Raw genomic sequence first — 422,235 nt, 5'->3', positions numbered from 1 at the left:
GATATTTTGGAGAGCGTTTGTTCGATAGAATAGTAATAGCAGGCATTACAGGATTATGATAAATTACGGACAATCAAAACTTCTTTACTTTTGTTTTAGATTTAATTTGAATTTGCTTTTTATTGTTTAATAAGTTTCTTGTTATAGGTCAATCCAGTACCATTATCTAGCACTTTCAAAACATACATCCCCGTTTGAAGATATGCCACATTGAGTGTTGTATTACCATGTAAAGATTGGTGTAACATCTTTTTCCCTTTGAGATCAAAAATTGATGCCGTATAATCACCATTTTCAATTTCTATATTAAGATCACTAATGATTGGATTGGGGAATATTATAATCTCTTTATTAAATAGCATGTCTTGAGAAGCCAATGTTCCACCTATAATTTCGATGTTACCTTCATTGTCAAAGGGGTTTGACCATTTCTCATTAGTGTATACATCACTTCCTGTAAGGGTTCTTAGAAATGCGATCAAAGCATCCTTTTCTGCATCAGTAAGATTTAAGTTTTGAGGTTGTCCTCCAGGCATTAACCTGGGATCTAGATTTGTATTATTAGGTTGATTAGGAATTTGATCATAGTGATTTATTACCTCAAGTAGTGTAATTAGACTTCCATCATGCATAAAAGGTCCATTTGGAGTTCCATCTGGATGCAAGACATCTCGTAAAGTAGGAGCACGAGTATTTGTAAGGTCGATCTGGGTTGAACTTCCAGCAACTCCTATTACACCATTATTAAGTGAATTTGGTCCTATATCAAATTCTGGTGCTGCATGACAAGCAATGCAACCTGCTCCATTATTTTGAGGTGGTGTTATAAACAATTGTTTTCCTAAATTTTCTTGGGGGGTATAGTTTGGGAAATTTTGGTTTATTGTATTTACTTGAATAAGGCCTTCATCAAATTTAGAATCAAATGATTGAATACTTCTTATAAACTGTGCTAATGCATCTTGCAAGCGTTCTTCTGTAATTACGGTGTCTCCATAAGCAAATTCAAACAGTTCTTGGTAATAGTCTAAAGACTCTAAAATATCAATAAGATCATCAATATCTGGATCGCCATTTTCGCCACTAAAACCCATTTCAATATGGTCTTGAATTGGTTGTGTAGTTTGTTCTTCTAGAGTTGCGGCTCGCTCATCCCAAAAGAATTTTTGTTCATTTGCAAATCTTGCATTAATTAAACGCATAGAATGTCTTCCAGTTAATTCACCGTTTAAACCAACACTTTGTACCGCTATATCACCAAAGGCTCTTTCTTGAATATGACAGCTAGCACAGGCAATGGTATTATTTGCTGATAAATTTTTATCATAAAACAATACACGACCAATGGTGGCGACTTCGTCTGAAATATTATTTGATCCCGTATTATCTTTTGTTATGTATTCTGGAATTAGTTGGCTCTCATAATTAAACAGATTTTCTAAATCAATGGCACCACTCATTAACACAAAGGCACTAACTAGACTAATTGTAGTAATTAATATTCTGTTTTTCATAGGAGTAGTTTGTATAATTAGGTTAGCAGTATTTTGGCTTAAAAAGCCTGATAAAGTGTTTGGACTCTCAAACAGTTAAAAGGTTTAACCAAAAGGAAAAAATAATTAAAATTGTGAGGTTTTAAAAGATTTCTTGGTCATTTAAAAATAGGTTGCTACTAACATTTCCGAAGAAAAATTCCTACAGATAGACAACAAACTTTTTAATAATATTTGTAAAATATAATCACTAAAAAAAAGCACCCCATTATGAAGTGCTTTTACAATTTTTACTCTCTTACAATAAAGAGCTCTGTATGTATGAAGTTTAATCTGCTAATACAATTACTTTATTGTTGTTCATTTCAACAGTACCACCGTTGATTTCTAGTACCCATTTCCCGTCTACTTGTGTAAACTTGTTCTCAAAGCCTTCGGCAATGGTTGGGTTTCCAGCAAATTTCACTTTCCCTTCACTTAATAGAGATACAATAGCAGCGTGGTTGTTCATCATCTGAAACTCACCGTCCATTCCTGGCACTGTTACACTTTCTACTTCTCCGCTTACCAATGAAGCTTCTGGGGTTACTATTTCTAAGTACATGTTTAGTAATTTTATTAAAATGAAGTGACTATTAGTCCCCTCTGCCCTGCGGGCATCTCCCCAAGGGGGAGAATCGTTAATCTATTTAATAAAAAATATTGTTTATGCTTCAGTTAACATTTTCTCTCCTGCCTCGATTGCTTCTTCGATAGAACCTTTCAAGTTAAAAGCTGCTTCTGGAAGGTGGTCTAATTCACCATCCATAATCATGTTAAATCCTTTGATTGTTTCTTTAATATCTACCAATACTCCAGGAATACCAGTAAACTGCTCTGCTACGTGGAACGGTTGCGACAAGAAACGTTGTACACGACGTGCACGGTTTACAGCCATTTTATCTTCTTCAGATAATTCTTCCATACCTAGAATGGCAATAATATCTTGCAACTCTTTGTAACGTTGTAGTAACTCTTTTACTCGTTGTGCACAGTCGTAGTGCTCATCACCTAAAATAGCAGCTGTTAAGATTCTTGACGTAGAATCTAGTGGATCTACCGCTGGGTAAATACCTAGCTCGGCAATTTTACGAGACAATACCGTTGTTGCATCTAAGTGAGCAAAGGTTGTCGCTGGTGCTGGATCTGTTAAATCATCTGCAGGTACGTAAACCGCCTGTACAGATGTAATAGAACCTTTTTTAGTAGATGTAATACGCTCTTGCATTGCACCCATCTCTGTTGCTAATGTTGGTTGGTATCCTACCGCAGATGGCATACGACCTAAAAGTGCCGATACCTCAGAACCTGCTTGTGTAAAACGGAAGATATTATCAACAAAGAAAAGTACATCTTTTCCTTGTCCGTCTCCAGCTCCATCTCTAAAGTACTCAGCAATGGTTAAACCAGATAAGGCAACACGTGCACGTGCTCCAGGTGGCTCATTCATTTGTCCGAATACGAAAGTTGCTTTAGAGTCTCTCATGGCCATTTTATCTACTTTAGATAAGTCCCATCCACCTTCTTCCATAGAATGCATAAAATCGTCTCCGTACTTGATAATACCAGACTCTAACATCTCTCTCAAAAGATCATTTCCTTCACGTGTACGCTCTCCTACTCCTGCGAATACAGAAAGACCACCGTGACCTTTTGCAATATTGTTAATCAATTCCTGGATCAATACTGTTTTACCTACACCGGCACCACCAAAAAGACCAATTTTACCACCTTTTGCATATGGCTCAATTAAGTCAATTACTTTAATACCTGTAAAAAGTACTTCACTAGAAGTTGAAAGATCTTCAAACTTAGGAGCATCTCTGTGAATTGGCAAACCATCTTTTCCTTCTTTAGGAAGTTCTGCCATACCATCAATAGGATCTCCAATTACGTTAAATAAACGACCATATATATCATCACCGATTGGCATTTGTATAGGCGCTCCTGTTGCAACAGCGTCTTCTCCACGGCTCAAACCATCTGTACTATCCATAGAAATGGTACGTACGGTGTTTTCTCCCATGTGAGATTGTACTTCAAGAATTAACTTGTTTCCGTTATTGTTTACTTCAAGACTATCATAAATCTGTGGAAGTTCGGCACCGCTTGCAAACTCTACGTCTACAACAGGTCCAATAATCTGTGCAACTTTTCCTGTAACTTGTGACATTATTAACTGTTTCTGTTTTAGTTATCTACGAGTGCCTAACGCACCCTCTTTTTTAACGGTGCAAAGATAGTTTTTTCTTCGGAAATATGACAAGCTTCAAATGCTCTTTTTTGAAGATATTTTTTCTTCGGAAATTTTAAGGAATAGAAACATGTCTAAAACAACTAGAAATCGTCTTAGCATCGAGTTTTAAAAGCCACTCATTTGAAACCAACAGAAGCAATCTGAAGCTCTAAAATTTCCGAAGTATACAACAACTTAAAGGGATAATAAGGTATTATCTAAAGATTCACACAAGCCACGAATGTTGTCTTTAAATAATTGTATGATCCTATGCATAAGTTCGCTTTCTCTAGAGATACTTCTACCGTCAATTTCTACAATTGGGGTTAGCTCTCCCATGGTACCAGTGGCAAAAACACCTTCGGCATTGATAAATTCGCTAAGAGACAGATCTGCTTCTTTAATAGCGATATTATTTTGTTTACACAATTCGATGACCGTGTTTCTGGTAATCCCAGGTAGGCAAGCATGGGCAAAGGGCGTGTAGATGGTATTGTTTTTTACCATAAAAACATTGCTCCCATTTAACTCGGCTACAAAGCCACGCTCATCTAGCATCAAACCTGCATCTTTACCCGCTACATTAGCTTGTATTTTGGCTATAATATTATTGAGCAAGTTGTTATGATGGATTTTACTATCAAGAAATTGTGGGGCATTTCTGCGCTGACTTGAACTCAAGACGGTAATACCGCTTTTATTGTCATATACCAAGGGCTTCCACTCTGCCAAAACAATTAGACAAGAACCACTTTGGTTGAGCCTTGGATCCATACCACTAGTTATTTTTTCTCCTCGAGTAAGTGTCAATCTAATATGAGTATCATCGTTCATGCTATTGGCGTCAAGGGTTTGCCTGATAGCATTCTTAATTTCGGCTTTGCTAGGGATGTCTGTAAAAGCTAATGTCTTTGCACTTGCATGTAAACGCGATAAATGTTTGTCTAGACATACCACGCCCTCAGGATATACTCTTAACCCCTCCCAAACGGCATCACCTCCTTGTACTGCACTATCAAATACCGATATTTTTGCTTCATCTCGATGGTACAATCTGTCTTTAATAAACACTTGAATGTTGTCGTTTTTTGGGTTGGATTTTTGTAACATATTAATTTTTTAAGATATGATTTTGTAAAATAGTGTAATAGGTTAACGCTTCTTGCAACACTTGCTCTAAATGATCTGGCATGGGCTGACTGCTTGTTTTTTGGACCGAAAAACCAGTAGAATTATGCACATTTGCATACCAATAAGGTGCCCAAACTCCATCTTCTGGAATACCTCCTTTTTGCCAAGAAAGCATGTCTTTTAAAAAGGGGATATCTAGCAATCCACATAGTTTTTTTAAATATTCCTCTGGATTTTTTAGAAGTTCATCGCTATCGATTACTAGAGGTGTTTTGTTATTCTCTTTAAGATACGTAAACAACTCTGAAGCCTTTTTAATCCCAATATCATCAATGGTCGGATTCTCAATAACTTTAGAAAAAGAAGCTAATAACTTTTTTGGGTGCCTAATAAGAATCACATTATTCCAGGGTAAAATATGTGCTGGGTTTTTTGAAATGTAATGGTGTGCCATTCCTTTTATAAACAAATGCTGTTGGCTTGTATCCATACATTCTTGGATCTTCGAAAGCACCATTTCTTTTGTGTGGGGCAATGCCGCTAAAATTTCCGAAGCACCAGGATGCATTACCTTAACATCCCCATTTTTTAAATAATAGGCATAAAAAGGCTCATCTAATACGCTTATTTCTGTATGTTGAGCAAAGGCATACATAAGTGCAGTGGATAGGTTTCTAGGGCCCGAAATAAGATTGATAATTTTCACGTTTTAAAAATAGTGAAAATTAAAAAAGGGAAGCAAAAAAAGCTTCCCTTCTTACAAAGATATTATAGATTGCTTTGGGTTACTCTACAGTAACACTCTTAGCTAGGTTACGTGGCTGATCCACATTTTTATCTAACATAACAGCAATGTGATATGACAATAACTGTAATGGAATTGTAGTAACTAATGGCGTTAATGTTTCTGGAGTTTTTGGCACTTCCATTACATAATCGGCAAGTGCTTTTACTGCAGTATCACCTTCGGTAACTACCGCAATAATTTTACCCTTACGCGCTTTAATCTCTTCAATATTACTTACCACTTTACCATAGTGATTACTATTAATTGCAATCACAACAACGGGCATTTGCTCATCAATTAAAGCAATAGGACCGTGTTTCATCTCTGCAGCAGGATACCCTTCTGCATGGATGTATGAAATCTCTTTAAGTTTCAAGGCACCTTCTAGTGCTACTGGGAAATTATATCCTCTTCCTAAGTACAAGAAGTTACTAGCATCTTTAAAAACTTTGGCAATTTCTTCAATCTTATCATTACTTTTTAAGGCAGCAGCAACGTGTGTTGGAATCATATCCAATTCACGCAGATGCATCATGTAATCTGACTTAGAAATAGTGCCTTTTACATGTGCCAATTTTAAAGCAATCATAGTAAGTACTGTAATTTGTGTTGTAAATGCTTTGGTAGAGGCTACTCCAATTTCTGGACCTGCATGCGTATAGGTACCGCTATGTGTTTCTCTTGAAATAGTAGAACCTACTACGTTACATATACCGTATACAAACGCGCCTTTTTCTTTCGCTAATTTTATAGCTGCCAATGTATCTGCAGTTTCTCCACTTTGAGAAATAGCAATGACTACGTCTTTTTCAGTAATAATTGGGTTACGATACCTAAACTCACTAGCATATTCAACTTCTACTGGAATTCTTGCCCAGTCTTCAAAAATATATTCTGCTACCAAGCCGGCATGCCATGAAGTTCCGCAAGCTACGATGATAATTCTATTTGCATTTACAAATTTAGGGATGTACTCTTCAAGTCCTCCTAATTTTATAATTCCTTGGTCTGCAAGTAACCTTCCTCTATAAGTATCTTTAATTACAGAAGGTTGCTCATAAATCTCCTTTAACATAAAATGGTCATACCCTCCTTTTTCAATCTGCTCAATGTTTAATTGTAGCTCCTGAATAAAAGGTTTTACCTCTTTATCGTTTTTAATTTTACGAACCTTTACATCTCTACCACGGCGTATAATTGCCATTTCTTCGTCTTCTAGGTAGATTGCATTGTTTGTAAACTCGATAAATGGAGATGCATCACTGGCAACAAAAAACTCTTCCTCTCCTACTCCAATAGCAAGTGGACTTCCTAGTTTAGCCACTACAATCTCGTCTGGCTTGTTTTTGTCAAACAAAGCAATTGCGTAGGCACCAACAACTTGGTTTAGTGCTATTTGCACTGCTTTTCCAAGTTTTACACCTTGTTCTTTTTTAATTTCTTCAATAAGGTTTACTAGTACTTCGGTATCTGTATCAGACTGGAATGTATAACCTCTATTGATTAATTCGGTTTTAATAGAAGCATAGTTTTCTATAATTCCATTATGAATAATCACTAAATCACCACTATTTGAGTAATGTGGGTGTGAATTTACGTCGTTTGGCACACCATGTGTCGCCCAACGGGTATGTCCTATTCCTAAACTTCCAGTTTTTGAAATTTCTTTATGAGCTCGTTCTTCTAGATCAAGAACTTTTCCTTTTGTTTTAGCTAATTGAATTGCTGTACCGTCGTACAAAGCAATTCCAGCACTATCGTACCCTCTATATTCTAAACGTTTTAAACCATTTACAATAATTGGGTATGCTTCTCTATGGCCTATATAGCCTACAATTCCGCACATATATATTAATTAGATTCTGTATAATAAATTTGTAGCTTGAGTCTTTTTGATTCGTCTGCTGCTGTATTTCCATACAAAACAGTTCCTTCATGCCCCATAACGCTACTTGAAGGGACTTGCATTTTTTCTCCATTTAAAGAAGAAAAGCTTTGTACATCTTGAAATGAAGGTACTACTACATTTTGAGATACCATAACACCGAGTCTTACATTTGTAGAATCTTGGTGTACCAAATTACTAATATGATTGGTAATTCTAAGTTTGTAAAAATCTCCGTTGCCGTCACTATCTCGCTGTAATCTACCTAAATGGATGTTATAAGCATCTACTTGTTCTTCTTCGCTAGAGGTGGTATCTAGGGTGTAATCTGAAAGTAATCTGCCATTTTCAGCATCAAATATTATGAGTCTTTCTGGCTCTTGAGATCCACCAGTAACAACATTTTTATCGACATGAAAAATAAGATTTGCTTCATTGATAAGCCATTCATTTTGTCGTATCTCTTCTAGCTCATCTGGCACTCCATTACCATCTATGTCTCCACCAAATAGGTCAACATATGTAATGATACCTTCTCCACCTCTTACATAGAGTCTATCTTCTCCATTTACGTCATCAGAGCTAGCAATGTTACTTTGTATTTGACCATCTAGTTGGTTTTCAAACACATTCACGCTAATAGCATCAAACAATAATGTAACGGTTTGTCTGCTTCTTTGAGGCAATGGTCTGTCTGGCTTTGATTCTTCAAACTGAGTGGTAAAATGAATATCTAATTTTGCCGATGTCATGTCCATCTTAATCAAATTAGTATCTGTTCCATTTACTTCAAAGAACAAGCCTCTAAAATATTCTCTAAAATTATTATTGTTCAAGAGCTCTGGCATGCCTTCCATGCTTTGTATTTTCTCTTCAAAAAACTGTATGGGTAATTGAACTCTAATTCCAGGGCTTAAATTTGTATTTACATCCATTAAGACGCCACCTTCACCAACTTCCGAAGTTGTTTCTGTATATCCTTCATTACTAGCTACAAAATCTGAAATAGTATGTATTAAAGGCCCTTTAAAGCTTTGAAACAAATCATTTTGGTTGCTGTAGTAATTCTGGATATCTTCAAATCCACTCGTAGGATCAAAATCTCTCAAAAAGTAATTTGATTCAAAAATTGAAATATCCATGGGGGTATTTCCATAAATAGAATCAAGTTCATAAGTAGTCATATTCTCTGCGTCGGTAGTAGCTACACTAAAAAAAGGAATGTAAAGCACTACACTATCTAACACAGGAGCAACATTTAAGTTGGGATTTACACTTGTACCTTCAAGTACTACTTGAGAAAGTAAATTTACTTTAGACATACCATACACGGGATCGTTATATATCCCAAGTTGGTTGGTCTCTAAACTGTTTGTTTGAACAGCACCAAGCTTACGGCTGTAAGATTGTATGGTTGTAGATGCGTCAAGTATTGCATTTACATCCTGATCTCCAATAATTTCAGAGCCTATTGTACCTAAATCTTCTTCACAAGCTGCCATCGTAATAATTACAGCTAGTATCGCCAACAATTTTGGCAATGCATTTTTAATCTTCATACGTTATTTCTAAAAGTATATTATTCTTGTAATACTTTTGATTGGTAAAATTCTAAGTATTCTCGTTCTACATCTTCCATATGCTGGAATGGCAAAACAGGCTTTTCAATACCTTCTATGTACGTTTCTAGTTCTTCTGAAATATCCTGCGAACCAATAATTACAGCATCCGAATTATCGATAGCAATCTTCATTACATTCTCAAAAGTTGGCGTCTCTAGTGGAGCAACCACAGTATCATCGATGGCATCAAACTTAATTTTGTTAGCAACTTCAGTATTTAACATTCCATTAAATCCTTGGTTGTATACAGAAGTAACTATTTTACTATTTTCAAATAAAGGCTCATTTCCGTAGTAGTTTCTTAGATACAGTGGTAAGAAAGAAGCTAACCAACCATGAACATGTATAATATCTGGCGACCAGTTTAATTTTTTCACTGTTTCAATGACTCCTTTTGCGAAGAAAATGGCACGCTCATCATTATCCTCAAAAAAGTTTCCTTCTTCATCTGCATACGTTGCCTTTCGCTTAAAATAATCTTCATTATCAATAAAGTATACCTGCATACGCTCTTTTGGTATCGAGGCTACTTTGATAATCAAAGGCATGTCTAAATCATTAATAACAAGGTTCATCCCAGAAAGACGAATTACTTCGTGTAATTGATGCCTACGCTCATTAATATTTCCATAACGTGGCATAAAAATACGTATCTGGCCACCGTTATTATTTACCATTCTAGGTGCTTCAAACGACATGGACGAAATCTCTGTTTCTGGCAGGTATGGTATTACTTCCGAAGAAACATACAAGACTCTCTTATCTTTCATACAATCTTTAATTTATGTGCTAGGTGTTAAACGCGCAAAATTACGAAAATTTATGCAGATTGCTTTCAATATCTTAATTTTGCTTCCACTTTAAAAATCTACTATGAACGTCATTACAAAAAACGAAAATTTATCCACTGCATTACGCCCATACAAAAACCTAAAAAAAATAGGTTTCGTTCCCACTATGGGCGCTCTGCATCAAGGTCATTTATCTTTAGTAAGCCAAGCTTTAGAAGATAATGATTGTGTTGTGGTAAGTATTTTTGTAAATCCTACTCAGTTTGACAATGAAGGTGATCTTGTTAAGTATCCCCGCACACTTGATAAAGACGTAGCACTTTTAAAAACGTTACAAGGAACTGTATTTGTGTATGCTCCCGAAGCCAAGGAATTATATAACAACAGCATACAATCAAAATCATACAAGTTTGGTGCTATTGCAAATGAAATGGAAGGCAAACATAGAAAAGGTCATTTTGACGGTGTAGGAACTGTTGTCTCCTTGCTATTAAAAGCAGTGCAACCCACACATGCCTATTTTGGTGAAAAAGACTTCCAACAATTACAAATTGTAAAAAAGCTCGTTGCACTAGAAAAACTTCCTGTAACTATTGTAGGGTGCTCAATTGTAAGAGAAGCCAACGGATTAGCCATGAGTTCTAGAAATAAAAGGCTGAGTTCAGAACAACTAGAAGCAGCAACAGTCATCTATAAAAGTTTACAAATGGTCGCTGCTCAATTTAACAAAAAGTCAATTCCAGCTTTAAATGCTATGGTAGCACAGTGTTTTAAAGAAAGTGATCTCACCCTAGAATATTTCGAAATTGCCAACGAAAAAACACTAAAAACAGCCCAACGAAAACACAAACAAAATACCTACAGAGGTTTTATAGCAGCTTTTGCAGGAGAAGTAAGACTCATAGACAATTATAGACTTAATTAATTTTTTGAAAATCTGAATTTTGAGTTCTCAAATTCATATATCTTTGCCGTATGTTAATACACGTAGTAAAATCTAAAATCCACAGAGTAAAAGTAACCGGCGCCGATCTTAATTACATTGGCAGCATCACTATAGACGAAGATTTATTGGATGCCGCTAATATTGTTGAGGGAGAAAAAGTTCAAATTGTTAACAATAACAATGGAGAACGCCTAGAAACCTATGCCATTCCTGGTCCTAGAGGTAGTGGTGAAATTACACTCAATGGTGCTGCTGCAAGAAAAGTAGCGCCTGGCGATATTTTAATTCTTATCACCTATGGTCTTATGACTAGAGAAGAAGCAAAAGCATTTAAACCCTCTCTGGTATTCCCTAACGAACATAATTTGCTTACATAGTTTGAATAAAACACTATCAAAATTTTTACAAATATCCATCCCATTAGGGTTGGGTATTTTTTTGATATGGTATGTGTACAATCAGTTTACTCCAGTACAACTGGAAGAACTCACTAGTTACATTAAAAATGCGAACTACTGGATTGTACTTGCTGCTGTTGCATTAAGTGTTTTAAGTCATCTCTCTAGAGCCCACCGCTGGTCTTTTATGCTGGCTCCTTTGGGGTATGCACCCACATTAGCCAACAACTTCATGGCTGTATCTGTTGCCTATTTAATGAATATCTTTATCCCAAAAAGCGGTGAGGTTTCAAGGGCTATCGTACTCGATAAATACGAAAATATTCCTTTTTCAAAAGGGTTTGGAACGATTATTACAGAACGCGTTGTAGACTTAATATTCTTACTTGCCTTTGCCATTCTTGCCCTTATTTTAAAATTTGATATCCTGTATCAATACGTTTTAGAAAGCATCCCTCCTTCTCTTTTATACATTGCCATAGGCGGTACTATTCTATTAGGCATTGCAGTATTCGTTTTTCTGAAATTTTCTAAATCTAAAACAAATTCAAAAATCAAAAGTTTTGTTTTGGGTCTAAAAGAAGGCATTTTTAGCATTCTAACTATGAAACAAAAAGGCCCTTTTATAGGACATACATTTGTTATCTGGGGGCTCTATATTCTTTCGTTTTACACTGCCACTCAGGCCTTACCTGAAACAGCAAACATCCCTTTTGGGACCATCATTATTGCATTTGTAGTAGGAAGCTTCACCTTTGCTTTTACCAACAGTGGTTTTGGAACCTATCCAGCTGCTATTGCGGGTGTATTAATTTTATTTGATGTCCCTTTTACTGTCGGTACTGCTTTTGGATGGATTGTATGGACTTCAAACATTGCCTCCATAGTCATTTTTGGAGTGGCATCTTTAGCAGCATTGCCCATATACAACTCCACAAAAAAGCGACCTGTTTCATAAGTTGAAACAAGTCGCAAATACTATTATTTGTGTTGTGTTTTACGAAACTCTTTGCAAAGCAAATGAGTGAATTATATCTTGATGCTTGACGGCCCAATAATTAAGCGAAAATGTCTCTTTTTTGAGTTGTAATTTCTTAATGATATTACTCCTGTGTTTCTCAACAGTTCGCACCGATGTCATTAATTTTTCTGAAATCTTAGATGATGTTTTGTAAATTCCTATTAAAGCTAAAATAGTAATTTCTGTTTGGGTAAGTTCTTCTAGCTTTTCTAATGAAGCATCTAGTACTTTTATATCTTTTAACTCATTGCTAACAAACAATGTTCCTCTGTGTATCGCTTTTATTGCAGGTACTAGATCAGCAAGTGAGTCTTTAGCATACACACAAGCATCTACATGAAGAGAGCTAGCAATCAATAAATTGTTATGATGTTCTTCATTAAAAAGAAGCACACACTTGGTTCCAATTTTTTTATTTTTGATTTCTTTTACAATTTCAAACACAGAAATATCCTCAAAGTTCGTATCAAGAACCGCTATTTCTGGCTGTTCTCTTAGAATAAAGCGAAGTGCTTTAATACCAGTTTTAATTTCTTTTTGGATGTCGCACTGAAGTAGTGCGGTTTCTTTTTTAATTTTTTGTAATAATTGCGGGTCATTATGTGCTATTAACACAGTTAAATGTTCCATAGTAGCATTGAATAATTAGGTTAGAGACACTTCTTTTTCTTACAAAGGATAAAAACACACCTATTGTTTAAAGTTTACTGGTTAGTGTAAAACAAAAAACGTGGGATCCCCAGTTTTTAAAGCCTATGCAAAAGAACGTCTTGAATTAGTTGAAGTTCAAATATAGCAGATATGTAGCTGAAAACCTATGAAATAACTCCCTTTAACACTCTTTCATCCTACAAAAAACGAAAAACACGTGTTTTTACGGGGTCTTTTTTTTATTTATCGATATAATTGTCGTTTAATCGATAATAACAAATTGTGAATCAGGGAATTATAAGTGGTTTTTTTTCTTTTATCAAGTATCAAATGTCTTGTGTACTGAAATTGTAAAAACACATTTTCAAAATTTGACTATCTTTCGGCTTCCTAAAATTTCTGATATGAAAAAAACAAGCCTACTATTGTTATGTATGGTATTTGGATTTCTTGCAAATGCTCAAATTATCTATGAAGAATTTTCAAGTGACAAACTTGAAGAAACTAGAAAGCTAAAAATTCAATTACCAAGAAATTATGACACAAACACAGAAAAAGTATACCCTGTAGTTATTGTGCTAGATGCAGATTATTTATTTGAGCCCGTGGCAGGAAACGTAGATTATTTTAGCTATTGGGAAGACATGCCAGAATCTATTGTTGTAGGTGTAATGCAAGGAGATTCTCGTTATGACGATTGCAACTATGATGAAGACAATTACCTACCCGCAGACAAAGGAGCCGATTTTTTTGAATTTATTGGCTTGGAGTTAATGCCTTACATAGATAACAATTACCGTACTGCAAAATTCGTGATTGGTATTGGTCATGACTTCACAGCAAACTTTTTAAATTACTACCTGTATAAAGATCCACCATTATTTAATGGCTACATTGTATTAAGCCCAGATTTGTCTCCAGATACTGCCACCCGTATGGCTGGAAGAATCCCTTCTATTTCTTCACAAATCTTTTATTACCTAGCAACAGGCACAGATGATATTAAAGGTTTACTAGAAGGCACAGAGGCACTAAATACATCTTTAAAAACAATAGACAGCAAATCGTTTAATTATTACTACGACAATTTTGAGGGCGCTACGCATTACTCTTTGGTAGGACGTGGCATTCCTAATGCATTAGAAAAGATATTTTCTGTATACCGCCCTATTAGTAAGCAAGAATACAAAAGTGTATTAATGAAACTTGATAGCCCTATTAGTGACTATCTTATTGAAAAATACAACACCATAGAAGATCTATTTGGTCTTACCAACCCCATACGTATAAATGATTTTATTGCTACAGCTACCGCTTCTGAAAAGCGCAAACAATGGGAGTCCCTTAAAACGATTGCCGAAATGGCAAAGAAACAATACCCAGAAACTGTTTTAGGACCTTACTATCTTGGTCGTTATTTTGAAGAAGTTGGAGAGCCTAAAAAAGCCATGCGAACTTTTCAAGCTGCCTTTGACAAAGAAGAAGTAGATTTTATCACCATCGATATGATGTTGGACAAAGCAGACAAAATAAAAGAAGATTTCGGTTACTAAAATTGTGGTTCTTTTTAAAAAACAAACCCTCCAAAGCCTTGGCGAAGGAGGGTTTTTACTTGGCTAACGTTAGTTGAAAAAATAAGCCGAAAGTAATGTTGGGTATTTCTGTAATGCTGCTTTTACTTTTACTTCTGAAATTTTAGGGTGTTCAATTGCTTCAAAGGCACCCAAAAACAAAGCATCGTAAACCTTTTGATGTCTCTATAGAATTGTTTCTTTTGTTGTTGACATTACCATCTATTCTTTTATTATTTTCTTGGTAACCATTCTCTTATCTGTATATATTTCTAGCAGATATACTCCATTCATTTCTTTGCTAAGGTCTATAAATGACGCATCCCTTTTTTCTTGTACCAATCTACCTACCATATCATATAGCTTGATATTTTGTATGTTATTGTTCGGTGTCGAAATATTGATTTTTCCTGAAGTTGGATTTGGATGTACAACAACAGGTCCTATTACATTTTCTGAAATATTTAAAACCGTTTCATCTTCAAACAGTAGTGTAAATCTATTGTTAAACGTTCCATACCCACTTGTAAATTGATAGGGTGCTTCGGAAATATTAGTAATGACGCCAACTGCGTTATCTTGAAGATACACTGTTGCTTGGGCTATCTGCATTCCTTCTAATTGTGCTATCGAGATGGTGTATACAGTATCGTCCTGATCTATTTGAGATGAAAAACCAACTCCTACAGTCGCTTCTGTTGTAAAGGCTTCACGTCCTTGAATAGCCAATGCTTTACTTCCATCCAGGAGATGAGAATAAATAGATACTGGTGTCCCTAATCTAGGACTATCATATGTTGCATCAAAAAACGAACTCGCTCCTGCTGTGAAGCCAATTAAGGTAGTACTTCCAAGGTCGTACTCGGGGCTGTGTACTTTGAGCCAAATCCTATCCTTTTCATCAGCTTCTGGAGAACGCAAAGTGCTATTATTGGTCTTTCTACGCATAGCATTGGTAAATTGTACCGTTGCAGAAGTACCGTTGTTTTTAATCCCAAAGCCCTGAGCACTTGCTATAAAATCGGTTGGCGTTGTACCACCTGTTGCAGCTGGAACGCCTCCCATCACATTAAACACAGAAATATCTGCCATGTTAAAGTTGGCACTATTCGCTCCCGGGAATGTCGCATTTGGGGGCGAATTATGCTCCCAGAAATATACCTCATCTACGGCAGCATTAGCGTTCATAAAATCGGTTGCCGAAATAGCAGAAGGATATGGATTTGAGAGTATATTCGGACTTGCATTTTTATTTTCTACCGCAGTAGGTCCGGGTGTATTGAATCCTAGTGTATAAGAAACTACCCCATTATTTAATGTTCCTTGCGTACTCGTCTGAGAAAACACCAATGGATATTGAATATTCCCATCATTGATCGATGCCTGAGGCCATACAAGATATCCTTCACCAGCATTAAAACTGCCTGTATTTTGAGAATAATCATTATTGTCTATATCTACAAAATTAGTTCCATCAGGGAATAATGCTTGCACATCTGGATGCGGTAAAAAATCTTCTGTATTGTGTTGTAATTGTCTAAAAATTGGATGTAATACCCCTTCTGGCATATTGTTGGTCACTGGACTTCCTAACACCATAAAATCACGTGGCTTTAATAGTGGTGTGGTTATTTGAACTTCAACATCTCCGTTATTAATAGTACTCGCCGCGTCATCTGCTTGTACGACACTTCCAGTATGTTCAACAACAAGTTCAGCATTGACTCCTACCGTAATATTTCCGAGGGTATTGATATACGTAAGTGGGGCAACTGTAACTATAGCTGGGTCATTTATTACTAGTGTACAAGCATCTATACTTCCCATGGCTGTATTATAACTTTCATTTATAATTGCCGTTGTATTAATTGTTGGTACTCCATTATCCCAGATACCTCCTGTGAATGTTGTTGTGCTGCTACAAGCAAGAGGGAGACATCCCGCTTCTAAACCGCCATCACCAATGCTCCAACCAAAATCATTGATAATTGCTGTTCTATCTGCTGCACTTGCACAGTATTGGCTATTTCCGCCACTAAATTGTAGACCAGATTGTAAGGTAAGCATACTCCAAGCTGTTAATAAGGCATCATAATTTGCAGTAGATAATGTAACGCCATCAAACATGCCAAACACATCCTGTACATTGCTAATATCCCAACCACTCAAATCTTGATCAAAGGCGGTAGCATTTTCAAAAGCAAAAGCCATAAAATCTGCACCCGTTACATCCCAATTTCCAATAGGTTGATTGAAAGAACTTGCTCCAGAAAACATTTCATCAAAATATTGACTAGCTGCTGTGCTCCAAGAGCTAATGTCTTGGTTAAAGGAAGAAGCACCCTTAAACATAAGTCCAAAATCAAATACATTAGCAGTTTTAGTTCCCCACATACCAATAGGTTGATTAAAGGAACTTGCGCCTGCAAACATGGCGAACATTTCTTGCACATTGCTTACGTCCCAAGCGCTAATATCACCATTAAAAGCAGTGGCATCTTCAAACATAGAAATCATCACAGTTACATTGCTCACATTCCAACTTCCTATTTCTTGATTAAAAACAGTGGCATTGCTAAACATATTTACCATGTCTGTTACACTATCTGTGTTCCAAGAAGAAATATTATCATTAAAACTGGTAGCATCTTTAAATAGAAACGCCATATTTTCTACATTGCTCGTTTTTGGGCCCCAAAGGCCAACATTTCCATTAAAATTAGAACACCTTTCAAACATCCCAACCATATTGGTCACAGAAGAAACATCCCAACCGCCTAGATCTTGATTAAATGCTGTTGCACCTCTAAACATAGAAGCCATGTTTACAGGAACATCGGTACGTATGATCCAACCACTTATATCTTGATTAAAGGCAGCAGCATCGTCAAACATAAAAAGGAATGCACTTACACTGCTCACATCCCAGCCAGATATGTCTTGATTAAAAGGGGTATTTCTAAACATTCCATCCATATTTTGGATGGTACTTACGTTCCAATTTCCAATAGGTGAATTCATAGAAGTTGCTCCATCAAACATTCCTGCTAGGCTTGTTACATTGCTTAAGTCTGGAGCATCTGTAGCATTAATTACTAGGTTGGTACAACCTTTAAAAGCTCTGCTTAGTGTTTGCCAAGCAATGCCTCCCCAATTTTCTACAGAAAGAATTTTGTCTTTATCCCCAGCGTCATTAAAATAAATTCTTGGAAACAAACCAGAAATAGTAACGGTATGCGTTCCCGCCATAGCGTATACATGCGTAGCATCTCCAGAAACATTTGTATCTATAGTACCATCACCCCAATCTACTGTATAGTCTATTCCACTTCCATTTGTAGGGATCGTAATACTTTCATTATCTGTTGTGGTTTGCCAAGTAGTGATGAATTTAAAAGAATCGCAGTCAAAACCTCCGTCTATGATTATCCAGTTATTTGGAGCAGCTGTTAATATATTTCTTGCAGCTGCTGCAGTTGAAGCACAATAGGTGCTAAATCCTGCATCAAAAGGTATATTTTGTGGTATTTGAGTTTCTCCAGATGCCGTGTCCAAAGTGCTCCATCCTATTAATAGACTTTCGTAATTTAAAGTAGACAGAGTTGCATTATTAAACATAAAAAAAGCATTTGTCAAACTGCTTATGTCCCAACTACCTATATCTTGATCAAAAGAAGTAGCATTATCAAACATTGCTGTGGTATGAGTAACACTACTTACATCCCAATTACCTATATCTTGATTGAAAGAGGTAGCAAATCTAAACATATTATCTAAACGCAAAGCATTTGTTAATTGCCAGCCAGATAGATCATCGTTAAAAGAAGTCGCGTTTTCAAACATAGCCCTAAAGTCTTGAATATTTGACACATCCCAGTGACCAAAACCATCAACTATAGAGGTGGCAGCAAAACTTAAAAAGGCATCAGTAACATTGCTTAAATCTGGCGCATCTAGTGCATTTACAACTAAATTCGTACAACCAAAAAATGCAGAACGTAAAGAGCTCCATTTATTATCGCCCCATTGTTCTACGGTCATTATTTTGTCTTTATCACCAGTAAAGTTAAAATAAATTCTTGGAAAAAAGCCAAGTATTGATACCGTATGGACTCCAGGAGTTGTATAAGAATGTGTGGCATCTCCAGTATAAGACATCACTGGACTGCCATCTCCCCAATCTATCGTATAATTATAGCCACCACCTGTCGTAGGTATTGTTATTGTTTCGTTAACAACACTAGTTTGCCAGGTAGTGATAAAAGGAATGGTAGATGGACAGACAAAACCACCATCTGTAATAGTCCAATTGTTTGGCGCAGCAGTTAATATATTTCTTGCAGATTCACCGTTACAATAGATGCTATTTCCAGCGTCAAAACTAATACTTTGAGGTATTAGAGTTTCCCCTGCCCCAGTATCTAGGGTACTCCAACCTATTAATAAATCATCATAATTATCACTTGACATTCCAGAACCCAAAAACATACTTTGAGCAGAAGTGAGACTACTAATATCCCAAGTGCTTAAATCATCATCGAAGCTAGGTGTGTTACGAAACATGAACCCAATTTGTTCTACATTGCTAATGTCCCAATGACTAAAACCATCTACCACAGCTGTATTATCAAAAGAAGTTCTAATGTCTGTCGCCATGCTTAAATCTGGCGCATCTGTTGCATTTACAACAAGATTTGTAGAATTGGCAAATGCTTGTATCATCGTGCTCCAGGTTTGAGTGCCCCATTGTTCTACACTTAAAAGTCTGGATTGATTACTAAACCTTATTCTTGGAAACGTCCCTGTTATAGAAATAGTCTGGACACCAGGGTTTACAAAAGTATGCGTTGATTCTCCTGTTTGATTGGTGCTTGTAGTTCCATCTCCCCAATCTACATTATAATTATACGTCTCCCCCGAAAAAATAGGGATCGTAATAGCTTCATTGGCTATTGTAGTTTGCCAGGTTGTAATAAATGAATCAAGATTTACTATCTCTGATAGATCAATATCATCTACATAGGCAAGCGGTATTGCCGCCGAGTTTGGCTCTGTGCCATGATTGTCTGTTCTTGGAAAAAAATTAATAGCTCCAAGACTATTGAGGCCCATACTTGCGTTAGCCGAATCTGAATTAGGGTGCGACACTACAAAAACGTCATTAATACTCAAGTCTAATACATCTGCATCGATATCTACAACATATTTAATTTCAAACCAGGTGTCTTGCGGATAGTTAAAAGAAGTTATTACACCTCCTGCTTGATAATATCCTAACTCATTTGAGGCAAACTGTAACAATCCTCCAAATTCGGTTCCAGGAATTTCATCCTTCTGTATATCTACAAACATGGTATGCCCACTAGGAATATACATTTTAAAGGTGAGCTGCCAAGCTCCAGTCGTTTTATTGCCTAAAAGGTATAATTGATCTACAGGCCCCCCAAATGGAACACCTTCTGCTTTGACACTTTTAGAACCACTAAAAGCTTGCTCATTAGTAACTTCTACACTTTCATTCGCTGCACCAGTCCAAGTAGGCCAGTCTGCAGATTGCCCAAGAATTGGACCTAAACTATACGATTCTATATCGTCTGTTTGTTGAGCGAACGCTATTGTAGTAAAAAAAAGAAATGTACTTACTCTTAAAAAAGTATTCATTTTTGAGAATTTTGTTTGAGAGAGCAAGATACCTTGAGAAAGCGCGTCTGTCAATGTCAAAATGTGTCTATTTTTACGTAGGGCTACGTAGTCTCAAAAGAGCTGTTTCCTTTTATCTCTTCGGAAATATAAGATTTCCGAAGTAAGAAAGAACAACTATCTTTTATATAGAAAGAATAAGTTCTTTGTTTTCTTTGGTCCAAGAATTAAGGGCATCTACGCCTTTTTCTATATTTAATTTATTGATGATATTCGCCCTATGTTTTTCTACGGTACGTTGAGAGATAGAAAGACTTTCTGAAATTTCTTTAGAAGATTTTCCTAGGGTTACCAATCGAATAATGGTGCGTTCTGAAGGGGAAAGTAATTTCAATTTTTCAAGCTCAGGAACTACAGAATCATTAAAAACAGCATCAAAGGTTTTGCTAAAATAAGTATCTCCATTAAAAACAGCTTGAATGCAATTTTCAATTTCAGTAAAAGGTTCATCCTTTAATAAATAACCTGAAATATTTAATTCTTTGGCTTTTATAATGATGCCTTTCTCTTTATGCGAGGTGAGTACAATAAACTTCGTTTTAGCTTCGAGTTCTGTTGCTTTTTTTATAACCTCAAATCCAGTTAACAAAGGCATTTCAATATCAAGAATAGCCAAGACTGGTTTTTCATTTACAATAATATCAAGTGCCTCAGCGCCATTTACAGCAGCATGTAAATGCGTATAGCCGTGGGCTTCTAATTCTTGTAACAAGCCTTTAAGCAACATTGGGTGATCATCTGCAACTAAAATAGTATGGGTTCTCATGGTTTTATAGGGAGTTCTGCCATTAGTTTTGTTCCTTGGTCGTAATTACTTGTTATAGTTAACGTACCTTTTACTAATTTAATACGTTCGGCTAAAGTTTTTAGTCCTAAACTGTTTTTAAATTGTTGTTCGTCAAATGTAAAGCCTTTTCCATTATCTTCTATTGTTAAGTGTATAGAATTATTAACTTTAATAAGATCAATAAAAACTTCTTTTGCCTGTGCGTGTTTTAGAATATTGCTCAGTGCTTCTTGAACAAATCTATACAAATGAAGTGTTTCGTCTTCTTCAAAATACGTATCAACATTGGTTAATTCTAATGAGAAGAATAGCTCGGTCCGCTCATCCATCTCATTGGCTAATTGCTGAATGCTTTCGGTTAGGCCTAGTAACTTTAGATTTGCAGGATACAAACCTCTTGAAATACTGCGTACTTCCTCTAGTACTGTGTTTGTTAACGAAGCTAATTCTTCTTGTTCTTCTTGCTGCGATTTTTTCTTAATGAGTGTAAGTTGTTGCCCAACACTATCATGTAGCTCTTTGGCAATTCTATTTCGCTCTTTTTCTTGAGAACCCATTAAATCTCTAGAAAATTTTACTTGCATATGTTGTCTTTTTCGAGCTTCAAATAATAAGTACAATAAAATTGAAACAACAGCAATTGATAGTAGTAAAAAGAACCACCAGGTTTTATAGAAAAAATCTTTAGAGTTAATTTGAAGTTTTAAGGGTTCTCCAATGGTATTTCCAGTAAAATCTTGTGCCGCAATTTCTAGGTCATAAACCCCAGAAGCCATATTTACAAACCGAATAGATTGTTCTTTTCCAAGATCTACCCATTCGTTTTTATTTAATCTGTATTTATATGAATTTTCATTGTATGTTACATTGTTTGTCAACGCAAATGAAAGCTCAAGCTCTTTGTGCTCTGCAGGTAATTCAATAACAGTGTTTTGACCCAACAGCTCCATATTAAATTGTGATGTTATTTTATTTAAACCTATATCATATTTTTTGCATTCAAGCAACCTGAGTTGACTGTCAATAACAGCGGGCTGTAGGTCTTTTGGGCGAAAATAATTAAGCCCTTTTATAGTCCCGATCAACACTCCATCCTTTGTTTTAAGTCCGCTATACCTATTTCCTTCGTTATCACTTAATCCATCTTTTTTAGAGAAACGTCGTATGCTTTTGGTCTCTATATTATAGTGTACCAAACCATTAAAAGTACTAATCCACCAATTTGGGCCATCATATACAATTTTGGCAATTCCTGCGCCTAAACCATCTTTGTATACAGTTTTGTACTCATTTGTTGTCTCGTTATATGAGGTTATAGTTCCATCTCTAGATCCTAAAACAAAACCGTGTGGTTCTTGATAATCTGCCATTAATAGAAATGCATCCCCTAACACATTTTTATCTGTATACATAGCAACTTTTTTATGTTGCAAATCATACCTTAGTACTCCTTTACTAGTGGCTGCAACAACAAGATTGTTATGTATGGCAAGATCATAAATAGTTAGCGTATCGGTCTTTACAAGCATATCGTGCTCAAAAGTGCGTTTGTTAAACGACATTAAGTTGTATCCTTTTGTACCATAGATAAAAATATCAGTATTCAATGGCTCAAAACACAACACAGGATAGTGTCTAGAAAATATTGCATTTTTACTTTTGCGATCCATTTTAAAAAAACCGAACCCATTAAACCATACTGTATCTTTCTCAATAAATACATTTCTTGATGAGCTTGGAAGAAATTTTTTGCCCTCTAAAAAAACATCATAAGGTGTTATGTTTTTTGTTGTTTCATTGAAGGTATACCATCCATTCTTTTCTGTGCAGATTAGATAGTTATCATCTTCTAATGCTTCAATAGAACGCATTTCATAATCAGGTAATAATACTTCTACCTTTTTTGAAGGAAACTTAAAATAATGTAATTCACCTCCATTCGTCCCAACCCATAACTCTTTTGATATATCTGCAGAAGCACATTTAATACTAAATGGGCTATCAAAAACTCCACGCGCTGTTGTGGTGTTAAAACCTTCATTGCTAAATCGATTAAACATTAAATCTTGACCAGAAGTATGCAACACTAATTCATCATCACCCAGCTCATAACTATATATAGTTGATTGATTTAAAAATGTATTTGGTAGTTGAGAGGGACGAATCTCGAGTGCATCAAAATCTATCTCACTTAACTGCTGCTGATCTAATATAAAAGTGAAAATTTTTCCATCTTTATAGAACACCTCATCTATCATATAATTTGTAGATTTTCCAGTTCTTAGGTTATTATATTTTCTGTTTTTAAACCTCTTCAATAATGTGCCATTCCAATCAAAAAACATAATTGGAAAGTTATCATCACTAATAAGTACCCCTTTTTCATGAAAAACAATCTTTGAAACAGCATCAACTGTAAATTTATTTCCTGAATACGTAAATGAAAACATGGGCTGTAATGACAAATCATCATGTAATATATTTAAGCTAACCTGTTCATCAACTTGAGTAAGTATGTAGTTCTCTTCCTTATACCTATAAATATTTGAAATAAACTTAGGTATGTTGGGCACAAGCATAAACTCTTGTGTTCGAGGATTAAATACTGAAAATAAATTATCTCCTAAAACATAAAAAGTCCCATCGCCTCTGTTTACCATTTGGTGTATTTGCGGCACTACATTTGTCGAACCTGTATTAGGAACATCAAAACTATGAAAAGCTTTTCCATCAAAACGTTGTATTGTTCTAGTTCTGTCCTTTGAAAGTATACTACGTGTATCATAATTTGCACCACCTATCCACAAAAAACCATCATTATCAAATACCATAGCACCTAAAACATCAAGGTCGAGTCCGTCTTGCTTTGTGAGTACTTTATGATATAGTTTTGTTTCCTGTGCAGTGACACATAGAAAACTCAAAACAAGCAGTAAGAAGAAAGAAAACCTCATTTAGGGAAACAAAAATTGTGTTACATATCGTTGCAAAAGATAGTTAAAAACAGGGCATAAAAAAAGCCACAACATTACTTTAAAAAGTATGTTATGGCTTTACAAACTTAACTTAAAACCTACTCTTTGATAAACCTTTTAGCGCTTACCGTATTTTTTGTTGTCATTCTTAGATGATAGGTTCCACTAGCTAGTGAACTAACATCAATTTTTGTTGTACTAACATTTCCGAAGGTATTAGTATACACCACTCTACCTAACTGATCTACAATATCGATACGATCTATTATTGTATTTTGGATAGATGCCACCGTTAGAAATTCATTAACTGGATTCGGGAATACAACAAAGGCATTAGCCGTTTCTTCATCTGTCCCTAGAACAGTTTCTTCTTCAAACAACACCACAAATCTATTTGAGTGTGTCCCGGGGTTTGCTAAAAATGTATACTCAGTCTCTGAAAGATTTGTAAGTACTTCTGTTTCTTGGTCTAATAAATACACCGAAACATTTGATAACTGCTCTCCCTCAAAAGCGCTCAAAGTAATGGTATAAGTAGCGTTATTTACTGCTAATTGGGTGGAGAACCCAACTGGCACTTTCATACCAATATCGAAATTCTCCCTTGATTGTATAGCGAGTTCTTCGCTTCCATCCTCTAAATGAGAAAACAGACTCATAAAACTCGCCAATCTTCTACTATCATACCCAGCATCTAGTTGTGCCGATGTAGCGTCACTAAATCCAATAAGTGCGGCAGACTCTAACCTATATGTTTCGTTGGTTACTTCTAACCAAAGTTTATTTATATTACTATTTGGAGTACGAAGGGTGTTATTGCCAGACAAACGTCTCATGTCGTTTGAGAACAAAGCAGTTCCTGCTGCGCTGGCTTTAATACCAAATCCTTGTCCGGTTGCTATAAATCCATTTGGTTCTGTATCGTTAGATCCTATCTCGCTTGGCGCTTTTACCCCACCCATTAGGTTGTACATAGAAATGTCTTCCATAGAAAAATTAGCGCTGTTATAGCCTGGTAAGGTTGGACTTGGCGGCGTAAGGTGTTCCCAGAAATATACCTCATCTACCATTGCGTTTGTGTTGATAAAATCGTCTGCTAAGATTGCAGAAGCATATGGGTTTGCTACCATATTTGGACTGCCATTTTTATCGGTATTAAACAAAATTGGTACCATAACATCGCCATTGGTGAGTGTTCCTTCAGAGTGCGTGATAGTATAACTTCCTCCAGTAAGTAAATCTGGTTGTGGCCATACTAAATACCCCTCTCCTTGTGTGATAGCTCCTGTGTGAACTCCCCAGTTATTTCCATTATCGTCTGCAAAATTTTCTGCCATTGGGAATGCAGCCGCCACTGTAGGGTCTGGAATAAAGTTAGCTGTATTATGTTTCAACACTCTAAACGAAGCTCCAAAAGCATCTTCTCTTGTTTCTGCTGTCATAGGGCTTCCCATAATCATAAAATCTCTAGCCTCTAGGTTTGGTGTGGTAACGTCTACATTAATTGTCCCGTTATTAGTCACTACAGATGTTGCATCTTGTTGCAATACCGTTCCTTGATGCTCCACATTAATTGTCCCATTATTTACGATACCGTAGGTAACTTCAAGATAGTCTCCACCTCCAATAGTGAGCGATGTAGACGCGTCGATAGAAACACTACAGGCTTCAATATTCCCGTAGGGCATGCTCGTGGCAGGATCTATAGCACTGGTATCGTAGTCGCTTCGTATGATGGCATTCATCGTATTATCTGGAGCCCCATTATTCCATGCTCCGCTAATAAATTCTGTGGTCCCAGAACAAGCTGGTAAGGGAGCTGGTACCGCAATTACATCAAAGGTATATACCTCTGCATTGATATCTCTTACCGAGGCTCTCATTTTAAGATTTGTTCCTGCTGCTACATTAAATAAAGATCCATCATTAAAGAAACACGAAACTTCAGTTCCTCCACAAGCATCAAAAAATGTTATGGACATAGAAGCACTCACATTATTTACTTGAATTTCTCCATCTACAGGCATGGTAACATCATACCATACATCGAGGTAGGTTCTTGTTGTATTGTTTTCGCAAGAAATTTCACTATCGTTTGAAGCGCCTCGTATATCTGTTTCAACAAATAAAGGGTTTAAGGTACTTAGATTTAATACCGTTGCATCTGCACAGGCATCATTAGGAGCTGTTTCAAAGGCCTGAATTCTAAAATCTGAATTGTCATTAAGATTAATATCTCTATCCGAATAACGTAAAATATACACTTGATCTTGGTTAAGGTTATAAATAATTCCGCCACCAAATTCGCACCCCACATCTATCATATCTCCGCAAGCATCATATAATGTAATCGCTTCACTAGCACCATCTGTATTGGTAATCTGTATATTACCTGCTACTGGCATGGTAAACTCATACCAAGCATCTACGTAAGTTCTAGATTCGGCAGCACCACAAGGGTTAGGAATACTAGGACTTGTAGAAGGGGTTGCTGATCTTAAATCTGTTTCTACAAAAAGCTGCTCTGTGGTAGTAACAACAATGGTTTCTCTATCGACACACTCATCATTCGCTAAGGTTTCAAAGGCTCTAATTCTGAAATCAGAATTACTATTTACACTTATATCCCTATCCGAATAACGTAGCACATAGGTTTCTCCCATGGTTAAATCATAAAATATCTCACCACCAAACCCGCAAGCAAGTTCAACGGTGCTTCCACACATATCATATAATGTATGTGCCTCACTAGCTCCATCTGTATTTAATATTACAATATTACCATTTACTGGCATTTCAAATTCATACCAAGCGTCTACGTAGGTTCTCGTTTCACTTACACCACAGGGGTTTAATAATGTTGGATCTGTAGAAGGAGTGGCTCCTCTAAATTCTGAAACTACTGTTAACTCAGTATCTGTGGGAACTACTAATATTTCTCTATCTGCGCATTCATCATTAGGGATGGTTGCAAATGCTTGTAATCTAAAATCGGAATTGTTATTTACGCTCACGTCTCTATCTGAATAACGTAAAATATAATTGGTGCCCCCCAAGAGGTCGTAAATAATGCCACTACCAAATTCACAACCAATGTCTACAGTATCACCACACATACTGTATAACGTAATAGCTTCAGTACCTCCATCAGTATTTAAAATAGAAAGGTTACCATCTACGGGCATGGTAAACTCATACCACACATCTAGATATACATGACTGGCATCTGCATCACACGGGTTGAGTAATGTCGGATCTGATGAAGCAGTTGCTGCTCTTAAATCTGTAATTACTGTTAGCTCTTCAGTAGTTGTTACCACTAATGTTTCTCTGTCTACACATTCATCATTTGCAATAGACTGCAACGCTGTTAGTGTCATTGTTGTACTACTTGTTGCCTGACTTTCAGCTATAGAATGTCTTAAAAAGTAGGTCTCTCCTATAGTAAGACCTTCAAAAATACCATCATCTACAAAACAACCAATCTCATTAACCGTATCACAAGCGTCATACAATGTTAATCTATCAAAAACAAACAATCCTGAAACACTTATATTTCCTTGTACAGGCATGGTAAATTCAAACCATTCGTCTGGGTTAATAGTGTTTTCGTCACAGGTACCTGTTATTGAACTTGGACTCGCATTTCTTAGGGTAGAAGTAATGGTTGCTGTAGGATCATCCATTCCTGTTTGTGTAAATGTAATGTTCTCTGCGGTACTACAGGTATCATTTGTAATTTCCTCATACACTTCCATAACTAGTGTACTTGCAGTTGCTTGACCTTCTGCCATAGAGTGTCTTAGTAGATATGTTGTTCCACTCGTTAAATTATACAACAATCCGCTATTGGTTCTACAACTTATCTCGGTAGCGGTATCGCAAGCACTGTACAGTGTCAATTTATCAAAAACAAACAATCCTGTGACACGTATGTTACCATTTACTGGCATCGTAAACTCATAAAATACATCTAGGTTTACTGAGTTAGCATCACAAGTCCCATCAATGCCACTATCAGAGGCATTTGGTATATTACTTGTCTTTGTTACCTCAAAATTTCCAGCTCCATTTACAGCAAACACCATGGGGTCTGCCATATCGCAATCATTGTTTGAGGCTCCTTGTAAAAGCTCAATAGAGAATGTTACTGGATTTGTCGAGTTTGTATTGGCATGTCTCATTTTGTAGGTAGTGCCTCCTGTTAATGCTAACAGCAAACCATTTCCTCTTTCACATTCTACTTCAGTAGCAGTATCACAAGCTGTGTAGAGTGTTACATAATCAAAAACAAAAAGACCTCCAGACAACCTTACATTACCATCAAATGGCATGGTAAATTCATAAAAAACATCATTAAAGCTTCCATTAGAACTACAAGAATCTGTAATAGCACTTGGAGTTGATGTAGCAAACAAGGACGTTACTGTGGCCTCATCATTGCCATTAGCATTTGTAGTAAAAACTAAAGGTTCGGGGGTGGCACAATCATCACTTCCACTAATCGGGAATGCTTGTATGGTAAAATCATACATTCCATTACCATTGTTGAATCTTGCATATTTTAAGGTGTACTCTTGACCAGCGATTAACCCATTTACAATATCATCATTAAAGAAACATGCTATTTCGGTCCCACCACAACTATCATATACATTAATGTAATCATTACTTGAGATATTAGAAATCACAACATTACCCGATACAGGCATGATAAAATTGTACCAAACATCTGGATCTGTAAAACCAACGCTTTCACAACTTCCTTCCTGAGTATCTGAAGCTCCTTGCGTATTTGCTGTATACGTATTTGCTGTAGTAGTACTAACCGCAATCGTTTGACTAGTAGCGCAGGTATCATTTGCAGGTGGCTCAAAAGCTTGCATGGTAAAACTATAGGTTCCGCTACCATTATTATATCTAGCAAATCGTAGAATATAATCTGTGCCACCTGTTAAATTATAGACAGAACTATTTCCAAAAAAACATGCAATTTCGGTCCCACCACAACTATCGTAAATGGTAATATAATTATTAGATGCGTTATTTGAAACCAATATGGAGCCATCAACTGGCATGGTAAAGTTGTACCAAATATCGGGATCTGTAAAACCCGGGCTTTCACAACTTGCTTCTATTGTTTCGCTGGCGCCAGAGGTACTAACCGTATAATCTGTGGGCATCATTTCGCTTACAATAAGTGTATCACTGTTGGCGCATTCATTATTAGTAGGTTCTTCAAAAGCCTGAACTGTAAAATCAAAGCTGCCGCTACCATTATTAAATCGAGCAAATTTTAGAATATAATCTTGACCTGCAGCTAATCCATAGACGATACCATCATCAAAGAAACAAGCAATTTCGGCACCACCACAACTAGTATAAATATTTATGTAATCGTTGTTAGTAATTCCTGTAACACTAATGTTCCCATTTACTGGCATCGTAAAATCGAACCAGACATCTGGATCAGTAAAACCAGGGCTTTCGCAACTTCCCTCCACTGTTTCTGTAGCATCTACAGTATTTGCAGTGTAGGTGTTGGCCATTACGGTGCTTATTGTAATGTTTTCGCTAGTTGCACAGGTATCATTTGCGGGCTGTGCCATGGAGATGGATGTTGCTAAAAACAACAAAAGGAGTACTACTTTTCTCATAATTGTAAGGTTTTTGGGAGGAGAGTTTATGTTACTAAATTAAATGATACATGGCGAATACGTGTATTTTTTTAGTCAATGAGCGTTTTTTTTAGCCAATGCACATATTTTAAGGATAAAGCACCCCATTTTGTTAACTTCTTTCTTATTCTGAAATATGAGATCTCGAGATTATCGCTATTTTTACTCCCCTATGGCCAAAACAAAAACCACCTTTTTCTGTCAAAACTGCGGCGCTCAATTTGCTAAGTGGCAAGGACAATGTACCTCCTGTAAAGAATGGAATACCATTGCCGAAGAGGTGATTCAAAAAGCAGAAAAGGTAACCTGGGATATTTCAGAAAAAAACACAGCAACTGCAAAAAGAGCTGCAAAGCCTTTAAAAGTTGCCGACATATCTACCCATGCCGAAGCAAGAATAGATACCAAAAATCAAGAATTGAATCGTGTACTCGGAGGTGGTTTGATTCCCGGAAGTTTGACACTTTTAGGAGGAGAACCAGGAATTGGTAAAAGTACCTTGATGTTGCAAATTGCCTTACAACTTCCTTATAAAACACTATATGTTTCGGGAGAAGAGAGTGCTCAACAAATAAAAATGCGTGCCGAGCGTATCCATCCTAATAGTGAACACTGCTACATTTTAACGGAAACCAAAACACAGCATATTTTCAAGAATATTTCAGAAATGCAACCCGATATTGTGGTGATAGATTCTATACAAACCCTGCACACAGATTATATAGAAAGCAGTGCTGGAAGTATTTCGCAAATAAGAGAAACAACAACAGAGCTTATAAAGTTTGCCAAAGAAACCGCTACTCCGGTTATTTTAATTGGGCATATCACCAAAGATGGAAACATTGCTGGACCCAAAATTTTGGAGCATATGGTAGATACTGTGCTTCAGTTTGAAGGAGACAGAAACCATATTTATAGAATTTTACGCGCCAATAAAAATCGTTTTGGAAGTACTAGCGAACTAGGTATTTACGAAATGCAAGGCAGTGGTTTACGAGAAGTTTCAAATCCTTCGGAAATATTATTGTCTAAAAATGAGGAAGAATTAAGTGGTACTGCAATAGCCTCTACACTTGAAGGCATGCGCCCTCTTATGATTGAAATACAAGCCTTGGTCTCAACAGCTGTCTACGGAACTCCACAAAGAAGCGCAACTGGGTATAATGCCAAAAGGCTTAACATGATTTTGGCAGTGCTCGAAAAACGGGCTGGTTTTAAGTTAGGTGCTAAAGATGTGTTTTTAAACATTACGGGAGGAATCTCTGTAGACGATCCTGCCATAGATTTAGCAGTAGTTGCCGCAGTGCTGTCTAGCAATGTAGATATCACTATTGACAAACGCATGTGTTTTGCTGCCGAAATTGGATTGGCAGGAGAAGTACGTCCTGTAACCCGAGTAGACCAACGCATTTTGGAAGCCGAAAAATTAGGGTTTGAAAGTATTATCATTTCAAAATACTGCAAACTACCCAAAGAAACCTATGGCATACAGATTATTAAATTAGGGAAGGTGCATGATGTGGTGAAGCATTTGTTTGGGTAATTAGAAAAAAATGAGTTTTCTTTAGAAGGTTTATAGCCCAAGTTTTAAATTCAATTTTAGCCTTTAAACATATGAAAAATGATTCTGATTTATAATTCCGAACACCTAAATTATAATCGAAAACCTTTAATTGAAAGTATCTATTGAACTTGCGCTAAAATCAATAATTATGTGCAAAAATAATTTACTAAAAGTTGTATTACTATTTTCAATGTTTGTGTTTTCACAAGAAAAACAAAACGCAGAAACAAATCTATTTGGGCTAGATGAAGAAATTGAAACACTTATAAAAGAATACCACGCAGCAGGTCTTGCCATCACTATTCTTAAAGATGGAAAAACCATATACAACAAAGGTTATGGGTATCGCGATCTAGAGAAAAAACTTCCCGTAAATGAACATACTGTTTTTGGCATTGGGTCCTGCACAAAGGCATTTACAGCGAGCTTATTAGGAATACTTGAAGGAGAAGGCAACCTAAAATTAACAGACAAACCAAGTCAGTATATTCCAGAATTAAGATTTTATAGTAATAGTATGAATGAAGAAATTAAAATTCATCATTTGTTATCACATAGCGTGGGTATTTCTGGAAGAGGTTTTGATACCTCAACAGTTCTTTTCTTACCAGAAAGCAATGAACTTATTGAAAAATTGAAATATTTTGAACAAATAAACCCTTTGGGTGAAAAGTTTAATTACAATAATAGCCTTTATGGAATTTCCGGTATTATAAGTGAAAAAGTGACAGGTAGTAGCTGGAATGAGAATATTTCTCAAATGATTTTTAATCCGTTGAATATGAAAAATAGCTACTCGAAATATAGTGAGGCAAATTTGAATTCAAATTTTTCTTTTGGGTATGCTGTCAATTCTAATGATATGCCTGAAAGGGTATTGCCAGAATTAATACAAGGAAAACTTGCCGCTGGTGGAATCTACAGTACCTCTAAAGATATGGCAAAATGGGTTCAGCTATGGATTGATGAAGGTGTATACAATGGAAAACAAATGATTCCAACACATTATATTTTCGAAGCGACACAATCAAAACAAAAAATATCAAATAGCCTTACCTATGGATATGGCTGGATAATGCAAAATCTCCAAGGATATCAAACGATAGAGCACTCGGGAGCAATTTCTGGATATACATCAAATGTAGTGATGATTCCTTCAAAAAAAATAGGGATCGTTATACTAACAAATCAAACTGTTTCAAATATTAGCAATAAAATTACGAATGTAATTTTAGAAAGATTATTAGAAATTAAGATTGATGAAACTGGACATCAAATAAGATTTGAGAGAAAACCAATCATAACCTCAGCAAATACAAACACCCTGCTTACTAATGAAAATCCACCACCTTTCTCTTTAAGTGAAGTAGAAGGAGCCTATTTTAATCCTTCTTATGGAACAATTAAAATTTCATTACAAAACAATACACTATATGCAGATTTTCCTTTAACAAAAATGCGCCTTCAACACCAAGAAGGAAGTATGTTTATTGATTATTTTACTGAGGAAATTCCATTGTTTATGGGCAATTATATGGTGTTTGATTTTTCTAAAGACACCCATAATTCTATAACAAGCTTGTCGATAAATCTAGATGAAAGGCCTGTTGTATTTAATAAACAAAACTAATAATTAGTGAAATTGAAAACAAATTATTGAAAATTTTGAACGATCAAAAAAGAGCTTACAGAAAATAAAGAGTGAATTAATATACTTACTTAAAATACAAAGCAATAAATCCCTGAAAAAAGATGAAAACAGCAGGATACTCTAGCACACCACTCGCAAAAAAATTAGGAATAAAAGAAAAGGATACTATACAGGTTTTTAATTTCCCTAAAAACTACTTAGATTTCTTTTTTGACTTTCCCCAGGGTGTGAAAATAATACCAGAAACCCGTGTTATACTTGAGATCGATTTCATTCATATATTTTGCAAGAATGAAGATGAGTTAATTGAGTCTTTTCCAATAGCCAAATCAAATCTCAAAAAAAGCGGAATTTTATGGATTAGTTGGCCAAAAAAGAGCTCGAATATTGCAACAGATTTAGATAAATTTACAATAATAAACTTTGGACTAAAAAATGGCCTTGTAGACACCAAAGTTGCGGCTATTGATAGTACCTGGAGCGGGCACAAATTTATGTATAGGCTAAAAGATAGATGAATAAAACACAAGGGGTAAAAACAACTAAAATCTACAAGTTAAAATTATAGCCCTACGAAAAAAAAGTAGACTTCTTTTGGAGAATTTAAAGTACTTTAGCACTCAAACTCAAGTGTCCAATCTATTAACAAAATCGTTCTCTTCAAAATAAAAAAATACAGATGCCCATAGAAAACATCCCGGAAATTTACTTTAGTGACAAAAAAGAGCATCCAGATTTATTTGTCTACGATTTTAAAATGTCAAGTGATGTTGTTAAAAGTAAAGTTAATTTAGGAATGAACATGTTTAGCTTCTTACAAGTTGGAAAGAAGCAGGTACATTTTGCTGGAAACTCAGTTGCAGTTAATAAAGACCAATCGTTAGTGCTTAAAAAAGGAAATTGGTTATGGACAGAGTTACTAGATTCAGAAGCAGTTTATTATTGTAAGTTATTCTTCTTTTCTGAAGAAAAACTTGTTGCGTTTTTAAAAAAGCACACAGAAAACAATCAAAACATTACAGGTAAAATACCCTATTTTATTATTAAAAATGACTCCTATATAAATTCATATTTAAATTCTCTTAGTTCAATCAGTGAAGTTCCCTTAGCGTTTTTAAATAATTTACTTTCTTTGAAATTTGAAGAATTGATGCTTTATCTTTTACAGAAATATGGAAAAACATTTGAACAATACCTGCATTCTTTAATTAATAGAGAAGCTTCATCTTTTAATAAAATTATAGAAAACCAAATACATTCTAATTTAAAACTGGAAGAAATTGCATTTTTATGCAATATGAGTTTATCAACTTTTAAACGTCACTTTATAAAAGAATATAGTATCTCTCCTGGAAAATGGTTTAACGATAAGCGTCTTTTAAAAGCAAAAGAAACCTTAGAAAAAGACCAATTAAAACCCTCAGATATTTATTTAGATTTTGGATACAATAACCTTTCAAATTTTAGTGTCGCCTTTAAAAATAAATTTGGATATAATCCCAGTGAAATAACTCCTTAATTTTCTTATTTCACTTTTAGCTTAAAAAATAGTTGACCTTTTTTCATAAGTCATTGAACTGTTTTAGTAACAAGATTCTTTACCTCTACAAGTAAATTTGCTTCAAAATAATAACTTCACTAAAACATATAATTATGAACATTACTTTAGAACAGGCAGAAAAAGCAATTGTTGCTGCAAAAGAAAAATCTATTGCAATTGACACAAAAATGAACATTGCTGTTGTTGATGCAGGAGCAAATCTAGTAGCATTTGGAAGAATGGATGGTGCTTGGTTAGGTTCTCTTGACATTTCAATTAAAAAAGCAAAAACAGCACGTTTTTTTGACATGAATACGGGTACAATTGGTGGCTTATCTCAACCTGGACAACCCTTATTTAATATAGAACACTCCAATAATGGATTGATCACTTTTCCAGGTGGTGTCCCAATTAAAAACGCATCTGGCGAAATCATTGGAGCTATTGGAGTAAGCGGTAGCTCTGTTGAAAACGACCATACTGTAGCAGAAGCTGGTGCAACAGCAATCTAATACTATACGTATCATTAAAAGAGGATAATTAGTTGTAATTATCCTCTTTTCTTTTTAAAAAAACTATGAAAAAATATATTGCCGAATGTATTGGAACGTTTGCTTTAGTGTTTTGTGGCACAGGAGCAATTATAGTAAACGAACAATCTAATGGAAGTTTAGGTTTATTAGGAATTGCTTTAACTTTTGGAATCTTGGTGAGTGCTATGATTTATATTTTTGGGAATATTTCTGGAGCACATATTAATCCGTCAGTTACAATAGCGCTAGTCATTGGCGAGTTGACAACAAAAAGAGATGCTATATTTTATATTATTGCTCAAAGTATTGGAGCAATATTGGCAAGTCTAGTACTGAAATTTACATTCTCTAAAACAGTAACTTTTGGTGAAACCATTCCTTCTGGCACCATACTAGAATCATTTATATTAGAATGTATTCTTACATTTTTTTTAATGCTTACCATTTTAGCAGTAACCTCTAAAAAAGAGTTTTCAAATATAGCTGGGGTTGTAATTGGTGTTGCTGTAACGGGAATTATCTTATTTGCTGGTCCCATCTCAGGAGGCTCATTTAATCCTGCTAGAAGTATAGCACCTGGTCTTGTGTCTGGAAATAGTAAAGCACTTTGGATCTACTTAACTGCACCAACAGTTGGTGCTATCGTTGCAATGTTAGTTTGGAAATATTTTACGAAACAAACTGCTCCTTTAAAAAACAAATAAAAGCCAAAAAAAGTAGCCCAAAGTAAATTTTTTCTAGGGTGCCGGATTAGGTATTGCAGTATGAACAGCTTCTATTTCCCTTAAAATTTCAGCAGAAAGAGAAATAGCAATACTATCTATATTTTCTGAAAGTTGCGCTATAGAAGTAGCTCCAATAATATTACTAGTTACAAAAGGTCTTTCGTTAACAAAGGCAAGTGCTAATTGCGTAAGTGTAAGGCCATGTTTTTGGGCGATATCATGATATGCCTGTGTAGCTTTAAAAGAACCTTCGCTATGGTAGCGCGAATAATTTGGAAATAAGGTAACTCTTGCTCCTTCTGGTTTTTTACCATCGAGGTATTTCCCTGTGAGCATTCCAAATGCCAGTGGTGAATACGGTAAGTAGCCAATATTTTCTTGTTGTAATACTTCTGTTAAGGCAATTTCATCTCTACGTTGCAACAAACTATAGGCGTTCTGGATAGACACCATTTTTTGTTTTCCTTTTCGGGCTTCTTCCATGTACCTCATGGCGCCAAAAGGGGTTTCATTACTCAAACCTATATGACGTACTTTACCTTCTTTTACATAGGTCTCTAAACGATTTAATATTTCGCCTATATTATCTTCCCAACGTTTATTAGCGTCATAATTATACTCTCTAACGCCAAAAATATTTACGGTTCTCTCTGGCCAATGTAATTGATACAAGTCTAAATAATCTGTCTGTAAACGGTTTAAACTTTTGTGTAATGCATCGTCTAAAGAGGCTTTACTAAAGTCTAGGTTTTCGCGCATGCAGTTAAAAATACCGCGCCCACTTCCTGTAATTTTGGAAGCCAACACCACTTTATCTCTTGTGCCATTCTTAGCAAACCAACTCCCAATATATTGTTCTGTAAGCCCTTGTGTTTCTGGGGTAAATGGCACTGCATACATCTCTGCAGTATCAAAAAAGTTGACTCCCTTTTCTAGTGCAAAGTCCATTTGTTCATGGGCTTCAGCTTCTGTGTTTTGGCGACCAAACGTCATGGTCCCTAAACAGATTTTACTTACTTCAATATTGGTATTTGGGAGGAGGGTGTATTTCATAGGGCAAAGATATCGATAATTAGGTTTTGACTAGAATTCACCTACTACTTTTGATTGTTAAATTTTAGTTGAGATTTACATCTCATTTAACAACTTATTAATTTCATCTAGTTTTGGTGTTAATACCACTTCAATACGTCTGTTTTTTGCGCGTCCTTCTTTGGAAGCATTGCTAGCAATAGGAGCATACTCTCCTCTACCCGCTGCAGTGAGGTTTTCTTTAGGGATGCTATTATTTTCGGTTAAGATGTTTACAATTGCGGTGGCTCTTTTGGTAGATAGATCCCAGTTGTTTTTAATATTTCCATTACCTCCAAAGGGTACATTGTCTGTATGACCTTCAATAAGTACTGCAATTTCTTTATTGTCTGCCAATACGGTTCCTAAAGCTTCAACTGCTTCTCTACCTCTACTATTTACGGCCCAACTTCCACTTTCAAACAATAATTTATTTTCCATAGAGACATATACTTTACCATCTCTTTGCTCTATGGTGAGGCCATTGCCTTCAAAGTTGGTAAGCGCCTTTGAAATGGCATCTTTTAAGGCGCGCATTTTAGCATCTTTAGCAGCAATAATAGCCTCTAATTCTGCCACTCGTTGTGCACTAGCATCTAAATCTCGTTGTGCTCGCTGAATGTTTTTCTCTTTATCTAGTAGCGCTTGTTCTTTGGCATTTAACTCGCGTTCTTTTGCTTCTAATTCTGCTAATAAAGCGCGGTTACGTTCTAGAATTTCTTGAAGGTTTTCATCACTATTGGCAACCAAAGCATCATAACTTTCTTTCAATCTATCATAGGCACTTTGGGTGGCAGCTAGGTTCATTTCTGCTCGGGTTTTTTCTCCAGTAAGTTGCTCTATTTGATTGTTTAGTCTTTCTAGGCCTACAACACCGTTTGCAGTACCAAGACCATCTAATTGAGATAATAATTCGGCATTTTCTGAAGCTAAGGCTTCATTTTTGGCTTGCTCATCTTCAAAAATAGCTTTGGAAACGCAGCTGCTCAATAAGCTTGTCAATGCTAAAACTAAAAGTAGGGTTTTTGTATTCATGGGGTTGTTTTAATGTGGGTTGTTATTTAAAATTTCCGAGGTGAATAGTAGCCTTTAAAAAGCCAATTCTACTAGGTGCGGACAATGATCACTATGCACCGCTGCCGGTAATATAACGGCACGTTTAATGTTTTCTTGTAAGGGTGTGGATACCATATTGTAATCGATACGCCAGCCTTTGTTATTGGCTCTGGCATTGGCGCGATAACTCCACCAAGTGTAGTTGTGCGGTTCTTTATTGAGGTGTCTAAAACTATCGATAAAGCCACTTTCCATAAAATCTGCAATCCACTTACGTTCTACAGGTAAAAAACCACTTGTGTTTTTATTTGCCTCCGGATTATGGATGTCTATTGCTTCATGACAAATATTATAATCGCCACAAATCACCAAATTTGGATAGTCTTTTTTTAGCGTATTGATATAGTCTTGAAACAATGCCATGTATTCTAGTTTATGTTCCAACCTAGCAATATTAGTTCCGCTTGGCAGGTATAAACTCATCACACTTACTGCATCAAAATCGACTCTAATATTTCGACCTTCAAAATCCATAGACTCAATACCTGTACCGTATTCAATGTGTTTGGGTTCTTGTTTGCAAAAAATTGCTACACCACTATACCCTTTTTTCTGTGCGCTAAACCAATAATGGTAAGGATATCCTGCCGCTTCAATCGCTTCAACCTCCACTTGTTCTTTTACTGCTTTTGTTTCTTGAATACATACCACATCTGCATCTGTAGTTTGCAACCAACCTAACATATCTTTACGCATGGCTGCGCGAATTCCGTTTACATTGTAACTTAGTATTTTCATGCTACTAAAGTAAATAAGATTGTATTTTTACGAAGCGCTATTTTTGAAAGGTTTTCACAAAACAATCAACAAATTAAAAAAACCTACGTTTATAAGATATCGTATCTAAGTTTGACCTTCGAGATGGTCCTTCACTTATGAAGCAATTGCTCTTTTTCTTGCTCTTTTTCATGGCCTTTGTAGGCTATGCACAAGAGGGTGCTTCAAACTATAAAAGTAAAAAAATAGCTGTTTCCGATAGTATTGTGGTGGATAGTGTGGCGCTAAATCCAAGTACGTTTGTGATTAAAGACAACCAAGGGTTTGTGATAGATTCGCTATTGTATGAAGTAGATTATGCTAAAGGGCTCTTGTTTCCTTCGGAAATTTTAGTTGCCAAAACCGATTCCTTAACGATTGATTATTTGGTCTTTCCCGAATTTTTAACCAAAGAATATTTTCAGTTTGATGAAAACATCATTGTAGAACGCACCGGTGCCATAGACAAATTATACGCGTTGGACCAAAGCACCAGAGACAACACCTTTACACCTTTTGATGGATTAAATACCGCAGGAAGTATCTCTAGAGGGATTACTATTGGGAACAATCAAAACGCTGTGGTAGACTCGCAACTCGATTTACAAATCACGGGAAAGCTAAGTGATAAAATTTCCATTCGTGCTTCGATACAAGATGCCAATATCCCCAACCAACAAGGAGGGTATTCTCAAAACCTAGACGAATTTGATCAAATTTTTATAGAGCTGTACAGTGATGATTGGAACATCCGTGCTGGAGATGTAGACTTGCAAAATCAAGACAGTTATTTTGGACGCTTTACCAAAAAAGTGCAAGGGATTTCTTTAGGTGGAACCCTAACTCATGAAAGCGGAGCCAAAACAAATGCATTTGCTGCGGGCGCATTGGTACGTGGTGTTTTTAGCAGCAGTAATTTTGTTGGGGAAGAAGGAAACCAAGGTCCGTATAAATTAGTAGGCCCCAATGGTGAATTGTTTGTGCTTATCGTCTCTGGAAGTGAAAAAGTGTATGTGAACGGTATTTTATTAGAACGAGGTGAAAACGAAGATTATATAATCGACTATAATGCTGGTGAAGTTAAATTTAACCCTACGTATCCTATCACGGCCAACATGCGTATCAGGATAGAATATCAATTTACAGAGCGTAACTATACCCGTTTTATTGGCTACGGTGGTGGTGGTTACACATCAGATACGTTTGATATTAGCGCATATGTGTATAGCGAAAATGATGCTAAGAATCAACCCTTACAGCAATCTCTTTCTGAAGAACAAGTCGCTATTCTTCAAGCAGCAGGAGATGATATGGATGCCATGACAGCTCCATCGGCAGTGCCCGATACTTTTGAAGAGGGTAAATTTTTATATAAGAAAGAAATTGCGATTAATGGAGATGAAATTTTTGTATTTTCCAACAATCCAGAAGACGAACTCTTTAATGTTCGCTTTACTTTGGTGGGTGCTAATCAAGGAGATTATGTGTTATCTCAAACCTCAGCTATCAATCGCATTTTTGAATATGTTGCTCCCATTAATGGGGTTCCCCAAGGAGATTTCGCTCCCTTTGTAAGGCTTGTTGCGCCTACAAAATTACAAATTGGTGGTGTAAAAGGCAGCTACCGCCCGAGTGATAAAACAAATATCGCTTTTGAACTTGCTGGTAGTCAAAATGACTTAAACTTATTTTCTGATATTGATAATGAAGATGATGAGGGCTATGCAGCGCATCTGGACATACAACAAAACATTCTTACAAGACCCGATAGCCTTGTCATTGCAGCGGTAGGTTCTTTTGATTTTATAAACCGAAATTTTAGAAGCATTGAACGCCTTTACAATGTCGAATTTAATCGCGACTGGAATTTAGTAAACCCCTTGGGTGATAGAAGATATATTACTGCGGGTGCTACTTTTAATTCGAATCGTTTTGGAGCTGCTCAATATAGTTTTCAGCAACTCAATTTCTCTGAAAATTATGATGGAATTCGACATGAAATTGTTGCGAATACGAAAGTAGATAAGTTGGTGGTAACTGCACAAGGTAGTTTTCTCAACAGTGAAAGTGAAACCCTAGACACCCAATTCTTAAGAGGAAATGCTACAGCAATCTATGCTTTTAAAGGAGCATGGGCAGGTGCAAAAACAGGTTTTGAAGACAATACAGTTCGTGATATTGCTCAAGACACACTTACCCCTTTAAGTATAAAATATAGTGCTTATGAGGTTTTTGCTGGCCTTGGTGACAGTACAAAGGTATTTGTACAGGCTGGATATCAATATCGCACCAACGATAGTCTTCGAAATAGCTCGGTACAACGTGTCAATAAAAGCAATACGTTTTATGCAGATTCTAAGCTTCTAAATTCTCAAAATGCTCAGTTGTCACTCTTTGCAAATTATAGAGTTTTAGAAACTGTAGATGAAGAAGCCACAGAGAAATCACTTAATGCGCGATTACTTTACAATCAAACATTGTTTAAAGGTTTTATTAGACTCAATACTACACTATCTTCCAATAATGGTGTCATACCTCAACAGGACTTTACCTATGTTGAAGTAGACCAAGGAGAAGGGATTTACACCTGGAATGATTACAATGAAAATGGGATTCAAGAATTAGAAGAATTTGAAATTGCTCAGTTTCAAGATGAAGCAAATTTTATACGCATCTTGTTACCCAACCAACGCTTTGTGAAAATAAGAGAAAACAAATTTGGGCAATCACTCACTCTCAATCCCCAACAATGGTCTGGTAAAACTGGATTTTTAAAAATCCTCTCAAAGTTTTATAATACTACTTCTTATGTGATAGATCGAAAAGTACGAAGAGCCAATGAAGATTTTAACATCAACCCATTTGAAGACGGGGGTGAAAATCAATTAGGACTGATCTTAAACTTTAGAAATGCACTATTTTTTAATAGAGGAAAGCAGCACTACACGACAAATTACACCTATTTATCAACCGAAACAGACAACTTACAATCATTAGGTTTACAGTCTAGCAAACTAGAAAGTCATCAATTAACCTTTACTCATAAGTTATGGCAAACATGGTTGGTTTCGGCAAAAGGAATAACGGGGAGCAATGAAAGCATCTCAGAAAACTTTGAAGGAAGAAATTTTAACCTAGAGACCTATGAGATTAACCCTAAAGTTTCCTATTTATTAAATAGCCAAACCCGTTTTGATGTATTTTACAATCTTATAAACAAGGACAATACTATAAATGGGCTAGAAATGTTAGACCAGCAAAAATTAGGGGTTTCTTTTGCCTATGCAAATGCTGAGAAAATCTCGGTAAATGGTGAGTTTACATTTATAGAAAATGCTTTTGAGGGAAATGCTTTTTCTCCCGTGGCCTATCAAATGTTAGAAGGATTGCAGCCTGGAAATAATTACACATGGCGTTTATTGTTTCAGAAGCGTATCACAAAATATTTAGATGCAAACCTAACATATAATGGCCGAAAAAGTGAGACAAGCAATACGGTACATACTGGAAGTATTCAGCTAAGAGCTTTCTTTTAATGTACGAAACAATTATTTGTCATCTCATATTTCCGCAAAAAAAAAGAGGCCCCATTTCTGGAAACCTCTTCTTCAAGTTTAAGTAATAAATCTTAGTATTATTCAACGATAATACGTTGTACTTTGTTTAGGGTATTATCTCCAATTCTTACAAAGTAAACACCTGTAGCTACATAAGACATGTTGATGGTCTTGTTATATCCAGCTCCGTTGTGTTCTAATGTGTAGAATGCAAGATTTTGACCTAATGTATTGTATACATTCACATTTAAATCTTCTGTGTATGTTGTTGTGTTAAACTGTAAGTCGAACATCTTATTATCTGTAGATGAAATTACAAATTCAGCAGCAGAGAACGTTTCATCATCAACACCTAACTCACCAGTAATGTTTGCAGTATAGTCGTTGGTACGCCCAAATTCTAAATCTTCGCAAGGGTCGGAAACATCTCCAGTTCCATTATTTTCATCTCCACCTCTTACTCTCATTCTGTGCATACCTGTTGTTACTCCAGAAATTGATCCAAAATCAACTACAAAATTCACATCTGTATTTGCTGCTCCACCTACTCCTTCAGCTATTAACTCAGAAGTTTCAAACTCATTGTTGTCATTAAAATCGATCCAAATAGCATAGTTAGAATTTTGCCAACCTAACTGAACAACACCATCAAAAGGATTGTCATTTAATACGAAATTAAAAACAATATCTGAATCGTCACTATATCCAGCTGGATCTGTACCACAGTTTGTAGAAAAATCTTGGTCAGCTAATTCAATTAAGGTAACACCATCACCAAACTCAGCACAATTAGATGTAGGTTGGCACACAGTATTTGAAACTACAACTTCGATTGTATCGTTTGAAGTATCTGCATCAGTAGCTAATGCTGTTCCAGCTACAATAGTGTAATCCCCAATCGCAGATAAATCTTCAGTGTTTGTAAAAGTGAAGCTATCTGACTCACCCTGAGCAAGATCTCCTATATAGGTTGCGGTTACATCTGCACCACCATTGATGTTATAAAATACTGGAATTGATGTTTGATTTGCAGTTCCAAAGTTTGTTACAGTAATAGCTACTTGTTCTGCTCCTCCTAGTTGACCTGAAGTTGGTGCTGTAATTGCTGTGACACCAGTATCATTAGCAAAAAGGTTTGTAACGTCTTTACAAAATTCATCGTTATCTGGAAGTTCGTCGCCAGGTAGATTTGTTCTAGCACAAATGGTGTATGTTGTTCCTTCAACACCTAAATTAGCTGTAGCAATGAAAGTATACTCTAGATTTTCTGCTGGTGCTATGATCCCCGGAATTACTTCTTGTACAGGGGTTCCTCCATTGATTGTAAAACTTACAGGCACATTTGATATAGGATCTATCCCTAAATTACGAACCGTTACCGTTACACTTTCTGTCATTCCTAGTGCACCATCTTCTGGTTGCGAAATGTCAATCACAGCAGCATCTAAAGCAGCATCTGGAGCAATTTTAAATACAGCGACATGATTTGTAAATCTATATTCTGTGATAAACCAAAATTCGTTGTCGTTACTTGGATCTACATCTAATTTAGCATAGTCACCAAAACGTCCACCAGTACCAGTTATGTTCGCCGTACTTGCACCAAAGATAACTTCTTCTGCAGTCATCACTCCAGGATCATCTGTTGCAAAACGACCTGTATATGCTGCAGAAACTCTAAAATCTGTTGGGTTTGGAGTATCAGGACCTGCCATAGTAGTGTATCCCATACCTATGTTTCCTTGATTATCCATTGCCATACTAGCCATCCAAGCGTGTCTTCCATCTGGCGCAGTATACGTTCCTTCTTGTGCTATAGACCAAGGACCTCCGTCTACATCTTGACGAAACTCGTACCAACGAACACCAGCTCTTTCTACACTATTACTAGCTTCAACATCAACAACAAAATTAAATATTGCAGAGTTATAGGTTGGAAACTTTCTAAATTGTGCTTGGTTCATAATAGTAGATTGCAATGCATCTATTGCAGGTCCGTTTCCTGGCTGTGTTAGGTTTGCAAAACTACCTCCATCAAACACGTTAATAAATGGCTCTATATTAGTAAACACTTCTGGAGCAGAAACATTTGAGTTTCCTGGAGTATCAAAATCTACATTTACAGTCCAGATATTAATGGCATCTTGCGTTACACCGCCAAATCCGTCGTCTCTCATATAAACCAATGGTGCTCCACCTGTTGTTGGGTGAACATCATTGGTGATGTTAAATACTTGTGCACTTGTAAAGCCTTGTCCTTGCACACCAGGAATTGTAAATCCTTGAATGTTTGCCGTAGGATCTCCAGCCAATACAGCATCTCTATCTAGAGCCCATACATCTCTAGCGCCGTTATCTGTAATATAATATCCATCTCTCCAAACAGAAAGTTTGTTGTAATCATTTACTTGAGGTAGCGTATATACATCCCATGAAGAAGTTACAGGGTTCGAGCCACTAGAAACAGCAACCAATACTCCATTACCAAGGTAAGAAATCACCCATCTTTCAGCTAAGTTATCGTATGAAGCTGTTAAATCACAACATCCAGCAGAATTAAAGATAGCTGAAGGATTTGTAGGTCCTTGTACAATATTACCATCTTTGTCATAAATCATAAATCCCGTATTGTATACAACAAATGCATGATCTGGACCGATAGCGATTGCAGGATCTGAAGGTGAACCAACATTATTACCTACAACAAAATCGAATAATGCATCTCTTGTAGGGTATTTGCCCTTAAGAGGATGAGGATTTTCTACTAGATAATCATTTGTTCTTTGCGGATCTTTTTCAGGAATTACTTCCACCTTAGCAGATCTTCCGTCCTGTGGAGGCGTTGTATGAAATACGGGAGCTTCTAAATTTGATCTAGAGGCCAATGAAGGCATCGTAAATTTTTCGGCAGATGCACCAACATAGGTAAGACCGCTCTCTTGGTTTTCTTGTGCTTGCACTACAAACAAAGTTGCAAACAAAAACAAGAAAAGTGTCATTTTAATTTTCATGAGAATTTAGTTTAAGTTCAGTTTAAATTTGAAAAGGCAAGATACCACTATACATCTCTAATGAGAAAATTTAGTAGCAAATAGTGAGTTTTTAGTGAGAAATCTCATTTAGATATGAGTTTTAAGGAATCTTAAGATAAAGGTTTGGACTGCTTTACATCCAAAAAAATCCCTAGTAAGAAAAACTTACTAGGGACTAATACATGGAACCTGTATGTTTATTTAACTAATATCTTAGCATTTAATTTTGATTTAGAATTACCCATATTTACAATATAAGTCCCTGCAGAAAATCTAGACATATCAACACGAGCATTATACAAGTTGTTCGCTCCTTTTTCTACTTGCTGGTATACCACTCTTTTACCAGTAATGTCGAAAATTGCTAAGCGTAAAATATCACTAGTAACCTCTGTGCGTAATGAAATATCAAATAGTTTATTGTCTTGAGATAGTACAGACAATTCTGAAGTATCTTCATTTAAATCATTTACTCCTAACTCAATATCTGAAACCTTAAAAGAAGCAATTCTCGTTCTTCTACCTCCTGAACTCCCAGAGTATTCTGAAGTATACCAGAATGTTAAATCATCTACAGGATCTATTACTAGCTGTCCATAATCTCCGTAACGTGATCCGATAGCTCTATTTGTACCTTCAATAATTAGGGTTTCACCTAATGTCATTTGACCCAAAGGATCGCCATCTTTACGCCCTGTAAAATATAAACTTGGGTAGCTTTCACTTCCAGTTTTAATATACGCCATGGCTATGTTTCCTTCTTGATCCATTCCCATAGCTCCCATAAATACACTTTCATCTCCAACTGGGTCTGTATAGGTACCTTCTTGAAATAAGCTCCATGGGTTTCCAGCTGTTCTTCTTAACTCCATCCAGCGCAGTCCAGAAACTTTGGAGTTATTTACTGGCTCAACAACCCAGTTTACTACCATAGACTCATGTGATCCAAAATCATATCGGTGGGTTTGAAAATTTACAACATTTACAAGCGCATCAATTCTTTGGTTTGTGTTGGGTTGTTGCAGATTTGCAAAAGGATCACCATTCGTTCCTGCTATAAATGAGTCATAAGAAGATAAAGGTATTTCTAATGGCGCACTTACCGATGCAGAACTTGGGTTGCTCCAATCTACATCAAAATCCCACACTTTAATATGATCTGTACTTACACCGCCAAATGCATTATCTTGCATCCATACAATAGGTACTGGACCAGAAGCTATGCCTGCTCCCTCTGAGTGTGCAGGTTGTGGTGCATTAAATACAAGACCACTTCGGTAACTTGGCATCTGTAAAGTAACCATTTCGGCACTTGCATCTCCATTAAGCAATTTTTCTCTATTTAACGCATACATGCGACCATTTGGAGAAAAATTACCAGTTATCACAATACTGTTACCATAAATACCAAAGTGAGGATAATCTATAGTACCATTTGGATTAAATGTGAAAACATTATAACTACCAGTTGGATCTGGTGTTTGGGAAATAGCAACAATAAAACGACTCGCAGAAGGAACAAATGGACTTCTAAACTGGCTTATCATCCATCTATCAGCTTCTCTATCGTACAATACAATAGGATCTCCATTACCTGACCCTAGAGGGTTACTCAAAGATTTTGGAAAGCCAGGAGCTTGATTTCCGTTTTTATCCCATACCGACCAACCAATGTTTGTCATTTGCACATAATGATTTGGACCTACAGCACCTGTTGGATCTGTTGGAGAAACCACAGCATTTGTTAAGCCTGGAATATTAATGATTGGTGGACCCGCAACTCTTGTTTGTGGAGCCGTTTGAATAATTGGATCCACTTGCGTTGGGCTCTCCCCAATGGTTTTTAAGAATTCTGCTTTTGCTTTTCTTTTTTGACTCATATACCCTCTTGGATGCTCTTTTTTTGGAGCGTCAAGTAGATTAAACTCTGGGTAATCTCTCATGGGCTGGGTAACATAAAAGTCTTCTACACCTTGCACAGTTGTAGTTTCTAAAGTATTACTAGCGTCTTGGGCTTGTAGTGACATAGAAAATATCCCTAAAGAAACCAATGCGAAGTATTTAATTTTTTTCATCTGGTGGTATTTAAGTTTGTATTAAGTACGTAAAAATAGCAGGTTTACACCTATAATCTGCTAAAATAATAAAATATTTTTCTCACTAATTTCTACTACTAATAAACATAAGCCCCTCAAAACATACAATTTACACAAACAATACACCCTCATATTTTATTTGTATATTGAGGCATTATATTTGATTACATTTAAATTATAACACGAAAACCATATACTAATGATTGTGAAAAACATACTTTTTACTGTATCCCTTTTTGTAGCAGTTAGTTGCAATTCAAAAAAAACTGCTACTGATGCCACAAACAGCAATACAAAAACAACAATGACTCAAGAAGAAATGATGGCTAATGGTTTTGTAACTGGAACTATTGAGGAAAGTACCAAAGAAGGTGATTGTCCTTTTACCATAAAAATGACAGGAGAAGATGGAACTATCTTTTACTATGACCCAACAAACTTAGAGGATGAATTCAAAAAAGATGGAATGGATGTTATCTTTACTTTTAGAGGGCTTCGTATGATGAATAGATGTCCTAGGGCGAATCCTGTTGAAATAAAAGAAATACAAGCAAAATAACACAGTCTGAAACTCGACCATTTCAGAAAACAAAAAAATCCCAATGCTTATACTATTGGGATTTTTTATATACCTATTTTAAAGTATTTATTTTTGTAGCCAATACTTCATAGACAAGGTTTTTGAAACCAATCCAGCGATATCAGCAATTGCAATACGTTCTTGTTCCATAGAGTCACGATGACGAATTGTTACTGTTTTATCTTCTAGTGTTTGGTGATCAACCGTAATACAAAAAGGAGTGCCATTGGCATCTTGACGTCTGTATCTTTTCCCAACAGCATCTTTCTCATCGTAAAACACATTATAATCCCACTGTAAATCTTCAATAATTTCTTTTGCAATTTCAGGAAGACCATCTTTTTTAACCAATGGGAAAACAGCAATCTTAACTGGTGCCAGAACAGCTGGTAATTTTAAAACAGTTCTAGAAGAACCATCCTCTAATGTTTCTTCTTGCAACGAATTACTCATAACCGCTAAAAACATTCTATCCAAACCAATAGAGGTTTCAACCACATAAGGCGTGTAATTTTCTTTCAATTCTGGGTCAAAGAATTGCAACTTTTTACCACTATGCTCTTCATGGGCTTTTAAATCGAAATCGGTTCTAGAGTGAATTCCTTCTAATTCTTTAAAACCGAATGGAAATTTAAACTCTATATCTGCTGCTGCATTGGCATAATGTGCTAATTTTTCATGATCATGAAAACGATAATTTTCTGGACCTAATCCTAAAGAATGGTGCCATTTTAATCTGGTTTCTTTCCAGTACTCATACCATTTCATTTCTTCTCCTGGGCGCACAAAAAATTGCATTTCCATTTGTTCAAACTCACGCATTCTAAAAATAAACTGTCTTGCAACGATTTCATTTCTAAACGCTTTTCCTGTTTGAGCAATTCCAAAAGGAATCTTCATTCTTCCCGTTTTCTGGACGTTTAAGAAGTTTACAAAAATACCTTGTGCTGTTTCTGGACGTAGGTACAAATCTGTTGCACTCTCGGCAGAGGCCCCTAACTTAGTACCAAACATTAAGTTAAATTGCTTTACATCGGTCCAATTTTTTGAACCACTTACTGGACAAACAATTCCAAGATCTTCAATCAAAGCTTTTACCGCATCAAGATCTTCGGCTTCCAGCAAACGTGCTAAAGTGCTTAACATTTCAGCTTTTTTCTCACGATATCCAATCACTCTCGCATTGGTGGTCACAAACTCCTCTTCATTAAAAGCATCTCCAAATCTCTTTTGAGCCTTTTTGATTTCTTTTTGTGCTTTATTTTCAAGCTTCTCTGCGTGGTCTTCTACCAAAACATCTGCACGATAGCGTTTTTTAGAATCCTTGTTATCTATCAAAGGATCGCTAAAAGCATCTACATGTCCAGAGGCTTTCCAGGTCTTTGGGTGCATTAATATTGCAGCATCAAGACCTACAATATTTTGATGCATATACACCATGCTTTTCCACCAGTATTCGCGAATGTTTTTCTTTAATTCTACTCCGTTTTGAGCATAATCGTATACGGCACTTAAGCCATCATAAATCTCACTCGAACCAAAGATATATCCATACTCTTTTGCGTGCGAGATTACTTTTTTAAATTGATCTTCATTATTTGCCATAGCGCAAAAATAGAAAAATCCGCTGCGATATGAAGGGCAGAGGATTTTATTTTTAAAGTATTTTCTGAAATTTTATTTCAACTCTAATCTTGTGTTTCCTATTTGCCTTCCTGCATCAAAAATATTGATGATATAGGTCCCTTTCACCAATTCTTCTTCGGTAGCTTCTACAAGCGTACACACATCCAGCGCTTCATTTTCATAAAACACATTGGTTGTTGCACTATAGGCTAATAAACCGTTGTCAAAATTAATCTTGGCGTTTTCTCCAATCACAGTATTATTTGGATTAATGACTTGCACATAAATCATTCTATCACCCAACTCGGCCACTGCATTTGGTGCTATGGTATAACAAGCTCTAATGTTCTCTGCTCTTCGTGCACGTTGTGTCTCTACAATTTTACCACTACTACGAACTCTAACTCCGTCTGCTTTTAAACTAGTAATACCAATTAAAGCAGCTTTTTCTAGAGACTTAGACATCTCTGCATTTGAAGTATTTACAGAATCTACCAACTTAATGGTTTCATTTAAAACAGTGGTCGTACTATCTCGCTCTATAGACAAACGTTCATTAACTCGTATTAAACTATCTGCACGACGAAACAGTTTCTTGCGTTCGTTCTTTAAACGTCCTATTTCTGCTTTGTATCTTTTAATTAAAGAAACATTAGCTTTGGCATCTTTTACAGAATCTAACAACACTGTAATACGCTCTCTAGCAGCCAAAAGGTCTTGATCTTTTAACTCATTGTCTTGAATAATCTCATTGTAATTACTAATAAGATCTTCTAACTCATTTTGAATTTCAATCTTATCTTCTTCTAAAGTAGTCTGTGTTTCTTTACTCTCCTTAAACAAGGTAAACGTATAGACTGCCAACCCAATTAATAAGGCCGATAAAATCCCGATCAATATTTTAAAACGATTGTTGTTATTTGTTTCTGATGTCATGGGGAATATATTTATGTTAATTTAGTACATTAGAGGAGCGCAAGATACTAAAAATCAAAACTACGAAGAACATGTTTGGCTCTATTTTAAACATCTTATTTCCAGCCATTTGTAATGGTTGTGAGCGTGTACTTTCTTCACAAGAAAAAATTTTATGTACTACCTGTAGGCATCAAATTCCATTAGCTAGTTATCATACCAATAACGCAGAAACCCTAAAGAATATTTTCTACGGTAGAATTGCAGTAGAAAACGCTACCGCCTTACTAACATTTCAGAAAAAAGGAATCACACAAAAATTACTACACAATTTAAAGTACAAAAAACAAGAAGAAATAAGTGCCTTCCTAGGTGCTTGGCTCGGTGCAGAGCTAAGAGAAATCCCTGCCTATAAAAAAATTGATCTCGTTATTCCGGTGCCTTTACATCAAAAAAAAATGCGCCTTAGAGGCTACAATCAAGTTGAAGGTTTTGGAAAAGCACTCGCAACAGCATTACAAAAGCCTTATGTAGACGATGTATTGCTGAAGGTTTCAAGAACAGAATCTCAGGTATTTAAAGGAAGGGGGAAAAGAATTCAAGACACTCAAATATTTACGGTAAAGAATTCCACAAAAATAAAGAACAAACATATTTTATTGGTAGATGACATTGTTACTACAGGTGCAACACTAGAAAATTGCGCTTTACAATTATGCGAAAACACAGCTGTAAAAATTAGCATTGCTACCATGGCGATTTCTTTATGATTAGTAAGAACCTTCATCCTATTATTGAAGGTTTTGATCGATTTTTTACCATAACCCTAAAGGGAAAACCGATCAAAAAGTTAGTACTCAGCTAAACTAAATACAGGTAAATAGTGCACTTCATACTTTTTAAATACTGCGTACAGTTACGGAATACTGAATACTAATTTTTACCTATTTTTGTTTCTTCATATGCAGCAACAAAACGCCTCCACATTATATCGCCTTTTATATATTCCAATTGTATTCTTGTTTACACTTGCTTTTACAGATTGTGCCAAAAAAGGAAATCCGAGTGGCGGACTTAGAGATACCATTGCACCTGTAATTGTTAGAAGCATTCCTGAAAATTTTACAACTAATTTCGACAAGAACGAGATACGCATCACCTTTGATGAGTTTATAAAGCTTAAAGACATCTCGAAAGAGCTTATTATATCCCCTCCTTTAAAATACACTCCAGTGATTACCCCTTTGAGTGTTTCAAAACAACTAAAAGTAAAGCTCCTAGATACCCTTAGAGAAAATACAACCTACTCGTTTAACTTCGGAAATAGTATTGTAGACAATAACGAAGGAAATATTTTTCCGAACTTTAAATATGTCATGTCTACAGGAAGTTTTATTGATAGTCTTACTCTAAAAGGAACTGTTATCGATGCCTTGCTGCCCGAAACTAAGTTTCCAACGACAGTTGCCCTTTATGAAATAGATGAGACGTACACAGATTCGATTGTGTTTCTAGAAAAACCCATGTATATAGCAACTACGGTTGATGAGAGCAACACCTTTGAGTTTACCAACCTTAAAGAAGGAACTTACCAACTCATCGCACTTCAAGAAGAAAATAGAAATTATACATTTCAGCCTAAAACAGATAAAATAGGATTTTACAAAGACCTCATCACCTTGCCAACCGACAGTGTTTTTGAAGTCAAACTCTTTAAAGAAATACCCGATTTTAGGGCAACAAGACCCAAACTAGAAAGCAAGAACAAAATTTCTTTTGGCTATGAAGGTGTTGGAGAAGGCTATACCATAAACCTTCAAACACAAATGGATGCCGATTTTGAGTATCAATATTTAAAAGAACCCGGAAAAGACACGATTAACTTCTGGTTTAAACCTCCGGTTATCAAAGATTCTTTGGTGTTTATCACCTCTTATAAAGAAGAAATTTTAGATACTGCTACCGTTCGTTTTAGAGAATTGTTTGCAGACTCATTGCGTGTAAGCACTATAAATGCTGGAAGTGTTTCCGTTAAAGACACGCTTCAATTAAAGGCAAATACCCCGTTGGCTAATATTTCCGAAGCACAAATTAATATTGTAGATAAAGACACACTTGCGGTTCCTTTTACTACTAGAATAAACAGTAAAGAAAATGCTGCTGAACTTATTTTTAACAAGCAAGAAGATCAAAATTACAGCATTACTTTGTTAGAAGGTGCCCTTACAGATTACTTCGGAAATGTTAGTGACTCAACTGTGGTTAGGCAAACCATAAAAGCGGCTTCAGAATATGCCACACTCCAACTTACCCTTGCAAATGCAAGCGATTTTCCACTTATGGTGGAGCTAATTAGTGAAAAATTTGAAGTGGCAAAACAACAATACATTACACAAAACGAACCTGTCCTTTTCGATTATATCAAACCTGGTAATTACTTTATACGCCTCGTATTTGATGAAAATAAAAACAAAGTATGGGACCCAGGGCATTTTTTAAGCAAAACAGCGCCCGAAAAAATTGTGTATTATCCTTCAAAAATTGAACTTCGTGCTAACTGGAGTTGGAGCGAAACATTTACCCTAAAGTAAAGGGATCTGCATCATTTAAAAATTGTAGTTGATCTCTTGTGATATCAATGTGACTTTTTTCTAGAACAATAGTTTCTACAAAAGCAGCTTCAAAATTTTGTCTCGAAATTTGCGCTCCTAAGGCATTATAAATTGCAGAGTGACCCACATATTGATGTCCGTTTCCATCCAATCCAATTCTATTCACCCCAATGCAATAGCTCATATTTTCTATGGCTCTGGCTTTGAGTAATGCGTCCCAAGCAGCAATGCGCTTTTCTGGCCAGTTGGCAGTGTACAACAAAATATCATAACCACTGGTATTTCTAGCCCAAACTGGAAACCGTAAATCGTAACAAATCAACAAACAAATTTTAAACCCTTTAAAATCTACCATAAGATGTTTTGTTCCAGCTGTAAAAACCTCATGCTCTCCCGCTAAAGTAAAGGTGTGCTTTTTATCATAAGTACTATAGCTCCCATCTGGTTTCACAAAAAACAGTCGATTATAAAATGCGTTATTTTCTTTTATAATCACACTTCCCGTAATCGCAGCGTTTGTTGTTTTAGCCATTTTCAAAAGCCATTGAACAGTGGGTCCTGTTTCGGGTTCGGCAAGCTCTGCGGCGTTCATTGAAAAGCCAGTTGTAAACATTTCTGGCAACACAATTAGGTCTGTAGTATTTGCCAAAGGAGTTAGTATTTCAGTAAAATGAACTCTATTGGCTACTGGATTCTCCCAATGTAAATGCGATTGCACTATGGTAACTCTAAGTTGTGCTATATCCATACTCTATTTTTCTAACAAGGCTATGACGCTGGTACTATTTTGCATGGTTGCATGATCTAAGGCCGTGTTTCCTTTATCATCTTTTGCAGAGATATCTGCCCCGTGTTCTAGTAACAAGGAAACGATAGCTTCTTTGTTAAACGTAGCCGCAAAAATGAGCGCCGTAGCGCCATTAAAGTTTGCAACATTTACGTCTGCCCCTTTTTCTAGCAGTAGTTTGGCAATGTCTGTATATCCTTTAAAACAAACCCCCATGAGTGCTGTATTTCCAGAATCATCTTGGGTATTTATATCTTGTGGGTGTTCTAAAATGGCATGTACAATATCCATATGGCCATAATAGGTAGACAAAAGTAAAGGAGTAGAGCCGCGTTGGTCTTTTTCCTGAACCAATAGGGGTTTTTCTTTTAGTATAGAAATGACTTTAGCAGTTGCTCCATTTCTAATGGCGTCAAACAAAGATGCTGGCATAATATTTTAAAGTAAAGGCGAATAGTAAAGATACAATACCCGCATTAATAGAACAATAGCATTTATACTTGATTTAACAAGTATGCTGCTTTTTTTAGCGTAGCTTCCGTTTTAGCAAAGCAAACTCTAATTTGTTGAAAATCTTGCTGATGTTCATTAAAAACAGAAATAGGTATGGTTGCAATTCCAACTTCTTGGGTGAGACGTTCTGCAAAGGCAATGTCTGTTTCTTCGGAAATAGTAGAGAAATCAAGCATTTGGAAATAGGTTCCTTGCGAAGGAAGTATGGTAAACCTAGACGATTTCAGTAATGCTAAAAAGTAATCTCTTTTTTGTTGGTAAAAATTTGGCAGTGAGAGATAGGTGTTTGCATCTTCCATATAGCTAGCCAAGGCTTTTTGAAAGGGATGGTTTACACAAAACACATTGTACTGGTGTATGTCTTGAAAAGGTTTCATGAGTCTCTCTGGGGCCATACAATAGCCCATCTTCCAGCCTGTGTTATGAAATGTCTTACCAAAAGAAGCTGTAATAAAAGTACGCTGAGAAAGTGCTTCAAAACGAGCGGCACTTTGATGTTCATGCCCGTCAAAAATAATATGCTCGTACACCTCATCACTAATAAGGGTAAGATTGTGTGCTTCTGAAATTTCCTGTAACTGCAACATATCTTCTTTAGAAAAAAGCCTTCCGCTTGGGTTGTGAGGACTATTGACAATGATCATTTTAGTTTTGGGTGTAATAGTATCACGAACTTGATCCCAATCTGGAGTGTAGAAAGGCGCTAGCAATTGTATAGGCTTTACAATACCACCAAAAAGTGTTATAGTAGGTTCATAACAATCATAGGCTGGTGTGAAAATAACTACCTCGTTTCCTCTTTTAACCGTAGCAGCAATTGCTGTAAAGATAGCTTGTGTTGCACCTGCAGTTATAGTGATTTCGGTCGCCGGGTTATACAGTTTGTTATATAGGTTATTTATTTTCTCCGAAATTCTTTCTCGCAATCCCAAATCACCTGCCATAGGTGCGTATTGGTTGTATCCATCATTTATTGCCTTTGAGACCAAATGAAGCAATGTTGGATCACTCTCAAAGTTTGGAAAGCCTTGAGAAAGATTGATGGCATTGTATTGTTGCGCCATGGCACTCATTTTTGAAAAAATAGAAACTCCCATGTAGTATGTATTAGTTGCTACAATATACTAAATGGAAGCCATTTAGTTTGTTTTACCCAGTGTATATTTAAACCTCGTACGCACAAAATATTCGTTTATACGCAAAAAATATCGACAAAATAAACAAAAACGTGTGTTTGACACTAAAAATTAGTACCTTGCGCCCTGTTTTAAAAATTAGTTTCTCCTCAGAAAATGAATTGGTTATACATTATATTTCTCCAAATATTTGGATTATGTATGGGCTATGCCCAAAAAACACCTGTAGTCTTTCAAGATGATACCAGTAAAGAAGAAAAGGCAATTCAAGTTTTAATAGATTCTTCATCAATTAACTATCATAAGGGAAATTATGTTGCCTCCCTTAGATACAACTTAGAGATTATAGATAAAGCTTCTGCTATTAACAATGCGCAACTAATTAGTAAAGGCTATCGATTTTTAGCCTATGATTATTTGGCAATTGAAGACACACTTTTAGCAAGAAAGAATTTCGAAAATTCAAAGCGCTATGCTAAACTAACCAACAATAATACTAGAGTTGGAGAATCTATTATGGATTTAGGCAACTTGTACTCTTCTGCGTATCAAGACTACAAAACGGCCTACACATTTTATGATGAAGCGATTACAGTATTTAAAAAAGAAGGCGATACACTTTCGTTAACAAAAGCGTACTTTAATGTCATTGTAAATGCAATGAGTGAAAAAAATTATAGTAGCACATATAAATACTTAAGACTATTAGACAACCCAGGTTATCATAAATTTCTTGATGATTCCTTTAAAAATTCATTAGATGTCTATTGGTGCGATTACTATTTATTTGGAGAAGAAGACTATGAAAAGGTAATAGAATATGCACTGAAAGCTGTCCCTTTTGCCAAAGAAAATAAGTACTATAATAATTTAGCAAATCTATATTCTGCACTGAGTGATAGCTATTATGAACTAAAACAATACAAAGATGCGGCAGAATATGGAGTACTATATGATGAAGCAAATCAAATAAATCTTAATCGAACTAGAGATGCCATCTCTGAAGGAGTAGCAGCAAAATACCAAATAAAAGAGTATCAAAAAAATGCTGCCGATGCTGAAGAAAAAGCACAACTGCAAAAAGAAATTGCATCCAATAAAAATACACTTAACAATGTTCTAATTATTGTTTGTCTTATTGGTTTTTTACTCCTAATCTTCTTGTATGTAGCCTATATTAAAAGAAAAGATCTAAATATTGCACTGTTAGAAAAAAACAAAGAATATCTAGAAGCAAAGAAAAAGTCAGATCACTTAGCCAAAGCAAAAAGCAAGTTTTTTTCTACGGTTAGTCATGAATTAAGAACACCTTTGTATGGTGTTATAGGTTTGAGCACCATATTACTTGAAAACGAAAAATTAAAAGAACATCAAAAAGATCTAAAATCTCTCAAATTTTCTGCAGATTATTTATTGGCACTAATTAATGATGTACTTCAAATAAATAAAATAGATTCTAATACTATAGAAAACCAAAATGTTTCTTTTAACCTAAGAGAACTTATTAGGAGTATTGAAATGTCTTTTGAGTACATACGATTACAAAACAACAATACTATTGTTCTTGATATTGCTTCAGACATACCAAAAATCATTATTGGGAATAGTGTTCGTTTGTCACAAATACTAATGAATTTAGTTGGAAATGCATGTAAGTTTACTGAAGATGGTACTATTACAATTCAAGTAAAACCAATTAAAATTGAAGAAAATAAAACAACATTAGATTTTTCAATAAAGGATACAGGTATTGGTATTGCTGAAGACAATCAGGCTCATATGTTTGATGAGTTTACACAAATTGAGAATTTAGATTCAACCTACCAAGGCACTGGTCTTGGGTTGCCCATTGTTAAAAAGCTTTTAGCACTTTCTAATTCTGAAATATTCCTGAAAAGTGAACTAGGAAAAGGTTCAGAATTTAGTTTTTCTCTAGACTATGAAATTGCATCTCACCTTGAAACAGAAAAAGAATCGGCAGTTATTGATATTTCTGCCTTAAACGGAAAGAAAGTTTTGGTAGCAGAAGACAATAGAATCAATCAAATTGTCACTAAAAAGATACTAGAAAGTAAAGATATAATTTGTAGTATCGCCAATAATGGAGAAGAAGCAATTGCGCTTTCAAAAGATAACGACTACGATCTCATACTAATGGATCTTAACATGCCAGTTAAAAATGGATTTGACGCTTCTATAGCTATCAGGAAAAACAATAATGAAACTCCTATTGTTGCATTAACCGCTGTAGAGGTAGAAGAAGTGCGAAACGAAATATACTTTGCTGGAATGGATGATATTATTATCAAACCCTACGATACTGAAAAATTCGTCGCCACGATCATCGAAAATATGACAGGTGACAGGAAACAAAAAAATAAGTCCACTAAAAAAGCTGTCTAATAAAAAACCCAAGCCTAATGCTTGGGTTTTTTATTGATTTTTAATGCTTTGTTATCCTTTTAGACTTGCCGTCAAATACTCACGATTCATACGTGCTATATTTTCTAGAGATATCCCTTTAGGGCATTCTACTTCGCAAGCTCCAGTATTGGTACAATTACCAAATCCTTCTTTGTCCATTTGCTCTACCATGTTTAAAACACGTTCTGTAGCCTCAACTTGACCTTGAGGCAACAATGCATATTGAGAAACTTTTGCAGAGGTAAAAAGCATGGCGCTGGCATTTTTACAAGCAGCAACACAAGCACCACAACCGATACAAGTTGCAGCGGCAAAAGAATCGTCTGCATCTTCTTTATTTACAGGAATAGCATTCGCATCAATGGTATTTCCAGAAGTATTCACTGAAATATACCCTCCAGCATGTTGAATTCTATCAAAGGCACTTCGATCTATCATTAAATCTTTTACCACAGGGAATGCTTTCGCTCTAAAAGGCTCAATAACAATGGTATCACCATCATTAAACTTACGCATGTGTAACTGACAAGTAGTGACCAAACGATCTGGACCATGAGGCTCTCCATTAATCTGTAATGAACAGGAACCACAAATTCCTTCTCTACAATCGTGATCAAACACTACAGGATCGTCTCCTTGATTGATTAATTGCTCGTTTAACACGTCTAACATTTCTAAGAAAGACATATCTCCTTCTACACCATCAATAGGGTATGTTTGCATACTCCCTTTTGCATTGGCATTTTCTTGTCTCCAAATTTTTAAAGTCAATTTCATAGCTCTCTTATTTATATGAACGTGTTTTTAATTCTATGTTATCAAAAGTCAGCGCTTCTTTATGAAGTACAGCATCTTTTGGTGCTCCTTTATACTCCCAAGCAGAAACAAACTTAAAGTTCTCATCATCTCTTAATGCTTCTCCTTTTTGTTCTCCGTCTTGTTCTACGCTTTCTTCTCTAAAGTGACCTCCACAAGATTCATTTCTGGTAAGTGCATCTTTTGCAAACAACTCTCCTAATTCTAAGAAATCTGCCACACGACCTGCCTTTTCTAATTCTTGATTTAGGCTTCCTGTAGTTCCCGGCACTTTTACGTTTTTCCAGAAATCTTCTCTCAAAGCTGCAATTTCATCAATAGCAGACTCAAGATCTTTAGCATTACGCGACATTCCACATTTGTTCCACATGATTTTACCTAATTTTTTATGGTAATAATCTACAGTATGTGCTCCCGTACCACTCATTAATTTATCGATACGTTCTGTAACTTCTTTTTCTGCTTCATCAAACTCCTTCGTATCTGTTGGTATTGCTCCTGTTCTAATATCCTTAGACAAGTAATCACCAATGGTATATGGCAATACAAAATAACCGTCAGCCAGCCCTTGCATAAGTGCAGAGGCTCCTAATCTATTAGCACCATGATCAGAAAAGTTTGCTTCTCCAGTTGCATACAGCCCTTCTACTGTGGTTTGTAAGTTATAATCTACCCAAAGACCACCCATGGTATAATGTACTGCAGGGTAAATCATCATTGGTGTTTTGTATGGGTTCTCATCCACAATCTTTTCATACATCTGGAATAAGTTACCGTATTTGTTTTCTATAACGGCAGCTCCCAAATCGTAGATGGTTTGCTCAGATGGGTTTGCAATTTTCTCCGTAAGAGCTTTCTCTTTTCCATAGCGCTCAATCGCGCTTGCAAAATCAAGGTAAACAGCCTCTCCAGTTTTATTAACTCCAAAGCCAGCATCACATCGCTCCTTAGCAGCTCTAGAGGCTACATCACGAGGCACCAAGTTACCAAAGGCTGGGTAGCGGCGCTCTAAGTAATAATCTCTATCTTCTTCAGCTAATTGTGTTGGCTTTAGTTTTCCAGCTCGTATCGCTTCTGCATCTTCTTTCTTTTTAGGTACCCAAATACGACCATCGTTACGCAATGACTCTGACATCAATGTTAACTTAGATTGGTGTTCTCCAGATACTGGAATACAAGTAGGGTGAATTTGTGTGTAACATGGATTTGCAAAGAATGCTCCTCTACGGTGCGCTCTCCAAGCAGCAGTTACATTACTTCCCATAGCATTTGTACTCAAAAAGAATACATTTCCATATCCTCCAGAAGCCAATACTACAGCATGTGCCGAATGACGTTCAATAGCACCTGTAACTAGGTTACGCGCAATAATACCTCTTGCCTTTCCATCTACCTTTACCACGTCTAACATTTCATGACGGTTAAAGGCCTGTATTTTCCCTCTATTAATTTGGCGATTCATGGCAGAATACGCTCCTAATAATAATTGTTGTCCCGTTTGTCCTTTGGCATAAAAGGTTCTTGAAACCAATACCCCACCAAAAGAACGGTTGTCTAACAAACCACCATACTCACGCGCAAAAGGAACTCCTTGTGCTACACACTGATCAATGATGTTGGTAGACACCTCAGCCAAACGGTATACATTAGCTTCACGAGAACGGTAGTCTCCTCCTTTTACAGTATCATAAAATAATCTATAGGCAGAATCTCCGTCTCCTTGGTAATTTTTTGCTGCATTGATTCCTCCTTGTGCTGCAATAGAGTGCGCACGCCTTGGTGAATCTTGATAGCAAAACGTTTTTACATTGTACCCAAGTTCTGCTAAGGTTGCTGCAGCACTTCCTCCTGCAAGTCCAGTACCAACTACAATAACATCTATGTTACGTTTGTTGGCTGGATTTACTAGGTTAATTTCGTTTTTATGTTTTGTCCACTTTTCTGCTAGTGGTCCTGAAGGTATTTTCGAATCTAATATCGACATAGCAATAGTTTTTAGTGTGGAATTTGATTTAAGTGTAAGTACAATGCAATAAAAATGAATCCTAACGGGATGGCAATTGCATATACTTTTGCAAATTTTGTTAAGCCTACAGAGTATTTGTTGTTAAAACCAACACTCTGGAAAGAAGACGCAAAGCCATGCCATAAGTGTATCGCTAGCAATACAAATGAAAGCACATACAGTCCTACACGAACTGGGCTTTCAAACTTATGCACCGTTTCTGCATAATATCTTGTAGGATCTTCTGGGTGCGATTCTACATATTTGTGAATCATCTCAGGAATCCAAAAATCGTAAAAGTGCAATCCTAAAAAAGCTAAGATTACTAGCCCCGAAATAATCATATTTCTAGACGCCCAACTTGCATTGGCACTACCTTTATATGATGCATATTTAACTGTTCTAGCATTTCTGTTTTTTAGCTCTAAAATAAAACCCATTACAAAATGAAATACAACTCCAAAAATTAATATGGGTTGTAATAATCCTTGTACCACTCCATTAGTTCCCATAAAATGAGACCAACTGTTAAAGGTATCTGGAGCAATGACAGAGGTTAGATTAATAACAAAGTGTTGTCCTAAAAAGAATACTAAAAATAAGCCAGAAAGCGCCATGGCGACTTTACGAGCTATGGAAGAAGTGATCATTCCCATTATGGTTGTGTTTTCAAAATTTCTACCTACAAAAATACGGCTCAAATTGCTTTTCAACAAGCAATAGCATTTGTTTATTAAATTTTTAGTAATTATATAACAAAAAAAAGCCGCTTTTTAAAAAACGGCTTTAGCATCTTATTGTACACAAATCTTAATTAACAAGTAATCTTTTAGTGACTTTAATATCATTTTGAGACATTGTCACCAAGTACATTCCATCAGACAAAGAACTAATGTCTACATCTCTTGTCGTGGTAGTTGTAAGCAATATTTTACCTGTGATATCAGAAATTACAACATCTTTTTTTCCCTGAAATGGAGAAGTGATACTAACAACATTTCCAGATACAGGATTAGGTACCAACTGCAATGCATCGGCTTGATTATCGGCAAATCCAAGATCCTCATCTAAGGTCACAGAAAACAAAATATTAGATGGGTCACATTGACAAAGCCCAACTAATGAGGTATTTCCAGTTGTAACCTCATCAGAGATAAAAAGCCCTCCCGCCAAGAAATTAGTACTTCCAAAATCACCAGATAATGTAGAAACATCAAATACAAGTCCTGTCTGCTCACCAGTACTCAAATCTATCTGCGTAAGAAAATCACGCTCTGGTTCCACGCCACTTTGGTCATGAATCCACAAATAAGGTCCGCCATCCGTAACAGTATCTACAGCACCTCCATAAATAACAGTACCATGATCATCTAGTGGGATAATACTCAGTTCATTTCCTCCAAGATCTATTGAAACTATATCAGACGAAAAATCACCAATCCAAAAACCTCCGTCTCCACCATCTAAAGTAGGATCATAAGCAATCATTCTAGATTCTACAAAAGCAGAATTATCAGAAGGTATTGTGTCTATAACTAGTTTAGATACGGGGTCTACTACAAAAATTTCTTCTGTATCATTCCCTATAAAAACATTGGTCCCATCTGAAGAAAAAGATCTCGTTCCTGAAATTCCATCTATAACGGTAGTTTCTACAAATCCTCCATTAGCGTCTAAAATATGAATCAATTCAGATTCCCATTCAGACAACCAATATTGGTTATTAATAAATACGACTCCTGCCAAACCATCAGCGCCAACAGCTCCACTAGATCCAACATCATAAAAGAATTCAAGATCAAATATTGGTAATTGCTCAATTTCTGGAGCCTCATTGATAGGTCCTTTATCTGCTTGCTGAGCTATTCCTAGGCTTAAACTAGCCATAAAAACAGCTGTAATTCGTAATAGTTTTTTCATGTGAATTTGTTTGGTAGTTAAAATTTGAATTATCATAAACGCCTCTAAGTTAACGCAATATTATTTTATTTCCAACTTTTTTGATACTTGCTTGCCATCCTTAGAGATTTTAATAGAGTATATTCCTGCTGGCAAATAGTGGGTTCCATTAGCACCGGTATGCACAATAGCGCCCCTTTTCTCTAATTGTTTTTTTCCTTTTTCTGAAATACTAAGATTATAGTCCATTGTGTTAAACCCTTTCTCTAAAGTAACGTCCCAAGATTTGAGTGTTTTCCCAGGTTCTGATGCTACTAAAATTTCGGCTTTGCCAGCTGAAGGAGCAAATACTTGGAGCGCTATAGTAGGCTCAAAGAAATCTCCGTATTGATTAAAACCAGTAGTTCCCCAACGACGACTTGCGCGCATGCTTGGAAGATCTGCGAGCATAAGGTTGTTCATGCTTTGTGCTGAAATATTCTGCAACAAAGAGATGTCTGCCTTATAAATACTACGTCCGTGAGTTCCTACTAAAAGGTGTTTGTCTCTTGCTTGAACAGCCAAATCGTGTACTGCTACATTAGGCAGTCCTTCATTAAAGGCCTGCCACGAAGTTCCTTTATCAAAAGAAACATAGGCACCATTATCTGTTCCCAAATAAAGTATGTTTTCGTTTGCAGGATCTTCTCTAATTACATTTACAGGAGACAATGGCAAGTTGCTTGAAATTTTATTCCAAGTAGCACCGTAATTGTCACTCATATATACATAAGGTGTAAAATCGTCCCAACGATAGCCATTTAAGGTAACATATACTCGTTCTTTTTTATGGCTCGACGCAATAATACGGCTCACCCATAAATCTTTGGGGAATGTGGCAGAAACATCTTGCCAGTCACCACCACTATTTCTAGAAACATAGACCTTCCCATCATCACTTCCTGTGTACAACAAACCAAACTGAAATGTAGATTCATCGATACTGGTTAGCGTTCCATAGGCAACATTTCCTTGTTTTCCACCATTGGTAAGATCTTTTGAAATGGCTGTCCAATCGGCACCTTGGTTCATAGAACGCATTAATTTATTGCCTCCCAAATACAAAATATCTTGGTTGTGCGGACTCAATAAAATAGGTGTTTGCCAATTAAATCTATAGGGACTCTCTCCTAGTTCATGCTTTGGCTGAATGTACGTTTGTTCATTTGTTGTTCTGTTCAGTCTAAAGTAATTTCCAAACTGAAATCCTGTGTAGACCACATTAAAATCGCGGCTGTCTGTTTGAATTTGCATCCCGTCACCTCCCATAATAAACTCGTATGGGTATTGTCCGTTTTGTTTCCAACCTGGGCTTTCTTGATGCGTATTTGGTCCTACCCATACGCCATTGTCTTGTAGCCCTCCATACACATTATAAGGTGTTTCGTTATCTACATGGATGGCATAAAACTGCCCTACTGAGGGTTGGTTATTTTTGATCCAGTTTTCTCCATCATCATAACTTATATTTACTCCTCCATCATTACCGTTAATAAGATGTCCTGGCATGTCTGGGTTGATCCATAAGGCATGGTGATCTGCATGCACATTAGGTGCAGAAATAGATGAAAATGTCTTTCCACCATCTTTAGATTTTAAAATAGGTACTCCATAAATATAGATACCATCTTTATTATTTGGATCTACATGGATTTTTCCGAAGTAATACCCATAGCTGTAATAAATACCATCCAGAAAACCGTCATGTGTCTTTGCCCACGTGGCTCCACCATCGGTACTCTTGTAGACCTCTGTGCCAATCACTGGAGTATCAAACAACATGGCATTGGCATCTTCTAAATACGACGCCAAGTCTGCTGGCTTCACAGTTCCGCCACGCACCATACTTTTTACATTATCTGCTCTGTACTTTTCTTGAAAGCCATTGTTTTTTAAATAGTTGTTTAGTTTTTTATTGTCTAAGGCTAAAAATTGCGCTTTGGACATGGTTTTAAATTGGTCTTTTGACAAGCCGTTTCTTGTACTTCTTGGAGCTCCGCCTTCTCTTCTTGCTTGATTATCATGAACCGCATACACGGTGTTAGCGTCAAAAACAGCAAGACCAATACGACCTACTCCTTCACCTGTTGGAAAACCACTTGCAGGAGTAGAAACTTTTGTCCAAGAATTTCCCGCATCGGTACTTTTATAGATAGCACTTCCACTACCACTTCCTCTAAAATTCCAAGCTTTACGATCTTTATCCCAAGATGAGGCATATAGTAAATTAAAATTATTAGGGTCTGCATCCATTTCAATAATCCCACTTTGATTGTCTACAAACAAGGTTTGCTTCCAGGTAGCGCCTCCATCTGTTGTTTTATAGACTCCACGCTCGTCATTAGTAGAATACAAATGCCCTACTGCGCTTACTACAATCTCTTTGGAATTGTTTGGATTGATGATAATTTTACTAATGTGATGACTATCGGTTAACCCTAGGTTCTTCCATGTAGCACCGTTATCGATTGATTGCAACACACCTATTCCAGCATAGCTAGAACGCGAAGAATTTACCTCTCCAGTTCCAACCAAGATGTTTCTTGGATTTGCGGTCCAATCTACAGCAAGACTTCCTACATTTTGTGTAGGACTGCTGTCTAAAATAGGTGTAAACGTAGTTCCGTTATTTACTGTATGCCAAACTCCACCACTTGCATAGCCCACGTAAAATTCTGTTGGATTTTTTGGGTTTACCGCTAGATCTACCACACGACCACTCATAATAGTAGGACCAATGTTTGTAAAAGGGAGATTTTTAACAAGTGAGTTTTGAGAAAGTGTTGCTTTATCTTGAAGTGCAGAAGTTACAGCATCTGCAGATGTTGCAGGTTGTTGCGCAAAGCTTATGTTTGCTACAAGAGCGCATGCTAGGAGTACATATTTTTTCATTTGGTTGTTTTAAGTACCGAAAAATACAGAAAGACCCAACCACCTCAAAATTATTTTAGGAAGTTTAACACTACTTCCACACTTGAATTAATAGATTTTATGAATACTTTTAAAGTGCCTAAGAAAGTAACACCCCATGGAAATAGACAAAACTCTATTAAAAGATTATATTATTTCTATTTGTAATAATGCTTCATCAACGCATCAAATACAAGAAATACTAGATGCTTTTAAGAAATTGCAGTTGTCAAAGAACGAATATTTTGTCCGTGAAGGAGCTGTTTGTAGATATTTCTGTTTTATTCAAAGTGGGATTTTACAACATTCACTTGACATTGATGGGGAGGAAAAAACAACCTACCTAGCCTTAAAAAATTCTTGTACTGCTGCTCTAGCTAGTTTTAAACATAAAATTTCATCAAGAAAAAATATCAAAGCTATTAGTGATTGCGAATTATGGGTGATTGATATTGAAACGTTCGAACAACTTTTAAAAAACAATACTGCTTTTCATACTTTTTATTTTAACCTCATTGAAAATCAGATTTTTAAAATAGACAATTACCGCATCGATTTATTAACACTAAGCCCAGAAGAACGCTATCAAAAACTACTACAAAACGAACGGGCACTGCTTCAAAAAGTACCGTTACAATACCTTTCCTCCTTTTTAGGAATTTCGGCTAGGCATATGAGTAGGATTCGAAAAAATACAAAATAACGCCATTTGGCTTATTTAATACCCTTTGCAATTCTTATTTTTGAGAAACAAATAGTCATTCACTCATATTTCCACTGGAAATTTAAACCCTACGCTTTGGCGTTTACTTGTTATGAAATACCATCAAATTGATCGCAACCTTTACATAAAAAATCGCGCAAACTTTATGGCACAAATGAAGCCTAATAGTTTGGCTGTCTTTAACAGTAATGACATTTACCCCATTAGTGCAGACAGCACCATGCCTTTTGAACAAGCAAGAGATATTTTATACCTAAGTGGAGTAGATCAAGAAGAAAGTATTTTAGTGGTATTTCCAGACTGCCCGAACCCGGCGCATAAAGAAATCTTATTCTTAAAAGAAACCAATGAGCACATTGCCATTTGGGAGGGCGAAAAACTAACCAAAGAAAGAGCGCTTGAAGTTAGTGGTATTAAAACGGTGTATTGGCTGCAAGATTTTGATCGTATCATGCGAGAATTGATGGCGCAGTCTGAGACTATCTATTTTAACACCAACGAACACTACAGAGCAAATGTAGAAACAGAAACCCGTGAAGATCGTTTTATCAAAGACACCAAAGCAAAATTTCCAGCACATAACTGGGCAAAAAGTAATCCTATATTACAACGTCTTCGTTCTGTAAAAGATCCTATTGAAATTGCATTAATTCAACAGGCTTGCGATATTACTGAAAAAGGATTTAGAAGGATTCTTGAATTTGTGAAGCCTGGCGTTTGGGAATTTGATATTGAAGCAGAATTCATGCACGAGTTTTTGCGTAACCGCTCTAAGAAGTTTGCTTATACCCCAATTGTAGCAAGTGGAAACAATGCCAATGTATTACACTACATAGAAAACAATCAAGAATGCAAAGCGGGTGATTTAATCTTACTGGATGTAGGTGCAGAATATGCTAATTACAGTAGTGACATGTCTAGAACAATCCCTGTAAGCGGTCGTTACACAGAAAGACAAAAAGCAGTGTACAATGCGGTAAATCGAGTTAAAAATGAGGCCACAAAACTTTTAGTTCCCGGTACCATGTGGAAGGAGTATCATATTGAGGTAGGAAAGATGATGACAAGTGAGTTGTTGGACTTAGGTTTATTGGACAAAGCCGATGTACAAAATGAAAATCCAGATTGGCCAGCTTACAAAAAATACTTCATGCATGGAACTTCACACCACATGGGATTAGACACCCATGACTACGGATTACTATGGGAACCCATGCAAGCCAACATGGTGTTTACCGTAGAACCTGGTATATACATTCCAGATGAAGGCTTTGGAATACGACTAGAAGACGATGTTGTAATTCAAGAAACAGGAGCACCTTTTAATTTAATGCGCAACATTCCTATTGAAGCCGATGAGATTGAAGATTTGATGAATTCTTAAACCGTTCTATTTTTATTTAAAAACTGCACTGCTACAAACGTAAGCAAGGCTGGCAATACCCATCCCATACTCTGCTTGGCTAGTGGTATCCAATTTTTAATTCCATCAAGAGATCCCTCTGCCATAAAAAATTGTAAGAAATCGGGTATGCTAAATAGCAGGGTTACAATGGTTACTGCTCGAAATACATTGGGCGAGGAATACCTTGTGGGCACGACATTTAATAAAATGAGAACGATAGTGATAGGATAAATAAACATCAAGGCCGGCAAGGCAACATTAATTATGTAATGCACATCAAATTGTCCAACGGCAACTCCTATAATACACCCTAACACTGCTGTGATGGTATACGCTGCCTGAGAATCTTTGGCGATCCCTTTTACAAAATCTGCTGTACCCGTTACAATACCCACTGCCGTAGTAAAACAAGCGAGTGCTACCAACACACCAAGAAAAGCCGTTCCTAGATCTCCTAAAGTATTTTTACTCAAGGTAGTTAAAAGTTCTGTTCTATTATCTACTTCCAGCGTCCCACTATAAAATGCGCCCAAAGCTATCAATCCAGTATAAATAATAAATAAGCCTATTCCTGCTAGCAATCCAGAACGCGCAATCATACGCTTTTTCTCTTCATAATTAAAGGTTCCTTGTAAAGCAAGCGAAATAACAATAACTCCTCCTACAACAACTCCCCCTATGGCGTCAAAAGTTTGATAGCCTTCTAAAATACCATCGGTAAAGGTGCTTTCAAAAATGCTTGCACGCATTGGAGATAGATCTGCAAACAACCCTATTCCTATAATACATAGTAAAATGAGTATGATAAGTGGTGTTAAAAATTTTCCTATGAGACTTAAAATTTTTGTCCGATTTAATGCAAATACTAGCACTAATGCAAAGTAAATAGTACTTACCCACAAGGATGATATTTTAAAATAAGGTTGTATGGCCATTTCGTAGGTAACAGAAGCCGTTCTTGGTGATGGCAAACTCACAGAAATTGCGTACACAATAACTGCATATAGCATTGCAAACCCGGGTGACACCTTGGTAGCAAAATCTAGCAAGGTTCCTTGCAATCGCGCATGCCCATAAATAGCCAAGATAGGAATTAGTACCGCAGAAACTGCAAACCCAAGAGCAACCCAGATCCAACTGGTACCTGCATTATACCCTAAAAAAGGAGGTAAAATTAAATTTCCAGCTCCAAAAAAGAGTGAAAATAAGGCAAAGGCAATCAGGTAGGTTTGTTTGGTAAAATTCATAGATTAAAATATTGGTAATGGCTATTTTTGCAAATCGCCTCAATATAACCAAATGATCTTTCACTACCATAACACCCATATACATTATCATAAACAAGGAAGCGGTCCCGCATTGGTATTCTTGCATGGTTTTCTAGAAAGCAGCACTATGTGGGATGCTATAACACCCACCTTTTTAAATACACATACGGTAATCACGATAGATTTCCCTGGATTTGGTAAAAGTGGATGTGTTGCAGAAATTCACAGTATGGAGTTAATGGCGAGCCTTACTTCGGAAATTTTAGAAAACCAAAAAATTGAAAAGGCAACACTCATTGGTCATTCTATGGGTGGTTACGTAGCCTTGGCATTTGCCGAAATATTCCCAGATCGTATTGAAAAATTAATTTTATTGAATTCTTCACCCCTACCAGATAGTCCTGAACGAAAAGAAAACAGAACAAGAGCGCTGACCATCATTGATAAAAACAAAGATGCTTTTGTTAGTATGGCAATTGCTAATTTGTTTACCGAAAAAGAAAGAACAAACCACGCAAAGGCTATAAATAACCTTAAAAAAGAGGCGAAAGATTTATCTATTGAAGGAATTAAAGCAGCAATACTAGGCATGAGAGATCGAAATGACAGAACTTCTATTCTGGCCTCTTTTCCTAAAGAAAAACACATCATATCTGGAGCAAAAGACCCTATAATTCCTTATAATGAGGCAGTTAACATTTCAGAAAAAACAAAAACCACATTACATATGCTAGAAAATGGGCATATGAGTTGGCTTACAAATTTGGATGAAAATGTTAAAATTTTACACTTAATCGTATAAATCTGTTTTTAAACGAAAATATTTTCTATATTTATGGTCCCAAATCTAATGACCATGAAAAAACCCACTCCAAAACAAACGAGCTCCGTTATGGCTGTTGCCTGTTCTATAATAGGTCACAACTACACCATAACAAACAAAATCACCAATCACATAAACGAGTACCAATGTAAAAACTGCGGGAAAGAAGTTACTGATAACACGCAAGGTTATTTGGAGGAATTAACCCAGAAACAACGAGAAGTTAACAAAACAGTTTCTAGATTTTTCAACAGAAGAAGAAATGTATCACAATTAACAGCATAACCTATGGGATTTTTAAGATGTAAAGTTAAGCGCCACGAATTGGCAGTATTAGCAACCGAAAATATTCAAATACAAAAATATGAGTGCCTTCACTGTAAACAACAGTTTACAAGAAATGGGTATGGAAAAATTGTAAAACTAGACTCTTACTGGGAACGCAATCACCAATTATTTGCTTCATATTTTAATAAGTTAAAAACAGCATAAACTATTCGTCTTCTTCAATAGCATTCCAACCCCTTGCAATTAAAGGTATTTTGGTATTAGCTCTTGTAACAAGGTGGGTTCCTTCAGCAGCATTAGTAATATGGCCAATCACAGTAACATGTGGATTTGCTTTTATTTTTGGGTAATCTTCTTGTGAAATTGTAAATAACAATTCGTAGTCTTCTCCTCCATTTAATGCTATGGTGGTGCTATCCATATTAAATTCTTCAGAAGTTGTTATTACTTGTGGATCTAAAGGAATTTTATCTTCGTAGATCGTGCATCCAACATGAGACTGTTTGCAGATATGTAAAATTTCCGAAGAAAGTCCATCACTCACATCAATCATTGCAGTAGGTTTTACACCCATCTCTTTCAATAAGCCTGGAACATCTTTTCGTGCCTCTGGCTTTAATTGTCGCTCTACCAAATACGAATAAGGTTCTAAATCTGGTTGCGAATTTGGATTTACTTTAAATACCTGCTTCTCACGTTCTAAAATCTGTAAGCCTAAATATGCCGCTCCTAAATCTCCTGTGAGCACAACCAAATCGTTTTCTTTTGCGCCACTTCTATACACCACATCTTCTTTGTGCACTTCACCAAGTGCGGTAATACTAATCATAAGCCCATGCGTTGATGAAGTGGTATCACCTCCTATAACATCTACATTATAAAGTTTAGCTGCTGTGGCTATTCCAGCATACAACTCCTCTAATGCTTCCACAGGAAATCTATTGGAAACCGCAATAGACACTGTAATTTGAGTAGCAATAGCATTCATCGCAAAAACATCACTCAGATTAACCACGACACTTTTGTAACCCAAATGTTTTAATGGCATGTAGCTCAAATCGAAATGCACTCCTTCCACTAACATATCTGTAGTCACCACAGTTTGTTTTTTATGGTCAATAACCGCAGCATCATCACCAATACTTTTTACAGTAGAGCTGTGTTTTATGGTAAAATGCTTTGTAAGATGATCTATAAGTCCAAACTCTCCAAGAGAAGAAATAGGTGTTTTTAAAGGATCTTTATTTTCTAACATGTGTGGAAATTTATCTTCGGCAAAAATAGGATTTCAGAAGCATAAGAGACTCCTATTTTTAAAGTTTATGTAGCTAACAAAAAATCAAGGGAACCTCAATCGTTCTCTAAATGGATTTTTTTGTCCTATAAATATGTTAAAAGAACTGTTTTTTTAGATGAAATACTAATTATTGGGGATTTTTTGCAATATTTTTGTAACCTTGGCGTCTAATAATAAACTCATTTTAGGAGTTTTACAAGAATTGTATCATTAAATTTACATTAAAAAAATAATCCACTTTAGATGAAACATCTTTTGTTCTTCTTAACAGCCTTTTTTACACTTCCATTCGTTGCACAAATACCGTGTACAGATGGAATGGCTGGGCCCTACCCGTGCAATGGTTTTAACCTACAGTCTTCTATTGATTTAGCAGCGATGAATGCAGAGAGAGGTAACGATTCATGGGGATGGACAGATCCAGAAACAAGTAAAGAATATGTTCTAATGGGGCTTGATAACGGTACTGGTTTTATTGACATATCAGATCCAATTAATCCTTTATATTTAGGAAAACTTCCAACAAACACTGTTAACAGTACTTGGAGAGACATTAAAGTTTACCAAAACCATGCTTTTGTAGTAAGTGAAGCAAAAGACCATGGAATGCAAGTTTTTGATTTGACACGTTTGCGAAATGTAACAAACCCACCGCAAACTTTTACACATGATGCTCTTTATGGTGAATTTGGAAATTGCCATAACATTGTTATCAACGAAGCGACAGGATTTGCTTATGCGGTTGGAACACAAACATTTAATGGAGGACCACATATCATTAATATACAAAACCCAACCAACCCAACATTTGCAGGTGGTTTTTCTTTTAACAACTATTCTCATGATGCACAAGTGATTGTTTATGATGGTCCAGATCAAGATTACATTGGAAGAGAAATTTATTTTGGAAGTCATGGAGTTGGTGGCGATGGAAATGATGGAGACCTTGTATCTATTGTTGATGTTACTGACAAGAATAATATTCAATCGATTTCTACCATCAGTTACGATAATTTAGGCTACACACACCAAGGATGGCTCACTGAAGATAAAAAATATTTTATTGTTGGTGATGAGACCGATGAAATTGGTGTTGGCTTTAATACAAAAACAATTGTCTTAGATGTTTCAAACCTAGATAATCCTTCAGTACATTTTGAGTATTTTGGAACAACCCCAGCAATTGACCACAACGGTTATGTTAAAGGAAATGATTATTATTTGTCAAATTACACCGCAGGACTTCGTGTCCTAGATATCACAAACATAGAAAATGAAACCATGACAGAATTCGCTTTCTTTGATACTTTTCCAGATTCAAATACAGCAAGTGGTGGTGGAGCATGGAATGTATATCCTTTTTTTCCTAGCGGAAATATTGTGATTAGCGATATTAATAGAGGGTTTTTCTTGGTTAGAGATCCAAACTTACAAAAGCAAGATTTTGCTGGAAATGATTTTAAAATCTCTCCTAACCCTGCAAAAAACAACATCACCATTAAAGCCACCAATGCTCCTTTAAGATCTTTGGAAATATTCAATATTTTGGGGCAGCGTATCATGCACAAAACCTTTTCAGCAACAACAGCCGAAAACATAAATATTGAGTCACTACGCAGTGGTATGTATCTAATAAAAATTAATGGAGACACTACAAAGCGTCTTATTGTAAAATAGTCTTATGAGAAAATTTGCCCCTTTATTTTTAAACATTATATGTTTCGCAGTTATTACAATAACATGTATTGCTTGCGGAAATGACGAAGAACCCTCAACCCCACCAGAACAAACTCCAGAAGGCTTTTTAGGAGAACTAGATTTTGTAAAAACGATGGGCGGTAGCCTTAACGATAATATTGTATCTGTTGTTGAAGCAAACGATGGAAATTACGTGTTCATGGGTACTACAGAAAGTAGTAATGGTGATGTCACAGGAAACACTGGAGACGATGATGACTTCTGGTTAATAAAAACAACCCCAAGCGGAGAGATTATTTTTAATAAAGTATACGGTGGTTCAGATACAGATAAAGCAACCAACCTTATAAAAACAAGCGATGGTGGATATATTGTTTGTGGCTACAGCTCAAGCAGTGATGGAGACGTTTCTGGAAATGAAGGTTTTCAAGATTATTGGATTACAAAACTCGACGCTCAAGGAAATATGACTTGGGAAAAAAATTACGGTTTTTCTGGAACAGACCAAGCACTAAAAATAATTGAAACTTCAAACGGAGGCTATTTCACTACTGGCTTTTTTGATGTAACAGCAAGCGGAAATCAAGGAAATGATGATGGAGCTGCACCTTCAGGAAACGATACCACACGAGAAGGAAATCGTCATGGTGTTGGTGAGTTTTGGGGTATTCTTATGGATAGTAATGGAGACAAAGTTTGGAGACGCTACTTTGGTGGTTCAAACAACGATAGAAGTTATGACGTTATCGAAACAGCCACAGGAGGATTCTTAATGGTTGGTCAATCAGAAAGCAATGATTTTGACATAGAAGATGACAAAGGATCTTACGATTTCTGGGTAGTTCATGTTTCTGCCACTGGAGATAAAGTGTGGACCAAATCTTTTGGAGGAAGCGAAATTGATCAAGGGTTTGGAATTACCAGTGATGGAAATGGTAATTACATCATGGTTGGAGATACAAGAAGTACCGATGGAGATGTTTCATCAAGTAACGGAAATGCTGACGCATGGGTCATTAAATTTGATGCTCAAGGAACGCTTATTTGGGAAAAAAGCTTTGGAGGAACTGCCTTTGACTCTGCTAAAACAATCACACCACTACAAAATGGAGACTATGCCATTGCGGGTAATACCCGAAGTTCTATTGATGGATTTACAAACAAAGGTCAAAACGATGCTTGGGTATTTATTATCGACACCAATGGAAACTTAAAATTTAATTATGTGGTAGGTGGTTCTAACTTAGATTTTGCAAACGATGTTATTGAAACACAAGATGGAAAACTACTTGTGGTAGGGAGTACCGAAAGTAATGATGCAGATATTTCAGAAAATAAAGGACTAGAAGATGCGTTACTAATTAAAATAAAATAAGTAAAGACCCCTAATCAATTCACACTATGAAAAAAATTGCCCTATTTCTGTTACTAACTACCATTTTCTTGAGCTGCAACAAAAATGATGATGGACCTACTACTCAAAACACCAATGTAAACTTTAATTTCCTACATAATTTTGATGGTGAAGCAGTCAACAATACCAACTTTAATAGTATCCAATACACCAATGCTTTTGGTACAGAACTAAGTTTTACTAAACTACGTTACTTAATCTCTGGAGTTACCTTAACAAATCAAGCCAATGTTGCTACCGTAGCGAAGGACTATCAATTGGTAGATGTTACAGAAAACACTGGTATCTCAATTAATGGAACCTCCTTACCTGAAGGAATTTATGATGTAAAAATGCGTTTTGGATTCGAACAAGCAGAAAACACTTCGAATATTTATCCAGATCTAAATGCTGCTTCATGGAATGTACCTGAAATGTTAGGTGGTGGCTATCATTATATGCAGCTAGAAGGAAGATACATGGACACAAATAATGAGGAGTCTATTTATGCATACCATACCATTAGTGCTGTTCAAAACCCAGGGCCAGAAAATTCTAGAGAAGATACCTCTATTGAAATAGATCTTGGTACTATTAACATAGAAGGTACTACTACCACCATAAACGTAAATATGGACATTGCCGAATGGTTTAAAAATCCAAATACTTGGAATTTAAATGAGCTAAATGGAATGTTAATGGGGAACTACAATGCTCAAAAATTAATGGAGCAAAACGGTCAGAATGTTTTCTCATTAGGTATTGTAGAAAGTTTTGAATAATTAACATGATACAAAAAACAGCCCTTCTTGTTTGCTTACTATTTGTTGCTCTCTCATGTAAAGATGATGACAACGAGCAAGAAGGGTATGTTCCTACTCCAGCAAACATTACAGTTCCAGCTATTTTTTCTCAATTATTACCCGCACCAGAAATTCCTGCAAGCAATCCGCTTACCGAAGAAGGCATTGCTCTTGGAAGACAACTCTTTTTTGAAAGAAACCTCTCTGCAGACAACACTCTTGCTTGCGCTGGCTGCCACAAACCCAATGAAGGATTTAGCGATCAACGAAGGTTTAGTGTGGGGATTGATGGTATAGAAGGCTTCAGAAACTCTATGCCGCTCATCAATTTTGCCTGGAACACCAAAAACAAATTTAATTGGGACGGCAGTGCCAACTCCCTTGAAGAACAAGTGTTAGAACCTGTCATTAATGAAATTGAAATGCATAATACTTGGCCTAATGCTGTAGCAACATTACAAGCAGATGCCACCTACCCAAGAGCTTTTGAAGAAGCCTTTGGCACCAGTACTATCTCAAAAGAATTAGTAGCCAGGGCCCTTTCGCAATTTATAAGAACCATCGTTTCGGGCAACTCTAAATTTGACAAGCACTTACTAGGGGAAGCTACTTTAACGCCCTTAGAAGCAGAAGGTTTGGCCGTCTTCTTAGATGAAGAACGCGGCGATTGCTTTCATTGTCACGGGAGTCCTAGTAACCCATTGTGGACCGATAACGATTTCCACAACAATGGCTTAGATGAAAATTTTACAGATCTAGGCTTTGGAGACGTTACTGGAGATCCTGCCCAGTTTGGTCTTTTCAAATCGCCCTCTCTAAGAAATTTGGCGTACACAGCACCCTACATGCACGACGGTCGTTTTGCAACCCTCGACGAGGTGATTGACCATTATAGTGAAGGTTTGGTATTTAGTAATACCATCGATCCACTCATGAAAACTGTAGCACAAGGTGGTGTGATGCTTAGCGATGAGGATAAAGCTGCGCTCAAAGCATTTTTATTAAGCCTTTCAGACCCTTCGTTAGCTACAAATCCAGCCTATCAGAATCCAAATTAGACGCAGTAGTCTCTCTTCGGAAATTTTAAACCATTAGGTTTATTTTAGAAATACTACTAGAAGCTGACATTTCCGAAGCATTCATGAAAGTATTTCCGCTTCATTACGTCTATTGAATCTACCTATATAGCAATGCATTTTTAATATTTTATTAGGAGTAAAAAAAGCGGTTTATGTCGTATATTTGCACCCTAATTTAGAAGAATTCTAATTTATGATCAAAGTAAGTGATACCGCGCGAATTAAAATTTCGCAATTAATGACAGAAGACGGCTTTAGCATTGACAAAGATTTTGTGCGTGTTGGTGTAAAAAGCGGAGGCTGTTCTGGGCTTTCTTATGAGTTAAATTTTGATGGCGCTATAGGTGATAACGACAAGGTTTTTGAAGAAAACAATGTGAAAATCGCCGTAGACAAAAAAAGTTTTTTATATCTCGTAGGAACCACCCTTGAATATAGTGGTGGATTAAACGGAAAAGGATTTGTTTTTAACAATCCGAATGCAAACAGAACCTGTGGATGTGGAGAATCATTCTCTTTATAACATTTTAAACTAAGAATTCTATTCGTGAATTCGTAAGTGCATATGAGCAAGTATACAGAAGACGATTTAAAAAAAGAGCTCGAAACCAAAGAGTACGAGTACGGTTTTTATACTGATATAGAAAGCGAGACATTCCCTATTGGCTTAAACGAAGACATTGTTCGTGCTATTTCAAAAAAGAAAGAAGAGCCAGAATGGATGACCAACTGGAGGCTTGAAGCATTTAAAGTTTGGCAATCTATGGAAGAGCCAGAATGGGCAAATGTTCAGTACGAAAAGCCAGATTTTCAAGCAATTGCCTACTACTCTGCTCCAACTGCTGTAGATCCTAACAAGACATTAGACGATGTAGATCCAGAGTTGTTAGCCATGTACAAGAAACTTGGCATTTCATTAGATGAGCAGAAAAAGATGAACAACATCGCCATGGACATTGTGGTAGACTCTGTTTCTGTAGCAACAACATTTAAAGACACACTTGCTAAGAAAGGAATTATTTTTATGAGTATTTCTGAAGCTATTAAAGAGCACCCAGAACTTGTGAAAAAACACCTAGGTACTGTGGTACCGACAAAAGATAATTTCTACGCAGCCTTAAACAGTGCTGTTTTTAGTGATGGATCTTTCTGTTACATCCCAAAAGGAGTGCGATGCCCAATGGAGTTATCTACTTATTTTAGAATCAACCAAGCAGGAACAGGACAGTTCGAAAGAACACTGGTAATTGCAGACGAAGGAAGCTATGTGTCTTACCTAGAAGGATGTACTGCTCCAAGTCGTGACGAAAATCAATTACACGCTGCAGTGGTAGAGCTTATTGCTTTAGATGATGCAGAGATTAAATACAGTACCGTACAAAACTGGTTCCCTGGTACTGCCGAAGGAAAAGGGGGCGTTTACAATTTTGTAACCAAAAGAGGCTTGTGCGAAAAGAACGCAAAGATTTCTTGGACACAAGTAGAAACAGGATCTGCTGTTACCTGGAAATACCCAAGTTGTGTATTAAAGGGTGATAATAGCATTGGAGAGTTTTATTCAATCGCTGTTACAAACAACTATCAACAGGCAGACACAGGTACTAAGATGATTCACCTAGGTAAAAATACGCGTAGCACTATAATTAGTAAGGGTATTTCTGCTGGAAAATCACAGAACAGTTACCGTGGTTTGGTAAAAATAAACGCGGGAGCTGACAATGCACGTAATTTCTCTCAATGTGACTCTTTATTAATGGGTAATGCCTGTGGAGCACACACATTTCCATACATAGAGGCAAAGAACAAAACGGCTAAAATAGAACATGAAGCCACGACTAGTAAAATTGGAGAAGATCAAATATTTTACTGCAACCAACGAGGAATTGACACCGAAAAAGCCATTGCACTTATTGTAAATGGTTTTAGTAAAGAAGTATTAAACAAACTCCCTATGGAATTTGCTGTAGAAGCGCAAAAACTGCTAGAGATTAGCTTAGAAGGTTCTGTAGGATAATAAACAATCACTAACTAATAAACAACATTGACCCATGAAAAAACTTATTGTACTTATAGCGCTAGTTATTACTGCTGCTGCTTGTAAAGACAACACTACTTCTGGAGATAAGGAATTAATTACAACAGAAAACTCAAACCTTGCTGTATACAAAGGAGAGTTTATTTACACTACAGATGCCGCTGTATTGAAAGGGAAAGATTTTATCTACGGTGTAACCATAGATGAAAAGATGCAGGAATTAGCAGAAAAAGTAGCTCCTGCAAAAAAAGATGCCTATGATATGGTACCTGTAGTAGTTACAGGAACACTTGCCAACAAACCAGAAGGTACAGAAGGTTGGGATGAGATATTAACCATCGTAGATATTGTACAAGTAAGCAAAATACCTGCAAAGGCAGATGTTAAGATAAAAGAAGGTGCTACAGCAAAACAAGCTGAAAAAGCTATTAAAAAAGTAGAGAAATAATACTATGTTACAAATCAAAGACGTACACGCAAGTGTAGATGAAAAAGATATCCTAAAAGGGGTTTCTCTTACCGTAAATGCTGGAGAAGTTCACGCTATAATGGGGCCTAATGGAGCTGGAAAAAGTACCTTAGCTGCTATTGTTGCAGGAAAAGAAGAATTTGAACTTACCAAAGGAGAAATCACTATTGATAGCGAAGATATTACAGAATTAGATGCAGAAGAACGCGCTCACAAAGGAGTGTTTCTTTCATTTCAATACCCTGTAGAGATTCCTGGTGTTTCGGTAACTAACTTTATTAAAACAGCTATTAACGGAAATAGAAAAGCGAAAGGTCTTGAAGACATGCCTGCCAGCGAAATGCTTAAAATGATTAAGGAGAAAGCAGATTTACTAGAGATAGATCGTAAATTTTTATCGCGCTCTTTAAACGAAGGCTTTTCTGGAGGAGAGAAAAAACGTAATGAAATTTTCCAAATGGCAATGCTAGAACCAAAACTAGCAATCCTTGATGAAACAGACTCTGGACTAGATATCGATGCTTTAAAAGTTGTTGCCAATGGAGTAAACAAATTAAAAAGCAAAGACAATGCTGTTATTGTAATTACACACTACCAACGTCTTCTAGACTATATTGTACCTGACTTTGTACATGTATTGATGGATGGTAAAATTGTAAAATCGGGAACCAAAGAGCTTGCTTATGAGCTTGAAGAAAGAGGTTACGATTGGATTAAAGAAGAATTAGTATAATACGTTTTGAGGTTCTGTTGTGGGGCCGTTTTATAAAATGAATGACAACAACTCCTAACGCATACCTAAAAGAATGAGTTTAAAAGAAAAAATACAATCCTCATACCTTGCATTTGAAGACCATTTGCAAGCAGACTCACCATTACACGATGTGCGTCATGAAGCTATGAAATCTTTTGAAACAAAAGGATTTCCTAGTAAAAAAGAGGAGGCTTGGAAATATACATCCTTAAATGCCTTATTAAAAAAAGACTATAGCATCTTTCCTAAAAATGAAGCTGTTATAGAATTTAAGGACGTAAAAAAATACTTCTTACACGACATAGATACCTACAAAATTGTTTTTGTAGATGGTGTGTATAGCTCTTATTTGTCGCAAACCACACATGATATTATAGATGTATGTTTAATGTCCTCTGCGCTTACTAAATCGAAATACAGCTCTATTATTGATTCGTATTTTAACAAAGCAGCAAATTCAGATAGTTTAACATCACTAAACACTGCCTTCGTAAAAGAAGGGGCTTACATTCGTATTCCAAAACATAAAGAAGCACAAAAGCCTATAGAAATCATCAATTTTGCAACAGGTACCGAAGCTGCTACTTTATTACAGCCTCGCAACCTTATTGTTGTGGAAGAAAATGCACATGTTCAAATCATTGAGCGTCACCAAAGCTTAAATGAAAATGCCGTGCTTACCAATAGTGTGACCGAAATTTTTGCAGACAAAAGAGCAAATGTAGATTACTATAAAATCCAAAACGATAAAGAAAATGCTTCACTAGTAGACAGCACCTTTATCATGCAACAACGTGATAGTATTTGTAGTGTACATACCTTTTCTTTTGGAGGAAAAGTAACCCGCAACAACTTGAATTTTAAACAACTTGGAGAAGGCTGTGATTCTATCTTAAATGGGGTCACTATTATAGAAGACAAGCAACATGTAGATCACAATACACTAGTACACCACATTGCAGAAAACTGTGAAAGTCACCAAGACTACAAGGGTATTTTTGACGATAGTGCTACTGGTGTTTTTAATGGAAAAGTGTATGTTGAAAAAGAAGCACAGAAACTAGATGCCTTTCAGCAAAATAATAATATCCTTATTAGCGATAAAGCAACCATCAATGCAAAACCACAATTAGAGATTTTTGCAGATGATGTAAAATGTTCTCACGGTTGTACCATTGGTCAGTTAGACGAAGACGCATTGTTTTATTTGCGTTCTCGTGGTATTGCTAAAAAAGAAGCAAGAGCATTATTGATGTATGCTTTTGCGAATACCGTTTTGGAAAGTGTAAAAATTCCAGAATTAAAGGGACGTATCAATAAATTAATCGCCAACAAAATTGGTGTGAATCTAGGATTCGACGTCTAAACTTTTTTGTCCGTTAGAGAGCTCCCGAAGTTTCGGGACGAGAACTATTAGTTACCTATCTATTTGATTGAGGTTTCGACTACGCTCAACCATACAACTTCTAAACAACTATATATATGTTTGATGTAACTACAATCAGAAAAGATTTCCCGATACTTTCAAGACAAGTAAATGGGAAACCTCTCGTGTATTTAGACAATGCAGCGACTTCTCAAAAACCTCAGCAGGTCATCGATTGTATAGTAGATTATTACTCAAACTACAATGCCAACATTCATAGAGGTGTACATACATTATCGCAAGAAGCTACAGATTCCTACGAAGCAGCTCGCAACACCATCAAATCCCATTTTGGAATTGCAAAAGCACACGAAGTTATCTTTACTACAGGAACCACCCATGGTATTAACATGGTCGCTAATGGCTTTTCAAGCTTGCTTAGTAAAGGAGACGAAATTATTGTGTCTCAACTAGAGCACCACTCTAATATTGTGCCTTGGCAAATGCTATGTGAGCGCACAGGAGCTACGTTAAAAGTAATTCCTATGAACGAAGAAGGGGCTTTACAAATGAATGTATATCAAACCCTTTTATCAAAAAACACGAAACTGGTCTTTGTCAATCATATTTCAAACGCATTGGGAACCATCAACCCAATTAAGTTTATGATCGACAAAGCCCATGAAGCAGGCGCTGCGGTGCTTATTGATGGCGCTCAATCTTGTTCACATATCAAACCAGACTTGGTAGCACTAGATTGCGATTTCTATGTGACTTCTGCACATAAAATGTGTGGCCCAACTGGAATTGGTATGCTCTACGGAAAAGAAGCTTGGTTAGAAAAACTTCCTCCCTATCAAGGTGGTGGTGAAATGATAGATCAAGTAACCTTCGAGAAAACCACCTATGCAGGACTTCCTCATAAATTTGAAGCAGGTACTCCAAACATTTGCGGAGGGATTGCTTTTGGAGCCGCCATAGACTATTTAAATGCTATTGGCTTCGAAGCAATTGCGGCACACGAAAAAACATTGCTTGAATATGCCACAAAAAAATTACTTGCTATTGACGGACTTAAAATTTATGGTACTATTCCAGAAAAAACATCAGTGATTTCTTTTAATATAGAAGGCATACACCCTTATGATATTGGCACCATTGTTGACAAATTAGGAATAGCAGTAAGAACAGGACAGCATTGTACACAACCCATTATGGACTATTTTAATATTTCTGGAACGGTACGCGCCTCCTTTGCATTCTATAATACCATCGAAGAAATTGATATCTTAGTAGCTGCTGTAGAAAAAGCAAAAATGATGTTAACTTAAATCATAGACATGAAAAAATTAATCGTATTTATTACGCTAATCAGCCTTATGGCAAGTTGTAATCAAACAAAAAAAACAGTAGAAACAACAAGTAATGCTGTACTTACGGGTAATTATAGCATTACTTCTGTAAATGAAAAAACGATAAGCCCAGCCGCATCTTTGCAGTTTACAGATACCGATAAAGCAATTAGTGGAAGCACTGGATGTAACGAATTTTCTGGGAACTACTCACAAGACACCATGGCAATCAATATTGGACTACTTATAGCAACAGAGGCTTATTGTGATGAAGCTATCATGATAAATGAACGTGCTATTTTAAAAGCCTTAAGAAATACGGGGACATTTACCATTACAGATAACATACTTACACTCTATTCTAAAACAGATAGAAGCCCTTTACTAACTGCTACAAAAGAAAAGTAAACATGACCATTAAAGCCATACAAGAAGAATTAATAGATGAGTTTGCCATGTTTGACGACTGGATGCAACGCTATGAGTACATGATTGATCTTGGAAAATCACTCCCACTTATCGATAAGGACAAAAAAACCGACGATAGAGTGATTAAAGGCTGTCAAAGTAAAGTATGGTTAGATGCAGATTTAGAAGATGATAAAATAGTATTTACAGCAGATAGTGATGCAATTATTACCAAAGGAATTATTGCTATATTAATCCGCGTTTTTAGCAATCAGTCACCTTCTGAAATTTTAAATGCCGACACCCATTTTATTGATGAAATCGGACTTAAAGAACACTTATCTGCCACACGTGCCAATGGTTTAGCATCTATGATTAAGCAATTAAAACTATATGCTACAGCCTACCAAGCAAAACTAAACAGCTAGTCTTTTGGCTACGCCGAAATTTTAAAAACACAAAAGCCATTAGGCTACCAATAGTATGGAAAACGAGACAATAGACACACAAGCCCTTGGAGAAAAGATTGTAAAAGTATTAAAGACTATTTACGATCCAGAAATTCCTGTAGACATTTACGAACTAGGTCTTATCTATGATGTTTTTGTAAATGAAGATCATAATGTAAAGATCTTGATGACACTTACAACACCTAATTGTCCAGTAGCCGAAACACTACCTGTAGAAGTAGAAGACAAAGTGAAGACCATTAAAATGGTCAACGACGCCGAGGTAGAAATCACCTTCGATCCACCTTGGTCTCAAGATTTAATGAGCGAAGAAGCCAAATTAGAACTAGGTATGTTATAAAAACCATGGAAAACCAAATTGTAAATAGAGTAGCCAATAGCGTGCTTAAAACTATCGACCTGGAAGATTTCTATCCAGAAGGTACGCGCGTGGCTTTTGATATTGCTCCTTGGTTATTCGAAGGTATTATTTTAAAGGAAAAAGCCTTTAGAGAAAGCGTTGCAAAACACAACTGGGAACAATACAAAGGCCAGTTTGTCTCGATTCATTGCAGTACCGATGCCATTATTCCAGCTTGGGCTTTTATGTTGGTATGCACAAAACTAAACCTGCACACAAAAAGAACCATCATTGGCTCATTACAAGATGTGGAAACTATTTTATTTTCTGAAATTTTAAATACCCTAGATCTTAGCGAGTTTGTCGACAAACCCGTTATCATAAAAGGATGTGCGACCAAACCGATTCCTTCTACGGCCTATGGAATGCTCATTTCAAAATTACAACCCATAGCAAAAAGCATCTTATTTGGAGAAGCCTGCTCATCGGTTCCTCTTTACAAGAAATAGCACCTAACATACTACTATCCCGCTCATATTTCCGAAGTTAACCGACTCAAATACAAGAAAATCACTCCGTAGGAATAATCTCTATTTTTACGCAAAACACCTTTGTTTTTCGTCTTAAGCACTCAAATACTGGTTAAAAAACATTGTGACAGGACACCTCATTTTCTCTAACTTCAAAAGAAATCCTACCTTTGTAAAAACATTAAAAACCAAATTCATGAAAAAAATATTACTTTCAATAGCAGTATGTGCTTTTACATTTAGCGCATTTGCTCAAGAAGAAGCCGAAGCTCCAAAAAACGGATGGACCAAAGCTGGTAATGCTTCTGTACTTTTCAATCAAGCTGCATTTAATGCAGAATGGCAAGGTGGTGGAACCACTAATTACGGCGTTAACTTAGGACTTACCTATGATGCAAATTACAGAAAAGACAAGATTACATGGGACAATCGTTTAATGGCAGATTACGGGTTAACCAACCAAAGAGGTCAAGAGTTTACAAGAAAAACAAACGATCGTTTAGAATTTAATTCATTGGTAGGAAAGCAAATCAAAGAAAGTCTTTGGTACTACTCTTTTTTCTTCAATGCAAGAACTCAATTTACGAGCGGTTATACTTTTGGTGAAGATGCTAATGGAAATGAAACGAGAACAGAAAACACTAAGTTTTTATCTCCTGGATATTTTCAAGCGGGTCCAGGTGCATTATGGAAAAAAAGCGATAACCTAAAGGTAAACATTGCTCCAGCAACGGCACGTTTGATTGTTGTTGATGGTTCTTTTACTGAAGTAATAGGAGATCAAGCTGCTATTGATGCATTTAATGAAGTAACCTACTTTGGTGTAGAGGCTAACGAATCTACACGTTTTGAGTTTGGTGCTGCTTTAGGTGCTTATGGTAAATTTGAGTTATTTAAAAACGTTTCTATGGAAAACGTGTTAAACTTATATAGTAACTATCTTGAAGATCCTCAAAACGTTGATATCGATTACACGATGAATCTATTAATGACAGTAAACAAATGGATTACAGCCAACGTAGTCTTCCAGTCTATTTATGATGACAATGCTGTAAAAGGATTTCAAATTAGAGAAGCATTAGGAGTTGGATTAACCTACGGTTTCTAAAACCAAAATCAATTTCATTAAAAAAACCCCAAACGCTAATGTGTTTGGGGTTTTTTGATTCTTGCTTCTAGCTACTCCACATACTCCTCTGGATACAAGAAATTGTTATACGGAAAACGAGTTACATGAATTTCACGCACTTTATTATAGACTACTTTTCGAAAAGTCTCAAAATTTTCTTTTTCTAATGCCGAAATAAAAATAGCGTCACCATTCATTTGATTCATCCATGTGCTTTTCCATTCTTCTAAGGTGTAATGCACTTTTGTTTTTTCTGTCACTAAATCATCCTCGTCTATCTTTTCTGGGATATACGCATCTATCTTATTAAACACCATAATCATAGGTTTATCGGCACTTTCAATTTCATCTAAAATAGTGCCGACACTAGCAATATGATCTTCAAAACTCGGATGCGATATATCTACTATATGTAGCAATAAATCTGCTTCTCTCACCTCGTCTAACGTACTCTTAAAAGACTCTACCAATTGGGTAGGTAATTTTCGTATAAATCCTACCGTATCACTTAATAGAAATGGCATATTACCAATGACCACTTTGCGAACGGTTGTATCCAGCGTTGCAAAAAGTTTGTTTTCTGCAAATACTTCACTTTTACTAATCGCGTTCATGAGGGTAGACTTCCCAACGTTGGTATAGCCCACAAGCGCCACACGAACTAATTTACCTCTATTGCCTCGTTGCACCTCCATTTGGCGGTCTATCTTGCTTATTTTCTTTTTGAGTAAGGAAATTCGATCACGAACAATACGTCTATCGGTTTCAATTTCTGTTTCTCCAGGACCTCGCATTCCAATACCACCACGTTGTCTTTCTAGGTGTGTCCACATTCCTGTTAATCTTGGCAGTAGGTACTCATATTGCGCTAATTCTACTTGGGTGCGCGCATAACTAGTTTGAGCACGTTGCGCAAAAATGTCAAGTATTAAGTTGGTGCGATCAATGATTTTACGCTCTAAAATCTTTTCAATATTCTTTTGCTGAGCCGCAGAAAGTTCGTCATCAAAAATAACGGTACCCACATCATGTTGTTCTACATAAGTGCGTACTTCTTCCAACTTACCTGTACCAATAAAGGTTTTGGGATTTGGCTTTTCCATTTTTTGCACAAACCTTTTTAGTACTTCTCCACCTGCTGTGTATGCCAAAAATTCAAGCTCATCTAGATACTCGGTTGCTTTCTCTTCATCCTGCTTTTGCGTAATAAGACCGATAAGTACGGCTTTTTCGTAGGCTATCTTTTTTTCTTCTATCATATGGTGTGTAAAAAAGCAAAGGTACAAAAGAGTATCCTAGTATTTTTTGTACTTCGGAAATGTTCGTGAATTAAATAGTTACAATTAGCACTAGAATTTTCAACACAAAGTGTTATCTAAAAATTTCTCTGTATTTTAGTAGCACTAACACAGTTTCCCCCCACTAATATTTCAGCTTAAAAAAAACATGGCACATACCGATACTTCTTGGAGCAAATACTCTTTTGCATTTTACAATCTTGAAAATTTATTTGATACTGTAAATGATCCTGAGAAAGCAGATGACGATTTTACGCCCGATGGTTTTAAACGCTGGAACCAAGCTAGACTTAGCAAAAAAGTACGCAATCTGGGGCATATCATACAACAAATTGGTTTTAAAGAAACAGGGTTCCCTCCTGTGCTCGTGGGCGTTGCCGAAGTAGAAAACAAAGTAGTATTACAAGAACTAATAGACTCTGAGCATTTAAAAGATAAAGGCTATCAATTTGTGCATTACGATTCTAAAGACGAACGCGGCATAGACACAGCTCTCTTGTACAGGTCTACTTATTTTAAGGTACTCCACTCCATAGCACATGAAGTTTTTTTTATAGATGATGATGGAGAAAAAGATTTTACTAGAGATATCCTTGAGGTTAAAGGGAGCCTAGAAGGACAAGAAGTATATCTCTTGGTAAATCATTTTCCTTCTAGACGTGCTGGCGAAAAAGAAACAGCTCCAAAACGCATGTTAGTAGCGCAAAAAAACAAAGCGATTATTACACGTATTCGTCAAGAAGATCCGACTGCAAAAATTATTATCATGGGTGATTTCAATGATGATCCACATAGCGCAAGCATACAACACCTCATGGCGCAAGGTTTTTACAACCCTATGGAGCTCCTACTTACCCAAGAAGATGGAAGTTTAACCTTTAAAGGAGACTGGAATTTGTTTGATCAAATCTTAGTGTCAGAAAACTTCTTACAAATGCATGGGAATCCGTTTCGTTTTCAAAAGGCAACCATCTTTGGAGAAAGTGCCGTAAGAGTCTTTGAAGGACCTTACGAAGGGCACCCTTTTAGAACCTACGCAGGACCAAAATACATTGGTGGGATGAGTGATCATTTTCCTGTTTACAGTATTTTTAAAATCCTTAAACAATCCTTGTAATTCAAATAATAGCCTACTACTACCGTAGGATTTTAATCTTTAAATTTTAAGAGTTTAACACGTTTTTAATCGGAAAATTCTGTCCCTACATCTAAAAATCTGATGATACTAACATACGTTCGTATTTTTAACTAAATTTAGTCACAAAATAACACCAAAAAAATTCTGAATGAATACTCAATTACTCTCTCAAAACGGTATACATACGTATAGATTTATAAAGAATGTACGCACTACTATAGTTTCTATGGTAGTTTTTTTATGTGTTGGCCTAGCCTATGGTCAAACCACAATTCCCTGTGCCAATGGGGCTTTTAATGACACGTATTGCTACACACCCAACGATGTTACACAATTAGTCTACACCAGTGATACAGGTTTTCCTTTGCGATTAACATTTAATGCTGGTACCGTAGAAGTAAATTTTGATGAAGTTGTTGTTCTAGATACAGATGGCGTAACAAACCTTAATGCTGGTAACCCATATGGTAATGGTGGAGACATGAGTGGATTTGTATTTGAATCTACAGGAGACACTATTACATTGCAAGTTACTTCTGACGGTATTGCAAGTTGTTCAGATGGATTATTTGTTCCCTTAGATTATGATATTAACTGTTTAACCTGTACAGATCCTACCATTGTGTTTACAAATGATGGTATGTGTGAAACAGGACAGCAATTTACCATTGGTGTTGATATTACAGATTTAGGAAGTTCAACCAATATCACTGTTACAGATGACCAAGGAAATCCACCGCAAAGCACTGGAGCCCCAACTGTATTAACATTTGGTCCATACCCTTCTATGACAGGTGTTACGTTTACCATAGAAACGGGAGATGTAAATTGTGATTTTACGAGTGAATTGATTGAATGTCAAGCTATGGGAAGTTGTGATATTTTAGAAGCAGGCGCAGATGTATTTGTAGATTGTGATACACAATGTGTTGATCTTATTGCAGATTACATTACCCTACCAAACTTAGACACAACATCCTATCAAATACAAGGACCTATATGTGATCTTCCTCCCGTTACTGGAGGTACACCAACCAACCTAACAATTGATGATCAATGGAGTAACCTTATCCCATTACCATTCGAATTTAATTTTTACGGTAACGCTTACACCAATGTTGTTGCCGGAGCTAATGGCCAGTTATCTTTTAATGCAGCTTTAGCTGGTAACTTTAATGGATGGAATATGGATCCTGCAGATATGATTCCTACCAACGATGCCAATTATCCATTAAACACTGTCTTTGGAGCTTATCACGATATTGATCCTAGTGTAAACCCAAATCCTAACAGAATTAACTTTTTTATAGTAGGAGATGCACCATTTAGAATTTTTGTGCTAAACTTTAATGAAGTGCCTCAATTTGGATGTAATGAGTTATTAACTACACAACAAATATTATTATACGAATCTTTAAATGTTATTGATGTTAATATTATCAGCAAACCAATTTGTACTACATGGAATGATGGATTGGCTGTAATAGGTTTACAAGGAAATAACCTTACCGAGTTTAGTGTTCCAGATGATAGAAATGTTGGAGCTTGGGAGGCAACCAATGAAAGCTGGCGTTTTGTTCCTAACGGAGACCCAATTAACGCAAGTGTATTTGAGTGGAGAGATGCAGCGGGTACTGTTCTTGGAAATGACCCAATCTTAAATGTTTGCCCAGATCAAACAACCGTTTATACTGCTGCCTTAGTAGTAGAATTGCCAGATGGAACTTTTGACGAACTTACAGATACGGTAACTGTTACTAAAGAAAATGGATGTTCTCCATTTGACTGTACAGACGATGCCTTCCTAGAAGATTTCGGTACTGGTGTAGGTAGAGTAACACACCCGTTTACTGCACTAGAATTTAATGGCACCACGCAACTAGATGCAAACCAATACGCGGTAACTAACATTTCTAGTGGTCTTAACTTTGGATGGCACCAAGCTATGGAAGATAACACTTCTGGAGACACCAATGGTAGAATGATTTTTTACAATCCATCTGAAGATACAAACGAGTCAGAACTTTATAGAAGAACGATACCTGTTGAAGCGAATATAGAACACATTTTCGATTTTGCTATGACCACTGTGTACGATACAGATACCAACATTTGTCCAGGCGGAGGTACCCCATCTAGACTTATTTACCAAATTGAAGATGCGGCTGGAACTGTTATAGAAACAAGTAACACTGGTGATGTGCCAAACGGACCAAATCCAAACTGGAATAGATATTCATTAGAGTTTAACCCTGGTGCTAATACTGAAATTCAAATTGTAATCATCAATGATATTTTTGGTGCCTGCGGAAATGACCTAGCGATAGATGACATTAGATTACGCTCTGAAGGAACTCCTCCAGAAATTGTGGAGCCAATGGACATGTTTGCTTGTGAAGAAACTCCAGGAAGTGAAATTGGAACTTTTGATTTAACAACTCAAATTGCTGAAATTTTAAACGGGCAAGATCCTGCAAACTTCGGAATCACTTTCCATAACAACCAAGCAGATGCAGACGCTGGGGATAATGCTATTGCTACTCCTACAGCCTATATGAATACGACGAATCCTGAGACAATCTTTGTAAGAGTTGAGCGAGGTTCTCCTCCAGGAAACGACTGTTTCTCTACAACATCTTTCGATCTTATTGTTGAGATACCTATTGTTATCACTACTGATCTACCTACTTCAATAGATGTTTGTGCAAACGACGAAGCTGCTGCATTAAATGCAACACCAACAAATGCAGGAATTGATTTGAGTACTGTAACGTACGAATGGCAAGATGCTGGCGGGACTATAGTTTCTACAGATCCTATATTTACACCACCAACTTCAGGAACATACACCGTTAAAATTACCGTACCTCCCTGTAGTGAAACTACGGTTAGTATCGACGTCATTGTAAAACCTGTTCCAGAAATAGATCTTGGACCAGATGTAACCTTATGTGATGGCGAAGATTTTGAAATACTCCCAACAATAACAGGTGACACTACGAATGCAACATTTTTATGGAGCACAGGAGAAACCTCTGAAACTTCAATTGTTGTAAACGAAAGCGGAACATATACACTTACTATAACTACTGTAGATGGTTGTGTGGTAACAGATAGTATCGTAGTAGTTATTTCAGATCCAGTTGTAGTAACACTTAATGATGACTTTGAAGTATGTCCAGATTTTGAAACGATTATTACAGCTACTTCAAATGATTCAGATGTGACATACCAATGGTTTGAAAATGGCTCTCTAATAGATGGCCAAAGTCAAAATACCTTGCCAATTACATTATCCCAAATGGGAGCAACATCACAAGAATATAGTGTTGTGGTAACCAATAGTGATGGTTGTATGGGAACAGCAGTGGTTAATGTATCTCTTTACTCAGATAATGCCAACTGTGTTATCTCTCAAGGAATCTCTCCAAATGGAGATGGTTTAAATGATGTATTGGATCTTACTTTCTTGAATAATAGAACTGGGATTAGCAGCTTCCAAATCTTTAACAGACATGGAAGAATGGTATATGATTTTGCAAACTATACAAACCAATGGGGTGGTCAAACTAGTGATGGTGAAGAATTACCAACTGGAACTTACTACTATGTAATTCGACTTAATGGAGAAGATACAGTATTTGGTTCAAACTATAATGGATGGGTTTATATCAATAGAGAAAAATAAAACTCAAATCAATCCTAACCAATGAAAATGAAATCAGCCATTTTTGCTATTGTGTTCCTTTTTGGATATGCTGCATTCGCACAATCTATTGTTGTGAATGATCCTGCAGATCCTCAAAGTGCGCTCACTGCCGAAGAACTCATTACAGATGTTCTAGTAAGCGGAAGCACTTGTGTTGATATTACATTAACCAATTTGGGTGAAAATCCAGATGGTACCACGAATCCTGCACAAAAAAGTTGGGGATACTTTAAAAGTAATAATACTGCATTTCCTTTTGAAGAAGGTATTGTATTGTCCTCTGGTTTTGCTGAAAGTGCCCAAGGTCCAAACAATGATCCTGGAATTTCAGACTTTGGTATTGGCTGGTTAGGAGATGAAGATATCAAAGCACTTTTAGACAATGAATATGGCGGAAATGAAATTACCGAAAACGCTACTGTTTTTGAATTCACATTTTCATCAAGTCTAAATGAGGTTGCTTTTGAATTTATTTTTGCTTCTGAAGAATATGAGAATGAATGGGAATGCGATGCACCTTTTAGAGATGGATTTGGATTTTTAGTAAAAGGTCCTGGAATTCCTAACGACTCTGGCGCTCCATTTGGAGGTACTAATATTGCCTCTGTTCCTGGTTCAACTAACGTTCCTGTAAGTACCGCATCCATACATTCAGATACTTTTTTATGTGGAGATGAAAACCTTGGTGTCAACTTTTTTCCAGATCTTTATGTAAGTAATTCGGGAGCTAATAACACCAACGAAATTCAATTTGATGGTCTTACTGCTGCACTAACAACAGCTACCTTGTCTATTGTACCGAACGAAGAGTATACCATAAAAATGGTCATCGCAGATCGTGGAGACAATTCATTCGACTCTGCCGTTTTCTTAAAAGCTGGTAGTTTTAATATTGGAAGTGCAGATCTTGGAGATGATATTACACTAAATGACCCAGAAGCGGTCTGTGAAGGTGATATTATTACCCTCGATGCAGGAAGTACTTCTGACGCTATGTACCAATGGTTCAAAGATGGAGTTCTAATCCCAGATGAAACGAACCCAACACTAGATATTTCTGAAACTGGACTATATAGAGTAGAAATTAGCTTTGCTGCTTCACCAGATTGTTTGATTGTAGATGAAATTTTAGTAGAGTTTTTTCCATTACCAGTATTTGACCTTGGCCCAGATCAATTAGTTTGCGACAATAGCGCAATTACATTGGATGCAACAGTTACAAATCCAAACGAATTAAGTAACATTAGCTATAAATGGTTTAAAGACGCAATAGAGCTTGCTGGAGAAACAAACCCAACACTTGCTGTTTCTGAAAATGGCGACTACACCTCAGAAGTAACAGGAAATGATTGCCTTGCTACAGATACTATCTCAGTAGAAATTGTAGCCTTTGAAGTTGCTATCGGTGACTTTGTAGCACTTTGCGGTGAAGAATCTTTTACCATTGTGCCCGACATTAGTGGAACTGCTAATATTGAAAGTGCCACATTTTTATGGAGCACAGGAGAAACTACTCCTACAATCACAGTTACACAAGATGGTGTATATGCTGTTGATGTAACTATTGACAACTGTACCATAAGCGATACAGTAGATATTATTTTTAGAAACTTAGCTGCTGTAACATTAGGAGAACCTATTTTAAAATGTGCTGGAGATACCATCACAATAACAGCAAATGTTAGTGCTGAAGACACATTCGATTATGAATACACCTGGTTTAAGGATGGTGGCGAACTTGTTGGTGAAACTTCAAATAGTATAGACATCGTTGACGAAGGAATTTATAGTGTTGAGCTTAATGATAGAGATTGCATTGCCTCTGATGCCGTAACTGTTGGTTTTTATGAAAATGAAAATTGCATTATATCACAAGGTATTTCACCGAACGGCGATGGATTTAATGACAATCTAGATCTTCAATTCTTAAACGATAAAAATGGAATCTCTAAACTTTCAGTATTTAATAGACATGGAAGATTAGTATATGAAAAGACAGCCTATGTAGACGAATGGAGAGGCCAGACAGCTGAAGGTGATGTATTGCCCGTAGGAAACTACTATTATGTTATTGAATTACAAACAGAATCCCCTATCACTGGATGGGTATATTTAAATAAATAAACTAAAATAAAACCAATATAATGAAAAAACGACTATCGCTAATTTTAGTACTCTTGTGTATCGTGCTGTGTTCTAAAGATGCCAATGCGCAACAAGACCCGCAGTACACACAATACATGTATAACATGAATGTTGTAAACCCTGCCTATGCGGGTTCTAAAGAAAGCATTTCTTTTACTGCATTATACAGAACACAATGGGCTGCTTTAGATGGAGCTCCTACCACCTTTACATTTTCTGGGCACGGCTCGTTAAGTGATAAAGTAGGTTTAGGATTATCTGCTGTAAGAGATGAGTTAGGTCCAGTGAAAGAAACCAACTTATTTGCAGACTTTTCATACACATTACAATTGGGTGGAAGCACTAAATTAGCATTAGGTTTAAAAGCAGGAGCAACGTTTCATGATGTAGGTCTTGTGGATCTTGAACTACAAGATGAAAATGACCCATTTTTCAATCAGGACATTAGCAGTGTATATCCAAATATTGGAGCTGGAGCTTTTTTATATGGAGACAATTACTATCTAGGTTTTTCTGTTCCTAACATGTTAAACTCTGTACATTTAGATGCAAATGGTAGACAAATTGGTTCTGAAGTAAATCACTTTTTTGGAACAGCAGGATATGTTTTCCAAGTTGCTGAAGACGTAAAATTAAAACCATCTGTTTTAGTGAAATCTGCTTTTGGAGCACCACTATCATTTGATGGAAATTTAAATGCCTTATTTTTCGAGAAATTTGAATTAGGTGTTTCGTATAGATTAGATGATTCATTTAGTGGTCTTGTTGGTTTTCAAGTCCTTCCTGAATTACGTATTGGATATGCATATGATGCTGTTACCTCTGACATAAATGTGGTAGCACCTTCATCGCACGAGATCATCCTTACATTTGATCTATTCCCAACAAAACGTACGTTACGTTCACCTAGATATTTCTAATTAACAACAACATTTAATTTCATTAAAAATGAAAAACATATACACCATACTTCTATGCATTGCTTTTAGTACTACAATGCTAACAGCTCAAAATAGTAAAACAAAAAAAGCAGATAAACTATACGATAGATTGGCATATACAGATGCTGCTGCTGCCTACCAAAAAGTAATTAAAAAAGGTAAGGGAGATTTGTATGTATTTGAAAGATTAGCGAATTGCTACTATTTCATTAACGATACAAAAAAGGCTGAAACGTATTACAAAAGAGTAGCTAAGTCTAAAAAAGCAAATCCTGAAGCTATCTACAATTATGCGCAATCTTTAAAAGCAAATGGAAAATTTAGCGACCATAATACATGGATGAAAAAATTTGCTGAAATGAAACCAAACGATACACGTGCAAAGGATTTTATGAAGAATCCAAACTATGTTCCTAAAATTATGGACGACATGGCACGCTATACGGCTACAAACATGGAAGAAATTAACAGTGAATATGCTGATTTTGGTGGTACAGCATATGGTAAAGACTTTTATTTTGCTTCTGGTAGAAATACATCACGTAAAACATACCAATGGAATGAAGAACCTTATTTAGATATCTATAAAGCTTCAAATGTTGGTGGTACTATGAAAAACGCCGAACTACTTGACGGAGATGTAAATACCAAATACCACGAATCTAATGCAGTAATCAGTGCAGACGGAAAACGCATGTATTTTGATCGTAACGATTACTTTGAAGGTGATTACGACAAAAGTAGTGACGGTGTAAACCAAATTAACTTATACTATGCAGAAAAAATAGCTGGAAAAGGATGGTCTGGAATTGTATCTGCACCCTTCAATAATGATGAGTATTCAACGGGTCACCCTGCGCTTAGCCCAGATGGTAAAACACTTTACTTTGTTAGCGATATGCCTGGTGGAAAAGGTGGGTCAGACATCTACATGGCTGAAGTTAAAGCAGACGGAAGCTTAGGAACTCCAAAACGATTAGGAGATAACATCAATACAGAAGGAAAAGAATTATTCCCTTATGTAGACAGTAATGGTACCCTTTATTTTTCTAGTGATGGTCACCTAGGTATTGGTGGTCTTGACGTATTTTATGCAGAAGCACAAGGAAGTAGCTTTGGTGCCGTAAACAATTTAGGAAATGGTGTAAACAGTCCTGCAGATGACTTTGCTTACAAATACAACCCAACAACACAAGAAGGGTATGTTTCTTCTAACAGAAGTGGTGGAAAAGGAAGTGACGATATCTATATGGTAAAAGCAATCGAAATCCCTTGTGAAGTTACAATTGCAATTCAAGTGATAAATGAATACACTAAAGCTGCCATCCCAGGAGCTCGTGTTGATTTATACGATGCAATGGGTAACAAATTAAGCACAAAAACTTCAGATGCAAACGGAGAAGTATCTTACAAAGCTGAATGTGATACAGAACATGAAGTTCAAGCTGTTGTAGCAGATTTTGAAAGTAACGCTACTAAAATAGCTGCAGCTAATGACGAGAAAGTTTCAGGAACTATTTCATTAAAACCTATCGAAGAAATTATTGTTGAAGATAAAATTATCTTAAACCCTATATTATTCGACCTCGATAAATCAAACATCAAGCCTCAAGCTGCGTTTGAATTAGATAAGGTAGTTGCTATCATGAATAAATACCCAGAAATGATTATTGCTGTTGGATCTCATACAGATAGTAGAGCAACAGATTCTTATAACTTGAATCTTTCTGAACGTCGTGCTCAATCTACTGTTCAATACATAATTTCTAAAGGAATCAACAGCTCTAGAATTAGTGGTAAAGGGTATGGTGAGACACAACCAAGAGTAGCATGTGGTGATAACTGTAGTGAAGAGGAACATCAATTAAACAGAAGATCTGAGTTTACGATTGTAAAAAAGTAAACGAACATACGTTATATTAGCTTAACCAACCAAAAGTTAAGCAAACCCTCAATACCACATATCATGTGTTTTGAGGGTTTTTTAATTTTAATTTGGATCATTTCTGAAATAGTATATCATGGAACACTATCATATTCTCAATGGAGATGCCTTAAAAGAACGATTTAGCCTTGCACAACCTTCACATATAATGGTGGCAAGAGAATGCCTTATTGAAGGCCCGGTAAACGGAAGCACTCTCAATCAATTCTTTGACACACGAGCTCAATTTATCCAAGATGTGTATGGTAGTAGCATTGAAGATTACAAAAACATAGTAGTAGGAGAATTTAATAAGATACAAGAAATTTCAAAAAACGCTGAGGTGCATCTTTGGTTTGAAGATGATGTTTTTTGTCAAATAAATATGTACTTCACCCTATATCTCATAAAAGACCATTTTAAGCTCCCAAATGAGCTCTATTTAGTAAGACCTAAGAAACATACTAAATATGGTTTTGGAGGTCTTACAGATGTAGAATTAGCTGAAATATTAAAGGCAAAAACTTTGCTAACAAACACAAACGAGTTCATAGCACTTTGGAAAGCATACCAAACCAAAGACATTGCTTCATTATCTAAAATTTCCGAAGGACTAAAAACAACATTTCCATTTGTGAACGATGCCATGAAAGCCTATATAGATAGTCTTCCAACAAAAGAAAGTGAGGGCGTGGTGGTTGCTTGTTTAAAAAACATACAACAGGAACTAAACACGCAAGAGTTTGCTGTCATCTTTAAAGAATTTTGCGAACGAATGCCCATTTATGGCTATGGCGATACACAATTAAAAAGAATACTAGCTACTATGGAAACCTAACTATAAACAAAAAACTCCTCTGAATGTTCAGAGGAGTTTTTGTTTTAATAGAAACAAATACTAGTTTCCAGTAATCTCAATATTATCTACATGATATCTTGTTGTAGCAGTAGGATCTGCTCCCTGGTATCTAAACGCTATGCTCATCATACCATCGATACAAGATACATTGATAGGTCCAGCTGGCATGAAGTCTCCAAAACCACTCTCTGGTCCTTGAGGTATCATTGCGTCTACAAGATTCCAGCTTGCTGTTGTTACATCTCCAGTAAAATCATTTGAAACAAGTACACTTAAAATAGTACCATTGTCAAAAGCTGCTTGGATGTTAAAATTCAATTCTTCTTCGGTAGTAGCATCCATATCGATTGGAGGTGATACTAACCAAATATCCATTATATCTTCTCCTGAACTAAATCCAGAAACTTGCGCATAATTATTATTACTGAAATTTCCAATTTCCCAAACTTCGCTTCCGCCACTAGCACTTACATTGGTCCATCCAGCGGCTACATATTCTTCAATAGAGTTAAAGCCTTCGAAGTCTTCACTATAAAATACTGCTCCACCACCACTAGGTCCTGTACAGTTAAATGTATCTGGATCACAACGATCTTCATTGGTAAAAGAAATATCTGAAGGGTCATTTACCACCATATTAAAAGCATCTCCAAAAAAGTTCTTGGTTAAGATTCCTTTCATAGAACCTCTTCCAGAAGGAAGTAAGACTGACTTAAAATCTGCAAACGTACTCGTAGCAAAAATAACACTACTACCCTCTTCACAGCTCTCCAACAAACGTTCTCCGTCAAATTGATCTTCTGGTTCACCAGCATAGGTTTTAGGATCATCTCCTAACACATCGTTACGATTAAATTGTGCGTCTGCTAATTCAACAAATAAATTTGTGTTTGCATCTGAAAATTCAGAAAACAATATTGGTTTTGCAACAATAGTTTCTACCACAGCATCTCTAATGATATATTCTGGCATTTGAGGTTCCCCAATTTTTTCAAGGTCATTTAAATCTAAAATCCCTAAAGTAAATACACCACTATCATATCCTGCAGTTAATCCGTCAAGACGTACAAAAACTTTTCTTCCTATTTCATAGGTAATAAATAATGGATTTACATCAATTAAGACTTTTACACCACTAATAGGATTCACCGGTGCATTTTGTAAAATCATTTCTTCAAAGAAATTTCCTGACTGGTCGCTAGAGATTACATAACCCTCTACATAACTAATTTGTTCTGTGTCAAAGGTTAATTTTTCTGTTTGTCTAAGCTCTGCAAGAACGTCTTCATAATTAAAATCTCCAGGCTCTACTCCTAAATCATCAGCAGCTTCAGCTACTAATTGTTCAAAAGCACTGTTAATACCCGTGATAGTTAACACTTGTCCTTCAAGGTTTGGTGCTACTACAGTAGTATTTGGTATGTCAAAATCATCATCTTGCACACAAGATACGATGACAGCTGTTGCAACGAACAGCATGATTAATTTGTATAAATTGAAATTTTTCATTTTGTATTGTATTTAAATAGTGTTGTATTAAAATCTAACGTAAAGGTTTAAGTAATATGTAGTTCCATTTCCGAAGAAATAACGATTCCCGAATACAGGTGTATCTCTATTAGATTCTTCTAATAAGCCACGGTAATCTCCTACTCTAGAATCTTCAAAACCACCAGTTCTGTATCGTTGGTCAAAAACATTATTAATGGTAGCGAAGAACCCAACAAAATAATCGTCTATTCTCCATGATTTACCACCGACAACATTTACAAGGCTATAGCTATCAAACTGCTCTTGTTGTAATAAGTTTTTTGCTATATTTTCATCATAGTCGTTAAATGCTAATCCATCTACATCAGTAGCAAAATTATCATTCCTTCGTAATGTACTCACATCAATATAGGCATTCGAAAAATAGTTAGCTGTTACACCAAACCACCAAAAGTTAGGATCTCTATATTCGAAACCTAATTGAAAGGCATTTTCTGGTCCTCCAGCAATATGTAGGTTTTCTAATTTAGTCGTTCCATCTCCTAATCTTCTGGATCCTTCAAAATCATCGCTTGTGAAATATTGATTTGGATTATTTGTAAAAACGTACTGTGCCATAGAGGCAGCACCTTTCAATTTAATAGTTGGTGTTACCTGTGCTTCAATACCCAATTCTGCACCTGCTCTTCTAGAATTAATACCTGTAAGTACTTCTTGTACAAAAGTTCCACTACCATCGGCATTTCTTACAGACTCCGTAAAGAAGAAGTTAATATCTGTTTGGTCTTGCATTGCATTGTAAAAACCGGTAAGTCTTGCTTTTACAATAGGAGAACGATAGATATAACTCAAATCTAAGTTTTGAATTTTTTCTTCTTCTAATCCTTCAACTACGTCATTGTTTTGACGAGAATTGCTAAATGAGTTTCTAATGCTTGGTGCTTTGGTTAAATAACCTGCATTAAAATCTAATAAATGACGTCCTGTTATTTTGTACACAGCACCACCTTTAATTCCAACAGTACTAAAGTTTAAAGCTTCACTTTCTCCAAAAGATCTATTTCCTCCTTGGAAGTTTCCATTTTCATACAACCCATTTCGTTGGTATTTTGTTGTACCAATATTAGCAGCTACATAAAAATCTACTAAACTGTATTTAAATTGCGCCTGCGCAAATCCTGAAAACACACTCGCGTCCATTTCAAAATTGTACTTATAGCGATCTCCTTCTTGTACTACTCTGTTCGGATTATTAACATCACTTTGTTCAGTGTTTGTTTGTTGAATTCCAGAACCATCTCCAGATTCAGATATTGAGAAATTATCAATATCTAAAAAACCATTACTTCCTAACAAATCTCTTACCTGTGCATAGTTTTCACTCTTAAGGCTTCTGTAATTTAAAGCGGCATTTAAAGTGATATTACTTGTTAACTCAGAGAACAAAATAGAATTAAACTGTAACTGATTGTCTCTCGTTACATCATCTTGAAGAATATACGAAGCCCTTAGTGCATTTCCATCTGCATCAATATTAGCATCATATAAAGAATTCCAAGGAATTTGACCATCGTTTACAAACTGCTCTCTTGCTAAATATGCTTGTTGAAACTGATAAGGAGTAGGATTAGGATCTCTTAGAATATAAGAAGGGAGTCTCTGGTAGTAATTCCCTGCAGGATTACGATTTCCATTATTATCGATACGACTGTTTCTAATAGTTCCAAATTGGTATCCAATATTCGTGTTTAATGTTGTTTTTTCACTAATATTCCAATAGTGATTTAACATGAAAATAGGTTCTTCGATATTTCTTATACGGCTGTTTCTAATTTCTCCGTCTTGGTTACCCCAGTTAGGGTTGTAACGAATCCCTTTCAAATCTCTTTGCTCTTGGGTAATTGCTGTAGAACGTCCTCTTCTGTTAGGGGTATAAAAAGCAGTAAAGTTAAGGCTATGTGCCTCGTTAATTTTCTTCTCTATAGAAGCAAAAAATGAATTTGCATCATACAAAGTACCATCTTGATATCCTTCTTCACCAAACCTACGCGCTACAGACACAGCATATGCCCATCCATTTTGCTGTAGCCCACTGTTGTAAGTTCCCATAATTCTACCACGGTAGCTTCTATTTGAAGATGCAAAAGAAACACGACCTCCTTGACGGTATTGTGAAGCTCTCATGATAATGTTAGTGGTTCCAGCAACATCACCAAATGTGTAATCACTAGCCTTTAAACCCATAGAAAACTCACGGTTTCGTTGTACATCATTTAAGCCACCCCAGTTTCCCCATTGTGGACGCCCTGTAATTTGCTTGTTCATTTCTAAACCATTGATAAGTACTTTACCGTTGGCATTGTCAAGTCCTCTTGGTCTAAAGAACGTAGCACTAAAATCAAATGCTGCTGCATTTAAAAATGCATCTCTTGACGCTTGCAATAACCCAGAGGTGTTAAAAGAAGAACCATCGTCTTCATCAAGTTCATTATCTGTAAGACTAATGATCCCAATTTGAGCCTCTATTTGGCTAAGATCTATTTCCAACAAAATAGGATCTAGGTTTAATATTTCACCATTTTGAATGGTAATTTGAATTCTTTGCGATGTGTAACCATCCTTCGAAACTAAAAGTACTTGCTCCCCCTGCGGTAAGTCATTACTCTCAATCAAGAAAAGTCCTCCAGCATCAGTAAATGTATTAAATGTGCTAGCTTGAATGCTAATAGCTACATCTTTAATAACATCACTAGAGTTGCTATCCACTACGCGTCCTTTTACAATTGCATTTTGCGCGGTACTAAACCCTGCCAAAAACAACACCGTAAAAAAAGTTAAGATGAATTTTTTCATTCTGAAATTTTAAGTGTTTTGAGATGTTTTATATCTCGTTATTAAATTGTTATAAATTTTGCGCAAAAGTACATTTTTAAAGGGAATTAATTACTTTTGGCGCGGCATTTGTAAAATACTTTACAAAAACTTAATACATCCTTTTAATGCACTACTCAAAATACCTAGTAATCACGCTACTTTTAGCAACTATTAGTAGCTTCGGACAAGAAAAAAAACAGTACAAAGTAAACACCATTGCATTCTATAATGTTGAAAATCTGTTTGATACTGAAAATGACCCTATCACTTTCGATGATGACAGAACTCCAGACGGGAAAGATCATTGGACAGAAGAGATTTACCAAGCCAAACTAAAAAATATGGCTAAAGTAATAAGTGAAATTGGGGCAGATGTTACAGGAAATGCACCAGCAGTTATTGGTTTGTGTGAAACAGAAAACAGAAAAGTTCTAGAAGATCTTGTAAACCAAGAAGCGCTATTACAAAAAGATTATGGTATCATTCAATTCGATTCACCAGACAGAAGAGGTATTGATGTAGCATTACTATACCAAAAAAGATTGTTTACACCAACAAACTATAAAGCTCATGAACTTGTAATATATAGAAGTGAAGATCCCACAAAACGTATTTTTACACGTGACCAATTAGTGGTAAGCGGAATGTTAGATGGTGAGAAAATGCACTTTATTGTAAACCACTGGCCATCAAGAAGTGGTGGAGAGGCAAGAAGTCGTCAAAAAAGAATTAGCGCTGCAAAACTAAACAAGCATATTATAGACTCTCTTTTTGTAGAAGATCCTTATGCTAAAATTATTACCATGGGGGATCTCAATGACGATCCTACCAGCCCTAGCGTTAAAGACGTTTTACAACCCAAAAAGAAAAAAGACAATCTAGGCACCAAACAACTATACAATCCTATGTATAAAATGTTTAAAGATGGCCAAGGAACACTGGCATGGAGAGATGGGTGGAACTTATTTGACCAAATGATTATCTCTTCAGAATTTACGAAAAAAGACTACAGTAGTTATCGTTTTTACAAAGCTGGTATCTTTAATAAATCGTATTTAGCAAATCCTAAAGGACGTTATAAAGGATACCCTTACAGAAGCTTTGGAAATGGTGCTTTTACAGGAGGGTATAGTGACCACTTTCCGGTATTTGTGTACCTCATTAAAGAGCAAGGATAGAAGTGCTTCGGAAATATTAGAAGACCACTAACATTTCCGAAGTAAGAAACATAGGTCATCTTCCACCTTTCGACTCCCGAAGCTTCGGGACTGGGTGACAATACTTCTATATTTTGTCATGCTGAGCTTGTCGAAGCAGAATTACTAAGTCATTAAAGAACTACCAACAAAAAAAGCCACTACATAAAATTGTAGTGGCTTTTTAGTGTATTGGATTTTCTACAACCAGCTAGCCCAAGGAATTCTGCTAAGCAAGAAAAGCCATGCTATGGTATAAAAGATAGCAAGCATTTTAAATTTTGGATGCGAAGTGAGTTTCTTTTTGTGTTTAGAATAACCAATCGTTATAAAAACAGCCGCAAGCAACATCATTGAAGGATGTTCGATAGCGTATAATCGTAAGGTACTATCTTTCATTACCGCTCCCATTCCATTATTAGAAATAGATTGCAATCCTAATGGAGAGACAAAAAATAGTATGAGCCCTATTAAAAATTGAAGGTGGGTTACTATTAAAGCAAATAAAGAAAGCCTAAAGTCTTTGTAGCTATATTCTTTTTTTCTAAAGAAGCTTATGAGCCCATTTAAAGTAGCTAAGGTGACAGCAAGTACTACAAGATATGCCCAATAAGAATGTAAGTGTTGAATGGCTTGATACATAAATAAAAATTTAGTTGTTTAATGGTATAAAGGTACTAAAAACAAAAGAGCCACCGCGATTGCGATGGCTCTTTAAACTATATTCTAAGTAAGATTAGAAGTTGTAACGTACACTTGCGTTGTATGTTCTTCCATTTCCAACATTTACTCCAAAGTTATTTTGTCTAGAGATATATCTATTATCAAGAGCATTGTAAACGTTTCCTCTAAAAGTAAGCTTGTTACCTCCAAATTTGAATCTGTAAGTTAATCCAGCGTCAAATAAATCGAAAGCACGTAATCTTTCAGATTCAGCTCTTTCACCAACTTGAGCAGCTTCAACAACATCATCTGCATCGATAGCAGCATAGATATCTGTGTAAACATTATAATCTACATCAAAGCTTAAGCCTTGACAGATATTCCATACAGCACCAGCACCAAATGATGTTTGTGCAGATCTACCAACTTTTACACCAGATAAGTCTAATGTGTTATCTTCTAATTCAATAAACTCAAGTGTTTCATTATCTTGACGTGTGAAAGGTGTTTCACCATCAAACTTCCAGTTTCCAAGAGAAGTATATCCACGTAATCTAAGTGCATCAGAGTCTAAACGATATTCGAAGTCTAATTCAACTCCTTGGTGGATTTGAGTTACATCTGTAAAACGGTCTGTAAAGAATACATCTTCACCAGCATCGTTTGTAGTTTGTCCTCCTGTTGAAACGAAACGGTTACCCCACTCTGTTCTATAAACGTCTAAACTTACACGTAAGTTACCAGACTTGTAACGGTATCCTGCTTCAAAACTTAAGATCTCTTCATTATCGATTTCTGGATCAACAATAGCGTTAGAGTTTCTAATGTCTACAAAGATATTATCTAAGAAAGGTTGCTTAGAGTAAAATCCTGCGTTTGCAAAGAAAGTACTTGCACCTGTTGGAGAGTATCCTAATCCACCTTTTACATTGTATCCTAATTTACTAATCTTTTCAGATTCTCCTAAACCGTCAACACCATTTCTTTCAACACCAGAGAAACGTCCTGTTCTTTGGAATGATTGAGAAGAAACAGCTCCTTGGAAAAATGCAGAGAAGTGATCTGTAGCAAATTCAGCTTGTCCAAAACCACCAATGTAGTTAATGTTTTCACTGTAGTCAAATTGAGTTCTATCTCCTTCGTCTGCAAAGTTAAATAATGCTGCCCATGGATCTGCTTCGTATGTATTAGAAATTACATAATCGTCTGGTCTATCATTTCTAAAGTTATCAGTATATCCATTTAGACCTAATAAGTTATTTATTTGTCTAAAGTGATCTCCTTTGTATAATCTACCATCTACACCAATACTTAGGTTCCAGTTTTCAGAAGCTTCGTAGTTTAAGTTAGAAAGTAATCCATACCAGTTATGATTGTTTACAGATGATCTTCTTACATAAGAATCGTCAAAATTACCATTACCATTTGCATCTGCAGTAGCGATGTTATTATCACGGATTGTTTCAAAATCAATTTCTTCTCTAACATTTTCTAGAGGTCCATCGTAGTTATTAAAACGAACTCTACCTCTACCAAGTGCTCCTGTACCACCACCGCGGCCCCAAGAAGCATATAATACTGTAGATAAATCTGTTTTGTCACTTATTTCATAATCCCAGTTTAAGTTAGCAACTGGCTTGTGGTAGTAGTTACGTCTTTCTGTAAAACGCTCACCATCTAAGAAACCAGAATTTGGGTTGTATTTGTCTCCAAAAGCTGAATAAACATCTCTATTCTGACCAAAGTTTTGGTCATGAAATTGAGGTGCACCTGTAATTAAGAAGTTAAATACACTTCTATCACTTGCTTTATAACCAACAGAGAACATGTACGTTTGTCCAGCACCTTGAGTACCTTCAGCCCATTTTCTGTATCCTTGCCAGTGGTCTAATAAAACAGAGAATCCCCAACCACTTTCACTCATACCAGTGTTGTAGTTAATGGTTCCTTTAAAGTAACTATCGTTACCACCTAAGAAACGTACAAAACCACCTTCTTTTTTCTCAGTAGTTTTTGATACGATGTTTACAGTACCACCTACAGAAGAGATTGCAAGTTTAGATGCTCCTAACCCTCTTTGTATTTGTACTGCGTTTGCAACATCACTCATACCAGACCAGTTAGACCAGAACATACGTCCATCTTCCTGACTGTTAATTGGCTGTCCGTTTAATAAGAAAGCAGTATTTGTATCGTCAAAACCACGTAAGAATACTTCACTATCTCCAAAACCACCTGATTGGTTTGCAACGTATACAGAAGGTGTGTTTTTCATTACCTCTGTAAATTCAACATTACCAGCAGATTTAGTAGTGATTTCTTCAGCTCTAATAGTAGATACTGCAATAGGAGTTTTTCTTCCCTCAGCAACTTGAATTACACCAGAACCTACAATAATTACCTCATCTAATGAAGCTGCAGATTGGCTTACTGAAACATTTCCTAAATCCTGAGTTCCACCAGAAAGGTTGTAAGAAACTGTTTTTGTTTCGTATCCTACATAACTAATCTCAAGAGTTCCTCTGTTATCAGCTACAGTGATACTAAATTTACCATCAAAGTCAGTAATGACTCCGTTAGTTGTACCAGTTTCAATAACGTTAGCACCTGGAAGTGGGCCGCCAAGCTCCGTATCCATCACAGTACCTGAAACCGTACCTTGTCCAAAGGCAGAAAATCCACCTAGTAATACTAATAAAAGTAAAAGTTTTTTCATGTGTTTGTTTTTAATGAATGAAAATTTTTGCAAAAGTACACCTTATTGTCTCACCCTCCTACAACTAATGTTAAGAAAATGATAAGATTTATTTTATTTAAAAATACACGAATTATCCTATTGAGAATGTAGGATTAAAAGGAATTAATAACAAGGTTATCAACAGGTTATCTTAGTATGAAATGCAGTCTATTTGTTCTTTTAAGGAACCAATATGCTTAAAATAATCCTCATGAAATTGTGTTGGAAGTGGTTTGGAAGCAGGCAAATCTTCCTGAAAAGGGTCTACTTGCCTTCCATTTTTCCAAAAGCGATAACAAACGTGTGGACCCCCAGTATTTCCAGTCATCCCCACCCATCCAATTACATCCCCTTGACGCACAAAATCTCCCACACGAACATTGTATTTTTTCATATGTAAGTATTGTGTTTCATAGGTACTATTGTGTTTTATTTTTACGTAAATACCATTTCCGCCTCTTCGTTCTGCTTTGGTTACGGTACCATCTGCAGTAGCCAAAATAGGAGAACCAATACTTGCAGCAAAATCGGTACCCTTGTGAGGTCTTATTTTATAGCCATAATATTTTATTCTTCTCTTCAAATTGTATTTCGAAGAAATACGACTAAATTTTACCGGGGCTTTTAAAAAGGCACGACGTAAATTTTTTGCCTTTTCATCATAAAAGTCTAGCGCAGGTAGGCTATCATTTTCATATCCAAAAGCATAGAGTGGCACCCCTTTGTGTTCAAAATAAGAGGCTTTAATTTTATGAATTCCTGCAGAAATAGTATCCTCAATAAATTTCTCTGTATAGACTACCTTAAATCGATCTCCTTTTTGAATTTTAAAAAAATTAACCGTCCAAGCGTAAATATTAGCTAATCTATCTGTCATGGCCGGACTCAAATTATTCTCCTCCATGGTAAGGTATAAAGAGCTTTGTATAATACCCGATGCTTCTTTGTCTACATAAGTAACTGGTTTGCTTTGGCTGTATACCGCTAACGAGTCTCTAAAATCTACTACAGCGTAGTCTACTTTATTTTTCTCATAAATAAATACTTGTGTATTGGGAATACTGTCTTTAGAATTCAACAATACAAACGGTTTTCCAACGACCATTCGGCGCACATCAAAACTATCTTTAAACTTAGTGGCCACAGCAAATATTTTTTCATTGCTCACACCATATTCATTTAAAATACCACCAAAGGTATCTCCGCTTCGAATGGTGTCGCGAACCACATTAAAATCGTTTAAATTATAGCCATAGGCTTTTTGTTCTTGAACCTCTTCAACTTCTAGAGGTAAAACTTCTTCTGCAACATCTTCATTACAGGCAATACAAACTAATAGGAGTATTAGATAATAGGTTACTTTTTTCAATGGTAGGTTTGTTGCTTTCTCTTTGTTAAATATTCTTTCCCCAATCTGCTAATTCTTGCTTGGTCCACAGTTCTGGAAAAAACACACGGCGTTGGTACTTGGGATGCATATATTTTGTCCAATCACTTCCACCAGTTGCCTCCACTCCTTCGTGTTCACTGGATCCACCAATATAATATTTTGCAGCATTGTAATGCGCCATCACCCAGGTAATGTTTACTGTGTAGTCGTAGTGACGCATTGCCTTTTGTAACGCAGGATCTTCTTTTATATTTTGCGGAAGCTCCTTAAATTTTGCATATAAGTTTGTCGTGTTGTATTCTTGTGTAAAATCTACAAATTCTGCGCGGTATCGTTCTTCAAAAGCTGATAATAAATAGGACTTCTTTCCGGTTTTAAAATCTTTCCCAGCAGCTTGCCAATACAAATGATCTAAAGCGTGCTCATAAGGTGTATTTCTATCGATAGTGTCTCTAAAACGAGCATCAATTAAATTAATTAAATCTGTTGAGGCAAACTCGATTTTTCTATACTGCGCACTTTGAAAACCACTTGCAGGTGTCAAGGTGGTTCTAAACTTCATATATTGCTCGCGTTCCATTCCTTCTCTCATGATATTGAAAGACGAAGTAAGCATGTCAAAATAACGGCTTACACGCATTAATTTTTCAGAAAAGAAAGCAGCAGTAAGTATTTCATTTTTTGAAACCTGTTCAATTTCCCAAAGAATCATTTTAAACAGGAGTTCATTTACTTGATGGTACATAATAAACACCATCTCATCGGGTACATTGGTACGCTGTATTTGAAGCCCTAGTAAGGCATCGGTCTGGATGTAATCCCAGTAGGTTATGGGTTCGCTATGCAACAACCCTTCTAAATGGGTGTCTAGATCTTGGTCGATTGCGCCAAATTTTGTTTCTAGTTTTTGTAGTAATGCTTTGGTGGTTGCCTTTATCTCCATACTTAGTCTGGAATAATCTTAAATTGATGTTTAAGCCCTTTATACTCAGTTAATGTTGCTTTTAGAGAACCTACCATTAAATCTGCTTTGATAAGAATGGGCATCTTATTGCCATCATCTGTAACCCAGACGGTTAAACTTTCTTCTTCCTCAAAAACACGACCCGATTCTACATAAGGTCTAAATATCATAGTTGGTACTTTGCCAAAGGTAGTTTTTAAGGTTTCTCTACCCAAAAATTTAAGCCTGAATTTATAATTTCCACGATCAAAAAACATATTCATATCTACAACATCTCCTTCTTTTATGTTTTCTGTGTCTAATTTATTACGCAAATAATAAAAAGAAGACACCATATCTTGTACATTTTCTTCTAGAGAGACTTCGTCTACTGTATTGTGCTTATTATTAGTAACTGTAGCTGTTCTTGTATCGTGATTAAAGTCAATTTCGATGTCTTTAGTGTAGCCACCTTCATCTATTTTTCGAATAAAACGATATGGGATATCTAGCTCTCTATCGATATACGATTGGTAATAATCTTCTACATTAAAAAGCACTTTGGTAATTCCTGTGGTGTGTCCTTCGCCCTGCACATGGTACACCTCTTTTCCTTGTACTAAGGCATTGTCTACTTTTAAGGTAGCATAGCCTGCTGTGATAAGGCCATAGTGTATTCTAAACTTAAACCACTCGCCATCACCATAGGCTTTTTCTTGGGCGGTTGCAAGTGTTGTAACACATAACAGTACTAAAATAACACTCTTTTTCATAGGTAGTATATTAGGGGTTTAGTTCCCTAATTACAATAGTTGTTCCATTTTTTACTTCGGAAATATTAAATATAATTCAATGGCTTTAACACTTACTTGTTTTCTAATATTTCCGAAGTACTACAGCCAACTTTTGAAATAATCTTCATCGGCAATTTTCATGGCTTCTTCTGTGACCATTAAAGGCTTAAAGGTATCTACCATAACAGCCAACTCATCACTGCCTTTTTGACCAATACTTCGCTCTACAGCACCCGGATGTGGACCATGAGGAATACCTGCAGGATGTAATGAAATATGCCCTGCATCAATGTCATTACGGCTCATAAAATCTCCGTCTACATAATATAACACCTCATCACTATCAATATTGCTATGGTTGTAAGGCGCTGGAATGCTTTCTGGATGGTAATCGTACAAACGTGGGCAAAAAGAACAGACCACAAAAGCATCGGTCTCAAAGGTTTGATGTACTGGTGGCGGCTGGTGAATACGACCGGTTATAGGTTCAAAATCATGAATAGAAAAGGCATATGGATAGTTGTAACCATCATACCCAACCACATCAAAAGGATGCGAAGCGTAAACCATTTCTATAATTTCATCTTTGCGTTTTATTTTCATTAAAAATTCCCCTTCTTCGTCGTTGGTTTCAAGTTCGTAGGGTACTCTAATATCACGTTCACAAAATGGTGAATGCTCTAAATGTTGTCCAAACCAATTGCGATATCTCTTTGGTGTGTATATCGGTCTGCGAGACTCTACAATAAACAATCTATTGTCTTCGGTATCGAAATCAATTTGATAAATAATACCTCTTGGGATAAGTAAGTAATCTCCATATTTAAAATCTAAATTCCCTAAATGCGTACGCAATTTACCAGATCCTTTGTGTACAAAAAGAAGCTCGTCGGCATCGGTATTTTTATAGAAATAGTCTTTTATAGAATGTTTGGGAGCTGCTAAAATAATAGTACAATCACTATTGGTAAGTACCGCTTTACGACTCTCTAGATAATCATTTTGAGGTGCTACTTGAAAACCTCTAAAACGATAGGATTGTAAGTTATTATCTTTTGCAATCTTAGGAGCAACACTATATTGCTTTTTTATCGCTTTCACCATCGTGGGCCTATGCTCATGATAGCTATTGCAATACATCCCATCAAAACCTATGGTGCCAAATAGCTGCTCGTGGTATAAAGAACCATCTGGTTTGCGAAATTGTGTGTGTCTTTTATGAGGTATTTTACCTAGAGTGTGATAACGTGGCATAACTACAAATTTGTTGCAACAAATATCGTAAAAATAATAGAGGTTACGTATTAAGAATATGGTAAATCCTTATTCCTAGTAGTAGAAACAAAAAGCCCTCATTCGAGGGCTTTTTTAATGATTTTTGAAAAAACTTATTGTTTTACAAACTGTTTTGTTATCACGCCAGTTTTAGTGATAATAGTTATAAAATACATCGCAGTTTTTAAATTAGAAATGGAAATGTTATGAGAATTCCCCTTGTTTACTTCTGAAATAATAATTCTTCCGTTACTATCTGTAATCCTAACTTCTTCTATAGGTTCAATTGGAGATAGTATTGTTAGGGTATCTATTGCCGGGTTTGGATATACTGAAATTTCAGAAAAAACAACAGTCTCATTCCCTAGCACTTCTGAATCCTCAAAATAGAGTACAAATCGATTGTTATAGGTGCCCTCGATACTTGTAAAATTATATTTTTCGGCAGATAGATTCGTGCTAATACCTGTTAGCCTGTCTATTATATAAATAGGTGAAGCCGAAAGTGATTCACCTTCTATATTCGCTATTGAAATGGTGTAGGTCGTGTTTTCTTGAACTAAGGATGAAAATCCTAATCCAATTTCCATATCTTGAGAAAAAACTTCTCGTCCCTGAATTCCTAGAGCCTCAGTACCATTATTTATATGCGAATATATAGAAACAGGAGCCCCTACGCGTCTACTATCATACCCATGATCTAAGCTTGGTGTGGCACCTTCTGTAAATCCAATAAGTGTGGTTGAACCTAGCGTATAAGAATCACTTTCTATTTGAAGTAATAGTTTATTTGTTTGATTTGAAGCTCGAAGGGTTGTATTGTTGTCTGCTAGCCTCATCGTGTTTTCAAAAATAGCTTTACTCGAGGTTCCATTACTTTTTATTCCAAAACCTTGTGCTGTTGAAATAGCTCCATTAAACGTTGCGCCACTTCCTGTACTAGCTGGATTGAAACCCGTATTATTAAAAACAGAAATGTCTGCCATAGAATAATTACTTGAATTCGCTCCTGGGAATGAAACGTCTGGTGTTGTATTATGTTCCCAAAAATACAATTCATCTATTGCAGCATTTGCATCCATAAAAACTTGTGCAGAAATTGCAGAAGGATATGGGTTTGCAATAATATTTGGACTTGCATTTTTGTTTTCTACAGGTGTAGGACCAGGAGTATTATACGTTAAATCATACACAATGGTACCATTAAACAAAGTTCCGTTAGAAAATTGCAGATTATATTGCTCATTTCCATCTTGCAATGAAGGTTGTGGCATTACATAATATCCTTTTCCTGCAGCAAAAATACCACTTTGTTGAGACCAATCATTGTTGTCCACATCAACAAAATTAGTGCCTCCCGGATAGAGTGTTTGTACATCTGGGTGTGGCAAGAAATCTGAAGTTGTGTGCTCTAATTTTCTAAAAATTGGGTTGTCAAGCCCAATAGGGCTATCGGTTGTCATAGGAGACCCTAACAATATAAAATCTCTTGGTTTTAAAGTAGGTGTTGTAACAAGCACTTCAATAGCGCCGTTGTTTACTGTTTCAGCAAAAGGATCTTCTTGAACAACACTTGCCTGGTGTTCAACTATTAAAGCACCAGTTACTGTAATATTTCCTATTGTTTTTAAATAGCCACCTCCGTTAATGGTTAGCGTTTGGTTTTCTGCAACAGTACAAGAACAAGCTTCAACACCAGTGCTATTTGTAATAGCATAACTGCTATTTAAAACCACATTTTTTGAACTATCTGGAGCTCCATTGCTCCAGCTTCCATTCCATACGGTGGTAGGTTTGTCAAAACAAGGTTCTCTTAGTATTACTGCATAATCTTCTACTTCTCCATCTGTTGTGCCACATGGATCTGTACTATTATAACTATTTCTTAGTCTTAAAACCAATACCTCATCTCGTACTGCATCATAAGGTACCGATAAAGTTCCAGTGCTTAAAAACGTAGGTGAATAGGCTGACATATTTATTTCTTCTTCAGCTTCAAAAGATCCATTTCTGTTCAAATCAATATAAGCTACAGGTTGGTCACCACTAAAATAAAAACCTAATTGAATTTCAATAGGGTAGTCACTGCCAACGGCAAGTTCTATTGGATTTTCATCATAATAAATATAATTGTCTTGGCCAGAATTTGTAACTGTAGTTCCTATTGTTGTTGAACTAATGTACTCTGGCGTATCTTGGTAAGTGTTTCCATAAGCCTCACAAACTCCATATTCTTTATAGCTATATTCAAATTTGTAGGTTTCAGAAACATTACCACTAGTAGTAGTCGCTTTTACTTTAAAATATACTTTAGTCCCTATGGCCTGAGCAGGTATGGGCGTATCTGAGACCCATGTAGTACCCGATGTATTTGTCATGCTAATACTGTTTGAAAATGCTGCAGTATTAATAGACCATAAAACCTCAACATTTTGTAACGCCTCGCTGCTTTCTATAGTTGAAGTAACGTATTGAAGTGAACCTTCTAATGGGACTGTTGTTGTTGGTTTATCAGAAATTTCAGTGAGTGTAATAGCTGCAAAATCTTCTTTGTCTTTTAAGGGAATTTCCCACATACCTCGACCCCATGTAGCGGCATATAATCTATTGGCTCCTCTATTAATTTCTAGTTCCTCAACGGTAACATTTGGAAGATTATTACTATACAACTGCCAGGTGTTTTCTGAACGAAGTTTTGTATACACCCCTATTTCCGTGCCCAAATAAATTCTATTATCTATATCATAATCGAACACGGCGCTATGCACTGGCATATTCCCTAGATTACTCGTAATATTAGACCAACTTGCACCACCGTTCTCGGTCATAAAAACTTTTTCATTGTCGTCTTGGTATCTTGCATAAACTACAATGATTCTATCATCATTGTTCGGATCAAAAGCAACGTCTTCAATTTTTCCTGAAGGTAATCCGTTTTTGATATTAGAAAAAGTAGCGCCACCATTTGTAGATTTTTCAATAGCATCATAATTTGTTACCACTAATATTTCAGAATTATTATATGCCGTCTCTGCTATGGAGATAGTTCCAGAGAAAGATGGGTCTCCCTTTAATGTCCAAGAGTTTCCAAAGTTTTCACTTACCCAAACTTCTTGACTAAAGTGATACAAACGCATTTGATTGTTGGGATCAATTAGCATAGGAGCCTCCCATGCTGCATTTCCACTTCCTGATTCTCCAGATGGTGAAATTCCAAACACATTTTGCCCTCCGTTTTTTGTTGCTTGCCTATTCCCATATTGCACACTTCCAACCATCCAGTCATCATTTAGAGGGTGTATCACGGCTTCCATACCATCTGCTCCATAAAACTCAACCCATCCATTTTCGGTGTTAATTGTAGTTCCGTTATCTTGAGAACCTAATATCACTCTATCTGAATTAGACTGACTAAGACCTAATTTATAATTTTCACGAGTTCCTATTCCTTGACTTAAAATTTCCCAGGTAACCCCAAAATCATCACTTTTACATAAAAACCCATCGGTTGCCGCATAGAAAGTCCCTCCAATAGATTTAGAATTTCTATTATCTGCATGAATATACACTTCTGTATTTTCGAAAGCAGTTTGGTTTGTAGCACCATTATGTTGTGAACTTCCTAGGCTCCACCAGGTACATTGTGAAAAGTCAGCACCATTATTACTAGATCTATATGTATCTAAGCTTCCAAAAATCATTTGATCATCATCTGCATCATTTACTGCAAATCCGCCATAAAGACCATAAGTTGTTGGGCTGTCTGCTATTTTAGTAAAATCTACTCCTTGATTTGTAGATTTAAAGACTCCAGAGCTTGAACCTAGATACACACAATTTTCACAAGCTGCAGAAATGGATAATACTGCACTTGAACTGTTTTGTCCTGTAATAGTATTTGAAGCAGAAAAACTAACCCCAGAATTACTTGAAACATACACATTATCACTATTTCCTCCACCTCTAATAAACATGTATACCTTACTAGCATTGGCAGGATGAAACTCTATTTGTCTTGTATCTTGACCATTATAACTTTGCGTCCAAGTAGACAGTCCATTTGCAGAGCGATATAAACCTTCATTCGTAGCAATAAGAATAATACTAGCGTTTGTTGGATGAAATGCTACGTCATTAATTTTAAAGTCGGTTCCTAAACCACCATTACCAATAGTAGTTGGGTTAAAATTTGTTTGAAGCCAGGTAGCGCCTCCATCTGCAGAACGATAGAGTCCATGAGAGGTTTGATTATCTGCATTTTGAATATTGATAATAATATCTTGACTATTTGTAGGATTTACTGTGATCGTATTACTTCCTGTAGCAATCAAAAAATCTGTCGCACCTCCTATCCAAGTTGCTCCACCATTTGTAGATTTCCAAAAACCTCCACTTCTAGACACTAAATAAATTAGATTACTATTTGTTGGGTCTACCCAAAAATCTTCAATTCTACCTAGTCCTGCAGAGTAATGTCCCGTAATATTTTCAACAACACTTGGACCTACTTCTTCCCATACTTCACCAGCCATTCTATTTTGCTGTGGATTGTTTTCAATAAAAGTTTTATATGCGTTCTCAGGAAAATATGGGTCGACATTTATTCTATTCCCAGATGGGTAATATTTATACTCGTTTGCGTTTTTCCAACGCATAAATTGTTTGAATCCAGAACCTTTTTTTGAGATGTCTATTGTTTGAAAGTAGATTTCTGCTTCATTTACTACTTCATAAAAATTTACTGTTCTATCTTGCTGTAAAGTCTTAAATTCTTGCGCAGAAGTAAGCTGAAATAAAAAAAGTAACCAGCAGACAATTAGGGATTTAAAATTCATGATAATGGGGTTTATTATGAATCCACGAAAATAATGAAATTTTTAAATCTAGAACATTTAATCGCTAAAAGGAGGTGTTTCAGCTAGAAAACGTCTCAAATATTTAAAATCTAAATCCGACACGGGCATACCATTCACTAGCTTCACGCTCGGGCGAATAGGCGTATTTTACCTCTAAGGGTCCAAGAAAAGTTTCTAAACCATACCCTACGCCAACGCCACTATAATCTATACTATCTATCCAACCTCCAGTTTCAAAAAGATCATCTCCTACATTAGCAATGTTGGCGAAGATATTAATATGATTGTTTCTAAATAGCTCATAATCAAAGGTAATACCCGATTTTAAATAGGTGTTCCCTCTTAGGCTTAACGCCTCATATCCATAAAATGGGAGGATGTTATTAATTTCTTTAAAACCATAACCACCCAATAAAAAATCTAGCGAATTTGTGGTGTCGCTACCAATTTTAAATCCGCCCTCTGTGGTAAACACCCCTGTAATATTTCCGAAGAACGTTTTTGCATACCCTACAGTGCTCTTCAAAATAGTAAAAGGTTCAAAATCTCTATTTCTACCATCAGCAAAAAGATATATCTGAGCATTTCCTTCAAACTGTAGCCCTTCTTTTGGAAAAAAAACATTATCAAAAGTGTCGTATTTCAAATTTCCAAAACCACTGTAGTAGTTCGTACTTTCAAAAATGGTTCTCGGAAAATTATTTTCATCTGTTCCAATGGTTTCCGAGAGGTAGCGAAGGTATTTGTGTTCGATGCCAGCACCTAATAAAAAAGTACGTTTAAAAATAGTTTCTGCATACAATTGATTGGTAAAATCGCTGTATTGCAAATCAATTTTATTTACTAAAATACCCGGGGAAATGTCTAGATCATTGACTACAAAATCTGCTGCTACGTTTTTATCAAAAAAATGATAGGTAGAGTTAAAACCGAAGCTCCAATAATAGCCTTTATCTATGTAATAGTTAAAGTCGTACCTCACATTATCTCCCACAACAAAATCTAGAGAAGCAATATCATTGTTTGTAAACAAACGTTTTCTAGTAACGTTTAGTAAAGCCCCTGTTTTGTATAGCGCATCATAATGTACCCCGAGACGAAGTAACATATTGGATGTACTCTCACGCACCTTAAACAGGACGGTAAATTGGTTCCATTCGTCCTTAACAAAACGATAATCGATATCATCAAAATTTCCAGTAGCCGAAAGATTGTTTACTCCGTCATTAAAGGCAGAAAAGGTAATTCTAGCCGGTGTTTTAATCTTTAGTTTCCCTAAAATGTATGCGTCTGTGTATTGTTTATTTCCTTCAACCCTTACTTCTTTGATAAAAAATTCTTCTCTGTTCTGAAATAGTACAGGCTTTTTTATGCTTTTAGTTTGTAGCCTTGCAATGCTATCTAATTGCGAAGTAACGGTCTTTGCGGCATCCACTCCTGTTTGAATAATGGTGCTTCCTTCATCAAAAGAAACCACTGAAAAGTCTTCTATATTTGGTTTGATATAGACATCTGTTTGTGCTCTCTTCACCTCCATTTGCTTCACCGTATTGTAATTATTGATTTGCAGAATCACATCTAAGGCAGACGTAAGATCTTTCCTTTTCTTGTTTTCGTCTTGCACGTCGACACCAATAATTACATCGACACCCTTGGCACGTAACTCATCTATTGGATAGTTATTTACAACACCGCCGTCTATCAAAATCGTATCGTCAATCACTACTGGACTAAATAAGGTTGGCAATGCCCCACTTGCAGAAACTGCTCTGGGTAAATAGCCTTTTTCTAACAAGACCATCTCACCATTTTCTGCATTGGTTGCCACACAAAAGAAGGGGATTGGTAGCGTACTAAAATCTTCTATATCATTTACATGCGACGTTAGTTTTGAAAAAAGATTGTACACATTTTGTCCTTTTGATAGTCCAGATGGAAAGGCAATTTCGAACCTATCGAAGGGTAAAGTGAGCGCATATTTTACGCTTTCATCTTTTTCATAAAAGGTTTTGGCTCTTCTTGGAACGTCATCTTGAATCAACGAATTGTAATCTACCGTTCTAAAAATAGAATCGAGTTGTTTTGCTGTATATCCAGAGGCATATAAACCTCCTACTATAGCACCCATACTAGTACCACCTATATAATCAATACGAATTCCAGCTTCTTCAATTGCTTTTAAAACTCCAATATGCGCTAAACCTTTAGCACCTCCCCCACTCAATACCAAACCAACTTTGAGGTCTTTGGGGGGAATTCCTAGCGTATCCTTACTTTGAGCATATCCAAAGTAAGTAGAAAATATCCATAAGATAACTAAAAGGTATTTCATGAAAGTATACTACGTGTTTTTGTTAGGGTTTGTTGTATTGAAATGTACTTTAATTTTTTTTGCTCTACTAGCGCCTACCACCTTAGCTAAGTCTTCAAAACTTGCTTCGGCAATTCGTTTGGTGCTTTTAAACTCACGAAGTAATTCAACCACCGTCTTTTCACCAATTCCGGGGATGGTTTCTAAGGCTGTATTTAATGCTTCTTTACTTCTTTTTTGTCTGTGAAACGTAATTCCAAAACGATGGGCTTCATTTCGTAACTGTTGTATGATTTTTAAGGTTTCAGACTTTTTATCAAGGTACAAAGGAATAGGGTCATCTGGATAGAATAACTCTTCTAATCTTTTGGCTATTCCAACAATGGCAATTTTACCTCTTAGTTCTAATGCATCGAGGGCTTTTAATGAAGAAGACAATTGTCCTTTTCCTCCATCAATAATAATAAGTTGCGGTAATGGTTGTTTTTCTTCTACCAAGCGTTTGTATCTTCTATAGACCACCTCTTCCATAGAGGCAAAATCGTCTGGTCCTACTACAGTCTTGATATTAAATTTTCGATAGTCTTTTTTACTTGGCTTTCCATTCTTGAAGACTACACAAGCCGCTACCGGATTGGTTCCTTGAATATTACTATTATCGAAACACTCTATGTGTCGTGGCTCAACAGTTAAACGCAAATCCTTTTTCATTTGCGCCATGATTCTGTTGGCATGTCGATCTGGATCTACAATTTTGGCTTGTTTAAAACGCTCCATCCTGTAATACTTTGCATTTCGGGTAGAAAGGTCAAGTATTTTCTTTTTATCCCCTACTTTGGGGACATGTAACTTTACTCCAGCTTCTACATCAATCTCAAAAGGGACGTAAATTTCTTTAGATTGTGAATGAAATCGCTGCCGCAGTTCTACTACAGAAAGTTCTAACAATTGTGCATCGGTCTCGTCTAATTTTTTCTTTATTTCTAGGGTGTGACTCCTTACAATAGCCCCATATGAAAGTTGTAAAAAGTTTACATAGCCATAACTCTCATCACTTATCACACTAAACACATCTACATTGCTTATCGATGGGTTTACAATGGTAGACTTACTCTGGTAATTTTCTAAAGTTTCAATTTTTTCTTTTACGCGCTGTGCATCTTCAAAGTGTAAATCTGCTGCGTATTGTTTCATCTGTGCTTTAAATCCGCCCAGTGATGCCTTAAAATTTCCTTTTAAAATGTTACGTATTTCGGCAATAGACTCGTTGTAGGATATTTCAGATTGCAAACCCTCACAAGGACCCAAACAATTTCCTAAATGGTATTCTAAACATACTTTGTACTTGCCATTAGTCACCTTTTCATGCGCAAGATCGTAATTACAGGTGCGCAAAGGATACAAACCTTTTATAAGATCTAGTAAGGTATGTACTGTTTTAAAGTTGGTGTAGGGCCCAAAGTATTCGCTACCATCTTTAATAAGCCTACGAGTTGGAAACACACGCGGAAAACGTTCATTTTTTATACAAATCCAAGGATAGGTTTTATCATCTTTAAGCAGCACATTGTATTTAGGCTGGTACTTTTTAATCAAGTTATTTTCAAGCAACAAGGCATCTGTCTCTGAGGCTACCACTATGTGTTTGATGTCAAAAATACGCTTCACCAACATGCGGGTACGCGCATTATCGTGCGTCTTATTGAAGTAGGAAGCCACTCGCTTTTTTAAGTTTTTAGCTTTTCCGATATACAATAATTGCCCCTCTTTATCATAGTACTGATACACCCCAGGAGTATCTGGTAATGTAGAAACTTGAAGCGATACAGGTGCTGCTGCCATACCGTAAAGATAGAAGCATTTGAGTTATTTTAGGTATGGTTTTGTGAAATTATTGGTAGGTTTTTCACCTTAATTAAAACGTATAAACTAATCGACTCATAAACAGCTAAACTATTTTTTTTCTACCTTGCAGTAACCAAGTTAGTAAACATGAACATCGCAATTCTTTCTAGAGGAGAACACCTTTACTCCACCCAAAGTCTGCTCAAAGCTGGAGAAGCTCAAAATCACGATATAGAAGTGATCGATCCTGCCTTTTGTAATGTTATGATCGAAAACAACAAAGCGATTTTGCAATACCACGATCAAATTATTGACGATTTAGACGCTATCATTCCCAGAATTGGCGCATCAAACACCTACAGAGGCACCTCTATTGTACGTCATTTTGAAGCCATGGGCGTATTTAGCATTGCATCGTCTCAAGGAATTATAAACTCCAGAGACAAATGGACTTGTTTTCAAATACTTGCGAAGGCAGGGATCCCTATGCCAAAAACAACCTTAGGATCGTATCAATATCTGGAAGCGTTTCTAAAAGACTTTGGCGAAGGACCTGTGATTATTAAAATCCTAGAGGGCACCCACGGACAAGGAGTTATTCTCTGCGAAAATTTTAAAAACGCCTTGTCTACTGTAGAAACATTGCAAACTGCTCGTGTAAAGTTTGTTATGCAAGAATTTATTGCCGAATCTCAAGGAACAGACCTGAGAGCCATTGTTGTTGATGGTCAAGTTATAGCGGCCATGAAAAGACAATCGAAGGATGGCGATTTTAGATCGAACCTACATCGTGGTGGAAGTGCCACCACCTTACAATTATCGCAGGCTGAAAAAGAGGTAGCCATTGCAGCTGCAAAAACCTTAGGATTGCATGTCTGTGGTGTCGATATATTAGCATCAAACAAAGGACCCTTGGTATTGGAAGTGAATTCTACTCCAGGTTTAGAAGGCATAGAAACAACTACAGGAATTGATATTTCAAAAAGAATTATTCAATTCATAGAACAAATGAAATAAGCAGTAGCAGTGCTCAGTAGCAATTTGCCAGTATATCAAATAAAAACAGTTCCATTTAAATGGCCATAAAAAACACAGATCTTATCATTCTAGGCGAAAAAATAGCCTTAGGACAAAGCAAAACCATCAATTTTAGCTTTGCAAAACTTTACACCTCAACTAAAGTAGAGATTCCGGTTATTATTGAACGCGCCAAAACTCCAGGACCAACTGTGCTTATTACAGGTGGAATACATGGAGATGAAATTAATGGCGTTGAAATTGTACGTCAGATTATTGCCAAAAAAATCAATAAACCCAAAACTGGAACCACCATTTGTATTCCTATTCTTAACATTTTTGGTTTTTTAAATGCAGATAGAACCTTCCCAGATGGGCGTGACCTAAACCGTGTGTTTCCTGGTACTAAAACAGGATCTTTGGCAAGTAGAGTTGCCTATTATTTCACCAAAGAAATTTTACCCTTTGCAGATTATTGCTTAGATTTTCATACGGGAGGTGCGCAGCGATTTAATGCAGCACAAATTAGAATTGAACCTAATAATCCTGAGTTGCTAAAATTATCCAACATATTCAATGCACCTTTTACCGTATACTCTGGAAATATTAGCAAATCTTACAGAACTACCTGTAATAAAATGGGCATTCCTGTATTGCTTTTTGAAGGTGGTAAATCTTTAAACAGCAACAAACATATTGTAAAAGAAGGGGTTGAAGGGGTGCAACGTATTTTGGCACATTTAGATATGCATTCGCCATTAATAGAAGTGCCTCAAAAAAACACAACACCTGTTATCATTAATAGTAGTAGATGGATTAGAGCTCAAAAAAGTGGTCTCCTACACGTGAAAATTCCATGCAATAAACATGTCGAAAAAGGCGAATTCTTAGCGACCATTACAGATCCATATGGCACCATGCGCTTTAAAGTACTGGCGCCTAATGAAGGCTATATTATCAATGTAAACCAAGCCCCTATTGTAAACCAAGGAGATGCTATCTTTCATATCTCCACACAGAGTAACACCTCTAAGGTAGCCACCGAAGAAGATCAAGAGTAATGGACAAGCAAGCACTTCGGAAATATTATAAAGAACAACGCGCTTCCCTAGATGAAACGACCGTTGAAGACCTAAGTCTTGCTATTGCCAATGAAGCCTTAAAGCTCCCCATTTGGGAACACACCAATTATCATATTTTTTTATCCATTGAAAACAAAAAAGAAGTAGACACCTCCTACTTACTTCATATTTTACAAGGAAGAGACAAAACTATTGTTGTCTCAAAATCTAATTTTGAAACCTATTCATTACAGCACATTTTACTGCAAGAAAACACACGCATTCAAATTTCAGCATATGGTATCCCCGAACCAGAAGGTGGAATCGAAGTGCCTGTAACAAGTATCGATGTTGTATTTGTTCCCCTACTTGCTTTTGACAAAAAAGGGAACCGAATTGGCTATGGTAAGGGCTTTTATGATCGGTTTTTACAGCAATGTAAACCCGAAACAATCTTTATCGGACTTTCATTTTTTGAGGTAGAAGAAGAGATACCAAGTAACGCACTTGACATCGCACTTCACTATTGTATTACTCCTAAAAAATCCTATAAATTCTGACTTTAATCGATAAAAAACGACACTTAATCTGTGTTTATTTAATGATATTCTAATTTCATTTCTTGAAAATTAGTATATTACAGACATAAAACCTAGTTTTTTAATCTTTATAATAAGACAAAACAAACCCAATGGAACAATCCCCGCCATTTATAAATCAGGATAAATACGACTTTTATTACAAGCAAATTGCTGCCCTTACAGCTTCTGGCGGTTGGAGTATCGATTTTGTAAATAAAAAAAGTTACTTAGATGAAGAGGCTAGAAGAATTCTTCAATTACCAGAAGATTATAGAGCAACCTTGTATGAACTCATTAACTTGTACGCTCCAGGAAAGCACCGACAAGAAGCTATGGAAACTTTTATGGCCTGTAGTAATGGCACTCCCTTTTCAAAATCCATTAAAATGCTTAGAAATGGAGAAGAATTTTGGGTAAAATCTACCGGAAAACCAATCTATAATGATACCAATGAAATCATTGGTGTTCAGGGAGTATTTAGAGATATTGACGAAGAAAAGCGCAAAGAAATTAAGCTCAAAAAATCGTATGATTTAATTGAATCTCAAAATAAAAGATTGTTAAACTTCGCCCATATTGTCTCACATAATTTACGTTCACATTCTAGTAATTTACAACTTACGCTTACGCTATTAGAGGCAGTTTCTTGTAAAGAAGAAGAGCTTGAATTAATGAATGGAATTAAAGATATTTCAGAAAGTTTAAGTGATACCATCATACATCTTAGTGAAATTGTAACCATCAATACCAAGGACATTGTCCCAACAAAAGATTTGAGTATTCAAAAATCTTTAGATGGTGTTTTGCATTCGATTCAAAGTCTAATCAATGAAAGCAACACAACAGTAATACAAGACTTTAGCGCTTTAGATACTATAGACTACTTTCCTGCTTATCTAGATAGTATTCTGCTAAACCTTTTAACCAATGGGATTAAATACAAACACCCAGATAGAAACGCTATTATTAAGATATCAACCCGTGTTGACAACCATGTTAAGAAGTTGATTGTACAAGATAATGGAGTAGGCATAGATTTAGATACATTTGGTGAGAAGATATTTAATATGTATCAAACCTTTCATAGAAATGAAAATGCTGTGGGTATTGGTTTGTTTATTACAAAAAATCAAGTAGAAGCTATGGGGGGTACTATTGATGTATCCAGTATAGTAAATGAAGGAACCACTTTTACCATTACCATTCGATAAAACAACCTCGCCATGAAGCTAACTAGCCCCATAAAACTGTCTTGCATTATTGATGACGATGATGTGTATATCAACTTGGTAAAAAAGATTATCAACATTAAAAATCTATCTGAAAATTTGTTGGTTTTTAAAAATGGTAAAGAGGCTATTGATTATTTTAAAGCCATCATTTCAGGTATTAATGAAAACGCTTTTCCAGAAATCATCCTTTTAGATTTAAATATGCCCGTTATGGATGGGTGGAACTTCTTAAAAGAGTTTACACAAATTAAATCACCCATTAAAAATAAAACAACTTTGTATATCGTGAGCTCCTCTATTAACCCAGAAGATATCGAGAAGTCAAAACAATTTAGTGATGTGTCAGACTATCTTGTGAAGCCCATAAACATGGACGATTTTGAAGCGATTTTTTACTCAAACAAAGGCGTTGCTTAAGTAGTCCTTATTTTTTATTTCTTCGGAAATGTTCTTTTGTGAAATACAATGAGCATCCCAACACCTGTGCTAATAGCGACATCTGCAACATTAAATACAGGATCAAAGAAGGTAAATCGCTCACCACCCCAACCCGGAATCCAATTTGGCAATACACCATCATATAAAGGAAAAGATAGCATATCTACTACCTTACCATGAAATATAGTACCATAGGGTTCTTCTGCAAAAGCTGTAGCAACGTTTCCGTAACTACCGTCAAATACAATTCCGTAGAATACAGAATCAATTATATTACCCATGGCTCCAGCAAAGATCAATGCTATGGCAGCTAGCAAAATACCAGATCCTTTTTTTCTCGCACTATCCCATAACCAATACCCAATACCAACAATAGCAACCAATCGAAACAAGGTTAGAATAAGCTTGCCATAGGTTCCTGGTATTTTTGCCCCCCACGCCATTCCCTCATTCTCTACAAATAAGATTCTAAACCAAGAAAACACCTCCACTTCTTCATGAAGTTGGAAGGTCGTTTTAATATATATTTTTGAAATTTGATCTATTAATAAGATCAACACAATAAGAAGTACCGATTTTTTTAAAGTCATAGCTGCTTAATAACGCTGGCAAAAATAACATTATTATTCGGTTTGAGTTATGGAGACTGCTGCTCCTTTTGCAGTAATTCTCAGAAGCAAAGGATCTTTTTGAGTAACAATGGTTTGCAAGTTTTGTTTTTCAAGTATATTTACCATCAAAACCTCTGCAGCTACAGTACCTGAAACTGTTCCTTTATTACATACAATATCCCCAGCTCCATGAAACTTATCTAAAACACAATTCCCAGCGGCTAGCTGAGCGTTTACAGCACCAAAAAATCCTTGAAATGATAGATTTGAAAGTCCTGCTACCACATCGATATCTAGATGTTCTGGAACACGAATGTCAAGTACGAAAGACAACACTTTATGCGCCGCTAGTTTATCATCATGAGCTTTAAAAAAAGGCGTATACCCAGCAGCAATACTAAAATCACCATCTTCCAGATTTGTTTTCAATAATACGTTTTCAAAAGTTTCGCCCTGCACGGTAGCAACCATAATAATATCCTGAATGTTTTCAGATCGAAAATTAATTTCAGAAAAATGAGTCCCATCTATGATCAGCTTTTCTATACTATTTGCAGCTAAAATTTTCTGCATTTTTTTCTGGCCCAAAACACTAGTTGTTATGAGAAAAAAGGATAGTATGTAGTAGTATTTTGGCATGAGATAAAACAAAAAAGACCTCACACAAGGTAAGGTCTTTTTAAATACTTCAATATAAAATTTATTTCTGCATGTTCTTAGCTTCGATGCTTAAGGTTGCATGAGGCACTAATTTTAAACGCTCTGGATTTATTAACTTTCCAGTAACACGGCAAATACCGTAGGTTTTGTTTTCAATACGAATCAATGCATTCTTCAAATCTCTAATAAATTTCTCTTGGCGAATGGCCAATTGAGAAGACGTTTCTTTACTCATTACTTCGCTTCCCTCATCAAAGGCTTTAAACGTAGGTGAGGTATCATCTGTACCGTTATTACTATCGTTTCTATACGCACTTTCAATAAGTTCTAATTGCTCTTGTGCAGCTACTATTTTTTCTTTAATAAGAACTCTAAATTCTTCTAGCTCTGCATCACTATATCTGCTTTTTACATCTGTTGCCATAGGGATTAGGTTGTTTATTTGTTAATACTCAATTTGGTTTCTATACCATCAAAAGCAATTTTCGTACCATTGCTTATTTCGGTTTCAAACTGAAGACTCTCGGTTAGAGTTTCTTCTTTAATATATTTCAAATTTTGCTGCACTGCGGTTTCTAATATTTCCGAAGCCAACAAACGTACATGTATTCTATCTGTCACTTCAAAACCTGAATCTTTACGAAGGTTTTGAATACGGTTGACGAGCTCTCTCGCGATCCCTTCGTTTTTTAAGGTTTCAGAAATGGTGACATCCAACGCAACGGTAATTCCATCACTATTAGCTACCAACCAGCCTTCTATATCTTGAGAGCTAATGAGCACATCATCTAGTGTCAATGTAGTGTTTTTTTCTGAAATTTTAATGCTCAAAGACCCTTCTTTTTCTAACAAATTGATCTCTTCCTGCCCAAACTGCTGAATTACAGCCGCTACCGCCTTCATGTCTTTACCAAAGCGGGGTCCAAGCTTTTTGAAGTCGGGCTTAATCTGTTTAACCAATATGCCAGAACCTTCGTCAATTAGCTCAATTTCCTTCACATTTACCTCGCTCTTAATCAGGTTACTAACGGCTTCAATTTCTTGTCTTGCTGTTTCATCCAAAACAGGCACCATTATTTTTTGTAAAGGCTGACGTACTTTAATTTTCTCTCTCTGTCGTAACGATAAAACTAAAGAAGATATTGTTTGGGCGGTTTGCATTCTACCTTCCAAGGCACTATCAATCAAAGAAGTATCTGCAGTTGGAAAATCGCTTAAATGCACCGATTTTTTGGCATCTTTAGCAACTACAGCCACTAAATCTTTATATAATCTATCCATAAAGAAAGGTGCAATAGGTGCTCCTAATTTTGCTACCGTTTCTAAACAGGTATACAAGGTTTGATAGGCAGAAATCTTATCTTCTCCATAACTTCCTTTCCAGTAGCGTCTTCTACTTAAACGCACAAACCAGTTACTTAAATTTTCACCTACAAAGTTTTGAATGGCTCTAGCAGCTCTGGTAGGCTCATAATTGGTAAAGGCTTCATCTACGGTTGTAATAAGTGTATTAAGCTCACTTAAAATCCAACGGTCAATCTCTGGACGTTTTTCTATGGCAATGTCTGCTTCACTGTAGTTAAATCCATCTAAGTTGGCGTATAGGGCAAAGAAATTATAGGTATTGTACAGCGTTCCAAAAAACTTGTTTCGTACTTCCCCAATACCATCAATATCAAACTTCAAGTTATCCCAAGGGTTGGCATTGCTTATCATGTACCAGCGAGTTGCATCTGGCCCATATTTTTTTAAGGTCTCAAATGGATCGGTTGCATTTCCTAAACGCTTCGACATTTTCTGACCGTTTTTATCTAATACCAATCCGTTACTCACTACATTTTTATAGGCAACATCATCAAAAATCATGGTGGCAATAGCGTGTAGGGTATAGAACCAACCACGTGTTTGGTCTACTCCTTCGGCAATAAAATCGGCTTTACGCCAGGTGTTTTCTACCTTTTCTTTGTTTTCAAATGGGTAATGCCATTGTGCATAGGGCATCGATCCAGAGTCGAACCATACGTCAATTAAATCTGCTTCACGCACCATTGGTTTTCCTGAGGGAGAAACCAAAGTAATGGTATCTACTATATTTTTATGCAGATCTACTTGATTGTAGTTTTCTTCAGAAAAATCACCCACTACAAAGTCTTCATAAATATCTTTTTCTAAAACCCCAGCAGCTACGGCTTTTGCCATTTCAGCTTTTAACTCTTCTATGCTACCAATAATGATTTCTTCGGTACCATCTTCGGTGCGCCATAGTGGTAATGGGATTCCCCAATAACGAGAACGCGACAAGTTCCAATCGTTGGCATTGGCAAGCCAGTTTCCAAAACGCCCTTCTCCGGTTGCTTTTGGCTTCCAGTTAATGGTATTATTAAGTTCGTGCATGCGATCTTTAAAATCGGTCACTTTAATAAACCAAGAATCTAATGGATAGTATAAAATTGGTTTATCGGTACGCCAGCAGTTTGGATAACTGTGCACATACTTCTCTACCTTAAAGGCTTTGTTTTCTGTTTTTAACTGAATAGCAAGCTCCACATCTATCGATTTCTCTGGAGCTTCGCCATCGTTATAATATTCGTTTTTTACATACTTCCCAGCATAGTCGCCCATTTCGGGTCTAAACTTTCCTTGTAAATCTACAAGAGGCACAAGATTTCCGTTTTCATCTTTCACCAACATGGGTGGCACTTCTGGACTCGCTTGTTTGGCTACAAGAGCATCATCTGCTCCAAAGGTAGGCGCGGTATGCACAATACCCGTTCCGTCTTCGGTGGTTACAAAGTCTCCACCAATCACTCTAAAAGCATTTGCTGCTCCCGCATCTGGAGTTGCGAAGTCAAGTAATTGCTCGTATCGAATTTCTAAGAGGTCACTTCCTTTACATTCGGTTGCGATAAAGAAAGGAATCTTTTTAGCTTCTTTGGTATAGCTCGTTAGTACCTCAAGGTCTTCGGTCTGCTCATATTTCCCAGTAAATTGTTTGCCAACCAAATTTTTAGCAAGAATCACATGTACAGGCTCAAAGGTATATTGGTTGTAGGTTGCCACGACTACATAGTCAATTTTTGGTCCAACGGTTAGTGCCGTGTTCGATGGCAAGGTCCAAGGCGTTGTGGTCCAAGCAAGGAAGTGCAAATGATCAAATTTCTGTAAGAAATCTGGCAGCGAACTTTCTACGGCTTTAAATTGTGCCACTACGGTAGTATCTGTCACATCTTGGTAAGTACCTGGTTGGTTAAGCTCGTGACTACTTAATCCAGTTCCCGCTTTTGGCGAGTAAGGTTGTATGGTGTAGCCTTTGTAAAGTAAATTTTTGTTGTAAATCTGTTTTAGCAACCACCAAACAGATTCCATGTATTTTGGTTTGTAGGTTACATAGGGATCTTCCATGTCTACCCAATAGCCATAGCCTTCGGTGACTTTATTCCAAACGTCTGTATAGCGCATGACAGCTTTACGGCAGGCTTGATTGTACTCTTCTACGGAAATTTTCTTACCGATATCTTCTTTCGTGATCCCCAACTCCTTCTCTACTCCAAGTTCGATAGGCAAGCCGTGGGTATCCCAACCTGCTTTACGATCTACTTTAAAGCCTTTTTGGGTTTTGTAGCGACAAAAAATATCTTTGATAGCACGTGCCATGACGTGGTGAATACCAGGCAAACCATTGGCAGAAGGTGGTCCTTCAAAAAACACAAAAGGAGTAGCATCTTCACGAATGGCAATACTCTCTTCAAAGATATTTTCTTCTTTCCAGAAATCGAGTATGTCTTCTCCTAGTTTTGGGAGATCTAAGCCTTTGTATTCTTTAAATGTTGTACTCATTGTGAAAATCGCCTTAGCGAGTAATTTGGAGGTTTTCTAAAATTATTAATGTAGGTTTCGACTGCGCTCAACCAGACAAAATAAATAGCAAATTTTAGTTAGCATCCTTGTTAGTAAAAATCATAAGTATTTAAGGCTGCGAAATTACGGAATTTTGATGTGAATTTTAAACCAAATATTACGCAGCTATTTTCATCTTTTAGAATGTTCGTAAAAAGCAATACACAAAGCCCTTTCACTACGTAGGGGTACGTAGGAAAAACTCAATTTAATCCCTTATTTTTGTTACTATCAGCATATTGAAGCCAAATACTCTACTATGAAAAATCTACTACTCACACTACTAGTTATATCGAGCATTAGCCTAAAAGCGCAAACCACCTACACCTATACGGGTATTGGAGATTGGACTACGGAAGCCAATTGGTCTCCATCGTATCCTGGAATTGATATACTGGAAGGAGACACTGTAATTATAACTGCGGGATCTGTGATAACAACCTCAATTTTCATTGACATAAGTGGGACGTTAAACAATTTTGGGACGCTTGAAATGGGAGCTTCTTCTTTTCTTACAAACAATAAAGCTTTACTTAATTCAGGAACGCTAAAAGTTCATAATGTAATTAATCTTGCCGGAATCCAAAATAACGGAACTATAGAAATGAACGATGTTTTTGATAATAATGATTCGTTCTCGGAATTAATTAATAATGGAACGATTATAATTACGCCCACTGGCGAGTTTTTTAACTCTGAATTATTTCTTATTGCAACAGATGGGATTATAATTAATAACGGTCGGTATGAGAATTCTGGCCCATTAGGAAATAGCGAAAACGGTTTTTTAGGAGGAAGTAATATAGATCATAGCTCGCATCGAATTAATTATGGAGTGATATCACCTGGTGATGATAGCAATGCTATAGGAATATATCGTTTTAATAGTGGTTTAACAAATCAAAACACGGGTGTTGTACAATTTGAAATTAGTGGAAACGGTACTCCAGGTGTCGATTATGATCAGGTTATTGTAACAGGAGATGCTACTTTAGAAGGCACACTTGAAGTTAGTTTAACAAATGGTTTTGTACCTCAAATAGAACAAAGTTATACGTTAATAAATGCAACTGCTATTAATGGTACCTTTGATAATGTTGTATTGCCAGTATCACCAAACGGAATTTGGGAAATTAACTACACCGCTACCGATGTAATACTAACATTTATTTTACTCCCTGAAGTTTCATCTTCTATTCCTACTAGCAATGCACTCAATGTAAACAACACCTCCAATATTGATGTTACTTTTAATCAAAACATGGATGCCTCTACATTTACAGATACGACTATTAAAGTTCTCGGGGATCAAGGAGAAACATTCACATTTTCTAATCAAGTTACTGGACCTACGGTAAGCATAAATCCAAACAGAGATTTTTTTCCTGGCGAAGAAATTACTACAACATTTACTACTGGAGTGAAAAGTGTTGCAGGAAATTTCCTAGACACCTCGTATAACTATAGGTTTACAGCGGCCGTAAGCCCTGAAAGTCCAGGTACATTTCCGTTGGACAAAAACATTATCCCAACAACACATACTAACCTTAGTAGTCTCACTACTGCAGATTTGGATGGTGATGGAGATTTAGACATTATTGCAAGTGCTGCTTTTGGAGTTGAAGGTATATCATGGTATGCAAATAACGGAGTTGGCGATCTTGAACTACAACAAGTAGTTTCAACCACTAAATCTGAAAAAGTAATCACTGCGGACCTAGATGGAGATGGAGACTTAGATTTGATAAGAAATGCTTCTGGATCAACTGATCTTAGCTGGTTTAGAAATAATGGATCCGGGGTATTTGGTACTGAATTGGAAATTGACAACCCGATAGAAACATTTAACAGTCTCACTTCTTTTGATGTAGACGGTGATGGTGATTCCGATATAGTAACAAGTGGTGAAAATGAGGATAAGATTTTTTTATACATCAATGATGGGTTAGGTAATTTTGGTCAACAGCAAACAATAAGTAATTTAGCTGATTCTGTAATATATATTGAAAATGCAGATCTTGATAGTGATGGAGATATAGACATAATTGTAGGGTCAGAATTTGATGGTATTTATTGGTATGAAAATGATGGGTTAGGTAATTTTAATCTGCAAAATATTAACTCATCATCAAATGATATTAAATACATTACGGCAAAAGACATTAATGGAGATGGCACTTTAGATTTGCTATATTTATCTCAATCTAATCTAGGAATGTTGCTAAATGATGGCACAGGTACATTTACTGCCCAAGCAAATATTATGGCTTCGATAAGTGGAGATATTGGGGTTGAAGTTGCAGATATTGATGGAGATGGAGATCTAGACATCCTCGTTACTTTAAATGCGTTTTCTTCTAGTATTGGGGTTATAAAAAACAATGGAACAGGAACTTTTAGCAACATGCAACCCGCTGGAACACCACTAGATAATGCATCAATTATTACTGCTGCAGATTTAGATTTAGATGGAGATTTAGATGTTGTTATAGGCTCAGAAAATGAAAGCCCTATTTCTTGGTATGAAAATTCATCCACATTAAAAGTTGATTCTACAAATCCACAGCCAAATACACTTACTGCAGATAGTACATCTAATATAGATATTACTTTCAATGAAAATATTAATCCACTAAGTGTAAGTTCAAGCACCGTTAAAGTTTCTGGGAATAATGGAAGCCCATTTAATATTCCTATACCCATTGTAACTAATGAAGTGATGAGTATTAATCCTAATAGAAATTTTTTTCCTGGTGAAGTTATTACAACTACAATTGCAAGTGATATAGAGAACAACAATGCAGCAACTTTAAACGCATCTTATACATATCAATTCACCGCAGCTGTCACTCCAAATAGTCCTGGAGAATTTCCACTTGGCCAAAATATTATTTCATCAACATTTAATGAGGTTAATAACATTGGCACTTCAGACTTGGATGGAGATGGAGACCTTGATGTAATTTCAAGTTCTTCATCTGGAGGACTATCCTGGTATGCAAATGACGGCAATGGAAATTTTACCTTACAACAAGTTCTTTCAACTACAACATCAGAAAAAGTAATCCCTGTAGACATAGATGGTGATGGAGATTTAGATCTATTAAAATATGATAGTTCTGGGTCCGAAATTTACTGGTTTAAAAATAATGGACTTGGTGTATATAGCAACCAACAAACACTTTTTTTCACTAACTCTTTAAAATCATTAACTGTGTTTGATGTAGATGGCGATGGCGATATGGATATAGTTAGTTATCAAAGTGGAGGAATTATTTGGTATGCTAATAATGGTATAGGTGTTTTTGGTTCTGAAAATATAATAAGTACAATATCTAGCTTCGATCCTATACTGGCCAACGCTGATTTAGATGGAGATGGATATCTGGATATTGTTTCAAAAACTTCATCTGCAACAGGAAATCTATATTGGCATAAAAATAACGGAATTGGTATTTTTAGTTCTGAAAAAATTATTGACCCTATTGTATCTTCAATTAAAGCAATTGCAGTAGCAAATCTAAATGGTGATAATGCACTAGATATACTATTCATCAAAAATGGAGGAATAAGTTTGGGCTGGGCTCTAAATGATGGAACTGGGAACTTTACTCCACAAGCGACCATTGATACTTCCTCAAATACATATACTAGTATTTCAACTGCCGATATAGATGGGGATGGTGATTTAGATATCCTTGCAACTACAGAATCTGATGACCGAATATTCTGGTATGAAAATAATGGGTCAGGAACTTTTAGCAACCAACATACCATTAGTACAGAAGCAGATAATCCTCAATCTATAGCTTCTGCCGATATAGATGGCGATGGTGACCTCGATGTGCTTTCGGCTTCTTTTAATGATAACCGCATTGCCTGGTATGAGAATGCTCCAATTCCTCTGTGTCCTGGTGGCATTACTACCTACACCATTGCCGGTGGATGGGATAACGGTATGCCAGACGCAACCAAAGAAGCAGTTATAAGCGAAGATTACACTACAGCTACCATGGGGCTTGGAGATATCACTGCTTGCTCATTAACAATTTCTAACAATGCAACACTAACCATAAGTGCAGATAATTTTGTACTCATTGAACATGATATTACTGTTGAAACTGGCGCAAGTTTAGTCGTGGAGCATACTGGTAGTGTGGTGCAGGTAGATGATGGTGCTGTAGTAACAAATAATGGAACTATAAACGTGAACGTTACCACACCTTCTGTGATGGAACGTCAATTCATGCTACTAGGTAGTCCGATGTCTACTGCCAACCGTACAGATTTTGTAGGATTTAGAATGTTAGCACATGACACGAATGCCTTTGACATGTATATAGACCCAACATTATCTGATGCTACCAATTTTTTAGATGCAAATAACAATGACTGGAATACTCATACAGGAGTCTTAGTTCCTGGAGAAGGATATGCATATTGGCCTGGCCCTACTATTCTCGATGCAGGAAGTTATGACCTAGAGTACGACAATGGTACCTTAAATAATGGTATTGTATCGTACCCTACCGTATTTGGCACAGATAAAAATGATAGCCCAAACATACTCTCAAACCCATATGCAAGCGCCATAGATACAGATGCACTAATTGCAGCAAATGCTGCCATAGATGAAGTGTATTTTTGGGAACATAATTCTATGCCTAGTCCAACATTTCCTGGAGCAAACTCAGCCAATTTTAATATGGAAGACATTTCTATGCGTAATGCTGGAGCGGGTGTTGCTTCATCAACAGGAGGCACTGCACCGGGGCAGTTTATGTCTTCTGCACAAGGCTTTGGGATTAAAGCTGCTACAGGAGATCCTGTGGTGTTTAACAATGCGCTTCGAACCACTGGAAATAATAACAATTTACGAAATCCATTGCAAGCAGATCGCCTATGGCTCAATGTAGAAAGCAATGCATATGGAATGGCTAGCAACATGGCTATTGTATTTTCAGAGCAGGCAACAGCTGGTTTTGAGGCTAATTATGACAGTCAGCGTTTAGGTACAATTGTATCATTATACTCTCAAATTGAAGGTTCAGACAATGGATATACCATTCAGGGGAGAGAGGCATTTACAAATGAGGCATTGGTTACTGTAGGTTTCTCTTCATTGGTAGATGCAGTTACAGATTACACTATTAAACTAACCAATCGAGACGGTGTACAGATGGAAGCTGCTTCCATTTATTTAATCGATACCGAATTAAACATCATAACAGATCTAACACAAACTTCCTACTCTTTTGAAAGTGCAAAAGGAAATTTTCCGAATAGATTTATCCTTCAATTTCAAAACGAAGCACTCCTTGAAAATAATGAAGTTTCGATCGCTAATATTTCAGTAGTACCCAACCCTACTAATGGAATTATTACGATTAGTTCGCCAAATGCAATGTTGAATACAATTTCAGTTTTAGACATCCAAGGAAGAGTGATTAAAGAATTAAAATCAATTGGAGCACTCACATCTACCCTAGACATTTCCTTATTGAATAGTGCTGTCTACTTCTTGAATATCGAAACGGAACATGGAACCTTCGTTAAAAGAGTATTGAAAGAATAACTCAAAATTTTATACTCATTTTTTAATCTGAAACCTACTGCGATGTCGTAGTAGGTTTTTTTTATCTTTAAGATGTTAAAAGCTTATGTTAACCTTTTCGCTAAAAAAAGCATAAACTAAAAAACAAACACCATGAAAACAAGCATCTACACAGTATGTATTACTCTTATCATTTCTTTTTTTGCAACTACCGAAGCTTCTGCCCAAAGAAGACCCAGCAAACCAAACAAAGCTTTTGTGAAAGAAAAAGTAGGGATTCAAACATCACCTACAGATGAACAAATAAACGATTTTTTGTACACGGCTACAGGACAAGGAAATGCCAAAACAAAAGAGCAATACACCTTTGAAGTTGCCATTACAACACAAATGCAAGATGTATCAAAACGTAGACCCAAAAAACAAATCATCACCCAACATTATGGAGCTGGAGCTACTATGATGCAGCTAGAAAAAGAACAAGCTATCATTACAGACCTTAACAGTGAAACCGTAATTATGATGGATACCAAAAGAAAAACAGCTCAAATCATGAATGCTGCTTTTATGGGAAGATTTATGGGGAAAGCTGTGAAGTATCTAGCAGAAAAAAATGGAAATGCTGGTACGAGTCCTAACATTAAAAAACTAAATGAGACACAAGTTATTGCTGGATATACTGCAGAAGGATACTTAGTCACCACAGAAGATGGTGCTGTTGAAATTTGGTATTCGAAAGCAATCCCCATGTCGTTTTTTGAAACCACCTCTGGTTTTATGGCAAAGTATATTGATATGCCTACAGATATGGAGCCTCTTGGATATCCACTTCTTATGACGCAAATTAATAAAAAAGGAAAAAGAACCGATGAAATGCGCGTTATTGAAGTAAATAAAACACCATTAACAATAGATATGGGCGAATATAACGTGATGAATATTTTTGGAAATTAAATATGCAAGGAGGTAGTAGATAAAGAGGTTCTCAACTATTTTCATATCTTTATCCAAAACCTCTAGGATTGAAAAAATTCATCTTCATTGCTTTTGTTTGCTGTAACATAGCATATGCCCAAGACTACATCGATTTATTTAAGGTTAGTTATATTCAAAATTTTGAGCATGAGTTTCAAAATACGGGTCAGAGTACCAACATTCAGTCTTTAGAAGCAGATCTTACTTTACCAATTCAAATAGATGAAAATAATGCTATTATAACGGGGTTTTTGTACAGTCAGAATGCACTGTCTTTATTTCCCGAAAACAATGAGTTTCCAGCTAACATTTCAGAAAGAAGTACGCTCTATGCCACTACATTAAAACTTGGAATCAACAGAGTTTTGAGTGATAAATGGTCGGGCGCTTTTGTGTTTTTACCCAAACTTTCTTCAGATTATATAAACATCTCAAAAGACGACTTTTTTTTAGGAGGCTTTTCGATTTTTAATTATAAGAAAAGCGAGCATCTTAGTTATAAACTAGGAGGAGTGGTGATACAACAAACCTTTGGTGTAGTTGCCATTCCATTGTTTGGACTTTATTATAAAAGCCCTAGCAAAAAACTGGAAGTAGATCTCACCTTACCTGTTGCTGGTGATGCCAATTATAGCATCACACCAACGACTGCTTTTGGTGTAAACTATTATGGTATAGGGCGTAGTTTTGATATTCATCAAGACAATATTTCAGACTATTATGTTGATTATGCCTCCTTAGAATTTAGTGGTTATTTTCAATATGGATTGCTAGACAATAGTGTCTTACTTCGTGCCAAATTGGGCTATGCTACCTTCACTGGAGAAGCCTATGCAGTTGGAGACGATATTGATGTACGTATTGCTGGCTTGTTTGATGTTGGTGATAACAGAACCCAACTCAACCCCAGCATCAATAGTGGATTCTTTGGGAAGTTTGAGATGGTGTACCGTTTTGATTTGTCTGGCAGGTAGAGATTGGACCGTTCGTTACACTTACTTTTAGAAGCTAGACCGCTTCGCTTTTAGACCGTTCACTTTGCTCACTGTTAGACCACTCGCTTCGCTCGTTGTTAGATGATAGACTGCTTCTGTCTTCTGGCAAAAATAAAAACCAAGAGATACTTAAACTCTTAAACACCTAAACTTATAAAGTGAACCACCTCCTACTTTGAGGAAAAAATTCAAAAAACCTCCCTTTAGGGCTGGGGAAAAGTTTTTTTGAATTTAATTCATTCTGAAATATTAGAGTAAATGCATGATTTCTCATCGATAGATTGTTTTTAATCTTTTGTGTTGTCAAGCCCTAAAAAAGAGGCTATTTTTGCGAGGCATAAAACCCATATTTCATGAATATTTTAGTCTTAGGTTCTGGAGGTCGCGAACATACATTTGCGTATCAATTAGCAAAAAGTGACCGTTGTAAAAATTTATTTGTAGCGCCTGGTAATGCAGGTACTGCTCCCATTGCAACCAATGTTGCCCTTTCGGTTACAGATTTTGCTGCCATAGAACGATGTGTGTTAGACAACAGCATTACCATGGTAGTTGTAGGTCCAGAAGATCCACTAGTGCAAGGTATTGTTGATTATTTTGCGGCAACGCCTAGTTTAAAAAATGTTCAAATTATTGGACCTTCTAAACAAGGTGCTCTGCTCGAAGGGAGTAAAGAGCGTGCTAAAGAGTTTATGATGGCGCACAATATTCCTACGGCGGGCTATGCTAGTTTTACTTCGGAAACTTTAACGGCTGGACATGAGTTCCTTGAAACTCTAAACGCCCCTTATGTATTAAAAGCAGATGGTTTGGCAGCAGGAAAAGGAGTACTTATCATACAAGACCTTGACGAAGCCAAAGCTGCCTTGACAGACATGTTAGGTGGTAAATTTGGTGACGCTAGTAATACAGTAGTTATTGAAGAATTTTTAGATGGAATCGAGTTAAGTGTTTTTCTACTTACTGATGGTAAAAACTACAAAGTACTCCCTACAGCCAAAGATTATAAACGTATTGGTGAAGGAGACAAAGGCTTAAACACAGGAGGGATGGGCGCTATTTCTCCAGTCCCTTTTGCAGATGAAGCCTTCATGCAAAAAATTGAAAAACGTATCGTAAAACCGACCGTAAACGGACTTCAAAAAGAAGCGATCGATTACAAAGGGTTTGTATTTATAGGCTTGATTAAAGTAGGAGACGATCCTTTTGTCATAGAGTACAATGTGCGTATGGGGGATCCTGAAACTGAAGTGGTACTTCCAAGAATTAAAACAGATTTAGTTGATGTATTGGAAGCAACGTATAAACAACATTTAGACACATTACATTTCGAATTAGACACAAGAGCCGCCGCTACAGTAATGGTAGTTTCTGGTGGCTACCCAGAAGCTTATGAGAAGGGAAAAGCAATCTCTGGGATTGAGGATATTTCCGAAGCTATTGTATTTCATGCAGGTACAGCATTAAAAGAAGGTGCCGTAGTTACCAATGGCGGACGTGTTATTGCCGTTACTTCAATGGATGAAGATTACAAAAAGGCCATAAAAAAATCCTATCAAAATATAGAAAAACTATCTTTTGACAGGATGTATTATAGAACCGATATCGGTTTTGATTTATAAACGGTGTTGTTTACTGGAATTTGTCGCCACCAAGAAAAGAATGAGATGTAGACGTACGATCTTCTTCTTCATTCTCATTAAATTTCTTTAATTGAAGCATCCAGTATACAAATGCTACAGAACAAATTAATGTAAATATCCAGTTCATGATGTTTGCAGCACCCCAGCTTTCAAGCTCTAAAGCTCGTAATGCATCGAAAGGAGCAAATAAAACATCTTCTGTAAATCCTTGAATTGCTGAATATATATCTGTTAAAGCCATATCTTTATATTTAAAACGCAAAAGTATAAAATACCCCATATGCTCACAAGCTTTTTCGGTAAATCTAGTCCTATAAATTACATCCTTCTTAGTATAGCCATCGTAATGGGTTATTTTATGAGGGTTCTTATGGCTAAAGAAGCTACGTTAACCCTTGATTCTCTGCCAGATCACTTAGGAACGATCTTCTTAATGGTGTTTGCCGTTTTGTTGTTAGATTTTATCATTAGAAAGAACAATGTCACCAAAAACAACACCTACAGCATCTTATTATTTGTGCTTTTTGTGTTAATGATTCCTCAAGTATATCTAGATATGGAGTTGGTTTTAGCCAATGTTTTTATACTATTAGCTACCCGACGCATCTTAAGCCTCAACACAGAAAAAAACATAGAAAAGAAAATTTTTGATGCTACCATGTACATCACCCTCGCTTCTTTTTGTTATGGCTGGGCCATTTTATTTTTCTTAGTGCTCTACCCATCTATAATACGAAAAACAAGTGTTGCGATACGGTTTCTTATTATCCCAATAATAGGCTTTCTAGGTGTAAGCACCTTGGCAATAAGCTATCAGTTAGTTGTTAAAGATTCATTTGCGTGGATGTACGACTGGTTTCCTAACGTTAGCTTAGACTTTAGCGCATATAATGTAATGACATTACTAATTCCTACTACCCTGTTGTGCACTTTATTAATTTGGATGGGAAGCACACGATTGGTGGGAGTATCATCCCTATCAAAAAAAGAAAAACCGGCAGCAATTACAATGTTGCTTATTGCAGTTGTTTCAATTTTAATGGTACTCGCAAGTCCGCTTAAAACGGGAGGTGAACTTTTTTTCTTACTAGCACCAATAGCGATTATTGTAGCGAACTATATTGAATCTAACAGCACTAGGGAACGCACTATTTTTAATGAAGTATTGTTATGGTGTCTTATCGCCTTAGTGTTTTTAACACCCATGCTTTAAAATATCCTCAGTTTCCATAGCTATCATTAAACCTACTAAAATCCGTCCCTATCTATTCAAAAAATAGATTACCTTTGTAGCATAGATCAATATTTGACACCCTTACCACTATGAATTTCAGCGAAATTGCCAACAAAATTTTTAAAGAAGTAATAGACACATACCATGTTGTAAACACTGTAGATCAGTCTTTTACAAATGCATACAACAAAGAGTCTCATTTACTAGAGCATTTATTATACAGAAAATGTTGGATTGATACCGTACAATGGCACTACGAGGATATTATTCGTGACCCGCAAATAGATCCTGTGGCCGCTCTTACCTTAAAGCGCCAAATCGATGCTAGTAATCAAGATCGTACCGATATGGTAGAGTATATCGACAGCTATTTCCTAGAAACACATAAAGACGTAACTCCAAAAGCAAATGCTACTATTAATACTGAGAGCCCAGCTTGGGGCGTAGACAGATTGTCTATTTTGGCCTTAAAAGTGTACCACATGCACGAAGAAGCAACGCGTGAAAATGCAAGCCAAGAGCACCGTGATGCGTGTCAAACAAAACTAAATGTATTACTAGAACAACGTGTCGATCTAAGCACAGCAATTGACCAATTATTAAGCGATATTAAAGCAGGAGACAAATACATGAAAGTGTACAAGCAAATGAAGATGTATAATGACGATGAGCTAAATCCTGTATTAAGAGGAAACAAATAGTATTCAGTAGCAGTGGCAGTTGGCAGACTTCCAAAAACAACATCATTCTTTTGAAAAAACCAGCACACATTCTTGTTATTCGGCTTTCGGCGATGGGAGATGTGGCAATGTTGGTACCGGTACTGCGTGTGGTAACCGCTAGCTATCCTAGTCTAAAAATAACTGTTCTTACCAAAGGGTTTTTTGCACCCTTGTTTGAGGGCATTCCTAATGTTGAAATCCTTACGGCTGATGTGAAAGGAGTTCACAAAGGCTTTTTTGGACTGCTCCGTTTGGCAACTGAGGCTAAGAAATTAGGCATTTCAAAAGTTGCAGACACCCACAACGTATTGCGTTCTAAAATAATACGCACCTTCTTATGGATGCAAGGCAAAAAAACAGCAGCCATAGACAAAGGAAGAGCAGAAAAAAAACAACTTACTAATGCAAATGGAGGTAAGATTACCCAGCTCAAAAAAACACCGCAGCGTTATGCAGATTTGTTTGGTACATTAGGATTTCCAATAGATCTAAAAACCCATACCTTCCCCGAAAGAAAACAACTATCTCATACGCCACAACAACTTGTTGGCACGAGCACTAAAAAGTTCATTGGTATAGCTCCTTTTGCAGCTCATGAAGGAAAAATGTACCCTTTGTTTCTTATGAAAGAGGTGTTGGAACATTTAACTATTTCTGGTAACTACCAACTCTTCCTATTTGGAGGTGGCACAGCCGAAATTCAACAACTCGACACCCTTGCTGCTTCCCTACAAAATGTTACAAACGTCGCTGGAAAACTCTCTTTTACTGAAGAACTAGCGCTCATCTCTAACCTAGATGTAATGGTGGCAATGGATAGCGGTAATGGACACCTAGCTGCCTTATATGATACTCCAGTAATAACCTTATGGGGTGTCACACATCCCTATGCAGGTTTTGTGCCTTTTAACCAGCCCAATGCGCATCAGCTCATTGCCGATAGAACGCAATTCCCGCTCATTCCAACGTCGGTGTATGGAAATACCTATCCTGCAGGCTACGAAAAAGCCATAGAGACCATTCCTCCTAGCTTGGTGGTGGAGAAAATACTGTCGGTACTACAATAGACTAGACATCATCATAATCTACCGTTACGGTAGCAGTGGTAGGATGTGCCTGGCACGTTAAGATAAGCCCTTCGGCTACTTCGGCATCGGTTAAGATTTGGTTTTGACGCATTTCTACCTTTCCTTCGGTAACTCTTGCAATACAAGAACTACAAATCCCGCCCTGACATGAATACGGAGCATCTAATTCTTTCTCTAAAGCAGCATCCAAAACAGATTTGTTTTGCGGCATGCTAAAAGATTCTGTTTCATCATCTATAACAATAGAAATCATGGTGTTTCCATCGCCAGCAGCTTCAGGTACGGAAGCTTCTGAGGCAGTAAACAACTCAAAATGTATGTTGGCTTTGGCAACTCCATTAGCTACCAAGGTGTTTGACACTTCTTGAATCATGGCTTCTGGACCACAGAGGTAAAAGTTCTCAAAAGCTGTTTCCTTGTATTTATTTTTCAAGTAGTAGTTTACCACACTTTTATCGATGCGTCCACGCGCTGCATTGGTTTCTTGACTTCTACTATAGATATATTCTACAAAAAAGCGTTCTTGAAATTCACTTTTTAAGGTTTCAATGCTAGCATGAAACATCGCTTCTTCTTTTGTCTGGTTCCCGTAGACCAACAAAAAGCGACTCTGTGTTTCTTCTTGCAATACCGTTTTGGCAATCGATAAAATAGGTGTGATGCCACTTCCTGCAGCAAAGGCAGCAAAGTTTTTTGTGTTTGAAGCATTAGGAAGAAGTGTAAACTTCCCTTCTGGAGCCATCACTTCTAGCGTGTCTCCAACGGCTAAGTTTTCATTGGCGTAGACAGAGAAGGTTCCATCTGCTACTTTTTTAATTCCTACCGTGAGCACACCACTTTTTGGAGCGCTGCAAATAGAATAGGCACGTCTTACTTCATTGCCATTAATGGTATGCTTTATTGTAATATATTGTCCCGCTGTAAAGCTAAATGTATCTTTAAGAGAAGCAGGAACGTCAAAGGTTACTGCAACAGAGGTAGGGGTTTCTTGGTGTATTTCTGAAATTTTCAGGGTATGAAAATCGCTCATATGTATCAATTTTTTACAAAAGTAATCAAGTCTCTTTTCTAAAACGACTTAATGTTATGTTAATTAAATGCTGGACAAATTATTGCGAAGCCAATGGCAGGTATTTCCTGTAGTATTTTATAATCAAGGCTATGCCTCTCCAGGCCACCCATACAATCAATGCTGCCCAAATACCTGTAAGTCCCCAATCCATTTGTTTGGAGAGCAACAGCACCGGTAAGAATCCTAAAAAAGTAGACGCCAAGAGCACATTGCGTAGGTAGCCCATTTCTCCTAAGCCTTTAAAAACAGCATCTAAAGTAAAGGCCATGGCATTAAAAGGTAAACTTATTAAAACCATAAAAAACATCCCTCCAAAGAGCGAAAGCACTAAAGGATCTTTGTTAAAAATGAGCCCCAAATAATCATATAACACGAGTCCTACCAATATCAATAAGGAGGATACCACGATGTTGTAGCTGATTACTCTTTTGGTGAGTTTCCATAGTTTACTATAGTTTTTCTCTCCTAACAATTTTCCACCTAGGATATTTCCGGCGGCGCCGTAGCCATCCAAAAAGAAGGCTGTAAACAACCAAATATTCATAGCAATGGTATGGGCTGCAACATACTCTTTCCCGAGACCTGCTGCTTCACGTGTCGCCAAAATAAGGGCAATGTTTAAGGCTACAGAACGTAAAAACAAGTTCGCACTCATTTGCACCAAACGTTTCATTTCGGGATGCCATTTAAATGTTAAGCGTAGCGAAATAGTTGTCTTTTTTAGTACGAACACTAAGGACAAAATAGCCATTAATGCTTGTGCTAACAAACTTGCCCATGCAGCACCCACGACTCCCATGGCTTCTATATATCCCTCTAGTCCGTAGACCAGCAAAAAGTCGAGCCCAATATTTACTCCTGCCCCAATTGCGGCAATAATCATGGGCCAAAAAGTATTTTGTAAACCTCTAAACAAACCAAAAACTGCAAAGGTGAACAGGCTTAATGGAAAGCCCCAAACCCTAATGTTATAATAGTCGATGCTTAGATCTAAGATCATTCCTTTGGCATTGAGTAGGGTGAAAATTTCTGTAACAAAGAAGTAGGTAGAACCTAATACAATAACACTTAGTAAAATATTAAAAAATATAGCTTGTGCAGGAAAGCTTTTTAAATCGGCTAGTTTACCTGCGCCTAGATTTTGAGATACAATGGCGCTAATAGCACTTCGGGTCTGACCTAAAATCCAAATAAGTGCCGATAAAAAGGTACCTACAATACCAACTGCAGCTAGAGATTCTGTGCCAAATTCTGGGATATTACCAACTACTGCGGCATCTGTACTGGACAATACAGGCTCTGCAATACCCGCTATAATTGCAGGAATGGCTAATTGTTGGATGCGCTTAAATGAAATGTTCGTCATTGCGGTGCAAAACTACATTTATAAAATGAGTTCGTAACAATAAAAAGGATGCTCACTTTGCTTTGGGAAATAAATATTACCTAACCTTTTATAGCCTCTATTTTCGTAGAAACGTTGATTTCTCTTGTTTTGACTAAAGGTGTCGAGGCGTACAGATACTGCATTGTTTTTTCGGGCAACATCTTCGGCAAAATCCATGAGTTGTTTTGCATATCCTTGTTTCTGAACATTGGGGTGTATGGCCAACCTATGGATATAATACTGTAGGCTATCTTCGGTTAGCCATGAAACAGCCTCGTATTCTAGATCTTTGAAGGTAGAGACCGTAATACAACCCACTAATATTTCCGAAGCATATAATACATACAATTCTTCTCTATGGAGATCATTTTCAAAAGCCTTGCTATTAGGATACTCGGCATTCCACTGATAGATATTTTGAGCAATCATATGCGCTGCGCAAGCCTTTGTAATTTCAATAAGCGGAAGGATTTCTGCTGCTTTAGCTTTTCGAATCATTTTTATACTGTAATTTTGTACCCAGTTTAAAGATAGGCATTCTATGAAAAATATATTAGTACCCATTGGATCGAACAAAAACGCGGTTGGCAATTTGCAATATGCCATTGACTTAGCGCATGAAATGGATGCTTATGTGTATGTTATTTCAGTGTTTCAAGAACTCTCTAAAGTAGGTGGACTTGCAAAGGTAAACACCATTCTAAAAGAAGATACTGAAAACAGGCTTCAAGAAGTGTTAGCGCAAGTTGACAAAAAAGATGTTACCATTATTGATCATCCTATAAAAGGAGGTATGCTTGAAACTGTAGAGCGATTTAACAAGCATGTGCCAATCGACTTAATGGTACTTTCTCCAAGAAGTAATAGTATTCGAGAAGAAGTGTACTTAGGAAAAACAACCGGAAAATTGGTGAAAAGCACCAACATTCCTATATTAATTGTTCCAGAAAATGCAGTGTTTAAAGGACCTAAAAGTATTTTAATGGCCTTTAAAAATGGTGTTTTTAAAGACAAAAATGTACTAGAACCCCTAAAAGAATTGTTACTTCATTTTGGAGCAGATGTGCAACTATTGCACGTTACTACTCCAGAAAGCACCAAAGAAATGAAGCGTGTGAGTAAGAAACTTCAAAAATTACAAACGTCCTATACCCAAAGTGAAAATGCAACGACTTTTCAAGGTGTACTAGAACATTTTCAAAGTCATAATCCAGATATGGTTTGTGTGGTGCGACGTGAACGAGGTTTTTTTAAAAAGTTATGGGAAAAGAATGTGGTCCTTAAAAAAGAGTTTCATACCTCTAAGCCTTTATTAGTGCTTTCTGCTCAATAATATCTGCTGAAATTTTAGCCCATTAAAAGTCCTTAGATTAATTGTACTTTTGCACACTAAAAACCTCGCTATGAAAAATATACTTGTACCCGTTGGATCTATAGAAAACGGTATCAACAACTTACGCTATGCAACAAGCTTTGCAGCAATGACCAATGCGCGCATCTATGTAACCTGCATAAAAACATTAGCTACAGAGTTAATTTTAAAAGAGGTGCTTGAAAATGTGAATACCAAAGATGTTCAGGTGGTTTCTAAAGCCATTAGCGGCGATGTTTTTGAAGGTGTTTCTCAACTTTCAAAAAGTTTAAAAATTGATCTCATTATATTATCTCCTCAAAGTATAGAAATTAAAGATGAGGTATACTTAGGAATAGCCACTACAAAAATTATTAGACAAACAAACATTCCACTTTTAGTGGTACCGCCAAATTATCTTTTTAGAAAGTTTAACCGTATTTTGTTTGCCTTTAAAAATGCCAAAATAGAAACCACACATGCTTCACAAACCTTAAAAGCGCTGCTGGATATGTTTCATGCTAAATTAGATTTATTGCAAGTAGTGACACCAGATACTTCAGAAAATAGTCGTGAGATAAAGCCAGAGTTAAAAGCACTTATGAGTCGTAACATCACTTCTGAAAACGCCACTGTTTTTCAAGGGATTGTAGAACACTTTAATGATTTAAATCCTGAAATGTTGTGTGTTCTTAGAAGAAAAAACACGGGTGGATTCTTTAAAAATTTATTACGCCAAAACGAAGTAATTTTTAAGAAACAGTTTTTTACTACCAAACCTTTATTGATCTTAAAGGAAAGTGAATAAACCAATGGGGAATTAGCTCAGTTGGCTAGAGCATTTGGCTGGCAGTCAAAGGGTCATCGGTTCGAATCCGATATTCTCCACTTAAAACAACACCTATATTGGTGTTGTTTTTTTATGGTTATTACGTACTAGCCAGTTGTGCCAACATTTCTGTGCAAAAGAGGTATTTCATAAAAAGAACTACTAAAGTAAGAGTAAGAGCTGTTATATAAAAAGTTCTTCTTCTTTTAATTCCATGTGTTTTAATTCTTTTAGGAATTGTTCTAGATCTTTTTTTGAAGGAGTTCCTTTAACAATTTTGCGCCATTTTGTTTTAGAGCCAATGCTAAATTTTCTTGTTTTCATATTAGGGTATGTTAGTTTGCTGTAAAATTCTAGAAATACAACACACTGAACAAGGGGGATTTACCCCAAAATACACCCGTAAAAGTACCTATGAGTCTTTAAGAAATGCTATCGTTTTAGAAACTATTTGTTCTAAATGATTGGGCATCTTTGCAGAGTCATATGGATGACTTGCCCCAAATACATGATCTGCTCCTTCTATAATAAAAAGGGTACTGTTTGGATTCCAAAGATGTAGTTTTTTTGCTTCCTCTAGCGTTACAGTAGGGTCTTTATCTCCATGTATAATAAGATGTCGTTTTTGAAGTTTCTCTGTAGCTCTTTGTATGGTTAAGCGATCTTCATTTTCTATAAAGTTGGTGTAGAATTGCCAATCATGTGGCATTTTTTGTTTGGTTCTTCCATTTTCTACCACATATCTACCTGTTTTTTTAAACAATTCAAATTGAGGTGTACCTTCTTGAAAACGAACTTTATAATCGCATACACCAGCCCAGGTACTAACATGGGTAACTCTTGGATCTTCTTCTGCTTTGATAAGTACAATACCTCCTCCTCTACTATGGCCAATTAAACTAATTTTTGATGTATCTATTCCTTTGGTTTCATTGTTTGTTATGTGATCTAAAACCCTTTTAACATCATCCAATTCTTTGGTATAGTTATTTTGTGCAAAGGCCTCTAAATCTGGGAAATCGATAGGCTGTTGTACCGTACCACCATTGTGTGAAAAATTAAATTTCAGAAAATAAAATCCCGCATTTGCAAACGCTTGAGCCACCAAATGCCAGGCACCCCAATCTTTAAAACCTTTGTAGCCATGGCAAAAAACAACAACGGGTTTTGGAGTGTTATTGTCCAAGTAATAGGTGTCGTATACAATGGGTTTTTGTGCTGCTGTTTCTGGTGCTAGTATTTGATTTTTTATTTGTATCATACTTCTTTTTCTTGAAACGGGATGTTAGTATCGCATATCTCTACTATAAGTTGCACAAGTTGCTCTTTAAAAAGCGAGAGTGTTTCTTGTGTAATTACATGATTCTTTTTGTTTCCATTAGGCGCTTCTTTTAATCCAAATTTTAAAAATCCTCTTCCTAAGTTTTTAAAAGATATAATTCCCGCTTCGGCTTCAGTGATAGTAGTAGAAGCGTTATACATTAGCGCATAAGTCAAAACTTGAAATGCTTTGCTATATTGATAGTCTTCACGCAATTTTTGCCAATCAAAAACAGTAAGATCTTTTTGTTCTACTTTGCCCGTTTTATAATCTATAATACGTAATTGGCCATTGTAATGGTCTATTCTATCTACTTTTCCTCCAATACGTACTGGAAAAGGAATTTCTTCAATCGCCAGAAGGACGCTTAAGTCTGCCTCTAAGTGTTGAATTACTATTTCGTTTCCAGCCTGGACGTCTTTAATTTCTAGATCAATAAAATTGGCTACAAACTTTTTTGCAACTTCAAATATGAGCAAGTTTTTTCCTTTACTGAAATCTCCTCCCTTGAAGGTTTTTTTAAATTGCTTTGTTACTTCGGATGCTATTTTGGGGCGGATGCTTTTTAATATGTCGACCGTTAAAATTTCAGAAATGAAAGGAGTATACAATACTTCTAAGGTATCATGAACAATGGTACCTAATGTATTTGCAGCTACTGTTTCTTCTACTTCTTGGTGTTCTCTAATTTTTAATATTTTCTGAAAATAAAATGCCACCGGATTCCGTACATAGCTAGTGAGTGATGATGGAGAAAATCCTTTGGCTGCAATTTCTTGCAAGCGTTCTATTATAGCAGGTGATTTTTGAATGGTTGTTACCGTCTTCTTTTCTATAGAAACCATAGGAGCAACTGTAGTATGGGTAATACTGTGATTAGGCTCCTTAGCAATTTCTAATTGTAATAAAAATCTGCTTTTTTCGCCGGTATTTACACCTTCAGAATGTGTATTATAGATTAGTGTTGCTGTTTTAGCTCTATGCAACAAATGCGTAAAGTGGTAGGTATAAATGGCGTCTTTTTCTGTAAACTTTGGTAGATTATATTGCTGTTTTAAATCATAGGTGATAAAAGAATTATTTGACTTTCCTGAGGGGAGTGTCCCTTCATTTACAGAAGTCATAATCACATTTTCAAAGTCTAGTACTCTAGATTCTAATACTCCCATGATTTGCAATCCTTCGTAGGCATCTCCTTTAAAATCTAAGGTTGTATTCGCAATAAGTTCTAAGTATAAATGCTGTATTGTTTTGAGGGTTGTGGAGTGTTTGAATGTGTTTTGAAGCGCTTCAATTTTTAAAAATACCTCCCGCAAATGAGATATAATTAAAAGTTCAATTGTACTCAAATTTGTTTCTTTTACTTCTTTCAGCATTTCTAGACAAGAAGCAAGGGCTATAGCTGAATCATCCTCCCAATTTTTGAATAACAAGGTTACCAACCATTGGTCTTCTGCCATCGAAATCGTTTGCAACTCTTCAAAAGTACTATGGGTTTTGTTTTCATTTTTAATATGTGCAACAATTTGCTTGGCACTAGTTATCCTTTGAGTTATAAATGGATGATTTAAAATAGCCGCTATATCTTTAAAGTAATATTGTGTGGATCCTTTTAGTTTTATAGAAAATAAAATTTCAAAAAAAGTAGCAAAGGGCATGGTCTTTAAAGGCACACCCATAGTAATATTCACCTGATCAACATTTTTAGGCAAGGAGTGCAACAGTGGCAGCAATAAATGTTCATCTGCCAAAACAATAGCCGTTGCATCTAGTTGTTCTTTAGAGTACCCAGCTAATAGGTTTCCAACATATTTTACCTGACCTATATTTTTTTGAACAGCGACTAGGTTGAATTCTTTTTGTTTTCTGAAATTATCGGCAATTGTCTCAAAGGGTTGTTTTTGATAGTATTTCCAGTTCTTTTTATAAGATCTTAAAAACAAAGAGGCACTATGAGACGAGTCTTCGAAGAAATATGTGTCTGTATCCCAAATAACCTCATTGTGGTCTAGTTCTAACAATTCTTGCATAATTTGCTGCTCTGCAGTATTAAGCGCATTAAAACCAACAAAAACATGCTTTACAGTATTGTTTGCTTGTAAGTAATGAGAAATATCTTCTGCAGCTTTTCTATACACTAGGCCTTGATACCCTAGGTTGTCTTTTAGAAGGGTCTCTTTCAAGGTTTCATAAAATTCTTGAAGACTATTCCAAAAAGTCAGATACTTTTGAATGAGAGGAGTTTTATCCTCTCTAAGATACCAGTGATTTAAATCTTGTATATCGCTTAAATAATTAAAAAAGCTATGGGTATCAAGTAGGTATCTATCAATTTCATTAAAATCTCCCAATAATGTTGTTGCCCATGTGCTGTAGGTATCAAAACTTTCTTTTTCTACAATGGCATCAATTTTTAGGTATACTTCATAACTTTTAAAAAGAAGGGTTGTAGTATCAAGAATACTTAGATCTGATACTTTTTCAATAAAAGTTTCTATACTGCTTATGGTTGGAGCAAATGATGTGGTGCTTGGATTTCTTTTTAGGTAATTTAATAGAAACCCACCCGCTCTTTTACTAGGAAGAATGAGGGTTAGATCTGAGAGAGATCCATGTTTTTTTGTAAGGTGTTCAATGGTTTCTTCAAGAAAAGTATGCATACCTTAAAAATAAGAAACGCCCCCTTAAAAAGGAGGCGTTTTCTATTTTTTATTTTGGTGTTATAATTACTTTCTTAAGTTAATTTCAACACGTCTGTTTTCTTGTCTACCAGCTTTTGTTTTGTTAGAAGCAATTGGACGAGCTTCTCCATATCCAATTGATGATAATCTACTTCCATCAATACCTAAAGTAGTTAAGTATGTTCTTACAGAAGCAGCTCTGTTTTCAGATAACTTCTGGTTTGTAGACTCACGTCCTTGGCTATCTGTATGCCCTTCAATAATGAAAGCTGCACTTGGATATTCTTGCATGATGCTCTTGATGCTAGCTAATACAGCATAAGACTCTTGACGAATTGTTGATTTTCCAGTATCAAATAAGATAGTTTTAGAGTAATCATTCAATTGCTTGATGATTTCTACAGTTACTTCTGGCTCTTCTGGACAACCTTTGTTTGCAACAGTACCAACTACTGTTGGGCACTCATCATCTTTGTCTAGTACACCATCGCCATCACCGTCTGTCCAAGGACATCCTTTGTTAGCTTTAGGACCAGCCTCGTTTGGACAAGAGTCATCAGCATCGGTAATACCATCACCATCTGCATCTGGACAACCATTCATTGAAGCAAGACCAGCTACTGTAGGACATGCATCTTTAGGATCTGCAATACCATCACCGTCTGTATCAGGACAACCGTTAAACTCAGCAAGACCTGGAGTATTTGGACACTCATCTTGTCTGTCTTCAACACCATCAAGATCTGTATCAGGGCAACCATTAAATTGCTCAAGACCTGGAGTTTCTGGACATTCGTCATCTACATCGTAGATTCCGTCACCATCAGTATCTTTTCCACCAAACTTAAATAAAACACCTAATGAATGTTGGAAATGTGTTGGTCTGTTATCTTCGAAAGCGTGCTTGTATGTAGATTGTACGTTTACAGCTAAGTTTTCAGCTAACCAAATTTTAACACCAGCTAATGCATTAGCAGTACCAAATCCTAAATCGTCAACCCATGTGTAACCACCACCAATACCAATTGATGGATCTACCCAACCGTTTCCTAACATCTCTCTGAAGCTATGCTTAATCTCTCCATCAAGACCGTAATAAGTTAAATCGTTTGCAGGAACACTTCCTGTCTTTTCAATTCTGTTTACAGAACCTGCAACAGCTAATGTAAAGCCACTACCAATGTATCTACCAACAGATAATCTTGATACCGCTGGAAGAACGTTCCAGTGATCTTCTACGTTAAAGTATTCTGAAAAAAGATTTCCATTTTGAGCGTCCTCACTATTTTGGCCGTCTCTAAGCCCTGTAGGGAATGTGTCAACTGCGTTTACACCAACCTCGATAGCCCAAGGGTTGTTTTCGTCTTGAGCATTTGTTACACCCACTACTAATAATACTAGGGCAGCAACTAAGATACTGTTAAGATGTTTCATATTCGATTGTTTAATTTTTAAGTGTTAATTGAAGCAAAAGTAAGTTGTTAAAGTTTATTAACAAAAGCAAATCTATTAAAATTTTAATAATTACAAAGAGTTTATTCGATATTCTGTGTCATTAGACACTATATTACGTCTAGTTTTTTCCCTACTTTAACGAAAGCATTGATGGCTTTATCTAGATGTTCCTTCGTATGAGCCGCAGATAATTGCACTCTAATTCTCGCCTTATCCTTTGGTACTACTGGATAGAAAAAGCCTATTACATAGATTCCTTCTTCCAACAACATGTTAGCCATAGTCTGCGATAGTTTAGCATTATATAGCATTACAGGAACAATAGCAGAATCTCCATCAACAATATCAAACCCTGCATCCTTCATTCCTTTTTTAAAGTAATCCGTGTTTTTTTCTAAGGTGTCTCTTAAGGAAGTATCGGTATCTAACATTTCAAAAACCTTTATGGAAGCTCCTACAATGGCAGGTGCTAAAGAATTTGAAAATAAATAAGGTCTAGAGCGTTGTCTTAATAATTCAATAATTTCTTTTTTTCCGGTGGTATAACCACCCATAGCACCTCCAAGGGCTTTTCCTAGGGTTCCTGTAATAATATCAATACGCCCCATCACTCCTTTATCTTCGAGCGTTCCTCTTCCAGTCTCGCCAATAAATCCTGCTGCGTGACACTCATCAATCATAACCAACGCATCATAGGCATCAGCTAAATCACAAATTTTATCTAAGGAGGCAACAATACCATCCATAGAAAATACACCATCTGTTACAATAATTTTAAAACGAGCTCCATTTGCATTGGCTTCTTTTAATCGTTCTTCAAGCTCTTCCATGTTATTATTTGCATATCGATAGCGAGCTGCTTTACACAAACGAACTCCGTCAATAATAGAAGCATGGTTTAAAGAATCACTAATAATAGCATCTTCTTTTCCTAGTAAAGGTTCAAAAACACCTCCATTAGCATCAAAGGCGGCTGCATATAGAATAGTGTCTTCGGTACCATAATAGTTGGCAATCTTAGCCTCTAAATCTTTATGAATATCTTGAGTACCGCAAATAAATCGAACCGAAGACATCCCAAAACCGTGCGTATCCATAGCATCTTTTGCTGCTTGTATCACCTCTGGATGTGACGAAAGCCCTAAATAATTGTTGGCACAAAAATTAATCACAGTTTCACCTGTGCTAATATTTATTTCTGCTCCCTGAGGTGAGGTAATAATTCGCTCACTTTTAAAAAGACCATTGTCTTTAATCTCTTGTATTTCCTGCTGTAAATGCGCTTTAATTTTTCCGTACATACACGTAATTTTGGATGGTTTTTAAAAAATGTAAAGTTAAATTTTATTTATGACTATTGTTTCATTTGTGTAGACCAAAATTTTGTCTTTAATAACATATCCCATATCCTTTAGCGCAGCCGCATAGCCATTAATTTGATCTTCATGATCGTAGTTGGGTGTCCCTGTTTTGTAGTCTACAATGGTAACCGAATTTGTTTCTGGATGAAAATTCAATCTATCTGGACGCAACAAATAGCCTTCTTTGGTAATAATATCGCGTTCGTTATCAACGTGAGCATCTGTTTCAAACAAATGTTTTAAGGCAGGATCTTGTAGTACAGTCGTTACTTTTTCTTGTATTGCTTCAATTTTTTCTTCGGAAATGTTAGCAACCCGACGCATAGCATCAAAAACAAAATTTTCATCGCCATGATGTTTGATCTGCTCCATCGTATCATGAAATAAATTTCCTGCAGCAATAGCATCCTTTACAGCAGTATCATGTAATCGTTCTTGATTTGCAATAATGTGAAGGTTATGCGCAGCTGGCATGCTTGCAATGTACTTCGGAGAAATGGTAGCTATAGTTTGATGTGTAGCAGCATGTAGTTGTGCACTAAAATTTCCGAAAGTATATACAGTCTCCTCATCATTCCATCGATTTTGTTCTTCCAAAAATGCTTTAAACAATTGCTGAAATGTTTGTACAGCATCCTTTACAGGCTTAGGCTGTTCTGTTATAATATATAACTGCTCCACGGCGCGCGTGAGTGTAACATACAAAATATTAAAATTGTCAAGTGCGAGGGTTTGCCTTCTTTTTTCTGAAATAGCTGCACCTTCTTCATTGAATTCTGAAATTCCCGAATTGTAATTAATAAGCGTTTCCTGAAACTCTTGGCTCCAAGTATCTGGCACCGTAATCCATGTTTTAGGTTCGATTTCTCTGTAAAGATCTGTGGTTGCGTAGGGAAAAATTACTACTGGAAATTCCAATCCTTTTGCTTTGTGAATGGTCATAAATTGCACGCCATTAGTGCCCTTCCCTGAAGCAATAGATGCTGATTCTTTCTTGGTTTCCCAAAAGTCTAAAAACCCTGGCATGTCTGCTTGCGGACGCTGTTGATACTCAAAAATCATATCCATACAACCGTAGACATAGGCATCTGCAATGCTGTCTAGTTTAAATTTTTTGATGCAATATTCAGCAGCTTCATACACAGACGATTGTTGCACCTTACTGAGTTCAAAGGCAATGCCATGGGTTTCTAAAATTTCAGAAAAAATAGCCCCGTCAACTAAAAAAGAAGTGAAAAAAGCATGCTTGTCTATGGCAATTTCTAAATGGCTGAACAAAAAGTCTAGCAGTCTTATTTTGGTCTCTACATCATCTGGCTGCGTACTTAGCAACAATGTATTAATAAGACATTGAACAGCGCTAGAATTTTGTAACAACAAGGTCTCGGCAGAAATTACATCAATGCCTTGCTCCATTAAATAGCTACTCAAAAATATGCCATCCGCTTTTCTTCGTGTAAGCACACATATATCGCTATACAAAAATCCTTGTTGGGTTAAATTATTTACTATTTCTAGTGTTTTAGCTGCATATATTTCGTCTTTTTGGTCTTTGTTTTCACCGTTAATAAATTCTAGCTGTACATAGCCTTTGGTTTTTGCATTAACGAGTTGCTTGTTACCGTCTACATATAATTTTTCATGCAACGGATCTTCAAAGTATTGCGAAGTAAATGTGAAAAAATCGTTGTTAAAGTTTACAATCTCCTTTAAACTCCTATAGTTTGTGGGCAGGTTTTCTACTAAGGGTTTTGTGGTATTAAAATCTGAGTTGTTGTGAATAAGCGACAAAAATTGTTCTGGATTTCCACCTCTCCAACGATAAATGGACTGTTTTACATCTCCTACTAGTAATAAGGAGCCATCTTGTTTTGTGGCGGCTTGAGATAGTGTGTTGTCTAGCAAAGGAATCATATTTTCCCATTGCATGACAGAGGTATCTTGAAACTCATCTATAAAAAAATGACGATAGCGTTCTCCCAAACGTTCATAAATAAAGGGAGCTGGCTGGTCTTTTATTTCTTCATGAATAAGTGCATTAAATTGCGAAATTGGCACTACACTTTGTTCTTCCTGGAGCGTTGCAAGTTCTTTACTCACCAAATTTATCACAGATAATGGGGTGAGGTTTTTGAGAATGCTTTTAATAAATATTATTTGCCTGATTTTAAAAAGAGATTCGTGAATTTTCTTTTTAAACATTGATGAAATGCTGTCAATTTCAGCTACTAAGTGAGCATTTTTCTTTGCCTTTGCAAAAGTTCCTGTGTACAAGTTTTTTTCATCCAATGATTTAAGCCAAACTGCCTTAAAGTTTATTTTTTCAAATGTTTCTAATGTTATATAATTAAAAAATGTGCTAAGAGCAGAAATAAAATGATCTTGTTCTAATCCTCTTGAGCTTATTAACTCTTTCAATTCTTTAACTGTTAGATTAAGATTGTCAACTAAGTCTTTTTTCTTGTTTTTTAGTTCTCTTTTAAAAATTTCAAAATCTTTGAGCGATTTGTCCTTTAAATACCTCAAATGTGCTGCATCGTCTTCATTATTTAACAGCGTTGCAGCTTTAAAGATGTCTTTTGAAATGTCCCAAGATTTATCATCGTCTGTTTTTTCTAAAGTATATGCCACCAACACATCTGTAATAGCATCGTCTATCCCTATTTTTTCAATAAGTCGATCTACTGCTTCTGTGAGCAAGGCGTTGGTATCGATAACAACTTCAAAATTACTGGGCAGTGATAAATCTCTTGAAAAGGTACGTATCAATCGATGATTAAATCGATCTATGGTTTCTACACTAAAGGCAGCATAATTGTGCAATAAGTGTTTTAAAACAGCCCAGGCTCTTGTATGAAGTTTGGGTATTTCTATTTCCAATTCGGCAGCAATATCTTGCATCATTTGAGGCGGCACTTCGAGGGAGGAACTTTCAGAAAAAACCACCAAAGTATCTAAGATTCGTTCTTTCATCTCAGCAACTGCTTTATTGGTAAAGGTAAGCGCCAATAGGTGTTGGTAATAATTGTTATAGGGCTGCGAAAGTACCAGAGAAAGATATTCTTTTACTAAAGTGTACGTTTTACCGCTGCCCGCTGCGGCATCATAAATTAAAAAAGGACTGCTATGTTTCAAAAACCAATATTTTGCACTAAAATACACAAAACAGAGGGGCTATAAAAGCTTTCTATAGCGCTATTAGAACCTTATAAATTCTATAACAGTTTATATGCGTTGTAATGTGTAACTTTGTAACACAAGAAAAATAATAACTTTTAAAAACTACATAATATGGCTTTTGAATTACCTCAATTATCATATGCGCACAACGCATTAGAACCACATATAGACGAAAGAACGATGCAAATTCATCATGGAAAGCATCATCAAGGATATACCAATAAATTAAATGCTGCCATTGAAGGCACCAATCTAGAAGGAAAAAGTATTGAAGCTATTTTAGCCAACCTAGATATGGACAATAAAGCAGTGCGTAACAATGGAGGTGGTTATTACAACCATACTTTGTTCTGGGAAGTAATGTCTCCAAACGGTGGCGGTGCTCCAACAGGTGCTGTTGCAGATGCTATCACTGCTTCTTTTGGAAGTTTTGATGCATTTAAAGAAAAATTTGCTACGGCTGCAAAAACACAATTTGGTTCTGGATGGGCTTTTTTATGTGTACATAAAGATGGATCTCTAGATGTATGTGGTTGTCCAAATCAAGACAATCCATTAATGCCAGGTGTTGGTTGTGGTGGAACTCCTATTTTAGGGATTGATGTTTGGGAACACGCATACTACTTGCACTATCAAAATAGACGTCCAGATTATGTAGGTGCATTTTTTAATGTCATTAACTGGGATGCAGTAAATGCTCGTTTGGCAAATGCCTAGCATCATCTTATGATTTTATAAAAAGGGCAGTGATTGAATCACTGCCCTTTTTGTTTTTTAGCACACTTTAACGTGTATTTTTAATTATTTTAGCAAATAATTACTGCTTTTTTAGATTATTTTCTAATAATAACCTAATATGTACACATTTGAATACTTTTCTATTCATAGATTGAAAGTAATTAGCTCTAACATTACATTTGAGCTTTCACTAAAGCGTATAAATTAACACCAACATAGAATGAAAAAGTTTTATATTCTAGCATGTATATTGCTTCTAAATATTTCCTGGAGTCTAGCCCAAACACCTATGTTTGATGACACCTTTCTTCATGAAATTAGAATTACATCTCCAGACTCTAATTTATGGAACAACTTACAAAATGACTATGATTTGTTCTATCCAGATGTACCTTACACAAGTGTAACTGTAACCATGGATGGCACAGAACTTACCGAAGTTGGGGTACGACAAAAAGGGTTTTCTTCAAACTTTTTTCCAGACACCAATAAAAAACCATTAAAATTAAACTTTGGAAAATTTGTTGAAGATCAAGAATATGATGGTATACAAAGATTAAACCTTATGAATGGTTTTGGAGATCCAGCCATGATTAAAGATAAAATGGCCTATGACATGTTTAGAATGCATGGTATCCCTTCTCCTAGAATAGCACATGCAAAATTGTACATTAATGATGTGTATTGGGGTATTTACACTATGATTGAACAAATTGACAAGAAGTACCTTAAAAGAAACTTTGCTGATAATGATGGGAATCTTTGGAAAAACAAAGGGAATTCTGACTTAATTTGGATGGGCTCCAACCCAAATAGTTATACGTTCGAATTACAGACCAATGAAGAGGAAAATGATTGGTCAAAATTTATTGAATTTATTGATGTAATAAATAATTCAGGGAATGCGACATTTAAACAAGACATCGAAGCTGTTTTTGATGTAGATGAATATCTACGTATCCTCGCTATAGATATCTTAATTAACAATTGGGATTCTTACATACAACATGGGAGAAATTGGTATTTATACCATGAACCCAACACAAATAAAATGCATTGGCTTCCATGGGATTATAATTTTGCTTATGATAGATCTCCAGGAGGTGGAGGCGACATTCAATTGTTTAATAGTCCAGGAAAAGTATTAATTGATCGTATTTTAAATGTTCCAGAATTTAGAGAACAATACCAAACCTATATGTGTGAAATCTTAGCGGTTAATTTTGATGAGCTCCGCATGGATCCTTTACTAGACACCCAATTAAGCCTAATAGAAACAGATTGGAACATGGCAACCAACAATATTTACACTTTAAATACGGTTGAAAATTTCATTGACGGAAATATATGGAGTGGCCCTTTTACAGGCACAAACCAAGGCTTTAAGAAATTTATAGAGGATCGGAAAGTAGTGGTTCAAAATATGTTAGCAAATGCTGGTTTTACATGTGAAGCACTTGCAGCGCCCATAAGTCCTAAAGATGTTGTTATCAATGAATTCATGGCTACCAATGGCGAAGGAAGTCCCTGGCAGGACCAAGACAATGAGCATGATGATTGGGTAGAACTATATAACAACACAGATGCTCCTATTGATTTACACAACTATTTTTTAAGTGATTCAAGAAGCTTTCTCCACAAATGGGAACTCCCCGATGTAATTATTCCTGCAGATGGCTATCTCATTATTTGGGCAGACAAAGATCCACAACAGGATGGAATTCATGCAAAATTTGATTTGGATAAGGATGGAGATGAGTTATTTTTATCTTACATTGATCGAACCATTATTGACAGTGTTGAATGGGATGATGAACTTCCAGAAAATAGCAGTTTATCAAGAATACCTAACGGTACAGGAGATTTTGGATTTGCAGATGTAACTTTTAATGCTGAAAATGGAGGTGAACTAGGAATTGATGATAGCACTCAAAACTTTGGAATTGTAGTATATCCAAATCCAGCAAACGAGTTTATTCACATTGATTTCAATAAAGAAATCGCTTCTAACGTTAGTGTATATGATATGTTAGGCAGAACTGTTTTTACAAGCAAAAACCAAGAAAATGCATTGCAAATTGATGTTTCAAGATGGAATACAGGGATGTACACAATACATCTTACTGGAGCTCAATTTCAAAGCACTCAAAAAATTATAATTAACTAAACAACCCCTTATGTTTGATTTTTCAAACCTAAACAACAACCTAGAGGGAGCCTCTATTACCAATGTTATTATTATTGCCCTGGTGTCGTTTGTGCTCTCTTCTTTAATTGCACTCACCTACCAAAGAACATCTAGAGAGATAGAAAGTCCGAAGTACTTTATTCAAGCTCTTATTCTAATTTCTATTCCTGTAGCAACCGTAATGCAAGCTATTGGAGATAGTTTGGCACGTGGACTAGGTATGTTGGGTGCGCTTGCTATTATTCGTTTTAGAACGACCCTACGAAACCCAAGAAATATGGTGTTTATGTTTACCTCAATTGCAGTAGGTATTGCTGCTGGGGTATATGGTATTCCTATTGCACTTATTGGAACTTTGGCTTTTTGTGCCATTGTTTTTTTAATACATTTTTCACCCATTAGCAAAACCAATCATGTGGTGGGAAATCTACAATTTGAAATTCCAAACATCATTCTCGACACTGCAGATACGCGTCAAAAAATTGAAGAATTACTAACAGACAATTGTGTTAGATTCTCCTTGACAAAATATAGCGTGAATGGAAAAGGGAAAAATGAACGTGGCTCCAAAAACATTGTATTTGCATTTAAAATTAAAGTTGTTCATGAAGAAGGAGCTCAAGAAATTGTAAATCAATTATCAGAATTAGAAGGCGTGTACAACGTGAGAATTAACTTTAGAGACGACTATGAAAAAATTTAGTCTTATACATATGGCTGCCCTTCTAGTAGGGATCATTTTAGTGGTTTCTTTTTCACTTAAAATAAACAGCTCGGTGACCTTCTATGGTTTTGCCGAAAATAAGGAGACTCAAATTAATATGGAAAATCCTATTGAGGTTTCAAAAATCCATGTTACTACGGGGCAAAAAGTAAAAAAAGGAGACATTTTATTGGATGTGTTTTCTTCTATTTTACCTGTAAAAATCAACGATGCAACCTATAGCATTGAAGAGTTAAAAACAAGATATTCCCTCTGGAAATCTGACCTCGACGGTCGCATTACGGAAAGTTCTATTTTATTAAATGAAAAAACGAGCGAAATTCAAGCGCAAATTGACCAACAATATGCCTTGCTAGAAAAAAACAAAACACTCGCTAGTAATTTAAAAAGTATTGATCTTAACACCACTGAAAAAAGCGATATCAAAAACCCTATTGTTTTAAAAATAGACGCTCTTAAAGAAGAGCTACGCTATGCTAGAACAATGATTACTACACAAATAAACAATTTAAAAAGTGAGCGGTATGCAGAAAACAACCCAATGCTCTCTAGAATTAAAATACTAGAAAAGGAATTAGACTATTTCAATGTTAAGAAAGAAAAAGAAACCATAGTAGCTCCTACCGACGGGCTTATTGGAAACATCCATTGCAAAGAAGATGAAAAGATCGCTTCTTTCACTCCCTTAATCACTTTTTATGAAGAGAGTCCGACCCTAGTCATAGGGTACATTCATGAAGATTTACTCTTAAAAGTAAATCTTAAAGATAGTGTTACCGTATTTTCTACCTCAAGACCCGACATTCAGAACAAAGGAATTATAAAGACACTAGGATCTCGTATTGTTGAAATACCCCCACGTATTCGTAAAATTAAAGAGCTTAAAACCTATGGTAGAGAGGTGATTATTGAAATACCACCAGACAATCCTTTTCTTCAAAAAGAAAAAGTAACCCTTACCTTAAACCAATAATACAACCACCTATAGATGTATTTTTTACAACTGAAATATAAACTCCTGTTGGTTGCGTCCCTTGTATGGTATAGTGTGAGTCTTGCTCAAAATGAAATTACCACAACCCAAGTGCTTTTAGGTGCACAAGATATAGAACAAGTGCAGTTTGATTCTATTCAATTAGCCTTTTTAAAAAACTACAATCATAGCCTACCACTCATAAACAATGTTGAATTTAGATCTGAAACACGAGATCTACTATTAAGTAGACAAGAGTATGCTATTAGAATTAAACCGAATAGTTTACGATCGGTACTTGCAAAGAAAAAAGTATATGAATCTAAAATAAATGAAGTTGAAATTCAAGGTCGTATCCATTATAATGAGGAGCTAGAAGATCGGTATAATCTTTTGGTAGATTATCTTTTTAATGAACGATTAATTAGTGCCTATGAAGCTCGAAAAATTCAATTACAAGACAAGCTATCTATTTTAGAGCAAACCGTATATGAGGCTACTTTTGATGTAAAAGATGTGGTAGACACCGAAGAAGACCTCTTTACTACCAAAGTCCTTCTACAAAACCTTAAAGAAACACAAGAGTATCAAAATGCAGTATTGCAATTTATGGTGGGAGCCTCTTCAAATAGCATTGCTGTTACTACAAGTGACCTTATTAGCCCAGAACAAATTATCGCTGCTTCATTAGAGGGACAAAAGGGGTTCACTAATTTAGACATACAATTACGACAATCAAAACTTGAAACCATAGACAGTGAAATGAATTTGGATGTAGCAAAATCCAAAAAACTCATTGATTTTGTACAAGCAAAATATGGAGGTAAAAACAGTGTTTTTTTTGATGAAAACTTTTCTATTGGTTTTGGTATTAATCTTCCTTTCTTCGGAAATACTAGAGAAAAAAGAAGTGAGCATTACTTTAACAAGTTGCTTACCGAAAGTGAAATTTTAGCCTTACAAAAGGAACAAGAAAAAGACGAAAAATCGGCCTACGAAAATTTCCGAAGTGCTGCTTCAAAATACCAATTGTATAAAGAGCAATTAGCTAATAGCAGTGTTTCTTCTCTTTTAAATACTTACAAAAAGATGGAAGGTGTATCGCCGCTTATTTTATTGAAACTTAAAATTAGTGAGCATACTAAAGAAATAGACCTGTTAAAACTTGAACATGATTTATATGAAAAATACATACGATTATTAGTCGCTAAAAACATGTTGTTTCAAACTCCATTTACAAATTACCTAGTTACAAACTCTTTGTTGCCAGAGAAATAAAACATTGATTTCTCATATTATACTCATATCTATAGTGTTACCTATTCTATTGTAGTATCTTTAAGATGCTATTAATTGAACCATTAACTAAAAAATATTATGAAAAAACTACTATTACTATTAGGGTTGACCTTACTGTTTAACCCATTACTAGGGCAAGTTGTTATTAATGAATATTCTGCCTCTAACCTAGAAGGTTATTTAGACAATTATCAAAAGTATGAAGATTGGATAGAGCTACACAATACTGGAAATTCGGCTGTAGATCTAAGCGGCTACTTTTTAAGTGATGATGAAAACGATGCCAACAAATGGGAGATTCCTTCTGGAACAGTTATTTCTGCAAATGGGTATCTTAGATTTTGGTGCTCGGGAAGAGACGAGGCATCTGGATCAAGTTTTCATACCAATTTTAAACTCAAACAAACCAAAGAAAATAGTGAAACCATTGTGTTTTCAGATAGTGATGAGAACATTTTAGATAGTGTTCTCATGCAAAAAACACAATTAGAACATTCTAGAGGTAGGAGCCCTAATGGATCTGGAGATTGGAAAATATTTACCAATCCAACACTAGGAAGTGCAAATAACACTACTTCTTATGATAGGTATGCTGCGATTCCAGAAATGGATATTGTTGCTGGATTTTATGGGGGTCCTTTAAATGTCTCTATGACCACTACTGAACCTAATAGCACCATACACTATACCATCAATGGTAATTTACCCAATGCTGGTACAACGGCCTATACAGGACCTATTTCGGTGACTACAACAAAAATTGTAAGGGCTATTGTGGAATCAAACACGCCAGGAGTACTTCCTAGTTTTATGACCTTTAATACCTACTTTATAAATGAGAGTCACACCTTACCAGTACTTTCTGTTTCTGCAAATGATATGACAGACTTGTTAAATGGGAGTATCGCGCTTAGACCCGAAGGAACCATAGAATATTTTGATGCAGATGGCATTAGACGAGATGTTGGCTATGGAGAATACAACAAACACGGTCAAGATTCTTGGGCATGGGACCAACGAAGTTTCGATTATATTGCAAGAGATGAAATGGGCTATCATGATGCGCTTAACCAACGGTTGTTATCTTGGTCTGAAAGAGATAGCTATCAAAAAATAATTGTGAGAGCTTCAGGAGATGACAACTATCCTGGGATAGATTCTAGTGCGCACATGAGAGATATGTTTATTCATAGACTCGCCAATAAAAACGATTTAAATGTAGACATGCGTAAAGGAGAACGTTGTGTGGTGTACGCCAATGGTCAATATTGGGGGGTGTATTCTATTCGAGAAAAGGTTAGTGATGCAGATTATACCAATTTCTATTATGGGCAAGATAAATACAATGTACAGTATTTAATGAATTGGGGCTATACTTGGGCTCAATATGGAGGCCAACAAGCCTTTGATGACTGGAATGAGATACACAATTTTGCCGTAACTAATGATATGTCTAATCAAGCAAATTATGAACAAGTAGCCGCCGAAATAGATGTAACAAGTTTGGTAGATTATGTGTTAATTAACTCTTTTGCAGTTTGTACCGACTGGATTAACTGGAATACTTCATGGTGGCGTGGTTTAAACCCTAATGGAGAGCATACAAAATGGGGATATATCTTATGGGATGAAGATGCCACTTTTAACCATTATATAAATTACACCAACGTTCCTAATGAAGACGCAGATGCAGATCCTTGCTATCCAGAAGGCATAGATCTTGACCCAGAACAACATATTGTTTTGTTAAATAAGCTTCTCGATAACGAAGAATTTAGACAGTACTATATCACGCGCTACATGGATCTTAATAATACCGTATTTACAGCAGACGAAACCATTGGGACCCTCGAAGGGATCGAGAGCTCTATCGCTGGAGAAATGCCAAGACATATTGCCAGATGGGGAGGTAGTGTAAACGAATGGGAAGACAACGTTCAAAAAGTGAAAGATTTTATTTTAGATAGAATCGACTATTTACCTCAGGGCTTAAATGAATGTTATAACCTTACTGGACCTTATAACGTTACATTGGATGTACAACCAGAAGGTGCGGGTCAAATTAAATTTAATTCATTGGTTATTGACTATGGTGATTACGAGTGGAATGGAACCTATCACGGTGGCATTGACATGAACATTGAAGCCATTCAAACCAACCCAGACTATGTGTTTGATCATTGGGAACTACAAACGCATACCTTAGACGATCCAACAAGTGTGACCTCATCATTTGAACTTACTCAAACTGAAAGTTTAGTTGCCGTATTTGTTGAAAATACCGGAAACTTTGATATCGTGATTAATGAGATCAACTACAAAGACGCAGCAGACTTTGACGTAAAAGACTGGGTAGAAATTTATAATAATGAGGCTACTCCTGTAAATATTTCAGGATGGGTCTTTAAAGATAATGATGATCTTCACGAGTTTATCATCCCACCAGGAGTAGTAATGCAACCCGACTCTTATGTGGTGATTGTAGAAAATCAGGCAGCGTTTTCTGCACTTTTCCCAGATGTACCTATTGTATTTGGAGACATGGACTTTAGTTTAAGTGGTGGTGGAGAACTGATACGTCTCTTTGATGCGGGTGGAAACTTAGTAGACAGTCTTACTTATGATGATCAAGATCCATGGCCAGAAGCAGCAGACGGACTAGGGCCAACACTAGAGCTCATAGACCCAGATTTAGACAACGCCTTGCCAGAAAATTGGCAAGCATGTAACAATCCAGGTTTTGAACACGGTACCCCAGGTGCTATAAACAATCAAAATTGTACCTTAGGAACTGAAGACAATATACTTCTTGATGTAAGCATCTTCCCGAATCCAATGGACACGCAAACAACCATTGTAGTAAACAATGCAACAACTGGATTAGAAGTTGTGATGTATGATGTTTTAGGAAGAGTGGTACAAAGCAAAAAATCTGAATCCAACACGCTCACCTTAGAAAGAAGCGGCTTAAATGCAGGAGTGTATTTATTAAAAATTATGACTGAAGGTGGAGCTACAGATGGTACAAAAAAATTAATTGTAGAATAAATCAATTTCTATGTATACTAAAAATGCCCAACAGAAATGCTGGGCATTTTTTTATGCTTATTTCAACTTTTATAACAGAGTTTATTTCCATTTTCTATTGGAAAACACCCAATGGCATAGAATGGGTTTTGTTAAGCTGCCTCGGAATCTTTGGGTACTTTGGTCAAGTATACATGACCAAAGGGTTTCGAACTGGATAAGTGAATGTTGTAGCACCTTTAAAATATTTAGAAGTTATTTTCACCATGATTCTTGGAATAATTTGGTTGAATGAAACCTACACCCTATGGAGTATCTTAGGCATTTTTTTCATTCTGTTGGGGTTAACGTTAAATTCGGTTTTAAAAAATAAGGGTAAGAAAATGTAATTGTTATAACTGTAAGTATAGATCATTATTAATTAAATACTTACATTATGAAAAAAACAGTATCTCTTTTAATCTTAGCGCTAATAACACAATTAGGCTTAGCACAACTTCAAACGCCTCACCCATGGACAGGCAATAATACGGCTTCCCCTACTTCAAGATCTGGTAGAGTAATGATTAGCTCATCTTTAGCAAATGGATCTACTTTTTCAAATACTACAGACAGAAACATACAATGTAACGTATTGCGTTTAGGAAAAACATTATCAATGTCAGGAAGCCTTTTTAATTTTCTAGATTTCCCCCAATCTAATTTAAATCCACAAGCGCAATCTTTTTTTGGTATTGAAGATAGAAATTACAAAAGTAGATTTCGCTACTATGCAAATACAGGAGGAGCTAGTGAACAAATATATTATGATAGAAACCAAACAGCGGTTTACAGACTTCAGGAGGACGCCGTACAAGGAGTGCACATGTCACTACCCAAGGAAAACTCAACGGTAACCATAGGGACTTCTTCATTTGAAGATGGGTTAGACTTATACAGCCTATCTGTGAATGGAAAAGTAAGGGCAGAAAGTGTAAAGGTATATACAGATTGGGCAGATTTTGTTTTTGAAGACAACTATAAACTACCCACACTTAAAGAAGTACAAGAACATATTTCAACTTATGGTCATTTAAAAGATATCCCGAGTGCCAAAGAAGTAGAAAAAAATGGCATCGATGTTGGAGAAATGAACAAACTATTACTTCAAAAGGTAGAAGAGTTAACATTATACCTTATCGAAAAGGATGAACAAATAAATGAGCTAACTTCAAAAGTGAATAAAATTATAGACGCAAAAAAATAACAAGATGAAAAAGAAATTATATTTAATATGCTCCTTTTTCATAAGTTTCACCGCGTTGCTGCAAGCACAAACTCATATGTACTATGCAAAAGCAATAAATAGTGAACTTTCTATAAAAGTAGAGAAGCAAAAAGACGGTTCGATTGCCTATAGTGGTGATGACCTAATGTTACAAGACCTTTTTAACCTTCATCAAATAACCGTATTTGAGAAACCATTTGAATACAAAAGAGACGGACATTTTGATGCAGTATATTATATAGAGTCTCGTAGCCCAGATATCGTTAAGAATATTTCAGATAGATCAAAGAACATGTTTGAATATATTGAATACATTGGAAATAATGATGATATGCTGGCCTATACACCTAATGATTATGGTATTACAGGGGGAAGTAACAGTGGTTATCCTGCAGATCTTACCTATCTTGACTTCATTGGTTTACCAGATGCATTTAATTACACAACAGGAAGCCCTGGCGTAAAAATTGGAATCTCTGATGCAAATTTACAAGTAACCGACCAAGAGTTTGTAAATAAAACATTGGTATTACCTTCTGAAACAACTAATGTTGCAAATGGCCACGGAAATTCTGTAGCCGCAATAGCGGCAGCTCAAGGAGACAATGCTTATGGAACTACAGGGGTATGTTATAATTGTGACATCATAAAATCAAGATATAATTACAATGCAATTATGTATCTTCATGATGCTGGAGCAAAAATTATAAACTGTAGTTGGGGTAGCACGTATGAAAGTCAAATGGGCAATGATATTATACAACATGTTACAAACAATGGTAGTATTGTAGTAGCTGCTTCACATAATGATGCTTGGTCATCGTATCCCGGCACTAGATTTAGATATCCTGCCTCATTTGACAATGTTATTTCTGTTGGTGCTGTGGGGAGTAGATATGAACTACTAGACGGAGTTTTTACCCACCCCGTAGATGGAAGCACTAGAGCACAAAATGTAAAGAATAGACTTAGTGCTCAAATTAGAATTTTTGGAGACCCTAATGACCCAAACACGCCAAGATCTTCTATTCCTCAACATACAGCAACTCTAAACAGTGCCGTTGATATTGTGGCGCCAGGAGGAAGAATTTTTGGATATGGACGGTACTTATTAAATCCAAATGCGCCTGAAGGAAGTTATTATACAGGATATAATTATACCGATGAGTATCAAGTAAGTTTTCATACTTCACCAGCTACACCTCAGGTATCTGGAGTATTAGGATTAATGTTAACCGTAAATGATGGCTTAGATTTGATTGAAGCAGAATCTATTTTAAAAGCGACATCAACCAATATTGACGACATTCCAGAAAATCAAGTATTTGAAGGAAATTATGGTTCAGGAAGTTTACATGCAGGAAGGGCTGTAAAACTAGCATCCGATCTTAAAAACCCAAATGCAGATGCAGCCATTGGAAATCAGCGTTTTTCTCGATGGGATTTTGTTTTTAATGCCCTTTCAAAAAATGTACTCGTTAGAAATCAAGAATTCTCTGAAGATGCAACATTAGAAATAACTGCTAAAAATGCAATTCTTTTATTTGGAGAGACACTTCTAGAACCAAATAGCAATGGGTATGCAATTTTACAAATAGATCCAGATTTGGTATTAGCACCAGCAATGCCGTTGAGTACAATAAATGTAGCAGCAACCATGAAAGAAGATAGTGCAGAAGAAGCCTATGAAGTTTACCCAACATGGACAGACAATGTAGTACATATTGAAGGCAGAGAAGCGTCTATAAGCGCTGTTCAAAAAATTGAAGTCTATGATTTTTATTATAATCAAATAAATGCTCCTATTACTATTTCTGATGACAAAATAACTATTGACGTTACCCGTTTAAAGCCCGGTTTGTATATTATTCGCGCCACAAATGGAGAAGAAGTCATTTTGACTGAAAAGTTTGTGAAAAAATAAGTTTCCTCATTATAGAAAGTTTAAAACCCACTCAAATTGAGTGGGTTTTCAATTTCACACCCATCTCAGTAACCAACTTGAAAAAATCCCTCTTAAGGGAATATTAAAAGTCAAACAAATACATAAAATAATCAATACCTTAGCCGACAAAACGAACTATAAAGAAGTAAGCGCCAAACAATGAAATCAATAGTTAAAAACTCCGTCTACTTAGTACTACTCATTTTATCGTGCAGCGCTGCAATCGCACAAGAAGATATCCTGATACAAGGGAAATTAATTGAGCAAGAAACGTCTCAAGCCGTTCCTTATGCAACCATTGTTATTAAGGAAAAAAGCACGAACGAAAACATAACAGGTGTTATAACCGATGAAGATGGGAATTTTACCATTACTACAACAAATCTAAATTTTTATGTAGAAATAAGCTTTATGGGTTTCGAAACGAAAACGATAACCGAATTTAAAGAAACCGACGGAAACGTAAATTTAGGAACCATAAAAATCAAGCCAGACAGTCAAGCACTTGAAGAAGTTGTAATAACTGGCGAAGTTTCTAAAACCGTTTTTAAACTCGATAAGCGTGTTTTTAATGTTGGGAAAGATATAAGCAGTACAGGTGCGAGTGCTTTAGAAGTGCTCAATAATGTGCCCTCTGTAAACGTTAGTATTGAAGGTGATATAAGTCTTCGTGGAAGTTCTGGAGTACAAATTCTAATCAACGGAAAACCTTCTGTGCTTGCAGACCAATCCAGTAACGCTTTAGGGACAATTACGGCAGATATGATTGAAAGTATTGAGATTATTACAAATCCTTCGGCTAAATATGAGGCTTCGGGAACTGCTGGAATATTGAATATTATTCTGAAAAAAGAAGAAAAAAGAGGCTGGAATGGTTCTGTTTCCGTAAACACTGGAATTCCTGATAATCATAGTTTAGGTTTGAGTTTAAACCGAAGAACAGAAAATTTTAATCTATTTGCGCAATTAGGTGCTGGGTATCGTTCGCTTCCGCGAGAATCGGAAGCCATAAATCGAAATTTAACCAATAATGAAGTAGTCTTTAGCAATGGGGAAGCGTTTAGAAATGAAGCATTTTTTAATCTAACATTGGGAACAGATTATCACATTAACGACTTGAACGTGCTTACCCTATCAGGAAATTTTGCTTATGAAATTGAAGACCAACCTTCTATGTTTAATTTTCAGTTTTTCGATGAAGACAACAACTTGATCTCAAGCTGGCTACGAGAAGAAACTACAGAAGCAACCAACCCAAAATATCAATACGAACTAAATTATAAAAAACAGTTTAAAAATAACGAAGAGCACACCTTACAATTGAGTGCATTGGGAAGTTTCTTTGGTAAAGAACAAGAATCGCAGTTTACCAATACCACCATTTCGGGTACAGACATTAATAGCGATCAACAAACAGAAACCAATTTTCAACAGGCAGATTACACTTTCAAAGCAGATTATGTAAATCCTTTAAGCGAGGTTTACACCATCGAAACGGGCGCACAATATGTTATTAACGATGTTGGTAACGATTTTGAGGTACGTGATTTAATCGATGGAACCTATGTTGTAAATGAAGATCTGACCAATAATTTTGAATGGAATCAAAAGGTATTAGGGGTCTACGCTACTGCGGCTTACGAAAAAGAAAAATGGGGTGTAAAAGCTGGGTTTCGATTAGAACAAACGAATGTGAATACCTTATTGACCAATACTAACGAAAGCAATGAGCTTGATTATACAAACTTTTTCCCAACGTTTCACACTTCTTATAAAATTTCGGAGGATGTTTCGCTTCAAGCAGGATATTCAAAACGAATTTTTAGACCCCGTTTATGGGATTTAAACCCATTTTTTAACATTAGAAACAACTTTAATATTCGGGTAGGAAATCCAGATTTGCAAGCAGAATTTACAGATTCCTATGAATTGACTAGCATTTATAAGATAGGGAAAGCCTCCTTAAGTTCAAGTTTGTATCATAGATATACAACAGATGTGGTAGAGCGAGTATCCACTTTTGAAGACAATGTAACCTTTTCTATACCAGAAAATATTGGTACAAATGCATCCATAGGTTTTGAAACCAACGCAAAATACAGTCCTATGAAATGGCTTACATTCACGGGTGATTTTAACTTCAATTATTTTGACAGAAAAGGAACATTTGAAGCTCAAGTGTTTGATTTTACAGGCAATCAATGGTCTTCAAGAGTAGGCTCAAAAATAGGATTACCCGCAGACATTGATGTAGAACTTACGGGAAATTATCGTTCAGGATTTAAAACCGTGCAAGGTGAACAAACAGGATTTGCCTTTATGGACTTAGGTCTTCGAAAAAAAATTTTTAAGGGAAAAGCGATTGTAAATTTAGGTGTGCGAGATCTGTTTGCATCAAGAATTCAAGAGCGTTTTGTAAACCAACCCACTTTTGAAACCTACAGTTTTGGGCAGCGAGGTCGATTTTTCACTTTTGGAATTAGCTATGGATTTGGTAAAGGCGAAGCGATGACCTATTCTGGTGGAAGAAGACGATAGGTTTTAAAAGATAAAAAAAGCTCTTACATTGTTGTGAAGGCTTCTTTCGCTCCTCTTTCCCCACGAAAAAGTCGGCACAGGCTTTGGGCTATAAAGCCAATATTATACAAACAAAAAACCCGATCTATAAATAGATCGGGCTTCTTTCGCTCCTCTTCTTGGGCTCGAACCAAGGACCCTCTGATTAACAGTCAGATGCTCTAACCAACTGAGCTAAAGAGGAATTTCATATAGAAAATTAAAGACTATTGCCTTTAGCGGATGCAAATATATATTATTTTTTATCTGTAACAAATACTTTTTTTATTTTTTTTAGCCTCCGAAGAAGTATCTATAGATATCATTTCCGTTGGCAAAGAGCACCAAAGCAATCAATAAAAAGAATCCTGTTATTTGTGCATACTCCATAAACTTATCGTTTGGCTTACGTCCACTTACCATTTCGTACAACAAGAACATCACGTGACCCCCGTCTAATGCTGGGATGGGTAAAATGTTCATAAAGGCCAAAATAATAGAGATAAGCGCCGTTGTTTGCCAAAAGCTGGTCCAGTCCCAAGTATCTGGAAACAATCCGCCAATGGCACCAAAACCTCCTACTTGCGAAGCTCCTTTTTTAGTAAACACATATTTAAATTGTGTTACATAATCTTTTAAAACATCAATCCCGTAGCCTATCCCTCCTGTAATGCTTTCTCCAAGTGTGTACTCTTTACGTATGGATGTACTTGCGGGTCTTAACCCAATTTGCCCATTTTCATTAGGTGTTGCTTTTAAGGTAATTTCGACGCCAGCACGGTTTATTACAAAGGTGTTTTCTATACTGTCGTTTTCTTTAACGATATTTTGAAATTCATGCCAGTACGTGATAGGAGTTCCATTTACAGCAACAATTTCATCTTCTAATTGAAACCCAGCTGCAGCGGCTGGATAGGTCTCATCACCAATAACTGCAATAATTGGGTCAACGCGTTCTGTAAATGGTTTTAATACATCATTGTCGAACATAATTGTTCCAATATTTTCTGGAATAGCAATGGTTTGTTTTTGACCACTCGTGTGCAATACCTCAACACTGTTCACATCTCTTAAAAACAAGTATTTGTTAATGTCGCTTACATCTTCAAAAGGTTCGCCATTAACAGAAAGTATTTTATCTCCATCCTCGAAACCATAGGCTTTAAAAGAAGCATCTACCGCAAACCCCTCTGGCAATTGCTCGTTAGTTGTAATGTCTTGTCCGTAGAAATTTAAAATTCCCATGTAGATTACAAAACCTACAATAATGTTTACCGTAACACCACCCAGCATAATAATCAAACGTTGCCAAGCTGGCTTAGAACGAAACTCCCACGGTTGTGGTGGTAACGCCATTTGCTCCTTATCCATACTCTCATCAATCATTCCTGATATTTTTACATAACCACCTAAAGGCAACCATCCAATACCATACACGGTCTCCCCTATCTTTTTACTGAAAAGTGCAAACTTCACATCAAAAAACAAGAAGAATTTCTCTACACGTGTTTTAAAGATTTTGGCAGGGATATAATGTCCTAATTCATGTAGGACGATCAAGAATGATAAACTTAATAATAATTGTATTGCTTTAACGGCAAATGGACTCATAGCGTACTAAAATAGGTTATTAATTGCCAGTTTTCACTTAAAAACTAGACTCAAAAGGCATCATCTGTCAAACTCCACAAAGCCTTTCTATAGCGCACAAAAGTAACCTATTCTACACTGCTAAAAAAATGTAGTAGCAAGAAGTGTTTTTCTTTGCTCCTTTATTAGATAACGATTCTTAATTCAATAAGAAAAGTTTAACATTTCAGTAGGTATTTCAGCGCAAATATGAGCCCTTGAAAACACATTAGTTTCACTTTTAGGTCGTATTTTTGTACTCTCTTTTAGTTTAGCCTCATGCTTCAGTTTTTTTCTAAATACAAATTGCTCGCACTCGTTCTTGGGGTGCTCTCGATCTTTATCATTTCGGCCATTTATAGTGTACTAAAACCCGTTGAAGTACTCCCTATTTATCAACCTTCAAAAGTGAGTGCCGAACTTGTAGATCCTACCATTCAGCACCAAAAAAAATACCATACCGTAGGAGATTTCAGCTTGACCAATCAAAATGGAGCTACCATTACGCAAGAAAACTACAAAGACAAAATTTATGTAGCCGATTTCTTCTTTACTACCTGCCAAACTATTTGTCCTATCATGACAGACAATATGGTTCGCTTGCAAAAAGAATTGCGCAGTAACAAAGATGTACTGCTACTATCGCATACTGTCATGCCCGAAATTGATACGGTGGCGCAGCTTAAAAAATATGCCACAAGAAATGGGGTAGATAGTAGTAAATGGAACTTAGTGACAGGTTCTAAAGAAACTATTTATGAACTCGCCAGAAAACAATACTTAACCGCCAAAGAAAATCCAGAAGATCCACTAGGTCTTGTGCACACTGAAAATTTTGTGCTTGTTGACCAACAAAAAAGAATCCGCGGGTTTTACGATGGTACCATTGCAGAAGACATGGACAGAGTGTTGCACGACATTGCAGTGCTCCAAAACGAAGGAAAGAAATCGCTTTTCTTCGGACTCATTAATTATTAATTACTTCGTAAATTTTAGAGGGTGGCATCACATTAAAACAATCCCCATCCGTTAAAATTTCAGAATACACCTCACAAAGCTTTGTGAGACCATCACAAATGCTTTATTTTTGCTTGTTTAAAATCAATCTAAATAAAAATGATGACCATTGCTTCATTAAAACAAGGACAACGCGGCATTATCAAGGAGTTTTCTGTAGATATTGTTCCGCTAAAGTTATTAGAAATGGGCTGCCTTCCAGGTAATGAAGTAGCGTTGGTACAAACAGCACCCTTTCAAGACCCTTTGTATCTCGATGTAAATGGGAGTCATTTGGCCATACGTAAAGAAACTGCGGCACAGATTGAAATTGAGATTATAGGATAAAAAACAAAAGCATACGTAAAAAAACAAGTGTTGCTTTTTGTTTTTCGACGTGAGATACTCGCCAAGGCGAACAGTAACTATGGCAAAACAGTTTAACGTTGCATTAATTGGAAATCCAAATACTGGGAAAACCTCTGTATTTAATAGACTTACGGGTTTAAACCAGCAGGTTGGAAACTACCCTGGTATCACCGTTGAAAAAAAGCAAGGAATTTGTAAACTAGCCCGAGGTGTAAAAGCACATGTACTAGACCTTCCTGGAACCTATAGTTTAAATGCCTCTTCCTTAGATGAGAATGTCGTTATCGAACTCTTACTCAATAAAAACGATAAAGATTTTCCAGATGTAGCTGTTGTGGTGACCGATGTAGAAAACCTGAAGAGAAACCTCTTATTGTTTACACAAATTAAAGATTTAGGTATTCCCACCATCTTGGCCATTAACATGGCAGATCGTATGCAACGCAAGGCCATTAGTCTTGACATCGAGCAATTAGAAGCACGTCTTGAAACCAAAATTGCGCTTATAAGCTCTAGAAAAAATCAAGGTTTTGATACCCTAAAAGAACTCATTACTAAGTACAAAACCCTATCTATTAAACCGTGTTTGGATTCCTCTGTGATTGCACCCGAGTATTTTGATAGACTGCGTAAAACGTTTCCGAAGCAAGATTTATACAAACTTTGGTTAGTAATTACCCAAGATGTAAACTTTGGTAAATTAGATAGAAACGAAATGAAAGGGGTGGCTAGCTTTAAAACCGAAAGCATTAGCAATCTAAAACGCTTGCAACAAAAAGAGACCATTAAGCGCTATCAGTTTATCAATGATGTCCTTAAAGAAACGTTGGTGGTTGATAAGGCAAATGCCAAAGACCTGCGCAGCAGATTCGATCGCGTTTTAATGCATAAATTTTGGGGCTATGTTATTTTCTTAGCCATCTTACTCCTTATTTTTCAAGCCATTTTTGATTGGAGTAGCTATCCAATGGACTTCATTGATAGCACCTTTGCATCCTTAAGTGAATGGACCAAAAATGCACTTCCAGCAGGAGATTTTACCAACCTCATTGCCGAGGGGATTATCCCTGGACTTGGTGGTATCGTTATTTTTATACCACAAATTGCTTTCTTATTTTTCTTTATTTCGATCTTGGAAGAAAGTGGGTATATGAGTCGGGTGGTCTTTTTAATGGATCGTGTCATGCGTCGTTTTGGACTTAGTGGAAAAAGTGTGGTGCCGCTTATTGCAGGTACGGCTTGTGCCATTCCGGCTATTATGGCAACCCGTAACATAGAAAACTGGAAAGAACGTCTTATTACCATTTTGGTCACGCCTTTTACGACCTGTTCGGCTAGACTTCCTGTGTATCTTATTATTATTGCTTTAGTCATCCCAGAGCAACGTGTCTTGGGTATTTTTAGCTTACAAGCACTTACACTCATGTTTATGTATTTGTTAGGTTTTGCAGCCGCCATTCTTTCGGCTTGGATGCTAGACAAAATTTTAAAAATACGTAGCAGAACCTTTTTTGTGGTAGAAATGCCCAACTACAAACTCCCTTTGTTTAAAAACGTAGGGATTACTGTTATTGAGAAGACAAAAGCTTTTGTATTAGGAGCAGGTAAAATTATTTTAGCCATATCTATCATCCTTTGGGTGTTAGCTTCGTATGGTCCTGGCGACTTTAATAATGCAACCGCCATTGTGCAGCAAGAAACTGCGGGTACGAATATTTCCGAAGAAGAACTAGAAACCAAAATAGCTTCGTTTAAATTAGAGCATAGTTATATTGGTCATACCGGAAAATTTATTGAGCCTGCGGTGAAACCACTAGGATACGATTGGAAAATTGGAATCGCGCTCATTAGTTCTTTTGCAGCGCGTGAAGTGTTTGTAGGGACCTTAGCAACCATTTACAGTGTGGGGAATGATGATGAGGAAACTATTAAAAACAGAATGGCGGCAGAAACCAATGTAAAAACAGGAAAGCCGCTTTTTAATTTTGCAAGTGGTGTATCTTTATTACTCTTTTACGCATTTGCAATGCAATGTATGAGTACGCTTGCTATTGTAAAACGAGAAACCAATAGCTGGAAATGGCCTATGTGGCAGTTAGTAATTATGACTGCAATTGCTTATATTACAGCGTTGGGAGCCTACCAATGGTTTAAATAAGAAACGAAAAACAACAAATCATGCAGCAACTATTTGTCATACTCACTTTTTTAGCAGCAGCGGGTTATTTAATTAACACCTTTGTGTGGTCTCCTTTTTCAGAAAAGAAAAAAAAATCCATAGGTACTTTAGATGGTGGAAATACCAAGTGTGGGAGTGACAATTGTGGGTGTCATTAACCTATCTATTGAGAAAAGTATAACAGTGGCAGTTTTCAATGAAAACTATAAAACTGCATACTACAACTGAGCACTGAATACTAATCTATTCTTCTTCGGAAATGTTACAGGTTTCGGCTACTAGCAGTTCGTAGGCTATATTGTTCTTGGTCGCTGAAGTTGGATAGGGTGACAATTTCATTGCTTTAAGCACACAGTCTTCTGTGGTTGCAATTTCTGTTTGTTTGCCTCTTTCAAAAAGCACAATATGATCTTCGGTTTCTTTACCATCGATGGTCACCAATACTCTTACTTTAGCCCTACCTGCCCAGACGCAGGTAACATCGCTAGGACATCTTGAGTCTTCTAAAATTTCAGCAAGTGTAATAGCAACAACTCCTCTTGTAATCGTTTCACCTAAGGGCACTTTAAATGCTATGGTAGGAACTTTTACTTCTTTTTGAGCCATGGCTTGCGTACAAATGATGAGACTAAGTATGAGTAGTATGTTTTTCATAAAGATGGTTTTATATCCTAAAGACGTTAAAAATCATGCCGAGTTTCATCTTAACCTCTAAAGAGAAAGAAATCGTCTTTTAGGTGTTCAATTTTTTCGTCCTTGTTTGTGATAATATATTCTAAAGCGGTGTTGGTAAATTCGGTTCCTTTTTTTGTGAGTGAGATAATGTCTTCTTTTATGGTAATCATGTTATTATCGAGCGCCAAAGCTACCACTGTTTTGGCTTTTACCTGCTGCCAATTAATATGCTCTCGCAAATGGTTGATATGGCGTTCTTCCATTTCTTGATGGTTGTTTAGGTGCAATAAAAAAGTAAGTAGTGATACTTCTGTTCGTTGTTGTTTTTGTCGATACAAGACAGACAGTAAGCCTTTTTTGGGTGCAAATAAATACACTAGTAAAAACACCAAACCTAGCACCGTTGCAATAGAACCAGCAATAGAGGCATCTAACCAGTGCGCGACCCAATAGCCAGCAATGGCCGAAAAAACACCAAATGCAATAGAAAGCCACAGCATCTTTTTAAGATCTGCCGTGAGTAAATAGGCGGCAGCTGCGGGGGCAATCATAAGCGCGACTACCAAAATTGCACCTACTGCTTCAAAGGCACCTACAACAGTCACAGACGAAACAGACATGAGCCCATAATGTAAAATGGCAGGCGAAAAACCAAGTGCAGATGATAAGCCAACATCAAAGGTACTTACCTTCAATTCTTTAAAAAACAGCAATAATAAGCTTATCGTTATCACCAAAATAATCCCCATAATCCAAAGCGATTTTGGTCCCATGTCCATGCCCGACAGCATCATTCTATCGAAAGGCGCGAAGGCTAATTCACCCAACAAGACGGCATCTACATCGAGGTGTACATCGTTGGCATTTTTAGCAATCATGATCACTCCAATACTAAAGAGTGCAGGAAAGACCAACCCAATAGCCGTATCTTCTTTTACCAAGCCTGTTTTTTGGATACGCTCTACTAATACTACGGTAATAATTCCCGTGAGTGCAGCAAGAATAATTAAAATTGGCGAGTTTAAATCGTGTGTGATAAAAAACCCAAGTACAATTCCTGGTAAAATAGAATGACTAATGGCATCACTAATCAAGGCCATTTTGCGTAATACCAAAAACACACCTGGAATCGCACAGGCAACAGCTACTAGGGCTGCAATAAGTTGTATTTCTAGTTGCGGATTAGTCATGCTGCTGTATTTGTTGATTAAACATATTGGCAGCTTCTTTAAAGCCCTTTTGGGTCATAGCCCAGTTTTGTTTGGTAAGGACAATCCATTCTTTCTCTTCTAGTGCTTGTAATGATTTTTTTGTGAACCCCTGAAAGTTGTTCAAAATTTTAATGGCATGTGGATGGTCAATATTTTCATGCGTTTGCGCAATGCCATACATGAATTGCAAGGTCTTTTTGAGTTGTAAATCACGTCTGTTTTTAATGAGTCGTATTTGCTTAAACAATAAGCCACGTCCTGGAGAAAAAATAAACGAAACACCTACAAAAACACTAGCTACCAACACAATTACAGGCCCCGTAGAAAGGTTGTTTTGCGTAGCACTAATGGCAGTTCCAAACACTCCCGAAAAAGCACCAAATAAAGCCGCAAGAAAAACCATCACCGCCAGACTATTGGTCCATTGTCTTGCAGCCGCTGCAGGCGCTAATAGCATGGCACTCATAAGGACAACACCAACGGTTTGTAACCCTAAAACAATTGCGAGTACAATAAAAAAGGTAATTAAAATGTCTATAAACTTGGTATTAAAACCCAGTGTCTTGGTATAATATGCATCGAACAATAATAGTTTAAACTCTTTCCAAAACAATAACATAACCCCGAGTGCAATGGCAGTTACAATGACCATAAGCAATACATCGCTCGCTACCAAGGTGGCTGCCTGCCCAAACAAATATTTGTCTAATCCCGCCTGATTGGCATTGGGTTGCTTTTGAATAAACGTGAGTAATAACATTCCAAACCCAAAAAACAAAGATAAAATTAAGCCCAATGCGGTATCGCTTTTTAAATGGGTTTTGGTAATCATCCCTCGAATCCAAAAGGTACCTATGAGTCCGCTAATTAAAGCTCCTAATAACAATACATTGGTGTCTTTTGCGCCAGTAATTAAAAAGGCAATGGCAATCCCAGGTAGTGCAGCATGCGAAATAGCATCTCCCAATAAACTTTGCTTCCGTAACACCGCAAAGCTCCCCAACATCCCACAGATAGCACCCAACACAGCCGTACCTAGCGTAATGGTACGTAGGGTATAATCTGTGAAAAGAAGATTGAAATATTCGCTTAAACTCATTTTTAGTTGTTGGTCGTTGGTCGTTGGTCGTTAGTGTTTTTCTTTAAATACTTTTGAAGATTGGTTATTATTTTTGCCATTTGTGATAACACTATTCTTGTTTCATTGTCTTGCTTTTCAGTACAATAGTTTTGTCTTTTAGCTAATGTCGAACAAACCAAACATTCTTTAATAGAATTTTGAGAAATTTGAAGGTACCTATTAAATTGAGCATCTGAATCTCCAGCGCCTTCAGCTATATTTAAAGAAATTGAGATGGCAGCTCTTCTATATTGAGATGTTAAACCATATAATTCATCTTTAGGAAAATCCTTGGTAAGTAGGTAAATATTGTCTGCAAAATCTAAAGACTTCTGATATACTTTTAATTCTTCAAATTTAAATATTGGTTTGTCCATATACTATCCTTTAACAATTCCCAACGACTAAAGACTAAAGACTAAAGTCTAAGGTCTATTTATTTACCGCCACCTTATAGTTAATACCATAGGTCTTTGTTAAATTATCGTCATTAAAAATCTCCTTTACCGGACCCGTGGCAATCTTCTTGACATTTAAAAAGGTCACCCAGTCGAAATATTCTGGAACGGTTTGTAAATCATGGTGCACTACCACTACTGTTTTGCCTGCTTTACGTAATTCTTTTAAGATGTTGATAATAGCAATTTCTGTAGTAGCATCTACGCCTTGAAAAGGTTCATCCATAAAGTATATGGAAGCGTTTTGCACCAAGGCTCTTGCTAAAAATACACGTTGTTGTTGTCCGCCGCTTAACTGACTAATTTGTCTACTTTTAAAAGACAACATCCCTACTTTTTCAAGGGCTTCCAGTGCAGCTTTCTTTTCTTTTTGTCCGGGTCTTTTAATCCAACCTAAACTTCCATAAGTACCCATCATCACTACATCGAGTGCTGTGGTAGGGAAATCCCAATCTACACTTCCCTTTTGAGGCACATAAGCAACCAACTTTCGTTGTTTTTCATAAGGCTCCCCATAAATAGCAACACTCCCTGCAATAGGATCGATGATACCTAACACCGCTTTAATAAGTGTAGACTTTCCGGCGCCATTAGGACCTACTATAGCCATTAAAACGCCTTCGGGTACCACCAAATCTATATCCCACAATACAGGCTTATAGTTATAGGCTACCGTGAGATCATCTACTTGTATGGCTATTTTTTGTGACATCTTTTATTTATTGTAAAGCATTAACAATGGTATTCACATTATATCGAAACATGCCAAGGTAGGTGCCTTCAATAGTACCCGCATCTCCAAGGGCATCACTGTACAAAGAACCTCCAATGACCACTTCATGCTTTTTGGAAAGCACCGCAGCTTTCAATGCTTCTATGGTTCTAATGGGCACAGAACTCTCTACAAAAATGGCTTTCACTTTATTTTCAATGATAAAATCTGACAGCTTTTGCACGTCTTGCACGCCAGCTTCGGTAGCAGTAGACAAACCCTGCAAACCAACTACCTGGAAACCGTACGATTTTCCGAAGTAATTAAACGCATCATGCGCAGTTACTAAGATTCTTTTTTCTTCTGGGAGTTTTGCAATCGTGTTGTTTACTTCCCCTTCAAGGACTGTTAATTGTTGCTGAAATTTTTTATTGTTTTCAATAAAATTCACTGCATTTTTCGGGTCTTGTTTAGACAACACATCAGTTACCTTCTCTGCAAATTGTTTAAAATACTCAATGTTAAACCATACATGCGGATCGTAATTTGAAGCAAAATAATCGGAACCTATAAGCTCTTCTTTAGGTAAAAATTCTCCTAGAGCAACCGTGCTTTTTTGTGCCTCCATTTTCTCGAAAACTTCTACTAGTTTTCCTTCTAAGTGCAAGCCATTGTAAAAAATAACATCGGCTTTAAAGAGTTTAGAAACATCTCCTTCACTTGCTTTATATAAGTGAGGATCAACTCCAGCACCCATGAGTCCTTGCACATTTACAAAATCACCTCCTATGTTCTTTACAAGGTCGGTAATCATGGACGTAGTAGTCACGACATTTAACATTTCGGCATTGCCAGCTTCTTTTCCTTCATTTTTACAGCCAAACAAAGTTGCAAATACTATAAGTACAATATATTTTTTCATCTTCATTATTTAAATATTCTATAACTCAATCCAGCACTCAAGAGCAAATCTTGCCCTTTAGTAATACTGGTACCAACAGTAGCATCTAACTGTAAATTTGGCAATACCAAATAGGTGAGTCCCGCATCCCACAAATGGTTAGCGCGGTTGTTCTCTGGAAAATCCCCATACAACTCAGCATAAAAACCAAAGGTATCTGTAATACCATACCCATACGCAATGGTATATATATAGGCAATCTCAGGATTATAGGCTTCCCATTGCGCTCCTAGATTATAGGCTATGCTAGACTTTTCTGACAACGTATGATCAAAGGCAAATCTAAAATCGGCTGATGTGGTTTCTGGTTTATAATCATCGCTAGCGGTAAAAGGCAAGAAAATATGACCAATAAAGCCCATGGTTGGCAACCACCCTTTTTCTTCGGTAATGTTAATTTTTACACCAGCTAATAAAGGAGAAAAACCGCTTATTACATTGTCTAGTTGCTGTCCATTTACAGTATTCCTTCCTTCCTCAAGATTCCAACCCAAACGAAGCTCTAAGTTTTCTAAGAGTCCATATCGCAATAGCGTGGTGTTAAACGTATAGGTTTCTTGTTGTATGTTGTTTTCTTCAAAACTAGTGTAGAGAGCCCCTGTTTCAATTTGCAAAGCTCCTTTAGGTACTGTGCTTGGTGCCTCGGTAGCATCGGGTCTATCTGTAATTAATTCAGGCCTTTCTTCTTGAGCTAGTACAGGTAGTCCTAGTAGTAGTGAAATAAAAAATAATCCTTTTTTCATCTTCTGAAATATTATTGGGGGTGTTAACTTGTTTGTACGTATAAATTTTCGGCAATCTTTTTGGAAATAAAAAATTGATCTCTCCCCACTTGAATCACCATAGATCCATCAAAAAACTCTTTACCAAGAACATTGATTTTGGTTCCTATACTAATCTTCTTTTTATCTAAGTATTGCAAATATTCTGGGCTTGATTCTTTCACTCCCACACAAACACCAAATTGTTTTTTCTTTAATTGAGACAGTAATTTCTTCTCGGTCTTTTTAAAGTTTCCGTGTTCATCTGGAATAGGATCACCGTGTGGATCAAAAGCTGGGCTACCTAGATACTTATCTAAACGCTTGATTAATTCTGGAGATTGAATATGCTCTAACTGCTCTGCAATTTCATGCACCTCATCCCAGTGAAATTTTAGTTTGTCTACTAAAAAAACCTCCCACAATCTGTGCTTTCTTACGATATTGGCAGCTACTTTTTTGCCGTTCTCTGTAAGTTGTGCTCCTTTGTACTTTACATATGAAAGCACTTTTTTTTCGGCTAATTTTTGCACCATGTCTGTAGCAGAAGAAGCTTTAGTCTCCATACTATCGGCAATAGCATTGGTACTTACTGCACCTTTTTGCCCCTGCTCTAGATGAAAAATGGTCTTGATATAATTTTCTTCGGCTAATGAATACATATGACAAAGGTAAAATTATTTTTTGACAACTCTGTGTTTAATTTTTAGATGTAGCTAAAAATTAAGTGCTGTAAAAAAAAACCCTAAAGTCCCCTCAAGGGGACAATTCAATTAGAACACCTAGTTTAGAGGGTTACGAAAAACTCCCCCCTTGAGGGGGGCTACGGGGGGTGTAATTCCAAATTATATTAAAACGAAATAATCCAATTCCTAATTTTCACTACATTTGATGAACTTCCCTTAGCAAAAAATAGCACGCATCTAGATCTTTTGATTTCAAACTATGATCTTTTTTGAATTTTTTAAAGAATTGGTCTGCTATCGCTTTTTAAATGAAAAATGAAATTATTCCCTACAACAAAAATCTAAAACTATTTGCTAGAGAATTAAGGAAAAACAGCACTTTGTCTGAAATTATTCTTTGGAAAAAAATAAAAAAAAGAAGTTTTGGAGTAGAATTTCATAGGCAAGTCCCTTTGTTAAATTACATTGTCGATTTTTATTGTCATGAATTAAAACTAGCTCTAGAAATAGACGGTAAAAGTCACGAACACAAATATTTTCAAGATAAAAAAAGACAAAATGCACTAGAAAAATATAACATCACATTTTTAAGATTCACAGATCTTGAAGTCAAAAAAGATATGTTTAGTGTTGAAATGGCTATCAAAGAAAAAGTATTAAATCTACTGAAGGAAAAACACCCCTAAAGTCCCCTCAAGGGGACAATTCGATTAGTTACACAACACAGGATGTTGCGAAACTCCCACCTTGAGGAGGGGCTAAGAGGGGTGTTACATTGTTATGCAACTACAATCTCTAAAACCCGCGCTCTTTCTGAAGTTTTTCGTAAGCTTCTTGGACTTTTCTGAACTTGTCTTCAGCGCCTTTTCTATAGGCTTCATCCATATCTACTAATTTATCTGGATGGTATTTCTTGGCCATGGTTCGATAGGCTTTTTTAATTTCGGCAACGGTGGCCGTTTTTTCTATTTCTAGAATTTTATAGGCACTGTCTGGATTTTTAAAGAACATGGCTTTGATGCTCTGGAAATCTGCAGATTGTATCGCTAAATAACCCGCGATTTGTTGAATTACATTTACTTCACTCGTCGTTACAGTGCCGTCTGCATTGGCAATGCTAAATAAGAAATGTAAGATTTGTAGTCTAGACTCGTATCTCGTTTTTGATCGTAACAAGGTAGCTATACGCTGCGAAGACATGTCACGCTTTTTTATAACATCATTAAATACTTTAAACGTAGCATTGGCACGCTCTTTCCCATAGGCCTGCACAAAGTACTGGCGCACATAGTCTAACTCACTCTGACTCACCGTACCATCTGCCTTGATAACAAAAGAAGCCAATGACAAGAGGTTTAACTCAAAATCTGCCGGACTTACACTTTGTCCGCGTGCTTGATCAAACACATCTTTAAAAATATCACGCTGACTGCGACTACGTCTTTGACCACCTCCTTGGCCAACCTTTCGTTTTTTGCCATTCATTTGGTCAATGAAGCTTCCTAAAAAAAAGCCAGCTATAGCGCCTGGAAATCTATAAATACTGTAGCCTACTAAGGCTCCTAGAATACTAAACATATATTATAATTAGGATACAAATATAAGTAAAGCAATACGCTAAATTGTTACACTAAAAACATTTGAATGATCCAATAGCCTATAAATTTGGCGAATTATTAACGAACTTATTGCCTATCTTTGTCGCTACATACAATTATTAAAATTTATAGATTATGTATCCACCAGAATTAGTAAAACCTATGCGTGAAGACCTTACGGCTATTGGGTTTTCAGAATTATATACAGCACAAGACGTAACAGATGCGCTAAGCAAAGAAGGAACTACTTTAGTAGTAGTAAATTCTGTTTGTGGTTGTGCCGCTGCAAATGCACGTCCAGGAGCTAGAATGTCATTACAAAATAGCAAAAAACCAGATCATCTTGTTACTGTTTTTGCAGGGGTAGATCGTGAAGCAGTAGATGCGGCTCGTTCTCAAATGGTTCCTTTTCCTCCAAGCTCGCCTTCTATGGCTTTGTTTAAAGATGGAGAATTGGTGCACATGTTAGAGCGTCATCACATTGAAGGGCGTCCTGCAGATATGATTGCAGAAAATCTTAAAGGAGCTTTTGACGAGCACTGCTAGTCGTTAAAGCGTACAAAATTCTAAATTCCGTTTACATATTTGGGTGTGGACGGAATTTTTTACTTTTACACCTTCGGAAATTTTAAAACATCACCCCCGTGTTAAAAATCATTAGCTATCCTTTTAGTGTTTTGTTTTACCTCTGCTTTGGGATTACCATCGTGGTGTTTCACCCTATACAATGGTTTTGTTACAACGTTTTTGGTTACAAAGCACATAAAGACAGTGTCGATATTTTAAATTGGTTTTTACTGCGTTGTTTAAATGTTTTGGGAACTCGATTTACCTTTTCTATCAACGGAGAGATTCCTAAAGATGTTCCTTTAGTTATTGTTTCAAATCATCAAAGCATGTGGGACATTCCTCCTATTATTTGGTATTTACGCAAACTACATCCGGCTTTTATTTCTAAAAAAGAATTAGGAAAAGGAATTCCTTCTATTTCTTATAATTTAAGACATGGTGCCTCTGTACTTATCGATCGAAAAAAACCAGAGCAAGCGACTCAAAAAATTATTGAAGTAGGACAATATGCTGCCAAACACAATAGAAGTGTGGTCATTTTTGCTGAAGGAACCCGAAGCAGAGATTGGAATCCTAAACCCTTTAAAAAACGTGGCCTTAAAACCTTATTTGAACAAATTCCTCAAGGTTATGTGCTTCCCATTAGTGTCAATAACTCCTGGAAATTGCAGCGTTATGGTATGTTTCCGATGCCTGTAGGGGTTCATCTAAAACATCAAGTACATCCAGCCCTTAAAATTTCAGAATATACTACAGAAAATCTCATCCATGCTGTTGAAAAAATAGTCTCAGAAAACATTAAAAAATAAATCTTACTTGTTTAAAAAGCTATCTATGGTAACCTTAGTTTGAAGGTCTTTCATAGGAATTATTTTGGTTGTTTTTGTCTCACTTGGCAACCCATAATCTTGAAAAACAGTATATTTTAAATAGGTTGGATTTTTAGGCTTTTCATATTCTAAAAACTCCATATTTATAATCCATGTTCCCTTATCTGCATCATCAATAATATGCTCTTTAATGGCATAGCCTTCATTGATTTCTTTTTGAATGAGATCTTTGTTATCAAATTTCGTGTGAGTCCAATTAAAAAATTTGCGGTCTGGACTTACAAACTGAATATCAAAATCTACATTGGGTTGACTCCATTCAAAAACAATCCTGATATCATGCTTGTAATCCAAGCTCAACATTTCATTAGGCAATTTTTGAAATGGAACTTTTGCTTTGTGAAACGCCAATAAATGTCTAAACTCATTATAAGCGAGCTCTTGAATACCAGAACAATCTACATTGGGTATTGTGTTGTATACAATTTGATAATACAAGGCAAACGATGTTTCATAATCTCCTGCGGCTTCACAGGCTAAGGCAAGGTCTCTATATGCTTGTGCGCTATCTGGACGCAAAGCCAAAATTCTATTATAAATACTTACTACTTTTTTAAACTCTCCACGTTCCTCAAGTGCAAATGCATAGGCTTTTAAAGCTTTCGTATTGTTAGGTGCTAGCTTGGCAATATTTGAAAGTACTTCAAAAGAATATTGCTTATCCCATCGCATAAAATAGTCGGATGTTTGGATATAAAAAGGAATCGTGTTGTTCGCTGCTTTTCTATTTTCCTTTTCAAATAATGCTTTGGCTTCTTCAAAGGTTTCTGTTTTCTCTAGTGCAGTGATATAGGTAGGTTTATTATTCACCGAGGCTAATGGTAGTACAGATTCTGTATATTCGTTTCCCTTTACCTCAAGTGATTTTGCTTTTTCTGCAGCTGTTAAGGTATTCCCTTTTCCTAGTTTTGTTGTAATCATAATAATTCCTCCTGCACCAAGTTGGCCATATCTCAAGGTTGCATTCAAACTTTTTAAGAGTTTTATGGAAGCAATCTCACTTGGCGCCATGGTATTTAATATACTTTGATCTAATAAAACACCATCCAACACTACTCCAGGTGGCTGTGAAGTAATACTCCTGTTTTTTGTGAAAATAATAGATTGGTTAATCCCTGGGGTTCCAAATATTTCTACACCTGGCATTTTACGCAGTACATCAAACACTGTAATGTCGGTATCTTTTATATCGTTTTCGGTAAGTTCTTGTGAAGTACTGTACCCTAAAGCCTTCTTATTTTGCTTCCCATATGCCGTTTCTACTAGTTCTTCTTTTGCTTTTGCTTTTCCTTTAAGAAGTACCTCATCTAATAACTGCCCATCATATTCTAGCATAATTTTCATAGGTGCACTTCTAGAAATAGAGACTTCTTTATATTCCATAGCAAAAGAACTAATCTCTAACACGGTATCGTCTTCTGTTACTTTCATTGCAAAACCACCATCTTTATTTGTAGATACCTCATTAAAGGTGTTCTTAGCAGTAACCACTGCTCCCTGGATTGGACCGTCTGGACCAGAGACAGTTCCTGTGATGGTTGTTTTCTCTTGAGCACTTACTATGGTAGTAGCGCATATCATTAAACAAATAAAAAATGTTTTCTTTACTTCTGAAATGGTAAAATATCTCATGAAATCGATTTAATTTAATGGGTTGATTATTTGTATTTGTAGCGCCAACACCTCATTTGTTTCAATATTTATTGCCAATTTTGTGTTAAACCACAGTACTAATTTACAAACGACTTAAAATTAAAAATATGACAGTTTTGTCCAAATCATACAAAAGCATTCTTGATAACACAATTGCTTTTGTAAAAGAAACACTAAAAGGTGCAGAAGGAGGTCATGATTGGTTTCATATTGAAAGAGTTTATAAAAACGCTGTATTAATAGCTCAAGAAGAAGACGTAGACCACACAATTGTAACCCTTGGAGCCTTATTACATGATATTGCCGATAGTAAGTTTCATGATGGTGATGAAAGCATAGGACCTAAGAAAGCTAGGGCATTTTTAGTGGCCGAGAATATTTCCGAAGAAATACAAACACACGTTATAAAAATTATTGAAAACATTTCATTTAAAGGGGGAAATACCGTTAACGTATTTCATTCAAAAGAGCTCGATGTAGTACAAGACGCAGATCGTCTGGATGCTCTGGGAGCTATAGGTATTGCTCGAACTTTTAATTATGGAGGCTATAAAAACAGAGCCATCTACAATCCAGAGATTGCTCCAAAACTAGACATGACTCCGGCAGAATATAAAGCATCTAACGCACCTACCATCAATCATTTTTATGAAAAGCTACTGTTGTTGAAAGATAAAATGAATACTGAAACAGGGAAAAAAATTGCCCAAGAAAGACATCAATATATGGTGCAATTTCTCGAGCAATTTTATGCCGAATGGAATGGAGAACGTTAATTTAATACACAAAACTATCAAGTGTAACCTTGTCTAGTTGCTTGTCTAAGCGAACGAGTTTTACCATCTTCTCTTCTTGTGGTGTTCCGTAATCTTTATAGATGGTATACTTTAAATACGGTGGAATATGGATTTCACCCTCAAGACCCGTATATCTAACATTTACCAACCATTTTCCAGAAGCTGCATCGTCTACAATAAACTCTTCCGAAAGATTTGCAGCAACATTTTCATCTTCTTTCGCATTAGATTGCCATGTATAAAACTTTCGCTTGGGATCTACAAATTGAAACTCAAAAGGCGCATTAGGGTCACTCCAATCTAGTGTTAAACGTACATCGATGTTAAAATCTACAGCCAACCAATCGTTGGGTAATCTACTATAATCTATGCGGTGTTTGTGTAAGCTTACCAATCTTTTTAATTCATTGCTAATAGGCACTTCTAAAGAGGTAAAATCGACACCTTTAATCTGGCCGCCCAACATATTGATATAGAGTTCAAGGGATTTGTTATACTCACCGGTTTCTTGGTAAATCATAGCCACATCTCTATAGGATTGTGCTTGAGAAGGAGCTAATTCTAAAATACGTTCGTATATTTTTTGAGCATTTAAATACTCACCAGCATGTTCATTAAGATATGCCAAAATACGCAAGGCTTTTACATTGTCACCAGCTATCTGTGCAAAATCAGATCGAATCATTCCTGCAACACCAGCGTCTATTTGCTGAAAATAAAGCGTCATATCTACATAAAAATCTACTTTATCAATATAATCAGCTTTAAGTGTATGATAGGTTTCTAGTTTTATTTTTGTGCTTTGTTGTCTTGCAACGTCATCAATATACCCAGATGGAATCGCATCAAAATTAAGCTCAGGAACCTCTTCATCATAGCTGTTATTTTTGATGGTGAGATCGTTGTCTTCAAGAAACTTTTTACGAATATCTGGGTGGTTACTTGTAGTAATAATAATATAGGGGATAGAAATACTAATACGCTCTACTTTATTTGGAACTACATTAATTGAAGTTACTTGTACACCATCAACAATCGGTAATAATGCTGTCAAATTTCCTTTGGTTTTATAATAAAAAGCTTTCTGTCCAGTTCTTGGGTCTATTTTCCATTCTATTCTTGTGGAACTTCTGTGCAACATGTCAAAAATATCCAACCCAGCTTTGCTTATATCTTCCTTGAAAAAAACTTTATTGGTAAGATATTTTCTTCCATCAACTACTTCCAGTCTTAATGCTTCATCAAAATAATCGTATCTAGTATCGTATTTTTCTACTTTTTCACTAAGTACTACCTCATCTAACGCTTCTGTTTTTGCTATGAGCGATACTTCATACGCATCCCTATCATCTACTACTAGGGTTTTAGGATACATCCCTAAATGTTTTAGTATTAAAATATCTCCTTTAGAAGCCTCTATAGAAAAACGTCCCTCACTATTGGTTGTATACTCTTTTAGCGATCCCTGTTTAAGAATACTCACATTTTGAAGGGGAACACCATTAGACAACACCTTTCCAGTAATTGTATTTTCAGTGAAATAGGGTGTTGCCGTTTCATCTAGTAAAGGAACTTCTTCTGTGTAGTTATTGTTTTTTAGTGGATCTATACCATATCTCCTCAGTTTTTGGTCAATAATATCTGGGTGGTATATGGTTGTTATGATAATTCTTGACGGACAGGGTAATACACTGCTATAGGGGTGGTACACTGTAATTCTCGCAATGGTATAAATGTTTATATGATCTGCAGGAGTAATAACACCATCCACTAGAAATTTCACACAAGATCCTTTAATGCTAGTGTTATTACTTCCGTCATTTGCTTTTTTTGAGCGAATCCCAAAGTAGCCATCAATTAATTCTGCAATGTCTGTTGCGTTTTTTCTAAATTCTTCTTTATTAAGAGTCCTTACAGGCACTCTTCTGCTGCCAATTTTATCTGTTTGTTTTGCTTCATTATAGTCATATTCTGGTGCTTTGCTCATTTTCCCTTCCAATACTACTTCCTCTAAAATTTCAGCTTTAGGCACCAACGCTATTGTATACTTTTTTTGGTTTGTCACCTCAACTTTTTTGGGGTAATGTCCTAAACAATAGATGGTCAACAGGTCACCATTTGTCGCAGGAATCTCAAAATTTCCAGCTTCATTGGTGTAAAATTCCTCAAGACTGCCTTCTTTTACTACCATGGCATAGTTAATCCCTTTGTTGCTTGTAGTAACCGTTCCTGTTATTGTTTCTAGTATGGGTTCTGAAATTTTAGTTGTACCACTATTGTTTCGTTTTTCATCAACCATTGTTTCAGCATAGGTTGCTTCTGTAAACCTGGTTATCTTTTGAAAATATGCTGCAGATTGCTTGGTAGCTTGCCTATTAAAAACATGAAACGGAATTTCTTGATCTACTTGAGGAGTTCCAATAACAGGAGGTTTGTTTGAAAAAAGCAAGACCTCATCTACATCACTGTATTGAATGTGATCAAAATCTGAAATTCCCTGAAATTCTATCTGTTTTAGTTTCTCCTCAATTTCAGTAAAAGCAAGGGTTGGGTTTTCAAATATTTCAGAAAAAAGTATTCCATCATTAAACGCAGTTACCTGAAGTTCTGCAACAGCATTTTTTTGAAGAAACGAACGCAAGTATAAAAGGTCTTCATCAATAGTATAGCTTGAAGACCTTCTAGAAGCATCCCAAAAAACAGCTACTTTCTTCTCCTTTGTTTGGGTGGTGTTCGTCGCTTCTTTTTTGAGCGCTATAAGCCCTCTACGCTGTGTCATTTGGCGTATAACATCAACATCATTATAAAGTGTTTTGTAGCCTTTGGCAGATACTTTTAAAACGCTTTCTTTGTCTAATACTTCATGGTATTTTCGATAGGTGAAATTTCCTTTTTCATTTGTGATTTCTCCAACGCCTTGACCAACAACAGCGACTCTTGCTAATGGTATAGGTTCTTGGGTATCTTCATCGATAATAGATCCTCTAAAAACAGTTTGACTTATTGCTCCATATGAGATTAAAAGGCAACTTATATACGTACTATATTTTAGTATTGTATGTTTCATATCGTTAGTTTTTATAGGTTGATAATGGCATCTAATGTCACTTTTTCTTGGTACTTCTGTAATGAAATAATCTTCATGGTTTTAGTTTGTGTTGAAAGCCCAAAGTCTTTGTAAACAACATATTTTAAATAGGTGGGATTCTTTTTCGTCTGTTTTCCTTTTGCAACAATATTTACCAGCCATTTTCCAGGTGTTGGATCTTCTAAAACAAATTCTTTTGTTTGAATACCTTCTGAAATTTCCTGTGCTATCATACTTGAGTTCTCAAATGAGGTGTGATTAAAGGTAACATATTTGTTGTCTGGGTTCACAAATTGAAGTTCAAACTCTGCTAATGGATCATTCCACTCAAAAACAATTCTAACATCTTTTTTAAAACCAACTTGTAGTAATTCTTCTGGTAAATCTGTAAACTCTAATGCAGTTTTATGATTCTCTGTAATATCATGTAATTCATTTACTACGGTTTCTTCTACGATGGAGAAATCTAGATTAGGAATTGCATTATATAGCATCTGGGTATATAATGCAGCCGCTTTTTTATAGTCACCCGTATTCTTATAAGCCAGCGCTGCATCTAGATACGATTGGACTTTATCTGGTTGTAATGAAACAATATGTTGATATACAGCTAGTGCGCCTTCGTAGGCATTCAGTTTTTCCAAATGATAGGCCAACGATTTTAATGCTTTGGGATTATTTGGTGCAATATCTGCAATAGTGTACAACACTTGAATTGCAAACTTTGGATCCCATTTTTTAAAATAGGTACTTACTTCTACATAATATGCGATAGATTTTGAAATTTCTTTTTGAAGTTGCGTTTCATAGATTTCTTTTGCTTCTTGAAACGTTTGAGCGCTATATAACTGTGTTAGATAGAGTGGTTTCTTTTGTTTTGAAATTGTACTCTCAAGGGTTATCACTTCTTCAACATACTCATTGCCTTGAACTCTTAGGTCTTTTTTAGGTTTTGATTCTAACAGCTTATTTCTGTCAAAATCTTTTTTTATCTCTACAACAATAGCACCATAGGCAGCCATTTGACCATATCTATTGATAGACTGTGCTGTACTTAAAACAGTAATTTTTTCAATAAGTTGAGGATTCACTGGAGGCAACCTTTGACCTGCCATTTGATCAAATATCATATCATCAATAATGATGGCTGGGAGGGTTAGCCCACCATTTAAAGTTAGAGAGTTACGATTGTTTTTTCTAATTACATATACAGGTTCTTGTCCAGCCAAGCCATTCATGCCAAGTACTTGTATACCTCGCATTTTCATTAACAATTGATGCAAATCTAAATCTGTAGATTTAATATCTTCACTTGTCATTGTATTTGAAAGACTATATCCAACACTTCCTCTTTTTCGTTCACCATAAGGTGTTTTTACAATTTCTTGTGCAGGGTCTGGGGTACTCTTTGCTTTTAAAATTACCTCATCAAGTTCTTCGTTTATAGGTTTTACAGGAATCTGCATTTTCTTTAAGGCCCCGACTACGGTATCTTTTTCTATCATTCCAAAAGCGTTTATGGTAAGAACATCTCCTTTTGAAGCAGGAATACGGTAAGCGCCTTCTGCATTTGTTTCAGAAAAAACAAAGGTGTCTTTCACAGAAATAATGGCTCCTTGAATAGGTCCTTTATCGGTATAAACAGTTCCGTAGATATCATCACTAGACTGTGCTCTTACGGCGCTATACTTTATATTATCTTTAAGTTCATTCTTCATAAAACGCAAGCCTTCGCTCACATCAACTCGTTGCAAATTAATATAGTGCCCCTTGTTAAAATAAGCGACTTGCTGCAATTGTACATGATCCCCATTTGCTATACTATTAATAGTAAAAATGTGGCTATTTACTTCTGGTTGTAGCGGATCTAAAAATGTGGTGCCATCAGAGAACAACAAGGTCACATCTGATTGAAATGCGTTTTTTTTCAAAACATCTTTAAAAGATGAAGCGCCGTGGTAGAAGCTGTCTTCTAAATAATTCATTACTTCAGAGACTTTGGCATTCTTGATACTAAAGGTTTTTGTTTCGTATACACTTGTGTCAAATTTTGAAACCTCAACGTCAACATTTCCGATACTTCGAAGGTATTTCTTTAGTAATTTCAATTCTTTCTTTTGATCTCTATATTGCATGCTGGTTGAGGTGTCCCAATACACTTTAATTTTATTTGGCACTTCTCTAGCCTTCACAACTGGACGATACGAAGGATCTGGATAAGAGCTTATAAGATTAAAGCTCACACGGGTGTCTGGGTATTGTTTCCAATAGTCCTGACTTAATTTTCTAGTATAAGAGGTTCCTTTATAAGGACTTGCAGAAACAGCAAAATAAATAGCGTCACCAAAAATTTCGACTAACTCTATGCTTACAACAATATCATTATCTACAACTATTTTATAGTCTTTTAAAGGGATTGTTTCTTCCCCTTTCTTTTTTGTTATCATATGAAAGATATTCTCGGTCAACAAACTCTTTCCTGGATAACCACGATGATAGTCGTAGACATTAACACGCACTAATAAACTATCAGATAGGTTTTCTTGGATATTAAATGTAAGGCTGTTTAATTGTGTGTTTTTATGGTCTACAGAAATGCGTGTTGCAATTTCGCCCCCTAGACCTTCCATGTTTCTCCAATAGCCCATTTCTTTTGTTGCATACACAGCGCTTCCTAGTTTTTCAAAATTTCGTTTAGCAGTTGTAATGACCACCTCTTCAAGATTATTCTCTTTAGGTGTTAATGCTACATAAACTAAATAGGATGTTAGGTCTTGAATTTCATCATGGGCAACAGAAAAAGGTTCATACCCGATCGATGAAAACTGTAACGAAGGGGTTCCTTTTAATTCTTCCTCAGAATAACTTAATTTAAAATGCCCATTTTCGTCACTAACGGTTCCAATACCTTTTTCAAAAAACCCAATATTTACATAGGGTATTGGTTTTTTAGTTTCACTATCAATAACAGTAGCTCCTATATATATTTCATTTTGAGCAAATGAAAAGCCACAAAAAAATAGAAAAACAAATATATATATAACCTGTCTCATAACTTATTTATTTCAAACGATTTAACGGCACTTTCTTTAAAGATAAACATTGAAAAACGCTACTAAAAAAAGAAAGGGTCTTTATTTATAAATCAAGACAAATACACCTTATAATAAAACGAAAGTTTCTAATTGGAAGCATATAAAAAACTATCCAACATCACTTTATCCAGTTGTTTATCAACTCTTATTAATTTTATTAACTTTTCTTCTCTAGGGGTGCCAAAATTTTTATAGATAGTATATTTTAAATAAGGAGGAATTTTTTGTTGCTCTTCAAAGCCAGTATATCTCATATTTACCATCCATTTCCCGGGACTAGCCTCATCAATAATAAATTCGTTCGTAGATGATTTATTTGCATATTTACTAATAGATTGCCAGCTATAGAATTTATTTTTAGGGTCTACAAATTGAAACTCGAAAGGAACATTAGATTCGCTTGTTACCATAGTCATTCTTACATCTATGTTGAAATTAATTTTTAACCAATCATTGGGTACTCTTTTAAAATCTACATGTCGTTTATGAAGCATTAGCAATCTTTGTAATTCGTTGCTTAATGGTTCTTGAATGTTACTAAAATCAACTCCTAAGATTTGATTTCCTAGCATATTTACGTAGAGCTCAAATGCTTTAGAATAGTTTTCCGTTTCTTGATAAATCATTGCAAGATCTCTGTACGATTGTGGGTTTCCAGAATCTAAAGACAGAATCTTTTTATATACCTTTTTGGCTCCTTCGTAATTGAATGCAGCTTCATTTAAGTACGCTAAAATTCGTAATGCCTTTACATTGTCTTCGGCTATTTGGGCAAAATCAGATCTTATTTCTTCAGCAAAATCTGGGTCAAAATCTTTAAAATATTGAGCGGTCTCTACATAAAAATCTACTTTGAATCTATTTCTTTTCCTTAGAGAATAATACATTTCTCTTTTTTCGGGCACAGATAATCTTACTAAATCTTTTAAATAGGCATCATCTAGCATATTAAAATCAAGTGCGCCTACATATTCAGTATAGCTGTTATTTCGAAGCGGATCTATCCCCATGTGTCTAAACTTTTGATCTATGATGTCGGGATGATACACCGTTGTAATAATGATTCTTGAAGGACAAGGTATTACACTGCTAGGGCTGTAGTATACAGTAATACGCTCAATAGTAGATATACTAATATGATCTGCTGGCGTAATAATTCCATCTACAATAAATTTTACACACTCCCCTCCACTAATAGTAGTTCTAATGCTTCCATCCCAACCAATTCTTGAGTCTATTCCATACCATCCATCTACAAGACCAGCAATATCTGTGGCATTTTTTTTGAAATCTTCTTTATAAATTGTTCGCACCGGGACTCTTCTTTTGCCTACTTTATCTGTTTGTTTTTCTTCATTATAATTGTATTCTGGAGGCGCACTCATTTTTCCCTTAAGAACTACCTCATCTAATATTTCAGCCTTAGGCACCAATAAAACTTTGTAACTTTTTGTTTCATCGACTTCAAAAGTCTTCGGAAAATGTCCAAGGCAATACACAGTAATAAAATCCCCTTTTTTTGAAGGAATATAAAAGCTACCATCCTCCTCTGTATAGTATTCTTTTAGACTGCCTTCCTTCGTAATAATTGCGTAATTAATAGGTGTGGAATCATCAGAAAATACCTGACCAGAAATCATATTTTCAAATGTTACTTTTTCTCTAGTAATTTTTTTGACCTCTTTTTTTGAAGATGATATGCTTTCCATATTTCCTATATCCTCAATGGTTTCTATTGTTTTTGTTTTCAAAAAATAAGGCACTATAATTTCTCCTGAGGTATAGGTCACTAATTTTTCATAAAAAGTATTGGTTTCTGCATTACTACTTGTAATTACATTAACAGGGATGTCTTGAGAAACTTGAATGGTATTAAATAAAGGATCTGAAGAACTAAAAAGAAATACTTCATCAAAATTTGTTGCATTTAACAAACTAAAATCAGCGTTTTTAGCATATTCAATTGCACCTACAATTTTAGCTAGTTTATGAGACACCTCTTTTTTGATTAATTTTTTTGAAACTTGTATATGTTCATTAAAGGCAATGAAGGTTAAGGTATCAAAATCCTTTTTTTGGATCTCTTCCAATAGATAGGCTCTCTTTTGCAGAATACTCTGGCTTTGCTCGTTTCTAGAAGCGTCCCAAAACACCGCAATATGCCTTGTTTTTTTTTCAACAGTATCCTTTTGTACTATTGGCTCTAAATAGATGGTAGCCGTTTTGTTTTGAAAAGCCCGAATTTGAGTAACAGAACCTTCAAACTTTTTATACTTTTTTGCTGAAACTTCAAGGCTACTTTCTTCATCTAAAACTTCTTGATATTTCTTATAGGTAAACCATCCATTTTCATTAGAAAAAACTCCAATACTCTGACCACTAATCCCAATTTTAGCATTTTTAATTGGTTTCCCTGTTGTGATATCCAAAACGGTCCCCCTAATAATGGTTTGTGAGAATAATGTCGACGAAAAAAACAAAACAAATCCCAATAATGTAAATAAAGACTTCATACAACTGATTTAAACATCTACTTTTCATAAAGTTAGCATATCAAAAAGTATGTTTTTGTTCTTTTTAGAAAAATTTAAGACCAAATGTCCAAATCATACAATATCCTTTTTTTCTCTTTTTAATTCGAAATAACCCCAAATTAAACATCCACCACATACCAAACCACTAAGATTTGAAACGATTTCGTTGGTGTTTATCATATTGTATAAAGATGCTAGAATGCCTAAGGCGCCTACTAAAACTATTAACGTTGCTGTATTTTTCATAATTTAAAATTTAAATAAAACAATAAAGTGATACACTAGCAACATTGCCTGTGTATCACTTGTTTTGATTGGTTGGTGTTGTTGTTACTCTGTAACTGGCGTCACGGTATATCCTGCTTTTTTAAGTAGGCTAATTACACCTAAGTCTCCACCAAGATGTCCAGCTCCAACTCCATAAAAAACAGCGGTATCTTTAGAATAGGTTCCTATTTGAGGAATCCAATTTGCATTACGAGTATGCAATAACGTGTTCATTTTTTCGGTATCATAGTCAAAATAATCATCCATAAATTCATACAATCCATTAATGTCTTCTGTTTTATACAGGGTGATCATGCTATTAAACATTGTCGACATACTTTCCTTTTCTTTTAATAATTTCACAACCTCGTCCAGTTGCTCATCATAGGGTTGCTCGTCAAAAAGACTCATTTGGTAGGCAATGGTTTCTAGTCCTTTTATTTCTTTTTGTTGCTCCTTGGTAAGTGATATTAGTGTAGCCTCATAACTTGCAAAGTCTTTCCCTAAATACCCCATCATTACCATAGAAGATACCATGAGTGGCTTATAGGTTTTAAACTGCTCTAAACCTACACCCATTTTTTCTTTTAAATATGTATCTACCAGCGTCACTTCATCTGAGTCCATATAGTCAAATAATGTTTTCCCATCTGTAATAGTAGAGTGCTTGATCATTTCGGCTTGCATAGAAGGATCGTCCATATCGAGCTCTAATACCGTCAATGCTGTTGTATTAAGCGCATTTTTTACCTTGTCTTTCAAAATAAAATCTTCTTTAGGAAGCATATGGAAGGTTCCAAACACATAGGAGGTTTGAATGCCGTTACCTTCTACTTTCCATAGTAAGCTGTTGGTGCTTTCTTGTGCTTGGGTTTTAAAAATAGACATACAGATAATGGCTACAATTGCAATAGTTCGTTTTAAATTTTTCATGTTTGTTTTGTTTTAAATGATTGTTCGTTTTTTGATTGATGTCCCAAAATTTTGGGTGCCGATTAAAAAATAATTTTAATGGTAATGTCTACTATAAAAGTTACTAAAGTGATCATAATTAAAGGTTTTAAAAGATTAGTTGAATAAGTAAGTAAATTGTCACACCTGCTATGACTCCAATACCAAATTTGATGAGTTGGATTTTTGATGTTGTCTTGTCTGTTTTCATGAGTCTTTGTTTTTGGTTGTTTCTGAAATTTGAGTAGCCAACACATAGTAAATAGATGCTATTAAAATGGTAAACCATATTCGTACTTGCTCAAAACTATAGGGTTCTTTAGAGATATACGCTACAATCATTTCGGTGCCCATAAAGATGGTTCCTATGGCTACAAGCGCTAGTTTTATTTGTAAAGGAGTTTTGTTTTTCATTGTCTTGTTATTTTGCAATTGTGCCGTTTTTAAATGTAATTGTTTCAACACCGGTTTCTGTTTCAAAATTTAGGTGCAATAGATCAATTTCATCGTAGCCTGTTATTTCTTGCTGAAAAATGGTGTGCAATCGTTTTGCTTCTTCTGCTACTGTATTCTCAAAATCACATTCTTTCAAGGTATACGAAACTGCATTCCCACTAAGACCATCTTTTTTACTAATCCTTATTCCAAAAGCTGAATGATCAAATGCTATTGCTTCACAATTGCAATGGTTCTGTAATGATTTTTCGATAGCGCCAGTTGCTCCCATGTGAGATGTTATACCTGTATACATTCCCATCGAAAATGGAATGATTAGGATAAGTGCTAAGCATATTAATGCTATTTTTAAAATTCGTTTTCCTGTGTTGTTTTGTTGTGTCTTCATGTGTTTTATTTTTAAGATTCAAATTGTTTTTTGGTTGCCCTTATTTGATGACACAAAGATGTGGTTCGTTACAGCTATAAAAAAGTGAAGCCTCCCTATTTTAAGAAAAAAAGGAAGGCTTAAAAAGCTTGTGAAACGTTACTAATAGTAGGGTAAAAGATTTATTTTGAAATTTTGAAATTTCAGAAAAACAGCTTCCCTAAATTTATAAATTTAGGTTTTTAGGGTGCTTATTAGGCAATATTTTTAATGTTCTTGATGTAAAATGAAGGATTTAATCCAGTATCTTTTTTAAAGTATTTGGTAAAAGAATCTGCACTTTTATACCCCAACTCTTCGGCAATGGCTTGAATAGAATAGCCTCTAAAAAACACATCATTCTTTAAACGAAGAACCGCATAATTAATTCGTAAATCGTTGATATAGGTATTAAAGTTTTTACCATAATGTGTATTGACCACCTTCGATAAATAAGAGGTATTGGTGCCAATCTTTTTAGCCACATTATAGGAGTTACATTCTTTACTTAAAAAGTATTCTTTGGCTTCTAACTTTTTTAAACCTTCCAAAATTTGTTGTTTGGTCTCTTCTGGCAAATCATTGGTACTTCGCTCTTCTAAGACCTCATCTTTGGTGTCTATAATCTCTTCGGGAGTATTGGCAGCTTCTATTTTTGCGAGTAAGGCTGTAAACTTTTGTTCGTTCTCTTTTTTGGTTTTATAAAATTTCAGTAGTAAAAAAAGCAGCCCTAAAATCACAACAGAGCCTCCTAATAAAAGGTAATTAAGATAGCTTTGTTTTTGATCTTTTTCTTCTTTTAAAATAGCTAGCTCTGCTTCAAATCTTTCTATTTCTTTTGCTCTTATGTTCCCTTGAATAGAGTCTTGTACTTTGCTAAACTGAGTGGTAGTATACACGTGCTTTTCAAAATACAAATTAGCTTTTTCAAGGTCTCCTACTTCTTTATAAGAATCTGCTAGCACCATATAATAGTCTTGCATATAAGACTCCTCAGCTTCTGAAACAGTATAGGTTTTTAAAGCTTGCTCCATGTGATAAATAGCCTCTTGGTACTTGTTTTGCTTGTATGCTAATTTTGCATAACCACCTCCTATTAATAAACTATCAAATTTTGTAATAGGCCTGCAATACTGCAAAGCATAATCGAAACTCTTTTTTGCGGCAGAATAATTTCCTATTAATGTTTCTCCGCCACCTAACATTGTATATAATGACTTTGTATAACAGCTATCTTTTGGCGCAGTTAACGATTTTTGAAGTGCCCTTTTAATGTATTTAACACTAGAATCGCTTTGTTTCATCTTTGTATACGCGTCACCAATGAACATCTCAATTTGCATTTTCTTCGTCTCAATAGCTTCGGGAGAAAGACTTTTATCTGGATTGTAAATTAAGTCGCGTAATTCTTTTTTATATTTTGAAATAGCAGCTTCATTTTCTCCTCCAATAGAACCGATGAAATCTAGCATTCCTTCAGATTGCTTTTTTAAATCTTCATTATCAGTACTTTCAGCAAACAGTAAGGCTTCCTCTGTGACTTCTATGGCCCTTTGAATATATCCAGAGCCAAGGTATATACTCCCTGCTGTTAAATAAGCACGTCCTCTAGTAGAATCTAATTCGTGTTTTTTAACAAATGCTAAGGCCTTATCTGCCTCAACAACGCTATTTGAAGGATCCAAATGCTGACTATAAATAAGCGCTAATGACAAAAGTCCTTCAGCTTCTCTATTTAATTGTTGCTCCTTTTGAGCTTTAGCTATATAATATTTTGTGATGGCTAATGCCACTGCACTGTCTTGCACATTAGCACGTAATAGGGTTGTAAGCTCTTTATAATTTTTACCCTTGAGGGTATCTTCTTGAGCTACCAATCCAACCGATAGAAAAAATATAAGTACGCTTACAAAAACCTTCATAGAAATTAATGAGTAAGCTCCAAAGATAGCAATTAAAACAAACGTGTCTGCGGGTTTTTTAACTGCATATAGTGACTTTTATCTACTACTGAAATATCATTGTTTTGAAAGTACTTGCGTTTTGCTATTTCCATAGTGTTTTTAATTTGAATGGCGATAGGACCCTCCCCTTTCATGCGCCTACCATACACACTATCGTTTAAAGAACCATCGTGACATTGAGCAATTTGGCTCAACAATCTGTCTGCTTTATCTGGAATGGTTTTACGCGCCCAATCTTCAAAAATTGTAGCAATATGACCATTGAGTCTCACGATAGTATAGGCCACAGACTGCGCTCCTAATTCACTTACTTTTTTTACGAGTGGTAAAATTTCATGACTGTTTAACGAAGGAATAATAGGCGCCATCATGACACGTACAGGAATATTATTTGCCGCCAAAATCTCAACCGTTTTAAGACGCTGTTTGATACTCGCGGTTCTTGGTTCTAGTAGCCTTCTGGTTTCTTCTTGAAGTGAGGTAATAGAAATGTTTACGTGAATGATATTGAGTTTTGCCATTTCCTTTAAGATATCGAGATCTCTTAAAATCAAACTGTTTTTGGTAATAATCCCCGTTGGGTGCCTCCAACGATAGAGCACTTGCAAACATTTACGAGTAATCTCAAGTTTACGCTCTATGGGTTGGTAACAATCTGTATTTCCCGAAAAAACAATCGTATCTCCTTGCCAGTTTCTGCCCCTAATTTTTTGTTCTAATAATTCTGGGGCATTAGCCTTATATAAGATGGTACGCTCAAAATCGAGGCCAGCGCCATAGCCCCAATATTCATGAGTATTTCTAGCATAGCAATACACACAACCATGCTCACATCCTTGATACGGATTTGCAGAGTAACTCATCCCAATATCTGGACTGGTTACTTTATTGACAAAGGTTTTGGGATGTACTTCTATGTACTTGGTTTGGTTGCTTTGAGGAATCTCCCCCTCGGCAGCACAATAGTTTAAGAAATCATCTCGCAACTCATGACTCAACTCAAAGAACTTATTATGAATACGCGCTTGCGCACCACGACCTTTGATGGGTTTATCTTGAGAATGATTCATTGCCTATTATTAGACAACAAAAGTACTTGAATTTTGGAATAATTCCTTTTTAATATGGAATTATTCCTAATTTAGATTTGACTTACGCTCATAGTACCATTTACCTACATACTGGAATATAAAAATGCTGAAGATGGCTAAAACCATTTTTTGAGAATAAAACCAAAAAGATAGCACCATCATAATAGCCCAGAAAACAACTGCTAACAAAGCCCTAAACCTTAAATATGACGCATCATTTTTACTGATTTGAAGTTTCGCTCTTTTTAACACAATTCTAAGCTGGAAATACATCATAAGCCCAAGAAACACAAGGTTTCCACAGTAAAACACAAAAGATTCTTTAAAATTAATGCCTTCTACAAAAAACCCAGTAGAAAAGGGTAATAAAGCCACAGCTAATAATATATATACATTTAGTCTCAGGAGTTTATTATCGAAAGAAACAATGTATCTAGAGTAGACTAAATAAAATTTCCAATACAGGGAAATCACCATAAAGCTCACAACAAAACCAATAAAATCTACTATTAAATACTGAAATGTTAATGAAATTCCCTGCTCCTTTATAAACGAAGCTGCAGGTATAGCGATTTCTAAAACCAATAACGTAATGGCAATAGAAAAGACCGCATCATTAAATGCAAAGATGCGGTCTTTTGAAAAGGTATATTTTTTAAGCATGGATAAAGCTAGTTATTTTCCCGGAAATACTGGCTTGCGTTTATTTAAAAATGCTTGTGTTCCTTCTTGGAAATCTGCAGTACCAAAGCATTTTCCAAATTCGGTGATTTCTGCGTCAAAGCCATTTTCTCCGTCTTCATATCCTGCATTAATCGCATTAATCGCTGCGCCAATAGCAACGGGAGAATTGCGCTTGATTTTACTAGCTATTTTTTGTGCCATAGGTATTAATTCTTCTTGACTGGTGACATGATTAACCAAACCATAACGCTCTGCTTGCACAGCATCTATCATACCAGCAGTCATGATCATTTCCATGGCACGCCCTTTACCGACTAACTGCGGTAAACGCTGTGTTCCTCCATAGCCAGGAATAACACCCAAAGATACTTCTGGTAATCCCATTTTGGCGTTATCGCTTGCCAATCTAAAATGTGCTGCCATAGCTAATTCTAGTCCGCCACCCAAAGCAAAACCATTTACGGCTGCAATTACGGGTGTATTTAAATGCGCTACAAAGTCGAATAACAGAGCTTGTCCTTGGGCCGCTAATTTTTCGCCTTCGGCAACAGTATAGTCAGCAAACTCACTAATATCTGCGCCCGCTACAAAAGCCTTTTCTCCACTTCCTGTAATAATAATCACGTTGGTTTCAAATGCTTCATCGGCTTCTTTAAAAGCATTGTGTAATTCTTGAATGGTTTCGCTGTTTAAAGCGTTTAATTTTGAAGGTCTGTTGATCGTAATGGTCGCGATACCGTCTTTGGTAACAACCGTTATATTAGTGTAACTCATGATATTCGTGTGTATAAAATTTCAGCTACAAAAATACTATCTAATTTTGGTAGAAAAAATTAACTAAGATCAATAATAAAAATTTGTCTGAACATCCCTCTAAATCTCCCTTCAATGGGAGACTATATTTAACTTAAAAGAATTATCTTAAAGTTGGGATGGTTACTTTAAAAATAGTGTTTTCTCCTTCTTCTGAAGTTAAAGAAATGCTTCCTCCGTAGGTTTCTACAATATTCTTAACCATGGCGAGGCCAAGCCCCATACCACTATTCTTAGTGGTGAATTTGGGTTCAAATACTTTGTCTTTATTTTCTTCACTAATACCAATACCATTGTCTTCTACGGTGATGATGGCTTGTCCGTTTTCTTGAGAGATCCTCACATCAATTCTAGGGTTTTCTTGAGTAGATTGCTCGATGGCTTGAGTACTATTTTTTACCAAGTTATTAATCACACGTATGAGTTGCGAGCGGTCAAACTTGGCAATAATTTCTTCTTGCGCTGCTTCAAAATAGATGAAGTGCTCATTAAAAATATCGAGTGCCAATTTGGTGATCTTTACAATGTTTAAAGTCTCATCCTTTTGAGCTGGCATTTGGGCATAATTAGAAAATGCAGAGGCTATGGAGCTCATGGTATCTATTTGCTGTATGAGCGTATTGCTATATTCATCTATCTTTTCACCAATGGCTGGATCGTTGGCATCAAACTTTCGTTGAAAACTTTGCACTGTAAGACGCATGGGTGTTAATGGATTTTTAATCTCATGTGCGACCTGTTTAGCCATTTCTCGCCATGCCGCTTCGCGTTCGTTGGCAGCGAGTTGCGCGGCACTTACTTCCAGCTCGTCAATCATACCATTGTAGGCTTTTACGAGATTGGTAATTTCTTCGGTGGTATTATCGGTCACACTAATGCGTTTGTTACGCTTGTCTAGTCTTGTGTCGATGATTTTCTGACTAATAGTATTCAACGATTTTGTAATGTATTTCGATAAGAAATACGCCAAGGCAATGGCAATACCTAACATAAATAAATAGGTAACTGCTAGTCGAGAAAGGCTCTCTTTTAATTCGTCTTTGATAAACCCATCATCTTCTATATAAGGCAAATTTAAAATAGCTAGAGGCTTAAAATAGTTGTCGGTAATGTAGGTGTAAGATGACTGATAATTTTGACCTCCTTCAGAGAATTCTTCAATAAACGTTTTGTCTGTAGAATCGTTTAGGGCATTTAACACGTAGGCCGGCAAGCAGGTATTGGTAGTGTCTTTTATAAAAGAAGCCTTCGATTTTTTTAGTAGAGATCCCTCTAAATCATAGAGGTATAATTCTAAATTGTGAATACGTTTGATCTTATAAATTTCATCTTTAAAAATAAGCGGGATGTATTCTGTCTCTACAGGATAGGTCGTTTCATCAAGAACATAATCGATGTTTTTCTTAATGTTTTCTTGCTTACGTTCGAGCCTGTCGTGATGGTAGTCTGTTGCTTCTTCACGGTATTGATAGACCGTTACCGCTGCAATTAAAATAGATGCCAACACCACAAGGATTAACATCGATAAAAAAATTCTGTTTCGTAAAGACTGTGTATAAAACTTCAAGGGCGTTTTCTAAACTGTGATTGTTACGGAAAGATAGCAATAATTACACCACTTTTATACACAAGCGTATGAATTAAGAGTTTTAAACCGTTTAGGATGCTGTGTTTATGATAGCTATGATCTGGTGTAAGGCAATTTTAGCTTCTTTCATAACGGGCAATAAAGGCCAAATATGTGGCATGTTTTCTCCTTCAATAATTTTAACAGGAATCTTTTCTTGCTGAAATTTTAGAGCTGCCAAGTGTGCATCTGGGTACATAATATCGTGTTTTGCTAAAAACATAACCGTATTTGGAAATCCACTAAAATTTCCGAAGAGAGGTGATATCATTTCATTTTTTAAATCATTATTCTCGGCACATAATTTTTTGGCGCTTAAAATGCCCGCTTTAGACAACATAGGATCTTTGGGTTCTATGGCATCAATATCTGGATTAGACATTGTTGCATCCATAACAGGAGATATTAAAATAAGCTGTTTGGGTAACAATCCTTTGGCTGCTATCAATCTTTGTGTTAGTGCTGTAATTAATGTAGCTCCAACAGAGTCCCCCAATAGTGAGATTTCTGTGTCACGATATCTTTGTAATGCCATTTCATATACTGCATCTATGTTTTTTGATATTTCTGAAATGGTATGCTCGGGAGCTTTTGGATAATTACACATCCAAACATTACTTTGAGTTCGCTTTACAATCTCCTTGATACTATCCCAATGATGTTTAGCAGGACCTGAAATAAAAGCACCTCCATGAATAAAAACAACGAGCTTTTTTGTGGTATTTTTTTGTTTTATTTCAGTTACTGAAGAACCCAAAACCTGAAATGTAGCCATCTCATGCTTTTTGAAGAATACATCTTTAGGAAGATATACATCTTCTTTTCGGATCCTCTTAACATCTATAGGGTCTTTGCTAAATTCTTTTTTGATTCCCTTAAGCTTAAGAACAAACAATGTTAGATAATACGATAAACTTTGTTTCATATAGTGAAGTTATAGCTACAAAAAACTACTTGTTTTCGCGAATGCGTTTGTATAGTTTAAATCCTAACATGATTAAGATGGCAAATACTAGAATCCCTAGGGTGCCATAGATCCAATTCACGGCATTTTTTAAAATCACTAAAAACACCACTGCAAAAAGAATAATGGTAGCGCCCTCATTAAAAATGCGCATAAAATTTCCAGAGTACTTCACACGATCCTCTTGCAAGTCTTTAAAGATTAAATGACATTTTATATGATAGAAAATAAGTGCCACAACAAAGCCTAACTTTACTTGCATCCATGCATCCGACAAATAAAATGGGCGTAACACAAGTAACCAAACAGCAAAACCAATGGCGAGTATCATAGAAGGCCAGGTAATGATATACCACAAGCGTTTTGCCATTATTTTTAGTTGATCTCCTAAAATTTCTTTGGCGGGAGATTCTTTATGGTAGGCTTCAATTTGATATACAAACAACCTCACAATGTAAAACAAGCCTGCAAACCAGGTGATCACAAAAATAAGGTGTAGCGATTTTATGTAATTGTATTCCATGGGTACAAATATAGCCTAAAAACAAACCTCTTAAATCAAAAGAATCAAGAGGTTTTAATCTAAAATTTTAGGTTGTTATTTATTTTTCCTCAATAAACAAATAGTTTAATTGCTTACTATTAAAAGCCGCATTAAAAGCTTTGATCTCTCCCGAAACAAGGGAGTCAAATTTTGTGAGCTCCTGTTCTATGGCTGCTGTCAATTCATTTTTTACAGCAATATCTTGTGTGGTTGGCGGGAAATCGTCCATGCTCACCAAACTGTTTAAATGCCCCAATTTATTGGTAAGACGAATCGGGAAGTTTAACGGATCTTGACCACTTCTATTTTTAGTCTGGTACAAGGCTTTCTCAATGTCACTAAATTGCTCGCTTAAGGTATCAGCTTTTGCCACCAGCTCTTTCACGTCATCATTGTCTTTGTATTGGGTTTTAAAGGCCTTCAATTGTTTATTAATATCACGTATCTTCTTAATAGATTTATGCGCCTTATCTACCGTGGCGTTCACATCGGTGATAAAATCGAATTGCTTTTGCATGCCCGCCACATCGGTCTCTGCGTTTTTATCTGCTAAGATGTTAAACACTCTAGTTTGTGTCTCTTGTCCTTCCACCTCTAGCACTACTTTATACTGCCCCGGAACGGCCTGCGGTGCATTAGTGCTTGCCCACCACAAAATCATACCAGGTAGTCGTTCTGCACCTTTTCCTCGCATGTTCCAAGTATGGTAATTTCCACCTTCGGAAATTTTCAAAGCACCAATATCTTTCTTTTTATCTGCCTTGGTGCTAAACTTTTTTATAGTGTCGTTTGCAGCCGATAGATAGCTCAAGGTCACTTTTTTGTCTTTTATAGTATTAAGGTTAAAGTAGGTCATCACCCCACTTGGATGATTGGTGCCTTGAGTTAAGCTTCCACTTCTAGATCCTCCACCCATTCTGTAGGTGTCTTTTGGAGTGAACAAGTAGTTACTTTTGTTTTTAGCGTCAGCAAGTTGGTAGATGACTGTTAAATCATCTAAAATCCATAAACTTCTTCCTTGCGTGGCTACGATTAAATTGTTGTCTTTGAGAGCCAAATCTGTAATAGGGACAATAGGTAAATTGAGCTGAAACGGTTGCCAGCTGCTTCCATCATTAAACGAAATATACATGCCTGTCTCGGTTCCTGCATAGAGCAATCCTTTTTGATTTGGATCTTCACGTAGTACTCTTGTGAAATGTTCATTGTCAATACCGCTGGTAATTTTCTTCCAAGATTTACCATAATCTGTAGTCTTGTACAAGTATGGATTGAAATCTCCTGTCTTGTACTTGGTTCCTGCTACATAACAAGTTCCAGCATCAAACACAGAAGGTTCTATGCTGTTAATCATCATCCATTCTGGCATTCCTTTAGGGGTTACATTGCTCCAATCTTTTCCTCCATTTTGAGAAACATGAATAAGACCATCATCACTTCCTGTCCAAAGCAACCCTTCTTTTACTGGGCTTTCGGCAGCTGCAAAAATGGTACAGTAGTATTCTACAGATGTGTTATCCTGTGTAATAGGGCCTCCAGACGATTTCTGCTTCGCTGGATCATTTCTGGTTAAGTCCGGGCTCAACAATTCCCAGCTTTCTCCTTCATTGGTGGTAGCATGTAAATGATTAGATGCCGTGTATAATTTTTTAGGATTGTGTGGCGAAAAGAATATAGGGAAGTTCCATTGAAATCTGTATTTCATATCTTCTACCCCATGCCCCATTGGGTTGTCTGGCCATACACTAATGCTACGCACTGTGTTTTTTTGGTGGTTGTATCTGGTTAGAAATCCGTCGTAACTTCCTCCATATACAATATCATTGTTGAGTGGGTCTATGGCAATATGAGCACTTTCTCCTCCAGCGGTAGACTCCCAATCATCTTCTCCAATACTGCGTCCTTCGGTACGATGCGGAATACGAATGGTACTATTATCTTGCTGCGCCGCATAAATTCGATACGGGAAGGCATTGTCTGTGGTTACCCGATAAAACTGCGAAGTGGGCTGATTGTAATACGTACTCCAAGTCTCTGCACCATCATAGGTAACTTGAGCGCCACCATCATCACCAATGATCATTCTATTTGGATCTTCTGGAGCAATCCATAAATCGTGGTGATCACCATGCGGTGCATTGTAAGTACTGTAGGTTTTACCACCATCGGTACTTTTGTGATAGCGTACATTTAAAACATACATGATGTCTTGGTCTTTAGGGTCGGCATAAATACGGGTGTAATACCAGGCACGCTGACGCAGTTTACGCTCGTCGTTTATCTTCGTCCAAGTTTCTCCACCATCATCACTTCTATAGACACCCCCTTGTTTTTCATTTTCTACTATGGCCCAAACGCGTTCACTGTTGGCTGGAGATACGGTGACTCCAATAATTCCTAAGGTGCCTTCTGCAAATCCTTTGTTAGTAGAAATTTCTTTCCAAGTCTCTCCGCTATCGACACTTTTCCATAAAGCAGAACCTGCTCCACCACTACTTAAGCTATAAGGGGTACGACGCACATTCCAGGTAGAAGCATATAAAATTCTAGGATTGTTTGGATCCATGATAAGATCTACAGCCCCCGCGTTTTCGTTAGCAAATAAGGTTTTTTTCCAAGATTTTCCTCCATCGATACTTTTATACACACCACGTTCTTGGGTGGGTTTATAGATGTTCCCCATAACGGCTGCATATACGGTATTGTAATCTGTTGGATGTACCACAAGTCTTGGTACATGACGGCTGTTTTTTAGTCCGGCTTGCGACCATGTTTTTCCTGCGTTTTCAGACTTCCAAATGCCATATCCAGAAGACACATTTCCACGCACTGTTTTTTCACCACCACCCACATAAATCACATTTGGATCGCTTTGCGCTACTTCAATAGCACCAATAGAGCCTCCAAAATAGCCATCGCTTATATTTTTCCAGCTACGTCCACCATTTTTTGTTTCCCAGATCCCTCCTCCGGTAGATCCAAAATAATATAGGTTGGGTTTCCCGGGTACTCCTGTGACGGCAGCACTTCGACCTCCTCGAAAAGGACCTACAAGCCTGTACTCAAGAGCGCTGTATAACGATTCGTCGTACTGCTGGGCGTGTAGTGGTTGGTTAAAATTTCCGAAGAAAATACTAAATAACAATAAAAAGATGGTAGTTTGTTTCATGGTTTGTGTTTTCGGTTTGTAGCTGTTTGGCTTTGGCCAGCAACTAAAATACTTAAAACCGAGTTCACCCTCAATTTTTTAACATGGTTGTTAAGAAATCTATTCGGCTAAATCTTGCTTCACAGCGCGATGCAAGAAGTAACCCGTCACGATAGTAGACAAGACATCTGCAATAGGAAAAGAAACCCAAACGCCCCAAACACCGTAGATACTGGGTAAGATTAAGATGAGCGGAATTAAAAAGAAACCTTGTTTGGTAAGGTTTAATAGCAAGGCAGGAATCACTTTTCCAATCGATTGGAAATATGAACCACCAATGAGCTGAATCACAATCACCGGTGTGGCAGCAAATACCCAACGCAGCGCATTAGGAGTGCGTTGTAGGAGTTCTGCATTGTCCACCATACTCCCTGCACTCGTAGCCTTATCGCTAATAAAAACACCCACAAAAGATTCGGCAAAAAACATGATGAGCGTAAAAATTATCAACGCCAACATTCCAGAATATTTAATAGAAGTATTGATCGCTTCACGTACGCGCTGTAATTTTTTGGCTCCGTAATTATAGCCCGCTATAGGCATAAATCCTTGGTTGACACCAATTACAGGAAACAAAGCAAACATAAGTGCCCTGCTTATAATACCATAACTAGCCACATCAATAGCATCACCAACACGAATAAGTACGTTGTTTAATAAAATAGTCAACACCGCAATCACACCTTGTCTAGCAAGCGTTACAAAGCTCAAACCGCTAATCTCTTTTACAATCGCATTGTTTAACATGAAACTCTTAAACGTAACACGAAGTTCGCTTTTCACGATAAAAAACCAAAGAATAAAACTAAAGCAAATAGCATAACTTATAAAGGTTGCCCATGCTGCACCTTCCATACCGTAGTCTAATACATTAATGAGCACGTAATCCATAAAAATGTTCCCAACTGCGGGGAGCATCATGGCATACATGGCAAATTTTGGTTTCCCTTCGGCGCGAATCACGCTATTTCCCATCATACACATGGCAAGCATGACAATACCATACAAAACAATGCGATAATAGGTCAATGCGAGGTCTCTAAAACTGTCATCAGCTCCAAAGAAATCAATCAATCTATCCTGAAATACCAAACCCAAGATGGCTAATAAGGCTGAAGAAACAAAGGTTAAGGTATTCATATTTCCGAAGACACGTACCGCTTTGCTATGCTCGCCAGCACCTAATGCACGTGACAATACAGAACTACCTCCAATACCAACCGCTAAACCTAGGGCCGCAATAAAGAAGGTCACAGGAATGACTACTGTGATGGCAGAAATTGCCAACGGACCGATCCATCGACCCACAAAAATGGTATCGACGATCATGTTTAAGGACATCACCAAAATACCAATAGAAGCTGGCACGGCTTGCTTGATCAACAAGCTGCTAATAGATTGGGTACCTAATGAATCTGAGTTCTTTTTCAAGGGGATTTTATTGTTTTCTGATGGCAGTCATTTTGGTGATTTTTCCATCATGTACTTCATAAATCAACACAATTTCAAAGGCTTCTGCACGTCCGTTTGCCCCTGTTATGTATTCATGATCTATGACTTTATTGTCAAAAACAGTACGCTTCAAAATTTTTGAATGCAAGTTAGGAGACGCTTTAAAATACGGTTCGTAGATAGCTCTCACTTCGGAAATTCCCTGGGCTGTTTTTTTGTTTTCGTTGAAATTATACATCGCAACATCTTCAGAAAAGAAAGACATAAACCCGTCTATATCATGTGCATTATAAGCATCTAAATTGGCTTGTACAATCTTCTCTGGGTTGGTTTCTTGAGCCATCATGCTAGTGGTTTGTAAGGCAAATACGAATAGTAAAACGAATTTCATGACAAGGTTTTTAATACTTTTAGAGACTAGGCAATTGTTGTATTTAAATCTTTCACCTGCCATTCTTCGATCCAATTGGCAAGCAATTGGGCAAAAGAATCGCGATCGTTTAAACACGGAATGGTTGTAAACTCTTTACCTCCAACTTCATGGAAAATTTCTTCCCCTTCCATTGCTATTTCTTCAAGTGTCTCAAGACAATCGCTCACAAAAGCGGGGGTTACAATCGCCATTTTTTTAAGGCCTTCTTTCCCCATACGCTCAATGGTCCTATCGGTGTAGGGTTGTAACCAAGGATCAAATCCTAATCGAGATTGGAAGGTCGTAGAATAGGTTCCGCGTTCAAGTTTTAAATATTTAGCAACATTTACGGTTGTAATTTCGCACTGGTGTCTGTAGCAAAACTCGTGTTGCTTAGACCCCATTTTAAAGCAGCATTTTCCGTCCATTTTACAATTTCCATTGGTGATATCACTCTTGCGAATGTGTCGCTCAGGAACACCGTGGTAACTAAACAAAACGTGTTCGTAATCTAAGTCTTTAAGGTGTTCGCCAATACTTTCGGCCAATACTTTTATGTAGTCTTCTCTATGGTAAAAAGCGGGTGTGCGCGTAATGGTTACGTTTTGAAAATGTTCGGCAACCAGCTCATCCACTTTCACATCAATAGTCTCTGTGGTTGCCATGGCAAATTGCGGATACAAAGGAATGGTTTTAATTTCGGTACAACCTTTATCAACCAATTCTTGCAAACCTTTTTGTAATGTCATGGACCCATAGCGCATCGCTAATGCCACGGGAACATTTGATTTTTCTTGAACTTTTTTCTGTAGCCGCTCTGAAAGCACAATTAATGGCGATCCTTCGTCCCACCATATTTTTGCGTAGGCTTCGGCAGATTTTTTAGGTCTTGTGTTTAAGATAATGCCACGCACTAATAAAATACGTGCCCATTTTGGAACATCAATCACACGTTCGTCCATTAAGAACTCGCCCAAATATTTTTTTACATCTTTAGGATCTGTACTGTCTGGTGATCCAAGATTTACTAAAAGAACTCCTTTCATAGTGCTCTGGAAAATGTCGCCTCGAGCGCAGTCGAGAGGTTTATTGATATGCCTTAAAATGAAATAGTTCTCGACTGCGCTCGAACAGACACATCAATTGTTTAGATTACATTTTCAAAAATAGCGTTAAAATGTGGGTTCTTAAATCTTGAAACAATACATTAACCAAATATTAAGATAGCTAAATGTAATAGGTTAAAGTTACTAGCCTTTTTGCAATTCAATTTCCTTTGGTTTTGGAGCTTCTTCTTTCTTGTCTTTTAATAACGACGGAAATGTTAAATGTGTGCTACTGTATAAGGTGCCGTAGGTTTCGGAAGCATTAAACACCTGCAATATAGCATCTTCCATTTGAGATTCGGTTAATTCTTTTAGAGGATGTATAAAAACCGTCCACAAAATGTCATCGCTTATGGCATACTTTACATCTAAGGCTGTATGAAAATTTGCTGTTAAGGCGTTAATAAGTTCTTGTTCGGAAAGGTTTTCTACTTCTGTTACTGGAGAAATAATACGCATGCGGTTGTTCTTTTTATCGGTCAGACAAATCATAAGCCGCTCTTGAATGACAAAGCGCCAATTTCCTGGTTTTCCAGTTACCGAATCGGCAACACGATTGATAATAGCATCTAATGTTTTAGTATTGGTTTGTGCTTCCATTTGAAAGGAAAACAACACAACAAAAAGCGCAAGCAGTATCTTTTTCATAAGAACAAGTTTAAAATGAATTGGTCGTAAAAGGGTCGCTAACATTTCAGAAGAAAATCTTGTGCTAGCATAGGTAAAATCTACTTCGATAAAAATTAACTAAAAACTCTCCCCTTGAGGGGAGTATGAGGGGTGTTAAGGACTTTTTTAAAAAAACTTCACTAAATAAATGAACGAAAGAATCACGTATTCTGCGCCACAATAAATTTCTTAGGAGTGGTGCCAAACTTCTTTTTAAACGCTGCAATAAAATGACTAGCGGTGCTGTATCCAACTTTGAGACCCACTTCGTTTACATTATGAGATCCCGTGGCTAATAATTGTCGGGCAACTTCCATTTTGTAGTCAAATAAAAAAGTAAATACGGGGTCGCCGTAAATTTGCTTGAACCCCTCTTTGAGTTTATTGAGTGGTAATTGTATTTCATCGGCTAAGGCTTGCAATGTTGGTGGTTCGGCCATTCTGGAAATGATAATTTGTTTGGCTTTTTTAATCTTGGTTACATTTACTTCGTCTACCAAAAAAGGGCACTGTTCTATATCTACATCTTCTTCTCTATTGAAATACAAACTTAACAACTCGTAGGCCTTCCCTTTAAAGTACAAAGGCTTTACCGAAGGATGTAAATTATAATTCATTAACTGATTTAAAACAATGGCCATAGAAGGCGAAATTTTAGCATCTTTATAATACTTTCTGTCTTTGTTTTCTTCGGTTAAAAATGAAATATAACTAGCCTCATTAGAAAATAAGGTATGAAACTTTTTGATGGGCAATAAAACAGAAATCACCCAAGAATTTGGTGCTACCATCACTTCAATAGGTAAATCTCGCTGCGGATTGTACAATAATAACGAACTACTTTCTTGAATGGGAAGCCTGTAATTTCCATTATTAAAACTAAAAGAACCCGAGCCTTTTACACAAAAGTGAAATTGGATAAAGTTAGAGCTCACTTCTCTTTTAAATAATTGATCCTCAGTAGTTTCATTGTTGAATTTTAAAATATAAAAACCCTGCTCAATCATGGTTTCTTTATAAATCCCTTGAGCGATACTTTCTGAAATTTTGGCGTCGTGGTATACTTTCATTTTATTTAGAATTGATATAAATAACAAAATGCCATTCTTTTGTAAAGATACGAATTTATTGGCTTTAAGAGGCTTTTGAGATAAATATGAGAAAAAATAACGGGTAACGATATTAATGATACGGCTAGCGTTATTTTTTACTTCGTATTGCAGCTACTTTTGCATTTCATCTTCTCGAAGTGTACTTAGAGAAGCGTGTTGTTTATGAAAAGTATCGCAAGAAGCACATACATATCACCTCAAGATGGATTATTTTATGCCATAGGTCTTAACTACAAGAAGGCCGACGCAGAAATAAGAGGTCATTTTAGTATTTCAGAAAATGCTCAAAAAGCCATACTAAATGATGCGCAAACCATAGGAGTTACTTCACTTACCATTATTTCTACCTGTAATAGAACCGAATTGTATGGGTTTGCTAAAAGGGCAAGTGACCTCATCACATTACTATGCGAACATACCCAAGGGACGAGTACTGAATTTGAAAAAGTAGCCTACATTCATGAAGGGCAGCAAGCTGTATCACATTTATTTAAAGTGGGTACAGGGCTCGATAGTCAGATTCTAGGGGATTTTGAAATTATTAGTCAGTTACGCACTAGCCTACGCCGTTCAAAAAAGATGGGGATGTTAAATGCCTACATGGAACGTCTAGGAAATGCCGTAATACAAGCTAGTAAGCGCATTAAAAACGAAACTGAAATATCTACGGGAGCTACTTCGGTAAGCTTTGCCGCAGTGCAATACATCATGGCACGCGTGCCGTATGTGAGTGAAAAGAACATATTACTTTTTGGGATTGGAAAAATCGGAAGAAACACCTGTGAGAATCTTATTAAACATACCAAAAACGAGCACATTACACTTATTAATAGAACCAAAGTAAAGGCAGAAGCCATTGCGGGCAAGTTTAATTTAGTGGTAAAAGCCTATGCAAACATCCAAAGTGAAATTGCAGAAAGCGATATCCTTATTGTTGCCACTGGAGCGCAACAACCCACGATTAGCAAAGAGCTACTATATTTAAAGAAGCCTTTACTAATCTTAGATTTATCGATTCCAAAGAATGTTTCTGAAAACGTTAAAGAGAATCCGAATGTTACCTTAATTCACTTAGATGAATTATCTAAGGTAACCGATGCAACCTTAGCTCATAGACAGTCTCAAATACCGCTTGCAGAAGCCATCATAAAAGACGTTGCCTCAGAATTTAACACCTGGGCACAACATCGCAGTTTTGCACCCACTATTAAAGCATTAAAATCGAAACTTAGTGAGATAAAAGTAGGCGAAATTGATAATCAACGTCGTAAAATTTCAGACTTCAATGAAGCTCAAGCTGAAATTTTAAGCAATCGTATCATTCAAAAAATTACCACCCAAGTGGCAAATCATCTAAAAAATGCCAATGGTAGTGCTTCCGAAACTGCAGACCTCATTCAACAAATATTCCAGCTAAACGAAACACAAGATGGATAAGGTGATAAAAATTGGTACACGAGATAGCCAGTTAGCCTTATGGCAAGCACATACCGTGCAAGACCAATTACATGCCTTAGGTTATAAAACTGAATTGGTGCCTGTAAAATCAACAGGAGATTTGGTGCTAGACAAACCACTATATGAATTAGGTATTACAGGGGTATTTACCAAAACACTTGATGTTGCCATGCTTAATGGTACGGTAGATATTGCGGTGCACTCTATGAAAGACGTACCCACTGCCCTTCCAAAAGGCATTGTACAAACTGCTGTTTTAGAACGTGCTAACACCCAAGACATTTTAGTCCATAAAGGTCATATAGACTATTCAAAACCTTGTACTATTGCTACAGGTAGCTTACGTCGCAAAGCACAGTGGTTACACAAATACCCGCACCATACAGTAGTAGATTTACGCGGAAATGTAAATACACGATTACAAAAGTTAGCAGACAATAATTGGGATGGTGCCATCTTTGCGAAAGCAGGATTAGAACGTATTAACGTCCTTCCAGAACAGAACGAAACACTAGATTGGATGACCCCGGCACCTGCACAAGGCGCTATGGTTGTTGTAGCATTACAAAAAGATACATTTTGTGTGGAAGCTACTGAAAAATTAAACAACCAAAACGCTCAAATTTGCACCCAAATTGAACGAAATTTTTTACGTGAGCTAGAAGGTGGTTGTACTGCTCCTATTGGTGCCCTTGGCGCGATAAATAAAGGAATGCTCTCTTTTGAGGGATGTTTGTTTTCATTAAATGGAAGGCAAAAAATTACAATACGTGAACATGTGTCTTTAAAAAAGTTAGATGAAAATGGTGCTGAATATTGTAAAGTTTTTGTGGCTCATGAAGCAGGAAAACACCTCGCAAAAAAGTTACTAGATAAAGGTGGAAAAGAGCTTATGCAGGAGATTAAAAAAGAAATGAATTCTTAATGCCATGAAAAGCATTCTTTCCACCAAAACCCTAAAACCAAACCAAAGAGATTTACTCCTCGGAGCAGGTTTTACATTGGTGGCTTATGATGCTATAGAGATTCGCTTTTTAGATTTTAAAATGCCAAACGTCATTAAGAACGCCATCTTTACAAGTCAGAATGGAGTACAATCATTTCTAAAAAATAGTTGTCAGTTTGAGCCTGTCGAAGACCAACAAGCTCTAAGAGAAGCTCGGGGTGACATTAGAGCCTTTTGCGTAGGTCAAAAAACCAAAGTACTTTTAGAAGAAAACGGATTAAATGTGATAGAAACAGCTAAAAATGCACAAGAATTGGCTGAAATCATTATAAAAAAACATAAAAACGATGCATTCTATTTTTTCTGCGGAAATCTTAGAAGAAACGAATTACCAGAAATACTAAAAAAGGACAACATTACCTTTTCTGAGGTAAAAACATATAAAACCGAGCTAAAACCAAAGAAATTCGACCAAAAATGGGACGGAATTCTTTTTTTTAGCCCAAGTGGCGTTCAAAGTTATATTAAAGGAAATAATGTTAACGGAGACCTCCTTGTAGGCCTAAAAACTGTGGCAATTTGCATTGGCGAAACAACAGCAGCCGAAGCAAAAAACTACTTTAATGAAGTGATTGTTGCAAATAGTAGTTCAGTAGAAAGTGTCATTGCAAAGGCGGTAGCTACTTTAAAAAACAAGTAATAATGTCCCCTCGAGCGCAGTCGAGAGGTCAGTTAAAATAAAGAATTATTAATATAGTTCTCGACTGCGCTCGAACAGACAGATTGATATGAGCAAAACAATTAAAAACGAACTATTCTTAAGAGCCCTAAAAGGAGAAACAGTAGAGCGTCCACCTGTATGGATGATGCGTCAAGCTGGGCGCTATTTACCAGAATTCATGGAAATTAAAGCCAAGTACGATTTCTTTACGCGTTGCCAAACTCCTGAGTTAGCAAGTGAAATTACCGTACAGCCTATTAGACGTTACGGTATGGATGCCGCTATTTTATTTAGCGACATCTTAGTGATTCCTCAGGCCATGAATATCGAGGTAGAGATGAAACCAAACATTGGTCCTTGGTTGCCCAGCCCAATTCGTTCTCAAAAAGATTTAGATCGCGTCATCGTTCCAGACATTCACGAAACGCTGGGCTATGTCATGGATGCCATCAAAATGACCAAAGAGAAATTGAATGATGAAATTCCTTTGATCGGTTTTGCAGGAAGCCCTTGGACCATCTTATGTTATTGTGTGCAAGGACAGGGGTCAAAAAACTTTGATAAAGCCAAAGAATTTTGTTTTACACAACCGGTTGCTGCGCATACCCTTTTACAGCGTATTACAGATACCACCATAGCTTATTTAAAGGAAAAAGTAAAAGCGGGAGTGAATGCTGTTCAGGTGTTTGATAGTTGGGGAGGTATGTTATCTCCTGTAGATTATCAAGAATTTTCATGGCAATACATACAACAAATTATTGATGCTCTTAAAGACGAAGCGCCGGTGATTGCCTTTGGAAAAGGATGTTGGTTTGCGCTAGACACCATGGCAAAAAGTGGTGCTGCAGCATTAGGTGTAGATTGGACCTGTTCTGCTAGAAATGCACGTTATTTAACTGGCGGAAATATTACACTTCAAGGTAACTTTGATCCTACTAGATTATTTAGTCCGCCTGCCGAAATTAAAAAACAGGTAAAACAAATGATTGATGCTTTTGGTAAAGACCGATATATTGTAAATCTTGGTCATGGAATCTTACCAAACATCCCAATTGAGAATGCAGGTGCGTTTATTGAAGCCGTAAAAGAATACAGAGCAGACGTTTGAATATCTGGAGACGCATACGACAATTAAGTGTTGGAAAACTTTTCAAGTTGTCTCTTCTGTTCTTGTCGCGCCCATTATATATTCTGCCTACCATTCGTGCTACGCAAAGAGCCATGCATATTTGTGACGATTTATATGGAAGCTCGCATCATAAAAGCAATAAAGCCAATGCCTTTAGACATGCTTTATGGAATCTGCTTATCTGCCAATATGTGATGAAATATTCAAAAAACAAGCAAAAAAGTGTATTTTGGACGCAAAAAGTAGGTGATTTGTATGAAAAAGTCACACAAAATGAAATGTTAGAGGAAGCCATGGATGTACATAACAATACCATTGGCCGCATCTTCTTTTTGAATCATTTAGAGCAAAGTGAAGAAGAAATCATTAGGTTATTGAAAAAAAAGAGCGAAAATGCTCAAAAAATCAGTCGTATCGAAGAAACAAAGCAGTTTCAAAATATGTTGGTATATCTTGAGGAATAAAACAGTATCATGATTCAAAACATCATTCGCGGTATAAAAGCATACGCAGGTACTTTTAAACTTATTAGTACGCTAGGCTTATGGAAGTATTTTGCAATACCTATTGCAATTAGTGTCCTCACGGCAAGTCTTATTTTAGTGGCTGCTTGGGGATGGAGTGATAATATCGCCAATCTTTTAGACAAGCTCTGGATATGGGATTGGGGAGCAAATAGTTTTCATACCATTGCTGAAATTTTAGGGGGCATTATCATTGTAATCATTGGTTTGATTCTTTACAAACACATCATTATGGCATTGAGTGCTCCTTTTATGAGTCCGGTATCCCAAAAAATTGAACAGCATTTTTTAGGAGAAACACACACCCATAGAAACACTACAAATGCTTCTCAATTATGGCGAGGCATTCGAATTAATGTGCGTAACCTTGGTATGGAATTGCTTATTACTATTCCTTTACTACTTTTAAGTCTCATTCCATTATTAAATATTGTTAGTACTATACTCATTTTCTTAGTACAAGCCTATTATGCAGGTTTTGGTAATATGGACTACACCCTAGAACGCCATTTTACCTACAAAGAAAGTATCCGATTTGTAAAAAAACATCGAGGAAATGCCATAGGAAACGGCATCCCTTTTATAGCAATGCTTGTCATTCCCGTTATAGGTGTTATCTTAGTTTTACCGCTTTCGGTAACGGCCTCTACCACAGAAACCATTCGATTGATACAAGAAAAAAAATGAAATAAAATGTATCCTGCAAGGTATGAGGAGGCACGACGATCCTTGTAGGTATGATAAACTGGTCAATATGGAACCCAATAACAATTTAATTTTTCTTCGGAAATTTTAAAAACAAAACAAATTATGAAACTAGAGAAAATAGAAACAGGCAGTTCGTATCACATTTACAATCGTGGTATTAATGGCGTGGCTATTTTTAATACTGAAGAGAACAAGCGTTACTTTTTAAGTCTTCTTGGAAAATATTTAAAAGATAAAGTTTCAGTACTAGCATTTTGTTTGATGAAAAATCACTATCATTTTTTAGTCGAAATTACTGGAATAGAAAAAGAAGTGACCCAAGGGTTTTCAAATTTGTTTAATGCTTATGCTAAAGCATATAATAAACAAGAAAATAGAACTGGGATTTTATTTGAAAAACATTTTAAGAGAAAGCTAATTCAAGATGAAAAATATCTTTCAGAATTATTTATCTACATTCATAATAATCCAAAAGCTAATATGGAAACAGAAGCCTTTTCATCTTACACATACTATTTAAATGATGTTCAACCTACCTATTTCGGTTTAGAAAAGGATATTGTATTTAAATTATTTGATAGTATTGAAAACATGAAATTCGTTACATCTCAAAAAGCAGGATTAATTAACGAAGATTTCAACCTAGACCTACAAGGAGGTTTTTCAGAAAAAGAAAAACAAAACCTTGCAGGTCTTAACCAAGATTTAGAAACCCAGCAATAATGAAAGAACAATTTGTAACATATATCCGTAATCTTCAAAATACTATCACCACTCGATTAGAAGCTATTGATGGTGAGGCTATCTTTGAAGAAGACCTCTGGAAACGCCCAGAAGGCGGTGGTGGCCGAACCCGTGTTATTGAAAACGGTAGCGTCTTTGAAAAAGGAGGGGTTAACATAAGTGAAGTTCATGGAAAATTGCCTGAAAGTATGCAGCAGTATTTTGGTGTAAAAGATGCCGATTTTTTTGCTTGCGGACTCAGTTTAGTGTTACACCCTATAAACCCAATGGTGCCTACAGTACACGCTAATTGGCGCTATTTTGAAATGTACGACAAGCAAGGTACTATAGTAGACCAGTGGTTTGGTGGCGGACAAGACCTCACTCCCTATTATTTGTTTGAAGAAGATGCAAAGCACTTTCACCAAACCTGTAAAACGGCATGCGACAAACACAACCCAGCTTTTTATCCAAAATACAAGGCTCGTTGTGATGCATACTTTTACAATGCACATCGCAATGAAGGAAGAGGGATTGGCGGACTCTTTTTTGATTACTGTAAAATTTCCGAAGAAATGAACATGCAAGATTGGTACAACTTTGTCACTGAGGTAGGAAATAGTTTCTTAGATGCCTACGTACCTATTGTCGAAAAAAGAATGGATCTATCTTATACTAAAGCACAAAGAGATTGGCAGGAAGTGCGTCGCGGACGCTATGTAGAATTTAATTTAGTGCATGACAAAGGCACCTTGTTTGGTCTCAAAACCAACGGTCGCATTGAAAGTATTTTAATGAGTCTTCCACCCCATGTGCAATGGAAATACAACCACCAACCAGAAACTGGAAGTGAAGAGGAGAAATTAATAACTGTATTAAAACAACCCAAAGATTGGGTCTAAAAAGAAAGCAAAGAGTTTGATCCAATCGAGTCGAGAGGTCTCATTAAACTTTCTAAGATAAAAGAAGTTTCAACTACGCTTAAAAAAAAAGGATTATGATACTAAGAAGAAATAGAAGACTAAGAACCAACGAAGCTATGAGAAGCTTAGTTAGAGAAACCAATATTGCTCCAACCGACTTTATTGTACCTCTATTTGTGGTAGAAGGAACAGGCATTAAAGAAGAAATTGCTTCTATGCCTAACTACTATCGTTTTAGTCTTGACCTATTAAAAGCCGAAGTCAAAGAACTTTGGGCAATGGGCTTAAAAAGTATGCTGCTCTTTGTAAAAGTACCCGACGCATTAAAAGACAACAAAGGTACCGAAGCACTCAACCCAGAAGGACTCATGCAACGCGCTATTAAAACCGTGAAAGAAGTATGCCCAGAGATGCTGGTCATGACAGATGTGGCTATGGACCCTTATTCTAATTATGGTCATGATGGTATTGTAGCCGAAGGAGGCATTATAAACGATGCTACCAATGTCGTATTGGCAAAAATGGCGCTAAGCCATGCTCGGGCTGGCGCCGATATTGTAGCACCAAGCGACATGATGGATGGACGTATTTTCGACATCCGTTCTCTTCTTGAAACCGAAGGCTTTCACAATACTGGCATTATGAGTTATAGCGCCAAATATGCCTCTGCTTTTTACGGTCCGTTTAGAGATGCCTTAGACAGCGCTCCTGTGGACATTAAAAACGTACCCAAAGACAAGAAAACCTACCAAATGGACCCTGCCAATAGAGACGAAGCCATTAAAGAAACCTTAATGGACATCGAAGAAGGAGCAGACATTGTTATGGTAAAACCAGGGCTGTGCTATTTAGATATTGTACGTGATGTTAGAAATGTGGTAGATGTTCCTGTAGCAGTATATCAAGTGAGTGGAGAATATGCTATGCTAAAGGCAGCAGCAGAGAAAGGATGGCTAGATCACGATGCCGTGATGATGGAACAATTGTTGAGCATTAAAAGAGCAGGCGCACACATGATTGCAAGTTATTTTGCTAAAGACGCTGTTAAACTAATATCCTAAAACTATGAAAAGGTTCCTTTTTGCTAGTGTCCTAGCCATGATTACTTCCCTAAATGCAATTGCGCAGCAACCTGAAGCCATACAAATTACCGATCAAACCATCATCAAAGATATTGACGGGAACCAAATTTCTGTGAGTGATTTTACAATATTGATGAACAGCCAAGAATACACCATCGAACCCAGAAAAGAGGTAGATGGGTCATCATACATTCAGGTGGTTCAGCTTAGTAAAAGACAGTTGCAAAACAACGAAAAACTATCACAAAGAGCCGCAGAATTTAATGGTGGTACCCTTCCAAAATTTTACTTATTCGATTGGGACGACAATGTGATTAGCACCGAAAACACAAAAGGGAAAATTGTGGTATTTAATTTCTGGTTTACGGCTTGTCCGCCCTGCATTCAAGAGCTTCCAGAGTTAAACGAACTCTATGAAAAATACAAAGACAACCCAGACATTGTATTTGCAGCAGTTACCTTTGAACGTGCACCAAAAATCGAAAAATTTTTAAAGAAATTCGAGGTCAAATACCCTATTGTACCTCAGCAAGGAGGCTTTAGCCAAAAGGTTTCACGTGGCTCATACCCTACCAATGTAATTGTAAAAAGAGATGGCACCATTCAAGAATACATTACAGGTGGCATGAAAGGAATTGGCAAACAAATAGAGGCCGCTATTGAGGCAGCACTTTAATTTTTTTATCCCTTCGGAAATATGAGACAGCTACTATTTTTTTTATCCATTATCATTTCAGCAAACATGACAGCCCAACAAGACACTCCCAAAAAAGCATGGCTCGAAAAATGGGAAAATTCAAAAAATTACCTCATCGGGATTGCCGAGGCCATGCCAGAAGCACACTACGATTTTAAACCTACAGAACGCCAAATGAGTTTTAAAGAACAACTCATGCACATCAAAGGGAATATGGATTGGTTAAGTACAACCTACTTTACAGACACCGAATTTAAGCGTGAAAAAACAGCGCCACCAGCAACCAAAGCCAAAACCATAGCGCTTATCACAGCAGCATTTGATAACGCAAAAAATAAGATTGCTAGCATTTCCGAAGAAAGTCTCATAGAAACCGTTTCCTTTTTTGCGGGACCTAAGAGCAAAATTCAAATCTTAAATTTGTTGCAAGACCACGTTTCTCACCATAGAGGGCAAATCATTGTATATCTAAACCTTAAAGATGTGGAGCCTCCAAGTTTTGTAGGATGGTAAACTGCTTTTAGACACTTTGAGACTAATTTCATACCTTGCATAAAAACCAACAACAGCAATGACACTATTAATAGTTTACGCGATACTTTCTATTTTCTTTTCTTTTTTGTGTTCTATTCTAGAAGCAGCCTTATTAAGCTTTACACCTACATTTATTAAAATGAAAAAAGCCGAAGGCAAAGGATATGCTTCCACACTTAGCGCCCTAAAAAAAGACATAGACAAGCCACTTATTGCCATTCTTACCATCAACACCATTGCCCATACAGTGGGTGCTATTTTAGTAGGGGTTCAGGCAGAAAGTTTAGATTTTGATATTGATGTTTTTGGGATTAACATTGTTGGGATTGTTTCGGCAATTATGACCTTATTGATTCTTATTGTTTCAGAAATTATCCCTAAAACCATTGGCGCCACCTATTGGAAGAGCCTTGGTGGTTTTACAGCCATGGCTTTAAAAGCTATTATATTTCCGCTGAAATACACAGGTATTTTATGGTTGCTTACCCTTACTACAAAACTCATTGGAAAGTCGGCACATGTAAGTACCATGAGCCGTGAAGAGTTTATGGCAATCACCGATGCGGCAGAACAAGAAGGGGTTTTTGAAGAAAATGAAAGTGCGGTGATTAAAAATTTACTCGTTTTTAAATCCATACAAGCCAAAGATGTTATGACGCCGTTTCCTGTGGTGACTACAGAAAGCGAAGAAGTAACACTAAAAGCTTTTCGGGAGTCGAACAAAAACTTGCGCTTTTCAAGAATTCCGGTGTATAAAGACAAATCTCACAACATCACTGGCTTTGTATTAAAAGATGATATTCTAGAAGAAATTATCGAAGAACATGGCAACAAACAATTGAGCGATATCAAACGTGAAATGCACATGGTAGATGGCACCAAACCAATTCCAGAGTTGTTTGATACTTTTTTAAGTAACAGAGGCCATATTGCTTTGGTGGTTGACGAGTTTGGAAACACCATTGGAATTGTAACCATGGAAGACATTATAGAAACGCTGTTGGGCCTAGAAATCATGGACGAGAGCGATACTGTAGAAGACTTGCAATTACAAGCTAGAAAAAATTGGGAGCGCAGAGCAAAACGCATGGGTATTAAAACAGACGAAGAATCTTAACGGGTAACCTTTGGCGTTAGGTTTCTAAAGATCGTAGTAAGAAACTGCGCCACATCATAAGGTTTTAAGATAATATCATCCATTCCAGCTTCTATCATATTGGCACGCGCTTCTTCAATTTCTACAGCGGTTAGGGCAATGATAGGGATTAGTTTATTAAAACTTCTAATGGCTTTTGTAGCTTCTACCCCACCCATATTTGGCATATGAATGTCCATTAAAATAAGACCATAATTGTTTTGCTGTGTCATGGTAACAGCCTGTATTCCATCGTCGGCTAAACTCGTTGTAAAATTCTTAGCCTGCAGTATTTTTTGTGTGACTTTCTGGTTTATTTTATTATCGTCTACAATAAGAATGTGCACATTATCAAAAGAAGTCTCAGAATTCGCACTGCTATTCGAAACCACTTCAAAATCGGCTTCTAATTGCGAGATGTTTTCTTCTACATTGATAATAAATGAAAAGATAGATCCGCTACCAACTTCACTCTTTAATTGAATCTCACTATCGTGAATTGCCAATAATTTTTTAACAATAGGCAGCCCCAGACCAGTACCTTGATAGTTGTAATTATTACTTTCTACTTGAGAGAACTCCTCAAAGATGAGGTCTTGCTTTTCTTTCGGAATTCCGATTCCATTATCTTTTATAAAGAAATGAATGCGATAGGCGCCTTGCTTTGTTTTCTCAATAAATTTAACGACAATTTCTATGGTGCCATTCTCATTAAACTTCACGGCATTCCCTACCAAATTCATGAGTATTTGAGAAAGCTTTACAGAGTCTCCCAGTAAATTATCGGGTATGGCCTCATCAATAACCACATTCATTTTGTTGTTGTTTTGCTGCAAGCTAAAACTAAAGGAATCGGTGATGTTCTTGATGAGTAAACTCAGCTTAAAGGGTGACTTTTCGAGTTTCATTCCATTGGCATCTGCTTTATTAAGCGTAAGTACATCATTAATAAGTGCAAGAAGGTAATCTGCAGAAAACTTAAGCGATTTTAAATCTTCTTTATGTGTAGATAGTGCGGGATCATCTAACAAAATAGATGATAAACCAATCACTCCATACAATGGAGTTCTTAATTCATGACTTACGGTAGAAAAGAACTGTGTTTTCAATTTCGATAATCGTTCGGCTTCTTCTTTTGCTTGTATGAGTTCTCTATTTTTTATATTTAGCTTTTTTACATATTTCTTTCTACTCCTATACAGCATTAAAGCGGCCAAGGCTGCTAAAAAGAAAATAATAGAAATAGCAATAAATACAGCTGTGAGTTGATTTGATTTTTCTGTTAGTTTATCAGCTAGAAGTTGTTCGGTTTTTGCAGTATCTAATTCTTTTTGATACTGTTCTAATTTCAATCTAGCACTTGCTTCTTGCAATTGCTGATCTCTAATAATCTTGTTAAATTCAGTGTCAAATTCTCTTTCTTTTTTTAAACTACTAATAGCCCCAATACCATCCCCATTTTTCTCGTAAGCTTCTGCTAAAAATTGATGAGTCTCCGCGCTCTGTTTTAAAAAATTACCTTCAATAGACCGTTCTGCAGCATCTTTTAAAATAGTAATGGCTCTTTCATAGTTACTTCGCTGAATATGGTATTGACCTCTTAAAATATCAAGATTTATACTATACAAAGGGTGTAAGTCTTGATGAGCATCAACAATTTTCTTGCTCTTATTTAAAAAAGGAAGCGCGTTTCTAGAATCATTTTGCTTTATATACACCCAAGCAATATTCATGTATTGAGCCAATTTGCCTCTTTCAGACTTTCCTCCACGGGTATTAATTTCGAGACTTTTTTCAAAATTTTCTCTGGCTAGATCCAGCGGACCGCCAACCTCCATATAGACATTTCCAATATCGTTATATGCCACTCCAATTAGTGTGTCTTGCTTAGTGAGTTTTGCATACTCTAATGATTTTCTGTAATACGACAAGCTATTTGCCGTGTCTTTCATACGTAAGTAAATAGACCCAAGCCTTAGATTTCCTGTATGTGCAAAATAATAATCTTCATGCTTTAAGGCTTCTTCTACAATAAAAGAACTTGTAGTAATAGCTTTCTCATAATTGTAAGCATAGGCTTCTTCAAATGAATTATTCAGAAGAACTGTTAAACTATCTAGAGAAATGGTTCTTTCTTGCGCTTGGATGCCTGCCATATACAGCGTTAGCATCACACATAAAAAAGTTTTTTTTAAGTTACGCATGTGAAGAAAGATTGATTATAACAAACTTAACCAATCTTTCCTACAAATCAAACGATACTATCATTTCTTAGTTAATAGCAACTACACAAATCTGTATATTTGTGTATGGATTGCTATCACCTAGAAACCCCCATTGGAATACTAGAAATAAAAGGAGATACCACTGGGCTTGCTTCGGTAGTATTTCTTGAGGGTGCTTCGGAAATTTTAAACAACCCTATTCCGTTAGTCCTTCAAGATGTTGTAAGTCAATTACAAGAATATTTTGCTGGCAATCGAACCACATTCGATCTCATTTTAAAGCCCCAAGGAACCGAATTTCAGAAAAAAGTCTGGCAACAACTCACCACCATTCCTTTCGGAAAAACGGTATCGTATCAAAAAATGGCAAACAATTTAGGAGATCCAAAAGTAATTCGTGCTGCTGCATCTGCCAATGGGAAAAATCCTATTAGTATAATTGTACCTTGTCATAGAGTAATTGGTAGTGATGGCTCGTTAACGGGCTATGCTGGCGGACTGCATCGAAAAAAATGGTTGCTCGCACACGAAAGTCCGGTAACACAAGGAAGTTTATTTTAAACACAATAGAATGAAATACATCAAAAGATTTTTAAAAGGATTTGTTGGACTATTGGCACTACTCATTGCAATCGCCTACCTTACCGATCACGAGTATATTTTAAAAGGGGTAAAAGTTGTATATCTTACTGGACACACTACCGCCTATATCGACGACGCCGTTCACTTTGAAAACGACACCATTGCAGCGAGCTCTAAACCAACACCTTGGCCGCTTCATAAAGCATACAACACGCCCAAAGAAACCAAACGCCTCCAACAAACCCACAAGGCATTAGGTACTGTAGCGTTTCTACTCATAAAAAATGATAGTATTGTCTTCGAAAACTATGCAGAAGGATACGGCACTAGCTCTCAAACCAACTCTTTCTCCATGGCAAAAAGTGTAACAACCGCCTTGTTAGGAAAAGCAATAAAAGACGGCTATATAAGCTCTCTAGAACAACCCGTAAGAGATTTTTATCCGTCTTTTGATAATCACCAACTTACGGTAGGAGATTTGTCTTCTATGGCTTCTGGATTAAATTGGGAAGAATCTTACACCTCTCCATTTAGCATTACAGCGCGCTCTTATTACGATGATAATTTAGCAGAGACCATTCTCGGACTAGAAGTAACAGAAACTCCTGGAAAAGCGTTCAAATACCTTAGTGGGAACACCCAATTACTAGGTATGGTCATAGAAAAGGCTTCGGGGAAGAAAATTTCAGCATACCTTCAAGAATCCTTTTTTGAACCCATGGGCTTTGAACAACCTGCTCTTTGGCAAGTAGACGATGCAGAAAACAGATTGGCAAAAACCTATTGTTGTATTGGAAGTAACGCTAGAGATTTTGCACGTTTTGGGAAGCTTTTTAAAGACTTCGGAAATTTTAATGGGACACAACTCTTAGACAGCTCATTTGTAAAAAAGGCTATTGTTCCTCGCTTTGAAGAAAGTCCAGAATATGGATACGGTTTTTGGCTTAGCAATCACCTAGACAAAGAGGTCTTTGTGATGCGGGGTATTTTAGGGCAATATGTCATTACCATTCCTGAAGACGACCTCATTATTGTAAGATTTGGACACCAAAGAGGCAAAAGATTTGGAAAACCTTTTACCGATGATTTTTATGTTTATCTTGAAGAAGCGTATGCAATGTTAGACGATGCAGACTTGTAATAAAAATAGTTTTCATTCGTCATTTTGTCAAACCAACACAAAATCTCATGAAAAAAATTAGCTTCTTCGCAGCTTTTCTATTAAGCTGTTTTATTACAACCGCACAAGAAAACAAAAACTACGATTTTGAAATATTAGAAGATGATTTTGCCAAATCATGGTATACCATGGGAGATGGCGATCATGAAGTTGTTCTAGACAATACTACTGTTCAAAATGGCAAAAATGCAATAAAAATAACTTCAAAAGATGCTGGAGATTCTTTTAAAGCCATTGGATTTAATATCCCTGCGACATTTGGAGGAAAAAAAATAAAACTGACAGGATACATTAAAACCGAGGATGTAGAAAAACATGCTGGACTCTGGATGCGTATTGATCCAGGTGTAGCCTTCGACAACATGAATAGTAGACCTGTAAAAGGAACTACAGAATGGAAAAAATATGAGATAGAACTAACCCATAATGAAGAAGCTGCAGAAAAAATCGTTGTGGGGGGGCTCATCTCTGGAAGTGGTACCATGTGGATCGACAATTTAGAACTTACAATAGATGGAAAACCTATTGAAAAAGCAGCTCCAAAAAAACTCACCATTCCACAACAAGATCAAGAATTTGATGCTGGATCTAACATTTCCCTAAGCACATTAAACAACCAAGAACTTGAAAATGCCACTGTGCTCGGAAAAGTATGGGGTTTCCTAAAATACCATCACCCTGCTATTGCTTCCGGAAATTACAATTGGGATTATGAACTCTTTAGAGTGTTAACACCAATTATTTATGCAAAAAGTGCGGCAGAAAGAGATGAAAAAATCATGGCGTGGATTGCAAAATATCCTCCTGTAGAAACGTGTAAAAAGTGTAAAGAAACAGATTTGGACGCCATCTTAAGACCCGACCACCGTTGGATGAAAGAGAATAATATAGCTAGTGAATTAAGCTCTGTTCTAGAAAACATATACGCCAACAGACATCAAGGAAAACAATACTATTTAAATGTGCATCCTGGCGTGGGTAATCCAAAATTTGACCATGAGGATGCCTACAGCGACATGACCTATCCAGATAGTGGTTTTAGATTACTCGCTGCATATAGGTTATGGAACATTGTACATTACTTCTCTCCAAACAAACACATCACCGATACAGACTGGAATGATGTACTAGCAAAACACATCCCAGCTTTTATAGCTGCCAAAGATGAGTTAGCCTATGAAATTGCTGCAGTACAACTTATTGCAGAAATGAAAGATACCCATTCTAATTTATGGAGAGGAAGTGATAAATTAAGAGCTTCTAGAGGTGAAAAATATCCTCCTGTACATCTCACTTTCATAGCAGATCAATTGGTGGTTAAAGACTTTTACAATGCCGATATGGAAAACACATCGGTAGTTGCCGTTGGGGATGTCATAACACATATAAAAGGAAAGAAAGTTTCAGAAATTATTGAAGAGCAACTTCCCTATTACCCAGCCTCTAATAGACCCTCTCAATTAAGGGATTTAGCACACAACATTTTAAAATCTAATGACGATAGTGTTTCTATTAGGGTTCAAAATAAGACTGGTGTAAAAGAAGTATCTCTTCCTATGTATGATAGCAAAGACCTCAGCTTATACAATTGGTATAGAGTCCCAGAAGGCAAATCTTATAAAAAACTAGATCACAACATTGGGTATGTAACTTTGGCTAATATTACGAATGATGATCCTTCACAAATAAAAAAAGAATTTGAAAATGCATCTGGATTAATTATTGACATAAGAAACTATCCCTCTGCTTTTATGCCTTTTGCATTAGGAAGCTTTATTGCTCCAAAAAACTCAGAATTTGTAAAATTCACTACACTCAACTTAAATAACCCTGGAGAATTTACTTTTGGAAAAACATTGTCTACAGGATCTGGTGCTACACCAACATTTAAAGGCCCTGTCATTGTAATTGTAAATGAATTAAGTCAAAGTCAGGCAGAATATACTGCCATGGCTTTTAGGGCTGCTCCTAACACTAAAGTTATTGGTAGCACAACCGCTGGAGCAGATGGTAATGTATCTACCATAGCATTACCAGGAGGTATGTCTACAATGATTAGCGGTATAGGCGTATATTATCCAGATGGATCTCCTACCCAACGTATTGGTATCGTTCCAGATATTGAGGTAAAACCAACTGTAAAAGGTATACGAGAAGGTAGAGATGAGTTATTAGAAAAAGCAATAGCACTTATTTTAAACTCACAATTAACGCCTATCAAAAAATAATGTTGTAGTTTTAGGTGCGACTCCCCGTCTATTTCAATCATGATAAAACGTTTACAACTAGAGCATATCCTTTTCTTGGATATTGAAACCGTACCTCAACACAAAGAATACAAAACGCTAGATGAAACCACAAAGCTACTTTGGGAGGCTAAAACAAAATACCAACGTAAAGAAGATTTTACTCCAGAAGAATTCTATGACCGTGCAGGAATTTGGGCCGAATTTGGCAAAATAGTCTGTATTTCTGTAGGGTATTTTAAGATGAAAGGCGATATCAGAAACTTTCGTGTTACCAGCTTTCATGGTGAAGAAATTGATATTCTAATAGGCTTTAAGAACTTGCTTGAAACTCATTTCAACAGACCTCATCATCTTTTGTGCGCGCATAACGGAAAAGAATTTGACTTTCCATACATGGCACGCCGAATGGTGATTCATGGGATTGATTTACCGTTTAAGCTAAATTTATTTGGTAAAAAACCATGGGAAGTACCTCATATTGATACTCTTGAACTCTGGAAATTTGGTGACTATAAAACATTTACCTCACTCAAATTAATGGCGCATGTCTTAGGAATTCCATCGCCCAAAGATGATATTGATGGAAGTGAGGTAAGAGACGTATTCTATGAAGAAGAAAACATTGATCGCATTATTACCTATTGCGAAAAAGACACCATTACAGTGGCTCAAATATTTCTAAAACTTCGAAATGAAGAACCATTAGTGGAAGATGAAATTCTTTCTGTATAAGAAAAGCCCGACTCTTATTGAATCGGGCTTTTGTTTTTGGAATCTAATATTTCCGAAGGTATTCTTATTCTTTTACAAAACGTTCTGTAAACAATTGTTCACCAGCATTCACTTGTAAAATATAGACACCACTGGGTAACATTGAAACATCAATAGTTGCGCTGAAATTTCCTTCTAAAACTACTTGTCCTGTAATTGCAAATACAGTATATCCTGTAGCATTAACACCTGTAAGACCAATGTTTAATGCAGTTTCTGCTGGGTTAGGATAGATCGTAAAAGCATTTTGTAACGGAGGACTATCATTTCCTAAAGTATCAGATTGCGTGCTGTTGCTTTGTGTACCACACGGACCTAAATTTGTCCAGCCTGTTGCTGTACGTTCAAATAAATTTCCATTATAAGTTACTCTATCACCAGGCACATATGTTGTTCCGCTATTCCAAGGAGCAACACCTGCGCAAGGGTCTAAGTTGACTGAGGTTGTAACTCTAAAATTATCTACAGCAATATCTGCTTGCCAAGTACTACCCGTAAGTCTATTTAAACGTAACTGAACACTTGCTCCAGCATACGCAGAAAGATCTACATTTTCTTCTTCCCAGCTGTTTCCTTGGTTTCCAGTTTTGGTCCAAATGGTATTCCAAGTTGCCCCATTATCAGCACTTGCTTGTAGAGTAATACTACCCATATCTGCAGCTCCATACATGTGATAATTAAAGATAGCATAAGCTTGTGTTTCTCCACTTAAATCAAAACATGGAGAATTTAGAATGGCTCTCTTATTTGGATATCCTACGTTGTTTCCAGAAGCTTCTACATACATATACCATGTTCCATTAACTGCACCACTAGGACCTGTATTACTTGAAGGAGTACCTGCTGAGTCACTTGTCCAGTCAATATCATCTCCAGAGCTTGTGTTAGACCATGCACCTAATCCGCTCTCAAAGCTTTCACCATAAGGTAAGGCCGAAATACCTCCTGTACATCCTCCTGTGGCACCTCCTGTGGTAGTAATGGTTCTTGTATTACTGTATCCAGAAACATTCCCTGCTGCATCTTTTGCACGAACTCTAAAAGAATAGGTGGTTGCTTCGGTTAAACCAGTAACGTTTGCTGAGGTTCCTGTTACAGTTCCTAGAACTGTTGTTCCCTGGTATACATCATACCCAGTAACTGCAACATTATCATTTGAAGCTGTCCAATTTAAAGTAACGGTAGTATCTCCAATATTTGAAGCCGTTAAATTGGTTGGATTCGTAGGTGCTTGTGTGTCTGCAGAAGCAGCTGTTAAATTCACTGTATAATCTTCAACTTCTCCATACGTAAAAGTCTCACAAGATGTTGGAATGCCATTATATTTCATAGAAACACGCATTCTAGTGGCTCCTATTGTAGTTCCAGATGGTACTGTAAATGTTCCGCTATTTGGCGTGTCGGTAGAAGCAGCTTTAGACCAAACCAATTCTCCTCCATCTAAAAAGTCTCCATCTTTATTATAATCTATCCAAACCGCATATCCTTCGGCATATACCGTTCCTGTCCAAGTAGGTGTTACTGTTATTGTATACCCTGTACCTTGTTCAAGTGTTGTAGAAATACTAGTAAAATCTGAATAAAACTGAGCGCCACTAGGGTTATTAATGGTGTTTAATTGTACTCTAGAAATGTATTCGTCATTGGTGTTACTACTTGCAGAATCACAATAAGTAATTCCTTGTACGGCAGTAGTTACATTTACTGTATTACTATATCCAGAAACGTTCCCTGCTGCATCTTTTGCTCTTACTCTAAACGAGTATGCAGTTGAAGCCGATAATCCTGTTACCGTATGATTGGTTCCACTAACAGTGGCAACAACAGTACTTCCTTGATAGACATCATACCCTGTTACGCCAACATTATCTGTTGCTACATTCCAGTTAAGCACTACCGAACTACTCGTAACTCCAGAAGCTGCTAAAGAAGTTGGTGTAGATGGAGCTTCTGTATCTGCTACAGAAGAACCTAAACCGGTTACCACTAAACTAAATGCCTGACTTCCGCTGCTTAAAGATCCTTTATGGGTTACAGTTACTGTATACGTTCCTGAGGCATTGGCAACATCAACACGCTCATAATTATCTTTTGTATTATCGCCTTTTCCGTTGGTAGTGACACCCGTCAATCTCCATGGGCTATAACTCGCACCACTTTTTGTAACACGGACATCTAAATCGTTCACTAAAGAAGGTGTTGAAGAGTTTGTGCCATTGTTAACAGCTCCTGCAACATCGGTCCAAGAAATAGAAGCTAGTAAATCATTCACTCCATCAGAAGTTACTTGAACGCTGTAGGTTTGTCCAGAACTTAGCACCACCTCTTCTATCTTAGAAGCTCCTCCATTATTCGATATTGCCTCAGCTGCACGTTTTGCATTTAATAAACCCCAACCATATACTGCATCTGGTCCGTTAGGCCCTGCGTCGTCTGCTGTATGTAAGGCAATTCCCTTTAAGGTAGCAGAACGCATAAAGTTTCCATTTAAATTGTTATAGTGTTCTTGTAATAACAACAAGGAACCGGAAACATTTGGAGATGCCATAGACGTTCCTGTGATACTATTGTAAGCTGTGTTGCTATTGTGGTAAGTTGAATACACGCCTGTTCCATTTCCTGTAATATCAGGTTTGATACGGTAATCGTCTGTTGGTCCTTCACTACTAGAGCTGTTAATAGAAACACTTATTAAATCACCATTGTTAGCAACATTAGCATCTTGTGCATTGGCAACCACTAAATTATTTTTTGAAGTAGCATGTCCAGTCAATTTATCATATGAAGAGTTTCCCGCTAATGGATTTCCATTATACGAATTTTGATTCCCATCATTCCCGGCAGCAACCACCATTAAATAATACGGAGCATTGTACATTACATTATCCCAATCTCTTGAATCTTGAATGTAAGCCCCAAAATATTGATCTGGAACTAAATCACTTCTATATCCATAACTGTGATTTGAAACTAGCATTCCATTTGCTGCTTCTGTAGTTGCTTCAGAAACATCATTGTTCCACATAGCACCGCGTACTTTAGAACGAGGAGCCATTCCTTTTGCAGCTGCAGTTACACCAGAGGCTGTGATGGTTCCTGTTACGTGAGCGGCGTGAAAGTTAAGTTGTGTACCTCCCTCTGAAGCAGCATCAATAATAGTAACTCTATTACTACCACCAGCACCATCGTATTCTTGATGTGATACACGAGCGTGACCACCATCCCATACATTGGCAGTCATATCTTGACCATCGAGGTCTAAGCCTAAGCTTCCTCCTATATTAAGATGATTTGTTCTTGTAGATCTTGCAGCAGCTACATTAAAAGTTCTGTAATAAATTGGACTGCCATCGTCGGCAAAGCGTTGTAATTCTGCAACACCTCCATCATCTAAAGTGAATCGAACAGGAATGTTTTGAGAAAGTGCTAGCTGCACTGCTTCCTGTTTTTCGATTTGATAGCGCTCACTAAATGTTTCTGCTAGTGTGTTTAATGCTGAAATATTAGAATTACTCCTAATGACTTGGCGCTCTGCTTGATTTTGAGCAGACAGCGATCCTACGATAAGAAATAGCGCCGAAAGTAATGTTACATAAAATTGAGTAGTGTTTTGTTTCATTTTACTTTTTGTTAGAGGTTAATTAATGTTGGTTTATTTAAACCGATGAAAACCAATATGATTTTCAAAAAAAATGTCATGAAGAACAGTGTTTTTACACATTGCTTTTCATGACAGGTTTACTGTATGAATATTTCCACTATAAAATGATACTATAGTGCTGGATATGGTATTTAGAAGCGGTGGTTGCTTCACATTTCTTTTTTCATCTCTACTGTATTGTGGTTTAGAAATAGATTTAGAGAACAACCAAAAAACTAATGATTTATTAGTTTTTTTCATAATTACTATGTTTTTTATTGCGATTAGTGATTATTTTTAATTTTATGATAGCGAATTAACAAAAAAATTACGAATATTCTATTCTGTTTTTGACGCTATTTTATGTTTTTATTAACAATCTTTTTCGTACAGCGGGATTCCGTTGTTATTTTTAAGTGTAAAAACTCCATTTGAATACGTAACTTTTCACAGCTCATCTTATACCAATAAACCAGCAACATATTGATCGACAGTTATGTATATAAAAAAGCCCGATTCTTAATGAATCGGGCTTTAATTTTGATATCTAATATTTCCGAAGAAATAAAAGCGCTACTTATTCTTTAATGAAACGTTTTACAAAAGTTTCAGTTTCTGTAGCCACCTCAATTAAGTACATTCCTGCTTGCAATGAAGCAACATCTACTGTATTTGTATACGCTCCTTGAGCTACAACTTGTCCTGTAATTGTGTATACTTTATATGAAGTTCCAGCACTTAACATATCTACATTTAGTACGTTTCCGCTTACTGGGTTTGGATAAATAGACAGTGCATTTTCAGATACTGAAATACCTTCTCTTGCTCCACTTCCAATGACTACGGTATAATCTTCTACTTCACCATATTGGAATGACTCACAAGCAGTTGGCACACCATTGTACTTCATAGATACACGCATACGTGTTGGTCCAGCAGAAGCTCCAGAAGGTACAGAGAATGTACCCGATACTGGTGTTGCTTGTGTAGGATTTCTTGTAAACACAGTTTCACCTGCATCACCAAAGTCTCCATCTCTGTTCCAATCTACAAATACTGCATACCCCTCATTGTATAAGGTTCCTGTCCACTCTGGTGTAATAGTAATGGTATTACTAGCTCCTAGGTTAGTAGATAAGTTAGTAAAGTCTCCATATCCTCCAGAAGAAGCACCTGTAGCATTGTTAATGCTTCCTATTTGAACACGCTGAATGAACTCATCATTTGTGTTATTTCCATTAGAACCACAGTATCCTGTTGGAGGTGTTGGGTCTCCTCCACCTGTTGAAGCAGAAATAGTAATATTGTCAATTGCAATATCTGCTTGCCACGTTGAACCGGTAAGTCTGTTAAAACGAAGTCTCATATCACCACCGGCATAGGTACTTAAGTCTACAGTAGCTTCAAGCCAGCTATTTCCTTGATTACCTGTTTCACTCCAAACTGTTGCCCATGAAGATCCATCTGTACTTGCTTCAAGAGCAATAGACCCCATATCGGCAGCACCATACATATGATAGTTAAATGTCATAGATGCAGAAGTTTCACCGTTTAGATCAAAACATGGTGAATTGATAATGGCACGTTTGTTTGGATACCCAGTACCGTTTCCAGAAGCTTCTACATAAATATATCCACTTCCTGCTACAGCACTAGAAGGACCTGTACTACCAGATGGAGTAGATCCTGTTCTACGCTCCCAGTCTATATCATCTCCTGAAGTTGCATTTGTCCAATCTCCTAAAGCACTTTCAAAACTTTGTGCGTAAGGTGCTGTAACGGCACTTGTACAAGAAGTACCACCGCCACCACCGGTAGAAGTTGAAAGACTAATATTATCTAATGCAATATCTGCTTGCCACGTTGAACCCGTTGTTCTGTTAAAACGTAACTGTAAGTTTCCACCAGCATAAGAGGCTAAATTAATGCTTTCATCATTCCAAATATCACCTTGATTTCCTGTTTGTGAGAATACTGTAGTCCAGTTAGCTCCATCAGAACTAGCTTCAACAAGGATTGTTCCCATATCTGCAGCTCCAAACATGTGGTAGCTAAAATCAAAAGTTGCAACGGTTGCTGCACTTAAATCAAAACAAGGTGAGCTTAAAATTGCTTGCTTGTTAGGATACCCTGTTCCATTTCCAGAAGCTTCTACATAAACATATGCAGATCCAGCAGCACCACTAGATGGTCCTGTGTTTCCAGATGGAGTAGTTCCTGTTCTACGCTCCCAATTGATGTCGTCATCTGTGTTGTTTGTCCAAGCACCTAAGTTAGATTCGAAACTCTCTCCGTAAGGGAAATTGCTAATGGTTGATGCACAAGCTGTCTGACAAGGCGCACATGATGATCCACCACAGTCTACACCTGTTTCGTCTCCATTCTGAACACCATCGTTACAGGTTGGTGTTGGAACAGCGCCACACTTACTAGATAAAGCAAGTACTCTTCTTGAACCTCCTGGTAATAGTTGTGCGCGCATTCTGTCTACCTGACCTTGTGAAAATAAATTCATACAAGAATCATCACTGTAATCCATATAGTTTTGTACCATGTCTACAGATCCACAAGAAACATGACCAATGTTACATCCACCGTTTGAAGCATCAGACTCTGGAGTATCACTTACAAAATCATCGGCACCACATGGACCATCTCCCCAAATATGACGTAAGTTTAAGTAGTGACCTACTTCATGCGTCGTTGTTCTTCCTAAATCGAAAGGAGCAGATACTGCACCTACTCTACCAAAATAGTTATGACCCATTACAACACCATCTGTATCTGCTGGTCCACCAGGAAACTGTGCAAAACCTAAAAGGCCTTGTCCATTACTTCTAATTAGTTGAGGTACTGTCCACATGTTTAAATACTCAGAAGTATCCCAAGGACTAATTCCGCCTTGAGCATCTTTCTTCATGTTATTAGTACTTTGTACCCATTGTACTTGGGTAGAGGCTCTTCTTCTAATTCCTGTTGTAGCGTTTCCATTTGGATCAATGGTTGCCAAACAAAACTCTATTTGGGAATCAGCAGCTTGAGACCAAACATTGTCTGCATCTGCATTGGTTCTTCTAAAATCTTCATTTAATACATCTAATTGCGACTGTATTTGTGCAAGACTAATATTAGAAGCGTCATTGTTGTGAATTACGTTAACTACAACAGGGATTGTAATAATGTCACCATTAACAGATCTATTTTGTTCAATAGCAGCAACCATTAATTGCGTATTGTTTTCAATTTGCTGCATACGTAGTTCCAAGGTAGGATCTAATTGTAGGTTTCGTTCTAGGTCATCCATAACAGCACAAGATCTTTCTTGAGCTTGCATGGTTACAGACCCCATAAAAACTAGGGCTAGTAGGGTAAAAATTCTTTTCATTTAAAGGAGATTTTTGAGTTAGTACTAAAGTTTTTGTTAAAATCCTGAGCAATTAACAAAATTAAATGCAATAAATCAACAGAAAATCGTTAAAAATTAAGAAAAATTAACATTATTTTTCCTACAAATAACTGACCGTGAGGCTAATGTGTTGTGATTGTTGATTTTGCAAGGTATTTAAGTACCTTTGAATAAAATGGCCTCGAAAAAAATACTTGACATATCAGATTTCACCATTTCTTTTGGAAAAAAGAATGTTGCCAAACCCGTAATTCATGGCATTGATTTTTCACTATATGAAAATGAAATTCTAGGCATTGTAGGAGAATCTGGTAGTGGCAAATCTGTTACCTCAAAAGCTATTATGGGCTTACTTCCTAAAAAAAATACCCATATTGATGGCAGCATTACATTTGAAGACAAATCATTACTTTCTCTAAGACCTAAAGAACTTTCTAGCGTTAGAGGAAATGAGATCGCCATGATTTTTCAAGAACCTATGAGTGCTTTAAACCCTTCTCTAACCTGTGGTTTTCAGGTTGCTGAAATTTTAACGGTTCACCATGCTTTTAAAATTTCCGAAGTAAAAAAAGAAGTCATTCAACTTTTTGAAAAAGTAAAACTCCCGAGACCTCATGAAATTTTTACAAGCTATCCGCACCAAATAAGCGGCGGACAAATGCAACGTGTCATGATTGCTATGGCCATTGCTTGTAAGCCAAAAATTTTAATTGCCGACGAACCTACTACTGCACTTGATGTTACGGTGCAAAAAGAGATTTTAGAACTACTCAAGAACCTCCAAAAAGAAACAGGAATGAGTATGTTATTTATCTCTCATGACCTAGGCTTGGTATCTGAAATTGCAGACAGAGTTTTGGTAATGTACCAAGGCAATATTGTAGAAGAAGGATCGGTGACAGACATCTTTAAAAACCCAAAAGAGCACTACACTAAAGCCTTACTCGCTTCCAGACCCACATTAGGGATTCGCTACAAAACCCTACCTACCATTGCATCCATTGCCGATGAAAGTTTTACTAAAGAAATCATCACTTCACAAGAACGAGCGCAAAACCACCAAAAAATATATACCAAGACACCTTTGCTTCAAGTTCAAAATGTGGAAAAATCATATATCTCCAAGATGGGGCTGTTTGGGAAAAAACAAGAGGTAAAAGCCGTAAACAATGTGAGTTTTGAAGTCTTTGAAGGAGAAACACTAGGGTTGGTAGGCGAATCTGGTTGTGGAAAATCTACCCTTGGAAAAGTAATTCTCCAACTAGAAAAGGCTACCAAAGGAACCATTCTATATCGAGGAAAAGACATTACTTGTCTTCAACGTAAGGAGCTTAGAGTGCTCCGAAAAGAAATCCAACTTATTTTTCAAGATCCTTATTCTTCGCTGCACCCACGAAAAATTATTGGTGAAGCCCTCGTAGAACCTATGGAGGTGCACAATATTGGAAATTCAAAAAAAGAAAGAAAGGACAAGGCAATTTCATTGCTAGAGCGTGTTGGCCTTGATGCTAGCTATTTTCATCGATATCCGCATGAACTTTCTGGTGGGCAACGACAACGCATCGGAATTGCTCGAACCATTGCTATGGAGCCCAAACTGGTAATTTGTGATGAAAGTGTATCGGCACTAGATATTTCGGTGCAAGCACAAGTGCTCAACTTATTAAATGAGCTCAAAGACGATTTCGAATTTACCTACATCTTTATTTCTCACGATCTTGCTGTGGTAAAATACATGGCAGACCAATTGTTAGTCATGAACGCCGGAGCTATTGAAGAATTAGGAGATGCAGACGAAATTTATGCCAACCCAGTAAAAGAATACACCAAAAGACTTATTGATGCGATTCCTAAGGGGATATAACTAAAAGCTACAAAGTTGCAAAGAAGCAGAGAGGCAAAGTTCAAGAAGTATTCTATTTGTAATTTCTGAGATGCTATCATGAGCTTGTTTGTGAGATTCCTCTATAAATTGTCTTTTAGAGCCGTTAAGCATCTATATTTTTTCTTCTGTACATGAGGTATCCTTTTTGGACGTGAGCTTGTTGTGAGATTCCTGCCTGCGCAGGAATAAAAAAGCCCGTTCAAACCTCACAATGAACGGGCTGTACCTTATCTGTATCGTAGTCAGATTCGGGGGTAATTATCTTTTTTAACTCAATTCAATAAAAAAACTTTCTTTGCAATGAAGAAAACGTTCTTTACTAACGTAACGGTTTCTTTTGTACTCTGTAATACCTTTTGCATAGTAGGTTATTCATTTTCTTTGGGATTGTAAACATACATAAGAGAAAAAGAATTAAACGATTAAAAACATTTATTTTCGATGAAATACACAAAATTTTAACATTTTACGACCTGCTTTATGTGTATTTAATCGATTAAATGCTGTTTTTACTGAATATTTCGGCGTGAGAAAATTCAACACTGTTAAATAATAGAAATTATCCCTTTTTTAGAGGTTTGGTAGAAAGTACGTGTTGTGTTGCGTAGTAGTTACGACCATAGTTAGAGCGTTTATCTTCTCCTAGGCGTTTTGCAACTTGGTTGGTCATTTTAATAACAAAGGCTTCTTCTGCATTGGGGAAAGAAAGATCTCTCCCATCATAATCAATTTTTTGTCCGCGATGCGAGTGATCTCTTTTTCGATCTAGGTAATCATCGGTTTCATACAATTCGTTATAGCAGTGTATAAGCTCATGAGAAAACAAGGCTACTGCCGAATTGGTGCCTTTATTTCTTCGAAACCAGCGCTTTTTATGATTCTTTCTAAATACAGCCCCATGGGTATCTTGAAACATCACGGTATTAGCGCTCGGACTATACGCGTTTCTATTTCCATGAATGATGGTTATATTATTCGCGGTATCGGCTACCAAAACATCGATAATATCGACACGTTTGGTAACACCATCATCTTCATAGGTTATTGTAAGCGCACTTGTTTTGTATAAATAATCGATGGCTATGAGTGTGTTTCTTAGAAATCGATCGTCAATAGTAGTGTAATCCCTATCGGGGACATAGTGGTATTCGGTATAGGTATTTTTAAGAGACCTTATGCGCATTAGAAGATCATTTCTGGAATATCTCCTTCAATAATAAGATCACCTTCGGTAGCTTCTTGTATTTCTGAAATGCTAACACCCGGAGCTCTTTCCAGTAATTTAAACTTCCCGTTTACAATTTCTAAAACGGCGAGGTTACTGACAATCTTCTTTACGCAATTCACACCCGTTAAAGGCAAGCTACATTGTTTTAATAATTTAGACTGTCCAGCTCTGTTAGTATGCATCATCGCTACAATGATATTGTCTGCACTAGCCACTAAGTCCATTGCGCCGCCCATTCCTTTTACCATCTTACCTGGAATTTTCCAATTGGCGATATCTCCATTTTGAGCTACCTCCATGGCGCCTAAAATAGTAAGATCTACATGTTGCCCACGAATCATAGAAAAACTCGTAGCGCTGTCGAAATACGAGGCTCCTTTAAGGGCGGTAATGGTTTGCTTTCCGGCATTGATAAGATCGGCATCTTCTTCGCCTTCAAAAGGGAAAGGCCCCATACCCAAAATACCATTCTCACTCTGGAATTCAACTTCTATATCGTCTCGCACAAAATTGGCTACCAAAGTCGGAATCCCGATACCAAGGTTTACATAATATCCGTCTTGCACCTCTTGGGCAATGCGTTGTGCTATTTGTTTTTTATCTAACATACTTTCTGATGTGACAATTTAAAAAATTAACAGTCAAATTTAGGTCTAGACTACATTCGACCTTACAAAAATCTATCTTCTTCTTATCCTATATTTGTTAAATAGGTTAGCAGATTTATATTCATATAACCAAGCGAACATTGGTAAAGTAAACGTTACTGTTGCTATTAAACCTACATAAAAAAGTAAAAATGAAGTTAACAAGGCACTTGCTATTATTGCTAAGTAGATCATTTTCATGTCTACAACAGCTTTAATTTTATTAACGTGTTTGTTTTCAATTTTACCACATTTCATACAATTTACCTTTACCTCATCACCCATTGCTTCTTGCAAAAGGCCCCTATCTGTAAACTTTGGTTTAAAATTATTTGTCTCTTTACAGCTTCCTCAATTAAATGTAAGCTTCATATCATTTCTGTCTCACCGTTCTTTGTTCAATGCGCTTTTCGTATTTCTCACCTTGGAAAATGCGTTGTACAAAAATACCAGGAATATGAATCTCATTTGGATCTAACTCCCCGGCAGGTACTAGTTCTTCTACCTCAGCCACAGTGATTTTTCCTGCGCCGCACATGTTTGGGTTGAAATTTCTTGCAGTTCCTTTAAAAATTAGGTTTCCTGCAGTATCGCCCTTCCAAGCTTTTACAAAAGAAAAATCGGCATCAAAGGCATGTTCTAGCAAATGCATCTTACCATTAAATTCTCTAGATTCTTTGCCTTCTCCTACTTCGGTACCATAGCCTGCAGGCGTAAAAAAAGCAGGAACTCCACTTTGTGCCGCCAAGCATCTTTGTGCTAGGGTTCCTTGTGGTATGAGCTCTACTTCTAATTCTCCACTTAACATCTGGCGTTCAAACTCTGCATTTTCTCCTACATACGAAGAAATCATTTTCTTGATTTGACGCTTTTGCAATAATAAACCCAATCCAAAATCATCTACCCCAGCGTTATTAGAAATACAGGTCACATTCTTTACATCAAGACGCACGAGTTCTGCAATCGCATTTTCTGGAATGCCACACAGGCCAAAACCTCCTAACATAAAGGTCATACCATCTGCCACTCCTTTACAAGCCTCTTGAACGTTTGCAACTGTTTTGTTAATCATTTGTTTTTATTTTTCTATAAAAATAGGGAAAAGTAGGGAGTGGGGGCTTAGAGGTTGGAATTTTTTTAGTCGATATGTTGAGGAGTTTAAGTGTTTATCCTCTCTTTTTCATCTTCAAGTTCGTCCCGATAGCTATCGGGATCGATTTCGAAAAACATCCCCCTAGCCCCCTTCAAAGGGGGAATTATCAGTTAGTGGCAATAATCTTAGCAAAAACTATTCTCCTCCCTAATTTTTGGGACTAAAGAGTGGTTTTTTCTTAATTCAGTGAATTTTCTCACCCTTTAGGGCGGGGAAAAGGAAAATTCACGACGATACATTTGTTATTGCCACATTATAGGAAATCGCCCGCTGAGAGGGGGTGGTTTGGGAGGGTTGATTTAAAATATAGCTAAACACCCCTCTTGAGCTACGCTCGGTATTTTCAGTAAAATATATTTTACTTCAATAATCCTCAAGGGGAGAATTATTTCATCTTAGATTTCAAAGCCTTATAACGATCTACTACTATTTCCGACCTCCCGTCGCCTTCAGCTTTAGCGGTGGGACAAGAAAAAAGCTCCGAAATTTCTTCCGGAGCATTTGCTGTTTCATGTTTGAAGTGTTAAAAATCAAACTCGTCTGGTACTTCTTCTATGTCTTCGGGTTTGCCTTCTTCTTTCCATTTTTCGCAATCGGTTTCAATGGTAAGTTTCGAAGGTTTTTTAAATTTACCTTTTGAGATGTCTAAATCTTTGTTTTTGTAGCAATCTTGCATGTACATAGCCCATACAGGGAGCGCCATGGTAGCACCTTGTCCGTAGGCTGTTGAAGCAAAGTGCACCGAGCGATCTTCACCACCCACCCAAACTCCTGTGACCAAATTAGGCACCATGCCCATAAACCATCCATCACTGTTATTTTGTGTGGTTCCTGTTTTACCAGCAATCGGGTTATCAAATTGATACGGATATCCTGTGACTGCTTTTTTATAAGCACCACTAGTACGACCTCTATGGCGCAACCTAGAACCCGAACCTGACTTTGTAACACCTTGCATCAGGTTTACAGTTACATAAGCCGTTTCGCTGCTCATCACGTCTTTGGTTTCTGGGGTATGTTGGTATAAAATAGTTCCATTTTTGTCTTCAATTCTGGTAATTAAAGTAGGTTTTACATAGACCCCTTCATTAGCAAAGGTACTGTAGGCTCCAACCATTTCATATAAAGACAAGTCTGGTGTTCCTAAAGCAAGTGATGGCACTGGAACAATGTCTTTGGTGTCTATGCCCATTTTATCTGCTAAGGTAATCACTGGTTCTGGTCCAACACGATCTATCAATCTAGCCGTAACAGTGTTTACAGAATTTGCCAAGGCATTGGTTAAAGACAACATTCCGCCATACTTTCCACTGGCATTTTTTGGGCACCAATCTTTGGTATTTCCTCGCTTTCCAGCAGGGATGCAATAAGGCGTATTAGGTAAGGTATCACATGGAGACATGTGCATCTGGTCTATTGCGGTGGCATATACAAAAGGCTTAAAGGTAGAACCTATTTGTCGTTTTCCGGTCGTTACCATATCGTACTTGAAATGCTTATAGTCTATACCTCCTACATAGGCTCTCACCTCTCCGGTTTGAGGGTCCATAGACATCATTGATCCTTGTAAGTAATTCTTGTAATAGCGAATAGAATCTCTTGGTGTCATGAGCGTATCAATATCGCCTTTCCATGAAAAAATGCGCATCTTACGTTTTTCGTCAAAGCTTTTTAGGATTTCTTTTTCGCTCTTCCCTTCTTCGCTCATGGCTCTCCAACGCTCACTTCTACGGATAGAGTTATTGATAATTTTCTCAATTTCCTCTGTAGTAACATCTCTAAAGGGTGCAATTTTATTTTTCTTGTTTTGCTTATCAAACTCTTCTTGCAAGTTTGCCATGTGTTTTTGCATCGCATTCTCTGCGTATCCCTGCATTCTTGAATCGATGGTCGTATACACTTTAAGCCCATCTCTATAAATATTAAAATTGGTCCCATCACTCTTTGGGTTGTTCTTGGTCCAATCTCCCATAAAAGCACGAGCGTATTCTCTAAAATAGGTTGCCAATCCTTCTACATGTCCTTGCGGGGTGTATTTAAAATCTAAAGGCAGTGCTTGCAAACTATCTTTTACTTCTTCGGTGATAAAATCGTATTTCTCCATTTGAGAAAGCACTACATTTCTCCTGTTTTTTACTCCTTCAGGGTTTCTTAGTGGGTTGTAAAGCGATGAATTTTTAAACATCCCTACCAACATGGCAGATTCTGAAATAGATAAATCTCTAGGTGGTTTGTCAAAGTAGATATTACTTGCCGATTCTATCCCAATGGCTTGATTTAGGAAATCATACTCATTAAAATACATGGTAATAATTTCGTCTTTGGTATAACGACGCTCTAGACGGGTTGCAATAATCCATTCTTTTACTTTTTGAATACCACGTTGAAATTTGTTCTTTGATGCTTGGTCTGTAAACAATTGCTTGGCTAATTGCTGCGAAATGGTACTCGCTCCACCTTTGCTTCCAAGAAAAACAGCAGCACGCAAGGTTCCTCTAATATCGATTCCACTATGCTCGTAAAAACGAATGTCTTCGGTTGCTAATAAGGCATTTACAAGATGTTGTGGTAATTCTTCATACTGAACAGGAGTTCTGTTTTCTTTGTAAAATTTACCAATCACCTTACCATCGGTAGAGATTATTTCTGTTGCTAAGTTTTTTTCTGGATTTTCGAGGCTAGTTTCATCTGGAAGGCTTCCAAAGACTCCAAAAGAGGCTAATAAAAACAGTAAGGTCACAGTTACAATGCCGCTACCTAATAAAAGCCAAAATAGTTTCACGACACTAAACTTTCGTTTGGTCTTCTTTTTTGTGGTGGTTTTCTTTTGAGCCATAATATGCTACTTTTTGGTGTTTTGTTTGAAATACGTTTGCAAGATCAAACAAATCGTTACACCCTGGGTGTTAAAAATAGTATTCGTTTCTAGGCAGTTAGTATCTGTTTGTTTTTCTGAAATATTAGTGATCCACTAACATTTCCGAAGTACTACTCCCCTAAAGGTGCTACCATTGTATTTCGAGAAACCTAGTTCACTTCTTCGATACTGTACCCCACATCTGTGATGCCTTCAAGACTGCTAACGCCTTGGGCCTCGCCATTATTGCGAACCGCGTGGGTAATATGAAGTGTGTAGGTTCCCTCTTCTTTAAAATTAAACGTTTCTTTGTAATACAACTTACTTTCTTTAATGCTTCCTATACCAGTGCCCAACCATGTTCCGTCAGGTCTTGCCATTTTATATTCTAGCGTATCCACCACGGTTTTACCATGCGGATATTGTAATGAAACAATTAAAAACAGATTGCTAAACGGGTAGTCATTGTTATTTCGTACCGTTATAAATGTATTATATGGCTGTATGCTATCCAAGACCGGAAGCTCAAAAGAAACAGGCTCATTTACCTGCCAACGAGCTCCTTTTATGGTTGCCGTGTCTCCAGCAATAGGACTATCGCCACAGGCTACAAAAAGCAGGGTTGTGAGGAGTACAAAAAAATAGCGATGCATTACTTTTTTGGATTATTTGGTTTGGATCGGTTATTACGGTTTTTGTTTCTATTTCTTGAGTTGGGTTTATTGCCACCCGCTGTATTCTTAGGACCCGATTGCTTTTTGTTTCTCTGTCCACCTTGCTTTGGCTTGTTTTGACCTGCTCCAGCTGCAACCGGTTTACGTTTATTACGTCTCTTTTTGTTTCTTCTTTGTCCGCCACCTTTTGGTTTGTCAAATCGTGTGAGGCTGTCTTGTCCAACAACATTGCTAAACAATTCGGTATCCTCAATCTTGGTCTCCACTTTATAGTCTTCAAGATTGGCAACGGTGTTTCCTTTTTTATTGACCGCAATAATTTCATTAACGCGTTCTAGGGTTAATTCATGCCAATTCATGGCTTCTTTTTCGTAGGCAAACCACAACAGCCCTTTAAAAATATCTGTTTTTTGACAAACCGCAGTCCCTTTGTCTGTTTTAAGTTTTACATCACTTTTTGGGAAATTAGACAAGGCGTCTAAATACGTGTCTAACTCATAATTTAAACAACACTTCAATTTTCCACACTGACCTGCCAGTTTTTGAGGATTCAAAGACAATTGTTGGTAGCGAGCCGCAGAGGTATTTACAGACCTAAAATCGGTAAGCCATGTAGAGCAACATAATTCTCTACCACAAGAACCAATACCACCAAGGCGGGCAGCTTCTTGTCTAAACCCAACTTGTTTCATCTCGATACGAGAATTAAAGGTGCGGGCAAATTCTTTGATAAGCTCTCTAAAATCGACGCGTTCTTCTGCAGTGTAGTAAAAAATCACTTTAGATGCATCGCCTTGAAACTCTACATCACTAATTTTCATTTTTAGCCCCAATCGAATGGCGATCTCGCGCGATTTTTTCTGTACATCGGCTTCTTTATCACGTACTTTTTGCCAAATATCGATGTCTTTTTGGGTGGCTTTTCGGTATATTTTTGGAAGTTTGGTAGCGTCTGGATTTTCTTTTTTCTTTTTCATTTGCACGCGTACCAACTCACCTGTGAGGGTCACCATACCAATATCGTGGCCCGATTCTGCTTGTGTAGCAACGGTGTCACCAATACTTAAAGAAAGATTTTCGCTATCTTGATAAAAATGCTTGCGTCCATTTTTAAAACGAACTTCCACTCCGGTATAAGGAGTCATATTTGCAGGAAGCGACATATTTGAAAGCCAATCAAACACCGTTAATTTGTTGCAACCATCGGTTCCGCAAGTGCCATTATTCTTGCAGCCTTTTGGTTGTCCGTCGGCGCCAGAGGCACAGCTAGTACAGCCCATATTTTTATATATATAAATGGAGATTCTATAAGGTGCGCAGTGCTATACTTCAAACTTCGTTATTCCATCGGTAGGGTTCGACTGCGCTCAACCAGACATTTTTACTTGGTAAAATGTCAAAAATCTCTCGAATAAATGAAACACTATTGTTTACTCTGTAAAGGTATTAATATTTAAGCAAAAGAAATGGGTTAAAATTGAAAACCTAACAACTCCCCTCTCAGCGGGAGAGGTCCCGAAGCTTCGGGAAGGGGTGAGGGATCTTCTCTACTTCTTAAACTGCAGTTTCTCTGACCTTCCTTTTTTGAAAATTTTGTTGCTGGCATGTTTCCCTTTGCGAAGTGCTTTTTGTTCTTCATAAGGCAATTGAATAATGTCATGACATTCTTTACTACACGTATGCTCCATTTTTTCGGCACAGCTGTCGCATTGAATGAATAACAAGTGACATCCTTCATTGGCGCAGTTGATATGCGTATCACACGGATTTCCACATTGGTGACAATTAGCGATAACATCTTCGCTAATACGCTCGCTTCTTCTGTGATCAAACACAAAATTTTTACCTAAGAATTTATTTTCTAAACCTTGATCTTTCACCTGTCGGGTGTATTCAATAATACCTCCTTCTAGTTGAAATACATTTTTAAATCCTTTGTGTTTATAGTAGGCGCTGGCTTTTTCACAACGAATTCCGCCCGTACAATACATCACTAGTTTTTTGTCCTCTTTGTGATCTTTTAAGTCTTCTTCAATAATATCTAAAGAGTCTCTAAACGTATCTACATCTGGCGTAATGGCATTTTTAAAATGACCAATCTCACTTTCATAGTGATTACGCATGTCTACCAAAACCGTATCTGGATCTTCAATTAACTTATTAAATTTAGAAGCATCTACATGCACACCTTTGTTAGTCACATCAAAGGTTTCATCATTAAGTCCGTCGGCCACAATTTTGTGACGCACTTTTACCTTAAGTTTTAAAAACGATTTTAAGTCTTGTTCTACAGCAATGTTGAGTCTACAATCTTCAAGAAAGTAAATCCCATCTAAAAAACTTTTAAAGTCAGTGAATTTTTTAGCAGGCACCGATAGTTGTGCATTAATCCCTTCATGGGCAACGTAGATACGTCCCAATACCTCGAGGTCATCCCAAGCTACAAAAAGGTGGTTTCTAAAAAGTTCTGGATTGCCAATCTTGGCATATTGATAAAAAGAAAGCGTTAAACGGTCTTCTCCCGCTTCTTCCAATAAGGCAGCTCTCTCTTTTGCGCTTAGTGTATTGTACAGTTGCATGCTATACGAATGTTAAGGGTTAAAAAGAAAATTCTGATGCAAAAATACTAGATTTTATGGGCTTTGGTAAGATTTCTTCGGAAATATTAAACCATTTAACTACCTTTAAGTGTCAGCTACTTTATTTAAAACCAAAAAAGAATAGCCTTTCATAAAAATTGAACCCATTCGTAAACATCATGGTATGAAAAAAATAGTCTTACTTTCATTTTTTTTTATGAGTTTAGGAGTCAATGCCCAAGACCCACAACTTTTTGAGGATACTTGGTATTTACAAAAATTAACCATTGATACAGTAGATATAATACCGCCCAACAACATGCCAAAAATAACAGAACATGTTTTTGATGAGCTAGCCTCTGGTTTTATGACTGGTTATTGTGATGGCCTAGGTTGTGAGTTAATGTTTGATACAACAAATAATAGTTTCGACATTATAACAATAGTAGAATTAGGTATTGGTTGTAATGATCCAGACGATAGTACGTTCCACAGTATATACTACGATTATTTGCATGAGTTTATACAATTCAATCCATATTCCTATGAGATAACTAACAGCAACGGCATACAGTTTTTAGAAATAACAAACACTAATGGCAATAAAGCGCTTTACGCTAATCAATTGCTAAATACAACAGATCAGGATTTATTTTCTGTTTCTATATACCCAAACCCAGCAAGCGATGTATTAAAGGTATCATTAGCAAATATAGAACATGCCTCCATAACAATTTACAATATTCTAGGCACTAAAATCTTGGAAAAAACAACTACAGCCGCTACAAGTCAATTGAGTATTGAAACACTCAAATCTGGTGTGTATTTTGTAAACGTAATTACGAATGATGGTCAAAAACAAGTGTTAAAACTTATAAAAGAATAGTCTTAGGTTTCTATACTAAACAAAGCACCACCCAAAAAGTGGTGCTTTTTCATGAATTCGCAGCAAGGATTTCTTCGGAAATGTTAAACCATTTAACTACCTTTAAGTATCAGCTACTATATTTAAAACCAAAAAAGAATAGCCTTTCATAAAAATTGAACCCTATAGTAAACATCATAGTATGAAAAAAATAGTCTTACTTTCATTTTTATTTATAAGTTTAGGAGTCAATGCCCAAGACCCACAACTTTTTGAGGATACTTGGTATTTACAAAAATTAACAATTGATACAGTAGGAATAATACCGCCGCGTGAATCAAATACAGTAGAAGAGTCTACTTTTTCCATGAGTCCAGATCAATTTGACACAGGTTATTGTGATTATTATGGATGTTCAATCTCTTTCAATAACCCTGAAACCAGTTTTGATATAATAAACTTAGTCGCTCTTGGAGGTGATTGTAGCAGTAGTGGGAACGACCAAGTTTTTGACGGTATTTATTACAATTATTTTTTCAATAATGGCATCTTTTCTAACCCTTTTGTATATGAAATAACCAACAATAATGGTATTCGATATTTAGAATTTACAAATTTAAATGGTGACAACGCGTTATATGCGAATCAATTACTAACAATACCAGAAAAGGAGTTATTATCTATTGATTTGCATCCAAATCCTACTAATAACATACTTACTATATCACTTCTAAATGTTGATAGTGCAACTTTAGCTATGTATACCATACTTGGTAATAAAATAATAGAAACCAGAATGAACACTCCATCACAAAAAATAAATATTGAATCACTAACGTCAGGAATCTATTTAATACATGTCACTAGCGCCAATGGCAAAAAAAAAACACTCAAGTTTATAAAAGAATAATAGAATTAAACGATATAAAACAAAGCACCACCCAAAAAAGTGGTGCTTTTTCATGAATTCGCAGCAAGGAATTCTTCCAAAATTTGGAATATTTCCAAAATACTGTATCTTTGTCCAAGTTCATTACAAAAACAAGTTGTTCATAAACTTTGAAAAGTCAGCCGCTAATTTAATGTTGCTACTCTTTTTGAACCCTTATTTTTAACACCAAAATTTTATACCCTAAAAACCGCATCATGGCAGATACTAAAGAGAAAGAAGCAAAATTAAAAGCACTCAAACTTACCTTAGACAAACTTGACAAAACCTACGGAAAAGGAACGGTCATGAAAATGGGTGATAGGGCCATTGTAGAAGTAGATACTATTCCAACAGGATCTCTAGGGCTCGATGTTGCCTTAGGTGTTGGGGGCTATCCTAGAGGAAGGGTGATTGAAATATACGGACCAGAATCTTCTGGTAAAACAACCTTAACCATTCACGCCATTGCCGAAGCACAAAAAAAGGGAGGTATTGCTGCCTTTATTGATGCAGAACATGCTTTTGACAGATACTATGCAGAAAGCTTAGGAGTAGACGTAGAAAACCTCATCATTTCGCAACCCGATAATGGAGAACAAGCCTTAGAAATTGCAGACAACCTAATTCGTTCGGGTGCTATTGATATTATTGTTATTGACTCGGTGGCTGCCTTAACGCCTAAAAGTGAAATTGAAGGGGAAATGGGAGATAGCAAAATGGGATTACATGCGCGTTTAATGTCACAAGCACTTCGTAAGCTTACAGGATCTATTTCTAAAACCAATTGTACCGTGATTTTTATCAACCAATTGCGTGAAAAAATTGGGGTAATGTTTGGAAATCCAGAAACAACAACAGGTGGTAATGCCTTGAAGTTTTATGCTTCAGTACGTTTAGACATTCGTCGTTCTACACAAATTAAAGACACCAATAGTGCTGTAATGGGTAACAAAACCCGTGTGAAAGTGGTAAAAAATAAAGTAGCGCCTCCTTTTAAGACGGTTGAGTTTGATATCATGTACGGAAAAGGAATCTCAAAAGTAGGTGAGATTATCGATCTAGGTGTAGACTTTGAAATCATCAAAAAAGCAGGGTCATGGTTTAGTTATGATGACACCAAGCTCGGACAAGGTAGAGATGCTGTAAAAACATTATTACTAGACAATCCAGAATTGATGGAAGAGTTAGAAGTTAAAATAAAAGACTGTATTAAAGCATTAGCAGAAGCTTAAAGAGAAAATAGACCGCTTGCTTCTCCGCTAAAGCTTCAGCAACATGTGGCCGCTGATAGAAGATTGTTTAAATAACATATTTATAGTACTTCGGAAATTTTATACACCCTATAAAGTTTCCGAAGTTTTTTATTGCTATACTTCTAAAAACAGTCTTTTTAAAAACTGCTTAGGGCTACTGCATACTTTTTTAGTATCTTTTCATGCTTGTTTTAAATTCAAGTGTACCTCCTCTCACTTATTTCAAATTTAAAACGATAAACAGCCATATGAAAATGTGTTTTGCAACGTTATAGAAACGCATTTAGTATAGATAAAAATTAAAAAAACAACCACAACGCAACCCTATTCAAAACCAAGCATCTAATTGGTGTAGCTACCAATAATTTGTACGTATTGTTTACAACAATTGCTAACTAACCAAGGTATCTACATTTGACTTTAGACGAACTCATACAAGGCTGTAAAAGGAAGGATGCTAGAGCACAAGGAGAACTATACAAACGCTACAGTGGTGTTTTATTTTCTATTTGTTTGCGCTACTCTCCCAACCAAGCCGAAGCTGAGGATAATTTGCAAGATGCTTTTATTACCATTTTTAATAAAGCCGAGCAGTTTAAAGACAAAGGTTCTTTTGAAGGTTGGATAAAGCGAATTACTGTAAATACAGTGCTTCAAAAATATAGAAAGCAAAAAGTGTTTTCTATCGTAGATGAAGCACAAATTGAGGACACTGCAGATGATGACATCATCGACACTGGATTACCCCTCGATTATTTATTAAGTATCATTCAAGAATTACCAGATCGCTATAGATTGGTATTTACAATGTACGTTATGGATGGCTATTCGCACAAAGAGATTGGAGAACTGTTAGGTATTAGTGACGGTACCTCTAAATCTAACCTAGCAAGAGCAAGAGGGATATTAAAAACTAAAATCGACGCGTACACAAAAGAGCGCCAATAAAATAACACAACTCGCTATATAGCATAGCACCTATGGAACAAAAAAAGAACATAGATCAACTTTTTAAAGAGCGCTTCAGCAACCATGAAGTGACTCCTCCTCCGCATGTTTGGGAAAACATCCAAGCGCAGCTGCAGGAAAAGAAAAAAGATCGTGTGATTATTCCATTATGGTGGAAAGTGGGTGGCATTGCTGCGGCTTTAGCTTTGTTATTTACCTTGGGAACTACCCTATTCAATACTACTAACAACGGCATTGTTGAAGAAACTCCAGTGATTGAAAAAGACCTGGACACAACTCCTGAAATTAAAAAAGACATCGAGTTGCACAGCAATGAAAATGCCTCTCAAGTAGCCGAAAGTACTTCTACGGAAATGTTAGAAAACACTACTCTTGAGGACAAAGAAAAAATAGACCCTGCTACTCAAAATACAACTGCAAGTACTATAAAAAACAAGGGCTCAAAAGCTAACAACACCACACAAACGGCTGTGGCTTCTGTTTCAAAAAGTAACAACACCAAAAACACCTCAACACAAGAAACCATAGCAGTTAATACTCCTAACAAAACATCGGTGGTTGAAAAAACAAATCCCGCTTTTAAAAACCCTAACGAAATTACCACAGTAAAAGAAGTCGTTGCTGCTAAAGAAGAAAACAATACTGAAACAAAGACAACAACAAACCCACAACTAAATGAGGATATTTTTGTTCCTACAAACAAAGAAGAAACAGCAGTTGCAAAAACGACAGAAGAAAAACCAACACAAGAAAAACAATCTATTTTTGACGCCATCGAGGCCCAAAAAGAACTAGAAGCTAAAGAAGCGGTTGCAAAAACAGATACTCCACAAAATCGTTGGGAAATTGCTCCTAATATCGCCCCTGTATATTACAGTTCATTAAGTGAGGGTTCTTCTATAGATCCTAGCTTTGCAGACAATACACAAAGTAGTGATGTAAACATAAGCTATGGTATTGGTGTTAGTTATGCGCTAAATGACAAATTAAAAATTCGCTCTGGTGTAAATAATGTAAACCTTAGCTATAGTACAGGTGGATTAGAGTTGGGTGATGGTCCAATATCTGCTGCTTTACAAAGTATCGACTATGATAGGTCTGGAAGTGTTGTTGTGGCACAAGACCGTGGTACTTTTGCAATGCAAGCTGGCGATGGTATTTTTGGAGAAATCACACCAAAATCTGCAGGTAACGAAGCCTTTATCAATCAAAATATAAGTTATTACGAAGTGCCACTAGAATTAAGTTATGCGCTTGTAAATAAAAAATTTGGTATCGATGTTATTGGAGGAGTGAGCACCTTATTTCTAGGGAATAATGAAGTGTCGGTAACGGCAGGAAATTTTAATGAAACACTGGGCGCAGCCAATAATTTATCTGGCCTAAGTTTTGCCACGAATGTAGGGCTTGGAATGCACTATAAACTATCAAAGAAGTTTAAGTTTAATATTGAACCTATGTTTAAGTACCAGCTCAATCCATACACAGATAGTGCTGTAGATTTCCAACCTTTTTACGTTGGCGTCTATACTGGATTAAGTTTTAAGTTTTAGGTAGATACCAGGAAACCTCACAGGTAAATGGCATCAATTTAATTGGAATGTTTGGATTTCATAGCCCAAACAATAGGACTCAAAAACCATCTTGTCGCCATAAGATGGTTTTTTTGTGTTTAGTTCAAAAATTCTTTAGCTACTTCAAGCGCGATACGCACCTCAATAGGACCGTCTGCATAACTCGCAATTTCGTATGGATTGTAGTGTAGCACAATACTGTCGTTTACAAAGCCAACACTCTCAGGCACATAAAAAGTATCATTTTCAAACCAAAAACGATCTGCGTTAATGTTTTCTTCTTCGGAAATATGATGTGCCTTTCTAAACGTTTGTTCAGCCAAGCTTGTAAATCCTTCCATATCTTTAAAAAGACGGGGTCTAGGGATGCGCTTTCCTGTATCCATATCAAAATTTCCATAGGCTACGGTTCCATATCCATGAGCACCTCCTACATATTTATATTGCGTCATTTCTAAACTCAGTAGCGATGCACTTCTATGACTTTCGGCTACGGAAATTTCAGCAAAATAAGCAGCCGCTAAATCTGGAAACTCTGCGTGATCTCTCCAGTAATCTTCAATAAAACCAGTAGCAGCAGCTTCTATGGTTGTTGCCGTAGATTCTTGATCTGGATCGTCTAAGTCTAAAGACATGATAATAAACTTTTTAATGGCTGCATTTAAGCTCTCTTCTCGTTCTTTGTTGGAAGGATATTTAATATAATCTACATGAATTTCTGGACACTCCGCCGTGGCACAATTAGGTAAATCTGCTTGCGTAAAAACTGCTTGTGCAGGTTGTGAAAGTTCGTTGGTACAACCCATCAACACAAATACCAATAAAAAAAAGTAGTAATAAGAGTTCCTCATAGCACAAAACTACGACAGTTTTTCTAAACCGAAAGGAAAGCCCTATTTTTAAAACAGAAAGAATAGCTATGAAATTCAACACCAAAACCATTCACGGCGGACAAGAAAACACAGACCCAGCATTTGGATCGGTCATGCCTCCTATTTACCAGACAACTACGTACAAACAAAGCTCGCCTGGAGCCCATAAAGGCTTTCAATACTCACGTACTGGAAACCCCACAAGAGCTGCCTTAGAACGCAACCTTGCAAGCATCGAAAATGGAAACTACGGCCTCGCTTTTGGAAGCGGATTAGCCGCCATCGATGCCGTCATGAAATTGCTACAACCCGGAGATGAAGTAATCTCTACTAATGATTTATATGGGGGTAGTTATCGCCTGTTCACCAATATCTTTAAAGGTTTTGGCGTCAAGTTTCATTTTATCAGCATGGAAAACGCTGCCAATATTGAGAATTATATTTCAGAAAACACAAAACTCATCTGGATAGAAACGCCTACCAATCCTATGATGAACATCATAGACATTAAAGCTGCGGCAGCCATTGCAAAAAAACACAAGGTATTATTGGGAGTAGACAACACCTTTGCAACTCCTTATTTGCAGCAACCTTTAGATTTAGGAGCCGACATTGTCATGCACTCTGCAACCAAATATTTAGGAGGTCATAGTGATGTTGTAATGGGAGCGCTAGTCGTTAAAGAAGAAGCACTTGCAAAACGACTCTACTTTATCCAGAATGCCAGCGGTGCTATTTGTGGACCCAACGATAGTTTCTTAGTCTTACGAGGCATTAAAACGCTTCATTTACGTGTACAGCGTCATTGTGAAAACGGGAAAGCCATTGCAAACTACTTAGCGTCCCATCCAAAAATTGAAAGAGTGTATTGGCCTGGTTTTGAAGACCACCCAAATCATGCGGTAGCCAAAGCACAAATGCGCGATTTTGGAGGCATGATTTCTTTTGTCACCAAAGGGAATAATTATGATGATGCGATCAACATCGTAGAAAATCTCAAGATTTTTAGCCTTGCTGAAAGTTTAGGAGGTGTAGAAAGTTTAGCCGGACATCCTGCTTCTATGACACACGCAAGCATTCCTAAAGAAGACCGTGAAAAAACAGGGATTGTCGATGCACTTATTAGACTCTCTGTGGGCATCGAAGATATTGGCGATTTAATTGCAGATTTGGAGCAGGCGATTGGGTAAATTGTCTGGTTGAGCGCAGTCGAAACCTATTTGAAATATCTAAAAGGAAAGTTCTCATCCCGAAGCTTCAGGAGTCGAAGGGCTTTTTAAAAACTATAGAATATTAGTTCTCGACTGCGCTCGAACAGACAAACAATCGGGATACAAAAAATGCTATTTCTTATAAAAATGCATCTCATCCAAATACTCCCATACATGTTGGGGTAACATGGGGCGCACGTTTTTTCCTTCCTTGATTCCTTTTCTAATAAAGGTCGATGAAAGTTCCATAATGGGTGCAGGCACTTTGGTGATTTTTGGGTGACCGTCAAATTGGGTTTCTATGCTTCCCGAACTAATTCTAGGATACACAAACAATTGATAGCGCTCTAAAATAACCTCGTAATTTTTCCACTTATGGAAGCTTTTTAGATTGTCTTCTCCCATAATGAGGCAAAAATCCTTGTCCGGATATTTCTCTTCCAACACTGCTAAGGTATGTACTGTATAATTTGGTTGTGGCAAATCGAACTCAATGGTACTCGATTTTATGTTTGGGTAGTCCTCTAGCGCGACATTCACCATCATTAAACGATGGTGGTTATCTAACAAGGTACTCTTTTTCTTGTGCGGATTGTGCGGTGTAACGACCATCCAAACCTCATCCAAATCACTGTATTCTACCATGTAATTTGCAATGGTAAGATGTCCTACATGAATGGGGTTAAACGTACCAAAATAGAGTCCTATTTTTTTATTTTTCATAGTTACGAGACTTCGACAAGCTCAGCCTGACAGGGTTTATTCTTCTTCTGAAATACTATGGGGGTTGTCTAATGTTGCTGCATTTACCAAAGGTTTTGCAATATGATCTGCTACCAATTGTTCTGCTTCTACTAAAGCATGTTCTAAATTGTCATTTAAAATAATATGATCAAACCTAGGAGCCGTTGCCATCTCAACTGATGCTTTGGCAATACGCATGTTTATTTTTTCTTCGCTTTCGGTTTTGCGCTTTTTTAATCGAATTTTTAGCTCTTCTACACTAGGTGGTTTTACAAACACAGCTAAAGTGCGCTCAGGGAATTTCCGCTTAATTCGCAGACCTCCTACTACATCAATATCAAAAATAACATTCTTACCCATGGCCCAAATGCGTTCGATCTCGCTATTTAAGGTGCCGTAAAAATTATCTCTGTAGACCTCTTCCCATTCCAGAAAATCGTCTGCTTTCATGTGTTTTTTGAAATCTGCTAGACTCAAAAAATAATAATCCTTACCATGCTGCTCTTCTCCGCGGGGATCTCTAGAAGTTGCCGAAACAGAAAATTCTAAATTAAGCGTTTCTTGTTCTAGTAGATGTCGAACAATGGTTGTTTTTCCACTTCCAGAAGGAGCAGAAAATACTATCAATTTTCCTCCTGTAGCCATATTACAATACGTTTAATGCTTGTTCTTTAATTTTTTCAAGCTCATCCTTCATTTGAACCACCAATTGTTGCATGGGGGCAAAATTACTTTTACTGCCAATGGTATTGATTTCGCGACCAATTTCTTGGGTAATAAAACCTAGTTTTTTTCCATTACTGTCGGCACTATGAATGGCCTCTTTAAAGTAGTTTAGGTGATTCTCTAAACGCACTTTTTCTTCAGTAATGTCGTATTTTTCTAGGTAGTAGATCAACTCTTGTTCAAATCGGTTTTCGTCTACTTTTTCTTTTAAGTCGTTTACGGCATTGCGTAAGCGTTCTTTTACATTGGCAATGCGCTGGTTGTCAATGGTTAGCACTTCTTCCAAACGTTCACCTATGGTTTTAATACGTTGTAAGAAATCGGCTTTCAATACCTCACCTTCATCGGTTCTGTAGGTGTTTATTTCTACTAATGCAGTTTTTACCGCTTTTAAAATTTCAGCAAACTCATCTTCATTAATTTCTTCGCGCTCTGTCTTTAAGGCATCAGGCATTTTAATAGCCATTTTTAACAACTCTGTAGCATCTCCATCCACCACCTGAGACAATTGCTGCATGTATTGCTTTACAACGGTTTCATTCAATTTAGTGGATGTTTCCTCTCCAGTAGATTCTACAAATAGGTTAAAATCTACTTTTCCGCGCGTCAATCCCGAAGCTAATAACTTACGAATGCTTAATTCTTTTTCTCTATACGCCGAAGGCACGCGTGTATTTAAATCTAGGCTTTTGCTGTTGAGCGACTTGATTTCTACGGTAATTTTTTTGGTCGGCAGTTGTATTACGTGCTTGCCGTAGCCTGTCATGGATTGAATCATGCGTTGGTGGTATTGTTATAAAAAATGAAATGCAAAGGTACACAAATCATCCATGCTATGGATTGTAGATTAAGAACGCGGATTGCCTGCGGCGTCAAAACTTTTCTTTAAATAAGACTCGGTACCGTATATTAGGTATAACAAAAGCAAAGTGTTGCCAATAATAGTAATAAGTACATTGTATTGCGGAAAAAGAAAATAAGACGCAACTGGTAATAAAAAACTATACAAGCAAATGCGCACAAATAAATTTGAAGCGTACCTATTTGCAGCGTCCCAAACCGTCTGGTTTTTCATAGACCGATTGGTTCTATACCCGTATAAATGATTGATTTTTTTGGGCGGAAATTTTTGTAGTAACAAACCAAGCGCTAACATAAACCCGCAATAGCCAAGTGCGAAGTACAATTGATGTTGGTCTGGAATTTCTAAGCTTGTCATCTTCCCGAAGTTAAAAAATCGACTACTCGTTTTTCAGAATAGTAGTTTGAATTTGTGATATGAAAGCCAACGTGGCCTCCCGTTTTTGGTACTTCAAGATACATGTTTTTATGATTTTTAGCAACATCAAACGGAAAGCAAGGTGTTGCTAAGAAGCTATCATTTGCAGCGTTTAACAACAATACTGGTGTCGTTATATTAGGTAAAAATTGAAGTGCGCTGCTTTTTTCATAATAATCTGCTGCATCTTTAAATCCATGAGCAGGTGCTGTATACACATTATCAAAATCTAATAATGTTTTGATGCTGTCCAATTTTTCTTGCGTCATAAAATCTGGGAACAACTTCATTTTACGCTTGTATTTTGCACGCAAATCTTTTAAAAAGGTAAGTGTATACGGTAGGTTTTCCTTTCGCATCAAACATTCTAAAGAAGATTGCAAATGAACCGGCGCAGAAACCGCAACACCCGCCGTAATTTTGTTTGAAATTGTAGGGTGTTCTCCTAAGTATTTTAGCAATAAGTTCCCACCCAAACTAAAACCCACCAATACAATTTCCTGATAAGAATGCTGGGTATCTATGTGCTTGATTAATTCGGCAAGATCATTGGTGCGGCCGCTATTATAGGATAAATACAAGCGATTTTCTTCGCCGCTACAACCACGGTGGTTCATGGCTGCCACATCCCAACCGTTTTCTACCAATTGTTTGGCATGCCCTTTCATGTAAACACGCTGCGCATCTCCTTCTAGACCGTGTAATAAAATAGCTACACGTGTTGCTTGTTTTTGTTGTGCCACCGCTAAAGCTGAAGGCGACACGCGGTCGGAAATATGATAACTCCAATCTACATCTATAAAATCTCCATCGGATAATTCGAGACGTTTTCGAAATTGTGCTAGCCTAGGAATAGGACGCAGTTTCGCCGAATAAATAGTAGCAAAATGACCATTTTTAAACAATCCTTTGGCTTGATACGGTGATGAAATTATGGGCATAAATAAGGGTCCTAACGAGGGGTTTTTGAAGGGATTAAAACTACTAAACTTTTAAGACATGGGTGTATCGAGCATCTCAAATAAAAAAGGAATTTTGATAATTAGATACCAATCGGTATCTTTGTGCATGCGAAATGCCGAAATCACCAAAGAAATTATCTTAAAAGAAAGCGCCAATCTCTTTAACACACAGGGATACAAGGCTACTTCTATTAGCGATATTACCAAGGCCACTGGGCTAACTAAAGGTGCCATCTACAGACATTTTGAGAATAAAGATGACTTAGAACGACAAGCCTTACAAAGCCTAAGCAAGCGTATGTTTACCGAATTGGGAGGTAAAATACAGCAAGCTGCAACCTTCCAATTAAAGATGGAAGCTACCTTTACTTTTTTTGAAACCTATATGGAAACCCCGCTATACAAAGGAGGTTGCCCGCTCTTAAATGCTGCGGTTGAAACCGACGATACCAATACCATCCTCCGCAAACAGGTGCACACCATGCTTACGCAGTTAAAAGCATCTTTACATAAAATTATTAGTAATGGTATTAAAAATAAGCAGGTGATAGCGACTACTGACCCAACTTTTTACAGCACCATTTTTATTGCCACCCTAGAAGGGGGTATCATGATGAGCAAATTAGAACAAAACAAAGAGGCTATTGCGGCTACTATTGAGCACTTGAGGTCTTTGGTGAATAATATTTCAGAATAATAAAAAAAATTAAACCATAAGATACCAATTGGTATCCTAACATATGAAACAGTTTATTATAAAATCTATTGGCGCCTTTATCAATACAACGGCACTCGTGGCGCCCAAATGGAGCACCAATTATGCCTTTAATTTGTTATGCACAGTGCGTCGCGCTGGCATTTCGGAAAAAGGAAAAGCCTTTTTTGAAAAAGCAACGCAGCATACGCTCAACGTAGATAAAACAGAATTCATCTTACACCAATGGGGCAACGGACCTAAAAAAATTCTGTTCTTGCACGGTTGGGAGAGCAATAGCCAACGTTGGTTACCCTATTACAATATGCTTGAAAAAGAGCAATACACAGTGTACGCCTTAGATGCGCCAGGACACGGCATGTCGAAAGGAAAATTATTAAATATCGAGATCTTTAGACAAGCCATTGAAGCGGCTATTGCTCATATTGGTGAAGTAGATACTGTTATTGGACATTCGTTAAGTAATACAGCGATGAGTTATTCGTACTTAATGGATGCTCAAAAACCTATTAAGAAGTTTATTGTAATGGGAGCGGCTTCTGGTATGGATGCTGTTTTTGTGTATTTTCAATCACTGCTTGGGTTGTCAAAAAAATCCATGAAAAACTTAAGTGTAAAAGTAAATACGGTATTAAAAATTCCGCATGAAGACGTGAAACTAAACCATTTCTTAGATAAAGTTAGCCAACCTGTATTGGTGATTCATGATGAAAAAGATGCCATTACTCCTTTTGCGCCTATTAAAAAAGCTTTAGAAGCAAATCCAAACATACACTCTTACATCACAACAGGTCTAAAACATGATTTAAAAGGAGACGATGTATACAAACGTGTATTAGCCTTTATAGATGCTTCCTAAAACCGTAATTTTGTAAAAAAAGAAACCATGTATTTAAAAGAATTTGAAGTCCGTTGGAACGATATCGATGCCAACAGGCATTTAGCAAATAGTGCTTATATTAATTATATGAGCCATACCCGACTGAGCTTTATGCTAGAAAACGGGTTTGGACAAGCCAACATGGTAGCCAACAATATTGGTCCGGTGGTTTTTTATGAGCACATGTTTTATTTTAAAGAGGTCTTTCCTGGAAAGCCCATCCAAGTAAGTTTGCAACTAAAAGGAATAAGTGAAGACGGCATGTATTTCTCATTTCAACACAATTTCTATGACCACAAAGGGAGAAACATTGCCCGTTGTGAAATGATGGGTGGTTGGATTGATCTTGCCACAAGAAAATTAAGAGGCTTGCCAGATGAGCTATTCAAGAGTTTGAACAAACTAGATAGAACAAACGATTTTTATACCATCAACAAAGAGCACACCAGAAGACATGGTGAGGTGCCGGTTGATTTGAACTAAAAATTTCATGCTGAGCCTGTTGAAGCACATTTTTTAATGGATAGAACATCCAACTCAAAATAAATATTGAAAAGGGCTTCGACAGGCTCCAGCTAACAAAAGAGCGTTTTTACTGCTCGTTATTATAGAAAAATTGTTCTTTAACAATCTTCCCGTTTTTAACTTCATAGACTCCTAGCTCACTCATAGTAGAGCGTTGGCCGCTTGGTTTGTGAGTGATGTCCATTTCGTGGCGTACCGAGAACCAATTGTCTGCAACGGTTGGAGCACTTGTTTTGGCGCTGTGGACTTCAAAGTTTTCTTTCCACCATTCGCCTTTCTTGGCAATTTCTTCCATGCCACGTGCTATTTGGTTGTCACTTCCTTCCATTTCGATACTTACAATGTCTGGGCTGTATAATTGCTCATAACATTTTGCTTCTTCACCAGCGTTACACCAAGCTACTAAATTGTTTGCGATTTCTTCTGTGTTCATCGTGAGGTTGTTTTATATTAAAAAATTAGGACCCCTAAGATACATATAATTCAGAAGTTTTACCACAAGTAAGTGAATGTCAATTAGGAAAACTACCTAACACAGCTTTAGTTTTTAAACTTTCCGAAGAAAAACATTAAAACAACCTTAGTCCACTTACTGTGGTTTTTTCTTTCGCGTTGCCAAATACACCCCTAAAAAGATGAGTGATGCGGCAATAACTCGCAAAGTAGTGACAGTGTCTGACCCCATAATAACAGCAAAAATAGTTGCTATGAGCGGTTGTAAATACATAAACACGCCTATCACCGAGGGGCTTAACTGTTTTAAGGCATAAATGTTAAACAAGTAGGTAAGCACCGTGGTACCTACCACTACAAAAACAAGTTGCCAAATAGTTACCATATCAAGATCTAGCCAGTCTACTCGTGCAAATTCCTGAAATCCAATAGGAAGGTTCATGACTACCGCATACAAGAAGAAAAACTTCATGAGGGTAATAGAGCTATACTTTGCCGTGAGGGGTTTCACAATAATGAGATACACCGAATAGGAAGCAGCATTGATTAAAAACAACATATTTCCTAATGGGATATTGGGTGCATTGGCTTGTGTTTTTACACCAAATAATATCAATGCTAAAGCACCCGCTAGACCAAGTCCAATTCCTAATGCTTTAACTAGCGTGATCCGTTCTTTTAAAAATATAGCTGAAAGGATCAATAATAACACAGGCGCAATGGTGATGACAACACTACTGTTGATAGGTGTCGATAAACTAAGGCCTTTAAAAAACATCGTCATATTCAATACCATTCCAAAAAAGGCACAGGCGAGCATACGAAACCAATCTTTTCGGTCTATTTTTTCATTTTGGTAAAAGAAACCAATGATCCAAAAAATAAGCGCCGCACCACTTACTCTAAGAAGTATAAACCCATAGGGTTCTATAATATTGGGCATCAACCCTTTTGCAATGGTATGGTTTACACCGTAGATAAAACTAGCCGCAAAAGCCGCTATGATGGCAAGGATTCTTGGATTCATAAATTAAGACAACGATGCTTTAGCTTCTGCAACTACTTTTTTGCTATTACCAATAAAGATTTGGGCGTTGTTTATAATCACAGGGCGTTTTAAAAAGGTATAGTGTTCTAGAATAAAGCTTTTGAAGTCTTCTTCTGTAAGAATTTCATCTTTTAAGCCTCTCTCTTTGTATAGTTTTGCGCGCTTACTAAAGAGTGCCTCATAGCTGCCAGAAAGTCCTCTAAGCGCTTCTATTTGCTTTACAGTGATCTCCTCTGTTTTAATCTCTTGTCGTTCAAAAGAAGCGGGCAAATCTAACTCTTCGATAATTCTTTTACAGGTATCGCAGGTGGCTAAATAGTATATTTTTTGCATGTGATTTCGTTCTTAAAAACTGTAAAAATACGAGCAATTTGATCGCTACACACACAAAATAATCTTAAAATAAGATGCGATTTAAAATGTAGGCAAGCGCTTACAAAGAAAATATAAGTCGCTGAGATACATTGTTTTTAGTTTTGTCTAAAAAAATATTTATCTGAAACTATACGAGTTTTAACAAGAGTTTGCTTACTTTAATTTAGCTGATTTTAAAATAGACTCCAGCTCAAATTGTAAGTCTCTTTTTGCCACAGAAGGGGCATAGGTGAATCCCTCCAGAATAAGATAGCGATTGTTTTTTTCATCTCGTATAGCATAGTTTACAAAAGGACCCGCCATCCATCTATTTTTAACTTCCCAAGTACTTTTAGTCTCATAGGCAAACTTGTCATCTATGGTCGTTGTAAATAAATAAGGCGCATAGGCTTCTTCGGTAATAAACATGCCATCATCTTCTACAGGTAATTGTTTGATTCCAACAGAATCACGCATTTTAATAATGGCACTTATGGTTGTGCTATCGTTTGGAATGGTGCTTAGGGGAACTTCGTAAATGATAATGTTTGTGTTTCCAGATTCCAGCTCTTTTCTAATCCAATAAAAATCGGGTGCCGACTTGGCAATGTGGTAAGCCGATGGAATCTCTAACGAAACGCCTAAAGCCGTTGGTAACGAATCTAATCTGAGTTTCGATTTTTTGGTGCGACGTTGTCTTTCTTTTATTTCTGAAATTTTAAAAGCTTTTAATATTTCTGGTGCACTTTCTTTAATAAGCGCTGCTAGTTTTTCTTCTGAAGTTGCTGTGATAAATGCTCCTATTTGCGGTTTTGCGTATGGGTTTTTTCTAAGCGCAATGGTGTCTTTGTCTCCTATTGTAGCATGCAGGAATAAACGATACGTTTTTGTGAATCCACTAAAGGCATCTGGCGGCATTTGGTTCATCGAAAATAAGGGCTCATCTTGTGGTAGGCCTGGTGTTGGGGCAGCATACTCACTTCTAATGGCTTCACCAACACTTTCTTTCCAAAAGCTATTAGGTGTGATAATTTGTAGGGTATTGATATTCCCAACAGAAGGCTGTTTGTATTTTTTTTCTGTTTTTGAGCCATCTCCACAGGATATAAAAAACAATAGAGAAACAAGTGTGATAAAAAAGGACTTCATACAATTCAGATTATAGTATTATAAAATTTTAAGCTCCATACCAAGCTTTAGTTTGGTACCACTAAGATCATTCCACTTCTTAATATCGGCAACAGTTACCCCAGGAAATTGTTGCGCAATGCTCCATAAGGAATCACCACTTTTAACAATATAAGTCTTAGCATTAGGGTCTTTGGTTACATTACGAACTCGTTCTTTTTTTGGAGCACTACTGGTTCTTCTAGGGTGAATGGTAAGCCGCTGTCCAATTTTTAAATTGTTATTTCGCAGTCCGTTCCAGCGTTTTATTTGACTTACTCTTACGCCAAATTTTTTGGCTATTTTCCCTAAATAGTCTCCGCTTTTTACGCGGTAATATGTCTTACTTCCCTGATCGTTTAGCTCTGGTAAGGGTTTTTCTCTTTTATTAAACTCGGTAGCTGCGTAGACATAAATAGCGTCTTCATTAGTTACAAACTTCCCAATCATGTCAACAGGTAAACGCAAGGTATACACCTCGTCTTTTACCACAGGAATGATCCCAAGTTTGTATTGCGGATTCAAAAATTCTAGTTCTGCTATATTCATATTCGCGACGGTGGCAACATGCTCTAATGCCAGTTGTTTTTTTACATGAATCGTGTCTGTTGCGATGTATGGTATTCTAGGGCCATTGCTTTTAAAACCGTGCTCATCTGCATATTCAAAAATATACATGGTCGCCAAAAATGCTGGAACGTAGCCAGCTGTTTCACGCGGAAGATGTTGGCGTATGTTCCAATAATTGGTGCGACCTCCAGATCTTCTAATAGCTTTTGATACATTTCCAGGGCCCGAGTTATACGCCGCCAAAGCCAAATCCCAATCGCCTAGCCTTTTGTACAATGCCTCTAAATATTTGCAAGCAGCTTCGGTGGCTTTTAAAGGATCACTCCTATCATCTACATAACTATTTACATCTAATCCAAACATTTTTCCTGTAGTAAACATAAATTGCCAAAGTCCAGTGGCGCCTACCCTCGACTCTGCAGTAGGTCTTAATGCCGACTCTACAATAGCTAAATACTTCAGCTCTAATGGGATGTTGTATTTATCTAAAGCCTCTTCAAACATGGGGAAATAATAATCACTCAGTGCCATAAGTTTTCCCATGGTGGCGCGACGATTTTTAAGGTAATTTTTAATCACACTTTCTAAAGACGCGTTGTATTCTACATTAAAAGGCGTTCGGCTATTGATTTCTGCCAAGCGTTGTTTTAAAACTTCTGTTGGCAATTCCTCATAAGCAACAGGTTCATAGGTCATGGTTGTGATGCTGCCGTATATTTCTTCAAACATCATGTTGCTGTATAATTCTTGCAACCAAAGACTATCGTAACGTCTTGCTAGAGCTATGTCTTCAAGTTTAATAATAGTAGTATCCTTTACTTGTGTAGCCACAACCGTAGTAGGAAGGTCTTGAGAAATGCCTTGTACTTGTATGGTGTCCACCACCTGAATAGTTACCTTTTTCAGCGAATCTGGTTTGATGCTATTAACAGGAATCGTGTCTTGCATAACTGTTTGAGGAATCACTTGTATAGGAGCCACAATAGTATCCTGAGCAAATCCTATCGCACAAAATGCAAAAACGATATAATAACAAAGATGTTTCATAGACATAACAACGTCATTACGCTGCTAAAGTTTTATCCAAAAATAAGGAATTGCCCTAGTTGTGCACTCATTTCTGAAATTTTAACGCGTTCTTAATGGGTTCGTTCACCTAAAAGCAGGTGCCGTTGTAACATTTCCGAAGGTAGTAAAAGTATTCTTAGGCTAAAATGGCCTGAATTCCTGGCAATGTTTTTCCTTCGAGCATTTCAAGCATGGCACCACCTCCAGTAGATACATAACTTACTTTATTGCCCAATTTAAATTGTTTTACAGCAGCTACAGAATCACCTCCGCCTACTAAAGAAAAGGCACCATTTTGTGTGGCTTCGGCAATTGCGTTTCCTAGAGCAATCGTTCCATTTGCAAATGGTTCTAATTCAAAAACACCTACGGGTCCATTCCATAAAATTGTTTTAGATGTAGCAATAACGCTTGCAAAATTTAGGTTTGATTTTGGTCCGGCATCTAATCCCATCCACCCTTCAGTGATTTCACCAATTGGACTAATTTCTGTGCTTGCAAATTCAGAAAAACTATCGGCAACCACGGCGTCTACTGGCAAATGAATTTCTACCCCTTTTTGTTTTGCTAGTTCAAGAATCTCGAGAGCAAGTTCTTGTTTGTCTTCTTCTACTAAAGAGCTTCCAATATTTCCTCCTTGGGCTTTCACAAAAGTAAAGGCCATTCCTCCTCCAATAATGAGGTGATCTATTTTATCTAAGATGTTTTCAATTACTGTAATTTTTGAAGACACTTTAGCACCTCCAATGACAGCCGTTACTGGTTTTTCGCTTGCGCCCAAGACCTTTTCGAGGTTGGTAATTTCTGAAGCCAATAAAGCTCCAAAACATTTGTTTTCAGGGAAATACTGTGCAATAATCGCTGTAGAAGCATGGGCTCTATGCGCCGTTCCGAAAGCATCATTTACATATACATCTCCTAGTGCTGCTAATTGTTTTGCAAAGGCTGGATCTCCTGCAGTTTCTTCTTTGTAATAACGCAGGTTTTCGAGCAATAAAATTTCGCCTGGATTTAAATTAGCAACTTTTTCTGCTACCGTTTCACCAACACAATCGTTCACAAATAATACATGGACTCTTAAAATGGAGCTCGCGGTTTCTACAATGTGCTGTAGCGAAAATTCGGCCTCTTTATTTTTGGGTCTCCCTAAATGCGACATTAAAATACAGCTCCCTCCATCTTCTAATATTTTTATGATGGTAGGCTTTGCGGCCTCTATTCTAGTAGCATCTGTAACATTAAAATCATTGTCTAATGGCACATTAAAATCAACTCGAATGAGGGCTTTTTTATTATTGAAATTTAGATCGTGTATTGTTTTCATAGGTACGAATGTAAGGCACAAATATACGTTTTTGCCAACAAGTATACCTAGCATTTTTCAAGGACTAGAATTTACAATATTTGGCTACATTTGCAGATGCTTTTTTCGAACATACTAGGCCAAAGCCATCTTAAGAGTCATTTGCTAAAAAGCATTGAAAATGGAAGGATTCCGCATGCGCAACTTTTTGTTGGAAATACAGGAAGCGGTGTATTGCCAATGGCCCTTGCCTATGCCCAAGCCATTCTAGCTAGCAATCACGAAAAAGATAGCCCAGCATTCGAAAACTGTCTGCGAAAAGTTGCAAGCCTTGCACATCCAGATTTACATTTTGTTTTCCCGGTGAATACCAACGACAGGATAAAAAAACATCCCGTTTCTACGTTATTTTTAGATGATTGGAGGAGCTTTGTTGCAGAGAATTCTTATGGTTCTTTATATGATTGGTTAACGCATTTAGGTATTGAGAAAAAACAAGGGAATATTAATGTAGATGAGGCCAAAGAAATGCTTAAAAGCTTGTCTTTAAAAGCCTATGAAGGCGGTCACAAAATTATGATTGTTTGGATGGCCGACAGAATGAATACTGCCTGCGCCAATAAAATATTAAAACTTATAGAAGAGCCTCCAAAGAGCACGGTCCTTTTATTACTTACCGAAAAGGAAGAACACATTTTAGGTACGATACGTTCTAGGTGTCAAAAACTACAATTTCCCCTACTTCCAGAAGATGTGATTGCTATGCAATTGGTTGATAATAAGGGTGTTGAAAAAAACAAAGCGTTGAAAATCAGTAGTTTAGCAAATGGAGATTACCGTAAAGCTTTAACTTTACTAAACGAAGGTGAGGACGATGCTGTGTTTGAAAAATGGTTTGTTTCTTGGGTTCGAACTGCTTTTAGAGCCAAAGGAAACAAGACCGCTATTAACGAACTTATTTCTTGGAGTGAAGAAATAGCAAAAGAAGGAAGAGAAACGCAGAAAAAGTTTTTGGGATATTGTCAAGAAACCTTTCGACAAGCTTTGCTTAAAAATTACAAAGCAGATGCATTATTATTTTTTGATGCACCCAATACACAATTCTCAATAGAAAAGTTTGCTCCGTTTATTCATCAAAATAATATTTTTGAAATTTCTGAAACGATTGAAGATGCTTCGTATCATATTGAGCGAAATGGAAATGCTAAAATTATTTTTACAGATCTCTCCATAAAGCTCACCCGCCTTATTCACGCCAAGTCTTAATAATAAGGTTTTTCTATAGCTGAAATTTTAGTTGATTTGATTTATCTATCAAAACCGACCTTAAATAAAGCGTTTTAAGCGCTTTTTAAAAATCTCTCACCCAAACACGTGTCTCGGCAGAAACCACAAAAGAGAGTTGTTCTAAAATAGAAATTAGCTGTTTTTGAAGCAATAGATAAGAGAAGAATACTCTTTCGAGCGAATTGCTTTTACATTTGACCAAAATCCAATAAAAAGTGCTTTGATAGAAAAGGTATTTCCTGTTTTATATTTTTCAGAAAGTAGGCTCACATAAAAGGAATCAAAAATCATGGGTTTGGTTTTAACTAAGTGTAGCTTTTTTGAAAACAACAACTGCATGCTTTTTTGTGAAAAATGCCAAAGGTGTCTTGGCACATCATAGGCGGCCCAAAATTGTTTATAGTGGGTTGCGTCATACGATTTATAATTTGGAACCGCAATTACTAACGTTCCATTTGGTTTTAAAAGCACTTCAATTTTTGAAATAGTTTGTTCTAAATCTGGAAGATGTTCTAGCACATGCCAAAGAGTAATGACATCAAATTGTTGTCCTTTAAAATCATTTATACTTTCTAGAAGGTGGATGCTTTTTTGCTTGGCAAATGCTCTTGCTTTTTCGTTTGGTTCTACACCAAAAATCTCCCAACCGTTGGCTTTTGCAATTTCACAAAAAGCTCCTGTTCCAGCTCCAATATCGAGTAGGCTTCCTTTCTTTTCTGAAAGTTTAGTAACAAGATTTATCTTGCTTTTTAAAGACCATTTTTTTACAGAATTATATAAAAAAGGCACCAGCCCGTTTTTCTTATCAGAGTGAGAAATATAGTCTTCGCTTTCGTAATAACTTGCCAAAGAATCTAATGAAGGTTGTGGTGTGGTGATTAAAAAATCACGTGAAGAATCCATCACCAACGTAAAGGCTTCTCCAGATTTAAAATGGTCTTTCGTTTTTATGTATATGTTGTTGGCGGTGCTCAAAGAAAGTAGTTTAGCAAGTTAAAAAGTATGTTCCACGTGAAACAGCGACCTAACGCCCCATATAAACAAGCATGACAGAAATATCGTTTGGAGACACTCCACTAATACGAGATGCTTGCGAAACCGTTACGGGTTTTATAGCAGTTAGTTTTTCTCTAGCCTCATACGATAAGGATTTTAGTTTAGAATAATCAAATCCTTCAGGGATCTTAATTCCTTCTAGTCTATTTAACTTATCGGCGTTGTTCTTTTCCTTAGCAATATATCCTGCATATTTTACCTGGATTTCGGTTTGCTGTAACACCTCATGATCTAGATTGTTTGCATCAATATAGTCAGCCACAAAATCAATTTCTTGCATATCTTCCATGGTAATATTGGGCCTAGAAAATGGTTTAAAAAGTTTATCACTTTGTTTCACAACAGCCGATTTTTTAGCTGCTAAAATTGGATTTATCACTTCTGGTGTAACACTTGTTTCTTTAAAGAAGTGTATAAAGGCATCACTCTTTTCTTTCTTTTCTTCCATCAATTTTAAACGCTCATCTTTGGCCAAACCAATTTTATGAGACATTGGTGTGAGCCTAAAATCTGCATTGTCTTGACGCAATAAGGTTCTATATTCTGCACGTGATGTAAACATTCTGTAGGGTTCTTCAGTACCTTTTGTAATTAAGTCGTCTATTAAAACTCCAATATATGCTTCGTTTCTTTTGATAATAAATGGGTCTTGTTCTTGCACTTTTAAATGCGCATTAATTCCTGCCATTAATCCCTGTGAAGCAGCCTCCTCATATCCGGTTGTTCCATTAATTTGTCCGGCAAAAAACAAGCCATCAACAATCTTAGTTTCTAGGGTGTGTTTTAATTGTGTAGGCGGAAAGTAATCATATTCGATGGCATACCCAGGTCTAAAAAACTTTACGTTTTCAAAACCTTTTACTTGGCGCAATGCTTTGAATTGAACATCTTCTGGAAGTGACGTAGAGAACCCATTGATATAATATTCTACCGTATCCCAACCCTCAGGCTCAACAAACAACTGGTGACTATTCTTATCTGCAAAACGATTGATCTTATCTTCGATCGACGGACAATAACGTGGCCCAATACTTTGTATAGATCCATTAAACATTGGCGAACGATCAAAGCCTTCACGCAACAAATCATGTACCTCCAAACTGGTATGGCTCATGTGACAATCGCGTTGTTGTGTTAATGGTTTTGTGCTTTTTAAATAGGAGAATTTCTCGGGACTTGCATCACCAGGCTGGACGATCATTTTAGAAAAATCTAAAGATCTTCCATCCACTCTAGGAGGTGTACCTGTTTTCATTCTACCAGATTCAAAACCTAACTCAACTAGCTCTTTTGTAATTCCATGAGCGGCTCTTTCTCCTGCGCGACCTCCTCCAAATTGTTTCTCTCCAATATGGATTAACCCATTTAAAAAAGTACCATTAGTAAGCACCACAGATTTACCACGAACTTCTATACCTAAAGAGGTTTTTACTCCTACTATCTTCTCTCCTTCTACAATAATTCCGGAGACCATTTCTTGATAAAAATCTAAGTTTTTGGTTCCTTCTAACATCAATCGCCACGCTTCAGCAAAACGCATTCTGTCGCTCTGCACTCTCGGACTCCACATTGCAGGTCCCTTAGATTTGTTGAGCATTTTAAATTGTATAGCGGTATTATCACTTACAATTCCGCTATACCCTCCAAGCGCATCAATCTCTCTAACTATTTGTCCTTTTGCAATTCCGCCCATAGCAGGGTTGCAGGACATCTGTCCAATGTTCTGTAGGTTCATGGTAATGAGTAGCGTTTTGGAACCCATATTAGCGGCTGCCGCAGCTGCTTCAGATCCAGCATGACCTCCTCCTACTACAATAACATCGTATTCTTTTTCAAACATTTTCCTTGAATTTAGGTGATTGTTCCACGTGGAACAATTCAATGCCTCTAAAGCGGCTGCAAAGATAGTTAATTATCTTATAATCAAACAGTTAAAGATGTAATTTGTTGATTTTCAACACTCTAGGCAAAAGATCTTCTTGCTAAAGACTCATTTTCTTTTAGTGTCATCATTTCTTGCTCTACCTCAGTCTTGTCTTTGTATCCACAAAAATGTAAGACACCATGAATCATTACGCGGTGTAATTCTTCTTGAAATGAAACTTCATAAGTAGTGGCATTTTCGGCAACACGTTCTACGGAAATATAAATTTCCCCATGAATTTGTTTGCCCATCGAATTATCAAAACTAATAATGTCTGTTAGCGTATCGTGATCTAAAAACTGAACATTGAGTTTATGCAAATAGTTGTCGTCACAAAACACATAGGTGAGCTCTCCTTCTTCGCAATTTTCTTTTGTGATTATTTCAGAAATCCAAGTGCGAATTTCGGTTTCTTTTTCTAAAGTAAAATTAGTTTCTGAATAAAACTCAATCATTGGTTTTCTTAAAATACGATTGGACTTTCTCTTTGTATTCTTGACGCAAAGGAAGTGCTTCACGATTTAAAATTTCAGTAGTATTAAAATATCTTTTAATATCCTCTGGAGACATGCGTAAGGTGTTATTGTATTTTTTCCTGTTGGTAATAGATTCTCTCTTGCTATCTTGTCCTTGTTTAAAATCTGCCTCTTCCAATTTCAATAACTCGTATTGCAAATTAAGCATCTTTTCTAGGGTGCGTTGATTAAATCCTTTGTCTAATAATTGCTGCTCGATACCTTCCATATCTTTTAGCAATTTACCTCCTTGACCGTCGAGTCCTTCTTTACTTAATTTATCTTCTAGTTGTTGACGTAATTGTTGTTGTTGTTTGTAAATTTCGAAAAGTTCGCCATCATTGTTCTCGCTTTCTTGTACGCCTTTCCCTTCACCATCTTTTCCTTCTTTACCGCTTTTACCATCACCCTCACCTTCACCATTTTCACCACCAGATCCTTCTCCTTCACCTTGACCCTCACCTTGACCCTCACCTTGGCCTTCTTTACCCTGGTCTCCTTCTTTTCCTTTTTCACCTTCTTTGCCCATGCCCTCTTCCATTTTCTCACCTAGGCTTTTTTGCTTCTCAATAATGTCTGGCAACTGAAACCCTTGACCCTGTCCTTGTCCTTGACCAGGCTGCGGTATACCTTGATTACCGCTTCCACTTCCTTGCCCCATTTGCTGTTGTTGTTGCATGCTAGTTAGCATGTTGGCAAGCATATTGGCGAGTTCGTTGGTGCCCGTCACCGTGTATTGCTGACTACTAATTCCTTGGCGCAATTGGTTGTCGGCAAGGCGTTCCATAGACTTATCTATGTTGTATTGTACCTCTGTGATAGACTCATTAATTTTTTCACTAATAGAAGGTTGGCGCAAAGACAAAGCAAACAAACTATCATCGATGTGTTGAAAGTTTTGCTTTAAATCGTTTTGTGTATTTAATCGTTTTCCAAAAACAGGGTTGCCATATTCTGTCTTTTTAAAATCTTCCATTAAATCTTCTTGTCGGAAAGAAAACACGACCAAATTATCTAGAATTTGACGAAGCATTGCAACATCTTCATCAATTTGTTGTTGTTGTCCGCCAGCCATTGCCATTTGCATTTGCTTGCCCATTTCTTTCATTTTCTGACCCGCCTTTTTTTGGTTCTTTTTGGCACCTGCTTTATTTTGCTTGTCTAATTTATCGGTAGCTTCTTGCTGTTCTTTATCGACCACCTTCTCCCCAACTTTATCTTGAGGCATTTCCATAGGGTCTTTAAGTTCTTGGTTTTCTTTTTGAAGCTCTTCTTGCTCTTTTTTGTACTGCTCAAACTTCTCGTTAATTTTTTCTTGCTCCTCTTTGGTGTTTTGGTCGTCTGGTTTGTCGGCAAGTTTTTCTTGTTCTTCTCCAAGCTTAAACAATTCTTCTGCTAGCTTTTCACTTTTCTTATTTACGTAATAGCGCTTGGTCAACTCAACTAATTGTTCTAGATTTTTTTCTTGGTTTTTGTTTTGCTTAGAAACCTGTTCTATTTTTTCAGTGAGCTCTTCTTTGCTAATTTTATCTTGCAGTTTTTCAAGTTCTTCTAAAAGCTTCTCATTCTCCTTAAGCTTTTCTTGATTGTCTTCTAAGCGCTTTTCCAATTGCTCTTTAAAAGGATCTTTTTCTTCATTTTCTGGTTGGAAATTTTCTAGGTTTTCTTGTAGTTCTTTTGAAAATTTCTGCATCATTTGCTCTTGCTGCTTTTGACGCTTTAGTACATCTTCCAGCTTTTTCTTGTCATTCCAATTAAGTTCTTCTTTTTCTTTCTGGATCTTCTCCAACTCCTCTAGCCGCTTATCCTGCTTCTTCATTTCTTCCAAAGCTTTGTCCATCCCTTTTATGGCATTTTCTTGGTTTTGAAGTTGTTCATTTTCTAATTCGTCTTGGGTAAGTTTCCTGAACGTATAGAGGCCAGACTTTGATGATTTGTAGTTGTTTACAGCGTCATTATCAAATACTTCAAAATAGTATTCGTAAGCAACGCCTTCGGTAAGTTCTATATCTCCTGGGAACGTGTATACAAATTGTGCAACATTGCTTTTATTGATATTTAAAATTTCAGCACGCTTCGCAGCCTCTTGACCGTCGGGATAGTATACCAATTGTAGTTTTGAAAGTCCGTAATCATCACTCGCCTGTCCAAGGAAATACGTTAACTGACTGTCCAAGCTATCTTGCTTAGACTGCACCGAAATTTCTGGATATTCATCTTTAATCACTCCCAAAGTAAACGAGAGGTTCTCGTAGTCTTGCAAGTTTTCATTAGAAGTGGTAATGGCATAATCTAGTTTAGAATAGATCCCTTTATTAAACGTATATTCTTGCTTTTTTGCTGAAAAATTATAGACCGTGTCTTTGGTTTTTAAGCTCACAGCACTTGTGTTCTTTGTATTCACACGCCATTGCACTTGTGTCCCTTCTGGAACAGTTGCATTTCCTGTGCTTTTTAAGGTTTCGTCTTTTCTGCCAGTATACCCAGGATAGTTTAAAAACAACTCAAAGCCCAACAAAGACGGTGTTTTTAAAACATCTAGTGTGTATTTTTTAGAAGTTACATCATTGGCTTTTAATGTAAAGTCTATAGGTGCATTGGGTTGTAAAAAAGTATATTCAAATATGCCAGGAGCGGTTTGTTGTAAGAAATACGTCTGATCTTGGTACACAATACTCGCATTCTCAGGAACGGCTTCTCCTTCTGTGCGCACGTGCACTGTAAAAGGTTTATTTTCGACAGCAGTGAGTCCATCGTTTATCACATAAAAACTAAAGGGTGCTGGAGGTTCATAGGCAGTATCGTAATTTACTACACGTTCATAACTGCTGCTAAAAGTATCTTCCTCTCCTAATAAACTTACCAAGCCAAAAATCACCAATGGAATGGCTGCATATTTTAAGTATTTTACATTTTTCTGAAAGTTTACAGCCTTCTTAAATACTACCGGTTGCATTTCACTTGCTTTCTGATCGATGCTGGCGGCTAATAATTCTGATTCTCGTTGATTTTGGTTTAACTGAATGACATTTAAGAGCTTGTCGTTTACTTGCGGGAAGTGGTTTCCAATAATTTGGGCAGCTTCTTCATTACTGATTCCTTTTTGAAGGCTGAATAATTTGAGTAAAGGAAAGGCAATAAACCGGACAAATAACCCTAGCTCAACAGCGACAAAGGCCCAAAATAAGATGGTACGTCCTATTGGGCTGAGCCACAAAAAATACTCAACTAACAAGGTTAATAGGAAATACAACAAGCCAATAGCAAAGAACAAAATGGTTCCTTTAATTAACTCGTTGGTATAGTATTTTTTTATAAATTGTTCCAGCTTTTGCTGGATAAGATTAAATGAACTCATATGTTTTTCTGAATAATGAGAAAACATTTAAAATTACAGCAAAAAATACACCAAACACAGGAAATTTCAGAATTTATGAAAGATTTAAAATATGTCTTTGCTTACACTACCCCGCTTACTGCCTTAATAGGGCTATGGTTTCAAGCTTATTGGGTGTTCTTGACGCCTGTTTTTGCTTTTATAATCGTCCCTTTTTTAGAGACCTTGATGCCTGTTGCTACTCAAAATTTAAGCGAAGAAGAAGTACTTAGTAAAAACAAAAACAAGTTTTTTAATGTGTTACTATACCTCAACCTTCCTATTGTCTATGGTTTGGTTGGTTATTTTTTATGGAGCCTTGGGTTTGAAAGCTACAGCACGATGGAACTGATTGGACTCACTATTTCTGTGGGGATTGTAGTAGGCTCAAACGGTATTAATGTAGCCCATGAGTTAGGACATAGAAAATTACAATTCGAAAAAACATTGGGAAAACTATTGTTACTCCCAGCACTGTACATGCACTTTTTTATAGAGCATAATTTTGGTCATCATTTACATGCGGCTACTCCCGAAGATCCTGCTACTGCTAAATACAACCAAAATGTATACTCTTTTTGGTTTACTTCTATTACAAGACAATATACCAAGGCATGGCGCATCCAAAAGGATTTATTAAAAAGAGCTTCGATGTCTTTTTTGAGTGTCAAAAACGATATGCTTTGGTACACCGTTTTTCAAATAAGCTACCTTCTTGCTGTGTATGTTTTATTTGGAGGATTGGCCACCTTACTAGCGGTTTGTATTGGGCTAACGGGTATTATTTTGCTCGAGACCATTAATTATATCGAGCATTATGGGTTAAAAAGAAACAAAACAGCATCAGGGCGGTATGAGCGTGTAACCGAAATCCATTCTTGGAATTCGAACCATGTGCTAGGCAGAATTTTACTTTATGAATTAACCAGACACAGCGACCATCACTACAAAGCTCACAAAAAGTACCAGCTGTTAGAGTATCATGATGTGAGTCCGCAAATGCCTTTTGGGTATACCACCTCTATGGTATTGGCCTTACTTCCGCCGCTCTGGTTTACAACCATGAATAAATTAATTCCTGTTACCATGCGACCCTAGCATTGTTAGCGATTAGAAAAAAGCGAAAAGGGGTTGTTTAAAAAGGATAAAAATTTAAATGATGTCTTTCGTTTAAATAGTATTTTTGCAGCTCAAAATAAGATTTCTAATTAAAAAGATTCCTGCCTGCGCAGGAAATGAATATGGCTCAAAAAGTACGTGTACGTTTCGCTCCTAGTCCAACTGGACCCCTTCACATTGGTGGTGTAAGAACTGCTTTATTTAATTACTTGTTTGCAAAAAAACACGGTGGTGACTTTGTATTACGTATCGAAGATACAGACCAAACACGTTATGTGCCAGGTGCAGAAGCGTATATTGTAGAAGCCATGGAATGGTTAGGAATTCCTTTTGATGAGAGCCCAGCAAAACCGGGTAATGTTGGTCCCTATAGACAAAGCGAGCGCAAAGCAATGTATAAAGAGTATGCAGATCAACTTATACAAAACGGCCACGCTTATTATGCTTTTGACAGCACAGCGTCTTTAGATACCCATAGAAAAGATCACGAAGCCAAAGGGAAAACCTTTATTTACAATTGGCATAATAGATTAAAATTAGACAATTCATTAGCCCTCTCAGAAGCTGAAACAAAAGCAAAAATAGATGCCGGAGAAGCTTTTGTCATTCGTTTTAAAACACCTCAAGATGAAACTTTAGTGCTAGAAGACATCATTAGAGGCACCATGCAAGTTGACACGAATGTATTAGATGACAAGGTGTTATTTAAAAGCGATGGCATGCCCACCTATCACCTTGCTAATATTGTAGACGACCATTTAATGGGTATTACGCATGTTATTAGAGGAGAAGAATGGTTGCCTTCTTTGGCACTACACGTTTTATTGTATAGAAGTTTAGGCTGGGAAGCGCCACAATTTGCACACTTACCGCTCATTATGAAACCAGTTGGTAAAGGAAAACTAAGCAAACGTGATGGCGATAAAATGGGCTTTCCTGTATTTCCATTGCAATGGAAAACCGCAGATGGCGACCTTTTTTCTGGCTATAGAGAAGATGGATACTTACCAGAAGCCGTTGTAAACATGCTAGCCTTTTTAGGTTGGAATCCGGGTACAGAACAAGAATTATTTAGCTTAGAGGATTTAGTTGCCGCCTTTGATTTAGATAGAGTAAATAAAGCGGGCGCTAAGTTTGATCCAGACAAAACAAAATGGTTCCAACAACAGTATTTTCAGGAGTTGGACGCCGTTGTTTTAGTGGATGAATTTAAAAAATTGCTTCAGGAAAAGAAGGTTTCAACTGCGCTCAACCTGACAAAAATAATTTCTTTAGTAAAACAGCGTGCAGTGTTTACAGAGGATTTATGGGAGCAGAGCGCTTTCTTTTTTGTACAACCTAGAGGTTATGATGAAAAAGCAACGAAAAAAGCCTTCAAAGAAGATACGCCAAGTATTCTTAGCAGTGTTTCTGAAATTTTACACCAACAAACCACGTTTGAGGCCGCTAACATTTCCGAAGCGGTAAAAGGATGGATTACATCACAAGAAATGGGCTTTGGAAAAGTAATGATGCCCTTGCGTCTTGCTTTGGTGGGAGCCATGCAAGGTCCAGATGTATTTGAAATTGCTGCGGTATTGGGTCAAAAAGAAACCATTGCAAGGATTGAAAACGCAATTGCGTTTATGAAATAAATCCTTCTTAAAAATAAACAATACCAGCGATGGTAATATTGCTGGTATTTCCTTTAAAATCTTGGTTTTCTAAATTTTCGTCATTTAAACCTCCTAGAATATTGGTAAAACCATATTGGTAGTTTATATTCAATCTAAAGCTTTCTAAACCAGCTGTAACTCCTATTTGCGCAGCTCCATTGATAATGCTAATATTTTGTAGATCATTTGCTGTAATCGTAGTGTATCCATCTATAATAGCATTTTCAAAACTATCGTTATCTAGTTTCATCTTTCCATTGATGTTTAATATAGGTCCTGCTTCTATGGAGAAATGATGTTTAACAATATTATAACTCGCTAAAAATTTTACCTGAGCGCCAATAATGCTAAAGTTTACAAAATCTATGTTTGGTGTATTTTGAGTTCCTGAAGGATCTGTGATTTTAATCGCTACTTTGTTGCTTACAAAATTAATTCCATAGATTAAATCGAAGTTATTTCTAAACGAGCCTCTTGTGGTAAAACCAGCAGTGAAACTACCTCTAGCCTCTGTGATTAGGTCTGATGTGTTGATGTCAAACAAAGAATAACCTCCTTGAATTCCTAAACGATTATAGTTTCCTGTTCCGTAGGCGCTACGTTGTGCAAATAGTGTTGCTGTGATTAAAAATAGTGTAACAAAGAAGATTTGTTTAAGAGGCATCATATGCTTTTAATTTAGCGGGCTAAAGTAGCTTTATTTTTGTATATTCAACTCTTTAATCTTTAAAATAGTATCGTATGGGTGGATTTGTTTTATTAATTCCTTTTTTAATAATTGGTTTCTTCATTTTGTTGGCGTCGATTTTCATCGTAAAACAACAAACATCTGCCATTATAGAACGGTTTGGTAAGTATCAAGCTGTTCGGAGTTCTGGTCTTCATTTTAAAATTCCTGTAGTTGATAGAATTGCTGGACGTATTAATTTAAAAGTGCAGCAGCTAGATGTTATGGTAGAAACCAAAACAAAAGATGATGTATTTGTGCGTCTTAAAATTTCGGTACAATTTCAAGTGATAAAAGAGAAAGTATATGATGCTTTTTATAAGTTAGAGAATCCGCATGATCAAATTACTTCTTATGTATTTGATGTGGTACGTGCTGAAGTTCCAAAAATGAAATTGGATGATGTTTTTGAACGTAAAGATGATATTGCTATTGCTGTAAAAACAGAACTTAATGAGGCCATGATTAATTATGGGTACGACATCATTAAAACCTTAGTTACTGACATCGATCCAGATGTACAAGTAAAAGCTGCCATGAACCGAATTAACGCGGCAGAACGTGAAAAAGTAGCAGCAGAATACGAAGCAGAAGCAGAGCGTATCAAAATTGTTGCGAAGGCACGCGCAGAAGCAGAAAGTAAGCGCTTACAAGGACAAGGTATTGCAGACCAAAGACGTGAAATTGCGCGTGGTCTAGAAGAATCTGTAGATGTATTAAACAATGTGGGGATAAACTCTCAAGAAGCATCTGCATTGATTGTGGTAACACAACATTACGACACACTACAATCTATCGGTGAAGAAACCAATACCAACTTAATTTTATTGCCTAACTCACCTCAGGCAGGAAGCAACATGCTCAATGATATGATTGCAAGTTTTGTAGCGAGTAATCAAATTGGTGAAGAAATGAAAAAGACCAATGCAGCGAAAGGCATTGGAGCCAAGAAAAAATCGAGGCCAAAACCTCCACCAGCATCTGGATTTGATGATGACGAGGTGCAGTTTTAATTAATAACATGATCACTAAAGAAACCCGAAACGTATTTGTTTCGGGTTTTTTGGTTAGGTTTGTTTTATGATAGATTTTGTGCTTATAAACGCTTTTTAGCATGCTATTGAAACCTGTAAAAACATTTTTGCAAGCAACTGCATTTTTGCTAATTCCCTTTATAATACTTTTTATTTTGGGATATTGGAATATCCCCTACCTAAAACTGTATCTAAAAGAAGTAATTGCCTTTGGCTTGTTAACTTTTGTGTTTATGGGGCTGCTAAGCCTCATCAAAGCAAATACCCCAAGAAAAGGGTTTCTGCTCCTTAGTTATGGTATTCTTTCGCTGCTCTGTTTTGTAAAACTCGGATTTTACAATCAATACGACGCACAATTAAATGCCTCTTCACTTTACGTTATTTTTGAAACGAATACAGAAGAAGTTTCAGAATACATTTCACATTACACAAGCCCTACTCTTATTGGAATATTGCTATTGTTACTATGTTCCTTCTTTTTAGTCTACAGGTATCGTAACAAAATGGTAGTTACGCCTATCTCAAAAACATTTAATATAATTACAATCTTAGGTATTATCTGTGCACTTTTTTTAATACAATGGAAATTTATTGATGAAAATATTCCATTAATGAGTGTGCAGGCTTATGAAGAATACGAGGAAACCAAAGCTGTTTTAAAAGGACAATTAGCACAGCAAGAAACTCATTTTTTTGAAGATATAAGTGCTAAAGAAGGACCGCAAACCTATGTGGTCATTATTGGAGAATCTACTAGTAGAAGACATCTTGAGTTGTATGGATATCCTAGACCCACTAATCCAATGTTGTCCCAAATAAAAGAAGATCTACTAGTTTTTGACAGTGTGATTGCCCCCAATGTGCACACCATTTTATCTTTAGACAAAATATTGAGTTTCTCCACACATAAAACTCCCAATAAAAAAGAAAACGCCTCCATTGTACAACTAGCAAATAAAGCTGGTTTTACGAGCTATTGGATTTCTAACCAAAGGCCTGTGGGATTTCATGAAAGTATTCCAACCTTAATAGGAGGAGCTGCGCACAAAAGATATTACACCACATCAAACGATTATAATGAAATAAATTATGACGAAAAAGTGCTTCCTGTTTTAGAAAAAGTACTGCAAGAGCCTGAAGAAAAAAAGATGATTTTTATTCACCTTATTGGAACTCATATAGACTACCCTAAAAGGTATCCGCCCGCTTTCAATTATTTTAAAGATGCTCCATTGAATAGGCCTTTCACCCACGAATTAGCCATACTAAGAACCAACGAATATGACAATGCTGTGCGGTATAACGACAGTATTGTAGCCTCCATCATACAGCATGTTAAAAACGTGAACGAAAACAGTTTGGTGTGCTATTTTTCAGATCATGGAGATGATGTCTATGATGTTTTAGATCAAGCAACCCATAACGAATATCATGGCACCAAACCTATGTACGAAGTGCCTTTTATACTCTGGCTTTCCAAAAAATACAAACAAGAAAACAGTAGCTCAAACCTATTTTCTACTTATACGAATAGACGTTACAACCTTGAAGATTTTATACACACCTTTGCGTCATTTGCGAACATTGAATCTCAAGATATAGATAGAAGTAGGAGTATTCTAGATTCCTTGTACGTTCAACGTCCTCGTATTGTAAAGAAAAACAAAGACTATGATAAAGAGTAAACATCTTATAGGTGTCATAGTAGTCTGTATCATCACTGCTTTTGTCTACAAACAAAACCCATATCGAATTGAGTTTTGGGGGAAGTACGACAAGATTTGGGCGCATAAAATTAACTCCATAGAAAGACTTCAAAAAGCAAGCAAGCACTTTGACGGTATCGAACTTGATTTGGTATATGACAGCATACAAGGTGTGTTGGATATAAGTCATCCTCCCGCATCCTTATCGGGTCTTTCTTTTCGTGAATACGCAAAGCAGTTACCAAAAAACACGGCTTTTGGTATTTGGTTGGATATTAAAAATTTGAATGCTCAAAATGCTTCGGAAATTTTAGCGCTCGTAAACATTGCCTTAAAAAACACATCGATACAAGCGCATCAAATTATTGTAGAAAGTCGCTATCCTGAAGGGCTTCCGCTATTTACAAAGGATGGTTTTCTAGCGAGCTATTACCTACCCTATACCATTTCCGAAGAAAAAACAGTTACAAAAGAAGCATCACATATTAAAAACATACAAAATGTGTTAATAGAGCAACCAACGATTGCAATATCTTCCTCTTATAAGGACTATGATTTCATGAAAACTCATTTTCCAGATACAACCAAATACCTGTGGATGATAGATGGTATTAGAGCACACGGATTTCGAGCTTCGGAAATTTTAAAAGACCCTACTGTTGCTATTTTATTAGTGAAATTTAAGGATTAATACCTCGCTACTCTGCAATTTTAGCCCAAGAATCACGCAAGGTTGCAGTACGGTTAAACACCAAGTTATCTATCGTGGTATCTGGATCTACCGTAAAATAGCCTAGACGCTGAAACTGTACCGTATCTTCTATTTGAAGTTCTTTTAAACTAGGTTCTGCATAGCCAGTAATAACCTTTAGAGAATCTGGGTTTACAAATTCCATAAAGTCCTTGTCTTTGTGGGTATCTGGTGAAGCATCGGTAAACAATCGATCGTATAAACGTACCTCAACTGGTATGGCTTCTTTTATAGCCACCCAGTGCAGGGTTCCTTTTACTTTTCGTAAGCTCTCCTCTGTCCCGCTTCCACTTTTACTTTTCGGATCATAGGTACAATGAATCTCGGTGATGTTTCCATCGGCATCTTTCTCACAGCTTTCTGCTTTGATAATGTAGGCATTTTTAAGACGTACTTCTTTCCCTAGTTTCAGACGGAAGAACTTTTTATTGGCTTCTTCTCTAAAATCTTCTCGCTCAATATAAAGCTCTCTAGAGAACGGAACTTGTCTAGAACCCGCATCTGGGTCTTCTGGATTGTTTTCTGCCTCTAGCCACTCTGTTTCACCTTCAGGATAGTTGGTAATTATCACCTTTACAGGATCTAACACAGCCATCACACGATTGGCCTTTTTATTGAGGTCTTCACGAATACTAAATTCTAGTCTTGACACGTCGATTAAGTTGTCGCGCTTTCCAACGCCAATACCATCGGCGAAGTTTCTGATAGATGCTGCTGTATATCCTCTTCTTCTCAATCCTGAGATAGTTGGCATTCTTGGATCATCCCAGCTTTGTACCACACCATCTTCTACCAATCTAGCCAGTTTACGTTTACTCACCACCGTATGACTTAAATTTCTACGCGCAAACTCACGTTGTTTTGGGCGTAATTTTTTAGGGTCTACGACTTGATCTAAAAACCAATCGTATAGCTCTCGGTGTGGTAAGAACTCTAGGGTACAAAAAGAGTGTGAAATTTGTTCTATATAATCACTTTCACCGTGGGTCCAATCGTACATCGGGAAGATTTTCCAATCGGTTCCTGTTCTATGATGGTGTTTGTGCAATGTTCTATAGATAATAGGATCACGCATGAGCATGTTTGTTGATTCTAGATCAATTTTTGCACGTAATACGTGCGCTCCTTCAGGCGCTTCTCCTGTTTTCATTTGTTCAAAAAGCGCAAGATTTTCTTCAACTGAGCGATCTCTATAGGGTCCCGGAACACCTGGTGTTGTTGGAGTTCCTTTCTGTGTCGCAATGTCTTCACTAGACTGAGAATCTACATAAGCTTTTCCATCTTTAATTAATTGAATCGCCCAATCGTATAATTGCTGAAAATAATCACTGGCGTAGCATTCTTTCGCCCATTCAAAACCTAACCATGAAACATCTTTTTTTATAGCATCAACAAAGCGCTGTTCTTCTTTGGCTGGGTTGGTATCATCAAAACGCAAGTTTACGGGTGCGTTATATTTCAGCCCCAATCCAAAATTTAAACAAATAGAAGAGGCGTGCCCAATGTGTAAATAGCCATTAGGTTCTGGCGGAAATCTAAAATACAAATCCTCTTTCTTGTGGGTTGTTTTTAAATCATCTTCTATGATATGCTCAATAAAATTGAGGGATTCTTTTTCTTCAGACATGCGATACGCGTTGGTTTAAACAAAGCACAAAGGTAAGTAACCAATGCTCGACCTAAAAATAGATTGTAAAGTAATTACAAAAAATCAACTAACCATATAACTGACTGGTTTTAAACAACGTCTGTTCATTTTCTTTGCTTGTCCAAAGAAAACGAACCAAAAGAAAAGACACTTTTTCTGAGGTATTTTTTCTCTTACATCGAAAAACCACAAACATTTCACTAAATTTCCTCCAAGGCTTCAAAAATTCTTAACGTGAAATGGTTATTATACTGAAGAAAAAGGTTTAAAAAAACAAAATCTATTACATCATCTAAGCACTTCGGTTTATCTTTACAAAAAGTAGCTATTATGAGTTCTATACATGTAAAAAATATTCGCGTTTTTGCCAACCATGGTTGTTTGACCGAAGAAGAAAAAATAGGAAGTGATTACCTAGTAAACCTTCGTGTTGATGCTAATTTATTACATGCTGCACAAACCGATGCATTAGAAGATACAGTTGATTATGTAAGTTTAAACGCCATTGTAAAAGAAGAAATGGCCATTCGTGCAAAATTGCTAGAAAATGTTGGCTACAGAATTATTGAACGCATTTTAGCAACCCATACCGAAGTAACCTATGTTACCGTAACCATCTCAAAACTAAATCCTCCTATTGGTGGAGATGTAGAAGCGGTGAGTGTGACAATGACTTCGGCATAGATAATTTTGGTTTTTAGTTGTAGACTTCAACTCGAATCTTATATATTTGCGTTCTGTATTAAATTATTCCTACTACAGAAATAGATTCCTGCCTTCGCAGGAATGATGGCATCTTGGCCGAGTGGCTAGGCAGAGGTCTGCAAAACCTTGTACAGCGGTTCGAATCCGCTAGATGCCTCTAGAAACCTTCAGTATTTTACTGGAGGTTTTTTTATTCGGAAATATTAATGGGTTACTAATATTTCCGAAGTATGTAACATCCTAATTAGAATACACTTTTAAACGTACTATCGTTCTAGAAAAGGATGAAAAAGGCATAAAACCCTTTTTTCATCCTTTCATCATCCCTTTTTCAATCCATCAATATTCTTTTAATGCTAGGTATCGTACTAGGTTTGTATCAAAATAATAATCATTAAATTTAAAAATTATGAAAAATCAAACAAATCGAATCCTTTTAGTAGTAGTTACTTTATTGGTATCTGTAACAACATTTACTCAAGCACAAAACAATAAAATTGAAAGTAAACAAACTACAGAGTTTAAATTTCAAAGAAATATTCAGCTTGAAGATTGTAAAGAAAGTGAAGAGATTATCATTCCTATTGCCGAAAACACCAAACAGTTTAAACTAAAGATTGACAGTTCTGTATCTTCAGGAAAGGTAACAGTAGAGATTTACGATGCGAATGAAAAAAAACAAGGTACTTTTTCTGTTGGCACTCAACTTAAAGGTAACATATCTGAACATGCAAATGGAACAATAAACAAAGATGTATTAGAACCAGAAAGTGGCGATTGGAAAGTGAAAATTATACCAATAAATGCTAAAGGTATCATCACAATTAACACAGTATCTTGGTTATAAACAAATGAAGCAAAATCCATCTATACTACTCTGGAAGCTATTCGTTTTACTTTGTTTACATACCATTACGGTATATGGACAAGGCTCTGGAAAGGGTACATTAAAAGGCGAAATACAAATAGATACATCATGGTCTACAGATATTTATTTATCATATATTCCAACGTTTAATGATATCTATTCCATGTCTAGCGAAATGATTATCGCAGAAGCAAAAATAGATAGTCTTGGTTATTTTGAATTTGATTTAGACTTCTTGCCTAATGAGCAAAGACTATATCGTTTGCATATTTCAAAAAAGGAAGATTCTAAAAACTCATTAATTATTGGTGGGTTAAATGAAAACTACCTAGTCTTTATTGCAAGTAGAGATTCTAACATAACATTCAAAGGTACATCATTAACTCCCCCTTTTAAAAATGTGATTTTTGAAACTCGGAATGAAAATTTTGAGTTTCAAAAAATCACTAATTTGGTGTTTCAAAAAGATAGTATTGCTGCTGTAAGTGGTCGTTCAAAAAGAAAATTTATAGAAGAGAGACTAACCGAAACATTATTTCAAATTGCTGATTCATCTTCAAATGCGTTGGTTTCATTGTATGCACTTCATAAAAATAATTATGAATCCAACTACCTTTCAAACGAAAGTTTTTACAAGACGTACTTAAAAAAATGGTCTCATCTAGATGATAATTATAGTAAAGATTTTAGGAAGAAGTTACCCTTAAAAGTGTCTAATTACAATTGGCTTTTTATTCTACTTTCGGGAATTATTTTAACAATTATTGGATACCTAATTGGAACATTCAACATATTTAAAAAGAACCGAATTGAGAAACTTACCGTACAAGAAAGAAAAGTACTAAGCTTATTAAAAGAAGGAGCTACGAACAAGGAAATTTCAGAAGAATTCAATATTGGAATAAGTACGGTTAAATCTCATGTAAGTAGCATTTTAACCAAACTAAACGTGAAATCAAGAAAGGAAATAATGAATTTAAAATAACCTGTTTGTTCGAAGAATAAAATGCCATAGTGATTTTATTGCACTTTCTCTGTATTGTTCTGCCCAGGAATTCTGTCTAATCCTTTCTTAACTTGGGAAGGGAACACACCTTCTAACAACATAAAAACACCAAAAAGTACAATTAAGATACTCACCCATTTTTTTGTTTTAAAAATAAAACGAGGGGTCATTTTGCTTTTTAGTTTTTTAGCTGCAGCAATTTTTAATAAATCAATAGAAAAGAAAACCCCTAGAACAGTGGCTAAAAATAGAAATACGCCATTTTCTGAGCTAGTTAAGGCATTTGCAGCAACAATAGTTAATACCCAACCAGAAAGAACACCAAAATTCACAAAATTGAGTAAGAATCCTTTTAAAAATAAGCCTCCTAGGTTCTTTTTAACGTTTACTGCATAATGCTCTCGTACAATTTTAATGAAGTTTTTAATGGTACGGATATAAGAGATAATACCGTAGGCTATCAAAATAGCGCCTCCAAAAATAAGGAGCCCTGGATCATCTTTTACGCGTTCTAATATTTTTGTGGTACTAAAATAGGCAATAATGATAAAGACAATATCGGCAACCATAGCCCCTAAATCAAAGAATACCCCAGCCTTAAAACCTTTGGTAATACTCGTTTCAATAAGGGTAAAAAAAACTGGTCCTACTGCAAAAGCAAGAATAAAACCGTAAAGTGCCGCATATGCTAGACCATCAAACATAGAACTGTAAAGTTACAAAAGGTTTTAATGAGTACCCTATAAAAGAAGTGGTCTATTTTTTGTTATCACTACCTTTGTAATGTTTTATCTTTATATCGTACTAAGTTTATAAATCAAAATATCATGAAAAAACTACTTTTTATTTTAATTGCATTCTTTACACTCACTGCTGGAGCTCAGCAATTTGATTATAACTTAAAAAAAGGATTTGTTGCCGAAGGCTATGATGTGGTAGCCTATTTCAACAACGAAGCTCTTGAGGGTGATAAAAAATTTAGTACTACACACGACAATGTAAAATACAAGTTTGCAAATCAGGCTAACTTAGATGCTTTTCTAGCAACTCCAGAGAAATACATACCTCAATACGGAGGATATTGTGCGTATGCCGTAGCTCAAAAAGGAAAAAAAGTAGGAGTAGACCCTGAAACCTTTGAAATTAGAGATGGAAAACTTTACTTATTCTATAATTCTTGGGGTGTTAATACTTTAGAGAAATGGCAAGAAGAAGGAGCAGAGGCATTAAAAAAACAAGCTGATATTGAGTGGGAATCTGTAAAGGGTAAAAACTAGATAACTCCATAGCCCTTCGACTCCCGAAGCTTCGGGACAGGATGACGTATAAATAGGATTGTCATGCTGAGCTTGTCGAAGCATTAATCCTTAAACACAATCTTTCCGCCTGCAAATTTCTTTTTAGTGACATCTTTAGGATCTCCATAAATGTAAATATATCCTCCTGCACGTACTCTAGCGTCTATTTTTTGGGATGCATATACATCTGCAGATCCTCCAGCTGTCACTTTTACTTTTGTTTCTTGGGTTTGAAGCGCTTCTCCGTTAAATTCGCCGCCAGAGTTAATTAAAATCTCTTGAAAATCAGATGTTCCTGAAACGGTTATAACTCCACCTGTTACCGCTTTAAAGGTAGCAGATTTAGTTGCTAATACAAGGTTTACTTTACCACCTTCTTGGGTTTTAATGGTGATGTTTTCTTGTTCAATCGGACTACTACTTGAAATAAAAGAACCCTCATTTGCATCAATAATTGCAACCTGGGTATAATACACTTTTACTTCGGTGTCATTGCCATTAAATCGTGTATCGGTATTCATTCGAATGCGCAACATATCTTCATCTTCAACAATTTTCACATCCTCAATATTAAAACCAGAAATAACCACTTGGTTCTTATCTGATGGGATCAACTCTGCTTCAATAAGATCGAATACTTTAATTTCATTAAATGCTGAAATATCCTTTGTAATACTACTTTGAGCAAAAAGAATAGATGTAAAAACAATACATAAAAGGGTGTGTAGGGATTTCATAAGCGCTAATTTTAAATGTAAAAAGCAAATATATTGAATGTTAATATTTCAGAAACAAAAATTATTCCATGTCTGCTTTACTACCTAACATGGTAAAATCTAAATGCTTTCTCACTAAATCGGCATTTTTTACTTTTACATACACCTCATCACCTAAGGTAAAAGTGTTGTTTGTTTTTCTACCAACCACAGCATAGTCTTCTTTTATAAACTCATAGTGATCATCGCGCATGTCTTGGATACGCACCATACCTTCGCATTTGTTAGAGATGATTTCTACATAGATTCCCCATTCGGTAACTCCACTAATCACTCCTAAGAAATCTTCATCTTCATGATCTTTCATGAATTTAATTTGCATGTACTTGATACTATCACGCTCTGCACTTGCAGCAAGGTTTTCACGTTCACTACTGTGCTGACATTTCTCTTCAAAAGTTTCTTCTTTTGCAGATCCATTGCCATCAAGATAATGTTGCAATAAACGATGTACCATCACATCTGGATACCTACGAATAGGAGACGTAAAGTGCGAGTAATAATCGAATGCCAGTCCATAATGCCCAATATTATTGGTAGTATACACCGCCTTACTCATGGTACGAATGGCAATGGTATCGATCATGTTTTGCTCTTTTTTTCCATGCACATCTTTCAGTAATTTGTTCATAGACTGCGCAGTGGTTTGCTTATCTCTTGTATCAAGCTTGTATCCAAATTGCTTGATAATGTTTTCTAAAGCAGCAATTTTTTCATCATCTGGTTCGTCGTGTACACGATACACAAAGGTCTTTTTAGGGTTTTGTTTCCCAATATAGGTTGCCACACTTCTGTTGGCAAGCAACATAAACTCTTCAATCAATTTATTGGCGTCTTTACTTTCTTTAAAATAGACCCCTTCTGGATTATTGGTTTCATCTAATTTAAAACGAACTTCTACCTTATCAAATGAAATCGCCCCTTGTTTCATTCTATCTTTTCGTAAGATTTTTGCGAGCCTATCCATTTCAAGAATGGCTTCTGCAATAGGTTGATCCACTTGATATGCTGTTCCGGTTAAGGAAATTTCAGCAGGAATGCTACAATTAATTGAGTTCTCGACTGCGCTCGAACGGACATTAGGATTAGATTCTATAATCTCTTGGGCTTCTTCATAAGCAAAACGCGCATCACTATAGGTCACTGTTCTACCAAACCATTGATGTAGTACTTTGGCATTTGCATCCATTTCAAAGACTGCAGAAAAAGTATATTTCTCTTCATGCGGACGTAAAGAACAGGCGCCGTTACTTAAAATTTCAGGAAGCATAGGTACCACTCTATCTACCAAATACACAGAAGTTGCACGCTCATAAGCTTCGTCGTCTAATACGGTTCCTTCTTTGAGATAGTGTGATACATCTGCAATGTGGATTCCTATTTCGTAGTTTCCATTTTCTAAGATGGTAAACGATAAAGCATCATCAAAATCTTTGGCATCTTTTGGATCTATCGTAAACGTAAGATCTGCACGCATATCGCGGCGTTTTTTAATCTCACTTTCTTGAATAGAAGTATCTAATTGGTTTGCATAAGCTTCTACCGCTTCTGGGAACTCATAAGGCAATCCGTATTGCGCTAGAATGGCGTGAATTTCGGTATGATGTTCTCCAGGTTGCCCTAATCTTTTAATGACAGATCCAAAAGGAGAATCGGCTTTTTCTGGCCAATCGTCTAGCGATACTAATACCATTTCTCCTTGTTGGGCGCCGTTAATTTTTCCTTTAGGAACAAATATATCGGTAGTCATTTTGTGATCGGTTACTTCTACAAAAGCAAAACGATCTTGGATGTCTATAGTCCCTACAAATTCGGTTTTTTTACGTTCAATAATTCTGGTGATTTCCCCTTCGGTTTTACCACCTCTTCTGCGTTTAAAAACATATACTTCAACTGTATCGCCATGTAAGGCTTTGTTAAGATTTTTGCTTTTTACATAAATATCATCTTCTAAGTCTTCTACAATAATGTAGCCTTGACCACGTCCAGCCATATCTACACGCCCAGTGTAATAATTTTGAGAAGGGGTAATAATATACTTCCCTCGATCAATTTCTTGAATGGTTTGCTTTACTTGAAGTTCTTTTAATTTTTTGATAATTTGATTGCGACTGCTAGGGTCATCGACACCTAATTTTGCAGCTATTTGTTTGTAATTATGGGGTTTGCTATGGTCTTTTCTGAGGATAGCAAGAATGCTTTGGGTAAGATTTTCAATTTTATTAGAAGATTTCCTTCTTTTCTTTTTTTTCATTTAGTGTTCTTGTTCTCATTTTGTATGAGAAACGTATTAATTTATATTTCTTAAATGTATTGATTTATTGGGTTCGGAACGAACAAAAATTCATGTGAAGAAGATTTAAATAAGATGAATTCTTTTTAAATCAATCTATTAAGACTATTGCAAAGCTACACTTTTAATTTTAATTCCATATTTTCTTTGTGTTATCAACTAAAATGATTTGTATCTTTAGTATTAATTACAGTAATTTTTTTTGATTTTCCCTATCCCTAAAGGGTAATCAACTAAAAAACCTTAAAAAGATTCTATGGAGGATTTTAAAACCATTGCAATTTTCACCTTTCCGAGCGAATATACGGTCTTACAACATTTGTTTGAACAGGCTGGATTGCGCTATGTGTTTCAAAATGAAACCATGATTAGTGTCTTACCATTTCACAGCAATGCTTTTGGAGGTATTCGTTTAAAAGTACATACAGAAGATATTGATAAAGCCACAGCTATTATTAATTCTTTAGAAGATGATAGTCATTTAAAGGTGGTATAATATCCCTCATCCCCTCCCGAAACTTCGGTACTTCTTCCGCTGAGATGGGAGTGTAGTATTTCTTTCTTCTTCGGAAATATTAGTGATAATATACCTTTTTCCTATACCTAATTTTTCTATTTTTTTAAGTTATCAGACTTTTCAACAACTATTAATAGTATACTTTTTCTTTTTAAAAAATAAAAATAAAAATGATGTATATAATAGGGTGTTCATAACAGGTATAACTTTTTGTAGGAAGTATCTATTTTATTACTTATTGAAATTTGTGCTGGGTTTATCAACAGTTTATTAGTATATATTCTTCCTGAATCATAACGATTTATGTAGTTACATTAACAATTGTGAATAAGCCTTGTTGACAGCTTATTTTTGAAAACTAATTTTTATTTTCTTGTTGGTAAACACAAATTCCTACTTGAAAACTAACCTAAAACTAACCCACTTATATTTTGGAATACTCAATTAAAAATGGATATGAATTTTTTGAAAGTACTACACAACTTTTTCTGTTATTTTTCTATCAACAGCTATTAACAAGTTGTCAACGTTATTCACATTTCTAAAAGATGGTTAATAACACAATCTCTATTTATTAAAAGAAGAAATAACATACTAGTATATTTGTATAACCATAAAAAAAACACCATGAAAATTGCCATAGGAAACGATCACGCCGGACCGGATTACAAATTTGCTATTGTAAAACTCCTTGAAGAACGCGGAATTAGCGTAGAAAATCATGGCACAGATTCTTTAGATAGCGTCGATTATCCAGACTTTGCAAACCCTGTTGCGAATGCTGTTAATGAGGGTACCGTTGACAAAGGTATTTTAATTTGCGGATCTGCCAATGGAGTTGCGATGACGGCAAATAAATATCCTAATGTAAGAGCAGGCTTATGTTGGACCAATGAAATTGTGGAGCTCATTCGTTTGCATAACGATGCTAATATTTTATGTATTCCGGCTCGTTTTACTGCCATTCCGCAAGCCTTAAAAATGGTGAACACCTTTTTAGATACCGAATTTGAAGGTGGACGCCATCAAGGAAGGGTTGATAAGATTAAAACCTGTTAAGTAGTATATAAAAACTCATGAAAGATGTCTGGTTGAGCGCAGTCGAAACCTATTTTTTATATACCAAAATTGTAGTTCTCTCCCGAAGCTTAGGGAGCGCTCGAACAGACAGTATCAAATTTTAAATTAATACATGTCTCAAGATCACACACATAACCACATTCACGAGCACCCGAATCTAAAAGGGTGCAAGTTGTTGTTGTCTATTGTCCTCAATATTATCATCACGGTAGCACAGGTGATTGGCGGATTGCTTTCGGGAAGTTTGTCATTGTTGAGTGATGCTTTGCATAATTTTAGTGACGTTTTATCACTTATTGTAAGTTATATTGCCGATTTATATGCCAAAAAAGAGGCGTCGCTACAACGCACCTTCGGCTACAAAAGGGCCGAGATTCTTGCCGCCTTTGTCAATGCACTTTCGTTAATTTTAGTCGCGGTGTATTTGGTCTATGAAGCCGTATTACGTTTTTTGAATCCGCAATCTATTGAAAGCAGCTTGGTTATTTGGTTGGCACTTTTAGGGATTGTTGCCAATGGATTTAGTGTGTTATTATTACACAAAGACTCCAAAGAAAACATGAACATGCGCTCTGCCTATTTGCATTTGTTTACAGACATGTCGGCTAGTGTGGCGGTATTGGTGGGTGGATTGCTTATGAAGTATTTTGGTTGGTTTTGGGTAGACAGCGTTTTAACGGTACTTATTTCTATCTACTTATTAGTGATGGGTTTTTCTCTACTGAAATCTTCGTTTCATGTTTTAATGCTATTTACCCCAGACCATTTAAACCTTCAAAAAATAAGCGATGCTATTTCAGGATTAAAGGGAGTAAAAAATGTACACCACATGCACGTGTGGCAGCTCAATGAAAATGAGACGCACTTGGAAGGACACATTGCTTTTGAGGAGGATATTAAAATTTCAGAATTTGACAGCATTATAGACACTATAGAACAACTATTGTATGATGAATTTGAAATAAACCACGTCACCTTGCAACCCGAATACAACAAAGACGACCCGAAGGATATTATCGTGCAGGATTAGTATGCAGTGTTCAGTGGCAGTTTGTAGTAAAAAATGAGATATGGAAATACAAGTAAAAACATTTGAGGAATTAGACATTGAGTTGCTCTACGATATTTTGCAACTACGCAGCGAAGTCTTTGTTGTAGAGCAAGATTGTGTCTATCAAGACCTGGATGGGAAAGATAAAAAAGGGCTCCACGTGATTGGCACAAAAAATGGCCGCGTTGCGGCCTATACAAGATGTTTCGCCCCAGGCATTTATTTTGATGAAGCGGCTATTGGTAGGGTAGTGGTGCCCAAAGATGAGCGTAAATATGGCTATGGGCATGTAATTATGAAAGCGTCTTTGGAAGCCATAGAAACTCATTATCAAACTAGCGCTATTAAGTTATCTGCCCAAGAACACCTTAAGAAATTTTACGAAAGTCATGGTTTTAGTCAAATAGGGGAGGGCTATTTAGAAGATGGGATTCCGCATATTGCGATGGTAAAAGATTAATGTAAGTATCATAAAAGGTATAAATTTTAATTTATTTTTTTAAACCAAAGATTTTGGACCCTTCCCGAAGAAATTGTTAGACCAGAAATTTCATTGGTAGGACTCCTCTTAAATTGAATCGTATTTCCGTTAGAGAGAAACACATCATTTTTTGCAGCATTTATTTCAAAGTCACTTGCGCGAGGGTGTTTTGCTGTTAAGGCATTATTTTTTATAACAAGGGTATAGGTTGTTTGAAGTTCTGGACTATAATAATTTCCCGTAAATTCTTCGAGCGTTTTGTTGTTGTAGTTAGGTGGTGTAAATTCTTCTGAAATACTAGGTCCATCACCATTGACAGTTACCTTCATTATTTTTTTACCAGCTTCTTTTTCAAACCAAACAATTAAATCGACACCTACGTCCAACATTTTAAATTTATTTTTAGAAATAGGCGCCAACTTACTTTCGTTTCCTTCGCCTCTAAAATACATAAGAGTGTCATTTTTTTCATAGATCCTTCTGGCATAGCCATCTACTTTGTTCCAATAATGACCGCTAAATGCTTGCAATTCTTTTTTCTTTAGAGTTATAAAGGGTACTTCTTTTTTAGTTTCTTGCGGGGTCGTTTTTTCTTCCTTAATAGCATCTTTTAGGAATAGATCGGCAACTTGCATTGATAATGCTACTGGGTTAGCGTTGGCATTATTACTAAAGACCATCACAGCAAAATTTTGATGAGGGAAACGCCCAATATAACTCCTATAGCCAGCATCTGCTCCTCCATGTTGAATTTGATTTAGGCCTTTATAGGTGTCTTTAAATTGTCCATAGGCCCCGCCAAAGGTGTCTCCGTTATTTAGGGTAGCCAAGGTATTCATTTTTGAAATGATGCTTTTATTAGTTGTAATAGGAGTATTTAAATTTATGGCCCAAAGCGCCAAATCTTCTACGGTTGTAAACAAACTGGTAGCGCCGACATTGGCAAAATTAAGGTTACTTTTTTTAAACGTCTCTCCATTATGGTAGTACGAATAGGCTCTGTTTTTTACTATTTTTTCATGGTCGTCATAAAACAAGGTGTTTTTCATTTTTAAGGGTTTAAAAATGCGCTCTTCTGTAAATTCGGCAAAGGTTTTTCCAGAGATTCTTGCTACGACTTCTGCCAATAAGGTAAAGCCTGTATTGCAATAATTAAACTCTTCGCCAGGTTTAAAATTGAGTTCTTTTTGGTTGGCGACCATTTTTAGAATGTGTTCTTTGGTAATTACATCGTCCCATCGCCATCCGGCCATATTGAGCAAACTCCATTGGTCGCGAAGACCACTGGTATGTGCTGCTAAATGTCTAAGGGTAATGGTGGTGCCAAAATCTGGCACTTCAGGAATGTGTTTTCTTATGTCATCATCAAAAGAGAGTTTCCCTTCTTGTTCTAATAATAAAATCGAATATACCGTGAATTGTTTTGACACCGAGGCGATATGAAAAACCGTTGCCGGTGTATTAGCAATACCATATTCTAGGTTGGCGCTACCATAGCCTTTTTTAAAGACGATGTTTCCGTCTTGCACCACAGCTACAGAAGCTCCAGGAGTTTCGTTGTTGTTATAGGTGCTAAAAATGGCATCTATTTTTTGCGACATAGAGGAGGTTTCCAGTTGTTGCGCCTGTATCTGTGGCACAAAGACACAAAGTGCTAGGGTAAAAAAAAAGCGACAAGAGTTTTTGAAGTTTTTCATGAGATGTTAGTTGGTTTATGCACTAAAGTTACATAAAAGCACTACGTATTGCTGCTAAAAAGCATAGAAAGGAACTTGAAGCGGTTGTTTTTTATGGAGTTTTAAGTGCAGGCATTCCGTTTGGAGGGAGAAAAAGTAATTACATTAGCTGCACCAAGAACCCTGAGATTGCCATACCTAGGCATAGTGGTGAAAACCACTTCGTGTCTGCTTTAGCAAAAGAGGTGTATTTCACACGCTTAAAAAAACCAACGTAGTTAAAATCGCCTACCGCTCTCAGTAAAAAGATCCCCGGAATGATATAAAACACCACATTGTTCACCCAAGAAGGCATCGCATTATCCATCAACCCCGCTTTTAAAAAATACAGCGCTCCAAAGGCAAACAGAACCAAAGCCACCACAAGCGTAGCGATCTTAGGAATCTTTAGTGAGTTAGTTTCACCAGGTCTGGTTGGTATCACGTTTTCTAGCCCCCACCTACCACCAAAGAGCCAATAAACATGGATGGCACCCAGGGCTACGAAAATGAGGCTTAGAAGGAGGGCTAGGAGGGTTGTGGGCATTTATTGGTTGTTATTTTATAAAGATTGACTTATTCAATAGTGTCTATAAATTCAACAATGATTTTTTCTGTTTGTTAAGTGCTGTTTTTTATTTTGTAATCCATTTCTATGTACTAATCTCTTAAATCCAATAGCGTAGCTAATTCTTCAGCATAATCTATAAATGCTACGGTTTCATCTGTTCTAGCCAATTTAATTTTATCAAAAATGACCAGTGCTTCCCCATTACTTTCTAAATGATAAATCTGGTGGTTTTCGAAAAAACGAATGAAATCATCTGTAAAAAATGACCGAATCTCAGACTCTTTATTTCCCATAATTAGAAATTTTTTGGAAAAATTTGGATACATCTTAAAATCAATATCTTTATATCCTGTATATGCCATTACTCGGTCAAATAATTTTTCTAATACCCCTTCTTTTTCCATGGTAAAAATGGGTATTTTTTTATTCAATTTTAAGACCATTAGGGTCGTATTAAACGTTTCAGCCGTAAAAGCCCCGCCTTCACTGAAAGTTACATCAGCAATTTCCCAAGAGATATCTGAATCTTTAAACTTTCCTTTTAAACAATTTGATTTGCGTTCGATAGGTCTAATTTCAAAAAAGTGAAATTTCTTTAAATATGTTGTATTCCAATCTACTTGACTCGTGTATTGATAATCTTTTTCGTTAGCTAAATTTTGTAATCGAATTTGTCTTGGAGATAATTTTACTACTTGATTATTTAAGGCAATTTTTAAAGCTCTATTATAGGTAGAGGACGAAACATGGGAATCCAGCCCTTTAATTATGACCTTGCCGCCGGTGTTGTTTTGTATCTTTAGGTAGTCTACTATATAATCCATATAGGTAATGCCTACTAAACGTGTTTCTGATAAATCAATATTAACATCTGCTCCAGAAGGAATTTGGGCCACCATTTTATCGATTTTTAAGATTCCTAAAAAGTTTGCAATCCCTTTAACGTTTATATCGTAACTGCCATCTGGTTTCTTAACCAAATTTGAACCCGAACGATAGACCATTTTAAAAAACTGAGGTATAGATACCTTTACCAAAAGCATATGACTCACCATTGCCAATAATAACCCACCAAGTAATCCAATTAATAAATTAGTGTAAAGTGTTAAAACCATTGTGCCAACAAAAAATATTAATTGCTCAATTCCTTGATTATAAATTTGTTTAAAAACGGCAGGCGAAGCTAATTTAAACCCAGTATAAACAAGTAAAATTGCAAAAGCACATAGCGGTACTTGCCTCATTATTGGGCTCAAAACCAGAATAAAAACTAACAATAAAAGTCCTTGATACATGTTGGACCACTTTGTCTTCGCACCATTATGAATATTGACCGTACTTCTAATAATCACAGCAATAATTGGAAGACCTCCAATTAGGCCAGCTACCATCGTACTCAATCCAATGCCCGTCAAATCTTTATTTAAATCCGTCTTTCGATGATATGGGTCAATTTTGTCAACCGCTTTCGCAATGGCTAATGATTCAATACTTGTAATGATTAAAATAGATACCACGGTTGTCCAGAATTCAAGGGTATTAATTTTGGAAAAATTAGGATGCATTATTGAATCCATAATATTATTGGGGATATCCAAAAGTAGATGAGGCCCTACTTCATATGCCTTCCCAAAAAAGGAAAGCGAATGCAGGTCAAAGAAATTGAAAGCATAAACAAACGGAATGGAAAGGGCAATAACCCACATTGGCGTAGGCAGAATATGGAAAAATCGGTTGCTAATTTTGGAATGAAACAATAATAAAAGTAAACCTACTAAAGCAATAATTACCACAAAAGGATTCGCTTGAGGTAGAAATTGAACCACATCAATAAGGTTTTGAACAATACTCGTACTATCTGAATGCGTGCCCAAAGCAACATGGATTTGTTTAGCAAAGATGATAATTCCGATGGCTGCTAGAATACCGTGAATTACAGAAGAATGGAATATATCTGCTAATCGACCTAATTTTAATAATCCCAATACTACTTGAATTGCACCCGAAACAACCACGGCTGCCAATACGTAATTAAAGGCTTGCCCAGAACCATCATCCATTAATACAATTCCCAAAAGTATGACAGCAATAACTCCTTTGGCAGGTCCGTTGACTGATATATGACCACCACGATAGAGCGTTGTTACAACGCCACCAACAATTGCCGAAATAATACCCGACATCGCAGGTGCACCCGCTGCCAAAGCAATACCCAATGAAAGAGGTAAGGCAATGAGTGAGACACTCACCGCTGCGATTAAATCACTTTGCCAATTTTCAATTAATCCCTTAAAACCTTTCTTTGGTGTAACTTCCATTAAGTAACTATCTGTGTTTATACTATATTTTGATTTTAAATATAAAACAATTCAATAGATAGTTTTCACAATTCTAAAATCATTTGAAATATGACCTAGTTTTACTTTTGAGAAATTTGAATTTAAATCGCTGATTTGTAACATAAAGTTGCATTAAAACTTTAGTGTTGATTTTATTTGTTGGCCAAAGTTATTTATGTCATCCAACTGTTTATAAATAAAAATTCGTCTATTTCTCCTTTCAGCCAACTAAATGTAAAATAGTGTAAAGGATTTATAAAGTATAAAAAACCTCTAATAATCTCCTTAGACTTTTTATTATCAATTAGTTCAAAGTTTGAATAATATTCTACAAAACTTTTGTCATAATGAGCTGAAAATTTATTTCTAATTTTTGGGATAATATTGTCATAATCGTAGGTTTTTTTAAAATCGGCTAATTCTCGGTTCAACATTTTAAAAAAGTCCTCGTATCTGTCTTTGTCCTCTTCTTTGATTAGTTTAAAAACCTGACCTTTGTATTTATAATATGTGTTTATTGTCTCGTATGCTATTAGATAAGCAAATTTGATATTATAGCTTTTTTCCCAGTCAGTTTTAGATCTTTTAAAATTTCGATATGTGCATAATAAGTCAATATAACTCGAAGTCACAAAGCAGTAGAACTCAATTTTAATCTTTTCATATCCGAGAGATTTAAATACATCTTTAAATTCGGGATTATCATAATTTTTCAAAGTATTGAATCCCCACTCCAATTCCTCTTCATAATTTTCAATTCTTTGGTCAATTTCTTTGAATGTGAACATTGGATTCTAATTGTGGCTAACGTTCTGTGTATGGTGCGTATCCCTTAGGGTATGGACTATACACCTTGTTTGCATTTCGTTATTTTTCTTCATTCAGAACTACTGTTTCAGTGTCAGAATCAATAGTTCTAAGATTTTTAAACAGTCCTCTAATGTCAACGGGTATGAAGTTTACCTTTTTTAAAGCTTTGAAAAGTGTTGTGAAATTAATCACTCGACTGGTGAATAGTTCATTGAAAACTTGATTCAATAAAGTCTTTCCTCTTCGATTTATCAGCCATAAAGGATATTGCAGTTCTATACCATTTGTAAATTCTACTGCAACAGTCTTAGTTTCTTCTGCTTCATCGAAATCATTAAAGTGTTTTTTGAGTAAGGGAAGCGATTTATTGAAGATTATATTACATATTTTTTGAAGCTCGACATTAGACATAGATTTTAACTTATACTCTTCACCCACGGTTAAACCGATATCTAAAAGTTCAATATGTTTTTCTTTATCCATTAAAGCGGCATAAAGGATAATTGGGTCAATTAGATAATTTTCAATACTATATCTGCTTATTAGGTGAATACCATCAGAAGTTTCATTTCCGCTGTCTTTGTCAATTACACCCTGTATTATATGTTCTAACCCTGAGTCTTGAAGTTTATTCACCCAATTTTGAACAACATCTTTTCCCCCTGATTTATCCTTAGTTGATGCTGGTATAAAAACTAATGGAATGCTTCCATCTATTACATCGTCTTTTGTTAAATTATCAAATAAGTATGAATAGAAAGTAGCATCATCTTTATCTTCGACTAGCATGTATCTAGTTCCTTCACCGACATAAACTAAACCAGCCGTTAATAATGATACAGTATGATTCTTTGAGTCAGATGGTTTAATTCTGGGATTTTCACGAGACATTTCAAATAATGAGTCGCTAGGAGTCAAAATTACGGTTGAAGGCGAATGAGTCGTCATTATCACTCTAACTCCAAACTTATCAACTAGTACGTTTTTTACAACATTAATAAATTGCTGAGACATTGTAGGATGGAGGTGAGCATCTGGCTCATCCATTAATAAAATTTTAGGGAAAATATTTTTTTCTTGGGAATTATAAAGATAAAATACTAAAGAGATAAGTACCTTTTCACCAGAAGAAAGGTCATTAAAATTTACAGGGTCTCCACTTACTTCGTTTATTGCTTTTAGCTGGAAACTGTCCCTAAATCCAAGTTCCGAAGGGTTGTTAAATGAAAATGGTAATTTGGATTCTTTAAGAATATCCTTTAAAACCAACCAAGGCTTTTCTCCGATTTTATTAATAATTTCTTCTTCTGTTTTCTGTTTAGCCTGAAGCTCAATTTCGGATAAACGATAGTTATAAAATACCTCCGCAATCTTTTGGCTAAGCTGAGGCTCTTGTTCTATTAGTATCTCAGGATATAATTCTATAAACTCTTCACGCGTTATTTCCTTTCTATTCGCCTTACCTGATTTTCGTTGTATTTCTTGAAAAGCGTAAAAAAGTTTTATTTGTTGTTCGTTATCATTCCTAACTTGATTCTGAATAAAATTACTGTATTTGTTGCCAATCTGTTGTTGAATACTAGAAAGGTTTATATCACCAGTATTGTTTAGTTGCCATTCACCTTTTAGAAACGTTATTTCATCTTGTTTGATATATTCATCCTCGAATTGGACTCTCTCAGATGTTCCTCTTTTATTAATTACTGTGTTATAGATTAATTCCAATAACTGTGTTTTTCCAGTCCCATTAGGTCCCGTAATAACAGAAAACATTGGAATATTCATCCAAGTGAAATCCGTGATTGATTTGTATTTGCCTGTGAATTTAATATTCATGCGCTATTTTTAATGAATGCCAACACGTCATAAAAACAGGTGTTAATGGTATCCCCCAAACCTAACCAAATAAAAACCAATTCACTAGGGGGAAAACACCCTGTTGCCTATTGTTTTCGTAAGAAAAGCTGGTCGTTGATGCCAATAGCTACAATACCCAAAGAAGCATTGTAATAGATCTGGCTATCTGAGTTATTACACAGCCAAACATTTCTAAACCCAATCCCTTGAAGAGTGATAGCATCCTTCAATACAAATTGAGTAATAGCATCAAAAAAAGGTCCTTCCGTGGCGCCTTGTGCCACAGGAATGGCTGCTTTTAAAGAACTATTGCCATGCGCTAGGTTGAGGTAGAGGGCTTCTTCGCGATTTTCATTGTCGAGGGTGATCTCTGGGTCTAGGTGCAGCAAGATATCGTCTCCTTGAAAGTAGCTTGCGCGATTTGGATATTCGTAATAAGCATATGCAGTGTAAGGCTTAATATTGATGCTTTGGCAGATATTATATGACTTGGCTTGTCTGTGTTTGGGGCTGTTGTACTCTTTTTTAACTAGGGTTAGGGTATCTGTGCTGCTAACAAAAACAAGGGTGTCGGTTTGCTGCTCCAAGTTCCAGGATTGAAAGGTCTCACTCAAGGCAATAATGCCTAGATTTTTGTTTTGGGCTGGGCCGCAGGAGAAACGGTTGTAGCAGCTGGAAAGGGTTAGTACTAACAGTAAAAAGACATGTGGTTTCATGCCGTTTCTATTTTTTAGATTGTACCTGCTTGTTAAAAGGCATGCCTAGTTGGGTGAGTATATTTTCATCGTCGGTGTGGTCTGCGATGTCTATGCCGTATTGTATCTGCTGCATGTCTCCATAGACAAAGGTGCCAAATAAATGATCCCAGACAGAAAACATATTGCCGTAGTTACTGTCGGTCCAAGGCAGCTCGAAATGATGATGAAACTTATGCATATTAGGCGTTACAATAACATAACTCAGGGCTTTGTCAAGACCGCCCGGTAATCTAAGATTGGCGTGGGTAAAATAAGTAAAGGCAACACTTAAAATGCGATAGAAAAAGTAAAAAGCAATGGGCATACCCATAATCACTACTGCCAACAAAGCAAAGCTCTCACGCAAGATAAAATCTAGCGGATGGTGCCGTGTTCCTGTACTGGCATCTACATGCTTGTCGCTATGGTGCACTAAGTGCAGTCTCCAAAAGGCAGGGACTTTATGTAGTAAAAAATGTACGCCATATTGGGCGATAAAATCCAATACCAAAACAGCCAAAAGCAACTCTAGCCATATTGGTGCTTCAAAAAGGTGTAGGAGTCCGAATTGTGTGGTCTCCAACCAACCAAAAACACCAACGGTTGCAATACCAAATACCGCATTAATCACCATCACAAATGTGAGCAGCACCATATTGGCTTTGGCGTGTTTCCATTTGTTATAGCCTAATTTAAAGAAGCTGTAATAACCTTCTAGTAACCAAAAAAATGCAAACGTTACAAATACCCAACCCGCCTTCATCCAGATGGGCATGGTTTCAAAGAAGTTTAAGAATTCTTGCATGAGTGTTAATGTTTTACTTTTTTTAAAGATAGGGAAATAAAGAGATATTGTTCTTTACACCCCTCTTGAGCTATGCTCGGTATTTTCAGTAAAATATATTTTACTTCAATAACCCTCAAGGGGAGAATCTTATTCTATTACATTTAATAGCTGTAATGCTCCTCCCCTTTGAAGGGGAGGTTGGGAGGGGATGTTATTATGTTAAGTTTAGGTTTCGACTGCGCTCAACCAGACAATGATTTGAGGCTTTATTATTTCAATATCTTCTTGTAACGCTTCTCATCATTCAACACTTCAATGGCGGCTTTGATTTCTGGGTTGTTCACAACTTGGTAATCGTATAATCCGTCTCTGTAGAAGTATTGTTTTAAAATTTCGTCTTTCAATAAAGAAACAATCTCTGCTTTTTTGTCGACTACTTTTTGATCCTTGGCGCGATCGATGGCAGCCATTAACGATTGATAGCTGCTTTCTATCTGGTCTTTTAGCTTATCGTCTTCGGCTTTACGAAGCGCTTCCTCAAATTCTTTCTCGGTTTGGGTTTCAAACTCAAAATTATTGTCCTTCAAAAATTTCAGAAAATCTTGGAAATCAGCTTCCGTAAAATTAAAATTTTCCCAACTCGTCAAGTCATTGCTATAACGGTATTTAGTGGCATAATCGAAAATAGCATTGTCTTTTAATAGGGCTGTGGTGATCGGACTAAACTTAGCCGTCTCCAACTCGATATCGGGTAAAATACCACCACCATCATACACCGTTCTACCGCCTTTGGTTTTAAACTTATTATATTCTTTTGGGTCGAGACGCACTGGGTCGCCGTTTTCGTCACGGTTCCAGTAGTCTAAGGCTTGGATACAACGTCCGCTAGGAGTGTAATAACGTGAAATAGTGACTTTAAGCTGTGTGCCGTAGGTGAGCTTTTTAGGGCGTTGTACGAGCCCTTTTCCAAAACTACGCGCACCTACAATTACAGCACGATCTAGATCTTGCAAACCACCCGAAACAATTTCGCTTGCCGAAGCACTTCTTCCATTCACCAATATGGTCAAAGGAATTTCGGTATCTACAGGCTCTTTTTTGGTTTTGTAGGTCTTGTTGTATTTTTCAATTACCGACTGTGTGGTGGTAATTACTTCGCCTTTTGGCACAAATAAGTTCACAATATTAATCGCTTCATTGAGCAAACCTCCTGGATTGCCACGAAGGTCTAAGATGAGTTTTTTAGCTCCTTGTAGTTTTAAATCTTCCAAGGCACTTTTGGTCTGTGTGGTTGTTTTTTTATTGAATTTACGCAGTACAATGTAACCTATATCGCCGTTAATTAATTTGTAATAAGGTACAGCATCTACTTCCACAGCACCACGTTCGATACTTGTTTTTTGTGTTTTTCCTTGACGTTTGTAGCTCACTGCTACACTAGAGCCTGCATTTCCTTTTAGCAAGTCACGCGGATCGCCTTCATAGCCTTCAATTTTAGTACCACCTACTTCGGTAATGATATCTCCCGCCTGCAAGCCCGCCTTGTCTGCAGGGTAGTCTTTAAAAGGCTCTGTTACGGTAAGCACCTTGTCTTTATAACGCAAACTCGCACCAATACCTGTATACACACCACTGTTTTTAATACGCGCATCTTCTACCGCCTGCTCGTTCCAATACACTGTGTACGGATCTAGATCTTCTAGCACGCCTTTAATAGCATTGTCCATAAGGGTTGCCGGTGTCACCTCATCCACATAATTCATGTTGAGTTCTTTATAGAGGGTGGTAAAAATTTCGAGTTGTTTGGCGATTTCAAAAAAATCGCTTTTAACAGCAGAGGTAAAACCTACCGTTCCAAAAAGGAGGATGGCAATGATGGGTATTAGAAGTTTCTTTTTCATAAGAAATGTATTTTATAGTGTGTGCCGAAATATGCTATGGATGTCTAATGTGTTAGAGACGCGAATTGCTTTCGGGTGTTTCAAAACTAAGTGATGTAGTTCGATGAGTTTGTACAAGCAAAATACGCATAAATCTGTAAAATGCCAATGTAGTTAGTTTTTGTTAACAGAAAGTTTGTATAAGGCTCCTTTTATAGCTTTTTCAATGCTTTTGTAGGGCAATGACTCTTTGCCAATGTAGATAAAAAGCAGACTGAATTTCTTGTCATTTTCATCTAACAAAGCTTCTTTCTGTAAGCGGTACCCTTCACGCATTAAGCGTTTGATTTGGTTTCTGGTCACGGCACGTTTAAAGTTCCGTTTGGGAACGGCAAATCCTGCTTGGGTATGGTCTTGATTGGTTGCAGGGAGATACAACAATTTCACAGGATATTTGGTCACAGCTTTTCCTTCCTCAAAAAGCTGCTTGATGGTTTTTCGGGATTTTAATTTTTCGTGCTTCGGAAATGTTAGCGCCAAGAAATTTGCTTTTTAATGAAGAATTCGTTTTGCGGGTAAAGATATAAAAGCTTTGTGAAGTCTTACTTTGTAATCAAGAAATAGATAAAAAACAAAACTCCAATTCCAAATATTAAAATTATGGATAGGTCTAAATAACCTATTACATAGTAGGTGTCATAAACGTTGAATACGTAAGATTTTTTTTGAAATAAAACACCTAGAACTAGCAGTAGTGTGGATATTGCAAGTACAATTTTAAACAACCTTATTCTCATACGTAAAAGTAGTAACAAAAAAAGACCTGCATGTTGTAGAAACAAAACAGGTCTTTGCCTTTTAAAATTTCCGAAGAAATACAAGAAACCCTACTTCAAGGCATTAATGATATCTTGATTTATTTTTATAAAGTCGTTGTTTTCTGCTTTTTCTGAAAGGCTAAGTGCCGCTTTGGCCACCTCCAACGCTTCTTTGTTTTTGTTTAAATCTTTTAATATTTGTGCTTCCCGAGTCACCACAAAAAACAATCGGTACTCTGCCGTAACTTTTTGTATGTATTCTAAAGCTCGTGGGAGTTCGGTGTTGTTTTCGTGGAGGAACACAGCTGCTTGAAAATAATCGTTCAAACTAGGTCCCGCCATAATACCATCAATAGCTTTTAGCGTTTGTGCAATAGTGCCCACTTGTATCGGAATTTGAACCTGCGTACGCTCCCAACTTAAAGTTAAATTTGCAGTTTCCATGGTAATGTCTGTACATCGAATCTCAAAAGTTTCGGTAAAAGGAACACTTTTAACAGGAACCATCATTGTAGTTAAAGGAGTCTGTTCTTGGTAGGTGGTCCAATCTTCACTATCATAGGAGTACCATTGTAGTTCCCATGAGGTGGCAGCAGGAACTGCAAGTAGGGTATAACTTCCTTTAGCAAGTTTTTTTGTAGCGATGGTAACCGAATCTGAAAAGGTAATTTTAGTAGCAGTATTAGCACCTACTCTCCAGGTTTGCCCGTAAGGCAAAAGTCCATTTTTGCTAAATATTTCACGGCCTTTTGCCCTAGGTCTTGAGTATTGTACCTCAACATCTGTAAGTCCGATGGTCTGCTTTAAAGTTGCCGACGGACTTAATGCTGGAGTTTCTAATTGTGCCACACTAGGAAGTGTTATAGCGCATACGATAAGGATGATCAATTTTTTCATAAGGATGTGTTTTGTTTGAAATAAGCAGATGGAGAAGACCCCATCAATTTTTTAAAAGAGGTGTTAAAAGTTGTTTTAGAATGAAACCCTGCTTGCTGCGCGAGCCCAAACAAGGTATATTGTTTTGCTTTGTCTGTTTGTGCTAGGGCGATAAACTCTTTAATGCGGTAATAGTTTACATATTCAAAGAAGTTCATGCCTATATTTTCATTGAGTAATCTGGCGAGTTCAGGATTGCTAATACCGACAATTTCTGCAAGCTCGGCTTTTAATAATTTATTGTTTAGATAGGGTTTTTTCTCAATCATTATTTGCTCTAGGTTAGCTTTTAGCTTTTCAAGGTCTGTGTGAGATAGTTTAGACTGAGCATATTTTTTATGCAGTGATTTTGGCACTACATTAAGCGCCTCCGGAACTACAATGCTATAATAGGTAATAAATAAAATCACCAAGGATAATAAAATCCAGATATAAGGTCTTGCAGTGCGTTCTATTTTATTAAGCCCAATAATACTAATTATATAGAGGGTAACCCAAACCAGTAAACACAGTCCTACAACCCAAAGAAATTGGAGTAAAAAGTGATAATTTAAACTGTATGATATTTCGTTTTTGAGCGTTTTGTTAAAGCGCCTCACAACCAATATTGCCATGATATAGTAACTTATATTTACAATAAGTCCCACAGCGTGACAGGTGTATATGGCTCTGTTTACTTCACCCGTTTCACCACGAGCAATAAGTATGGCATCGCTAGGGATCATAAAATAGAAAAGGATAAAAAGGCCATAGGCAATACCAGGCACATAATGTAATACATCTTGCTTGGTAAATTTTTTGCGCTCTAAGATAGTACGGGAAAATAAATAGACCGTAGGCCCAAATAAAAGCGCAGAAAACTCAGAGAGTGCAATCAATCTAAAGTTTTGGTCAAAGAAGCCTAGGTTATAAATCACTTTCCCTAATAAACCTACCGTGATTAACAGTACAAACACAGCGAGATACCCATTAATGAGTTTTCTTTTGCTGGGTGAAAAAGCATACAAAGCAAGCAGCAAAAGGCTTTGAAAAAAACCAAAATAAACTAATTGATCTAGGAGTGTTTGCATCTATGGTGTGTTTGTAAGCAAGTTAGTTAATTACAAATTGTTCTACGTTTTCTAACGTTTCATAATAGGCTAGAGGGTGTGAAGCAACAAAAGCTGCTAGGTCTTTTTTGCTGTTCCACTGTGTAATGATAATACTGTCGGGGCGGTATAGATATCCAGCGGGCGAGGTACCGTTTTCAAGCATAACAGTAATCTTTCCTCCTTGCTTTTTCACCTCTTGTTTCCATTCTTTTATTAGGGCAAGCGACTCTTTTTTGTTGCCTGTCCAAAATGAAGTGACCACGTTTAGGTTTTCTGGATCAATTGTAAAAGAAGTGTCTTCGGGCATTTTGAAATAAATAAGGTTAAAGTGGGTAAATAAGGTGTTTCGCTGTTGGTGAAAATCGGGCACTTCTGTTGTGATATTGTTTAAGAAACCCTCTCTTTTTTCAAGGCTTTCCCATTTTCCGAAAATAAACTGAGAAGGACTCGTGCCTCCCAAATAACGATGCTCAATAGAGAAACCTGGCTGTGGGCTGTAAGAGTATTTAAAGGCAACTGGAAAGGCAGTTTTTTTATAGCGCTCAAAAGCAACAGCAGGATCTGGCGCTGTAGAAAGTAAGAGAATATCTACTACTTCTCCCTTTTTAAAAGAAAGCGTTTGTGCACTTTTCTGTGAAAATGCTGTGCTACAATAGAAGAGCAGCAGCGCAATTTTTAGGATTGAATTTAAGTTCATAACATGGATTTTAAAATGATTTCCACAAATGAATACAGTCTTGTTGTATGGAGCAAGTTTTTTGGCGGAGTATGGGTTCGAATACAGTATTTGGCCACTATTTACTTGGCGTCACATAAAAAACCCTAGTTAGTATATTACTAACCAGGGTTTGATGTATAAAATTTCCGAAGAAAAAAGACGCTTACTTTACTTCATAAGTATTGTTGTCTCTGTTTACATCTGCCATAGTTTGCGATGCATCAATCTCAATTGTGGCAATTTTTTTACCATTGCTAATTTTTAAGGTATAGGTTGGATATGCCCAAGCCCAGTCACTCGATATGGTTCTTTTGAGCCCTTTTAAGTTCATTGGTTTTTCACCACGCATCATTTGCAACGGAATGTAAAACTGTTCTTTGGTGCCATCTGTATAGGTTACGTCTAGGTCTATAGGCATCCCCATAGCACCGATACGCTCTAGTTCAATGCCAGTTGTTGTTCCATCAGATGTGACATTTTTAATACCATAATCAATGGTTTTTGTAGTTTGTGTCCAGTCCATCAAGTACCAATCTAGTTCTAATCCAGATACCTTTTCTGCCACGCGAATAAAGTCGTTTGGTGTTGGATGTTTAAAGGCCCAGTCTTTAAAGTATTGTTTTAGGGTTTCGTTGAGGTTTTGTTTTCCGATAACATATCCTAATTGCGCTAAAAACACAGCCCCTTTACTGTAAGCCGTAATTCCATAAGCGCGATTGCTATCATACCTGTCTGCATGTGTGGTTTGTGGCTCCTCTTTACCACTATTGGCTAAGAAGATGTATCCTCTGTATGATCCATTATGCGGATTTGCAGCGCCTTCTTGGTTGATGTAGTTCATGGCTTCATCACTAATGTAAGAAGTAAATCCTTCATCCATCCATTCGTGTTTTCCTTCGTTGGTGGCTAATAAAAACTGAAACCAAGTATGTGCAAGTTCGTGTGCTGTCACTCCCATAAGGCTGCCAAACTTTCGGTTTCCAGTAATAAGCGTACACATTGCGTACTCCATACCACCATCTCCACCTTGAATTACAGAGTATTGCTTGTAAGGGTACTCGCCAATATTTTCGTTAAAATAGGTGAGCATTTCTGCTGTTTTTGGCTGTAGGTTTTTCCAGTTTTCTGAAATTTCCTTGTTGTTTTTGTAATAGAAATTTAAGGTCACTCCGTTAGCGCCTTGGTATTGTTCATGCACATAGTCTGTATCTGCAGCCCAAGTAAAGTCGTGTACATTTGGAGCTGTAAAATGCCAAGATTTTTTTCCTTTTCTTGCTTTCTTTACTTCTTTATAGTCGTTGTCTCCCATAATGTTTGAAGCGCTGTATCCAGTTCCAGCAACAGTGTAGTCTTTATCGATATTAATTGTTACATCAAAATCTCCCCATGGGCTGTGAAATTCACGACCAATATATGGATCTGCATGCCAGCCTTGGAAATCGTATTCGGCCATTTTTGGGTACCATTGTGTCATTGAAAAACGAACCCCTTCGGCGTTATCACGACCACTACGACGCACTTGTAGTGGAATTTGTGCATCCCACTCCATTTCAAAAGTGCTTTTAGCACCTGGTTGAATTGGCGTGTTTAAGGTAACTTCTAGAATGGTTCCTACTACTTCGTAGTTTAACTTTTTACCATCTTGGGTTAATTTTGTTGGCTTGATGTATCCAATTTGATCTGGGGTAAGTTTAGAAATTCTATCACCTACTCTTCGGTCTGGATCTTCAATAGTTAATGAACGCACATCCATTTCGCTGCCTGGTTGAAAGGCATTAAAGTATAAATGATAAAATACTTTGTTTAGTACATCTGGAGAGTTGTTGGTATAGACCAATGTTTGTTCTCCTTCGTATTGGTTGTTGTCTGCATCTACATCAATTTCCATGGTATAGTCTACGTGTTGTTGCCAATACGACGTATTGTTTTGTGCCATCACATTTCCGAAGAAACAAAGCAAAAGCGAGAATTTTAAAAGTGTTTTCATAAATATAAAGCTATGTTCTTATAAAATTTCGGCTACACATTTCCGCAGAAAAGGCAGCCGAAAATAGGGTTTTGTATTTTTGGTATTACATTTTTGATGCCATAATAAAGGCATTGTACATATTTACCATTCTTCCAGAAGAGGAAACCTCACCAAAGTTCTTTTGGTTTGAAGGATCTCCACCTAGTACCACAGGAGTTTTAACAGCTAGTCCACTATCCATTAATACTTGTTTTACCTGCTTTGCAGAAAGTTTAGGATAGTACGAACGAATCATGGCTGCAACACCTGCTACATTTGGCGCTGCCATAGAGGTACCTTGTAAATACTCATAGGTATTTAAAGGTGTTGTTGCCCAAATTTTTACACCAGGACCAAATACATCTACGTTTACTTTTCCGTAGTTTGAGAAGTTTGCAACTAAGTCACTTCCGTACTTATAGTTTAAGGCTCCAACCGTTAAGAAAGTGTCTCCAACCTCTGCACCAACACCTACTTGATCGTTTGGATACACTTGGGTTCCGTCAAGGTCGATCCCTTCGTTTCCTGCTGCATTTACAATAAGCACATCTTTCTGACTTGCATATTTTATTGCATCCCAAACCCATTCTGGATGTGTAGAATAGTATTTTCCAAAACTAGTGTTAATTACTTTAGCTCCATTGTCTACCGCATAACGAATAGCATTTGCAATGTCTTTATCATACTCATCACCATCTGGAACGGCACGTACTGCCATGATTTGCACGTTTTGAGCAACTCCATTCATTCCAGTTTTGTTTTTTCGCTGTGCTGCAATAATTCCAGCTACGTGTGTTCCGTGCTTAGCATCTTCTTTCTTTGGGTCTGGACCATCTACGTCATTGTTTCCATAATACGGATTAGAGTTATCATCTGGATTGTCTCCAAGAGCGGCTCTAAAATCGGTGCTTGTATTGAAATGAGAATCTAATCTTCCTTGGAAATAATCTACTCCACCTTGCACTTGCTTGATAAAACTAGGAATGTCATCATCGTAGTTAAGCATTTGCGTTAGCATTCCAATTTGTTGTTTTTCTGCATCTGTTGGATTTTCGATACCTGCTAAATCTGCTTTGCTATAGTCTTCTTTGCCTAATTTTTTAGACATCGCAGCGTGTGCTGGCTTTAACTGTTCTAAAATGCCTTTGTATTGCGTAACACTTGCTGTAGTTTGCTGTAATTCTTTGCTAAATTCTGCATTTGCTTTTTGGTATAGCGCAAATTCTTCACGGTCTGCTGCACTAATAGCACTTTCGGTTTTCCCTTCGTATTTAGGACCAAGTTTGCGAACAATACGAACATACTCCATATTTTCTTGAACGATATCTCCTAAAAAGTTCCATCCATGAATATCATCTACATAGCCATTTTTATCATCGTCTTTGTTGTTCCCTGGAATTTCTTTTGTGTTGGTCCAAAGTACATTTTTAAGATCTTCATGTTCTATGTCAATTCCACTATCGACTACAGCAACGATAACCGTAGCTCCTTTTTTGTCTTTGATAATTTCTCTGTAGGTTCTATCGACTCCCATTCCAGGAATGGTATCTTGTTCTAAATCCTTAGCGCTCCATGATTTTAATTGCCCTTCGGTTAAAGGAGTTACTTTTAAAGGCATGGAATCTATATTCTCTATAGGAGTAGAAATAATTGGGGCAGAAGTAGATCCGCATCCAACCAAAATGGCTGCGGCTGCACTAATAAAAAATGTGTGTCTGATAATTTTCATAGGGTTTTTTAATTAAATAATTCTTGAAAGGTAAATACTTCATTAAGTCGTACACCTTTTTCTGTATGTTTAACGGTAATAATTTGATTGTGAGCGTCGTGTTCCAAAAATAAATAATAATTATGGTCTGCGGCGGCATTTAAAAACTTTTCTTTTTCGGGCAAGGTTAGTAGGGGTCTGGTATCATACCCCATAACAAAAGGCAAAGGAAGATGACCAGCGGTAGGTAGCAAGTCTGCCATAAAAACGATGGTTTTTTCTTGGTGATGCAACACAGGAAGCATTTGCTTTTCGGTGTGACCGTCGGCAAAAAAGATTCCAAAATCTAAAGGGGTTTTTTCTGAAAAATCCTGTACTGCATTGATGTTAGAGAAACTACTTGTGGGTCCATCTACAAAACGAAGTTGCCCACTTTCTTGCATGGGTAAGATATTCTCAGTTAAAAAGGAAGCCTTTTCTCTTCGGTTGGGTTTGGTGGCCCAGTTCCAATGGTTTTGATTGCTCCAGAAGTTTGCATTTTTGAAAGCGGGTTCGTATCCAGTTCTATCTTTGTTCCATTGTACACTTCCTCCACAGTGATCAAAATGAAGGTGTGTCATAAAAACATCGGTAATATCATCTCTGTGAAAACCTGCTTTTTTTAGAGATTTGTCTAAAGAATGATCTCCCCATTGATGGTAATATCCAAAGAATTTTTCACTTTGTTTATCACCCATTCCTGTGTCTATTAGGGTAAGTCTATTCCCATTTTCTAACAGCAAACACCGTGCGGCAATATCAATCATGTTATTGTTGTCTGCAGGATTGGTTCGTGTCCATAAAGTTTTAGGAACTACGCCAAACATGGCTCCGCCATCTAGTTTAAAATTTCCGGCTTCTATAGGGTGTAACATCATAAGGGTGCAAAATACAAAAAGACGTGGGATTGCTGAAGTGCCTTATGTTTTTATTAAGAAATGAGAATGACATTAACCTAACAGAAGTGCAGCAAAAAGTATAAAATGCGTTAAAAGTTTTAACAGCTCGTAGGTTCTTTCTAATTTGCAGGGAAATACGCACCTATGTTAGAACTCGCCGGAATCATCATTTTAGGAATTTTTGCACAATGGATTGCTTGGAAATTTAAAATTCCAGCCATTTTACCACTTATTTTAATTGGGTTGGCGGTTGGACCTTTATCTACCTTTTATTCTGAAGATGGAACCCAGTGGATACAACCTATATGGAATAGTCAAAAAGGGTTTTTTCCAGGCGAAAGTTTATTTTATTTTGTTTCTCTAGCCATAGGAATTATACTTTTTGAGGGTGGCCTAACCCTAAAAATGGGAGAAATAAAAAAAGTAGGAGGCGTTATTGGAAAATTAATTAGTTTAGGGTCTATTGTTACTTTTTTTGGTGCAGGTCTCGCAGCACATTATTTTTTTGGTCTAGATTGGCAAATAGCATTTCTATTTTCTGGATTAATCATTGTTACAGGGCCTACAGTAATTACGCCAATTTTAAGAAATATTCCTTTGCGAAAAGACATCTCTGCCGTACTAAAATGGGAAGGAATATTAATTGACCCCATTGGAGCCTTGGTGGCAGTTTTGGTTTTTGGATTTATTAGTGTAAATGTTCCCGTTGAAGGACTTGAGCAAGCAGTTACAGATAGCCACGGTTCGGGGGGAAGTTATACCAAACATGCGCTGTTAGAGTTTGGGAAAATTATTGTAATTGGTTTTGCTTTTGGTCTTGCAGGAGGCTTTGCGATGTATCATGCGGTAAAAAGAAAAGTAATTCCGCATTACCTTTTAAATGTTGCATCCTTGTCTATGGTGTTGCTCATTTTTGTGTTGAGCGATTTGTTTGCACATGAGTCTGGATTATTAGCTGTTGTGGTTATGGGAATGTACCTAGGAAATAGTGATTTACCCAACCTTAAAGAGCTGTTGTATTTTAAAGAGTCATTGAGTGTATTGCTTATTTCTATCCTGTTTATTTTACTTTCAGCAAATATTAGTATTGAAGATCTGTTGCTAATTTACAATTGGAAAACAGCAATATTATTTGCGATAGTCATTTTTGTTGTAAGACCACTTGGGGTGTTTTTAAGCACCATAAACTCTGACCTCAATACAAATGAGAAGTTGTTTATTAGTTGGGTAGGCCCAAGAGGTATTGTTGCCGCAGGTATTGCCTCTCTTTTTGGAACAAAACTAGTAGAGCTTGGAGTCCCTGGAGCAGAGTATATTACACCACTTGTATTTGGATTGGTATTAGTAACCGTTTTGTTAAATGCAACTACCGCTAGAATGGTCGCTTCTTTGCTAGGAGTGTTCTTAAAAAAGAGCGAAGGAATTATGATTGTAGGAGGATCTAGAGTTTCTCGCTTAATCGCTGCCTACCTTCAAAAAAACAATCGACATGTGGTATTAGTAGATAGTAATAGAGCCAATATAGAAAAAGCACTAGAATTAGGGTTAGATGCTATTTCTGCCAATATTTATAAAGATGATTTGAGTGATAACATTGAACTGAGTGATGTTGGTTTTTTATTAGCAATGACAGGAAATGATGCTATTAATCGAGAGGCTATGGAAAAATTTGGAAACAATTTTGGAGAAAACGGAATGTTTCGATTAATAAGTGCTCAGGAACTAAAAGATGGTGCTATCATGGAGAATGATGTTTTTAGTACCACACATGATTACATTGGTTTTTCAAGAGTAGCTCAAGAATTTCCATCGATTCAAGAAGTAGAAATATCTAATCAAGAAATGTTTGAGACAGTGATGGATTTAATGAATAAAAACAATGATGCAATTCCTATTCTATTGAAAACTAAAGAAGGTGATATAAGACTTTTAGATAATTTTGTGAACGCATCCATAGAGGAGAGAACTATATTGGCCTATTTAGGAAAACCAATGGATTTTGAAGACGTTCTTACAGCCAAGATTGAAGCTTCACCCGAACATTAAAATATTCCCTCTTTTCTTTCGTTTTCAATGCAGAAAAAGTTGTTTATGAACTATTATTTCCTTTTTGCTGTTGCAATACTTATAAGTCTCACTTCCTGCGGAGATGATGACGATAGATCTTGTGTGACCTGTAACTCTACTCAAACCATAGCATTTACTGTATGTGAAGAAAGCAATGGAAATGCTTCCGTAAATGGAGAAGACACCAATACCTCTTATAGTGTATACATTCAAGACTTGCAAGCAGCAGGCGCTACCTGTGGAGAGTAAAACTTCGATACATTGCAGCCAACAACCATTGTTTTGTGGTATATTTGAAACACAACATAAAACAAACAATATGAAAAAAGTACTTTTCGCAGCAGCCTTTGCTGCATTCGCATTCACTTCTTGTGGAAGTGACGATGATGGTGGAACAACAGATTGTGTAACAGCAACTGCAAACCTAACAGCCGCAGCACAAGCATATTCTCAAGATCCGTCAACTGCAAACTGTGAATCTTACAGATCTTCTTTATTGACTTACATTAATAGTGGATGTGCTGGTTCTAACCAAACAAGTTCACAAGCAATTTTAGATGCATTACCATGTAACTAGAATGTTTGAAAAATATATAAAAAGGCGCTCATCTGAGCGCCTTTTTTTAATCGTTTAGTTTTAATACAGCCATAAATGCTTCTTGTGGAATTTCTACATTTCCAACTTGGCGCATACGTTTCTTCCCTTTTTTCTGCTTCTCAAGTAATTTACGCTTTCGAGAAATATCTCCTCCATAACATTTTGCTGTAACATCTTTACGCAAGGCTTTTACCGTTTCACGAGAAATAATTTTAGCACCAATAGCTGCTTGTATTGGAATGTCAAATTGTTGTCTTGGGATAAGTTGACGTAATTTCTCACACATTTTCTTACCTATATCATAAGCATTGTCTTGATGTAATAATGCAGACAAGGCATCTACAATATTACCGTTTAATAAGACATCTACCTTTACTAGTTTAGACTCACGCATTCCAATAGGGGCATAGTCAAAAGAAGCATATCCTTTTGAGACTGTTTTTAACCTATCGTAAAAATCAAATACAATTTCTGCCAAAGGCATGTCAAAGGTTAACTCGACACGCTCTGTGGTTAAATAGGTTTGGTTGGTAATTTGTCCGCGTTTTTCAATACACAAAGACATTACGGGTCCTACAAAATCTGATTTGGTAATAATGGTAGCCTTAATGTAAGGTTCTTCCATACGGTTTAGCCTAGAAGGATCAGGTAAATCACTTGGATTGTTTACCAAAATAAGCTCGTCTGGTTCTCTATTGGTATAGGCGTTATAAGATACATTAGGAACCGTAGTAATAACGGTCATATTAAATTCACGTTCCAATCGTTCCTGGATAATTTCAAGGTGTAGCATTCCTAAGAATCCACATCTAAAACCAAATCCTAAGGCTGCAGAGCTTTCTGGAACAAAGACTAAAGAAGCATCATTAAGCTGTAGTTTTTCCATAGAAGCACGCAATTCTTCATAGTCTTCAGTGTCTACAGGGTAAATTCCAGCAAATACCATAGGTTTTACATCCTCAAACCCTTCAATCATATTGGTAGTTGGCGATTTAGCATCGGTAATGGTATCACCTACTTTTACTTCTTTTGCTTCTTTAATACCTGTAATAAGGTAGCCCACATCTCCAGTAGAAATGACTTTTTTAGGAGTTTGCGTTAAATTTAGCGTTCCAACTTCATCGGCATAGTAGGTTTTGCCAGTGGCCATAAACTTTATGTGTTGTCCCTTTGTAATTTCTCCGTTTAAGATTCTAAAATAAGTTTCAACACCTCTAAATGGGTTGTACACCGAATCAAAAATAAGTGCTTGCAACGATTCATCTTTAGACCCTTTTGGCGCAGGAACGCGCTCAATAATGGCTTCTAATATTTCAGTAATACCAATACCTGTTTTGGCACTGGCAGGAATTACCTCTTCGGCATCACAACCTAATAGGTCTACAATATCATCGGTTACTTCTTCTGGATTTGCAGAAGGTAAATCTACTTTATTTAGCACTGGGATGATTTCTAAATCATTCTCTAAGGCAAGATACAAGTTAGAAATGGTTTGTGCCTGGATACTTTGCGCAGCATCAACAACGAGTAAAGCACCCTCGCAGGCAGCGATAGATCTTGATACTTCATAAGAGAAATCTACATGGCCAGGCGTGTCAATTAAATTTAAAACATACTCCTCACCTTTGTAGGTGTAATTCATTTGGATGGCGTGACTTTTAATGGTAATACCACGTTCACGTTCCAGGTCCATGTTATCAAGTAATTGTGCTTGAGATTCACGTTCTGTAACCGCACCTGTGGCGCCTAGTAATCTATCTGCCAAGGTACTTTTACCGTGATCAATATGGGCAATAATGCAAAAATTGCGAATGTTCTTCATGTAGCGCGCTGTTTCGAAACTATAATTTGCAAGAATTTCAAGCAAATTTTAGGATGCAAAGATACCACAAAAGCAGCTCATGTACACATTTTTACTTTTAATCGAATTTCTGATGTTGTACGAATTAGTTTACAGATAATTCGACATCTTTGTAGTAATAACCTAATGATTTTTAGCAACCCACGTATTATTAGCTAGAAATTTCAACAAACTAACCTCTCCTTGGTGTTTTACATCAAGTAATTTTATTGTCATGATTAAAAAATGGCTATTGCTTCTAGCAATTACTCCCCTTGCCATGTATGCTCAGCAAAACGCTCTTAGCGGAACTGTAGTTGACAAAAATGACGCGCCCATTTCTTTTGTCACTGTGTTGGTTCAAGAAGTGGCTACACCTAGCAGCGCTACTGAGTTTTTATCTACCCAAGGTACTACTACAGATGACTTCGGAAATTTTAGTATCTCAAATCTTGCTGCTGCAACCTACCAAGTAAGCATTCGCTTTTTAGGCTTTGAAACACATACGAAACAAATAACACTCACCAAAAACACAAACCTTGGAATGATAGTGCTTATAGAAAGTTCTGAAACCCTTGATGAAGCTGTCATTACTGCTAAGAGACCTACCATTCAAAAAGGACCTGGAAGATTGATATTTAATGTAGAAAATACGTCCGTTGCTACTGGAAACACCATGGACGTTCTAAAACGAACCCCCGGAGTTGTGGTGTCGGAACAGGGAATTTCAGTAAAAAACAATACTCCTGTTATTTACATCAACAACAAACGCGTGTATTTATCTGCAGAAGAAACGTTGTCTTTATTAAGAAGTACAGATGCAACGCTTATTAGATCTGTTGAGGTGCTCACCAATCCTTCTTCAAAATACGATGCAGAAGCTGGAACGGTTATTAATATTACCACCACAAGAGCTATTGCGGTTGGGTATAAAGGGTCTGTTAACGGCACCTATGAACAAGCAATCTATGCAAAGTACCGTGTGGGAACAGCGCATTTCTATAAAAATGATTGGTTAAACGCTTATGGAAGTTATTCTTTTTCTCCTAGAAAAGAGTTTAAAGAAGACGATAACAATACCCGTTTTTTTGAACCAGATGAAGTTACTACCAGCGGATTTAGAAACTCATTATTCACCAGAGAAACCAGAAGCAATGCACACCAAGGAAATGTTGTACTAGATGTTACTGCAAATGAAAATCATGCTTTTGGATTGAGCGCGAATGTTTTTGTATCTCCAAATGTACGGTATCGTAATGACGCCTTATCCATCAACAACAATGCGCAACAGCAATTAGACTCTACGTTTACTACGGGAAGTAATTCAAAAAGAGATACCAAGAACCTGTCGTTTAATTTAAATCATACTTGGAAATTAAGTGATGCTGGCGCTCAAGTAGTGCTTGATGCCAATTACATTGTGTATGAAGCCGACAGAAACCAAGAAGTAGCTACAAATTATTTTTCGCCAAATGGTGACCCCATACGAAGCAATAATTTTTTCACCAAAGGAGTGCAAGATAGTAACATTGCCACAAGTCAGTTAGATTTCACAATCCCTGCTTTTGATGGAACGCTAGAAACAGGTGCAAAATACAGCAGCATTATCACCGATAGCGGACTTGATTTTTTTGACCTCACCATAGAGGGTGCAACCCTTAATACTAGCCTTTCGGATGCTTTTACTTATGAAGAAGGCATTTTTGCTGGGTATGTGAGCTACGCAAAAGACTGGAAAAAATGGAGTTTGCAATTGGGACTTCGAGGCGAACAGACCGATGTTACCGGAGATTCAAGAACATTAGGGCTTGTAAATACACAAAGCTATTTCGAATTCTTTCCAAATCTTTCCTTAGAATACAGTGCCAACGACAATAATAGTTTTGGCATAAGCTATGCTCGATCTATTACAAGGCCAAGGTATGAGAGTTTAAATCCTTTTAGGTATTTTATAAACGAGAACAACTTTAATGATGGAAACCCAAACCTAGTTCCCGCAATCGACACAAAATATACCCTAAGTTATACCTATAAAAACACTTGGTTTTTAGAAGCCTACTATTGGCATGTTGAAAACCCTTTGGAGGAACTAAGATTTCAGAATAACACCACAAGAGTATTACAAAATATAGACGCCAACTTAGTTGAGGAATACCAATACAGTCTAGATTTAGTATTTGCAAAACCACTTGCTTCTTGGTGGTATTTGCAGGTGGTCACTTCTGGGTTTTTTATCGAAAATGAATTTTTTGCACAACAAAGCAGTCAGGAAACTGCAACAGTGAACACCTACGGATTTTACGGACAAATGTACAGTGGACTCACTCTTTCTGAGCCATTAGGTCTTACAAGCGATGTCACAGCCTTGTACATTTCAAACCTTATATTTGGTTCGTATAGCTATAAAAATCAATTCAATCTTTCGGCTTCTGTGCGTAAAAAATTGTGGGATAATAAAGCAAGTATTAGCTTGGGAATAGATGACATTTTTAATACTAATAATATTCCTGTGCGTTCCCGATATCTAAATCAAGACAATAGTTATTTTGCGAGAATTGAATCTCGTTTGTTTAGAATTGGTTTTACCTATAACTTCGGAAATGCTAGACTTCGAGACAACAATAGAAGCACCTCCATAGATGAAGGCGATCGATTGAAATAAAAGCAATTGGAAGGCTTTTAAAATTTCGGTATATAATTTTACTATTTTTGCAGCAGTATTGAATCTTTAAAAACCCATTCTTTTGGGTATTATATATGGCAAAAATTGGAGACATAGACGTTGGAGAATTCCCTTTATTATTGGCACCTATGGAGGATGTAAGTGATCCCCCATTTAGAGCTTTGTGTAAAGAACAAGGAGCAGATGTGGTGTATACAGAGTTTATCTCCAGCGAAGGACTTATACGAGATGCTGCCAAAAGTGTCATGAAGCTAGACATCTATGAAAAAGAACGTCCTGTTGGGATTCAAATTTTTGGTGCCGTAAAAGAATCGATGCTTCGAAGTGTCGAAATTGTAGAAGCAAGTGGTCCAGACATTATAGACATTAATTTTGGCTGTCCTGTAAAGAAAGTAGTGAGTAAAGGTGCGGGTGCAGGAATTTTAAAAGACATCGATTTAATGGTCGAATTAACAGAAGCCATGGTGAATCACACCAAATTGCCTGTAACTGTAAAGACTCGTTTAGGTTGGGATGATAGTTCCATTAGAATTGTGGAAGTTGCAGAGCGCTTGCAGGATGTAGGCTGTAAAGCAATTTCTATTCATGGTAGAACTCGGGCACAGATGTATAAAGGGGAAGCCAATTGGCATCCTATAGCCGAAGTAAAAAACAACCAACGCATGCACATTCCTGTGTTTGGAAATGGAGATGTAGATAGTCCAGAAAAAGCCATGTTGATGCGCGATGAATTTGGACTAGACGGCGCAATGATAGGCCGTGCAAGTATTGGATATCCGTGGTTTTTTAAAGAAGTGAAGCACTTTTTTGAAACAGGTACACATGCAGCACCTCCCACCATGCAAGAACGTGTAGAAGCAGCAAGACGTCACTTACAGATGTCGATAGATTGGAAAGGGGAAACCTTGGGTGTTTTCGAAACCAGAAGACACTATACTAATTATTTTAAGGGCATTCCACACTTCAAAGAATACCGCATGAAAATGGTCACCAGTGATCACAGCGAAGATGTATTTGCTGCCTTTGATGAGGTCTTAGAAAAATTTGGAGATTTTCAGTTTGTGTAGCTATTTATTTAGTTTTCAAAAGAGGTTTGTTTTTATATAATTGCAATAAAAAATAAAGGAGAGCCAAAATAGGAAAAAATAAGTCCATTACTTTTGACCATTTAAAATGAAAAAGATATTTTGTGTTAAAATCATGCAATTCTATTTCTGCTAAATAATTTCCATAAGACCAATTCAATAAAGTTATGAGTAGAGTCAAAACTACTGTGACACAAAGAAGTATAATAACGTCTAATTTTGTTGGTATTTTATCCTTTAAAAAAAGATGGTAGAGTAGTATTAATATCAGAAATGATAACAAACCACAAATTAAACCTAATGTAATTAACAGTGCATCGTTTAGAGGGCCTAAAGTTACATGTGTCCAAAGCAAGATTGAATTCAGGGTTAAGTAGATTTTTTTGAATATCAGATAGCAAAGAATGCTTGAAATTCCAATTTTGAGAATAGCTCTCTTCTCCATTTTTTATTTTCTTTTAAAATTAGCTTGAAACGTATTAAGTTAGCAACTGTTCTCGCACCCTACTTGCTGCAATTCTAGCCGCTACCAAGCCTAAAATGGAAATAGTTAAAAATACAATAACAACATTGCTGCCTAATAATTTAACTGGATAGGGAAGGTTGGGGGTGATGTACAAAAATTGAAATTGTACTTGCAACCATACTACTATAACTCCTATGGTAATGCCTAAAAGACCGCCCCAAAAGGTCATTAATGCGCCTTGCAAGAAAAATATGTTACGAATATCTTTCACAGTAGCGCCTATATTAAATAAGGTTTTAATGTTTTTGCGCTTGTCTAGAATCATCATAATAATCGCGCCAATAACATTAAAAAGTGCAATAATCATAACCAGCGTACAAATAAGGTATACGGCTACGTTTTCGGTATTGAGCATTTTATACAAAGCGTCATTTTGTTGAATGCGGGTTTTTACAAGTACTTCTTCTCCAAAAATGGTAAGTAATTTTTCTTTGGTTTCGGTTTCAGAAGCATTTGGACTTAGTTTTATTTCTAATGCCGAAATTTTAGTGCTATCCATACTCAACAAGCGCCTTGCAAAGTTGAGGTCACTAAAAACGTACTTGCTGTTAAGCTCTTCATTTACGAAGTAAATTCCCGATACCACAGCGCTTTCTTTGCTAAAATCTTTTGAAGGATTTAAGGCATCAATTTGTCCGATGCCTGGTTTAGGAACAAACAACTCTAACAAACTACTATAATCTCTAGCGCCTAAGCTTAGTTTGTGAGAAGTTCCATATCCTATTACAACTTCATTACGATCTGGAACCATCCATGTTTCTGAAATAAGAATGCTATCGGTTGGGTTTACAAAATCGTATTGCTCGTCGACACCTTTAATATAGGCCATGTCATTTTTACCCTTGAACTGAATGAGTACACGCTCTTCTATTATTTGAGAAAAGGCTTCAATTTCTGGAAGGTCGGCGAGTTGTTGTTTTTGAGCCTCTGTAAATGTAATCGTCTTACCAGCTGCAGGGTATACTTTTAAATCGCTGTCAAAAATATTGGTGTATTGAAGGCTGTAGTCTTTTAATCCAGAAAAGCCAGAAAGCACAATAAACAATACTAAAGCTCCTACCACAACCCCTGTGGCAGCAATGACGGTAATAATATTTATGGCGTTACTACTGCTGGATGAAAAGAGATATCGCTTAGCGATGTACAGCGATACATTCACGTGTTACGATTTTCTTCTTTTGGGTAATAGCTCTGGATTTTCAATAGGGTTTTCTTCGCCTTTCACTGCGTCTTCTATTTTTTCAATGTAATCTAAGGAGTCGTCATTAAAAAAGGTAAGCTCCGGCATTCTACGCAATTGGTGTTTTGTTAATTGTGCAATTTCGTGTTTAATACTTGGTTTAATACTATTGAGTTCTTCAGTAATTTCTGTAGCATTTGTAGAAGGAAAAATGCTTACATACACTTTCGCAATCGACAAATCGGTGGTTACGTTTACTTTACTTACCGAAATTAAAATTCCAGATTGTCCAGCTTCACGTAACTTGTTTTGTAATACTTTAGCTAGGTCCTCTTGGAGCACTCCAGCAATTTTTTTCTGTCTGTTACTTTCTATCATGGGGCAAAAGTACTACAATTAATGATATTGCAACTATTTTGGTTGTTGGGTAATTGTTATTTTTGACCAGTTTCTGAAATGTTAGACATCATTTAATGTTTTAAAAGAATGAAGAGCACGAATATTTCAGAAGAAAAAACAGAGATTATGAAAAAAATAGAACACATAGGAATTGCGGTAAAAAACCTAGAAGCCGCTAACGAGATTTATAGCAAGCTATTAGGCTACGAGCATTATAAAACAGAAGAAGTTGCTGGAGAGGGCGTAAACACCTCTTTTTTTACTTGCGGAGAAAGCAAGATAGAATTATTGGAGGCCACACGTCCCGATAGCCCTATTGCAAAATTTATTGACAAAAAAGGCGAAGGCGTGCACCATATTGCCTTTGCGGTAGATGATATAAAAAGTGAAATACAACGTCTTAAAGGTGAGGGTTTTGTTGTTTTAAATGAAGCGCCAAAAATGGGAGCCGATAATAAGTGGGTGGCATTTTTACATCCAAAATCTAGTAATGGTGTTTTAGTAGAACTTTGTCAAGAGCGTAATTAAGTAAAAAAAAGTTTGTTTAGATTTTAAATCGTATTACTTTTGCACGCAGATTACCGGTCCTATAGCTCAGTTGGTTAGAGCACCTGACTCATAATCAGGTGGTCCATGGTTCGAGTCCATGTGGGACCACTTTTATGTAAAGAGACTTCATTTTTTTTGAAGTCTTTTTTCTATTCATAAGGAGATTGTAATGATTTCTTACAAATAGGAATGAAATTTTTTTTAGAGATTAACGTTAGCAATACAAACCTAATTTATTTTTTTTAGAAACTCACCAAAAAGAGCGCTTCAACGACAAAAAACGAATTTCGTCGACAATATTTGTCGATCATCGTTAACAAATTGTTGAAAAAATTTTATTTTTTATGTGATTTCTTAAAAAAAATAGTAATTTAGCCACCCATATGCGACCCCAAATCGTTAAAATAATACACCTAGTGTGCCTTTTTGTTACAGCCACACCTATGCTTGGACAGACCTCTTCGGTCGGTCAAGGCCCACCCGAACCTACAAAAGGCCCAACACTTCCAGAATTACCTATCGACGATAATATTATTGTTTTAATGGTAGCTGCAATTATATACGGTATATATGTAGCATACAAAAATAAAGCAACTACAAGTAGCCCTCAGTAATACGTTTTACGTATTTTCCAATTACATCAAACTCTAGATTTACCAAAGTACCTGTTTTAAAGGTATGAAAGTTTGTGTGCTCATAGGTATAGGGTATAATAGCAACACTAAATTCGTTTGGCTTAGAATTTACAACGGTAAGACTTACCCCATTTACTGTAGCAGACCCTTTTTCGATAGTAATATTGTTTAGACTTGCATCGTATTGAAACGTGAATACCCAACTTCCATTTTCTTCTTGAATAGCAATACAGGTAGCTATCTGGTCTACGTGTCCTTGTACAATATGACCATCTAACCTATCGCCAAGTTTCATAGCTCGCTCTAAATTTACAATAGCTCCAATTTCTAAGATGCCAATAGCGGTCTTATCTAGTGTTTCTTTAATAGCTGTTACGGTATAGGTGGTTTCTGTTAGTGATACCACAGTAAGACACACCCCATTGTGTGCCACACTTTGGTCAATTTTTAACGCTGGCGTGAGGGTGCTTTCTACTTCAATATGTAGATTGTCGCCTTCAGTAGTAAGCGATTTTATTTTTCCTAAGGATTCAATTATTCCTGTAAACATGAGTAATTTGGTTACATTTGTACTACAAAAATAACGATAAAGAAACGACCCATATGAGTAATCAAGATAAAATAATAGTAGGAATCTCAATTGGTGACTTAAATGGTATTGGCAGTGAGATTGTACTCAAAACATTTCAAGACTCAAGAATGTTAGAGTTTTGTACTCCTGTTATTTTTGCTTCTGTAAAACTGATGTCTTTTTTTAAAAAGCAATACGACATGAATGTTAGCTTGCACGGAATAGATTCTTTAGATAAAATAGTACATAAAAAAATAAACGTTTTAAATGTTTGGAAGGAACCTGTGCAGATTAATTTTGGAAAAGAGGACTCAGAAATTGGAGCCTTTGCCATAAAATCTTTAGAAGCTGCGGTTACTGCGTTAAAAGAAAGTGCCATTGACGTGTTGGTTACAGCGCCTATTAATAAATCGAATATACAGTCAGAATCATTCAATTTCCCTGGACATACAGACTATTTAAATCAGGAACTAGAGGGCGATAGTTTGATGTTAATGATCTCAGACACTTTACGAGTTGGCCTTTTAACAGACCATGTTGCGGTGAAGGATATTTCAGCAACCATTACTAGAGAGCTTATCGAAAAGAAAATTAATACCATTCATAAAACATTGGTACAAGACTTTGGAATTTCAAAACCAAAAATTGCTGTGTTAGGTATAAATCCGCATACAGGAGATAATGGTGTGATTGGGAAAGAAGATGATACGATTATGCGCCCCACTTTAGACAATTTGAGGAACAATGGTAAGACTGTTTTTGGGCCTTATGCCGCAGATAGTTTTTTTGGAACAGGAAATTACAAGAATTTTGATGTGATTATTGCATCGTATCACGATCAAGGTCTTGTTCCTTTTAAAACCTTGGCTTTTGGTTCTGGAGTAAATTATACAGCGGGACTACATAAAATAAGAACCTCGCCAGATCACGGTACAGCCTACGATATTGCTGGAACTAATAAGGCAGACTTCACCTCATTTAGAGCAGCTGTTTTTAATGCTATACGCATTTTTAAAACCCGTAGAGATTACTTAATTGCTTCAGAAAATCCCTTAAAAATTAGCAAGCGCAAACCCTTTGTAAAAAAGTAGTGATAAAATAATTTGCAAATCAAATAATTTTTTATCTTTGCACCCGCTTTACTCGTAAGGCGATGATGTAAATTTGGTGTGATTATGAGAGATTTGAAAGAATTTACAATCCCTTTTGTAGGGTTGAAGCTTGGAGAGCACCACTTTAATCATAGTATAAAAAATACGTTCTTTGAGCATTTTGAGTACGATGAGTTTAATGATGCAACCATTACCCTTGATGTACTACTAGACAAGAAATCAACCTTTATGGAATTTACATTAACCTACGCAGGTACTGTAAATGTAAATTGTGATGTCACAAACGAGCCTTTTAACCAAGCGCTTGAAGGAAACTATCACTTTATAGTAAAGTTTGGAGATGAGTATAACGATGAGAATGAAGACCTTCTAATTATTCCACATGGAAGTTATGAAGTAAACATTCAACAATACATATATGAGTCTTTTATTTTAAGTTTGCCTAGTAGAAGAGTACATCCTGGTGTTGAAGATGGAACCTTGCAGAGTGATATACTTGACAAACTTGAAGAATTAAGCCCAAAGGCACCCAAAGAAAATAGAGCAGAAACCCAAGAAGGAGCAACAGATCCAAGATGGGATTCATTAAAAAAATTATTAAACGATAAATAATAGAGCGTAATGGCACATCCTAAGAGAAAAATCTCGAAAACTAGAAGAGATAAAAGAAGAACACATTACAAAGCAACTGCACCGCAAATTGCTACAGATCCTACAACAGGAGAAGCACACTTATACCACAGAGCGCACTGGCATGAAGGTAAATTATACTACCGTGGACAGATCGTAATCGACGCTGTTGAAGAAGTAGAAGCATAGGCTTTTATTTAGTTTCATACAGAATATACAGAAAACTCTCACAAGCTGTGGGAGTTTTTTGTTTGCTGAAATTTTAGTTGTCATCAAAAAAGTTAAAAAAGACTTTTTTTTGATTAAAATTCACTACTTTTCGTGCTTTTTAGAGAGGTTTTCCCTCTTTTTGCTGAATTTAAATAAATTCTATGAGTACCATTACTGCTGCAATCACCGCTGTTGGAGGCTATGTTCCGGACTATGTTTTAACAAACAAAATACTGGAAACTATGGTAGACACCAACGACGAATGGATTACCTCGCGCACAGGAATTAAAGAACGCCGAATTCTTAAAGAAGAAGGCCAAGGAACCTCTTTTATGGCTATCAAAGCCGCCCAAGAACTCCTTTCTAAAAGTAATACCAACCCAGAAGATATTGACATGGTGATTATGGCAACTGCCACACCAGATATGCCCGTAGCATCAACCGGCGTTTACGTAGCCTCTCAAATTGGAGCCGTAAACGCTTTTTCATATGATCTAGTTGCAGCCTGCTCTAGTTTCTTATATGGAATGTCTACTGCAGCCAAATACATTGAATCTGGACGCTATAAAAAAGTACTACTCATTGGTGCAGATAAAATGTCATCAATTATAGACTATACAGACCGCACCACGTGTATCATCTTTGGAGATGGCGCTGGTGCTGTTTTATTTGAGCCCAATACAGAAGGTTTTGGTGTTCAAGACGAAATATTACGTTCTGATGGGATAGGAAGGCAGAGTCTTAAAATCGATGCTGGAGGTTCTATTTTACCTCCTTCAGAAGAGACCGTAACCAACAAACAACATTATGTTTTCCAAGATGGAAAAACAGTCTTTAAATTTGCTGTTTCAAACATGGCAGATGTTTCAGAAAAAATAATGAAACGCAATAACTTGACAGGAGAAGATGTTCAATGGTTGGTACCACACCAAGCCAACAAACGTATCATCGATGCTACGTCAAGAAGAATGAATTTACCAGAAGATAAAGTGATGTTAAACATACATCGCTATGGAAATACCACATCTGCAACACTTCCTTTGTGTTTGCACGATTATGAAAAACAACTTAAAAAAGGAGACAACCTTGTCTTTGCCTCTTTTGGAGGAGGCTTTACTTGGGGGTCTGTTTATGTAAAATGGGCCTACGATCCAAAATAATAAAACCAACAACAAGTATTCTAAAATTAGTATAACATGGAAATAAAAGACATTCAAAATTTAATCAAGTTTGTAGCCAAGTCTGGCGCTAGTGAAGTAAAACTTGAAATGGAAGACGTTAAAATTACCATTAGAACGGGAGATCATAGCAAAGGTGAAACTACCTATATCCAACAGGTTCCTCAAATGGCTGCTGCACCCGCTGCTGCGCCTGCGCCTGTCGCTGCTGCACCTGCTGCCGAAGCCGCTGCTCCTGCAGAAAGCAATGACGATGCTAAATACATTACCGTAAAATCGCCTATTATTGGTACTTTTTACCGCAAGCCTTCACCAGACAAGCCTATGTTTGTTGAGGTAGGTTCTAGTATTGCAGAAGGAGATGTACTATGTGTGATCGAAGCAATGAAACTTTTCAACGAAATTGAAAGTGAAGTTTCTGGAAAAATCGTAAAAATATTGGTAGACGATGCGTCTCCAGTAGAATTCGATCAACCGTTATTCTTAGTAGACCCATCGTAATTTAAGTTTCGAATCTCATCCTTTAATAAAAGAATAAGAGAAGCGTTATTTTAATTGTAAAGCAAAAAAATATGTTTAAAAAAATATTGATTGCCAATCGAGGGGAAATTGCACTTCGTGTAATACGTACCTGTAGAGAAATGGGCATAAAAACAGTAGCTGTTTACAGTAAAGCCGATGAAGAAAGTTTGCACGTAAAGTTTGCAGACGAAGCTGTTTGTATTGGACCAGCTCCAAGTAGTGAAAGCTACTTAAAAATGAGTAACATTATTGCAGCTGCCGAAATTACAAATGCAGATGCCATTCACCCTGGATACGGATTCCTTTCTGAAAATGCTAAATTCTCAAAAATTTGTGGCGAGCACAACATTAAGTTTATTGGTGCCTCTCCAGAAATGATTGATAGAATGGGAGATAAAGCAAATGCAAAGTCAACCATGATTGCGGCAGGAGTGCCTTGCGTTCCTGGTAGTGAAGGAATTATTGAAACATTTGCAGATTGCAAAAAAATAGCCAAAGAAACTGGCTATCCAGTAATGCTTAAAGCAAGTGCTGGTGGTGGTGGAAAAGGAATGCGTGCTGTATGGAAAGAAGAAGACCTGCAAGACGCATGGGAATCTGCTAGACAAGAAAGTAAAGCTGCTTTTGGAAACGACGATATGTATATGGAAAAGCTTATTGAAGAGCCTCGCCATATCGAAATTCAAGTAGTTGGAGATAGTAACGGGAAAGCATGTCACTTAAGTGAACGTGACTGTTCTGTACAACGTCGCCACCAAAAACTAACAGAAGAAACGCCTAGTCCGTTTATGACCGATGAACTTCGTGAAAAAATGGGAGAAGCTGCTGTAAAAGCTGCCGAGTATATTAAATACGAAGGTGCTGGAACGGTAGAATTCTTAGTAGATAAGCATCGCAACTTCTACTTCATGGAAATGAATACGCGTATCCAAGTAGAGCACCCTATCACAGAACAAGTGGTAGATCACGATTTAATTCGTGAGCAAATCTTAGTGGCTGCAGGAGTTGCCATTTCTGGTAAAAATTACTACCCTTCTTTACATTCTATTGAGTGTCGTATTAACGCAGAAGATCCGTATAACGACTTTAGACCTTCACCGGGTAGAATTACAACACTACACGCGCCGGGAGGACATGGAGTTCGTTTAGATACGCATGTGTATGCTGGATATTCTATTCCGCCTAACTACGATTCTATGATTGCAAAGTTGATAACAACAGCGCAAACACGTGAAGAAGCTATTAATAAAATGAAGCGTGCCTTAGATGAGTTCGTGATCGAAGGAATTAAAACAACCATTCCTTTTCACCGTCAGTTAATGGATCATCCAGATTATGTGTCGGGTAACTACACCACGGCATTTATGGATACTTGGAAAATGAACGAACCTGAAGAGGAGGAGTAAAAACTAGTATTCAGTGGGCTTTGTAGTTTGCAGCGTTCATGATTTTATAATAGAGCATCAATTTTTTTTAAATTGGTGCTTTTTTATTGCAGAACAGCTAATAAATTTGGTCTGGTTGAGCGCTCCCGAAATTTCGGGAGATAACCTATTTTTAATTATATTGTTCTTTATAACTACTTCGGAAATTTTAGACACATGAACCTCTCTTATTGGGAACAACAAACATGGTTTACAAACCTAGATTACGCTATTATTGGCAGTGGTATTGTGGGTCTTAGTTGTGCTTTACAGGTAAGAATAGAACACCCAGAAGCTAAAATAGTTGTTTTTGAAAAGGGCATGTTGCCAAGCGGAGCAAGCACCAAAAATGCTGGCTTTGCTTGCTTTGGAAGTATTTCTGAAATATTAGCTGACCTAAAAACACATACAGAAGCCGAAGTAGTAGCACTGGTTTCACAACGATTAGAAGGGTTAAAGGCACTTCGAGAAACCCTTGGCGATACTGTAATTGATTACAATGAGTGGGGCGGGTATGAGCTTTTCCCTGAAACAGATGAAACACTCCTAAAAACCTGTTTAGAACAATTAGACACGATCAATACCTTGTTGTTTCCTATTTTTAATGCCAATGTATTTTCGGTAGTCGACACTCCTTTTGGGTTTGAGAAGGTAGCTCCCAAAGCTATTTTTAATCGTTTTGAGGGTCAAATAGACACCGGGAAGATGATGCAAGCCTTACTTCAAAAGGCAGTCTCAGCAGGTATTTTAATTTTAAACAATGCTGAGGTAACTAACATTTCCGAAGGAGATACGATCCCTGTTTTACATTGTAATGGGATGGATATTTCAGCAAAAAAAATATGTATTGCCACCAATGGCTTTGCCCAACAATTATTGGCAGAAAATGTAGAACCAGCAAGAGCTCAGGTATTGGTGACCAAACCGATTAAGGATCTTCAAATAAAAGGAACCTTTCATTTGGATTGTGGCTACTATTATTTCAGGAATATCAATAATAGAATTTTGTTTGGAGGCGGTAGAAACTTAGATTTTAAGACAGAAAATACTACAGCAATGGGACTCACCAAACGAGTGCAAGAACATTTGGAAACTCTTTTAAAAGAGACCATATTACCAAATACTCCGTTTGAAATAGACAGCCGATGGAGTGGAATCATGGGAGTAGGTGCCCAAAAGAAGCCTATTGTAAAGCAAACAAAGCCTAATGTCTTTTGTGGCGTTCGATTAGGAGGTATGGGCGTTGCTATTGGCAGTAGTATTGGAAAAGAGTTAGCTCAATTAGCAACTTCAAAGTAATGAAAGTACTTCAAACAAAACAGGCCTTATACCAAGCCTGTGAAGATCAATTAGCGGCTAAGTATGCTGTGGTACAAGATAAAATTAAGGGCATTGTTGCATCCCTAAATGACGCTACAAAAAGTAGTGCTGGCGATAAGCATGAAACCACAAGAGCCATGCTTCAGCTAGAAAGAGAACAGGCAGGAGAACGTTTACTAGAGATCGAAAAAATTCAAGCTGTCTTATTTAAAATTAATGTGAGTCATAGGTCAAACACAGCACATTTGGGAAGTCTTGTTACCTCCAATCAAGGCACTTTTTTTTTAAGTATTTCTTTGGGTGTTATGCAGATTGAGAATTGCGACTATTTTTGTATTGGCTTACAAACCCCCATTGGTAAATTAATCTTTGGGAAACAAGCTGGAGATTCATTTGTCTTTCGAGACACCAACTATACAATTGTTAGCGTCGATTAATGGAAACAGTTACACTATTTTTTAAACAAGGAATTGCTCATATTTTAGATATTGAGGGTATAGATCACATGCTTTTTATTTTAGCGATCACTGTTTTTTTTAGTCTGAAAGAATGGAAAAAACTAGCCTGGCTTATCACTGCATTTACGGTTGGACATAGTATCACCTTAGCACTTTCTATTTTTGAGGTAGTATCGATTTCTAGAGATTTTATTGAAATTTTAATCCCAATTACAATTATTATTACCTGTCTTAATAACCTTTTTAAGGTTTATAAGCCTAGTAAAATTAACTACCCTTTTTTGTACGGAATGGTCTTGATTTTTGGATGTATTCATGGCTTGGCCTTTTCAAATTTTTTAAAAATGTCGCTGTTCGAGGGCGATAGTATTGTTGGCTCACTTTTAGGTTTTAACCTTGGTATTGAAATAGGGCAATTGCTTATTGTGCTTGTCTTTTTGGGAAGTATTCAAATCCTGCTGCATCTCTTCAAACGCTTACAACATACCCATGTTGTTGTGGTGTGTTCGGTACTTGTGATGCTGAGTGCCCTTTATATTTTATGGGGCTTATTGCAGTAAAGAATTTGAGGAATTGATATTTAAACTACTCACGAAATGCTACAAATACTTCTGTATTATTAGAAATGGCAATAGGATGCTGCACATACAAAATTCCAGTATCTGTGGTTATTTCAAGTTCGTAAAAATGTCCTTTAAAATAACTGTTAGAAACGGTACCCATATAGGGTGTTTTTGTTTCTGAAATATACAATTGATGGGGTAACAGCGTTTTGTTTTCTAGCTGTGAAACCGACCCAAAAAACCCTGCTTGATAGGGCGTTGAAAGATTCGAAATGATTTCTTGCGGGGTTCCCATGGCTTCTTTTTTTCCATGGCGAAGCATTAAAATGGAATCTGCAAAACCTAGTGCCTCATCACTATCATGGGTGGCTGTAATACACGTAATATCATGTGCTTTTAAATAGCCATAGAGATTTCGTCGTAGTTTATTTTTTCGAAAGGTGTCTATGTTGCTAAAGGGCTCGTCTAATAAAATAACCTCTGGCGTGTTTGCAAGTGCTTTTGCTAGAGCAACACGTTGTTTTTGTCCTCCACTAAGGTTTTTTACTTTGGTGTCTTTATAGGCTTCTAAATCGACTACAGAGAGTAGTTCCGAGACACGGGCTGCATCTTTTGTTTTGTCGTTTCTGGATAAATGTGTCGCAATATTTTCGGCGACCGAAATGTAGGGCATCACATTAAATTCTTGCGCCACTAATTTCATAAACAATTCTCCAGGAACAAGATTGTGCTGCGGACCCAAAAGAGGTGTATCTTTCCAATGAATCGTTCCGTGTTCTAGATGCAATAAGCCATAAACAAGGTGCAGTAAGGTAGATTTTCCGCAACCACTTTCTCCCAAAACTGCCAGATGATCACCAGGTTGTAATGAAAAAGCAATGTCTTCGAGAATTAAAATTTCCGAAGCATTAGGATACGAAAACTGTTCAATATTTACATGGAGCATATCTATAAAACCAAACTTCTTTTGGACAAAACATTTAGTAGTTCATGTTTCCTCGAGCGGAGTCGAGAGGTTTATGTTTAAGAAACAAAATAGTTCTCTCCCGAAATTTCGGGAGCGCTCGAACAGACATATTGTAAGATGTTGGTGCTATTGTTTTACACCATCATTGATTTTTTTGGGTAATACTTCAAAGCCCATGTTGTATAGTGTAAAACCATAAATATCTGCGTATTGCTCAATGGTTTTACTTACGGGAGTTCCTGCACCATGACCCGCATCGGTTTCGATTCTAATTAGCACGGGATTGGTTCCTGCCTGTTTTTCTTGCAATTCTGCAGCGAATTTAAAACTGTGCGCAGGCACTACTCTGTCATCGTGATCTCCAGTAGTTACCATAGTTGCTGGATACTTTGTGCCAGCTTTTACATTGTGTACAGGCGAGTATCCTTTTAAGTATTCAAACATTTCTTTGCTGTCTTCTGCAGTACCGTAATCATAGGCCCATCCAGCTCCTGCTGTGAAGGTATGATAGCGTAGCATATCTAATACACCTACAGCTGGTAATGCTACTTTCATTAAATCTGGACGTTGCGTCATGGTGGCTCCTACTAAAAGACCTCCATTAGAACCTCCACGAATAGCAAGGAAATCGCTAGACGTGTATTTTTCTGCAATTAAATATTCTCCAGCGGCGATAAAATCATCAAATACATTTTGTTTTTTTAGTTGGGTACCGGCATTATGCCATTTCTTACCGTATTCTCCACCACCCCGTAAGTTGGCAACTGCATAAATACCACCTTGCTCCATCCATACTGCATTGGTAATACTAAAGCCAGGGGTTAGGCTAATATTAAATCCACCATATCCATATAAAATGGTTGGGTTTTTTCCGTTTAATTCAATTCCTTTTTTGTGGGTGATGATCATTGGGATTTTAGTACCATCTTTCGAGGTGTAAAATACTTGCTTGCTTTCGTAGTCATCAGAGTTAAAATCGATGTCTGGTTTTTTATACAAGGTCGAAGCACCCGAAGCTATATCGAAAGAATAGATACTTCCTGGGGTTACATAATTCGTAAAAGAATAATACAGTTGTGTGTCTTCTTTTTTGGCGCCAAAACCTCCAGCAGATCCTACACCTGGTAATTCAATATCGCGCACTAATTTACCATCAAAGGTGTATTGTTTCACTTTGCTAACGGCATCTACCATATAGTTGGCAAAAATATACCCACCACCGCTTCCGGCGTTTAATACATTTTCAGTTTCTGGAATGACATCTACCCAGTTTTCCGGGCCTGGGTTTGCAGCATCTACTTTTACTATTTTCTTATTGGGTGCATTTCGGTTGGTAACCATGTACAAGGTAGATCCTTGGGTGTCCATGATATACGTATCACTATCTGTGTCGTCTAAAACGGTTACAAACGGGCTGTTTTCTTTACTAAGATCTTTGATAAATAGTTTGTTTCCAGACGTAGAGACACTTGCAGAAATAGAAAGATATCTGTTGTCTTCAGAGGTTCCTCCGCCTACATATCTATGTTTTTGTGCAGCGGTACCACCAAAGATGAGTGCATCTTCTTTTTGTGCGGTTCCAAGTTTGTGATAATAGAGTTTGTGTTGATCTGTTTTAGCAGAAAGCTCACTTCCTTTTGGTTTATCGTAGCTAGAATAATAGAATCCTTCATTCTTGAACCATGAAATACCAGAAAACTTCACGTCAATTAGGGTGTCTTCTACAATTTCTTTCGTTTCGGCATTCATAACGAGTACTTTTCGCCAATCACTTCCGCCCTCACTAATGCTATACGCCGCCATTTTTCCGTTGTCGCTAAAACTGAGTCCGCCCAGCGAAATAGTTCCATCTTCTGTAAAGGTATTTGGGTCCAAGAAAATTTCAGCTGTACTAGGATCTTCGCTCGTTTTATAGCGATAGATTACATATTGATTTTGCAGCCCATCATTTTTGTAAAAATAAGAGTAGTCTCCTTCGATAAAAGGGGCACCCACTTTTTCATAATTCCATAGTGTGGTAAGACGCTCTTTTAATTCTTCTCTAAAAGGGATGTTTTCTAGATATCCGTTAGTGGTTACATTTTGTGTTTTTACCCATTCCCCAGTTTCTTGGCTCATGTCGTCTTCTAACCATCGATATGGGTCTTTTACGTCTGTACCAAAATAATTGGTAACAGTATCTACTTTTTTGGTGCTAGGATAGGTCACAGCAATCGTTTCTTTTTTTGATGTTTGCGTGTTATTACAGCCAACAAGAATGATGGCAGCAAGAACAGGAATTATGATTTTTTTCATTGGATTGAAATTTTTATAAAAATACATAAAAAACAGGCTTTTTGTGTGTTAAAAAAGCCTGCGGAAATTTTATAGGGTAAGAAGATGTGTTATTGAAATAGAGGTCGGTAAGACTTCCAGTATTTATAGATAAGAATGGCGGTAATAGCCACAATAAGAATAGCGACTAAAATACCTGAAACATCCAAGAAAATATGGAACAACAATATGTTGAGTGCAATTGGCGCTAACAAGATAAGCGCAAAAGGGACCCATTTTTTTAATAATAATAAAAGCCCAATTACAATTTCTAATGCGGCAATGACATATAATACATAACCAGTACTGCTAAGAGATTCCATGAAATTTGCAGCTGCAGGAGCCATATCAAAGATGGGGATAAAGGGAATGAATTTATTCATACCAAATACCAGTAACGCTAAACCAAGGAGCATGCGTAAAATAGTCGTAAAAGTTGAATTCATAGTGAGGTTGTGTTAGTGTTATAGTTACTTAAAGATAATAAAAAAAAAGAACACCCAGTAGGTACCTGTTTGCATCCTGGGTGTTTATGTTTTTTTAAAAGTGCTTATTCGCAAGGATCTTCTAGACTGACAATCCAGTCTCGTAGCAATGCGACGCCTTCATCATGAATAAGACGTCTACCTAGCAATGGCATTCGTTCACTCTCTTCGGTAGTACTAATTCGATAAAGTATTACTGAGTTCTCAGGATCACCGGGTTTAATTAATTTTTGGTCAGGTGCTAGGTTCGGTAAAAACTGATCTGGTTCTACACAAACACCTAGATTTTCTTGAAGGTTGTTTTCATCAAAAGCAAAACGCATGGGTCTGTAGTTACAATGTCCTTCATCTCTGTGGCAGCTTGCGCAGTTAATATCTACATAGGAGCGAACTCTTAATTCTAGTGGTTGCGAGGTGTCTTTATAATCTACAACTGTGTTTATGTTTTGGGGAAGGTTATCTTCAAGATAACCCACATCAATCCATTTTTGAAGTTGATTTTGCATCCCATCTGCAAATTGATACATGCTGTTTAAACTCTGTGGCTTAATCCCTATAGGTTCGTTGTTTGTACCTTCTTTATGACAGGTAAAACATTCACTTCCAGAAGGCATTCTATAGTCTATTTCGCGCTGCTCACCATTTTCAATCCACTCTATATATTTAAATCCTCCATCTCCAGCTGTATCTATAAGTGCATCAGTTTGGTCGTCGTTCCAGAAGTATTCTGCAAAGGTCCAACCTTCTTCTTTTCGAATCATTAGTCTGGTTTCTATAATGAACCTCCCGTTGTTTGGGAGAACATTATCGTAAAAGAAGTTTTTGATAATTACACTTCCTACTGGAAGTTCTATATTGTTTGCATCTCCAGTATAAGTTCCTTTTGTACCAGGCGGTAACCAAATAAAACGACTCTTTTTAGCGAAGTCTGAAAACAAAATGCTAATAGGCTCATAAGGAACTACATCAAAGGATGGAATAAGGTCACTTAACGTTTCAGTAAAAAACTTATATTCAGAAAGTGTTGCGTATGGTACTTGCGTAAGGTCTACGGACACCTCAGAAACTGGAGGTGTTATTTCTTCGGGAATTGTTTCGTAAGTTGCATCATCAGTAGTACAACTCACAATAACAAAAGCGAATAAAAAGATATGTAATAGATGTCGCATCATGCCCTAAAAAGAAGCACCATTGAGAAGTTTCTTAATGGTGCCTTTCATTGAATTTTAAAAAATTATCTTTTTGTGAATTTTTTTGCTTTCACATTATTTCTTCTAAACTTCTGTCCAGCTACTCTAAGAATATAATCTCCAGTAGTTAGTTGAGAAACGTCAATATTGTTATTGATTAATCTTCCATGCATTACTTTTCTTCCTGAGATATCAAAGATGGTATAAATTGGATCCTCAATATCGTTTATGTTTGAAATAGTAAGATTGTTGACTGCTGGAATTGGATACACAAATAAATCATCTGTTAAGAAGTCTTCGGTATTTAACACACCATTTCCTTCTACGAGCTTGTGTGTTGTGTTGATATCTAAATCTTCAAAAATGTCAACAATACCAGATGGCCAGTAAATAGTTACACTTTCAATTTCGGTATCTTGTCCAATACCAAAATGTGTGTTTAAAGAACTCATGTTTCTAAACCCTTCACCACTACGTACATCTCTAATTTGAGTTCCAGAAGCAGTTGTTAATTCTACTCTAGCACCAATACCAGAAAGGTTACTTTGGATTCCTACAGTATTAATTTTTAACCAATTGTTGCTGTTTCCGTTGTTCACTCTAATTTGACCAAATGCTAAAGCATCAATAAATCCATCTTCATTGATATCTCCAAATCCGCCATTTCCAATATTCGTATTAGAAACTGTAAAAGTTAAATCTCCATTACCGTATAAAATTCTTCCTCCAGAAACAATATCAGCATTTCCATCATTATCAAAATCGTAGGTTTGATTTTCAATATCAGTAGTGTTGAAGTTGGTAAGACCAGAAGCGTTTATTACATCTGTAAAGGTTCCGTTTCCATTGTTTCTCATAAGTCTGTGAAAACCGTCGTTAAAAGTACTTGCTCCAATCCACGCATCCATATCGCCATCATTATCATAATCTGCCCAAGCACTAGACCAGGTTTGCATATCATCTTCAAGATTTAGTGAAGCTCCACTTTCTGTATACGTGCCATCTCCATTGTTTACATGCATTTCATTATCTCTTCTATCGGGACCACCGCCACATTTTGCAATAAATAAATCTACATCTCTATCATTATCAAAATCTACCCATACAGAACCATAATTTCCACCCGTTGGATAGTCTCCTAAACCACCTTGAATATATTCTAGGTTTCCATTTCCATCATTTATGTAGTATACGTTAGGTTCTACATCATGACAAACAAAGGCGTCTAAATGACCGTCGTTATTAATGTCAACAAAGTTTGAACGTTGTGAGAAAACGTATTCTGAACCAGAGATTTCAGTAAATTCTGTTCCATCATTGCTAGCTCTCATAAAAGTAACACCGTTTCCACCACCATATAATAAATCGGTATGTCCATTACGGTCATAATCTGCTGCGGCTAAACTCCATGATGGAGTATTGTTAGCAGGAGTAGTACCTATATTTGCTTCTACAAATGAGCCATTTTCTTGTTGATAGAAAATTTGAACATTTGTTGATGAAATTGAAATAATATCATCTAATCCGTCACCGTTCATATCCACAATCCCTCTGTCAGAATGATTGGTACCAATAGATTGGGTTGAAAAGCTAACTTGAGCTTCACTGTACTGTGATACAGCGATTAAGCAAGCAAAAAATAGTAATTTTTTCATAATAGTCGTTTTAATTAATCACATGTTTGGTTAATAGAATTGATCCAGTCTTCCATGAGCTGCAACGCTTCTGTATGCACTAGACTTTGCCCAAATTGGGGCATTTTATAGGGCTCGTCTCCAGTTACGGCCATCCTATAGTATACAATTGAGTTTTCAGGGTCTTGAGGTGCAATAAGTTTTCTAATAGTTTGGCCTCCTCCTATTGGAATTGGAGTATCACCGTCTACACACAGCCCTGCATTTTCGTCGTTATTAAAAGTATCTGTATATCCAAGGCGAATTGCTCTATAGTCTCCTTGACCTCCATCAATATGGCAATTTGCACAATTAATATCTAGATATGATTTTGCTCTTTCTTCAAGCGATTTTGAAGTGTCCTTCCAATTGGATACAGTCGTAATGGTGCCAGGAAGGTTGTCTTCTAAGTACCCAAAAGCAATTAGTTTTTGTAATTGATTTTGTAAACCGTCGTCGTATGTTAAGTTGGAATTAATATTTTGTGGCTTGATACCAATGGGGAGGGTTTCAAAGTCGTTGGTGTGACAAATAACACATTGTTGTTTTGCGGGAATCCTGTAGTTTACAAACCTAGTTTCTCCATCTTGCATCCATTCTACTTCTGTAAAACCACCATCTTCTGTAGTTTCTAAGAATGCTTCTGTTTGTTCATCATTCCAAACGTATTCAGCAAAATCCCAACCATCTGCTTTTTTAACCATAAGTCTCGTTTCGATGATGCGAGTAGTATTGCCTGGCAATACATTGTCGTAGTAAAATACTTTTATTAGTGCACTTCCAGTAGGAAACTCTAAGGCTTTGTCGTCTGCGTTGTACGTTGCTTTTTCTCCAACAGGAATCCAAACAAACCGTTCTTTGATTGCATAATCTGTAAAAAGTCCGCTTATAGGTTCATAAGGCAATACTCCATAAGCAGGGTCTATTGCATTCAGTGCTCCATTAAAAAAGTTATATTCTGAAAGCGTGTTGTAAGGAAAATTTTCAAGGTTTAGGGTTACTGTTGTATCTTGAAATACAGTTATCGTTACAGTCCCTGTTTTGCAACCAGACCCATCGCTTTGGCAAATGGTATATTGCATGGTATCATTACCTACAAAATTTTGATTGGGATCGTAATTGATAAAATCATCTCTAACATCGTCGGGGGTATTATTATTGTTGATGCTTATTTGACCATTAGTAGGTGTTGTAGTAGACAATGTTCCCTCTTTAGGAATGTTTGTATCATTATCGAATATTGAAATCTCTATGGTTTGTAATGTAGAAACTTGTACCACATCTTCTTGAGCCGTAATTTCTAGGGGCACCATCATATCTCCATCATCGGTTATAATGGTTCCTGAATCGTCATCAGAGCCACAAGAAGTAGTTAGGAAGAGAAAGGATAAAATGAATAATGGTAGTAGTTTGTTCATTGATAGTGAAAAATTCAAAGTCTATAAAAATAAACCTTTCATTAATATTTTTCACTAAAGTAGTAAGATATTAACATTTAAAGTATAAAAATGAGACTATTATGAGAAAATAGAACTGCGAGAACCCCATTTTTTACAGGTGAAATAAGCATTTGTAAGCACTCCTATTTCAGAAGAAAAAATATTTGAAATGTTAACAACTGAACCAAAACACAAAGTATTTATAGCATTAGACACTGGTTTAGGATAAGCGCTATAATTTCGAATGAAACCAGTAAGTGCTAGGTAAGTCTATGAATTAATAAATGTTCGGCAATTTGTATTGCATTAGTAGCGGCTCCTTTTCTAAGGTTATCACTTACAATCCACATGTTTAAAGTGTTTTCTTGCGTTTCATCTCTACGCAATCTACCTACAAATACATCATCTTTATCATGCGCTAAAATTGGCATGGGATAGGTGTTTGTATTCGGGTTGTCCTGTACTTTAATTCCTGAAGTTTGTTGCAAAATACTACGTACTTCGTCGAGGTTAAAATCTTGTAAAAACTCAACGTTTACAGCTTCACTATGTCCCCCTGCAGTTGGAATTCTAACAGCCGTAGCAGATACAGAAAATGTTCTGTCATCTAATATTTTTTGTGGTTCGCGGGCGAGTTTCATTTCTTCTTTTGTGTAGCCATTGTTTTCAAAGACATCACAATGCGGAATCGCATTTCTATGAATTTGATACGGATATGCCATAGCTCCTTTAATGCCATTGGCTTCATTTTCCATTTGGCGGACAGCATGTACTCCTGTTCCAGACACAGATTGGTAGGTAGAAACCACCACACGGCGCATGGTGTATTTTCTATGCAAAGGTGCTAATGCCATCACCATTTGAATGGTAGAACAATTTGGATTTGCAATAATTTTGTCTTCTTTGGTAAGCGTGTTTGCATTGATTTCTGGAACAATTAATTTTTTATCTGGATCCATTCTCCATGCAGAAGAGTTGTCAATAACCGTAGTGCCTACTTCGGCAAACTTTGGAGCCCATTCCAAAGAGGTGTCACCTCCTGCAGAAAAAATTGCAATGGCAGGTTTTGCTTTTATGGCGTCTTCCATACTAACAATTTTATGGAGTTTGTCTTTAAACAAAAGCTCTCTACCTACAGATCTCTCTGAAGCTACAGGTAATAATTCTGTAACAGGAAAGTTGCGTTCGGCAAGTACTTTAAGCATCACTGTGCCCACCATACCAGTGGCACCTACTAGGGCTATTTTCATTTTATTGATTTGGTTTATAAGAGTACATAAAGGTAAACTTTTGTTTAAAAGGTCTATTGCCTTTTAGCCAAAAAAAAGACCACACCATCGAAAACGATAGTGTGGTTTTGTTATTATTTAGTGTAGCGGCTTAGAGACTATTTTTTAAGTGCGTCTCTAATTTCTTTTAAAAGATCATTATCACTTGGTCCAGCTGGTGCTGCTTCTTCAACAGGCTTTTTGGTTTTGTTGTAGGCTTTAACAATTAAAAACATAACCAATCCAACGATAAGTAGATTTACGATTGTGTTAATCCAAGCACCATACGCTATTACTGCTCCACCTGCTTCTTTTGCTGCAGCTAGTGTAGCATATTCTTTTCCATCCATAGCATGATGCATGTCTTCAAAGTTCATTCCTCCTGAAAAGTATCCTACAAAAGGCATGGCAATGTTACTTACAAAACCGTTAATTACAGCGCCTAAGGCTCCTGCCATAATCACAGCAACGGCAAAGTCTATCACATTACCGGTCATAATAAAATCTTTAAATTCTTTTAACATTTTTGGTTATTTTAAAAGGTTAATACCATATAAAGTAAGGCAAAAGTTTCCGTTTTAACAAAAATTATGTTAAAATGAAATGTTAGTTTCGATAAATAACACGTTTTATGCGTTGAGAGATCGCTGTGAGTAGCTCGTAAGAGATGGATTGAATGCTTGTCGCCAATGTTTCGGCAGTACTACTATTTCCGAAGATAATTACCTCATCACCTTCTTCACAGTCAATATCGGTAACATCTACCATTATCATGTCCATGCATACATTTCCAATAATGGGTGCTTTGCTGCCATGAATAGTGACCCACCCAATGCCATTCCCATAAGAACGAGAAATTCCATCGGCATGCCCAATAGGTAAGGTGGCCGTTTTTGTTGTTTTTTCTGCTTTAAAAGCTCTATTGTACCCTAGTGTATTCCCTTTCTCTAAAGTATGTATTTGAGAAATAATGGTTTTTAGCGTTGCTACGGGTTGTAAATGAGCGTTGTATTGTGCATCATTTCCAAAACCATACAAGCCAATGCCACTTCGTACCATATCATAGTGTGCTTCTGGATAGTTTAAAATACCCGAAGTATTCAGTGTATGTAAAAAGGGATTGTAGGGAAGTGCGGCTTTTATTGCTTCGGAAATTTCCTGAAAAGACTGTAATTGTTTTAGCGTAAAATCTCTTTCGTCTGCATCCTCACTGGCGGCCAAATGCGAAAATAAGGAACGTACTTTCACAGCGTTTGATGCTTCTAACGCAGTAAGGATTTCGGGAATTTCAGCTTGCGTAAATCCCAACCTATTTAGCCCCGTATTAAACTTTAAATGAACAGGATAGTTTTGTTGCCCTAACATTTCAGCAAAACCAATAAATGCTGTGAGTATTTTTTGAGAATACAAACTAGGTTCCAGACATCGATCCACAATGGTCTTAAAGTTAGCAGCCTGTGGATGTAATACCAAAATAGGGGTTTCTATACCAGCATCTCTTAGCTGCACGCCTTCTTGTGTGTATGCAACGGCAAAATAAGCAACGCCTAAAGTTGCGAGTTCTTTAGCTACGGCAATGGCATCACTACCATAGCCAAATGCTTTTACAACTGCCATCATTTTGGTGCCTTCTTTTAATTGAGAGGCAATGTACTGGTAATTGTGCCCCAGGGCATTGAGGTCAATTTCTAAAACAGTTTGGGTTGCTTTTGGCATTACATACAATTATGCTTGTTTCTTTTTGGAAGCGATTTCTTCAGGATCTTGAACGTCCATCTTACGTACCTTTTCGCGAAGTCTTGCTTTGTAGTAAGCAGCACGACTCAGGGGTTCATATTCTTCGGTTTCGCCTAGTAAGACCAAATCATCACTTTGCGATTTTCTAAAACTGTAATGCGCTAAATTCCCTGTTCTGGGACATACAGCATGCACTTTAGTTACATACTCTGCAGTTGCCATAAGCGCGGGCATGGGTCCAAAAGGGTTGCCTTTAAAGTCCATATCCAATCCAGCAACAATTACACGAATACCGCGATTGGCAAGGTCGTTACAAACCTTTACAATTTCATCATCAAAAAACTGAGCTTCATCAATACCCACCACATCACAATTGTCTGCTAACATTGGGATGTTTGCAGCTGCAGGAACAGGGGTAGATCTAATTTGATTTTTATCATGCGACACCACCTCTTCATCATCGTAGCGTGTATCTACAGCCGGCTTAAAAATTTCTACTTTCTGTCTTGCAAATTGTGCACGCTTTAGTCGCCTTATCAGTTCTTCGGTTTTACCAGAAAACATAGAGCCACAGATGACTTCAATCCATCCAAATTGCTCTTTTTGATTTACGGTATTTTCTAAAAACATAGGTCTACATTAGACGAAAACACAAAAGGTTTCCGTTTTACAGTTAGGTTGCGTAAATTTATAAAAACAAAACCGAGCATCCAGCATTACGCTTTATTTTTATAGCTGAAATTTTAAACACCTCCAAAAAGTAATGAAAAAGACACTAGGGCTAGCCATTGAAAAAATAGCAAAACAACTGCTTATCGCCGACGGCAATTTTGACGTAGCGCAGATGAAAGCAACCATCATGGAGCTTTACGAAAAATTAGTGCTGCTAGAACATCTTGAAGGTAGATCAGAATCTCTTGCAACAAAAGAAGCGATGGCTTCTTTAGATTCTAAAAGCTATCGAGAAGAAAATTGGTTTAAAGAACCAGAACCAGTACCACAATCTGCACATAAAGATGACTTGGTAGAACCTTTAATGGAAAAAATAAAAGATTTAGTCGCGCAAATGCCACCCGAATCTCAAGAAGTAGATGCTTTGTTAGAAAAGGTATTGCCTCCCAAAAAGTATATTAAAAACGATTTGGAAGCATTTGCTTCAGAATACCAAGAAATGCCCACATTTGAGCGTAAAACAGATGTAGTTGAAGAAACCCCTACCATTCATAAGTTAGTAGAAGAGAAGGAACCAGTACAAGATATTCCAAAGCCAGAAGCTACAAAGGAACTTGTAAAGGATAAGAATAGTAAAGAAAAACCAACCTCTATTAATGATGCAGTAAAAAGTGTAGCGATTGGTTTAAATGATAGAATTGCATTTTTAAAACACTTGTTCGAGAATAATGTGGAAGATTATGAGCGTGTGTTATCCCAACTAAATACCTTTGAAAACTTTGAAGAAGCATCACAGTTCTTAAGCCATCAAGTACAACCAGAATACCCGCATTGGGAAGCTAAAGAAGAATATGTTACACGTTTTATGGAAGTGGTTGCCAAACGTTTTAATTAAGAGTTTATGAATAGTAGATCGATTATCTATTGGATTGCCACAGTGTTAATGTGTGCGATGTTTTTATATTCGGCACAACTATATTTCTTTAATACAGAAATGGTGCAAGGCTTTTTCGAGTCGTTTAACTATCCAAGTTATCTTGTAATTCTGTTGGCAATTGCTAAAGTATTAGGAGTAATCATGGTGTTATGGCGCGCTAGTTCTTGGCTCACCGAATGGGCTTACGCAGGCTTCTTTTTTGATGTGGTCTTGGCCTTTTTTGCACACCAACACGCAGGGCATGATGTAACGCAAACCTTAGTGACCATGATTTTAATTTTAGTTTCTTATTTCTTCGGGAAAGTAGTACGCGATTAAGTATGGGAAAATTATATTTAGTACCCACGCCCATCGGAAACTTAAAAGACATCACCTTTAGAGCGATTGAAGTCTTAAAAGAAGTAGACCTCATCCTAGCCGAAGATACCCGAACCAGTGGAAAGTTGCTGAAGCATTTTGAAATTACAACGCAAATGCACTCCCACCACATGCACAACGAACACAAGACTACCGAAGGCATTGTAAACAGAATTAAAAGCGGACAAACCATTGCCCTTATTAGTGATGCTGGAACACCCGCCATTAGCGACCCAGGGTTTTTGTTAACCCGCGCCTGTGTGGAAGCGGGTATAGAAGTAGATTGTTTGCCGGGTGCTACCGCTTTTGTGCCAGCACTAGTAAATAGTGGCCTGCCTAATGATAAGTTTGTCTTTGAAGGCTTTTTACCCGTTAAAAAAGGACGCCAAACCAGAATGCTATTGTTAGCAGAAGAAACCCGTACCATGATTTTTTATGAGTCACCTCATAAATTAGTAAAAACCTTAGTTCATTTTGTCGAGTACTTTGGAGCCGATCGTCCTATATCAGTTTCCAGAGAAATCACGAAGCTTCACGAAGAAACCGTTCGCGGAACTGCGCAAAAAGTATTAGCACATTTTGAAGTCAAAGCTCCCAAAGGAGAGTTGGTGGTGATTGTGGGGGGTAAAAAATAAAGTATTATGTATTTTCATTATTATGATAATTTAAAAGTAAGCGAGTTAGTTAGTTCTAAAGGTAAAATGATATATGAATTTCGATCAAAACCTATTGAACAAGATGGTATTTCAACTCTAGGTGAGTTTAAAAATATTAATTTGTTTGTTGGGCCTAATAATAGTGGGAAAAGTAGATTTATGAGAGGATTATTAAAATCTGATCCAGTCAATAATTTTAAGGTGTCTCTAAATGAAGAGAGTATAAAAACTAAATTTATTAAACTAAAAAGGGATTATCATTTAATTCCTAAAAGAGTTGCTGCATCTCAAATAAGGAGAGACGTAATAAAGTCGGCAAATAATATAACTAGCTATAGATCAGAACTTGAACTTGTAGCAAATCATACTCAGGCTGTAGAATACTATGAGAGTTTGAAATTAAACCAAAATTTAGTAAAGCAATTACTAGCTGTTGAAAATACTTCTAATATAAAATCTCAATACGAGTGTTTGAACTCTTTTATCAATGATGCTTTAGTGATTAAAGAGGATGTTGAATATCAAATAGAGCATAAACAAAACAATAAGTTTTATATTCCAACACTAAGGAGTGTTCATGAAAATAAAGATTTAAAAAAAGGTGTATTTGAAAAGACTATAAGTAATCTATACTCTATTGAAAGTAAAATTTTTACTGGATTGGGCTTGTACGAAGAAGTCCTAAATTTGAAAAATTCAAAACATAAAAATAAGAAAAAAATAAAAAAATTTGAAGAGTTCCTTTCTGTTCATTTTTTTTCAAATAAAGAAGTTGAGATCACATCTGACTATTTAGAAAAAATACTTTTGTTCTCTATAGACGGCAATGAAAAACCAATCTATGATTTAGGTGACGGAATACAAACGATAATTATTCTATTATTCCCAATTTTTACGGCATCTGAAAATGACTGGGTATTTATAGAAGAGCCTGAAACAAATTTACATCCTGGTTTCCAAAAAATTTTCATAGAAACATTGTTAACAAATGAGTATCTATTATCTAAAAACCTTAAATACTTTATAACTACTCATTCTAACCATTTTTTAGACTTATCGATTTTTAATGATTCTATATCCATATTTCAATTCAATGGTTTAAACAAAAAAGATGTTTTTGAGATTGACAATATTGTTAAACCTAACAAAGATATTTTGAATTTACTTGGGGTAGATAATTCATCAGTTTTATTAGCAAATTCTTCAATTTGGGTGGAAGGTCCTACGGATAGAAAATATCTTTCATTTTTCATAAAACTATATGCAAAGACAAAAAACGTTTCTTTAATAGAAGATATTGATTTTGCATTTTTTGAATACGGAGGAAATTTAATTGCACATTATTTGTTTGATAAAAACTACGAAGAATCTGAAGAGGAAATTCGTGACAAAATAAATTCTTTTGCCTTGTCTAATCATATCTATTTATTTGCAGATAATGATAATGTAAAGATGAGCACCAAAAAAGGCAAAAGAAGAAAAAAACTAGAAGAGATATCAAACAAAAAAGCAAATTTCTTTTACCAAAATACAGAGGTTGTTGAAATTGAAAATCTAATCCCAGCTTCATTAATAAAATCTTTTGCTGAAACACTAATAAAAGATGAGGAATCAAGAGTAAAGTTAGATAAAATAGCAATTGTCAAATCTGATTACAGCAAAATGCGATTAGGAACTTATTATTCTAAAATGTTTGAAAATTTAGGTATACCAAGAACAAAACAGAAAGTATTTATGTTGGATTCTAATTCTGAAGAATCAATTACTTTAAAATCTGAGTATAAGTTTAAATTATGTGATTTTGTTATTGAATCTGATATTTCTTATGATGAGTTAATAAAAGACAATCCAATCTTAGATTCAATAATTAAAAATCTTTATAAATTTATTAAGAAACCTTAATAGACTCAAAAAAACAATCGAAAACTTAGATTAGGGGTAATCCCTAAAGATTCTTTTTCTAATTGTAAAGCGGTATTGTTTACAGAAGAATAATATGACAAAATGGTTTGCTTTTGGTTTAAAATATTCCAGATAGACAGACCAATTCTTGCCTTAGTTCCTGCACCAAAATGTAGTTTGTAATTGAATGAAACATCGGTTCTAAAAAAATTCTCGAGACGCTCATTGTTTGGTGGATTAAATAGAATTTGTGTGTTTTCTATTCCCGAAGAAGGACCTATGCTGCCTGTTGTGGTTGGAATACCCGTATGCCAATTTGTTCCTAAAGCGATACTTAGGTTTTGCCAAGTATAGCTGTTATTAAAGGTGATAGTGTGTTGCACATCAATATTGTTTGGAAAACTAGCACCATCGTTGAGTGTGGGAAATACATAGTTGTTTTGGCTCCAGGAATAGCCCAACCAAGAGCGCAATGATTTAAATTTTTTCTGAATTAAGAAATCAACTCCTTTTATTTGATATTCACCATTGGTGTTCACAAATTGAAACTGATTTAAAAAGCCTTGTGATCTTGTATTGATTCCTTCTACTTCTTTATAATATCCTTCAAGATTTAAAATCCATTTGTTTTTGTTGTAGGTAAAACCAATAGAACCTTGTTTGCTTTGAAGCAGGGGTATGTCTGTGTTGTTTGCAATAACCCACCTACGCTTTACAACACCTAGAAAGTCGTTTTGGCGTACAATAATTTGTGAGGTGGCCTGATGTTTAAATTCACCAAGAATATAGCCTCGTAAAGGTTTTGAAAACGTATAACTCACATTTAGTCTGGGTTCCCACAAGGTTCTATTAAGAGACGGGTAGGTAGTAACTCGTAATCCTGTTTCTAATTGTAAGGCTTCCTGTTGGTCTTTAAAAGTGTATTGTGCATAGGCTGCATGGTTTCGAAGCACAGTTCTTACAAACCTATTAATGGGTGGCGTATTTACATTGAAAGCATTAGATACTCCTGTTTCTGTAAATTGGTAGCCAAATTGCACCTGTTGCTGTTTCGAAAATGAATAGTTGTTTTCTAGACGTAACCCCATATCTAAGACCTCATTAAATTGAAACAAACGCTGGTCATTTTCCACATCGTAATTAATTCCGTCTAGTTTGTAATTTGACAAATACCCAGAAGCATGGGTGTTAAACTGATCATTCCAGCTTCTTGAATAGTGAAAACCACCCGCATTATTTTGCTGGGTTAATGCGCTTTCACGGGTTTGATTTACGGTAGGGTCTGCGGCATTTTCTTGATAGGTTAAATTGTTATTAATCCGTATGAGTGAAACACTGAGTTTGTCTTTTTCAGAAATGTTATACAACAGCTTTCCGTTTAAGTCATAAAAGTAAAAGGATTCATCTGTTACAGAGGTTCTGGCGGTATTCTCCTCTGTATTGGTGATATCGGTATCTTGAAAAATCCGATCAAAATATTGTTGGTAGGTGGTTGTTTGTACCACATCTGTAATAGATCTTCTCGCTGTAAATTGCAGTCCTATTTTTTTTGAAAGAGGCAATTTTACAGATCCGCTTCCATAAATAAAATTAAGTCCAGCGTTTCCTTCTAGTTGCGCAGCAGGGTCTTTGTCTAATGACATGTCTATAGTTCCAGAAATACCATCTCCCAAACGTGCCGAAGTACCATTTCGAGAAACGTTAATAGTATTAATGCTATAAGGCTCAAAGGCAGAAATCATTCCAAAAAAGTGGTTCGACTGCCACATCTTAATACCATCCCAAAGCAATAAATTTTGATCGTTTGTGCCTCCTCTAATGTTAAGATTTGCAATAGATTCGTCTGTACTGCTAATACCAGGAAGGGATTTGATGCTTTCTAGTACATCGGGTTCTGTAAGGCCAGGAATAATATCGAATGACTTAGGAATAATATCGATGCTTCCATTTTTATTAAGATGTACTCCTTTCGCTAAATACTGCCATATAAAGACTTCACCTAAGCTTTGATTGGTAAAGGAGTTCACTTCTTTTTTTTGCACCGCAACTGTTTGTTCGAGTAGTATGAATTGGATAGGCGTTTCTGCTTCTAGACCATCTAATGCTGCTCTAAGCGTTAACATTTCCGAAGGTATTTGTGCGTATACATCTTGTAGCACCTCATCTGAATAAGAGAAGGGAATAGCATACCTTGATTCGAGAATTTTAATGATGTCTATTAGTGATGTTAACTCGTTTGATTGAGCCGTTGTGTTTTGAAGCACAAGCAAAAAGAAAATAACAGAAAAGAATCGAATTCTACTCACGTTTAATGGTAACAGTTTTATCAGTTTTTGAAAAAGTATATTGTAAAGGTAATGTTACTGTTTTTAACGCTTCTTCTATATTGTTGTGAGGAAATGACCCTGTAAACAAACGTGTAGTATCTATTTTTTCTACATGGATGGTAATGTCGAATTGACGCTCAAGTTCATTTAAAACCTGCATGTAGGGTGCGCTTCTAAAACTACTCATACCCTCCAGCCATGAAGGACCTTTTAAGCTGCTATTATTTCCTGATGTAAAGTTGTTTGAATGCGCGATGAAAAAATCGCCAGGTTTTAAAACTATTTCTTTTTTTGGATGTATCACCTTTACGGCACCTTCAAAACAAGTAACCTCAAAAAAATCATCACGCTGCCTTACATTAAATTCTGTTCCTAGCACAGTAATACTTCCTTCTTTTGTTTCAATGGTAAAGGTAGCCCCTTTTGTAACCTTGAAATACGCCTCTCCTCGAAGGTTTGCACTTCTGGTATCTGACCAGTCTTTAGGATGATAGGATAGCTGAGAACCCGCATTTAAAATCACTTCTGTTTGGTCTGGAAGTGTGATATTGGCAGTTTTTGCTATGGCAGAAGTTTCAATAATATCTCCAGCTTGTTGTATGTAAAAAGAAACCGCTAAAGCAAGCACTAAGATGGCTGCAGCAGGAAGCCAACGGAGCAATTTCCTTGATTTTCCTTGATTTTTTGGCTTTTCTTTGCGCAACGTAAGATGGTTTAGTTCCTCCTCAACATTATATTTGGGAGATTTAAAATCTTTCATAGCCTCAGATAAGCGCTCTAATTCGGCACTATCTTCTAGGGCATGAAATGCTTTTTCTTCAGCACTTGAAAGAGCTCCTTTCAACCATTTTTTTATTAAAATTTCCCGTTCCATATCTATACAACAATTTAGGAAAGAAAACACACAGGTGTATTCTCAAATTTCTTTTATATTTTTTCTCAGTTTTGTAAGTGCGCTATAGATTCTCTTTTCTACAGCACTTGTGCTTATATTTAATAAAGCTGCTATTTCTTTATATTTTTTACCTTCAGTTCTATTTAATAAAAAGGCAACTCGTTCTGCTTCTGTTAAACTTTGTAAAGCAGTTTGTAATTTTTCCATGTACTCTGTTTCTTCAAGAATAAACTCTGGTGTAATATTGGTTTTATATCGCTGTGATGTTTTAGAATAAGCGAGTACCACTTTTTGATGTTTCACTTCATTGAGCATACAATTGTTGGCAGTAGTAAATAAAAAACTCTTTGCTTTTTCTGGTGTTACTTTTCCACAGTGTTCCCATAATTTAATAAAAGCATCTTGTACTTTGTCTTTAGGATGCAAGAGATCTCCATACCGAAACCGAAGATAATTATGCAAGTTTTCGGCATGTTTCCGAAAAAGCGCATTAAAAATAGCTTCATTACAACAGTGATGATCTGAGGTTTTTTTCATGGATAAAAATTAGACTACAAAGTAGTCACAAAATTTTTACATTGTCAACATGTGGATTTTTAATCCTGAGTTGTTCTATTACCAAAGCGCTTAGAAAAGAACTATTAATGTAACACCAACACCATGAAAATATTCACATCACAAATACAAAAAAGCAGCTACAAGATCTTCTTGTTTATAGCCTTATTAGCGGTTGTTTTTTCTTGTCAAGAAGACAAGATGATTTTAGAAAACCCAGAGCCAGAGCAGACGATCGAGGTAGGATCTGAACTTTTTAATACCATTCAAAGAATAGCCCAAAACGATGGTGCTATCGATGATGTAATTGATAATACAAGTTGCGCATCTATCGATTTTCCATTTACAGTTATTTACAATCAAGAAGAATTTGAAATCACAAACGAAAGCGATTTACAAACATTATTAGCACTATTGGCAAATAATCAAGGTGGAAACAACATCGAAATAGTTTTTCCTATTGTAATTGTTTTAAGTGATTATACTACGATTACCATAGAAAGCCAAGAAGCATTAGAAGCATTTATTGCCTCTTGTACAGCACAAGAAGATGATTGTGTAGATTTTGTTTTCCCAATTTCTTTTTCTGTTTTCAATATCGATTTTGAACTGATAGAAACTGTTGTGATTAATAGTAATATAGAATTATACTTGTTTCTTGAATCCATTTCAAATACAAACACTATTGTAAGTTTAAATTTCCCAGTCTCTTTAGAATATGGAAATGGTACTACCATAGAAGTTTCAACAAATGAAGAACTCGCTGCAGCTATAGCCGATGGACCCAATAATTGTGAAGTAATTATTGATCCAGAAAATCCTTGTCCCGCAGCAATCGTAGAAATGTATTTAGAAGAATGCTTCTGGTCTCCAGTACTGTATAACGGAGACGATTTCTATGAATTCTATAACTTCACGTTTGGACCAAATAATATCTTAGAATTACTAACGCCTACGGCATTTCAAATTGAGGCTGTATGGGAAGTATACGAAGATAATGACGATACACTTTTACAGCTTGAAAGTAATCTGCCGATTTTTGATCCATTTGAAGGGGTTTGGAAAGTACTACAATGTTCTCCTGAAGAAATAATAGTAGAACAAAACGGAATTCAAGTACTTTTTAAAAGAAACTGTGGATCTAATTTAGCTGAATGTTATGGTAGCGGACAAGGTATTTGTGATGATGATAACGACGGTTTTGTAACCGTAGATATTGGATTACTTATCAATAGTGCAAACTGTAACGATTCTTTAGAATATGTAATCTCATTCTATGCAACAATTCAAGACGCTTACAACGGCACTAATATGTTACCTCAAATGTATACCACTGTAGTACCAGGATCGCAAACCTTATTTTATGCAGTAAGGGATATCAACGATAACAGCTTAGAGTATGTAGGAGCATACGAAATAATTGCTGAAGATTGTGGTACCGATTGTGATAACCCAGGAGTATTAACCGATGATTTGGTCATCTACATCCCTTTTGGGAATGAAAGTCGAGAAATTATCTCTGATAGCGTTCTACAAGGTGGGAGCCTTCTTGAAGATCGTGATGGCAATTTAACATGTGCATTAGGACTTGTAAATGAAAATGATGTTGTATTCATTCCAATTACAGATGAAAACCGAATTGATCAAGGTGATGCTTTTACCGTGAGTTTATGGTTTCAAGCCCAAAATACAGACGCAGGAGATTTTGAGACTATTTTTAGTAAAGGCGTGGGCAACAATGAAGGATTTCAAATTGCGTTATTCGATTTAAATACACCATTATTTAGTGATAGCACTACTGGTTATGGATTATGGGATAACGACTGGAATATGGAAACAGATGTGCAGTGGGAAAACACAGATTGGCATCACCTTCTTATAACGGTGGATGAAAATAACACAGTACAACTGTACCGAGATGGTGTATTGCGTAACAGTGATTTCAATTCTTCTATTGATATAGGACCATCTGCAGTGAATGGGTATTTTATAAACACCACTCCTTTTAACGGAAATGTCGATGATATTCGAGTATACAAAAGGGCTTTAAATCCAAATGAGATCTTCACTTTATATAACTTAGAAGGAGAATGTTATGACTGCCTTGATTAAAAAATAATTTAAGTTCATGTTAAGTTTATGAAAGAGAGGGTTGTTCTTTGTTGAGCAGCTCTCTTTCTCTTTTCTGAAATGTTAAATAATCATTACTTTGTAGACACTTAAATAACTTTTTTGAAGGCACTATTAAAACAAATACGAAACTGTGATATCTGCAAAGCACATTTAGTATTAGGTCCTAGACCCATAGTGACCGCAAATCCAGAAGCGCGAATTGTTATTATTGGACAAGCACCAGGTGCTAAAGTGCATGCCTCAGGTATTCCTTGGGATGATGCCAGCGGGAAACAACTACGAAAATGGATGAATGTTTCAAATGACGTTTTCTATGATGAAGCCAAAATAGCCATTGTACCCATGGGATTTTGCTATCCCGGAAAAGGAAAAACAGGCGATGTACCACTTTAGATGGTTTTATTGGTATTGGTTTATTACTTAGTTCAATATGTAATTGTCTAGAAAACTACTTTTTCTTCAATATATCACGTATAATCTTAAGGTGATGTTCAGTATGAATAGTAAGAAACTTAATGGTTTCGTCTCTATTCATAGTCCCAAGAATTGGATGATTAAAGTGCTTTTTTTCTGCAAGTGTAGATAATTTTTCGACCGTAGCAAGCGCTTCATTATAATGCATTTGTAACGTATTGATAGTTATAGTTCCTTTTGGACTTACGGACTCTGGCGCAGTAACTTTTCCTCTAGGTAGCGTATTAGAAGTAAAGACATGGTCACGTGTGCTATTGGATTCCGCTTTGTAATTACTTTCGTCAGAATATTGGAGCGCTTTATACAACTGGTGTACCATTAAATAAATATGATCCATATGCCACGCAACCGGAGCTTCTGAAATTTCAAGGTTTATGGTATCCCGAACAGCAATATAGGATGCCACTTCATTGAGTTTTAATTCGAGATTAGAATTTCTTTTGTCTGATTCCATACTTGCAGCGCTGCTTAATACTAATATCCCTGCCATTAAGATTAAGATAATGTGAATACGAGTTTTCATTTTTTAGATTTTTATTGAGTTTGATTTAGCTACAACTGTTTTGTGTAAACACTTTAGTGGTACATATCTGCTATTGCCGTTTTATACTTTGTTTGCTTTAGTATTCTTTTTTCAGAATTTCTAACCCTTTATTTATTAAATGATTCTTGTCTATTACTTTTTTAATTTCTATCTGAGGGGGAATTCCATAGCCAACAAATTCTTTTCCATTAGACAGGTAATCTCTTTTTGAGCAAATTTGAACGCCTCCTTCTCCAGGCAATTCGAATCCGATTGGATTTCCGGTTGACCCAGCTGTAGGTCTTCCAATCACGACTCCTCTTTCTGTATTCAAAAATGCTGAAACAAAGTCTTCTGCTGCTGAATACGTTTTTTCGGTGATTAAGACTACGATTGGTTTGGTGTATCTTTTTGATTCTTCTTTGGGCTTAACAATATCCCCTGCATTATCTTGCCATTGAGTACTAACTAATCCCGAAGAGACCCAAGCGGGCATATACATTAGTGTTTTCCAACGGGATGTCTCAAACGGCTTATCAACAAAGTGGCTCAATACATAATTTGCATAACCGCTGCTTCCTCCCCTGTTTTCTGATACGTCAATTATTAGTTTTGGCATGCTTTGGATATTTTTGAAAATACTATCAAATTTAGCATCCAGATTTTCTCCCCAAAATCTATTTATTTTAAGATAACCAGTTTCTTCATTGAGCTTTCTAAATTCAAAAGCAGGAGTATTAGATTTTGCATTAGTTAGTTTTCGACTGATTGAATATACTTTACCAGTATTCGTTTTCAATTCTACTTTTTTCTCAATATTTCCTTTGAGTAAATGATAATCATACACTTGAACATACATGTCTTGTTCTGTGGAATAAGAAACGTAAGGCTTCACTCTTGTTGATGCATACTCATGAATATTAATTCCGTTGATTTCTATAATTTCCATTCCTTTTTTAAGTCCTTGATTTTTGATAGTATCATTTAGTATTGCTGTAATGATGACTTTATTCTCAATTAACTCCGTCTTTATTGGTGGTACAACTTCTTTTACCTCTCTCAACTGCCAAGGAACTATTACTCTCGTATGACCGTCATTTAGTAGAGCGCAAAATTCCTGAAGTTTTTTGTAGTAATCATATGTAGAACTTGTTTCTAATACTTTTGGAATATACGCTTGGTAAGTTTTGTCCCAATCCAATGACGGTACTTGGTCAAAGAAAACAAAGTTCTTATCTACTTCTTTCCACACTTTAGATAATCCATAGATTTTCTCTTCATCTGTTAGATTTTCTGGTACTTGAGAGTAAGCATTTCCAATAATTGCTACTAATCCGAATAGTAAAATGATTTTTTTCATTTTTGATTGATTTTAGATTTTTATTTGTTTTGAAATTTTAAAAGCTATACTCATTACATACGCTATTCCGACCGTAAAGAATTTACAGGATTCGAATTTGCAGCTCGAAGCGTTTTTACACTAATCACTAGTAATGCAAAAAAAATCATAGCGCATCCGCTTATTAAAAACACCCAAAAACTAATGCTTGTTTTGTATGCAAAATCTTGTAGCCAACTGTTAATACCATAATAAGCAATTGGTACAGCGATAATAAATGCAATGGCTACGAGTACTAAAAATTCTTTACACAGCAGTGTGTTGATTTGTAATAACGAGGCGCCCAAAACTTTACGTACGCCAATTTCTTTGACACGACGGTTTGTGGTATAAATCACAAGACCTAGAAGTCCCAAACAGCTAATTAAAATTGATAGTCCAGTGGACCAATTTAAAAGCTTGGACACTTTGCGCTCACGCTTATAAAAGTTAGCTACTGTCTCGTCCATAAACTCTAATCTGTAATCTTCAGTTTCGGTATATACCAAATTATAAACATTCTGAATTTTTTCTAAGGTCTGTTCTAATTGATCTGGCGACATATTATTATTAATAGCAATATGCACAGCTTGAAATTGAGAAAAATACTTGCGGTACCAATCGCCTTTTAAAGCCATTGGTTTTATTTTTGTTTTTAATGACCTTTGATGAAAATCTGCCATTACACCTACAATTGGCACATCTCTATCGTGAAGCGAAACAGATTTGCCAATGGCATCTTCTGGATTATTGAAACCTAAAATTTTGCTATAGGTTTCATTAATTACAAATTCATTTATAGTATCATTTCTAAATGTTCGGCCAGCTAAAAGTTGAATCGAAAAAAGGTCTAAGTACTCAGAATCTCCAATCACAAATTGTAATTCAGACTTAATCTCGTTTTCACCATTTATAAATGTAGTAGTGGTTGAATTAATGGAATTTGAAGCTGGTGGATGGCCGCCAATACTTATTTTACTTATCTCTGGAATTGCTTTTAACTTTTCGGCATATACTGCCTTTTTTGTGAGCTCTTGTTCAGACCTTGGACTAAAAACCGAAACGATAGCATCGGTCTTAAAGCCCATATCTTTGTTCAATAAAAAGTTAATCTGTTTGCTAACGAGTAACGTGGCGATAATAAATACCTGAGCAATAGTAAACTGAAATACCGTTAAGAATTTACGAAGTCCAACCTTTTGATTACCAATAGAAATTTGATTTTTTAATACGGAAACAGGATTAAATTTAGACAGTAATAATGCAGGATAAAATCCAGATAAAATAGTCACAATAAGCAGAAGTGCAAAAATTGAAGACAGAATAATTGGCGATTTAATTAGTGAAAAGGTCAAATCTTCTGACACAAAATCTGAAAATATGGCTAGCAAACCTTTTAAAAGAACTAAAGAAAGTAAAACAGAGAACAAGACTAATAAAAAAGTTTCTCCCATAAATTGTGCTATGAGTTGCTTTCGAGAACTTCCTAAAGTTTTTCTAATCCCAATTTCTTTGGCACGTTGCGTAGCTTGTGCTGTATTTAAGTTAATGAAATTTATACACCCCAAGAGTAATAAAAACAGAGCGACTAAACCTAAATTTTTTAAAAGTGGCTTACTGGCTTGTGTTTTTTCCCAATCGTAAATACCATAATCTTCATTAAAATGAATATCATTTAAAGCTTGTAATTTAAATTTCCGCAATTCGCCATACTTAATATCCTCTTCGTCTGTATGTTCTAACGCCAAATCATCCAAAAGTTTTTGTACACTTGCTACATCTGCATTTTCTTTAAACTTTATATATAACTGTGAATTTCCGTTTGTGTTAATCCAATAACGATTTTTGATATCTCTTCCTCTACCGGTTTGAAGCAAGGTTGGGTGAGATACAAATTCTTTAAAAACGATATCTGTTCGTTTCTTGAAATTTTCGACAACCGCAGTAACTTTTACATTTATAGAGTCATTATAAACTAAAGTTTTACCAATAATTTCAGTGGGGGAAAGTTTTGGAAAATATTCCGCAGCTCTGCTTTGGGTGAGTACCACTTGATTTGGGTTTTTTAAGGCTTCGGTTTTGTTTCCTGCCAAAAAGTTATATTGAAAAATATCCAAATAGTTTTGGTCAGCAAAAATCACGAAGTCTGGCCATTTTAGGGAGATGTCGTTTTGCTTATTAACTACATTTGATGGTCTTTCGATGTAAAATTCGCTTACAGTTTCAAAATTTGAATTATCTTCTATGGCATCCTTTAAAGCCAGAGTTATGCCTGAATTATAATTTATCCCTTCTGGGTCTGTAAATTCTGTAACCACACGATATATTTGATCTCCATCTTTATGAAAATCATCAAAAGTATAATCGTAATAAATCATAAGACCTATTACAAAAGAAGCACTTATACCTATCGTAAGACCAATAACATTGATTAGAGAAAACACTTTGTGCTTCATTATATTTCTCCATGCTGTTTTGAAATAATTTTTGATCATGATTTCTAAGAATTACTGTTCGTTTTTTGATTGAATTGCTTAAATAGTTCAGTAAAATCAGGTTGGTTTTATACCGAAGTGCTATCTGCTAGATTGATTATTTATTGATTTATGCTAGGATATTCTCCGTCACTTTCTGCCCATCCAACATTCTAATGATACGATGACTATATTTAGCATCATGCTCGCTATGAGTAACCATTATTATTGTTGTACCTTCCTCATTAAGGTCAATCAACAAGTCCATAACTTCATTACCATTAGTACTATCTAAGTTACCAGTCGGCTCATCGGCTAAAATTAATTTTGGTTTATTTACAACCGCTCTTGCTACAGCGACACGTTGTTGCTGACCACCAGATAATTGTTGTGGAAAGTGGTTACGGCGATGCATGATTTGCATTTTCTCTAATACTTCTTCGACACGTTTTTTTCGTTCGGCTGGTTTCACACCTGTATAAATTAGTGGTAATTCAACATTTTCGAAAACAGTCAACTCGTCTATAAGGTTAAAGCTCTGAAATACGAAACCTACATTATTTTTTCGCAAGTCAGAACGCTTACGCTCGTTGTATTCAGCAACTTCTTCACCATTAAATTTAAAGCTTCCGCCGTCAGGATTATCTAATAACCCTAGGATGTTAAGTAGTGTAGATTTTCCACAACCCGATGGTCCCATGATGGCAACAAATTCGCCTTCTTTTACCTCAAAAGACAATTTATTTAATGCCAAAGTCTGGACTTCTTCTGTTCTGTAAATTTTCTCTAAATCCTTAATTTGTATCATTTTTTTTGGTGTTTATTATTCGTTTTTTGATTGATTTTTTTAAAAAATAAGTTCTTCAGTATCTCCAAAAGAATCATAACTCGATGTTACCACTTTGTCTCCAGGATTTAGACCTTCTAACACCTCATAGTATTCTGTGTTTTGACTTCCGAGTCTTATGTTTACTTTATAGGCCTTATCTCCATTTTCGCTAATTTTAAAAATCCAATTACCTCCTGTTTTTTGAAAGAAACCTCCTTTTGGAACTAATAAGGCTTGCTTTTCTGCACTTAATGCAACACGAATTTGTAAGTTTTGACCTCGACGGATACCTTCAGGTACTTTGTCTTCAAATTTCATATCTACTTGGAAATGTCCATTTGTTACTTGAGTAAAAACTTTTTTAATTGTTAATATATATGGTTTACCATTAAGTGTAAAAGTTCCGGTTTGTCCATTGTAAATTCTTGAGATGTAGTGCTCATCAATATCAACTCTAATCTTGTAGCCTGAAGTCACATCTACTTGCCCCAATCGTGTACCTTTATTTATCGATTGTCCAATTTCCGCATCTAAAGAAGTCAATTGTCCATCGATCGGCGCACGAACTATTAAGTCACCTACTTTTTTTCGCATAAGCTCTAAAGCACTTTGGGTTCTAGAATAGGAACTCTTAGCCTGATTTATTTCTAGTTTTGATGATATTGAATCTTCAGCTAAAACTTGTTTAGACAATTGGAGGCGCTCTTGCTGATAATCAAAATTATTTTTAGAAGATTCATATTCTTGACGTGCAATTACACCTTTATCATACAAACGCTTATTTACATTATAAACACGCTTTGCCTCTATAAAACTACTCTCAACATCAGTGAATTGGTTTTGTATGTTAATGGTATTTTGTCTTGCAGCATTTTGAGAAATCTGCATTTGCGTTAAAAGATTGTAAACCGAAGTTTCTTGATTGATAAGACTCAATTCTAAATCCGTGTTAGACAATCTTAAAATAGGCTCACCTTTTTTCATCTTAGCACCGTCTTCTACAAATTTTTCTTCTACACGACCACCTTCTAGTGCATCTAAATAAATTGTAGTTATAGGCAAAACAATACCATTTACAGGAATGTTTTCTTGAAATACACCTTTTGAAATCGTATTAACCGAGATGCGTTCTTTTTTAACATTCAATTTAGAACCGCCTGAAGTTTGAATAACCACGTAGATAATTATGGCTAATGTCACTATTATACCTACAAAAAGTCCTATTTTTTGACTTGAGAATTTTTTCTTTTGAATTGGCACGTCCATTTTTACTTTATTATTTTCACTGAACATATATTGAAGATGGTGCCATGATTTCAAATTATTGATTTACAGTTACTTAAAAAATATTTCAAATTTATAAGTGTTCGATTTTGATACACTTTATGTCCGAAAGTGTACACATTTATGCAATCAAAAATTTTTACTCTTTGATTTTTTTGAAGCTGAATATAAAACCGTAATATTGAATAGCTTACTCTGACTTTAGATGCAGCTTTTATTAAAACAAAATGTATCAACCTGAATGATGAATATCTTATTAGCTAAACTTCGATGATCGAATGGTGTTAAAAAATGCTTCCATATTAGTAATAGACGATGATGAAGATGTACTTACGGCACTCCGTTTGCTGCTAAAACCTTTAATAAAAACTGTTGTTACTGAAAAGAATCCGAGTAATATTTTAACTCAAATAGAAAAAACTGAATTTGACATTATTATTCTTGATATGAATTTTAATGGTCTTGTTAATACTGGTAATGAAGGAATTTTTTGGTTGAATAAAATTAAAAAGACAAAGCCTGAAACAGCTGTAATTTTAATGACTGCCTATGCGGATATTGATTTGGCAATTCGCGGATTAAAGCAAGGTGCATCAGATTTTTTGATGAAACCTTGGAAAAACACCAAGATTTTAGAAATCATCACCACCATTCTAAGTCAAAAGAAATCAAATAGCGCGAAATCAATTCCTATCAACTCTTCTAGTCATAAAATTATTGGAGAAAGTGGTGTAATGCAAGATGTTTTTGTAAAACTTAAAAAAGTAGCGCCAACTGACGCCAATGTATTGGTTTTAGGCGAGAATGGTACTGGAAAAGATTTAATTGCAAGAGCGCTTCATGAAAACTCTAATCGAAAAGATAACCCATTTATAAAAGTAGATGTTGGCTCCTTGACCTCATCGTTGTTTGAAAGTGAATTATTTGGCTATAAAAAAGGTGCTTTTACCGATGCAAGGGAAGACCGTATCGGTCGTTTTGAAGCAGCAAATGGAGGTACACTTTTTTTGGATGAAATTGGTAATATTACACTCGGACAACAAGCACGATTATTAACTGCACTACAGAATAGACAAATTACGCCTCTTGGTTCTAATTTACCTGTATCATTAGACATTAGATTAATTTGCGCAACCAATGTGGCACCAAATAAATTGGCTGATGAAACCAAATTTCGAAAAGATTTAATCTACCGAATTAATACAGTAGACATTATTGTACCGCCATTAAGAGAACGTGGAACCGACATCACTGTTCTGGCAAGACACTTTGTTTCACTTTATGCAGAAAAGTACAACAAGAACTCCTTTAATTTTGATTCTGGTTTTTTTTCAAAGTTAAAGAAGCACGATTTCCCCGGAAATGTTAGGGAGCTTCAATATGTTTTAGAACGTGCTGTGATTATGACTGACGGAAGTACTCTAAAACCAGACGATTTAGTATTTTCTTCAATTGAGCGTTCTATAAACATTGACAACAATCAAACTGTTAATCATAATTTAGAGGATATAGAAAAGAAAACTATACTTACCGTTTTAGAAAAGAATAGAGGTAATGTTACAAAATCTGCTAAAGAGTTAGGTATTACAAGAGCTGCGCTTTACCGACGCTTAGACAAGTATGAACTATAAAGCCTACATTTTTAAATTATTTTTTAGAATTACACTTATAATTGGTCTAATTCTAGGATTGATTTATACATTACAAATCCAAAAAAATATTTACACGACAATACTTGGCACTGGCTTACTTTATTTGTTGATTAATACATATTCTTTTGTGAAACGCCGTTTTATAGCCATGGATGACTTCTTTGAAGCTGTAAAATATCGTGATTTTTCAAGGTGGTTTCCAGAAGATATAGGTCCAAAAGATATGCGGTTTCTATATTCTGGTTTTAATGAAGTTAATCGCACCATTAAAGAAATAAATTCTCAAAATCAAGCACAATATGTCTATCTGCAAAAGATTTTAGAAATGGTTGATATAGGTATTATAGCTTATAATCTAGAAACTGGGGATGTCCTATGGACCAACGATTCTTTTGGGGATATTTTAGATATGCCATCTTTTAAAAATATTCGTTTTGTTAAAAATAGAAAGCCCGAATTATACAATACTGTTTTTGAAACATATAACAGAGGGCTCAATTCAATTTCGATAGCGCTACAAAATGAAAGTTTAAAAATATTGATTTCAGATACTGTTTTTCAGGTTGAAGAAGATGCTTTTAAACTCATTGTAATTCAAGATATTGATAGCACCTTAAATAAAAATGAATCGGAATCTTGGAAGAAATTATTAAGTGTAATGACCCATGAAATCATGAATTCTATTACACCAATTTCATCTTTGGCGGACACGTTACAGCAAAATTTACAGTTAGCGATAGAACAACCTAAAACAGCAATATTAGAGCTGGAAGACCTTAACGCAGGCATAAAAACTATTAAAAACAGAAGTGAAGGTTTATTAAAATTTGCTAAGACTTACCGTAGTTTGAGTAAAGTTACCAACTTAAATCTACAACTTATTCATATTTCTGAATTGTTTAGTAACATTCAGTTATTGATGGAACCATCCATAAGAGCAAAAAATATTGACATAACTTTCAATATTAAAAGCCCTAAATTAGAGCTAGACATAGACATACATCTTATTGAACAAGTATTGATCAACTTACTTTTAAATGCCGTAGATGCTTGTAAAAAGAAGGATGATGCCAAAATAAAAGTCGAAGCTTCACTAAATACAAATCGAGATATTGTTATTAAAGTTTTTGATAACGGTTCTGGAATTCCACAAGATATTTTAGATAATATTTTTGTACCATTCTTCACTAGTAAAACCACTGGAAGTGGTATTGGACTTAGTTTATGTAAGCAAATCATGCTACTTCATAAAGGAAGAATCATCGTTAAGAGTATTGAAAATGAAGGTTCAATTTTTAGTTTGGTATTCTAAAGACAACAAAACCTTATATTACTGTAAAGCTTTACTTTGTATTGAGAACTAGATTAACTCGCAAAAGTCCGTAGGACCAAAAAGGGAAGCTTGTACAAATACGCTCAAATTGTGATACAATTTTTGAACTTTTCTTTTGAGAGCCATTTTGAAGCAAAAATCAGAAACATTGTTTTATAGTAGATTATTTATATTTTATTTCGGTTTCCTTCTATCACTGGCAACGTTTAGTGTAAAAAGTAGTGGTGGGTTATAATTTACTTACTTTCGATTCACAAGATATTTTATTATTCAATTTTGCACACTGTTATTTTTTACGAAAATAAGTTTTATTTAAATCGTGCTCTATTTGTTGTTATTTCGTTTTCACCAAATTGTGTATCTAAATTTTCATATACAAAAGCAACAAAATAATTATCTGGAAAACTTGTAAATTTTAAGAGTTCTTTTTGCTTAGATTAAGATTTAAAATAGCAACCTCTTATATACTTCTTTAAAATTTCGTGCTCTGTTTTGTAGAAGATTATTGGTGCTTTAAAGTATTAAAAATTATGCAGCCTTTATTCAGGACGGTTAATGATTGTTAACAACAACCAATAACTATATAAAAAGTCAAAAGACCAAAGTCGAAAGGTAAAATTTTTTAAAAACAACCACCATTATCTATGGGAACTATAGCTACCCTTTTCTCCCGAAGCTTCGGGATCGATTTCGATTTCTATTGGTGCTTCCCTTTTTCCCAGCCGTGTTTGCCAAGGTATTGATCACCACTTTCTACAGCTCCATCTTCGATAGAAGTTCCCATGGAGTCATTCCATCTGTTGAGGTATCCAAACAATGAGATGACACCTAACATTTCAACTATTTCACCTTCGTCCCAGTGTTTGTAGAGACGCTCTTTAATTTCGGCATCTACATTGTTAGGCACTTGTGAGGCTTGTAAAGAAAAGTCTAAGGCAGCACGTTCTGCTTCACTAAAAGCAGGGTGTGTTCTGTATTCCCAGATGTTATCTAGTTGTTCTTGTTCTGCACCATAACGCTCTGCAGCTCTAATGGCATGGGCTTGACAATAACGACATCCTGTTGCGTTACTACTTACCCAAGCAATCATACGTTTTAATGCAGACGTTACGCGACCTTCGTTAGCCATTACTGCCTTGTTGAGGTTGATAAAAGCCCTGCTAATGGCAGGTCTGCGTTGCATAGTTAAAACACTGTTAGGGCAAAAGCCTAGTGTTTCATTAAAAAAATCTGCAAGTTCTCTGGTAGTTTCGTCGTGATCTGCTGATAAAGGAGTAACTAATGGCATATGTTGTGTTTCTGAAATGTTATACTATGTGGACGTAAAAATAGAAATAACTTTAGGCATATAAAACCATTCGTTATTTTATTCTTTACGAACCTATTTTTTGGGGTACTAAAATTTCCGAAGACCAAAAAAGAACTGCCATTTCTTGAATTTGCAGTCATTCCTTTAGATTACAAATTTTAAAAGGGTTTATTTTTGTATTTTTCAAAACTATGCGCTGGAACCTTACACCCAAACCCAATCAAGAAACCGTTACTCAATTATCTCAAGCTTTAGGAGTAGCGCCTCTTGTAGTCTCACTTTTGGTGCAGCGGGACATTACTACTTTTGAGGAAGCCAAACAATTTTTTAGACCTAGTTTAGACGAGTTACACGATCCCTTTTTAATGCGCGACATGGAAAAAGCTGTTGCTCGCATTGAGCAGGCCATTGCAAACGAGGAGAACATTATGGTCTATGGCGATTATGATGTAGACGGTACTACTAGTGTGGCCTTAATGAGCAGCTATTTAAAGAGCTATTATCCTAATATCACAACCTATATTCCAGACCGATATGCAGAAGGATACGGTGTTTCGTATCAAGGAATTGAGTATGCTTCAGATAATGATTTTACACTCATAATCGCTCTAGATTGTGGTATTAAAGCCATCGATAAAGTGGCCTATGCGAAAGAAAAAGGGGTTGACTTTGTGATTTGTGATCACCATAGACCGGGTGCAGAAATCCCGGAAGCTGTGGCAATTTTGGACCCTAAACGAGATGATTGTGAATATCCGTATAAGGAGTTGTGCGGCTGTGGAGTTGGCTTTAAATTGATACAAGCCTTGGCAAGTAGACGCGGTCAAACCATAGACGATTTATTGCTGTATTTAGACCTTGTCGCCACCGCTATTGGTGCCGATATTGTGCCTATTACAGGAGAAAATAGAGTGTTAGCCTATTATGGTCTGAAGGTTATTAATAGCAATCCCAGAGTTGGGTATCAAGCCATTTTAAAGCAAGTAAAGAAAAGCACTCTCACCATTACCGACGTAGTGTTTATTATTGCGCCCCGCATAAATGCCGCTGGGAGAATGAAACACGGCAATCATGCGGTTACCTTGCTTGTAGAAAACGACCTTCAAAAAGCAGCAACGTGGGCTACCGAAATTGAGCAGTTTAACCAAGACAGAAGAGATGCAGACAAACGTATTACGCAAGAAGCCTTAGCTCAAATTCAAGAGGCGAAGGAAGAAGACAATATGACTACAGTGGTCTATCAAGAAGACTGGCATAAAGGCGTGATTGGTATAGTAGCGTCTAGATTAACAGAGACCTATTATCGTCCTACCCTTGTGTTTACAAAGAGTGGCGAGAAACTAGCAGCATCTGCACGTTCTGTCACAGGCTTTGATGTCTATAATGCCTTAGAAGGCTGTTCTCAATACATTGAGCAGTTTGGAGGGCATAAATATGCTGCGGGGCTGACTTTATTAGAAGAAAATTATAAAGGCTTTAAAGCGCAGTTTGAAAAAGTAGTTTCGGAAACTATTGATCCAAAAATGTTACAACCCGAACTCACCGTAGCTATGGAATTAGATTTAGCAGACATAACGCCAAAATTTTATAGAATTTTAAAACAATTTGCGCCTTTTGGACCTGGTAATAGACAACCCGTGTTTATGACACAAAATCTAAAAGACACAGGCTATGGAAAATGCGTAGGCGAAGACAAAACCCATTTACGCGTTACGGTCACACAAGGGACTGGCAATACCTTCGTGGGTATTGGTTTTGGATTGGGGGACAAAAAAAATATAGCCTGTAGCAAACAACCTTTTAAAGCTGCCTATGTGATTGATGAAAACGAATGGCAAGGCACCGTGAATTTACAACTTCGGTTAAAAGATGTTAAAGTGTGATTTCTTTATTTAGAATAAATCTAAATAGTGTATTTTTGAGAAAATTTACACCATGCAAGAGGTTGAGGTTATCTACAAAAATGATTTTGGAATGGGATTTTTCTGGAAGAAAGAAGAAGGACCTATTACAAATAAAGTTCAAGTAATTTTTAGAGACACGGGGTTCTATCTCACTCTAGCTCAAATACAAACATTTGTAGCCTGTCTAGAAAAAGCCAAAACTGCTTAAAAATGTAGCTCTTGTACATCGGCTAGCTGTTGCAGGTCTATTTTATTAAAAACACCTTCTCCAGATATAGATTTGGCAATAAATAAAGAAGAACTTGTAGCCATAGATGATTTATTGCAAGGTCTTTTGTTTCAGCTCTCTTTAAGAGATTATCTTAAAAATACTTCTCTAAACTAGTAGCGTGTTCTTTAGCTTTTTACTGAAATTTTAAATGCCGTCATTTTGTTAGTCCTAAACAAAAGGCTACTTTTAACAGCATAAACACTTCTTTATGAAAGCGATTATTAGTTTCTTATTATTCTGTATTCTTGGAGTCATTGGTTACAACACCTACAGTAACTGGAAACGGTTTAACCCGCCGAGTTATGAGTATGTTGCAGCTCAAGAAATTGATGCTAATCATCCAGATAAGGCTTTATTGCTGCAATACCATCAGGCAATAGCGCAGGTAAATGGCTATGTCATTAGCCAGCACACTACCAACGATATTGATGTTAGAAACCCAGAAGATGACGATAAAACGACCCTTGCTGCTGTCGCGACTTACAACGATTTATTAGGAGCGGTTCATTTTTATGAAGCTCAATTAAAAGCTCCTATAGCAACAGAAATCCCTGTGAGCGAAACAGAAAAAAAGAACCAATTACTTCGTGCGATGTTCGACGCCAACCCTCAAGTCAATAGCTTTAAAATTGGACAAAAAAGCGCCTTGATTTATGAAGTTCAAAAATTGCTAAACCAAAAGGGAGATTCCATCAAGGTAGATGGGGTGTATAATATAGAAACAAGAGGCGCTCTCACTGCTTTTGAAAGGAAACACGATCTCTTCCCAGATGGCAAATTAGATGCCATGACTTTAGATTATTTACTGAAGTAATTATTTTAAAAAGGCTCTAATAATAGCCACAATTTCCAAGGGTTTTTCTTCTTGGATAAAATGCTTTGCATCTAAGATGTGTACATGTTCTTCGGAAATGCTAAGGTCTTGAAGTACTTTTTGTTGTTGAGGCTCCCAGCGTAAAAACTCATCTTCGGCGCCCCAAATTACAGTAGCAGGAAGGTTGGCGTTTTGTAATATTTCAGAATAATTAGGCAAGGCATTACAGGTTTGCGTAAAGAAATAATACATCCCTCTAGTTTTCCCTTCTTTTAAAGGAGTTTTATAGCCTTCAATATCTTTTTTGTTTAGTGTGTTTTCTTTCATTCCCGACTTGAAAAGTCCTTTTAACATCATGTTGGTGGTCAACCCATTTCGATAGCCCCACATAGCCGTTTTTGCCATAAAACCTTCTTCAAATCGTATAGGGGGATCAAAGCCTTCTTCGTAAATAATAGTATTTAAAACAACCAATTTCTCTATTTTGTTGGGAGCTTGTTCCATAGTTTCCCAGGTCCATAAGCCTCCTGCATCATGCATCACATGGGTCCATTTTTTTATACCCAAATGGTCTAATAATGCTAGCAGTCTTTTAGCGTGATTGGCTTCATTATATACATCGTATCCTTCTGGAGAATCACTATTTCCAAAGCCTAACATATCGGGAACAATTACTCTGTTGGTTTTTGAGAGTTCTGCTATCATGTTTCTGTATAACCAACCAGAAGTAGGAATGCCGTGTAACAATACAATAACATCTCCCTTACCTTGATCTATATACTTGATGGTGCCGTCTTGGCTATCAAAATCTTGCTGCTGGTTTCTGAAGTCTGTGTAGCTCATTTGGTCTGGTTTTACAGTAGAGGACTGGTAGGGTTTGCATGCACAAAAACTCCCAATAACAAATAGTAGGGTGATGAGTTGTTTCATAAATGGTGGTCTAGGTATCCAGTTAGACGTTAGCAGCTTCGAATTCTTTCAATTCAAATGTATTCCCATCAAAAACGCCAAAGGTGTATTGGCTAATCCAATCTCCAAGATTGTAGTAGGTACTGTTAGGGCCAACGTTTATGGTCATTGGTAAATGACGGTGACCAAACACGAAAAAATCATAATGTTTGGTTTCTAGTTTTCGTTTCGCGTATTGCGCTAACCACTCATTCTCTTCTCCTAAAAAAGTTTTGTCATCATCACCAGAAATCAATTTGTTTTTTACCGATAAATACTGCGCGAGACGCATGCCTAATTCTGGGTGAAACCATCTAAAGAGCCAATTAAAAATAGGATTGGCAAACACTTTTTTCATGCGTTTATACCCCTTATCACCAGGGCCTTTCCCGTCGCCATGTCCCAGTAGAAAAACCTTGTCATTAAAGATAAATTCTTTGACGTCTCTATAGGTAGTTATATTGAGTTCTTTTTCGAAATAGTCTTTCATCCACAGGTCGTGATTTCCCACAAAAAAGTGGATTGGGATGCCACTATCGCTAATTTCGGCGAGTTTTCCTAAGACACGTACAAAGCCTTTAGGAACTACGGTTTTGTATTCAAACCAAAAATCGAACAAATCTCCTAATAAAAAAATAGCAGCAGCATCTTCTTTTGCCATGTCGAGCCACCGTACAAATTTTTGTTCTCTAGGAAGACTCTCGGCAGCAGTAGGTGCGCCTAAGTGGTTATCACTAGAAAAGTATATTTTTTTTCCTGGAGGGATTTGCATGATGTAAAGATAGCTGTAAAATTAGAAAATCTCACCCTGAGCTTGTCGAAGGGTTTTGCGAGATGTGCTTCGACAAGCTCAGCATGACAAATAATGTTTAATTATCGCTAGCATACCACTCTGCAAAACTAGTGGCAGTTTCTTGTAATTTTAATGAATGCAGCTGTATGTTTTGCGGTAGACGTTGTTGTATTTTTTGTGCAAAATCAATCACCATCATTTCGCTGGTTGGCTGGTAGTCTACTAAGAGCACACTATGTCCGCGGTCGCTTAATTCTTTGGCCAACTCTACGTGCGGCGTGTTTTTATTGAAAACAGTAGCGTGATCAAATACGTCCACAATGTCTTCTTTTACAATTTTTTTGAGATCGCTAAAATCGATCACCATTCCAAATTTTACATGCGATGTATCATCGATAGGGGTTCCAATAACGGTGACAGAGAGTTTGTAACTATGTCCGTGTACATTGCGACATTTACCGTCATATCCATAGAGGGCGTGACCGGTTTCAAAAGAAAATTGTTTGGTGATGCGAATCTTGCTCATAATGTGCCCGCGAAGGCGGTATCTTTTTCCCGAAGTATTCAGTTACTATTTTAGTATGATTTTCGGAGTATTAAAGCACAAAGATACAATTACTTATTTTTATTTTTTTGGCGTTTTTCCATGTGTTTAAAATAGCGGTAGCTTTTGTATTTTCGGTACACTACAATTACCACTACAAAGAGGGCTAAAATCATGAAGCCGCTTTGGCCGTTGAGATAGTTAAAAATTTCCATAGTCTGGGTTAAGTCATCTTAGACGAAATCTTAGAAAAGCCTTACGAGTTTTGGGGTTATTAAAATTTCAGAATGTAAAAGTACTATTAAATTCTACTTGGTATACTATACTTTTAAAATTGGTATCGTTAATGTAACTCGAGTGCCTTTTGGAGTTCCATCTTCGTTTGTTAAGTCTTTATAAACAACACCGATCTTTTGTTGTTTACCATGATTTAAAAGCTCAAGCCTGTTTGAAGTTGCTTTTGTAGCAAAAGATTTATGTGTGTTTGATTTGTTTAATTTTTTTTCTGCAGAAGCTGCGCGACCTATTCCATTGTCTTCTACAATACATTGAATTGTATTTTTGTCTTTTATGTTAAAATGTATCACTAGTTTTCTGTCGGTAGGAAGATGTAACAACCCATGTTTTAATGCATTCTCTGCATAGGGTTGTATGAGCATGGTAGGAATAAAAACAGATTCAGTACTTATATCCTTTGAAACAATAATTGTATAGCTTAACTTTTCTTCAAACCGAAGTGTTTCTAGTTCTAAATACATTTTTAGGCTACTTACTTCGTCTTCTATTGAAATACCGCCAGCATCACTATAATGAAGGTATTTACGCATAAGATCAGCAAATTTACCCAAGTATTCACTTGCTAGATTTTTTTGATTTAAGATGATGTATTCTTGGATACTATTTAGGGCGTTAAATATAAAGTGAGGATTCATTTGAGCTTTCAATGCCTTAAGTTCGCTGTCTCTATATTGTTTTTCAAGCGCGAGTCGCTTTTGGGTTTCTTGAAGTTCTAAGGTGATTATTTCTGCCTTTTTTCGTTGTTTTAAATTTCCGAAGAAAAATAAGGATGTTAATAAAATGAGTGTACCAATAATAGCAGTACCAATAAAATAATATCTATTGCGTTCTTCTCTTATTTCTGCTTTTTCTTTGTCTGCTTGAATTTTTGCAGTATCAAATTTTGTTTGAGCATCGGCAATTAATTTTCTTTTTTCGATGCCAAAAATAGAATCTTTTATTTTAATGAATTGTCTGTTAATTTCAATAGCTTTTTTATCTTGCTTTGTTATAGAATAGGCTACATAGAGGTGTTGACTAATTCGCATATTGTAGACAAGATTTCCAGCCTGTTTATACTTTTCTAGGGCCTTTTCATACAGTGGAATGGATGCTAAATGATCTCCAATAATAGATTTAGAAGTTGCAAGAGAATAATAACCATACCCCTCATTTCCGATCTGTCCTTGGGCATTAAATACTGCGATAGCTTCTCGGGCATATTGCATTGCTTTTTCATGATTTGCTAGCATGTCGTATTTTAAGCTTTCAATTTTAAAAAAACGAGCTAGACGTGTATTTACAAGCGCAACACCTGTTTTGTTTCCAATGCTTGTAAATAGTTTTTTTGCTTTTGTTAAATGAGATCTTGCTTGTTTGTAGGTGTCATCTTTGTTTAGGTTCATGTACACATTTCCTAGATTGAAGTATAACTCTGCCAACTGAAATGTATTTTTTGTTGCATCTGTTTTGCTAATGGCTTTTTTGAGATCATTGATTGCTTTCAAAAAATTGTCGTTTTCACGGTCAATTTCAGCTTGTAAGATGGTCGCGTTTCTTAGATGATAAACATCGTTACTTTCTTCTAAAAAAGGAATGGCTAGCAACAACTTTTCAGTAGCAGTGGTATAGATTCCTTCTAACAATTTATTGCGTGCTTGTGCTAATAAAAGCCTTCCTTTAAATTTTGAATTTTTTAATTTTGAGGCGAGTTGTTCTGCTTCTTCAAAAAGCATAATATTGTCTTTTAGGTTGCGCACTTCATTGTATCGCGTAGCATCTAGCAGTAATTGCAAGCGTAAGGTATCTTGCTTTTTATAGCTAGTAAGTTTTGGAGAAAGGATATCCCAATTAGAGGATTGCCCAAAACATAGCGAAGTAAAAAAGCATACTAGTATACAGATATAATTACGCATTATTGGTCTTAGTGATTAGTAGGTAGTGAATGTACAAAAATTAGTGTTTTAAATGGTAAAAACCCCACCTGTGTTAAAGATGGGGCAAAGGTTAGTTAGCTGTATTTTTATTTAAAGATGGTCTGTAGTTCCACAATATTGGCCCGACTTTTTTGTTTCTAGACAACGGTCTTCACATTCCCAGTCTTCGGTTTTAATGTTGTATTGTCTGCCAATTACTTGCTCTGGATCTTCAAATTCAATTAGTGTCTTAAAAACACGCCCAGTTGGAGTTTCTTCAAATTCTGTAATAAGTATTTGAACATCTACTGCTGGTGATGCGTCATCTTCTAAGGGTTCTATAGTAACTAAGACATCATTCACAGCTGTGTTTTCTGGCCCATCTACAGGAATAGTAATTCCAAACGCTTGTAAGTCTGTTATAAAATTTAGCGTTGGTGTGCCAAAGGTAGTTTCGGGTGGAGGCACTCTCCCTTCGAGACCTGTTATTCTAAACTCTGCATAGTCTAGTTCTTCTCCATTAGTATCTGTAAAAGACACTTCTGCTAGATACTCCATATCCACCACATTACTTGACTCCACAAAAGCAAGGTTAGGCACTTTAAAAACACGTCTGTTTTCAGTTTCTCTAATGAGTTCTAGGTCAAAGTTTTCTGGATCTGCCTCACTTCCGCCATCATTTGGAGTAAGTGTTACATTAACATTTGCAACTTCTCCAGATAAACTTCCTGTAGCGGCCATTTTGAAGGTAAAGGTTTCTTCATCGTTATTTATTTTTAACGTAGGAGTAGTCATGTTAATCATGTCATTATCTTGAACCGTCATATAAAAAACTTCTGGTTCCTCAATAATTTCTCCTTGGGCATTTTTTTGAACAATTAACGCATCTAAAGATTGTCCTATTGGGTCTTCTCCTTCAAAATTTAGTCGATTATGAACAAATCTAATATATCCATTCGCATTGGTGTTTTTAGGCAATAATGTAATTGTTGCTGGATTTGGTATTACTCCATTTTGTTCAGACAAAGTAACTTCAATAGAAGCAACCTCATTTTCTGAATTACCGTCCGAATTATTTTCTACAACCAAAACGGTTCTATAACCAGTTGTTGGCTTTTTTTTAATTTTACCTCTTCTTATAAAGGCACGATTGTTTTGGATCGAAGTACTTATGGTTAAATTAGCATCATCTTGTATTATGGTAGTTTCCTGCTCACAAGAGAAAAATAAAAAAGTAAGGGATATACATAATAATTTTAATGGTTTCATTAGTGTTTGGTTTTAATGGTTTAAGAAGAGCAAACATATATTTAGACTTTGGTAGCCAATACTAAAAACTTCTAAAAGGATGTTTTTAACTTCTGAAATAACAGTTCTTTATTATATTGCATTTTGTTGGTATATAGCAACATATGAAGAATTAGTATAAGGCCTTAGAGAGTTTAATAAAGGGGAGGTTTTGGTCTTTAGAAGTTCAAAATGAAATTTCGGAAGATAATAGTTTCTCTAGCTGCTATATTTGAATATTTTTGGTAATCGCTATATACTTTCTAGAATGAGAAACCTCCAACGTAAACTTCTTTGTGCTTTTTTTTTCATCACTACATTGCTTAATGCACAGCAAAAAAAGGCATTAGCAGATAGTATCCTCGTAAAGAAAATAGATAGTTTTTCTGAGGTATTTATAAAGCACTTATCTCTAGATCTAGAAGCTGCAGAAGCAGAAGCTCAAAAAATGCTAGATTTTTCAAACAGTCATAATTATGAGAAAGGAGTAGGAATCTCATATGGCAATTTTGGTGGTGTTAATTCTTACATGGGAAAACAAGGAAAAGCAATTGCATATTTTGTAAAATCTGCAGAGATCTTCGATAGGATTGATAACAAAAGAAATGCGGCGATTACAAACATGAACATAGGAAATTTATTTGTAGATCAGGAACAATATGATGAAGCAAAAAGGTATTATGAGAAAGCCCATGAATATGCCTTAACTGAAGACAAAGAGAATTTACCAACAACCTACATGGGCTTAGCCCTAATAGCTCTTGAAACGAATAAGAGTCTTGAAGAAATACGCACTACATTAAAAAAGGCCGAAGCAGTTGCCATTGAGATAAAAGACACCCTTGTTTTGTCTAATATCTTACGCTTACAAGGAAAAGCACATATAGAAAGGAATGTAGACCTTCCTTATGCAATTTCGAGAATTAACAGTGCTATTAAGCTTAATAATATGAACTCGCCAAACAATCACTTTGCGCTTGGAAATTCTTACTTATACCTAGGAAAGGCCCATTGGAAAATGGGAAATTACAATAAAGCGTTGTCTTATAACGACTCATCTTTAGTACACTATAAGGCTCTTGACTATTATAAAGGGTTGAGGTTAACCTATAAGAATAGAAAAGAAATACTAGCAAGTCAAGGGAATTATAAAGATGCTTTTGAAACATATCGCTTATACAGTAAACACAACGATTCTACATTTCAAAAACAAAGAGCTAATCAAGTGGCCCGCATGAAAATTGAGTATGAAACCGATCAAGCAATTGCTCAAAAAGAAACAGCAGAGGCAACAGCTGCGCTAGCCCGAGAAAAAAGCAATCGTAATCGTAATTTTTTAATTGCAGCAATCGTTATATCTGCACTTATTTTAGTAAGCTCTTTGCTGTATTTAAGTAGCATTAAAACAAAGAAGAAATCAGAAATAATCACCTTAGAACTTAAAGAAACTCAAAAACGCCTGGCTTTAGAAAAACAATATCGTGATAGCGAACTAAAAGCACTAAAAGCGCAAATGAATCCTCATTTTATTTTTAATGCTCTTAACAGTATACAAGAGTATATCATACTCAATAAAAAAAATCTTGCTGGAGATTACCTAGGTAAATTTGCAGATTTAATGCGTAAATATTTAAAACATAGCGACGCAGGAACACTCACAATTCAAGATGAAATAGAAAGCTTAGAAATGTACTTAGATCTTGAGGCACTTCGTTTTGAGGACACCTTTACCTACAGTTTTAATGTCTCAGATAAAATTAACACAGAGCAGCTATCAATACCAACCATGTTAATACAACCTTATGTTGAAAACGCTTTAAAGCATGGACTGTTACATAAAAAAACGGATAGAAAGTTATGGATTAACTTCGAAAAAGGAGAAGAAAAGACGATCCTTTGTACTATAGAAGACAATGGAATAGGAAGGGTTAGGTCTAGAGAAATAAAAGAACAAAATAAAAACTTACATGTTTCTTTTGCCACAAAGGCTACCGAAAATAGATTGTATCTTTTAAATTATAAAAAGAGTCAAAAAATTGGAGTTGAAACCACAGATTTGCTTGAAGAAGACGGAAGTGTAAAAGGTACCCGAGTTGTTTTAAACATACCAACAGTTTTAAAATAAAAAATCAATATGAAAGCAATAATTATAGACGACGAACCTAAGGCGCGTACTTTACTACGTATTTTAGTGCAAGAAAACTGTCCGAAAATTACACAAATATTTGAAGCTGGTGATCTTTTAAGCGGCGTTGCTATTATTAAGGAAGAAGAACCTAGTATTGTGTTTTTAGATATTGAAATGCCTGAACATTCAGGCTTAGAGATTTTAAACTTCATAGAGAAAGATGTGGTAAATTTTGAGATTATTTTCACCACAGCGTATAGCGAATACGCTATTCAAGCTTTTCAACTATCTGCTATAGACTATCTATTAAAACCAATTCGCCCTAACCAAGTAAAAAAAGCTGTAGATAAGGCGATAGAATTTTTAAGTAAAAGTCGCATAAATAGCAAGCTTGAAGAATTGAAACAGAGCCTTTCAAATAATAATTTTGAAAAAATTGGACTGCCTGTTAATGACGGAATTAAGTTTGTAAACTTCAAAGACATTATCATGCTTACAGCTGATGGAATGTATACCAATATAACAACTACAGAAGATAAAAACCTTTGCATTAGTAAGCCGTTAAAACATTTTGTTGAAATTTTACAAAACATCTCTGTGTTTTACAGACCCCATAGATCCCATCTTATCAATTTGAAACACATTAAAAAGTATGTAAAAAGTGATGGCGGATATATTGTTATGGATAATGATAAAACGGTATCTATTTCTAAAGAAAAACGCGAAGAGTTTTTACAAATAGTAAGTAACATTTAGTATTACAATAGCACTTTCAGCAATTTATATCGATGTTTCAGCAATTAGCAGGTTTGTTAGATGTCAAAGCCCATTAGTTTAGCGCTATGAATTCTAAACCAATTACACAATGAAAAAAATAGCAGCAGTTTTAATCGTCGTTTTATGTTCAGCTTTTAGTGCACCTTCTAGTGTTCTTGAAATAAGAGCAACTGATGTAGAAATAAATGTCCCAATAGCAAGCATCAAACTTATAAATGATACTGGTAAAAAAGTGAGTATTCATACAGGCAGTGGTTTTGTAAGTCTTACTAAAGGTGGAAGCACAAGCATTACTTGTAATACTGGCAAAGAAGTACGATGGGCAAATAGCGGAAAAAAGGGAGATGTAATTTTTAAAATTAGTAGTGAGCATTGTGGTAAAACCTTAAAACTATCGAAACTATAATATGTAGATACAAAGACATAGTTAATGATGGGGTTGTGTATAAACGTTTGGTTTTTACTGAGGAGATGAAATCATCGATACAATCCTAAATTTAAAATCGGGCTTCATTTTTAGTCCGATTTTTTTATTTAATAAGGAACTTCCCTAGTTAAATAGTAGTAATACTCGTTACCAAATATGTAGGTAGCGGGTTTTTTGTTTTAAAACAGACGACAACCCACTAAAATTTCCGAAGAAATATCTAAAATGATCGTACACTAAACCAAAACACCATTTTACGCATTGAAATGTAGTGTTAGCGCAATCTGAATGTATACCTTGAATTAAACCCTTAGTTTTGCCAAAAACAAAAACATGAAAAATTTAATAGTTCTTGCGTTCCTTTTCTGTACCGCAAGTGTTTTGAGCCAAACAGAAGTGGACTCGCAAATTAATAACGTAAAAGTCTTTAAACGAAATGCACAAGTATCGAGAGCTGCTGTTTTTAATGCAACAACGGGCACACAAGAAGTCGTCCTCACTGGGATTTCAACACATATGGTGCCATCGAGTTTACAAGTGCAATTTAAAGATAGCAATGCAGTATTGTTGTCTGCGAAGTATGAAAATAATTACCTAAAATCAACAGCAGTTAACAAAAGAGCTGACGAACTGCAACAACAATTAGAAACCATTACAGAGGAGCTAGCTGTTCTGGAAGATAGAAAAAACAGCTTGAAGGGTATGGAAGAAATTCTTCAAAAAAATCAAGATTTAGGAACAGGGAATGCGAGTTTTACACCGCAACAAGTCATTGAATTGAGTAATGTCTATGAAGCTAAATTTCTAGAAGTGCGTAAAAATCTAAGAGCAGTAGCCAAAGAACAAAAACCATTACAGGAAGAAATTTCAAAATTGCAAAAACAATTAAAAGAAGTAAATGCAAAGTTCAATAAGCCCTCAGGAAATATCATCCTTAAAGTGGCCACAACTGCTTCAAAACCGATCGCTTTAAAATGCAAGTACATTGTAAATAATGCTGGATGGAATCCAATCTATGATCTACGTTCTGATGGAATTTTAGAAAATGTTCAGCTCAATTATAAAGCGAATATTTATCAAAATACAGGTGTAATCTGGGAAAATATCGACATTGCAGTATCTACTGGAAATCCATCTCAAAATAACAACAGGCCTATTTTAAGTCCGTTATATGCTAATATATATCAATCTAGGAATTACGGCTATGCAGATGATGCACTAGAAGAGGTTGCTGTAGCCAGTAATATGGCGTTGGAAAGAAAATCAGCTGGCGCGCCAGTTCAAGGTTCACAAATTTCAGAAAACCAATTGCGTGTTGATTTTGATATTACAAGCAAGCAAACCATTGCTAGCGATGGGAAAGAAAATCTAGTAGCTTTAAAATCGTATGATTTACCAACAACCTATATATATCATACAGTGCCAAAATTAAACAAGGGAGCCTTTTTACTCGCTAAAATTAAAGACTGGAGTAATTACAATTTAGTTGCAGGAAATGCCAATATCTTTTTTGAAGGTGGTTTTGTAGGGACGTCCTATATTAATCCTCAAGTTACTTCAGATGAGTTATTAATTTCTATGGGATTAGACACGAGCATTGTGGTGGAGCGAACGCCTATTTCAGATTTTAAATCTTCTAAATTTATAGGAACCAATAAAAAAGAAAAAATAGGTTATGAGTTGGTGGTGAAAAACAAAAAATCGATTCCTATTAAAATTGAAATATTAGACCAAGTTCCAGTATCTCAAAACAAGGACATAGAGATTACATTAGATGAAAAAGGAAGTGCTGAGTATTCTAAAGATATTGGAAAACTACTTTGGACCCTAGATGTGGGGGCAAGACAAAGCCAAAAAGAAACGTTTAGTTATACTGTAAAGTATCCAAAAAGTAGTACTATTTCGGGCATTAAGTAATAGAAAGAACGTATTTTGAAAAGCCCGTTGCCTTGTTTGTTTAGGCAATGGGTTTTTTGTTTTAAAACAGAAGACAACCCCATAAAATTTCCGCTCACGTGTCGCAGAAGCTGTAGCGAAGGCACAAGAAAAGAATAGTGTAAAACCTATCAATAACTCAATTTTAAGTAAAATTTCCACTAGATACCAAAAAGAAACGTATTTTTACCGTCCTATTATAGGTTTACATACTAAAAACAAAGGTTTTAAGTTACTATAACAAACAAATATATAGATGTTGAAACGGGTACAATATACGTCTCTTTTTTTATTAGCTATCGTAGCAATAACAGCTTGTTCAAGAAAAAAAGACACTTTTTTAAATAGAAATTTTCACGCAGTTACTACAGAGTACAATACGTTGTTTAATGGAGACAATGCTTTTGAACAAGGAAAAGAAGGGCTGGCGCAGGGCTATAAAGATGATTTTTACGAAATTTTACCGGTAGAACGTATTGAGGTGCCAGATGAGGTGGGCCTTACAACAGATGGAAAGGATCCTAACTTTAACAAAGCTGAAGAAAAAGCGGTAAAAGCCATTCAAAAACACTCGATGTATATTGGTGGGAAAGAATACAACCCGCAAATAGACGACGCCTACATGTTGCTTGGAAAAGCACGTTACTATGATAATAGATTTATTCCTGCTCTTGACGCATTTAATTTTATTTTAGACAAGTCTGCTACCAGCGATAATGTGAACAATGCAAAAATCTGGAAGGCAAAAACAAACATTCGTTTAAATAATGAAGATTATGCTATTGAGAACCTTACAGAGATGCTTGAAGAAGAAGATCTTGATGATGAAGTAATCGCAGACGCCAATGCTATGATTGCACAGGCAATGATCAATTTAGATTCTATACCGCAAGCGTTGCCGTACATGAAAATGGCTTCAGAATATGTAAAAGATAACGAACTCAAAGGACGTTTTGCTTACATCAAAGGACAGCTTTACAATAGACTAGATCAAAAAGACAGTGCAAATCTTGCCTTTGATGAGGTAATTGAACTAAACAGAAAAACAGCTAGAGTGTATATGATCAATGCACACATGGCGAAAGCAAAAAACTTTGACTACGGAACACAAGATCAGGTTGCTTTTTTAGAACTGTTACAAGATTTAGAAGAAGACAGAGAAAATCGTCCGTTTTTGGATAAAATCTACAATGGACTAGGAGATTATTACAGAAATACCAAAGCAGATAGTATGGCGGTGGCGTATTACAATAAGTCTATCCAGTCCTACAAAGAAGATCAAACCTTACAGTCTATAAATTACCAAACCTTGGCTGAAATGAACTTCGATAAAGCCGAGTATAAAAATGCAGGGGCTTATTACGATAGTACCTTAACCAACTTAACAGAAAACACAAGACAATGGCGTCGTATTAAAAAGAAGCGTGAAAATCTAGACGACGTTATTAAATATGAGGACATTGCTGTTATTAACGATAGTATTCTGCGCATTGCCAATATGAGTGATGCCGATAGATTGGCCTTTTTTACAGAGTACACAGACAAATTAAAAGCAAAAGCAATTGCAGATTCTGTTGCAGCAGCAAAGGCAGCAGACAAAGGCAATCGTATTGTGAACAATGATTTTGCAAGAAAGCCTACCGCTAGCGGACCAAATGCAGGTGGAGGGAAATTTTATTTCTACACACCAGCAACGGTTGCCTATGGTAAAGTAGAATTTAGAAAAACCTGGGGAGATCGAAAGTTAGAAGACAATTGGAGACGTTCTAAAAAGAAGACCAATGGCTTTAATGATGATGAAGAAATTGTTGTAGACAATACACCTATTGCCGAATTAGAATTGTTTAAGCCAGAAACCTATATGGAGGCGGTTCCTTCAGATCCTAAAGTATTGGATAGCTTGACTAAAGATCGAGATTTTGCATACTACCAGTTAGGACTTATTTACAAAGAGAAATTTAAAGAATACGACTTAGCTGCGAACAGATTAGAAACGCTGCTAGACAACAAGCCAGAAGAGCGTTTGGTATTGCCTGCAAAGTATAACCTATACAAGATATATGGTCAATTAGAAAACGAAGCGTTAGCGACTCAATATAAGAATGATATTTTAAGTAATCATAATGATTCTCGTTATGCTGAAATTTTAAGAAATCCAAATGCTCAGTTAGCCTCAGATGAGTCTAGTCCGGAGTATAAGTACAATGCCTTATACAAAGAGTTTGAAGGATCACAATATGCCCAAGTCATTAGAAAGGCCGATGAGTACATTACCTTATATAATGGAAATGACATTGTGCCTAAGTTTGAACTACTAAAAGCAACCGCTATCGGTAGACAAGATGGTTTTGAGGCCTATAAAAAAGCCTTGAACTTTGTAGCGCTTACCTATCCAAACTCTGAAGAGGGAAAACAAGCACAGATTCTATATTCTTCGACCATTCCTAATTTGGCATTCAAAAACTTTGTTTCGGACGAAGAAAGTACTAAGTTCAAATTAGTATATGCTTTTAATGCGAATGAAAGTGCTAACATTTCAGAAATACAAAAACAGATAGACAAAGCAATTGCGTATTATAAGTATGATGCTTATATGTTTACTTCTGTAGATTATTATACACCATCAACAAAGCTATTGGTAATTCATGGTTTAGATTCTAAACTAGGTGCCGAAGGTTTTGGTAGTGTGCTGGCTAGTCCGCAAAAAGAAGCTAGAAAAAATAACATTACAAGTATTACGAATCCTCATGTAGGAATTTCTACAGACAACTATAAAATAGTGCAAATCCATAAAAACCTTGACGCCTATCAAGCAGAAGCGATAGATTAACTTTAAAACCCTCCCCAAATGCTTTCAGATAAGAAAAATAGAAGAACCAATGGTGCTGTTGCAGAACCAGGAGCAAGCCAAAATAGAATTAACGAAGGAACGCATATTAAAGGTGATATTACTTCGAAGGGATTCTTTAGAATTGATGGGATTATAGACGGTAATGTAACAACTCCTTCTAAAGTAGTATTAGGGAAAAATGGGGTGATTACAGGAACACTCACTTGCGAGAATGCCGATATAGAAGGGAGTTTTAATGGAAATTTAAAAGTAACGCAATTACTTACACTACGTAGTTCAGCAAAGATTGAAGGAGATGTTGTTGTAGGCAAACTTTCTGTAGAACCTGGAGCTACCTTTAATGCAACCTGCAGCATGCAGGGAGCAAACATGAAAAATGCATCTCAAACAACGCCTTATGATCGCTCTCAACGATCAAAGAAAACAGGTGCAGAGCAGCTTAATTAAATACTAAATAGATGTCCAAAGACCCAAGTAATGGCTTAAAAAGATGGGCAGCACTTTCTGCCATAGCCATACAAATGGGTGTCATTATCTATCTCTTCGTACAATTAGGAAAGTGGTTGGATAGTACATATAGTGACGGGAAAGTATTTTTAATTATTTGTACACTCGCTGGAGTAGGTATTTCTTTGTATGTAGTCTTAAAGCAAACCAATAAGCTTCACAAATAATAATCTAGTATGACAAGTAGTACCCTACGTTTTTTAATCCTTTTGTTGGGAGTGTTTTTATTGGTGTTTGGTATTCATATAGCAACCCTATATCTATTAGAATCCCCTCTTTTTGAAAACAGAATTATCACTTCGTATGTCATAAATTATGTGTTGGGGGGACTGCTTTTGTTTTTAATTCAGTCCAATTTCAACAAACAATCTGCAAATACTACGTTTATATTTATGTTAGGGAGTGGGATTAAGTTTGTGGTCTTCTTTATACTCTTCTATCCATTTTATCAAGAAGATGGAGTGATGCATAAGACCGAATTTGCTGCGTTTTTTGTGCCCTATGCCATTTGTTTAATACTAGAAGTTATCTTTCTTTCCAAACAGCTTAATAATCAGACTTATTCATAGAAATTTAAGAATCAAAACGCTAGCTAAAACCCAGAATAAAAAAAGAGAGAAAATAGTTTTTTCTTTTTAGGGATTAACTGTATTTTTGCACCGATTTTAAGGACACCTTTAAATTGTCTCAAAATGCAAAGAAAAACATTGGTTAGATTACTTTCAATTCTATTTTTGGCAACGTCATTTACAATGTCTGCCAAAGAACCTTCAAAAGATGCTGCTCAGTCTGGAGATACTAAGGCTTCAAGAAAGCAAGAGGTAAAAGATTATGTGGCGCATCACTTATTAGATTCTCACGATTTTGGATTATACTCTTACACAGATGATGCTGGTAAAAAGCACCATGTTGGGTTTCCATTGCCAGTTATTCTTTGGGATGATGGATTAAAAGTATTCTCTTCTTCAAAATTCCACCACGGAGAAACAGTTGCAGAGGTAGATGGTAATTACTATAAAATAGATCACGCCAAAATATACAAGACAGATGCTGCTGGTACCATCAACTACGATGAAGACCACCACGCAACAAATGCAAAGCCAATAGATCTTTCTATCACCAAAGGTGTGTTCATGATTTTATTGACAGCGATTCTAATGTTCTTCTTATTTAAAGGACTTGCAAAAAGTTACGCAAACAATGGAGGTATTGCAAAAGGATTTGGACGTTTCTTCGAGCCGATTATCACGTACATTCGTGACGATATTGCTATCGCTAACATTGGCGAAGGGAAGTACAAAAAATACATGCCATTTTTATTAACGGTATTTTTCTTTATCTGGTTTTTAAACATGTTTGGTTTAACACCACTTGGAGTAAACGTAACAGGAAACATTGCCGTAACAACAGCTTTAGCAATTATTGTTTTCTTAATCACCACATTTACAGGTACAAAAGATTATTGGAAGCACATTTTTGATCCACTAGGAGACGGGATGCCATGGGCAGGAAAAATCTTTATCTATATCATTTTGGTTCCTATCGAAGTTTTAGGGATGTTCATTAAGCCATTTGCATTATTAATTCGTTTGTATGCAAACATGACGGCAGGACACGTAGTACTAGGAAGTTTATTGGGGTTAATTTACATCTTCCAAAATTGGGTAGGTGGGACCTTATCATTTGGGTTGGCATTTGCCATCTCATTAATTGAAATATTAGTTGCGTTATTACAAGCTTACATCTTTACGATGTTAGCAGCACTTTACTTTGGGTTTGCAAGTGAAACACACGAGCATCACGATGAAGAGCACGCGCACTCTTAATACAAATTACCTATTGTACTCCTTTAATAGGATTGCAATAGTTTTAGATTGAATGTTTAATTTTTAATTATATATATTATGGAAATTCCAACTATTATTGGAGCAGGTTTGGCAGTAATTGGTGCTGGTATTGGTATCGGTATGATTGGTGGGAAAGCTATGGAAGCTATCGCACGTCAGCCAGAAGCTTACGGAAAGATTCAAACAGCGATGCTTATTGCAGCGGCGCTTATTGAAGGTATTGGTTTCGCGGCGATTTTCGCAGGATAATCAAACAAGAAAACATATTGCTGCAACGGTTGGTTGCAGCGATATGTTCCTATTAAATTAAACAACAAGTAACAAGAGACATTTCGTTTCTTCGGAAATATTATAACAATGGACAAATTAATAAACGAATTTTCAGTAGGTCTTTTCTTTTGGCAAGCAGTTGTATTTATTCTATTGCTTTTATTGCTTAGAAAATTTGCTTGGAAGCCAATTTTAAATGCTGTTAACGAACGTGAGCAAGGAATTAAAGATGCTTTAGATGCTGCAGAGAAAGCAAAGCTAGAAATGGCAAACTTGCAAGCAGACAACGAAAAATTGTTACAAGAAGCTAGAGCAGAGCGTGAGACAATGATGAAAGAAGCACGTGAGATGAAGGCAAAAATGATTGCAGATGCTAAAGAAGAAGCACAAGCAGAAGCTAGCAAAACAATTGCAAATGCTCAAGCAACGATCGAAGCTGAAAAGAAATCTGCAGTAGCAGAATTAAAATCAACTGTAGCGAGTCTTTCTGTAGAGATTGCAGAAAAAGTAGTAAAAAGCGAGTTATCAAACAAAGACAAGCAATTGGAATTGGTTGAAACTATGTTGAAAGACGCTAACGTAAACTAACCATAGGATGAGTAGCAGAGCAGCCATAAGATACGCAAAAGCAGTTTTAGACCAAGCCAACGAAGCAAACAATAGCGACGTTGTTTTTGGAGATATGAAAGCTGTTCAAGCAACCCTAGAAGGGAGTAAAGAGCTACGTACTGTGTTACAAAGCCCAGTTGTGAAAGCGGAAGACAAAAAAGAAGCTTTGGTAAAAATCTTCGCAAATAATAGCGATGTAACTAAAGGCTTATTACAAACGCTAACAAGCAATAAAAGAATTAGCCTTTTAGGTGGTGTTGCTGCTAGTTATGTAGATTTGTACAACGCTTCAAAAGGAGTTCAAGTAGCAACCGTTACAACGGCAATAGCAATTACTCCAGCGATAGAAGCACAAGTGCTTAGCAAAGTAAAAGAAATGACAGGTAGTGAAAATATCACTATCGAAAATACTGTCGATGAGAGTATCATTGGTGGTTTTATACTTCGTGTAGGAGATTTACAATACAACGCCAGTATTGCAAACCAACTAGGAAGTTTAAAAAGAGAATTTAGTAAATCATTATAATTTTTTAACGCCTTCGGAAATTTCCGAAGTCACCCTTAGTAATTAGGGTAAAATCTAAATAGAAATGGCAGAAGTTAAACCAGCTGAAGTTTCAGCAATCTTAAAACAACAACTTACCGGTTTTGAAGCAACAGCTTCATTAGATGAGGTAGGAACTGTATTAACTGTAGGTGATGGTATTGCACGTGTATACGGACTTGCTAATGCACAATACGGTGAATTAGTAGCGTTTGAAAACGGTATGGAAGGTATCGTTCTAAACCTGGAAGAAGATAACGTAGGGGTTGTATTATTAGGACCTTCTAGAGGAATCTCTGAAGGAGCTACTGTAAAACGTACACAGCGTATCGCATCTATTAATGTAGGTGAAGGTGTTGTTGGTCGTGTAGTAAACACATTAGGGGAGCCTATCGATGGTAAAGGAGCTATCGAAGGAAAAACGTATGAAATGCCACTTGAGCGTAAAGCACCAGGGGTAATCTATCGTGAGCCTGTAACCGAGCCATTACAAACAGGAATTAAATCAATTGACGCCATGATTCCAGTAGGAAGAGGACAGCGTGAATTGGTAATTGGTGACCGTCAAACAGGAAAGTCTACTGTTTGTATCGATACCATCCTAAACCAAAAAGAATTTTACGATGCTGGTGAGCCAGTATATTGTATCTATGTTGCTGTTGGACAAAAAGCATCTACAGTTGCAAACATTGCCAAAGTATTAGAAGAAGCAGGAGCTTTAGCCTATACTACCATTGTTGCAGCAAACGCGAGTGATCCAGCACCAATGCAAGTATATGCACCATTTGCAGGAGCTGCTATTGGTGAGTACTTTAGAGATACTGGGCGTCCAGCCTTAATTATCTATGATGATTTATCGAAGCAAGCAGTTGCATACCGTGAGGTATCTTTGTTATTACGTCGCCCACCGGGACGTGAGGCATATCCTGGAGATGTATTCTTCTTGCACTCAAGATTATTAGAGCGTGCGGCAAAAGTGATTAATGATGATAAAATTGCTGCAACCATGAACGATCTTCCTGCATCTTTAAAAGACGTAGTAAAAGGAGGAGGTTCTTTAACTGCATTGCCAATTATTGAAACACAAGCGGGTGATGTATCTGCGTATATTCCAACAAACGTAATTTCTATTACGGATGGACAGATTTTCTTGGATGGAGATTTATTTAACTCTGGGGTTCGTCCAGCAATTAACGTAGGTATCTCGGTATCTCGTGTAGGGGGTAACGCACAGATTAAGTCCATGAAAAAAGTATCTGGTACCTTAAAACTGGATCAAGCTGCTTTCCGTGAATTAGAAGCCTTTGCTAAGTTTGGATCAGATCTAGATGCTGCAACCTTAAACGTAATTGAAAAAGGAAAGCGTAACGTAGAGATCTTAAAGCAAAATGAAAACACACCATTTACGGTAGAAGATCAAATTGCAATTATCTACGCAGGTTCTAAGAACTTATTACGTGATGTACCTGTAACGAAAGTGAAAGAATTTGAAAGAGATTATTTAGAGCTATTAAACGCACAGCACAGAGGTATCCTTGATACTTTGAAGTCTGGAAAGTTAACAGACGAGGTAATTGATACCTTAACTAAAGTAGCTGCAGATCTTTCAGCACAATTCAAAGCATAATAAATTTATATTCCCTAATTCATTCCCCCTTTCAGGGGGCTAGGGGGATGTTAAGCCTAAGTGTTATTAATAAATAACTTAAGAGAATGGCAAACTTAAAAGAAATTAGAAACAGAATAGCATCGGTTGGATCAACGATGCAGATCACCAGTGCCATGAAAATGGTATCTGCTGCAAAATTGAAAAAAGCCCAGGATGCCATTACAGCAATGCGTCCGTATTCTGAAAAATTAACCGAGTTACTTCAAAACTTAAGTGCAACACTAGACGCAGATAGCGGAAGTGCGTATGCAGACCAGCGTGAAGTAAACAAAGTATTGGTGGTTGCCATTACTTCTAACCGTGGGTTAGCAGGTGCTTTTAATACCAATGTGATTAAAGCATCTAAAGTGTTGAAAAATGATACCTATGCTGGAAAGCAGGTTGATTTTGTAACCATCGGTAAAAAAGGAAATGACATCATTAGTAAAGACGGAAATGTGATTGAACATAACGTTGCTATTTTTGATGACTTAAATTTCCAAGCATCTTCAGAGATTGCTGAAATGTTAATGCAACAGTATGCTGCAGGTTCTTATGATAAAATTGTTTTGGTATACAATCACTTCAAAAATGCTGCAACACAACTGGTAATGACCGAGCAGTTTTTGCCAATCTTACCTCCTGAAGTTACAGAAACAAGCAGTTCAGCCGACTATATTTTTGAGCCAACAAAGCCAGAAATCGTAGAAGGACTCATCCCTAAGAGTTTAAAAACACAATTGTTTAAAGCCATTAGAGACAGTGTAGCAAGTGAGCACGGAGCACGTATGACAGCCATGCACAAAGCAACAGATAACGCGACAGAGTTGCGTGATGCTCTTAAATTACAATACAACAAAGCACGTCAAGCTGCTATTACCAATGAGATTCTAGAAATTGTTGGTGGTGCAGAGGCATTGGCTGGCTAACATAAGGATACAATAGTATCAAACCTCCTAAGTGATATGCTTAGGAGGTTTTTTTATTTTAGTACCTTTAGCAGAGAAAGCCTAATTAGTATCTCATGAAGTATGTAAAACCCATAGCCATAGTTGTATTACTTTGCACTTGCATGAGTTGCGGAAGTTCTAAAAATGATGCTCCGTATAGCCTTACTGAAAAAACGCCTTTTACTATAAGCTACGGTAGTTTTCAAGAATGGATTGCAGGAGTGCAAGGAGGGGGGTCTGGGGTTCATGTAGTCATTCACTTTAAAGAAGTGCAAAAAGGAGTTTCATTTCAGGAAGTGTATTTTCGCAATCAAATTTCCAAAGCAAAAAAACCCATACCACAACGCGTAGAGGCGTCTTTTAAGGGCAATGCAAATAGAGATATCACTATGGATGGAGATCCTATAAAAGAAGCTGTAAATACACCACAAGCACCCTTCCCTTTCACCCTTTTAAGAGACGAAGCAGTTTTAAAGTACATACACAATGGAAGCATTCGATACACTAAAATTAGTCCGTTGATAGAAGAAAAACCTATTGCCTATCCTTCTGTGCCGCCTAGTGGAGAAGATGGAGAGAATTAGTATTCAGTGGCAGTAGGCAGTTACAGTTTTCAGGCTAAGAAATATTTCAAAACGTATCTCAATTTTTTAAACTGACCAGCTATAATTCCTCCCGTCATCGGTCATCCAACAATTTCTTACATTTACGAGTATAAAACCAATTCTTTGTCTCTCTTTAAAAAACTATTTCAACAAACCTTTATTTATGGCTTAGCAACCGTTTTACCGCGTGCTTTAGCCATTGTCTTAGTGCCTTTATATACGAGTGTTTTAGATCCGTCTGACTTTGGAATCTATGCAACTCTCATGTCGTATATCATTCTAGGAAATGTCTTGTTGAGTTATGGTATGGAGACTGCTTTTTTTAGATTTATCAATAAAAAGGCAGATCAAAAAAAGACTGTGCAGTCTACGGCTTTGGTGTCTGTAACCCTTTCTTCACTTTCGTTTTTTATCGTGATGTTTCTCTTTCGAGAACAACTTGCTGCGCTCATAGATTTCGACACCCAGTTTGTAACCTATGCCTTACTAATTTTAGTATTGGATGCCTTGGTCATTATTCCATTTGTGTGGTTTAGGGCCAATGAAAAGCCCATGAAGTATGCCGTTATAAAAATTGCAAACGTATGCATCAATCTTGGTTGTAATTTGTTTTTCTTTTTGGTGCTGCCAAGGTTGGTTGCAGGAGATCCAGATTCGATCTTCCAGACAATTTTTATAGAAAAAAATAAGGTATTGTATGTCTTTATCGCAAATGTCATTGCCAGCGGAGTAACCCTGTTGTTGCTTTCTCCGCTGTACTTTAAAATAGGATTTACCTGCAATACCAGTCTCTTAAAACAGATGCTTCGCTATGCGTTTCCAGTACTCATTGCGGGTATTGCTTTTTCTATCAATGAAGCTTTTGATAAAATATTGCTGAAATATTTGTTGCCCCAAGATATTGCCGAATCCGAAGTAGGCGTCTACGCAGCCTGCTATAAATTGGGCGTGTTTATGACCTTATTCGCTACCGCCTTTAGGTTAGGGATAGAGCCTTTTTTCTTTAACCACGCCAAAGAAGAAAATGCCAAAACCACCTATGCTACCATCACCAAATACTTCGCCATTTTTGGGAGTACCATTCTCTTATTTGTTATTGTGTATGTCGACTTTTTTAAGGAATTACTCATAAAAAATGAAGCCTATTGGGTTGCCCTTTCTATTGTTCCTATTATTTTGTTAGCCAACCTTTGTTTGGGGATTTATCACAACCTATCTGTATGGTATAAAGTAACAGATCGAACCAAATTTGGCGCCTATATCTCAGTCATGGGAGCAGGAATTACCTTGGGGTTAAATTACCTCTTAATTCCTAAAATAAGTTACCTAGGTTCTGCCATAGCAACCCTAGCTGCCTATGGCGCAATGATGACAGTATCGTATGTGTTAGGGCGGAAATATTACAGGGTACCCTACGATGTCCTGCGCATTGGAAGTTACTTAGGAATTGCAATACTCTTTGCAAGCCTCTCCTTCTATGTATTTGACAGAAATCTATGGATTGGAACTGCATTATTATTGGTATTTTTGCTAGGAGTGTTCTTTTTTGAGCGCAATGACCTAAAAAAAATCATCAAAAAATAATCATGTTGTCTGGTTGAGCGCAGTCGAAACCTATTTTCTACTGTAGCATCGTGACAAACATTTAACAAAGATAATTTTGATCGTAAAAATCATAAACAAATCAAGCCACCCACTACCAAGCTACGAAACCATAGCTAGTGCAGGGATGGATATAAGAGCCTTTATTCCTGAAGCGATAGTATTACAACCCATGGAGCGTGCTATAGTCAAGACAGGCCTGTTTCTAGAATTGCCTATCGGTACAGAAGCACAAGTACGTCCTAGAAGTGGTTTGGCAGCAAAGAAAGGAATTACGGTTCTTAATAGTCCAGGAACAGTAGATGCAGATTATCGTGGAGAAGTAGGGGTTATTTTAGTCAACCTAAGTCAAGAAGCATTCACGGTAGAAAATGGTGAGCGTATTGCGCAATTAGTCATTGCAAAGCACGAGCGTGTGGTGTTTGAGGAAGTGGATGTGCTATCTGATACTTCCAGAGGTGAAGGTGGGTTTGGTTCGACTGGGGTTAAATAAATTCCTGCGAAGGCAGGAATCTCACATAGATATGCCGCAAAGAGAAGAGAAAAGAGTCCATTAAAATAGCCTATTTTATGAAGAGTATTTAAAGTTAACGTTTGAATATTAATTTTACAAAGTATGGCTGATCAATGGTATGTATATATTATGACAAACAGACCAAAAGGGGTTATTTATATTGGTGTAACAGATAATTTAGACGAACGAGTAAAAGAACATAAGTTAAAAGTGTACCCAAATTCTTTTACTGCCAAGTATTGTTGTGATAAAATTGTATATTTTGAAATTATAGAAGATGGCGCTAAAGCTGTTTTAAGAGAAAAGCAGTTTAAGAAATGGAAAAGAGAATGGAAAGTAAAGTTAATTGAAGAAATGAATCCAACATGGTCAGATTTGAGTATGAACTGGAATTTAAATCTCAATAGTATAAGATAAATAATAACCATTAAATGAGACACCCGCCTACGCGGGTGATGCATATGAAAATAATCGTCCCAATGGCAGGCCGCGGAAGCCGCCTTCGCCCACATAGTTTAACTGTACCAAAACCATTAATTCCTGTAGCTGGAAAGCCTATTGTGCACCGTTTGGTGGCAGATATTGCCGGTGTTTTAAATACAGAAATAGAAGAAATTGCTTTTATTCTAGGAGACCCTGCTTGGTTTGGAGATGATGTGGTAGAAAGTCTGAAAGACCTAGCCAAAGAACTTGGAGCAAAGCCTAGTATTTACAGACAACTAGACCCTAAAGGTACCGGACACGCTATCATGTGTGCAGAGCCTTCGTTAAGTGGCCCTGCTGTGATTGCTTATGCTGATACTTTGATTCGCGCCGATTTCGATTTAGATAAAGATGCAGACGCTGTAATTTGGACCAAAAGAGTCGACAACCCAGAAGCCTATGGGGTTGTGAACCTAAACGACCAACAAGAAATTGTAGAGCTGGTAGAAAAACCAGAAACCTTTGTGAGTGATCAAGCTGTGATTGGCATCTACTATTTTAAAGATGTAGCGGTCCTTAAAAACGAACTGCAATACGTACTTGATAACAATATCATCAATGGTGGCGAATACCAAATTAACGATGGTATCAAACGCATGATGGCAGACAACAAAATTTTTAAAACCGGTACCGTAAGCGAGTGGATGGATTGCGGAAATAAAGAAATTGCCGTAGAGACCAATCGTCGTATGCTAGGCTTTTTACACAACGATCAAGAAGCCCTTGTTTCAAAAAGTGCCAAGCTTGAAAACGCAACCATTATAGAACCTTGCTTTATTGGAGATGATGTGGTAATAAAAAATAGTACAGTGGGACCGCATGCTTCTATCGGGAAAGGCACAGTAATTGATGATAGTACCGTAAAAAACAGCATTATTCAAACGCATACTGTGATAAAAAATGCTACTTTAGACAACGCAATGATTGGAAACCACGCGCATTTCGATGGCAAGTTTACCAACATAAGCATTGGCGATTACTCTCAGTTAAAGTAAGCGAGTATGTAAATGTCCCCTCGAGCGCAGTCGAGAGGTTTCTGTATCATAGAGAATCTTTAAATAGGTCTCGTCCCGAGGATATCGGGGGCGCAAAAAAATAGTTTATGTTGCATTTAAAACACATCCTTACATTTCTTTTTCTCTTCGGAAATATCCTATCTCCAATGGCATTAGTGGCCCAAGAAGATGGTGATGAACCCACAGATGATCTAGGAAATGTAACCGATGCCTTTCAAGAAAACTTTTACGAAGCACTGAAACAAAAGTCTATCGAGAACTACGAGCTTGCAATTTCAGCATTAGAAAAAGCCCAAAAAGCAAGTAAAGGAAATCCAGAAGCAGATGCCATTGTGTTTTACGAGTTTGCCAAAAACCAAATAAAGCTCAAACAATACGATCAAGCAGAAATCAATCTAGATCGTGTGCTGAGGCAATACCCAGAGAAATTAGATGTACTCGAGGCCAAATACGATTTGTACTATCTAAAAAGAGATTACGAGAAAGCCATTCCTTTGGTTGAAAAATTAGTGAGTATAGATGAAGATTACAAAGAAGATCTCGCCAATTTATACCACCGTACCAAACAATACGACAAAGCTTTAACGCTGCTAGACGAGCTTGACGAATCTTGGGGAGAAAGTAGCTATCGCAACGCCTTGAGAAAGCAAATCTATCGTGTAACAGGAAATAACTCGGGAGCCATAAGCAATGCAGAAAAAAAACTAGACAAGAACCCTGCAAATGAAAGAGAGTACTTAAATCTCATCTACTTATACAGCGAAGAAGGGAACACCAAAAAAGCGTTTGAAACAGCAAAAGAGCTACTTAAAAACAATCCTAAGAGTGAGGTTGTACATTTGGCTTTATATAAGTTTTATCTAGACGAAGGAAATACAAAGGAAGCACTTAACTCCATGGAAAAGGTGTTTACCTCAAGTACCATAGAGAAAGAGAGTCAGTACAAAGTGTTGGGCGACTTTCTTCAATTTGTGGACACTAATCCTCAATATGAAGCAGAACTAAACAAAATGGTCACTGTGTTTTCAGAAGAAAATAACGGACAGGTTTTTCAAAAACTTGGCGATTACTATGTGTCTAAGAACAATAAAGAAACCGCTCTTAAGTTTTATGAAAAAGGAATTGCTGGCGATGCAGATAATTTCAGCTTGCTAAAAAACACCATTTTATTGCAGTTAGATTTTAATAAAAACGAGGAAGCTAAAACCTTGAGCGAGGATTCATTAGAAATTTTTCCTGCACAACCCTTGTTGTATTTGCTCAACGGAATTGCCAATAACAACCTGCAAGATTTTAAAACAGCGACAGAAATTTTAGAAGCTGGCGTAGATTATTTGATAGACGACACCCAAATGGAAAAAGATTTTTACGAGCAATTAAGCACGGGATATGCTGGACAAGGAAATGCTAAAAAAGCAGCAAATTACGCTAAAAAAGCGGCGGCGATTCAAATTTCAAATTAGGTTTATGAAAATACAACATCTTGTAAGTATTGCTTTTCTTTTTATCTTCCTAGGCTGCGGCGCTACCAAAGTTATTGAGGGTTCTGCTACAGCAGATGCATCATTAAGCACCAAAGCAATTATAAAGGCACATACCGCAGCAACACAAGATTTCAACACCTTGGCTGCCCGTATGCAAGTAAAATATGAGTCGCCAGACCAGTCGCAAAGTATCACCACCAGTGTACGAATGGAAAAAGACAAAACCATTTGGATTAAGGCTTCTATCTTAGGAATTACATTAGCTAAGGTGCTCATTACCCCAGACCAAGTGCAGTTTTATGAGTCCATAGACCGCAGCTATTTTGTTGGCGACTTTCGGTTGATAAGCGACCTATTAGGTACCCAAATTAATTTTGACCAAGCCCAAGCCTTATTATTAGGAAATACTATGTTAGATTTAAATCCTTCCAACATGCGTACTGCTGTTCAAAATAATAAATACCTTGTAGCACCTGCCGCTCAAGATGCAAATTATCTAGTGTCTATGCTGTTAAATCCAGATAATTTCATGGTGCATCAAGCTCAAATATCTCAGCCCCAAGAGCAAAGAAATTTAGAAGTACAATATGGACCCTACCAGAAATTAGAAGGAGATTTTTACCCAACTCAAATTGCTATTGAGGCTCTTGATGTTGCAGATAAAACAAGCATTGGTATAAAATATAAAAAGATCGACCTCAATGTTTCTGTAAGTTTTCCGTTTACGATACCAGACGGCTATACCCCGCGAACTTTTAATTAGATGAAGAATTATTTTTACATCCTCCTTTTTGCTTTTTTGTGCTTCGGAAATATGAGTGCCATTGCACAATCTAAGAAGCAACAACAACTGGAAGCCCAACGCCAGGATCTTATCAAGGAGATTAAAAAAATTAATACCCTTTTGTTTAAAACAAGAGGCGAAAAGAAAACAGTACTTTCTGAAGTAGAAGACCTCAACCAACGCATCAAAGCTCAGGAAAACTTAATTCGCGTTACCAATCAGCAAGCCAATTTACTCACGCGTGAAATCAATGAAAATCTCAACCAAATTTCATTGTTGCGAGACGAGCTTAAAAAATTAAAAGAAGACTATGCGGCTATGGTTCGAAAGTCGTACAAAAGCAAATCTCAGCAAAGTAGAGTGTTGTTTCTCCTATCTTCTAGAAATTTTTTACAGGCCTATAAGCGGGTACAGTATATGAAACAATATGCAAACCATCGCAAAAAGCAAGGGGAAAGCATCAAAACGAAAACAGAAGCATTACAAGAATTAAACAACAGTTTGATTGCCCAGCGCAAGCAAAAAGATGTGCTTATCGCCGACAATAAAAAAGCAAAGGCAAAACTCAAAAAGGAAAAGCAACAACAAGAAGGGCTTATTGCTTCCTTAAAGAAGGAAGAAAGCACCTTCTCCAAACAAATAAGAGCCAAGCAACGCGAGTCGGATAGAATTAACAAGCAAATCAAAAAACTCATTCGAGATGCCATAGCAGCGGCCAATAAAAAAGCTGGAACAAAGGTCACCAAAGAAGCATCGATGTCTAATTCTAAATTAGCATTAACTCCAGAAGCAGCGGCTTTAGCAAAAGATTTTAAAAGCAATAAAGGAAAATTAATTTGGCCTGTGAAAGAAGGCGTGGTTATCAATAAGTATGGGACCAGACAACACCCTCAATTTCCAAACGTTACTCAAACCTTTCATGGAGTAGAAATTGCCACAGGAAAAGACGCCAATGCCAGAGCTGTTTTTAATGGAGAAGTATTACAAGTACAGCAAGTTAAAAATGCCAACAAAGCCGTCATGATTCGTCATGGAGATTATATTACGATCTATAACAACTTGGCAACCGTACGTGTTAAAAAAGGAGATAAAGTGTCTACAAAAGATTCCATCGGAACCGTCTTCACACATCCTGTTACTGGAAAAACGGTCATGAAATTCTTGGTCTATAAAAACGACACAGAAATGAATCCAGCAGATTGGATTTATAAGATGTAGTCGAATGAAATCTATCCCGAAAGCTTTCGAGACGAAACTGAAATTTTGTTTATTTTATGAACCATGAACCATGAACCAAGACAGATAGCATTACATCTTGTTTTGTGTTCCCTGTAGCGAAGTATTACAATGAAATTTGAACAAACGATATATAACTTCTATCAGTAAGCGAAGCGAACGGTCTAACCTCTAACAGCGACCTTGTGCGCCATAGCTTTGCGAAGGTGTAAGCGGTCTAAATTTACTCAAACAAAGCCTTTAACTCAGTAGCATCCTCCGGCTTTATTTTTCTAGCCAATAACAAACTCAATTGCTTTCTACGCAAGGCAGCATCAAAACGTTGTTTTTCAAGATCTGTTTCTGGAGTGATAGGAGGCACTGGCATTGGGTTTCCAGTTTCATCTACTGCTACAAAAGTATATATACCTTCATTTGCTTTGCTACGGATCCCGCTTTCACGGTCTTCAATCCATACATCCATAAAGACTTCCATAGACGTTTTAAAAGCTCTAGAGACCTTTGCTTCGATGGTGACCACACTTCCTAGCGGAATCATTTTTGTGAAGGCTACGTGGTTTACAGAAGCTGTAACAACTACTCTACGACTATGTCTTCTTGCGGCAATACCTGCAGCACGATCCATACGTGCTAAAAGCTCTCCTCCAAACATATTCCCAATAGGATTGGTTTCGCTAGGGAGTACTAAGTCGGTTAAAATTGAACACGATGCCGAAGGGGTCTTTGCTTCCATGAATTTTTATTTTGGGCAAAGATAGAGCGAAATGACGAATTCAGAATATAGAATTCGTAATTATAAAAAGTTTAAGAGGCTTTAGTCAACTTTTTTCACCAACAACCAAGCGTCTTTGTTCTCGGTACGCTTTATGGTGCGAAGGTTTTGTAGTGCTTCTAGTCTGTTTTCGAAACTAGCATACACTACTTGGTGTAATCCATATTTGTTAGCGCCAAGGAGGGTTGCTGTAAATCCTTTTTCGTGCAGTTGCGCTACTTTTTTGTGTGCATTTTCTTCTACTCTAAAGGCTCCTGCAACAATGTGGTATTTCCCAGTTTGTTTGGTTACTGAAACATTAAGGGCTGGCAACGGTGCTATGCTAAACGTAGCTTGTTGAATTTGCTTTTCTAGCCTGTCGTTGGCTTCTTGCTTTTGAACAAAATTGTGTTCTTGTACAGATCCTTCGTACAATTTCATACCTGCTAATCCTGAAAAAGCCACAGCAATCAATCCAATAGCGGCATATTTAAGATAGGGTGCGGTACGTCTTCTAGGGGTAAATAGCAAAGGTGTTTCTTCTTCACTAGCAAGTGTCTCCTTTTGTTGGATGTCCCTTAAAATTTCCGAAGAAATAAAGGTAGTCAACCCAAAAGAGGCCGTGTTAAAATTCTCAGTGCCAGAAGGCACAAACTGAACCCTGTTTTCTGTATTCAAATAAAAATCTCCAATACTATCTAAGGTAATGGTTTTTCCTTCAGATAATTGAAGTGATACCCTTCCTGTAAAGTTTCTAATTTTTTGCAATGCCAATTCATACGATGTTCCTTCTACAGAAGCAACATAGTTTGCTAACAAGCCATCGTTGGTTTGCAGCTGTCTGTTAAATGAAATGGTTTTTCCCGGCGGATAAAAAGTGTGTGAAGCTGCATCGATGCTCGCTGAGGTGTAATTTGCCAAAAAGGCACCAAAGCCAGGAATGATAACACATTCGTAACGATACAGTAGGTCTTTTATGTATGGGGCTAATTGCATAAAACAAATATAGTTTTTTTTGGTTTTCATTTTTAAATGAAAAGAGCAACTTATTAACAACCTAAAAAATGTGTATCTTAGTGCTTCTCCCTAGTGCTAGCATTTATCTAGAAACCAGTTTTCTACCCTAAAAAAATGCTCTCTAAAACCGAATTATTATATACCCTAGCGCTTCAAAGAACACCAAATTTAGGTGATGCTTCTGCCAAAAAACTACTGAGACAGGTAGGTTCTGCCGAAGGAATCTTCAAAGAAAAGCCCGCAAATCTTTTAAAAATTGATGGGATTGGTAGCTTTAAATTAAAAGCCTTACAAGCCCCGATATTGTTGGATCAAGCGGAAGAGGAGTTGGATTATATTGAAACCAACAACATTGCGTATCGCTATTTTAAAGACGCGAATTATCCAGAACGCTTAAAGCATTGTTTGGATGGCCCTATCTTGTTTTTTCAAGAAGGCAATATCGATCTGGTCAATAAAAAAATAATAAGCATTGTAGGCACTAGAAAAATCACCACCTATGGTACTGCCTTTTGTGAACAATTAATCGCCGCATTAGCACCCATGAATCCAGTTATTGTATCTGGATTTGCTTATGGTGTTGATATTTGTGCTCACAAAGCAGCACTGGCTAACGGATTGCAAAACGTTGCTTGCCTCGCTCATGGTTTTACAGAAGTATATCCAAAAACACACAAAAAGTATATGGCACCCATTCTTGAAAATGGAGGGTTCATTACTGAGTTTTGGAGCACAGATCGCTTTGATCGTACCAACTTTTTAAAACGCAATCGTATTATCGCCGGCATGAGCGAGGCTACCATAGTGATTGAGTCTGCCGAAAAAGGAGGTAGTCTGGTTACGGCAGATATTGCTAATAGTTATAATCGAGATGTCTTTGCGGTACCTGGCAGAGCAACAGATAGTCAAAGTTCTGGCTGTAATATGCTGCTTAAAACACACCAAGCTATCATGCTCACTAGTGCTGCCGATATTTTATTTCACCTAGGCTGGGAACCAAGCACAGCTCAAAAACCAGTAAAACAAACACAGTTGTTTGTGGAGTTAAACCCAGAAGAACAGCAACTGTATGAGTTTCTAAAAGACAAGGGAAAAGTATTGCTAGATGCCATAGCAATTGGTTGTGCGCTTCCCACTTATAAAGTAGCACAGTTGTTATTGCAACTCGAAATGAAAGGCTTGGTAAGGCCTTTGCCAGGGAAGTTGTTTGAGGGATTGTAATAGGTTTTGTAAAACAAATTATAGTAGCTTTGTTAGAAAGAAGAACAACATGATTATTGAAATTTGTGCCAATTCATTTGCTTCTGCGAAAGCTGCTCAAGATGCGGGCGCGCATAGAATTGAATTGTGTACACAATTAAGTGTGGGCGGTCTCACACCGTCACAAGGTCTTATAGAGAAGGTAATTCAAGAACTAGACATAGAAGTACATGTGCTTATTCGCCCAAGAGCTGGAGATTTTGCATATAGTGCAGCCGAATTAGACATCATGAAAAGAGATATTACGATGTGCAAAAACCTTGGATGTGCTGGCGTGGTAAGTGGTGTGTTGACAGCTCAAAACACCCTAGATCTTGAAGCAATAAAGGCACTCATCGCCGTTGCAGGACCTATGGCATTCACGTTTCACAGAGCTTTTGATGTGGTAACCAATGTTTCGGAAACGTTAGTACAATTAGAAGGCTTAGGTGTAACTAGAATCTTATCTTCTGGGCAACAGTCAAAGGCAATAGATGGAATACAGCTATTACAAGAGATGCAGGATATTTCAGAACATATTCAAATCATGCCAGGCAGTGGCATCAACCTAGACAATATCATTGCTTTTAAAAACGCAGGTTTTAAGATGGTTCATTTTTCGGCCATTTCAAAACCTGAAATTCAAGAAAATACCAGTCCCGTTTCTTTTCAAGAAGGTATCGAAGGAACGAGTGATGTGGAAGTCATTAAGAAAATGATTTCCAAAATATCTTAATAAAAATTAACGCAAAGGATATCCTTTTCCTGCCCACCAAGGTTTTATTTCTACATTTAATCTTCCCGCACGAACCATCGGGTCTAAGTTGGCTAAACTATCAGCCATTTTTAAGGTAGGAACATTATACACAGTTATCCCTCGTAGTTCATCGTCGTCACCAAAAGGCCCAGAAATATCTGCAAAACCTTCTTCATACATACGTGATAGATGTGCCATATGCGCCTCTTGTAGCTTGGCTAACGCCTCTTTGTCTTGATCCTGACTTTCACCTCGAGTTAGAAATGCCATGTAGTATTGCTGCATAATAATGGTGTCACCTGTTTCTTCATCTACATAGTCGAAAATTTCATACCCATCAGCTTTTAATTGGGCTATTTTTTCGGCTGCTGAAATGTTAGTAGTCGGTACTGCTTTCTTTGTTGCATCTTTACAAGCAATGAAGCAAATAGAAAATACGAGTAGTGAAAGTGTTGTTTTCATAAGAAGGATGTTTTGGTTACCAATGTGTATAGGGATGGTTGCTTAATTGCGAATTATAATATTTTGTTTGTCCAGTGACCTCTGTGCCCAACCATGAAGGACGTTCAAACGCTTCTTCTTCACTGCTTAGTTCTACTTCGGCAACGGTGAGTCCGATATTGTCTCCTGCAAAGGCGTCTACCTCAAAAATATGGGTTCCTAAGGGAATTTCATATCTAATTTTATCAATAATCTTTGCTTCGCACAATGCAAGTAATGCTTCGGCCTCAGATACTGGAATTTCTTTTTCCCATTCAAAGCGAGTCGTTCCAGAGGCATTCGACTTTCCTTTGATAGTTAAAAAGCCTTGTTCCCCTTTTATTCTAACACGCACGGTTCTCTCGGGATCGGTATTTAAAAATCCTTGCACAATGCGTTTCTGACCGCTCGCTTGAGCGATGTATTCATTATTTTTAACTAAAAATTTGCGTTCTATTTCTTGCATGTTTATGACTGTACTATTTCTGAAATATGATGTGATGCTATAATAGGTTTTGTATACCCGCTTGCGGCTATATTTTGCATAGCGCGTGCTATTGTTTCTGGCGCAATCATTTTATAAGGCTTTGGTATTAAAAAATCAAAAGCCTTCATGATATGTTGCGCGATGCGTTCTCCCATTCGTTTTTCATCTCTTTTTCCACCAATTAATGAGGGTCTTAATATATAGGTGTTAGGAACACCAACTGTCAATACATCATGTTCCATTTCACCTTTTAGTTTGTTATAAAAGGTACTGCTTTTTGGGTCTGCTCCCATGGCAGAGACTACCACATAAGTAGGGATTTGATTTTGTTTGGCAAGAGTGGCTGCTGCCACTGGAATGCCATAATCGATATTTTTATAGGTTTCTTTATTGGGTGTTTTTGCTTTGGTGGTACCAATGCAACAAAAAACGACATCACCTTTAAAACTTTCTGAAAAGGTATTTAAATGGAATAAGTCCCCGAGATATTCCTCTAGTTTTGGATGGGAAATGCCACAGGTATTTCTTCCAAAAACTTTTACCAAACTATACTGTGTATCTTCCAAAAGATAGTGAAGTAATAGATTTCCTGTGAGCCCTGTGGCTCCTAATATGATAGCAGTTTTATTCATTTGAAGTATATCTCCAAGGTGGGTTTTTTCGGTTTTCTCCTGCGGTATAGATTATTAGTGTATTGCCATCAGGGTCTTTAAGTTTGGCTTCGGTCCAAAGCCAGGATTGTGCAGTAGCTTGAGTTTCAAAGACAATGCCTTTGGCCTCTAATTCAAGCACTTTTTTGGCTACATCGGGGACTTCAAAATACAGCGAAGTGCCTGCACCCGGGAGTATTTCAGAATAATGAATACTAAATGTAGCATCCCCTACTGGAGCTTCAAAACGGGCATAGTGATCGTGGGTATGCACAATGAGTATGGCGCCTAACTTTTGATAAAAAGCAATGGCGCGTGGCACATCTTGAGAGGGTATGGTAATTTGGTTGAGGTTCATGATAATTATGTTTAAAGATAGTAACTTTACGGGATGGATCCATCAATTCCTATTAGAAAGATTATTCATGTAGACATGGACGCTTTTTACGCTAGTGTAGCGCAATTAGACGATCCGTCTTTGGTGGGTAAAGCGATTGCTGTGGGTGGTGCCGGGAGACGCGGAGTGATAAGTGCTGCCAGTTATGAAGCGAGAAAATTTGGGGTACGTTCTGCCATGGCAGGGGCTTTGGCAGTGAAGTTATGTCCGCATCTTATTTTTGTAAAATCTGATTTTGAACGGTATCGGGAAATTTCAGATAAAGTACGCAAGGTTTTTTTTGAATACACAGACTTGGTGGAACCTTTATCATTGGATGAAGCCTACCTAGATGTGACCGAAAACAAAAAAGGGAATCCGAGTGCGACGCTAATAGCCCAAGAAATACGTGCCAAAATAAAAGAGCGAACAGGATTAAATGCAAGTGCTGGTATTTCCATTAATAAGTTTGTGGCCAAAGTGGCGAGCGATTACAACAAACCCAACGGACAAAAAACAGTCCCGCCAGAAGAAGTACTTGATTTTGTGGAAGCATTAGACATTAAAAAGTTTTATGGGGTTGGAAAGGTGATGAAAGAAAAAATGTATCGCGTTGGGATTTATACCGGGAAAGATTTAAAAACGAAATCGCTTGAATTTTTAGAGGAGCATTTTGGTAAAAGCGGTCCTTATTATTACAACATAGTACGCGGGATACACCATAGCAAAGTAAAACCAGAACGCACCAGAAAGTCTTTGGCCGCTGAGCGAACCTTTAGTGAAAACATCTCCAGCGAGTTGTATATGCTAGAGCGCCTAGAAAACATTGCTTCTGAGGTAGAACGGCGTCTTAAGAAAAGTAAAGTCGCAGGAAAGACCATTACCTTAAAAATTAAATACAGCGATTTTACCCTGCAAACCAGAAGTAAAACTTTGCCCTTGTATATAGCCTCCAAAGAGTTATTGATGGAACATGTTACCGAATTACTGTACCAAGAGAAGATGAAAAACTCGGTACGTTTATTAGGCATTTCTATGTCGAATTTAAATAACGAAAAGAAGGAGAAGGTGAAAGTTTCTGAAGAGAAAAAATACGATGTACAAATGAAGTTTGAGTTCTAAAAATCGAGCGATTTACGAATTCTCGCACAACAAGTACGCATACTAAATAGTTCTATACACATAAAAGAAGCACCTAAATAAAAGAGTAGTGTGTCAATATCTTTGACTTGAACTTAAAATCTATTCGTATGAAAAACACAGCATTCAACATCGCGGCACTTGCCATTATGACCTTTTTAACTTCTTGTGAAGACAACACAACAACACCAGTCTCTAAAGACTTAGCGGTTGCAGAAATTGTAGCAGAAGCAGTAGCAACAGTCCCAGAAAAAACTACACAATATCTATATGTTACCGCCCCAAGTGGCTTGTCATTGAGAGCGCATAACAATTTAAACAGTGATAAATTGGCTGTGATGCCTTATGGAACCAAAGTAGAAATCGTTACTGCAGAAACAAACAACACCATGAAAGTACAAGGAGTTGCTGGCGGTATGCACGAAGTGAACTACAACAACAAAAAAGGATATGCCTTTAATGGATACTTGTCAGAATTGTTTCCGCCAGAACGAGGTGCCAATGCAAAAATGTATATTGAAGACCTTCAAAACACCCATCCAACGGCTACTATTACTGAAGTAACAGGTGGTACAGCAAGCAATCCAACAAATTCGCAAACGCTACTATTACCTACTTCAAAATGGCACGAGGCCTTTTTAATTGCACAAAAGCTATATGAAATTCCAAGATCGTTTGCGGTGCCATCACCAAAGGGGAAAGACAAGGTGGTGCAAAAAAACCCTAAGCAAGTATCTAAAACTTGGATTAGTGAATTACATGTAGAACGCAAAGAAAACATGCTTCAAAAAATAGTTTATGTAAATGCTTCTGAAGGGTATGGGCGTACCGTTACGCTTACCAAAGTTGGAGACATGATTCAGGTTGAAGAAGTGAGTGAGGTGAAGTAAATAAAATGTCATTTGTATGTCTGGTTGAGTGCTCCCGAGTTTTAGGGGACATTCAACCAGATTTTTTTTGCTATTTTCTTATTCAATAGACAGCAAAAAGAAATTGTTAAACTCTTTTTTCCATTTCTTTTTATCGGCTTCACTGAGTAGGTTGTTATCTAGTAAAAGCCCTTTCAAACTGTGGTTTTGTGTTGCAAAAACTTCCGGAATATGCGCTATTTTACAATTGTTTAAGTGTACAGAAACCAGGCTAGGGATGGCTATAAATTGTTCTGGAAGACTAGTAAATGCATTATGATCTGCTTGAATTACTCTAAGGTCTTTCATAGTTGACATTTCTTGCGGTACTGTCTTTAAATGGTTGTTTCCTATATATAGGCGGTTTATTTCAACCAACTGTCCAATTTCTGGTGCTAGTTCATAAAGCGTATTATGTGATAACCACAAAGAGTACAAGTTAGGAAGTTTTGAAAGGTGAGAAAAGGTAGCACCTTCTGTAATGTTGTTGTAACTTAGATTGAGGTCTTTAAGTGTTTTTATTTCTGAAATTTCCTGGGGTAGCCCCATTAGTTTGTTGTGCTGAAGGTTTAGAAATGTAATGGGGAGTGATTTTATTTTCTGAAATGTTTTGCTCCAATTTAATTCTGGATTAGCATGTAACGAAAGTTGTTTGAGGTTTGTAAATCGGGTAATGTTTTCTGGAAGTTTTTGCAGTTTTAGTTTGTTTAACAACAAAACCTCAACACCTTCTGGATTTGGAATGGTTGCTAAAAATGCTGTGATGTCTAGTGCTGTATTGTTGCTTAGATCTAGCATTTTAATTTGGGTAAGGGATTCTATTTCATCAGGAATTTCTGTTAGATTTTGATTGCTTAGATCTAAGCGAAGTATTTTTTCTGGGCTTATGTTTTGAGTAGTGGTATAGGTTTCAGTATAAAACGTTTTATAGGTGTTACAACTTTGTAAAAGTGTAAGAAATACAATAGCTACTATGTAAGGTATCTTATTCAACATCTCCCAAATTTTGAATGGCACTTCCAGAAACTTCTACAAATATTTCGTCTTTTGCTCTTACATTCCATGGAAAACGAGGATTAAGACCAGGACCGTCATGCAATGTGTTTTGGATATAGGCTCCCAATCGCTGACTATTATAGCCTAGTTGTAAAGTGCCGCTAAAATGGTTGTTTTGAAGGGTTCCAAAAACATAAGCGTTGGCATAAAATAGATCTCTATAAGGAGCTACGGTATGCCACACATTTTTTCTACCATCATCAGAATTTATAGGGTTGTCTGGTGATTTTGAGAAATCTGCTTTTGGGGTAAATAATTCGATGCCAATTCCTGCTTGATAGGCAAGTCTGTTTTCGCCAATAGCTGAATAACTCATTTTTAAAGTTCCAGTAGCTGCATAATCTGTTCCTTCTCCTCGTACTAATTTCCCAATTCGGAAATCATTAACAAAAGCAATATTGATACTGTGATTTGCATTACTAAACCTAGTTAAGAGTGCTCCTCTTCTTGGACTAAACTCTTTTAAGTTACCCGGGAGGTATTCTTTTTCGAACCCAAACCCAAACCCGTTAAATCCTCCTTTCCCAGATGGATTTACTAACAAAGAGTTATTGATATTTGAAATTGAAGACCCTAGTAAGTTACTGTTTTGTCCAATACCTACTAGTGAAAACAAATCATATCCATAGCCTAATCCGTAATTTTGGACAGTGTGTCTTTTAAAAAGTTGGTGCAAAAAAATAGTAGCCCCTGCCTCTAGAGCAATATCATTGTAATTGACAGTTCCAAAGCCAAAAAGGGCCAGCTTAACATTTTGATTTTGGTTTCCTAAAACAACAGTTGCCTTGAGTTGTAGTCCACCATGAAATTCAAGATCTTGCGCTTTGGCGTTAAAACAAACAAATAGTAAGCCCATGCATAGGCAAAGACGTTTTACAGCATTGTTTGTATCTAACACGTGGGTATTGTTTTAATATTTCCGAAGCACAACTACTTTATTTGAGACACACGCAATGTGTTTACCATTCCTTTGTCTACAATAGGCATAGCGGCAAGGTTAATGAGGTAGTCGCCTTTTTTGACGAAACCTCTCTCATGAGCAATTTTATTTACGTCTTCTACAGTTTCATCTGTACTTACAAATTTATCATAGTAAAAAGCTTTTACGCCCCATAATAAATTTAGTCTTGAGAGGATTCTGTAATTGCTTGTATAGACTAAAATATGTGCATCGGGTCTCCAGGCAGAAATTTGAAAAGCGGTATAGCCACTATTGGTTAAAGTACAAATGGCGGTTGCTTCAATTTCATTTGCCATATTAGCTGCGTGGTAACAAATAGATTTGGTGATGTAGCGATTTGTGCGTACATGAGGCGGCTCATGAGGAACTGTAATGAGTTCACTGTTTTCTACTTGTTTGCAAATATTGGCCATTTTTTTAATGACCTCGACAGGATATTTACCAACGCTAGTTTCTCCACTTAGCATCACCGCATCTGCTCCATCCATCACAGAGTTGGCAACATCGTTTACCTCTGCACGAGTGGGTGTCATGGAGGTAATCATGGTTTCCATCATTTGAGTGGCAATAATTACGGGAATTCTTGCGCGTTTTGCTGTTAACACCAATTCTTTTTGAATCAAGGGTACTTCTTCTGCAGGAACTTCTACACCCAAATCTCCTCTGGCTACCATGAGTCCGTCACAATAGGCAACAATTTTATCGATATTGGCCACTGCTTCAGGTTTTTCAATTTTGGCAATGATAGGAATTTTGTATTCGCTATTTGCTTCGATAAGCGCTTGTAATTCTTTTAAATCTTCGGCATGGCGTACAAAAGACAGGGCGATCCAATCTACCTCTTGCGAGATGGCAAAAATGGCATCTTTTTTATCCTTATCGGTAAGTGCGGGTAATGAAATGTTTGTGTTTGGGAGGTTCACTCCTTTTCTAGATCGTAATGGACCTCCTTGAATTACTTTAGAAACCACTTCTTTTTTTCCATCGGTGCTTACTACTTCAAACATAAGTTTTCCATCATCTAAAAGAATACGTTCGCCAGGATTTACATCTTTAGGAAAGTTGTCGTAGTTCATGTACACTTTCTTGGCAGTACCTTCAAACTCTTTACCAGTGCAAAAAGAGATGGTATCTCCAGGATGCACTACTACTTCTTCTTTCATCATTCCCACACGTAGCTTAGGGCCTTGTAAATCGGCCAATACTGCAGTGCTTGTTTTTAGTTCATCTCCAAGGCTTTTAATAGTAGCAATGGTTTCTTTTACGTTGTCGTATTGCGCGTGAGAGAAATTCACACGAAATACATTTACCCCCGCAAGAATCATTTCTTTGAGTACTTTTTTCTTTGCGGTAGCAGGTCCTAATGTAGCTACAATTTTAGTCTTTTTTTGATTTGGCATTTAGTCAAATATTAAGTTATGCTTCGATTTAAGTTTTGTTGTGTCCACTTCGTAAGCGGAAATAATTTGTTTTATATCATTAATTGCTATGAGTAAAATTTTGGTCCCAACGGCATCAAAATCACTTTGAATTTTTAAAAAGTAGTCTACTTTTTTGAATTCAGGGATTAAATACGTGGTCACTGTTTCTTCGCCACTCATATTTCCGAAGAGCCCTTCATTACTTGCATCTTTTTTACTCGCAGATTTACATTTGTTAGCTACCAAACTATAGTCGGTATATTTAGCTTGATCTTCAAAATCGAAGAGCGGAAACGTAATGTCTAGACCATTGTTTGCATATTCTAAATCTTCAGGTCGACGGTGTAATTTTAATCCAGCAAATTGATTGAGAAGATAGGCCACTTTGTAGGCTTCTTCACTACAATGAATGGCGATGAGCGAGAAATCTTCTGCAAAATCATCATCTAGTATTAATTTGTGAGTCCCCATAGCGATACTTCTAACCTATAAAAATAAGGATACTTTTAATAGAAATGTGTAAAGAAACTGTGAATTCTACACCAAACAACAATATGTTGTAGTTATGTAGGGGTATTTACGTTTAAAGCGAGAAATAGGATTAGCTTTTTTTACTAAAATCGTCGATAGCCGTTTGCAGTTTGTAGTATGCTCTTTTGGCTGCTTGCTCTTCAGCTTTCTTTTTTGATGTAGCACGAGCTTTACCTACAATTTTGCCATCAAGACTAAGCTTTACAGCAAAATGTTTTAAGGTGTCTTTACCCGTATCTTCATAGACGGTAAATTTAAATTGGTGTTTGTGTTTTTGACACCATTCTATAAACAAGCTTTTGTAACTTATAATTTTACCTTCTAATTTTTCTATATCTACATAGGGTTTTATAACGCGTTTATTAATAAACTTTTCACAGTATTTGTAGCCTCTATCTAAAAAAATAGCACCTACTAAGGATTCAAAAACATTGCCGTGAATATTTCCCCCAAACTGGCTTATTGGAATGGTAGTTTTTACATGCTTGATAAGCTCCATGTCACGACCAAGCTCATTTAAATGCTCTCGACTTACTACTTTAGATCTCATTTTTGTTAGGTATCCTTCATTTCCGCCGGGCACTTTTTTATAGAGGTGTGCGGCAATGACAGAACTAAGCATGGCATCTCCAAGAAACTCCATACGCTCGTAGTTTTGAGCGTGTCCTTCTGGGCTTTTCTCGTTTGTTGAGCGGTGGGTAAACGCCTCTTCGTAGATGGTAATGTTTTTAGGGGTAAACCCTAATAATTTTTTAATTGCTAAAAAAAAATCCCCGTCCTTAGGGGCACGGGAATTAAATATGTTTTTAAGAGAAGCCATTTTATTTAGGCGTCTATTTTTCTAAATAAAACACAAGCATTGTGACCTCCAAAACCAAAGGTGTTGCTCATTGCTATGGAAACTTCTCGCTCTTGCGCTTTGTTTAGTGTTAAATTTAATGAAGGGTCTATGTTCTCATCAACGGTAGTGTGGTTAATCGTTGGAGGAACTAAGCTATGCTTCATAGATAGAATGGAAGCAATGGCTTCTACAGCACCAGCAGCACCCAATAAGTGGCCCGTCATGGATTTTGTAGAGTTGATGTTAATATCATTGGCATGCGCACCAAAGACTTTGCTAATTGCTTTTAGCTCGGCAACATCTCCTAAAGGAGTCGAAGTACCATGGGTATTAATAGCATCTACTTCACTAGCATCTATACCAGCGTCATTAAGACAATTTAGCATTACACGTTCTACACCTATTCCTTCAGGATGTGGAGCCGTCATGTGATATGCATCACTAGACATTCCACCACCAATAACTTCGGCGTATATTTTTGCGCCACGTGCTTTGGCGTGTTCGTATTCTTCTAATATCAATGCGCCGGCACCTTCTCCTAGCACAAAACCGTCGCGTGTTGCGTCAAAAGGTCTTGAAGCAGATTCTGGAGCGTCGTTTCTAGTAGAGAGTGCATGCATGGCATTAAAACCACCCATACCTGCTTTGGTTACGGCAGCTTCACTTCCTCCAGTTACAATGATATCACAGGTTCCTAAACGTATGTAGTTAAAGGCATCTATGAGCGCATTTGCAGAAGAAGCGCAAGCAGAGACCGTTGTATAGTTAGGTCCCATAAATCCATGTTTGATAGAGATATTACCAGGAGCAATATCTGCAATCATTTTAGGAATAAAGAAGGGGTTGAAACGTGGTGTTCCATCCCCTTCTGAAAAGTTTATTACTTCATTTTGAAATGTTTCAAGGCCACCAATACCAGCTCCCCAAATAACACCTACACGAAACTTATCTACAGCATCCATATCGATAGCTGCGTCTAGTATCGCTTCGTCACTTGAGACGAGTGCGTATTGAGCAAAGCGGTCTAATTTTCTAGCCTCTTTACGGTCAAAATGTTGTAATGGATCGTAATTTTTAATCTCGCAAGCAAATTTTGTTTTGAACTTTTCGGTATCAAAATAGGTAATAGGGGCACATCCACTTTTCCCATTTTTAAGGGCATCCCAATATTCTTGGATGTTATTTCCAATAGGAGTAAGTGCGCCAAGACCTGTTACTACAACTCGCTTTAATTCCATAGAGAAGTGTTCTTATTTGTTCTCTTCAATATAAGAAACTGCTTGACCTACTGTAGCAATATTTTCAGCTTGATCGTCTGGAATCTGGATATCAAATTCTTTCTCAAATTCCATAATAAGCTCAACCGTATCTAGTGAGTCTGCTCCTAAGTCGTTAGTGAAGCTTGCTTCGTTTACAACTTCGTTCTCGTCTACACCTAATTTATCTACGATGATAGCTTTTACTCTTGATGCAATGTCTGACATAATCTTTGTTTTTAAATTTTAATTAAGTGGCAAAAATAAAATTTTTTAATTTAAAACAGCACTTTAAAAATAAAATGTGATACCAAATTAAACATTTTTGGGCGAAGTGAAACCCTATTGCCTTACTTTTGTTGTTTTTAATAATAATTACTTCTGTAAACACCCAAAGAAACTCTATGAAGAAGCGTATTGTAATTTTTGCTTCGGGTAACGGTACCAATACTCAAAACGTGATAAAATACTTTCAGCATAACAAAGTTGCTGAGGTTGTCTGTGTGCTCTCAAACAAGAAGGATGCCAAAGTCTTAGAACGCGCTAAAGCTCTTAAAATAGAGGGATTGTCGTTTACTAAATCTGAAATGTTAGCACACGATGGAGTGGTTCGTTTGCTTAAAGATCGTGAACCAGACCTCATAGTGCTGGCGGGGTTTTTACTGAAATTTCCTAAAATTATCCTTCAGGAATTTCCTGACAAGGTGATCAATATCCATCCTGCATTGTTGCCAAAATATGGTGGAAAAGGAATGTACGGGCATCATGTTCATGAAGCTGTAGTAGCAAATAAAGAGGCCGAATCAGGAATTACCATACATTATGTTAATGAACAGTACGATGAGGGAGCTTTTATATTTCAGAAGAAAACAAACATTTCAGAAAAAGATAATCCAGAAGATGTTGCAGCGAAAGTACATGCGCTAGAATATGAGTGGTTGCCAAAGATTATAGAGGCACTATTATTGGATGACGGAAGACCGATGACAGATGAAGGGATTAACATAGAATTATAGAAAAGATAAGTAACCCGCCTACATGGGTAGTGAACATGACAAAAAAGAAACAAAAATATTATGTGGTATGGTTTGGAAACCCAACAGGGATCTTCCATAGTTGGAAAGAGTGTCAGGCGGCAATTAAAGGAGTTGCTGGAGCACAATACATGAGTTTTGAGACCTTGCCCGCTGCTAAAATTGCCTACAATAAAAGTTATGCCGATTACAAAGGAAAAGGCGGATCTAAAAAAAAGATACTCACGGCAGCAGAGAAAGCAGCTTATGGTGAACCTAATTTATATTCTATTGCAGTAGATGCTGCCTCTAGTGGAAACCCTGGTATTATGGAATATCGAGGTGTAGACACTCAAACAAAAAAACAGTTATTTCATCAAGGACCTTTTCAGCAAGGTACCAATAATGTGGGGGAGTTTTTAGCGCTAGTGCACGGATTGGCGTATTTAAAACAACAAAAAAGTGATAGAATACTATACACCGACTCCAAAATAGCGATGGGTTGGGTACAAAAAAAGCGATGTAATTCTAAATTACAGTGGGGACCTAAAAATAAGGGTTTATTAGATTTAGTAAAACGCGCAGAGGCTTGGTTACATACTAACACCTACAAAACAGAAGTAGTTAAGTGGGAAACTAAAGCTTGGGGGGAGATTCCAGCAGATTTTGGTAGAAAATAATTAAGGATTATCCTTGCGCCATTTCACTTGAGCAATCAATCTTAGTTCTACGATATCACTTTGGCCAACATCGGGGTCAACTTCAAACTTAATGACGTCTCCTTTATTGAAATCAAGGTTATAATTGTCTTTATTGATACTAATAATCGTTGGCGATAAATCAAAAACACCATCAACTTTATCGTCAAGACTATTAGCAACGGGTATATCGTTTACAAATAAAATAATTTCTCTGTTACTACTTACTGAAGAAGCAACCATAGAGATGTTAGTTATTGTGCCATTAAACGGCATTTTGGCTCCATTTTGAATGTCACCGCCACCAAATTCTATTTCTTTTGGAGTAGAGCCCCATCCTAATCTACCAAATTCCAGACTAGTGCTTTCTACAGACAGCCATTTTTTACGAGTGTCATCAAACATGTATAATGTGTTTTCTATTACTGCTAATTGTCCTGTAGCAGAACCTTTTGGAGTTGCTTGTGGTGTTAGAGCTAGCGCGGGGATACCTGTAGGATCTGATTTTATTTCTAATAAAGCCGTTGGTTCATCGGTCCCTATTCCAACTTGAGCTAGTATACTAAGTGGAAGAAAACTTAAAATGTAGAGTAGTTTTTTCATGGTGATACGTTTACGTTTTTTATTGTCTCCATTTCGTCCAAATCACCATAGAAGCGTCAGATACTGTACCAGTACCATCATTATCTACACTCACAATAAAGTAGTCGCCTTTAGAAAAATTTATGTTTGCATCGTCTACTACTAGTTCTCCGCTGTGTAGTGAAAAAGAATGCGTACTTACAAGGTTGTTAGCGGTATTGTATCTACTTAACGTGAATCCTTTGGTAGCACTACCTCCAGAAGAATTGATCGTGACATAGACAATGGTGCCATTTTGTGCCATACTCGGGCCACTATCATCGATATCACCTGCATATTCTAAATCTGTATTATTGAGGGTTCCTTCTTTACCAAAATTGAAGTTGGAAGATGCTACACTTAACCATTTGGTTCTAGAGGCGTCATATAAGTATAGTTCATCACCGATGACAGCCATTTGACCAGATGCAGTTCCAGTAGGAGTGGTTTGGGGATTTAATTCTAATGGAGGAATTCCACCTGCACTTGTAGCATTAATATCTAATTCGGCACCTGGATTTGTGGTTCCAATACCTACTTGGGCATATATGTTACATACTAATAAGCATGCAATAATTGTTTGGGCTAATTTCATACTATTAAGATTTGTATTTGGGCTGGTACAAAAGTAAATGATTAATAAATAAGCGAGCTGCATTTAAACGTTCATAAAAGCTTTTTGTCGAAAAAATTCAAAAATAAACCCCTTAAAATGAATATTTTATGGTTTAAGAGACAAATCATGTAAGTTAAATCCTACTTCAAATATCGATCTTAACAATTAGTTATTAACAATTTTTTCCACAAAAAAATGATAATATCGTTGCTTTAGATATAGAATAGTTACAACAGTGAAGAAAAAGAGTGAAATATTTGCTTATCTATTAATGCCAGCAACCCATGCATCTTTAAAAGGCTCTTTTTTGCGAAGTTTTTCTTTAGAAGCTAAAATTGCAGGAAGATTGTTGCTGCGTTCTACATATATATAGGTCCAGTTGTTTTCTGGATTGATATAGCTTTGAGGGTTATACCCTTGGTTTAATAAATAGGTGGTCCATTTTGACGCTAATTTAGGTTGAGAGAAAACGTTAGTTACTAGATAGTAACCAGAGGCCATTCCAGGGATCTTTATGTTTCTTACTTTAGTGTCTGTATTGGTGGGTTTTATCTCTGTGGTATTATTTGGTGGTGCTATTTCAGAACTATTAGTAGTAGCTGTGTTTTTTTCAATAGGAGGTATTTTGGTTGTTTTTTCTTCTGAAATAGTAGTTGTTATTACTTCGGGTTTTTTGGCAATAGTAGTACTGTCTTTTTGGAGTTCTATGTTTTTTGCTAAGGCGCTATTAGGATTCTTTTGCAATAAGAAGGTTTCCTCTATTTCAGTTTCGAAAGCTGTAAATAGTAAATAAAAACGATCTGCCTTTGTGCTAAACTTGATGCTTGACTGAGTGGCATTATTGGTAATGACTCCTTCTGGCAGTTTTGTTTTTACAATATCATATCCCAAAGTGTTTTTGCTATCAGGGCTTCTTTTTACGTTACTATCGATTGTGCTTTTAAAAAAATTATTTGCTTCACGCTCTTCAGTTTTTAGAATAACATAGCTATTAATATCTGGTTTTAACACTGCACATTCGTCACTTTTAATTTTAATATCTCCTTCCAGTGCTGCCATGACAAGATTTGAAGTAATGGCACCTTCTTTTTTAGCTTGAAAATCGTCGAAAGTGATGTCTACTCCTTTTTTGCTAATTTGTCTAAAACCATCATAGGTAGTAAAGTACTTTGGAGTTTCTGTTGGGTCTTCATATACGATATATAGAACCCATCCTCCTGCACTTCCACCTTCTGGCATACCACGTACCGCTTTTAGGTTAGCAACCGTAAATAGACCATTTGGATTTTCTAATGCATTTAAATAGTTTGTGATATCAGCACGACAACTATAAGGAGAATCTTTTTTAAAGGGGCCTTTTTTATTGGCGTCAAAGATGATATCTCCTTTTAGAGAAGTATATTCTTTACCCTTTGCTTTTATTAGTATAGAATCTACTACAGGATTTCTATCTCCTTTGTTTTTGTAATATGCTTTTCTTTTTCCTCTGCGCATGGTTGTTTTTTCGGCAGGATACAAGGCGCTCCAATACAGCACAGCATAGGTTATTTTGGAAGCAGTTTCGGGTAATAAAATTTCAGAAGCACTAGAAGAAAAGGTTGTTGGATCATCATCGATGTCTACATACTTCATATCAATCACATCATTGCTTGCTTTGACACTATGAAATGGTTTGGTTTTATGTTTTCCTAAAATAGTGTTTCCAAGAACAATTGCATTTCCTTTTACATAGAGTTTCTTTTGCACCTCAAAGGGAATTTCTTTTTGTGAAAACCCAATACAAGAAGCGAGTAACAATATGGCTAATAGTGTTTTGCGTAAAAAAATATTTTTCAATGTAGTGCGATTTAATAGGGTACAAGATACCTTTTTTTGCTGAAATATGAAGCAGCGTTTTTCATAGTTTTATACCTATAAAATGTCATAAATTTGGTTAAATTTGCACCTTTAAATCAAAAAGAAATACCGTGTACTACGGATTCAATAAAAAGTTACCCGACTTTTCGGGCAATTAATATGAGTAAATTAGTTATTGTCGGAACTGTTGCATTTGATGCCATAGAAACTCCTTTTGGAAAAACAGATAAAATTTTAGGTGGCGCTGCTACTTACATAGGCCTTTCTGCTGCACAATTTGGTACAGATGGCGCTATTGTGTCTGTTGTTGGCGGCGATTTTCCTCAAGTAGATATTGATATGCTAGAAAGCAAGGGAATGAATGTAGAGGGGCTAGAAATTGTAAAAGAAGGCAAAACTTTTTTCTGGAGTGGGAAATATCACAACGATATGAACTCAAGAGATACTTTGGCAACAGAACTCAATGTATTAGAAACATTTAATCCTGTGGTGCCAAATGCATATAAAGATGCAGAGGTTGTAATGCTAGGAAACTTACACCCTATGGTACAAATGGGAGTAATAAATCAAATGAACAACCCAAAAATGGTGGTCTTAGATACCATGAACTTTTGGATGGATGTTGCATTAGAAGATCTAAAAAAGGTCATTGCTAAAGTAGATGTGATTACCATTAATGATGAAGAGGCAAGACAACTATCTGGAGAGTACTCTTTAGTAAATGCTTCTAAGAAGATCATGCAAATGGGACCCAAATATGTGGTGATTAAAAAAGGAGAACATGGAGCGCTTATTTTCCATGAAAATGAAATGTTCTTTGCACCTGCATTGCCATTGGCAGAAGTTTTTGATCCAACTGGAGCAGGAGATACTTTTGCGGGAGGATTTACAGGCTACTTAGCAAAAACAGGCGACTATAGTTTTGACAATATGAAAAGGGCGATCATTTACGGCTCTTGTTTGGCTTCGTTTTGTGTCGAAAAATTTGGAACAGAGCGCATGGAAAACCTAACAAAAGAAGAAGTTGAAAAGCGCTTACATCAATTTAAGAGCTTGACACAATACGAAATAGAATTATCATAAACATACGCCCCAAAATTTGGGGCGTTTTTGATTTAAAGATACCACATCACCAACCCAAAAGGGGGGGTGATATTTTAAGATTTTACAAATTACATGTTCCTCCCCTAAAGGAATGTAATAAAATTTAATAAAAGCGAAAGCACTCCCTTTAGGGCTGGGGCAAAGGCTTTCAAATAGTATATGAGTGATGCTTTAAAACACGAATGCGGAATTGCACTGGTTCGATTACTAAAACCATTAGAATACTATAAAGAAAAATATGGTACCGCTTTTTATGGAGTGAACAAAATGTATTTAATGATGGAAAAACAGCACAACCGTGGTCAGGATGGTGCTGGATTTGCAAGCATTAAATTAGATGCTACTCCAGGTGAACGTTATATAAGTAGGGTGCGTTCAAATAAGTCGCAACCTATTCAAGATATTTTTGGCCAGATTAATGGACGTATTAATGATGAGTTTGAAAAGAATCCAGCTTTAAAAGAAGATGTTGCAGCTCAAAAAAGAGATATTCCTTATATAGGAGAATTGATGTTGGGGCATGTGCGTTATGGAACCTTTGGAGGAAATAGTGTAGAAACGGTACACCCTTTTTTACGTCAGAATAATTGGATGCATCGTAATTTAATTATTGCTGGTAATTTCAACATGACTAACACAACAGAGCTTTTTGATAACTTGATCAAATTAGGAATGCATCCTAAAGAAAAAGCAGATACTATTACTGTGATGGAAAAAATTGGTCACTTCTTAGATAGAGGTGTTGCAAAACTATACAAGCAGGCCAAAAAGAAAGGGCTCAATAAAGAAGAAGCGTCTCCATATATCGCTGAAAACTTAGATTTAAAGAAAATCTTAAAAAAGAGTGCTAAAAATTGGGATGGTGGTTATGCTATGGCCGGATTATTAGGACATGGAGATTCTTTTGTGTTACGTGATCCTGCAGGGATTCGTCCTGCGTATTATTATCAAGACGATGAAGTTGTCGTGGTGGCTAGCGAGCGCCCAGTAATACAGACGGTTTTTAATGTAGACTTTGATCAAGTAAAAGAAATTGACCCAGGAAATGCACTCATCATAAAAAAAGATGGTAGCGTAAGTACTCCGGAAATATTAGCACCATTAGAGCGCAAGTCTTGTTCGTTTGAACGTATCTATTTCTCTCGTGGTAGTGATGCTGAAATATACCAAGAACGAAAAGAGTTAGGGAGATTGATCATGCCAAAGGTATTGGAAGCCATAGATCATGATACCGAAAATAGTGTCTTTTCATTTATACCTAACACAGCTGAAACTTCTTTCTATGGAATGTTAGACGCAGCTCAAAATGAACTCAACAAACAAAAGAATGAGGCGATACTAAAGGAAGCTGGAAATCTCACTCCAGAACGATTAGGTGAAATTCAAGCACACAAAATACGCACCGAAAAGATTGCTATTAAGGATGTAAAACTAAGAACGTTTATTACAGATGATAGTAGTAGAGATGATTTGGTGGCGCATGTGTATGATGTTACCTATGGTGTTGTAAAATCTAAAGATAACTTGGTGATTATCGATGACAGTATTGTGCGCGGAACCACCTTGAAGAAGAGTATTTTAAGAATGTTAGATCGCCTACATCCAAAGCAAATTGTAGTTGTATCTTCTGCTCCACAAATACGTTATCCAGATTGTTACGGAATTGATATGGCACGACTAGAACACTTAGTAGCTTTTAATGCTGCTATAGAATTGCATAAAGATAGAGGTACAGAAGCCATCGTAGAAGAGATTTATCACAAGTGTAAAAAGCAGTTGACGTTAGCCGATGTGGAAGTAGTAAATCATGTAAAAGAATTATATGCTCCATTTACAGATGAGCAAATATCTGACAAGATTGCTGAGATTATTTCAGAAGAAAGTTTGACAACCAAAGTGAAATTAATATTCCAATCTGTAGATGATCTTCATAAGGCTTGTCCAAAAAACACAGGAGATTGGTACTTTACGGGAGATTACCCAACCAATGGAGGAAATCGAGTTGTAAATAAAGCATACATTAACTTCTATGAAGGGAATCCAGAAAGAGCCTATTAAATGTTAAAGTTTTGAGGATTTGGTAATTTTAAAGTCGTTTATCGGGTTTAAAATCCACTTCATCCAAAAGTAGGAAAAGTCTTATTTTACAAGATAAATAAATGATATATTTGATTCATACCATAGCATAAGTAGGTTAAGTTCATGGTAAGATTTGGGGCAAAAAAGGTGGACACTCGTCTACCTTTTTTTTTGCTCCAAATCTAAATGGGGTGGCGAGCAAGGCTATTTTTGTAATGTTTTTTCTTTGGTTTTTTGCGAGCTGTTTCCCCATCCTTTCGACTCGTCTACCTTTTTTTTTGCTCCAAATCTAAATGGGGTGGCGAGCAAGGCTATTTTTGTAATGTTTTTTCTTTGGTTTTTTGTGAGCTGTTTCCCCATCCTTTCGACTCGTCTACCTTTTTATATGGTATCGAAATGTTTATGAGTTTAGTTTTCAACTTCAACTTCGTCCCGATAGCTATCGCGATCGATTTCAAAAATCCCTCACCCCCAGTCCCTCTAATGCTGAGGGTTGAGTTAAGAGGGTTTTTAAGACGTTACTCAATTCCCAAATGAGCACAGTGTTTTAAATTCCACCATCTGTCACCCGTCATATTTCTGTGTTATTTCGCTATATTTATAGGGATGAATATTTCAGCTGTAAAAAAAGGAGGGATACTAATAGCTAAAGCATTTGGGTATCTCCTGTTGTTTCTATTGGTATATGTTATTGTAGGAACACTTCTTTCAAAAATTCAAATCGATGCTGAGGAAAACACTTCAAAAGATGTGGCAATATATATTCTTACCAATGGAGTTCATACAGATATTGCCATGCCAACAAAGACTAGGTATAAAGATTGGAGTACACAACTTCAATTTAATCATGTAGAAATCCCTAATAGAAATTATAACTACGTTGCCTTGGGTTGGGGTGATAAAGGGTTTTATTTAGAAACTCCAACATGGGCGGATTTAAAATTCTCAACTGCTTTTAAAGCTGCAACAGGATTAAGTTCATCTGCAATACATGTTTCACACTATGAGTCTTTTAAGGAGAATGAAAATTGCATAAAAATTACTATTAGTGTAGCGCAGTATAAGAAATTAATTGCCTTTATAGATACAAGTTTTCAAAAAGATGCGTTTCAGAATTACAAGCAGATTATTACTACAAGTAACTATGGTACTAATGATGCTTTTTATGAAGCAGTGGGAAGTTATAGTTTGTTTAAGACCTGCAATAGTTGGGCTAATACCGCGTTAAAGGAAACAGGGCAAAAAGCTGCCCTATGGACCGCCCTTGACACAGGTATTTTTGAAAAATATAGATAAAAAACACTGTAAAAAGGAGTCAAAATATACCATTTGTCGATAAAACTAATTTACAACGTGTTTTTTAACGAATATTGAAGCCTTTGGTCTAAAAGATAGTTTTTGACCTTAGCTTTTACATTATATTTGAACTATACCATAGCATAAGTAGGTTAAGTTCATGGTAGATTTGGGGCAAAAAAAGGTGAACGACTTGTTTACCTTTTTTTATGCGCCAAGCTTTCCTTTTTTTGCCCCAAATCTAAATGGGGTAGCGAGCACAGCAATTCTAATAATGTTTTTAATATAGTTATTTGCGAGCTGTTGTTCATTTTCAGTAACGACTTGTTTACCTTTTTTTCCCGATGTTGTCGGGACAGGTCATGCGCCAAGCTTTCCTTTTTTTGCCCCAAATCTAAATGGGGTGGCGAGCACAGCAATTCTAATAATGTTTTTAATATAGTTATTTGCGAGCTGTTGTTCATTTTCAGTAACGACTTGTTT

Annotated in this window: 351 protein-coding genes and 4 tRNA genes; 174 read left to right on the top strand and 181 right to left on the bottom strand. The window is 36.5% G+C overall.

The window, feature by feature from the left end; genetic code table 11:
* Nucleotides 1-119: 119 nt before the first annotated feature.
* The 8 genes from ACY2RS_RS06675 to ACY2RS_RS06640 form a co-directional block, all read right to left on the bottom strand.
* Complete coding sequence (locus ACY2RS_RS06675; protein WP_490097848.1) at nt 120-1,514, bottom strand: cytochrome c peroxidase; 1,395 nt, start codon at nt 1,512-1,514, stop codon at nt 120-122.
* Between the two features lie 307 nt (nt 1,515-1,821).
* Nucleotides 1,822-2,097: a F0F1 ATP synthase subunit delta/epsilon gene (locus ACY2RS_RS06670; RefSeq protein ID WP_490097847.1), complete on the bottom strand. Its 276-nt coding sequence runs from the start codon at nt 2,095-2,097 to the stop codon at nt 1,822-1,824.
* 102 nt (nt 2,098-2,199) lie between these two features.
* Nucleotides 2,200-3,705 (bottom strand): F0F1 ATP synthase subunit beta, encoded by a 1,506-nt coding sequence (gene atpD, locus ACY2RS_RS06665; RefSeq protein ID WP_490097846.1) that lies wholly within the window; start codon nt 3,703-3,705, stop codon nt 2,200-2,202.
* A 258-nt stretch (nt 3,706-3,963) separates the two neighbouring features.
* The gene (locus ACY2RS_RS06660) at nt 3,964-4,878 is read right to left on the bottom strand and encodes an aminotransferase class IV (RefSeq protein WP_490097845.1); all 915 of its coding nucleotides are present in this window, start codon (nt 4,876-4,878) and stop codon (nt 3,964-3,966) included.
* Between the two features lies 1 nt (nt 4,879).
* Nucleotides 4,880-5,605, bottom strand: a complete 726-nt coding sequence (locus ACY2RS_RS06655; protein ID WP_490097844.1) for a sulfotransferase-like domain-containing protein — start codon at nt 5,603-5,605, stop codon at nt 4,880-4,882.
* Between the two features lie 79 nt (nt 5,606-5,684).
* Nucleotides 5,685-7,532: a glutamine--fructose-6-phosphate transaminase (isomerizing) gene (glmS, locus tag ACY2RS_RS06650; protein WP_490097843.1), complete on the bottom strand. Its 1,848-nt coding sequence runs from the start codon at nt 7,530-7,532 to the stop codon at nt 5,685-5,687.
* 5 nt (nt 7,533-7,537) lie between these two features.
* Nucleotides 7,538-9,130 (bottom strand): BamH family beta-barrel-assembly machinery protein, encoded by a 1,593-nt coding sequence (gene bamH, locus ACY2RS_RS06645; protein WP_490097842.1) that lies wholly within the window; start codon nt 9,128-9,130, stop codon nt 7,538-7,540.
* A 20-nt stretch (nt 9,131-9,150) separates the two neighbouring features.
* A complete protein-coding gene (locus ACY2RS_RS06640; RefSeq protein WP_490097841.1) occupies nt 9,151-9,963 on the bottom strand; it encodes a glycogen/starch synthase in 813 nt (270 codons plus the stop codon).
* Between the two features lie 103 nt (nt 9,964-10,066).
* Between ACY2RS_RS06640 and panC the strand changes: the two genes are divergently transcribed.
* The 3 genes from panC to ACY2RS_RS06625 are packed head-to-tail and all read left to right on the top strand — an operon-like array spanning nt 10,067 to nt 12,286.
* Nucleotides 10,067-10,909, top strand: a complete 843-nt coding sequence (gene panC / locus ACY2RS_RS06635) for a pantoate--beta-alanine ligase (protein WP_490097840.1) — start codon at nt 10,067-10,069, stop codon at nt 10,907-10,909.
* 50 nt (nt 10,910-10,959) lie between these two features.
* The gene (gene panD / locus ACY2RS_RS06630) at nt 10,960-11,307 is read left to right on the top strand and encodes an aspartate 1-decarboxylase (protein WP_490097839.1); all 348 of its coding nucleotides are present in this window, start codon (nt 10,960-10,962) and stop codon (nt 11,305-11,307) included.
* 1 nt (nt 11,308) lies between these two features.
* Nucleotides 11,309-12,286: a lysylphosphatidylglycerol synthase transmembrane domain-containing protein gene (locus ACY2RS_RS06625; protein WP_490097838.1), complete on the top strand. Its 978-nt coding sequence runs from the start codon at nt 11,309-11,311 to the stop codon at nt 12,284-12,286.
* Nucleotides 12,287-12,325: 39 nt separating this feature from the next.
* Here ACY2RS_RS06625 and ACY2RS_RS06620 read toward each other — a convergent pair whose 3' ends face one another.
* Nucleotides 12,326-12,979 carry a LuxR C-terminal-related transcriptional regulator gene (locus tag ACY2RS_RS06620; protein WP_490097837.1) on the bottom strand — a complete coding sequence of 218 codons (654 nt, stop codon included), beginning with the start codon at nt 12,977-12,979 and terminating at the stop codon, nt 12,326-12,328.
* A gap of 425 nt (nt 12,980-13,404) precedes the next feature.
* Between ACY2RS_RS06620 and ACY2RS_RS06615 the strand changes: the two genes are divergently transcribed.
* The gene (locus ACY2RS_RS06615) at nt 13,405-14,553 is read left to right on the top strand and encodes an alpha/beta hydrolase (RefSeq protein WP_490097836.1); all 1,149 of its coding nucleotides are present in this window, start codon (nt 13,405-13,407) and stop codon (nt 14,551-14,553) included.
* Between the two features lie 240 nt (nt 14,554-14,793).
* Here ACY2RS_RS06615 and ACY2RS_RS06610 read toward each other — a convergent pair whose 3' ends face one another.
* From ACY2RS_RS06610 to ACY2RS_RS06595, 4 genes are all read right to left on the bottom strand, one after another.
* Complete coding sequence (locus ACY2RS_RS06610; RefSeq protein WP_490097835.1) at nt 14,794-20,232, bottom strand: BspA family leucine-rich repeat surface protein; 5,439 nt, start codon at nt 20,230-20,232, stop codon at nt 14,794-14,796.
* 163 nt (nt 20,233-20,395) lie between these two features.
* Nucleotides 20,396-21,037: a response regulator transcription factor gene (locus tag ACY2RS_RS06605; protein ID WP_490097834.1), complete on the bottom strand. Its 642-nt coding sequence runs from the start codon at nt 21,035-21,037 to the stop codon at nt 20,396-20,398.
* Nucleotides 21,034-23,982, bottom strand: coding sequence for a sensor histidine kinase (locus ACY2RS_RS06600; RefSeq protein WP_490097833.1), 2,949 nt, complete (start codon nt 23,980-23,982; stop codon nt 21,034-21,036). The genes ACY2RS_RS06605 and ACY2RS_RS06600 overlap by 4 nt, the downstream gene beginning before the upstream one ends.
* A 149-nt stretch (nt 23,983-24,131) precedes the next feature.
* A complete protein-coding gene (locus ACY2RS_RS06595) occupies nt 24,132-29,690 on the bottom strand; it encodes a T9SS type A sorting domain-containing protein (RefSeq protein ID WP_490097832.1) in 5,559 nt (1,852 codons plus the stop codon).
* Nucleotides 29,691-29,883: 193 nt separating this feature from the next.
* Here ACY2RS_RS06595 and radA point away from each other — a divergent pair, with 193 nt between their 5' ends.
* From radA to ACY2RS_RS06565, 6 genes are all read left to right on the top strand, one after another.
* The gene (radA, locus tag ACY2RS_RS06590; RefSeq protein ID WP_490097852.1) at nt 29,884-31,254 is read left to right on the top strand and encodes a DNA repair protein RadA; all 1,371 of its coding nucleotides are present in this window, start codon (nt 29,884-29,886) and stop codon (nt 31,252-31,254) included.
* Between the two features lie 169 nt (nt 31,255-31,423).
* Nucleotides 31,424-32,905 carry a serine hydrolase gene (locus ACY2RS_RS06585; protein WP_490097831.1) on the top strand — a complete coding sequence of 494 codons (1,482 nt, stop codon included), beginning with the start codon at nt 31,424-31,426 and terminating at the stop codon, nt 32,903-32,905.
* A gap of 122 nt (nt 32,906-33,027) precedes the next feature.
* The gene (locus tag ACY2RS_RS06580) at nt 33,028-33,444 is read left to right on the top strand and encodes a DUF3052 domain-containing protein (RefSeq protein WP_490097830.1); all 417 of its coding nucleotides are present in this window, start codon (nt 33,028-33,030) and stop codon (nt 33,442-33,444) included.
* 161 nt (nt 33,445-33,605) lie between these two features.
* The gene (locus ACY2RS_RS06575; RefSeq protein WP_490097829.1) at nt 33,606-34,445 is read left to right on the top strand and encodes a helix-turn-helix domain-containing protein; all 840 of its coding nucleotides are present in this window, start codon (nt 33,606-33,608) and stop codon (nt 34,443-34,445) included.
* Nucleotides 34,446-34,579: 134 nt separating this feature from the next.
* Nucleotides 34,580-34,978 (top strand): GlcG/HbpS family heme-binding protein, encoded by a 399-nt coding sequence (locus tag ACY2RS_RS06570; protein WP_490097828.1) that lies wholly within the window; start codon nt 34,580-34,582, stop codon nt 34,976-34,978.
* A gap of 65 nt (nt 34,979-35,043) precedes the next feature.
* Nucleotides 35,044-35,703 (top strand): MIP/aquaporin family protein, encoded by a 660-nt coding sequence (locus ACY2RS_RS06565; protein WP_490097827.1) that lies wholly within the window; start codon nt 35,044-35,046, stop codon nt 35,701-35,703.
* A gap of 33 nt (nt 35,704-35,736) precedes the next feature.
* Here the strand turns inward: ACY2RS_RS06565 and ACY2RS_RS06560 are convergent, their stop codons facing one another.
* The 3 genes from ACY2RS_RS06560 to ACY2RS_RS06550 all read right to left on the bottom strand — a co-directional run bounded on the left by ACY2RS_RS06560 (nt 35,737) and on the right by ACY2RS_RS06550 (nt 38,649).
* Complete coding sequence (locus ACY2RS_RS06560; RefSeq protein WP_490097826.1) at nt 35,737-36,777, bottom strand: NADP(H)-dependent aldo-keto reductase; 1,041 nt, start codon at nt 36,775-36,777, stop codon at nt 35,737-35,739.
* Between the two features lie 75 nt (nt 36,778-36,852).
* A complete protein-coding gene (locus tag ACY2RS_RS06555; RefSeq protein WP_490097825.1) occupies nt 36,853-37,830 on the bottom strand; it encodes an OmpA/MotB family protein in 978 nt (325 codons plus the stop codon).
* A 54-nt stretch (nt 37,831-37,884) separates the two neighbouring features.
* A complete protein-coding gene (locus ACY2RS_RS06550) occupies nt 37,885-38,649 on the bottom strand; it encodes an exodeoxyribonuclease III (RefSeq protein WP_490097824.1) in 765 nt (254 codons plus the stop codon).
* 137 nt (nt 38,650-38,786) lie between these two features.
* Here ACY2RS_RS06550 and ACY2RS_RS06545 point away from each other — a divergent pair, with 137 nt between their 5' ends.
* Nucleotides 38,787-42,203, top strand: a complete 3,417-nt coding sequence (locus tag ACY2RS_RS06545) for a DUF8818 domain-containing protein (protein ID WP_490097823.1) — start codon at nt 38,787-38,789, stop codon at nt 42,201-42,203.
* Between the two features lie 98 nt (nt 42,204-42,301).
* Here ACY2RS_RS06545 and ACY2RS_RS06540 read toward each other — a convergent pair whose 3' ends face one another.
* On the bottom strand, nt 42,302-45,235 hold the full coding sequence (locus ACY2RS_RS06540; protein ID WP_490097822.1) for a GEVED domain-containing protein: 2,934 nt from the start codon (nt 45,233-45,235) through the stop codon (nt 42,302-42,304).
* A 218-nt stretch (nt 45,236-45,453) separates the two neighbouring features.
* On the bottom strand, nt 45,454-47,331 hold the full coding sequence (locus ACY2RS_RS06535) for a T9SS type A sorting domain-containing protein (RefSeq protein WP_490097821.1): 1,878 nt from the start codon (nt 47,329-47,331) through the stop codon (nt 45,454-45,456).
* A gap of 226 nt (nt 47,332-47,557) precedes the next feature.
* On the opposite strand from ACY2RS_RS06535, the gene ACY2RS_RS06530 reads away from it, so the two are divergent.
* Nucleotides 47,558-47,911 carry a hypothetical protein gene (locus ACY2RS_RS06530; protein ID WP_490097820.1) on the top strand — a complete coding sequence of 118 codons (354 nt, stop codon included), beginning with the start codon at nt 47,558-47,560 and terminating at the stop codon, nt 47,909-47,911.
* An 87-nt stretch (nt 47,912-47,998) separates the two neighbouring features.
* On the opposite strand, the gene ACY2RS_RS06525 is transcribed toward ACY2RS_RS06530, so the two are convergent.
* Together ACY2RS_RS06525 and ACY2RS_RS06520 are read right to left on the bottom strand one after the other, a co-directional pair.
* Nucleotides 47,999-49,537 carry a glycine--tRNA ligase gene (locus ACY2RS_RS06525; RefSeq protein ID WP_490097819.1) on the bottom strand — a complete coding sequence of 513 codons (1,539 nt, stop codon included), beginning with the start codon at nt 49,535-49,537 and terminating at the stop codon, nt 47,999-48,001.
* Nucleotides 49,538-49,609: 72 nt separating this feature from the next.
* On the bottom strand, nt 49,610-50,494 hold the full coding sequence (locus tag ACY2RS_RS06520) for a DUF8428 domain-containing protein (RefSeq protein ID WP_490097818.1): 885 nt from the start codon (nt 50,492-50,494) through the stop codon (nt 49,610-49,612).
* 71 nt (nt 50,495-50,565) lie between these two features.
* Here ACY2RS_RS06520 and ACY2RS_RS06515 point away from each other — a divergent pair, with 71 nt between their 5' ends.
* Both ACY2RS_RS06515 and ACY2RS_RS06510 read left to right on the top strand, forming a co-directional pair.
* Nucleotides 50,566-51,243, top strand: coding sequence for a ComF family protein (locus ACY2RS_RS06515; protein ID WP_490097817.1), 678 nt, complete (start codon nt 50,566-50,568; stop codon nt 51,241-51,243).
* A 192-nt stretch (nt 51,244-51,435) separates the two neighbouring features.
* The gene (locus ACY2RS_RS06510) at nt 51,436-53,064 is read left to right on the top strand and encodes an Ig-like domain-containing domain (RefSeq protein ID WP_490097816.1); all 1,629 of its coding nucleotides are present in this window, start codon (nt 51,436-51,438) and stop codon (nt 53,062-53,064) included.
* On the opposite strand, the gene ACY2RS_RS06505 is transcribed toward ACY2RS_RS06510, so the two are convergent.
* The 3 genes from ACY2RS_RS06505 to ACY2RS_RS06495 form a co-directional block, all read right to left on the bottom strand.
* Nucleotides 53,051-53,833, bottom strand: coding sequence for an amidohydrolase (locus tag ACY2RS_RS06505; protein ID WP_490097815.1), 783 nt, complete (start codon nt 53,831-53,833; stop codon nt 53,051-53,053). The two genes, ACY2RS_RS06510 and ACY2RS_RS06505, sit on opposite strands and share 14 nt — an antisense overlap.
* Before the next feature lie 3 nt (nt 53,834-53,836).
* Entirely contained in the window at nt 53,837-54,304 is a 468-nt protein-coding gene (locus ACY2RS_RS06500) for an ankyrin repeat domain-containing protein (RefSeq protein WP_490097814.1), read from the bottom strand.
* Nucleotides 54,305-54,366: 62 nt separating this feature from the next.
* Nucleotides 54,367-55,482 carry a methionine aminotransferase gene (locus ACY2RS_RS06495; RefSeq protein ID WP_490097813.1) on the bottom strand — a complete coding sequence of 372 codons (1,116 nt, stop codon included), beginning with the start codon at nt 55,480-55,482 and terminating at the stop codon, nt 54,367-54,369.
* Between the two features lie 195 nt (nt 55,483-55,677).
* Here ACY2RS_RS06495 and ACY2RS_RS06490 point away from each other — a divergent pair, with 195 nt between their 5' ends.
* Nucleotides 55,678-57,924, top strand: coding sequence for an ATP-binding protein (locus tag ACY2RS_RS06490; protein ID WP_490097812.1), 2,247 nt, complete (start codon nt 55,678-55,680; stop codon nt 57,922-57,924).
* A 51-nt stretch (nt 57,925-57,975) separates the two neighbouring features.
* Here ACY2RS_RS06490 and ACY2RS_RS06485 read toward each other — a convergent pair whose 3' ends face one another.
* The 5 genes from ACY2RS_RS06485 to ACY2RS_RS06465 all read right to left on the bottom strand — a co-directional run bounded on the left by ACY2RS_RS06485 (nt 57,976) and on the right by ACY2RS_RS06465 (nt 65,596).
* Complete coding sequence (locus ACY2RS_RS06485) at nt 57,976-58,722, bottom strand: succinate dehydrogenase/fumarate reductase iron-sulfur subunit (RefSeq protein WP_490097811.1); 747 nt, start codon at nt 58,720-58,722, stop codon at nt 57,976-57,978.
* 7 nt (nt 58,723-58,729) lie between these two features.
* Nucleotides 58,730-60,745 (bottom strand): fumarate reductase/succinate dehydrogenase flavoprotein subunit, encoded by a 2,016-nt coding sequence (locus ACY2RS_RS06480; RefSeq protein WP_490097810.1) that lies wholly within the window; start codon nt 60,743-60,745, stop codon nt 58,730-58,732.
* Between the two features lie 11 nt (nt 60,746-60,756).
* Nucleotides 60,757-61,422: a succinate dehydrogenase cytochrome b subunit gene (locus ACY2RS_RS06475; RefSeq protein ID WP_490097851.1), complete on the bottom strand. Its 666-nt coding sequence runs from the start codon at nt 61,420-61,422 to the stop codon at nt 60,757-60,759.
* A 154-nt stretch (nt 61,423-61,576) separates the two neighbouring features.
* Nucleotides 61,577-62,686: a T9SS type A sorting domain-containing protein gene (locus ACY2RS_RS06470; RefSeq protein WP_490097809.1), complete on the bottom strand. Its 1,110-nt coding sequence runs from the start codon at nt 62,684-62,686 to the stop codon at nt 61,577-61,579.
* A gap of 60 nt (nt 62,687-62,746) precedes the next feature.
* The gene (locus tag ACY2RS_RS06465) at nt 62,747-65,596 is read right to left on the bottom strand and encodes a VPS10 domain-containing protein (protein WP_490097808.1); all 2,850 of its coding nucleotides are present in this window, start codon (nt 65,594-65,596) and stop codon (nt 62,747-62,749) included.
* A 136-nt stretch (nt 65,597-65,732) separates the two neighbouring features.
* On the opposite strand from ACY2RS_RS06465, the gene ACY2RS_RS06460 reads away from it, so the two are divergent.
* Complete coding sequence (locus ACY2RS_RS06460; RefSeq protein ID WP_490097807.1) at nt 65,733-66,317, top strand: Crp/Fnr family transcriptional regulator; 585 nt, start codon at nt 65,733-65,735, stop codon at nt 66,315-66,317.
* 112 nt (nt 66,318-66,429) lie between these two features.
* On the top strand, nt 66,430-67,722 hold the full coding sequence (locus ACY2RS_RS06455; protein WP_490097806.1) for an aminopeptidase P family protein: 1,293 nt from the start codon (nt 66,430-66,432) through the stop codon (nt 67,720-67,722).
* On the opposite strand, the gene brnQ is transcribed toward ACY2RS_RS06455, so the two are convergent.
* Nucleotides 67,719-68,990 carry a branched-chain amino acid transport system II carrier protein gene (brnQ, locus tag ACY2RS_RS06450; protein ID WP_490097805.1) on the bottom strand — a complete coding sequence of 424 codons (1,272 nt, stop codon included), beginning with the start codon at nt 68,988-68,990 and terminating at the stop codon, nt 67,719-67,721. The two genes, ACY2RS_RS06455 and brnQ, sit on opposite strands and share 4 nt — an antisense overlap.
* 52 nt (nt 68,991-69,042) lie before the next feature.
* On the opposite strand from brnQ, the gene ACY2RS_RS06445 reads away from it, so the two are divergent.
* Nucleotides 69,043-69,813, top strand: a complete 771-nt coding sequence (locus tag ACY2RS_RS06445) for an alpha/beta fold hydrolase (protein WP_490097804.1) — start codon at nt 69,043-69,045, stop codon at nt 69,811-69,813.
* Between the two features lie 54 nt (nt 69,814-69,867).
* On the top strand, nt 69,868-70,119 hold the full coding sequence (locus ACY2RS_RS06440) for a DUF1660 family phage protein (protein ID WP_490097803.1): 252 nt from the start codon (nt 69,868-69,870) through the stop codon (nt 70,117-70,119).
* A gap of 208 nt (nt 70,120-70,327) precedes the next feature.
* On the opposite strand, the gene thiL is transcribed toward ACY2RS_RS06440, so the two are convergent.
* Nucleotides 70,328-71,377 carry a thiamine-phosphate kinase gene (gene thiL, locus ACY2RS_RS06435; RefSeq protein ID WP_490097802.1) on the bottom strand — a complete coding sequence of 350 codons (1,050 nt, stop codon included), beginning with the start codon at nt 71,375-71,377 and terminating at the stop codon, nt 70,328-70,330.
* 285 nt (nt 71,378-71,662) lie between these two features.
* On the opposite strand from thiL, the gene ACY2RS_RS06430 reads away from it, so the two are divergent.
* The 15 genes from ACY2RS_RS06430 (at nt 71,663) to ACY2RS_RS06360 (ending at nt 85,224) form a co-directional block, all read left to right on the top strand.
* On the top strand, nt 71,663-73,096 hold the full coding sequence (locus tag ACY2RS_RS06430) for a choice-of-anchor B family protein (protein WP_490097801.1): 1,434 nt from the start codon (nt 71,663-71,665) through the stop codon (nt 73,094-73,096).
* Between the two features lie 4 nt (nt 73,097-73,100).
* Nucleotides 73,101-74,492: a hypothetical protein gene (locus ACY2RS_RS06425; protein WP_490097800.1), complete on the top strand. Its 1,392-nt coding sequence runs from the start codon at nt 73,101-73,103 to the stop codon at nt 74,490-74,492.
* Nucleotides 74,493-74,518: 26 nt separating this feature from the next.
* Nucleotides 74,519-75,292 (top strand): MbnP family protein, encoded by a 774-nt coding sequence (locus tag ACY2RS_RS06420; protein ID WP_490097799.1) that lies wholly within the window; start codon nt 74,519-74,521, stop codon nt 75,290-75,292.
* A gap of 5 nt (nt 75,293-75,297) precedes the next feature.
* On the top strand, nt 75,298-76,371 hold the full coding sequence (locus ACY2RS_RS06415) for a cytochrome-c peroxidase (RefSeq protein WP_490097798.1): 1,074 nt from the start codon (nt 75,298-75,300) through the stop codon (nt 76,369-76,371).
* Between the two features lie 214 nt (nt 76,372-76,585).
* Nucleotides 76,586-76,915 (top strand): HesB/IscA family protein, encoded by a 330-nt coding sequence (locus ACY2RS_RS06410; protein WP_490097797.1) that lies wholly within the window; start codon nt 76,586-76,588, stop codon nt 76,913-76,915.
* A 42-nt stretch (nt 76,916-76,957) separates the two neighbouring features.
* Nucleotides 76,958-78,406 (top strand): Fe-S cluster assembly protein SufB, encoded by a 1,449-nt coding sequence (sufB, locus tag ACY2RS_RS06405; protein WP_490097796.1) that lies wholly within the window; start codon nt 76,958-76,960, stop codon nt 78,404-78,406.
* A gap of 34 nt (nt 78,407-78,440) precedes the next feature.
* Complete coding sequence (locus tag ACY2RS_RS06400) at nt 78,441-78,875, top strand: hypothetical protein (RefSeq protein WP_490097795.1); 435 nt, start codon at nt 78,441-78,443, stop codon at nt 78,873-78,875.
* A 4-nt stretch (nt 78,876-78,879) separates the two neighbouring features.
* Nucleotides 78,880-79,629: a Fe-S cluster assembly ATPase SufC gene (gene sufC, locus ACY2RS_RS06395; protein ID WP_490097794.1), complete on the top strand. Its 750-nt coding sequence runs from the start codon at nt 78,880-78,882 to the stop codon at nt 79,627-79,629.
* A 73-nt stretch (nt 79,630-79,702) separates the two neighbouring features.
* On the top strand, nt 79,703-81,016 hold the full coding sequence (gene sufD / locus ACY2RS_RS06390) for a Fe-S cluster assembly protein SufD (RefSeq protein ID WP_490097793.1): 1,314 nt from the start codon (nt 79,703-79,705) through the stop codon (nt 81,014-81,016).
* Nucleotides 81,017-81,132: 116 nt separating this feature from the next.
* Entirely contained in the window at nt 81,133-82,347 is a 1,215-nt protein-coding gene (locus ACY2RS_RS06385; protein WP_490097792.1) for an aminotransferase class V-fold PLP-dependent enzyme, read from the top strand.
* Between the two features lie 9 nt (nt 82,348-82,356).
* Nucleotides 82,357-82,776 carry an META domain-containing protein gene (locus tag ACY2RS_RS06380; protein WP_490097791.1) on the top strand — a complete coding sequence of 140 codons (420 nt, stop codon included), beginning with the start codon at nt 82,357-82,359 and terminating at the stop codon, nt 82,774-82,776.
* Between the two features lie 2 nt (nt 82,777-82,778).
* Nucleotides 82,779-83,204: a SufE family protein gene (locus ACY2RS_RS06375; protein WP_490097790.1), complete on the top strand. Its 426-nt coding sequence runs from the start codon at nt 82,779-82,781 to the stop codon at nt 83,202-83,204.
* Between the two features lie 55 nt (nt 83,205-83,259).
* Nucleotides 83,260-83,586 (top strand): SUF system Fe-S cluster assembly protein, encoded by a 327-nt coding sequence (locus ACY2RS_RS06370; protein WP_490097789.1) that lies wholly within the window; start codon nt 83,260-83,262, stop codon nt 83,584-83,586.
* 5 nt (nt 83,587-83,591) lie between these two features.
* A complete protein-coding gene (locus ACY2RS_RS06365) occupies nt 83,592-84,095 on the top strand; it encodes a DUF2480 family protein (protein WP_490097788.1) in 504 nt (167 codons plus the stop codon).
* Between the two features lie 217 nt (nt 84,096-84,312).
* Nucleotides 84,313-85,224: a DUF3078 domain-containing protein gene (locus ACY2RS_RS06360; RefSeq protein ID WP_490097787.1), complete on the top strand. Its 912-nt coding sequence runs from the start codon at nt 84,313-84,315 to the stop codon at nt 85,222-85,224.
* Between the two features lie 71 nt (nt 85,225-85,295).
* Here the strand turns inward: ACY2RS_RS06360 and hflX are convergent, their stop codons facing one another.
* Complete coding sequence (gene hflX / locus ACY2RS_RS06355) at nt 85,296-86,504, bottom strand: GTPase HflX (protein WP_490097786.1); 1,209 nt, start codon at nt 86,502-86,504, stop codon at nt 85,296-85,298.
* A 187-nt stretch (nt 86,505-86,691) separates the two neighbouring features.
* Here hflX and ACY2RS_RS06350 point away from each other — a divergent pair, with 187 nt between their 5' ends.
* The 6 genes from ACY2RS_RS06350 to ACY2RS_RS06325 all read left to right on the top strand — a co-directional run bounded on the left by ACY2RS_RS06350 (nt 86,692) and on the right by ACY2RS_RS06325 (nt 97,238).
* Entirely contained in the window at nt 86,692-87,660 is a 969-nt protein-coding gene (locus ACY2RS_RS06350; RefSeq protein WP_490097785.1) for an endonuclease/exonuclease/phosphatase family protein, read from the top strand.
* 169 nt (nt 87,661-87,829) lie between these two features.
* Nucleotides 87,830-91,369, top strand: coding sequence for a T9SS type B sorting domain-containing protein (locus tag ACY2RS_RS06345; protein ID WP_490097784.1), 3,540 nt, complete (start codon nt 87,830-87,832; stop codon nt 91,367-91,369).
* Nucleotides 91,370-91,396: 27 nt separating this feature from the next.
* Nucleotides 91,397-93,514, top strand: coding sequence for a choice-of-anchor L domain-containing protein (locus ACY2RS_RS06340; protein WP_490097783.1), 2,118 nt, complete (start codon nt 91,397-91,399; stop codon nt 93,512-93,514).
* 20 nt (nt 93,515-93,534) lie between these two features.
* Nucleotides 93,535-94,455, top strand: coding sequence for a PorP/SprF family type IX secretion system membrane protein (locus tag ACY2RS_RS06335; protein ID WP_490097782.1), 921 nt, complete (start codon nt 93,535-93,537; stop codon nt 94,453-94,455).
* Nucleotides 94,456-94,483: 28 nt separating this feature from the next.
* Nucleotides 94,484-96,379 carry an OmpA family protein gene (locus tag ACY2RS_RS06330; protein WP_490097781.1) on the top strand — a complete coding sequence of 632 codons (1,896 nt, stop codon included), beginning with the start codon at nt 94,484-94,486 and terminating at the stop codon, nt 96,377-96,379.
* Between the two features lie 118 nt (nt 96,380-96,497).
* Nucleotides 96,498-97,238, top strand: a complete 741-nt coding sequence (locus ACY2RS_RS06325) for a DUF1835 domain-containing protein (RefSeq protein ID WP_490097780.1) — start codon at nt 96,498-96,500, stop codon at nt 97,236-97,238.
* 60 nt (nt 97,239-97,298) lie between these two features.
* On the opposite strand, the gene ACY2RS_RS06320 is transcribed toward ACY2RS_RS06325, so the two are convergent.
* Nucleotides 97,299-98,768, bottom strand: a complete 1,470-nt coding sequence (locus ACY2RS_RS06320) for a DUF5689 domain-containing protein (protein ID WP_490097779.1) — start codon at nt 98,766-98,768, stop codon at nt 97,299-97,301.
* A gap of 27 nt (nt 98,769-98,795) precedes the next feature.
* Entirely contained in the window at nt 98,796-101,603 is a 2,808-nt protein-coding gene (locus tag ACY2RS_RS06315; protein WP_490097778.1) for a carboxypeptidase-like regulatory domain-containing protein, read from the bottom strand.
* A gap of 146 nt (nt 101,604-101,749) precedes the next feature.
* On the opposite strand from ACY2RS_RS06315, the gene ACY2RS_RS06310 reads away from it, so the two are divergent.
* Nucleotides 101,750-102,802 (top strand): endonuclease/exonuclease/phosphatase family protein, encoded by a 1,053-nt coding sequence (locus ACY2RS_RS06310; protein WP_490097777.1) that lies wholly within the window; start codon nt 101,750-101,752, stop codon nt 102,800-102,802.
* Between the two features lie 219 nt (nt 102,803-103,021).
* On the opposite strand, the gene ACY2RS_RS06305 is transcribed toward ACY2RS_RS06310, so the two are convergent.
* From ACY2RS_RS06305 to uvrC, 9 genes are all read right to left on the bottom strand, one after another.
* On the bottom strand, nt 103,022-103,462 hold the full coding sequence (locus ACY2RS_RS06305; RefSeq protein WP_490097776.1) for a hypothetical protein: 441 nt from the start codon (nt 103,460-103,462) through the stop codon (nt 103,022-103,024).
* Between the two features lie 94 nt (nt 103,463-103,556).
* Nucleotides 103,557-106,199, bottom strand: coding sequence for a TonB-dependent receptor (locus tag ACY2RS_RS06300; protein WP_490097775.1), 2,643 nt, complete (start codon nt 106,197-106,199; stop codon nt 103,557-103,559).
* A gap of 172 nt (nt 106,200-106,371) precedes the next feature.
* Entirely contained in the window at nt 106,372-107,589 is a 1,218-nt protein-coding gene (locus ACY2RS_RS06295) for a M23 family metallopeptidase (RefSeq protein WP_490097774.1), read from the bottom strand.
* Between the two features lie 25 nt (nt 107,590-107,614).
* Complete coding sequence (locus tag ACY2RS_RS06290) at nt 107,615-108,553, bottom strand: tryptophan 2,3-dioxygenase family protein (RefSeq protein WP_490097773.1); 939 nt, start codon at nt 108,551-108,553, stop codon at nt 107,615-107,617.
* A 2-nt stretch (nt 108,554-108,555) separates the two neighbouring features.
* Nucleotides 108,556-109,326, bottom strand: a complete 771-nt coding sequence (locus ACY2RS_RS06285) for a DUF3108 domain-containing protein (protein WP_490097772.1) — start codon at nt 109,324-109,326, stop codon at nt 108,556-108,558.
* Nucleotides 109,327-109,446: 120 nt separating this feature from the next.
* On the bottom strand, nt 109,447-110,601 hold the full coding sequence (locus ACY2RS_RS06280) for a homogentisate 1,2-dioxygenase (protein WP_490097771.1): 1,155 nt from the start codon (nt 110,599-110,601) through the stop codon (nt 109,447-109,449).
* 134 nt (nt 110,602-110,735) lie between these two features.
* Nucleotides 110,736-115,457: a DUF8693 domain-containing protein gene (locus ACY2RS_RS06275; protein WP_490097770.1), complete on the bottom strand. Its 4,722-nt coding sequence runs from the start codon at nt 115,455-115,457 to the stop codon at nt 110,736-110,738.
* 103 nt (nt 115,458-115,560) lie between these two features.
* Nucleotides 115,561-117,810: a patatin-like phospholipase family protein gene (locus tag ACY2RS_RS06270; RefSeq protein WP_490097769.1), complete on the bottom strand. Its 2,250-nt coding sequence runs from the start codon at nt 117,808-117,810 to the stop codon at nt 115,561-115,563.
* A 9-nt stretch (nt 117,811-117,819) separates the two neighbouring features.
* A complete protein-coding gene (gene uvrC, locus ACY2RS_RS06265) occupies nt 117,820-119,631 on the bottom strand; it encodes an excinuclease ABC subunit UvrC (protein WP_490097768.1) in 1,812 nt (603 codons plus the stop codon).
* A 150-nt stretch (nt 119,632-119,781) separates the two neighbouring features.
* Between uvrC and ACY2RS_RS06260 the strand changes: the two genes are divergently transcribed.
* The 5 genes from ACY2RS_RS06260 to ACY2RS_RS06240 all read left to right on the top strand — a co-directional run bounded on the left by ACY2RS_RS06260 (nt 119,782) and on the right by ACY2RS_RS06240 (nt 123,942).
* Complete coding sequence (locus tag ACY2RS_RS06260) at nt 119,782-120,651, top strand: ATP-grasp domain-containing protein (RefSeq protein WP_490097767.1); 870 nt, start codon at nt 119,782-119,784, stop codon at nt 120,649-120,651.
* A 59-nt stretch (nt 120,652-120,710) separates the two neighbouring features.
* Nucleotides 120,711-121,712: a succinylglutamate desuccinylase/aspartoacylase family protein gene (locus ACY2RS_RS06255; protein WP_490097766.1), complete on the top strand. Its 1,002-nt coding sequence runs from the start codon at nt 120,711-120,713 to the stop codon at nt 121,710-121,712.
* Nucleotides 121,712-122,272, top strand: a complete 561-nt coding sequence (locus tag ACY2RS_RS06250) for a 5-formyltetrahydrofolate cyclo-ligase (protein WP_490097765.1) — start codon at nt 121,712-121,714, stop codon at nt 122,270-122,272. The genes ACY2RS_RS06255 and ACY2RS_RS06250 overlap by 1 nt, the downstream gene beginning before the upstream one ends.
* A gap of 131 nt (nt 122,273-122,403) precedes the next feature.
* Nucleotides 122,404-123,504 carry a PAS domain-containing sensor histidine kinase gene (locus tag ACY2RS_RS06245; protein ID WP_490097764.1) on the top strand — a complete coding sequence of 367 codons (1,101 nt, stop codon included), beginning with the start codon at nt 122,404-122,406 and terminating at the stop codon, nt 123,502-123,504.
* Between the two features lie 12 nt (nt 123,505-123,516).
* The gene (locus tag ACY2RS_RS06240) at nt 123,517-123,942 is read left to right on the top strand and encodes a response regulator (protein WP_490097763.1); all 426 of its coding nucleotides are present in this window, start codon (nt 123,517-123,519) and stop codon (nt 123,940-123,942) included.
* A 14-nt stretch (nt 123,943-123,956) separates the two neighbouring features.
* On the opposite strand, the gene ACY2RS_RS06235 is transcribed toward ACY2RS_RS06240, so the two are convergent.
* The 4 genes from ACY2RS_RS06235 to ileS all read right to left on the bottom strand — a co-directional run bounded on the left by ACY2RS_RS06235 (nt 123,957) and on the right by ileS (nt 129,071).
* A complete protein-coding gene (locus ACY2RS_RS06235; RefSeq protein ID WP_490097762.1) occupies nt 123,957-124,553 on the bottom strand; it encodes a lipoprotein signal peptidase in 597 nt (198 codons plus the stop codon).
* A gap of 33 nt (nt 124,554-124,586) precedes the next feature.
* The gene (locus ACY2RS_RS06230) at nt 124,587-125,147 is read right to left on the bottom strand and encodes a hypothetical protein (RefSeq protein ID WP_490097761.1); all 561 of its coding nucleotides are present in this window, start codon (nt 125,145-125,147) and stop codon (nt 124,587-124,589) included.
* A 127-nt stretch (nt 125,148-125,274) separates the two neighbouring features.
* On the bottom strand, nt 125,275-125,658 hold the full coding sequence (locus tag ACY2RS_RS06225; protein ID WP_490097760.1) for a TraR/DksA family transcriptional regulator: 384 nt from the start codon (nt 125,656-125,658) through the stop codon (nt 125,275-125,277).
* Nucleotides 125,659-125,672: 14 nt separating this feature from the next.
* Nucleotides 125,673-129,071, bottom strand: coding sequence for an isoleucine--tRNA ligase (gene ileS / locus ACY2RS_RS06220; RefSeq protein ID WP_490097759.1), 3,399 nt, complete (start codon nt 129,069-129,071; stop codon nt 125,673-125,675).
* Nucleotides 129,072-129,390: 319 nt separating this feature from the next.
* Between ileS and ACY2RS_RS06215 the strand changes: the two genes are divergently transcribed.
* The 4 genes from ACY2RS_RS06215 (at nt 129,391) to purD (ending at nt 138,277) form a co-directional block, all read left to right on the top strand.
* Entirely contained in the window at nt 129,391-134,706 is a 5,316-nt protein-coding gene (locus ACY2RS_RS06215) for an FG-GAP-like repeat-containing protein (RefSeq protein WP_490097758.1), read from the top strand.
* Between the two features lie 132 nt (nt 134,707-134,838).
* Nucleotides 134,839-135,639, top strand: coding sequence for a hypothetical protein (locus ACY2RS_RS06210; RefSeq protein WP_490097757.1), 801 nt, complete (start codon nt 134,839-134,841; stop codon nt 135,637-135,639).
* Between the two features lie 68 nt (nt 135,640-135,707).
* A complete protein-coding gene (locus tag ACY2RS_RS06205; protein ID WP_490097756.1) occupies nt 135,708-136,634 on the top strand; it encodes a DUF6268 family outer membrane beta-barrel protein in 927 nt (308 codons plus the stop codon).
* A 374-nt stretch (nt 136,635-137,008) separates the two neighbouring features.
* A complete protein-coding gene (gene purD / locus ACY2RS_RS06200; RefSeq protein WP_490097755.1) occupies nt 137,009-138,277 on the top strand; it encodes a phosphoribosylamine--glycine ligase in 1,269 nt (422 codons plus the stop codon).
* A gap of 10 nt (nt 138,278-138,287) precedes the next feature.
* On the opposite strand, the gene ACY2RS_RS06195 is transcribed toward purD, so the two are convergent.
* Nucleotides 138,288-138,539, bottom strand: coding sequence for a DUF6341 family protein (locus tag ACY2RS_RS06195; RefSeq protein ID WP_490097754.1), 252 nt, complete (start codon nt 138,537-138,539; stop codon nt 138,288-138,290).
* Between the two features lie 39 nt (nt 138,540-138,578).
* Here ACY2RS_RS06195 and ACY2RS_RS06190 point away from each other — a divergent pair, with 39 nt between their 5' ends.
* From ACY2RS_RS06190 to ACY2RS_RS06180, 3 genes are all read left to right on the top strand, one after another.
* Nucleotides 138,579-139,511 (top strand): hypothetical protein, encoded by a 933-nt coding sequence (locus tag ACY2RS_RS06190; protein ID WP_490097753.1) that lies wholly within the window; start codon nt 138,579-138,581, stop codon nt 139,509-139,511.
* 110 nt (nt 139,512-139,621) lie between these two features.
* On the top strand, nt 139,622-140,233 hold the full coding sequence (locus ACY2RS_RS06185; RefSeq protein ID WP_490097752.1) for a DUF4254 domain-containing protein: 612 nt from the start codon (nt 139,622-139,624) through the stop codon (nt 140,231-140,233).
* A 50-nt stretch (nt 140,234-140,283) separates the two neighbouring features.
* Nucleotides 140,284-141,321: a glycosyltransferase family 9 protein gene (locus tag ACY2RS_RS06180; RefSeq protein WP_490097751.1), complete on the top strand. Its 1,038-nt coding sequence runs from the start codon at nt 140,284-140,286 to the stop codon at nt 141,319-141,321.
* A 1-nt stretch (nt 141,322) separates the two neighbouring features.
* Here ACY2RS_RS06180 and ACY2RS_RS06175 read toward each other — a convergent pair whose 3' ends face one another.
* From ACY2RS_RS06175 to ACY2RS_RS06165, 3 genes are all read right to left on the bottom strand, one after another.
* Entirely contained in the window at nt 141,323-142,372 is a 1,050-nt protein-coding gene (locus tag ACY2RS_RS06175; protein ID WP_490097750.1) for a 2Fe-2S iron-sulfur cluster-binding protein, read from the bottom strand.
* 79 nt (nt 142,373-142,451) lie between these two features.
* Nucleotides 142,452-143,780 carry an MATE family efflux transporter gene (locus ACY2RS_RS06170; protein ID WP_490097749.1) on the bottom strand — a complete coding sequence of 443 codons (1,329 nt, stop codon included), beginning with the start codon at nt 143,778-143,780 and terminating at the stop codon, nt 142,452-142,454.
* An 18-nt stretch (nt 143,781-143,798) separates the two neighbouring features.
* On the bottom strand, nt 143,799-144,299 hold the full coding sequence (locus ACY2RS_RS06165; protein WP_490097748.1) for a GNAT family N-acetyltransferase: 501 nt from the start codon (nt 144,297-144,299) through the stop codon (nt 143,799-143,801).
* Between the two features lie 43 nt (nt 144,300-144,342).
* Here ACY2RS_RS06165 and ACY2RS_RS06160 point away from each other — a divergent pair, with 43 nt between their 5' ends.
* The 3 genes from ACY2RS_RS06160 (at nt 144,343) to ACY2RS_RS06150 (ending at nt 146,040) form a co-directional block, all read left to right on the top strand.
* Entirely contained in the window at nt 144,343-145,134 is a 792-nt protein-coding gene (locus tag ACY2RS_RS06160; protein WP_490097747.1) for a universal stress protein, read from the top strand.
* Between the two features lie 70 nt (nt 145,135-145,204).
* Complete coding sequence (locus tag ACY2RS_RS06155; protein WP_490097746.1) at nt 145,205-145,960, top strand: universal stress protein; 756 nt, start codon at nt 145,205-145,207, stop codon at nt 145,958-145,960.
* A gap of 6 nt (nt 145,961-145,966) precedes the next feature.
* Nucleotides 145,967-146,040, top strand: a tRNA-Ala gene (locus ACY2RS_RS06150).
* A gap of 124 nt (nt 146,041-146,164) precedes the next feature.
* Here the strand turns inward: ACY2RS_RS06150 and ACY2RS_RS06145 are convergent.
* From ACY2RS_RS06145 to ACY2RS_RS06120, 6 genes are all read right to left on the bottom strand, one after another.
* Entirely contained in the window at nt 146,165-146,305 is a 141-nt protein-coding gene (locus tag ACY2RS_RS06145; protein WP_490097745.1) for a hypothetical protein, read from the bottom strand.
* 88 nt (nt 146,306-146,393) lie between these two features.
* Nucleotides 146,394-147,242, bottom strand: a complete 849-nt coding sequence (locus ACY2RS_RS06140) for an alpha/beta hydrolase family protein (protein WP_490097744.1) — start codon at nt 147,240-147,242, stop codon at nt 146,394-146,396.
* Complete coding sequence (locus ACY2RS_RS06135; RefSeq protein ID WP_490097743.1) at nt 147,239-149,962, bottom strand: PD-(D/E)XK nuclease family protein; 2,724 nt, start codon at nt 149,960-149,962, stop codon at nt 147,239-147,241. The genes ACY2RS_RS06140 and ACY2RS_RS06135 overlap by 4 nt, the downstream gene beginning before the upstream one ends.
* A 66-nt stretch (nt 149,963-150,028) precedes the next feature.
* Entirely contained in the window at nt 150,029-151,417 is a 1,389-nt protein-coding gene (locus ACY2RS_RS06130) for an OmpA family protein (protein ID WP_490097742.1), read from the bottom strand.
* Nucleotides 151,418-151,545: 128 nt separating this feature from the next.
* Entirely contained in the window at nt 151,546-152,739 is a 1,194-nt protein-coding gene (gene kbl / locus ACY2RS_RS06125) for a glycine C-acetyltransferase (protein ID WP_490097741.1), read from the bottom strand.
* A 36-nt stretch (nt 152,740-152,775) separates the two neighbouring features.
* Nucleotides 152,776-155,934: a UvrD-helicase domain-containing protein gene (locus ACY2RS_RS06120; protein ID WP_490097740.1), complete on the bottom strand. Its 3,159-nt coding sequence runs from the start codon at nt 155,932-155,934 to the stop codon at nt 152,776-152,778.
* A gap of 156 nt (nt 155,935-156,090) precedes the next feature.
* Here ACY2RS_RS06120 and ACY2RS_RS06115 point away from each other — a divergent pair, with 156 nt between their 5' ends.
* The 10 genes from ACY2RS_RS06115 to ACY2RS_RS06070 all read left to right on the top strand — a co-directional run bounded on the left by ACY2RS_RS06115 (nt 156,091) and on the right by ACY2RS_RS06070 (nt 170,678).
* The gene (locus tag ACY2RS_RS06115) at nt 156,091-156,696 is read left to right on the top strand and encodes a superoxide dismutase (RefSeq protein ID WP_490097739.1); all 606 of its coding nucleotides are present in this window, start codon (nt 156,091-156,093) and stop codon (nt 156,694-156,696) included.
* A gap of 241 nt (nt 156,697-156,937) precedes the next feature.
* Complete coding sequence (locus tag ACY2RS_RS06110; RefSeq protein ID WP_490097738.1) at nt 156,938-158,884, top strand: CotH kinase family protein; 1,947 nt, start codon at nt 156,938-156,940, stop codon at nt 158,882-158,884.
* A 10-nt stretch (nt 158,885-158,894) separates the two neighbouring features.
* On the top strand, nt 158,895-159,608 hold the full coding sequence (locus ACY2RS_RS06105) for a DUF4956 domain-containing protein (protein ID WP_490097737.1): 714 nt from the start codon (nt 158,895-158,897) through the stop codon (nt 159,606-159,608).
* Between the two features lie 10 nt (nt 159,609-159,618).
* Complete coding sequence (locus ACY2RS_RS06100; RefSeq protein ID WP_490097736.1) at nt 159,619-160,602, top strand: HlyD family secretion protein; 984 nt, start codon at nt 159,619-159,621, stop codon at nt 160,600-160,602.
* 15 nt (nt 160,603-160,617) lie between these two features.
* Nucleotides 160,618-161,880 carry a TolC family protein gene (locus tag ACY2RS_RS06095; RefSeq protein ID WP_490097735.1) on the top strand — a complete coding sequence of 421 codons (1,263 nt, stop codon included), beginning with the start codon at nt 160,618-160,620 and terminating at the stop codon, nt 161,878-161,880.
* Between the two features lie 99 nt (nt 161,881-161,979).
* The gene (locus ACY2RS_RS06090; RefSeq protein ID WP_490097734.1) at nt 161,980-164,949 is read left to right on the top strand and encodes a lamin tail domain-containing protein; all 2,970 of its coding nucleotides are present in this window, start codon (nt 161,980-161,982) and stop codon (nt 164,947-164,949) included.
* A gap of 200 nt (nt 164,950-165,149) precedes the next feature.
* Entirely contained in the window at nt 165,150-165,317 is a 168-nt protein-coding gene (locus tag ACY2RS_RS06085) for an EamA family transporter (RefSeq protein ID WP_490097733.1), read from the top strand.
* 47 nt (nt 165,318-165,364) lie between these two features.
* A complete protein-coding gene (locus ACY2RS_RS06080; protein ID WP_490097732.1) occupies nt 165,365-166,174 on the top strand; it encodes a hypothetical protein in 810 nt (269 codons plus the stop codon).
* 4 nt (nt 166,175-166,178) lie between these two features.
* Nucleotides 166,179-168,119 carry a S8 family serine peptidase gene (locus tag ACY2RS_RS06075; RefSeq protein WP_490097731.1) on the top strand — a complete coding sequence of 647 codons (1,941 nt, stop codon included), beginning with the start codon at nt 166,179-166,181 and terminating at the stop codon, nt 168,117-168,119.
* Between the two features lie 180 nt (nt 168,120-168,299).
* On the top strand, nt 168,300-170,678 hold the full coding sequence (locus ACY2RS_RS06070) for a TonB-dependent receptor (protein WP_490097730.1): 2,379 nt from the start codon (nt 168,300-168,302) through the stop codon (nt 170,676-170,678).
* Nucleotides 170,679-170,827: 149 nt separating this feature from the next.
* On the opposite strand, the gene ACY2RS_RS06065 is transcribed toward ACY2RS_RS06070, so the two are convergent.
* A tRNA-Asn gene (locus ACY2RS_RS06065) sits at nt 170,828-170,901 on the bottom strand.
* An 89-nt stretch (nt 170,902-170,990) separates the two neighbouring features.
* A complete protein-coding gene (gene rseP, locus ACY2RS_RS06060) occupies nt 170,991-172,307 on the bottom strand; it encodes an RIP metalloprotease RseP (protein WP_490097729.1) in 1,317 nt (438 codons plus the stop codon).
* A gap of 297 nt (nt 172,308-172,604) precedes the next feature.
* Between rseP and ACY2RS_RS06055 the strand changes: the two genes are divergently transcribed.
* The 4 genes from ACY2RS_RS06055 to ACY2RS_RS06040 all read left to right on the top strand — a co-directional run bounded on the left by ACY2RS_RS06055 (nt 172,605) and on the right by ACY2RS_RS06040 (nt 176,027).
* A complete protein-coding gene (locus tag ACY2RS_RS06055; RefSeq protein WP_490097728.1) occupies nt 172,605-173,303 on the top strand; it encodes an SCO family protein in 699 nt (232 codons plus the stop codon).
* A gap of 138 nt (nt 173,304-173,441) precedes the next feature.
* On the top strand, nt 173,442-173,669 hold the full coding sequence (locus ACY2RS_RS06050; protein WP_490097727.1) for a FeoA family protein: 228 nt from the start codon (nt 173,442-173,444) through the stop codon (nt 173,667-173,669).
* A gap of 79 nt (nt 173,670-173,748) precedes the next feature.
* Nucleotides 173,749-175,848, top strand: a complete 2,100-nt coding sequence (gene feoB, locus ACY2RS_RS06045) for a ferrous iron transport protein B (RefSeq protein WP_490097726.1) — start codon at nt 173,749-173,751, stop codon at nt 175,846-175,848.
* Nucleotides 175,849-175,868: 20 nt separating this feature from the next.
* A complete protein-coding gene (locus ACY2RS_RS06040) occupies nt 175,869-176,027 on the top strand; it encodes a hypothetical protein (RefSeq protein WP_490097725.1) in 159 nt (52 codons plus the stop codon).
* An 85-nt stretch (nt 176,028-176,112) separates the two neighbouring features.
* On the opposite strand, the gene ACY2RS_RS06035 is transcribed toward ACY2RS_RS06040, so the two are convergent.
* Genes ACY2RS_RS06035 through ACY2RS_RS06000 form a run of 8 tightly spaced genes read right to left on the bottom strand, consistent with a single transcriptional unit; the run spans nt 176,113 to nt 182,429 of the window.
* Nucleotides 176,113-176,523, bottom strand: a complete 411-nt coding sequence (locus tag ACY2RS_RS06035) for a hypothetical protein (protein WP_490097724.1) — start codon at nt 176,521-176,523, stop codon at nt 176,113-176,115.
* A gap of 50 nt (nt 176,524-176,573) precedes the next feature.
* Nucleotides 176,574-177,734, bottom strand: coding sequence for a metal ABC transporter permease (locus ACY2RS_RS06030; RefSeq protein ID WP_490097723.1), 1,161 nt, complete (start codon nt 177,732-177,734; stop codon nt 176,574-176,576).
* A complete protein-coding gene (locus ACY2RS_RS06025) occupies nt 177,727-178,854 on the bottom strand; it encodes a metal ABC transporter permease (RefSeq protein WP_490097722.1) in 1,128 nt (375 codons plus the stop codon). Before ACY2RS_RS06025 ends, ACY2RS_RS06030 begins: the two co-directional genes overlap by 8 nt.
* A gap of 2 nt (nt 178,855-178,856) precedes the next feature.
* Entirely contained in the window at nt 178,857-179,252 is a 396-nt protein-coding gene (locus ACY2RS_RS06020; RefSeq protein ID WP_490097721.1) for a four helix bundle protein, read from the bottom strand.
* 55 nt (nt 179,253-179,307) lie between these two features.
* On the bottom strand, nt 179,308-180,045 hold the full coding sequence (locus ACY2RS_RS06015; protein WP_490097720.1) for a metal ABC transporter ATP-binding protein: 738 nt from the start codon (nt 180,043-180,045) through the stop codon (nt 179,308-179,310).
* A 7-nt stretch (nt 180,046-180,052) separates the two neighbouring features.
* Nucleotides 180,053-180,967: a metal ABC transporter solute-binding protein, Zn/Mn family gene (locus ACY2RS_RS06010; RefSeq protein ID WP_490097719.1), complete on the bottom strand. Its 915-nt coding sequence runs from the start codon at nt 180,965-180,967 to the stop codon at nt 180,053-180,055.
* Nucleotides 180,968-180,972: 5 nt separating this feature from the next.
* Nucleotides 180,973-181,749, bottom strand: a complete 777-nt coding sequence (locus ACY2RS_RS06005) for a transporter (protein ID WP_490097718.1) — start codon at nt 181,747-181,749, stop codon at nt 180,973-180,975.
* A 23-nt stretch (nt 181,750-181,772) separates the two neighbouring features.
* Complete coding sequence (locus ACY2RS_RS06000; protein WP_490097717.1) at nt 181,773-182,429, bottom strand: metal-dependent transcriptional regulator; 657 nt, start codon at nt 182,427-182,429, stop codon at nt 181,773-181,775.
* A 332-nt stretch (nt 182,430-182,761) separates the two neighbouring features.
* Between ACY2RS_RS06000 and ACY2RS_RS05995 the strand changes: the two genes are divergently transcribed.
* Complete coding sequence (locus tag ACY2RS_RS05995) at nt 182,762-183,139, top strand: endonuclease domain-containing protein (protein ID WP_490097716.1); 378 nt, start codon at nt 182,762-182,764, stop codon at nt 183,137-183,139.
* 109 nt (nt 183,140-183,248) lie between these two features.
* Here ACY2RS_RS05995 and ACY2RS_RS05990 read toward each other — a convergent pair whose 3' ends face one another.
* Nucleotides 183,249-184,031 (bottom strand): TerB family tellurite resistance protein, encoded by a 783-nt coding sequence (locus ACY2RS_RS05990; protein ID WP_490097715.1) that lies wholly within the window; start codon nt 184,029-184,031, stop codon nt 183,249-183,251.
* Nucleotides 184,032-184,186: 155 nt separating this feature from the next.
* On the opposite strand from ACY2RS_RS05990, the gene ACY2RS_RS05985 reads away from it, so the two are divergent.
* Both ACY2RS_RS05985 and ACY2RS_RS05980 read left to right on the top strand, forming a co-directional pair.
* Nucleotides 184,187-184,597, top strand: coding sequence for a BrxA/BrxB family bacilliredoxin (locus tag ACY2RS_RS05985; protein ID WP_490097714.1), 411 nt, complete (start codon nt 184,187-184,189; stop codon nt 184,595-184,597).
* A 98-nt stretch (nt 184,598-184,695) separates the two neighbouring features.
* On the top strand, nt 184,696-185,430 hold the full coding sequence (locus tag ACY2RS_RS05980) for a lysophospholipid acyltransferase family protein (protein WP_490097713.1): 735 nt from the start codon (nt 184,696-184,698) through the stop codon (nt 185,428-185,430).
* 3 nt (nt 185,431-185,433) lie between these two features.
* On the opposite strand, the gene ACY2RS_RS05975 is transcribed toward ACY2RS_RS05980, so the two are convergent.
* Nucleotides 185,434-187,143 (bottom strand): DUF2135 domain-containing protein, encoded by a 1,710-nt coding sequence (locus ACY2RS_RS05975; protein ID WP_490097712.1) that lies wholly within the window; start codon nt 187,141-187,143, stop codon nt 185,434-185,436.
* A 128-nt stretch (nt 187,144-187,271) separates the two neighbouring features.
* Here ACY2RS_RS05975 and ACY2RS_RS05970 point away from each other — a divergent pair, with 128 nt between their 5' ends.
* Nucleotides 187,272-187,940, top strand: a complete 669-nt coding sequence (locus ACY2RS_RS05970) for an HD domain-containing protein (protein WP_490097711.1) — start codon at nt 187,272-187,274, stop codon at nt 187,938-187,940.
* Nucleotide 187,941: 1 nt separating this feature from the next.
* Here ACY2RS_RS05970 and ACY2RS_RS05965 read toward each other — a convergent pair whose 3' ends face one another.
* From ACY2RS_RS05965 to ACY2RS_RS05870, 20 genes are all read right to left on the bottom strand, one after another.
* The gene (locus tag ACY2RS_RS05965) at nt 187,942-191,028 is read right to left on the bottom strand and encodes a carboxypeptidase-like regulatory domain-containing protein (protein WP_490097710.1); all 3,087 of its coding nucleotides are present in this window, start codon (nt 191,026-191,028) and stop codon (nt 187,942-187,944) included.
* Nucleotides 191,029-191,039: 11 nt separating this feature from the next.
* Nucleotides 191,040-194,102: a carboxypeptidase-like regulatory domain-containing protein gene (locus tag ACY2RS_RS05960; RefSeq protein ID WP_490097709.1), complete on the bottom strand. Its 3,063-nt coding sequence runs from the start codon at nt 194,100-194,102 to the stop codon at nt 191,040-191,042.
* A 128-nt stretch (nt 194,103-194,230) separates the two neighbouring features.
* On the bottom strand, nt 194,231-196,657 hold the full coding sequence (locus tag ACY2RS_RS05955; RefSeq protein ID WP_490097708.1) for a DUF2135 domain-containing protein: 2,427 nt from the start codon (nt 196,655-196,657) through the stop codon (nt 194,231-194,233).
* Between the two features lie 93 nt (nt 196,658-196,750).
* On the bottom strand, nt 196,751-196,924 hold the full coding sequence (locus ACY2RS_RS05950) for a hypothetical protein (RefSeq protein WP_490097707.1): 174 nt from the start codon (nt 196,922-196,924) through the stop codon (nt 196,751-196,753).
* An 84-nt stretch (nt 196,925-197,008) separates the two neighbouring features.
* A complete protein-coding gene (locus ACY2RS_RS05945) occupies nt 197,009-197,878 on the bottom strand; it encodes a TraB/GumN family protein (protein ID WP_490097706.1) in 870 nt (289 codons plus the stop codon).
* A 225-nt stretch (nt 197,879-198,103) separates the two neighbouring features.
* Nucleotides 198,104-198,310, bottom strand: a complete 207-nt coding sequence (locus ACY2RS_RS05940) for a hypothetical protein (RefSeq protein WP_490097705.1) — start codon at nt 198,308-198,310, stop codon at nt 198,104-198,106.
* Between the two features lie 7 nt (nt 198,311-198,317).
* Nucleotides 198,318-198,740 (bottom strand): hypothetical protein, encoded by a 423-nt coding sequence (locus ACY2RS_RS05935; RefSeq protein ID WP_490097704.1) that lies wholly within the window; start codon nt 198,738-198,740, stop codon nt 198,318-198,320.
* Nucleotides 198,741-198,973: 233 nt separating this feature from the next.
* Nucleotides 198,974-200,680 carry a helix-turn-helix domain-containing protein gene (locus ACY2RS_RS05930; protein WP_490097703.1) on the bottom strand — a complete coding sequence of 569 codons (1,707 nt, stop codon included), beginning with the start codon at nt 200,678-200,680 and terminating at the stop codon, nt 198,974-198,976.
* Between the two features lie 32 nt (nt 200,681-200,712).
* Nucleotides 200,713-201,792 carry a PA0069 family radical SAM protein gene (locus tag ACY2RS_RS05925; protein ID WP_490097702.1) on the bottom strand — a complete coding sequence of 360 codons (1,080 nt, stop codon included), beginning with the start codon at nt 201,790-201,792 and terminating at the stop codon, nt 200,713-200,715.
* Nucleotides 201,793-201,858: 66 nt separating this feature from the next.
* Nucleotides 201,859-202,476 carry a TMEM175 family protein gene (locus tag ACY2RS_RS05920; RefSeq protein WP_490097701.1) on the bottom strand — a complete coding sequence of 206 codons (618 nt, stop codon included), beginning with the start codon at nt 202,474-202,476 and terminating at the stop codon, nt 201,859-201,861.
* A gap of 12 nt (nt 202,477-202,488) precedes the next feature.
* Entirely contained in the window at nt 202,489-203,271 is a 783-nt protein-coding gene (locus ACY2RS_RS05915) for an enoyl-CoA hydratase/isomerase family protein (protein WP_490097700.1), read from the bottom strand.
* A 142-nt stretch (nt 203,272-203,413) separates the two neighbouring features.
* Nucleotides 203,414-204,877: a sensor histidine kinase gene (locus tag ACY2RS_RS05910; RefSeq protein WP_490097699.1), complete on the bottom strand. Its 1,464-nt coding sequence runs from the start codon at nt 204,875-204,877 to the stop codon at nt 203,414-203,416.
* A 91-nt stretch (nt 204,878-204,968) separates the two neighbouring features.
* Entirely contained in the window at nt 204,969-205,862 is an 894-nt protein-coding gene (locus tag ACY2RS_RS05905) for an alpha/beta hydrolase fold domain-containing protein (protein ID WP_490097698.1), read from the bottom strand.
* A gap of 25 nt (nt 205,863-205,887) precedes the next feature.
* Nucleotides 205,888-206,424 (bottom strand): CopD family protein, encoded by a 537-nt coding sequence (locus tag ACY2RS_RS05900; protein ID WP_490097697.1) that lies wholly within the window; start codon nt 206,422-206,424, stop codon nt 205,888-205,890.
* A gap of 79 nt (nt 206,425-206,503) precedes the next feature.
* The gene (locus tag ACY2RS_RS05895; protein WP_490097696.1) at nt 206,504-209,614 is read right to left on the bottom strand and encodes a WD40/YVTN/BNR-like repeat-containing protein; all 3,111 of its coding nucleotides are present in this window, start codon (nt 209,612-209,614) and stop codon (nt 206,504-206,506) included.
* A 99-nt stretch (nt 209,615-209,713) separates the two neighbouring features.
* Nucleotides 209,714-211,084: an MATE family efflux transporter gene (locus ACY2RS_RS05890; RefSeq protein ID WP_490097695.1), complete on the bottom strand. Its 1,371-nt coding sequence runs from the start codon at nt 211,082-211,084 to the stop codon at nt 209,714-209,716.
* A 7-nt stretch (nt 211,085-211,091) separates the two neighbouring features.
* Nucleotides 211,092-211,496: a nuclear transport factor 2 family protein gene (locus ACY2RS_RS05885; RefSeq protein WP_490097694.1), complete on the bottom strand. Its 405-nt coding sequence runs from the start codon at nt 211,494-211,496 to the stop codon at nt 211,092-211,094.
* 26 nt (nt 211,497-211,522) lie between these two features.
* Entirely contained in the window at nt 211,523-212,563 is a 1,041-nt protein-coding gene (hemH, locus tag ACY2RS_RS05880; protein ID WP_490097693.1) for a ferrochelatase, read from the bottom strand.
* 204 nt (nt 212,564-212,767) lie between these two features.
* Nucleotides 212,768-213,271, bottom strand: a complete 504-nt coding sequence (locus tag ACY2RS_RS05875; protein WP_490097692.1) for a hypothetical protein — start codon at nt 213,269-213,271, stop codon at nt 212,768-212,770.
* A 182-nt stretch (nt 213,272-213,453) separates the two neighbouring features.
* Entirely contained in the window at nt 213,454-214,362 is a 909-nt protein-coding gene (locus tag ACY2RS_RS05870) for a helix-turn-helix transcriptional regulator (RefSeq protein ID WP_490097691.1), read from the bottom strand.
* A gap of 204 nt (nt 214,363-214,566) precedes the next feature.
* On the opposite strand from ACY2RS_RS05870, the gene hemA reads away from it, so the two are divergent.
* From hemA to ACY2RS_RS05810, 12 genes are all read left to right on the top strand, one after another.
* Nucleotides 214,567-215,841, top strand: coding sequence for a glutamyl-tRNA reductase (gene hemA / locus ACY2RS_RS05865; protein ID WP_490097690.1), 1,275 nt, complete (start codon nt 214,567-214,569; stop codon nt 215,839-215,841).
* Entirely contained in the window at nt 215,834-216,787 is a 954-nt protein-coding gene (gene hemC, locus ACY2RS_RS05860; protein ID WP_490097689.1) for a hydroxymethylbilane synthase, read from the top strand. Before hemA ends, hemC begins: the two co-directional genes overlap by 8 nt.
* 4 nt (nt 216,788-216,791) lie before the next feature.
* A complete protein-coding gene (locus tag ACY2RS_RS05855; protein WP_490097688.1) occupies nt 216,792-217,508 on the top strand; it encodes a uroporphyrinogen-III synthase in 717 nt (238 codons plus the stop codon).
* A gap of 88 nt (nt 217,509-217,596) precedes the next feature.
* A complete protein-coding gene (hemE, locus tag ACY2RS_RS05850) occupies nt 217,597-218,637 on the top strand; it encodes a uroporphyrinogen decarboxylase (protein WP_490097687.1) in 1,041 nt (346 codons plus the stop codon).
* A 47-nt stretch (nt 218,638-218,684) separates the two neighbouring features.
* On the top strand, nt 218,685-219,122 hold the full coding sequence (locus ACY2RS_RS05845) for a DUF6973 domain-containing protein (RefSeq protein ID WP_490097686.1): 438 nt from the start codon (nt 218,685-218,687) through the stop codon (nt 219,120-219,122).
* Between the two features lie 9 nt (nt 219,123-219,131).
* Nucleotides 219,132-219,869, top strand: a complete 738-nt coding sequence (locus ACY2RS_RS05840; protein ID WP_490097685.1) for an EI24 domain-containing protein — start codon at nt 219,132-219,134, stop codon at nt 219,867-219,869.
* A gap of 123 nt (nt 219,870-219,992) precedes the next feature.
* The gene (locus ACY2RS_RS05835; protein ID WP_490097684.1) at nt 219,993-220,613 is read left to right on the top strand and encodes a transposase; all 621 of its coding nucleotides are present in this window, start codon (nt 219,993-219,995) and stop codon (nt 220,611-220,613) included.
* Complete coding sequence (gene hemF / locus ACY2RS_RS05830; protein ID WP_490097683.1) at nt 220,613-221,515, top strand: oxygen-dependent coproporphyrinogen oxidase; 903 nt, start codon at nt 220,613-220,615, stop codon at nt 221,513-221,515. Before ACY2RS_RS05835 ends, hemF begins: the two co-directional genes overlap by 1 nt.
* Before the next feature lie 92 nt (nt 221,516-221,607).
* A complete protein-coding gene (gene hemB / locus ACY2RS_RS05825) occupies nt 221,608-222,597 on the top strand; it encodes a porphobilinogen synthase (protein ID WP_490097850.1) in 990 nt (329 codons plus the stop codon).
* A 4-nt stretch (nt 222,598-222,601) separates the two neighbouring features.
* The gene (locus ACY2RS_RS05820; protein ID WP_490097682.1) at nt 222,602-223,294 is read left to right on the top strand and encodes a TlpA family protein disulfide reductase; all 693 of its coding nucleotides are present in this window, start codon (nt 222,602-222,604) and stop codon (nt 223,292-223,294) included.
* A gap of 21 nt (nt 223,295-223,315) precedes the next feature.
* On the top strand, nt 223,316-223,828 hold the full coding sequence (locus tag ACY2RS_RS05815) for a DinB family protein (protein WP_490097681.1): 513 nt from the start codon (nt 223,316-223,318) through the stop codon (nt 223,826-223,828).
* 58 nt (nt 223,829-223,886) lie between these two features.
* A complete protein-coding gene (locus tag ACY2RS_RS05810) occupies nt 223,887-224,966 on the top strand; it encodes a CNNM domain-containing protein (protein WP_490097680.1) in 1,080 nt (359 codons plus the stop codon).
* Here the strand turns inward: ACY2RS_RS05810 and ACY2RS_RS05805 are convergent.
* Nucleotides 224,963-227,188, bottom strand: coding sequence for a tetratricopeptide repeat-containing hybrid sensor histidine kinase/response regulator (locus ACY2RS_RS05805; protein WP_490097679.1), 2,226 nt, complete (start codon nt 227,186-227,188; stop codon nt 224,963-224,965). The two genes, ACY2RS_RS05810 and ACY2RS_RS05805, sit on opposite strands and share 4 nt — an antisense overlap.
* 105 nt (nt 227,189-227,293) lie before the next feature.
* On the opposite strand from ACY2RS_RS05805, the gene ACY2RS_RS05800 reads away from it, so the two are divergent.
* Genes ACY2RS_RS05800 through ACY2RS_RS05785 form a run of 4 tightly spaced genes read left to right on the top strand, consistent with a single transcriptional unit; the run spans nt 227,294 to nt 231,952 of the window.
* Nucleotides 227,294-227,770, top strand: coding sequence for a methylated-DNA--[protein]-cysteine S-methyltransferase (locus ACY2RS_RS05800; RefSeq protein ID WP_490097678.1), 477 nt, complete (start codon nt 227,294-227,296; stop codon nt 227,768-227,770).
* A gap of 10 nt (nt 227,771-227,780) precedes the next feature.
* Complete coding sequence (locus tag ACY2RS_RS05795; RefSeq protein WP_490097677.1) at nt 227,781-228,932, top strand: serine hydrolase domain-containing protein; 1,152 nt, start codon at nt 227,781-227,783, stop codon at nt 228,930-228,932.
* 47 nt (nt 228,933-228,979) lie between these two features.
* Complete coding sequence (locus tag ACY2RS_RS05790) at nt 228,980-231,199, top strand: S41 family peptidase (protein ID WP_490097676.1); 2,220 nt, start codon at nt 228,980-228,982, stop codon at nt 231,197-231,199.
* Nucleotides 231,200-231,238: 39 nt separating this feature from the next.
* A complete protein-coding gene (locus tag ACY2RS_RS05785) occupies nt 231,239-231,952 on the top strand; it encodes a 3'-5' exonuclease (RefSeq protein ID WP_490097675.1) in 714 nt (237 codons plus the stop codon).
* 64 nt (nt 231,953-232,016) lie between these two features.
* Here ACY2RS_RS05785 and ACY2RS_RS05780 read toward each other — a convergent pair whose 3' ends face one another.
* From ACY2RS_RS05780 to ACY2RS_RS05770, 3 genes are all read right to left on the bottom strand, one after another.
* On the bottom strand, nt 232,017-235,610 hold the full coding sequence (locus ACY2RS_RS05780; protein ID WP_490097674.1) for a S8 family serine peptidase: 3,594 nt from the start codon (nt 235,608-235,610) through the stop codon (nt 232,017-232,019).
* Nucleotides 235,611-235,718: 108 nt separating this feature from the next.
* Nucleotides 235,719-235,892 carry a hypothetical protein gene (locus ACY2RS_RS05775; RefSeq protein WP_490097673.1) on the bottom strand — a complete coding sequence of 58 codons (174 nt, stop codon included), beginning with the start codon at nt 235,890-235,892 and terminating at the stop codon, nt 235,719-235,721.
* Between the two features lie 316 nt (nt 235,893-236,208).
* Nucleotides 236,209-239,016, bottom strand: a complete 2,808-nt coding sequence (locus ACY2RS_RS05770; protein ID WP_490097672.1) for a GEVED domain-containing protein — start codon at nt 239,014-239,016, stop codon at nt 236,209-236,211.
* A gap of 196 nt (nt 239,017-239,212) precedes the next feature.
* On the opposite strand from ACY2RS_RS05770, the gene ACY2RS_RS05765 reads away from it, so the two are divergent.
* Nucleotides 239,213-240,901: an ABC transporter ATP-binding protein gene (locus ACY2RS_RS05765; RefSeq protein WP_490097671.1), complete on the top strand. Its 1,689-nt coding sequence runs from the start codon at nt 239,213-239,215 to the stop codon at nt 240,899-240,901.
* Between the two features lie 580 nt (nt 240,902-241,481).
* On the opposite strand, the gene ACY2RS_RS05760 is transcribed toward ACY2RS_RS05765, so the two are convergent.
* From ACY2RS_RS05760 to trhO, 8 genes are all read right to left on the bottom strand, one after another.
* Nucleotides 241,482-242,105: a hypothetical protein gene (locus ACY2RS_RS05760; protein WP_490097670.1), complete on the bottom strand. Its 624-nt coding sequence runs from the start codon at nt 242,103-242,105 to the stop codon at nt 241,482-241,484.
* On the bottom strand, nt 242,105-242,758 hold the full coding sequence (locus ACY2RS_RS05755) for a CoA transferase subunit B (protein WP_490097669.1): 654 nt from the start codon (nt 242,756-242,758) through the stop codon (nt 242,105-242,107). Before ACY2RS_RS05755 ends, ACY2RS_RS05760 begins: the two co-directional genes overlap by 1 nt.
* 72 nt (nt 242,759-242,830) lie before the next feature.
* The gene (locus ACY2RS_RS05750) at nt 242,831-243,094 is read right to left on the bottom strand and encodes a hypothetical protein (protein WP_490097668.1); all 264 of its coding nucleotides are present in this window, start codon (nt 243,092-243,094) and stop codon (nt 242,831-242,833) included.
* A 76-nt stretch (nt 243,095-243,170) separates the two neighbouring features.
* Complete coding sequence (locus ACY2RS_RS05745) at nt 243,171-243,869, bottom strand: CoA transferase subunit A (RefSeq protein WP_490097667.1); 699 nt, start codon at nt 243,867-243,869, stop codon at nt 243,171-243,173.
* Between the two features lie 604 nt (nt 243,870-244,473).
* A complete protein-coding gene (locus ACY2RS_RS05740) occupies nt 244,474-246,786 on the bottom strand; it encodes a penicillin-binding protein 1A (RefSeq protein WP_490097666.1) in 2,313 nt (770 codons plus the stop codon).
* Nucleotides 246,787-246,977: 191 nt separating this feature from the next.
* Nucleotides 246,978-247,460, bottom strand: a complete 483-nt coding sequence (locus ACY2RS_RS05735; RefSeq protein ID WP_490097665.1) for a gliding motility lipoprotein GldH — start codon at nt 247,458-247,460, stop codon at nt 246,978-246,980.
* Complete coding sequence (locus ACY2RS_RS05730; protein WP_490097664.1) at nt 247,460-248,761, bottom strand: PSP1 domain-containing protein; 1,302 nt, start codon at nt 248,759-248,761, stop codon at nt 247,460-247,462. Before ACY2RS_RS05730 ends, ACY2RS_RS05735 begins: the two co-directional genes overlap by 1 nt.
* A 267-nt stretch (nt 248,762-249,028) precedes the next feature.
* On the bottom strand, nt 249,029-250,060 hold the full coding sequence (gene trhO, locus ACY2RS_RS05725; protein WP_490097663.1) for an oxygen-dependent tRNA uridine(34) hydroxylase TrhO: 1,032 nt from the start codon (nt 250,058-250,060) through the stop codon (nt 249,029-249,031).
* Nucleotides 250,061-250,244: 184 nt separating this feature from the next.
* Here trhO and ACY2RS_RS05720 point away from each other — a divergent pair, with 184 nt between their 5' ends.
* From ACY2RS_RS05720 to ACY2RS_RS05700, 5 genes are all read left to right on the top strand, one after another.
* Entirely contained in the window at nt 250,245-250,946 is a 702-nt protein-coding gene (locus ACY2RS_RS05720; protein ID WP_490097662.1) for a T9SS type A sorting domain-containing protein, read from the top strand.
* 181 nt (nt 250,947-251,127) lie between these two features.
* Complete coding sequence (locus ACY2RS_RS05715; RefSeq protein ID WP_490097661.1) at nt 251,128-251,835, top strand: T9SS type A sorting domain-containing protein; 708 nt, start codon at nt 251,128-251,130, stop codon at nt 251,833-251,835.
* Nucleotides 251,836-252,071: 236 nt separating this feature from the next.
* Nucleotides 252,072-253,088 (top strand): recombinase RecA, encoded by a 1,017-nt coding sequence (gene recA, locus ACY2RS_RS05710; protein WP_490097660.1) that lies wholly within the window; start codon nt 252,072-252,074, stop codon nt 253,086-253,088.
* A gap of 435 nt (nt 253,089-253,523) precedes the next feature.
* Nucleotides 253,524-254,057, top strand: coding sequence for an RNA polymerase sigma factor (locus ACY2RS_RS05705; RefSeq protein ID WP_490097659.1), 534 nt, complete (start codon nt 253,524-253,526; stop codon nt 254,055-254,057).
* A gap of 32 nt (nt 254,058-254,089) precedes the next feature.
* Complete coding sequence (locus ACY2RS_RS05700) at nt 254,090-255,631, top strand: hypothetical protein (RefSeq protein WP_490097658.1); 1,542 nt, start codon at nt 254,090-254,092, stop codon at nt 255,629-255,631.
* A 119-nt stretch (nt 255,632-255,750) separates the two neighbouring features.
* Here ACY2RS_RS05700 and ACY2RS_RS05695 read toward each other — a convergent pair whose 3' ends face one another.
* Nucleotides 255,751-256,503: a DUF3298 and DUF4163 domain-containing protein gene (locus ACY2RS_RS05695; protein WP_490097657.1), complete on the bottom strand. Its 753-nt coding sequence runs from the start codon at nt 256,501-256,503 to the stop codon at nt 255,751-255,753.
* A gap of 68 nt (nt 256,504-256,571) precedes the next feature.
* Here ACY2RS_RS05695 and ACY2RS_RS05690 point away from each other — a divergent pair, with 68 nt between their 5' ends.
* Entirely contained in the window at nt 256,572-257,714 is a 1,143-nt protein-coding gene (locus ACY2RS_RS05690) for a trans-sulfuration enzyme family protein (protein ID WP_490097656.1), read from the top strand.
* 153 nt (nt 257,715-257,867) lie between these two features.
* On the opposite strand, the gene nadD is transcribed toward ACY2RS_RS05690, so the two are convergent.
* The 5 genes from nadD to ACY2RS_RS05665 form a co-directional block, all read right to left on the bottom strand.
* A complete protein-coding gene (nadD, locus tag ACY2RS_RS05685; RefSeq protein ID WP_490097655.1) occupies nt 257,868-258,458 on the bottom strand; it encodes a nicotinate (nicotinamide) nucleotide adenylyltransferase in 591 nt (196 codons plus the stop codon).
* A 36-nt stretch (nt 258,459-258,494) separates the two neighbouring features.
* Nucleotides 258,495-259,124: a guanylate kinase gene (gene gmk, locus ACY2RS_RS05680; RefSeq protein ID WP_490097654.1), complete on the bottom strand. Its 630-nt coding sequence runs from the start codon at nt 259,122-259,124 to the stop codon at nt 258,495-258,497.
* 1 nt (nt 259,125) lies between these two features.
* Complete coding sequence (locus tag ACY2RS_RS05675; protein ID WP_490097653.1) at nt 259,126-259,983, bottom strand: YicC/YloC family endoribonuclease; 858 nt, start codon at nt 259,981-259,983, stop codon at nt 259,126-259,128.
* 69 nt (nt 259,984-260,052) lie between these two features.
* Nucleotides 260,053-260,424: an SdpI family protein gene (locus tag ACY2RS_RS05670; RefSeq protein ID WP_490097652.1), complete on the bottom strand. Its 372-nt coding sequence runs from the start codon at nt 260,422-260,424 to the stop codon at nt 260,053-260,055.
* Nucleotides 260,421-261,425 (bottom strand): YheT family hydrolase, encoded by a 1,005-nt coding sequence (locus ACY2RS_RS05665; RefSeq protein ID WP_490097651.1) that lies wholly within the window; start codon nt 261,423-261,425, stop codon nt 260,421-260,423. Before ACY2RS_RS05665 ends, ACY2RS_RS05670 begins: the two co-directional genes overlap by 4 nt.
* A gap of 94 nt (nt 261,426-261,519) precedes the next feature.
* Here ACY2RS_RS05665 and ACY2RS_RS05660 point away from each other — a divergent pair, with 94 nt between their 5' ends.
* The 3 genes from ACY2RS_RS05660 to ACY2RS_RS05650 are packed head-to-tail and all read left to right on the top strand — an operon-like array spanning nt 261,520 to nt 263,524.
* A complete protein-coding gene (locus ACY2RS_RS05660; RefSeq protein ID WP_490097650.1) occupies nt 261,520-262,143 on the top strand; it encodes a TetR/AcrR family transcriptional regulator in 624 nt (207 codons plus the stop codon).
* Nucleotides 262,144-262,186: 43 nt separating this feature from the next.
* Nucleotides 262,187-263,020 carry an alpha/beta hydrolase gene (locus ACY2RS_RS05655; RefSeq protein ID WP_490097649.1) on the top strand — a complete coding sequence of 278 codons (834 nt, stop codon included), beginning with the start codon at nt 262,187-262,189 and terminating at the stop codon, nt 263,018-263,020.
* A gap of 27 nt (nt 263,021-263,047) precedes the next feature.
* Nucleotides 263,048-263,524: an acyl-CoA thioesterase gene (locus ACY2RS_RS05650; RefSeq protein WP_490097648.1), complete on the top strand. Its 477-nt coding sequence runs from the start codon at nt 263,048-263,050 to the stop codon at nt 263,522-263,524.
* A 109-nt stretch (nt 263,525-263,633) separates the two neighbouring features.
* On the opposite strand, the gene ACY2RS_RS05645 is transcribed toward ACY2RS_RS05650, so the two are convergent.
* The 6 genes from ACY2RS_RS05645 to ACY2RS_RS05620 all read right to left on the bottom strand — a co-directional run bounded on the left by ACY2RS_RS05645 (nt 263,634) and on the right by ACY2RS_RS05620 (nt 269,550).
* Nucleotides 263,634-263,999, bottom strand: a complete 366-nt coding sequence (locus tag ACY2RS_RS05645) for a SnoaL-like domain-containing protein (protein ID WP_490097647.1) — start codon at nt 263,997-263,999, stop codon at nt 263,634-263,636.
* Nucleotides 264,000-264,155: 156 nt separating this feature from the next.
* Complete coding sequence (locus tag ACY2RS_RS05640; RefSeq protein ID WP_490097646.1) at nt 264,156-265,046, bottom strand: DMT family transporter; 891 nt, start codon at nt 265,044-265,046, stop codon at nt 264,156-264,158.
* 3 nt (nt 265,047-265,049) lie between these two features.
* A complete protein-coding gene (locus ACY2RS_RS05635) occupies nt 265,050-265,400 on the bottom strand; it encodes an arsenate reductase family protein (protein ID WP_490097645.1) in 351 nt (116 codons plus the stop codon).
* 195 nt (nt 265,401-265,595) lie between these two features.
* Entirely contained in the window at nt 265,596-266,570 is a 975-nt protein-coding gene (locus ACY2RS_RS05630) for a DUF4837 family protein (protein WP_490097644.1), read from the bottom strand.
* An 18-nt stretch (nt 266,571-266,588) separates the two neighbouring features.
* The gene (locus ACY2RS_RS05625) at nt 266,589-268,205 is read right to left on the bottom strand and encodes a lytic transglycosylase domain-containing protein (protein WP_490097643.1); all 1,617 of its coding nucleotides are present in this window, start codon (nt 268,203-268,205) and stop codon (nt 266,589-266,591) included.
* 157 nt (nt 268,206-268,362) lie between these two features.
* Nucleotides 268,363-269,550 carry a phosphoglycerate kinase gene (locus ACY2RS_RS05620; protein ID WP_490097642.1) on the bottom strand — a complete coding sequence of 396 codons (1,188 nt, stop codon included), beginning with the start codon at nt 269,548-269,550 and terminating at the stop codon, nt 268,363-268,365.
* 96 nt (nt 269,551-269,646) lie between these two features.
* Between ACY2RS_RS05620 and ACY2RS_RS05615 the strand changes: the two genes are divergently transcribed.
* Nucleotides 269,647-270,795 carry a DNA polymerase III subunit gene (locus ACY2RS_RS05615; protein WP_490097641.1) on the top strand — a complete coding sequence of 383 codons (1,149 nt, stop codon included), beginning with the start codon at nt 269,647-269,649 and terminating at the stop codon, nt 270,793-270,795.
* Nucleotides 270,796-270,948: 153 nt separating this feature from the next.
* On the opposite strand, the gene ACY2RS_RS05610 is transcribed toward ACY2RS_RS05615, so the two are convergent.
* The 4 genes from ACY2RS_RS05610 to ACY2RS_RS05595 all read right to left on the bottom strand — a co-directional run bounded on the left by ACY2RS_RS05610 (nt 270,949) and on the right by ACY2RS_RS05595 (nt 277,669).
* Nucleotides 270,949-271,791 carry a class I SAM-dependent methyltransferase gene (locus ACY2RS_RS05610; RefSeq protein ID WP_490097640.1) on the bottom strand — a complete coding sequence of 281 codons (843 nt, stop codon included), beginning with the start codon at nt 271,789-271,791 and terminating at the stop codon, nt 270,949-270,951.
* A 49-nt stretch (nt 271,792-271,840) separates the two neighbouring features.
* The gene (gene mnmG, locus ACY2RS_RS05605; protein ID WP_490097639.1) at nt 271,841-273,712 is read right to left on the bottom strand and encodes a tRNA uridine-5-carboxymethylaminomethyl(34) synthesis enzyme MnmG; all 1,872 of its coding nucleotides are present in this window, start codon (nt 273,710-273,712) and stop codon (nt 271,841-271,843) included.
* A gap of 122 nt (nt 273,713-273,834) precedes the next feature.
* Nucleotides 273,835-274,251, bottom strand: coding sequence for an rRNA maturation RNase YbeY (gene ybeY / locus ACY2RS_RS05600; protein ID WP_490097638.1), 417 nt, complete (start codon nt 274,249-274,251; stop codon nt 273,835-273,837).
* Nucleotides 274,244-277,669: a hypothetical protein gene (locus ACY2RS_RS05595; protein ID WP_490097637.1), complete on the bottom strand. Its 3,426-nt coding sequence runs from the start codon at nt 277,667-277,669 to the stop codon at nt 274,244-274,246. The genes ybeY and ACY2RS_RS05595 overlap by 8 nt, the downstream gene beginning before the upstream one ends.
* Nucleotides 277,670-277,684: 15 nt before the next feature.
* Here ACY2RS_RS05595 and ACY2RS_RS05590 point away from each other — a divergent pair, with 15 nt between their 5' ends.
* Nucleotides 277,685-278,785 carry an alkane 1-monooxygenase gene (locus tag ACY2RS_RS05590; RefSeq protein WP_490097636.1) on the top strand — a complete coding sequence of 367 codons (1,101 nt, stop codon included), beginning with the start codon at nt 277,685-277,687 and terminating at the stop codon, nt 278,783-278,785.
* A gap of 143 nt (nt 278,786-278,928) precedes the next feature.
* Nucleotides 278,929-280,440 carry a glutamate--tRNA ligase gene (gene gltX / locus ACY2RS_RS05585; protein WP_490097635.1) on the top strand — a complete coding sequence of 504 codons (1,512 nt, stop codon included), beginning with the start codon at nt 278,929-278,931 and terminating at the stop codon, nt 280,438-280,440.
* Between the two features lie 7 nt (nt 280,441-280,447).
* On the opposite strand, the gene ACY2RS_RS05580 is transcribed toward gltX, so the two are convergent.
* Entirely contained in the window at nt 280,448-281,128 is a 681-nt protein-coding gene (locus ACY2RS_RS05580) for a hypothetical protein (RefSeq protein ID WP_490097634.1), read from the bottom strand.
* Between the two features lie 74 nt (nt 281,129-281,202).
* Between ACY2RS_RS05580 and ACY2RS_RS05575 the strand changes: the two genes are divergently transcribed.
* The 3 genes from ACY2RS_RS05575 (at nt 281,203) to ACY2RS_RS05565 (ending at nt 284,619) form a co-directional block, all read left to right on the top strand.
* Entirely contained in the window at nt 281,203-282,201 is a 999-nt protein-coding gene (locus tag ACY2RS_RS05575) for an SPFH domain-containing protein (protein ID WP_490097633.1), read from the top strand.
* Nucleotides 282,202-282,377: 176 nt separating this feature from the next.
* Complete coding sequence (locus tag ACY2RS_RS05570; RefSeq protein WP_490097632.1) at nt 282,378-283,907, top strand: sulfatase-like hydrolase/transferase; 1,530 nt, start codon at nt 282,378-282,380, stop codon at nt 283,905-283,907.
* Nucleotides 283,894-284,619, top strand: a complete 726-nt coding sequence (locus tag ACY2RS_RS05565; protein ID WP_490097631.1) for a hypothetical protein — start codon at nt 283,894-283,896, stop codon at nt 284,617-284,619. The genes ACY2RS_RS05570 and ACY2RS_RS05565 overlap by 14 nt, the downstream gene beginning before the upstream one ends.
* 7 nt (nt 284,620-284,626) lie before the next feature.
* Here the strand turns inward: ACY2RS_RS05565 and ACY2RS_RS05560 are convergent, their stop codons facing one another.
* Entirely contained in the window at nt 284,627-286,306 is a 1,680-nt protein-coding gene (locus tag ACY2RS_RS05560; RefSeq protein WP_490097630.1) for a glutamine--tRNA ligase/YqeY domain fusion protein, read from the bottom strand.
* Nucleotides 286,307-286,657: 351 nt separating this feature from the next.
* On the opposite strand from ACY2RS_RS05560, the gene folB reads away from it, so the two are divergent.
* From folB to ACY2RS_RS05540, 4 genes are all read left to right on the top strand, one after another.
* Nucleotides 286,658-287,011: a dihydroneopterin aldolase gene (folB, locus tag ACY2RS_RS05555; protein ID WP_490097629.1), complete on the top strand. Its 354-nt coding sequence runs from the start codon at nt 286,658-286,660 to the stop codon at nt 287,009-287,011.
* 107 nt (nt 287,012-287,118) lie between these two features.
* Nucleotides 287,119-287,189 (top strand) — tRNA-Cys (locus ACY2RS_RS05550).
* Between the two features lie 252 nt (nt 287,190-287,441).
* Entirely contained in the window at nt 287,442-287,879 is a 438-nt protein-coding gene (locus ACY2RS_RS05545) for a hypothetical protein (RefSeq protein ID WP_490097628.1), read from the top strand.
* A gap of 4 nt (nt 287,880-287,883) precedes the next feature.
* Entirely contained in the window at nt 287,884-288,885 is a 1,002-nt protein-coding gene (locus ACY2RS_RS05540; RefSeq protein ID WP_490097627.1) for a response regulator transcription factor, read from the top strand.
* A 35-nt stretch (nt 288,886-288,920) separates the two neighbouring features.
* Here the strand turns inward: ACY2RS_RS05540 and ACY2RS_RS05535 are convergent, their stop codons facing one another.
* The gene (locus ACY2RS_RS05535; RefSeq protein ID WP_490097626.1) at nt 288,921-289,610 is read right to left on the bottom strand and encodes a LysE family translocator; all 690 of its coding nucleotides are present in this window, start codon (nt 289,608-289,610) and stop codon (nt 288,921-288,923) included.
* Nucleotides 289,611-289,733: 123 nt separating this feature from the next.
* On the opposite strand from ACY2RS_RS05535, the gene ACY2RS_RS05530 reads away from it, so the two are divergent.
* Nucleotides 289,734-290,183 carry a YHS domain-containing (seleno)protein gene (locus ACY2RS_RS05530; RefSeq protein ID WP_490097625.1) on the top strand — a complete coding sequence of 150 codons (450 nt, stop codon included), beginning with the start codon at nt 289,734-289,736 and terminating at the stop codon, nt 290,181-290,183.
* 83 nt (nt 290,184-290,266) lie between these two features.
* On the opposite strand, the gene ACY2RS_RS05525 is transcribed toward ACY2RS_RS05530, so the two are convergent.
* Both ACY2RS_RS05525 and ACY2RS_RS05520 read right to left on the bottom strand, forming a co-directional pair.
* Nucleotides 290,267-290,941 carry a head GIN domain-containing protein gene (locus tag ACY2RS_RS05525; protein ID WP_490097624.1) on the bottom strand — a complete coding sequence of 225 codons (675 nt, stop codon included), beginning with the start codon at nt 290,939-290,941 and terminating at the stop codon, nt 290,267-290,269.
* 61 nt (nt 290,942-291,002) lie between these two features.
* Nucleotides 291,003-293,234: a ribonuclease R family protein gene (locus ACY2RS_RS05520; RefSeq protein ID WP_490097623.1), complete on the bottom strand. Its 2,232-nt coding sequence runs from the start codon at nt 293,232-293,234 to the stop codon at nt 291,003-291,005.
* Between the two features lie 295 nt (nt 293,235-293,529).
* Here ACY2RS_RS05520 and ACY2RS_RS05515 point away from each other — a divergent pair, with 295 nt between their 5' ends.
* From ACY2RS_RS05515 to ACY2RS_RS05500, 4 genes are all read left to right on the top strand, one after another.
* Nucleotides 293,530-293,769, top strand: coding sequence for a putative signal transducing protein (locus tag ACY2RS_RS05515; RefSeq protein ID WP_490097622.1), 240 nt, complete (start codon nt 293,530-293,532; stop codon nt 293,767-293,769).
* 648 nt (nt 293,770-294,417) lie between these two features.
* Nucleotides 294,418-294,849 (top strand): ribose 5-phosphate isomerase B, encoded by a 432-nt coding sequence (gene rpiB, locus ACY2RS_RS05510; RefSeq protein WP_490097621.1) that lies wholly within the window; start codon nt 294,418-294,420, stop codon nt 294,847-294,849.
* 133 nt (nt 294,850-294,982) lie between these two features.
* Nucleotides 294,983-295,900 carry a cation diffusion facilitator family transporter gene (locus ACY2RS_RS05505; protein ID WP_490097620.1) on the top strand — a complete coding sequence of 306 codons (918 nt, stop codon included), beginning with the start codon at nt 294,983-294,985 and terminating at the stop codon, nt 295,898-295,900.
* Between the two features lie 40 nt (nt 295,901-295,940).
* Nucleotides 295,941-296,381, top strand: a complete 441-nt coding sequence (locus tag ACY2RS_RS05500; protein WP_490097619.1) for a GNAT family N-acetyltransferase — start codon at nt 295,941-295,943, stop codon at nt 296,379-296,381.
* Nucleotides 296,382-296,407: 26 nt separating this feature from the next.
* On the opposite strand, the gene ACY2RS_RS05495 is transcribed toward ACY2RS_RS05500, so the two are convergent.
* The 15 genes from ACY2RS_RS05495 to ACY2RS_RS05425 form a co-directional block, all read right to left on the bottom strand.
* Nucleotides 296,408-298,099 carry a serine hydrolase domain-containing protein gene (locus ACY2RS_RS05495; protein ID WP_490097618.1) on the bottom strand — a complete coding sequence of 564 codons (1,692 nt, stop codon included), beginning with the start codon at nt 298,097-298,099 and terminating at the stop codon, nt 296,408-296,410.
* A gap of 139 nt (nt 298,100-298,238) precedes the next feature.
* On the bottom strand, nt 298,239-298,664 hold the full coding sequence (locus ACY2RS_RS05490; RefSeq protein ID WP_490097617.1) for a DUF3995 domain-containing protein: 426 nt from the start codon (nt 298,662-298,664) through the stop codon (nt 298,239-298,241).
* 113 nt (nt 298,665-298,777) lie between these two features.
* The gene (locus tag ACY2RS_RS05485) at nt 298,778-301,006 is read right to left on the bottom strand and encodes a SulP family inorganic anion transporter (protein ID WP_490097616.1); all 2,229 of its coding nucleotides are present in this window, start codon (nt 301,004-301,006) and stop codon (nt 298,778-298,780) included.
* A gap of 194 nt (nt 301,007-301,200) precedes the next feature.
* On the bottom strand, nt 301,201-301,815 hold the full coding sequence (locus tag ACY2RS_RS05480; RefSeq protein WP_490097615.1) for a hypothetical protein: 615 nt from the start codon (nt 301,813-301,815) through the stop codon (nt 301,201-301,203).
* Between the two features lie 79 nt (nt 301,816-301,894).
* The gene (locus ACY2RS_RS05475; protein ID WP_490097614.1) at nt 301,895-303,673 is read right to left on the bottom strand and encodes an AAA family ATPase; all 1,779 of its coding nucleotides are present in this window, start codon (nt 303,671-303,673) and stop codon (nt 301,895-301,897) included.
* Nucleotides 303,674-303,780: 107 nt separating this feature from the next.
* Nucleotides 303,781-304,410, bottom strand: a complete 630-nt coding sequence (locus ACY2RS_RS05470) for a hypothetical protein (RefSeq protein ID WP_490097613.1) — start codon at nt 304,408-304,410, stop codon at nt 303,781-303,783.
* Nucleotides 304,411-304,417: 7 nt separating this feature from the next.
* Nucleotides 304,418-305,236 (bottom strand): sterol desaturase family protein, encoded by an 819-nt coding sequence (locus tag ACY2RS_RS05465; protein WP_490097612.1) that lies wholly within the window; start codon nt 305,234-305,236, stop codon nt 304,418-304,420.
* 251 nt (nt 305,237-305,487) lie between these two features.
* Nucleotides 305,488-307,119: a S41 family peptidase gene (locus tag ACY2RS_RS05460; protein ID WP_490097611.1), complete on the bottom strand. Its 1,632-nt coding sequence runs from the start codon at nt 307,117-307,119 to the stop codon at nt 305,488-305,490.
* Nucleotides 307,120-307,272: 153 nt separating this feature from the next.
* The gene (rnpA, locus tag ACY2RS_RS05455; RefSeq protein WP_490097610.1) at nt 307,273-307,638 is read right to left on the bottom strand and encodes a ribonuclease P protein component; all 366 of its coding nucleotides are present in this window, start codon (nt 307,636-307,638) and stop codon (nt 307,273-307,275) included.
* A gap of 347 nt (nt 307,639-307,985) precedes the next feature.
* A complete protein-coding gene (locus ACY2RS_RS05450) occupies nt 307,986-308,813 on the bottom strand; it encodes a DUF2911 domain-containing protein (RefSeq protein WP_490097609.1) in 828 nt (275 codons plus the stop codon).
* Nucleotides 308,810-309,922, bottom strand: a complete 1,113-nt coding sequence (locus tag ACY2RS_RS05445; protein WP_490097608.1) for a helix-turn-helix domain-containing protein — start codon at nt 309,920-309,922, stop codon at nt 308,810-308,812. The genes ACY2RS_RS05450 and ACY2RS_RS05445 overlap by 4 nt, the downstream gene beginning before the upstream one ends.
* Nucleotides 309,923-309,944: 22 nt before the next feature.
* Nucleotides 309,945-310,640: a hypothetical protein gene (locus ACY2RS_RS05440; protein ID WP_490097607.1), complete on the bottom strand. Its 696-nt coding sequence runs from the start codon at nt 310,638-310,640 to the stop codon at nt 309,945-309,947.
* Between the two features lie 184 nt (nt 310,641-310,824).
* On the bottom strand, nt 310,825-312,648 hold the full coding sequence (locus tag ACY2RS_RS05435; protein WP_490097606.1) for a M1 family metallopeptidase: 1,824 nt from the start codon (nt 312,646-312,648) through the stop codon (nt 310,825-310,827).
* Nucleotides 312,649-312,733: 85 nt separating this feature from the next.
* Nucleotides 312,734-314,398, bottom strand: a complete 1,665-nt coding sequence (locus ACY2RS_RS05430; RefSeq protein ID WP_490097605.1) for a S8 family peptidase — start codon at nt 314,396-314,398, stop codon at nt 312,734-312,736.
* Between the two features lie 8 nt (nt 314,399-314,406).
* Nucleotides 314,407-315,294, bottom strand: coding sequence for an MBL fold metallo-hydrolase (locus ACY2RS_RS05425; protein ID WP_490097604.1), 888 nt, complete (start codon nt 315,292-315,294; stop codon nt 314,407-314,409).
* 165 nt (nt 315,295-315,459) lie between these two features.
* Between ACY2RS_RS05425 and ACY2RS_RS05420 the strand changes: the two genes are divergently transcribed.
* The 3 genes from ACY2RS_RS05420 (at nt 315,460) to ACY2RS_RS05410 (ending at nt 317,959) form a co-directional block, all read left to right on the top strand.
* Nucleotides 315,460-317,361 (top strand): cation:proton antiporter, encoded by a 1,902-nt coding sequence (locus ACY2RS_RS05420; protein ID WP_490097603.1) that lies wholly within the window; start codon nt 315,460-315,462, stop codon nt 317,359-317,361.
* Nucleotides 317,362-317,406: 45 nt separating this feature from the next.
* Nucleotides 317,407-317,631: a hypothetical protein gene (locus tag ACY2RS_RS05415; RefSeq protein WP_490097602.1), complete on the top strand. Its 225-nt coding sequence runs from the start codon at nt 317,407-317,409 to the stop codon at nt 317,629-317,631.
* A 70-nt stretch (nt 317,632-317,701) separates the two neighbouring features.
* Complete coding sequence (locus ACY2RS_RS05410) at nt 317,702-317,959, top strand: hypothetical protein (RefSeq protein ID WP_490097601.1); 258 nt, start codon at nt 317,702-317,704, stop codon at nt 317,957-317,959.
* 46 nt (nt 317,960-318,005) lie between these two features.
* On the opposite strand, the gene lepA is transcribed toward ACY2RS_RS05410, so the two are convergent.
* The gene (lepA, locus tag ACY2RS_RS05405; protein ID WP_490097600.1) at nt 318,006-319,802 is read right to left on the bottom strand and encodes a translation elongation factor 4; all 1,797 of its coding nucleotides are present in this window, start codon (nt 319,800-319,802) and stop codon (nt 318,006-318,008) included.
* Between the two features lie 271 nt (nt 319,803-320,073).
* On the opposite strand from lepA, the gene ACY2RS_RS05400 reads away from it, so the two are divergent.
* Together ACY2RS_RS05400 and dusB are read left to right on the top strand one after the other, a co-directional pair.
* Nucleotides 320,074-322,482 (top strand): TonB-dependent receptor domain-containing protein, encoded by a 2,409-nt coding sequence (locus ACY2RS_RS05400; RefSeq protein ID WP_490097599.1) that lies wholly within the window; start codon nt 320,074-320,076, stop codon nt 322,480-322,482.
* 95 nt (nt 322,483-322,577) lie between these two features.
* On the top strand, nt 322,578-323,570 hold the full coding sequence (dusB, locus tag ACY2RS_RS05395) for a tRNA dihydrouridine synthase DusB (protein ID WP_490097598.1): 993 nt from the start codon (nt 322,578-322,580) through the stop codon (nt 323,568-323,570).
* A 497-nt stretch (nt 323,571-324,067) separates the two neighbouring features.
* Here dusB and ACY2RS_RS05390 read toward each other — a convergent pair whose 3' ends face one another.
* Together ACY2RS_RS05390 and rbfA are read right to left on the bottom strand one after the other, a co-directional pair.
* Nucleotides 324,068-325,273, bottom strand: coding sequence for an ABC transporter permease (locus tag ACY2RS_RS05390; RefSeq protein WP_490097597.1), 1,206 nt, complete (start codon nt 325,271-325,273; stop codon nt 324,068-324,070).
* Between the two features lie 3 nt (nt 325,274-325,276).
* Nucleotides 325,277-325,669 carry a 30S ribosome-binding factor RbfA gene (gene rbfA, locus ACY2RS_RS05385; protein ID WP_490097849.1) on the bottom strand — a complete coding sequence of 131 codons (393 nt, stop codon included), beginning with the start codon at nt 325,667-325,669 and terminating at the stop codon, nt 325,277-325,279.
* A 150-nt stretch (nt 325,670-325,819) separates the two neighbouring features.
* On the opposite strand from rbfA, the gene mce reads away from it, so the two are divergent.
* The 3 genes from mce (at nt 325,820) to ACY2RS_RS05370 (ending at nt 326,856) form a co-directional block, all read left to right on the top strand.
* Nucleotides 325,820-326,221: a methylmalonyl-CoA epimerase gene (gene mce / locus ACY2RS_RS05380; protein ID WP_490097596.1), complete on the top strand. Its 402-nt coding sequence runs from the start codon at nt 325,820-325,822 to the stop codon at nt 326,219-326,221.
* A gap of 55 nt (nt 326,222-326,276) precedes the next feature.
* A tRNA-Ile gene (locus tag ACY2RS_RS05375) sits at nt 326,277-326,350 on the top strand.
* Between the two features lie 335 nt (nt 326,351-326,685).
* Nucleotides 326,686-326,856, top strand: a complete 171-nt coding sequence (locus ACY2RS_RS05370) for a hypothetical protein (protein ID WP_490097595.1) — start codon at nt 326,686-326,688, stop codon at nt 326,854-326,856.
* Here the strand turns inward: ACY2RS_RS05370 and ACY2RS_RS05365 are convergent.
* The gene (locus tag ACY2RS_RS05365; protein WP_490097594.1) at nt 326,837-327,427 is read right to left on the bottom strand and encodes a riboflavin synthase; all 591 of its coding nucleotides are present in this window, start codon (nt 327,425-327,427) and stop codon (nt 326,837-326,839) included. The genes ACY2RS_RS05370 and ACY2RS_RS05365 overlap by 20 nt on opposite strands.
* Nucleotides 327,428-327,480: 53 nt before the next feature.
* On the opposite strand from ACY2RS_RS05365, the gene pdxA reads away from it, so the two are divergent.
* The 9 genes from pdxA (at nt 327,481) to ACY2RS_RS05320 (ending at nt 334,862) form a co-directional block, all read left to right on the top strand.
* Nucleotides 327,481-328,539 carry a 4-hydroxythreonine-4-phosphate dehydrogenase PdxA gene (gene pdxA, locus ACY2RS_RS05360; RefSeq protein WP_490097593.1) on the top strand — a complete coding sequence of 353 codons (1,059 nt, stop codon included), beginning with the start codon at nt 327,481-327,483 and terminating at the stop codon, nt 328,537-328,539.
* 84 nt (nt 328,540-328,623) lie between these two features.
* Nucleotides 328,624-329,172: a YceD family protein gene (locus tag ACY2RS_RS05355; RefSeq protein ID WP_490097592.1), complete on the top strand. Its 549-nt coding sequence runs from the start codon at nt 328,624-328,626 to the stop codon at nt 329,170-329,172.
* 9 nt (nt 329,173-329,181) lie between these two features.
* Complete coding sequence (gene rpmF, locus ACY2RS_RS05350; RefSeq protein WP_116694094.1) at nt 329,182-329,379, top strand: 50S ribosomal protein L32; 198 nt, start codon at nt 329,182-329,184, stop codon at nt 329,377-329,379.
* A gap of 182 nt (nt 329,380-329,561) precedes the next feature.
* Nucleotides 329,562-330,560, top strand: coding sequence for a beta-ketoacyl-ACP synthase III (locus tag ACY2RS_RS05345; RefSeq protein WP_490097591.1), 999 nt, complete (start codon nt 329,562-329,564; stop codon nt 330,558-330,560).
* A gap of 36 nt (nt 330,561-330,596) precedes the next feature.
* On the top strand, nt 330,597-331,079 hold the full coding sequence (gene accB / locus ACY2RS_RS05340) for an acetyl-CoA carboxylase biotin carboxyl carrier protein (RefSeq protein WP_490097590.1): 483 nt from the start codon (nt 330,597-330,599) through the stop codon (nt 331,077-331,079).
* 71 nt (nt 331,080-331,150) lie between these two features.
* On the top strand, nt 331,151-332,506 hold the full coding sequence (accC, locus tag ACY2RS_RS05335; RefSeq protein ID WP_490097589.1) for an acetyl-CoA carboxylase biotin carboxylase subunit: 1,356 nt from the start codon (nt 331,151-331,153) through the stop codon (nt 332,504-332,506).
* 195 nt (nt 332,507-332,701) lie between these two features.
* Nucleotides 332,702-333,823 (top strand): NAD(P)/FAD-dependent oxidoreductase, encoded by a 1,122-nt coding sequence (locus ACY2RS_RS05330; protein ID WP_490097588.1) that lies wholly within the window; start codon nt 332,702-332,704, stop codon nt 333,821-333,823.
* Nucleotides 333,823-334,281, top strand: coding sequence for a 3-oxoacyl-ACP synthase (locus tag ACY2RS_RS05325; RefSeq protein WP_490097587.1), 459 nt, complete (start codon nt 333,823-333,825; stop codon nt 334,279-334,281). The genes ACY2RS_RS05330 and ACY2RS_RS05325 overlap by 1 nt, the downstream gene beginning before the upstream one ends.
* Nucleotides 334,281-334,862: a HupE/UreJ family protein gene (locus ACY2RS_RS05320; protein ID WP_490097586.1), complete on the top strand. Its 582-nt coding sequence runs from the start codon at nt 334,281-334,283 to the stop codon at nt 334,860-334,862. Before ACY2RS_RS05325 ends, ACY2RS_RS05320 begins: the two co-directional genes overlap by 1 nt.
* Nucleotides 334,863-334,887: 25 nt before the next feature.
* Here the strand turns inward: ACY2RS_RS05320 and ACY2RS_RS05315 are convergent, their stop codons facing one another.
* The 10 genes from ACY2RS_RS05315 to ACY2RS_RS05270 form a co-directional block, all read right to left on the bottom strand.
* A complete protein-coding gene (locus ACY2RS_RS05315) occupies nt 334,888-335,811 on the bottom strand; it encodes an ABC transporter ATP-binding protein (RefSeq protein ID WP_490097585.1) in 924 nt (307 codons plus the stop codon).
* Between the two features lie 147 nt (nt 335,812-335,958).
* Nucleotides 335,959-338,127 carry a prolyl oligopeptidase family serine peptidase gene (locus ACY2RS_RS05310; protein WP_490097584.1) on the bottom strand — a complete coding sequence of 723 codons (2,169 nt, stop codon included), beginning with the start codon at nt 338,125-338,127 and terminating at the stop codon, nt 335,959-335,961.
* 89 nt (nt 338,128-338,216) lie between these two features.
* Nucleotides 338,217-338,591, bottom strand: coding sequence for a DoxX family membrane protein (locus ACY2RS_RS05305; protein WP_490097583.1), 375 nt, complete (start codon nt 338,589-338,591; stop codon nt 338,217-338,219).
* A gap of 104 nt (nt 338,592-338,695) precedes the next feature.
* On the bottom strand, nt 338,696-339,802 hold the full coding sequence (locus ACY2RS_RS05300) for a hypothetical protein (RefSeq protein WP_490097582.1): 1,107 nt from the start codon (nt 339,800-339,802) through the stop codon (nt 338,696-338,698).
* Between the two features lie 62 nt (nt 339,803-339,864).
* On the bottom strand, nt 339,865-341,475 hold the full coding sequence (locus ACY2RS_RS05295; protein WP_490097581.1) for an FG-GAP-like repeat-containing protein: 1,611 nt from the start codon (nt 341,473-341,475) through the stop codon (nt 339,865-339,867).
* Nucleotides 341,476-341,489: 14 nt separating this feature from the next.
* A complete protein-coding gene (locus tag ACY2RS_RS05290; protein WP_490097580.1) occupies nt 341,490-342,911 on the bottom strand; it encodes an Ig-like domain-containing protein in 1,422 nt (473 codons plus the stop codon).
* 281 nt (nt 342,912-343,192) lie between these two features.
* The gene (locus ACY2RS_RS05285; RefSeq protein ID WP_490097579.1) at nt 343,193-344,182 is read right to left on the bottom strand and encodes an aspartate-semialdehyde dehydrogenase; all 990 of its coding nucleotides are present in this window, start codon (nt 344,180-344,182) and stop codon (nt 343,193-343,195) included.
* A gap of 137 nt (nt 344,183-344,319) precedes the next feature.
* On the bottom strand, nt 344,320-344,724 hold the full coding sequence (gene mscL / locus ACY2RS_RS05280; protein ID WP_490097578.1) for a large conductance mechanosensitive channel protein MscL: 405 nt from the start codon (nt 344,722-344,724) through the stop codon (nt 344,320-344,322).
* Between the two features lie 82 nt (nt 344,725-344,806).
* Nucleotides 344,807-345,916 (bottom strand): alanine racemase, encoded by a 1,110-nt coding sequence (gene alr / locus ACY2RS_RS05275; protein WP_490097577.1) that lies wholly within the window; start codon nt 345,914-345,916, stop codon nt 344,807-344,809.
* A gap of 9 nt (nt 345,917-345,925) precedes the next feature.
* Nucleotides 345,926-346,567 (bottom strand): thymidine kinase, encoded by a 642-nt coding sequence (locus tag ACY2RS_RS05270; protein ID WP_490097576.1) that lies wholly within the window; start codon nt 346,565-346,567, stop codon nt 345,926-345,928.
* A 133-nt stretch (nt 346,568-346,700) separates the two neighbouring features.
* On the opposite strand from ACY2RS_RS05270, the gene ACY2RS_RS05265 reads away from it, so the two are divergent.
* From ACY2RS_RS05265 to ACY2RS_RS05250, 4 genes are read left to right on the top strand one after another with little or no spacing between them, the layout of a single operon-like run.
* Nucleotides 346,701-347,504 (top strand): DUF8457 domain-containing protein, encoded by an 804-nt coding sequence (locus ACY2RS_RS05265; protein ID WP_490097575.1) that lies wholly within the window; start codon nt 346,701-346,703, stop codon nt 347,502-347,504.
* A 6-nt stretch (nt 347,505-347,510) separates the two neighbouring features.
* Nucleotides 347,511-347,864, top strand: a complete 354-nt coding sequence (locus ACY2RS_RS05260; protein WP_490097574.1) for a DoxX family protein — start codon at nt 347,511-347,513, stop codon at nt 347,862-347,864.
* Between the two features lie 2 nt (nt 347,865-347,866).
* Entirely contained in the window at nt 347,867-348,538 is a 672-nt protein-coding gene (rsmI, locus tag ACY2RS_RS05255; protein WP_490097573.1) for a 16S rRNA (cytidine(1402)-2'-O)-methyltransferase, read from the top strand.
* Nucleotides 348,539-348,544: 6 nt separating this feature from the next.
* On the top strand, nt 348,545-350,461 hold the full coding sequence (locus ACY2RS_RS05250; protein WP_490097572.1) for an AAA family ATPase: 1,917 nt from the start codon (nt 348,545-348,547) through the stop codon (nt 350,459-350,461).
* 5 nt (nt 350,462-350,466) lie between these two features.
* Here the strand turns inward: ACY2RS_RS05250 and ACY2RS_RS05245 are convergent, their stop codons facing one another.
* The 3 genes from ACY2RS_RS05245 to ACY2RS_RS05235 are packed head-to-tail and all read right to left on the bottom strand — an operon-like array spanning nt 350,467 to nt 354,220.
* Nucleotides 350,467-352,767 (bottom strand): TonB-dependent receptor plug domain-containing protein, encoded by a 2,301-nt coding sequence (locus ACY2RS_RS05245; RefSeq protein WP_490097571.1) that lies wholly within the window; start codon nt 352,765-352,767, stop codon nt 350,467-350,469.
* Complete coding sequence (locus ACY2RS_RS05240; RefSeq protein WP_490097570.1) at nt 352,760-353,662, bottom strand: FecR family protein; 903 nt, start codon at nt 353,660-353,662, stop codon at nt 352,760-352,762. Before ACY2RS_RS05240 ends, ACY2RS_RS05245 begins: the two co-directional genes overlap by 8 nt.
* A 42-nt stretch (nt 353,663-353,704) precedes the next feature.
* Complete coding sequence (locus ACY2RS_RS05235) at nt 353,705-354,220, bottom strand: RNA polymerase sigma factor (RefSeq protein ID WP_490097569.1); 516 nt, start codon at nt 354,218-354,220, stop codon at nt 353,705-353,707.
* A 123-nt stretch (nt 354,221-354,343) separates the two neighbouring features.
* Here ACY2RS_RS05235 and ACY2RS_RS05230 point away from each other — a divergent pair, with 123 nt between their 5' ends.
* Together ACY2RS_RS05230 and ACY2RS_RS05225 are read left to right on the top strand one after the other, a co-directional pair.
* Nucleotides 354,344-356,350: a LamG domain-containing protein gene (locus tag ACY2RS_RS05230; RefSeq protein WP_490097568.1), complete on the top strand. Its 2,007-nt coding sequence runs from the start codon at nt 354,344-354,346 to the stop codon at nt 356,348-356,350.
* A 120-nt stretch (nt 356,351-356,470) separates the two neighbouring features.
* A complete protein-coding gene (locus ACY2RS_RS05225) occupies nt 356,471-356,764 on the top strand; it encodes a uracil-DNA glycosylase family protein (protein WP_490097567.1) in 294 nt (97 codons plus the stop codon).
* A gap of 55 nt (nt 356,765-356,819) precedes the next feature.
* Here ACY2RS_RS05225 and ACY2RS_RS05220 read toward each other — a convergent pair whose 3' ends face one another.
* From ACY2RS_RS05220 to ACY2RS_RS05200, 5 genes are all read right to left on the bottom strand, one after another.
* Nucleotides 356,820-357,368: a DinB family protein gene (locus tag ACY2RS_RS05220; RefSeq protein WP_490097566.1), complete on the bottom strand. Its 549-nt coding sequence runs from the start codon at nt 357,366-357,368 to the stop codon at nt 356,820-356,822.
* A 97-nt stretch (nt 357,369-357,465) separates the two neighbouring features.
* Nucleotides 357,466-358,728 carry a S41 family peptidase gene (locus ACY2RS_RS05215; protein WP_490097565.1) on the bottom strand — a complete coding sequence of 421 codons (1,263 nt, stop codon included), beginning with the start codon at nt 358,726-358,728 and terminating at the stop codon, nt 357,466-357,468.
* A gap of 62 nt (nt 358,729-358,790) precedes the next feature.
* Nucleotides 358,791-361,202, bottom strand: a complete 2,412-nt coding sequence (locus ACY2RS_RS05210; RefSeq protein WP_490097564.1) for an ABC transporter permease — start codon at nt 361,200-361,202, stop codon at nt 358,791-358,793.
* Nucleotides 361,203-361,350: 148 nt separating this feature from the next.
* The gene (locus ACY2RS_RS05205; protein WP_490097563.1) at nt 361,351-362,028 is read right to left on the bottom strand and encodes an ABC transporter ATP-binding protein; all 678 of its coding nucleotides are present in this window, start codon (nt 362,026-362,028) and stop codon (nt 361,351-361,353) included.
* A gap of 39 nt (nt 362,029-362,067) precedes the next feature.
* Nucleotides 362,068-363,315: an efflux RND transporter periplasmic adaptor subunit gene (locus tag ACY2RS_RS05200; RefSeq protein ID WP_490097562.1), complete on the bottom strand. Its 1,248-nt coding sequence runs from the start codon at nt 363,313-363,315 to the stop codon at nt 362,068-362,070.
* A 296-nt stretch (nt 363,316-363,611) separates the two neighbouring features.
* Between ACY2RS_RS05200 and ACY2RS_RS05195 the strand changes: the two genes are divergently transcribed.
* Both ACY2RS_RS05195 and ACY2RS_RS05190 read left to right on the top strand, forming a co-directional pair.
* Nucleotides 363,612-364,964, top strand: a complete 1,353-nt coding sequence (locus ACY2RS_RS05195; protein ID WP_490097561.1) for a sigma-54-dependent transcriptional regulator — start codon at nt 363,612-363,614, stop codon at nt 364,962-364,964.
* Complete coding sequence (locus ACY2RS_RS05190) at nt 364,954-366,297, top strand: sensor histidine kinase (protein WP_490097560.1); 1,344 nt, start codon at nt 364,954-364,956, stop codon at nt 366,295-366,297. The genes ACY2RS_RS05195 and ACY2RS_RS05190 overlap by 11 nt, the downstream gene beginning before the upstream one ends.
* A gap of 718 nt (nt 366,298-367,015) precedes the next feature.
* Here the strand turns inward: ACY2RS_RS05190 and ACY2RS_RS05185 are convergent.
* Entirely contained in the window at nt 367,016-367,606 is a 591-nt protein-coding gene (locus ACY2RS_RS05185) for a carboxymuconolactone decarboxylase family protein (protein WP_490097559.1), read from the bottom strand.
* Nucleotides 367,607-367,818: 212 nt separating this feature from the next.
* Here ACY2RS_RS05185 and recJ point away from each other — a divergent pair, with 212 nt between their 5' ends.
* From recJ to ACY2RS_RS05170, 3 genes are all read left to right on the top strand, one after another.
* Entirely contained in the window at nt 367,819-369,510 is a 1,692-nt protein-coding gene (recJ, locus tag ACY2RS_RS05180; protein WP_490097558.1) for a single-stranded-DNA-specific exonuclease RecJ, read from the top strand.
* Nucleotides 369,511-369,562: 52 nt separating this feature from the next.
* On the top strand, nt 369,563-369,739 hold the full coding sequence (locus tag ACY2RS_RS05175) for a hypothetical protein (RefSeq protein ID WP_490097557.1): 177 nt from the start codon (nt 369,563-369,565) through the stop codon (nt 369,737-369,739).
* A 271-nt stretch (nt 369,740-370,010) separates the two neighbouring features.
* Entirely contained in the window at nt 370,011-370,616 is a 606-nt protein-coding gene (locus ACY2RS_RS05170) for a peptidoglycan-binding domain-containing protein (RefSeq protein ID WP_490097556.1), read from the top strand.
* Here the strand turns inward: ACY2RS_RS05170 and ACY2RS_RS05165 are convergent, their stop codons facing one another.
* The 5 genes from ACY2RS_RS05165 to ACY2RS_RS05145 form a co-directional block, all read right to left on the bottom strand.
* Nucleotides 370,617-371,546, bottom strand: a complete 930-nt coding sequence (locus tag ACY2RS_RS05165) for an alpha/beta fold hydrolase (protein ID WP_490097555.1) — start codon at nt 371,544-371,546, stop codon at nt 370,617-370,619. It abuts the gene before it with no gap.
* Nucleotides 371,547-371,568: 22 nt separating this feature from the next.
* Entirely contained in the window at nt 371,569-372,336 is a 768-nt protein-coding gene (locus tag ACY2RS_RS05160; protein WP_490097554.1) for a UDP-2,3-diacylglucosamine diphosphatase, read from the bottom strand.
* Between the two features lie 97 nt (nt 372,337-372,433).
* Nucleotides 372,434-372,883 (bottom strand): 6-pyruvoyl trahydropterin synthase family protein, encoded by a 450-nt coding sequence (locus tag ACY2RS_RS05155; RefSeq protein ID WP_490097553.1) that lies wholly within the window; start codon nt 372,881-372,883, stop codon nt 372,434-372,436.
* Nucleotides 372,884-373,221: 338 nt separating this feature from the next.
* Complete coding sequence (locus ACY2RS_RS05150) at nt 373,222-375,093, bottom strand: tetratricopeptide repeat-containing sensor histidine kinase (RefSeq protein WP_490097552.1); 1,872 nt, start codon at nt 375,091-375,093, stop codon at nt 373,222-373,224.
* A 111-nt stretch (nt 375,094-375,204) separates the two neighbouring features.
* Nucleotides 375,205-376,362: a hypothetical protein gene (locus tag ACY2RS_RS05145; RefSeq protein ID WP_490097551.1), complete on the bottom strand. Its 1,158-nt coding sequence runs from the start codon at nt 376,360-376,362 to the stop codon at nt 375,205-375,207.
* Between the two features lie 286 nt (nt 376,363-376,648).
* Here ACY2RS_RS05145 and ACY2RS_RS05140 point away from each other — a divergent pair, with 286 nt between their 5' ends.
* The 22 genes from ACY2RS_RS05140 (at nt 376,649) to ACY2RS_RS05035 (ending at nt 398,579) form a co-directional block, all read left to right on the top strand.
* Entirely contained in the window at nt 376,649-378,505 is a 1,857-nt protein-coding gene (locus ACY2RS_RS05140) for a tetratricopeptide repeat-containing sensor histidine kinase (protein ID WP_490097550.1), read from the top strand.
* 9 nt (nt 378,506-378,514) lie between these two features.
* Complete coding sequence (locus tag ACY2RS_RS05135; protein WP_490097549.1) at nt 378,515-379,264, top strand: LytR/AlgR family response regulator transcription factor; 750 nt, start codon at nt 378,515-378,517, stop codon at nt 379,262-379,264.
* Between the two features lie 109 nt (nt 379,265-379,373).
* The gene (locus ACY2RS_RS05130) at nt 379,374-379,691 is read left to right on the top strand and encodes a hypothetical protein (protein ID WP_490097548.1); all 318 of its coding nucleotides are present in this window, start codon (nt 379,374-379,376) and stop codon (nt 379,689-379,691) included.
* A gap of 354 nt (nt 379,692-380,045) precedes the next feature.
* Entirely contained in the window at nt 380,046-381,629 is a 1,584-nt protein-coding gene (locus tag ACY2RS_RS05125) for a mucoidy inhibitor MuiA family protein (protein WP_490097547.1), read from the top strand.
* Between the two features lie 274 nt (nt 381,630-381,903).
* Nucleotides 381,904-384,477 carry a type IX secretion system periplasmic lipoprotein PorW/SprE gene (gene porW, locus ACY2RS_RS05120; RefSeq protein ID WP_490097546.1) on the top strand — a complete coding sequence of 858 codons (2,574 nt, stop codon included), beginning with the start codon at nt 381,904-381,906 and terminating at the stop codon, nt 384,475-384,477.
* A gap of 18 nt (nt 384,478-384,495) precedes the next feature.
* Nucleotides 384,496-384,945 carry a bactofilin family protein gene (locus ACY2RS_RS05115; RefSeq protein ID WP_490097545.1) on the top strand — a complete coding sequence of 150 codons (450 nt, stop codon included), beginning with the start codon at nt 384,496-384,498 and terminating at the stop codon, nt 384,943-384,945.
* Nucleotides 384,946-384,956: 11 nt separating this feature from the next.
* A complete protein-coding gene (locus ACY2RS_RS05110) occupies nt 384,957-385,172 on the top strand; it encodes an AtpZ/AtpI family protein (protein ID WP_490097544.1) in 216 nt (71 codons plus the stop codon).
* A gap of 9 nt (nt 385,173-385,181) precedes the next feature.
* Complete coding sequence (locus ACY2RS_RS05105; RefSeq protein ID WP_490097543.1) at nt 385,182-385,574, top strand: DUF6168 family protein; 393 nt, start codon at nt 385,182-385,184, stop codon at nt 385,572-385,574.
* Nucleotides 385,575-385,697: 123 nt separating this feature from the next.
* On the top strand, nt 385,698-386,831 hold the full coding sequence (gene atpB, locus ACY2RS_RS05100) for a F0F1 ATP synthase subunit A (RefSeq protein ID WP_490097542.1): 1,134 nt from the start codon (nt 385,698-385,700) through the stop codon (nt 386,829-386,831).
* A gap of 78 nt (nt 386,832-386,909) precedes the next feature.
* On the top strand, nt 386,910-387,101 hold the full coding sequence (atpE, locus tag ACY2RS_RS05095; RefSeq protein ID WP_203295023.1) for an ATP synthase F0 subunit C: 192 nt from the start codon (nt 386,910-386,912) through the stop codon (nt 387,099-387,101).
* A gap of 108 nt (nt 387,102-387,209) precedes the next feature.
* Complete coding sequence (locus ACY2RS_RS05090; protein WP_490097541.1) at nt 387,210-387,710, top strand: F0F1 ATP synthase subunit B; 501 nt, start codon at nt 387,210-387,212, stop codon at nt 387,708-387,710.
* Nucleotides 387,711-387,717: 7 nt separating this feature from the next.
* Nucleotides 387,718-388,257 (top strand): ATP synthase F1 subunit delta, encoded by a 540-nt coding sequence (gene atpH, locus ACY2RS_RS05085; RefSeq protein WP_490097540.1) that lies wholly within the window; start codon nt 387,718-387,720, stop codon nt 388,255-388,257.
* 64 nt (nt 388,258-388,321) lie between these two features.
* A complete protein-coding gene (gene atpA / locus ACY2RS_RS05080; protein WP_490097539.1) occupies nt 388,322-389,902 on the top strand; it encodes a F0F1 ATP synthase subunit alpha in 1,581 nt (526 codons plus the stop codon).
* An 86-nt stretch (nt 389,903-389,988) separates the two neighbouring features.
* On the top strand, nt 389,989-390,852 hold the full coding sequence (gene atpG, locus ACY2RS_RS05075) for an ATP synthase F1 subunit gamma (protein WP_490097538.1): 864 nt from the start codon (nt 389,989-389,991) through the stop codon (nt 390,850-390,852).
* 95 nt (nt 390,853-390,947) lie between these two features.
* Nucleotides 390,948-391,457, top strand: coding sequence for a hypothetical protein (locus ACY2RS_RS05070; RefSeq protein WP_490097537.1), 510 nt, complete (start codon nt 390,948-390,950; stop codon nt 391,455-391,457).
* Nucleotides 391,458-391,601: 144 nt separating this feature from the next.
* A complete protein-coding gene (locus tag ACY2RS_RS05065; protein WP_490097536.1) occupies nt 391,602-393,062 on the top strand; it encodes a lipopolysaccharide biosynthesis protein in 1,461 nt (486 codons plus the stop codon).
* A 76-nt stretch (nt 393,063-393,138) separates the two neighbouring features.
* On the top strand, nt 393,139-393,573 hold the full coding sequence (gene dut, locus ACY2RS_RS05060; RefSeq protein ID WP_490097535.1) for a dUTP diphosphatase: 435 nt from the start codon (nt 393,139-393,141) through the stop codon (nt 393,571-393,573).
* A gap of 123 nt (nt 393,574-393,696) precedes the next feature.
* Nucleotides 393,697-394,011, top strand: coding sequence for a GIY-YIG nuclease family protein (locus ACY2RS_RS05055; RefSeq protein ID WP_490097534.1), 315 nt, complete (start codon nt 393,697-393,699; stop codon nt 394,009-394,011).
* 44 nt (nt 394,012-394,055) lie between these two features.
* Nucleotides 394,056-395,072, top strand: coding sequence for a sugar nucleotidyltransferase (locus ACY2RS_RS05050; RefSeq protein WP_490097533.1), 1,017 nt, complete (start codon nt 394,056-394,058; stop codon nt 395,070-395,072).
* A gap of 107 nt (nt 395,073-395,179) precedes the next feature.
* A complete protein-coding gene (locus tag ACY2RS_RS05045; RefSeq protein WP_490097532.1) occupies nt 395,180-396,556 on the top strand; it encodes a tetratricopeptide repeat protein in 1,377 nt (458 codons plus the stop codon).
* A gap of 4 nt (nt 396,557-396,560) precedes the next feature.
* Nucleotides 396,561-397,340, top strand: coding sequence for a lipoprotein insertase outer membrane protein LolB1 (lolB1, locus tag ACY2RS_RS05040; RefSeq protein ID WP_490097531.1), 780 nt, complete (start codon nt 396,561-396,563; stop codon nt 397,338-397,340).
* On the top strand, nt 397,341-398,579 hold the full coding sequence (locus ACY2RS_RS05035) for a murein hydrolase activator EnvC family protein (RefSeq protein ID WP_490097530.1): 1,239 nt from the start codon (nt 397,341-397,343) through the stop codon (nt 398,577-398,579).
* A 241-nt stretch (nt 398,580-398,820) separates the two neighbouring features.
* On the opposite strand, the gene ACY2RS_RS05030 is transcribed toward ACY2RS_RS05035, so the two are convergent.
* Together ACY2RS_RS05030 and ACY2RS_RS05025 are read right to left on the bottom strand one after the other, a co-directional pair.
* On the bottom strand, nt 398,821-399,330 hold the full coding sequence (locus ACY2RS_RS05030; RefSeq protein ID WP_490097529.1) for an acyl-CoA thioesterase: 510 nt from the start codon (nt 399,328-399,330) through the stop codon (nt 398,821-398,823).
* Nucleotides 399,331-399,411: 81 nt separating this feature from the next.
* Nucleotides 399,412-400,344 (bottom strand): HU domain-containing protein, encoded by a 933-nt coding sequence (locus ACY2RS_RS05025; protein ID WP_490097528.1) that lies wholly within the window; start codon nt 400,342-400,344, stop codon nt 399,412-399,414.
* Between the two features lie 135 nt (nt 400,345-400,479).
* Between ACY2RS_RS05025 and dprA the strand changes: the two genes are divergently transcribed.
* Both dprA and ACY2RS_RS05015 read left to right on the top strand, forming a co-directional pair.
* On the top strand, nt 400,480-401,586 hold the full coding sequence (gene dprA, locus ACY2RS_RS05020; RefSeq protein WP_490097527.1) for a DNA-processing protein DprA: 1,107 nt from the start codon (nt 400,480-400,482) through the stop codon (nt 401,584-401,586).
* Between the two features lie 49 nt (nt 401,587-401,635).
* Nucleotides 401,636-402,340 (top strand): copper homeostasis protein CutC, encoded by a 705-nt coding sequence (locus tag ACY2RS_RS05015; protein WP_490097526.1) that lies wholly within the window; start codon nt 401,636-401,638, stop codon nt 402,338-402,340.
* A gap of 6 nt (nt 402,341-402,346) precedes the next feature.
* On the opposite strand, the gene ACY2RS_RS05010 is transcribed toward ACY2RS_RS05015, so the two are convergent.
* The 4 genes from ACY2RS_RS05010 to ACY2RS_RS04995 are packed head-to-tail and all read right to left on the bottom strand — an operon-like array spanning nt 402,347 to nt 404,336.
* Nucleotides 402,347-402,823 carry a YciI family protein gene (locus tag ACY2RS_RS05010; RefSeq protein ID WP_490097525.1) on the bottom strand — a complete coding sequence of 159 codons (477 nt, stop codon included), beginning with the start codon at nt 402,821-402,823 and terminating at the stop codon, nt 402,347-402,349.
* Between the two features lie 16 nt (nt 402,824-402,839).
* Complete coding sequence (locus ACY2RS_RS05005; RefSeq protein ID WP_490097524.1) at nt 402,840-403,307, bottom strand: CYTH domain-containing protein; 468 nt, start codon at nt 403,305-403,307, stop codon at nt 402,840-402,842.
* Nucleotides 403,308-403,309: 2 nt separating this feature from the next.
* A complete protein-coding gene (locus ACY2RS_RS05000) occupies nt 403,310-403,960 on the bottom strand; it encodes an NAD(P)H-binding protein (RefSeq protein ID WP_490097523.1) in 651 nt (216 codons plus the stop codon).
* A complete protein-coding gene (locus ACY2RS_RS04995) occupies nt 403,953-404,336 on the bottom strand; it encodes a VOC family protein (protein WP_490097522.1) in 384 nt (127 codons plus the stop codon). Before ACY2RS_RS04995 ends, ACY2RS_RS05000 begins: the two co-directional genes overlap by 8 nt.
* Before the next feature lie 33 nt (nt 404,337-404,369).
* Between ACY2RS_RS04995 and dinB the strand changes: the two genes are divergently transcribed.
* Both dinB and ACY2RS_RS04985 read left to right on the top strand, forming a co-directional pair.
* Nucleotides 404,370-405,476, top strand: a complete 1,107-nt coding sequence (dinB, locus tag ACY2RS_RS04990) for a DNA polymerase IV (protein ID WP_490097521.1) — start codon at nt 404,370-404,372, stop codon at nt 405,474-405,476.
* A gap of 128 nt (nt 405,477-405,604) precedes the next feature.
* Nucleotides 405,605-406,384 (top strand): SH3 domain-containing protein, encoded by a 780-nt coding sequence (locus ACY2RS_RS04985; RefSeq protein ID WP_490097520.1) that lies wholly within the window; start codon nt 405,605-405,607, stop codon nt 406,382-406,384.
* A gap of 78 nt (nt 406,385-406,462) precedes the next feature.
* On the opposite strand, the gene ACY2RS_RS04980 is transcribed toward ACY2RS_RS04985, so the two are convergent.
* The 7 genes from ACY2RS_RS04980 to ACY2RS_RS04950 all read right to left on the bottom strand — a co-directional run bounded on the left by ACY2RS_RS04980 (nt 406,463) and on the right by ACY2RS_RS04950 (nt 412,696).
* Nucleotides 406,463-407,398 (bottom strand): leucine-rich repeat domain-containing protein, encoded by a 936-nt coding sequence (locus ACY2RS_RS04980; protein ID WP_490097519.1) that lies wholly within the window; start codon nt 407,396-407,398, stop codon nt 406,463-406,465.
* A complete protein-coding gene (locus ACY2RS_RS04975; protein WP_490097518.1) occupies nt 407,388-408,356 on the bottom strand; it encodes a hypothetical protein in 969 nt (322 codons plus the stop codon). Before ACY2RS_RS04975 ends, ACY2RS_RS04980 begins: the two co-directional genes overlap by 11 nt.
* Nucleotides 408,357-408,388: 32 nt before the next feature.
* On the bottom strand, nt 408,389-409,819 hold the full coding sequence (gene pyk, locus ACY2RS_RS04970; RefSeq protein WP_490097517.1) for a pyruvate kinase: 1,431 nt from the start codon (nt 409,817-409,819) through the stop codon (nt 408,389-408,391).
* Nucleotides 409,820-410,311, bottom strand: a complete 492-nt coding sequence (locus tag ACY2RS_RS04965; protein WP_490097516.1) for an IPExxxVDY family protein — start codon at nt 410,309-410,311, stop codon at nt 409,820-409,822.
* A 130-nt stretch (nt 410,312-410,441) separates the two neighbouring features.
* Nucleotides 410,442-411,191: a ribonuclease III gene (rnc, locus tag ACY2RS_RS04960; RefSeq protein ID WP_490097515.1), complete on the bottom strand. Its 750-nt coding sequence runs from the start codon at nt 411,189-411,191 to the stop codon at nt 410,442-410,444.
* A 5-nt stretch (nt 411,192-411,196) separates the two neighbouring features.
* Complete coding sequence (gene fabF, locus ACY2RS_RS04955) at nt 411,197-412,450, bottom strand: beta-ketoacyl-ACP synthase II (protein ID WP_490097514.1); 1,254 nt, start codon at nt 412,448-412,450, stop codon at nt 411,197-411,199.
* A gap of 12 nt (nt 412,451-412,462) precedes the next feature.
* Complete coding sequence (locus ACY2RS_RS04950) at nt 412,463-412,696, bottom strand: acyl carrier protein (RefSeq protein ID WP_151672630.1); 234 nt, start codon at nt 412,694-412,696, stop codon at nt 412,463-412,465.
* Between the two features lie 176 nt (nt 412,697-412,872).
* On the opposite strand from ACY2RS_RS04950, the gene purN reads away from it, so the two are divergent.
* Nucleotides 412,873-413,484, top strand: coding sequence for a phosphoribosylglycinamide formyltransferase (gene purN, locus ACY2RS_RS04945; RefSeq protein ID WP_490097513.1), 612 nt, complete (start codon nt 412,873-412,875; stop codon nt 413,482-413,484).
* 35 nt (nt 413,485-413,519) lie between these two features.
* A complete protein-coding gene (locus ACY2RS_RS04940; protein ID WP_490097512.1) occupies nt 413,520-414,161 on the top strand; it encodes a ribonuclease H1 domain-containing protein in 642 nt (213 codons plus the stop codon).
* Here the strand turns inward: ACY2RS_RS04940 and ACY2RS_RS04935 are convergent, their stop codons facing one another.
* From ACY2RS_RS04935 to ACY2RS_RS04925, 3 genes are all read right to left on the bottom strand, one after another.
* The gene (locus ACY2RS_RS04935; protein ID WP_490097511.1) at nt 414,162-414,782 is read right to left on the bottom strand and encodes a hypothetical protein; all 621 of its coding nucleotides are present in this window, start codon (nt 414,780-414,782) and stop codon (nt 414,162-414,164) included. It lies immediately after the preceding gene.
* Nucleotides 414,783-414,801: 19 nt separating this feature from the next.
* Nucleotides 414,802-415,395: a hypothetical protein gene (locus ACY2RS_RS04930; protein WP_490097510.1), complete on the bottom strand. Its 594-nt coding sequence runs from the start codon at nt 415,393-415,395 to the stop codon at nt 414,802-414,804.
* A 282-nt stretch (nt 415,396-415,677) separates the two neighbouring features.
* Nucleotides 415,678-417,252, bottom strand: a complete 1,575-nt coding sequence (locus ACY2RS_RS04925; protein ID WP_490097509.1) for a hypothetical protein — start codon at nt 417,250-417,252, stop codon at nt 415,678-415,680.
* 180 nt (nt 417,253-417,432) lie between these two features.
* On the opposite strand from ACY2RS_RS04925, the gene ACY2RS_RS04920 reads away from it, so the two are divergent.
* The 3 genes from ACY2RS_RS04920 to ACY2RS_RS04910 all read left to right on the top strand — a co-directional run bounded on the left by ACY2RS_RS04920 (nt 417,433) and on the right by ACY2RS_RS04910 (nt 421,752).
* The gene (locus ACY2RS_RS04920; RefSeq protein ID WP_490097508.1) at nt 417,433-418,356 is read left to right on the top strand and encodes a PfkB family carbohydrate kinase; all 924 of its coding nucleotides are present in this window, start codon (nt 417,433-417,435) and stop codon (nt 418,354-418,356) included.
* A gap of 180 nt (nt 418,357-418,536) precedes the next feature.
* Nucleotides 418,537-420,435, top strand: coding sequence for an amidophosphoribosyltransferase (locus tag ACY2RS_RS04915; protein WP_490097507.1), 1,899 nt, complete (start codon nt 418,537-418,539; stop codon nt 420,433-420,435).
* 627 nt (nt 420,436-421,062) lie between these two features.
* A complete protein-coding gene (locus ACY2RS_RS04910; protein ID WP_490097506.1) occupies nt 421,063-421,752 on the top strand; it encodes a TIGR02117 family protein in 690 nt (229 codons plus the stop codon).
* Between the two features lie 197 nt (nt 421,753-421,949).
* Here the strand turns inward: ACY2RS_RS04910 and ACY2RS_RS04905 are convergent.
* The coding region (locus ACY2RS_RS04905) for a hypothetical protein (protein WP_490097505.1) at nt 421,950-422,235 on the bottom strand (286 nt) is incomplete at its 5' end.

This window comes from Patiriisocius sp. 208BN25-11 (assembly GCF_058147145.1).
Note: the sequence above shows the minus strand (reverse complement) of the source record. Positions and strands in the feature narration are given on the sequence as shown.

What these genes read in the sequence shown, in the direction of transcription:
- ACY2RS_RS06675 (WP_490097848.1), bottom strand. Translation starts at nt 1,514, where the DNA reads ATGAAAAACAGAATATTAATTACTACAATTAGTCTAGTTAGTGCCTTT.
- ACY2RS_RS06670 (WP_490097847.1), bottom strand. Translation starts at nt 2,097, where the DNA reads ATGTACTTAGAAATAGTAACCCCAGAAGCTTCATTGGTAAGCGGAGAA.
- atpD (WP_490097846.1), bottom strand. Translation starts at nt 3,705, where the DNA reads ATGTCACAAGTTACAGGAAAAGTTGCACAGATTATTGGACCTGTTGTA.
- ACY2RS_RS06660 (WP_490097845.1), bottom strand. Translation starts at nt 4,878, where the DNA reads ATGTTACAAAAATCCAACCCAAAAAACGACAACATTCAAGTGTTTATT.
- glmS (WP_490097843.1), bottom strand. Translation starts at nt 7,532, where the DNA reads ATGTGCGGAATTGTAGGCTATATAGGCCATAGAGAAGCATACCCAATT.
- bamH (WP_490097842.1), bottom strand. Translation starts at nt 9,130, where the DNA reads ATGAAGATTAAAAATGCATTGCCAAAATTGTTGGCGATACTAGCTGTA.
- ACY2RS_RS06640 (WP_490097841.1), bottom strand. Translation starts at nt 9,963, where the DNA reads ATGAAAGATAAGAGAGTCTTGTATGTTTCTTCGGAAGTAATACCATAC.
- panC (WP_490097840.1), top strand. Translation starts at nt 10,067, where the DNA reads ATGAACGTCATTACAAAAAACGAAAATTTATCCACTGCATTACGCCCA.
- panD (WP_490097839.1), top strand. Translation starts at nt 10,960, where the DNA reads ATGTTAATACACGTAGTAAAATCTAAAATCCACAGAGTAAAAGTAACC.
- ACY2RS_RS06620 (WP_490097837.1), bottom strand. Translation starts at nt 12,979, where the DNA reads ATGGAACATTTAACTGTGTTAATAGCACATAATGACCCGCAATTATTA.
- ACY2RS_RS06615 (WP_490097836.1), top strand. Translation starts at nt 13,405, where the DNA reads ATGAAAAAAACAAGCCTACTATTGTTATGTATGGTATTTGGATTTCTT.
- ACY2RS_RS06610 (WP_490097835.1), bottom strand. Translation starts at nt 20,232, where the DNA reads ATGAATACTTTTTTAAGAGTAAGTACATTTCTTTTTTTTACTACAATA.
- ACY2RS_RS06605 (WP_490097834.1), bottom strand. Translation starts at nt 21,037, where the DNA reads ATGAGAACCCATACTATTTTAGTTGCAGATGATCACCCAATGTTGCTT.
- ACY2RS_RS06595 (WP_490097832.1), bottom strand. Translation starts at nt 29,690, where the DNA reads ATGAGAAAAGTAGTACTCCTTTTGTTGTTTTTAGCAACATCCATCTCC.
- radA (WP_490097852.1), top strand. Translation starts at nt 29,884, where the DNA reads ATGGCCAAAACAAAAACCACCTTTTTCTGTCAAAACTGCGGCGCTCAA.
- ACY2RS_RS06585 (WP_490097831.1), top strand. Translation starts at nt 31,424, where the DNA reads ATGTGCAAAAATAATTTACTAAAAGTTGTATTACTATTTTCAATGTTT.
- ACY2RS_RS06580 (WP_490097830.1), top strand. Translation starts at nt 33,028, where the DNA reads ATGAAAACAGCAGGATACTCTAGCACACCACTCGCAAAAAAATTAGGA.
- ACY2RS_RS06575 (WP_490097829.1), top strand. Translation starts at nt 33,606, where the DNA reads ATGCCCATAGAAAACATCCCGGAAATTTACTTTAGTGACAAAAAAGAG.
- ACY2RS_RS06570 (WP_490097828.1), top strand. Translation starts at nt 34,580, where the DNA reads ATGAACATTACTTTAGAACAGGCAGAAAAAGCAATTGTTGCTGCAAAA.
- ACY2RS_RS06565 (WP_490097827.1), top strand. Translation starts at nt 35,044, where the DNA reads ATGAAAAAATATATTGCCGAATGTATTGGAACGTTTGCTTTAGTGTTT.
- ACY2RS_RS06560 (WP_490097826.1), bottom strand. Translation starts at nt 36,777, where the DNA reads ATGAAATACACCCTCCTCCCAAATACCAATATTGAAGTAAGTAAAATC.
- ACY2RS_RS06555 (WP_490097825.1), bottom strand. Translation starts at nt 37,830, where the DNA reads ATGAATACAAAAACCCTACTTTTAGTTTTAGCATTGACAAGCTTATTG.
- ACY2RS_RS06550 (WP_490097824.1), bottom strand. Translation starts at nt 38,649, where the DNA reads ATGAAAATACTAAGTTACAATGTAAACGGAATTCGCGCAGCCATGCGT.
- ACY2RS_RS06545 (WP_490097823.1), top strand. Translation starts at nt 38,787, where the DNA reads ATGAAGCAATTGCTCTTTTTCTTGCTCTTTTTCATGGCCTTTGTAGGC.
- ACY2RS_RS06540 (WP_490097822.1), bottom strand. Translation starts at nt 45,235, where the DNA reads ATGAAAATTAAAATGACACTTTTCTTGTTTTTGTTTGCAACTTTGTTT.
- ACY2RS_RS06535 (WP_490097821.1), bottom strand. Translation starts at nt 47,331, where the DNA reads ATGAAAAAAATTAAATACTTCGCATTGGTTTCTTTAGGGATATTTTCT.
- ACY2RS_RS06525 (WP_490097819.1), bottom strand. Translation starts at nt 49,537, where the DNA reads ATGGCAAATAATGAAGATCAATTTAAAAAAGTAATCTCGCACGCAAAA.
- ACY2RS_RS06520 (WP_490097818.1), bottom strand. Translation starts at nt 50,494, where the DNA reads ATGACATCAGAAACAAATAACAACAATCGTTTTAAAATATTGATCGGG.
- ACY2RS_RS06515 (WP_490097817.1), top strand. Translation starts at nt 50,566, where the DNA reads ATGTTTGGCTCTATTTTAAACATCTTATTTCCAGCCATTTGTAATGGT.
- ACY2RS_RS06510 (WP_490097816.1), top strand. Translation starts at nt 51,436, where the DNA reads ATGCAGCAACAAAACGCCTCCACATTATATCGCCTTTTATATATTCCA.
- ACY2RS_RS06505 (WP_490097815.1), bottom strand. Translation starts at nt 53,833, where the DNA reads ATGGATATAGCACAACTTAGAGTTACCATAGTGCAATCGCATTTACAT.
- ACY2RS_RS06500 (WP_490097814.1), bottom strand. Translation starts at nt 54,304, where the DNA reads ATGCCAGCATCTTTGTTTGACGCCATTAGAAATGGAGCAACTGCTAAA.
- ACY2RS_RS06495 (WP_490097813.1), bottom strand. Translation starts at nt 55,482, where the DNA reads ATGGGAGTTTCTATTTTTTCAAAAATGAGTGCCATGGCGCAACAATAC.
- ACY2RS_RS06490 (WP_490097812.1), top strand. Translation starts at nt 55,678, where the DNA reads ATGAATTGGTTATACATTATATTTCTCCAAATATTTGGATTATGTATG.
- ACY2RS_RS06485 (WP_490097811.1), bottom strand. Translation starts at nt 58,722, where the DNA reads ATGAAATTGACTTTAAAAATTTGGAGACAAGAAAATGCCAATGCAAAA.
- ACY2RS_RS06480 (WP_490097810.1), bottom strand. Translation starts at nt 60,745, where the DNA reads ATGTCGATATTAGATTCGAAAATACCTTCAGGACCACTAGCAGAAAAG.
- ACY2RS_RS06475 (WP_490097851.1), bottom strand. Translation starts at nt 61,422, where the DNA reads ATGGGAATGATCACTTCTTCCATAGCTCGTAAAGTCGCCATGGCGCTT.
- ACY2RS_RS06470 (WP_490097809.1), bottom strand. Translation starts at nt 62,686, where the DNA reads ATGAAAAAACTATTACGAATTACAGCTGTTTTTATGGCTAGTTTAAGC.
- ACY2RS_RS06465 (WP_490097808.1), bottom strand. Translation starts at nt 65,596, where the DNA reads ATGAAAAAATATGTACTCCTAGCATGCGCTCTTGTAGCAAACATAAGC.
- ACY2RS_RS06460 (WP_490097807.1), top strand. Translation starts at nt 65,733, where the DNA reads ATGGAAATAGACAAAACTCTATTAAAAGATTATATTATTTCTATTTGT.
- ACY2RS_RS06455 (WP_490097806.1), top strand. Translation starts at nt 66,430, where the DNA reads ATGAAATACCATCAAATTGATCGCAACCTTTACATAAAAAATCGCGCA.
- brnQ (WP_490097805.1), bottom strand. Translation starts at nt 68,990, where the DNA reads ATGAATTTTACCAAACAAACCTACCTGATTGCCTTTGCCTTATTTTCA.
- ACY2RS_RS06445 (WP_490097804.1), top strand. Translation starts at nt 69,043, where the DNA reads ATGATCTTTCACTACCATAACACCCATATACATTATCATAAACAAGGA.
- ACY2RS_RS06440 (WP_490097803.1), top strand. Translation starts at nt 69,868, where the DNA reads ATGAAAAAACCCACTCCAAAACAAACGAGCTCCGTTATGGCTGTTGCC.
- thiL (WP_490097802.1), bottom strand. Translation starts at nt 71,377, where the DNA reads ATGTTAGAAAATAAAGATCCTTTAAAAACACCTATTTCTTCTCTTGGA.
- ACY2RS_RS06430 (WP_490097801.1), top strand. Translation starts at nt 71,663, where the DNA reads ATGAAACATCTTTTGTTCTTCTTAACAGCCTTTTTTACACTTCCATTC.
- ACY2RS_RS06425 (WP_490097800.1), top strand. Translation starts at nt 73,101, where the DNA reads ATGAGAAAATTTGCCCCTTTATTTTTAAACATTATATGTTTCGCAGTT.
- ACY2RS_RS06420 (WP_490097799.1), top strand. Translation starts at nt 74,519, where the DNA reads ATGAAAAAAATTGCCCTATTTCTGTTACTAACTACCATTTTCTTGAGC.
- ACY2RS_RS06415 (WP_490097798.1), top strand. Translation starts at nt 75,298, where the DNA reads ATGATACAAAAAACAGCCCTTCTTGTTTGCTTACTATTTGTTGCTCTC.
- ACY2RS_RS06410 (WP_490097797.1), top strand. Translation starts at nt 76,586, where the DNA reads ATGATCAAAGTAAGTGATACCGCGCGAATTAAAATTTCGCAATTAATG.
- sufB (WP_490097796.1), top strand. Translation starts at nt 76,958, where the DNA reads ATGAGCAAGTATACAGAAGACGATTTAAAAAAAGAGCTCGAAACCAAA.
- ACY2RS_RS06400 (WP_490097795.1), top strand. Translation starts at nt 78,441, where the DNA reads ATGAAAAAACTTATTGTACTTATAGCGCTAGTTATTACTGCTGCTGCT.
- sufC (WP_490097794.1), top strand. Translation starts at nt 78,880, where the DNA reads ATGTTACAAATCAAAGACGTACACGCAAGTGTAGATGAAAAAGATATC.
- sufD (WP_490097793.1), top strand. Translation starts at nt 79,703, where the DNA reads ATGAGTTTAAAAGAAAAAATACAATCCTCATACCTTGCATTTGAAGAC.
- ACY2RS_RS06385 (WP_490097792.1), top strand. Translation starts at nt 81,133, where the DNA reads ATGTTTGATGTAACTACAATCAGAAAAGATTTCCCGATACTTTCAAGA.
- ACY2RS_RS06380 (WP_490097791.1), top strand. Translation starts at nt 82,357, where the DNA reads ATGAAAAAATTAATCGTATTTATTACGCTAATCAGCCTTATGGCAAGT.
- ACY2RS_RS06375 (WP_490097790.1), top strand. Translation starts at nt 82,779, where the DNA reads ATGACCATTAAAGCCATACAAGAAGAATTAATAGATGAGTTTGCCATG.
- ACY2RS_RS06370 (WP_490097789.1), top strand. Translation starts at nt 83,260, where the DNA reads ATGGAAAACGAGACAATAGACACACAAGCCCTTGGAGAAAAGATTGTA.
- ACY2RS_RS06365 (WP_490097788.1), top strand. Translation starts at nt 83,592, where the DNA reads ATGGAAAACCAAATTGTAAATAGAGTAGCCAATAGCGTGCTTAAAACT.
- ACY2RS_RS06360 (WP_490097787.1), top strand. Translation starts at nt 84,313, where the DNA reads ATGAAAAAAATATTACTTTCAATAGCAGTATGTGCTTTTACATTTAGC.
- hflX (WP_490097786.1), bottom strand. Translation starts at nt 86,504, where the DNA reads ATGATAGAAGAAAAAAAGATAGCCTACGAAAAAGCCGTACTTATCGGT.
- ACY2RS_RS06350 (WP_490097785.1), top strand. Translation starts at nt 86,692, where the DNA reads ATGGCACATACCGATACTTCTTGGAGCAAATACTCTTTTGCATTTTAC.
- ACY2RS_RS06345 (WP_490097784.1), top strand. Translation starts at nt 87,830, where the DNA reads ATGAATACTCAATTACTCTCTCAAAACGGTATACATACGTATAGATTT.
- ACY2RS_RS06340 (WP_490097783.1), top strand. Translation starts at nt 91,397, where the DNA reads ATGAAATCAGCCATTTTTGCTATTGTGTTCCTTTTTGGATATGCTGCA.
- ACY2RS_RS06335 (WP_490097782.1), top strand. Translation starts at nt 93,535, where the DNA reads ATGAAAAAACGACTATCGCTAATTTTAGTACTCTTGTGTATCGTGCTG.
- ACY2RS_RS06330 (WP_490097781.1), top strand. Translation starts at nt 94,484, where the DNA reads ATGAAAAACATATACACCATACTTCTATGCATTGCTTTTAGTACTACA.
- ACY2RS_RS06325 (WP_490097780.1), top strand. Translation starts at nt 96,498, where the DNA reads ATGGAACACTATCATATTCTCAATGGAGATGCCTTAAAAGAACGATTT.
- ACY2RS_RS06320 (WP_490097779.1), bottom strand. Translation starts at nt 98,768, where the DNA reads ATGAAAAATTTCAATTTATACAAATTAATCATGCTGTTCGTTGCAACA.
- ACY2RS_RS06315 (WP_490097778.1), bottom strand. Translation starts at nt 101,603, where the DNA reads ATGAAAAAATTCATCTTAACTTTTTTTACGGTGTTGTTTTTGGCAGGG.
- ACY2RS_RS06310 (WP_490097777.1), top strand. Translation starts at nt 101,750, where the DNA reads ATGCACTACTCAAAATACCTAGTAATCACGCTACTTTTAGCAACTATT.
- ACY2RS_RS06305 (WP_490097776.1), bottom strand. Translation starts at nt 103,462, where the DNA reads ATGTATCAAGCCATTCAACACTTACATTCTTATTGGGCATATCTTGTA.
- ACY2RS_RS06300 (WP_490097775.1), bottom strand. Translation starts at nt 106,199, where the DNA reads ATGAAAAAACTTTTACTTTTATTAGTATTACTAGGTGGATTTTCTGCC.
- ACY2RS_RS06290 (WP_490097773.1), bottom strand. Translation starts at nt 108,553, where the DNA reads ATGGAGATAAAGGCAACCACCAAAGCATTACTACAAAAACTAGAAACA.
- ACY2RS_RS06285 (WP_490097772.1), bottom strand. Translation starts at nt 109,326, where the DNA reads ATGAAAAAGAGTGTTATTTTAGTACTGTTATGTGTTACAACACTTGCA.
- ACY2RS_RS06280 (WP_490097771.1), bottom strand. Translation starts at nt 110,601, where the DNA reads ATGCCACGTTATCACACTCTAGGTAAAATACCTCATAAAAGACACACA.
- ACY2RS_RS06275 (WP_490097770.1), bottom strand. Translation starts at nt 115,457, where the DNA reads ATGAATTTTAAATCCCTAATTGTCTGCTGGTTACTTTTTTTATTTCAG.
- ACY2RS_RS06270 (WP_490097769.1), bottom strand. Translation starts at nt 117,810, where the DNA reads ATGAAATACCTTTTAGTTATCTTATGGATATTTTCTACTTACTTTGGA.
- uvrC (WP_490097768.1), bottom strand. Translation starts at nt 119,631, where the DNA reads ATGGCAGCAGCACCTGTATCGCTTCAAGTTTCTACATTACCAGATACT.
- ACY2RS_RS06260 (WP_490097767.1), top strand. Translation starts at nt 119,782, where the DNA reads ATGAACATCGCAATTCTTTCTAGAGGAGAACACCTTTACTCCACCCAA.
- ACY2RS_RS06255 (WP_490097766.1), top strand. Translation starts at nt 120,711, where the DNA reads ATGGCCATAAAAAACACAGATCTTATCATTCTAGGCGAAAAAATAGCC.
- ACY2RS_RS06250 (WP_490097765.1), top strand. Translation starts at nt 121,712, where the DNA reads ATGGACAAGCAAGCACTTCGGAAATATTATAAAGAACAACGCGCTTCC.
- ACY2RS_RS06245 (WP_490097764.1), top strand. Translation starts at nt 122,404, where the DNA reads ATGGAACAATCCCCGCCATTTATAAATCAGGATAAATACGACTTTTAT.
- ACY2RS_RS06240 (WP_490097763.1), top strand. Translation starts at nt 123,517, where the DNA reads ATGAAGCTAACTAGCCCCATAAAACTGTCTTGCATTATTGATGACGAT.
- ACY2RS_RS06235 (WP_490097762.1), bottom strand. Translation starts at nt 124,553, where the DNA reads ATGACTTTAAAAAAATCGGTACTTCTTATTGTGTTGATCTTATTAATA.
- ACY2RS_RS06230 (WP_490097761.1), bottom strand. Translation starts at nt 125,147, where the DNA reads ATGCAGAAAATTTTAGCTGCAAATAGTATAGAAAAGCTGATCATAGAT.
- ACY2RS_RS06225 (WP_490097760.1), bottom strand. Translation starts at nt 125,658, where the DNA reads ATGGCAACAGATGTAAAAAGCAGATATAGTGATGCAGAGCTAGAAGAA.
- ileS (WP_490097759.1), bottom strand. Translation starts at nt 129,071, where the DNA reads ATGAGTACAACATTTAAAGAATACAAAGGCTTAGATCTCCCAAAACTA.
- ACY2RS_RS06215 (WP_490097758.1), top strand. Translation starts at nt 129,391, where the DNA reads ATGAAAAATCTACTACTCACACTACTAGTTATATCGAGCATTAGCCTA.
- ACY2RS_RS06210 (WP_490097757.1), top strand. Translation starts at nt 134,839, where the DNA reads ATGAAAACAAGCATCTACACAGTATGTATTACTCTTATCATTTCTTTT.
- purD (WP_490097755.1), top strand. Translation starts at nt 137,009, where the DNA reads ATGAATATTTTAGTCTTAGGTTCTGGAGGTCGCGAACATACATTTGCG.
- ACY2RS_RS06195 (WP_490097754.1), bottom strand. Translation starts at nt 138,539, where the DNA reads ATGGCTTTAACAGATATATATTCAGCAATTCAAGGATTTACAGAAGAT.
- ACY2RS_RS06190 (WP_490097753.1), top strand. Translation starts at nt 138,579, where the DNA reads ATGCTCACAAGCTTTTTCGGTAAATCTAGTCCTATAAATTACATCCTT.
- ACY2RS_RS06185 (WP_490097752.1), top strand. Translation starts at nt 139,622, where the DNA reads ATGAATTTCAGCGAAATTGCCAACAAAATTTTTAAAGAAGTAATAGAC.
- ACY2RS_RS06175 (WP_490097750.1), bottom strand. Translation starts at nt 142,372, where the DNA reads ATGAGCGATTTTCATACCCTGAAAATTTCAGAAATACACCAAGAAACC.
- ACY2RS_RS06170 (WP_490097749.1), bottom strand. Translation starts at nt 143,780, where the DNA reads ATGACGAACATTTCATTTAAGCGCATCCAACAATTAGCCATTCCTGCA.
- ACY2RS_RS06165 (WP_490097748.1), bottom strand. Translation starts at nt 144,299, where the DNA reads ATGATTCGAAAAGCTAAAGCAGCAGAAATCCTTCCGCTTATTGAAATT.
- ACY2RS_RS06160 (WP_490097747.1), top strand. Translation starts at nt 144,343, where the DNA reads ATGAAAAATATATTAGTACCCATTGGATCGAACAAAAACGCGGTTGGC.
- ACY2RS_RS06155 (WP_490097746.1), top strand. Translation starts at nt 145,205, where the DNA reads ATGAAAAATATACTTGTACCCGTTGGATCTATAGAAAACGGTATCAAC.
- ACY2RS_RS06145 (WP_490097745.1), bottom strand. Translation starts at nt 146,305, where the DNA reads ATGAAAACAAGAAAATTTAGCATTGGCTCTAAAACAAAATGGCGCAAA.
- ACY2RS_RS06140 (WP_490097744.1), bottom strand. Translation starts at nt 147,242, where the DNA reads ATGATACAAATAAAAAATCAAATACTAGCACCAGAAACAGCAGCACAA.
- ACY2RS_RS06135 (WP_490097743.1), bottom strand. Translation starts at nt 149,962, where the DNA reads ATGCATACTTTTCTTGAAGAAACCATTGAACACCTTACAAAAAAACAT.
- ACY2RS_RS06130 (WP_490097742.1), bottom strand. Translation starts at nt 151,417, where the DNA reads ATGAAACATCTTAACAGTATCTTAGTTGCTGCCCTAGTATTATTAGTA.
- kbl (WP_490097741.1), bottom strand. Translation starts at nt 152,739, where the DNA reads ATGTACGGAAAAATTAAAGCGCATTTACAGCAGGAAATACAAGAGATT.
- ACY2RS_RS06115 (WP_490097739.1), top strand. Translation starts at nt 156,091, where the DNA reads ATGGCTTTTGAATTACCTCAATTATCATATGCGCACAACGCATTAGAA.
- ACY2RS_RS06110 (WP_490097738.1), top strand. Translation starts at nt 156,938, where the DNA reads ATGAAAAAGTTTTATATTCTAGCATGTATATTGCTTCTAAATATTTCC.
- ACY2RS_RS06105 (WP_490097737.1), top strand. Translation starts at nt 158,895, where the DNA reads ATGTTTGATTTTTCAAACCTAAACAACAACCTAGAGGGAGCCTCTATT.
- ACY2RS_RS06100 (WP_490097736.1), top strand. Translation starts at nt 159,619, where the DNA reads ATGGCTGCCCTTCTAGTAGGGATCATTTTAGTGGTTTCTTTTTCACTT.
- ACY2RS_RS06095 (WP_490097735.1), top strand. Translation starts at nt 160,618, where the DNA reads ATGTATTTTTTACAACTGAAATATAAACTCCTGTTGGTTGCGTCCCTT.
- ACY2RS_RS06090 (WP_490097734.1), top strand. Translation starts at nt 161,980, where the DNA reads ATGAAAAAACTACTATTACTATTAGGGTTGACCTTACTGTTTAACCCA.
- ACY2RS_RS06080 (WP_490097732.1), top strand. Translation starts at nt 165,365, where the DNA reads ATGAAAAAAACAGTATCTCTTTTAATCTTAGCGCTAATAACACAATTA.
- ACY2RS_RS06075 (WP_490097731.1), top strand. Translation starts at nt 166,179, where the DNA reads ATGAAAAAGAAATTATATTTAATATGCTCCTTTTTCATAAGTTTCACC.
- ACY2RS_RS06070 (WP_490097730.1), top strand. Translation starts at nt 168,300, where the DNA reads ATGAAATCAATAGTTAAAAACTCCGTCTACTTAGTACTACTCATTTTA.
- rseP (WP_490097729.1), bottom strand. Translation starts at nt 172,307, where the DNA reads ATGAGTCCATTTGCCGTTAAAGCAATACAATTATTATTAAGTTTATCA.
- ACY2RS_RS06055 (WP_490097728.1), top strand. Translation starts at nt 172,605, where the DNA reads ATGCTTCAGTTTTTTTCTAAATACAAATTGCTCGCACTCGTTCTTGGG.
- ACY2RS_RS06050 (WP_490097727.1), top strand. Translation starts at nt 173,442, where the DNA reads ATGATGACCATTGCTTCATTAAAACAAGGACAACGCGGCATTATCAAG.
- feoB (WP_490097726.1), top strand. Translation starts at nt 173,749, where the DNA reads ATGGCAAAACAGTTTAACGTTGCATTAATTGGAAATCCAAATACTGGG.
- ACY2RS_RS06040 (WP_490097725.1), top strand. Translation starts at nt 175,869, where the DNA reads ATGCAGCAACTATTTGTCATACTCACTTTTTTAGCAGCAGCGGGTTAT.
- ACY2RS_RS06035 (WP_490097724.1), bottom strand. Translation starts at nt 176,523, where the DNA reads ATGAAAAACATACTACTCATACTTAGTCTCATCATTTGTACGCAAGCC.
- ACY2RS_RS06030 (WP_490097723.1), bottom strand. Translation starts at nt 177,734, where the DNA reads ATGACTAATCCGCAACTAGAAATACAACTTATTGCAGCCCTAGTAGCT.
- ACY2RS_RS06025 (WP_490097722.1), bottom strand. Translation starts at nt 178,854, where the DNA reads ATGAGTTTAAGCGAATATTTCAATCTTCTTTTCACAGATTATACCCTA.
- ACY2RS_RS06020 (WP_490097721.1), bottom strand. Translation starts at nt 179,252, where the DNA reads ATGGACAAACCAATATTTAAATTTGAAGAATTAAAAGTATATCAGAAG.
- ACY2RS_RS06015 (WP_490097720.1), bottom strand. Translation starts at nt 180,045, where the DNA reads ATGTCACAAAAAATAGCCATACAAGTAGATGATCTCACGGTAGCCTAT.
- ACY2RS_RS06010 (WP_490097719.1), bottom strand. Translation starts at nt 180,967, where the DNA reads ATGAAAAAATATATTGTACTTATAGTATTTGCAACTTTGTTTGGCTGT.
- ACY2RS_RS06005 (WP_490097718.1), bottom strand. Translation starts at nt 181,749, where the DNA reads ATGAAAAAAGGATTATTTTTTATTTCACTACTACTAGGACTACCTGTA.
- ACY2RS_RS06000 (WP_490097717.1), bottom strand. Translation starts at nt 182,429, where the DNA reads ATGTATTCATTAGCCGAAGAAAATTATATCAAGACCATTTTTCATCTA.
- ACY2RS_RS05995 (WP_490097716.1), top strand. Translation starts at nt 182,762, where the DNA reads ATGAAAAATGAAATTATTCCCTACAACAAAAATCTAAAACTATTTGCT.
- ACY2RS_RS05990 (WP_490097715.1), bottom strand. Translation starts at nt 184,031, where the DNA reads ATGTTTAGTATTCTAGGAGCCTTAGTAGGCTACAGTATTTATAGATTT.
- ACY2RS_RS05985 (WP_490097714.1), top strand. Translation starts at nt 184,187, where the DNA reads ATGTATCCACCAGAATTAGTAAAACCTATGCGTGAAGACCTTACGGCT.
- ACY2RS_RS05975 (WP_490097712.1), bottom strand. Translation starts at nt 187,143, where the DNA reads ATGAGATATTTTACCATTTCAGAAGTAAAGAAAACATTTTTTATTTGT.
- ACY2RS_RS05970 (WP_490097711.1), top strand. Translation starts at nt 187,272, where the DNA reads ATGACAGTTTTGTCCAAATCATACAAAAGCATTCTTGATAACACAATT.
- ACY2RS_RS05965 (WP_490097710.1), bottom strand. Translation starts at nt 191,028, where the DNA reads ATGAAACATACAATACTAAAATATAGTACGTATATAAGTTGCCTTTTA.
- ACY2RS_RS05960 (WP_490097709.1), bottom strand. Translation starts at nt 194,102, where the DNA reads ATGAGACAGGTTATATATATATTTGTTTTTCTATTTTTTTGTGGCTTT.
- ACY2RS_RS05955 (WP_490097708.1), bottom strand. Translation starts at nt 196,657, where the DNA reads ATGAAGTCTTTATTTACATTATTGGGATTTGTTTTGTTTTTTTCGTCG.
- ACY2RS_RS05950 (WP_490097707.1), bottom strand. Translation starts at nt 196,924, where the DNA reads ATGAAAAATACAGCAACGTTAATAGTTTTAGTAGGCGCCTTAGGCATT.
- ACY2RS_RS05945 (WP_490097706.1), bottom strand. Translation starts at nt 197,878, where the DNA reads ATGAAAAATTTAAAACGAACTATTGCAATTGTAGCCATTATCTGTATG.
- ACY2RS_RS05940 (WP_490097705.1), bottom strand. Translation starts at nt 198,310, where the DNA reads ATGAAAAACAAAACTCCTTTACAAATAAAACTAGCGCTTGTAGCCATA.
- ACY2RS_RS05935 (WP_490097704.1), bottom strand. Translation starts at nt 198,740, where the DNA reads ATGAAGACACAACAAAACAACACAGGAAAACGAATTTTAAAAATAGCA.
- ACY2RS_RS05930 (WP_490097703.1), bottom strand. Translation starts at nt 200,680, where the DNA reads ATGAAGGTTTTTGTAAGCGTACTTATATTTTTTCTATCGGTTGGATTG.
- ACY2RS_RS05925 (WP_490097702.1), bottom strand. Translation starts at nt 201,792, where the DNA reads ATGAATCATTCTCAAGATAAACCCATCAAAGGTCGTGGTGCGCAAGCG.
- ACY2RS_RS05920 (WP_490097701.1), bottom strand. Translation starts at nt 202,476, where the DNA reads ATGCTTAAAAAATATACCTTTTCAAAAGACCGCATCTTTGCATTTAAT.
- ACY2RS_RS05915 (WP_490097700.1), bottom strand. Translation starts at nt 203,271, where the DNA reads ATGAGTTACACTAATATAACGGTTGTTACCAAAGACGGTATCGCGACC.
- ACY2RS_RS05905 (WP_490097698.1), bottom strand. Translation starts at nt 205,862, where the DNA reads ATGAAACAAAGTTTATCGTATTATCTAACATTGTTTGTTCTTAAGCTT.
- ACY2RS_RS05900 (WP_490097697.1), bottom strand. Translation starts at nt 206,424, where the DNA reads ATGGAATACAATTACATAAAATCGCTACACCTTATTTTTGTGATCACC.
- ACY2RS_RS05895 (WP_490097696.1), bottom strand. Translation starts at nt 209,614, where the DNA reads ATGAAACAAACTACCATCTTTTTATTGTTATTTAGTATTTTCTTCGGA.
- ACY2RS_RS05885 (WP_490097694.1), bottom strand. Translation starts at nt 211,496, where the DNA reads ATGAAATTCGTTTTACTATTCGTATTTGCCTTACAAACCACTAGCATG.
- hemH (WP_490097693.1), bottom strand. Translation starts at nt 212,563, where the DNA reads ATGAAAGGAGTTCTTTTAGTAAATCTTGGATCACCAGACAGTACAGAT.
- ACY2RS_RS05875 (WP_490097692.1), bottom strand. Translation starts at nt 213,271, where the DNA reads ATGAAAAAGATACTGCTTGCGCTTTTTGTTGTGTTGTTTTCCTTTCAA.
- ACY2RS_RS05870 (WP_490097691.1), bottom strand. Translation starts at nt 214,362, where the DNA reads ATGAAAGTATACCACGACGCCAAAATTTCAGAAAGTATCGCTCAAGGG.
- hemA (WP_490097690.1), top strand. Translation starts at nt 214,567, where the DNA reads ATGAAAAGTATCGCAAGAAGCACATACATATCACCTCAAGATGGATTA.
- hemC (WP_490097689.1), top strand. Translation starts at nt 215,834, where the DNA reads ATGGATAAGGTGATAAAAATTGGTACACGAGATAGCCAGTTAGCCTTA.
- ACY2RS_RS05855 (WP_490097688.1), top strand. Translation starts at nt 216,792, where the DNA reads ATGAAAAGCATTCTTTCCACCAAAACCCTAAAACCAAACCAAAGAGAT.
- hemE (WP_490097687.1), top strand. Translation starts at nt 217,597, where the DNA reads ATGAGCAAAACAATTAAAAACGAACTATTCTTAAGAGCCCTAAAAGGA.
- ACY2RS_RS05840 (WP_490097685.1), top strand. Translation starts at nt 219,132, where the DNA reads ATGATTCAAAACATCATTCGCGGTATAAAAGCATACGCAGGTACTTTT.
- ACY2RS_RS05835 (WP_490097684.1), top strand. Translation starts at nt 219,993, where the DNA reads ATGAAACTAGAGAAAATAGAAACAGGCAGTTCGTATCACATTTACAAT.
- hemF (WP_490097683.1), top strand. Translation starts at nt 220,613, where the DNA reads ATGAAAGAACAATTTGTAACATATATCCGTAATCTTCAAAATACTATC.
- ACY2RS_RS05820 (WP_490097682.1), top strand. Translation starts at nt 222,602, where the DNA reads ATGAAAAGGTTCCTTTTTGCTAGTGTCCTAGCCATGATTACTTCCCTA.
- ACY2RS_RS05815 (WP_490097681.1), top strand. Translation starts at nt 223,316, where the DNA reads ATGAGACAGCTACTATTTTTTTTATCCATTATCATTTCAGCAAACATG.
- ACY2RS_RS05810 (WP_490097680.1), top strand. Translation starts at nt 223,887, where the DNA reads ATGACACTATTAATAGTTTACGCGATACTTTCTATTTTCTTTTCTTTT.
- ACY2RS_RS05805 (WP_490097679.1), bottom strand. Translation starts at nt 227,188, where the DNA reads ATGCGTAACTTAAAAAAAACTTTTTTATGTGTGATGCTAACGCTGTAT.
- ACY2RS_RS05800 (WP_490097678.1), top strand. Translation starts at nt 227,294, where the DNA reads ATGGATTGCTATCACCTAGAAACCCCCATTGGAATACTAGAAATAAAA.
- ACY2RS_RS05795 (WP_490097677.1), top strand. Translation starts at nt 227,781, where the DNA reads ATGAAATACATCAAAAGATTTTTAAAAGGATTTGTTGGACTATTGGCA.
- ACY2RS_RS05790 (WP_490097676.1), top strand. Translation starts at nt 228,980, where the DNA reads ATGAAAAAAATTAGCTTCTTCGCAGCTTTTCTATTAAGCTGTTTTATT.
- ACY2RS_RS05785 (WP_490097675.1), top strand. Translation starts at nt 231,239, where the DNA reads ATGATAAAACGTTTACAACTAGAGCATATCCTTTTCTTGGATATTGAA.
- ACY2RS_RS05780 (WP_490097674.1), bottom strand. Translation starts at nt 235,610, where the DNA reads ATGAAACAAAACACTACTCAATTTTATGTAACATTACTTTCGGCGCTA.
- ACY2RS_RS05775 (WP_490097673.1), bottom strand. Translation starts at nt 235,892, where the DNA reads ATGAAAAAAACTAATAAATCATTAGTTTTTTGGTTGTTCTCTAAATCT.
- ACY2RS_RS05770 (WP_490097672.1), bottom strand. Translation starts at nt 239,016, where the DNA reads ATGAAAAGAATTTTTACCCTACTAGCCCTAGTTTTTATGGGGTCTGTA.
- ACY2RS_RS05765 (WP_490097671.1), top strand. Translation starts at nt 239,213, where the DNA reads ATGGCCTCGAAAAAAATACTTGACATATCAGATTTCACCATTTCTTTT.
- ACY2RS_RS05760 (WP_490097670.1), bottom strand. Translation starts at nt 242,105, where the DNA reads ATGCGCATAAGGTCTCTTAAAAATACCTATACCGAATACCACTATGTC.
- ACY2RS_RS05755 (WP_490097669.1), bottom strand. Translation starts at nt 242,758, where the DNA reads ATGTTAGATAAAAAACAAATAGCACAACGCATTGCCCAAGAGGTGCAA.
- ACY2RS_RS05745 (WP_490097667.1), bottom strand. Translation starts at nt 243,869, where the DNA reads ATGATTAACAAAACAGTTGCAAACGTTCAAGAGGCTTGTAAAGGAGTG.
- ACY2RS_RS05740 (WP_490097666.1), bottom strand. Translation starts at nt 246,786, where the DNA reads ATGGCTCAAAAGAAAACCACCACAAAAAAGAAGACCAAACGAAAGTTT.
- ACY2RS_RS05735 (WP_490097665.1), bottom strand. Translation starts at nt 247,460, where the DNA reads ATGCATCGCTATTTTTTTGTACTCCTCACAACCCTGCTTTTTGTAGCC.
- ACY2RS_RS05730 (WP_490097664.1), bottom strand. Translation starts at nt 248,761, where the DNA reads ATGGGCTGTACTAGCTGTGCCTCTGGCGCCGACGGACAACCAAAAGGC.
- trhO (WP_490097663.1), bottom strand. Translation starts at nt 250,060, where the DNA reads ATGCAACTGTACAATACACTAAGCGCAAAAGAGAGAGCTGCCTTATTG.
- ACY2RS_RS05720 (WP_490097662.1), top strand. Translation starts at nt 250,245, where the DNA reads ATGAAAAAAATAGTCTTACTTTCATTTTTTTTTATGAGTTTAGGAGTC.
- ACY2RS_RS05715 (WP_490097661.1), top strand. Translation starts at nt 251,128, where the DNA reads ATGAAAAAAATAGTCTTACTTTCATTTTTATTTATAAGTTTAGGAGTC.
- recA (WP_490097660.1), top strand. Translation starts at nt 252,072, where the DNA reads ATGGCAGATACTAAAGAGAAAGAAGCAAAATTAAAAGCACTCAAACTT.
- ACY2RS_RS05700 (WP_490097658.1), top strand. Translation starts at nt 254,090, where the DNA reads ATGGAACAAAAAAAGAACATAGATCAACTTTTTAAAGAGCGCTTCAGC.
- ACY2RS_RS05695 (WP_490097657.1), bottom strand. Translation starts at nt 256,503, where the DNA reads ATGAGGAACTCTTATTACTACTTTTTTTTATTGGTATTTGTGTTGATG.
- ACY2RS_RS05690 (WP_490097656.1), top strand. Translation starts at nt 256,572, where the DNA reads ATGAAATTCAACACCAAAACCATTCACGGCGGACAAGAAAACACAGAC.
- nadD (WP_490097655.1), bottom strand. Translation starts at nt 258,458, where the DNA reads ATGAAAAATAAAAAAATAGGACTCTATTTTGGTACGTTTAACCCCATT.
- gmk (WP_490097654.1), bottom strand. Translation starts at nt 259,124, where the DNA reads ATGGCTACAGGAGGAAAATTGATAGTATTTTCTGCTCCTTCTGGAAGT.
- ACY2RS_RS05675 (WP_490097653.1), bottom strand. Translation starts at nt 259,983, where the DNA reads ATGATTCAATCCATGACAGGCTACGGCAAGCACGTAATACAACTGCCG.
- ACY2RS_RS05670 (WP_490097652.1), bottom strand. Translation starts at nt 260,424, where the DNA reads ATGACAAGCTTAGAAATTCCAGACCAACATCAATTGTACTTCGCACTT.
- ACY2RS_RS05665 (WP_490097651.1), bottom strand. Translation starts at nt 261,425, where the DNA reads ATGCCCATAATTTCATCACCGTATCAAGCCAAAGGATTGTTTAAAAAT.
- ACY2RS_RS05655 (WP_490097649.1), top strand. Translation starts at nt 262,187, where the DNA reads ATGAAACAGTTTATTATAAAATCTATTGGCGCCTTTATCAATACAACG.
- ACY2RS_RS05650 (WP_490097648.1), top strand. Translation starts at nt 263,048, where the DNA reads ATGTATTTAAAAGAATTTGAAGTCCGTTGGAACGATATCGATGCCAAC.
- ACY2RS_RS05645 (WP_490097647.1), bottom strand. Translation starts at nt 263,999, where the DNA reads ATGAACACAGAAGAAATCGCAAACAATTTAGTAGCTTGGTGTAACGCT.
- ACY2RS_RS05640 (WP_490097646.1), bottom strand. Translation starts at nt 265,046, where the DNA reads ATGAATCCAAGAATCCTTGCCATCATAGCGGCTTTTGCGGCTAGTTTT.
- ACY2RS_RS05635 (WP_490097645.1), bottom strand. Translation starts at nt 265,400, where the DNA reads ATGCAAAAAATATACTATTTAGCCACCTGCGATACCTGTAAAAGAATT.
- ACY2RS_RS05630 (WP_490097644.1), bottom strand. Translation starts at nt 266,570, where the DNA reads ATGAAGTCCTTTTTTATCACACTTGTTTCTCTATTGTTTTTTATATCC.
- ACY2RS_RS05625 (WP_490097643.1), bottom strand. Translation starts at nt 268,205, where the DNA reads ATGAAACATCTTTGTTATTATATCGTTTTTGCATTTTGTGCGATAGGA.
- ACY2RS_RS05620 (WP_490097642.1), bottom strand. Translation starts at nt 269,550, where the DNA reads ATGAAAACAATACACGATCTAAATTTCAATAATAAAAAAGCCCTCATT.
- ACY2RS_RS05615 (WP_490097641.1), top strand. Translation starts at nt 269,647, where the DNA reads ATGCTTTTTTCGAACATACTAGGCCAAAGCCATCTTAAGAGTCATTTG.
- mnmG (WP_490097639.1), bottom strand. Translation starts at nt 273,712, where the DNA reads ATGTTTGAAAAAGAATACGATGTTATTGTAGTAGGAGGAGGTCATGCT.
- ybeY (WP_490097638.1), bottom strand. Translation starts at nt 274,251, where the DNA reads ATGATTGAGTTTTATTCAGAAACTAATTTTACTTTAGAAAAAGAAACC.
- ACY2RS_RS05595 (WP_490097637.1), bottom strand. Translation starts at nt 277,669, where the DNA reads ATGAGTTCATTTAATCTTATCCAGCAAAAGCTGGAACAATTTATAAAA.
- ACY2RS_RS05590 (WP_490097636.1), top strand. Translation starts at nt 277,685, where the DNA reads ATGAGAAAACATTTAAAATTACAGCAAAAAATACACCAAACACAGGAA.
- gltX (WP_490097635.1), top strand. Translation starts at nt 278,929, where the DNA reads ATGGCTCAAAAAGTACGTGTACGTTTCGCTCCTAGTCCAACTGGACCC.
- ACY2RS_RS05580 (WP_490097634.1), bottom strand. Translation starts at nt 281,128, where the DNA reads ATGATGCCTCTTAAACAAATCTTCTTTGTTACACTATTTTTAATCACA.
- ACY2RS_RS05575 (WP_490097633.1), top strand. Translation starts at nt 281,203, where the DNA reads ATGGGTGGATTTGTTTTATTAATTCCTTTTTTAATAATTGGTTTCTTC.
- ACY2RS_RS05565 (WP_490097631.1), top strand. Translation starts at nt 283,894, where the DNA reads ATGATAAAGAGTAAACATCTTATAGGTGTCATAGTAGTCTGTATCATC.
- ACY2RS_RS05560 (WP_490097630.1), bottom strand. Translation starts at nt 286,306, where the DNA reads ATGTCTGAAGAAAAAGAATCCCTCAATTTTATTGAGCATATCATAGAA.
- folB (WP_490097629.1), top strand. Translation starts at nt 286,658, where the DNA reads ATGAGTTCTATACATGTAAAAAATATTCGCGTTTTTGCCAACCATGGT.
- ACY2RS_RS05545 (WP_490097628.1), top strand. Translation starts at nt 287,442, where the DNA reads ATGAAAAATCAAACAAATCGAATCCTTTTAGTAGTAGTTACTTTATTG.
- ACY2RS_RS05540 (WP_490097627.1), top strand. Translation starts at nt 287,884, where the DNA reads ATGAAGCAAAATCCATCTATACTACTCTGGAAGCTATTCGTTTTACTT.
- ACY2RS_RS05535 (WP_490097626.1), bottom strand. Translation starts at nt 289,610, where the DNA reads ATGTTTGATGGTCTAGCATATGCGGCACTTTACGGTTTTATTCTTGCT.
- ACY2RS_RS05530 (WP_490097625.1), top strand. Translation starts at nt 289,734, where the DNA reads ATGAAAAAACTACTTTTTATTTTAATTGCATTCTTTACACTCACTGCT.
- ACY2RS_RS05525 (WP_490097624.1), bottom strand. Translation starts at nt 290,941, where the DNA reads ATGAAATCCCTACACACCCTTTTATGTATTGTTTTTACATCTATTCTT.
- ACY2RS_RS05520 (WP_490097623.1), bottom strand. Translation starts at nt 293,234, where the DNA reads ATGAAAAAAAAGAAAAGAAGGAAATCTTCTAATAAAATTGAAAATCTT.
- ACY2RS_RS05515 (WP_490097622.1), top strand. Translation starts at nt 293,530, where the DNA reads ATGGAGGATTTTAAAACCATTGCAATTTTCACCTTTCCGAGCGAATAT.
- rpiB (WP_490097621.1), top strand. Translation starts at nt 294,418, where the DNA reads ATGAAAATTGCCATAGGAAACGATCACGCCGGACCGGATTACAAATTT.
- ACY2RS_RS05505 (WP_490097620.1), top strand. Translation starts at nt 294,983, where the DNA reads ATGTCTCAAGATCACACACATAACCACATTCACGAGCACCCGAATCTA.
- ACY2RS_RS05500 (WP_490097619.1), top strand. Translation starts at nt 295,941, where the DNA reads ATGGAAATACAAGTAAAAACATTTGAGGAATTAGACATTGAGTTGCTC.
- ACY2RS_RS05495 (WP_490097618.1), bottom strand. Translation starts at nt 298,099, where the DNA reads ATGAAAAACTTCAAAAACTCTTGTCGCTTTTTTTTTACCCTAGCACTT.
- ACY2RS_RS05490 (WP_490097617.1), bottom strand. Translation starts at nt 298,664, where the DNA reads ATGCCCACAACCCTCCTAGCCCTCCTTCTAAGCCTCATTTTCGTAGCC.
- ACY2RS_RS05485 (WP_490097616.1), bottom strand. Translation starts at nt 301,006, where the DNA reads ATGGAAGTTACACCAAAGAAAGGTTTTAAGGGATTAATTGAAAATTGG.
- ACY2RS_RS05480 (WP_490097615.1), bottom strand. Translation starts at nt 301,815, where the DNA reads ATGTTCACATTCAAAGAAATTGACCAAAGAATTGAAAATTATGAAGAG.
- ACY2RS_RS05475 (WP_490097614.1), bottom strand. Translation starts at nt 303,673, where the DNA reads ATGAATATTAAATTCACAGGCAAATACAAATCAATCACGGATTTCACT.
- ACY2RS_RS05470 (WP_490097613.1), bottom strand. Translation starts at nt 304,410, where the DNA reads ATGAAACCACATGTCTTTTTACTGTTAGTACTAACCCTTTCCAGCTGC.
- ACY2RS_RS05465 (WP_490097612.1), bottom strand. Translation starts at nt 305,236, where the DNA reads ATGCAAGAATTCTTAAACTTCTTTGAAACCATGCCCATCTGGATGAAG.
- ACY2RS_RS05460 (WP_490097611.1), bottom strand. Translation starts at nt 307,119, where the DNA reads ATGAAAAAGAAACTTCTAATACCCATCATTGCCATCCTCCTTTTTGGA.
- ACY2RS_RS05450 (WP_490097609.1), bottom strand. Translation starts at nt 308,813, where the DNA reads ATGAAAAAATTGATCATCCTTATCGTATGCGCTATAACACTTCCTAGT.
- ACY2RS_RS05445 (WP_490097608.1), bottom strand. Translation starts at nt 309,922, where the DNA reads ATGCAAACACTCCTAGATCAATTAGTTTATTTTGGTTTTTTTCAAAGC.
- ACY2RS_RS05440 (WP_490097607.1), bottom strand. Translation starts at nt 310,640, where the DNA reads ATGAACTTAAATTCAATCCTAAAAATTGCGCTGCTGCTCTTCTATTGT.
- ACY2RS_RS05435 (WP_490097606.1), bottom strand. Translation starts at nt 312,648, where the DNA reads ATGAAAACACTTTTAAAATTCTCGCTTTTGCTTTGTTTCTTCGGAAAT.
- ACY2RS_RS05430 (WP_490097605.1), bottom strand. Translation starts at nt 314,398, where the DNA reads ATGAAAATTATCAGACACACATTTTTTATTAGTGCAGCCGCAGCCATT.
- ACY2RS_RS05425 (WP_490097604.1), bottom strand. Translation starts at nt 315,294, where the DNA reads ATGATGTTACACCCTATAGAAGCCGGAAATTTTAAACTAGATGGCGGA.
- ACY2RS_RS05420 (WP_490097603.1), top strand. Translation starts at nt 315,460, where the DNA reads ATGTTAGAACTCGCCGGAATCATCATTTTAGGAATTTTTGCACAATGG.
- ACY2RS_RS05415 (WP_490097602.1), top strand. Translation starts at nt 317,407, where the DNA reads ATGAACTATTATTTCCTTTTTGCTGTTGCAATACTTATAAGTCTCACT.
- ACY2RS_RS05410 (WP_490097601.1), top strand. Translation starts at nt 317,702, where the DNA reads ATGAAAAAAGTACTTTTCGCAGCAGCCTTTGCTGCATTCGCATTCACT.
- lepA (WP_490097600.1), bottom strand. Translation starts at nt 319,802, where the DNA reads ATGAAGAACATTCGCAATTTTTGCATTATTGCCCATATTGATCACGGT.
- dusB (WP_490097598.1), top strand. Translation starts at nt 322,578, where the DNA reads ATGGCAAAAATTGGAGACATAGACGTTGGAGAATTCCCTTTATTATTG.
- mce (WP_490097596.1), top strand. Translation starts at nt 325,820, where the DNA reads ATGAAAAAAATAGAACACATAGGAATTGCGGTAAAAAACCTAGAAGCC.
- ACY2RS_RS05370 (WP_490097595.1), top strand. Translation starts at nt 326,686, where the DNA reads ATGCTTGGACAGACCTCTTCGGTCGGTCAAGGCCCACCCGAACCTACA.
- ACY2RS_RS05365 (WP_490097594.1), bottom strand. Translation starts at nt 327,427, where the DNA reads ATGTTTACAGGAATAATTGAATCCTTAGGAAAAATAAAATCGCTTACT.
- pdxA (WP_490097593.1), top strand. Translation starts at nt 327,481, where the DNA reads ATGAGTAATCAAGATAAAATAATAGTAGGAATCTCAATTGGTGACTTA.
- ACY2RS_RS05355 (WP_490097592.1), top strand. Translation starts at nt 328,624, where the DNA reads ATGAGAGATTTGAAAGAATTTACAATCCCTTTTGTAGGGTTGAAGCTT.
- rpmF (WP_116694094.1), top strand. Translation starts at nt 329,182, where the DNA reads ATGGCACATCCTAAGAGAAAAATCTCGAAAACTAGAAGAGATAAAAGA.
- ACY2RS_RS05345 (WP_490097591.1), top strand. Translation starts at nt 329,562, where the DNA reads ATGAGTACCATTACTGCTGCAATCACCGCTGTTGGAGGCTATGTTCCG.
- accB (WP_490097590.1), top strand. Translation starts at nt 330,597, where the DNA reads ATGGAAATAAAAGACATTCAAAATTTAATCAAGTTTGTAGCCAAGTCT.
- accC (WP_490097589.1), top strand. Translation starts at nt 331,151, where the DNA reads ATGTTTAAAAAAATATTGATTGCCAATCGAGGGGAAATTGCACTTCGT.
- ACY2RS_RS05330 (WP_490097588.1), top strand. Translation starts at nt 332,702, where the DNA reads ATGAACCTCTCTTATTGGGAACAACAAACATGGTTTACAAACCTAGAT.
- ACY2RS_RS05325 (WP_490097587.1), top strand. Translation starts at nt 333,823, where the DNA reads ATGAAAGTACTTCAAACAAAACAGGCCTTATACCAAGCCTGTGAAGAT.
- ACY2RS_RS05320 (WP_490097586.1), top strand. Translation starts at nt 334,281, where the DNA reads ATGGAAACAGTTACACTATTTTTTAAACAAGGAATTGCTCATATTTTA.
- ACY2RS_RS05315 (WP_490097585.1), bottom strand. Translation starts at nt 335,811, where the DNA reads ATGCTCCATGTAAATATTGAACAGTTTTCGTATCCTAATGCTTCGGAA.
- ACY2RS_RS05310 (WP_490097584.1), bottom strand. Translation starts at nt 338,127, where the DNA reads ATGAAAAAAATCATAATTCCTGTTCTTGCTGCCATCATTCTTGTTGGC.
- ACY2RS_RS05305 (WP_490097583.1), bottom strand. Translation starts at nt 338,591, where the DNA reads ATGAATTCAACTTTTACGACTATTTTACGCATGCTCCTTGGTTTAGCG.
- ACY2RS_RS05300 (WP_490097582.1), bottom strand. Translation starts at nt 339,802, where the DNA reads ATGATGCGACATCTATTACATATCTTTTTATTCGCTTTTGTTATTGTG.
- ACY2RS_RS05295 (WP_490097581.1), bottom strand. Translation starts at nt 341,475, where the DNA reads ATGAAAAAATTACTATTTTTTGCTTGCTTAATCGCTGTATCACAGTAC.
- ACY2RS_RS05290 (WP_490097580.1), bottom strand. Translation starts at nt 342,911, where the DNA reads ATGAACAAACTACTACCATTATTCATTTTATCCTTTCTCTTCCTAACT.
- ACY2RS_RS05285 (WP_490097579.1), bottom strand. Translation starts at nt 344,182, where the DNA reads ATGAAAATAGCCCTAGTAGGTGCCACTGGTATGGTGGGCACAGTGATG.
- mscL (WP_490097578.1), bottom strand. Translation starts at nt 344,724, where the DNA reads ATGTTAAAAGAATTTAAAGATTTTATTATGACCGGTAATGTGATAGAC.
- alr (WP_490097577.1), bottom strand. Translation starts at nt 345,916, where the DNA reads ATGCCAAAAGCAACCCAAACTGTTTTAGAAATTGACCTCAATGCCCTG.
- ACY2RS_RS05270 (WP_490097576.1), bottom strand. Translation starts at nt 346,567, where the DNA reads ATGTTTTTAGAAAATACCGTAAATCAAAAAGAGCAATTTGGATGGATT.
- ACY2RS_RS05265 (WP_490097575.1), top strand. Translation starts at nt 346,701, where the DNA reads ATGAAAAAGACACTAGGGCTAGCCATTGAAAAAATAGCAAAACAACTG.
- ACY2RS_RS05260 (WP_490097574.1), top strand. Translation starts at nt 347,511, where the DNA reads ATGAATAGTAGATCGATTATCTATTGGATTGCCACAGTGTTAATGTGT.
- rsmI (WP_490097573.1), top strand. Translation starts at nt 347,867, where the DNA reads ATGGGAAAATTATATTTAGTACCCACGCCCATCGGAAACTTAAAAGAC.
- ACY2RS_RS05250 (WP_490097572.1), top strand. Translation starts at nt 348,545, where the DNA reads ATGTATTTTCATTATTATGATAATTTAAAAGTAAGCGAGTTAGTTAGT.
- ACY2RS_RS05240 (WP_490097570.1), bottom strand. Translation starts at nt 353,662, where the DNA reads ATGGAACGGGAAATTTTAATAAAAAAATGGTTGAAAGGAGCTCTTTCA.
- ACY2RS_RS05235 (WP_490097569.1), bottom strand. Translation starts at nt 354,220, where the DNA reads ATGAAAAAAACCTCAGATCATCACTGTTGTAATGAAGCTATTTTTAAT.
- ACY2RS_RS05230 (WP_490097568.1), top strand. Translation starts at nt 354,344, where the DNA reads ATGAAAATATTCACATCACAAATACAAAAAAGCAGCTACAAGATCTTC.
- ACY2RS_RS05220 (WP_490097566.1), bottom strand. Translation starts at nt 357,368, where the DNA reads ATGAAAACTCGTATTCACATTATCTTAATCTTAATGGCAGGGATATTA.
- ACY2RS_RS05215 (WP_490097565.1), bottom strand. Translation starts at nt 358,728, where the DNA reads ATGAAAAAAATCATTTTACTATTCGGATTAGTAGCAATTATTGGAAAT.
- ACY2RS_RS05210 (WP_490097564.1), bottom strand. Translation starts at nt 361,202, where the DNA reads ATGAAGCACAAAGTGTTTTCTCTAATCAATGTTATTGGTCTTACGATA.
- ACY2RS_RS05205 (WP_490097563.1), bottom strand. Translation starts at nt 362,028, where the DNA reads ATGATACAAATTAAGGATTTAGAGAAAATTTACAGAACAGAAGAAGTC.
- ACY2RS_RS05200 (WP_490097562.1), bottom strand. Translation starts at nt 363,315, where the DNA reads ATGGACGTGCCAATTCAAAAGAAAAAATTCTCAAGTCAAAAAATAGGA.
- ACY2RS_RS05195 (WP_490097561.1), top strand. Translation starts at nt 363,612, where the DNA reads ATGGTGTTAAAAAATGCTTCCATATTAGTAATAGACGATGATGAAGAT.
- ACY2RS_RS05190 (WP_490097560.1), top strand. Translation starts at nt 364,954, where the DNA reads ATGAACTATAAAGCCTACATTTTTAAATTATTTTTTAGAATTACACTT.
- ACY2RS_RS05185 (WP_490097559.1), bottom strand. Translation starts at nt 367,606, where the DNA reads ATGCCATTAGTTACTCCTTTATCAGCAGATCACGACGAAACTACCAGA.
- recJ (WP_490097558.1), top strand. Translation starts at nt 367,819, where the DNA reads ATGCGCTGGAACCTTACACCCAAACCCAATCAAGAAACCGTTACTCAA.
- ACY2RS_RS05175 (WP_490097557.1), top strand. Translation starts at nt 369,563, where the DNA reads ATGCAAGAGGTTGAGGTTATCTACAAAAATGATTTTGGAATGGGATTT.
- ACY2RS_RS05170 (WP_490097556.1), top strand. Translation starts at nt 370,011, where the DNA reads ATGAAAGCGATTATTAGTTTCTTATTATTCTGTATTCTTGGAGTCATT.
- ACY2RS_RS05165 (WP_490097555.1), bottom strand. Translation starts at nt 371,546, where the DNA reads ATGAAACAACTCATCACCCTACTATTTGTTATTGGGAGTTTTTGTGCA.
- ACY2RS_RS05160 (WP_490097554.1), bottom strand. Translation starts at nt 372,336, where the DNA reads ATGCAAATCCCTCCAGGAAAAAAAATATACTTTTCTAGTGATAACCAC.
- ACY2RS_RS05155 (WP_490097553.1), bottom strand. Translation starts at nt 372,883, where the DNA reads ATGAGCAAGATTCGCATCACCAAACAATTTTCTTTTGAAACCGGTCAC.
- ACY2RS_RS05150 (WP_490097552.1), bottom strand. Translation starts at nt 375,093, where the DNA reads ATGCGTAATTATATCTGTATACTAGTATGCTTTTTTACTTCGCTATGT.
- ACY2RS_RS05145 (WP_490097551.1), bottom strand. Translation starts at nt 376,362, where the DNA reads ATGAAACCATTAAAATTATTATGTATATCCCTTACTTTTTTATTTTTC.
- ACY2RS_RS05140 (WP_490097550.1), top strand. Translation starts at nt 376,649, where the DNA reads ATGAGAAACCTCCAACGTAAACTTCTTTGTGCTTTTTTTTTCATCACT.
- ACY2RS_RS05135 (WP_490097549.1), top strand. Translation starts at nt 378,515, where the DNA reads ATGAAAGCAATAATTATAGACGACGAACCTAAGGCGCGTACTTTACTA.
- ACY2RS_RS05130 (WP_490097548.1), top strand. Translation starts at nt 379,374, where the DNA reads ATGAAAAAAATAGCAGCAGTTTTAATCGTCGTTTTATGTTCAGCTTTT.
- ACY2RS_RS05125 (WP_490097547.1), top strand. Translation starts at nt 380,046, where the DNA reads ATGAAAAATTTAATAGTTCTTGCGTTCCTTTTCTGTACCGCAAGTGTT.
- porW (WP_490097546.1), top strand. Translation starts at nt 381,904, where the DNA reads ATGTTGAAACGGGTACAATATACGTCTCTTTTTTTATTAGCTATCGTA.
- ACY2RS_RS05115 (WP_490097545.1), top strand. Translation starts at nt 384,496, where the DNA reads ATGCTTTCAGATAAGAAAAATAGAAGAACCAATGGTGCTGTTGCAGAA.
- ACY2RS_RS05110 (WP_490097544.1), top strand. Translation starts at nt 384,957, where the DNA reads ATGTCCAAAGACCCAAGTAATGGCTTAAAAAGATGGGCAGCACTTTCT.
- ACY2RS_RS05105 (WP_490097543.1), top strand. Translation starts at nt 385,182, where the DNA reads ATGACAAGTAGTACCCTACGTTTTTTAATCCTTTTGTTGGGAGTGTTT.
- atpB (WP_490097542.1), top strand. Translation starts at nt 385,698, where the DNA reads ATGCAAAGAAAAACATTGGTTAGATTACTTTCAATTCTATTTTTGGCA.
- atpE (WP_203295023.1), top strand. Translation starts at nt 386,910, where the DNA reads ATGGAAATTCCAACTATTATTGGAGCAGGTTTGGCAGTAATTGGTGCT.
- ACY2RS_RS05090 (WP_490097541.1), top strand. Translation starts at nt 387,210, where the DNA reads ATGGACAAATTAATAAACGAATTTTCAGTAGGTCTTTTCTTTTGGCAA.
- atpH (WP_490097540.1), top strand. Translation starts at nt 387,718, where the DNA reads ATGAGTAGCAGAGCAGCCATAAGATACGCAAAAGCAGTTTTAGACCAA.
- atpA (WP_490097539.1), top strand. Translation starts at nt 388,322, where the DNA reads ATGGCAGAAGTTAAACCAGCTGAAGTTTCAGCAATCTTAAAACAACAA.
- atpG (WP_490097538.1), top strand. Translation starts at nt 389,989, where the DNA reads ATGGCAAACTTAAAAGAAATTAGAAACAGAATAGCATCGGTTGGATCA.
- ACY2RS_RS05070 (WP_490097537.1), top strand. Translation starts at nt 390,948, where the DNA reads ATGAAGTATGTAAAACCCATAGCCATAGTTGTATTACTTTGCACTTGC.
- ACY2RS_RS05055 (WP_490097534.1), top strand. Translation starts at nt 393,697, where the DNA reads ATGGCTGATCAATGGTATGTATATATTATGACAAACAGACCAAAAGGG.
- ACY2RS_RS05050 (WP_490097533.1), top strand. Translation starts at nt 394,056, where the DNA reads ATGAAAATAATCGTCCCAATGGCAGGCCGCGGAAGCCGCCTTCGCCCA.
- ACY2RS_RS05045 (WP_490097532.1), top strand. Translation starts at nt 395,180, where the DNA reads ATGTTGCATTTAAAACACATCCTTACATTTCTTTTTCTCTTCGGAAAT.
- lolB1 (WP_490097531.1), top strand. Translation starts at nt 396,561, where the DNA reads ATGAAAATACAACATCTTGTAAGTATTGCTTTTCTTTTTATCTTCCTA.
- ACY2RS_RS05035 (WP_490097530.1), top strand. Translation starts at nt 397,341, where the DNA reads ATGAAGAATTATTTTTACATCCTCCTTTTTGCTTTTTTGTGCTTCGGA.
- ACY2RS_RS05030 (WP_490097529.1), bottom strand. Translation starts at nt 399,330, where the DNA reads ATGGAAGCAAAGACCCCTTCGGCATCGTGTTCAATTTTAACCGACTTA.
- ACY2RS_RS05025 (WP_490097528.1), bottom strand. Translation starts at nt 400,344, where the DNA reads ATGCAATTAGCCCCATACATAAAAGACCTACTGTATCGTTACGAATGT.
- dprA (WP_490097527.1), top strand. Translation starts at nt 400,480, where the DNA reads ATGCTCTCTAAAACCGAATTATTATATACCCTAGCGCTTCAAAGAACA.
- ACY2RS_RS05015 (WP_490097526.1), top strand. Translation starts at nt 401,636, where the DNA reads ATGATTATTGAAATTTGTGCCAATTCATTTGCTTCTGCGAAAGCTGCT.
- ACY2RS_RS05010 (WP_490097525.1), bottom strand. Translation starts at nt 402,823, where the DNA reads ATGAAAACAACACTTTCACTACTCGTATTTTCTATTTGCTTCATTGCT.
- ACY2RS_RS05005 (WP_490097524.1), bottom strand. Translation starts at nt 403,307, where the DNA reads ATGCAAGAAATAGAACGCAAATTTTTAGTTAAAAATAATGAATACATC.
- ACY2RS_RS05000 (WP_490097523.1), bottom strand. Translation starts at nt 403,960, where the DNA reads ATGAATAAAACTGCTATCATATTAGGAGCCACAGGGCTCACAGGAAAT.
- ACY2RS_RS04995 (WP_490097522.1), bottom strand. Translation starts at nt 404,336, where the DNA reads ATGAACCTCAACCAAATTACCATACCCTCTCAAGATGTGCCACGCGCC.
- dinB (WP_490097521.1), top strand. Translation starts at nt 404,370, where the DNA reads ATGGATCCATCAATTCCTATTAGAAAGATTATTCATGTAGACATGGAC.
- ACY2RS_RS04985 (WP_490097520.1), top strand. Translation starts at nt 405,605, where the DNA reads ATGAAAAACACAGCATTCAACATCGCGGCACTTGCCATTATGACCTTT.
- ACY2RS_RS04980 (WP_490097519.1), bottom strand. Translation starts at nt 407,398, where the DNA reads ATGTTGAATAAGATACCTTACATAGTAGCTATTGTATTTCTTACACTT.
- pyk (WP_490097517.1), bottom strand. Translation starts at nt 409,819, where the DNA reads ATGCCAAATCAAAAAAAGACTAAAATTGTAGCTACATTAGGACCTGCT.
- ACY2RS_RS04965 (WP_490097516.1), bottom strand. Translation starts at nt 410,311, where the DNA reads ATGGGGACTCACAAATTAATACTAGATGATGATTTTGCAGAAGATTTC.
- rnc (WP_490097515.1), bottom strand. Translation starts at nt 411,191, where the DNA reads ATGGCTTCTCTTAAAAACATATTTAATTCCCGTGCCCCTAAGGACGGG.
- fabF (WP_490097514.1), bottom strand. Translation starts at nt 412,450, where the DNA reads ATGGAATTAAAGCGAGTTGTAGTAACAGGTCTTGGCGCACTTACTCCT.
- ACY2RS_RS04950 (WP_151672630.1), bottom strand. Translation starts at nt 412,696, where the DNA reads ATGTCAGACATTGCATCAAGAGTAAAAGCTATCATCGTAGATAAATTA.
- purN (WP_490097513.1), top strand. Translation starts at nt 412,873, where the DNA reads ATGAAGAAGCGTATTGTAATTTTTGCTTCGGGTAACGGTACCAATACT.
- ACY2RS_RS04940 (WP_490097512.1), top strand. Translation starts at nt 413,520, where the DNA reads ATGACAAAAAAGAAACAAAAATATTATGTGGTATGGTTTGGAAACCCA.
- ACY2RS_RS04935 (WP_490097511.1), bottom strand. Translation starts at nt 414,782, where the DNA reads ATGAAAAAACTACTCTACATTTTAAGTTTTCTTCCACTTAGTATACTA.
- ACY2RS_RS04930 (WP_490097510.1), bottom strand. Translation starts at nt 415,395, where the DNA reads ATGAAATTAGCCCAAACAATTATTGCATGCTTATTAGTATGTAACATA.
- ACY2RS_RS04920 (WP_490097508.1), top strand. Translation starts at nt 417,433, where the DNA reads ATGAGTAAATTAGTTATTGTCGGAACTGTTGCATTTGATGCCATAGAA.
- ACY2RS_RS04915 (WP_490097507.1), top strand. Translation starts at nt 418,537, where the DNA reads ATGAGTGATGCTTTAAAACACGAATGCGGAATTGCACTGGTTCGATTA.
- ACY2RS_RS04910 (WP_490097506.1), top strand. Translation starts at nt 421,063, where the DNA reads ATGAATATTTCAGCTGTAAAAAAAGGAGGGATACTAATAGCTAAAGCA.